General features: G+C 71.5%; 385 protein-coding genes, 3 tRNA genes, 7 pseudogenes and 3 riboswitches (2 of these 398 only partly in view). Of the genes and pseudogenes, 209 read left to right on the top strand and 186 right to left on the bottom strand.

The genetic code is table 11. The features are described from left to right. A pseudogene (locus ACFYW7_RS10460) lies at positions 1-1017 on the top strand (Xaa-Pro dipeptidyl-peptidase) (it extends 942 nt beyond the left edge of the window). Positions 1018-1027: 10 nt separating this feature from the next. Here ACFYW7_RS10460 and ACFYW7_RS10455 read toward each other — a convergent pair. Continuing rightward, positions 1028-1990: an FAD-dependent oxidoreductase gene (locus tag ACFYW7_RS10455; RefSeq protein WP_389500168.1), complete on the bottom strand. Its 963-nt coding sequence runs from the start codon at positions 1988-1990 to the stop codon at positions 1028-1030. A 66-nt stretch (positions 1991-2056) separates the two neighbouring features. On the opposite strand from ACFYW7_RS10455, the gene ACFYW7_RS10450 reads away from it, so the two are divergent. Then, the gene (locus ACFYW7_RS10450; protein WP_389500166.1) at positions 2057-3076 is read left to right on the top strand and encodes an oxidoreductase; all 1020 of its coding nucleotides are present in this window, start codon (positions 2057-2059) and stop codon (positions 3074-3076) included. 207 nt (positions 3077-3283) lie between these two features. Continuing rightward, a complete protein-coding gene (locus tag ACFYW7_RS10445; protein ID WP_389500163.1) occupies positions 3284-4924 on the top strand; it encodes an ABC-F family ATP-binding cassette domain-containing protein in 1641 nt (546 codons plus the stop codon). Between the two features lie 148 nt (positions 4925-5072). On the opposite strand, the gene ACFYW7_RS10440 is transcribed toward ACFYW7_RS10445, so the two are convergent. After that, on the bottom strand, positions 5073-7490 hold the full coding sequence (locus ACFYW7_RS10440; RefSeq protein WP_389500161.1) for a Tex family protein: 2418 nt from the start codon (positions 7488-7490) through the stop codon (positions 5073-5075). Between the two features lie 153 nt (positions 7491-7643). After that, positions 7644-8510: a hypothetical protein gene (locus ACFYW7_RS10435; protein WP_389500159.1), complete on the bottom strand. Its 867-nt coding sequence runs from the start codon at positions 8508-8510 to the stop codon at positions 7644-7646. Positions 8511-8622: 112 nt separating this feature from the next. Here ACFYW7_RS10435 and ACFYW7_RS10430 point away from each other — a divergent pair, with 112 nt between their 5' ends. Together ACFYW7_RS10430 and ACFYW7_RS10425 are read left to right on the top strand one after the other, a co-directional pair. Beyond that, positions 8623-9576 carry a GlxA family transcriptional regulator gene (locus ACFYW7_RS10430; RefSeq protein WP_389500157.1) on the top strand — a complete coding sequence of 318 codons (954 nt, stop codon included), beginning with the start codon at positions 8623-8625 and terminating at the stop codon, positions 9574-9576. A gap of 148 nt (positions 9577-9724) precedes the next feature. Further along, a complete protein-coding gene (locus ACFYW7_RS10425) occupies positions 9725-10360 on the top strand; it encodes a DJ-1/PfpI family protein (protein WP_389500154.1) in 636 nt (211 codons plus the stop codon). Between the two features lie 72 nt (positions 10361-10432). Here ACFYW7_RS10425 and ACFYW7_RS10420 read toward each other — a convergent pair whose 3' ends face one another. After that, complete coding sequence (locus ACFYW7_RS10420) at positions 10433-11176, bottom strand: enoyl-CoA hydratase/isomerase family protein (RefSeq protein ID WP_389500152.1); 744 nt, start codon at positions 11174-11176, stop codon at positions 10433-10435. 307 nt (positions 11177-11483) lie between these two features. Between ACFYW7_RS10420 and ACFYW7_RS10415 the strand changes: the two genes are divergently transcribed. Further along, positions 11484-11984 (top strand): ATP-binding protein, encoded by a 501-nt coding sequence (locus tag ACFYW7_RS10415; protein ID WP_389500434.1) that lies wholly within the window; start codon positions 11484-11486, stop codon positions 11982-11984. 18 nt (positions 11985-12002) lie between these two features. On the opposite strand, the gene idi is transcribed toward ACFYW7_RS10415, so the two are convergent. The 4 genes from idi to galE form a co-directional block, all read right to left on the bottom strand. Next, on the bottom strand, positions 12003-12596 hold the full coding sequence (gene idi, locus ACFYW7_RS10410; RefSeq protein ID WP_389500150.1) for an isopentenyl-diphosphate Delta-isomerase: 594 nt from the start codon (positions 12594-12596) through the stop codon (positions 12003-12005). A gap of 123 nt (positions 12597-12719) precedes the next feature. After that, positions 12720-13250 (bottom strand): GNAT family N-acetyltransferase, encoded by a 531-nt coding sequence (locus tag ACFYW7_RS10405; RefSeq protein ID WP_389500148.1) that lies wholly within the window; start codon positions 13248-13250, stop codon positions 12720-12722. A gap of 265 nt (positions 13251-13515) precedes the next feature. Next, positions 13516-14454: a cation diffusion facilitator family transporter gene (locus ACFYW7_RS10400; protein WP_389500145.1), complete on the bottom strand. Its 939-nt coding sequence runs from the start codon at positions 14452-14454 to the stop codon at positions 13516-13518. A gap of 135 nt (positions 14455-14589) precedes the next feature. Then, entirely contained in the window at positions 14590-15570 is a 981-nt protein-coding gene (gene galE, locus ACFYW7_RS10395; protein ID WP_389500142.1) for a UDP-glucose 4-epimerase GalE, read from the bottom strand. A 319-nt stretch (positions 15571-15889) separates the two neighbouring features. Between galE and ACFYW7_RS10390 the strand changes: the two genes are divergently transcribed. From ACFYW7_RS10390 to ACFYW7_RS10295, 20 genes are all read left to right on the top strand, one after another. Continuing rightward, positions 15890-17686 (top strand): DUF5941 domain-containing protein, encoded by a 1797-nt coding sequence (locus ACFYW7_RS10390; protein WP_389500432.1) that lies wholly within the window; start codon positions 15890-15892, stop codon positions 17684-17686. Next, positions 17683-18435, top strand: coding sequence for a sugar phosphate nucleotidyltransferase (locus tag ACFYW7_RS10385; protein WP_389500140.1), 753 nt, complete (start codon positions 17683-17685; stop codon positions 18433-18435). Before ACFYW7_RS10390 ends, ACFYW7_RS10385 begins: the two co-directional genes overlap by 4 nt. Beyond that, the gene (locus ACFYW7_RS10380) at positions 18423-19484 is read left to right on the top strand and encodes an iron-containing alcohol dehydrogenase family protein (RefSeq protein WP_389500138.1); all 1062 of its coding nucleotides are present in this window, start codon (positions 18423-18425) and stop codon (positions 19482-19484) included. The genes ACFYW7_RS10385 and ACFYW7_RS10380 overlap by 13 nt, the downstream gene beginning before the upstream one ends. Then, on the top strand, positions 19462-20241 hold the full coding sequence (locus ACFYW7_RS10375; RefSeq protein ID WP_389500136.1) for a CDP-alcohol phosphatidyltransferase family protein: 780 nt from the start codon (positions 19462-19464) through the stop codon (positions 20239-20241). The genes ACFYW7_RS10380 and ACFYW7_RS10375 overlap by 23 nt, the downstream gene beginning before the upstream one ends. Positions 20242-20276: 35 nt before the next feature. Next, the gene (locus ACFYW7_RS10370; protein ID WP_389500430.1) at positions 20277-21122 is read left to right on the top strand and encodes a glycosyltransferase family 2 protein; all 846 of its coding nucleotides are present in this window, start codon (positions 20277-20279) and stop codon (positions 21120-21122) included. Positions 21123-21220: 98 nt separating this feature from the next. Continuing rightward, positions 21221-22150 (top strand): ABC transporter permease, encoded by a 930-nt coding sequence (locus ACFYW7_RS10365; RefSeq protein WP_389500134.1) that lies wholly within the window; start codon positions 21221-21223, stop codon positions 22148-22150. Next, the gene (locus tag ACFYW7_RS10360; RefSeq protein ID WP_389500132.1) at positions 22143-22922 is read left to right on the top strand and encodes an ABC transporter ATP-binding protein; all 780 of its coding nucleotides are present in this window, start codon (positions 22143-22145) and stop codon (positions 22920-22922) included. Before ACFYW7_RS10365 ends, ACFYW7_RS10360 begins: the two co-directional genes overlap by 8 nt. Before the next feature lie 358 nt (positions 22923-23280). Then, positions 23281-24183 carry a squalene synthase HpnC gene (hpnC, locus tag ACFYW7_RS10355; RefSeq protein ID WP_389500130.1) on the top strand — a complete coding sequence of 301 codons (903 nt, stop codon included), beginning with the start codon at positions 23281-23283 and terminating at the stop codon, positions 24181-24183. Next, positions 24180-25130, top strand: coding sequence for a presqualene diphosphate synthase HpnD (gene hpnD, locus ACFYW7_RS10350; protein WP_389500128.1), 951 nt, complete (start codon positions 24180-24182; stop codon positions 25128-25130). The genes hpnC and hpnD overlap by 4 nt, the downstream gene beginning before the upstream one ends. Next, a complete protein-coding gene (locus ACFYW7_RS10345; protein ID WP_389500126.1) occupies positions 25130-25270 on the top strand; it encodes a DUF6380 family protein in 141 nt (46 codons plus the stop codon). The genes hpnD and ACFYW7_RS10345 overlap by 1 nt, the downstream gene beginning before the upstream one ends. Continuing rightward, positions 25267-26673 carry a hydroxysqualene dehydroxylase HpnE gene (gene hpnE, locus ACFYW7_RS10340; protein WP_389500124.1) on the top strand — a complete coding sequence of 469 codons (1407 nt, stop codon included), beginning with the start codon at positions 25267-25269 and terminating at the stop codon, positions 26671-26673. Before ACFYW7_RS10345 ends, hpnE begins: the two co-directional genes overlap by 4 nt. Next, complete coding sequence (locus tag ACFYW7_RS10335; protein ID WP_389500122.1) at positions 26670-27800, top strand: polyprenyl synthetase family protein; 1131 nt, start codon at positions 26670-26672, stop codon at positions 27798-27800. Before hpnE ends, ACFYW7_RS10335 begins: the two co-directional genes overlap by 4 nt. Positions 27801-27951: 151 nt before the next feature. Next, the gene (shc, locus tag ACFYW7_RS10330) at positions 27952-29952 is read left to right on the top strand and encodes a squalene--hopene cyclase (RefSeq protein ID WP_389500120.1); all 2001 of its coding nucleotides are present in this window, start codon (positions 27952-27954) and stop codon (positions 29950-29952) included. Further along, complete coding sequence (locus ACFYW7_RS10325) at positions 29952-30593, top strand: 1-hydroxy-2-methyl-2-butenyl 4-diphosphate reductase (RefSeq protein WP_389500118.1); 642 nt, start codon at positions 29952-29954, stop codon at positions 30591-30593. The genes shc and ACFYW7_RS10325 overlap by 1 nt, the downstream gene beginning before the upstream one ends. Positions 30594-30598: 5 nt before the next feature. Beyond that, positions 30599-31621: an adenosyl-hopene transferase HpnH gene (gene hpnH, locus ACFYW7_RS10320; protein ID WP_261706226.1), complete on the top strand. Its 1023-nt coding sequence runs from the start codon at positions 30599-30601 to the stop codon at positions 31619-31621. Positions 31622-31625: 4 nt separating this feature from the next. Continuing rightward, on the top strand, positions 31626-32783 hold the full coding sequence (gene ispG / locus ACFYW7_RS10315; RefSeq protein ID WP_389500115.1) for a flavodoxin-dependent (E)-4-hydroxy-3-methylbut-2-enyl-diphosphate synthase: 1158 nt from the start codon (positions 31626-31628) through the stop codon (positions 32781-32783). Between the two features lie 27 nt (positions 32784-32810). Next, the gene (dxs, locus tag ACFYW7_RS10310; RefSeq protein ID WP_389500113.1) at positions 32811-34763 is read left to right on the top strand and encodes a 1-deoxy-D-xylulose-5-phosphate synthase; all 1953 of its coding nucleotides are present in this window, start codon (positions 32811-32813) and stop codon (positions 34761-34763) included. Further along, complete coding sequence (locus ACFYW7_RS10305; RefSeq protein WP_389500111.1) at positions 34760-36160, top strand: aspartate aminotransferase family protein; 1401 nt, start codon at positions 34760-34762, stop codon at positions 36158-36160. The genes dxs and ACFYW7_RS10305 overlap by 4 nt, the downstream gene beginning before the upstream one ends. 110 nt (positions 36161-36270) lie before the next feature. Continuing rightward, positions 36271-36918 carry a helix-turn-helix domain-containing protein gene (locus ACFYW7_RS10300; protein WP_389500109.1) on the top strand — a complete coding sequence of 216 codons (648 nt, stop codon included), beginning with the start codon at positions 36271-36273 and terminating at the stop codon, positions 36916-36918. A gap of 26 nt (positions 36919-36944) precedes the next feature. Next, complete coding sequence (locus tag ACFYW7_RS10295) at positions 36945-37061, top strand: DUF6126 family protein (RefSeq protein ID WP_389500428.1); 117 nt, start codon at positions 36945-36947, stop codon at positions 37059-37061. 44 nt (positions 37062-37105) lie between these two features. Here the strand turns inward: ACFYW7_RS10295 and ACFYW7_RS10290 are convergent, their stop codons facing one another. Next, positions 37106-37903, bottom strand: coding sequence for a tyrosine-protein phosphatase (locus ACFYW7_RS10290; protein ID WP_389500107.1), 798 nt, complete (start codon positions 37901-37903; stop codon positions 37106-37108). Between the two features lie 679 nt (positions 37904-38582). Then, a riboswitch (cyclic di-AMP (ydaO/yuaA leader) is annotated at positions 38583-38740 on the top strand. Positions 38741-38744: 4 nt separating this feature from the next. Here ACFYW7_RS10290 and ACFYW7_RS10285 point away from each other — a divergent pair. Both ACFYW7_RS10285 and ACFYW7_RS10280 read left to right on the top strand, forming a co-directional pair. After that, positions 38745-39659, top strand: coding sequence for a peptidoglycan DD-metalloendopeptidase family protein (locus ACFYW7_RS10285; protein ID WP_389500105.1), 915 nt, complete (start codon positions 38745-38747; stop codon positions 39657-39659). A 325-nt stretch (positions 39660-39984) separates the two neighbouring features. After that, positions 39985-40770, top strand: coding sequence for an SGNH/GDSL hydrolase family protein (locus tag ACFYW7_RS10280; protein WP_389500426.1), 786 nt, complete (start codon positions 39985-39987; stop codon positions 40768-40770). 68 nt (positions 40771-40838) lie between these two features. Here ACFYW7_RS10280 and ACFYW7_RS10275 read toward each other — a convergent pair whose 3' ends face one another. After that, positions 40839-41459 carry a TetR family transcriptional regulator C-terminal domain-containing protein gene (locus tag ACFYW7_RS10275; RefSeq protein WP_389500103.1) on the bottom strand — a complete coding sequence of 207 codons (621 nt, stop codon included), beginning with the start codon at positions 41457-41459 and terminating at the stop codon, positions 40839-40841. Positions 41460-41711: 252 nt separating this feature from the next. Here ACFYW7_RS10275 and ACFYW7_RS10270 point away from each other — a divergent pair, with 252 nt between their 5' ends. Further along, on the top strand, positions 41712-42929 hold the full coding sequence (locus tag ACFYW7_RS10270) for a hypothetical protein (RefSeq protein ID WP_389500101.1): 1218 nt from the start codon (positions 41712-41714) through the stop codon (positions 42927-42929). 170 nt (positions 42930-43099) lie between these two features. Here ACFYW7_RS10270 and ACFYW7_RS10265 read toward each other — a convergent pair whose 3' ends face one another. Next, positions 43100-44278: a Glu/Leu/Phe/Val dehydrogenase dimerization domain-containing protein gene (locus ACFYW7_RS10265; protein WP_389500099.1), complete on the bottom strand. Its 1179-nt coding sequence runs from the start codon at positions 44276-44278 to the stop codon at positions 43100-43102. Between the two features lie 748 nt (positions 44279-45026). On the opposite strand from ACFYW7_RS10265, the gene ACFYW7_RS10260 reads away from it, so the two are divergent. From ACFYW7_RS10260 to ACFYW7_RS10195, 14 genes are all read left to right on the top strand, one after another. Beyond that, positions 45027-46244 carry an MBL fold metallo-hydrolase gene (locus ACFYW7_RS10260; RefSeq protein WP_389500097.1) on the top strand — a complete coding sequence of 406 codons (1218 nt, stop codon included), beginning with the start codon at positions 45027-45029 and terminating at the stop codon, positions 46242-46244. Between the two features lie 347 nt (positions 46245-46591). Further along, complete coding sequence (locus ACFYW7_RS10255; protein ID WP_389500095.1) at positions 46592-48733, top strand: ATP-binding protein; 2142 nt, start codon at positions 46592-46594, stop codon at positions 48731-48733. Positions 48734-48807: 74 nt separating this feature from the next. Further along, positions 48808-49242 carry a roadblock/LC7 domain-containing protein gene (locus ACFYW7_RS10250; protein WP_389500093.1) on the top strand — a complete coding sequence of 145 codons (435 nt, stop codon included), beginning with the start codon at positions 48808-48810 and terminating at the stop codon, positions 49240-49242. Beyond that, positions 49239-49610, top strand: a complete 372-nt coding sequence (locus ACFYW7_RS10245) for a DUF742 domain-containing protein (protein ID WP_389500091.1) — start codon at positions 49239-49241, stop codon at positions 49608-49610. Before ACFYW7_RS10250 ends, ACFYW7_RS10245 begins: the two co-directional genes overlap by 4 nt. After that, positions 49588-50187, top strand: coding sequence for an ATP/GTP-binding protein (locus ACFYW7_RS10240; protein WP_389500089.1), 600 nt, complete (start codon positions 49588-49590; stop codon positions 50185-50187). Before ACFYW7_RS10245 ends, ACFYW7_RS10240 begins: the two co-directional genes overlap by 23 nt. Continuing rightward, on the top strand, positions 50184-50771 hold the full coding sequence (locus ACFYW7_RS10235; RefSeq protein WP_389500087.1) for a GAF domain-containing protein: 588 nt from the start codon (positions 50184-50186) through the stop codon (positions 50769-50771). The genes ACFYW7_RS10240 and ACFYW7_RS10235 overlap by 4 nt, the downstream gene beginning before the upstream one ends. Positions 50772-51156: 385 nt before the next feature. After that, positions 51157-52185, top strand: a complete 1029-nt coding sequence (gene tdh, locus ACFYW7_RS10230) for an L-threonine 3-dehydrogenase (protein ID WP_389500084.1) — start codon at positions 51157-51159, stop codon at positions 52183-52185. Between the two features lie 19 nt (positions 52186-52204). After that, positions 52205-53398, top strand: coding sequence for a glycine C-acetyltransferase (locus tag ACFYW7_RS10225; protein ID WP_389500081.1), 1194 nt, complete (start codon positions 52205-52207; stop codon positions 53396-53398). Between the two features lie 104 nt (positions 53399-53502). Then, positions 53503-54411: a LysR family transcriptional regulator gene (locus ACFYW7_RS10220; RefSeq protein ID WP_389500079.1), complete on the top strand. Its 909-nt coding sequence runs from the start codon at positions 53503-53505 to the stop codon at positions 54409-54411. Between the two features lie 50 nt (positions 54412-54461). Further along, positions 54462-55034 carry a helix-turn-helix domain-containing protein gene (locus ACFYW7_RS10215; protein ID WP_389500077.1) on the top strand — a complete coding sequence of 191 codons (573 nt, stop codon included), beginning with the start codon at positions 54462-54464 and terminating at the stop codon, positions 55032-55034. Next, positions 55031-55567 carry a GNAT family N-acetyltransferase gene (locus ACFYW7_RS10210; protein ID WP_389500075.1) on the top strand — a complete coding sequence of 179 codons (537 nt, stop codon included), beginning with the start codon at positions 55031-55033 and terminating at the stop codon, positions 55565-55567. The genes ACFYW7_RS10215 and ACFYW7_RS10210 overlap by 4 nt, the downstream gene beginning before the upstream one ends. A gap of 318 nt (positions 55568-55885) precedes the next feature. Then, on the top strand, positions 55886-56245 hold the full coding sequence (locus tag ACFYW7_RS10205; RefSeq protein WP_389500073.1) for an MmcQ/YjbR family DNA-binding protein: 360 nt from the start codon (positions 55886-55888) through the stop codon (positions 56243-56245). Positions 56246-56567: 322 nt separating this feature from the next. Continuing rightward, a tRNA-Pro gene (locus ACFYW7_RS10200) sits at positions 56568-56641 on the top strand. 410 nt (positions 56642-57051) lie between these two features. Further along, on the top strand, positions 57052-58878 hold the full coding sequence (locus tag ACFYW7_RS10195; protein ID WP_389500070.1) for an ABC transporter ATP-binding protein: 1827 nt from the start codon (positions 57052-57054) through the stop codon (positions 58876-58878). 46 nt (positions 58879-58924) lie between these two features. On the opposite strand, the gene ACFYW7_RS10190 is transcribed toward ACFYW7_RS10195, so the two are convergent. Together ACFYW7_RS10190 and ACFYW7_RS10185 are read right to left on the bottom strand one after the other, a co-directional pair. Further along, the gene (locus ACFYW7_RS10190) at positions 58925-59737 is read right to left on the bottom strand and encodes an SAM-dependent methyltransferase (RefSeq protein ID WP_389500068.1); all 813 of its coding nucleotides are present in this window, start codon (positions 59735-59737) and stop codon (positions 58925-58927) included. 147 nt (positions 59738-59884) lie between these two features. Beyond that, complete coding sequence (locus ACFYW7_RS10185) at positions 59885-60238, bottom strand: DUF3140 domain-containing protein (protein ID WP_389500066.1); 354 nt, start codon at positions 60236-60238, stop codon at positions 59885-59887. 324 nt (positions 60239-60562) lie between these two features. Here ACFYW7_RS10185 and ACFYW7_RS10180 point away from each other — a divergent pair, with 324 nt between their 5' ends. From ACFYW7_RS10180 to ACFYW7_RS10170, 3 genes are all read left to right on the top strand, one after another. Next, positions 60563-61750 (top strand): thiolase family protein, encoded by a 1188-nt coding sequence (locus ACFYW7_RS10180; RefSeq protein ID WP_389500064.1) that lies wholly within the window; start codon positions 60563-60565, stop codon positions 61748-61750. A gap of 263 nt (positions 61751-62013) precedes the next feature. Next, positions 62014-62787, top strand: a complete 774-nt coding sequence (locus tag ACFYW7_RS10175; RefSeq protein WP_389500062.1) for a sulfite exporter TauE/SafE family protein — start codon at positions 62014-62016, stop codon at positions 62785-62787. A 176-nt stretch (positions 62788-62963) separates the two neighbouring features. Next, the gene (locus tag ACFYW7_RS10170; RefSeq protein WP_389500060.1) at positions 62964-63710 is read left to right on the top strand and encodes a cobalt-precorrin-6A reductase; all 747 of its coding nucleotides are present in this window, start codon (positions 62964-62966) and stop codon (positions 63708-63710) included. A 225-nt stretch (positions 63711-63935) separates the two neighbouring features. On the opposite strand, the gene cobF is transcribed toward ACFYW7_RS10170, so the two are convergent. After that, positions 63936-64706: a precorrin-6A synthase (deacetylating) gene (gene cobF / locus ACFYW7_RS10165; RefSeq protein WP_389500058.1), complete on the bottom strand. Its 771-nt coding sequence runs from the start codon at positions 64704-64706 to the stop codon at positions 63936-63938. 249 nt (positions 64707-64955) lie between these two features. Then, the gene (locus ACFYW7_RS10160; protein ID WP_389500056.1) at positions 64956-65480 is read right to left on the bottom strand and encodes a DUF309 domain-containing protein; all 525 of its coding nucleotides are present in this window, start codon (positions 65478-65480) and stop codon (positions 64956-64958) included. A 99-nt stretch (positions 65481-65579) separates the two neighbouring features. On the opposite strand from ACFYW7_RS10160, the gene ACFYW7_RS10155 reads away from it, so the two are divergent. Next, positions 65580-65653, top strand: a tRNA-Pro gene (locus tag ACFYW7_RS10155). A gap of 304 nt (positions 65654-65957) precedes the next feature. Here ACFYW7_RS10155 and ACFYW7_RS10150 read toward each other — a convergent pair. Continuing rightward, positions 65958-67181, bottom strand: a complete 1224-nt coding sequence (locus ACFYW7_RS10150; RefSeq protein WP_389500054.1) for a hypothetical protein — start codon at positions 67179-67181, stop codon at positions 65958-65960. A 378-nt stretch (positions 67182-67559) separates the two neighbouring features. On the opposite strand from ACFYW7_RS10150, the gene ACFYW7_RS10145 reads away from it, so the two are divergent. From ACFYW7_RS10145 to ACFYW7_RS10120, 6 genes are all read left to right on the top strand, one after another. Next, complete coding sequence (locus tag ACFYW7_RS10145; protein WP_389500052.1) at positions 67560-68678, top strand: glycosyltransferase; 1119 nt, start codon at positions 67560-67562, stop codon at positions 68676-68678. 584 nt (positions 68679-69262) lie between these two features. Continuing rightward, positions 69263-70501 carry a CaiB/BaiF CoA transferase family protein gene (locus tag ACFYW7_RS10140; RefSeq protein ID WP_389500050.1) on the top strand — a complete coding sequence of 413 codons (1239 nt, stop codon included), beginning with the start codon at positions 69263-69265 and terminating at the stop codon, positions 70499-70501. A 93-nt stretch (positions 70502-70594) separates the two neighbouring features. After that, positions 70595-71488 (top strand): hydroxymethylglutaryl-CoA lyase, encoded by an 894-nt coding sequence (locus ACFYW7_RS10135; protein ID WP_389500048.1) that lies wholly within the window; start codon positions 70595-70597, stop codon positions 71486-71488. Between the two features lie 70 nt (positions 71489-71558). Beyond that, positions 71559-72221: a GntR family transcriptional regulator gene (locus ACFYW7_RS10130; RefSeq protein ID WP_389500046.1), complete on the top strand. Its 663-nt coding sequence runs from the start codon at positions 71559-71561 to the stop codon at positions 72219-72221. A 67-nt stretch (positions 72222-72288) separates the two neighbouring features. Continuing rightward, positions 72289-72855: a TetR/AcrR family transcriptional regulator gene (locus ACFYW7_RS10125; protein WP_389500424.1), complete on the top strand. Its 567-nt coding sequence runs from the start codon at positions 72289-72291 to the stop codon at positions 72853-72855. Positions 72856-72887: 32 nt separating this feature from the next. Further along, on the top strand, positions 72888-73091 hold the full coding sequence (locus tag ACFYW7_RS10120) for a hypothetical protein (protein WP_389500044.1): 204 nt from the start codon (positions 72888-72890) through the stop codon (positions 73089-73091). 136 nt (positions 73092-73227) lie between these two features. Here the strand turns inward: ACFYW7_RS10120 and ACFYW7_RS10115 are convergent, their stop codons facing one another. Then, positions 73228-73764 (bottom strand): NUDIX hydrolase family protein, encoded by a 537-nt coding sequence (locus ACFYW7_RS10115; protein WP_351119874.1) that lies wholly within the window; start codon positions 73762-73764, stop codon positions 73228-73230. A 73-nt stretch (positions 73765-73837) separates the two neighbouring features. Next, the gene (locus tag ACFYW7_RS10110) at positions 73838-74887 is read right to left on the bottom strand and encodes a DUF2235 domain-containing protein (protein WP_389500042.1); all 1050 of its coding nucleotides are present in this window, start codon (positions 74885-74887) and stop codon (positions 73838-73840) included. Positions 74888-75069: 182 nt separating this feature from the next. Between ACFYW7_RS10110 and ACFYW7_RS10105 the strand changes: the two genes are divergently transcribed. The 7 genes from ACFYW7_RS10105 to ACFYW7_RS10075 all read left to right on the top strand — a co-directional run bounded on the left by ACFYW7_RS10105 (position 75070) and on the right by ACFYW7_RS10075 (position 82497). Further along, on the top strand, positions 75070-76242 hold the full coding sequence (locus tag ACFYW7_RS10105) for a caspase domain-containing protein (RefSeq protein ID WP_389500040.1): 1173 nt from the start codon (positions 75070-75072) through the stop codon (positions 76240-76242). Then, the gene (locus ACFYW7_RS10100; RefSeq protein ID WP_389500038.1) at positions 76239-77522 is read left to right on the top strand and encodes a hypothetical protein; all 1284 of its coding nucleotides are present in this window, start codon (positions 76239-76241) and stop codon (positions 77520-77522) included. Before ACFYW7_RS10105 ends, ACFYW7_RS10100 begins: the two co-directional genes overlap by 4 nt. A gap of 49 nt (positions 77523-77571) precedes the next feature. After that, positions 77572-78612, top strand: a complete 1041-nt coding sequence (locus tag ACFYW7_RS10095) for a ComEC/Rec2 family competence protein (RefSeq protein WP_389500036.1) — start codon at positions 77572-77574, stop codon at positions 78610-78612. 64 nt (positions 78613-78676) lie between these two features. Further along, positions 78677-79540, top strand: a complete 864-nt coding sequence (locus ACFYW7_RS10090) for a dioxygenase (RefSeq protein WP_389500034.1) — start codon at positions 78677-78679, stop codon at positions 79538-79540. Beyond that, a complete protein-coding gene (locus ACFYW7_RS10085) occupies positions 79537-80622 on the top strand; it encodes a maleylacetate reductase (protein WP_389500032.1) in 1086 nt (361 codons plus the stop codon). Before ACFYW7_RS10090 ends, ACFYW7_RS10085 begins: the two co-directional genes overlap by 4 nt. A 119-nt stretch (positions 80623-80741) precedes the next feature. Beyond that, positions 80742-81320: a YrhB domain-containing protein gene (locus ACFYW7_RS10080; RefSeq protein WP_389500030.1), complete on the top strand. Its 579-nt coding sequence runs from the start codon at positions 80742-80744 to the stop codon at positions 81318-81320. Positions 81321-81729: 409 nt separating this feature from the next. Continuing rightward, positions 81730-82497, top strand: coding sequence for an NPP1 family protein (locus ACFYW7_RS10075; protein ID WP_389500028.1), 768 nt, complete (start codon positions 81730-81732; stop codon positions 82495-82497). A gap of 33 nt (positions 82498-82530) precedes the next feature. Here the strand turns inward: ACFYW7_RS10075 and ACFYW7_RS10070 are convergent, their stop codons facing one another. After that, positions 82531-82893, bottom strand: a complete 363-nt coding sequence (locus ACFYW7_RS10070; RefSeq protein WP_389500026.1) for a hypothetical protein — start codon at positions 82891-82893, stop codon at positions 82531-82533. A 9-nt stretch (positions 82894-82902) separates the two neighbouring features. On the opposite strand from ACFYW7_RS10070, the gene ACFYW7_RS10065 reads away from it, so the two are divergent. From ACFYW7_RS10065 to ACFYW7_RS10050, 4 genes are all read left to right on the top strand, one after another. After that, positions 82903-83064: a hypothetical protein gene (locus tag ACFYW7_RS10065; RefSeq protein ID WP_389500024.1), complete on the top strand. Its 162-nt coding sequence runs from the start codon at positions 82903-82905 to the stop codon at positions 83062-83064. Positions 83065-83254: 190 nt separating this feature from the next. Continuing rightward, positions 83255-83328 (top strand) — tRNA-Pro (locus ACFYW7_RS10060). Positions 83329-85023: 1695 nt separating this feature from the next. Beyond that, positions 85024-85632: a hypothetical protein gene (locus tag ACFYW7_RS10055; protein WP_389500022.1), complete on the top strand. Its 609-nt coding sequence runs from the start codon at positions 85024-85026 to the stop codon at positions 85630-85632. A gap of 14 nt (positions 85633-85646) precedes the next feature. Then, on the top strand, positions 85647-85841 hold the full coding sequence (locus ACFYW7_RS10050) for a hypothetical protein (RefSeq protein ID WP_389500020.1): 195 nt from the start codon (positions 85647-85649) through the stop codon (positions 85839-85841). 211 nt (positions 85842-86052) lie between these two features. Here ACFYW7_RS10050 and ACFYW7_RS10045 read toward each other — a convergent pair whose 3' ends face one another. Then, complete coding sequence (locus tag ACFYW7_RS10045) at positions 86053-87720, bottom strand: FAD-dependent oxidoreductase (protein ID WP_389500019.1); 1668 nt, start codon at positions 87718-87720, stop codon at positions 86053-86055. 235 nt (positions 87721-87955) lie between these two features. On the opposite strand from ACFYW7_RS10045, the gene ACFYW7_RS10040 reads away from it, so the two are divergent. The 7 genes from ACFYW7_RS10040 (at position 87956) to ACFYW7_RS10010 (ending at position 93273) form a co-directional block, all read left to right on the top strand. Beyond that, on the top strand, positions 87956-89080 hold the full coding sequence (locus ACFYW7_RS10040) for a SchA/CurD-like domain-containing protein (RefSeq protein ID WP_389500017.1): 1125 nt from the start codon (positions 87956-87958) through the stop codon (positions 89078-89080). Positions 89081-89154: 74 nt separating this feature from the next. Further along, positions 89155-89637, top strand: a complete 483-nt coding sequence (locus tag ACFYW7_RS10035) for a cupin domain-containing protein (protein WP_389500015.1) — start codon at positions 89155-89157, stop codon at positions 89635-89637. Next, entirely contained in the window at positions 89634-90902 is a 1269-nt protein-coding gene (locus ACFYW7_RS10030) for a beta-ketoacyl-[acyl-carrier-protein] synthase family protein (protein WP_389500013.1), read from the top strand. Before ACFYW7_RS10035 ends, ACFYW7_RS10030 begins: the two co-directional genes overlap by 4 nt. After that, the gene (locus ACFYW7_RS10025) at positions 90899-92149 is read left to right on the top strand and encodes a ketosynthase chain-length factor (protein ID WP_389500010.1); all 1251 of its coding nucleotides are present in this window, start codon (positions 90899-90901) and stop codon (positions 92147-92149) included. Before ACFYW7_RS10030 ends, ACFYW7_RS10025 begins: the two co-directional genes overlap by 4 nt. Positions 92150-92174: 25 nt before the next feature. Further along, the gene (locus ACFYW7_RS10020; RefSeq protein ID WP_389500008.1) at positions 92175-92435 is read left to right on the top strand and encodes a phosphopantetheine-binding protein; all 261 of its coding nucleotides are present in this window, start codon (positions 92175-92177) and stop codon (positions 92433-92435) included. Position 92436: 1 nt separating this feature from the next. Then, positions 92437-92916 (top strand): SRPBCC family protein, encoded by a 480-nt coding sequence (locus ACFYW7_RS10015; protein ID WP_389500006.1) that lies wholly within the window; start codon positions 92437-92439, stop codon positions 92914-92916. A gap of 24 nt (positions 92917-92940) precedes the next feature. Beyond that, positions 92941-93273 (top strand): TcmI family type II polyketide cyclase, encoded by a 333-nt coding sequence (locus ACFYW7_RS10010; RefSeq protein ID WP_389500004.1) that lies wholly within the window; start codon positions 92941-92943, stop codon positions 93271-93273. A gap of 94 nt (positions 93274-93367) precedes the next feature. Here ACFYW7_RS10010 and ACFYW7_RS10005 read toward each other — a convergent pair whose 3' ends face one another. The 3 genes from ACFYW7_RS10005 to ACFYW7_RS09995 form a co-directional block, all read right to left on the bottom strand. Beyond that, entirely contained in the window at positions 93368-94396 is a 1029-nt protein-coding gene (locus ACFYW7_RS10005; RefSeq protein ID WP_389500002.1) for a methyltransferase, read from the bottom strand. 133 nt (positions 94397-94529) lie between these two features. Next, positions 94530-95588 (bottom strand): nitrous oxide reductase family maturation protein NosD, encoded by a 1059-nt coding sequence (locus tag ACFYW7_RS10000; protein ID WP_389499999.1) that lies wholly within the window; start codon positions 95586-95588, stop codon positions 94530-94532. 246 nt (positions 95589-95834) lie between these two features. Next, a complete protein-coding gene (locus ACFYW7_RS09995) occupies positions 95835-98054 on the bottom strand; it encodes an NADP-dependent isocitrate dehydrogenase (protein WP_389499997.1) in 2220 nt (739 codons plus the stop codon). A 297-nt stretch (positions 98055-98351) separates the two neighbouring features. On the opposite strand from ACFYW7_RS09995, the gene ACFYW7_RS09990 reads away from it, so the two are divergent. Continuing rightward, the gene (locus tag ACFYW7_RS09990) at positions 98352-99884 is read left to right on the top strand and encodes a M1 family metallopeptidase (protein WP_389499995.1); all 1533 of its coding nucleotides are present in this window, start codon (positions 98352-98354) and stop codon (positions 99882-99884) included. Between the two features lie 85 nt (positions 99885-99969). Here ACFYW7_RS09990 and ACFYW7_RS09985 read toward each other — a convergent pair whose 3' ends face one another. Both ACFYW7_RS09985 and ACFYW7_RS09980 read right to left on the bottom strand, forming a co-directional pair. Next, positions 99970-101079, bottom strand: coding sequence for a mechanosensitive ion channel family protein (locus ACFYW7_RS09985; protein WP_389499993.1), 1110 nt, complete (start codon positions 101077-101079; stop codon positions 99970-99972). A gap of 561 nt (positions 101080-101640) precedes the next feature. Further along, the gene (locus ACFYW7_RS09980; RefSeq protein WP_389499991.1) at positions 101641-102405 is read right to left on the bottom strand and encodes a crotonase/enoyl-CoA hydratase family protein; all 765 of its coding nucleotides are present in this window, start codon (positions 102403-102405) and stop codon (positions 101641-101643) included. A gap of 447 nt (positions 102406-102852) precedes the next feature. Here ACFYW7_RS09980 and ACFYW7_RS09975 point away from each other — a divergent pair, with 447 nt between their 5' ends. Next, a complete protein-coding gene (locus ACFYW7_RS09975; protein WP_389499989.1) occupies positions 102853-103929 on the top strand; it encodes a glycosyltransferase in 1077 nt (358 codons plus the stop codon). A gap of 39 nt (positions 103930-103968) precedes the next feature. Here ACFYW7_RS09975 and ACFYW7_RS09970 read toward each other — a convergent pair whose 3' ends face one another. From ACFYW7_RS09970 to ACFYW7_RS09955, 4 genes are all read right to left on the bottom strand, one after another. After that, a complete protein-coding gene (locus ACFYW7_RS09970) occupies positions 103969-104217 on the bottom strand; it encodes a hypothetical protein (protein WP_389499987.1) in 249 nt (82 codons plus the stop codon). Between the two features lie 1428 nt (positions 104218-105645). Continuing rightward, positions 105646-106533 (bottom strand): prohibitin family protein, encoded by an 888-nt coding sequence (locus tag ACFYW7_RS09965; protein ID WP_389499985.1) that lies wholly within the window; start codon positions 106531-106533, stop codon positions 105646-105648. Positions 106534-106985: 452 nt separating this feature from the next. Beyond that, complete coding sequence (locus tag ACFYW7_RS09960; protein WP_389499983.1) at positions 106986-107453, bottom strand: hypothetical protein; 468 nt, start codon at positions 107451-107453, stop codon at positions 106986-106988. A 478-nt stretch (positions 107454-107931) separates the two neighbouring features. Continuing rightward, positions 107932-108912, bottom strand: a complete 981-nt coding sequence (locus ACFYW7_RS09955) for a YbhN family protein (protein WP_389499981.1) — start codon at positions 108910-108912, stop codon at positions 107932-107934. Between the two features lie 228 nt (positions 108913-109140). On the opposite strand from ACFYW7_RS09955, the gene ACFYW7_RS09950 reads away from it, so the two are divergent. After that, the gene (locus ACFYW7_RS09950) at positions 109141-111042 is read left to right on the top strand and encodes an ABC transporter ATP-binding protein (protein ID WP_389500422.1); all 1902 of its coding nucleotides are present in this window, start codon (positions 109141-109143) and stop codon (positions 111040-111042) included. Positions 111043-111215: 173 nt separating this feature from the next. On the opposite strand, the gene ACFYW7_RS09945 is transcribed toward ACFYW7_RS09950, so the two are convergent. Next, a complete protein-coding gene (locus tag ACFYW7_RS09945) occupies positions 111216-114425 on the bottom strand; it encodes an alpha-L-rhamnosidase (RefSeq protein ID WP_389499979.1) in 3210 nt (1069 codons plus the stop codon). Positions 114426-115018: 593 nt separating this feature from the next. Here ACFYW7_RS09945 and ACFYW7_RS09940 point away from each other — a divergent pair. Next, positions 115019-117151, top strand: a complete 2133-nt coding sequence (locus ACFYW7_RS09940; protein ID WP_389499977.1) for a glucose PTS transporter subunit IIA — start codon at positions 115019-115021, stop codon at positions 117149-117151. Between the two features lie 110 nt (positions 117152-117261). Then, the gene (locus tag ACFYW7_RS09935; protein ID WP_389499975.1) at positions 117262-118131 is read left to right on the top strand and encodes a PRD domain-containing protein; all 870 of its coding nucleotides are present in this window, start codon (positions 117262-117264) and stop codon (positions 118129-118131) included. A gap of 131 nt (positions 118132-118262) precedes the next feature. Here the strand turns inward: ACFYW7_RS09935 and ACFYW7_RS09930 are convergent, their stop codons facing one another. The 4 genes from ACFYW7_RS09930 to ACFYW7_RS09915 form a co-directional block, all read right to left on the bottom strand. Next, positions 118263-118727, bottom strand: a complete 465-nt coding sequence (locus ACFYW7_RS09930; protein ID WP_389499973.1) for a GreA/GreB family elongation factor — start codon at positions 118725-118727, stop codon at positions 118263-118265. Between the two features lie 276 nt (positions 118728-119003). Next, a complete protein-coding gene (locus tag ACFYW7_RS09925) occupies positions 119004-119708 on the bottom strand; it encodes a response regulator (protein WP_389499971.1) in 705 nt (234 codons plus the stop codon). A 292-nt stretch (positions 119709-120000) separates the two neighbouring features. Next, a complete protein-coding gene (locus tag ACFYW7_RS09920) occupies positions 120001-120705 on the bottom strand; it encodes a CBS domain-containing protein (RefSeq protein WP_389499969.1) in 705 nt (234 codons plus the stop codon). Positions 120706-120738: 33 nt separating this feature from the next. Continuing rightward, positions 120739-121203 carry a cyclic nucleotide-binding domain-containing protein gene (locus tag ACFYW7_RS09915; protein ID WP_389499967.1) on the bottom strand — a complete coding sequence of 155 codons (465 nt, stop codon included), beginning with the start codon at positions 121201-121203 and terminating at the stop codon, positions 120739-120741. 503 nt (positions 121204-121706) lie between these two features. Here ACFYW7_RS09915 and ACFYW7_RS09910 point away from each other — a divergent pair. From ACFYW7_RS09910 to ACFYW7_RS09855, 12 genes and pseudogenes are all read left to right on the top strand, one after another. Continuing rightward, a pseudogene (locus ACFYW7_RS09910) lies at positions 121707-121790 on the top strand (ornithine carbamoyltransferase, subunit I); the annotation flags it as partial. A gap of 4 nt (positions 121791-121794) precedes the next feature. Beyond that, on the top strand, positions 121795-122718 hold the full coding sequence (locus tag ACFYW7_RS09905) for a carbamate kinase (protein WP_389499965.1): 924 nt from the start codon (positions 121795-121797) through the stop codon (positions 122716-122718). Positions 122719-122869: 151 nt separating this feature from the next. Then, positions 122870-125128 (top strand): formate C-acetyltransferase, encoded by a 2259-nt coding sequence (gene pflB, locus ACFYW7_RS09900; protein WP_389499963.1) that lies wholly within the window; start codon positions 122870-122872, stop codon positions 125126-125128. 5 nt (positions 125129-125133) lie between these two features. Then, the gene (pflA, locus tag ACFYW7_RS09895) at positions 125134-125862 is read left to right on the top strand and encodes a pyruvate formate-lyase-activating protein (RefSeq protein WP_389499961.1); all 729 of its coding nucleotides are present in this window, start codon (positions 125134-125136) and stop codon (positions 125860-125862) included. Positions 125863-126360: 498 nt separating this feature from the next. Further along, positions 126361-126990 (top strand): hypothetical protein, encoded by a 630-nt coding sequence (locus ACFYW7_RS09890; RefSeq protein ID WP_389499959.1) that lies wholly within the window; start codon positions 126361-126363, stop codon positions 126988-126990. A 158-nt stretch (positions 126991-127148) separates the two neighbouring features. Next, positions 127149-128054: a universal stress protein gene (locus ACFYW7_RS09885; RefSeq protein ID WP_389499957.1), complete on the top strand. Its 906-nt coding sequence runs from the start codon at positions 127149-127151 to the stop codon at positions 128052-128054. Between the two features lie 24 nt (positions 128055-128078). Further along, entirely contained in the window at positions 128079-128963 is an 885-nt protein-coding gene (locus ACFYW7_RS09880; RefSeq protein WP_389499955.1) for a universal stress protein, read from the top strand. Positions 128964-129208: 245 nt separating this feature from the next. After that, a complete protein-coding gene (locus tag ACFYW7_RS09875; protein ID WP_389499953.1) occupies positions 129209-131590 on the top strand; it encodes a phosphoketolase in 2382 nt (793 codons plus the stop codon). Positions 131591-131622: 32 nt separating this feature from the next. Further along, positions 131623-132636 carry a type I glyceraldehyde-3-phosphate dehydrogenase gene (gap, locus tag ACFYW7_RS09870; RefSeq protein ID WP_389499951.1) on the top strand — a complete coding sequence of 338 codons (1014 nt, stop codon included), beginning with the start codon at positions 131623-131625 and terminating at the stop codon, positions 132634-132636. Between the two features lie 153 nt (positions 132637-132789). Next, positions 132790-135483: a GNAT family N-acetyltransferase gene (locus tag ACFYW7_RS09865; RefSeq protein WP_389499949.1), complete on the top strand. Its 2694-nt coding sequence runs from the start codon at positions 132790-132792 to the stop codon at positions 135481-135483. A gap of 13 nt (positions 135484-135496) precedes the next feature. Continuing rightward, complete coding sequence (locus ACFYW7_RS09860) at positions 135497-136228, top strand: CBS domain-containing protein (protein ID WP_389499947.1); 732 nt, start codon at positions 135497-135499, stop codon at positions 136226-136228. A 17-nt stretch (positions 136229-136245) separates the two neighbouring features. Beyond that, positions 136246-136743: a flavodoxin domain-containing protein gene (locus tag ACFYW7_RS09855; RefSeq protein WP_389499945.1), complete on the top strand. Its 498-nt coding sequence runs from the start codon at positions 136246-136248 to the stop codon at positions 136741-136743. 83 nt (positions 136744-136826) lie between these two features. Here ACFYW7_RS09855 and ACFYW7_RS09850 read toward each other — a convergent pair whose 3' ends face one another. Together ACFYW7_RS09850 and ACFYW7_RS09845 are read right to left on the bottom strand one after the other, a co-directional pair. Further along, a complete protein-coding gene (locus ACFYW7_RS09850; protein ID WP_389499943.1) occupies positions 136827-137558 on the bottom strand; it encodes a universal stress protein in 732 nt (243 codons plus the stop codon). 84 nt (positions 137559-137642) lie between these two features. Beyond that, positions 137643-138221 (bottom strand): hypothetical protein, encoded by a 579-nt coding sequence (locus ACFYW7_RS09845; protein ID WP_389499941.1) that lies wholly within the window; start codon positions 138219-138221, stop codon positions 137643-137645. 633 nt (positions 138222-138854) lie between these two features. Between ACFYW7_RS09845 and ACFYW7_RS09840 the strand changes: the two genes are divergently transcribed. Then, on the top strand, positions 138855-139295 hold the full coding sequence (locus ACFYW7_RS09840) for a pyridoxamine 5'-phosphate oxidase family protein (protein ID WP_389499939.1): 441 nt from the start codon (positions 138855-138857) through the stop codon (positions 139293-139295). Between the two features lie 282 nt (positions 139296-139577). Here the strand turns inward: ACFYW7_RS09840 and ACFYW7_RS09835 are convergent, their stop codons facing one another. The 3 genes from ACFYW7_RS09835 to ACFYW7_RS09825 are packed head-to-tail and all read right to left on the bottom strand — an operon-like array spanning position 139578 to position 142158. Continuing rightward, complete coding sequence (locus tag ACFYW7_RS09835; RefSeq protein WP_389499936.1) at positions 139578-140345, bottom strand: FAD:protein FMN transferase; 768 nt, start codon at positions 140343-140345, stop codon at positions 139578-139580. Further along, on the bottom strand, positions 140338-140781 hold the full coding sequence (locus tag ACFYW7_RS09830) for an FMN-binding protein (RefSeq protein ID WP_389499933.1): 444 nt from the start codon (positions 140779-140781) through the stop codon (positions 140338-140340). Before ACFYW7_RS09830 ends, ACFYW7_RS09835 begins: the two co-directional genes overlap by 8 nt. 12 nt (positions 140782-140793) lie before the next feature. Continuing rightward, positions 140794-142158, bottom strand: a complete 1365-nt coding sequence (locus ACFYW7_RS09825; RefSeq protein ID WP_389499931.1) for a ferric reductase-like transmembrane domain-containing protein — start codon at positions 142156-142158, stop codon at positions 140794-140796. Positions 142159-142329: 171 nt separating this feature from the next. Here ACFYW7_RS09825 and ACFYW7_RS09820 point away from each other — a divergent pair, with 171 nt between their 5' ends. Continuing rightward, complete coding sequence (locus ACFYW7_RS09820) at positions 142330-143061, top strand: response regulator transcription factor (RefSeq protein WP_389499928.1); 732 nt, start codon at positions 142330-142332, stop codon at positions 143059-143061. Further along, positions 143061-144506 carry a sensor histidine kinase gene (locus tag ACFYW7_RS09815; protein WP_389500420.1) on the top strand — a complete coding sequence of 482 codons (1446 nt, stop codon included), beginning with the start codon at positions 143061-143063 and terminating at the stop codon, positions 144504-144506. Before ACFYW7_RS09820 ends, ACFYW7_RS09815 begins: the two co-directional genes overlap by 1 nt. Before the next feature lie 180 nt (positions 144507-144686). Here ACFYW7_RS09815 and ACFYW7_RS09810 read toward each other — a convergent pair whose 3' ends face one another. Together ACFYW7_RS09810 and ACFYW7_RS09805 are read right to left on the bottom strand one after the other, a co-directional pair. Beyond that, complete coding sequence (locus tag ACFYW7_RS09810) at positions 144687-145145, bottom strand: cyclic nucleotide-binding domain-containing protein (RefSeq protein ID WP_389499926.1); 459 nt, start codon at positions 145143-145145, stop codon at positions 144687-144689. A 134-nt stretch (positions 145146-145279) separates the two neighbouring features. Beyond that, complete coding sequence (locus ACFYW7_RS09805; protein ID WP_389499924.1) at positions 145280-145441, bottom strand: universal stress protein; 162 nt, start codon at positions 145439-145441, stop codon at positions 145280-145282. Positions 145442-146145: 704 nt separating this feature from the next. Here ACFYW7_RS09805 and ACFYW7_RS09800 point away from each other — a divergent pair. Then, positions 146146-147621, top strand: a complete 1476-nt coding sequence (locus ACFYW7_RS09800) for an AAA family ATPase (protein WP_389499922.1) — start codon at positions 146146-146148, stop codon at positions 147619-147621. A gap of 130 nt (positions 147622-147751) precedes the next feature. Here the strand turns inward: ACFYW7_RS09800 and ACFYW7_RS09795 are convergent, their stop codons facing one another. Then, positions 147752-147985, bottom strand: coding sequence for a helix-turn-helix transcriptional regulator (locus ACFYW7_RS09795; RefSeq protein ID WP_389500418.1), 234 nt, complete (start codon positions 147983-147985; stop codon positions 147752-147754). 33 nt (positions 147986-148018) lie between these two features. Between ACFYW7_RS09795 and ACFYW7_RS09790 the strand changes: the two are divergent. The 4 genes and pseudogenes from ACFYW7_RS09790 to ACFYW7_RS09775 form a co-directional block, all read left to right on the top strand. Then, positions 148019-148350 (top strand): annotated as a pseudogene (locus tag ACFYW7_RS09790) (alcohol dehydrogenase catalytic domain-containing protein); the annotation flags it as partial. 386 nt (positions 148351-148736) lie between these two features. Then, positions 148737-149411, top strand: coding sequence for a pyridoxamine 5'-phosphate oxidase family protein (locus tag ACFYW7_RS09785; RefSeq protein WP_389499920.1), 675 nt, complete (start codon positions 148737-148739; stop codon positions 149409-149411). Positions 149412-149443: 32 nt separating this feature from the next. Then, a pseudogene (locus ACFYW7_RS09780) lies at positions 149444-149773 on the top strand (pyridoxamine 5'-phosphate oxidase family protein); the annotation flags it as partial. A gap of 211 nt (positions 149774-149984) precedes the next feature. Then, positions 149985-150815: a universal stress protein gene (locus ACFYW7_RS09775; protein WP_389499918.1), complete on the top strand. Its 831-nt coding sequence runs from the start codon at positions 149985-149987 to the stop codon at positions 150813-150815. A 131-nt stretch (positions 150816-150946) separates the two neighbouring features. Here the strand turns inward: ACFYW7_RS09775 and ACFYW7_RS09770 are convergent, their stop codons facing one another. The 6 genes from ACFYW7_RS09770 to ppdK form a co-directional block, all read right to left on the bottom strand. Further along, positions 150947-152518, bottom strand: a complete 1572-nt coding sequence (locus ACFYW7_RS09770; protein WP_389499916.1) for an oleate hydratase — start codon at positions 152516-152518, stop codon at positions 150947-150949. Positions 152519-152739: 221 nt separating this feature from the next. After that, positions 152740-153159 (bottom strand): hypothetical protein, encoded by a 420-nt coding sequence (locus tag ACFYW7_RS09765; protein ID WP_389499914.1) that lies wholly within the window; start codon positions 153157-153159, stop codon positions 152740-152742. Between the two features lie 36 nt (positions 153160-153195). Continuing rightward, positions 153196-154410 carry a globin domain-containing protein gene (locus ACFYW7_RS09760; RefSeq protein WP_389499912.1) on the bottom strand — a complete coding sequence of 405 codons (1215 nt, stop codon included), beginning with the start codon at positions 154408-154410 and terminating at the stop codon, positions 153196-153198. Positions 154411-154664: 254 nt separating this feature from the next. Then, a complete protein-coding gene (gene adhE / locus ACFYW7_RS09755; protein WP_389499910.1) occupies positions 154665-157355 on the bottom strand; it encodes a bifunctional acetaldehyde-CoA/alcohol dehydrogenase in 2691 nt (896 codons plus the stop codon). A 242-nt stretch (positions 157356-157597) separates the two neighbouring features. Beyond that, on the bottom strand, positions 157598-158257 hold the full coding sequence (locus tag ACFYW7_RS09750; protein ID WP_389499908.1) for a CBS domain-containing protein: 660 nt from the start codon (positions 158255-158257) through the stop codon (positions 157598-157600). Between the two features lie 226 nt (positions 158258-158483). Continuing rightward, on the bottom strand, positions 158484-161168 hold the full coding sequence (ppdK, locus tag ACFYW7_RS09745; RefSeq protein ID WP_389499906.1) for a pyruvate, phosphate dikinase: 2685 nt from the start codon (positions 161166-161168) through the stop codon (positions 158484-158486). A 217-nt stretch (positions 161169-161385) separates the two neighbouring features. On the opposite strand from ppdK, the gene ACFYW7_RS09740 reads away from it, so the two are divergent. Further along, positions 161386-163104, top strand: coding sequence for a GAF domain-containing protein (locus ACFYW7_RS09740; protein WP_389499905.1), 1719 nt, complete (start codon positions 161386-161388; stop codon positions 163102-163104). Between the two features lie 284 nt (positions 163105-163388). On the opposite strand, the gene ACFYW7_RS09735 is transcribed toward ACFYW7_RS09740, so the two are convergent. After that, the gene (locus ACFYW7_RS09735) at positions 163389-164378 is read right to left on the bottom strand and encodes an Acg family FMN-binding oxidoreductase (RefSeq protein ID WP_389499903.1); all 990 of its coding nucleotides are present in this window, start codon (positions 164376-164378) and stop codon (positions 163389-163391) included. 81 nt (positions 164379-164459) lie between these two features. After that, complete coding sequence (locus ACFYW7_RS09730; RefSeq protein WP_389500416.1) at positions 164460-164801, bottom strand: SHOCT domain-containing protein; 342 nt, start codon at positions 164799-164801, stop codon at positions 164460-164462. A 734-nt stretch (positions 164802-165535) separates the two neighbouring features. Between ACFYW7_RS09730 and ACFYW7_RS09725 the strand changes: the two genes are divergently transcribed. From ACFYW7_RS09725 to ACFYW7_RS09675, 11 genes are all read left to right on the top strand, one after another. Continuing rightward, positions 165536-165715, top strand: a complete 180-nt coding sequence (locus ACFYW7_RS09725; RefSeq protein WP_389499901.1) for a hypothetical protein — start codon at positions 165536-165538, stop codon at positions 165713-165715. A gap of 35 nt (positions 165716-165750) precedes the next feature. After that, positions 165751-166206 (top strand): hypothetical protein, encoded by a 456-nt coding sequence (locus ACFYW7_RS09720; RefSeq protein WP_389499900.1) that lies wholly within the window; start codon positions 165751-165753, stop codon positions 166204-166206. An 849-nt stretch (positions 166207-167055) separates the two neighbouring features. Continuing rightward, complete coding sequence (locus tag ACFYW7_RS09715) at positions 167056-168276, top strand: CapA family protein (protein WP_389499898.1); 1221 nt, start codon at positions 167056-167058, stop codon at positions 168274-168276. Between the two features lie 354 nt (positions 168277-168630). Next, positions 168631-170892: a HAMP domain-containing protein gene (locus ACFYW7_RS09710; RefSeq protein ID WP_389499896.1), complete on the top strand. Its 2262-nt coding sequence runs from the start codon at positions 168631-168633 to the stop codon at positions 170890-170892. A 6-nt stretch (positions 170893-170898) separates the two neighbouring features. Beyond that, positions 170899-172650: a poly-gamma-glutamate synthase PgsB gene (pgsB, locus tag ACFYW7_RS09705; RefSeq protein WP_389499895.1), complete on the top strand. Its 1752-nt coding sequence runs from the start codon at positions 170899-170901 to the stop codon at positions 172648-172650. Next, entirely contained in the window at positions 172647-173129 is a 483-nt protein-coding gene (locus tag ACFYW7_RS09700; protein WP_389499893.1) for a poly-gamma-glutamate biosynthesis protein PgsC/CapC, read from the top strand. Before pgsB ends, ACFYW7_RS09700 begins: the two co-directional genes overlap by 4 nt. A 37-nt stretch (positions 173130-173166) precedes the next feature. After that, positions 173167-174225 (top strand): NlpC/P60 family protein, encoded by a 1059-nt coding sequence (locus ACFYW7_RS09695; RefSeq protein ID WP_389499891.1) that lies wholly within the window; start codon positions 173167-173169, stop codon positions 174223-174225. 545 nt (positions 174226-174770) lie between these two features. Further along, complete coding sequence (gene panD, locus ACFYW7_RS09690) at positions 174771-175193, top strand: aspartate 1-decarboxylase (protein ID WP_389499889.1); 423 nt, start codon at positions 174771-174773, stop codon at positions 175191-175193. Positions 175194-175247: 54 nt separating this feature from the next. After that, positions 175248-175592: a GNAT family N-acetyltransferase gene (locus ACFYW7_RS09685; protein ID WP_389499888.1), complete on the top strand. Its 345-nt coding sequence runs from the start codon at positions 175248-175250 to the stop codon at positions 175590-175592. Positions 175593-175672: 80 nt separating this feature from the next. Beyond that, positions 175673-176353, top strand: coding sequence for an aspartate/glutamate racemase family protein (locus ACFYW7_RS09680; protein WP_389499887.1), 681 nt, complete (start codon positions 175673-175675; stop codon positions 176351-176353). A gap of 746 nt (positions 176354-177099) precedes the next feature. After that, entirely contained in the window at positions 177100-177324 is a 225-nt protein-coding gene (locus tag ACFYW7_RS09675; protein WP_389499886.1) for a hypothetical protein, read from the top strand. 170 nt (positions 177325-177494) lie between these two features. Here the strand turns inward: ACFYW7_RS09675 and gndA are convergent, their stop codons facing one another. After that, the gene (gene gndA / locus ACFYW7_RS09670; RefSeq protein ID WP_389499884.1) at positions 177495-178934 is read right to left on the bottom strand and encodes an NADP-dependent phosphogluconate dehydrogenase; all 1440 of its coding nucleotides are present in this window, start codon (positions 178932-178934) and stop codon (positions 177495-177497) included. A gap of 546 nt (positions 178935-179480) precedes the next feature. Between gndA and ACFYW7_RS09665 the strand changes: the two genes are divergently transcribed. Continuing rightward, entirely contained in the window at positions 179481-180695 is a 1215-nt protein-coding gene (locus ACFYW7_RS09665) for a transglycosylase family protein (RefSeq protein ID WP_389499883.1), read from the top strand. On the opposite strand, the gene ACFYW7_RS09660 is transcribed toward ACFYW7_RS09665, so the two are convergent. Beyond that, complete coding sequence (locus tag ACFYW7_RS09660) at positions 180685-182172, bottom strand: DMT family transporter (RefSeq protein ID WP_389499882.1); 1488 nt, start codon at positions 182170-182172, stop codon at positions 180685-180687. The two genes, ACFYW7_RS09665 and ACFYW7_RS09660, sit on opposite strands and share 11 nt — an antisense overlap. A 210-nt stretch (positions 182173-182382) precedes the next feature. Between ACFYW7_RS09660 and ACFYW7_RS09655 the strand changes: the two genes are divergently transcribed. From ACFYW7_RS09655 to ACFYW7_RS09630, 6 genes are all read left to right on the top strand, one after another. After that, positions 182383-183132: a (2Fe-2S)-binding protein gene (locus ACFYW7_RS09655; RefSeq protein ID WP_389499881.1), complete on the top strand. Its 750-nt coding sequence runs from the start codon at positions 182383-182385 to the stop codon at positions 183130-183132. A 124-nt stretch (positions 183133-183256) separates the two neighbouring features. After that, a complete protein-coding gene (glgA, locus tag ACFYW7_RS09650) occupies positions 183257-184408 on the top strand; it encodes a glycogen synthase (RefSeq protein WP_389499879.1) in 1152 nt (383 codons plus the stop codon). 109 nt (positions 184409-184517) lie between these two features. Then, the gene (gene glgC / locus ACFYW7_RS09645) at positions 184518-185738 is read left to right on the top strand and encodes a glucose-1-phosphate adenylyltransferase (RefSeq protein ID WP_389499877.1); all 1221 of its coding nucleotides are present in this window, start codon (positions 184518-184520) and stop codon (positions 185736-185738) included. Between the two features lie 356 nt (positions 185739-186094). Continuing rightward, positions 186095-188428 carry a GH92 family glycosyl hydrolase gene (locus ACFYW7_RS09640; RefSeq protein WP_389499875.1) on the top strand — a complete coding sequence of 778 codons (2334 nt, stop codon included), beginning with the start codon at positions 186095-186097 and terminating at the stop codon, positions 188426-188428. Positions 188429-188583: 155 nt separating this feature from the next. Then, the gene (locus ACFYW7_RS09635; RefSeq protein WP_389499873.1) at positions 188584-189912 is read left to right on the top strand and encodes a wax ester/triacylglycerol synthase family O-acyltransferase; all 1329 of its coding nucleotides are present in this window, start codon (positions 188584-188586) and stop codon (positions 189910-189912) included. A 102-nt stretch (positions 189913-190014) separates the two neighbouring features. After that, entirely contained in the window at positions 190015-191529 is a 1515-nt protein-coding gene (locus tag ACFYW7_RS09630; protein WP_389499871.1) for an SDR family NAD(P)-dependent oxidoreductase, read from the top strand. Positions 191530-191619: 90 nt separating this feature from the next. On the opposite strand, the gene ACFYW7_RS09625 is transcribed toward ACFYW7_RS09630, so the two are convergent. Next, positions 191620-192426: an SDR family oxidoreductase gene (locus tag ACFYW7_RS09625; protein WP_389499869.1), complete on the bottom strand. Its 807-nt coding sequence runs from the start codon at positions 192424-192426 to the stop codon at positions 191620-191622. A gap of 182 nt (positions 192427-192608) precedes the next feature. Beyond that, entirely contained in the window at positions 192609-192734 is a 126-nt protein-coding gene (locus ACFYW7_RS09620) for a hypothetical protein (protein WP_389499867.1), read from the bottom strand. A gap of 723 nt (positions 192735-193457) precedes the next feature. Here ACFYW7_RS09620 and ACFYW7_RS09615 point away from each other — a divergent pair. Next, on the top strand, positions 193458-193631 hold the full coding sequence (locus tag ACFYW7_RS09615) for a hypothetical protein (RefSeq protein ID WP_389499864.1): 174 nt from the start codon (positions 193458-193460) through the stop codon (positions 193629-193631). A 211-nt stretch (positions 193632-193842) separates the two neighbouring features. Here ACFYW7_RS09615 and ACFYW7_RS09610 read toward each other — a convergent pair whose 3' ends face one another. Further along, entirely contained in the window at positions 193843-195183 is a 1341-nt protein-coding gene (locus tag ACFYW7_RS09610) for an amidase (RefSeq protein ID WP_389499862.1), read from the bottom strand. A gap of 307 nt (positions 195184-195490) precedes the next feature. Here ACFYW7_RS09610 and ACFYW7_RS09605 point away from each other — a divergent pair, with 307 nt between their 5' ends. Genes ACFYW7_RS09605 through ACFYW7_RS09595 form a run of 3 tightly spaced genes read left to right on the top strand, consistent with a single transcriptional unit; the run spans position 195491 to position 198641 of the window. Beyond that, a complete protein-coding gene (locus tag ACFYW7_RS09605) occupies positions 195491-196846 on the top strand; it encodes an enolase C-terminal domain-like protein (protein WP_389499859.1) in 1356 nt (451 codons plus the stop codon). Further along, a complete protein-coding gene (locus ACFYW7_RS09600; protein WP_389499857.1) occupies positions 196843-197661 on the top strand; it encodes an SDR family NAD(P)-dependent oxidoreductase in 819 nt (272 codons plus the stop codon). The genes ACFYW7_RS09605 and ACFYW7_RS09600 overlap by 4 nt, the downstream gene beginning before the upstream one ends. After that, the gene (locus tag ACFYW7_RS09595) at positions 197658-198641 is read left to right on the top strand and encodes an aldo/keto reductase (RefSeq protein ID WP_389499855.1); all 984 of its coding nucleotides are present in this window, start codon (positions 197658-197660) and stop codon (positions 198639-198641) included. The genes ACFYW7_RS09600 and ACFYW7_RS09595 overlap by 4 nt, the downstream gene beginning before the upstream one ends. A 208-nt stretch (positions 198642-198849) precedes the next feature. Here the strand turns inward: ACFYW7_RS09595 and ACFYW7_RS09590 are convergent, their stop codons facing one another. Beyond that, positions 198850-200280 carry a lipase maturation factor family protein gene (locus ACFYW7_RS09590; protein WP_389499853.1) on the bottom strand — a complete coding sequence of 477 codons (1431 nt, stop codon included), beginning with the start codon at positions 200278-200280 and terminating at the stop codon, positions 198850-198852. A gap of 114 nt (positions 200281-200394) precedes the next feature. Between ACFYW7_RS09590 and ACFYW7_RS09585 the strand changes: the two genes are divergently transcribed. The 3 genes from ACFYW7_RS09585 (at position 200395) to ACFYW7_RS09575 (ending at position 204849) form a co-directional block, all read left to right on the top strand. Next, on the top strand, positions 200395-201768 hold the full coding sequence (locus ACFYW7_RS09585; RefSeq protein ID WP_389499850.1) for a DUF6777 domain-containing protein: 1374 nt from the start codon (positions 200395-200397) through the stop codon (positions 201766-201768). A 78-nt stretch (positions 201769-201846) separates the two neighbouring features. Continuing rightward, positions 201847-203922: a SpoIIE family protein phosphatase gene (locus ACFYW7_RS09580; protein ID WP_389499848.1), complete on the top strand. Its 2076-nt coding sequence runs from the start codon at positions 201847-201849 to the stop codon at positions 203920-203922. A gap of 66 nt (positions 203923-203988) precedes the next feature. Next, positions 203989-204849, top strand: a complete 861-nt coding sequence (locus ACFYW7_RS09575; RefSeq protein WP_389499846.1) for an Fpg/Nei family DNA glycosylase — start codon at positions 203989-203991, stop codon at positions 204847-204849. Positions 204850-205029: 180 nt separating this feature from the next. Here the strand turns inward: ACFYW7_RS09575 and ACFYW7_RS09570 are convergent, their stop codons facing one another. From ACFYW7_RS09570 to ACFYW7_RS09560, 3 genes are all read right to left on the bottom strand, one after another. Then, a complete protein-coding gene (locus ACFYW7_RS09570) occupies positions 205030-205710 on the bottom strand; it encodes a zf-HC2 domain-containing protein (RefSeq protein ID WP_389499843.1) in 681 nt (226 codons plus the stop codon). A 199-nt stretch (positions 205711-205909) separates the two neighbouring features. Next, the gene (locus ACFYW7_RS09565) at positions 205910-206425 is read right to left on the bottom strand and encodes a hypothetical protein (RefSeq protein WP_389499841.1); all 516 of its coding nucleotides are present in this window, start codon (positions 206423-206425) and stop codon (positions 205910-205912) included. A 135-nt stretch (positions 206426-206560) separates the two neighbouring features. Next, entirely contained in the window at positions 206561-207109 is a 549-nt protein-coding gene (locus ACFYW7_RS09560; protein WP_389499839.1) for a sigma-70 family RNA polymerase sigma factor, read from the bottom strand. Positions 207110-207383: 274 nt separating this feature from the next. On the opposite strand from ACFYW7_RS09560, the gene ACFYW7_RS09555 reads away from it, so the two are divergent. Beyond that, positions 207384-208538, top strand: coding sequence for a CapA family protein (locus tag ACFYW7_RS09555; RefSeq protein ID WP_389500414.1), 1155 nt, complete (start codon positions 207384-207386; stop codon positions 208536-208538). A gap of 247 nt (positions 208539-208785) precedes the next feature. Here the strand turns inward: ACFYW7_RS09555 and ACFYW7_RS09550 are convergent, their stop codons facing one another. After that, complete coding sequence (locus ACFYW7_RS09550; RefSeq protein WP_389499838.1) at positions 208786-209250, bottom strand: universal stress protein; 465 nt, start codon at positions 209248-209250, stop codon at positions 208786-208788. 99 nt (positions 209251-209349) lie between these two features. On the opposite strand from ACFYW7_RS09550, the gene lysX reads away from it, so the two are divergent. Both lysX and ACFYW7_RS09540 read left to right on the top strand, forming a co-directional pair. Continuing rightward, on the top strand, positions 209350-212628 hold the full coding sequence (gene lysX / locus ACFYW7_RS09545; protein ID WP_389499836.1) for a bifunctional lysylphosphatidylglycerol synthetase/lysine--tRNA ligase LysX: 3279 nt from the start codon (positions 209350-209352) through the stop codon (positions 212626-212628). A gap of 81 nt (positions 212629-212709) precedes the next feature. After that, positions 212710-213552 carry a polysaccharide deacetylase family protein gene (locus ACFYW7_RS09540; protein ID WP_389499834.1) on the top strand — a complete coding sequence of 281 codons (843 nt, stop codon included), beginning with the start codon at positions 212710-212712 and terminating at the stop codon, positions 213550-213552. A 118-nt stretch (positions 213553-213670) separates the two neighbouring features. Here the strand turns inward: ACFYW7_RS09540 and ACFYW7_RS09535 are convergent, their stop codons facing one another. Beyond that, the gene (locus ACFYW7_RS09535; protein WP_389499832.1) at positions 213671-214330 is read right to left on the bottom strand and encodes a class F sortase; all 660 of its coding nucleotides are present in this window, start codon (positions 214328-214330) and stop codon (positions 213671-213673) included. 331 nt (positions 214331-214661) lie between these two features. Here ACFYW7_RS09535 and ACFYW7_RS09530 point away from each other — a divergent pair, with 331 nt between their 5' ends. After that, the gene (locus tag ACFYW7_RS09530; RefSeq protein WP_389499830.1) at positions 214662-215153 is read left to right on the top strand and encodes a hypothetical protein; all 492 of its coding nucleotides are present in this window, start codon (positions 214662-214664) and stop codon (positions 215151-215153) included. Positions 215154-215292: 139 nt separating this feature from the next. Here ACFYW7_RS09530 and ACFYW7_RS09525 read toward each other — a convergent pair whose 3' ends face one another. The 3 genes from ACFYW7_RS09525 to ACFYW7_RS09515 all read right to left on the bottom strand — a co-directional run bounded on the left by ACFYW7_RS09525 (position 215293) and on the right by ACFYW7_RS09515 (position 217475). After that, a complete protein-coding gene (locus ACFYW7_RS09525; RefSeq protein ID WP_389499828.1) occupies positions 215293-215829 on the bottom strand; it encodes a hypothetical protein in 537 nt (178 codons plus the stop codon). Between the two features lie 247 nt (positions 215830-216076). Then, positions 216077-216841 (bottom strand): hypothetical protein, encoded by a 765-nt coding sequence (locus ACFYW7_RS09520; RefSeq protein WP_389499826.1) that lies wholly within the window; start codon positions 216839-216841, stop codon positions 216077-216079. 16 nt (positions 216842-216857) lie between these two features. Next, positions 216858-217475 (bottom strand): hypothetical protein, encoded by a 618-nt coding sequence (locus ACFYW7_RS09515; RefSeq protein ID WP_389499824.1) that lies wholly within the window; start codon positions 217473-217475, stop codon positions 216858-216860. A 269-nt stretch (positions 217476-217744) separates the two neighbouring features. Here ACFYW7_RS09515 and ACFYW7_RS09510 point away from each other — a divergent pair, with 269 nt between their 5' ends. The 4 genes from ACFYW7_RS09510 (at position 217745) to ACFYW7_RS09495 (ending at position 223069) form a co-directional block, all read left to right on the top strand. Continuing rightward, complete coding sequence (locus tag ACFYW7_RS09510) at positions 217745-218689, top strand: SCO0930 family lipoprotein (RefSeq protein ID WP_389499822.1); 945 nt, start codon at positions 217745-217747, stop codon at positions 218687-218689. A gap of 456 nt (positions 218690-219145) precedes the next feature. Beyond that, the gene (locus tag ACFYW7_RS09505; protein ID WP_389499820.1) at positions 219146-219958 is read left to right on the top strand and encodes an SAM-dependent methyltransferase; all 813 of its coding nucleotides are present in this window, start codon (positions 219146-219148) and stop codon (positions 219956-219958) included. Next, positions 219955-222090 (top strand): putative bifunctional diguanylate cyclase/phosphodiesterase, encoded by a 2136-nt coding sequence (locus ACFYW7_RS09500; protein WP_389499818.1) that lies wholly within the window; start codon positions 219955-219957, stop codon positions 222088-222090. Before ACFYW7_RS09505 ends, ACFYW7_RS09500 begins: the two co-directional genes overlap by 4 nt. A 199-nt stretch (positions 222091-222289) precedes the next feature. Further along, positions 222290-223069 carry an oxidoreductase gene (locus tag ACFYW7_RS09495; protein ID WP_389499816.1) on the top strand — a complete coding sequence of 260 codons (780 nt, stop codon included), beginning with the start codon at positions 222290-222292 and terminating at the stop codon, positions 223067-223069. Between the two features lie 235 nt (positions 223070-223304). Here ACFYW7_RS09495 and ACFYW7_RS09490 read toward each other — a convergent pair whose 3' ends face one another. Next, positions 223305-224147, bottom strand: coding sequence for a hypothetical protein (locus tag ACFYW7_RS09490; RefSeq protein ID WP_389499814.1), 843 nt, complete (start codon positions 224145-224147; stop codon positions 223305-223307). A 779-nt stretch (positions 224148-224926) separates the two neighbouring features. Between ACFYW7_RS09490 and ACFYW7_RS09485 the strand changes: the two genes are divergently transcribed. The 5 genes from ACFYW7_RS09485 (at position 224927) to ACFYW7_RS09465 (ending at position 230881) form a co-directional block, all read left to right on the top strand. Then, entirely contained in the window at positions 224927-226612 is a 1686-nt protein-coding gene (locus tag ACFYW7_RS09485; protein WP_389499812.1) for a SpoIIE family protein phosphatase, read from the top strand. Next, positions 226609-227691 (top strand): B12-binding domain-containing protein, encoded by a 1083-nt coding sequence (locus tag ACFYW7_RS09480; protein ID WP_389499809.1) that lies wholly within the window; start codon positions 226609-226611, stop codon positions 227689-227691. Before ACFYW7_RS09485 ends, ACFYW7_RS09480 begins: the two co-directional genes overlap by 4 nt. Further along, the gene (locus ACFYW7_RS09475) at positions 227688-228203 is read left to right on the top strand and encodes an STAS domain-containing protein (protein ID WP_389499807.1); all 516 of its coding nucleotides are present in this window, start codon (positions 227688-227690) and stop codon (positions 228201-228203) included. The genes ACFYW7_RS09480 and ACFYW7_RS09475 overlap by 4 nt, the downstream gene beginning before the upstream one ends. Before the next feature lie 29 nt (positions 228204-228232). Beyond that, positions 228233-228763 carry a MarR family winged helix-turn-helix transcriptional regulator gene (locus ACFYW7_RS09470; protein ID WP_389499805.1) on the top strand — a complete coding sequence of 177 codons (531 nt, stop codon included), beginning with the start codon at positions 228233-228235 and terminating at the stop codon, positions 228761-228763. Between the two features lie 951 nt (positions 228764-229714). Next, on the top strand, positions 229715-230881 hold the full coding sequence (locus tag ACFYW7_RS09465; protein WP_389499803.1) for a PP2C family protein-serine/threonine phosphatase: 1167 nt from the start codon (positions 229715-229717) through the stop codon (positions 230879-230881). A 98-nt stretch (positions 230882-230979) separates the two neighbouring features. Here ACFYW7_RS09465 and ACFYW7_RS09460 read toward each other — a convergent pair whose 3' ends face one another. The 3 genes from ACFYW7_RS09460 to ACFYW7_RS09450 all read right to left on the bottom strand — a co-directional run bounded on the left by ACFYW7_RS09460 (position 230980) and on the right by ACFYW7_RS09450 (position 232839). After that, positions 230980-231819 (bottom strand): RNA polymerase sigma factor SigF, encoded by an 840-nt coding sequence (locus ACFYW7_RS09460; protein ID WP_389499801.1) that lies wholly within the window; start codon positions 231817-231819, stop codon positions 230980-230982. Positions 231820-231974: 155 nt separating this feature from the next. Continuing rightward, entirely contained in the window at positions 231975-232097 is a 123-nt protein-coding gene (locus ACFYW7_RS09455) for a hypothetical protein (protein WP_389499799.1), read from the bottom strand. A gap of 133 nt (positions 232098-232230) precedes the next feature. After that, the gene (locus tag ACFYW7_RS09450; RefSeq protein WP_389499797.1) at positions 232231-232839 is read right to left on the bottom strand and encodes a superoxide dismutase; all 609 of its coding nucleotides are present in this window, start codon (positions 232837-232839) and stop codon (positions 232231-232233) included. A 329-nt stretch (positions 232840-233168) separates the two neighbouring features. Between ACFYW7_RS09450 and ACFYW7_RS09445 the strand changes: the two are divergent. Further along, positions 233169-233348 (top strand): annotated as a pseudogene (locus ACFYW7_RS09445) (hypothetical protein); the annotation flags it as partial. 384 nt (positions 233349-233732) lie between these two features. Further along, complete coding sequence (locus tag ACFYW7_RS09440) at positions 233733-234914, top strand: PP2C family protein-serine/threonine phosphatase (protein WP_389500412.1); 1182 nt, start codon at positions 233733-233735, stop codon at positions 234912-234914. Between the two features lie 191 nt (positions 234915-235105). Here the strand turns inward: ACFYW7_RS09440 and ACFYW7_RS09435 are convergent, their stop codons facing one another. After that, positions 235106-235375, bottom strand: coding sequence for a GlsB/YeaQ/YmgE family stress response membrane protein (locus tag ACFYW7_RS09435; protein WP_389499795.1), 270 nt, complete (start codon positions 235373-235375; stop codon positions 235106-235108). Positions 235376-236394: 1019 nt separating this feature from the next. On the opposite strand from ACFYW7_RS09435, the gene ACFYW7_RS09430 reads away from it, so the two are divergent. From ACFYW7_RS09430 to ACFYW7_RS09405, 6 genes are all read left to right on the top strand, one after another. Further along, a complete protein-coding gene (locus ACFYW7_RS09430; RefSeq protein WP_389499793.1) occupies positions 236395-237279 on the top strand; it encodes a neutral zinc metallopeptidase in 885 nt (294 codons plus the stop codon). A gap of 494 nt (positions 237280-237773) precedes the next feature. Continuing rightward, positions 237774-238079, top strand: a complete 306-nt coding sequence (locus tag ACFYW7_RS09425; RefSeq protein WP_389499791.1) for a hypothetical protein — start codon at positions 237774-237776, stop codon at positions 238077-238079. Positions 238080-238153: 74 nt separating this feature from the next. Next, complete coding sequence (locus tag ACFYW7_RS09420) at positions 238154-238669, top strand: 2'-5' RNA ligase family protein (protein ID WP_389499789.1); 516 nt, start codon at positions 238154-238156, stop codon at positions 238667-238669. Between the two features lie 585 nt (positions 238670-239254). Further along, complete coding sequence (locus tag ACFYW7_RS09415; RefSeq protein WP_389499787.1) at positions 239255-240859, top strand: phospholipase D family protein; 1605 nt, start codon at positions 239255-239257, stop codon at positions 240857-240859. A gap of 298 nt (positions 240860-241157) precedes the next feature. Beyond that, positions 241158-241283 carry a hypothetical protein gene (locus tag ACFYW7_RS09410; protein ID WP_389499785.1) on the top strand — a complete coding sequence of 42 codons (126 nt, stop codon included), beginning with the start codon at positions 241158-241160 and terminating at the stop codon, positions 241281-241283. A 54-nt stretch (positions 241284-241337) separates the two neighbouring features. Then, positions 241338-242996: an ISL3 family transposase gene (locus ACFYW7_RS09405; RefSeq protein ID WP_389499783.1), complete on the top strand. Its 1659-nt coding sequence runs from the start codon at positions 241338-241340 to the stop codon at positions 242994-242996. A 48-nt stretch (positions 242997-243044) separates the two neighbouring features. Here ACFYW7_RS09405 and ACFYW7_RS09400 read toward each other — a convergent pair whose 3' ends face one another. The 4 genes from ACFYW7_RS09400 to ACFYW7_RS09385 form a co-directional block, all read right to left on the bottom strand. After that, positions 243045-243341 carry a hypothetical protein gene (locus ACFYW7_RS09400; RefSeq protein ID WP_143670079.1) on the bottom strand — a complete coding sequence of 99 codons (297 nt, stop codon included), beginning with the start codon at positions 243339-243341 and terminating at the stop codon, positions 243045-243047. Between the two features lie 518 nt (positions 243342-243859). Beyond that, a complete protein-coding gene (locus ACFYW7_RS09395) occupies positions 243860-244792 on the bottom strand; it encodes a hypothetical protein (RefSeq protein ID WP_389499781.1) in 933 nt (310 codons plus the stop codon). Between the two features lie 189 nt (positions 244793-244981). Then, entirely contained in the window at positions 244982-245290 is a 309-nt protein-coding gene (locus ACFYW7_RS09390) for a hypothetical protein (protein ID WP_389499779.1), read from the bottom strand. Positions 245291-245614: 324 nt separating this feature from the next. Further along, entirely contained in the window at positions 245615-246484 is an 870-nt protein-coding gene (locus ACFYW7_RS09385) for a GyrI-like domain-containing protein (protein WP_389499777.1), read from the bottom strand. Between the two features lie 368 nt (positions 246485-246852). Between ACFYW7_RS09385 and ACFYW7_RS09380 the strand changes: the two genes are divergently transcribed. After that, positions 246853-247023, top strand: coding sequence for a CsbD family protein (locus ACFYW7_RS09380; RefSeq protein WP_389499775.1), 171 nt, complete (start codon positions 246853-246855; stop codon positions 247021-247023). Between the two features lie 885 nt (positions 247024-247908). Here ACFYW7_RS09380 and ACFYW7_RS09375 read toward each other — a convergent pair. The 8 genes from ACFYW7_RS09375 to ACFYW7_RS09340 form a co-directional block, all read right to left on the bottom strand. Then, complete coding sequence (locus tag ACFYW7_RS09375; RefSeq protein WP_389499773.1) at positions 247909-248376, bottom strand: SRPBCC family protein; 468 nt, start codon at positions 248374-248376, stop codon at positions 247909-247911. Positions 248377-248852: 476 nt separating this feature from the next. After that, positions 248853-250049, bottom strand: coding sequence for an ABC transporter ATP-binding protein (locus ACFYW7_RS09370; protein WP_389499771.1), 1197 nt, complete (start codon positions 250047-250049; stop codon positions 248853-248855). Positions 250050-250087: 38 nt separating this feature from the next. After that, positions 250088-250921, bottom strand: coding sequence for a carbohydrate ABC transporter permease (locus tag ACFYW7_RS09365; RefSeq protein ID WP_389499769.1), 834 nt, complete (start codon positions 250919-250921; stop codon positions 250088-250090). After that, positions 250921-251862 (bottom strand): carbohydrate ABC transporter permease, encoded by a 942-nt coding sequence (locus tag ACFYW7_RS09360; protein WP_389499767.1) that lies wholly within the window; start codon positions 251860-251862, stop codon positions 250921-250923. Before ACFYW7_RS09360 ends, ACFYW7_RS09365 begins: the two co-directional genes overlap by 1 nt. Next, a complete protein-coding gene (locus ACFYW7_RS09355) occupies positions 251859-253133 on the bottom strand; it encodes an ABC transporter substrate-binding protein (protein WP_389499765.1) in 1275 nt (424 codons plus the stop codon). The genes ACFYW7_RS09360 and ACFYW7_RS09355 overlap by 4 nt, the downstream gene beginning before the upstream one ends. Positions 253134-253515: 382 nt before the next feature. Further along, the gene (locus ACFYW7_RS09350) at positions 253516-253854 is read right to left on the bottom strand and encodes a hypothetical protein (protein WP_389499763.1); all 339 of its coding nucleotides are present in this window, start codon (positions 253852-253854) and stop codon (positions 253516-253518) included. A 423-nt stretch (positions 253855-254277) separates the two neighbouring features. Continuing rightward, complete coding sequence (locus ACFYW7_RS09345; protein ID WP_389499761.1) at positions 254278-254493, bottom strand: hypothetical protein; 216 nt, start codon at positions 254491-254493, stop codon at positions 254278-254280. A 67-nt stretch (positions 254494-254560) separates the two neighbouring features. Beyond that, positions 254561-255451: a LysR family transcriptional regulator gene (locus tag ACFYW7_RS09340; RefSeq protein WP_389499759.1), complete on the bottom strand. Its 891-nt coding sequence runs from the start codon at positions 255449-255451 to the stop codon at positions 254561-254563. Between the two features lie 120 nt (positions 255452-255571). On the opposite strand from ACFYW7_RS09340, the gene ACFYW7_RS09335 reads away from it, so the two are divergent. From ACFYW7_RS09335 to ACFYW7_RS09315, 5 genes are all read left to right on the top strand, one after another. Further along, entirely contained in the window at positions 255572-256243 is a 672-nt protein-coding gene (locus ACFYW7_RS09335) for a succinate dehydrogenase (RefSeq protein WP_389500410.1), read from the top strand. Between the two features lies 1 nt (position 256244). Further along, positions 256245-258194 carry a fumarate reductase/succinate dehydrogenase flavoprotein subunit gene (locus tag ACFYW7_RS09330; RefSeq protein WP_389499757.1) on the top strand — a complete coding sequence of 650 codons (1950 nt, stop codon included), beginning with the start codon at positions 256245-256247 and terminating at the stop codon, positions 258192-258194. After that, positions 258191-258940 (top strand): succinate dehydrogenase/fumarate reductase iron-sulfur subunit, encoded by a 750-nt coding sequence (locus ACFYW7_RS09325; protein WP_389499755.1) that lies wholly within the window; start codon positions 258191-258193, stop codon positions 258938-258940. The genes ACFYW7_RS09330 and ACFYW7_RS09325 overlap by 4 nt, the downstream gene beginning before the upstream one ends. 266 nt (positions 258941-259206) lie before the next feature. Then, positions 259207-259980, top strand: coding sequence for a GNAT family N-acetyltransferase (locus tag ACFYW7_RS09320; protein WP_389499753.1), 774 nt, complete (start codon positions 259207-259209; stop codon positions 259978-259980). After that, positions 259977-260930, top strand: coding sequence for a lysophospholipid acyltransferase family protein (locus tag ACFYW7_RS09315; RefSeq protein ID WP_389499751.1), 954 nt, complete (start codon positions 259977-259979; stop codon positions 260928-260930). The genes ACFYW7_RS09320 and ACFYW7_RS09315 overlap by 4 nt, the downstream gene beginning before the upstream one ends. A gap of 135 nt (positions 260931-261065) precedes the next feature. Here the strand turns inward: ACFYW7_RS09315 and ACFYW7_RS09310 are convergent, their stop codons facing one another. Both ACFYW7_RS09310 and ACFYW7_RS09305 read right to left on the bottom strand, forming a co-directional pair. Continuing rightward, positions 261066-263438 carry an ATP-binding cassette domain-containing protein gene (locus tag ACFYW7_RS09310; protein ID WP_389499749.1) on the bottom strand — a complete coding sequence of 791 codons (2373 nt, stop codon included), beginning with the start codon at positions 263436-263438 and terminating at the stop codon, positions 261066-261068. Positions 263439-263652: 214 nt separating this feature from the next. Next, complete coding sequence (locus ACFYW7_RS09305) at positions 263653-264153, bottom strand: methylated-DNA--[protein]-cysteine S-methyltransferase (RefSeq protein ID WP_389499746.1); 501 nt, start codon at positions 264151-264153, stop codon at positions 263653-263655. Positions 264154-264386: 233 nt separating this feature from the next. Here ACFYW7_RS09305 and ACFYW7_RS09300 point away from each other — a divergent pair, with 233 nt between their 5' ends. From ACFYW7_RS09300 to ACFYW7_RS09290, 3 genes are all read left to right on the top strand, one after another. Beyond that, positions 264387-265160, top strand: coding sequence for a nuclear transport factor 2 family protein (locus ACFYW7_RS09300; RefSeq protein WP_389499744.1), 774 nt, complete (start codon positions 264387-264389; stop codon positions 265158-265160). Between the two features lie 77 nt (positions 265161-265237). Further along, positions 265238-266206, top strand: coding sequence for an aldo/keto reductase (locus ACFYW7_RS09295; RefSeq protein ID WP_389499742.1), 969 nt, complete (start codon positions 265238-265240; stop codon positions 266204-266206). Between the two features lie 723 nt (positions 266207-266929). Continuing rightward, positions 266930-268951: a ricin-type beta-trefoil lectin domain protein gene (locus ACFYW7_RS09290; protein ID WP_389500408.1), complete on the top strand. Its 2022-nt coding sequence runs from the start codon at positions 266930-266932 to the stop codon at positions 268949-268951. A 97-nt stretch (positions 268952-269048) separates the two neighbouring features. Here the strand turns inward: ACFYW7_RS09290 and ACFYW7_RS09285 are convergent, their stop codons facing one another. The 5 genes from ACFYW7_RS09285 to ACFYW7_RS09265 form a co-directional block, all read right to left on the bottom strand. After that, a complete protein-coding gene (locus ACFYW7_RS09285) occupies positions 269049-269846 on the bottom strand; it encodes a DUF4232 domain-containing protein (protein WP_389499739.1) in 798 nt (265 codons plus the stop codon). Between the two features lie 310 nt (positions 269847-270156). Further along, the gene (locus ACFYW7_RS09280) at positions 270157-271506 is read right to left on the bottom strand and encodes a jacalin-like lectin (protein ID WP_389499736.1); all 1350 of its coding nucleotides are present in this window, start codon (positions 271504-271506) and stop codon (positions 270157-270159) included. A 29-nt stretch (positions 271507-271535) separates the two neighbouring features. Further along, positions 271536-272918: a glycoside hydrolase family 43 protein gene (locus tag ACFYW7_RS09275; RefSeq protein ID WP_389499734.1), complete on the bottom strand. Its 1383-nt coding sequence runs from the start codon at positions 272916-272918 to the stop codon at positions 271536-271538. Between the two features lie 26 nt (positions 272919-272944). Then, complete coding sequence (locus ACFYW7_RS09270; protein WP_389499732.1) at positions 272945-274348, bottom strand: AbfB domain-containing protein; 1404 nt, start codon at positions 274346-274348, stop codon at positions 272945-272947. A gap of 665 nt (positions 274349-275013) precedes the next feature. Further along, complete coding sequence (locus tag ACFYW7_RS09265) at positions 275014-275346, bottom strand: hypothetical protein (protein ID WP_389499730.1); 333 nt, start codon at positions 275344-275346, stop codon at positions 275014-275016. 280 nt (positions 275347-275626) lie between these two features. On the opposite strand from ACFYW7_RS09265, the gene ACFYW7_RS09260 reads away from it, so the two are divergent. Beyond that, the gene (locus tag ACFYW7_RS09260; protein WP_389500406.1) at positions 275627-276127 is read left to right on the top strand and encodes an HAD family acid phosphatase; all 501 of its coding nucleotides are present in this window, start codon (positions 275627-275629) and stop codon (positions 276125-276127) included. A 42-nt stretch (positions 276128-276169) separates the two neighbouring features. On the opposite strand, the gene ACFYW7_RS09255 is transcribed toward ACFYW7_RS09260, so the two are convergent. After that, positions 276170-276385: a dodecin gene (locus ACFYW7_RS09255; protein ID WP_261707589.1), complete on the bottom strand. Its 216-nt coding sequence runs from the start codon at positions 276383-276385 to the stop codon at positions 276170-276172. A gap of 215 nt (positions 276386-276600) precedes the next feature. Between ACFYW7_RS09255 and ACFYW7_RS09250 the strand changes: the two genes are divergently transcribed. After that, entirely contained in the window at positions 276601-277866 is a 1266-nt protein-coding gene (locus ACFYW7_RS09250) for an extracellular solute-binding protein (protein ID WP_389499728.1), read from the top strand. 179 nt (positions 277867-278045) lie between these two features. On the opposite strand, the gene egtD is transcribed toward ACFYW7_RS09250, so the two are convergent. The 4 genes from egtD to egtA are packed head-to-tail and all read right to left on the bottom strand — an operon-like array spanning position 278046 to position 282518. Further along, positions 278046-279008: an L-histidine N(alpha)-methyltransferase gene (gene egtD / locus ACFYW7_RS09245; RefSeq protein WP_389499726.1), complete on the bottom strand. Its 963-nt coding sequence runs from the start codon at positions 279006-279008 to the stop codon at positions 278046-278048. Beyond that, positions 279005-279796 (bottom strand): ergothioneine biosynthesis protein EgtC, encoded by a 792-nt coding sequence (egtC, locus tag ACFYW7_RS09240; RefSeq protein WP_389499724.1) that lies wholly within the window; start codon positions 279794-279796, stop codon positions 279005-279007. Before egtC ends, egtD begins: the two co-directional genes overlap by 4 nt. Beyond that, positions 279796-281127: an ergothioneine biosynthesis protein EgtB gene (gene egtB, locus ACFYW7_RS09235; protein WP_389499722.1), complete on the bottom strand. Its 1332-nt coding sequence runs from the start codon at positions 281125-281127 to the stop codon at positions 279796-279798. The genes egtC and egtB overlap by 1 nt, the downstream gene beginning before the upstream one ends. Continuing rightward, on the bottom strand, positions 281124-282518 hold the full coding sequence (gene egtA, locus ACFYW7_RS09230) for an ergothioneine biosynthesis glutamate--cysteine ligase EgtA (RefSeq protein ID WP_389499720.1): 1395 nt from the start codon (positions 282516-282518) through the stop codon (positions 281124-281126). Before egtA ends, egtB begins: the two co-directional genes overlap by 4 nt. A gap of 256 nt (positions 282519-282774) precedes the next feature. Here egtA and ACFYW7_RS09225 point away from each other — a divergent pair, with 256 nt between their 5' ends. Further along, on the top strand, positions 282775-283605 hold the full coding sequence (locus ACFYW7_RS09225) for a TIGR02452 family protein (protein WP_389499718.1): 831 nt from the start codon (positions 282775-282777) through the stop codon (positions 283603-283605). 330 nt (positions 283606-283935) lie between these two features. Here ACFYW7_RS09225 and ACFYW7_RS09220 read toward each other — a convergent pair whose 3' ends face one another. The 4 genes from ACFYW7_RS09220 to ACFYW7_RS09205 all read right to left on the bottom strand — a co-directional run bounded on the left by ACFYW7_RS09220 (position 283936) and on the right by ACFYW7_RS09205 (position 288132). Continuing rightward, complete coding sequence (locus ACFYW7_RS09220) at positions 283936-284382, bottom strand: type II toxin-antitoxin system PemK/MazF family toxin (protein WP_389499716.1); 447 nt, start codon at positions 284380-284382, stop codon at positions 283936-283938. Between the two features lie 247 nt (positions 284383-284629). Further along, positions 284630-286120 carry an SPFH domain-containing protein gene (locus ACFYW7_RS09215; RefSeq protein ID WP_389499714.1) on the bottom strand — a complete coding sequence of 497 codons (1491 nt, stop codon included), beginning with the start codon at positions 286118-286120 and terminating at the stop codon, positions 284630-284632. A gap of 342 nt (positions 286121-286462) precedes the next feature. Further along, positions 286463-286681 (bottom strand): hypothetical protein, encoded by a 219-nt coding sequence (locus tag ACFYW7_RS09210; RefSeq protein ID WP_389499712.1) that lies wholly within the window; start codon positions 286679-286681, stop codon positions 286463-286465. Positions 286682-286683: 2 nt separating this feature from the next. Then, the gene (locus tag ACFYW7_RS09205; protein WP_389499710.1) at positions 286684-288132 is read right to left on the bottom strand and encodes an amidase; all 1449 of its coding nucleotides are present in this window, start codon (positions 288130-288132) and stop codon (positions 286684-286686) included. Positions 288133-288324: 192 nt separating this feature from the next. On the opposite strand from ACFYW7_RS09205, the gene ACFYW7_RS09200 reads away from it, so the two are divergent. The 3 genes from ACFYW7_RS09200 to ACFYW7_RS09190 all read left to right on the top strand — a co-directional run bounded on the left by ACFYW7_RS09200 (position 288325) and on the right by ACFYW7_RS09190 (position 292112). Further along, entirely contained in the window at positions 288325-289359 is a 1035-nt protein-coding gene (locus ACFYW7_RS09200; RefSeq protein WP_389499708.1) for a LacI family DNA-binding transcriptional regulator, read from the top strand. Between the two features lie 94 nt (positions 289360-289453). Continuing rightward, positions 289454-290632 carry a 4-hydroxybenzoate 3-monooxygenase gene (locus tag ACFYW7_RS09195; RefSeq protein ID WP_389499706.1) on the top strand — a complete coding sequence of 393 codons (1179 nt, stop codon included), beginning with the start codon at positions 289454-289456 and terminating at the stop codon, positions 290630-290632. A gap of 43 nt (positions 290633-290675) precedes the next feature. Beyond that, complete coding sequence (locus ACFYW7_RS09190) at positions 290676-292112, top strand: benzaldehyde dehydrogenase (protein ID WP_389499704.1); 1437 nt, start codon at positions 290676-290678, stop codon at positions 292110-292112. Positions 292113-292348: 236 nt separating this feature from the next. Here the strand turns inward: ACFYW7_RS09190 and trxA are convergent, their stop codons facing one another. Beyond that, on the bottom strand, positions 292349-292726 hold the full coding sequence (trxA, locus tag ACFYW7_RS09185) for a thioredoxin (RefSeq protein WP_389499702.1): 378 nt from the start codon (positions 292724-292726) through the stop codon (positions 292349-292351). A 117-nt stretch (positions 292727-292843) separates the two neighbouring features. Here trxA and ACFYW7_RS09180 point away from each other — a divergent pair, with 117 nt between their 5' ends. Then, positions 292844-294277 (top strand): dihydrolipoyl dehydrogenase family protein, encoded by a 1434-nt coding sequence (locus ACFYW7_RS09180; protein WP_389499700.1) that lies wholly within the window; start codon positions 292844-292846, stop codon positions 294275-294277. A 268-nt stretch (positions 294278-294545) separates the two neighbouring features. Here the strand turns inward: ACFYW7_RS09180 and ACFYW7_RS09175 are convergent, their stop codons facing one another. Both ACFYW7_RS09175 and ACFYW7_RS09170 read right to left on the bottom strand, forming a co-directional pair. After that, the gene (locus ACFYW7_RS09175; RefSeq protein ID WP_389499698.1) at positions 294546-296132 is read right to left on the bottom strand and encodes an ABC-F family ATP-binding cassette domain-containing protein; all 1587 of its coding nucleotides are present in this window, start codon (positions 296130-296132) and stop codon (positions 294546-294548) included. A gap of 240 nt (positions 296133-296372) precedes the next feature. Beyond that, complete coding sequence (locus ACFYW7_RS09170) at positions 296373-297032, bottom strand: peptide deformylase (RefSeq protein ID WP_389499696.1); 660 nt, start codon at positions 297030-297032, stop codon at positions 296373-296375. A gap of 202 nt (positions 297033-297234) precedes the next feature. Between ACFYW7_RS09170 and ACFYW7_RS09165 the strand changes: the two genes are divergently transcribed. Continuing rightward, positions 297235-298638: a PepSY-associated TM helix domain-containing protein gene (locus ACFYW7_RS09165; protein ID WP_389499694.1), complete on the top strand. Its 1404-nt coding sequence runs from the start codon at positions 297235-297237 to the stop codon at positions 298636-298638. Between the two features lie 293 nt (positions 298639-298931). Here ACFYW7_RS09165 and ACFYW7_RS09160 read toward each other — a convergent pair whose 3' ends face one another. From ACFYW7_RS09160 to ACFYW7_RS09150, 3 genes are all read right to left on the bottom strand, one after another. Beyond that, positions 298932-299279, bottom strand: coding sequence for a tetratricopeptide repeat protein (locus ACFYW7_RS09160; RefSeq protein ID WP_389499692.1), 348 nt, complete (start codon positions 299277-299279; stop codon positions 298932-298934). 84 nt (positions 299280-299363) lie between these two features. Next, on the bottom strand, positions 299364-299819 hold the full coding sequence (locus ACFYW7_RS09155) for a MarR family winged helix-turn-helix transcriptional regulator (RefSeq protein ID WP_389499690.1): 456 nt from the start codon (positions 299817-299819) through the stop codon (positions 299364-299366). Next, the gene (locus ACFYW7_RS09150) at positions 299816-300331 is read right to left on the bottom strand and encodes a MarR family winged helix-turn-helix transcriptional regulator (RefSeq protein ID WP_389499688.1); all 516 of its coding nucleotides are present in this window, start codon (positions 300329-300331) and stop codon (positions 299816-299818) included. Before ACFYW7_RS09150 ends, ACFYW7_RS09155 begins: the two co-directional genes overlap by 4 nt. A 289-nt stretch (positions 300332-300620) precedes the next feature. Between ACFYW7_RS09150 and ACFYW7_RS09145 the strand changes: the two genes are divergently transcribed. Beyond that, positions 300621-301586 (top strand): pirin family protein, encoded by a 966-nt coding sequence (locus ACFYW7_RS09145; RefSeq protein ID WP_389499686.1) that lies wholly within the window; start codon positions 300621-300623, stop codon positions 301584-301586. Between the two features lie 912 nt (positions 301587-302498). Here the strand turns inward: ACFYW7_RS09145 and ACFYW7_RS09140 are convergent. Continuing rightward, complete coding sequence (locus ACFYW7_RS09140; RefSeq protein ID WP_389499684.1) at positions 302499-302873, bottom strand: response regulator transcription factor; 375 nt, start codon at positions 302871-302873, stop codon at positions 302499-302501. A 328-nt stretch (positions 302874-303201) separates the two neighbouring features. Between ACFYW7_RS09140 and ACFYW7_RS09135 the strand changes: the two genes are divergently transcribed. Next, positions 303202-304122: a PIG-L deacetylase family protein gene (locus ACFYW7_RS09135; protein WP_389499682.1), complete on the top strand. Its 921-nt coding sequence runs from the start codon at positions 303202-303204 to the stop codon at positions 304120-304122. Positions 304123-304361: 239 nt separating this feature from the next. Then, positions 304362-304498 (top strand): annotated as a pseudogene (locus ACFYW7_RS09130) (ADP-ribosylation/crystallin J1); the annotation flags it as partial. Positions 304499-304773: 275 nt separating this feature from the next. Here the strand turns inward: ACFYW7_RS09130 and ACFYW7_RS09125 are convergent. Further along, positions 304774-305352 (bottom strand): TetR/AcrR family transcriptional regulator, encoded by a 579-nt coding sequence (locus tag ACFYW7_RS09125; protein WP_389499679.1) that lies wholly within the window; start codon positions 305350-305352, stop codon positions 304774-304776. A 91-nt stretch (positions 305353-305443) separates the two neighbouring features. Here ACFYW7_RS09125 and ACFYW7_RS09120 point away from each other — a divergent pair, with 91 nt between their 5' ends. Continuing rightward, entirely contained in the window at positions 305444-305890 is a 447-nt protein-coding gene (locus tag ACFYW7_RS09120) for an anthrone oxygenase family protein (RefSeq protein WP_389499676.1), read from the top strand. A 144-nt stretch (positions 305891-306034) separates the two neighbouring features. On the opposite strand, the gene ACFYW7_RS09115 is transcribed toward ACFYW7_RS09120, so the two are convergent. After that, complete coding sequence (locus ACFYW7_RS09115; RefSeq protein ID WP_389499674.1) at positions 306035-306418, bottom strand: hypothetical protein; 384 nt, start codon at positions 306416-306418, stop codon at positions 306035-306037. Between the two features lie 287 nt (positions 306419-306705). On the opposite strand from ACFYW7_RS09115, the gene ACFYW7_RS09110 reads away from it, so the two are divergent. After that, positions 306706-307038, top strand: a complete 333-nt coding sequence (locus ACFYW7_RS09110; RefSeq protein ID WP_389499672.1) for a hypothetical protein — start codon at positions 306706-306708, stop codon at positions 307036-307038. Between the two features lie 88 nt (positions 307039-307126). Here ACFYW7_RS09110 and ACFYW7_RS09105 read toward each other — a convergent pair whose 3' ends face one another. Both ACFYW7_RS09105 and ACFYW7_RS09100 read right to left on the bottom strand, forming a co-directional pair. Continuing rightward, a complete protein-coding gene (locus ACFYW7_RS09105; RefSeq protein ID WP_389499670.1) occupies positions 307127-308245 on the bottom strand; it encodes a fatty acid desaturase family protein in 1119 nt (372 codons plus the stop codon). A 7-nt stretch (positions 308246-308252) separates the two neighbouring features. Further along, the gene (locus tag ACFYW7_RS09100; protein WP_389499668.1) at positions 308253-309308 is read right to left on the bottom strand and encodes a ferredoxin reductase; all 1056 of its coding nucleotides are present in this window, start codon (positions 309306-309308) and stop codon (positions 308253-308255) included. An 87-nt stretch (positions 309309-309395) separates the two neighbouring features. Between ACFYW7_RS09100 and ACFYW7_RS09095 the strand changes: the two genes are divergently transcribed. After that, positions 309396-310535, top strand: coding sequence for a PucR family transcriptional regulator (locus tag ACFYW7_RS09095; protein WP_389499666.1), 1140 nt, complete (start codon positions 309396-309398; stop codon positions 310533-310535). A gap of 280 nt (positions 310536-310815) precedes the next feature. On the opposite strand, the gene ACFYW7_RS09090 is transcribed toward ACFYW7_RS09095, so the two are convergent. From ACFYW7_RS09090 to ACFYW7_RS09080, 3 genes are read right to left on the bottom strand one after another with little or no spacing between them, the layout of a single operon-like run. Then, positions 310816-313074, bottom strand: a complete 2259-nt coding sequence (locus ACFYW7_RS09090) for a bifunctional serine/threonine-protein kinase/ABC transporter substrate-binding protein (protein WP_389499664.1) — start codon at positions 313072-313074, stop codon at positions 310816-310818. Continuing rightward, a complete protein-coding gene (locus ACFYW7_RS09085; protein ID WP_389499661.1) occupies positions 313074-315314 on the bottom strand; it encodes a bifunctional serine/threonine-protein kinase/ABC transporter substrate-binding protein in 2241 nt (746 codons plus the stop codon). Before ACFYW7_RS09085 ends, ACFYW7_RS09090 begins: the two co-directional genes overlap by 1 nt. Next, positions 315314-316171 (bottom strand): hypothetical protein, encoded by an 858-nt coding sequence (locus ACFYW7_RS09080; RefSeq protein ID WP_389499657.1) that lies wholly within the window; start codon positions 316169-316171, stop codon positions 315314-315316. The genes ACFYW7_RS09085 and ACFYW7_RS09080 overlap by 1 nt, the downstream gene beginning before the upstream one ends. A gap of 430 nt (positions 316172-316601) precedes the next feature. Between ACFYW7_RS09080 and ACFYW7_RS09075 the strand changes: the two genes are divergently transcribed. Beyond that, positions 316602-317021, top strand: a complete 420-nt coding sequence (locus tag ACFYW7_RS09075; RefSeq protein ID WP_389499655.1) for an FKBP-type peptidyl-prolyl cis-trans isomerase — start codon at positions 316602-316604, stop codon at positions 317019-317021. Between the two features lie 270 nt (positions 317022-317291). After that, on the top strand, positions 317292-318188 hold the full coding sequence (locus tag ACFYW7_RS09070) for an NAD-dependent protein deacetylase (RefSeq protein WP_389499653.1): 897 nt from the start codon (positions 317292-317294) through the stop codon (positions 318186-318188). A gap of 159 nt (positions 318189-318347) precedes the next feature. On the opposite strand, the gene ACFYW7_RS09065 is transcribed toward ACFYW7_RS09070, so the two are convergent. Then, a complete protein-coding gene (locus ACFYW7_RS09065) occupies positions 318348-319946 on the bottom strand; it encodes an alpha/beta fold hydrolase (protein ID WP_389499651.1) in 1599 nt (532 codons plus the stop codon). Continuing rightward, the gene (locus ACFYW7_RS09060) at positions 319943-321295 is read right to left on the bottom strand and encodes an alpha/beta fold hydrolase (RefSeq protein WP_389499649.1); all 1353 of its coding nucleotides are present in this window, start codon (positions 321293-321295) and stop codon (positions 319943-319945) included. Before ACFYW7_RS09060 ends, ACFYW7_RS09065 begins: the two co-directional genes overlap by 4 nt. A gap of 857 nt (positions 321296-322152) precedes the next feature. Between ACFYW7_RS09060 and ACFYW7_RS09055 the strand changes: the two genes are divergently transcribed. Next, positions 322153-322686 carry a hypothetical protein gene (locus tag ACFYW7_RS09055; protein WP_389499647.1) on the top strand — a complete coding sequence of 178 codons (534 nt, stop codon included), beginning with the start codon at positions 322153-322155 and terminating at the stop codon, positions 322684-322686. Between the two features lie 144 nt (positions 322687-322830). Here the strand turns inward: ACFYW7_RS09055 and ACFYW7_RS09050 are convergent, their stop codons facing one another. Beyond that, on the bottom strand, positions 322831-324054 hold the full coding sequence (locus ACFYW7_RS09050; RefSeq protein ID WP_389499645.1) for a saccharopine dehydrogenase family protein: 1224 nt from the start codon (positions 324052-324054) through the stop codon (positions 322831-322833). A gap of 128 nt (positions 324055-324182) precedes the next feature. Between ACFYW7_RS09050 and ACFYW7_RS09045 the strand changes: the two genes are divergently transcribed. Next, positions 324183-324926 (top strand): TetR/AcrR family transcriptional regulator C-terminal domain-containing protein, encoded by a 744-nt coding sequence (locus ACFYW7_RS09045; protein ID WP_389499643.1) that lies wholly within the window; start codon positions 324183-324185, stop codon positions 324924-324926. Positions 324927-325007: 81 nt separating this feature from the next. On the opposite strand, the gene ACFYW7_RS09040 is transcribed toward ACFYW7_RS09045, so the two are convergent. The 13 genes from ACFYW7_RS09040 to ACFYW7_RS08980 all read right to left on the bottom strand — a co-directional run bounded on the left by ACFYW7_RS09040 (position 325008) and on the right by ACFYW7_RS08980 (position 339221). Beyond that, the gene (locus tag ACFYW7_RS09040; RefSeq protein ID WP_389499641.1) at positions 325008-325220 is read right to left on the bottom strand and encodes a hypothetical protein; all 213 of its coding nucleotides are present in this window, start codon (positions 325218-325220) and stop codon (positions 325008-325010) included. A 150-nt stretch (positions 325221-325370) separates the two neighbouring features. Next, positions 325371-326195 carry a DUF1684 domain-containing protein gene (locus ACFYW7_RS09035; RefSeq protein ID WP_389499639.1) on the bottom strand — a complete coding sequence of 275 codons (825 nt, stop codon included), beginning with the start codon at positions 326193-326195 and terminating at the stop codon, positions 325371-325373. An 85-nt stretch (positions 326196-326280) separates the two neighbouring features. Beyond that, positions 326281-327204, bottom strand: a complete 924-nt coding sequence (locus ACFYW7_RS09030) for an LLM class F420-dependent oxidoreductase (protein WP_389499637.1) — start codon at positions 327202-327204, stop codon at positions 326281-326283. Between the two features lie 476 nt (positions 327205-327680). Beyond that, positions 327681-328787, bottom strand: coding sequence for an aliphatic sulfonate ABC transporter substrate-binding protein (locus ACFYW7_RS09025; RefSeq protein WP_389499635.1), 1107 nt, complete (start codon positions 328785-328787; stop codon positions 327681-327683). A gap of 307 nt (positions 328788-329094) precedes the next feature. After that, positions 329095-329196 carry a putative leader peptide gene (locus ACFYW7_RS09020; RefSeq protein WP_389499633.1) on the bottom strand — a complete coding sequence of 34 codons (102 nt, stop codon included), beginning with the start codon at positions 329194-329196 and terminating at the stop codon, positions 329095-329097. Positions 329197-329332: 136 nt separating this feature from the next. After that, positions 329333-329791 (bottom strand): RrF2 family transcriptional regulator, encoded by a 459-nt coding sequence (locus ACFYW7_RS09015; RefSeq protein WP_389499631.1) that lies wholly within the window; start codon positions 329789-329791, stop codon positions 329333-329335. 131 nt (positions 329792-329922) lie between these two features. Continuing rightward, positions 329923-331149: an acyl-CoA dehydrogenase family protein gene (locus tag ACFYW7_RS09010; RefSeq protein ID WP_389499629.1), complete on the bottom strand. Its 1227-nt coding sequence runs from the start codon at positions 331147-331149 to the stop codon at positions 329923-329925. Between the two features lie 615 nt (positions 331150-331764). Continuing rightward, positions 331765-332805, bottom strand: a complete 1041-nt coding sequence (locus ACFYW7_RS09005) for an LLM class flavin-dependent oxidoreductase (protein ID WP_389499627.1) — start codon at positions 332803-332805, stop codon at positions 331765-331767. 12 nt (positions 332806-332817) lie between these two features. Continuing rightward, positions 332818-334521, bottom strand: coding sequence for a dipeptide ABC transporter ATP-binding protein (locus tag ACFYW7_RS09000; protein ID WP_389499625.1), 1704 nt, complete (start codon positions 334519-334521; stop codon positions 332818-332820). Positions 334522-334574: 53 nt separating this feature from the next. Continuing rightward, positions 334575-335501 carry an ABC transporter permease gene (locus ACFYW7_RS08995; RefSeq protein WP_389499623.1) on the bottom strand — a complete coding sequence of 309 codons (927 nt, stop codon included), beginning with the start codon at positions 335499-335501 and terminating at the stop codon, positions 334575-334577. After that, complete coding sequence (locus ACFYW7_RS08990) at positions 335498-336457, bottom strand: ABC transporter permease (protein WP_389499621.1); 960 nt, start codon at positions 336455-336457, stop codon at positions 335498-335500. The genes ACFYW7_RS08995 and ACFYW7_RS08990 overlap by 4 nt, the downstream gene beginning before the upstream one ends. Before the next feature lie 3 nt (positions 336458-336460). Further along, entirely contained in the window at positions 336461-338080 is a 1620-nt protein-coding gene (locus ACFYW7_RS08985; protein WP_389500404.1) for an ABC transporter substrate-binding protein, read from the bottom strand. A 331-nt stretch (positions 338081-338411) separates the two neighbouring features. Continuing rightward, positions 338412-339221 (bottom strand): TauD/TfdA dioxygenase family protein, encoded by an 810-nt coding sequence (locus ACFYW7_RS08980; protein WP_389499619.1) that lies wholly within the window; start codon positions 339219-339221, stop codon positions 338412-338414. 437 nt (positions 339222-339658) lie between these two features. Between ACFYW7_RS08980 and cpt the strand changes: the two genes are divergently transcribed. Continuing rightward, positions 339659-340189, top strand: coding sequence for a chloramphenicol phosphotransferase CPT (gene cpt / locus ACFYW7_RS08975; protein WP_389499617.1), 531 nt, complete (start codon positions 339659-339661; stop codon positions 340187-340189). Positions 340190-340312: 123 nt separating this feature from the next. On the opposite strand, the gene ACFYW7_RS08970 is transcribed toward cpt, so the two are convergent. The 8 genes from ACFYW7_RS08970 to ccrA all read right to left on the bottom strand — a co-directional run bounded on the left by ACFYW7_RS08970 (position 340313) and on the right by ccrA (position 350039). Continuing rightward, positions 340313-341443: an LLM class flavin-dependent oxidoreductase gene (locus tag ACFYW7_RS08970; protein ID WP_389499615.1), complete on the bottom strand. Its 1131-nt coding sequence runs from the start codon at positions 341441-341443 to the stop codon at positions 340313-340315. A gap of 168 nt (positions 341444-341611) precedes the next feature. Further along, positions 341612-342985 (bottom strand): NtaA/DmoA family FMN-dependent monooxygenase, encoded by a 1374-nt coding sequence (locus ACFYW7_RS08965; RefSeq protein ID WP_389499613.1) that lies wholly within the window; start codon positions 342983-342985, stop codon positions 341612-341614. A gap of 21 nt (positions 342986-343006) precedes the next feature. Beyond that, entirely contained in the window at positions 343007-344215 is a 1209-nt protein-coding gene (locus ACFYW7_RS08960) for an LLM class flavin-dependent oxidoreductase (protein WP_389499611.1), read from the bottom strand. A gap of 77 nt (positions 344216-344292) precedes the next feature. Further along, positions 344293-344412, bottom strand: a complete 120-nt coding sequence (locus ACFYW7_RS08955) for a putative leader peptide (protein ID WP_389499609.1) — start codon at positions 344410-344412, stop codon at positions 344293-344295. A 430-nt stretch (positions 344413-344842) separates the two neighbouring features. Further along, positions 344843-345868, bottom strand: a complete 1026-nt coding sequence (locus ACFYW7_RS08950) for a transporter substrate-binding domain-containing protein (protein ID WP_389499607.1) — start codon at positions 345866-345868, stop codon at positions 344843-344845. 49 nt (positions 345869-345917) lie between these two features. After that, a complete protein-coding gene (locus ACFYW7_RS08945) occupies positions 345918-346721 on the bottom strand; it encodes an amino acid ABC transporter ATP-binding protein (protein WP_389499605.1) in 804 nt (267 codons plus the stop codon). Beyond that, the gene (locus ACFYW7_RS08940) at positions 346718-347767 is read right to left on the bottom strand and encodes an amino acid ABC transporter permease (protein WP_389499602.1); all 1050 of its coding nucleotides are present in this window, start codon (positions 347765-347767) and stop codon (positions 346718-346720) included. Before ACFYW7_RS08940 ends, ACFYW7_RS08945 begins: the two co-directional genes overlap by 4 nt. A 383-nt stretch (positions 347768-348150) precedes the next feature. Beyond that, positions 348151-348258: riboswitch (SAM riboswitch) on the bottom strand. Between the two features lie 458 nt (positions 348259-348716). Next, complete coding sequence (ccrA, locus tag ACFYW7_RS08935) at positions 348717-350039, bottom strand: crotonyl-CoA carboxylase/reductase (protein ID WP_389499599.1); 1323 nt, start codon at positions 350037-350039, stop codon at positions 348717-348719. Positions 350040-350913: 874 nt separating this feature from the next. Between ccrA and ACFYW7_RS08930 the strand changes: the two genes are divergently transcribed. After that, positions 350914-351855, top strand: coding sequence for an alpha/beta hydrolase (locus ACFYW7_RS08930; protein WP_389499597.1), 942 nt, complete (start codon positions 350914-350916; stop codon positions 351853-351855). 93 nt (positions 351856-351948) lie between these two features. Then, positions 351949-353190 (top strand): glycosyltransferase, encoded by a 1242-nt coding sequence (locus tag ACFYW7_RS08925; RefSeq protein ID WP_389499593.1) that lies wholly within the window; start codon positions 351949-351951, stop codon positions 353188-353190. Between the two features lie 143 nt (positions 353191-353333). Here the strand turns inward: ACFYW7_RS08925 and ACFYW7_RS08920 are convergent, their stop codons facing one another. Together ACFYW7_RS08920 and ACFYW7_RS08915 are read right to left on the bottom strand one after the other, a co-directional pair. Beyond that, a complete protein-coding gene (locus ACFYW7_RS08920) occupies positions 353334-360002 on the bottom strand; it encodes an SDR family NAD(P)-dependent oxidoreductase (RefSeq protein WP_389499589.1) in 6669 nt (2222 codons plus the stop codon). After that, complete coding sequence (locus ACFYW7_RS08915) at positions 359999-361780, bottom strand: fatty acyl-AMP ligase (protein ID WP_389499587.1); 1782 nt, start codon at positions 361778-361780, stop codon at positions 359999-360001. Before ACFYW7_RS08915 ends, ACFYW7_RS08920 begins: the two co-directional genes overlap by 4 nt. Before the next feature lie 287 nt (positions 361781-362067). On the opposite strand from ACFYW7_RS08915, the gene ACFYW7_RS08910 reads away from it, so the two are divergent. After that, positions 362068-363507 carry an MFS transporter gene (locus tag ACFYW7_RS08910; protein WP_389499585.1) on the top strand — a complete coding sequence of 480 codons (1440 nt, stop codon included), beginning with the start codon at positions 362068-362070 and terminating at the stop codon, positions 363505-363507. Positions 363508-363665: 158 nt separating this feature from the next. Here the strand turns inward: ACFYW7_RS08910 and ACFYW7_RS08905 are convergent, their stop codons facing one another. From ACFYW7_RS08905 to rhaI, 6 genes are all read right to left on the bottom strand, one after another. Continuing rightward, positions 363666-364349 carry a lactate utilization protein C gene (locus tag ACFYW7_RS08905; RefSeq protein WP_389499583.1) on the bottom strand — a complete coding sequence of 228 codons (684 nt, stop codon included), beginning with the start codon at positions 364347-364349 and terminating at the stop codon, positions 363666-363668. Further along, on the bottom strand, positions 364346-365839 hold the full coding sequence (locus ACFYW7_RS08900) for a LutB/LldF family L-lactate oxidation iron-sulfur protein (RefSeq protein ID WP_389499581.1): 1494 nt from the start codon (positions 365837-365839) through the stop codon (positions 364346-364348). Before ACFYW7_RS08900 ends, ACFYW7_RS08905 begins: the two co-directional genes overlap by 4 nt. Continuing rightward, entirely contained in the window at positions 365836-366591 is a 756-nt protein-coding gene (locus ACFYW7_RS08895; RefSeq protein WP_389499579.1) for a (Fe-S)-binding protein, read from the bottom strand. Before ACFYW7_RS08895 ends, ACFYW7_RS08900 begins: the two co-directional genes overlap by 4 nt. 133 nt (positions 366592-366724) lie before the next feature. Continuing rightward, a complete protein-coding gene (locus ACFYW7_RS08890; RefSeq protein WP_389499577.1) occupies positions 366725-368179 on the bottom strand; it encodes a rhamnulokinase family protein in 1455 nt (484 codons plus the stop codon). Further along, the gene (locus ACFYW7_RS08885; protein ID WP_389499575.1) at positions 368176-370215 is read right to left on the bottom strand and encodes a bifunctional aldolase/short-chain dehydrogenase; all 2040 of its coding nucleotides are present in this window, start codon (positions 370213-370215) and stop codon (positions 368176-368178) included. The genes ACFYW7_RS08890 and ACFYW7_RS08885 overlap by 4 nt, the downstream gene beginning before the upstream one ends. Positions 370216-370478: 263 nt before the next feature. Continuing rightward, a complete protein-coding gene (rhaI, locus tag ACFYW7_RS08880) occupies positions 370479-371639 on the bottom strand; it encodes an L-rhamnose isomerase (RefSeq protein ID WP_389499572.1) in 1161 nt (386 codons plus the stop codon). A gap of 367 nt (positions 371640-372006) precedes the next feature. Between rhaI and ACFYW7_RS08875 the strand changes: the two genes are divergently transcribed. The 8 genes from ACFYW7_RS08875 (at position 372007) to ACFYW7_RS08840 (ending at position 381230) form a co-directional block, all read left to right on the top strand. After that, entirely contained in the window at positions 372007-373524 is a 1518-nt protein-coding gene (locus ACFYW7_RS08875; RefSeq protein ID WP_389499569.1) for a sugar ABC transporter ATP-binding protein, read from the top strand. A gap of 55 nt (positions 373525-373579) precedes the next feature. After that, positions 373580-374620 carry an ABC transporter permease gene (locus ACFYW7_RS08870; protein ID WP_389499567.1) on the top strand — a complete coding sequence of 347 codons (1041 nt, stop codon included), beginning with the start codon at positions 373580-373582 and terminating at the stop codon, positions 374618-374620. Next, positions 374613-375605 (top strand): ABC transporter permease, encoded by a 993-nt coding sequence (locus ACFYW7_RS08865; RefSeq protein ID WP_389499565.1) that lies wholly within the window; start codon positions 374613-374615, stop codon positions 375603-375605. The genes ACFYW7_RS08870 and ACFYW7_RS08865 overlap by 8 nt, the downstream gene beginning before the upstream one ends. Positions 375606-375642: 37 nt before the next feature. Beyond that, a complete protein-coding gene (gene rhaS, locus ACFYW7_RS08860) occupies positions 375643-376728 on the top strand; it encodes a rhamnose ABC transporter substrate-binding protein (protein WP_389499563.1) in 1086 nt (361 codons plus the stop codon). A 183-nt stretch (positions 376729-376911) separates the two neighbouring features. Continuing rightward, positions 376912-377232: an L-rhamnose mutarotase gene (locus tag ACFYW7_RS08855; protein ID WP_389499561.1), complete on the top strand. Its 321-nt coding sequence runs from the start codon at positions 376912-376914 to the stop codon at positions 377230-377232. Positions 377233-377266: 34 nt separating this feature from the next. Then, positions 377267-378691 carry a BNR repeat-containing protein gene (locus ACFYW7_RS08850; RefSeq protein WP_389499559.1) on the top strand — a complete coding sequence of 475 codons (1425 nt, stop codon included), beginning with the start codon at positions 377267-377269 and terminating at the stop codon, positions 378689-378691. Between the two features lie 76 nt (positions 378692-378767). Next, positions 378768-379793: a LacI family DNA-binding transcriptional regulator gene (locus ACFYW7_RS08845; protein ID WP_389499557.1), complete on the top strand. Its 1026-nt coding sequence runs from the start codon at positions 378768-378770 to the stop codon at positions 379791-379793. Positions 379794-379928: 135 nt separating this feature from the next. Continuing rightward, complete coding sequence (locus ACFYW7_RS08840) at positions 379929-381230, top strand: alpha/beta fold hydrolase (protein ID WP_389499555.1); 1302 nt, start codon at positions 379929-379931, stop codon at positions 381228-381230. Positions 381231-381345: 115 nt separating this feature from the next. Here ACFYW7_RS08840 and ACFYW7_RS08835 read toward each other — a convergent pair whose 3' ends face one another. Further along, positions 381346-382284, bottom strand: a complete 939-nt coding sequence (locus tag ACFYW7_RS08835; RefSeq protein ID WP_389499553.1) for a hypothetical protein — start codon at positions 382282-382284, stop codon at positions 381346-381348. A gap of 390 nt (positions 382285-382674) precedes the next feature. Here ACFYW7_RS08835 and ACFYW7_RS08830 point away from each other — a divergent pair, with 390 nt between their 5' ends. Together ACFYW7_RS08830 and ACFYW7_RS08825 are read left to right on the top strand one after the other, a co-directional pair. Then, the gene (locus ACFYW7_RS08830) at positions 382675-383508 is read left to right on the top strand and encodes an enoyl-CoA hydratase/isomerase family protein (protein WP_389499551.1); all 834 of its coding nucleotides are present in this window, start codon (positions 382675-382677) and stop codon (positions 383506-383508) included. Positions 383509-383559: 51 nt separating this feature from the next. Continuing rightward, a pseudogene (locus ACFYW7_RS08825) lies at positions 383560-384458 on the top strand (sigma-70 family RNA polymerase sigma factor). A 3-nt stretch (positions 384459-384461) separates the two neighbouring features. Here the strand turns inward: ACFYW7_RS08825 and ACFYW7_RS08820 are convergent. Then, positions 384462-385505: an SDR family oxidoreductase gene (locus ACFYW7_RS08820; RefSeq protein WP_389499549.1), complete on the bottom strand. Its 1044-nt coding sequence runs from the start codon at positions 385503-385505 to the stop codon at positions 384462-384464. Between the two features lie 126 nt (positions 385506-385631). Here ACFYW7_RS08820 and ACFYW7_RS08815 point away from each other — a divergent pair, with 126 nt between their 5' ends. After that, positions 385632-386477: a pentapeptide repeat-containing protein gene (locus ACFYW7_RS08815; protein WP_389499547.1), complete on the top strand. Its 846-nt coding sequence runs from the start codon at positions 385632-385634 to the stop codon at positions 386475-386477. Between the two features lie 105 nt (positions 386478-386582). Here ACFYW7_RS08815 and ACFYW7_RS08810 read toward each other — a convergent pair whose 3' ends face one another. Beyond that, complete coding sequence (locus ACFYW7_RS08810) at positions 386583-388064, bottom strand: cytochrome P450 (protein ID WP_389499545.1); 1482 nt, start codon at positions 388062-388064, stop codon at positions 386583-386585. Between the two features lie 108 nt (positions 388065-388172). Between ACFYW7_RS08810 and ACFYW7_RS08805 the strand changes: the two genes are divergently transcribed. Beyond that, a complete protein-coding gene (locus tag ACFYW7_RS08805; RefSeq protein ID WP_389499543.1) occupies positions 388173-388781 on the top strand; it encodes a TetR/AcrR family transcriptional regulator in 609 nt (202 codons plus the stop codon). Positions 388782-388996: 215 nt separating this feature from the next. Continuing rightward, the gene (locus tag ACFYW7_RS08800) at positions 388997-389722 is read left to right on the top strand and encodes a DUF2470 domain-containing protein (protein WP_389499541.1); all 726 of its coding nucleotides are present in this window, start codon (positions 388997-388999) and stop codon (positions 389720-389722) included. On the opposite strand, the gene ACFYW7_RS08795 is transcribed toward ACFYW7_RS08800, so the two are convergent. Beyond that, complete coding sequence (locus tag ACFYW7_RS08795; protein WP_389499539.1) at positions 389690-390967, bottom strand: lactonase family protein; 1278 nt, start codon at positions 390965-390967, stop codon at positions 389690-389692. The two genes, ACFYW7_RS08800 and ACFYW7_RS08795, sit on opposite strands and share 33 nt — an antisense overlap. A gap of 221 nt (positions 390968-391188) precedes the next feature. After that, complete coding sequence (locus ACFYW7_RS08790) at positions 391189-392451, bottom strand: aromatic acid exporter family protein (RefSeq protein WP_389499537.1); 1263 nt, start codon at positions 392449-392451, stop codon at positions 391189-391191. A 119-nt stretch (positions 392452-392570) separates the two neighbouring features. On the opposite strand from ACFYW7_RS08790, the gene ACFYW7_RS08785 reads away from it, so the two are divergent. Beyond that, complete coding sequence (locus tag ACFYW7_RS08785) at positions 392571-393167, top strand: TIGR03086 family metal-binding protein (protein WP_389499535.1); 597 nt, start codon at positions 392571-392573, stop codon at positions 393165-393167. 142 nt (positions 393168-393309) lie between these two features. On the opposite strand, the gene ACFYW7_RS08780 is transcribed toward ACFYW7_RS08785, so the two are convergent. From ACFYW7_RS08780 to ACFYW7_RS08760, 5 genes are all read right to left on the bottom strand, one after another. Next, positions 393310-393804: an FBP domain-containing protein gene (locus tag ACFYW7_RS08780; protein ID WP_389499533.1), complete on the bottom strand. Its 495-nt coding sequence runs from the start codon at positions 393802-393804 to the stop codon at positions 393310-393312. A gap of 965 nt (positions 393805-394769) precedes the next feature. Continuing rightward, positions 394770-396128 carry a GH1 family beta-glucosidase gene (locus tag ACFYW7_RS08775; RefSeq protein WP_389499531.1) on the bottom strand — a complete coding sequence of 453 codons (1359 nt, stop codon included), beginning with the start codon at positions 396126-396128 and terminating at the stop codon, positions 394770-394772. Positions 396129-396169: 41 nt separating this feature from the next. Then, positions 396170-397009, bottom strand: coding sequence for a carbohydrate ABC transporter permease (locus tag ACFYW7_RS08770; RefSeq protein WP_389500400.1), 840 nt, complete (start codon positions 397007-397009; stop codon positions 396170-396172). A 25-nt stretch (positions 397010-397034) separates the two neighbouring features. After that, positions 397035-398036 carry a carbohydrate ABC transporter permease gene (locus ACFYW7_RS08765; protein ID WP_389499529.1) on the bottom strand — a complete coding sequence of 334 codons (1002 nt, stop codon included), beginning with the start codon at positions 398034-398036 and terminating at the stop codon, positions 397035-397037. 14 nt (positions 398037-398050) lie between these two features. Next, positions 398051-399364 carry an ABC transporter substrate-binding protein gene (locus ACFYW7_RS08760; RefSeq protein WP_389499527.1) on the bottom strand — a complete coding sequence of 438 codons (1314 nt, stop codon included), beginning with the start codon at positions 399362-399364 and terminating at the stop codon, positions 398051-398053. A gap of 168 nt (positions 399365-399532) precedes the next feature. On the opposite strand from ACFYW7_RS08760, the gene ACFYW7_RS08755 reads away from it, so the two are divergent. Next, positions 399533-400855: an ROK family protein gene (locus tag ACFYW7_RS08755; RefSeq protein WP_389499525.1), complete on the top strand. Its 1323-nt coding sequence runs from the start codon at positions 399533-399535 to the stop codon at positions 400853-400855. A gap of 128 nt (positions 400856-400983) precedes the next feature. On the opposite strand, the gene ACFYW7_RS08750 is transcribed toward ACFYW7_RS08755, so the two are convergent. Together ACFYW7_RS08750 and ACFYW7_RS08745 are read right to left on the bottom strand one after the other, a co-directional pair. Then, positions 400984-401943, bottom strand: coding sequence for an SDR family NAD(P)-dependent oxidoreductase (locus ACFYW7_RS08750; protein WP_389499523.1), 960 nt, complete (start codon positions 401941-401943; stop codon positions 400984-400986). Between the two features lie 458 nt (positions 401944-402401). Beyond that, the gene (locus tag ACFYW7_RS08745; RefSeq protein WP_389499521.1) at positions 402402-403439 is read right to left on the bottom strand and encodes a PHP domain-containing protein; all 1038 of its coding nucleotides are present in this window, start codon (positions 403437-403439) and stop codon (positions 402402-402404) included. 245 nt (positions 403440-403684) lie between these two features. Here ACFYW7_RS08745 and ACFYW7_RS08740 point away from each other — a divergent pair, with 245 nt between their 5' ends. Continuing rightward, positions 403685-403921 carry a hypothetical protein gene (locus ACFYW7_RS08740; RefSeq protein ID WP_389499519.1) on the top strand — a complete coding sequence of 79 codons (237 nt, stop codon included), beginning with the start codon at positions 403685-403687 and terminating at the stop codon, positions 403919-403921. Between the two features lie 775 nt (positions 403922-404696). Beyond that, entirely contained in the window at positions 404697-404849 is a 153-nt protein-coding gene (locus ACFYW7_RS08735; RefSeq protein ID WP_389499517.1) for a hypothetical protein, read from the top strand. Between the two features lie 165 nt (positions 404850-405014). On the opposite strand, the gene ACFYW7_RS08730 is transcribed toward ACFYW7_RS08735, so the two are convergent. Continuing rightward, entirely contained in the window at positions 405015-405713 is a 699-nt protein-coding gene (locus ACFYW7_RS08730) for a nucleotidyltransferase domain-containing protein (protein ID WP_389499515.1), read from the bottom strand. A gap of 348 nt (positions 405714-406061) precedes the next feature. Further along, positions 406062-406185, top strand: a riboswitch (cobalamin riboswitch). Between the two features lie 60 nt (positions 406186-406245). Between ACFYW7_RS08730 and ACFYW7_RS08725 the strand changes: the two genes are divergently transcribed. Continuing rightward, on the top strand, positions 406246-406662 hold the full coding sequence (locus ACFYW7_RS08725; RefSeq protein ID WP_389499513.1) for a (2Fe-2S) ferredoxin domain-containing protein: 417 nt from the start codon (positions 406246-406248) through the stop codon (positions 406660-406662). 193 nt (positions 406663-406855) lie between these two features. Here the strand turns inward: ACFYW7_RS08725 and ACFYW7_RS08720 are convergent, their stop codons facing one another. The 4 genes from ACFYW7_RS08720 to ACFYW7_RS08705 form a co-directional block, all read right to left on the bottom strand. Continuing rightward, the gene (locus ACFYW7_RS08720) at positions 406856-408103 is read right to left on the bottom strand and encodes a ricin-type beta-trefoil lectin domain protein (protein WP_389499510.1); all 1248 of its coding nucleotides are present in this window, start codon (positions 408101-408103) and stop codon (positions 406856-406858) included. A gap of 138 nt (positions 408104-408241) precedes the next feature. Continuing rightward, the gene (locus tag ACFYW7_RS08715) at positions 408242-408892 is read right to left on the bottom strand and encodes a VanZ family protein (RefSeq protein ID WP_389499508.1); all 651 of its coding nucleotides are present in this window, start codon (positions 408890-408892) and stop codon (positions 408242-408244) included. A 357-nt stretch (positions 408893-409249) separates the two neighbouring features. After that, positions 409250-409621, bottom strand: a complete 372-nt coding sequence (locus ACFYW7_RS08710) for a cupin domain-containing protein (protein ID WP_389499506.1) — start codon at positions 409619-409621, stop codon at positions 409250-409252. A 134-nt stretch (positions 409622-409755) separates the two neighbouring features. Further along, positions 409756-410406 (bottom strand): DUF4230 domain-containing protein, encoded by a 651-nt coding sequence (locus tag ACFYW7_RS08705; protein ID WP_389499504.1) that lies wholly within the window; start codon positions 410404-410406, stop codon positions 409756-409758. A 516-nt stretch (positions 410407-410922) separates the two neighbouring features. Between ACFYW7_RS08705 and ACFYW7_RS08700 the strand changes: the two genes are divergently transcribed. Together ACFYW7_RS08700 and tuf are read left to right on the top strand one after the other, a co-directional pair. Then, positions 410923-411876 carry a ribose-phosphate diphosphokinase gene (locus tag ACFYW7_RS08700; protein ID WP_389499502.1) on the top strand — a complete coding sequence of 318 codons (954 nt, stop codon included), beginning with the start codon at positions 410923-410925 and terminating at the stop codon, positions 411874-411876. A 117-nt stretch (positions 411877-411993) separates the two neighbouring features. Next, positions 411994-413187 (top strand): elongation factor Tu, encoded by a 1194-nt coding sequence (gene tuf / locus ACFYW7_RS08695; protein ID WP_389499500.1) that lies wholly within the window; start codon positions 411994-411996, stop codon positions 413185-413187. Positions 413188-413521: 334 nt separating this feature from the next. On the opposite strand, the gene ACFYW7_RS08690 is transcribed toward tuf, so the two are convergent. Together ACFYW7_RS08690 and ACFYW7_RS08685 are read right to left on the bottom strand one after the other, a co-directional pair. Continuing rightward, a complete protein-coding gene (locus tag ACFYW7_RS08690; protein ID WP_389499498.1) occupies positions 413522-413902 on the bottom strand; it encodes an anti-sigma factor antagonist in 381 nt (126 codons plus the stop codon). Positions 413903-414165: 263 nt separating this feature from the next. Beyond that, positions 414166-415116, bottom strand: a complete 951-nt coding sequence (locus ACFYW7_RS08685) for an NADP-dependent oxidoreductase (protein WP_389499496.1) — start codon at positions 415114-415116, stop codon at positions 414166-414168. Between the two features lie 71 nt (positions 415117-415187). Between ACFYW7_RS08685 and ACFYW7_RS08680 the strand changes: the two genes are divergently transcribed. Together ACFYW7_RS08680 and ACFYW7_RS08675 are read left to right on the top strand one after the other, a co-directional pair. After that, the gene (locus ACFYW7_RS08680) at positions 415188-416135 is read left to right on the top strand and encodes a GlxA family transcriptional regulator (protein WP_389499494.1); all 948 of its coding nucleotides are present in this window, start codon (positions 415188-415190) and stop codon (positions 416133-416135) included. An 87-nt stretch (positions 416136-416222) separates the two neighbouring features. Next, on the top strand, positions 416223-417074 hold the full coding sequence (locus ACFYW7_RS08675; protein WP_389499492.1) for a hypothetical protein: 852 nt from the start codon (positions 416223-416225) through the stop codon (positions 417072-417074). 161 nt (positions 417075-417235) lie between these two features. Here the strand turns inward: ACFYW7_RS08675 and ACFYW7_RS08670 are convergent, their stop codons facing one another. The 4 genes from ACFYW7_RS08670 to ACFYW7_RS08655 form a co-directional block, all read right to left on the bottom strand. Beyond that, on the bottom strand, positions 417236-417790 hold the full coding sequence (locus tag ACFYW7_RS08670) for a TetR/AcrR family transcriptional regulator (protein WP_389499490.1): 555 nt from the start codon (positions 417788-417790) through the stop codon (positions 417236-417238). Next, entirely contained in the window at positions 417787-418149 is a 363-nt protein-coding gene (locus ACFYW7_RS08665; RefSeq protein ID WP_389499488.1) for a DUF1304 domain-containing protein, read from the bottom strand. The genes ACFYW7_RS08670 and ACFYW7_RS08665 overlap by 4 nt, the downstream gene beginning before the upstream one ends. A 133-nt stretch (positions 418150-418282) precedes the next feature. Then, positions 418283-419914, bottom strand: a complete 1632-nt coding sequence (locus ACFYW7_RS08660) for an amidohydrolase (RefSeq protein WP_389499486.1) — start codon at positions 419912-419914, stop codon at positions 418283-418285. Positions 419915-419960: 46 nt separating this feature from the next. After that, on the bottom strand, positions 419961-421454 hold the full coding sequence (locus ACFYW7_RS08655) for an APC family permease (RefSeq protein ID WP_389499483.1): 1494 nt from the start codon (positions 421452-421454) through the stop codon (positions 419961-419963). 117 nt (positions 421455-421571) lie between these two features. On the opposite strand from ACFYW7_RS08655, the gene ACFYW7_RS08650 reads away from it, so the two are divergent. The 3 genes from ACFYW7_RS08650 (at position 421572) to ACFYW7_RS08640 (ending at position 423384) form a co-directional block, all read left to right on the top strand. After that, complete coding sequence (locus tag ACFYW7_RS08650) at positions 421572-422354, top strand: TetR/AcrR family transcriptional regulator (RefSeq protein WP_389499480.1); 783 nt, start codon at positions 421572-421574, stop codon at positions 422352-422354. Between the two features lie 89 nt (positions 422355-422443). Continuing rightward, positions 422444-422905 (top strand): pyridoxamine 5'-phosphate oxidase family protein, encoded by a 462-nt coding sequence (locus ACFYW7_RS08645; protein WP_389499478.1) that lies wholly within the window; start codon positions 422444-422446, stop codon positions 422903-422905. An 86-nt stretch (positions 422906-422991) separates the two neighbouring features. Beyond that, positions 422992-423384 carry a VOC family protein gene (locus ACFYW7_RS08640; RefSeq protein ID WP_389499476.1) on the top strand — a complete coding sequence of 131 codons (393 nt, stop codon included), beginning with the start codon at positions 422992-422994 and terminating at the stop codon, positions 423382-423384. Between the two features lie 102 nt (positions 423385-423486). On the opposite strand, the gene ACFYW7_RS08635 is transcribed toward ACFYW7_RS08640, so the two are convergent. Further along, the gene (locus tag ACFYW7_RS08635; RefSeq protein ID WP_389499474.1) at positions 423487-423792 is read right to left on the bottom strand and encodes a DUF4235 domain-containing protein; all 306 of its coding nucleotides are present in this window, start codon (positions 423790-423792) and stop codon (positions 423487-423489) included. Between the two features lie 200 nt (positions 423793-423992). Between ACFYW7_RS08635 and ACFYW7_RS08630 the strand changes: the two genes are divergently transcribed. Continuing rightward, positions 423993-425123, top strand: a complete 1131-nt coding sequence (locus ACFYW7_RS08630; protein ID WP_389499472.1) for a cation diffusion facilitator family transporter — start codon at positions 423993-423995, stop codon at positions 425121-425123. A gap of 85 nt (positions 425124-425208) precedes the next feature. On the opposite strand, the gene ACFYW7_RS08625 is transcribed toward ACFYW7_RS08630, so the two are convergent. Both ACFYW7_RS08625 and ACFYW7_RS08620 read right to left on the bottom strand, forming a co-directional pair. Then, a complete protein-coding gene (locus ACFYW7_RS08625; RefSeq protein ID WP_389499470.1) occupies positions 425209-425652 on the bottom strand; it encodes a nitroreductase family deazaflavin-dependent oxidoreductase in 444 nt (147 codons plus the stop codon). A gap of 119 nt (positions 425653-425771) precedes the next feature. After that, positions 425772-426404, bottom strand: a complete 633-nt coding sequence (locus tag ACFYW7_RS08620; protein WP_389499468.1) for a LysE family transporter — start codon at positions 426402-426404, stop codon at positions 425772-425774. A 325-nt stretch (positions 426405-426729) separates the two neighbouring features. Between ACFYW7_RS08620 and ACFYW7_RS08615 the strand changes: the two genes are divergently transcribed. Beyond that, complete coding sequence (locus tag ACFYW7_RS08615; RefSeq protein ID WP_389499466.1) at positions 426730-427188, top strand: nuclear transport factor 2 family protein; 459 nt, start codon at positions 426730-426732, stop codon at positions 427186-427188. Positions 427189-427440: 252 nt separating this feature from the next. Beyond that, positions 427441-428004 (top strand): flavoprotein, encoded by a 564-nt coding sequence (locus ACFYW7_RS08610; protein ID WP_389499464.1) that lies wholly within the window; start codon positions 427441-427443, stop codon positions 428002-428004. Between the two features lie 13 nt (positions 428005-428017). Here the strand turns inward: ACFYW7_RS08610 and ACFYW7_RS08605 are convergent, their stop codons facing one another. From ACFYW7_RS08605 to ACFYW7_RS08590, 4 genes are all read right to left on the bottom strand, one after another. Beyond that, positions 428018-429724, bottom strand: a complete 1707-nt coding sequence (locus ACFYW7_RS08605) for an ArnT family glycosyltransferase (protein ID WP_389499462.1) — start codon at positions 429722-429724, stop codon at positions 428018-428020. A 282-nt stretch (positions 429725-430006) separates the two neighbouring features. Continuing rightward, positions 430007-430669: an HdeD family acid-resistance protein gene (locus ACFYW7_RS08600; protein WP_389499460.1), complete on the bottom strand. Its 663-nt coding sequence runs from the start codon at positions 430667-430669 to the stop codon at positions 430007-430009. A gap of 152 nt (positions 430670-430821) precedes the next feature. Next, positions 430822-431019, bottom strand: a complete 198-nt coding sequence (locus ACFYW7_RS08595; RefSeq protein ID WP_266764350.1) for a hypothetical protein — start codon at positions 431017-431019, stop codon at positions 430822-430824. 126 nt (positions 431020-431145) lie between these two features. Further along, positions 431146-432774: an MFS transporter gene (locus ACFYW7_RS08590; RefSeq protein ID WP_389499457.1), complete on the bottom strand. Its 1629-nt coding sequence runs from the start codon at positions 432772-432774 to the stop codon at positions 431146-431148. A 256-nt stretch (positions 432775-433030) separates the two neighbouring features. Here ACFYW7_RS08590 and ACFYW7_RS08585 point away from each other — a divergent pair, with 256 nt between their 5' ends. After that, the gene (locus tag ACFYW7_RS08585) at positions 433031-435682 is read left to right on the top strand and encodes a LuxR C-terminal-related transcriptional regulator (protein ID WP_389499455.1); all 2652 of its coding nucleotides are present in this window, start codon (positions 433031-433033) and stop codon (positions 435680-435682) included. Between the two features lie 43 nt (positions 435683-435725). Here ACFYW7_RS08585 and ACFYW7_RS08580 read toward each other — a convergent pair whose 3' ends face one another. The 5 genes from ACFYW7_RS08580 to ACFYW7_RS08560 form a co-directional block, all read right to left on the bottom strand. Continuing rightward, positions 435726-436145, bottom strand: coding sequence for a hypothetical protein (locus ACFYW7_RS08580; protein WP_389499453.1), 420 nt, complete (start codon positions 436143-436145; stop codon positions 435726-435728). A 471-nt stretch (positions 436146-436616) separates the two neighbouring features. Then, complete coding sequence (locus ACFYW7_RS08575) at positions 436617-437576, bottom strand: endo alpha-1,4 polygalactosaminidase (RefSeq protein ID WP_389499451.1); 960 nt, start codon at positions 437574-437576, stop codon at positions 436617-436619. A gap of 323 nt (positions 437577-437899) precedes the next feature. Beyond that, the gene (locus tag ACFYW7_RS08570; RefSeq protein WP_389499449.1) at positions 437900-438424 is read right to left on the bottom strand and encodes a universal stress protein; all 525 of its coding nucleotides are present in this window, start codon (positions 438422-438424) and stop codon (positions 437900-437902) included. Between the two features lie 5 nt (positions 438425-438429). Next, on the bottom strand, positions 438430-439662 hold the full coding sequence (locus ACFYW7_RS08565) for an arsenic transporter (RefSeq protein ID WP_389500398.1): 1233 nt from the start codon (positions 439660-439662) through the stop codon (positions 438430-438432). A 322-nt stretch (positions 439663-439984) separates the two neighbouring features. After that, positions 439985-442351 (bottom strand): SpoIIE family protein phosphatase, encoded by a 2367-nt coding sequence (locus ACFYW7_RS08560; protein WP_389499447.1) that lies wholly within the window; start codon positions 442349-442351, stop codon positions 439985-439987. Positions 442352-442672: 321 nt separating this feature from the next. Between ACFYW7_RS08560 and ACFYW7_RS08555 the strand changes: the two genes are divergently transcribed. Next, on the top strand, positions 442673-443245 hold the full coding sequence (locus ACFYW7_RS08555; protein ID WP_389499445.1) for a TIGR03086 family metal-binding protein: 573 nt from the start codon (positions 442673-442675) through the stop codon (positions 443243-443245). A 581-nt stretch (positions 443246-443826) separates the two neighbouring features. Further along, positions 443827-445728 carry an RICIN domain-containing protein gene (locus tag ACFYW7_RS08550; protein ID WP_389499443.1) on the top strand — a complete coding sequence of 634 codons (1902 nt, stop codon included), beginning with the start codon at positions 443827-443829 and terminating at the stop codon, positions 445726-445728. Positions 445729-445747: 19 nt separating this feature from the next. Here ACFYW7_RS08550 and ACFYW7_RS08545 read toward each other — a convergent pair whose 3' ends face one another. Beyond that, a complete protein-coding gene (locus tag ACFYW7_RS08545) occupies positions 445748-446722 on the bottom strand; it encodes a 2-hydroxyacid dehydrogenase (RefSeq protein ID WP_389499441.1) in 975 nt (324 codons plus the stop codon). Beyond that, positions 446719-447888, bottom strand: a complete 1170-nt coding sequence (locus tag ACFYW7_RS08540; RefSeq protein WP_389499438.1) for a lactate 2-monooxygenase — start codon at positions 447886-447888, stop codon at positions 446719-446721. The genes ACFYW7_RS08545 and ACFYW7_RS08540 overlap by 4 nt, the downstream gene beginning before the upstream one ends. 113 nt (positions 447889-448001) lie before the next feature. On the opposite strand from ACFYW7_RS08540, the gene ACFYW7_RS08535 reads away from it, so the two are divergent. Next, entirely contained in the window at positions 448002-449180 is a 1179-nt protein-coding gene (locus ACFYW7_RS08535) for a PucR family transcriptional regulator (RefSeq protein WP_389499436.1), read from the top strand. A 294-nt stretch (positions 449181-449474) separates the two neighbouring features. On the opposite strand, the gene ACFYW7_RS08530 is transcribed toward ACFYW7_RS08535, so the two are convergent. After that, positions 449475-450029 carry a hypothetical protein gene (locus tag ACFYW7_RS08530; protein WP_389499434.1) on the bottom strand — a complete coding sequence of 185 codons (555 nt, stop codon included), beginning with the start codon at positions 450027-450029 and terminating at the stop codon, positions 449475-449477. A 342-nt stretch (positions 450030-450371) separates the two neighbouring features. Here ACFYW7_RS08530 and ACFYW7_RS08525 point away from each other — a divergent pair, with 342 nt between their 5' ends. Next, complete coding sequence (locus ACFYW7_RS08525; protein ID WP_389499432.1) at positions 450372-450806, top strand: protease inhibitor; 435 nt, start codon at positions 450372-450374, stop codon at positions 450804-450806. A 498-nt stretch (positions 450807-451304) separates the two neighbouring features. After that, positions 451305-452885, top strand: coding sequence for a bifunctional phosphatase PAP2/diacylglycerol kinase family protein (locus tag ACFYW7_RS08520; RefSeq protein ID WP_389499430.1), 1581 nt, complete (start codon positions 451305-451307; stop codon positions 452883-452885). Between the two features lie 16 nt (positions 452886-452901). Here the strand turns inward: ACFYW7_RS08520 and ACFYW7_RS08515 are convergent, their stop codons facing one another. Further along, a complete protein-coding gene (locus ACFYW7_RS08515) occupies positions 452902-454404 on the bottom strand; it encodes an MFS transporter (protein WP_389499428.1) in 1503 nt (500 codons plus the stop codon). A gap of 279 nt (positions 454405-454683) precedes the next feature. On the opposite strand from ACFYW7_RS08515, the gene ACFYW7_RS08510 reads away from it, so the two are divergent. After that, complete coding sequence (locus ACFYW7_RS08510; RefSeq protein ID WP_389499426.1) at positions 454684-455238, top strand: SRPBCC family protein; 555 nt, start codon at positions 454684-454686, stop codon at positions 455236-455238. A 4-nt stretch (positions 455239-455242) separates the two neighbouring features. On the opposite strand, the gene ACFYW7_RS08505 is transcribed toward ACFYW7_RS08510, so the two are convergent. The 4 genes from ACFYW7_RS08505 to ACFYW7_RS08490 form a co-directional block, all read right to left on the bottom strand. Further along, positions 455243-458071: an NHLP bacteriocin export ABC transporter permease/ATPase subunit gene (locus ACFYW7_RS08505; protein ID WP_389499424.1), complete on the bottom strand. Its 2829-nt coding sequence runs from the start codon at positions 458069-458071 to the stop codon at positions 455243-455245. 1 nt (position 458072) lies between these two features. Beyond that, entirely contained in the window at positions 458073-460295 is a 2223-nt protein-coding gene (locus ACFYW7_RS08500) for an NHLP family bacteriocin export ABC transporter peptidase/permease/ATPase subunit (RefSeq protein WP_389499422.1), read from the bottom strand. Then, positions 460292-461101, bottom strand: coding sequence for an HlyD family efflux transporter periplasmic adaptor subunit (locus tag ACFYW7_RS08495; RefSeq protein WP_389499420.1), 810 nt, complete (start codon positions 461099-461101; stop codon positions 460292-460294). The genes ACFYW7_RS08500 and ACFYW7_RS08495 overlap by 4 nt, the downstream gene beginning before the upstream one ends. Positions 461102-461192: 91 nt before the next feature. Continuing rightward, positions 461193-461373, bottom strand: the 3' portion of a protein-coding gene (locus ACFYW7_RS08490; RefSeq protein WP_328551944.1) for a type A2 lantipeptide. It continues 35 nt past the right edge of the window; only the last 181 of its 216 coding nucleotides appear in the window; its start codon lies beyond the right edge, outside the window — the gene reads right to left on this strand; it ends in the stop codon at positions 461193-461195.

Genomic DNA, 461373 nt, shown 5'->3' with positions numbered 1-461373 from the left:
GTCGGCCAGTGGTGGGACGCCCTCGCCAGGAACGGCGTGGAGCGCAAGATCTGGCTGTCCCAGACCGGCCACGTCGACCCCTTCGACTTCCGCCGTGCCGCCTGGGTCGACACCCTGCACCGCTGGTTCGACCACGAACTCCTCGGCTACGACAACGGCATCGACGACGAGCCCATGGCCGACATCGAACGCCACCCCGACGCGTGGGCCACCTCCCCCGTCTGGCCGCCCCGCACCACCAAGGCGACGACCCTGCGGCCGGGCACGGGGACCCTCGCGGGCGTCGGCACCCTCGGGCTCCGCCGCAACGCCGGAACCGAGACCTTCACCGACGACCCGCGGCTCGGCGAGACCGACTGGGCCGCGCACGTCGACGCGTCCACCCCCGAGAAGACGGGCTTCGTCACCCGGCCGCTCACCCGGGACCTGCGCCTCTCCGGCTCCTCCGAGGTGACCGTCACCGCCACCCCCACGACCACCACGGCCCACCTCTCGGCCGTACTCGTCGACCTGGGGCCGGACACCGTCCGCGACTACGCCGGCCCCGGCGAGGGCATCGCCACCCTCACTGACCGCACCTGCTGGGGAGCGAGCACCGCCGGAGACAGCCCCTGCTACAAGGCGACACGGGCGACCGGGGCCGCCGTCGACTACACGGTCCTCAGCCGCGGCTGGGCCGACCTCGGCAACCACGCCTCCGGGCGGGGCGCCCCGCTCACCCCGGGCCGGGCGTACACCATCACGCTGGACCTGGCGGCCACCGACCACGTCGTCCCGAAGGGCCACCGGCTCGCGCTGATCGTCGCGGGCACCGACAAGGATCTGATCGACCCGCCCTCGACCAGGCCGACCCTGACCCTCGACCTCTCCCGTACGACGGCCCGGGTCCCGCTGGTGGGCGGCGCCGACGCCTTCGCGCGGGCCACGGCGGGCGCGAAGGCGGCCCCGGCCGCGGCCGTCCTCGACGGCGTGCGCGACCCGCGCGCCGCGCGCCGTGTACCGGGGGAGAGCCCCTGATCCTCCTCGCTCAGCGGGAGGGGGCCGGGCCGACGAGTCCCGCCGCCTCCCGCGCGCACCCCCACGCCACCGTGACCCCGGCGCCCCCGTGACCGTAGTTGTGCACCAACACCCGCCCGTCCGGCAGGATCTCGCGCTCCAGCCGGACCGTGTCACGCACCGGACGCAGCCCCACCAGGTGGTCGAGCACGCGCGCTCCGGCGATCTCGGGGCGCAGCGCCGCGCACCGCTCGAGGATCTCCGCGGCCACCTTCGGGTCGGGCACCGTCGACCAGTCGTCCTCGTCGGTCGTACCCCCGAGGACCAGCCGGTCCGGCTGGGGGAAGACGTAGGTGGTCGTGCCGGCCGCCGGGTCGGTCGTGACGAGCCACTCGCGGATCCCGGGGTTCTCGACGATCACCAGCTGGCCGCGCACGGGCCGTACGGCCGCATCCGGGACGAGCGTGCGGGCGCCGAGGCCCGCGCAGTTGACGACGACCGGCGCCTCCGCCTCCGCGAGGTCCGTCACCGTCCGCTCCTCGACCGTCCCGCCCGCCCGCGAGAGCCGTTCGCGCAACAGGCGCAGATGCGTGGGCATGTCGAGCAGCGGCAGCCGCGCCCACAGCGCGCTCCCCGGGTACTCCTCGGTGGTCGCGGCGCGCAGCCCGGGCACCCGGGCCGCCCACGGACCCAGTTCGTCCAGCCGGGTCTCGCCCATGACCCCCTCGACCAGGCGTACGCCCGTCTCCTCGGGCCGCCCGGCCAGTTCCTCGTACACGGAGAGCGACTCGAGCGCCCACGCGCGGGCGCGTGCCTTCGGCTCGATGCGGTACGGCCACCACAGCGCCCCCGCAACCGCCGAGGTGGTGCGCTCCGCGGGCTCCCGTGTCCACACCCGGACCCGCCTGCCGGCCTCGGCCAGCACCACGGCCGTGGCCAGGCCGACGACCCCGCTGCCGACCACGATCACCGCTTCGTTCCCGGGCTTCTCCATGCCGGGACGTTAGCGGAATATGCCATGCCGCGCTCAGACCACTCCGAGTCTGGGGATACTCACAGTATGTCTGCCGAGTACGCCGCTTTCGGCCTGGCACCGGCGATGCGTGCCGGTGGAGTCCTCACCAACGGTGACTACCAAGTGCACCGGGAATTCGTCGACTTCGTCGTCGACGGACGCCCGCTGCTGTTCCAGCTCTCCGACCTCGACGCCGTGTCCCCACTGGCCTCCGACGTCCCACCCGCGATCTTCACCGCGCAGGTGCGGGGGCTTCTCCTGGAAGCCGACGCCCCGCTCGACGGGGGCCGCCACATCATCTACGGCTGCCCCGAGTGCGAGGGCATCGAATGCGGTGCCGTCACCGCCGTCATCGAGAGGGAGGGCGACGACTACGTCTGGCGCGACTTCGCCTGGCAGACCGGTGAACGGGCCGACCTGGAGCGCAACGGCTACCACGCCATAGGGCCCTTCCGCTTCCACGGCACCGAGTACCGCGCCGCGCTGAACGCCCTGCTCGACATCGACCCGGGAGCCCGCCGCCGGGTCCTCCTGATCGGGGCCCGGGTCGCCCTCCTCGCCAAACTGGCAGCCGCGCTGCGCGCCATCGGTATCGGCGCCGACATCGCCCGGGACGTCACCGGGGTCCCGGCGGACGAACTGCGCGTCTACGGCGCCGTGGTGTTCGGCCCGGCCGTCGCGGACGCGGAGCGAGCCGCCGTAAGGGAGTCCTTCCGCGCCGTGGGCCTCGACGTGGCCCACGTCGAGGGCCTCGCTCCGATCGTCCCGCTGCTGGTCGCCCAGGTCGAGCACGCCCTGGACCGCGGCCCGCGGGAGCTGCGCCGGCTCACCGGGCTGGTCGCCGCGGAGGGGGCGGCCGGAGTCGAGGTCACCACCACCTGCCGGGTCCGGCTGACCGCCCACCGGCTGGACCGGCTCTCACGCGGCCACGCGTACGACGTGTTCGACGGAACCCTGGAACCGGGCCGGCACCGGATTCCGCTGCAGGCCCGTGCCGTGAAGGGGGCGTCGTTCATCGTGGCCCGGACGTCCGGAAGCGTGCTGGTGGCGGCGATGGCGCACTGAGACGTCGTGCCGGTGCCAGCAGGCCCGGCGGGTGAGCCGGGGATCGGTGGCCGTCGGAGTGGGCGAGCGCGGGAGCGGGTGGGCGAGAGAGGGAGTGGGGGAGCGGCGGCGCGGGGACGGTGACGACGGGCGGGCGGGGCGACCCGGCCGGCCCCGATGACCGGCGGCGTCGGGCAGGGCACGAGGGCCGTTAAAATCGGCTCCCTGATGACTGCCACCCTCGTCGCCAAGAACCTCACCGCCGGACACGGCGACCGCGCGCTGTTCACCGGACTCGACCTCGTCGTCGCGCCCGGCGATGTGATCGGACTCGTCGGCGCCAACGGCGCGGGCAAGTCCACACTGCTGCGCCTGCTCGCCGGCCTCCTCACCCCGGAACAGGGGGAGCTGCGGCTCTCCCCGCCGACCGCGAGCGTCGGCCACCTGCCGCAGGAGCCGGAACGCCGGGAGGGCGAGACGGTCCGGGACTTCCTCGCGCGCCGTACCGGCGTCGAAGAGGCCCAGCGGGTCATGGACGAGGCGACGCAGGCGCTCGTCGACGGAGCGCCGGGCTCCGACGACGCCTATGCGAACAGCCTGGAGCGCTGGCTCGACCTCGGCGGCGCCGACCTCGACGAGCGTGCCGAGGAAGTCGCCGACTCCCTGGGCCTCGGTGTCGGTCTCGACCAGCTGATGACCTCCCTGTCCGGCGGTCAGGCGGCCCGCGCCGGACTCGCCTCCCTCCTCCTCTCCCGCTACGACGTCTTCCTGCTCGACGAGCCGACCAACGACCTCGACCTGGACGGCCTGGAGCGCCTGGAGCGTTTCGTCTCCGGACTGCGCGCCGGGACCGTCGTCGTGAGCCACGACCGCGAGTTCCTCACCCGCACGGTCACCAAGGTCCTCGAACTCGACCTGGCGCAACAGCAGATCACGCTCTACGGCGGTGGCTACGAGGCCTATCTCGAGGAGCGCGACACGGCCCGCCGGCACGCCCGCGACGACTTCGAGGAGTACGCGGACAAGCGCTCGGCCCTCGAAGGCAGGGCCCAGATGCAGCGCGGCTGGATGGACAAGGGCGTCAAGAACGCCCGGCGCAAGGCGAACAACGACAACGACAAGATCGGCCGCAAGTTCCGCAGCGAGGCCAGCGAGAAGCAGGCCGCCAAGGCCCGCCAGACGCAACGCATGATCGAACGTCTCGACGTCGTCGAGGAGCCGCGCAAGGAGTGGGAACTGCGCATGGAGATCGCGTCGGCCCCGCGATCGGGCGCGGTGGTCGCCACCCTGCGGGACGCGGAGGTGCGGCGCGGCGACTTCACCTTCGGTCCGGCGACGCTCCAGATCGACTGGGCGGACCGGGTGGCCGTCACCGGCGCGAACGGCGCAGGCAAGTCCACCCTGCTCGGCGCGCTGCTCGGCCGGGTCCCGCTGACCTCCGGCCATGCCACGCTCGGGTCCGGAGTGGTCGTCGGCGAGGTCGACCAGGCACGCAAGCTCTTCCACGGCTCCGAGTCACTGATGGACGCGTTCGGCGCGGCCGTCCCGGACACCGAACCGGCCGAAGTGCGCACGCTGCTCGCCAAGTTCGGGCTCAAGGCGGAGCACGTACTGCGTTCGGCGGCCACCCTCTCCCCGGGAGAGCGCACCCGCTCGGCGCTGGCCCTCCTCCAGGGCCGGGGCGTCAACCTGCTCGTGCTGGACGAGCCGACCAACCACCTCGACCTCCCCGCCATCGAGCAGCTGGAATCGGCCCTGGACTCCTACGAGGGGACGCTCCTGCTGGTCACGCACGACCGCCGCATGCTGGACGCGGTCCGCACGACCCGCCGCCTGGAAGTGGCGGACGGCAAGGTCACGGAGCGCTGATACCGGCGGGAGCGCGCCGGGACCGGACGGCGAAGGGGCGGCCGCCTTCCAGGGCGGCCGCCCCTTCGCCGTCAGATCCCGCCGCGCACGGCGGCTCCCCGTCGGCCTTCGCCGAGGGGAGCCGCCCTGCCCGGGCGGGTTTCCCTCGTCAGCCCCGGCCCCGCTTGGGGTCGGTCAGGCCCGCGCGCCGCAGAGCGTCCGCCATGGCACTGTTCGCCGGCGGCGGAGCCTGCCGGGAGCCACCGCCACCAGCACCACCTCCGGCACCGCCGCCGGCGCGACCTCCGCTGTTGCCGCCACGGCCGCCGCCCTGCCGCTGCCCACGCTGCTGAGGCGGCCGTCCGCCCCGCTGGGGACGATCGCCGCCCTCGGCGTCCGGGGCCGCCGCCTCGTCGTCCAGCCGGAGCGTCAGCGAGATCCGCTTGCGCGGGATGTCGATGTCCAGCACCTTCACCTTGACGATGTCGCCGGGCTTCACGACGTCCCGCGGGTCCTTGACGAACGTCTTCGACAGCGCGGAGACGTGCGCCAGGCCGTCCTGGTGGACGCCGATGTCGATGAACGCCCCGAAGGCCGCGACGTTCGTGACGACCCCCTCCAGGACCATCCCGGAGGACAGGTCGGAGATCTTCTCGACACCGTCCTTGAAGGAGGCCGTCTTGAAGGCGGGCCGCGGGTCGCGCCCCGGCTTCTCCAGCTCCTTGAGAATGTCCGTCACCGTCGGCAGACCGAACTTCTCGTCGACGAAGTCGGCCGGCCGCAGCGACCGCAGCACAGCCGTGTTGCCGACCAGCGAGGCCACCTCGCCGCCCGCGGTCTTCACCATCCGCCGTACGACGGGGTAGGCCTCCGGGTGCACGCTGGACGAGTCCAGCGGGTCGTCCCCGCCCCGGATCCGCAGGAAGCCCGCGCACTGCTCGTACGCCTTGGGGCCGAGCCGGGCCACGCCCTTGAGGGCCGTACGCGAGGTGAAGGGACCGTTGGCGTCACGGTGCGCCACGATGTTCTCCGCGAGGCCGGAGGTGACGCCGGAGACCCGGGCCAGCAGCGGGGCGGAGGCGGTGTTCACGTCCACGCCCACGCCGTTCACACAGTCCTCGACCACCGCGTCCAGCGACCGGGACAGCTTCACCTCGGACAGGTCGTGCTGGTACTGCCCGACACCGATCGACTTCGGGTCGATCTTCACCAGCTCGGCCAGCGGGTCCTGGAGCCGCCGCGCGATGGAGACGGCGCCGCGCAGCGACACGTCCATGTCGGGCAGCTCCGCGGAGGCGAACGCGGACGCCGAGTACACCGACGCCCCCGCCTCCGACACCATCACCTTGGTGAGGTTCAGTTCCGGGTGCTTGGTGATGACCTCACCGGCGAGCTTGTCGGTCTCGCGGGACGCCGTGCCGTTGCCGATCGCGATCAGCTCGACCGCGTGTTCCTTCGCGAGCCGGGCGATCTTGGCGATGGCCTCGTCCCACCGGTTGGCCGGGACGTGCGGGTGGATGACGTCCGTGGCCACGACCTTGCCGGTCGCGTCGACGACGGCGACCTTGACGCCCGTACGGAAACCGGGGTCCAGGCCCAGCGTCGCGCGCGTGCCCGCGGGGGCGGCGAGCAGCAGGTCCCGCAGGTTGGCCGCGAAGACGTTCACCGCCTCGTCCTCGGCGGCGGTGCGCAGCCTGAGGCGCACGTCGATGCCGAGGTGCACGAGAATGCGGGTGCGCCAGGCCCAACGGGCCGTCTCCCTCAGCCACTTGTCGCCGGGGCGGCCACGGTCGGCGATCCCGAAGCGGTGGGCGACGATCCCCTCGTACGACGAGGGCCCCTCGGTGGGCTCCTCCGGTTCCAGGACGAGATCGAGGACCTCCTCCTTCTCGCCGCGCAGCATCGCGAGGACGCGGTGCGAGGGCAGCGCCTTGAAGGGCTCGGCGAAGTCGAAGTAGTCGGCGAACTTGGCGCCCGCCTCCTCCTTGCCCTCCCGGACCTTGGCGGCGAGCCGTCCGCGCACCCACATGCGCTCGCGCAGCTCGCCGATCAGGTCGGCGTCCTCGGAGAAGCGCTCGGTGAGGATCGACCGGGCACCGTCCAGGGCGGCCTGCGGGTCGGCGACGCCCTTGTCGGGGTCGACGAAGGCGGCGGCCGCGGCGAGCGGGTCGACCGACGGGTCGCCGAGCAGGCCCTCGGCCAGCGGCTCCAGGCCCGCCTCGCGGGCGATCTGCGCCTTGGTGCGCCGCTTGGGCTTGAACGGCAGATAGATGTCCTCGAGCCGCGCCTTCGTCTCGGCGGCCCGGAGCCGGGCCTCCAGCTCGGCGCTGAGTCTGCCCTGCTCCCGCACCGAGTCGAGGATCGCGGCGCGCCGGTCCTCCAGCTCCCGCAGATAGCGCAGACGCTCCTCGAGCGTGCGCAGCTGCGCGTCGTCGAGCATCTCGGTCGCTTCCTTGCGGTAGCGGGCGATGAAGGGAACCGTCGAACCGCCGTCGAGCAAGTCGACGGCGGCCTTGACCTGCCTCTCCCGTACGCCGAGTTCTTCGGCGATCCTGCCTTCGATGGACCCTACGAGGGGTGTCGTCACGATCCCGTACCGCCTTCTCCACTGAGGTTGCGCGGCAATTGTGGCAGGTGACACCGACAACGGGGGATCAGGGCGGCGCCCGGACGGGTCGTGTGCGGCGGGCCGGGGCGCTCTCGCGCTCCGGCGCGCACGGCCGGGAGCGGCCCGGACGCGTCAGCCCCTGCCGACCAGGCCTTCCGGGAACGCCCCGGCGGCGACCGCCGTCATCAGCAGGCCCCGCGCTATCTCGGTGAGCCGTTCCACCCCGGCCGCGCCCAGGTGCTCGTAGGGGGCGCGGTCGAGCCGGTCCGTCCGGGTCTCGATGTCCTGGCGCAGGGCCGTCCCGGCCTCCGTCAGCTCGCCCCGCTCGTCGAGCAGCCCGCGCTCCCGCAGCCGTCCGGCGGCCGCCTCCCAGTCCGGCCGGGACCAGCCGCGCGTGCCGACCGCCCACTTGGGAGCCATGCCCTTGCCGGTCGCGGTGTGACTGAACAGGGCCTCCACCGGGTCGAGCTCCGCGTCGAGGAGGGCCGCGAGGTGACCGTCGCCGCGGTGTTCGCGCAACAGGGTGGCCGCGTGCCAGAGGGCGAGGTGCGGCGCGGTCGGGACAGGGAGGTCCGCGTGCGCGGCGTAGAGCGGGCGGGCGGCCCGGCCGCACGCCTCGGTCGCGCGCAGGGCGAGTTCCGCGGCCTCGGCCACCTCCTCGGAGGCGACGAGGTCCTCGCCGAGCAGCCGCCTGAGTGTCGCGTCCGCGGCACGCAGCCGGGCCGCGAGCACCGTCTCGGGAGAGGCGGTGCGCCACACCTCGGGCACATGCCGGGCCACCAGTTCGTGCCGGAAGTTGTAGAAGGTCGCCGTCACCGTGCCGGCGTCGACCGCGCCCATCGCGGCGGCCCGCGTCGCGAAGTACCCGGCCCGTTCGTTCTTGATCCCGATCCCTGCCAGCTCCCGCTCCAGATCGGGCGAGAAGAAGAGCGTGGAGTGGAGCGGGTTGAGGACGTTGTGACAGCGGCGCCCGGCGCGCTCCGGCAGGAGAGAGGTCATGCCCCGCACATTACCGACTGGTTGGTACGTCGTGAACAGGAAGACCCGTGATGGCAGGAAAGGTGGGATGCCCGTCATTGCGGCCATCGGCGCGCCGGTCGAGAATCGAGACATGCGAACGGTCCTGATCGTCCTCTTCGACGGCGTGCAGAGTCTCGACGTCACCGGTCCCCTGGAGGTGTTCGCGGGGGCCGAGACCTGTCGCGGCGGTTCGTACCGCATCCGCACGGCCTCCCTGGACGGCACGCCGGTGCGCGCCTCGAGCGGCCTCGGCCTGGTCCCGGACCTGGCCCTCGCCGACGCGCCCGTCCCGCACACCCTGGTGGTCCCCGGCGGCCGCGGCACCCGGCGGCCGGAGCCCCGGCTGATCGACTGGCTGCGCGCCCACGGTCCGCGCGCCGAGCGCCTGGTCTCGGTGTGCACCGGCGCCGGTCTGCTCGCGGCGGCGGGGCTGCTCGACGGCCGCCGGGCGACGACCCACTGGGCCTACTGCGACCGGCTGGCCCAAGAACATCCGCGGGTCGAGTTCGATCCGGACCCGATCTTCGTACGCGACGGGAACGTGGCCACCTCGGCCGGTGTGACCTCGGGAATCGACCTGGCCCTCGCCCTCGTGGAGGAGGACCTGGGCCGTGACGTCGCCCTCACCATCGCCCGTCACCTGGTCGTCTTCCTCCGCCGCCCGGGCAACCAGGCCCAGTTCAGTGCCCAGTTGGCCGCCCAGACCGCACACCGCGAACCGCTGCGCGAGGTCCAGCGTTGGATCTCGGAGCACCCGGGCGGCGACCTGGGCGTCGAGTCGCTCGCCGCCCGCGCCGGCCTCTCGCCCCGCCACTTCGCCCGTGCCTTCCACGCCGAGACGGGGACGACACCCGGCCGGTACGTCGAGCGGGTCCGTCTCGAACACGCCCGCCGTCTCCTGGAGGACACCACCGACGGCATCGAGGGGATCTCCCGCGCCTGCGGCTACGGCACCCCCGAGGGCATGCGGCGCGCCTTCGTGAAGATCCTCGGCTCGGCGCCCGCGGAGTACCGGCGACGCTTCCGCCCGGCCCCCACGGGCTGACGAGGACCACTTCCGCTGCTCGCCCCACGCTCCGGGCCGGTTCGTGGCCCGGGCCTCCTCGCACGCGTCGTGGACGGCGGCCCGGCCGCGACGACTCCCGACCCCCGCTCATCCGGGGCCGCCGTGCCCCCTCGCCGAAAGGAACCCGATGCAGATCGCCATCCTCCTGTACGACCGCTTCACCGCCCTGGACGCCGTGGGCCCGTACGAGACGCTCGGCCGCCTGCCGGAGGCGGACACCGTCTTCGTCGCCGAGCGCACCGGCCCGGTCCGTTCCGACACCGGCCGGCTCGCGCTGACCGCGGACAAGACCCTCGCCGAGGTGCCGGCCCCCGACATCCTGGTGGTCCCGGGCGGGCCGGGCCAGGCGGCACAGATGGACAACAGGGCGCTCCTCGACTGGCTGCGGGCCGCCGACCGGACCAGCGCCTGGACGACCTCGGTGTGCACCGGCTCCCTGCTCCTCGCGGCCGCCGGACTCCTGGACGGCCGCCGGGCCACGTCCCACTGGCTGGCCCTCGACCAGCTGAAGGGCTTCGGCGCCGAACCGACGGGGGAGCGCGTCGTCCTGGACGGCAAGTACGTGACCGCGGCCGGTGTCTCCTCCGGCATCGACATGGGACTCACCCTGCTCGGCCGGATCGCGGGGGACGAACACGCCCAGGCGGTCCAGCTGTTGATCGAGTACGACCCGAAGCCGCCCCACGACGCGGGATCCCCGGAGAAGGCGCCCGCGCACCTGGTCGAGGAGTTCCGGGGCAGGAGCCGATTCCTCCTGACGTAGGCGCGGCGGCCACCGGTCCCGCCCGCCCCCGGACGGCCGTGCTCCCGACCGGTGTCAGGAGCCGACCCGGCCTCACGGAGTCCAGGTGAAGTGCGGCTGTCTGCGCTCCAGGAACGCGGCGACACCCTCCGCGGTGTCGCCGCCACCGCGCGCCTGTTCCGTCCAGTGGGCGTCGCGGTCGGTCCGCCCGTTCGCGAACTCCTTCGCCGCCGCCTGCGTCAGCAGGGAGCGCGCGGCCAGGACGCCGGTGAACTCCGCCACCCGCTTGTCGAGTCGGCCCTCCGGCAGCACCTCGTCCACCAGTCCCGTCCGCAGGGCGCGCTCGCTGTCGATCAACTCGCCGGAGAAAAGCAGGTACTTGGCGGTGGACGGCCCCACCAGCGCGGTCAGCCGCCGGGTGGAGGAGGCCGGATAGACGATGCCGAGCTTCGCCGGAGTCACCCCGAAGAGTGATCCCTCCTGGGCGAACCGCAGGTCGCAGGCGGCCGCGAGCTGGGACCCGCCGCCCACGCAGTAGCCGCGGATCGCGGCCAGTGTCGGCTTCGGGAACGCGGCGAGCGCCTCCTCGGCCAGTACGGCGAGGCCCTGGGCCTCGTCCGGGGCCTCGCGCAGGGTCGAGATGTCGGCCCCGGCGCAGAACGTCTCGCCCTCGCCGGTGAGCACCAGCGCGTGGACGTCGGCGCGCACGGCCAGCTCGTCGAGCAGCGTCGGCAGCGCCCGCCACATCCGCGTCGTCATGGCGTTCCGCTTGGCGGGGTGACGGATGACGACGGTGGCGACTCCGTCGCCGACGTGGTGCGACAGTCGTGGCTCCATACCGGGGATGCTATCCGCACCCGGAACGCCGGATCGGAGTGGTCCCGGACCGTCCCAGGCCGCCCTGACGGCACCCGAACCGCACCGGGACGAATCGGTTCAGCCGAGGGTCAAACCCGTACAACCCGAATAGTGTCCGAAGTCGGCACAAGAGGGACGGGATCTGTCGCGGAAATGGCCACGTCGTGCGGGAGCGGTCAAATTCCATCGATAATTGCTGACTTGCGTTCAGTCAACCGGTACGGACCAGCGCATTACCAACACTCGACGTGTGGTGACAATCGAGCGCAAGGGTGGCGACCCGACGATGGAGAACCTCGGGCAGGGGTCCGACCCCGGCCCTGAAGGCGCGGGCGCGACTCCCGGCGTCAGATCGCCGGGACCGCTGCCGTACGAGGGGGTGTGGCGGTTCACCGCTCCCGCCGTCGACGCGTCGGTGCCGCAGGCGCGGCACGCCGTCCGTGATCTGCTGGCCCGCCAGGGGGTTCCGGTCGCGGACGATGTCGTTCAAGGAATGCTGTTGATCGTGTCCGAACTGGTCACGAACGCCGTCAAGCACGCGGCACTTCTGTCGCCGATGCTCGCGGTGGAGGTCGCGGTCGGCGCCGAGTGGGTCCGGGTGTCCGTCGAGGACAACCACCCCTACCGTCCGACCGCCCTGGAGGCCGACCACGGGCAGACCGGTGGCCGGGGTCTGCTGCTGGTGCGTGAGGTCACCAGGGAGTTCGGCGGAGTGTGCGACGTCGAGCACACCGCGGACGGCGGCAAGGTGATCTGGGCCGCCCTGCCGCTCTCCCCGGGCGTGTGAGGCCACCGGCGGTCCGGTTCACCAGCCCGCGGACGATCCCGTCAGTTCCCGGATCGCCGGACGGGCCGAGTCCAGCACCGTCATGAACCACGCCGAGAAGGGGTCCTTCGCGTGCCGCTCGGCCAGTTCGGCGGCGGTCACGAAGGCCGTCGAGCCGACCTCCTGCGCGTCGGGCCGCGGCGCCGACTGCACCATCCCGACGAAGAGGTGGTTGAACTCCTGCTCCACCAGGCCCGAGTCCGGGTCCGGGTGGTTGTAACGGACCGTGCCCGCCTCGGCGAGCAGGGTCGGCGACACCCCGAGCTCCTCGTACGTCCGCCGGGCCGCCGCGGCGAACGGCGCCTCGCCCGGGTAGGGGTGGCCGCAGCAGGTGTTCGACCAGACACCGGGGGAGTGGTACTTGCCGAGGGCGCGCTGCTGGAGCAGCAGCCGGCCCTGTTCGTCGAAGAGGAACACGGAGAACGCCCGGTGCAGCTGCCCCGGGGGCTGATGGGCCGCGAGCTTCTCGGCCGTACCGATCGTGCTGCCGTCCTCGTCGACCAGTTCCAGCAAGATCGCTTCAACGGTGCCGTTCGACGAACTGTGCGTCGCGGTGGCAGGTGTGATCGGCATACCCATCCTTCGCATCGGTCTTCAAGCCCCAAGTCTGCCGTACGAAACCGGCACTCCCGGCACTTCGCTGCTCCCGCATGTCCCGCCCCCGAAGGTCGGGGCGGGACACGCGGCCGGCGCGGGTCAGACGCCGAAAGCGGCCGGATACCTGATCGTGCCCGGTGTCACCGACACGGAATCGTCGAGGACGAGGGCCATCAGGTGTTCGGACGGCACGTCGAATCCGGGCCGGACGCCGTAGTCGGATGCGGGTCCGAAACCGAACCTCGGGTAGTACCCGGGATGCCCGAGGACGAGGACGAGACCCTCACCCCGCGCGCGTGCGGCGTCCAGCACCGCGCGTACGACGGCCGATCCGGCGCCCCGGCGCTGTTGGCCGGGACGGACGGCGACCGGGGCCAGCGCGGCCGCCGGAACGCCGTCGACGTGACAGCGCGTGATCAGGGCGTACGCCGCGACCGTGCCGTCCGGCGCCTCGGCGACGTACGACAGGCCGGGCAGCCAGGCCTCGGCGTCGGCGCGCAGCGCGTCCACCAGATCGGCCTCCTCCGCCCGCTCGAAGGCGGCGGCGGTCAGGGCGTGCACCTCGGCGAAGTCGGCGGAGGTCTCCCGGCGGGTGAGCCAGGCGGTGCTGTGTTCGGTGTGGTCGGTCACTGTGGAAACCCTTTGACGAGGGGCCCGGCGACACGTCGGTGAACGGCGGGTCAGCCCCGGGCCCGGGAAACGGGGACGACGAGAGCGCTGCGCGTGGCAGCGCCGGCAGCGGCCGTCATCAACCCACCTCCTGGGATCGACGGCCACGCTAGCAGGGGCTGCCCGGCGCCGCCTCCGGGTTTCCCCGGTGACCTCTCCCCGCGACGGCCAGGCGTCGCCCCGGCGGCAGGACGGCCACCGGCCACCGAGCGCCTGGGCCCCGGGGTCAGTGGCAGAGCTTCGCCTCGTGCTCCGCGTGGCCGCTCGGCTCCAGCTGGAAGGTGCAGTGCTCGACGTCGAAGTGCACGCCCAGGCAGCCCTGGAGCTCGTGCAGGACCTTCTCGTGGCCTATCGCGTTCAGGACGTCGGAGCTGACGACCACGTGCGCGGAGAGCACCGGCATGCCGGAGGTGATGGTCCAGGCGTGCAGGTCGTGGACGTCCTCGACGCCGTCGAGGGCGAGGATGTGGGCGCGCACGTCCGCCATGTCGACGCCCTTGGGCGCCGCTTCCAGGAGGACGTCCAGGGTTTCCTGGAGCAGCTTCCAGGTGCGTGGGACGATCATCAGGGCGATGGCGATCGAGGCGATCGGGTCCGCCGCCTGCCAGCCGGTCGTGATGATCACCACGGCGGCGACGATGACCGCCACCGAGCCCAGCGCGTCCGCCGCCACCTCCAGGAAGGCGCCCCGCACGTTCAGGCTGTCCTTCTGGCCGCGCATCAGCAGCGTCAGCGAGACCGTGTTGGCGAGCAGGCCGATCACCCCGAACACGATGGTCAGTCCGCCCGCGGTGTCCGCCGGCGTCACGAAGCGCTGGACGGCCTCGACCAGCACGTAGCCGCCGACCACGAGCAGCAGCAGGCAGTTCGCGAGCGCGGCGAGGATCTCCGCCCGCGCGTAGCCGAACGTGCGCCGCTCGCTCGGCGGGCGGGCCGCGAAGTGGATCGCGAGCAGGGCCATGCCGAGCCCCAGCGCGTCCGTCGCCATGTGCGCCGCGTCGGCGACCAGCGCGAGCGAGTCGGCGAGCAGGCCTCCGACGATCTCGACGACCATGACGGTGAGCGTGATCGCCAGCGCGACCCGGAGCCGCCCCCGGTACGCGGCCGTCGCCGTACCGGTCGGGGGAGCGCCGTGCGCGTGCCCGTGGTCGTGCCCAGCCCCCATGAAAGCCGCCTCCCGCATTCCGCTCGGTCGTCCCAGTCAACTACGGGGGCGGGGTATCGGGCAACGCGGCACTGAACACCGTTGTCATATGCTGTGACCTGCGAAAACGATACGCAGGTCACAGCGTCGACAAGATCACCCGGTGGCGGTCCCCGGGTGGTGCAGCAGCCAGCCGCGCCATGCCGACTCCACCATCTCGCGCATCCCGCGCCGAGCGTGCCAGCCCAGTTCGTCGGCGGCCAGGGCGGCCGAGGCGACCGCGCGCGGGGCGTCGCCCGGCCTGCGCGGCTCGACGAGCGGCTGCCGGGTGTCCCCGGTCACCTCGGCGACGAGCGCGACGAGCTCCCGCACGGAGACCCCTTCGCCGCGGCCGATGTTCACGGTCAGGTCGCCCCTCGCGCCGCCGGCCAGTCGCCGGGCCGCCGCGAGGTGCGCCTCGGCGAGGTCGGCGACATGGATGTAGTCGCGTACGCACGTGCCGTCCGGCGTCGGGTAGTCGTCGCCGAAGATCCGCGGGGCCTCGGCGCGGGTGAGCCGGTCGAAGACCATCGGGACGATGTTGAAGATCCCCGTGTCGGCGAGTTCGGGCGAGGCCGCGCCCGCCACGTTGAAGTAGCGCAGGCACACGGTGGCGATGCCGTACGCCTGCCCCGCGGCCCGCACCAGCCATTCGCCGGCGAGCTTGGTCTCCCCGTAGGGGCTCATCGGGGCGCAGGCCGTGCTCTCCGTGATGAGGTCCACGTCGGGGTTGCCGTAGACGGCGGCCGACGAGGAGAACACGAAGCGCTCGACACCGGACCCGGCGACCGCCTCCAGGAGCGTCGCGAGGCCGCCCACGTTCTCCCGGTAGTAGCGCGCCGGGTCGGCCACCGACTCACCGACCTGCTTGCGCGCGGCGAGGTGCACGACGCCCGTCACCGCGTGCTCCGCCAGGACCCGCTTGAGCAGGTCCCCGTCCGTCGACGACCCCTGGACCAGTCGGATGCTCTCCGGAAGCCGGTTGGGTATCCCGGACGAGAGGTCGTCGAGCGCGACGACGCGCTCCCCGGCCTCCGCCATCGCCCGGGCCACGTGTGCCCCGATGTATCCGGCTCCGCCGGTGATCAGCCATGTCATGGACGCCCACCCTATGCCGGTCCCGCGGGGTGTCCGCGGGGCCCGCCTCCCCGGGTGGGCGCGGGGCCGGGCGGCATGCCGGGAATGCGCCGGTCTGTTGGCCCGGGTTTGTGGACGGGGCCCGGAATCCCCGATGATGATCGCGGCACTCGCAAGACAAAACCGGTTGATCGGGCCGTGAACGGGCGGTGAACGCCCGCTTCCGTTCATCGGATACCCTCTGCCGACATGCCGCCGGGGTCGCTGACGTGGACCGGGGGCCGTCCCATCACGCACACGCCAGGCGCCAGGTCGCGCCGGCACTCAGGGAGTGAGTTCGCTGCCGACCGCCATCCTCACCGGCCCGCCGGTCCCCGGATCGTCGCTCGAGGGCGATCTGCGGTCGCTCGGCTTCGACGTGCGGCTCGCCTCCGACCCCGGTGAGACCGGGACGCTGCTCGCCGCCGTGCCCTCGAACGAGCGGGTCGCCGTCGTGGACGCCCGCTTCGTGGGCCACGTGCACGCCCTGCGCCTCGGCCTCACCGACCCCCGCTTCGCGGCCTCCGCGCTGCCCGGCGCCGTGTCCGCCCAGCCCGAGGCGCGCAGGGCGCTGGCCCGCGCGGTCGGCCGGGAGAGCGCGGCCGCGGGAGGCGTGGCCGTCACCACCGAGAACCTCGCGGAGCGCCTCGGCGCGGCACTCGACGCGGACGGTGTCGCCGTGCACCGCCCGGAACTCGGCACCCTCGTCGCCGCCGTTCCCGCCGATACGCAGGAGCGCAACCGGGTCCGGCAGGCCGTTCAGTCCGTCGACGACGAGGCCGTACGGCTGCGCAGCGCCGTCAAGGCCCGCGACGGCTTCTTCACCACGTACTGCATCAGCCCGTACTCGCGCTACATCGCCCGCTGGTGCGCCCGCCGCGGCCTGACCCCGAACCAGGTCACCACCGCCTCGCTCGTCACCGCGCTGATCGCCGCCGGCTGCGCCGCCACCGGCACCCGCGTCGGCTTCGTCGCGGCCGGCCTGCTGCTCATGTTCTCCTTCGTCCTGGACTGCACGGACGGACAGCTCGCCCGCTACTCCCTCCAGTACTCGACGCTGGGCGCCTGGCTGGACGCGACCTTCGACCGCGCCAAGGAGTACGCCTACTACGCGGGTCTCGCGCTCGGCGCGGCCCGCGGCGGCGACGACGTGTGGTTCCTGGCCCTCGGCGCGATGATCCTGCAGACCTGCCGGCACGTCGTGGACTTCTCCTTCAACGAGGCGAACCACGACGCCACGGCCAACACCAGCCCCACCGCCTCGCTCTCGGGCAAGCTCGACAGCGTCGGCTGGACGGTCTGGGCGCGCCGGATGATAGTCCTGCCCATCGGCGAACGATGGGCGATGATCGCCGTCCTCACGGCGCTGACGACCCCCCGGATCACCTTCTACGCGCTGCTCGCCGGCTGTGCCTTCGCGGCCACCTACACCACGGCCGGCCGGGTGCTGCGCTCGCTGACCCGCAAGGCGCACCGCACGGACCGTGCGGCCCAGGCGCTCAAGGACCTCACCGACTCGGGCCCGCTCGCCGAGTACCTGACACGCTTCGCCGGCCGCCTCCCGCGGATCGGCCCGGCCCTCGTCGCCCTCGTGGCCGGGGCGGTCGTCGTGACATCCGCCGCACTCGCCCCCTACGGCGGCTGGCTGCCCGTACTCGGTGCCGTCGTCTACGTCCTGCTGTCGCCGGTCGCCCTGACCAGGCCCCTCAAGGGCGCTCTCGACTGGCTCGTCCCGCCGTTCTTCCGCGCGGCCGAGTACCTCACCGTTCTGGTGCTGGCGGCCAACGCCGATGTGAACGGGGCGCTTCCGGCGGCTTTCGGTCTGGTGGCCGCGGTCGCCTACCATCACTACGACACGGTGTACCGCATCCGCGGCAACGCCGGAGCTCCCCCGCACTGGCTGGTGCGGGCGATCGGCGGGCATGAAGGCCGGACGCTGCTGGTCACCGTCCTGGCCGCGCTGCTCGCCGCCTCACAGTTCAAGGACGCGCTCACGGCGCTCGCCGTGGCCGTCGCCCTGCTGGTGCTCGCCGAGAGCATCCGTTTCTGGGTGTCCTCCGGGGCGCCCGCCGTTCACGATGAAGGAGAACCCGCATGATCGGCCTTGTACTGGCGGCCGGCGCCGGACGGCGTCTGCGCCCCTACACGGACAGCCTCCCGAAGGCTCTCGTGCCGGTTGGCCCCGCGGGCGCGGAGGATTCCCTCACGGTCCTGGACCTGACGCTCGGCAACTTCGCCGAGATCGGTCTGACCGAGGTCGGGATCATCGTCGGCTACCGCAAGGAAGCCGTCTACGACCGCAAGGCGGCTCTCGAGGCGAAGTACGGCCTCAAGATCACCCTCATCGACAACGACAAGGCCGAGGAGTGGAACAACGCCTACTCCCTGTGGTGCGGCCGTGACGCCCTCAAGGGCGGCGTGATACTCGCCAACGGTGACACCGTGCACCCGGTCTCCGTCGAGAAGACGCTGCTCGCCGCCCGCGGCGAGGGCAAGAAGATCATCCTCGCCCTCGACACGGTGAAGAAGCTCGCCGACGAGGAGATGAAGGTCGTCGTGGACCCCGAGAAGGGCGTCCAGAAGATCACCAAGCTCATGGAGCCGTCCGAGGCCACCGGCGAGTACATCGGGGTGACCCTCATCGAGGGCGCCGCGGCCGACGAACTGGCCGACGCCCTGAAGACGGTGTGGGAGACCGACCCGCAGCAGTTCTACGAGCACGGCTACCAGGAGCTCGTGAACCGCGGCTTCCAGATCGACGTGGCGCCCATCGGTGATGTCCAGTGGGTCGAGATCGACAACCACGACGACCTCGCCAAGGGACGTGAGATCGCGTGCCAGTACTGACGAGGCTCATCCCCTCGCCGGTCGTCGTCGACATCCGTCCCGGAGCCCTGGACGACCTGGCGGGGGTGCTCAGCGACGAGCGCATCTCGCACTCGGGCAAGCTCGCCATCGCCGTGAGCAGTGGTTCGGGCGCGCGGCTGCGCGACCGGATCGCCCCGGCGCTCCCGGGAGCCACCTGGTACGAGGTCGGCGGCGGCACGCTCGACGACGCGATCCGGCTGGCCGGCGACATGAAGTCCGGGCACTACGACGCCGTCGTGGGCCTGGGCGGTGGCAAGATCATCGACTGCGCGAAGTTCGCCGCGGCGCGGGTCGGGCTGCCCCTGGTCGCCGTGCCCACGAACCTCGCGCACGACGGTCTGTGCTCGCCGGTCGCCACCCTCGACAACGACGCGGGCCGCGGCTCGTACGGCGTGCCCAACCCGATCGCCGTGGTCATCGACCTCGACGTGATCCGTGAGGCGCCGGTCCGGTTCGTGCGGGCGGGCATAGGGGACGCGATCTCCAACATCAACGCGATCGCGGACTGGGAGCTGGCCAACCGCGTCAACGGCGAGAAGATCGACGGACTGGCCGCGGCCATGGCCCGCCAGGCGGGCGAGGCCGTGCTCAGGCACCCCGGAGGCGTCGGCGACAACGACTTCCTCCAGGTTCTCGCGGAGGCGCTCGTCCTGACCGGCATCGCGATGTCGATCTCGGGCGACTCCCGCCCGGCGTCCGGCTCCTGCCACGAGATCAACCACGCGTTCGACATCCTCTTCCCCCAGCGCGCGGCGAGCCACGGCGAGCAGTGCGGCCTGGGCGCGGCCTTCGCGATGTACCTGCGCGGGGCCCACGAGGCGGCGGCGCACCAGGCCGAGGTGCTGCGTCGGCACGGACTGCCGGTGCTGCCCGAGGAGATCGGCTTCACCGTGGACGAGTTCGTGCGGGTCGTGGAGTTCGCTCCGCGCACCCGGCCGGGCCGCTACACGATCCTCGAACATCTCGACCTGAAACCCCACCAGATCAAGGACATCTACTCCGACTATGCCAAGGCCATCGGTAGCTGAACTCCGCCCCGTCGTTCACCCCCCGGGGGTGAAGGACCGGAGGAGCGGTGAGCACTGGGCGGGACGTCTGTACATGCGAGAGATCTCGCTGCGCTGCGACCGCTACCTGGTGAACACCAGGATCACGCCCAACCAGCTCACGTACCTGATGACCCTGTGCGGAGTGCTCGCGGCCCCGGCCCTGCTGGTGCCGGGGATCGCGGGCGCCGTGCTCGGTGTGGTGATGGTCCAGCTGTACCTGCTGCTCGACTGCGTCGACGGCGAGGTCGCCCGCTGGAAGAAGCAGTACTCGCTCGGCGGGGTCTACCTCGACCGCGTCGGCGCCTACCTGACCGACGCGGCCGTCCTCGTGGGCCTCGGCTTGCGCGCCGCCGACCTGTGGGGCGCGGGACGCGTCGACTGGCTGTGGGCCTTCCTCGGCACACTGGCCGCCCTCGGCGCGATCCTGATCAAGGCCGAGACCGACCTCGTCGGCGTCGCCCGGCACCAGACGGGGCTCGCCCCCGTCGAGGAGTCCGCGTCCGAGCCCCGCTCCTCGGGGATGGCGCTGGCCCGCAAGGCCGCCGCGGCACTCAAGTTCCACCGCCTGATCCTCGGCATCGAGGCGACCCTGCTGATCCTGGTCCTCGCGATCGTGGACCAGATCAACGGGGACCTGTTCTTCACCCGGCTCGGCACCGCCGTCCTCGCCGGCATCGCGATACTGCAGACCGTGCTGCACCTCGTGTCCATCCTCGCTTCGAGCAGGCTCAAGTGAGTACGGCCACGAAGGTCGGCGCGGTGATCATCACCATGGGCAACCGCCCCGAGGAACTCCGGTCCCTGCTCGACTCGGTCGCCAAGCAGGACGGCGACCGCGTCGAGGTGGTCGTGGTCGGCAACGGCTCGCCCGTCCCGGACGTCCCCGAGGGCGTCCGCACGGTCGAACTGCCCGAGAACCTCGGCATCCCGGGCGGACGCAACGTCGGCATCGAGGCCTTCGGCCCCGGCGGCACCGACGTGGACGTCCTCCTCTTCCTGGACGACGACGGCCTGCTGGCCCGCCACGACACGGCCGAGCTGTGCCGCCGGGCCTTCGCCGACGACCCGGACCTCGGCATCATCAGCTTCCGCATCGCCGACCCCGAGACCGGTGAGACCCAGCGCCGGCACGTGCCGAGGCTGCGCGCCGCGGACCCGATGCGCTCCTCGCGCGTCACCACGTTCCTCGGCGGCGCCAACGCGGTCCGTACGAAGGTCCTCGCGGAGGTCGGTGGGCTCCCCGACTCCTTCTTCTACGCCCATGAGGAGACCGACCTCGCCTGGCGGGCCCTCGACGCCGGCTGGATGATCGACTACCGGTCCGACATGGTGCTCAACCACCCGACGACCGCGCCCTCGCGGCACGCGGTCTACCACCGCATGGTGGCCCGCAACCGCGTCTGGCTCGCGCGCCGCAACCTGCCGGCGCCGCTCGTCCCCGTCTACCTCGGCGTCTGGATGCTCCTGACTCTGCTGCGCCGCCCCTCGCGAGCGGCGCTGCGTGCCTGGTTCGGCGGTTTCAGGGAAGGCTGGACCAGTCCGTGCGGACCCCGCCGTCCCATGAAGTGGCGTACCGTGTGGCGGCTGACCCGACTGGGCCGACCACCTGTCATCTGACAAGCTCGATTCTGAGAGCGTTCGGGCCGTACCCGGTCCCCGGCTCATGCCTATGCCCGACCCGGCTGTGTGCATCTTGAAGACGAAAGTTTCCACTTGTGAGTGAGACAACGCATGACGGCGGAGTCGCGGTGAGCGACCGGCCGTCGCCCGACGACGGGCTCTCCGCGGCCGAGCTGGCCGCCAAGTACGGGCTCGCGGTCAGTGGTGCCCGGCCCGGGCTCGGCGAGTACGTCCGCCAGCTCTGGGGCCGACGGCACTTCATCCTCGCCTTCTCGCAGGCCAAGCTGACCGCCCAGTACAGCCAGGCCAAGCTGGGCCAGCTGTGGCAGGTGGCGACGCCGCTGCTGAACGCGTTCGTCTACTTCCTGATCTTCGGCCTGATCCTGAAGGCCAACCGCGGTATGTCGCACGACGTGTACATCCCGTTCCTGGTGACCGGCGTCTTCGTCTTCACCTTCACGCAGAGCTCGATCATGGCGGGCGTGCGGGCGATCTCGGGCAACCTCGGGCTGGTGCGCGCGCTGCACTTCCCGCGGGCCTCCCTGCCCGTCTCGTTCGCCCTCCAGCAGCTCCAGCAGCTGCTGTTCTCGATGATCGTGCTGTTCGTCGTGGTGATCGCCTTCGGCAGCTACCCGGGCCTGTCCTGGCTGCTGATCATCCCCGTGCTGGTCCTGCAGTTCCTCTTCAACACGGGTCTCGCGCTGATCGTGGCGCGGATGGGCTCCAAGACGCCGGACCTTGCCCAGCTGATGCCGTTCGTCCTGCGCACCTGGATGTACGCGTCCGGTGTCATGTTCTCCATCAGCACCATGCTCGAGGGCCGGCCCGAATGGATCGCCCGCGTGCTCCAGGCGAACCCGGCCGCCGTCTACATGGACCTGATGCGCTACGCGCTCATCGACGGCTACGGCTCCTCCAACCTGCCGCCGCACGTGTGGGCCATCGCCCTCTTCTGGGCCCTGGCCACCTCCGTCGGCGGGTTCGTGTACTTCTGGAAGGCTGAAGAGAGGTACGGCCGTGGCTGAGCTCGAAAAGGGATCCCACATCCCGACCGTCATCGCGGACGAACTGCACATCGTCTACCGCGTGAACGGCGCCAAGACCGGCAAGGGCAGCGCGACCTCCGCCCTCAGCCGCATCCTCAAGCGCGGCGAGGAGCGCGGTGTGCGCAAGGTGCACGCCGTCAAGGGCGTGTCCTTCACCGCGTACCGGGGCGAGGCCATCGGTCTGATCGGTTCCAACGGTTCCGGCAAGTCCACCCTCCTGCGGGCGATCGCCGGCCTGCTCCCCGCGGAGAAGGGCAAGGTCTTCACCGACGGTCAGCCCTCGCTGCTCGGCGTGAACGCGGCCCTGATGAACGACCTGACGGGCGAGCGGAACGTCATATTGGGCGGTCTCGCGATGGGCATGACCCGGGAGCAGATCAGGGAGCGCTACCAGGGCATCGTCGATTTCTCGGGCATCAACGAGAAGGGCGACTTCATCACCCTGCCGATGCGGACCTACTCCTCCGGCATGGCGGCGCGGCTGCGCTTCTCCATCGCGGCGGCCAAGGACCACGACGTCCTGATGATCGACGAGGCGCTCGCGACCGGTGACCGCTCCTTCCAGAAGCGGTCCGAGGCCCGTATCCGCGAGCTGCGCAAGAGCGCGGGCACGGTGTTCCTGGTCAGCCACAACAACAAGTCGATCCGCGACACCTGCGACCGCGTCCTGTGGCTGGAACGCGGCGAGCTGCGCATGGACGGCCTGACCGAAGAGGTCCTCAAGGAGTACGAGAAGTTCACGGGCAAGTAGCCCGTTTCGCGCAGGGCCCCGCCGGAACTCTTCGGCGGGGCCCTGCGTCTGCAAGGGAAACGCCAACTCCCGTCGGCATAAGGAATCTTGACGCCAATCGGTGTGTTGTTGTGATGTGCAGGACACCCCGACGGAGTGTGCCGCGTTGTACAACGTAAGCTGTACCGGTGCTGAAACGCGTCAAGTGGGGCGATAATACGCGACACCCGGCACCGTCACGCTGCGCGGATCTCCGGGCGGCGTGTCCGAAATGGGCAGGGTTGGGTCGGCAGTGTAGAACGGGAGATGTGACGGCAATGGCTACGGTGACGCTCCAGCTCCGCGATGCGTGTGCCGTCCTCGCGTCGGGCGGCGAGCGGTGACCGAAGCCGGGACGGCCCACACCGGTGATCCGGTGCGCGGCACCCTCGACAAAGCCGCGGACGAGAACTTCCCCGTGGCCCCGTTCTTCCTGCCCAGGGCCTGGCGTGACGACCTGATGGCCGTGTACGGCTTCGCCCGGCTCGTCGACGACATCGGGGACGGCGACCTCGCCCCGGGCGGCGCCGACGCCCGCCTGCTCGGCGTGTCGGCCGCGGAGGCCGACGACCGTATGGTCCTCCTCGACGCCTTCGAGACCGATCTTCACCGCGTGTTCGATTCGGTCCCGCGTCATCCCCTGCTGCGCCGGCTCCAGCCCGCCGTGCACCGCACGGGACTCACCCCCGAGCCCTTCCTCGCCCTGATCGCGGCCAACCGCCAGGACCAACTGGTCCAGCGGTACGAGACCTACGAGGACCTGCTCGCCTACTGCGAACTGTCCGCGAACCCCGTCGGCCGCCTGGTCCTCTCCGTCACCGGAACGTCCACGCCCGAGCGGATCCGCCGCTCCGACGCGGTGTGCACGGCGCTGCAGATCGTCGAACACCTCCAGGACGTCGCCGAGGACCTCGGCCGCGACCGCGTCTACCTGCCCGCCGAGGACATGAAGCGGTTCCACGTCGTCGAAGCGGATCTCGGGGCCCCCACAGCAGGCGCATCGGTGCGAGCACTGGTTGCATACGAAGCAGAACGCGCCTTGAACCTCCTGAATGAAGGCACCCCCCTCGTGGGTAGCGTCCACGGCAGGCTGAAACTGCTGCTCGCGGGGTTCGTCGCGGGGGGAAGGGCGGCGATCCGTGCGATCGCCGCCGCACAATACGACGTACTTCCCGGCCCGCCCAAGCCCGGCAAGCTCCAGTTGCTGCGCGAGGTGGGAGTGACTCTGCGAGGAGAGGGGTGATCCGGACCGTGGAGTCGGAACAGCACGTGTCCGCACCGGTACTCGCCGCGTACAGCTACTGCGAGGCGGTGACCGGCCAGCAGGCACGGAATTTCGCGTACGGCATCAGGCTGCTGCCGACGCCCAAGCGTCGGGCGATGTCCGCGCTCTACGCGTTCTCCCGGCGTGTCGACGACATCGGCGACGGCATGCTGGCACCGGACGTCAAGGCTGTGCGGCTCGAGGACACCCGGGCGGTGCTCACCCGGGTCCGCGCGGGCGCCGTGGACGAGGACGACACCGACCCCGTCGCGGTCGCTCTCAGCCACACCGCCGCGAGCTTCCCGGTACCTCTCGAGGGCCTGGACGAACTCATCGACGGCGTGCTGATGGACGTACGCGGTGAGACGTACGAGACCTGGGGCGACCTGAAGGTCTACTGCCGGTGCGTGGCCGGGGCGATCGGGCGGCTCTCGCTCGGCATCTTCGGTACCGAACCGGGGGCGCGTGGCGCCGAGCGCGCGCCGGAGTACGCCGACACGCTCGGGCTCGCGCTCCAGCTCACCAACATCCTGCGCGACGTCCGGGAGGACGCCGAGGGCGGGCGCACCTATCTGCCGGCCGACGACCTGGCCAAGTTCGGCTGCTCGGCCGGTTTCGGCGCGCCGACGCCACCACCGGGCTCCGACTTCGCGGGCCTCGTGCACTTCGAGGTGCGCCGGGCCCGGGCCCTGTTCGCCGAGGGCTACCGGCTGCTTCCCCTGCTGGACCGGCGCAGCGGCGCCTGTGTCGCGGCCATGGCGGGGATCTACCGGCGGCTGCTCGACCGCATCGAGCGCGAGCCCGAGGCCGTCCTGCGCGGCCGCGTGTCGCTGCCGGGGCGCGAGAAGGCGTACGTCGCCGTGCGCGGTCTGTCCGGTCTGGACGCGCGGCACGTCTCCCGGCGTACCGTGCGGAGGCGCGTCTGATGGACAATATGGGCCAAGGTGACTCCACCGGAGAAAAGCGGCACGCAACCCTCCGGAGCCGGACGGCGTCCCTGACTGCGACGGCCTGCCGTGCATCGTCCGGTCAACACGGTGCGGCCGCGGGGGAGGGTGCACGATGAGTGAGGTCGAGTCCACGGACGACTCCGGCCGGGCGGCCGCCGTGGTGATCGGCGGCGGGCTCGCCGGGATCACCGCCGCGCTCGCGCTGGCCGACGCCGGGCTGCGGGTGACGCTGCTCGAAGGCCGCCCGCGCCTCGGCGGTCTCGCGTTCTCCTTCCAGCGCGGCGCGCTCACCGTGGACAACGGACAGCATGTCTACCTGCGCTGCTGCACCGCCTACCGCTGGTTCCTCGACCGCGTCGACGCGACCTCGCTGGCGCCTCTGCAGGATCGTCTCGACGTGCCCGTTCTCGACGCGGACGGCCCCGCGGGAAGGCGGCTCGGCAGAATCGGGCGCGACGCGCTGCCCGTACCGCTGCACCTCGCGCGCAGCCTCGCGACCTATCAGCATCTCTCGCTCGCCGAGCGCGCGAGGGTCGGCCGTGCCGCGCTCGCGCTCAAGGGTCTGGATCTCACGGATCCGGCACTCGACGCGGAGAACTTCGGCGACTGGCTCGCCGCGCACGGTCAGTCGGAACGTGCCGTCGAAGCACTGTGGGACCTCGTGGGGGTCGCCACCCTCAACGCGGTGGCCGAGGACTCCTCGCTCGCCCTCGCCGCGATGGTGTTCAAGACCGGTCTGCTGTCCGACCCGGGAGCCGCCGACATCGGCTGGGCGCGCGTCCCACTGGGCGAACTGCACGACACCCTCGCCCGCAAGGCGCTCGACTCCGCGGGCGTGCGTACCGAGATCCGTACACGCGTCACCTCCGTCTCCCCGTACGAAAACGGACGTTGGAGCGTTCAGGTTCCCGGCGAGCGCATCGAGGCCGACACCGTCGTGCTGGCCGTACCCCAGCGCGAGGCCCACGACCTTCTGCCCGAGGGAGCGCTCGACGCCCCCGAGCGGCTCCTGGAGATCGGCACCGCGCCGATCCTCAACATCCACGTCGTCTACGACCGGAAGGTCCTCACCAAGCCGTTCTTTGCGGCACTGGGCTCCCCGGTGCAGTGGGTCTTCGACCGTACCGAGGCCTCCGGGCTCCGGGAGGGGCAGTACCTGGCGCTGTCGCAGTCGGCGGCGCAGGACGAGATCGACGAACCCGTCGCCGCGCTGCGCGAGCGGTACCTGCCGGAGCTGGAGCGGCTGCTGCCCGAAGCGCGCGGCGCCGTCGTGGAGGACTTCTTCGTGACCCGGGAGCGCACCGCGACGTTCGCCCCCACCCCGGGCGTCGGGCGGCTGCGGCCCGGTGCCCGCACCAAGGCCCCCGGCCTGTACCTGGCCGGAGCGTGGACCGCCACAGGGTGGCCCGCGACCATGGAGAGTGCGGTTCGCAGTGGCGTCGTCGCGGCGGGCGCCGCGCTGGACGCCCTGGGCCGGCCCCGTGACCACCTTCTCGGAGTCTTCGAGGAGGCGGCATGACGCTCGACCGGAGCATCGCGGGCCCCCGCACCCCCGGTACCGCAACAAGAGGAGAGATTGTGCCCACTGTGCCCCCGGCCGAAGCGGCTGCCGACGCGGTGGACGTGACCGCGCTCCTGGAGCGCGGCCGGACCCTGGCCACACCGGTGCTGAAGGCGGCCGTCGACCGCCTCGCGGCGCCCATGGACACCGTCGCCGCCTACCACTTCGGCTGGATCGACGCCGAGGGCAGGCCCGCGGACGGCGACGGCGGCAAGGCGGTGCGCCCCGCGCTCGCCGTGCTCTCCGCGCAGGCCGCCGGCGCAGACCCCGAGGTGGGCGTCCCCGGAGCGGTCGCGGTCGAACTGGTCCACAACTTCTCGCTCCTGCACGACGACCTGATGGACGGCGACGAGCAGCGCCGCCACCGCGACACCGTCTGGAAGGTGCACGGACCCGCCCAGGCCATCCTGGTCGGCGACGCCCTGTTCGCGCTGGCCAACGAGGTCCTGCTGGAGCTCGGCACCGTCGAGGCCGGCCGTGCCACCCGGCGGCTGACCACCGCCACCCGGGCGCTCATCGACGGCCAGGCCCAGGACATCTCCTACGAGCACCGCGACCGGGTCAGCGTCGAGGAGTGCCTGGAGATGGAGGGCAACAAGACCGGCGCCCTGCTCGCCTGCGCCTGCTCCATCGGCGCGGTCCTCGGCGGCGCCGACGACTTCACCGCCGACACGCTGGAACGATACGGCTACCACCTCGGCCTCGCCTTCCAGGCCGTCGACGACCTGCTCGGCATCTGGGGCGATCCCGAGGCCACGGGGAAGCAGACCTGGAGCGATCTGCGCCAGCGCAAGAAGTCCCTGCCGGTCGTGGCCGCGCTCGCGGCGGGCGGCCCCGCCTCCGAGCGGCTCGGTGACCTGCTCGCCGAGGACGCCAAGGCCAGCGACTTCGAGAACTTCTCCGAGGAGGAGTTCGCCGTGCGCGCCGCGCTCATCGAGCAGGCGGGCGGCCGCGAGTGGACCGCCCAGGAGGCACGCCGCCAGCACGCGATCGCCATCGAGGCGCTGGACGCCGTCGCGATGCCCGGGCACGTGCGGGCCCAGCTCGTGGCGCTCGCCGACTTCGTCGTCGTACGGAAGAGATGATCACTATCGGTCGAATAAACCTCGCGTAGCTGCCGGCCGGTGCCTCCCCAAGCTTCGAACCTCGTTCGGGTGGCGGGATTCCCATCCGAACGAACGCACCGGCCGACGGCGGACCCACAGCAGAGACGTACCACTGCACGAAGGGGAAGCCATGACAGCGACGACCGACGGAAGCACCGGGGCCCTGCCGCCCCGCGCTGCCTCGGCCAGCGAAACCCAGCGCGAGACGACTCCCGAGGCGGCCGGGACGGTCGAGACCCGAGATGCCGCCACGCGCGCCATGGAACGTGCCACGGACTTCCTGCTCGCGCGGCAGGACGCCCAGGGCTGGTGGAAGGGCGACCTCGAGACGAACGTCACCATGGACGCCGAGGACCTGCTTCTCCGCCAGTTCCTGGGAATCCGTGACGAGCCGACCACCCGCGGCGCCGCGATGTTCATCCGTGGCGAGCAGCGTGACGACGGCACCTGGGCCTCGTTCTACGGCGGCCCCGGCGAACTCTCCACCACCATCGAGGCGTACGTCGCCCTGCGGATGGCCGGGGACGCCCCGGACGAGCCGCACATGGCGAGGGCGTCCGCCTGGATCCGCGAGCGCGGTGGCATCGCCGCGGCCCGTGTCTTCACCCGGATCTGGCTCGCCCTGTTCGGCTGGTGGAAGTGGGACGACCTGCCCGAACTGCCACCGGAGCTCATCTACCTCCCCAAGTGGATGCCGCTGAACATCTACGACTTCGGCTGCTGGGCGCGGCAGACGATCGTGCCGCTCACCGTCGTCTCCGCGAAGCGCCCGGTGCGGCCCGCGCCGTTCCCGCTGGACGAGCTGCACGCCGACCTCCGCAATCCCAACCCGGTCAAACCCCTGGCCCGCGCGACCAGTTGGGACGGCTTCTTCCAGCGCCTGGACAAGGCCCTGCACCAGTACCGCAGGGTCGCACCGCCCGCCGTGCGCCGCGCCGCGATGAAGACGGCGGGACGCTGGATCATCGAGCGGCAGGAGAACGACGGCTGCTGGGGAGGCATCCAGCCGCCCGCCGTCTACTCGGTCATCGCCCTGCATCTGCTCGGCTACGACCTCGAACACCCGGTGATGCGCGCGGGGTTGGCCTCGCTCGACCGGTTCGCCGTGTGGCGCGACGACGGTTCCCGGATGATCGAGGCCTGCCAGTCGCCGGTGTGGGACACCTGTCTGGCGACCATCGCGCTGGCCGACGCGGGAGTGCCGGCCGACCATCCGCAGCTCGTCAGGGCGGCGGACTGGATGCTCGGGGAGGAGATCGTCAGACCCGGCGACTGGTCGGTCAAGCGGCCCCAACTGCCGCCCGGTGGCTGGGCGTTCGAGTTCCACAACGACAACTACCCCGACATCGACGACACCGCGGAGGTCGTCCTCGCCCTGCGCCGCGTCCGGCATCACGACCCTGACCGCGTCGAGCGGGCCATCGGGCGCGGGGTCCGCTGGAATCTCGGCATGCAGTCGAAGGACGGCGGCTGGGGCGCGTTCGACGTCGACAACACCAGTGCCTTTCCCAACCGGCTGCCGTTCTGCGACTTCGGGGAGGTGATCGATCCGCCCTCCGCCGACGTCACCGCGCACGTGGTGGAGATGCTGGCGGTGGAGGGGCTCGCGCACGACCCGCGCACCCGGCGGGGCATCGAGTGGCTGCTCGCCAACCAGGAGCCGAACGGGTCCTGGTTCGGGCGCTGGGGTGTCAACTACGTCTACGGCACGGGGTCGGTGGTCCCCGCGCTCGTGGCGGCGGGGCTGCCCGGCTCGCACCCGGCGATCCGCAGGGCCGTGGCCTGGCTGGAGTCCGTGCAGAACGACGACGGCGGCTGGGGCGAGGACCTGCGCTCCTACGACGACGTCGGGTGGAGCGGCCGGGGCGCCTCGACCGCCTCCCAGACCGGCTGGGCGCTGCTCGCCCTGCTGTCCGCCGGCGAGCGTGACTCCAAGGCCGTGGAGCGCGGGGTGGGCTGGCTCGCGGACACCCAGCTGTCCGACGGCTCCTGGGACGAGCCGTACTTCACGGGGACCGGCTTCCCGTGGGACTTCTCGATCAACTACAACCTCTACCGGCAGGTGTTCCCGCTCACCGCGCTCGGTCGCTACGTCCACGGCGAGCCCTTCTCCACCGGGGAGGGGGGCTGATGGACAGGCAGCCCGCACCGGCCCCGCTCCTGATCGCCTGCGCGCTCGGCATCGAGCACCTCGCGCTGCGCACCGGCGACCGGAGCGGTGCCGACGGGCCGGTCACCGTGCTGCGCACCGGCATGGGGCCCAAGGCCGCCGACCGGTCGGTCACCCGGGTCCTCGCCGACCCGGGGCTTCGTGCGGCGGCCGTGCTGGCCACCGGGTTCTGCGCGGGGCTCGCCCCGGGCATGCACCCCGGTGACCTGGTCGTCGCCGAGGAGACCCGGGACCCGGGCGGCACCACGCCGTGCGTGGGCACCGATCTGCTGGTCAAGGAACTCGTGCGCGCCGTGCCCGGCCGCACGGTCCACACGGGGCCGCTCACCGGCTCCGATCACGTCGTCCGAGGTCACGAGCGCTCCGGGCTGCTCGCGACCGGAGCCATCGCCGTCGACATGGAGTCCGCGGCCACTCTGCTCGGCGCGGTCCGTGCCGGCCCGCGTCCCGTTGCGGCCGTACGGGTGGTCGTGGATGCTCCAGAACATGAACTCGTCCGAATTGGCACGTTCCGCGGTGGAATATCAGCTTTCCGCGTTCTTCGTGCCGTTCTTCCCGCTTTCTTTGAATGGCACCGTTCTTTGTTGCTCCCTCGGAGGTGAGCCGTATGGCCATGCCGCTTCGGCAGTCCATGAAGGTCGCTGCATACCTGTTTGAACAGAAGCTCAGGAAGCGGGACAAGTTCGCCCTGCTCGTCGAGTTGGAACCGCTCTTCGCGTGCAACCTGGCGTGCGAGGGCTGCGGCAAGATCCAGCACCCCGCGGGTGTGCTCAAGCAGCGCATGCCCGTGGCCCAGGCGGTGGGAGCCGTCCTCGAATCCGGTGCGCCGATGGTGTCCATCGCCGGCGGCGAACCCCTGATGCATCCTCAGATCGACGAGATCGTGCGCCAGTTGGTGGCCAAGAAGAAGTTCGTCTTCCTCTGCACCAACGCGATGCTGCTGCGCAAGAAGATGGACAAGTTCAAGCCCTCGCCGTACTTCGCCTGGGCCGTGCACATCGACGGGCTGCGCGAGCGGCACGACGAGTCCGTCGCGAAGGAAGGCGTCTTCGACGAGGCGGTCGCGGCCATCAAGGAGGCCAAGCGCCGCGGCTTCCGGGTCACCACCAACTCGACCTTCTTCAACACCGACACCCCGCAGACCATCATCGAGGTGCTCAACTACCTCAACGACGACCTGAAGGTCGACGAGATGATGCTCTCGCCCGCCTACGCCTACGAGAAGGCCCCCGACCAGGAGCACTTCCTCGGGGTCCAGCAGACCCGGGAACTGTTCAAGAAGGCCTTCGCGGGCGGCAACCGACGCCGCTGGCGGCTCAACCAGAGCCCGCTCTTCCTGGACTTCCTGGAGGGCAAGGTCGACTTCCCGTGCACCGCCTGGGCGATCCCGAGCTACTCGCTCTTCGGCTGGCAGAAGCCCTGCTACCTGATGAGCGACGGGTACGTGCAGACGTACAAGCAGCTCCTGGAGGAGACCGACTGGGACTCCTACGGCCGCGGCAAGGACGACCGGTGCGCCAACTGCATGGCGCACTGCGGCTACGAGCCGACCGCCGTCCTCGCCACCATGGGCTCCCTCAAGGAGTCGATCCGGGCCGCCCGCGAGACCTTCACGGAAAGCCGCGGGTGAGGCCATGACCGCCGTTTCCCTGGGCGTTCCCGAGCTGCCGGTCCGCCCGATCGCGGAGCGCCGTGTGTCGCGGCGGATCCAGGTCGGACCGGTGGCGGTCGGCGGCGGGGCGCCCGTGTCGGTGCAGTCGATGACCACGACCCGCACCTCGGACGTCGGGGCCACGCTCCAGCAGATCGCGGAGCTGACCGCGTCCGGCTGCCAGATCGTCCGGGTCGCCTGCCCCACGCAGGACGACGCGGACGCTCTCGCGACCATCGCCCGGAAGTCCCAGATTCCCGTGATCGCGGACATCCACTTCCAGCCGAAGTACGTGTTCGCGGCCATCGACGCGGGCTGCGCCGCGGTGCGGGTGAACCCCGGCAACATCAAGCAGTTCGACGACAAGGTGAAGGAGATCGCGCGCGCCGCGGCGGACGCCGGGATCCCGATCCGGATCGGCGTCAACGCGGGCTCGCTGGACCGGCGCCTGCTCCAGAAGTACGGCAGGGCGACGCCCGAGGCGCTCGTCGAGTCCGCGCTCTGGGAGGCCTCGCTCTTCGAGGAGCACGGGTTCCGGGACATCAAGATCTCGGTCAAGCACAACGACCCGGTGATCATGGTCAACGCGTACCGGCAGCTGGCCGCCGCGAGCGACTACCCGCTGCACCTCGGGGTGACCGAGGCGGGGCCCGCCTTCCAGGGCACCATCAAGTCGGCCGTGGCGTTCGGCGCGTTGCTCGCCGACGGCATCGGGGACACCATCAGGGTCTCCCTGAGCGCGCCGCCGGCCGAGGAGTGCAAGGTCGGCATCCAGATCCTGGAGTCGCTCGGCCTGCGGCAGCGGCGCCTGGAGATCGTCTCCTGCCCCTCCTGCGGCCGCGCCCAGGTCGACGTCTACAAGCTGGCCGACGAGGTCACGGCCGGCCTGGAGGGCATGGAGGTCCCGTTGCGCGTCGCGGTCATGGGCTGTGTCGTCAACGGCCCCGGCGAGGCGCGGGAGGCGGACCTGGGGGTCGCCTCCGGCAACGGAAAGGGCCAGATCTTCGTCAAGGGCGAGGTCATCAAGACCGTCCCCGAGTCGAAGATCGTCGAGACCCTGATCGAAGAGGCGATGAAGATCGCCGAGCAGATGGAGAACGACGGCGTCGCGTCCGGGGAACCGGCCGTCACCGTGAGCTGATCAGCACGGACCGAGAGGGGGCCCGACGTGACGATTCTGGAGAACATCCGGGGACCACGCGACCTGAAGGCGATGTCCGAGGCCGACCTGGGTGAACTGGCCGAAGAGGTGAGGGAGTTCCTGGTGCACGCGGTCGCCAGGACCGGCGGTCACCTCGGACCCAACCTGGGAGTGGTGGAGCTGTCCATCGCCCTCCACCGGGTCTTCGAGTCACCGGTCGACCGCATCCTGTGGGACACCGGCCATCAGAGCTACGTGCACAAACTGCTGACGGGACGCCAGGACTTCTCCAAGCTGCGCAGCAAGGGCGGCCTGTCCGGCTATCCCTCGCGCGAGGAGTCCGAGCACGACGTCATCGAGAACAGCCACGCCTCAACGGCGCTCGGCTGGGCCGACGGACTCGCCAAGGCACGCCAGGTGCAGGGCGAGAAGGGCCACGTCGTCGCGGTCATCGGCGACGGGGCGCTGACCGGCGGCATGGCCTGGGAGGCGCTGAACAACATCGCCGCCGCCAAGGACCGGCCGCTGATCATCGTCGTCAACGACAACGAACGCTCCTACGCGCCCACCATCGGCGGCCTCGCGAACCACCTCGCGACCCTGCGGACGACCGACAGCTACGAACAGGTCCTCGCCTGGGGCAAGAGCGTCCTGCTGCGCACGCCCCTCGTCGGCAACACGATCTACGAGTCCCTGCACGGCGCGAAGAAGGGCTTCAAGGACGCCTTCGCGCCCCAGGGCATGTTCGAGGACCTCGGACTCAAGTACGTCGGCCCGATCGACGGCCACGACATCGGGGCGGTGGAGTCCGCGCTGCGCCGCGCGAAACGCTTCCACGGACCCGTGCTCGTCCACTGTCTGACGGAGAAGGGCCGCGGCTACGAGCCCGCGCTCGCGCACGAGGAGGACCACTTCCACACGGTGGGGGTGATGGACCCGCTCACCTGCGCTCCCCTCGCGCCCTCCAGCGGGCCCTCCTGGACCTCCGTGTTCGGTGAGGAGATCGTCAGGATCGGTGAGGAGCGCGCGGACGTCGTGGCCATCACGGCGGCCATGCTGCATCCCGTGGGGCTCGGGAAGTTCGCCGAGCGGTTCCCCGACCGGGTGTGGGACGTCGGAATCGCCGAGCAGCACGCCACGGTCTCCGCGGCCGGCCTCGCCACCGGTGGCCTCCACCCCGTCGTCGCCGTGTACGCGACCTTCCTCAACCGGGCCTTCGACCAGCTCCTCATGGACGTGGCGCTGCACCGCTGCGGTGTGACCTTCGTCCTCGACCGGGCCGGCATCACCGGAGTCGACGGTGCCTCGCACAACGGCATGTGGGACATGTCGATCCTCCAGGTCGTGCCCGGCCTCAGGATCGCCGCGCCGCGCGACGCCGAGCAGCTGCGGGCCCAGCTGCGGGAGGCGGTCGCCGTCGACGACGCGCCGACCCTGATCCGCTTCCCCAAGGAATCGGTCGGCCCGGAGATCCCGGCGGTGGACCACGTGGGTGGACTCGACGTCCTGCACCGGGGCGAACGCCCCGAGGTGCTGCTCGTCGCGGTGGGCGTCATGGCCCCGGTCTGCCTCCAGGCCGCCGATCTGCTCCAGGCGCGCGGCATCGGCTGCACCGTCGTCGACCCGCGCTGGGTCAAGCCCGTCGACCCCGCGCTGCCCCACCTCGCGGCCGAGCACCGGCTCGTCGCCGTCGTCGAGGACAACAGCCGGGCCTCGGGCGTCGGCGCGGCCGTCGCGCTGGCCCTCGGGGACGCCGAGGTCGACGTACCCGTCAGGCGCTTCGGCATCCCGGAGCAGTTCCTCGCGCACGCCAAGCGGGCCGAGGTGCTGGCCGACATCGGGCTCACGCCCGTGGAGATCGCCGGGCGGATCAGCGCGGCCCTGGCCGTCGGGGCCGAGCGGTCCAAGACCGCGTACGAGCCGATCGAGGCCGCCGAAGGGCCGGCCGAGGACGCGTCGTCCAAGGAGAAGCGGACATGACCGACCCTGCCGACAAGGGGGAGTTCGACCTCGGAGCGCTCCTCGCCGAGCGCGGCGCCGAGCGCTACGAGCTGCACACGAAGTACCTGAACCACCAGCTCCCGCGCATGCTCCACACCATCGGCTTCGACAAGGTCTACGAGCGGGCCGAGGGCGCGCACTTCTGGGACGCCGACGGCGACGACTACCTCGACATGCTCGCCGGGTTCGGGGTGATGGGTCTCGGCCGTCACCACCCCGTCGTCCGGCAGGCGCTGCACGACGTCCTCGACGCCTCGCTCGCCGACCTCACCCGCTTCGACTGCCAGCCGTTGCCGGGGCTGCTCGCGGAGCGGCTGCTCACCCACAGCCCGCACCTGGACCGGGTCTTCTTCGGCAACAGCGGCACCGAAGCGGTCGAGACCGCGCTGAAGTTCGCCCGGTACGCCACCGGCAGACCGCGGATCCTGTACTGCTCGCACGCCTTCCACGGGCTGACCACCGGCTCCCTGTCCGTGAACGGAGAGGACGGCTTCCGCGACGGCTTCGCCCCGCTGCTGCCCGACACGGCCGTCCCGCTCGGTGATCTCGATTCCCTGGCACGGGAGTTGAAGAAGGGCGACGTCGCCGCGCTGATCGTGGAACCGATCCAGGGCAAGGGCGTCCACGAGTCCCCGCCCGGATATCTGCGCGCCGCCCAGGAGCTGCTGCACCGGCACAAGGCACTGCTCATCGCGGACGAGGTGCAGACCGGGCTCGGCCGGACCGGGGACTTCTACGCCTACCAGCACGAGGAGGGGGTCGAGCCGGACCTGGTCTGCGTGGCCAAGGCGCTCTCCGGGGGCTACGTGCCGGTCGGCGCGACCCTCGGCAAGGACTGGATCTTCAAGAAGGTCTACTCCTCCATGGACCGGGTCCTCGTGCACTCGGCGAGCTTCGGATCCAACGCGCAGGCCATGGCGGCGGGCCTCGCGGTGCTCTCCGTCATGGAGAACGAGCAGATCGTCGCCAACGCGCGGGCCACCGGTGAACAGCTGAGGTCCCGGCTGACGGCACTGGTCGACCGGTACGAGCTGCTCAGCGACGTACGCGGCCGGGGCCTGATGATCGGCATCGAGTTCGGCCGGCCCACCTCGCTCAAGCTGCGCAGCCGCTGGGCCATGCTGCAGGCCGCGCGCAAGGGTCTGTTCGCGCAGATGGTCGTCGTTCCGCTGCTCCAGCGGCACCGCATCCTCACCCAGGTCTCCGGGGACCACCTGGAGGTGATCAAGCTCATCCCGCCTCTGGTGATCGACGAGCGGGACGTCGACCGGTTCGTGGAGGCCTTCACCGCGGTGATGGAGGACGCGCACGGCGGCGGCGGGCTGATGTGGGACTTCGGGAAGACGCTGGTGAAGCAGGCGGTGGCCAACCGCTAGGACGGGCCGCCGGGACAGGTCCCGGCCCCGCCGAGGAGGCGAACTCCGACGGCTTTTGCCTCTGAGGCAAGGAAATTGCCCCGGAGGCAATAATCGGGCTCAATGGACCCATGAGCCCTGCCGATCCCGCCGATCCAGTGGCGGCCGACGAGCCGTCCCCCGAGCTGCGCGCCGTGGCGCCCCAGCTCCGGGCACTGCGCCGCGCCGCCTCCCTCACCCTGGAGGCGGCGGCCCGTGATGCCGGGCTCTCACCCGCCCATCTCTCCCGGCTGGAGACCGGGCAGCGCCAGCCCTCGCTGCCGGTGCTGCTCACGCTGGCCCGCGTCTACGGTACGACGGTTTCCGAACTGCTCGGCGAGACGGTGGCCGACCGTGACGCGATCGTGCGGGCCGGCGACATGGAACCGGCCCCGGCGGGCGGCTGGACCTACTGGAAGGCCGGCGCGGCCGGCCGGGGCATGCAGGCGCTGCGCGTGCACGTCCCGTACGGCTCGCAGGGCGACATCGTGCGGGTCCATCCGGGCGAGGAGTGGCTGTATGTCCTCCAGGGGCGGCTCAGGCTGCGCCTCGGGGACACCGCGCACGTCCTGGAGCCCGGGGACAGTGCCCACTTCGACTCGCTCACCCCGCACCGCATCGCCGCCGCCGAGCGCGACGGGGCCGAGCTCCTCTTCGTACACACCCTGCTGCAGAGCCCCGTCGCCGCGCTGTGCCTCGGCCCGGCCGCCGGCCACCTCACCCCGGGAGAGACGTCATGACCGAACCCGTAGAACCCCGCCGGTCCATGGAGGAGAAGTTCCCGCGCGCCCTGTGGGTGCGGCTGATCATCTACGTCGCCGTCGGCCACGTCTTCGCGGCCTTCATCTACCTGCTCTTCACGCTGGGCGCGCACAACCAGTAGCGCCCGGACCCGGCGCGATCGGCGGGGGCCCGGGCCGCCCGGGCTCAGTCCAGGAGTCGCTCGCGCAGGCGTTCGCGCAGCTCGGGCGTCAGCCCCAGACCCTGTTCCAGATAGGTGTCGACGCCGCCCCAGGTCTCCTCGATCGTGTCGAACGCGGCCGTCAGGTACTCCGCGCGCGCGTCGAAGAGGGGGCTGAGCAGCTCCATGACCTCGGGGGAGTACGCGGCGGCCGAGGTGTTGCTGCGGCGCACCTTGTAGCGGCGGTGCGTGGCGTTCGACTCCAGGTAGTCGGCCACGATCGCGTCGCGCTCGACGCCGAGGGCGAGCAGGGTGACGGCGATGGACAGACCGGCCCGGTCCTTGCCGGCGGCGCAGTGCATCAGCGCGGGCACGCTGTCCTCGGTCAGCGCGCGCAGCACCTGGGAGTGCTCGGCGGTGCGCTCCTTGATGATCGTGCGGTAGGAGTTGATCATGCGGTTCGCGCCCTTGCCGTCGCCGAGGATCGCGTGCAGCTGGTCGAGGTCGCCGTCACGGACCATCTTCCAGAACTCGCTCCCGTCGGCCGGGTCGCTCAGCGGGAGATTCACGTTCCGGACGCCCGGCAGTTCGACGTCCGGGCCCTCCAGCCGCTGGTCCGCCGCGTTGCGGAAGTCGAAGATCGTGTGGAGTCCCAGGGAGATGAGGAACGCGGCGTCCTCCTCCGTGGCGTGCGCGAGGTGGCCGCTGCGGAACAGGTGCCCGTAGCGCACTCGTCGGCCGTCCGCGGTGGGCAGCCCGCCCACGTCGCGGAAGTTGCGCACTCCGCCGAGCTCGGGCTCGGTCGACGGGACCTGCTGCGTCACGGGGGCTCCTCCCCTTCGGCCGTCGGTGTCACCGGGCTGGACTCGGCGTCGATCGTCGGCAGTTGTCTTCGGCTCGCGCTCCCGACGATACGACATGGGTTCCTGGGGCAATGAGTCGTCCACAGGCGGTCACATGACACCCCGCACCACCCCCGGTGAGCGGCCGTGACGGGGCCGCGGAGCGAACCCCCGGCACGGCGCGCGCTCGCCGCGGCGGTACGGAGCTCCGCGGGGGATCCGGTCAGCCTGCCGCATAAAGCGTATGAACGTCATGGAATCGGCTGAATCGACCGAAGTGACGCGCCGGTGCGTCATGGTTCGAGTGCGAGCCGCACAAGGGGTCGGATGTGGAAGATATCCGCCGGTGTCGCATGTGGCCGTTCTGTCTGAATTGGTGGGTAAATTCCAACTGTCCCTGAAATGGGGTGTCGTGGGACAAGTCGCGTGAGGAGCGTCATATTCGTGACGATGCGTTGCCGTCGTCCTTTCTCAACCCGCCCGCATTCCCGGGCCGGTTGAGGGACCGGAAAGATCGTCATTCCACGGAGGGTGACGGCGAATACCGCATGGATCAAGAAAGGCGAGCGCACGGAAATCGCCCATAGTTGTCGACACGCTCGCATCTCGCTTACGTTCTGCCTCAATCCGGACGGACGCCCAATCCTGCCGCCGCCCGGAATCCGCACACTCACCCGTACACGGCAGGAGCGGGGGACCCACAGGTTTCGTGCCTGGTCCGGTCTCCGGAACAGGCTAGGGGTACAGCCGCGCAGCAGCGCGGCCGGGCATCTCCAGTCCGCACCCGACAGCTCACCCCGCAGGCGCCGGAGAGGAAATCGTCATGCCCGCGAAGGGTAAGCACCGCCGTCCCAAGTCCTTGCGAATCAGCCGCTCGATCGCCGTGGCCGGTACCGGTGGCGCCGCGCTCGCGCTGCCGCTGATGGGAGCCGCCGGCGCCCACGCCGCGACCCCGGCCGCCGTCACGCAGCACGTCGAGAAGGCCCCGGCCGCCGCTCCCGCCGCCGCGAAGGCCGGCACGAAGTCCGGCACGACGAAGACGTACGCCGTGAAGTCCGGCGACTACCTCTCGAAGATCGCCGACGAGCAGAACGTCAGCGGCGGCTGGAAGAAGATCTACTCCGACAACCGCTCCGCCATCGGCGGCGACCCGTCGCTGATCCACCCCGGCCTGAAGCTGTCGCTCGGCGAGAAGGCCGCCGCCACCGGCGCCACCCACGCGTCCACCCGGACGGCGGCCCCGGCCGCGAAGCCCGCCCAGGCGACCCAGGCCGCGAAGACCGCGGAGGCTGCCCCGGCCACCGAGTCGGCCCCCGCCGCCAACGGTTCCGGCTACACCCTGCCCGTCGAGGGCTCCGGCGTCGGCACCAGCTACAAGACCGCGGGCAGCATGTGGTCCAGCGGCTACCACACGGGCGTGGACTTCGTGGTCCCCACCGGCACCACCCTCAAGTCGATCGCCGCGGGCACCGTCGTCTCCGCGGGCTGGGGCGGCGCCTACGGCAACCAGGTCGTCATCCAGCACGCCGACGGCAAGTACTCCCAGTACGCGCACCTGTCGTCCCTGTCCGTCTCGGCCGGGCAGACCGTGACCGAGGGCCAGCAGATCGGCCTCTCCGGAGCGACCGGCAACGTCACCGGACCGCACCTGCACTTCGAGATCCGCACCACGCCGGACTACGGCTCGGACGTCGACCCCGTCGCGTACCTGCGCTCGCACGGTGTCACCGTCGGCTGACGCCGTGACCCGTACCCCCACCGCATCCTGCTCCTGACGGCAGGACCGCATCCGTAGGCCGGACCCCACGATCCCCGGGGTCCGGCCTGCGGTGTTTCCCGCACAAGGCGCGCGAACCCCCGTGGGGATTCCCCGCGTGATTTCCCGGCCCGAGTGTGATCGCTGCTTCAACAGCCCCTCTCGGGGCCCTATTCCAGAGTTGACCAACACTTGGTCAGTGGCTTATGTCACCGCCCGTCAACCCCTCCCTACGGTCGCGTAGCTCACATCGAAAGGTGAATGATGGCTCGATGTGGCAGACGATTCGAAGAGTGACAACAGATCAGTGATCGGGTCGTACGTGGCGGTGGGGGACAGCTTCACCGAAGGCGTCGGCGACCCTGGCCCCGACGGGGCCTTCGTCGGTTGGGCGGACCGCTTCGCGGTGCTTCTCGCGGACCGGCGGCCCGAGGGCGACTTCGACTACACCAATCTCGCCGTGCGCGGCAAACTGCTCGACCAGATCGTCGAGACCCAGCTCGTGCGGGCCAAGGAACTCGGCCCGGACATGGTCTCGTTCTGCGCGGGCGGCAACGACATCATCCGGCCCGGTACCGACCCCGACGAGGTCGCGGAGCGCTTCGAGCGCGCGGTCGCCGACCTCACCTCCGCCGTCGGCACCGTCATGGTGACCACCGGCTTCGACACCCGTGACGTCCCCGTGCTCAAGCATCTGCGCGGCAAGATCGCCACGTACAACGGACACGTGCGGGCCATCGCGGACCGCTACGGCTGTCCCGTCCTCGACCTCTGGTCCCTGAAGACCATCCAGGACCGCCGCGCCTGGGACGGCGACCGCTTGCACCTCTCTCCCGAAGGCCACACCCGGGTGGCGCTCCGCGCCGGACAGGTGCTCGGCCTCGAGGTGCCCGCCGACCCGGACCAGCCCTGGCCGCCCCTGCCGCCGCGCGGCACGCTCGAGATGCGCCGCGACAACATCCAATGGGCGCGCGAGTACCTGGTCCCGTGGATCGGACGACGGTTGCGCGGGGAGTCCTCGGGCGACCACGTGGCGGCCAAGGGAGCGCTGTCACCGGACGACATCAAGCTGCGCATCGAGGCGGTGGCCTGATCCGGCCCGCCCGGTCGCGGGGCCCACGGGCCGCGGGCCGGGCGGCGCCCGGCGTCGACCCAGTACGCCTAGCGCGCCGCGGCCGTCAACGCCTCGCGTTCCAGGCCCAGTTCACGGGCGAGGGCCTCGTCCACCCACTCCTGGGTCCGGGCCCGTGACACGGCTCCCGAGTACGCCGTCATCTGGACGGCGAGACCGTCCAGCAGCGCCGTGAGCTTGAGGGCCGTACTCGCCGGGTCCGGGCAGCGGAACTCGCCCGCGGCGACGCCCTCCACGATCACCTCGGTTATCGCGGCCTTCCACTCCCGGTCGAGATCACGCGTGACCTCGCGCAGCGCGGGCTCGCGCAGGGCCGCGGCCCAGCCCTCGATCCACAGGCGCCAGCCCTTCGCCTGTCCCGTCGGGGCGTACCAGCGCACGGCGGTACGGAGGCGCCGCAGGGCTGTCGTCCGGCGGCCGAGCAGCTTGCGGAGATGGGCGAGGTCGTCCTCGGCCGCGTAGGCGAACGCGGCGGCGACCAGCTTCTCCTTCGTCGAGAAGTGGTAGAGGACCAGCGCGTTGCTCACCCCGAGGGACGAGGCCACGTCGGCGATCCGTACCGCCGCCACGCCCCGCGCCTCGATCTGCTCGACGGTGGCCCGCAGCAACTCCTCGCGCCGCTCCGCCACGCTCAACCGCACTCTCGCCACGCGGCAACCCTACACAGCCCCTTCGGGAGGCCCCGGCAGGAGTTGGCGCCCCGCCCGCCTTCCCCGGCACGCTCGCCGGGAGGGACCGGACCCGGCCGGGGGCGGTTCGGCGTCCCCGCGGATCCGCCCGCCCTCGGTCGGCGAACCGGCGGTCGCCCCCGGCCCGTTGCCTGATCGGGAGGGCGAGCCCGGGGACGCCGCACACCACGGGGACAGGGTTCCCGCGCGGGCGCACTCTTGTACGATCCGGCGATGAGCCTGCCCCGTAGCGTCCTCCGGATGTCCGCCGGACTGCTCCTCGCGTCGGTCTGCGGCTGTGGTGCGGGTACTCCGCGGCCGGCCGGGCCGTCACCGAGCGCGTCCGCCGGTCGTACGGGCGACGGGCACGACGCCTGGTCGTACAGCTATGTGTCCGACGAGTTCACGTACGGCACGAACATCGACGACATCGCCGTGGTGTCCACGAAGGACGCCTGGGCCGCTCTCCGGACTTCGGCGGAACCGTCGCTGCTGCGCTACGACGGTTCCGCGTGGCGGCCGTACGAACTGCCCGGCGGGATCGTCGAGGCCGCCGGCGGGCGGATGGAGCGCGTGACGCTGACCGCCGGCCGGTCGGGGGACCTCTGGCTGACCGCGTCGGTGACTCCCGGACCCGGTGGGACCGGCAGGTCGTTCGCCGCGCGCTTCGACGGCGCCGACTGGCACGTCGTCCCGCTGCCCGGCGGGACGGAGGGCGTCGGCTCGCCGCTGGCGCTGGGCCCGGCCGACGTGTGGTCCGTCGGGTCCGGGCGGACCGCCTGGCACTGGAACGGCCGAGGCTGGGCCGCCACCGCACTCCCCTTCGAGGCCCGACTCGTCGCCGACCCGACCGGAACCGACGTGTGGGCGGTGGGCACGGACCGGAAGACCGGAGCGGAGCCGCCGCCGCACGAGGACGCGCCGGACGCGCGGCAACCGGCCACGGCCCGCTGGGACGGCACCCGCTGGCGACGCGTGCCGATACCGACGGCCCTCACCCTGAACGGCGGCTACGACTTCAGCTCGTGGATCACGAGCACGACCGTGGTCGCCCCGGGCGAGGTGTGGGCCACGGGTGTCGCGGGCACCGAACCGCAGCCCATCGAGGACGGCGACTACTACCCAGCCGATCAGCGGCCCTTCACCCTGCACTTCGACGGCACCCGCTGGCGCGTCCCCCGGAGCGACGAGCATCCGCCCGCCGCGGTGCTGAGCGCCGGGAAGATGCGCGACGAAGAGGGCCGGACCCACAGGATCGGCCGTCCCCCGTACGCCCCCGGGGTCACCGGCAAGGTCACCGCCGCCGACCGGAAGCAGAAGCTGTGGCTCGACGAGATCACCCCCGTGCCCGGCACGGACGAGGTGTGGGCGGCGGGGAGGGTCGAACTCGGGGCGCACGGCTACGTCAACTTCACCCGCGCCGTCGTGGTCCGCTACCGCCTCGACGGCTGACCGCGCCGGTTCGTGTGGCGGCCGTGGCCCCGGAGCGCGTGCTCGTCGTGGTTCCGCCTCCGTCCCGGCTCCCGCCGCAGGGTCACCGCGTCCGGCGCGAGTTCCCTCATCGCTGTCCGGTGCCGGGCCCGGGGTGTTCGTGGCGGAGGCCGGTCAGGGGCCCGCGGCCGTCAGCGGTACCACCCGAACCGCTCCGCGATGACGGGGAGTCGGTCGGTGACGATGGCGTGGGCGGCGGCCCGCGGTGTCGTGCCGTCGGCCTCCGCGCGGGCGAGCGTCTGGTCGATCAGGGCGCGCATCGAGCGCCGGGTGTGCGCGAACGCCTCGTCCGCGTCGGCACCGATGTCGCCGAACAGCGTCCACCACCACCAGGCGTTCGTACCGGAGTTGACCACCACGTCCGGCAGGACGGTGACCCCGCGGGCGGTGAGCAGCAGCTCCGCGTCCGCCAGGACGGGCATGTTGGCCGCCTCGACGATCCAACGAGCCCTGATCCCGGCCTGGTTCGACGTGTCGACGCAGTACGACACCGCGGCGGGCACGAGAACCTCGACGTCGGCGGACAGCCAGGCGTCGCCCGGGAGTTCCCGGTCGGCGGCGCGCAACACCGCGCGGTCGACCGTCCCGTAGGCGTCCCGCCCGGCGAGGAGCGCCTCGACGTCGAGGCCGTCCGGGTTGGCGATCGTTCCCTTGACGTCGGCGACGGCCACGATCTCGAGCCCGGCGCGCGCGAGGAACCGCGCCGTGGCGCCGCCCATGGTGCCGAGCCCCTGCACGGCGACGCGCGTACCGGCGTACTCCACCCCGGCCCGGTCCAGGGCCGCGAGCACCGACTCGGCGACGCCGCAGCCGCCGACCAGTTCGTCGAGGCCGATGCCGTCCACCTCGATCGCGAAGGCGTCCGCGAGCCGCTTCCGGGCCGCCTCCTCGTCGTCCAGCAGCGGGTACACGGCCTGGATGGACGAGACGAGCCCGGCCTCCTCGGCGGCCCGGTCGACCAGGTCCTGGGTGAGCCCGAGATCCTCGCCGGTGGTCCAGAAGGCCTCGATGTACGGGCGCATGGCCCGCAGGTAGCGCACCAGCAGCCCGTACGCCGCGGGGTCCTGCGGGTCGCAGTCGATACCGCCCTTGGCGCCGCCGAGCGGGACGTACCGGCCCTCGGGGTCGTAGTGCAGGGCCTCTTTCATGGTCATGCCACGGGCGAGCCCGGTGACCTCCTCCAGCGTGCAGCCGGGCCGCATCCGCAGACCGCCGCTGGAGACCCCGCGCACCAGCCGGTCGACGACGAGGAAGCCGGGGCGGCCGGTGACGTGGTCCGTCCAGGTGAGCGTCATCAGGGGGGCGGTCATCGGGGTCTCCTCGGGGATGGCGATCAGGGTGCGGCCGGGGTGCGCGGGGACGGTGCCCGGGTGAGCACGGCGGTCGGCCCGGCGGGGTCGTCCGCGTGGGGGGCCCGCCCTCCGTCGGCGCGGGCCGGGGCGGGCGGGCCGGCCTCAGCGGGGCCGACGCCCATGAGTGTGTCGCCCCGAGCCGTGTCCGGGTCCTACGGGCGGCGGCGCCGGACACGATGCCTCCGAGGGCCCGGCGGACCCGGCTGGCCCCGCCGGTCGCAGGGGCGGTACTCGGTTACTGAATCAAGGGTCAGTATCGGAACGGGTGCCGGGTCATGTCAATGCCGACGCGAACCACCGGCTGTCGGGGAGCGGGGGGAGCGGGACGCCGACCGGCGGCGGGAGGTGCCGGGGCGCCCGGCACCCGCGCGCGACGGCGTGGTGCTGTCCGGCCCGGCCCGGGTCGTCGATGCGTTCCGGACGGGCCGACGAGGGCCGGTCGGGCTCGACGCGGCTTGCTCCGCCCGGGGGCGATGTGCGGGTGGGACGGGGTGCGGGGTGCGGGGTGCGGTTCGACGCGGTTCCGTCCGGTCGCCGGGGGCGTGGCCGAGAATCGTCGCCCTCGTCAGGAAGAAGCGCGTCCGCGTCGCGGTTGACCTCATACGGACCCGGGGCCACGGGCAATCGCACGGTGGTCGCGGGGACGGGTCGCCGTGCGGGGCGGCGACCATAATGAAAGCCTGACCCACTCCTTCTGGAGGTATCCGTGACCGGTTTCCGTACCCTGAGCTCCGGGCTCCGCGCGCTGCGGCCCGCCGCCTTCGGCGCGGATCCGGGTGGTGCGCGCATGCGGCGCATCCGTAACTCGCCGAACTTCGCGGACGGTGTCTTCCAGAACCCGGAGAGCGCGCGGACCCGTCCCGACGGTTCGATGACGGAGCTCGCGAAGCAGTTCTTCCGCAGCGAGGAACGCGCGCACCGGTCCCCGGCCGGCACCGTGCCGTTGCACGCGACGACCCTCGCCGACCTGGCCAGGCCCGCCGCGACCGGGCTGCGGCTCACCTGGATGGGACACTCCAGCGTCCTCGCCGAGATCGACGGCCACCGCGTGCTGTTCGACCCGGTCTGGGGCGAGCGCTGCTCTCCGTTCGCCTTCGCCGGTCCCAAGCGGCTGCATCCGGTGCCCGTGCCGCTGGCCGAGCTCGGAGCGGTCGACGTCGTGGTCATCTCGCACGACCACTACGACCACCTCGACATGCCCACCATCAAGGCGCTGGCCGACACGGACACCGTGTTCGCGGTGCCGCTGGGGGTCGGAGCCCACCTGGAGCACTGGGGAGTCCCCGAGGACCGCGTGCGCGAGCTGGACTGGAACGAGTCGACCAGGGTCGGCGGCATCACCCTGACGGCGACACCGGCGCGCCACTTCTGCGGCCGCGGTCTGCGCAACACGCAGCACACCCTCTGGGCCTCCTGGGTCGCCGAGGGCGACGCGCACCGGATCTACCACAGCGGTGACACCGGCTACTTCCAGGGCTTCAAGGACATCGGCGCCACGCACGGCCCGTTCGACGCCACGATGATCCAGATCGGCGCGTACAGCGAGTTCTGGCCGGACATCCACATGACGCCCGAGGAAGGGATGCGCTCGCACCTCGACCTCCAGGGCGGGCAGCCCACCGGAGTGATGCTGCCGATCCACTGGGCGACGTTCAACCTCTCCACCCACGCCTGGGCCGACCCGGGCGAGGGCACGGTGGCCGCGGCCCACCACGTCGGAGCCAAGGTCGCGCTGCCGCGCCCCGGTGAGCCCTTCGAGCCCACGGCCGGGACCGTCCCCGCCGAGCCTTGGTGGCGCGGTGTGGCCCGCACCCCGAAGGACGGCTGGCCCGTTCTCGCGGAGACGGCCGCCGACACGCCGGGTGACGTCGCGGACAAGTCGGCGGAGGGGACCGGCGAGCCCGAAACGGTGCCCGCGGGCTGATCACCCCGTCTACGGCGAGGGCCGAGGAGCGACCTGCTCCTCGGCCCTCGCCGTTTGCGTGTGACCGCTTCTGACCAGCTCCGATCGGATTCATGCCCAGTGTGAACATGTGCCCTGCGGGGTTATCGGTCAGCCGTACGAGGCCTCATACCAGAGCGGGATGCTGCCAGGGAGAGTTTGTCAACAGCCCACCGCACATGATGCGTTGGCGACTACTGTCAGTTGCCGTCGGGCGACGCAGGGCCGTTTTTTTCGGCTCTGCCGACCGGCACCGCGATGGCACAAGCCCGAGTCGCGCGGAACCGCGGGAGCCCCGTGCCCCCGACGCATCCAGTACGAGGACGCCGATGTCTCACCTTCGCGCACCGGCCGCACGCGCAGACCGCCGGGAGGGCGGGCGGCACGGACGACCGGCCGCCCGTGCCACCTCCTCGCTGCCCGAGACGCACCTGCGGCCCCAGCTGCTGCGCCTCGCGGTGCTGCCGCCGACCGCGGTGGCCCTCAGCGCCTGCGCCGCCGTACTGTTCACCGTCCGCTCCACCGGCGCCCGGCCCGGCCTCACCCTGTGGGCCGTCCTCGCCGGTGCGGTGGGCGTGGCGATGGCCGGAATCCTGATCGCCGCCGTGGCCGCCGACCGCGCCGCCACGTCCGTACGGGAGCGCATAGGAGCCCTGCGCCGCTCCAGCGCCCGTACCGAGGCCGACCTGCGCGCCGTCGTCGAGGGCCTGCGCCGGGGCGAGAACCCGCCCGCGCGCAAGACGCGCCGCCGGCCTCCCGAGGACGCCGACGACTTCGAACTGCTCGCCGCGGACATCTCCCGCGCCCACGACGGAGCCGTCGCGGCCGTCGTGCAGGCCGCGCAGCTGTCCAGCCACGCGGGCAGCGAACAGAAGGTCGAGGTCTTCGTCAACCTGGCCCGGCGGCTGCAGTCCCTCGTGCACCGCGAGATCTCCATCCTCGACGAGCTGGAGAACGAGATCGAGGACCCGGACCTCCTCAAGGGCCTCTTCCACGTCGATCACCTCGCCACCCGCATCCGACGCCACGCCGAGAACCTGGCCGTGCTCGGCGGTGCCGTCTCGCGCCGCCAGTGGAGCAACCCCGTCTCCATGACCGAGGTGCTGCGCTCCGCCATCGCCGAGGTCGAGCAGTACTCGCGGGTCAAGCTGGTGCCCCCGATCGAAGGCACCCTGCGCGGTCACGCGGTCGCCGACGTCATCCACCTGCTCGCCGAACTCGTCGAGAACGCCACGGTGTTCTCCGCCCCGCACACCCAGGTGCTGCTGCGGGTCAACCTCGTCACCTCGGGACTGGCCATCGAGGTGGAGGACCGCGGACTCGGCATGCAGCCCGAGGAACAGGCCAGGATGAACGCCCTGCTCACCGACCCCGACCAGGTCAACGTCGCCAGCCTCCTCCAGGACGGGCGCATCGGCCTGTTCGTCGTCTCGCAGCTCGCCCGCCGGCACAGCATCCATGTACGGCTCCAGGGCAACATCTACGGCGGGGTCCAGGCCGTACTCGTGGTCCCGCAGGAGCTGCTGGGTGCGAGGCCGGGCGCTCTCGCGGACGGGGGAGCGGCCCAGGGGCCACCGCGGGAGCCGGGCGCGGGACAGCGGCCGTCCCTGGAGCCCGGGACCGCGCGGTCCGCGCCGAACGGGGCTCCGGCCGCTACGGCGGGCCGCGCGGTCCCCCCTCTGCCGCGCCAGTCGCAGCGCGAGCCGGCCCGAGGGGAGCGGGAACACTCCGGTGCCGCGCGGGGCACACCGGCCCCCGGACACGGCGGTCCTCCGCTCCCGGTGCGCGGAGCCCGCGCGGAGCGGTCCAATCCGGCCGAGGCCGTACCCGGAATCCGCCCCGAGGACCGGCTCACCGCCGCCGAGAACGCGGTCATGCCGCCCATCCCACGCGTCGGCGCGGTCCGCGGCACCATGGGCCGGCCGCACCTGCCCAAGCGGCGAGCCCAGGAACACCTCGTTCCCCAGTTGCGCGAGGGGCCCGCCCCACGGCAGGAGACGGAGTACGTCGTCGGGCACGATCCGGGACTCATGGCGGCCTTCCAGCGCGGGATCGGGCTCGCGGAAGCCGTCCACGCCGAGACCCCGGGCCGGGACGAGGTTCCCCGGCGAGCCGCCCCGACGGACATCGCGCCCGCCCCGGAGGCGTTCCCGGACCGGGCCCACCGGGAACAGCCGCGGCTGGAACTGCCGCCGTCGGCGATGCCACGCCGGGAAGGAGCCCGCCAGGAGGCCGCCCGCCCGGACGCGGCCCGCCCGGACGGTCTGCCCACGGCCCACGATGAGTCGTCCGCCACCGGCACCGCTCTCGGGGACGGCGACCCCATGGACGTACCCCTGAACCACGACACGCCGACGGCGTACCGGCGCGAGGCGGGCACCACGCACGCGCCCGCGGCGCACGGGACGCGGGACTCCGCGTCCGGACACGACAGCACCACCCGGCACGACGGGAGCCCACCGGCCGGATGACCACCCCCACCCCCACCCCCACCCCCACCCACGCCGCTCCCGCGGACCTTCGTACCTCAAGGAGTCGATCCCCCATGGCGAGCGATGCGCCGACCGGCCACGTATCCGATCTCGACTGGCTGATGAGCGGCCTCGTCCAGCGCGTACCGCACACCAGGAGTGCCGTGCTGCTCTCCTGCGACGGACTCGTCAAGTCGGTCCACGGCCTCGACACGGACAGCGCCGACCACATGGCGGCGCTGGCCTCCGGGCTCTACTCCCTCGGGCGCAGCGCGGGCGCGCGCTTCGGGGACGGCGGAGACGTGCGCCAGGTCGTGGTCGAACTCGACTCGACCCTGCTCTTCGTCTCCACGGCGGGCTCCGGCACCTGTCTCGCCGTGCTCGCGGGCCGCGAGGCCGACGCCGCCGTGCTCGGCTACGAGATGGCCATGCTGGTCAAGAGCGTCCGGCCCTACCTGATCACCGCACCCCGGCAGCACGCCGTCGAACCGCCCGCGATGAGGTCGTGAACGTGGCCGGCGACGGGCCCTGGCTCGACGACGCGGCGGGACGCCTGGTGCGCCCCTACACCGTCAGCGACGGCCGGACCCGGCCGACGACCTCGCTCGACCTCCTGTCCCAGGTCATGGCCACCGGAGCCACACCTCTCGGCTACTTCGGACCCGAGCACAGCCAGGCACTCGAACGCTGCCGGGCGCCGGTCTCGGTCGCGGAGATCGCCGCCCACCTGAAGCTGCCGGCGGCGGTCACCAAGGTGCTGCTGTCCGACCTCGTCGACTGCGGGGCGCTCACCACGAAGCCCCCGGAGTTCCACCACAACCCCACTGACCGGTCTCTTCTGGAGGCAGTGCTCGATGGACTACGACGACAACTCTGACCTCTTCCCGACCGCACTGAAGATCTTGGTGGCGGGCGGATTCGGGGTCGGCAAGACGACCTTGGTCGGCGCGGTGAGCGAGATCGCGCCACTGAGCACGGAGGAACTGCTCACCACGGTCAGCGCCGCGACCGACCGACTCGACGGCATCGAGAACAAGGTCGAGACGACCGTCGCGATGGACTTCGGACGGATAACCCTCGATCCGGAACACGTGCTCTATCTGTTCGGCACCCCCGGGCAGGAGCGGTTCTGGTTCATGTGGGACGAGCTCTCCGAGGGCGCGCTCGGCGCGGTCGTCCTCGCCGACACGCGCCGCCTGGAGGACTGCTTCGCGGCCGTCGACTTCTTCGAACAACGCGGCCTCGGATTCATCGTCGCGGTCAACGAGTTCGACGGCTCGTACCGCTACGACCCGGCCGAGGTGCGCGCGGCCCTCGACCTCGACCCCGCGATCCCCGTCGTGTGCTGCGACGCCCGGATCTCCAGCTCGGGAGTGCAGACCCTGCTCACCCTGGTCCGCCACCTCCTCGCCCACGCGCCCGTCCAGTCCCCGATCCACGGAGCCCGTACATGAGTTATGACCTGCCGCGGCCGGCCGGTCGTCTGCTGCTCACGCCCGAGGACCGGGACGCTCCGGCGCGGGTTCGCCGGCTGCGCCGGCTGGGGCTGGGGGAGCGCGCCGAGCCCGCCTTCGACGCGTTCGCGGACCGCCTCGCGGAGGTCGCCGCCGCGCCGTACTCGATGGTCAACTTCATCGACGAGAAGCGGCAGTTCTTCGCGGGCCTGCACACCCCGGACGGTGGCGCCAAAGGGGCCGCCCTCGCCGCCACCGCGGAGGGGAGCGACCTCGACGTGCGCCGCTACATGGCCCGGGACCACGGCTTCTGCCCCCACGTGGTGGTGCGCCGTAAGGCGCTCGTCCTGGAGGACGTCTGCGACTACCCGCGTTTCGCCGGGAATCCGGTGGTCGACGAGATCGGGGTCCGCTCCTACCTCGGCGCCCCGCTGATCGACCGCACCGGCATCGCCCTCGGCACGATCTGCGTCGTGGACATCGAGCCGCGCCCATGGGGAAGGGCGGGCCTGGAGACCATCAAGTCGATGGCGGCCGAGCTGGTCGAGCGCCTCGAACGACGGGAAGGGGTCCAGGGACCCTGACGAGCGCCGGGACACGGGGGAACCGGCGCATCGACCCTTACCGTCCGTACCCATCTGTGTCCATCTGTGCCCATTCATGCCTTTCCATGAGCAGCCGTGCGTCGCCGCGCCGCCGCCACCGGTATCGCCCGGCGGCCACCCGCTCCCCGTGGTCGCGTCCGGCACCGCCGTCCCTCCAACGGGCTACTCCGGCGCAGGGACATCCGAGTACCGGGAGGGGCGGGAGACCGGGGGTGTGAAGGAAAGCTGGGGCCGCGCTTAAGAAATCCTCGATGGACCGGGGGCACCTTCGTACGGCAGATTTCTGAGGGAATTCACCCCTCTCCCCGGTACGGGCCTCCTTCGGCGTGCCTCTTCCCGGGACCTCACCCACAGGAGCCGTCGCGTGAAGGCCTTGGTCAAGGAGAAGGCGGAGCCCGGGCTCTGGCTGACAGACGTCCCGGAGCCGCAGACCGGCCCCGGAGACGTACTGATCAAGGTCCTCAGGACCGGGATCTGCGGCACCGACCTGCACATCCGCAACTGGGACGGCTGGGCGCAGCAGGCCGTCAAGACACCGCTGATCCTCGGGCACGAGTTCGTCGGCGAGGTCGTCGAGACCGGCCGCGACGTCGCGGACATCGGCGTCGGCGACCGGGTCAGCGGCGAGGGCCACCTGGTCTGCGGCAAGTGCCGCAACTGTCTCGCCGGCCGGCGACACCTCTGCCGCGCCACCGTCGGCCTCGGCGTCGGCCGCGACGGAGCGTTCGCCGAGTACGTCGTGCTGCCCGCCGCGAACGTGTGGGTGCACCGCGTCCAGGTCGACCTCGACGTCGCCGCGATCTTCGACCCGTTCGGCAACGCCGTGCACACCGCGCTGTCCTTCCCGCTGGTGGGCGAGGACGTCCTGATCACCGGCGCGGGCCCCATCGGCCTGATGGCCGCCGCGGTGGCGCGTCACGCCGGCGCCCGCAACGTCGTCATCACCGACGTCAGCGAGGAGCGCCTGGAGCTGGCCCGCAAGATCGGCGTCAGCCTCGCCATCAACGTCGCGGGCTCGACGATCGCCGACGGGCAGCGCACGCTCGGCCTGCGCGAGGGCTTCGACGTCGGCCTGGAGATGTCCGGCCGCCCCGAGGCGATGCGCGACATGATCGCCAACATGACGCACGGCGGGCGCATCGCGATGCTGGGCCTGCCGGCCCAGGAGTTCCCGGTCGACTGGTCCCGGATCGTCACGTCCATGATCACCATCAAGGGCATCTACGGCCGCGAGATGTTCGAGACGTGGTACGCGATGTCGGTGCTCCTGGAGGGCGGGCTCGACCTCCACCCCGTGATCACCGGCCGGTACGGATTCCGTGACTACGAGGAAGCATTCGCCGACGCGGCCAGCGGTCGCGGCGGCAAGGTCATTCTCGACTGGACGCTCTGAGGACCCGAAGGAACTGATGATGTTCGATTCCGTACGCGACGATCTGCGCACCACCCTCGACGAGATCCGCGCCGCCGGACTGCACAAGCCCGAGCGCGTGATCGGCACCCCGCAGTCCGCGACCGTGAGCGTCACCTCGGGCGGCCGCCCCGGCGAGGTGCTCAACTTCTGCGCCAACAACTACCTCGGCCTCGCCGACCACCCCGAGGTCGTCGCCGCCGCTCACGAAGCGCTCGACCGCTGGGGCTACGGCATGGCCTCCGTGCGCTTCATCTGCGGTACGCAGGAGGTGCACAAGGAACTGGAGGCGCGGCTGTCCTCGTTCCTCGGCCAGGAGGACACGATCCTCTACTCCTCCTGCTTCGACGCCAACGGCGGAGTCTTCGAGACCCTCCTCGGCGCCGAGGACGCCGTCATCTCCGACGCCCTCAACCACGCCTCGATCATCGACGGCATCCGGCTGTCCAAGGCGCGCCGCTTCCGGTACGCCAACCGCGACATGGCCGACCTGGAGGCCCAGCTCAAGGACGCCTCCGACGCGCGCCGCCGCCTGATCGTCACCGACGGCGTCTTCTCCATGGACGGCTACGTCGCTCCGCTGAAGGAGATCTGCGACCTCGCGGACCGCTACGACGCGATGGTCATGGTCGACGACTCGCACGCCGTGGGCTTCGTGGGCCCCGGCGGCCGTGGCACCCCCGAGCTGCACGGCGTCATGGACCGCGTGGACATCATCACCGGCACCCTCGGCAAGGCGCTCGGCGGCGCCTCCGGCGGCTACGTCGCCGCCCGGGCCGAGATCGTCGCCCTGCTGCGCCAGCGGTCCCGTCCGTACCTGTTCTCGAACACGCTCGCCCCGGTGATCGCCGCGGCCTCCCTGAAGGTCATCGACCTGCTGGAGTCCGCCGACGAGCTGCGCGTGCGGCTGGCGGAGAACACCGCGCTGTTCCGCTCCCGGATGACCGCGGAGGGCTTCGACATCCTCCCCGGCGACCACGCGATCGCCCCCGTCATGATCGGCGACGCGTCCGTCGCCGGCCGCATGGCGGAGCTGCTCCTGGAGCGAGGTGTGTACGTGATCGGCTTCTCCTACCCGGTCGTTCCGCAGGGCAAGGCCCGTATCCGCGTCCAGCTGTCCGCGGGCCACTCCACCGAGGACGTGAACCGGGCCGTGGACGCCTTCGTGGCGGCACGTGCGGAACTCGACGCCTAGCGTCCGTCGCCGGCTCCGCACCCCTGGGCGCCAGGGGTGCGGAGCCGGGGGCGCCGAGCGGTCTGATGGCCGAAAACGGTGTGTGACCTGAGAGAATCGGTCGCATGATCGAAGCGCGGCGGCTCCACATCCTTCGTGCGGTGGCCGACCACCGCACGGTGACGGCGGCGGCCGCCGCGCTCTACCTCACTCCCTCCGCGGTCTCACAGCAGCTGACCGCGCTGGAGCAGGAGACGGGCCACCGGCTCGTCGAGCGCGGCGCCAAGGGCGTACGGCTGACGCCCGCGGGTGAGATCCTGCTCGGCCACACCAACGCCGTCCTCGCCCAACTGGAGCGAGCGGAGGCCGAGTTGGCCGCCTACAGCGCGGGCTCCGCCGGTACGGTCACCGTGGCCTCCTTCGCGACCGGCATCGGCCTCGTCGTGGCCCCCGCGCTCGCCCGTCTCGCCGTCGTGGCGCCCGGCATCCGCGTCCGCGTCCAGGACGCCGAGGGCGACGCCAGCCTGCTGATGGTGCTCGACCGGCAGGTCGACATCGCGGTGGCCGTCGAGTACCGGGGCGCCCCGGACGCGGACGACCCGCGGCTGACGCACGTCCCGCTCTACGCCGAGCCCTTCGACGCGGTCGTCCCCGTCACCCACCGCCTGGCCGACGCCGAGGAGGTGCCGCTCGCCGAACTGGCGAAGGACCCGTGGATCGGCCCGTACCCGGGCAATCCCTGTCACGACGTGGTCGTCCTGGCCTGCGAGAACGCCGGGTTCCAGCCACGCCTCGAACACTCCTCGGACGACTTCCGCGCCGTCGTCGCCCTCGCCTCCGCCGACGCGGGCGTGGCCCTGGTGCCCCGCTCGGCGCTGCGCGGCATGGAACTCGCCGGAGTGGTGGTCGTCCGCCCGGTCGACGGCGTCGCTCCCACCCGCCGCGTCTTCGCCGCCGTACGTCGGGGCGCGGAGGGCCATCCCCTGATCCGGCCCGTCCTGGACGCCCTGGCGCGCGCGGCGACGGAGGACTGAGCCGGACGGCGCACGACCTCGGTTCCCGCATCTGGGATAGCATCCCGAATATGGGAATTGATGTTGATGCGGCGATCGATGCCCGGCTCGGGGCGCGACTGGCCGAACTGAGGGCCGAACGAGGCTGGACCCTGGGGGAGTTGGCGGAACGCAGCGGGATCGCCCGGTCGACCCTCTCCCGAGCCGAGCGCGCGGAGATCAGCCCCACGGCCTCGCTCCTGAACCGTCTCTGCCATGTCTACGGGCGGACCATGTCGCGGCTGCTCAGCGAGGTGGAGGGGGAGCCGGCACCGCTGGTGCGCGCCGCCGACCAGGCGATCTGGACGGACACGGCTTCCGGGTTCGTGCGGCGGTCGGTGTCGCCACCGCATCCGGGGCTCCGTGGCGAACTGGTCGAGGGGCGGCTCGCCGCGGGCGCGGACATCGCGTACGACAGGCCTCCCATACCCGGTCTGGAACAGCACATCTGGGTCCTCGACGGAGTCCTGGACGTGACCGCGCAGGACGTCGAGCATCGCCTCGCGGCGGGTGACTGCCTCCGGTTGCGGGTGTGGGGACCGACGCGCTTTCGCTGCCCCGGCCCCGAGGACGCGCGGTACGCGCTGGTGGTGGTGCTGCCGTGACCGCCGTCGCCCGCTTGGGGGCACAGCAACTCAAGGACAGCGTGGGCGCGTTGGCGGACCTGCTCGTCGACACGGTGGAGGGCGGGGCCTCCGTCGGATTCCTGGCCCCCTTCGATCGCGCGGCGGCGGTCGCCTTCTGGCGCGAGCGCGTGGAGGCGGTCTCGGCGGGGCGCCTCGCGGTCTGGGTGGCCCAGGAGGAGGACCGGCCGCTCGGCACCGTCGGCCTGGTGTTCCCGGACAAGCCCAACAGCCGTCACCGCGCCGAACTCGTGAAGCTGATGGTGCACCGGGACGCCCGGGGACAGGGCCTCGGCCGTACGCTCCTCGCCGCCGCTGAGGCCGCGGCCGCCGCGGCGGGGGTCACCCTCCTCCACCTGGACACGGAGACCGGCAGCCCCGCCGAGTCGCTCTACCTCTCGGCGGGCTGGACCCGGCTCGGGGCGATCCCCGACTACGCGGCGACGCCCTCGGGCGAGCTGTGCCCCACGACGATCTTCTACAAGCGGTTGGGAGTGCCGGCGGGCGACGCGTGAGGCGCCTGGACCGGGCGGCGCGCGGTCACCTGGTCCTGCGCGGGGCCGCACGGCCCGACCCGTGACGGCCGATAGCGACCGGTGGCGGCCGATAGCGACCGGTGGTGATCGGCGGCGGCCGGTGGTGACAGGCGGCGGACAGCGGTCGGCCCGGATCGAGCGGAACGCCGGCGTCGAGGCCGCGCGGCCGAGGCTGACGGCGCCTGCCCGCTCCCGTCCAGGCGAGGGTCCTCCGGTGTCGCTTCGGGCGCCGCGAGCGGGCCGCTGACGTCGTGCTTCGACGCGTCGATGTCAGTGCCATTGGCTACCGTGCGTCTCATGCCGGATGCCGAAGACGTACGCCGTATCGCCCTCTCCCTGCCGGACACATCGGAGAAGACCGCCTGGAGCATGCCCACCTTCCGGGTGGCGGGAAAGATGTTCGCCACGTTGCCCGAGGCGGAGACCTCCATCGCCGTGCGCTGCCCCAAGGAGGAGCGCGACGAACTGGTCCTGGCCGAGCCGGAGAAGTTCTGGGTCGCCGACCACGAGGCCGGTTTCGCCTGGGTCCGGGCGCGGCTCTCCGCCTTGGAGGGCGACGACGAACTCCGCGACATCCTCGCCGACTCCTGGCGCCAGGCGGCCCCGCCCCGTTTGATCGACTTCCATCCCGAGCTGGGGCTGCCGTCCGCCGACTGAAACGGCCGCGGCACCGCCGAGGTCCCGTTGCATGATCCGAAATCGCGAGCGGGGAGCGGGACGGGCGGCTTTACGGGGGAGCCGTGGGGGAGCGGCGGGGCCGTGGCAGGGGAGGGGTGGGCGCGGGACGACCAGGACGTCGGCGGGCGAGGATCCGCCGGGCGAGGAGCGGCCGGATCGGGCGCCGTCGACCGCCCCCTTCGCGCGTTGCGGACGGGTCCGCGCGAGCGCCCCGCCGATAACGGGTGCGCGACCACCGGCGTGAGTGCGGTATTGTTTCCGTGCACGTCCAGCCAGGGGAAACCCCAGGTCAGACGGGCAACGGGACGTGGCGCAGCTTGGTAGCGCACTTGACTGGGGGTCAAGGGGTCGCAGGTTCAAATCCTGTCGTCCCGACTCTTTTGAGTCGTGGTCCAGAGGCCGTTTTCTCATCATCGAGGAAACGGCCTCTGTCGTATCCGGCCGGTCCGTACGGTTCCCCCGGCCGAGGCCGTACAGGTGTCCGGCGTTTCCCGATGGCCGAGAAAAACGCTTGGACCGCGTGGGTGCCGTCACGGGAGACTGGAACTCCTGGCCTGCCCATATGCGGATATCGACGTCTTCGTGAAACGCGCGAGGACCCTGGTGCCGCGCTCCGTCCGGCCGTGGGAGGGCCCGGGCGGGCCGATCGCTCACGGCCCGTGCTCGAGGCGTCCCGGCGGTCACTTCAACCGCCACGCGAACGACAGCTCGGTACGGACACCAAGGCAACGGCATCCCGCCGCGCGGGCGCGTGACGGGCCGCCGTACGACGACACAGGGCTGTGATGGCATCTCCTGAAACGCGCAAGACCTTACCGGGCAAGGGCTCGGTGCTCCTCGCACTTCGTTACTACGGAAGGGAGTTGGGGCGCCTTCGACGGCTGACCCTCCCTGCCATGCTGATGCCCGCGCTGGGCAACATCGGCATCGGCTACATCGCGCCGCTCATCGTCGCGAAGCTCGTCGGCCGCATCGCGGGCGACGGCGGCGTCTCCGTCACCGCCGCGCTGCCCTATGTCCTCGCCTTCGGCGGGGTCCTGCTGCTCGCGGAGGCCTGCTGGCGCCTCGGACTGCACTGCCTGAACCGTCTGGACGCCCTGGGCATCGAGCAGTTGTACGTGATCGGCATGGACGAACTGTTCGCCAAGGACGCCTCGTTCTTCCACGACAACTTCGCCGGATCGCTGACCAAGAGGGTGCTGAGCTTCGCCTCCCGCTTCGAGGAATTCGTCGACACGATGACGTTCCAGGTCGTCGGAAGCCTGGTGCCGCTGGTGTTCGGGTCGGTGGTGCTGTGGCGCTACGAACCGCTCCTCGTCGTCGGACTCCTGGTGATGATCGCCGTGACGGGACTGTGCGTGGTTCCCCTGATCCGCCGCCGGCAGGCACTGGTCGAACAGCGGGAGGAGGCGATCGCCCGGGTCTCGGGGCACGTCGCCGACAGCCTGATGAACATGGACACCGTCCGGGCCTTCGCCGCCGAGGAGCGCGAGGCGGCCGAGCACCGTTCCCGCGTCGCGGCCTCGCGGCGGCTCACCCTGCGGTCGTGGGACTACGGCAACCTGCGCATCGACACGTTCGTCGCGCCGATGTCCGTGCTCACCAACGCGCTCGGCCTGCTGCTCGCGGTCGCCCTCGGCGGGGGCGGGCACGGCGTGGAGGCGATCGTGGTCGCCTTCACCTACTACGCCAACGCGACGCGCATCATGTTCGAGTTCAATCAGATCTACCGCCGTCTGGAGAGCTCCATGACGGAGGCCGCCCAGTTCACCGAACTGCTGCTGACGCCGCCGACCGTGCTCGACCCGGTCGCCCCCGAGCCGCTGCTGCCCCGCGCCGCCGACGTCCGCTTCGAGCGGGTGACCTTCACCCACGGGGGCGCGAAGCCGCTGTTCACGGGACTCGAACTGGCGGTGCCCAGCGGGGCGAAGATCGGTCTGGTCGGCCGGTCCGGAGGGGGCAAGACCACCCTCACCCGGCTGCTGCTGCGGATGACGGACATCGACGACGGCCGCATCCTGATCGGCGGCCAGGACATCAGCAAGCTGCGCCAGGCCGACCTGCGCAGCCTGATCGCCTACGTCCCGCAGGACCCGGCGATGTTCCACCGCACCCTGCGGGACAACATCGCCTTCGCCCGGCCGGACGCCACCGACGCCGAGATCCGCCGCGCGGCCGAGGCGGCGCACGTCACGGAGTTCGCCGACGCGCTGCCGGACGGATTCGCCACCATGGTCGGAGAGCGCGGCATCAAGCTGTCCGGCGGCCAGCGCCAGCGGGTCGCCCTCGCCCGCGCGATCCTGCGCGACGCGCCGATCCTGCTGCTCGACGAGGCGACCAGCGCCCTGGACTCGGAGAGCGAGCTCCTCGTCCAGGAGGCGCTGTGGGGGCTCATGGAGAAGCGCACGGCGCTCGTGGTGGCGCACCGGCTGAGCACGGTCGCCACCATGGACCGGCTCGTCGTGCTCGACCGCGGACGGATCGTCGAACAGGGCACCCACCAGGAGTTGCTCGCGTCGGAGGGCGCCTACGCGAAGCTGTGGCGGCACCAGTCGGGCGGCTTCATCGACGACAGCCCGGTACCGGCCGACCAGCGCTCCGACCGGCACTGACGAAACCGCCGGGGGCGGGCCGGCGGTTTCGGGGCGCGGGCGCTCCCTACCGTTTGAAGCCGACCCCGCCGTACAGGGACACCGGCTCGTCGCCGATCGGGGTCTCGCCCTCGGCGAGTTCGGGGTGCCAGTCCTTCACGGAGACGACGCCCGGCTCGACCAGGTCGAGTCCCTCGAAGAAGCGGCCCACTTCGGCGTGCGAGCGGCCGACCAGGGTCACCCCGCCACGCGCGTACGCCTCGATGCCCCGCCGCACGTTCTCCGGCTCGAAGTCGGCCGTCATCGCGGACAGCGTGAGACAACTGCCCGGTGCCAGCGCGTCCACCAGGGTCTCCACCAGTTCGTACGCGCCGGACCCGTCGGCGATGAAGTGCATGAGTGCGATCAACGACAGGGCCACGGGGCGGTCGAGGTCCAGCAGGCGTGCGGCCTCGTCGAGGATCTTCCGCGGCTCGTGCACGTCCGCCTGGATGTACCGCGTCACACCCTCGGGAGTGCCGCGCAGCAGTGCCTCGGCGTGGGCGAGGACGATCGGGTCGTTGTCGACGTACACCACTCGCGCGTCGGGAGCCGTGATCTGCGCGATCTGGTGGAGGTTGGGCTCGGTGGGAATGCCGGTGCCGATGTCGAGGAACTGGCGGATTCCCGTCGTACGGACCAGCCGGCGGGTGGTCCGCTGCATGAACCAGCGGTTGCTGAGCGCGGCGCGCTTGGCGCCGGGATCGAGCGCGGTGATCTGCTGCCCGAGACGTTCGTCGACCGGGTAGTTGTCCTTGCCGCCCAGGTACCAGTCGTACACGCGGGCAGGATGTGGCCTGCTGGTGTCGATCCGGCTCGCGGTGGACTCCGTCCCCGTCATACGCCAACTCCCTGCTCCACTGGGCCTGTTCACCCCGTCAGTCGGTGTTCGGCGGGGTGCCCGAGCAGTGTGCCATCCGCGCGGGGCGCGGGGCCCGTGGCCGTCGATCCTCGGCCATCCGGCGCCCGCGGTGGTCGCGGAAGGGGCTCAGCGGGCCGGCTTCAGCGGGTCGTGGCCCAGCGTCATGAGGCGATGGCGCAACCGGGCGTCCCCGGTTCCGGCCCCCGGCCCACCGTCCCCGTTCTCCCCGTCCTCCTCGGCGGAGACGATGTCCACCACCTCGTACATGGTCCGGATGTCGTCGTCGGTGAGATCCGCGCGCCGCTTCCGCAGGAGTTCGAGCACGTGCAGGCCGGTCGGCTGACCCGCCGCACCCGGCGGCGGTCCGCTCTGTTCTCCGGCCTCGCCGACGCGCAGCCAGGCCGCGAGTTCCTGGGAGGTCATGTTCACCACGCGATGGAACTCGTCCCACAGCGCGTCGAGTTCGACTGCGTCCGTCATGGTGGTGCCCCTTCGGTGTTCCCGTGGGTCTGTTTCGGGACCAGGTGGCGCGAAGGGTCACTCCGAGCCGCCCCGTCCCCACGTCTGCCCGCGCTGCGCCCTTCCATGTGGGTGTGGTGCGGATGCGGGTGGGGGAGCGACCGCGGGAGCGTTCCGGTGCGGGTGCGCGCCCGTGCGGGCGGGCGGGTGCCGGGGGATCGTGGGGTGAGCGTCGGCCGCGGCAGGATCTTCCCAAGGGTCCGGCACGCGGCTATAGTCGAAAACTAGCAGTGCTAATTAATGGTTGCGCTCATCATCCTTCCGGTGTCCGTCAGGAGTCCTGCCGTGCGTCCCGTCCACTTCGCGGCCGCCCGCCGCACCCCCATCGGCAAGCTGCGCGGGGCCCTGTCCTCCGTGCGGCCCGACGATCTCGCCGCGGGCGTCATCCGCGGGCTGATCGCCGAGGTGCCCACGCTCGACCCGGCCCGTGTCGACGACGTGTACTGGGGCGCTGCCAACCAGGCGGGCGAGGACAACCGGAACGTCGCGCGGATGGCCGCGCTGCTCGCCGGACTGCCCGACAGCGTGCCCGGCGCCACCGTCAACCGGCTCTGCGCCTCCGGCCTCGAGGCCGTCACCACGGCGGCCCGAGCCATCGCCTCCGGCGAGGCCGAGATCGTGCTGGCCGGCGGCTCCGAGTCGATGAGCCGGGCCCCCTTCGTCCTGCCCCGTCCGGACGAGGCGCTGCCGCACCGCATCGAGACCGTCGACACCCGCCTCGGCTGGCGGCTGGTCAACCCCGCGATGAAGGGGCTGCACGGCGTCCTGTCGATGGGGGAGACCGCCGAGGAGGTCGCCGAGCGGTACGGCGTCTCGCGCGAGCGCCAGGACGCGTTCGCGCTCCGCAGCCACCAGCGCGCGGCCGACGCCCGCAAGAACGGGTACTTCGACGCCGAACTGCTCCCCGTGGAGCGCCCTGACGGCGTGGTCGTCGACCGGGACGAATGCGTGCGGGAGGACACCTCGCTCGACAGGCTCGCCCGCCTCAAGCCGGTGTTCCGCGACGGCGGCACGGTCACCGCCGGCAACGCCTCGCCGATGAACGACGGCGCCGCCGGAGTGCTGCTGGTCAGCGAGGACGTCCTGAACGAACTCGGGCTGGAGTCGCTCGGCCGGTACGTCGCGGGCGCCTCGGCCGGCGTCGATCCCGACGTCATGGGCATCGGCCCCGTGCCCGCCACGCAGAAGGCGCTCGGACGCGTCGGCTGGAGCATCGGCGACATCCAGGAGGCCGAGTTCAACGAGGCGTTCGCCGCCCAGGCGCTCGCCTGCGTGGACCGCCTCGGCATCGACCCGGACCTCGTCAACCCGACCGGCGGCGCCATCGCCCTGGGCCACCCCCTCGGCTGCTCGGGCGCCCGCATCCTCACCACACTGCTGCACCGCATGCGCCGCACCGGCGCCGGACGCGGCCTGGCCACGATGTGCGTCGGCGTCGGCCAGGGCAGCGCGGTCCTGGTCGAGCGAGCCTGAGCCCTGGCCGGGGTGTCGGCGCGACACCCCGGCCAGGACGGCACGCATGCACCACTCCGGTGTCACCGGCGTCCGGCCGCGTTCCCCGCAGGGGGGTGCCACGGATCGCCGTACGCCATCACGCGTGTCCGCGATCCGGCCGGTTCGCGCCCTCCCCGTCCGCTCCGGAGGCGCGCCTGCCCATCCGGTGTCCGGGGTGACCCCGGGGCCTCGCGGGCCCCCCTCCAGTCGCGCAGACGGTCGGGCGTAGCATCGGCCCCCGCATGAACACGATGACGCTCTGGCACATATCTACCTGGGAGTTCACCGCTCTCGCCGCCGCGGCTCTGCTCGTCGGCTTCTCCAAGACCGCTGTCAGCGGCGCCAACACGGTCAGTCTGGCGATCTTCGCGGCCGTACTGCCCGCGCGCGCCTCGACCGGCGTCCTGCTGCCCCTCCTGATCGTCGGCGACGTCCTCGCCGTCCTCACCTACCGGCGCCACGCCCACTGGCCCACGCTCTGGCGCCTGTTCCCGGCCGTCGCCGCCGGTGTCGTCCTCGGCACGGTGTTCCTGGTCTGGGCCGACGACGAGGTCGTCCGCACCTCGATCGGCGCGACACTGCTGCTGATGACCGGGGTCACCCTGTGGCGCCGCCGGGCCGCCGTCCAGGACGACGAGCCCGACTCCGTCGTGACCCGCGCGGGCCGCGTGAAGGCCCGCTCCTACGGTGTGCTCGGCGGCTTCACCACGATGGTCGCCAACGCGGGCGGCCCGGTGATGTCGATGTACCTCCTCTCGGCGGGCTTCCGCAAGCTCGGCTTCCTCGGTACCTCGGCCTTCTTCTTCCTCATCGTCAACATCTCCAAGGTGCCCTTCAGCGCCGGCCTCGGCCTGATCGACGGCCACTCGCTGCTGCTGGACGCGGCCCTGGCCGCCTTCGTCGTGCCGGGCGCCCTCATCGGGAAATGGGCGGTGAACCACATCAACCAGCTGCTCTTCGAGCGACTGGTGATCGCGGCCACGGTGGTGGGCGGAGCGCAGCTGCTGCTGCGCTGATCCCGCGTCCCCGCGCGGCCCGGACGACGCCCGAGCCGCGCGGACGCCGACCGGCCGCGACCGTGCCCCCACGAGACCCTGTCCGTACGTGGGCCTGTGCGCATACCCGTCCCCGACCCCGCGCCCGGGCGCATACCCGTACCCGGGCCCGTACTTCGTGCCCGTACGCTCGGTCCATGTCCCCGCATGTCCTTCTCCTCGGCGGTACCGCCGAAGCCCGTGAGCTCGCCGCCGACCTGGCCACGCGTCCCGGGGTGCGGGTGACGACGTCGCTGGCGGGCCGGGTGTCCCGGCCGGGAGCGCTCGACGGGGACGTACGGACCGGCGGGTTCGGCGGGACGGACGGGCTCGCGCGCTGGCTGCGGGAGCACCGGGTCGACGCCGTGGTCGACGCGACGCACCCCTTCGCGGCCGGCATCACGGCGAACGCGGCGCGGGCCGCGGTGGCGACCGGCATCCCCGTCGTGACGCTGCGCCGTCCCGGTTGGTGCCCCGTGCCGGGCGACCGCTGGCATTCGGCGGCCTCCCTCGCCGAAGCCGCCGCGCTGCTGCCCGGACTGGGCCGCCGCGTCTTCCTCACCACCGGCCGACTCGGCCTCGCGGCCTTCGCGGATCTCGCCCGGATCCATTTCCTCGTACGGTCCGTGGAGGCTCCCGAGCCGCCGCTGCCCGCGGACACCGAGGTGCTGCTCGCGCGCGGCCCCTTCACCCTGGACGGCGAACTGAACCTCCTTCGCGAGCACCGTGCCGACGTCCTGGTGACCAAGGACAGCGGCGGGTCCGCGACGGCTCCCAAACTGACCGCGGCCCGCGAGCTCGGGCTCCCCGTGGTCGTCGTACGCCGCCCGCCCCTTCCGGAGGGCGTGAGCGCGGTACCGGACGTCGCCTCGGCGCTGGCCCTGCTGGAGCTCACTCCGCGATGACCGGTTCCCGGACCGCCGCCCGGCGGTCCCGTAACCGGTGAGTCCGTCGGTTCGTGGGCGGCGGGGCGGGACGGCGGCCGGTCAACCGGTCGTGGCCGAAGCCGGTTACGGGGTGGGGCCGGACAGACCCTGTGTCAGGTCCTCCACCAGCAGGCGTTCGGCGATCGCATCCACGGCGGCGCGCAGTTCCGTGCCGGACGGGCGCCCGAGGTCCTGCTCCACGTCCTACGTCCGGGGATTCCGGCGCAGCAGGTAGGTGTCCATGATCCACCCCTTGCGTTCCCGGGCCTCGGCGCGCAGCCGCTCGATACGGGGGGCCGTCTCGGCCAGCGGACCGGAGGCGAGGATCTCGTCGGGCGTGCCGATGTAGGCGCCCCAGTAGATGTCGATGTCCTCGTCCACGTACTGACGGAACGTCTGGTGGGCGTCGAGCATCACCACCACGTCGTCCACGCCTTCGGGGAAGCCCTCCGCGAGGCGTCGGCCGGTGGTGATCTGCACGGGCCGGGCGACCCGGTTCAGCCCCGTGCGGTGCCGGGCGACGAGCGCCGAGACACTGCTGATGCCGGGCACCACGTCGTACGAGAACGTCACCGTCCCCCGGTCCAGGATCTCCTGCAGGATGCCGAGCGTGCTGTCGTACAGAGCGGGGTCACCCCACACCAGGAAGGCGCCGCTCTCGTCCTCGCCCAGTTCCTCGGTGATCAGCCGCTCGTAGATCGCGGCGCGGGCGCTGCGCCAGTCCCCGACGGCCGGCGAGTACGCCGATCCCCCCGCGGTCCGGTCCCGGTCCGGGTCGCGGGCCTCGACCAGGCGGTAGGCCCCCTCGGGTATGTGCGCGTCGAGGATGTCGCGGCGCAGCTGGACGAGGTCCGACTTCACCTCGCCCTTGTCCAGGATGAAGAACACGTCCGTGTCCCTCAGCGCCTTGACCGCCTGGAGCGTGAGCTGATCGGGGTCGCCCGCACCGATACCGATGACATGAATCTTTCGCACACCCAGAGTCTGCCGCACGCCACTGACAGTGGACCCACCGCACCCGGTGGTACCCGGTCCGGCGCCGGGCCCCGCCGCTGGACGGCCGACGGGGGAGTGGTTCCGACGATGGCCGAGGGCTTCCGGCGGCGGGGCGGCGCGTCCGCGTGCCCGTGTGCTCCGAGCCGATCGGGAGTCCGAGCCGATCAGGTGCCAGGGGCGATCGGGTGTCGGGGGCGAGGCCGCTCGGGTGGCGAAACCGGGCAGGGGTCAGACGGCCCGGCCGCCCAGCCGCGGCGCGACCGCCGTCGCGTCGACCCGCCCGCCGTCGCGCTCCACGACCCCCGCCAGCTCCCGCGCCCAGACGGTGAGTTCCGTGAGGTCGATGCCGTACGGCCGGGGCCGGCCGCTCTCCGTCGCCCACTCCTCGACGGCTCCGGCGCCCCGGCGCAGCAACCGGGCGCCGCCCGTCGTGTTCCCCCGGGCCGAGTGGGTGAGTCCGACGGCGAGCTGGGCCAGCCCCCGCCAGAGCCCGCGCTCGTCCTCCGGGCCGGACTTCCACGCGTCCTCGAAGACCTCGTGCGCGTGGAACGGCCGTCCCGAGTCCAGGAGTGCCTGCGCCTCGGCGACCGTCTCCTCCGGAGCGCGGAGGACTCCCTCCGGCTGCCGCTCCACCCCGTCCGCGCCGTACGGCAGGGGGCGACCCAGTCCGTCGCGGGGCCGGGCGTTGCGCGCCCGCCCCTCGGTGTCCCGGTCGCGTCCGCCGGACTGCCGCGTCTCAGATGTCCCGCTCATACGCCGATTGTCGCGCGCCCCGTCCCCCGGCCGAGCAGCCCCCGGCGTGGGGTAAAGTTCTGTTCGCACGATCACGCGGGTCACCGTGGGTGAGGGCATCGGGACGTGGCGCAGCTTGGTAGCGCACTTGACTGGGGGTCAAGGGGTCGCAGGTTCAAATCCTGTCGTCCCGACTGGAGACAGTCGCAGTTCAGGGCCGGTTTCGGAGGCATCCGAGACCGGCCTTTGGCGATTTTGGGGCCGTCGGGCACCGGTCGGGACCGGCAGGGGAGCGGTCCACGTGGCCTTGGCCGTCGTCGTGATCGTGGGCAACCGCGATCGGGCTCGACGGGGAGCGTGGGGCCGGATGCGCGAAGCGCTGCGGTTGCTCGTAGAGCGGCGCCCCGCCGTTCAGAGGGGGATCCTCGGCGCGCACGAGCCCCCGCCGGAGGGCCGGCGGGGGCTCGTATGCGCGAAACGTGGCCGTGAGGCGTGTGATCAGCTGCAGACCACGTAGACGCTGAGGGTGGTGACGGCCCCCGCTGTCGCGGTCACGGTCCAGTGGTTTCCGTTCGGGAAGCTCTGTCCGAGGGTGACGAGGAGGCCGGTGGCGGACAGCCCGCCAGAGATGGGTTGGGTGCCGGCCGGGCAGTTCGGGGAGTCGTAGGACGCGTTGACGCCCAACAGGACGTTGTAGGGCGTGGAGGTGATCGTCGCGGACACCGGTCCGGTGGCGCCGGTCGCACCCGTGGCTCCGGTCGCTCCGGTGGCGCCGGTTGCACCCGTGGCACCGGTTGCGCCGGTTGCGCCGGTCGCACCCGTGGCACCCGTGGCGCCGGTGGCTCCGTCAACGCCGTTGGCGCCTGTCGGGCCGGTGGGGCCTGTCGGGCCTGTAGGTCCGGTGGCGCCGGTCGCACCCGTGGCTCCGGTTGCGCCGGTGGCTCCGTCAACGCCGTTGGCACCTGTCGGACCTGTAGGTCCGGTGGCGCCGGTTGCACCCGTGGCTCCGGTTGCGCCGGTGGCTCCGTCAACGCCGTTGGCACCTGTCGGACCTGTAGGTCCGGTGGCGCCGGTCGCACCCGTGGCTCCGGTTGCGCCGGTGGCTCCGTCAACGCCGTTGGCACCTGTCGGGCCCGTAGGTCCGGTGGCGCCGGTCGCACCCGTGGCACCGTCGACGCCGTCGGCACCCGTGGGGCCTGTCGGGCCCGTAGGCCCGGTGGCACCGGTGGCGCCATCGGCTCCGTCGGCACCGGTCGCGCCGGTGGCGCCGTCCGCTCCGTCGGCACCGGTCGCGCCGGTGGCGCCGTCCGCTCCGTCGGCACCGGTCGCGCCGGTGGCGCCGTCCGCTCCGTCAGCGCCCGTCGCGCCGGTGGGCCCGGTGTCACCTGTGGCACCGGTCGGGCCGGTCGCGCCCTTCGGTCCCGTCGGCCCCGTGGGTCCGGTGTCGCCCTTCTGGCCACCCTGGTGGTCGTCATGGCCCTGGTTGCCGCTCCAGTGACCGTGCTCGTCGCAGCGGCCGTCTCTTCGGCACTCGTCGCCACCCGACTTGGTGGCGGAGGCTATGGCGGCGGCCGACTTGGTCTGCTCCATCGCGAGTGCCGGGCTGGCCATGCCAGTGAGGACGAGAGCGATGGACGCGAGGCCGCTGCCCGCGAGCCAGGTGGTCCGCTGGGGGAGCGGGAGCGGACCAAGTGAGGAACGGGTCCTGGAGTCAGGACTCATGCGCTTTCCTGCTTTCGTGAAGTCGAATAGTCACGTCGCCCCGACCAGGGCCGACATCCGCATCATTACCGAGTGCAACTGATCGCGCACTTTGTGTGACGCTCTCTCGTTCCGGTCACCTCGCGGTCTTCGGTTGCCATGCCCATGTCCATGCCCGGACCCCGGCCCATGCCCATGCCCATGCCCTGCCCTCGGATGTGTCCCGGTGGGGCGGCGCCGGCCGCCGGTCCCGAGCTCCCGGCCAGCTCATAACAGGAATCGGCGTTGCGTCGTCAATTCCTGAGGCGAGGTGTCTAAGGTGATCGCGGCGACTTCCTCCCGCGTGATTCAGGCTTTAATCGCCATGCCCGATTGAAACTCGAAGGTAGGGCCCGAACAATGAAGCCGACCATCTGCCTCTGCATGATCGTGAAGAACGAATCGGCCGTGATCGAGCGATGCATCGCCTCGGTGCGGGACCTCGTGGACACCTGGGTCATCTCCGACACGGGTTCGACGGACGGCACCCAGGACCTGATTCGAAAAGCCTTCGACGGTATCCCCGGTGAGCTGCACGAGGATGCCTGGGTGAATTTCGGGGTCAATCGCACACTCAACATCGAGCGGGCCCGTGGGAAAGCCGACTACCTGCTTCTGATCGACGCCGACATGACGATCCGGCAGGAAGGGCCCTTGCCTCCGCTGACCAGTGCGTCCTACATGATCCCGCACGCGGGAAGTCTCGCCTACCGGATCAAGCGACTTGTCCGTGGTGATGTGCGCTGGCGCTACGAAGGCGCGACCCACGAGTACCTGACGGCCGACGTGGAGCACGAGCAGGAGAACCTCGACGCCCTCGTGGTCGAGCACTTCGCCGACGGCGGTTCCCGGCACGACAAGTTCGAACGGGACATGACCCTGCTGAGCGCGGAGATCGAGCGCGACCCCACCGACGCGCGCAGTACGTTCTACCTGGCGCAGACCATGCGGGACATGGGGCGCGGGGAAGAGGCGATCGCCCTCTACGAACGTCGCGCCGAGATGGGTGGCTGGGGGGAGGAGGTCTACTACGCCCTCCTGCAGGCAGGAATCCTCAAGGACGAATGCGGTGACTGGCCCGGGGCCATGGACACCCTCTCGCGGGCGTGGGAGGCGCGTCCCCAGCGCCTCGAAGCATGCTTCGAACTGGTCTCACGGCTGCGGAAGCGGGGCAACTACCGTGCCGGGCACGCCATCGCGTGTGCGGGGATCAATCGCGTGGAGCCCGACGACATTCTCTTCACTCATCCATGGGTCTACACGTGGGGGCTGCTCTTCGAGTATTCCGTCGTCTCCTACTGGGCGGGGGATTCTCAGGGTTCCCTTGAAGCGTGTGACCGCCTCCTGGACATTCCCGAACTGCCGGAAGCGTATCGGCTGCAAACAGTGCGGAATCGGGAATTCGCCGTGGCCCGTAAAGCCGAGGAGTCGAGGAATGCGGCGAAGAAATCGGTGCAGCGGTCCGGGGTCAGAATTTGACGAAGGGTTCGTAGGGTCGGAATTTTTCGTCCCGTCGTCCCGTCGCCCGTGAAAGCAGGTCGTAGGCCGTTTCCGCCGAGCGGGAACGGCCTTCCCGTCGTCCTGTCGAGTTGATTGCCGCCCGATGTTCTCGGGGTGTCCGGTGGCTGCCCCGCGTCCCGGTGCCCCCTGCTTGCCGCCAGTGCCAGTGCCAGTCGCCAGCCGGCCCGAGCCGCGTCGGCGGGTCCTGACCACATGTCATGTCGCCCTCGCCGGTGCGCTGCTCCGCCGCGCACTCCGCCCCCGCTCCCCGTGTCCATCCACGGCCGATGCCCCTTCCTGGTGCGGGCGGTCCTCCTCCGTCTTCATCCGCGCTGCGGATCTCGCCCAAGGGGGTGAAGGCACTCCTCGGGCGAGCCTGTGAGACCCGGTGGCCGCGGGTGTCCATCGAGCAAGATTGCACACAATCACTCGTGTCCAATCGGTGGAGGAGCGGCTATGGTGCCTGAAAAGAGGCAATGAGGCCCCGATCGGCAAGCTGAAATTGTGTACAAGTCGGTGCGGGATCGCCGTGGTGCACGATGCGGGCGAGAGGTGGACTTCCCATGGCTGACGACCAGCCGACCGACTCCCGGCGTACGGTGGCGACCGCCCAGGGGCCCTTGGCGGGGGTGCGGGTCGTCGAGACGGGCTCGCTCATCGCCGGGCCGTTCTGCGGACAGTTGCTCGGCGACTTCGGGGCCGACGTGCTCAAGGTCGAGGACCCGGGCAACGGTGACCCGATGCGGCAGTGGGGGAGCAACCTCCCGCAGGGCCTGTCGCTGAACTGGCCGATCATCGCCCGGAACAAGAAGTCGATCACCTGCGACCTGCGCAGGCCCGAGGGACAGCAGTTGCTGCGGGACCTGCTCGCGACGGCCGACGTGTTCATCGAGAACTTCCGGCCGGGCACCCTGGAGCGCTGGGGACTCGGCCCCGCCGAACTCGCCGAGCTGAACCCCCGGCTCGTGGTCACCCGGGTGACCGGCTACGGCCAGGACGGACCGTACTCCCGGCGTGCCGGGTTCGGCTCCATCGGTGAGGCGATGGGAGGCCTGCGGCACATCACCGGGGAACCGGACCGCGCCCCCAGCCGCACCGGTATCTCCATCGGTGACTCGCTCGCCGGCACGTTCGCCGCGCTCGGCACGGTGATGGCCCTGTTCTCCCGCGAACACACCGGCCGCGGCCAGGTCGTCGACTCCGCGATCTACGAAGCCGTACTCGCGATGATGGAGTCGATCCTGCCGGAATGGGAGCTGAGCGGGTCGCGGCGCGAGCGCACCGGCTCGGTCCTTCCCGGAGTGTCGCCCAGCAACGTGTATCCGACCCGCGACGGGTCGTCCGTGCTGATCGCCGCGAACCGGGACACGGTGTTCAACCGGCTGGCCGAGCTGATGGGCAGGCCGGAGTGGGGGACCGACGAGCGGTTCGGGACCCATGCCGCCCGTGGTGAGCACCAGGCCGAACTGGACAAGCTGGTCTCCGACTGGACCCGGGGGCGGGACTCCGAGGAACTGCTCGACCTCCTGCACGACAACGGGGTCCCGGCCGGTCTCACGTACACCGCGCAGGACATGTTCGCGGACCCGCACTTCGAGGCCCGGCAGACGATCGTCCGGCTGATGCACGACAAGCTGGGCTCGTTCCCGATGCAGAACGTCGCCCCCCGGCTGTCCGGGACGCCCGGCGCCGTGCGGGCGCTCGGCCCGGAGCTGGGGCAGCACAACGACGAGGTGTACGGCGGAATCCTCGGACTCGACACCGCGGCCAGGGCCCTCCTGCGCGAACAGGGCGTCATCTAGAACCGGTCCGTGACCAGCGGGGATCCGTCCGGCGGGACGGATCCCGGCGGCCCAGCCCAGCCGCAGCCCTGGGCAGGAAAGAGGAGATACCCCGTGAGCGTCAGAATCTGTGAAGTGGGCCCGCGAGACGGCCTGCAGAACGAGCCCGAACATCTCGATCCGGTTCAGCGCGCGGACTTCGTGGACCGGTTGTCCGCCACAGGTGTCGCCGCCGTGGAGGTCGCCAGCTTCGTCAATCCCGCCCGCGTGCCGCAGATGGCAGGGGCGGAGGAGGTCTGTGCCTCGGTGAAGCCCGTGGAAGGCGTCGGCCTCGCGGCCCTCGTGCTCAACGGACGTGGCTACACCCGGCTGGCCCGGACCCGGTGCGAGGAGGTCCGGATGGCCTTCTGCGTCACCGAGACCTTCAACGAGCGCAACCAGGGCCGCAGCGTCGAGCGGTCGATCGCGGAGGCCGCGGACATCGTCGCGGCGGCCCACGCGGACGGCCGCAAGGCCACGGTCACGCTGGCCGCGTCGTTCGGCTGCCCCTTCGAGGGGGTGGTCGATCCCGGCCGGGTGCTCGCCATCGCCGAGCGGGTCGCCGCCACGGGCGCCGACGAACTCGTCTTCGCCGACACCATCGGCGTCGGGGTGCCCCGGCAGGTGACCCGGCTGCTCACCGGCGCGGCAGGGTTCGGCATCCCGCTCGGGCTGCATCTGCACAACACCCGCAACACGGGCTACGCCAACGCCTACGCGGGGGTCGAGGCCGGCGTGTCGGTCCTGGACAGCTCCGTCGCGGGCATCGGCGGCTGCCCCTTCGCCCCGAGGGCGACCGGTAACATCGCCACCGAGGACCTCGTCCACCTGCTCGAAGGGCAGGGCGTGGACACCGGCGTCGATCTCGACGCGCTGTTGTCCGCCGCAGCGTGGATCACGGAGGTTCTCGGCAGGCCGCTGCCCGGACAGTTGCTGCGCGCCGGACGGTTCCCCGCGCCCGCGCGATGACCCGACGGGACGGCCGCGCGACGGTGCCGGGCCGTGCGCGGGCCATGGCGCCGTACCGGGAGCAGAGACGATGACGAAGCCGTCGGTGAGGGTCTACGAGGACCTGCGCAGGCGCATCCTGACCGGAGACCACGCGTCCGGCACGTGGCTGCGAGAGGAGAACATCGCGACCACCTACGAGGTGAGCCGCACCCCCGTCCGCGAAGCGTTGCGCCGGCTCCAGACCGACGGGCTGGTCACCCTGATACCCAACCGTGGTGCTCAGGTGACCGGGTTCGACGCCGCCGACCTCGACGACATCTTCAGCCTGCGGGCTCTGCTGGAGGGCTACGCCGCGCGCCGCGCGGCCGAGCGCGACGGATCGGAGGCCGAGCGCGAGGAGCTGCGCGCGCTCTGCGACGCCATGGACGAGGTGGCGAGCGCCGGTGGTGACGACGCCGACGACCGGATCACCGAACTCAACCTGGAGTTCCACCGCGCGCTGCACCGGGCGGCCGGGAACGCGCTGCTCCCCGGGATCCTGTCGGGGGTCATCGAGATCTCCCTCGTACGCCACACCTTCCACAACTACTCCCCCGTGGAGATGCAGCGCAGCCTGCGCCAGCACCGGGAGCTGGTCGACGCCCTCACGGCCCGCGACGGGACGTGGGCGCAGTCGGTCATGACGGCGCACGTGCTCTCCGCGCGGGCGTCCCTCAGCCGGCACCAGGCCGACGGGCAGTCCGAGGGCTGACGGTCACGCCCACCGTGTGAGGCCGCCCTGAGAAAGCGCGGATTCTGCACGCCGCGGCGGAGCGGAGCTGTTCGCCGAGCACGGCCACCACGGCACCGGGATGGCCCAACTGGGGGCGGCCGTAGGGCTCCAGAGAGGTGGGCTGTACCACCGCATCGGCAACAAGGAAGCCCTGCTCTTCGAGATCGGCGCCTCCCAGCTGCGCGTCATGGTCGAGATCGCGCTCGACATCGAGAAGCGCGTGGAGGACCCCGAGGAGCGGTTCAGGGAACCGGCCCGGACGCTGATGGAGGACATCGCCGACCACGTTCTCGAACGGACCGTCCACTACCGGGACTTCACCGCGCTGACGGGCCCGCTCATGGAGTCGGTGCTCGATCTGCGCAAGCAGTGCGGGCAGGTGTGGCCGCGTACGCTCGACGCGGCCATCGACGCGGGGCACTTCAGGCCGATGCCCGAGTCCGTGGCGCTGAAGGGAATCCTCGGAATGTTCAACCATTCGTACGTGTGGTTGAAGAAGGACGCCGGACTCCTGCCGCGCGAGATCGCGGACCTCTTCCGCGACACCTTCCTGACCGGCACCCTGCGCTCCGCGCCGCGGAAGGACCGAACACCACGTCGTCCGGGCCTCTGATCCCGGCACGGCTGCACCACAAGGAGAGCGACATGTCGGACGAAGTCCTGGTCGAAAACCGCGACGGCGTGCAGATCATCACCATCAACCGGCCGCAGGCGAAGAACGCCCTGAACCTGGTCGTCGCCCGCGGCACAGCTGCCGCGCCGCATCCCGTACGCGATCGCCATGGAGCTGCTCCTCACCGACGGTCCGCCGCCGCGTGGGCCCGCCCGTTCCGCCGGCCGCCGTCGTGAACGGTCCCGGCCCCCGGGCCGCGTCGTGCGTGCGCCCCAGGCGCCGGGTGGCGCGGGGGCACGGTGACGGCCCGGCCGCCGCTCGGGGCGGGACGTCACCCCTTGCGGACTCCGGGGCCGGAGGCGGCGCTCCGCGTCAGGACAGGTGTCCGACGTGCGCCAGCGCCTGCCGCAGCAGGACGCCGTGACCGCCGGGCATGTCGTCCGTGACCACCGGTGAAGAGGCCTCTTCCGGGCTGAACCAGACCAGGTCCAGGGCGTCCTGGCGCGGGCGGCAGTCGCCGGTCACCGGGACGATGTAGGCCAGGGACACGGCGTGCTGGCGGGGGTCGTGGAACGGCGTGACGCCCAGCGTCGGGAAGTACTCGGCGACGGTGAACGGTTGCAGGGAGGCCGGGATCCGGGGGAGTGCCACCGGGCCGAGGTCCTTCTCCAGGTGGCGCAACAGGGCGTCGCGGACCCGCTCGTGGTGCAGCACCCGGCCGGAGACGAGGGTGCGGCTGACCGTCCCGTCCGGACCGATGCGGAGCAGGAGCCCGATGTGGGTGACTTCGCCGTTGTCGTCGACGCGCACCGGTACGGCCTCGACGTACAGGATCGGCATGCGGGCGCGGGCCGATTCCAGTTCGTCACGGGACAGCCAGCCGGGCGTGGTTTCGGTCAAGTCAGACATTGCTTGATCATACTTTCCGTGCGTCCGGTGCGGGCGTGATGCTCCAGGTCGACGATGCCCCACGGAAGGTCCGTCAGGCATCCTTCGGAGTCAGCCAGGCGGTGTCGGCCCACAGGGCCGTGGACGGAATCCGGTCACGGTACCGCGCGTCGCGCGCGCGGACACTGGCGTGCACCCGGGCGTCGGCCGGCAGTCGCCGACGCCGGTAGGTGAGCAGGGCCCAGACGCGGCCCATCCGGTGGATCCGGCCCAGGGCGTCCTCGGGCGCCACGGTCACCTCACGGGCGTACGCGCCCTTCTTGAGCAGGACACCCGCGTCGAGGGCGCCGTCCACGACCCACTTGAGGGCGACGGTCGCCGTCCGGGGATCGTCGTCGAACGTGCCGCCGACATCGGAGTGGACCCCGGCGAACCACACCTGCTCGACCAGGCCGGGCGCGGGCCGTCGGCCGTCGCCCGGCGTCACGAGGTACTCCCGATAGGGCCTGCGCCTCTCGTCGACGGACACGGCATGGCGGACGTGGGCGACGTTCGGGACCTGACGGGTGTAGGGCCACCGCAGGTTCCAGCGCAGCACCCCGGCCGCCTTGACGGAGTCCCAGATCCCCAGATAGGCGACGGAGATGCCGACGCGCCCCTCCACGGCGTTGCTGAAAGCGCCCGCGAAACGGTGCAGTTGGTCCCAGTCCTGGCGGGTCCAGTCCTTGTTCCTGGCGTACACCGACACCGCGTACGGGACCAGGTTCTCCATGCCGGGCCGCATCAGCCCGACCGCCTTGAGCATGCCCACCAGCGCACGCGCCGTGTACGCGCCGCGGCTGAACCCGAAGAGGAGGATGCGGTCCCCCGGTTCGTAATGGCCCATCAGATACGTGTACGCCTCGGCCAGGTTGGTCCGTATGCCCGAGCCGAAGGCGAGGCCGAGGAGTCTCGACACCCGGCGTCCCGCGGGGGTCCACGCGCCCGCGGCCGAGAACGTGCCGACCCCGGGGTCGTAGTAGGCGATCTGGCGGGCGGGATCGGAGAGGTCCAGCATCTCGTAGAGCCGGACGACGTTGGTGTTCCCCTTGGCCTTCACCTGGTTGCCGGTGCCGTCGAGGCAGATGACGAGGTTCTTGCTCATGCCGGGCCTCACGTTCGCCGATCCATCGGGACATCGAGGAGCCGGTGGATCACCTGGAACACACCAGGTCAGAACACATCAGGACATAAGGTGCGTGCAGAAATATAATAAAGGAAATGCTGTCCACGGGCGGATTCCCGCGTCGCGGACGGCCTCCGGCTCAGCAGGGTTCCGGAGGGACCATGGCCGGTTCCGTGATCCACCTCGAACAGGACGCCGGCCTTCCGCGCACCCACGCCCTGGTGATCGGTGTCGGCAGGTATCCGCACCTGGCCGGTGGCGAGGCACCGGTGGCGGACCCGGACGGGATGGGCCAGCTCAGCTCGCCCCCGCTCTCCGCGCGCGCCCTCGCGACCTGGCTGCTCGCCGATTACAACGACCCGACACGGCCGCTCGGCAGCGTCGCGCTGCTGCTGAGCGAGGAACGGCCGGCACCCTTCACCGACCCCCGCACGCACACGGCGCACGACATCGACGCCGCCACCATCGAGAACATCCTCGCCGCGGTCACCGCGTGGTACGACCGCGGCGACAGCCACGTCGACAACCGGCTCGTCTTCTACTTCTGCGGACACGGCGTCTCGCAGGGCGACGACATGGCCCTCCTGGCCGCCGACATCTTCGCCGACCAGCACAACCCCCTCAACGGAGCACTGGACTTCGCGGCGCTGATGAACGGACTCAAACGGTGCAAGGCCGGCCAGCAGGTGTTCTTCGTCGACGCCTGCCGGTCCAACTCCGATGTCCTGATAGAGAGTTCGGGAACCCGGTTCGCCGGACGCTCGCCGCTGGGCGCCGGATCGCGCCCGCTCGACCTCCCCAGACGCTTCCACATCCCTTACTACGCCACCCTCGCCGGGGACCGGTCGCACGCGCGTCCCGGACAGGTGAGCCTGTTCACCGAGGCGTTGCTCAGGAGCCTCAACGGAGCGGCCAGCGACGACCCCGAGGGGGACTGGCGGGTCAACACCTCCCATCTCCTCGAAGCGATCGACCACTTCATGCACCAGCCGGAGTTCGCCGGAGCCGTCGCAGGTGTCCAGGTCCCTTCCGTCGGCGAACTCCCCGTGTTCGTCCTGCACGAACTGCCGGGCCCGCCCGTCGTCCCGGTGTACGTGGGGTGCGAGCGGGCCCAGGAGAACGCCGAGGCCGAGTTCGTCTGCCGCGAGGGCGGCCTCGAACGGTTCCGGCGCCCGGCCGGGGCCGCCGACGAGGAGGACCCGGAGAGCGAATGGGCCATCGAACTCCGCTTCGGGGAGTACGACTTCGAGGCGCGGCTCGGCGACGAGGACGTACGGACCAAGTCCGTCACCGTGCGACCGGTGTTCCGCCGGGTCCAACTGGTCAAGCCATGACCGCCGCCCTGCGCGTCCGGGTCGCGCTCAGCCTCGACGAGAACGACGTCTCCGGCGGGGCCAAGGTCGTCGGCAACATCTATCCGACCGGCGGCACGGGCGCCGCCCACCGGGGCGTCCTGTTCCCGTGCGGCGCCTCGGCGGAACCGGCCCGCTACGCCGTCGAACCCGGCCACTACCTGGTGACCGCCACCCTGCCCTCGGGAGTCGTCCTCACCAAGGACGCCGAGGCCCGCGAGGGCACCGACACCCGCGTCACCCTGCGCACGGCCCGCTCGCCCTACGCCTCGCACTCCTGGCAGTACCTCATGGGCAACATCGAGTCGTACGGCGACTACCACGACGGCGAGGCGATACCCGTGCCCCGCTCGCAGGGGTCGCGCTCCGGCGTCTGGGAGTGGGACTCGGTCGTCGAACCCGGCCACGCGGCCTGGGTCGGCGACCCGAAGGCCACGAGCCTGCGGTTCGCCACCCTGCTCGACCTGGCCGAGAACCCCCCGCGCCGACCCGTCGTGTTCGAGATCGCCCACTCCGCGCCCCACTCCGTGCCCAGCCTCGAACTGGGCGACGCCGCCGCCCGGCTCTACCGCTTCGGCCCGGACGGCCCGGTGGACGAGCAGGGCGAGCCGACCGTCGAAGGGGCCACCGGACCACGGCAGTTCCTGATCGTCTCGCTGGCGGGCAGCGACCACCTCGTCACCCTGCCCGCGCCCTGGGGGACCGCCCAGATCGAGGTCCTCGTCAACGAGCGCCAGAGCCCGACCGGCAGCGCCGTGTCGGTGACCGTGCGCGACAACCGGGTGGGTCCCGCCCTCGGCTACATGGTGCGCGGCGCCTTCGACGCCGCCGCGACCCTCGTCCACGACGCGGAGTCCATGCTCTACGACGAGTTGACGAACCCGCTCGCGGCCATGGCCGGGGCCTACGTGCTGATCGGCAGCGAACTGACCGACCGCCCGCACCGCTGGGACCCGTGGCTGTCCCGGCTGCGCCACGAGTTCGACTGGATGAGCGACGGTTCCCTGCTGTGGGCCATGCGTCATCTGCGCCGCGCGCACACCGAGACGGAGCGGCAGGCGGCGCGGGACGCGCTCGTGGAGGCCTTCGACCGCGGGGTGCCCGTCTTCACCCTCGGCCTGAGCCGCCTCATCCACGGACTCTCCGAGTTCCCCGACGACCCGGAGTGCGCCACGCGGCTCGAACAGGCCCGGCGGCTGTCCTGGCGCGTCGACACCCGTGAGCCGTTCGTCGTGGTGTCACTGCACGGGAGGTCGCGATGAGGGGTCCGCCCACAGGGACGGCCGGCCCACGTTCACGAGGGAGACCGAGATGATCAGGCTCACGATGATGCCCGGTGAGGACGGCGACTGCCTGCTCCTGGAGTACGGCGACGACACCTTCGTACGCCGCGTCCTCGTCGATGGCGGACGCCCGGGCACCTACCCGCTGATCAGACCCGTGCTCGCCGGATTCGACGGACCGGTCGACCTCCTGGTGGTCACCCACGTCGACCAGGACCACATCCTCGGCGTGCTCGCCCTGCTCGACGACCCCGAACGGCCGGTGGAGTTCGGAGACGTCTGGTTCAACGGCTTCGACCACCTCCTCGACGCCGAGGGCTTCGGCGCCGTCGACGGGGAGAAGCTCACCAGTACCCTGCTCGCTCGGAAGATCCCCTGGAACGACGCCTTCGGCGGGCGCGGTGTCGAGATCGGACGGGAACTCGCGTGGTTCGACGACGGCTCCACGATGACGGTGCTCTCACCCGACCGGGCCCAACTGGAGCGGCTGGCCCCCGTATGGAGCGCCGAATGCGCCAAGCACGGGCTGATCCCGGGCCGCGACCCCGACGAACTCCCCCCGGTGGAGGGCTTCGAGCACTTCGGCGCCCCGAACGTCGAACAACTCGCCGCGTCACCGTTCAAGCCGGACACCTCGAAGACCAACCTCACCAGCATCGGCCTGCTCTTCGAGTTCGATGACCGGCGCGTCGTGCTCACCGGCGACGCCGACGACCGCCGACTGGCCGCCTCACTGCGCGGGCCGGCCGAGGCGGCGGGCGGGCGGCTCCACCTCGACGCCCTCAAGGTCGCCCACCACGGCAGCGACCACAACCTCTCGAACGACCTGCTCGCTCTGATCGACTGCGACCGCTATCTGATCTCCACCAGCGGCGCACGCCACGACCATCCGAACGAGATCGCCGTCGCCCGCATCCTCGAACACGGCGGCGACGAGAAGGAGCTCGTCTTCAACTACCGTGAACGGGCGGCGATGTGGGACGTACCCGGGCTCAGGAAGCGGTTCGGCTACACCGTGACGGCCCCGGGACCCGATGCGCCGGACGGTTTCGTCAGCCTCGAACTGTGAGCCCGCGCGGCCTCGTAGCCTGGTACCCGCCCGGCGGAGGCACCGGCGGGACCACGGGAGAGGCATGGGCACAGAACGCACCACGGACATCACCGACGCCGTCGTCGACAGCTTCGCGAGGACGGCCGACCCGAGGCTGCGCGAGCTGCTCGGCTCGCTCACCCGCCACCTCCACGCGTTCGTCCGGGAGACGGAGCCGACCATGGCGGAATGGGAGCACGCCATGGGCTTCCTGACCGCGACAGGGCAGAGGTGCACCGGCACCCGGCAGGAGTTCATCCTTCTGTCGGACGTGCTCGGCGTCTCCATGCTCGTGGAGAACCTGAACGCCCACCGGGGCCCCGGCGTCACCGAATCGACCGTCCTGGGCCCGTTCCACATGACGGCGTCGCCCGCCCGCGAACTCGGCGCCACCATCGACCTGGTGGGCACCGGCGAGCAGTGCGTTGTCAGCGGCCGGGTGCTGTCCCGGGACGGCACCCCGCTGCCCGGCGCGGTCCTCGACGTGTGGCAGGCGGACGCCGAGGGCTTCTACGACGTCCAGCGGCCGGACGTCCAGCCGCCCGGCAACGGACGCGGGCTCTTCACGGCGGACGACGAGGGCCGCTTCCGGTTCCGCACCTGCGTACCGAGCCCGTACCCCATCCCCGTCGACGGCCCCGTCGGCCGCCTGCTCGGGGCCACCGGCCGCCACCCCAACCGCCCCGCCCACATCCACTTCATCGCCTCGGCGGCCGGCCACACCCCCGTCACCACCCACATCTTCGTGGCGGGCAGCCCCTACCTCGGCTCCGACGCCGTCTTCGCCGTCAAAGAGAGCCTGGTGAAGGACTTCGCCGAGACCGACGATCCTTCCCTGGCACGGGAGTTCGGCGTCGCGAACCCCTTCCGGCACGCCCGCTTCGAACTCGTACTGGAGCCCGAGTGACCACCCCACCGAGCACCCCGCTCGACTTCTCCTACGAGACCCGGCCCGCCCGGGTCGTCTTCCGGCCCGGCGCCGCGGTCACCGCGACACCCGGGGAGGTCGCGCGGCTCGGACTGCACCGGGTCCTCGTGGTGTGCGGAGGCCGGGGCGAGGAGACCGCCCGGTCGGTGGCGGACGCGCTCGGCGACAGCTGCGCGGGACTGCACGCCGGCGCCCGCATGCACGTTCCCGCGGAGGTCGCCGACAAGGCGGTCGAGGTGGCCCGGGCGACGGGCGCGGACGGCTGCGTCGCCGTCGGCGGCGGCTCCGCGATCGGCCTCGGCAAGGCGATCGCGCTGCGCACCGGCCTGCCGCTGATCGCCGTGCCCTCCACCTACTCGGGCTCCGAGATGACCTCCGTCTGGGGCCTGACCGAGAACGGGGTCAAGAGCACCGGCCGCGACACCCGGGTACAACCCCGCTCCGTCGTCTACGACCCCGAACTCACCCTCGGCCTCCCGGTCCCGCTCTCGGTGACCAGCGGCATCAACGCGCTGGCGCATGCCGCCGAAGCGCTGTACGCCCCCGACCGCTCCCCGCTCGTCTCGCTGATGGCCGAGGAGGGCGTACGGGCGATGGCCGGCGCCCTGCCCGAGGTGGCCGCGGCCCCCGGTGATCCCGAGGCGCGCGGACGGGCCCTCTACGGTGCCTGGCTCTGCGGTGCCTGCCTCGGCGCGACCACCATGGGTTTGCACCACAAGCTGTGCCATGTCCTCGGCGGCACCTTCGGTCTGCCCCACGCCGAGACCCACACCGTGGTCCTGCCGTACGTCCTCGCCCACAACGCGCCCGCCGCGCCGGACGCGATCGCGGTCCTGTCGCGAGCCCTGGCAACCGACGACGTCCCCCACGCCCTCCGAGAGCTCGCGGGCGGCCTCGGAGCGCCCCGCACCCTGGCCGAACTGGGCCTGAGAGAAGCCGACTTGGCACCCGCCGCGGAACAGGTGGCCGCCCAGTCCTACCCCAACCCCCGCGAGGTCACCGCACACGGCGTCCTGGGCCTGCTGACGGCGGCGTACGAGGGGTGGGAACCGCGGGGCTAGCTCTTCAGCGGAGGGCGGGGCGGGTTCGTGAGCCAGAAGGTCCGCGCATCCCTCGCGAGCGGCCCCGGGTGGTGCGAACTCGCTTGCTGATGAGGAGAGTTGCACGGGATGCTGCGCGCGTGATCGAGCGAGGAGCCGCCGTCCGGGCTGTCGAAGAGCAGTTGGAACGCGAGCATCGGCAGGCACGGGCCGTGGGCGTGGACGCGGCGCGTATGACCGTGGTCGGCGTCGAGGAACATGAGCTGGTCTGGATCGTCCGCTGTCAGTCGGAGGACTACGTCCGCACACGGAGCGACAGGTTCCTGCTGCTGGGCAACGGGCCGTACCTGGTCGACCGTGTCGACGGGGGACTGCACCGGATCGGTGTCGTCTCCGCGAAAACAGGGGAGTGGGAGGCCGATTACCGGGCCCGGATACGTGGACTGCCGACGCGTACCGCGGTGGACGACCTGCACGACGCGCTGCGCGGAGTCGCCGCCGCGCGCGGACGGACGCATGCCGCGCGGGCGCTGCGCCGGACGCTGCCCATGCTCTCGCCCGCGCAGGCCCTCACGTACGTGAGCGCGCTGCTCGACGGCGACGCGCCCGCGCACCTCGTGGCCGTCGCCACCGAGGAACTCGTCGAGCCCCTCGACCCGAGGGTGGAGACCATCCTGAACGGGGCGGCCGCCCGGGCCGGTCGGACCCCCGCCGGATGACGGGAAGCCGGACGGCGTGGCGACGGCGCGCCCGGTCCCGTTCCTCGGACGTGGCGAGGACGACGCCGTCGGGTCCTCACGAAGCTGCCGGCGGCGTCACCGCCTGACGCGGGCGGGAGGCGGCGGTTCAGAACCAGGGCCGACCTCTGCCGTGTCCGGCTCCTTCCGCGTCCGGTGGTGGTGACCGCCCCGGCGACAACTGGGCCGTGAACGAGGGAAGTCGGGGCCGCGGATCGACCGGTATGTCTCCAACAGGCCCTCCCACCCTCCCCATTGGGGGATCCTTCATCGCTCCGACACCCGCTGCCTCTGGCGTTTTCGCCGCTCGCCCGGAAGGCTGATCTGGGCATGCCAACATGACCGCCTGGCCTGCCCCGCCCCCACGCCGCGGTCCAACTGGAGGACGTAAGTGAAAGCAAGCTCGGGGATCCGCAGGGTCTCGATCGTTCTCGGCAGCTCCGTCGCACTGGTCGTCGCCGTCGCGGGCAGCGCGCTCGCCGACCCGCCCACGGCCCTGCCCGGGAACGCCGACGCGCTGGAGTCGACGTTCCAGCCGGCCTTCGACTACGACACGGACGGCTGTTACCCGACACCCGCCATCGGCCCCGACGGGACCGTCAACGGCGGCCTCAAGCCCTCCGGGGCCCTGAACGGCCAGTGCCGTGACGCATGGGACCTCGACAACACCAACGGGTACTCCCGCGAGAAGTGCAACAACGGCTGGTGCGCCATCATCTACGGGCTCTACATGGAGAAGGACCAGGCCGTGGCCGGCAGCGGCCTCGGCGGGCACCGCAACGACTGGGAGCACGTCGTGGTGTGGGTCCAGGACAACGAGGCCAAGTACGTGTCCACGTCGGCCCACGGCAACTTCAACATCTACCCCCGGGACCGGATCCGCTGGGACGGCACGCACCCCAAGGTCGTCTACCACAAGGACGGCATCGGCACGCACTGCTTCCGGCCCGCGAACACCAACGACGAGCCGCCGGAGAACCACAAGCACACCTGGCAGTTCCCGACCCTGGTCGGCTGGAACGGCTACCCCGCCGGGCTGCGTGACAAGTTGAGCGCCTACGACTTCGGCAGTGCCTCGTTCGGCCTCAAGGACGGCAACTTCAACGGCCACCTGGCGAAGGCCAAGCCGGCCGGCATCACCTTCGACCCCAACGCCTGACCGGCCGTCCGGTGGCGGGCGGCGCCCTCGGCGTCACCCGCCACCGGACCGAGCCGTGCCGTCCCCCATGAGATGCCACGAGCTGTCAGGGCCGAGGAGTCGCTCCTGGTGAGCCGACGGCCGGCCCGTGTGCCACGGCACCACCTCCCCGAACCGCACCGGTTCGCCGTACCGCGCCGGATCGGTCTTCTCGTCCAGCGGCAGATCGAGCACCGCGACCGCGGCCCGCGCCGGGGCTTGCGCCTGACTGAAGCCGGCGAACCACGGCCGTGAGAGCGGGGTGTCCACGAGCCCCGGGCAGACCGCCGCGGCCAGGGTGCCGCGGGCCGGATCGGCGTCCCGGCGCTCCGCCGCGACCGCTCGTACGGCGGCCACCTGGGCCACCTCGGACGGCACGTTGATCCAGTGGGGCCAGCCGGACTCCCGCTCGGTGCCCGCGTGCGCGACGGCCCCCGGGAACTACGCCGACTCGTCCTCGCCCACCTGCCGCACCCGCTGCCCGAACCGGCCGCCCACCTGGCCGACGCCCTCCGCGCGGCCGCCGCCGACCTGAGCGAACCGACCTGAGTGAACCGGCTCGAAAACCGGCCGGCCCCCTCGCCCCGCAGTCCCCCTCCCGAGCTCGGGTGATCCCGCCTCCCACGCCGGGACGGCGGCCCGCCTGCGCTGGGGCGATGACAATGCGTGCGCGTTCATCCACCGAGGTGCGGTAGGGTTCGGATGCGCGATCGCGTGGGAAACCGCGTGGGAGTCGCACCGGGACGTGGCGCAGCTTGGTAGCGCACTTGACTGGGGGTCAAGGGGTCGCAGGTTCAAATCCTGTCGTCCCGACTGGAGACAGTCGCAGGTGAAGGCCGGTTTCGGAGGTATCCGAAACCGGCCTTCCGCGTTTCTCGGGGACCGGGTGGGGGCCGGCGCCCTTGAGCGGTCGCCCTGTGCGGCCTGGAGTTGAAAACGCTCGACCCCTACCAGGTCCATGTTCGTTTCGCCGTATTCGGCGAGTGCCATGGTGGCCGGCGACGGGCTCGGGCCGGACTGAGCCCATCGACGATGGCCTGGAGCCATTCCGGTGCTTCTTCCGCGCTGTCTTTTCCCTCGGACAGTGACTGGCGCCGCTTGCCGGCCGATCTGTCCACCGGACGCGCGCCCGATACGGAGGGGAGCGGTCAGAGCGATATTCGACGTCGGCGGAGGTACGGACGCCGACGGGGGCGTTCGTCTTGTCGGCCATTGCGCCCCTTGGCAGGGACAGTGCGTCGGGGGCAGCCATTCCTCGACGTCGAGAGCGCTGTACATGACGACGCGTTCCGAGATGGTGACGAACGGCGGCCCCTGCGGGGGCTGAGCGGTCCGCAAGCGGCACAGGGCTGAGGTGTCCACCTTCAGGCAAGCGGCGAGTCCCCTGGTCGAATACCAGGCGTTGGTCAGGAGGGGCGCTTGGTTGTCAGACGGATTCTGATAATGGCGAGGCGCCGCCGGCTGAGCTGTGGTCTCTTTCTCGTGATGCGGTCCGGTATTGGCAACGGCCGGGATCGGCCCATTGGGCAAGGTGGGCTATTCCCCGGTACGGCTATGTTGCTGCCGCATTGGATGGCCGCAGGGTACTGGGCTGCGGAGATGGCCTCACATTCCATGCCGGTGGGGAGGCAGGGCTTCGACGTGGTTTGACGGCGTCCGTTTCGATCAGGTGAGGCAGGGGAGGGCAAGGGGCCGGGTTCGGTCTCGGGCTGCCCGCCGGAGGCCCGAGGCGAGATGGCGGGCACCGGTCGGGCGGAGAGCTCCGATCGCGGGGTTTCTGCGGGTGGCCATCGTTCTGGGTGTGTTTCCGGTCCGCAGCCGCGTGGGGGGTGCCCCCGGCCGGGCACTGGGGGAGCGTCCTCGGCGAAGGTGACGTCCCCGACTTGGTGCAGGGCCTCGACGGTCCAGCGCCCTCGGGTCGGTCGGGCGAGCTGAGCCGGGCGGCCCGCTCGGCGGTGAGGCTGGTGACCGCGTGGAGAACTCCGTGATCGCGGACGTACATACCTGCTGTGTACCGACCCCCGCTCGACATGACGAGACGTCAAAAACCGCGCACGCCAGCCGACTGCGCCGAAGTCCTGACCGAAGAGGGCGCGATAGTGAGCGACTTCCGGTTCGCGCCCCGTTCAGATGTTGCCGGTGGGGTCTCTGTTGTGAGCTGTCGAACCATCCGGTCGGCTTCCGCTGCGCTCTTCGAGGCGCACGACGAAGAGATCGCCTTACCTCGCCGACACCCCCTGAAGCCGACATGGGTGATATCTGCCGTAAACTCTCTTTTGATTCCTCTGTGCTACCCAACGCACCGAAATGCACCGCCAGTCGCTCCCCGACTCCATGGCTGGGGCCACTACCTGGCGGATGCGTGTTCCCGACCGAGTGGCACTCGCTTCGGTATCTTCCCGTGCGGGTCGTCTGAGGCCATCTATCCAAAGATTACTGGGCAGTTGACCTCAGGGTTTCGTGGTAGCGTCCTTGTTCGCAGGGACAGTGCAACCTGAAAGGGAAATCGTGAACACGGAGAAGATCGCCGCTCGTCGAATCTCGCTGGAAGAGGTGACGAAGCTCGGTATGAAGGACAGGCTCTTCATTTCCGCCGACACGGCAGAACTAAAACTTCCCGGCTGCTATGTCCCTGCTTTTCTGACCAAGTCCGGTGAGCATTTCGAAGGCGGCTCGATCACGGCGAGAACCGTATTCCAGGAAGAGGTCTCCTGCCTTCCTGACGACGAGAATGAAGCCGGCGTCTACTTGGCCGATGAGAGCGGCTCGGTGACCATCGAGGTCCTCCAGTCCGCCGGTGTCGTGCTGGACCTGGCGCTTTTCGTCCCTGGTGGGGACAAGGGGGCCCTCACGGCCCTCTACGCCGCTGCCCGGCAGGCGTTCGGCGCCGACATCGTGCAGATCTGGCGCCAGGGACTCAAGGAGGTTCCCGACGTGAAGGTCGACATCTTCGAGGAGCAGATCCCCCGGGGACGTAAGGGGGGCGACAGCCCCAAGCGTGACCGTCGCGCGATCGACACCTACCCCACCCGTGCGGACTTCATCGAGTTCTCCGCGGGGTGGAAGCCGGTCGTTGAGGTTCACAGGCCGGTTGTCGACGACACCCCGACCATCTGAGGCGGCGTTACCTCTTGGTCCCGGCCTGGGAGAACGCCGAGAACGCATGCGCCGAAGCCCTGGTCACCCACCTGGAAGAGGCTGCCGGCATGCTCGAAGCCCCGGCCCTGGCGGCGGGGGACGAGCCCGGCCTGATCGGCGGGGCGCTGGTGTGGCTCAGCGGTATCGACCCGGCACGGGAAGACCGGTGGCGGCCTCTGGCCGGCTGACCACGTACGAGATGGGGGCAGCCGGGCAGGCTGCCCCCTTTTGGGGCAAGGGGGCGCGGGTTCAGAGCCTGTCGTCCCGGCCGATGAAGTCGTCAGGCCGGAGGCCGTATCGGGAGTCCGATACGGCCTCCGGCTGTTTCGTGCCCCGCCGAGGACGGCCGTCCTGCCGTCCCGGCCGGGCCATGCTCCCGCTCGGCTCGAAAACGACAGGTCAGCCCAGGTCCAAAAGTGCGGCCAAAGCCTCCCGCAGCACCGTCCGCGGGTCCTTGACCGGGCCCTCGGAGCGCCAGGCGACGAAGCCGTCGGGGCGGACCAGCACCGCGCCGTCCGTGGAGACCCCGTGGGCCTCCGCCCAGTCCGCGTCGCCCGCCGGGACCAGATCCGCCTCGGGGCCCTGGCCGATCCGGTGGGAGTCGAGCGGGACGGACAGTTGCCGGGACACGTCCTTCGCCGCGTCGTGCCACCCGCCGGCGCCGTCCGCCGAGCTCAGCAGCACCATCGACCGCTCGTACAGGTCGAGGGTGGAGATCCTGGAACCGGCGCGGGTCAGCCACAGGTGCGGCGCCCGGCTTCCGGGCTCGCCGATCAGCCGTACACCCTCGGGCACGACCGGACCGGCCGGATCGGTGCCCAGGACCGCGCCCCGCGGGTAGCGGTAGGCGAGGGCCACGTTCAGGATCCCGCCCTTCCGGCCGCCGGGGCCGCCCTGCCCGCCCGCCCCGGGCGCCGGGGTGTATCCGGGGTGGCTGTGCTCGACCGACCGCGAGGAGGCGCGCGCGCTCGTCGCCTCCGCCACCGGGCGGCGCTCGGCGTCGTAGGACTCCAGCAGTGCCGGACCGGCCCAGCCGGCCAGTACGGCGGACAGTTTCCAGGCGAGGTTGTGCGCGTCCTGGATGCCGGTGTTGGAGCCGAACGCGCCGGTCGGGGACATCTCGTGGGCCGAGTCGCCGGCCAGGAACACCCGTCCCCGCGCGTACTGTTCGGCGACCCGCTCGGCGGCGTGCCAGGCGGCCCTGCCGGTGATCTCCACGTCGAGATCCGGTACGCCGATCGCCCGCCGGATGTGGTCCGCGCAGCGCTCGTCGGTGAACTCCTCCAGGGTTTCGCCGTGTTCGGGGTGCCAGGGGGCGTGGAAGACCCAGCGCTCCTCGTTGTCGACCGGCAGAAGGGCCCCGTCGGCCTCCGGGTTCGTGAGGTAGCAGACGATGAACCGCCGGTCGCCGACGACCTTCGCCAGGCCGCGGGAGGTGAACGTGACGCTCACGTTGTGGAACAGGTCGCCCGGCCCGGTCTGCCCGATGCGCAGCCCCTCGCGGATGGGGCTGCGCGGACCGTCCGCCGCGACGAGGTAGTCCGCGCGGATCGTGGTGTGCTCACCCGTCTCCCGGCTCTTGACCTTCGCGGTCACGCCCTCGGGGTCCTGCTCGAACGACATCAGCTCGGTGGAGAACCGCAGGTCCGCGCCCAGCTCCCGGGCGCTCTCCAGCAGTACCGGTTCGAGGTCGTTCTGGCTGCACAGGCACCACGCGCCCGGGCTGAAACGGGCCAGTCCGTTGCCGGGATCGATCTCCTTGAACAGCCACTCGCCGGCGTCGCCCACCAGGGTCGGCGTCTGCAGGATGCCGTGGTTGTCCGCGAGGACCGAGGCCGCCTCCTCGATGCGCCGCTGCACCCCCGCTCCCCGGAAGAGCTCCATCGTGCGGACGTTGTTGCCGCGCCCGCGCGGGTGGAACGAGGTGCCCGCGTGGCGCTCGACGACGATGTGGGGCACGCCGAGGCGCCCCAGGAACAGCGAGGTGGACAGCCCCACCAGAGAGCCGCCGACGATGAGGACGGGCGTGTGGTGACCGATCTCGCCGGCCTCTTCGAATCGGTTCATGGATTGCCTCCAGCGTCGCCTGCGACACGAGTCAGGGATGGGGTCGCAGGTTTTATGCCCTTTATGGGCCGGTTCGCTCGTCAGGGGCACCCGGATGGCACGCGGTTCACTCTTGCGACCCGTGGGGCTCGCGCACTCCGGAGGTCGCGTCGACCATCAGTTCATGGCGGCCCGGGCGTTTCGGACACCGCGGTCGCTCCTGACCTTCCGTGACGAAGAGGAGAGGTGTACCGAAATGGCCATCTCGGGACGTATCTCGCAGTCGGCGTTCGACGGCTCCAGGCTTCGGGTGATCCTGTTGCTCGACCTGTACGAGGGGGCCCAGCAGCAGTTCCTCGACGCGTACGAGCACATGCGCAACCAGGTCGCCTCGGTCCCCGGTCACCTCAGTGACCAGCTCTGCCAGTCGATCGAGAACCCGTCGCAGTGGCTCATCACCAGCGAGTGGGAGAGCGCGCCGCCCTTCCTCGCCTGGGTGAACAGCGAGGAGCACGTCGAAACCGTACGGCCCATGCACAGCTGCGTCCGGGACACCCGGTCGATGCGCTACAGCATCCTCCGCGAGACCAGTCCCGCCGAGCCGCTCACCCCCGAAGCGGCCAAGGCGGCCCGGCAGGTGGAGGCCCGCGTCGGCGACGGCGTGGCACGCCACGCGCTGACCTTCACCGTCAAGCCCGGCTCCGAGTCCAAGGTCGCGGAGATCCTGGCCGGCTACCAGTCCCCGCAGGCCCAGGTCGACGACACCACCCGGCTGCGCCGCACGTCGCTGTTCATGCACGGCAACCGCGTCGTGCGGGCAGTGGAGGTCGAGGGCGACCTCCTCGCGGCCCTGCGCCACGTGTCGCGCCAGCCCGAGGTCCGGGCCGTCGAGGAGGCCATCAACCCCTACCTCGAGCAGGACCGCGACCTGAGCGACCCCGACTCGGCCCGCGTCTTCTTCACCCGCGCGGCGCTCCCGGCCGTGCACCACGTGGTCTCCAGCCGCAAGCGCCCCGAGAACCTGCGCCGCCACGCCCTGTACTACCCGGCCCGGCAGGGCAACGGGATGGAACTGGCCCGGCTGCTCGCCCACCAGGACCAGGCCGCGGCGGCCGACAAGGACAGCCCCATCCACGGCAGCACCGTCTTCCAGCGCGACGACATCGTGGTGCGGCTCATCGACATCGTGGGCGACCTCGACCTCGACCCGGTGGCCTCCCTGGGCCTCAAGGGCGCCAAGAAGGCCGCCGAACTGGAGCGTCTCCTCGACGGGGCCGCCATCGGCGTCGAGGGCTCCCTGTCGACGGAGCGCAACATCAACCGCCTCCTGTCGCACGCCGACATGCTGCCCATCACCGACCGCAGCTCGGCGGACTCCTGACGGACCGCCGCAGCCGCGTCCCCGGACGTCGATCCGACGTCCTCGCCCCACCGCCCCATCCGGAGGTACCAAGCATGAACAAGCACCATCCACGCATCGTGGACCTGAGCGAGACGGAACCCAACCGCAGGCGCGGAGGCGACATCCGGGCCCTCCTCACGCCCGCCACGGCGGGTTCCACCAGCGGCTTCATGGGCCTGGCCATCATCCAGCCCGGCGAGCGCATCGGCGAGCACTACCACCCCTACTCCGAGGAGTTCGTGTACGTCGTCGAGGGCGCCCTCGAAGTGGACCTGGACGGTGAGGCGTTCGCGCTCCGACCCGACCAGGGCCTGCTGATCCCGATCGACGTGCGGCACCGCTTCCGCAACGTGGGCGACGAGGAGGCCCGCATGGTGTTCCACCTGGGTCCGCTCGCCCCGCGTCCGAGCCTCGGCCACGTCGACACGGAGGCCACCGACGAGTCCGCGCCCAGCCCCGCGTTCATGACCGCCGGGTCCCCTCTGTCCGCGCCGGACCACGGACAGCCGTCCGAACGAAGCGGGGCCATACAGTGACCCGGCGGGTGGCCGTCACCGGTATCGGTGTGGTCGCTCCGGGCGGCACCGGGGCGAAGGCGTTCTGGGACCTCCTCGCAGCCGGTCGTACCGCGACCCGCGGCATCACGCTGTTCGATCCGGTGGGCCTGCGCTCGCGCATCGCCGCCGAATGCGATTTCGACCCGATCGAGCACGGACTGGACCCCGACCTGAGCCGGCACGCCGACCGGTACATCCAGTTCGCGGTGGTCGCCGCCGGGGAAGCGGTCAAGGACTCCGGATTCGACGTCGGCCAGGAGAACCCCTGGCGCGTCGGAGTCAGCCTGGGCAGCGCCGTCGGCGGCACCACCCGCCTGGAGCACGACTACGTCAAGGTCAGCGAAGGCGGCCGACGGTGGGACGTGGACCACCGCGAGGCCGACCCGCAACTCCACCTGGCGTTCGCGCCCAGCACGCTGGCTTCGGTCGTCGCCGCGCGGTTCGGGGCCCAGGGACCGGTGCAGACCGTCTCCACCGGCTGCACCTCCGGACTCGACGCGGTCGGCTACGCCTTCCACACGATCGAGGAAGGGAGGGCCGACGTCTGCATCACCGGGGCGTCCGACTCGCCCATATCCCCGATCACCATGGCCTGCTTCGACGCCATCAAGGCCACGTCGCCCAACAACGACGACCCGGAGCACGCCTCCAAGCCCTTCGACGCCAACCGCAACGGCTTCGTCATGGGCGAGGGCGCGGCCGTACTGGTCCTGGAGGAGTACGAACACGCCAGGGCCCGCGGCGCGCACATCTACTGCGAGATCGGCGGCTACGCCACCTACGGCAACGCCTACCACATGACCGGTCTGACCAGCGAGGGCCTGGAGATGTCCCGGGCGATCGACACCACGCTCGACCAGGCCCGCCTCGACCCGACGCTGATCGACTACGTCAACGCGCACGGGTCGGGCACCCGGCAGAACGACCGGCACGAGACCGCCGCGGTCAAGCGGTCCCTGGGCGAGCACGCGTACGGGACGCCCATGAGTTCCATCAAATCCATGGTGGGCCACTCGCTGGGCGCGATCGGCGCCATCGAGGTCGTCGCCTGCGTCCTCGCCCTGAAGCACCAGGTGGTGCCGCCCACGGCGAACTACGAAACCCCCGACCCCGAGTGCGACCTGGACTACGTGCCGCGCACCGCACGCCCGCGGAAGCTCAGGAACGTGCTCTCCGTCGGCAGCGGGTTCGGCGGATTCCAGTCCGCGGTGCTCCTGACGGGGCCGGCTGGGAGGACACGATGAGTAGTACTCAGCGCCCCCGTCGCGCGGCCGTCACCGGCATCGGTGTGATCGCGCCCAACGGACTGCGTGCCGACGCCTACTGGAAGTCCGTCAGGGAGGGTCTCGGCTTCCTGGACCGGATCACCCGCGAGGGCTGCGAGCATCTGCCGCTGCGCGTCGCGGGCGAGGTCCGGGCCTTCGACGCCGCCGACCTCATCGAGGAACGGTTCCTCGTCCAGACCGACCGCTTCAGCCACTTCGCCATGGCGGCGACCGTCCTGGCCCTCGACGACGCGGGCCTCGGATCGGTCGCCCCCGAGGACGCGTACGACGTCGGCGTGGTCACCGCCGCCGGATCCGGCGGCGGCGAGTTCGGCCAGCGCGAACTGCAGAAACTGTGGGGACAGGGCTCCCGGTTCGTCGGCCCGTACCAGTCCATCGCCTGGTTCTACGCGGCCAGCACCGGCCAGATCTCCATCCGCGGCGGCTTCAAGGGACCCTGTGGAGTCGTCGCGAGCGACGAGGCGGGCGGACTGGACGCCATCGCGCACGCCGCCCGCGGCGTACGGCGCGGCACCGGCGCCATGGTCGTCGGCGCCGCGGAGGCACCGCTCGCCCCGTACTCGATGGTCTGCCAGCTCGCCTACCCCGAGCTCAGCACCGTCGAGGACCCCGCTCGCGCCTACCGTCCCTTCACCCGGGGAGCCTGCGGGTTCGTACCGGCGGAGGGCGGCGCCATGCTCGTCGTGGAGGACGAGCGACGGGCGCGCGATCGCGGCGCGGCGGTCCGGGCCGTCGTGGCCGGACACGCGGCCACGTTCACCGGCGCCTCGCAGTGGGAGCGGTCCCGGGAGGGACTCGCGCACGCGATCCGGGGCGCCCTCGCCGAGGCCGACTGCGCCCCCGAGGAGATCGACGTGGTCTTCGCCGACGCCCTGGGCGTTCCGGCCGCGGACCGCGCCGAAGCCCTGGCCATCGCCGACGCCCTGGGGGCGCACGGAACCCGGGTACCCGTCACGGCCCCCAAGACGGGCATCGGACGGGCCTACTGCGGGGCGCCCCTGCTGGACACCGCGGCCGCGGTGCTCGCGATGGAGCACGGCCAGATCCCGCCCACCCCGAACGTGTTCGACATCTGCCACGACCTCGACCTGGTGACGTCGGACGCCCGCCCCGCCGAACTGCACACGGCCCTGATCCTCAGCAGGGGACTCATGGGCTCCAACGCGGCGCTGGTCGTGCGCCGCGGCGGCGACTCCGTCCGGTAGCCGGGCGGAAGTGAGGAGAACACACATGATCACCACCGAAGTGACCATCGAGGAACTGTCCGCGCTCATGAAGAAGGCGGCCGGTATCACCGTCGCCCCCGAGGAGCTGGCGCGGTCGACCGACGCGCCGTTCGGCACCCTCGGGCTGGACTCGCTCGGCCTGCTCGGCATCGTCGGCGAGCTGGAGAACCGGTACAGCCGGCCGCTGCCCCCGGACGCGGAGCGCTGCAAGACTCCCCGCGAGTTCCTCGACCTCGTCAACGACAACCTCAAGGCTGGAGCCTGAAGTGGCCGGACACACCGACAACAGCGTCACCATCGACGCCCCGCTCGACCTGGTCTGGGACATCACCAACGACATCGAGAACTGGCCGCGGCTCTTCAGCGAGTACGCGTCCCTCGAGGTCCTCTCCCGGGACGGCGACACGACGACCTTCCGCCTCACCATGCACCCGGACGAGAACGGGAAGGTGTGGAGCTGGATCTCGCAGCGCACCGTGGACCGGGCGAGACGGACCGTCCGGGCGCGCCGCGTCGAGACGGGACCGTTCGCGCACATGAACATCCGGTGGGAGTACGAGGAGACCCCGGCCGGCACCCACATGCGCTGGGTGCAGGACTTCGCGATGAAGCCCGACGCCCCGGTCGACGACGCCTGGATGACGGACAACATCAACCGCAACTCGGTCACCCAGATGGGCCTCATCCGGGACCGGATCGAGCAGGCCGCCCGGGAGCGCCGCAGCCCGGCCGCCGTGCCCCGTTGACCACCGGCAAAGGAAGGACACCCGATGCACCACGCTCTGATCGTCGCCCGCATGGCGCCCGGCTCGGCGCCGGCGATCTCCGACGTGTTCGCCGCCTCCGACCGGGGTGAACTCCCGCACCTCATCGGGGTGAACCGGCGCAGCCTCTTCCAGTTCGGTGACGTGTACCTGCACCTCATCGAATCGGACCGGGACCCGGCGCCCGCCATCGCGAAGGTGGTCGGGCACCCCGAGTTCCGCAGCGTCAGCGAGGAACTGTCGGCGTACGTCAGCGCGTACGACCCGAAGACCTGGCGGAGCCCCAAGGACGCCATGGCGCACCGCTTCTACACCTGGGAGCGGGACACCGCCTCCTGAGCGCCGGGACACAACCCGAGGCCGCCGGCTCCGCGACGAAGCGGAACCGGCGGCCTCGGGTTTTCCTCCGGCCGTGGGCCGGAGACCGGACGGATCAGGCCGGGACGGTGCACTCGAAGGCGTGCAGGTAGGCGTTCACCGGACGGATCTCGCCGATGACCAGGCCCGCGTCCGTGAGCCGGTCGACCATGCTCTGCCGGGTGTGCTTCGCACCGCCGACGTTGAGGAGCAGCAGCAGGTCCATGGCCGTCGTGAACCGCATCGACGGGGTGTCGTCCACGAGGTTCTCGATGACGACGACGCGGGCCCCGGGCCGCGCGGCCGCGCGGATGTTGGCGAGTGCCCTGCGGGTGCTCTCGTCGTCCCACTCCAGGATGTTCTTGATGATGTACACGTCCGCCTGGACCGGGATGTCCACACGGCAGTCCCCGGCCACGATCCGCACCCGGTCGGCCAGCGCCCCGCCGCTCCGCAGCCGCGGGTCGGCGTTCTCCACCACGCCCGGCAGGTCCTGCAGGGTGCCGTGCATCTGGGGGTGCTTCTCCAGCAGGCTGGCCACGACGTGACCCTGGCCGCCTCCGATGTCGGCGACCGACTTCACGCCCCGCAGGTCGAGCAGCTTCGCCACGTCCTGGGCGGACTGCGAACTGGACGTCGTCATGGCCCGGTTGAAGACGTGCGCGGACTCGGGGGCGTCCTCGTTGAGGTACTCGAAGAACTCCTTGTCGTACACCTCCTCGAAGACGTTGCGGCCGGAGCGCACCGCCTCGTCGAGCTTGGGCCAGACGTTCCACGTCCAGGGCTCGGTGCACCACAGGGCGATGTACCGCAGGCTGTTCGGGTCGTCCTCGCGCAGCAGGCGGGACATCTCGGTGTGCGCGAACGTCCCGTCGGGGCGTTCCGTGAACACGCCCTGGCAGGACAGGGCGCGCAGCAGCCGGCGCAGGGTCCGCGGCTGGGTCTTCACCGCCGCCGCCAGGTCCTCGGCGCTCATGGGCGTCTCCTCCAGGGCGTCCGCCACGCCCAGGCGGGCCGCCGCGCGGACCGCGGCGGCGCAGGCCGCTCCGAAGACGAGCTCCCTCATCCGCATGGACGGCGGGGGAGTCTGATCGACAGTCGTCATTCAATGCCTCGTTTCTGATGTCGTGCCGTACGGGGGGACCGGACCGGTCCGAACGGGGGGAGGACCGGGCTGTACGGGGGCAGGGCCGGGCGGTACGGGGGTGCGGACCCGGTTCCGCGGCCCGGCCGGGGCGTCAGCACATTCCGGCGGGTTCGGAGACCTTGCAGGTGTTGCCCCGGAAGGTGTTCCCCTTGCCGGTGTCGCGGTTGGCCAGGTCGGCCGGGCCGTTGCGCCGGACCACGTTGTCGCGCACCTCGTTGTTCTCGCTGAGCGCGCCCACGAAGCTCTTGAACAGCACGATGCCGCCGGACAGCGGGGACTTGCCCACGTTGTTCTCGACCGTGTTCCCGGTGACGCGCACCTTCTCCGTGCCGGTGAGGACGATGCCCGAGCCCTGGAGGGCGGGCAGCCGGGGGGTCTTCGGGCAGGACTTGTTGTTGTCGTGGATGTAGTTGCCGCGCACGCTCAGGTTTCCGGTGCGCGGCTTGTTCTCGTCACCCACGACGAAGACCGCGGTGCAGTTGCCGGAGGCCTCGTTGCGGGCGACGGTCAGGTTCCGCAGTCGCCGGACCGTGATGCCGATGCGGTTGCCGCTCAGCCGGTTGTTGGCGACCAGCGCCTGCCGGGCGTCGCGGGCCCCCTCCTCGGTGTCGACCGTGTTGGAGAGGAAGAGTCCGGCGTCGCCGTTGTTCCTGGCGGTGTTGCGGACGAACACCCCGCGGACGGACCGTTCCTGGGCGATGCCCCACTGGCCGTTCTTCTCGGAGGTCACCCCGCGGACCGTCAGCCGGTCGGTCCCCGACGCCCACAGGCCCTGCTTGGCGAAGCCCCTGAGGGTCAGTGCGGCCACGGTGACGTTGCGGACGGGACTCTTGTCCGTACCCGTCACGCAGACGCCGTTGCCGGCCTTGGCGCACGCGTCCGCGGTGGCCTTGCCCGGCACGATGACGGTGGAACGGGCGTCGGTGCCCCGCAGGGTCACGCCCGACACCGTGATGCGGACGCTCTCGTGGTAGGTGCCGGGGTGGACGAGGACGGTGTCGCCCCGCTTCGCCGAGTCGACGGCCTTCTGGATGGATTCGCCGCGGTGCACCACGCGCACCGACCTGTGGTCGGTCGAAGGGGCGGCACCGAGGACCGACGCCATGACCACCGCGGTACACGCGAGGTAGGCGAGTTGTTGTCTGTTCATAGGCCGAAGCTAAGAACGGGCGTTGCGGCCCGCCACCGCTGATCCCCCAGGTGGCCCGCTCCGTCACCGTGACGCGCCGGGAGGACGAGATCCGTTCGGCCGGGGGCGCAGGGCGCGCGGCGCGGGGGACGGGGAGGCCGTCCGGCACCTGTCCGGGCGGTCTCCTCGTCCAACGCGGCCGCCCCGGCCGGAGGATCCGGCCGGGGCGGCATGCGCGGAACCGTGTCCGCGCGGGTGGTGCGTGGGTCAGGCGAGGATCGCCAGCGCCTCGTTCCAGGTGGCCGACGGGCGCATGACGGACGCCGCCTTGGCCGGGTCGGGCTGGTAGTAGCCGCCGATGTCGGCCGGGTCGCCCTGGACCGCGTTCAGTTCGCCGACGATCGTCTGCTCCTGAGCCGTCAGGGTCTCGGCGAGCTGGGCGAACGCCTTGGCGAGGTCCGCGTCCTCGGTCTGCCGCGCCAGCTCGTTCGCCCAGTACAGGGAGAGGAAGAAGTGGCTGCCGCGGTTGTCGATGCCGCCGACGCGACGGGTCGGCGACTTGTCCTCGTCGAGGAAGGTCGCCGTGGCGCGGTCGAGGGTGTCGGCGAGCACCTGGGCGCGCGCGTTGCCCGTGGTGGTCGCGAGGTGCTCGAAGCTGGACGCCAGCGCGAGGAACTCGCCGAGGCTGTCCCAGCGCAGGTAGTTCTCCTTGACCAGCTGCTGCACGTGCTTCGGGGCGGAGCCGCCGGCGCCCGTCTCGAAGAGACCGCCACCCGCCATCAGCGGGACGATCGACAGCATCTTGGCGCTGGTGCCCAGCTCCAGGATCGGGAACAGGTCGGTCAGGTAGTCGCGCAGCACGTTGCCGGTGACCGAGATGGTGTTCTCGCCGCGGCGGATGCGCTCCACGGACAGCTTGGTCGCCTCGACCGGGGACAGGACACGGATGTCCAGGCCCTCGGTGTCGTGCTCCGCCAGGTACTGCTCGACCTTCTTGATGAGCACGGCGTCGTGCGCGCGGGTCTCGTCCAGCCAGAAGACGGTCGGGTCGCCGGTGGCGCGGGCACGGGTGACGGCCAGCTTCACCCAGTCGCGGATCGGGGCATCCTTGGTCTGGCAGGCGCGGAAGATGTCACCGGCGGAGACGGCCTGCTCGATGACGACGTTCCCGGCCTGGTCGACGAGGCGGACCGTGCCGGTGACCGGGATCTCGAAGGTCTTGTCGTGGCTGCCGTACTCCTCGGCCTTCTGCGCCATCAGACCGACGTTCGGGACGGTGCCCATGGTCGCCGGGTCGAAGGCGCCGTTGGCGCGGCAGTCGTCGATGACGACCTGGTAGACACCCGAGTAGGAGCTGTCCGGCAGCACCGCGAGGGTGTCGGCCTCCTGGCCGTCCGGGCCCCACATGTGGCCCGAGGTGCGGATCATGGCCGGCATCGAGGCGTCGACGATGACGTCGGACGGCACGTGCAGGTTGGTGATGCCCTTGTCCGAGTCGACCATCGCGAGGGCCGGGCCCTCGGCGAGCTCGGCGTCGAAGGACGCCTTGATCTCGGCACCCTCGGGCAGGGACTCCAGGCCCTTGTGGATGCCGCCGAGACCGTCGTTCGGGGTCAGGCCGGCGGCGGCGAGCGTCTCGCCGTACTTCGCGAAGGTCTTCGGGAAGAAGGCGCGCACCACGTGACCGAAGACGATCGGGTCGGAGACCTTCATCATCGTGGCCTTGAGGTGCACCGAGAACAGCACGTCCTCGGCCTTGGCACGGGCGATCTGGGCGGTGAGGAACTCGCGCAGCGGCGCCACGTGCATGACGGACGCGTCGACGACCTCGTCCGCGAGGACGGGTACGGACTCGCGCAGCACCGTGGTGGAGCCGTCGTCGCCGACCAGCTCGATCCGCAGCGCGCCGGCCTCGGAGATCACCGCGGACTTCTCGGTGGAGCGGAAGTCGTCGACACCCATGGTGGCGACGTTCGTCTTCGACTCGGACGACCAGGCGCCCATGCGGTGCGGGTGCGTCTTGGCGTAGTTCTTGACCGACGCGGGGGCGCGGCGGTCGGAGTTGCCCTCGCGCAGCACCGGGTTCACGGCGCTGCCCTTGACCTTGTCGTAGCGGGCGCGGATGTCGCGCTCCTCGTCCGACTTCGGGTCGTCCGGGTAGTCGGGGAGGGCGTAGCCCTGCGCCTGAAGCTCGGCGACCGCGGCCTTGAGCTGGGGGATCGAGGCCGAGATGTTCGGCAGCTTGATGATGTTCGCGCCGGGCGTCTTCGCCAGCTCGCCGAGTTCGGACAGGGCGTCCGCGATGCGCTGGTCCTCCCGGAGGAACTCCGGGAAGAGGGCGACGATGCGCCCGGCCAGCGAGATGTCACGGGTCTCCACAGTGACACCCGCCTGCGAGGCGTACGCCTGGACCACCGGCAGGAACGAATACGTCGCCAGGGCCGGGGCCTCGTCAGTGTGCGTGTAGATGATGGTCGAGTCAGTCACCGGGTGCTCCGCTCCACGTCTGCAACATTGCTCGACATCAAGATATCTCGTGAGCGCCCCCGGCTCGACAGGGGTCCGTCCCGGGCCGGTCGGGGAGTGAGGGGAAAGCCACTGTCGGTATCGGGCCGCGCCACGCCGAAGTGAATGCCGCTCAGGAGTGAACGAGAGGTGTCGGCCCGGAGCAACCGGGCGCCCCGCCCACGCGTACTGGAAGGTGATCACCCCCATTGATCTGCGGCGGGCCTCCAGGCTGGCCGCCGCCCCGACGAAAGCGGACCAGTGAGATATCGCACCAGAGTGACGGCCCCCGCGGCCGCACTGCTCGGCACCGCCGCCGTGCTCGCCACCGGAGCCACGGCCTCGGCCCAGCCCAAGCCTTTACGTCCTGAGGGCACCCCGGGCGCGGAGACCCTCGGCGACTCCGTCTACCCGGCCCTCGGCAACGACGGCTACCGCGTGGAGGCCTACCACCTCGATTTCGCGTACGACGCCACGACCCGTCTGGTCGACGCCAAGGCGAGCCTGCGGATCAAGGCGACCCAGGACCTCTCCCGCTTCTCGCTCGACGCACTCGGCCTGGACGTGCGTGCGGTGCGGGTCGGCGGCACCGCGGCGACCTTCGAGCAGGTGGGCGAGAAGCTGAGGGTCACCCCGGCGCGCACCCTGCCGGAGTCCTGCGCCGTCGCGGTCCACGTCGAGTACACCGCCGACCCGGCCAAGACCCTCGCGTACACCGCCTGGGTCCCCACGGTCGACGGCTTCGCCGTGTGTCCCCAGCCGAACGCGGCGCACACCGTCTTCCCGTGCAACGACCACCCGCTGGACAAGGCGGACTTCAGCTTCCGCATCACCGTGCCGAGCAACCTGCGCGGTGTCGCGAGCGGTTCGCTGGTCCGCACGGAGACACTCTCCGGCGACCGGACGGCCTACACCTACCGTTCGGCTTCGCCGATAGCCACCGAACTGGTGCAGATCACGGTCGGCGACTACGTCGTCAAGGAGCGGCAGGGGCCGCACGGGCTGGGGCTGCGGGACGTCGTCCCGACCGCGCGCGCCGCCGCGCTGGAGCCGGCGCTCGCGCTCACCCCCGGCCTCGTCGACTGGCTGGAGCAGCGGCTCGGCGCCTACCCGTTCGAGACGTACGGGCTGCTGCCCTGCAACTCCGACGCCGCGAACGCCTTCGACTTCACCGGTCTGGAGACCCAGACGCTCACGCTCTACAAGCCGAACTTCCTGCTCCAGGAGGAGAAGAAGATCGGCTCGCACATGATGCACGAGCTGGTGCACTCCTACTTCGGCAACAGCGTCAGCCCGGCGAACTGGGCCGACCTGTGGATCAACGAGGGCCACGCGGACTTCTACGGGCTGCTCTACCGCTACGAGCGCGGCTGGGCGGACTCGCTCGGCCTGCTCACCATGGAAGCCCGGATGAAGGACACGTACGCCAAGGGCGACCAGTGGCGGGCGTCCTCCGGGCCGGTGGCCGCGCCGAACGCCGTCAACCTCTTCGACAACCAGCGCTACCTGGGCGGAGTCCTCGTCCTCTACGCGCTGCGCGAGGCCGTCGGCGAGGACGTCTTCAACCGCATCGAGCGCACCTTCCTGGAGCGCTACCGCAACTCGGCCGCGACCACCGCGGACTACATCGCGGTCGCCACGGAGATCTCCGGACAGGACCAGTCGGGCTTCCTGAACGACTGGCTGTACGGGACGAAGACGCCGCGCATGCCGAACCACCCCGACTGGACGGTCACCCCGGTCGTGTCGAGCCTGGTCGCGCCTCGCCACCGCGAGCCCGGCCACTACCCGGACTCGACCGCGACGCTCTGATCCCTGGGGCGGACGGACCGGGGCCGGGCGGAGAGTCTCCGCCCGGCCCCGGCCCGTTTCCCGAGCCGCTTCGTACCCCCGGGCCTCAGTGCAGCTTCGTACCCTCGTGCAGGGCCTCGTTCCTGGCCTCGCGCTGGTGGGGGATCGAGGTCTCCAGGAGCGCCGCCCCGCCGTGCTGCAGCGCCACCGTCCGGGCGGGCGACGGAATCCGGATGCCCTCGTCCCGGTAACGCCGGTGCAGGCGCTTGATGAACTCGTGCTTGATCCGGTACTGGTCGCTGAACTCGCCCACGCCGAGGATCACCGTGAGGCCGATGCGCGAGTCGCCGAAGGTGTGGAAACGGACGGCGGGCTCATGGTCCGGGACGGCGCCGGTGATCCCCGTCATCACCTCGGCCACGACCTCGTTGGTGACGCGCTCGACGTGGTCCAGATCGCTGTCGTAGCCGACGCCGACCTGCACGAGCAGGGTCATCTGCTGTTCGGGCCGGGTGAAGTTGGTCATGTTGGTGCCCGAGAGCTGGGCGTTGGGGATGATGACCAGGTTGTTGGAGAGCTGACGGACCGTGGTGTTGCGCCAGTTGATGTCGACCACGTAGCCCTCCTCACCGCTGCTCAGCCGGATGTAGTCGCCCGGCTGGATCGTCTTCGACGCGAGGATGTGCACACCCGCGAAGAGGTTGGCGAGGGTGTCCTGAAGGGCCAGCGCGACGGCCAGACCACCCACACCCAACGCGGTGAGCAGCGGCGCGATCGAGATTCCCAGGGTCTGCAGGACGATCAGGAAGCCGATCGCCATCACCACGACCCGGGTGATGTTCACGAAGATGGTGGCCGATCCGGCGACGCCCGAGCGGGACTGCGTCACCGACTGGACCAGGCCGGTGATCAGCCGGGCCGCGGTGATCGTCGTGACCACGATGAGCAGGACGGTCAATGACCGGTTGACGGTGCGGCCGATCGCAGAGGTCAGCGGAAGCACCGCGGCCGCCGCCGCGACGCCCCCGGCGACGGCGGACCACGGCACCACGGTGCGCAGCGCGTCGACCATGACGTCGTCACCGCTCCAGCGGGTGCGCTTGGCGTGCTTGCCCAGCCAGCGCAGCAGCATCCGCAGCAGGAACGCCGCCAGCAGCCCGGCCGCCAGGGCTATTCCGGCGATGATCAGGTCGTCCACGGTGACGGAGCGTTTCATCGATGACCTCCACGGAGACCGGGACCGGGGTGAGGGCCCGCGGGCCGAATGTGCTGTGTCGTCACTTGCCACCTGCTCGAATCCGGGAACGCGCGATCACACCCGGACGGGTGTTCGTCGTCGTCCGGGGGGACCGCTCATCCTGCCGCATCCGTCCGCCCTCCCGTCACCAACCTCCCACGGAGCCGCCCTTGACGACCGGGCCTTCCAACATCCCCCCCTGGGACGGGGTGATGGGCCGACCCGATTCGGCCGACGGTCTCCGCCGGACGGTCCGCGAGCCTCTGCCGGACCGTCCGGCGGCCTCTTCCGGACGGGCCGCCGGTTCGCGCCGCTCAGGCTCAGAGCTCCCGTCCGGCAGGGCGATGTCCCTTTCCAGCGGGTCCATTCCCGCGCGGTGTGGGCCGGCGTCCCGTGCCGCGCGCAGGCGCCGCGTTCCGTATTGGGGCGGGCCTTCGTCCCGTACGGGGGTGGGCCTACGTCCGTACGGGGGCGGCCCTACGTCCGTACGGGCCCCATGGCCTGCGGGGAAGTGCCGGGACCGGGTGCTGGCGGCGGAGGTCAGAGCCCGTCGAACGAACCGTGCCGCCCCGAACCGGAGGCGAACCGGGCTGCGCCCTTCATGCTCTCCTCCAGTACGCCCATGCCGTGACGGAGTTCGGTACGCATAGCCTCCTTCTCGATGAGGCCCTCCTGGTCGAGGACCGAGGCGCGGTCGCTGCGCAGACAGGACTGCGGGAAGCCGGCGATCTCCGCCGCGAGCCGCTCGGCCTCGGCGCGGGCCCGGCCGACCGGGACGACACGGTTCGCGAGCCCCATCTCGTACGCCTCCGGAGCGGCCACCGGCCGACCGGTGAGGATCATGTCCATCGCGCGGCTCGTGCCGATGAGCCGGGGCAGCCGTACCGTGCCCCCGTCGATGAGCGGGACGCCCCACCGGCGGCAGAACACCCCGAACACGGCGTCCTCCTCGGCCACCCGCAGATCGCACCAGAGCGCCAGCTCCAGACCACCGGCCACGGCGTGCCCCGCGACCGCCGCGATCACCGGCTTGGTCAGGCGCAGCCGGGTGGGCCCCATCGGCCCGTCGCCGTCCTCGGTGACCTGGTTGCCCCGCTCGCCGCCGACGGCCTTGAGGTCCGCGCCCGCGCAGAACGTGCCGCCCTCACCCCAGAGCACCGCCACGCGCGCCGTCTCGTCCGCTTCGAACTTCCTTAAGGCGTCGGCGAGTTCGGCGGCCGTCGGCCCGTCCACCGCGTTACGGGCCGTAGGCCGGGAGAGGACGACGGTGGTCACCTGACCCTGACGTTCGATCCGGACCGACATGAAACTGTCCCCTTCCCCGGCCGACGCACCTCACCGCACGCCGTGGTCCCTTCTCGCTATCACAGCACGCGACGGAGCGCACGACAGCGGAGCGGGGGAGGGTTTGCCGTGGCGCCTCGACCGACGGCTGTGAGGAGCCCGGCCGCCCACTGCCGCGGTGGTGACGGGACGTGGGCGGGCGCGAGCAGTTCCGGCGCGTGCCCTTCTGATCCGTAGCTCTCTGCCGAGCGTCCACGGACGGGCGGACCGGTCATGGTCGGCCCGCACTTCACCGCTACCACGCATCCCGTATCCGCGGGTGGCGCCACGGCGGCACTCGGCTTTATGAGTGAGTCCTCAAGCGTGGTGTGGGCTCGCGCGCGGCCCCGCTTGTCAGTATTCCTGAGCGAGTCTGGACCGTACGCCGTAATTCTGGAGATGCATGTGAAGCCGAGAATCTGCCTCAACATGATCGTCAAGGACGAGGCCCACGTCATCAAGCGATGCCTTGAATCGGTCCGCCCCTTGATCGATACCTGGGTGATTCTCGACACCGGTTCGACCGACGGCACACAGGACATCATCCGCGAGGTGTACGCCGATATTCCGGGAAAGCTCTACGAGCGGCCCTGGAAGGGTTTTGACGAGAGCCGCACCGAGGCGATCGAGTTGGCCCGGGACTCCGCACTGTATCTCCTTTTCATCGACGCCGACGACGTAATGGAGATCGATGCGAAATTCCGAATGAAGAAACTCACGCACGACGCCTACATGGTGGCGCTGCACGACGGCCCGCTGATCCACTGGCGCCCCGCACTGGTGTCCACGCGACTTCCGTGGCGCTATGTCGGCGTATTGCACGAGTACCTTGAGTGCGGCACGACCCACCGTCGGGAGAAGATCAAGGGATTCAATATCCGCACGCTCGGTGGCGGCGCACGCCTCAAGGAGCACGGGAAGCGTGAGAAGTACCTGCGGGATGCCGCGGTTCTCCAAGAGGGTCTGCAGAAGGAGCCGGAGAATGCTCGGTACATGTTCTACCTCGCCCAGAGCTGGCGTGATGCCGAAGAGCCGGAGAAGTCGATCGAATCCTACGACCTCCGGGCGGAAATGGGAGGTTGGGGAGAAGAAGTATTCTGCTCCAATCTTTACGCCGCGCGCCTGTCGGAGAAACTGGGCCATGATGTCGGCGTGGTGATGGACCGCTACGTCAAGGCGTACGAGAGCAGGCCCACCCGGGCCGAGGCCCCGGGAGAGCTGGCTCGCCTGTGCCGGAAATTCGAAAGATGGCAGATGGCGTACGTATTCGCGGGCGCGGCCCTCAAAATCCGTCGGCCGGCGGACATTCTCTTCGTCGAACAGTGCTGGTACAACTGGCGCGCACTCGACGAGTTCTCCATCGCCGCCTACTGGACCGGCCGATACGATCAGGCACAGGACCTCTGCGAAAAGCTCTTGCGAAACAAGTTCCTCCCCGAAGGGGAGCGGGAACGGGTGGAAATGAACCTCAACCACGCACGCGTGAAGTTGGGTGTTTCGGGTTGATCCCGTGGGTCTCGTGAGGAGCTCGCTCCATCCGCGTGATCACGTGCGCGCGGGCTCAGTCGGCGAACGCACGAATCGGGGCCTCGGGAAGCCTCGGGGAGCACCCTTCCGCAACGACGTGATGAGGAGGCCGAGGTCCCCGCGGGCCGTGTGCGTACGGATCGGGTCGACGTAGTCGCGTGACTCGATGATCCGGCCGTCCCGGACACGCACGACGAAGACGCAGGGCACCTTGGCCGTGGAGTCGTCCGGCAACGCGAACTCATAGGCGAACGCGGCGACGATCACTTCGGGGTCGGCGGTCTCGTGAATCGAAGCGGCGGCTACGAGAACCTTTCGTGACGCGCGTGGGCAGGCGCGCGTCTATGAGCACTTCAGCGATGCCGGTGGCGGCGTCAGCGCCCTGCGGGATCGTGACTCGCGCTCGTAGGGCGCCATTGGACTCAGCCTCGGGTGCGCATGGTCAGGTGGTCGGCGGAACGATGTTCGCGAACGGCCTTACGGCTTCCGCCGTTTGCCGGTGAGTTGGTACCGGCCGAGACCGTGCCGGGCGGTCGGCGCGACGACATCGACCTGCCTATGGAGTCGGCTGAAACCAGATGCGGAGCTTCTCTACTCGAACGGCTTTCCGGACCTCGCTGTAACTCGGCATCGTTCCCCCTGTGTGGTGCTGAAGCGTGACGGCATCATGCGCGCTCGCAAGGGGGCGTGAAGCCGGTTCCGCCCGACTGCGATCCGAATGGGCGACGCCCCGCCGTCCACGGGGCAGGGGCGAGAGCCTCTCGTTGCGCCGGGTGGTCTTGGTCCTGTCACCTTGCGTCGCTGGACGGTCAACCCGAGATGGTCAGTCCAGTCACAACTGGGCCACGGTGGCCATGACTTGTGACTACCTGGTCGATCGATGTCCTGACTTGCCGTTGCCGTCGGCAGTTGCCGATGTCGGTCAACGCCCGCTTGAGGAGTTCGACCTGCTTTCCGTCCGGTCGGGGCCTGCCTTGTGGGCCGGCGCCGTACGTGGCTGCTGCGTGTCGCCGCCGTCCGGTGTTGTTGACGTCAGCGTTGGATGTCAACGGAACAGCTTTGGCATCGGGCAGGTTTCCAGGGAACCGTCCGGGCGGTCGGCCCACTTCCACCACACGTGTCCACTGGTACACCTCCACAGCGACCGGCACGCCCGCTGGTCGTCGTCCCCTCGCCGCGAGAGGACGGTGCCACCAGACTTCATGGGCTCGCCGCAATCGGGACAGGTTCCGGCACGGTTGCTCATGCGGGGCCCATGACACCCGTCGCGCCGAGCACGAGACATACCGTGCCGAAGAGAAAGAAGCAGCCCACGGCAGTCATGGCGGCCCGGCAGCTGAACTTGTCACCGATTTCTCTGCCGGTCATTGTTGAGCGCCCCCGCACGGCGCGAGGGCGGCCCGGAGCGGATCGCTCGGGGCCGGTCCCACTCGTCCAACTGGCCAGGAAGGACCCGGGACTGGGCGAACCGTGCGTGCCGACTCCCGGGTGAGGACATCGCGCTGGTACGTCCGTACGTATCCCGACGGGTGCTCAGGACCGCTCGGGTTTACCGGCGTTGCTGTCAGGGACTGCCGAACGCACGTGGGGGAGTTCTGCCGTTCCGGATGCCGAGCCCGATCTGGGCTGCGCCGAGTCTCCGGGCCTTTTTGTAGGGCAAGACGCCCGGGCAGGGTATGGCTGGTGGAGCTGCGGCTATTTCTTGCTGCTGTCCACGATGACCGGGGTGCCGCCCGAGTCCGTACCGCAGGGCACCGCGTACACCGGGTTGGCCTTGGCGGCCTCTTTGTAGGCCTCCAGGCACTGGTTGTACAGCACCTTGTCGCTCAGTGACCGTTCGAGGATCTTGTTGGCGCGGGCGATGCCCTCCGCCTCGATCCGCTTGCGTTCCGCCTCCGCCTTGGCCGTACGCGACGCCTCGACCGCCCGCTCGGTGGCCTGCTCCTGCTGGATCTTCTTGTCGATCTGATCCTGCAGTTTGTCCGACGGCTTCACTTTGCGCAGGTTGACGGCGGTGACGTCGATGCCGCGCGGCGCCAGTCGTTCCTTGATGAGGTTCTCGATCTCCGCACCGATCTGCTCGCGGGCGGAGGCGTAGCCCTCCTCGCTGGTGTGCTTCGCGAAGACATTGCGGATGATCTCGCGGCTGTCCGGTCGCACCAGCCGCTCCTGGATGGCTTCTTCGCTGCCCGCCAGCCGGTACAGGGAGACCGCCTTCGCCGGCACCGCGGCCCACTTGACGGTGACGTCCGCGTACAACACACCGCCCTGCGAGGAACGGACCTCGACCACGTCCTTGTCGTAGAGGTCGAGGTCCGTCGGGCGGGTGGAGAAGGATGTGATGTCGGTGAACGGCGACTTGAAGTGGATACCGGAAACCAGTGGTGTGCCGACCTTCCCAAAGGTCACCGGCACTCCGACCTCATAGGCGCTCACGACGACGACACAGGCGAGGACGCCGGCCAGCAGGCCTCCCACGGCGCTGAGCGCCGCACCGAGCTTCCAGCCCGGGGTGGTGCGGCCGCGGCCGACGAGAAAGAGCACGACCGCCGTTATGAGTAGCAGAATGGACAGCACGAACATAGGTGAGCCCCCTCCGGAAATGGATCCGCGCCGCCTCGGAGGCGACGCGCGGTACAGCGTGACAGGCTGCCGGTCCGGATGCGTACGCGGTCCCCTCCGGGACACCGCGGCGCACGGTGTACGCCGCGCCCGGCGGCACGCCCTCGCGGCCCAACCGGGACACCAGGACCGCTTCGGCAGGCCGCTCCTGCCCGCCCCGACGTGCGGACCAGCCACTTGAACACGCCCAACTCTACTGAGAGGAGGGGTAGTTGAAGGTGTCCGCAATCTTAACGGAGGGACTCGTCAGCTACTTCGACGCGGTGACAGTGGCGTACGAGGCAACCGGTCAGCGGCAGGAACCGCTGCTGGTGAAGGATGACGGGAACTGGTGGACAGGTCTTGGCGATGGTGACCCCGCGGCCCGGCTCTTCAGCACACCAGCGACTCGGTGAACCCTCCCGGGCAGAGCGCTAGACGGCCTCTTGGCGGACCGCCACCTTCACCGGTCTCTGCTCACGGATGACTGTCCAGGCATCCTGATCGGTGAGGGCTTCCAGCCACCGCCCCAGATCCTCACCCGAGTCGTGAAAGAACCAGGAGTTGAAGGCCCCCAGGGCGGTCAACGCCGGTACCGGCTCGTAGGCCAACTCGCAGTGGACCTGGACGAAGTGGTCATGGTCGCCGCTCTCGCCCAGCACTTCGAATTGGCGCGTGAGGTCGAGGGAGAACGCTTCCGGACCGTCGAAGGCGTACACCCCCCCGTACTGAAACAGCAGACCGTCCGCGTCAGGCGAATTCGCCGTGCTGAACCGCATTCGGCCGAAGCGGACAAAGGCAGCCCATGTGTCCTCGGTTGTTGCGGGGTTCGACATCTGGCCCATGCCCAGTTGTGCCCGAAGGAGGTCTGCCGCTTCACCGATCGATGGTCTGTCGGACATGGGCTGATCCTGTCTGATCGGGGCTGCATGGATTCGGCAACCACCATGGGACGAGCCTCTGGGAACTGGCCCCGGCGTCGTGCTTCACCGGCGCGTCCACGGCCTGCCCGACTCGCCGGAACCATACGGGGCCATGATCACTCGCCCCCTGACGGTTCCCGACGCCGACACCAGCGTCGAGGCCCCGACTGTCCTCCGCCGTGGCGGAGGCGTGGCGGAGATCGGGCCAGTCCGTCATGGGCATGATCCAAGCAGTCGGGTGCCGCAGCCATCACTGTCGGCCGGCTCCGCGTACGCCCTCGGAGCAGCCGGACCGGACACCGTCACGGTTCGACCGCAGGCACCGCAGGCACCGCAGGCACCGCAGGCGCCGCAGACGGCGCAGACGGCGCAGACAGCGAGGGAAACGAAGGCAACGAGGGCAATGAAGGGAACGAAGGTACCGACGCCGACGCGGCCCAGGAGCCGGACCGCCCCCTCAGATCACCTTCCACCGCACCAGCGCGCCCAGCGTCAACGCCCCCGGCAGGAGCGGCAGCCACACGGTGATGATCCGGTACGCCAGTACCACCGCGGTCGCCACGGCCACCGGGCCGCCCGCGGCGACCAGCGCCACGATCAGCGCGGCCTCCACCGACCCGAGTCCGCCGGGCGTCGGTACCATCGCGACCGCCACCGTCGCCGCCAGGTAGGCGATCACCATGTGGGTGGGCGACACCGGGAGGCCCAACGCCCGCCCCACCGCGGCCAGTCCGGCCGCCTGGAGCAGCGGGAAGGCCAGTGAGCCGCCCCACAGGGCGAGGGCACGCGACGGACGGGTGTGCACCGAGCGTGCCTCGCCGAACGCCGTGCGCAGGAACGAGAAGACGGCCGCGCGCAGCCGTCGTACCAGCGCGAGCACCGCCACCGCGGTGCCCGCGGCCAGCCCGACGCCGATCAGCAGCGGGCCCACCGCTCCGTCCGGAAGCAGCCCGCCGAGCCGCAGCGCCCCCGGGAACGCGATCAGCAGACCGAGGAGCAGGCCCAGCCGGGCGATCGCCTCGGCGAGCAGGTACAGCGCGAGCGCGGCCGAGGAGCGGGCCAGCGGCACTCCGCACACTGTCATGAAGCGCAGGTTGACCGCGCCGGCGCCGAGGCCCGTCGGCAGCAGGTGGTTCGCCGCTCCGGCGGCGAACTGGGTGGCGAGCAGCCGACGCGCCGGCAGCCGTTCCATGACCGCGCCCTGGCGGGTCACGGCCGCAGCCACCCAGGTCAGGCAGGTCGCGGAAGCCGCGGCCACGAGCCAGGGCCACTCGGCCGACCGCAGATGACCGAAGCCCTCGATGAGCACCGACCGGTGGCGCAGGGCCACCACGAGGACCAGTGCGAGCGGGAGGAGACACAGGACCGGCCGGACGGCGGGTCGAAGGGCGAGGCGGCGGAGCCTGGGGAGGGCCCGGGGAAGCCGAACGGTTGTCACATCCGGAGAGGTTTTCCCCACCGCGCCAACGTGAGGTTGCGGGCGTGGGGACGCCGTCTGACGCGCTGGGCAAGCTGCGGGAGGGGCGGCGCCCGAAGGCCCGCCGCCGTCCCCGGCGATCATCTCGACGCCGGTCCCCGTGACGGCGGGAGGCCGCTCGGGAGGGTGCGGTCGCCCGGAGCCGTTGACCTCAACAATGCTTGAGGTCCTACTGTCGTACCCATGAGCATGGAGACCACAGCCTGGACACAGCTGCACAGTGTCATGAACGCCCAACAGGAGCGTCGGCCCTTCGACCCCGCGACGCTGCGCCGCATCGCCGCCTTCGCCCGCCCGCACCGCCGTCGTATCGCGCAGTTCGTCCTCCTCAGTGTGCTGACCGCGCTGCTGGCCGTCGCGATGCCGGTGCTCGCGGGGCACGTCGTGGACGCCATCGTGACCCACGGTGACGAAAGCACCGTCGTCCGCCTTGCCGTGCTCATCGCCGTCATCGCCGTCGCCGAGGCGGGGTTCGGGATCCTGGGTCGCTGGCTCTCGTCCACGCTCGGCGAGGGACTCATCCTCGATCTGCGTACGGCTGTCTTCGATCATGTGCAGCGCATGCCGGTCGCGTTCTTCACACGTACACGTACGGGCGCGCTCGTCAGTCGACTCAACAACGACGTCATCGGCGCCCAGCGCGCCTTCAGCAACACCCTGTCCGGCGTCGTCGGGAACCTGGTGACGCTGCTGCTCACCCTGGTCGTCATGCTGACCCTGTCCTGGCAGATCACCCTGCTCGCGCTGATCCTGCTGCCGGTGTTCGTGCTCCCCGCCCGGCGGATGGGCAGCCGGATGGCCAAGCTCCAGCGGGAGGCCGCCGACCTCAACGCCGCCATGGGCACCCGCATGACCGAACGCTTCTCCGCGCCCGGCGCCACCCTCGTCAAGCTCTTCGGGCGGCCCGGGGAGGAGTCCGCCGAGTTCTCGGAGCGCGCCGCGCGCGTGCGGGACATCGGGGTGCGTACGGCGATGGCGCAGTCCGCCTTCATCACCGCGCTGACCCTGGTGTCGGCCCTGGCACTGGCCCTCGTCTACGGACTCGGCGGCTGGTACGCCCTGGAGGGCACGCTGGAGCCGGGCGCCGTCGTCTCGCTGGCGCTGCTGCTCACCCGCCTGTACGCGCCGCTCACCTCGCTCGCCGGGGCACGCGTCGAGGTGATGAGCGCCCTGGTCAGCTTCGAGCGCGTCTTCGAGGTGCTCGACCTGAAGCCGCTCATCGAGGAGAAGCCGGGCGCCCGCGCGGTCCCGGACGGCCCCGCGGCCGTCGAGTTCGACGACGTCCGCTTCGCCTACCCCGCCGCGGACAAGGTCTCCCTCGCCTCCCTGGAGGAGGTCGCGGCCCTCGACACCCGGGGTGGCGACGAGGTCCTGCACGGCATCTCCTTCCGCGCCGAACCCGGGCAGACGGTCGCGCTCGTCGGCTCCTCGGGTGCCGGGAAGTCGACCATCGCGCAACTGCTGCCGCGCCTGTACGACACCGACGCGGGCACCGTCCGGATCGGCGGGGTCGACGTCCGTGAACTCAGCGCCGAGTCGATGCGGGCGACCCTCGGCATGGTCACCCAGGACGGGCACCTCTTCCACGAATCGGTCCGCGAGAACCTCCTCCTCGCCCGCCCCGGCGCGACCGAGGACGAACTCTGGGACGTGCTGCGCCGTGCCCGTCTCGACGATCTCGTACGGTCCCTGCCCGACGGCCTCGACACCGTGGTCGGCGAACGCGGCTACCGGCTCTCCGGTGGCGAGCGTCAGCGCATGACCATCGCCCGGCTGCTCCTCGCCCGCCAGCGTGTCGTCATCCTCGACGAGGCCACCGCCCACCTCGACAACACCTCGGAGGCGGCGGTCCAGGAAGCGCTCGCCGAGGCACTGGAGGGCCGGACCGCCGTCGTCATCGCGCACCGGCTGTCGACCGTGCGCACCGCCGACCTGATCCTCGTCGTCGAGGCGGGCCGGATCGTCGAGCGCGGCGATCACGGCGAGCTGCTGGCGGCCGGGGGACGCTACGCGGAGCTGTACCGGACCCAGTTCAAGACGGGGCGGGAGAACGCCGAGGAACTCGCGGCCAGCGTGGACGCGACCCCGTAGCCACCCGCCGTGTGGACGCCCGCCGCAGACCGGCGGGCGTCCACACGTGCCCTCCCTCGGGAAACCCGGATCTCGGATCTCGTGCCGCCACGGTCACCCGGTCACCCGGTCACCCAGGTATTCGCTCACCGGGTCACCCGCTCAGGGGGTCACCCGCTCACCTGGTGACCCGCTCAGGTGGTGAACCGGTGGCGGCCGGAACCGACCCGGTACACCGCGCAGCCGTCCTCCGTACGAAGGAACGCCGCGCGGGTGTGGGAGACGTCGTCCGGTTTGGCCGCGGGGATCCACACCTCGGCCGTGGTGTTCGCGGGCACTCCGCAGGTCAGCTCGAAACCGCCGGAACCCAGGCGCCACTTCGTGGAGACCGGTCCGTAGGCGGAGGTGAACGTGGCCCGCGCGGACGTGACGTCACCGCCCGGCCGGGGACGGACCACGATCTCCCGGTAGCCGGGCCGGCCCGGCGAGATGCCCGCGATGTTGGCGTACATCCACTCGCCCACCGAGCCGTAGGCGTAGTGGTTGAAGGAGTTCATGTCCGGGGTCTGGAAACTGCCGTCGGGCCGGATGGAGTCCCAGCGCTCCCACATGGTGGTGGCGCCCCTGTCGATCTGGTAGCCCCAGCTCGGGAAGGACTGCTGCCGGAGCAGCCGGTAGGCGACGTCGGTGTGCCCGGTGTCCGTGAGGACGGGCAGCAGCCGGGGTGTCCCGAGGAAGCCGGTGGACAGATGCCAGTCCTTCGCGCGGATCAGGTCGACCAGCCGGCCGGCCGCCGCCGTCCGCAGACCGTCCGGCAGAAGGTTCATCGACAGGGCGAGGACGTACGCGGTCTGCGTGTCGCCCTTCACCCTCCCGTCCGCGCCGACATAGGCGTCCCGGAACGCCTCCCGAACCCGTTCGAAGAGCGCGGTGTGCGGCGCGGGATCCTTGCCGAGCACCGTGGCCATGCGGGCCGCGAGATCGGCGCTGTGCGCGAAGTAGGCGGTGGCGACGACGTCCTTGGGCGTCTCGTCCGAGACGTTCAGCCAGTCCCCGTACCCGCTCGCCGGCCGCAGCAGGCCGTTGCTGTGCCGCTCCAGGTAGCCCAGCCACGCCTGGACCGAGGCCCAGGCGTCGGCCAGGACCTGCCGGTCCCCGTACGCCTGGTACAGCGACCAGGGGACCGTGACGCCCGCGTCGCCCCAGCCCGCGACGCCGTTGCCGACCGTCCCGACCATGGGCGCCACGTCCGTGAAGGCGCCCTCCGGGGTCTGCCCGTCCCGCAGGTCCACCAGCCACTTGGCCAGGAAGCGGGCCGACTCCATCGTGTAGGCGGCGGTGGGCGCGAAGACGTTGATGTCGCCGGTCCAGCCCAGCCGCTCGTCGCGCGCCGGGGTGTCCGTGGGGACGGAGAGGAAGTTGCCGCGCTGCCCCCAAGTGATGTTGCTGTGCAGCTGGTTGAGCATCGGGACGTCGGTCTCGAACTCCAGGGTGAAGGGTGCCGAGGTGTGCATCACGCGGCCGGTCACCGCATCGGCGGAGGGGGTCCCGGGGAACCCGGTGACCTCGACGTAACGGAATCCGTGGAAGGTGAAGCGCGGCTCGTACGTCTCCTCGCCGCCACCCTTGAGGGTGTACGTGTCCGTCGCCGCGGCCGATCGCAGGTTCGCGGTGTAGAGGGTGCCGTCCGGTTCGAGGACCTCGGCGTGTCTCATCCGCACGGTCGTCCCCGCGTCGCCCGAGACACGCAGCCGCACCGAACCGACCATGTTCTGGCCCAGGTCGAAGACGAAGACGCCCGGCGAGGGTTCGGTGACCTTCTCGGCCGGCCGTTCACCGGCCACCCGCACCGGTCCGTCCACCTGCGCGACGATCTGCCGGGGCGCCGCGTCACCAGCGGTGCGGACGGTCAGCCAGGTTCCGTCGTCGTAGCCGGGCGAGGTCCAGCCGGGTGTCTCCATCCGCGCGTCGTACGTCTCGCCGCCCAGCAGATCGGCGGCGACGATCGGTCCGGCGGCGGCCCGCCAGTCCGAGCCGGAGACGACGCGCTCACTCGTCCCGTCCGCGTAGTCGACCTCCAACTGCGCCAGCAACGCCGGGCGTTCGCCGTACTGGTGCGGGCCGAACATGCCGACGTTGCCCGCGTACCAGCCCGGTGCCACATACGCGCCGAGGGCATTGGCGCCGCGTCGCACGAGATCGGTCACGTCGTACGTCTGGTACTGGACGCGCTCGCGGTAGTCGGTCCAGCCCGGGGCGAGTTGGTCACGGCCCACCCGGTGGCCGTTGAGGTGCGCCTCGTACAGGCCGAGAGCCGTGGCGTAGAGGCGCGCGCGGGCCACCTTCTTGCGCGGCAGCGAGAACTCGTGCCGTAACTGGTTGGCGGCGAAGGATGCCGGAACGACCCTTCCCCAAGGGCCCGCGCCCCACGCGGCGGCCACTCGCGCGCCCGTCCATCCGCTGTCGTCGAAGCCGTCCCCGCGCCAGTCTCCCGGCGGCTCCGCCTCCGTCGCCTTCCACGAGGCGTCGGTGACGATCCGCCGCTCGCCCGACGCCGTGCTCAGGGCGAGGACGGCGACCAGACCGGCCGGCCCCACCGTCGCGTTGGACGCCGCGACCGCGAGGACGTTCCGGCCGGGACGCAGCCGCCCGAGGACGTCGACGACGGCCGGACGGCGCCAGTCCTCGAACTCGGTCGCCAGGTCGGTAGCGGCCACTTCGGCCCCGTTCACGGAGACCGAGAAAACGTTGTCAGCGCTGATGGCCAGTCTCGCCGCCGTCACATCACCGGGCAGCTCGACGACCCGCCGGAACCACCGCGTACCCGCCGGAGCGCTGCTCGCCGGATCCCCCTCGGGGAACCAGATCCAGGAACTGCCTTCGAGCGAGGGCGCGTCGGTGAGGACCGGGGGAGCGCAGACCCAGTCCGCGGACCACCCCGCGGTGCCCATGAACCCGGTCTCCCACCAGGACGGCGCACTCCACGCGGAGGCCGCGCCGTCGGTGTCCCACACCTTCACGGACCAGAAGTAGCGTGTACGGGCTGCGAGTGGGGGCCCCGCGTACGGAACGAGGACGGACTCGTCGGACGCCACCTTCCCGCTGTCCCAGACGTCCGGACGGGACAGCCTCGACGCGCTGGAGGCGACACGGATCCGGTAGGCGCTCTGCCGCGTCCCCGGCTTGTCCGAGGCCATCGGCCAACTCAGCCGCGGGTGTCGGACGTCGAGCCCCAGAGGGTGTTCGACGTACTCGACGGTCGGCCCGGTGACGCGCGGAGCCGCGCCCCGCACGCGCGGCGCGGCCGCCGCGGAACCTTGCGCGGCCCCGGCCGGCCCGGCTCCCGCGGCCGTCACGGCGACGGCCCCGGCCGCCCCCGCCAGAATGTTCCTCCTGCTGATCAACTGCGGCCCCTCACCTAGGAGTTACTGATCGGCTATGAATCGATTCACAGCGGTGAAGGTAGGGGTGGGTGGGGTGGAGGTCAACAAGCGCGACGGTATTTACCGGAAACAGGGCCTGCTGATCCGTGTCATCACGGGATTCGGCCGGTTCGCGTCCTCGAACATTGAACGGTTTCAATCGACCGGAGAGGGGACCGACCGTCGCTCCGGCCGCCCACACACGTGCCGGTGGCGCCCGAGCGGCGGGGGTGAGGGGCGGTCGTGCCGCGGAGCGCCCGGGCCCGCAGGACGGCGGCCGGCCCCGTCGGGTGGCGGGTGGCACTCGCGTGGTGATGGTCACGCGCAGCGGGCGGATCGGTGGCCACCCGCTGCTATAGAGTTATCCCCGATCGATCTCGATCGCAGGATTGTTACTCCCTGTGGATGTCATGGTCATCGCCCCGGGCAATGCCCCGGCGGCGTTCCATTCCACGGGAGGCAAGGCCTGGGTGGCGCCCCGTGCGCGACCCGGGCCTTTTTTGTTGCCACGGTCCGGGCGTGAGAGATCGCGGAGCCATGCAGGATCGCGACGACCAGGGATGCAGTGACGCAGCATGAACACACCCACACCCGAAGGACTGGCGGAGAAGATCCTCCGCGGCGTCGGCGGACCCGAGAACATCGAGAGCCTCACGCACTGCGCGACGCGGCTGCGCTTCCAGCTCCATGACGGCGCCAAGGCCGACCAGGCCGCGCTCGACGCCCTCGACGGCGTCATGGGAACGGTGCCGCAGTCCGGCGACCGCTTCCAGATCGTGATCGGTGGAGCCGTCGCCGGCGTCTACTCGAACATCATGAACCTGCCGTCGATGAGCGGCGGCGGCACGCCCCGCCCGCAGTCCGACGCCGAGGTCAAGGCTGAGATCCGCGCCAAGGGCCGCGGCCGCTTCGCCTGGCTCGACAACTTCTTCGAGTACCTCTCGGACTCGTTCCGCCCCCTCCTGGGCGTGCTGCTCGGCGCTTCGCTGATCATCGCGATCGCCTCCATGCTCGACGCCTTCGGAGTGGTCGACTTCCGCGCCGCGGACAAGTCCGCGACCTGGGTCTTCGTCGACTCGATGTGGCGCTCGGTGCTGTACTTCCTGCCGATCATGGTCGCCTACAACGCGGCCAAGAAGCTGAAGATCGACCCCTGGGTCGGCGCCACGGTGATGGCCGCGGTGATGACCCCGAACTTCACGGGCATGATCGGGTCCAAGACCCCCGGCGTCACCACCACCACGAACGCGACCCTGGGCACCTCGGAGTCCGTCGCGCACGTCTTCGGGCTGCCGATGCAGCTCAACGACTACGGCGGCCAGGTGTTCGTGCCGCTGCTGATGGTCGCCCTGCTCGCCCTGGTCTACAAGGGCCTGAAGCGGATCTTCCCCGAGAACGTGCAGATGGTCTTCGTACCGTTCTTCAGCATGCTGATCATGATCCCGCTGACCGCCTTCCTCATCGGTCCCATGGGGATCTGGGCCGGCAACGGCCTCGGCACGGGTCTGTCCTGGCTGAACGGCAACGCCCCGATCGTCTTCGCGATCGTCATCCCGCTGCTGTACCCCTTCCTGGTCCCGCTGGGTCTGCACTGGCCGCTGAACGCCCTCATGCTCGTGAACATCAACACCCTCGGGTACGACTTCATCCAGGGCCCCATGGGCGCGTGGAACTTCGCCTGCTTCGGCGCGACCGCCGGTGTCCTGCTGCTGTCGATCCGTCACCGTGAGAGGGACATGCGCCAGACCGCCACCGGCGCCCTGGCCGCGGGTCTGCTCGGCGGTATCTCCGAGCCCTCGCTGTACGGCATCCACCTGCGCTTCAAGAGGATCTACCCGCGCATGCTCGTCGGGTGCCTCGTGGGCGGCCTGATCGTGGGCATCCTGGGCGGCGTGGACACCAAGGCCTTCGCCTTCACCTCCGTGCTGACCATCCCGGTCTTCGACCCGATGATCAAGTACATCGTGGCGATCTCGGCGGCCTTCTTCACCTCGATGGCGCTCGTGTACTTCGCGGACTACCGCACGAAGGAAGAGCGCGCCCAGGTCAACGCCGAGCGCGACGCGGCCGAGGCCGCCGACGACAAGGCTCCCGCTCCCGCCCCGGCCCCCGCCGAGACCGTTCCGGCCGACGACCGTGAACTCGTCACCGTCGGCGCCACGGCCGCCGCTGACACCGATGCTTCCGCTGCCGCCGGTCCCGCTCCGGTGGCCACCGCCGGGACCGACGCCCCCACGGCCACCGGTACCGGGAAGGCCCTCGAACTCGCGGCGCCCGTCGCGGGCCGTGTGGTCGGCCTCGGCGAGGTCGAGGACCCGGTCTTCGCCTCCCGCGCGCTCGGCGAGGGCGTGGGCATCGAGCCGGCCGACGGCCATGTCGTCGCCCCGGTCGACGGCGAGCTGATCACCGTCGCCGAGACGGGCCACGCCTTCGGCATCCGCACCACCGACGGCATCGAGGTACTCGTCCACATCGGCATCGACACCGTGAAGATGCGGGGACAGGGCTTCGACGTACGGGTCGAGGCGGGCCGGAAGGTCACCGTCGGTGACCTCCTCGCCGAGGTCGACCTCGGCGCCGTGCGCGCCGCGGGGTACTCGACGGTCACCCTGATGACCGTCCTGAACACCGCGAGCCTGACCTCGGTCGAGCCGCACACAGGTCGGGACGTCGCCGTCGGCGCCCCTGTGGTGACCGTGCGGCGGTGACCGGCCGCGATTGACCCGAACCGGCGCGTGCACGCTCCCGCGAGGGGACGCGTGCACGCGCCGCGCCGGTTCGGGAGAAGATGGAGAGCGGACGGAAGGGAGGGCCGGCGGTGAAGGCTCTGCGTGTCCTGAACAACAACGTGGTCCTCGCGAGCGACGAGCGGGACCAGCCGGTCATCCTCACCGGGCGCGGCCTCGGCTTCAGCTCCCACCAGGGCAAACCCGTCGACCCCGCGCTGATCGAGCGCGTCTTCGTCCCCGCCGACGACCGCGGCTCCGGCCCCGCCGACGACCCCGACCGTCTGGCCGAGGCCCTCGCCCTCATCAGCGAGGAGATCCTGGAGGCCGTCGTGACCGCCCTCGGCGACGTCGGCATCGAGGGGCGCGAGTCCACTCGCCCCACTCTCGCCATCGCCGTCGCCGACCACGTCGCCGGCGCGCTGGACCGGGCAGCGCGGGGCATCGTCATCGAGTACCCGCTGCGCGCCGAGGTGCAGACCCTGTACGCCACCGAGTACGCCCAGGCCCAGCTGCTGCTCCAGGCCGTCAACGAGCACGTGACCCCGCAGCTGGAGGCCTCAGAGGCGACCCCGCTCGCGTTGCACCTGGTCAATGCCGGCTTCGTCTCGGGCGACCTGTCCTTCACGTACACGATGACCGGAGTCGTCCAGCAGATGCTCGCCGTCATACGGGAGCGGTACGGGCTGGACGTCTCCCACGAGAACATGGGCGTGGCACGTTTCATCACCCATGTGCGCTACCTCTTCGTACGGATCCAGCAGCGCCGGCAGCTCACGGGCCACGAGTCCACGATCGGGAAGGGCATACGCCTGTACTACCCCGAGGCGACCCGCACCGCGCAGCAACTGGCGACGATCGTGGAGCTGCGGCTGGAGCGGCGGCTCAGCGAGGACGAGGTCTCCTACCTGGCGCTCCACGTGGCCCGCATGACCATGGAGGCCGACGCCACCGCCGTGTGAGAGCGGGGGACACGGCCCGTCGGTCGGAGTGCCGCTTGCCCGGGAGCATCAGCACGCCCCCACTCGGAGGGACAGCACGGCGGGCGGCACCCCCGTAGGGGAGCGCCGCCCGCTCACGTCCGTGGGTGCCGTCAGTCCGTCACCGTCAGCAGGCGCACGGCCCGTCGGCGTCCGTCGTGCTCGTACTCGACGCGGCTACCGGCCGATCGGCCCAACAGGGCCTGCCCGAGCGGGGTGCAGGGGCTGAGCTTCTCCACGTCCGCCGAGTGCGGCTCCTGGGAGGTGATCTCGTACTCCTGCTGCTCCCCGCCGATCTCCACCCGGACCAGGCGGCCGGGGCACACCGCGTCCGCCACGGCCCTGCGATCACCGGTCGGGTAGGCCTCGAGCAGTGCGGCGCGCTCCTCCGACTGCTCGACGCGCCCGCGCTGCTTCCGCTGCTGGTCCGTGCGGACCCGTGGACGCGAGCCGTTCCCCCCCCCGGCCGGGCCGGACTGCCGCTCCAACTCGGCTCGAAGCTGGTCCAGCTCGTAGCGGATCCGCTGCTCCGCGGACTCCGGCAGGGCGGCCACGGCCGGCGCCTTGCCGCTGGGCACGGGCCGTTGTAGCGGTGGCCACCCGGGAAAGGCAGAGCTCAGGCCATGGAGTGCCGGGGCGACCGGATCACGTGGGCTCTGACGTCGTTCAGCGGCCCCTCGATATTGGCCACTTGGCCTCCCCCGCCCGGTGAGCGGCGCGTGACGTCCCGAAGCGGCCTACTGCCGCTCGCCTGCGGTACGGCAACGGGTGGGGCCACCGCAGATCGTCATCGAAAGCCTGTCGGCGCCGACGACGGCCGATTCGGTGGGGCCGATTGCCTACGTCGAAGCCCATCACGGCTTGGTCCGGTGATCACCCGTGGTGGGCTGCTCCAGATGGGAGGCGAGGACGGCGGCCTGGACCCGGCGGTGCACGCCCAGTTTGGCCAGCAGACGAGAGATGTGGTTCTTGACGGTCTTCTCCGACAGGTAGAGCTTCTGGCCGATCTCGCGATTGGTGAGTCCGTCGCCGATCAGGGACAGGATCTCCCTCTCGCGTGGCGACAGGCTCGCGATCTCGGCGGGCACGGCGGGACCGTCCGTCGGCTCGGCCCGCAGCGAGCGCATCAGCCGAGCCGTGGTCGCGGGATCGAGCATCGACTGCCCCGAGGCCACCGTCCGCACCGCCGAGACGAGGTCGGATCCCTTGATCTGCTTCAGGACGTAGCCGGAGGCGCCGGCCATGATCGCGTCCAGCAGCGCCTCCTCGTCGTCGAACGACGTCAGCATCAGGCAGGCCAGTTCCGGCATCTGGCTCCGCAGTTCACGGCAGACCGAGATGCCGTCGCCGTCCGGCAGACGGACGTCGAGGACGGCGACGTCGGGGCGCAGGGCCGGGCCGCGCACGAGTGCCTGCTCAACGGAACCGGCGTCACCCACCACCGAGATGTCCGGCTCGGCCTCGAGCAGGTCGGACAGACCGCGACGGACGACCTCGTGGTCGTCCAGCAGAAACACCCGGATCGGGTTCTGCTCGGTGAAGGTGCGTGGCACGGACATGATGACCTCTCGTTCCCCGGCGGAGGACAGACCGCAGGCTGTCCTTACCGCAGATCATCACGCGGCGGGACCGATGGCACTAGGGCTGACCGGCCCTAGTCTGAACGATGTTGGCGCGCCACTCCTCCGTACGCGCCTCACCTCGCCGCGAGGGCGCGGTGCTCGCGGTGGCTGCGGGGCGACCGTGCCGGGGTGCCGGCGCCGGTGTGCCGGCGTCATCGTGCCGGTCCGGGAATCTTCGGCACGGCGCGGTGACGGGTCGCTCTGGTACCAGCGTCGCGATTCGTCAAACTCACGTCGAAGCAGGGCCGTCCGTACCTCCCCCGTACGGATTCCTGCGCGTAGCCGGCTCGCCGTGGCGCGTGAGGTCGAAATCCACGTCCACCACGCCTTCGACGGCGCGGATGAGTCGTGCGGCCACGGGCACCAGAGAGGTGTCCCGAACCTGGCCGGCGAGTGTCACGACACCGTCGCGGGATTCCACCAGGACGGCTGAACCCGGGCCGGGGAACAGGTAGGACACGACTTCGCGCCGCACCTCTTCGGTGATCTCCGCGTCGGTGCGCAGGAAGACCTTGAGGAGGTCGGCACGGCTGACCACGCCTTCGAGCATGCCCACGGCGTCGACAACGGGAAGCCGCTTGACCTTCGCCCGGGCCATCACCCGGGCGGCTTGGGCGAGCGTGGCGTTCGGACGGACGGTGAGAGCAGGGGAGGTCATGAGTTCTCCCGCGGTGACCGAGCCGGCCTTCGCCAGGTCGGACAGGCGGCGCAGTTGGGTGTTCCGGTCCGGGTCGCTGTCGCGGAACTCCTCCTTGGGCAGCAGGTCGGCCTCGGACACGACACCGACGACACGGCCCTCACCCTCGATGACGGGCAGGGCGCTGACCTTCCAGTCCTGCATCAGCTGCACGATCTCCTTGAAGGTCGCTCCGCGACCCACGCTGGCGACCGTATGGGTCATGACATCGCTGACGATGTGCGGCGTGCCGTGCATGGTCACTCCTTCATCCATCGGCATGGGACGGGGTCAGACGATGCTCATGGCGCCGTGAGGGGCGTACAGGTCCAGAAGGCGTGTCCGCGCCGAGCGGAGACGGTGGGCGAGTATCTGGCCGGCCCACCGACTGATCTCGTCACCCAGCGCCGGGTCGTCCTGGCACATGAACCGGACGCCGGTGGCGTCGAATTCGTAGGCCCGCACGGGTGTGGTCGCCTCGGCGCCGAGGTGCCAGACGTGCGGGGCGAAGAGCCAGGACCAGCCGATCAGCTCGTTGGGCCCGATGTCCTCGATGACGGCGGCCGGGCATCCGGGCACCTGCATGTCGAGTTCGATCCGGCCGGTACGGATGATCCAGAATCGGTCCGCGCGTCCGCCCTCCTCGAAGAGGCGCGTTCCCTGCGGAATGGACACCTCCCGGGCGACGCGCATGAGCCGCCGGCGGTGTTCGGCGGACAGGGCGCGCAGCATGCTCGGTGTGGGGGAAGCGTTCATGACATGCCTCCGCGATGACGTTCAGGAACTGTCAAGGCCAGCGTGTGCCGGGTCGTCCGCGCAGGCCATGGGCCACCCGGACCATTCACCGGTCCATCCGGTACCCATCGGGAGACTCGGTGCAGCGTCGATGCGAGTCCATGAGGCGAGGCCGGATCGGGGGGAACTCCGACGCCGAAAGGCCAGTGACGCAGCGTGCCTCCGCTTGCCCGGTGCGACAACAGCCCGATCGTCTTCGGCCACCGATCCCGGAGCTGCCAGGGTGTCCGGGCGCGGGCGAACCTCGGAGCGAGGCCGGCCAGGTGGTGTCCAAGCCGAGTCGAGGCTGTACGGACCGCGAGGACCGGGACCTTCGGGACCGCTGAAGGGGCCCGAACGGCCGCTGCCTCGACCCGGTACGGCGCAGAAGGATCGTTCACGGATCGACGCTTCAGCGGCCTGGGCGAGCACACCACCGCGCAGGCGTGGAGGACCTGGCCGCCGGGCTGTCCGTCACCGGCACGACGCCGGCGTCCATCGTCTTCGACCGGGCGGAGAACCGCCCGCACACCATCAAGGCCGTACTCGTGGCCACTCTGGAGGACTGACACCATGCGCATCGTCGTCGCCCTCGGCGGCAACGCCCTGCTCCACCGTGGCGAACGCCCCGACGCCGCCGTCCAGCAGGCCAACATCGACCGGGTCGCCACCGCTCTGGCCGCCCTCGCCCATGAACACGAACTCGTCATCACCCACGGCAACGGCCCCCAGATCGGCCTGCTCGCCGTGGAGAGCGCCGCCGACCCCGGCCTCAGCGCCCCCTACCCGCTGCACCTGCTCGGCGCCCAGACCCAGGGCATGATCGGCTCGCTGCTGGCCTGCACGCTGCACAACGCCCTGCCCGGCCGCCGCATCGCGAACCTCGTCACCCACACCGTCGTCCGGGCCGACGACCCGGGCTTCGCACGTCCCGCCAAGTTCGTCGGCCAGGTCCACCCTCGCGACCTGGCCCGTTCCCTTGCCCGGAAGCGGGGCTGGCACATCGCGCAGGACACCACCGGCTGGCGCCGCGTCGTCGCCTCCCCGGCACCGGAACGGATCCTGGAGACGGACATCGTCCACGAACTGCTGAACAGTGGAACCCTGGTGATCTGCGGAGGCGGCGGAGGCGTCCCGGTCACCGCCGACAGCGACACCGGCGCGCTGACCGGAGTGGAAGCCGTCGTCGACAAGGACCTCACCGCCGCTCTGCTCGCCGAGGACCTGAAGGCCGACTTCCTGCTCATCCTCACCGACGTTCCGTGCGTCTACGAGGAGTACGGGACCCCCGCTCAGCGGCCCGTCCTCGACGCCACCCCAGCCGAGCTGCGCCGCAGAGGCTTTCCCGAGGGCTCCATGGGACCCAAGACCGAGGCCGCCGCCCGGTTCGTCGAGCGGACCGGGGGGATCGCCGCCATCGGGGCGCTGGACGCGGCGTACGAGATCGTCCACGGCGGGTCGGGCACGCTGGTCCGCCCGGATCTCACGGCCGGCTGAAGAGCCGCGGAGGGCGAGGCGCTGGGCCGTCCGGCCCAGGGGCCGGGGCCGGACGGCCCGCCCAAGTGCGCTCTCCGGCACTCCCGGTGATCTCCGCGAACGACAAGCATGCGAAGTGCAAGCCACGCACGAATCGAGGAGAGGAACGGCGATGACCGCAACCGTGACAGTCGGTGACCGGGTCTCCGGGGCCTGGCGAGGCTTCGCCGGGACACGCTGGCGCGAGCAGATCGACGTGCGCGACTTCATCCAGGCCAACGTCACCCCGTACGACGGTGACGCCGCGTTCCTGAGCGGCCCCACCGATCGCACGCGCGCCGTCTGGGAGAAGGTCAGCGCCCTGTTCCCGGAGGAGCGGCGCAAGGGCGTCCTCGACGTCGACACCGCCACACCCGCCACCATCACCTCGCACGCCCCCGGCTGGATCGACCGCGACCGCGAGCTCATCGTCGGCCTGCAGACCGATGCCCCGCTCAAGCGCGCGATCATGCCAGGCGGCGGACTGCGGATGGTGGAGAACGGACTGAGGGCATACGGCTACGAGCCCGACCCGTTCGTCACCAAGGTCTTCGGGACCTACCGCAAGACCCACAACGACGGTGTCTTCGACGCGTACACGCCCGAGATGCGCGCCGCCCGCAAGGCCGGCATCATCACCGGGCTGCCCGACTCCTACGGCCGGGGCCGCATCATCGGCGACTACCGGCGCGTCGCCCTGTACGGCACCGACCGGCTGATCGAGGCCAAGCGGGCCGAGAAGGCCCTGTCGGACGATCGGTCGTCGACCGAGCACGTCATCCGTGACCGCGAGGAACTCGCCGAGCAGATAAGGGCGTTGGGTGAGTTGACCCGTATGGCGGCCACGTACGGCTGTGACGTGTCCCGTCCCGCGGCCACCGCCCGCGAGGCCGTCCAGTGGCTCTACCTCGGCTATCTCGCCGCGGTGAAGGAGCAGAACGGCGCCGCGATGTCGCTGGGACGCACCTCGACCTTCCTCGACGTCTACCTTCAGCGCGACCTGGAGGAGGACGTGCTCGACGAGTCCGGCGCCCAGGAACTGATCGACGACTTCGTCATCAAGCTGCGCATCGTGCGCTTCCTGCGCACCCCCGAGTACGACGCCCTGTTCTCCGGCGACCCCACCTGGGTGACCGAGTCCATCGGCGGTATCGGCACCGACGGCCGCCCGCTCGTCACCCGCACCTCCTTCCGCTTCCTGCAGACCCTCTACAATCTCGGCCCCGCCCCCGAGCCCAACCTCACCGTGCTGTGGTCTCCCCGACTCCCGTCCGGCTTCAAGGAGTTCTGCGCCCAGGTCTCCATCGACACCAGCGCCGTCCAGTACGAGTCCGACGACCTGATGCGTCCCCGCACCGGCGACGACACCGCCATCGCCTGCTGCGTCTCCGCGATGGCCGTCGGGAAGCAGATGCAGTTCTTCGGGGCCCGCGTGAACCTCGCCAAGGCGCTGCTCTACGCGATCAACGGCGGCCGGGACGAGGTCACCGGCGGACAGGTCGCCCCCGAGACACCGGCCCTGACCGGCGACATCCTCGACTACGAAGAACTCTCGAAGGCGTACGACCACATGCTCGACTGGCTCGCCCGGACCTACGTCGACGCCCTCAACGTGATCCACTACATGCACGACAAGTACGCCTACGAGCGCATCGAGATGGCACTGCACGATCACCCCGTGCACCGCTTCATGGCCTGCGGAATCGCCGGCCTGTCGGTCGCCACGGACAGCCTGTCGGCCGTGAAGCACGCACGCGTGAAGGTGATCCGCGACGCGACGGGCCTGGCCGTCGACTACGAGGTGGAAGGGGAGTATCCGGCCTACGGCAACAACGACGACCGGGCTGACGCCATCGCCGTCGGCCTGGTCGAGTCCTTCATGGCCAAGGTCCGCGAGCACCCCACCTACCGCGGCGCCGAGCACACCCAGTCGGTGCTGACCATCACCTCGAACGTCGTCTACGGCAAGCACACCGGCAACACCCCGGACGGCCGCCGTGCCGGAGAGCCCTTCGCCCCCGGAGCCAACCCGATGAACGGCCGAGACCGGCACGGCGTGGCCGCCTCCGCGCTCTCCGTCGCCAAACTGCCCTACGAGCAGGCCCGCGACGGCATCTCGCTGACCACCACGATCACCCCGGAGGGACTGGGCCACGCCCCCCAGGAACGGGCCGGGCACCTGGTGGGCATCCTCGACGCCTACATGGCCGCCGGCGGCTTCCACATGAACGTCAACGTCCTCGACCGCGCCACCCTCGAGGACGCGATGGAACACCCGGAGAAGTACCCGGAGCTGACCATCCGCGTCTCCGGATACGCCGTCAACTTCGTCCGCCTGACCCGTGAGCAGCAGCTCGACGTGATCAGCCGCACCTTCCACGGATCACTGTGAAGGCCGTGACGGCCGGCCGGATCCACTCCTGGGACCTGTCCACCGGCGTGGACGGTCCCGGGACCCGGTTCGTCCTCTTCCTCAGCGGCTGCCCCCTGCGCTGCCTCTACTGCGCCAACCCCGACACCTGGCACATGCGCGACGGCCGGGAGGCGACGGTGGACGAGGTGATGGCGGAGATCGAGAAGTACCGCTCCTTCATCACCACAGCGGGTGGCGGAGTGACACTCACCGGCGGTGAACCGCTGCTCCAGTCCGCCTTCACCGGCGAGCTGCTGCGCCGCTGCAAGGAGGCCGGACTGCACACCGCGCTGGACACCTCCGGCTTCCTCGGCGCCCGCGCCGAGGACGAACTCCTCGCCCGCACCGATCTGGTCCTGCTGGACATCAAGTCCTTCGGCATCGACACCTACCGGAAACTGACCGGCGGCGAGCTGACACCCACCCTGAACTTCGCCACCCGCCTCGACCGTCTCGGCGTCCCGATGTGGATCCGGTACGTGCTGGTCCCCGGCTGGACCGACGATCCGCAGCGAATAGACGCCCTGGCCTGCTTCGTCGCGGGCCTGGGCACGGTCGAGCGGGTCGACGTGCTTCCCTTCCACAAACTCGGCGCCGCGAAGTACGAGGCCCTGGGCATACCGTTCCCGCTGCGCGACAACCCGGTACCCGACCCCGCCATGACCGAGAGCGTCCGCACGCGCTTCAAAGCGCACGGAGTCGCGGCCTACTGACCGCAGGACCAGCGGCACCGAGTCGCTCCGCCCGTCGACGGCGGGCGGAGCGCGGTGTGCCGGAAATCCACCGCGTCGGCGAGAGCGGCGGCGAGGATGCCGAGGGCGAGCACCGACGAGGCTGGCCGGGGCCCAGGAGCCGCTCCCTGCGACGGAGGGACGCCGGTCGGTGAAGGCTCGCGGGGCCGGGCAGGCCGACCGCGGAGTGGTCGCCGAGCAGGCCGAACGCGTCGAGCGGGCCGGGCCTCCGCGCGGCCGAGTGGGCCGGGCGGGCCGAGCACGGCAGCCGGCGTCGTGATCCACCGGATGGGTGACCTACTCGGTTCCAACATCCGTTCTCTTTCGGCACGTTGTGCCATGCCGTACCCAACAGCCCCCGAAAACAGGGCCGTTCAGCCCAACGGGCACGGACCTTCGGCATCCGGCACCGCCCGCTGTCCGGGACGAGAGTAGGTGACGTCAAGAACGCCCCGATCGCCCCGAAGGGAACCACAAACCATGGCCGTGCACGAGAACCCTCGCCGGAACTCCGGTTTCCACCTGCCCTCGTTCCGCGGGAACCGGACCACCTCCGCATCCGAGTCGGCCGTGCCGGCACTCACCGGTACGAGCACCGCGCGGGCCTACGCCTTCGCGTCTCTGCGTCTGCTCACCGGGTTCGTCTTCCTGTGGGCCTTCCTCGACAAGGCCTTCGGCTTCGGCTACGCCACACCCTCCGGCAACGGATGGGTCGACGGGGGGTCGCCGACCAAGGGCTTCCTCGGATCCGTCTCGGCAGGACCGATGCAGTCCACCTTCCACTCCTGGGCCGGTGACTCCTGGGCGAACTGGCTGTTCATGCTCGGTCTGCTCGGCATCGGCCTCGCTCTGACCGCCGGGGTCGCGTTGCGGATCGCGGCCGTCGCGGGCACCACGATGATGGCGCTGATGTGGATTGCCGAATGGCCCCCCGCCAAGCACCTCGTGGACGGCTCGCCGAGCATGTCGGTCAACCCGTTCGTCGACTACCACGTGATCTACGCCGTCGCTCTGATCGTGCTGGCCGCTGTCGCCGCCGGCGACACCCTGGGCGTGGGCCGGCTCTGGGCGAAGCTGCCGGTCGTCCGCGACCACGGCTGGCTGCGTTGACCGTCGCGGCGCGGTGGGCTTCGGAGGTTCCACCCGAAGCCCACCGCCCCGCCGTGCGGAGGGACGGTCGGACCCGATCCGGGACCAGTGGCCCCTGCACAAGGAAGCACCCGAAGACGACGCTGGAATCGGATCCCTTGCTCCAGGAGGTGGAGATCATGCTCCGCACCATCACCGTAGGCCTCGACGGATCGGCCGAGAGCCGGGCCGCCGCGGAATGGGCCGCCCGCGAGGCGAAGCTCCGCGGCCTGCCCCTGAAGATCGTCCACGTCTGGGAGCCGGTCCCCGAGCCGATGGCCCAGGCACCCCTTCTGGGAGCCGAGACCCAGCAGCACTGGACCGAGAGGATCCCCCGGGAGACCGCCGAGGGACTCCGCCTGCGCCACCCCGGCGTCGACGTGACCAGCGAGCAGCTGTCCGGCCACCCGGGCACGCGACTCACCGAGGCGGCGGAGTCCGCCGAACTGCTGGTCCTCGGCTCCCGCGCCATGGGAGGAGTCGGCGGTTTCATGGTCGGCTCCGTCGGCTTGAGCACCGTGGCCCACACGCGGCGGCCCGTGGTGCTGGTCAGGGCGGAACAGCAGGTCTCCGACGAGCACGAGATGGACGAGGTGGGAATTCCTTCCGCTGCCACGGCCTTCCGTCCCGTCGTCCTGGGCCTGGACATCCACCACCCCGACGACGAACTGATCGAGTTCGCGTTCGACGCCGCGCAACGCCGCGCGACCTCGCTGCGTGTCGTGCACGGCTGGTTCCCGCCCCCCTACTACGCGTACGGGATGCCGGTGAACCCTCCCCTGCACGAAGCCCTCGCCCTGAGCGAGTCGCAGAACCTCGCGAACGCCCTGCGCCCGTGGCGGCACAAGTACCCGGACGTCGAGGTCGTCGAGGAGTCCCGCTACGGCAGCGCCGCCCTGTTCATCGTCGACGCCTCGCACACGGCCTCCCTCGTGGTCGTCGGCCGGCGCGTCCGCCGCAACCCGGTCGGCTCCCACATCGGCCATGTCACGCACGCCGTTCTGCACCACTCGACCGCACCGGTCGCCGTCGTCGCCCACAGCTGACCCGACCGCCAGGAGGAGAACGTCATGACGGACCGCCCGCTCGTCGTCGGTGTGGACGGCTCCGAGCCCAGTCTGCGGGCCGTGGACTGGGCGGCCGACGAGGCCGCCCTGCGCGGAGCGCCGCTGAGACTCGTGTACGCCTCGCTCTGGGAGCGGTACGAGGGCGCCGCGCTCGCGGAGGATCTGGGCAAGCCGTCCGAACAGGTCACGGCCGAGGACATCGTGCGCGTCGCCGCGCAGCGGGCCCGGCCACGCCATCCAGGTCTGGACATCTCGACCGACGTGCTGCCCGAGGAGCCCGAGTACGCGCTCGTCCGTGAGGGACGCAACGCCTGTGCACTGGTGCTCGGCACCCGAGGCCGCGGCGGATTCGTCGACATGCTGCTCGGTTCGGTCAGCCTCGACGTCGCCGCCCACGCGGACTGCCCGGTCATCGTGGTGCGCGGCAGCCACGACAACCAGGTCCGCGCCGGGACGCGGGGCCGCGTCGTCGTGGGCGTCGGTGAGCAGGCGACGGAGCCCGCCGCCCTTCGGTTCGCCTTCCAGGAGGCGCGGCTCCGTCACGCGAGCCTGGACGCCGTGCGGGCCTGGCGGTGGCCGGCACACGAGACCACCGACCACCCCCTGATCGCCGGTGAACCGGCACGGCTGCACGAACAGCACGCCGCCGAGGTGCTGGAGAAGGCGCTGAGGGACGCCCCGGCCGATGTGGTATTGCGCCGGCGCACGGTGGAGGGGCACACCCGCCAGGTGCTCCTGGACGCGTCCCACTCCGCCGACCTGCTGGTCGTGGGCGCCCGGCGCGGCGCCGGTCGCCTCGGCCTTCAACTCGGCCGTGTGGCCCACGGGGTCCTGCACCACTCCGCCTGCCCGGTCGCCGTCGTACCCGAGCGGACACCGCCGCGATGACCCGCCGCCCGGAAATCGCCGAATGACCGGGAGAGCTGGGCCGCGGACACCACGGACGACGCCTGGAACCGGCCGCCGTACCACCCGCGGCACCTGCCGGTCGGCGTCCGAGCAATTCACCGACCTCGCCACCACGCAAGGCGGTTCCGACTCGCGCACCTCGCGCGGCAGCACCGCCGTCATCCTGCGGACCATGCCGCCGCCACCGCCCGATGACCCACGTCGACGACTTTCGGAGTCCCCTCATGTCCAAGGCCGAACACCAGGACGCCACCGTTCTCCCCGATGAGGAACTGCGCACGCTGGACTCGCACTGGCGGGCCGCCAACTACCTGACGGCGGGCCAGATCTACCTGATGTCCAACCCGCTCCTCACCGAGCCCCTCAAGCCCGAACACATCAAGCCCCGGCTGCTCGGTCACTGGGGGACCTCGCCCGGCCTCAATCTCGTGCACACCCACCTCAACCGCGTCATCAAGGCACGTGGCCTGGACGCGCTGTGCGTCTGGGGCCCGGGACACGGTGGCCCGGCCGTGCTGGCCAATTCCTGGCTGGAGGGCACCTACAGCGAGACCTACCCGGACGTGTCCCGCGACGCGGCGGGCATGGCCGAACTGTTCCGGCAGTTCTCCTTCCCCGGCGGTGTGCCCAGCCATGTCGCCCCGGAGACGCCCGGCTCCATCCACGAGGGCGGCGAGCTCGGCTACTCCCTGGCCCACGCCTACGGCGCGGCCTTCGACAACCCCGGACTGCTCGTCGCCTGTGTGATCGGCGACGGTGAGGCGGAGACGGGACCGCTCGCCGCGTCCTGGCACTCCAACAAGTTCCTCGACCCGGTCCACGACGGCGCCGTCCTGCCGATCCTGCACCTCAACGGCTACAAGATCGCCAACCCGACCGTGCTCGCCCGGATCCCCGAGCCCGAACTCGACGCGCTGCTGCGGGGATACGGACACGACCCGATCCATGTGACGGGCGACGACCCGGCCCAGGTGCACCGCGCCATGGCCGCCGCCCTCGACGACGCCCTGGACCGCATCGCCTTGATGCAGCGGACCGCCCGCGAGGACGGCATCACCGAACGCGTTCACTGGCCGATGATCGTGCTGCGCACCCCGAAGGGCTGGACCGGTCCCGCCGAGGTCGACGGCCTGCCCGTCGAAGGAACCTGGCGCGCCCACCAGGTGCCGCTGGCCGGGGTCCGCGAGAACCCGGAACACCTGCGCCAACTGGAGGCCTGGCTGCGCTCGTACCGTCCCGAGGAACTCTTCGACGCCGAGGGCCGTCCCGCCGCCGACGTCCTCGCCTGCGTACCCGAGGGAGCCGGGCGGCTCGGGGCCACCCCGCACGCCAACGGCGGCCTGCTCGTCCGGGACCTGCCCCTCCCACCCCTCGACGACTTCGCGGTGCCCGTCGACAAGCCGGGCACGACCCTCCACGAGCCCACCCGGATCCTCGGGGACCTCCTCGCCCAGGTCATGAAGGACACCGGCGGACGCAGGGACTTCCGGCTGGTCGGCCCCGACGAGACCGCCTCCAACCGGCTCCAGGCAGTCTTCGACGTCAGCGGAAAAGCCTGGCAGGGCCGGCACATTCCGGTCGACGAACACCTCGACCACCACGGCCGGGTGCTGGAGATCCTCTCGGAACACACCTGCCAGGGCTGGTTGGAGGGCTATCTCCTGACCGGCCGGCACGGGCTGTTCTCCTGCTACGAGGCCTTCGTGCACATCGTCGACTCCATGGTCAACCAGCACATCAAGTGGCTCAGGACCTCACGGCAGTTGGCCTGGCGGGCCCCGATCGCCTCTCTCAACTACCTGCTCACCTCGCACGTGTGGCGCCAGGACCACAACGGCTTCTCGCACCAGGACCCCGGCTTCGTCGACCACGTCCTCAACAAGAGCCCCGAGGTCGTCCGCGTCTACCTCCCGCCGGACGCCAACACCCTGCTGTCCGTCGCCGATCACGTGCTGCGCAGCCGCGACTACGTGAACGTCGTCGTCGCCGGCAAACAGCCCTGCTTCGACTGGCTGTCCATGGACCAGGCCCGCGCCCACTGCGCCCGCGGAGCCGGCATCTGGGACTGGGCAGGCTCGGAGAACGGCGACGAACCGGACGTCGTCCTGGCCTGCGCCGGCGACGTCCCCACCCAGGAGGTGCTCGCAGCCGCACAGCTCCTGCGCCGCCACCTCCCGGACCTCGCCGTCCGGGTCGTCAACGTCGTCGACATGACCCGCCTGCTGCCGCGCGAGGAACACCCGCACGGCATGAGCGACTTCGAGTACGACGGACTGTTCACCACCGACAAGCCGGTGATCTTCGCCTACCACGGCTACCCCTGGCTCATCCACCGGCTCGCCTACCGCCGCAATGGCCACGAGCACCTGCACGTGCGCGGCTACAAGGAGTCCGGAACCACGACCACCCCGTTCGACATGGTCGTCCGCAACGACCTCGACCGCTACCGCCTCGTCATGGACGTCATCGACCGCGTCCCCGGCCTCGCCGTGCGCGCCGCCGCTGTACGCCAGGAGATGGCCGACGCCCGCTCCCGCCACCACACCTGGATCCGCGAGCACGGCACCGACCTCCCCGAGGTCGCGGACTGGACCTGGAACGCCTGACAGCCCCTCACCTTCGAAAGGAACCCACCGCCATGACCGTACGCGTCGGCATCAACGGCTTCGGCCGCATCGGCCGCACCTACCTTCGCGCCGCCCTCGACCGCGCCGAGGAGGGAACCCAGGACGTCGAGGTGGTCGCCGTCAACGACATCACCTCACCCGCCACCCTGGCCCACCTCCTGGAGTACGACTCCACGTTCGGCCGCATCGGGCGCGACGTCCGGCACGACGACAGCTCGATCACGGTCGACGGCCGACGCATCGCCGTCACCGCCGAACGCGACCCCGCCGCCCTGCACTGGTCCGACTACGGCGCAGGCATCGTCGTCGAGTCCACCGGCCGCTTCCGCGACCGGGACTCCGCGGCCCTGCACCTGAAGAGCGGAGCCCACACCGTCCTGCTGTCGGCACCGGGCAAGGGCGTCGACGCCACCATCGTGATGGGTGTCAACGACCGCACCTACGACCGGCACCGCGACCGGATCGTCTCCGCCGCCTCCTGCACCACCAACTGCGTCGCCCCGATGGTGAAGGTGCTCAACGACGCCTTCGGCATCGAACGCGGCGTGATGACCACCATCCACGGCTACACCAACGACCAGTCCCTGCTCGACGGTCCGCACAAGGACCTGCGACGAGCCCGCTCGGCCGCCCTCAGCATCATCCCCACCAGCACCGGCGCCGCCCGCGCCGTGGGCCTGGTCCTGCCGGAACTGGCCGGGGCCCTGGACGGGATCGCGGTCCGGGTACCCGTCGAGGACGGCTCCCTGACCGACCTCGCCGTGGTCATGTCCCGAGAAGCGACCGCGGACGAGATCAACGCCGCGTTCGAAGCGGCGGCACAGGGCCCGCTGAACGGCATCCTGCGCGTCTCCGACGCCCCGATCGTCTCCCGCGACGTCATCGGCGACCCCGCGTCCTGCATCTTCGACCCGGCCCTCACCCAGGCCAACGGCACCCTCGCCAAGATCTTCGGCTGGTACGACAACGAGTGGGGCTACACCAACCGCCTCCTGGACCTGACGGCCCTGGTCGCGGACGACTGACCCGCGCGGCGCTGGCTCCGCGCGAGGGGGACGGGGCCGGCCGGCCATGGAGGGGAGAGCCGACCGGCCCCGGTCCGCCCCCGTACGGCCCCTACGATCGCCCCTCGCCCCGGCGGACGATCGAAGTATCGAGAGCCACCGAGGAGACCCGCGATGACGGACGACCTGATCGACCGGCCCCCGGTCCACACCCTGCTCGCCGACGGCACCACCGTGTGCATACGGTCCGTCCTGCCGGGTGACCTGGACCAGCTGCGAGGGCTCTACGAGGAGATGTCACCGGAGAACCTCCGCCTGCGGTTCTTCACGGCGAGCCGACGCTCGGCAGCCCTGGCCGCGGACCGGGCCTGCGCCCCGGCCCACCCGGGCTACGGGGCCCTGCTGGCGGAGGCGAACGGCCGGGTGATCGGCCTCGCCGAGTACGACACCGGCGGAGACAAGGACGGCGCGGAGATCTCCATCGCCGTCGCGGACGACCTGCACCACCAGGGCGCCGGCACCCTGCTCGTCGAGCACCTGGTCTCGGCGGCCAGGGCGGAGGGCATCACCACCTTCACAGCGGACGCGCTCAGCGAGAACCACGAGGTCCTCCGCCTCTTCGCCGACCTCGGCCTGCGCACCTCGCGGCGTTTCGAGGGCCCGGAAGTACGCTGCACCGTCCACCTCGAAGAGGACGACGTCTACCTGTCGGCCGTGGAAGCCCGTGGCCGGTCCGCGGACGTGGCCAGCCTGCTGCCCCTGCTGCGCCCGGACACCGTCGCCGTCGTCGGAGCCGGACGCACACCCGGGTCGGTGGGCCGGGCGATTCTGCACCACCTGCACACGGGCGGCTACACCGGTCGCCTCTTTGCCGTGAACCCACGCGTCACATCGGTTCTCGGAGTGCCCTGCCACCCGTCGGTCGCGGCCCTGCCCACGCCCCCCGACCTGGTGATCGTGGCCGTACCGGCGGCCGCGGTCCCGTCCGTCGCCGACGAGTGCGGCCGGGCCGGCGTGCGGGCGCTCGTCGTCGTCACCGCCGGGCTCGACCACACCCAGGCGCAGACCCTGCTCACGACCTGCCGCACCTACGGCATGCGGCTCGTCGGACCCAACTGCCTCGGCATCTCGAACACCGAACCGGAAGTGAGCCTCGACGCGACCTTCGCCGCCGCGCATCCCCTGCCCGGGACAGCCGGTGTCGCCGTCCAGTCCGGCGGGGTCGGTATCGCGTTGCTCGACGGACTGTCCCGGATGGGCATCGGCATCTCGTCCTTCGCCTCCCTCGGCGACAAGTACGACGTCAGCGGCAACGACATGCTCCAGTGGTGGGAGAGAGACCACACCACCGAACTCGCCCTGCTGCACCTGGAGTCCTTCGGCAACCCGCGCGGCTTCTCCCGCACCGCGCGGCGCGTCACCCGTCGCATCCCGGTACTGACCGTCGACGCCGGCCGCACCGAAGCGGGCCGCAAAGCCGCCGCCTCGCACACGGCGGCGGCCGCCACCCGCACCATGACCCGCGGCGCACTGTTCACCCAGGCCGGCATCATCGCGACCCGCTCCGTCGGAGAACTCCTGGAGACCGCGGCCCTGCTGCACTCCCAGCCCCTGCCGGCCGGCTCCCGCGTGGCGATCGTCACGAACGCGGGAGGCGCCGGAGTGCTCACCGCCGACGCCTGCGCAGAGGCAGGGCTGGCCCTTCCCCCGTTCACCCCCGCGACGGTCGACGAACTGCTCGGCGTGCTTCCGGACGGCGCCACCACCGGCAACCCGGTCGACGCCACCGCCGCCGTGTCCGAGGAACAGCTCACCGACTGCGTCGACCGCCTCACCCGCTGCCCCGGCATCGACGCCGTCATCGTCGCCCTCGTGCCCACAGCGGTCGCCGCGGCCACCGGTGACGACCTGGTCCGTGCCCTCACCACCGCTCCCGCACGCAGGGCGCGGCCGGTGATCGCCGTCCGGCTGGAGCAGGACGCGTCCGTCCGGCTGCTGCCCGCCGCCGACGGTGGCAAGGTCCCGTCCTACGCCGAACCCCAGGCAGCGGCCCGTGCGCTGGCCCACGCCGCCGACCGGGCCGCCTGGCTCGCCCGGCCCGCCGGCATGGTTCCCGACCTCGCCGGTATCGAGAGCGACCGGGCCCGCACGGTCGTGGAGGAATACCTCGCCGCGCACCCCGACGGCGGCTGGCTCGACCCGCGCACCTGCGCCGACCTGCTCGCCTGCTACGGCATCCCGCAGATCCCCTGGGCCTGGGCCGAGACCGAGGACGACGCCGTGCTCGCCGCCGACCGGCTGCGCGGCTTCGACGGCCGAGTGGTCATGAAGGCTCACTGGCCCGGGCTCCTGCACAAGACCCAGCAGCACGCGGTCCACCTCGACCTGCGCGGAGACTCCCAGATACGGGCCGCGTTCCGCGACCTGGAGACCCGCTTCGCGGGACTGATGACCGGAGTGGTCCTGCAGCCGCTCGCCGCCCGCGGCACCGAACTGTTCGCGGGCGTCGTCCAGGACGGGGTCTTCGGCGCACTCGTCCTGTTCGGGCTCGGCGGAACAGCCACCGAGATCCTGGCCGACCACGCTGCCCGCCTCGCCCCGCTCACCGACCGCGAGGTGCACGAACTGATCACCTCGCCGCGATGCGCCCCGCTGCTGCTGGGCGCGAACGGAAGCACCCCCGTCGACCTCGAACGACTGGAACAACTGCTCCTACGGCTGTCCCGTATGGCTACGGACCTGCCGCAGCTCACCGAGGCCGACTTCAACCCCGTCCTGGCGACACCGGACGGCGTCACCGTGCTGGATGCGCGCGTACGCCTGATGCCGCGCCGCCCCAAGGACCCGTACCTGCGCCGACTGCGCTGAGGAGGGAACGGTCATGAGGCACGAGATGATCGGCTCCGTGATGAGCACGGATGTCGTCCGCGCCGAGTTCGGCACGCCGTTCAAGGAGGTGGCCCGGCTGCTCGCGGACCACCGGATCAGCGGACTCCCGGTGGTGGACGAGGACGACCACGTCATCGGCGTCCTGTCCGAAACGGACCTGTTGATGCATCAGGCGACCACCCCCGACCCGTACGAGACGAAACACCGCACCGGGCTCGCCGCGCTGACACCGGGCACCCGCAAGCAGACCGCGAAGGGCAAGGCCCGCACGGCCGGCATGCTGATGACCACACCGCCCGTCACCGTGCACGCCCACGACACCGTCGTCCAGGCCGCCCGCACCATGGCCCAACGGCGGGTGGAACGGCTTCCCGTCCTCGACGAGGAGGACCGGCTCGTCGGCATCGTCACCCGTCGCGACCTCCTCCAGGTCTTCCTGCGGCCCGACGCGGAGATCCGCACAGAAGTGGTCGACGAGGTCCTGGTGAACACGCTGTGGCTGACGCCGCGCAGCATCGATGTCTTCGTGACGGAGGGCGTCGTCACCCTCATCGGACTGATGGAACGCAAGAGCGAGAAGGAGATCGCCCTGTCCATGACCCGTCGCCTCGACGGTGTGGTGGATGTCGTCGACCAGCTCACCTACCGGCTCGACGACGCGCGCCTGCGTCCCCAGGAACAGACACTGCACGGCGTGAGCGACGACTGGCTGCGCCGACTCTGAAAGGAAAGGGGACCGTCATGACCGGCACCGTGTTGGTCACCTACGGGACGACGAACGGATCGACGGCGGCCATCGCCGAAGCCATCGCCGATGTCCTGCGCAAGGACGGTTTGACCGTCGAGTCCCTCCCGGCCCGGTCCGTGACGAGCGTGCGGCCGTACGACGCCGTGGTCGTCGGCGGCGCGCTCTACGCGGGACGCTGGCACAAGGACGCCCGGCGGTTTCTTCGCCGGCATCGCACCGAACTCGCCGAGCGGCCGCTGTGGTTGTTCAGCAGCGGCCCGCTCGACGCCTCCGCCTCCCAGCGCGACATCCCGCCCGTACGCGGCGTACAACGGGTCATGACCCGCCTGCACGTCCGGGAACACGTCACCTTCGGAGGATGCTTGCAGGAAGGCGCCAAAGGCCGAGTGGCCGGGATGATCCTCCGCTCCGGCAAGGGCGGCGACTTCCGGGACTTCGGCGTGATCAGGACCTGGGCACAAGGCGTCGCCGAAGCCCTGACACACGAGTAGGAGGACGCGGCAGGCACCTCCCGTTCCACCGACCGGCCCTGACATCCGGCATGAGTCGGGCGTCGGGGCCGGTCGGCACGGTGTCACCCACCCGCGCCCACCACGGCGACGGGGCATGCCGCCGCCTGCAGCAAAGACCGGACGATCTCGCCGCAGTCCTCACCCGGTCCGCGGCTCACGACGACGAGTGCCGCACGGCCGCAGTGATGCAGCAGCGCCTGCGCCGGAGGCAGGAGAAGGACGTCCTCGAGTACCGGCACCTCCGGGTACTTCCGTCGCCACGGACGCAGCGCGTCGGCCAGGAGCTGCACCTCGTGATCCTCCCAAGTCGCCCGCTCCGCCTCCGGAACGCCGAAAGGCCACTGGGCGGCACAGGAAGGAAGCGACCAGGCGTGCACGACGTGCAGCCCCGTCTCCCGCAATCGAGCGCTGTCGAAGGCGAAGCCGATCGCACCGTCACAAGGGCCGCGGGCATCCACGCCGAGGAGGACCCTCCCTGATGAGCGGTACGTGGACGCGAGTTCGTCGGGCACCAGAACCAGTGCACGGCCCGCGGCGGCGACAGCCATCGCAGTACCGGAGCCGGGACGCCCGCCGGTGGCCGCCGGGTCCCGGGGGACACCGCGGACCGTCACCTTCGCGTCGCTCGGATCGGACGGCGGATCGAGGACCACATCAAGCGGCAGGCCTCGCAGACTGGCTTCCTGGGCAGCCCATCGGGCTGCTGGACGGCTGTGCGCCGACGAGCCGGTACAAGCAAGAATCACTCGCTCCATCACGGTCAGCCTTTCGGACGCGGGGGACAGGCGGTTCACCCTGCCCGCGCGCCCTGGCGTCCGGGCAGGGGCCGAACGGCCCGCGGGCCGGGATCTGCGGGCAACCCTTCACCCATGAGGTACTCAGCTGGTCTGGCGACCCCACTGCGGTCCCACCAGGTCCCATTCCCGGCCCCACTCGTCGATACGGCGGCCTTCGAGCCACCACCGGACACCCGCCCCGGCGCCGAACGCCAGGCCGGTGAGGGCGGCCGCGGCCAGGACACCGAGGAATCCCGATGCGACGGCCGCCTCCGTCGGGGCCGTCGGGGCGAGGGTGAGACGGCCTCGGCCGTCCTGCCAGACGGTGACCCTCGACCCGGCGTCGAGCCCGGTGCTCACGAGGGTCCGGCCCGTGCGGGTCGAACCGTCAGGTTTCACCCAACGCACCTTCACCGTCCGGCGGTTGTCGGCACCGAAAGCGGTGGCCTTACGGGGCACGTCGTTCACAACCACGGCTTGGACGGAGTGGCGCTCGGTTCGTTGCCGCGCGAACATCGCATCCGCGGCAGTGGCCGTGACCAGCCCGGCGCCGGCGCCGCCCACGGTGACGACCATCCACACGGCCAGCACGACCCAGGCCTCGACGATGTCGTCGCGTCGTCGTAGCGGATTGTTCCGCCACCGCCACAGCCGCTTCTTCGCGTACTTGCTCTCGGGCATGGGCCCGTGCTCCCTTCTCGTCGTCGTGGTGACGTATCCGAAGGTGGCAGCCGCGCCCGTGCCGCGACAGGGGCCGACCAGGTGGTGTCGCAGGGCCGCTCGGTACCAACTCCATCAGCGGGTGGGGCCGTTCGGCCCGAGGGTGGTACTGGCCGGCGGCAGGGTCCATTCGGTAGCCGATGGGGCCGTACGACCCAAGCAAAGCCTGGCGATTGCTGAGCAAAATGGACCTGTGGGGCGATCTCGGTACTCGGCCGGAGGCTGGTGAGGAGCGTCATGAAAGCCTGTGTATTCCATGGTTCCGGACATTCGGCCCGGGAAGAGGTCCCAGATCCCGCCGTCAAGGAGCCCACCGGCGTCGCCGTGCGCGTTGAGGCCGTCACCGTCCCCGCACGGGGTGGACCGGCTCGCGGTCTCCACGGCCCGGGAGCCGGTGATCACGCCAGTCGGCCTGTGGGTGCGCGGTGAACCGTACGCCATCACCGGACGCCGGATTGCGGTCCCAAAGGGGGGCCTTTCGCCGGCGGCCAGGGACCGATGGCCCCTGGTGGCGGGTTCCCGCACCGCTCAAGGATGGACCGGCACCAGTGCCAGCGCCGCAACCGCTTCGTCACGTGAGAGATGAGAAGGCAGATGCACGCCAACGACGGATTCCGCGAACTCGGCCGACAGGAGTGCCTGCGCCTGTTGGCCAGGACACCCGTGGGGCGCATCGTCTATACACAGAAGGCGCTGCCCGCCGTCCTGCCGATCAACTTCTGCCTGGACGACGACGGCGCGGTGCTGCTTCGCACCTCGGCCTCTTCGTCGCTGGTGAGCGCGGTCGACGGCGCGGTGGTCGCCTTGGAGGCGGACGAGGTCGACGCCGTCTCCCGATCCGGTTGGAGCGTCGTCGTCACCGGCGTGGCGGCTCTGGTCACCGATCCCGCCGAGCACGCACGGCTTCTGCGGACCGGTCCGCGCTCATGGGTGCCGGCGTCGCGGGAGGTCTTCGTGCGCATCGAGTCGGAATTGGTCACCGGGAGACAACTCGTGGGCGGCCGCAGCCTGTACGGCGTGCAGTTCCCTTCCTGAGCCGCGGCTGCCGAGTCGTCCCTCACGGCCCGCCCGCCCCAGCCTCGACCGAACGGTCCTTGCCCCGAGGGCTGTTCGGCGCGTCCGTGTGCCCGGCCGGCTCCGGCCCCGGGGGCCGCCGTACAACCAGCACGGCCGTGGAGGGCAGCTGATCTGCCTGGCAGGTGAGGTGGGGTGTTCCCTGTGACCAGGGCGACGGTGGTGCGTCGCGTGCCTCGTGAGTCCTCGACGCCTGTATCGCTGTGATGTCTCCGATGCCCGCCGGCAGGGGACCGCCGTGCCTCATGACCCGAATCGGCTGAACCCCGCGGTTCGCCACTGTCGGCCGTCGGGCAGGATCGCCAGGGCCTCGTATCCGTCCAGTCCCTCCAGCCAGTCCCGTGCGCCGTCGCCGCGTGCGAAGGCGGCGGTGGCGTACGTGTCGGTCATGGTCAGGCGGGGGCCGACGACGGTGACGGAGGCGAAAGTGGTGGCAGGGGCGTCACCGTGGGGGTCCACGATGTGAGTGCCGCGTTCTGCGGTGCCCGACGTGGCGATGGCGAGGCCGTGCCGGGCGGTGACGACGGTGGCGAGTCCACCGGGCCGCAGCGGATCGGCGACGCCGATGCGCCAGGGCGTGGAGCGGCTTGCCCGTCCGCGGAGCTGGAGGTCCCCGCCGCCGTTGACGCAGGTGTTCCGGGCGCCCGCTTCGTGCAGGATGTCGGAGGCGGCTTCGGTCGCCCAGCCTTTGACCAGGCCGGAGGGGTCGAGGGTCCCCCCGGGGGTGACGCTGAAGTAGCCGTCGCTGTCGTGCGAGGCCCGGGCGCACAGGGACAACACCTCATGGACTTCGGGAGGGCAGTCGCCGAGGCGTATGTCGCCGCGGTCGAGGCGGCTGATGTGGCTGTCCGGCCGATAGGTCGAGAACACGGCATCGACCCGATGAAGGTGGCGCACCGCCTTGGCGAGGGCGCGGTGGACGGCGGTGGTGGGCCGGTCTCGGATGTCGAAGGAGAAGACGGTGCCCATCGCGTGCTCGGTGTGGCGCAGCCCGGTCGCGGTATCAGGCACGGGCCTGGTCCAGGGCGCTCTGCAGGGACCGCGTGTAGCCCTGGCTCGTGTAGGTGGCGCCGGACACGGCGTCGATGCGTGCGCTCTGCGCACCGATCGCCTCCTGGGTCAGCCGGGGGAGCGAATAGGCGGCGATCTCCTGGTCGCGACCGTTCTGGTCGGGTGCCCGCAGGACCTTCACCGCGGTGATCCTTCCCTTGACCAGGGTGGCGGCGACTTGAACGGTGCCGTACCGGGTGTCGACGGGATCGCCGGTGAAGGTGCCTGTCCTCGTGGAAGAACCCGACGAGGTACCCGACGAAGTCGATGAGGAGGACGAAGCCGACGACGGGGTGCGGGACGTGCCGCCCGGGGCCGGGAGCTGATGGGGCTTGAGGGCGAGCAGCGCGACGACCAGGGCGCTGATTCCGGAGGTGGCTACGGCGGCACGGCGCATGACGGGGTCTCCTCAGAACGCGAACGACTCGTGGTGGATGCGCCGGGCCGGGACACCGGCGTCGCGCAGGGCGTGGATGGCGGCTCCCGTCATGCCGGGTGGGCCGCACACGTAGACGTCATGAGCGGCGACGTCCGGCACCAGCGTGCTCAGACCGTGAGCCGTGAGTGCCGAGGAGCGGCCGACCGGTTCATCGACCACGTAGTGGACGGTGGCGTGTCGGCGCGCGGCGATCGCGTCGAGCTCGCCGCGCAGGGCGAGGTCGACGACGCGCCGGGCCTTGTAGACGAGGGTCACCTCACCCGGCAACGTCTCGAAGAGGGCGCGCAGTGGAGTGATACCGACGCCGCCGGCCAGGAGGAGCACCTTGCGGGCCGTGCGGCGACTCGCGGTGAAGCTGCCGTAGGGGCCCTCGGCCCACACGCGGGTTCCGGGTGCCAGCCGGGCCAGGGCGGCACTGTGGCCGCCGGCGGCCTTCACCGTGATCCGCAGCTGGTGAGGGTGCGCGGGAGCGGACAGCGAGTAGGGATTCGCGGTCCACCACAGTCCTCGGGCCAGGAAACGCCAGCGCAGGAACTGCCCCGGACGGCCGCCGAGTTCCTCCAGATGCTCGCCCGAGAGGTAGACGGAGACCACGCCAGGAGCCTCGGGACGGACCGCGGAGACCCGCAGCCGGTGGCGCAGACCGCGCCGCACCGGGGCGGCGAACCGGTACCGGGCGAGCAGGGCGGCGACGCCGAGGAACAGGACGTACCACGCGACCTGTGCGGGGCGGTTGCCGACGAAGTCCGCCCCATTGGACAACTGGTGGCCGAAGGCGAGGAAGACGGCCAGGTAGGTGGCGAAGTGCAGGTAGTGCCACGTCTCGTAGCTCATCCGGCGGCGGGCGGCCCGAGCCGAGAGGGCACCGGTCGACAGGAACAGCAGAAAGCCGATCGTGCCCTTCAGCAGGTCCGGGTAATGAAGGACGAGGGTGGAGGTCTGGCCGACCACGCTCGTGTGCGATGTCAGGGAGTAGCCCCAGATGACGAGGAGCGTGTGGGCGAGGGCCAGCGAGACGGTGCAGCGCCCGCCCAGGGCGTGCCAGCGGGCCAGCCGGTCGGTGCCGATCGTGTGGTCCAGCAGGGGAACGCGGGCCATCAGCGCCAGCAGCACCGCGCAGGCGTAGCCGGCCAGCAGGCCGGTGATGCGGCCGGCGCCGGTGAGCCAGCCCGCGGGGCCCACCACCGCGCTCGTGTCGCTCCACCACAGGGCCAGCACCCCCGCGGCACCGGCCCAGATGAGAACCGGCACCAGCAGCGGCATCAGGTTGCGGTGCGGACTCCGCGGGCGCGTCCCACGGCTCGTATGCGGGGTGCTGGTGAACATGGTGGTCATTCGGCGCCTTCCCATCGGGCTCGTCCGGGCGAGGGGCGGTCAGCCTCACAGTCGAACCTCTGTGAACCTTCTGAAACGAACCCCGGAAGCCGCCCCCGGAGCCGATTCAGAGGAAACTCAGAGACAAGGCCCGGGCGGCGGCGGCCAGGGCCGAGGGATGCTGGAGAGACCATGGACGAGCCACGCACCGCATCCCAGCTGCACCGCCCCGACGGCGAACCCGTTCGGGTCCTCGTCGTCGACGACGAACCCGACGTCACCGATGTCCTGTCCGGCGTCCTGACCGGTGAGGGCTGGCAGGTCCGCACCGCCGCGGACGGAGCCACCGCGCTGGTGGCCGCTCGGGACTTCCGTCCCGATGCGGTGGTGCTGGACTGGATGCTGCCGGACCTCGACGGCCTCCAGGTACTGCGCGCACTGCGCCGTGAGGCTCCTCGGGTGTGCGTACTGTTCCTCACCGCCCGGGACGCGGTGGAGGACCGGATCGCCGGTATCACCGCCGGCGGTGACGACTACGTCACCAAGCCCTACAGCCTGGAGGAAGTCCTGGCCCGGCTGCGCGGACTCCTGCGGCGGGCCGGCATGTCCGCCGACACCGGGACGAGGTGGACGACGGTCGGGGATCTCGCCATGGACGAGGAAGCCCGTGAGGTCCGTCGTGCCGGTGTCATGGTGGATCTGTCCCGGACCGAGTTCGAGCTGCTGCGCTTCCTCATGCGCAATCCGCGCCGGGTCCTGTCCAAGGAACAGATCCTCGACCGGGTCTGGGCCTACGACTTCGGTGGCCGCTCCCACGTCGTCGAGCTCTACATCAGCTATCTGCGGAAGAAGATCGACGCCGGACGCTCCCCGATGATCCACACGGTGCGCGGTGTCGGATACGTCCTGAAGCCCGAGGCATGATGAGACGTCCCGTCCCCCGGACGCTGAGGGGCCAGCTCACCGCCGGGCTGGTGACCCTGCTCGCCCTGTCCTGTCTCGCCGTCGGGATCACCACCGCCCTCGCACTCCGGGGATTCCTGATGGGCCGCCTGGACCAGCAACTGACCGCCTCCGGCGGACGTTTCGCCGCGAGCCTGGAACACGAGGGCAGGCCCGACGACGACAATCGCCCCGACACCCGCGGACAGGCCGAGTCCACCTTCGGGGCACGCCTCCTGAACGGCGCCGTCACCCACGCGGCCGTCGTCGACGACGCCACCGACCGCCCCGTGAACCTCACCTCCGACGAGCGCCGGTCCCTGGCACGGATCCCCTTCGACGGGCGGGGGCACGTCATCCGGTTCTCCACACTGGGCACCTACCGCGTGATGGCCGTGAAGGGCGACGACCAGGACGTCATGATCACCGGCCTGCCCCTGCACCCCGTGGAGGAAACCGTCCACCGTCTCGAAGCGGTGGAAGCCGCTCTCTTCGGCGCCGCCCTCCTGGTCACCGGTGTCGCGGGAGCCTTCTGGGTGCGTGTCTCCCTGCGTCCCCTCCAGAGTGTCACCGCCCGGGCCGCCGAAGTGGCCGGACTGCCGCTCGCCAGCGGTGAGATCGCCATGCCCGCGCCCCTTCCCGACACCGACCCGCGTACCGAGGTCGGTCAGGTGACCAGCGCGGTCAACCATATGCTCGGCCACGTCGAGGACGCCCTCGTCCGGCGTCACACGAGCGAGGAACGCCTGCGGCGCAGCGAGGAACGGCTTCGGCACTTCGCCGCCGACGCCAGCCACGAGCTCCGCACACCCGTCGCCAACATCCGTGGCCACGCCGAACTCGCCCTGCGCCGCATCGGCCCCGCGCCCGAAGAGGTCCGGCACGCGCTGCGACGCATCAACGCCGAGTCCCAGCGCATGACCAGCCTCGTCGACGACCTTCTTCTTCTCGCCCGCCTCGATGCCGGGCGCCCCCTCCGGCACGAACCGGTCGATCTGACCCGGCTGATCCTGGACGCCACCGACGACGCGCGCGCCGCGGGACCCGACCACGTCTGGCTCCTCGACCTCCCCGAGACACCGGTCACCCTCGACGGTGACGCCCATCGGCTCCAGCAGGCCGTCGGCAACCTCCTCGCCAACGCCCGCACCCACACCCCATCCGGTACCGAGGTCACGGTCACCCTCACCACCGACCGAGCGGGCACAACCGTGAGCGTGCACGACGACGGACCGGGCATCCCCACCGAGCTTCAACGGGAGGTGTTCGGCCGCTTCGTCCGCGCCGACCACGCACGGTCCCGCAGCACAGGAAGTACCGGCCTCGGCCTCGCCATCGTCCACGCCGTCATCAGCGCGCACGACGGAACGGTCACCGTCACCAGCAGCCCGGGACACACCACGTTCCGTGTGTGGATCCCTGCCTGAACCGGAAGCGGACGAAGACCTCGGTGCTCCACTGAGGTGATCGAGGGATTGCCCTCGGACGGACGTCCACGTCGCCGCGGCGCCGGGACCGACGTGTCGCCCTGTTCACCCTGGGAACTTCCTGGCCTCGGGCGAACAGCCGGCCGGCCGGCTGTTCGCCCGATCGTGCTGACCGGCCGGTCACACAAGGCCGCCGCTGCCGTGCGGGGCGTACAGGTCCAGCAGCCGGATGCGGGAAGCGTGCAGCCGTTGAGCGACCACCAGCCCGACCCACACGGCGATGGCCCGGCCGAACTCGGGGTCCTCGGCACACAGAGCGCGAACGGCCTCGGCGTCGAACTCCCAGGCTCGGACAGGGCTCATCGCCTCGGCTCCCAAGTGCCAGAGATACGGAGGAAAGTGCCAGGACCAGCCGACGAGTTCGCCGTGCCCGAGTGTCTCGATCACGGCAGGCCGTCGACCGGGTGTGCGCAGGTCCAGGGTGACGGTGCCGGTGTGCACGATCCAGAAGTGGTCGGCGCGCCTGCCTTCTTCGAACAGGCGGGCCCCGGCATCGAAGGAGACCTCGCGGGCGAGGTCCATCAGGCGTTTGCGGTGCACGGGCTCAAGAGCCGCGTTCATGGTGGTGGCGGAGGTCATTGCACCGGCTCCCTTCAAGGGTGGTCCCTTCCAGCCTGGGCGCGTTCGTGCTCCGGCGCCACGGGTCGCTCGGGCCCCGGCCAGGGGCCGTTGGGCCCAGTCGTGCGGTGGGACACATCGTGCGGAGACGCAGGTCAGCCGGTCTCCGCACCATGGATCACGACGACCGGGCAGACGGCGCGCGCCGCCACCGCGAGGCTGACCGGTCCCAGCAGCATCCCGGCGATCTCGCCCTGGCCACGAGAGCCCGTGGCCAGGGCGAACGCCTGGGCTCCCGCGGCCGGCAGCGCGGACACCGTGTCTTCCGCGAGTGCCGCCTGCTCGTCGCCGCGACACGCCACGGAGCTCGGCGACGGACGGGACTCCGGTGGGCCTGCGCGCCTGATGAGTGACGTGACGGCCGTGCCTACCGATCCGCATCCGACGCGGTGACGCGACGGCCGGTGAGACTGGTCCGCCGCGTGCGGGAGCTGGAGCGGTGTCGCGTGCACGACCGCCTCGGCGCCGGCCCAGCCGACCGTCCTCCAGGCTGGTCCCGGATCCGCCGACGCCGACCACAAGGGGGCGCCGTCCGACTGTCTCCTCTCGTGCCGGATCGCGCGCTTCCGGCACTGCTCCCTGGCTGTTCCACATGCGCCACGAGGGGGTCGGGGGTGATCCTTGGACGAGGGAACGCATCAGTCCAGGCATACAGGCCACGCGTTGACCAAGACGGGCGCGGGCTCGTTCACCGTCAGCTCCAGCTTTTTACGAGTACGGAGGTTGCCGCGATGCAACCCGTCGTCATCGCGGGCCACGACGGCTCGCCCGGGAACCTGGCCGCCCCGTGCCGGGTCGCCGGCCCAGGTTGCGGCAGCGCCCGGGCACTGCCGCGTCGGCGTCGTTTCCGATGACCGGGCGCGCCCTCAAGGGGACGTCGGCAAGGCCGGGGTCGCAGATGGTGGCTGCCGCGCTTGCAGGTGGCACCCGTACCGACGGCGATCCGCCGTCCCGCGCGGGTGTGTGCGAGACCCACACCGCGGTCCTGTTCTTCGCCGGCGACCGTGCCTACAAACTCAGGAAGCCCGTCGATCTCGGGTTCTTGGACTATACGACGGTGACGGCGCGACGGGTCGCGTGCGAGCGGGAACTCACCCTCAATCGTCGGTTCGCTCCCGACGTCTACCTGGGGCTGGGAGAATTCCGCGATCCAGGCGCCTCGGCAGCCGAACCGATCGTGGTGATGCGCCGCATGCCGGAGGACCGCCGCCTCTCCCACCTCGTGGGGGCGGGAGTCCCCGTCGACGACGTCCTGCGGACCGTCGCCCGGATCCTCGCCGCCTGGCACACGAAGGCGCCGCGTGGCCCCGACGTGGACGAGCAGGGCACCAGGGGCGCACTGTCGGCACGGTGGGAGGCCAGCTTCGCACAGGTCCACGAGCTGTGCGCCGATGGCTCCGTACCCGATGAGTTGGCCGAGGTCGAGAAGCTGGTACGCCGGTACCTCTCCGGCCGGGAGCCCTTGTTCGACGCTCGTATCGATCAAGGGCGTGTGGTCGACGGTCACGGTGACCTGCTCGCCGAGGACATCTTCTGCCTGGACGACGGCCCTCGGATCCTGGACTGTCTCGAGTTCGACGACCGTCTTCGGTACGTCGACGGCCTGGACGACGCGGCCTTCCTCGCGATGGACCTCGAACAGCTCGGTGTCCCGGGGGCCGCTGAGTACTTCCTCGCCCAGTACGGCGAGTACTCCGCCGATCCGGCACCCGCCTCCCTGTGGCACCACTATGTCGCCTACCGGGCCTTCGTCCGTGCCAAGGTCACCCTCATCCAGGCACGCCAAGGCGCTGCGGGCGCGGAGGCGGCGTCGCGGCGGCTGACGTCGACGGCGCTGCGCCATCTGCGCACCTCCGCCGTCTGCCTCATCCTCGTCGGCGGACTGCCGGGCAGCGGGAAGTCCACCCTTTCCGGAGCGTTGGCGGACCGGCTGGGAGTCACGCTGCTGAGCAGTGACCGGATCCGTAAGGAACTCGCCGGGATCCCCGCCGAGCAGTCGGCCGCGGCCGGTTACCGCGAGGGCCTGTACACGCCCGAGTGGACCGTGAAGACCTACACAGCCCTGCTCGACCGCGCGGCGGCCCTGCTGTCCTGCGGCGAGTCCGTCGTCCTGGACGCCACCTGGTCCGGTGCTGCGCAGCGCGAAGCGGCCTTGCGCGTGGCCGAACGCACCAGCGCGGATCTGGTGTCCCTGCGCTGTCAGGTGCCGGGCGACGTCTCAGCCGCTCGCCTGAGTACACGCGCGCCCGGAGCGTCTGACGCCGATCTCAGCGTTGCCCGCTCGATGGCGGCCGGCGAATCGCCATGGCCCGAGGCCGTACCGGTCGACACCAGCGGCGCTCTGGAGTCCGCGGTCGCCCGGGCCATGACTGCCGTGCGCCCGTGGGGCAGCGGTCAGGCGCCGGTCTTCCGTCGTCCGTACATGGAGCCCGACTGATGGGAACACCGACCGGTGAGGGGACGACATCAAGAAGCCTGGCGACGGACCACAAGCGATCGGTATGGAGGGCGGGTACCGGCCGACGGAGGTGACCGGGATTCAGCGCGGGAGACGGGGGTCGTTCACCTCAGGCCGTTCTAGCCGGCTGGCCGGCATCGCGGCGCTGGACGCGGCGCTTGGCCGGAAGCCGGGAGACGCGGTTCTCCACCGTCTTCTCCGACAGATGCAGCTTCTTGCCGATCTCCCGGTTCGTGAGGCCGTCCCCGATCAGCGCGAGAATGTCGCGCCCGCGCGACGAAAGGCCGACGAGCTCCGAAGACAGGGCGGGTGCCTCGGCGGGGTCCGCGCGCAACCCGCTCATCAGGATGCCCGGGGCCGCCTCGGACCCGATGCCGGAACCGATCGGCACATCCTCCAGGGCGATGTTCCCGAGGTGGAACCCGGCACGGTCCTGGGCCATGAGTCCGTCGGCGAGGTCGGCGAGGTGGGCAGCGATGTCCGAACGGTCCGACCCGGCGACCGGGTCCTCGTCTCCTGCATCACGGCGTGCGGCCGCTGCCGGTTCTGTCGTGAAGCGCCTACGGCCAGTGCCGCGGCGACGGCGGTCGGGTGCTCGGCCACCTGATCAACGGGACACAGGCCGAGTACGTCCGTGTCCCCCACGCCGATCTCTCCACGCACCTCCTGCCCGGAGCCGTGGACAGCAGGGACGCCGTACTGTCCGCCTTCCAGGCGCAGCGGATACGCACCCCACGGCGCGTGCGGAGCCGTACCTCGGCCCGGGTCCGCTTTCCGCCGGACGGGCCGTCGAACTCGCGTGACTTCTCCGTCACGGCCGGAGGCAGGGCCCGGCCGGCGAGCCACGGGGGCCGTATGGCCCAAGTGCAGTCCGGGGATCGTCGGACAAACTGGACCTATGGGGTGGCCGCCTGGGTTCCCGGCCGAAGGCGCTGGGACGCGTGGTCACCCGCACAGTCCCGCCGGGCCGGGTGGAGGAGGCTTCGGCGACTTCGCCCGAGCGCCCCGCACCGGTGCGCTCGAGGTGGCGCTCGGCGGACCGTCGCACGAGGACGTCGCCGTCCGGGCGGCCTGGCGAGAGGACGTGGTAGGTCATGACCGAAGGATTCGATACGCAGGTGACCGAGGGACTGCCTGCCGGTGACCTGGGCCGGCGACTTGCCGCACGTCGCATCGAACTCGGCCTGGAACAAGAGGAGACCGCCGCGCGGGCGGGTGTGGCCGCGGCCTACGTACGGCACCTGGAGCGGCATCCCGGTGCCGCCCCCAGTCGCGGCACGCTGCTCAGTCTGGCGGGTGCTCTGCAGACCACGGTCCGTGCGCTCACCGGAGGCGACGTCGATCTGCCGCCCGGACGTGGGCGAGCCGCCCGCGCACCGGAGTTCAGCGAGCTGAGCGTGACCGAGTGCGGCGATCTGCTCTCGACGCACGGAGTGGGGAGGCTCGCGGTGTGTGCCGACAGGGAGCCGTTGATCGTGCCTGTGAACTACACGTTCATCGACGGCACGATCGCTTTCAGGACCGGTCGGGGTGCGATTCCGTCTCTCGCGTCCGGCTGTCGGGTGGCCTTCGAGGTCGACCGTATCGACGACGTGTTCAGCCGTGGCTGGAGCGTGCTGGTCCGCGGGAACGCGCGAGCCGTGACGGAGCCGGAAGAGATGGACCGGCTCATGGAGGCGGCGTACAGCACGCCTTGGGCGGGCGGTCGGCGCGATCTGTGGGTGCGCATCGAACCGTATGCCGTCACCGGTCGCCGGATCGCGGTCTGAAGGGGCCTTTCGCGGGAATCCTGGTGCCGTTGGCACCGCCCGCGGTCCTCCCGGTCGGCTTCGGCCTGGACGGTGACGGGGCGGTGCTGCTGAGTGCTTCGGCCCTGTGTGCGTTGGTGAGCGCGGTCGACGGATCGGTGGTCGCCCTGGAGGCCGACGCCGCCGCCCGGTCCGGTTGGAGCGTGGTCGTGACCGGCATGGCGAATCTGGTCACCGATCCGGCCGGGCACGCACGGCTTCTGCGGACGGGCCCGCGTTCATGGGTGCCGGTGCCACGAGAGGTCTTCGTGCGCATCGAACCGGAGTCGGTCACTGGGCGCAGGCCCACCGCCGGCCGCAGCCTGTACGGCCCGAACATCCCCTCCCTGAAAGCTGACCACCGAGTCCCCACCCTCCCGCTCCAGCCCCGATCCGACCGAACGGCCCTTTCCGAAAGGGCCGTTCAGCGTATTCGTGGGTCAACTCGGCTTCTGCCCGGAGCGTCGCCGCACGACCAGCATGGTCTGAGGACGCCGGTGCCCAAGGGCCGGCGTCTCCGCCGAATGGCCGCTCACAGAAGGGGGAGGCAGAGTCATGACCCTCCATCACGTAGTCGTCGGAGTGGATGGATCGCTGGTTTCCGTAAGGGCGTTGGACTGGGCCGCGGCGGAGGCCGTGCGCCACGGGACAGCCCTGCGGGTGGTCTACGCGGTTCCCGACCGCGACGAGGCCGCGCCGGTCCTGAACGCCGCCGCGTCACGGGTGCGCCGGCGGCATCCGGGGCTCGCGGTGGTGACCGTCGCCGTGGAAGGCGGCCCCGTGCACGCCCTCGCGCGCGAGAGCGCGGACGCCGGCCTGACCGTCGTGGGGACACGAGGCCTCGGCGCGTTGACCGGCGTGGCGTTCGGATCGGTGGGCCTGCGGCTGGCCGCACTGGCTCAGGGCCCGCTCCTGGTCGTACGCGGGGACCATCCGTGCGACGACGGGCGGGACGTGCTCCTCGGCCTGGAGGACGACAGGGACACGCGTGCGGCGGCCTACGCCTTCCAGGAGGCCCGGCGCCGCGGTGCGAGGCTCCGCGTCCTGCATTCCTGGAGCCACCCGCGTATCGCCCCCGAACTGCCCTCCCTCGTGCCGGCCCGCACCCCGGGCCAGGAAAGGCTGATCAGTCAAGCCCGAGCGGAGGAGGCCGTACCGCGCTACGCCCTCACTCGCCTGCGGGACCAGTACGCGGACGTCGTGGTGGAGACCGACACGGTCCGCACCCTGCCCGCGGACGCCCTTCTCGCGGCGACCCGGGACGCCGCCGTGGTCGTCATCGGCGCCCACGGCCGTACGAGCGTGCTCGGGCCGCGCCTGGGCCCGGTCCCCCACGCACTGCTGCACGGTGCGCACTGCCCCGTGGTCATCGTGCCGAACGGCTGACCCGGCACGGGGCGAACGGTGGAGGTTCGGCCGCCCGCCCCGACGAGCTGGTACAGGCCCCGGACGCCATGCGTCCGGGGCTTCGTTCGGCACCCGTGCCGAACCCTCTTCGCGGGGGCCGTCCGCGTCGGTCACCGGCGATGCATGGTCTCCAGAGCGGCGGCCAGTACGTGGGGATCGTGGTGCCCCTTGTAGACCGGCGGGGGCTGCCTGTCCAGCTTCAGGAGCTGTGCCACCGCTGTCCAGGCGGTGCGCACGGAGTACTCGACGGTGAAGACGACGTCGTCGGGCACCTCGGCGAACTGGCCGATGAAGGCGAGGTTGACGGATCCGTCCGGGACGACGAGGGGCCGGTCGTCGCGCCGACGGGCCAGGAACTGGCTGGTGATGTAGGGCATCACACAGGGCACGACGCTGGAGGTCTCCCGGATCCGTGCCGCCGTCCGCTCGTCGAACGGCAGATGGTGCAGAACCTCTTCGAGGATCTCGCGGCCCGAGCACATGGTCATCGGCTTGGGCGTCTGGTTGCCCGCACGGCGCGGGAACAGGCCGTAGCCCCACCAGACCCCGACGTCCTCGGGCTGGTCGCGATAGACGGGCTGACGGTTGGCGACGATGGTGAGCAGCCAGTTGGACTCGGTGAAGGTCATGAGTCCGCCCTTGCCGGCCGGACGGTCGCTGAACTCCTCCAGGGCTCTCAGGAAGGCCGGGTCCTTCGAAGTGACGGTGAAGGACTCCCAGCCGGATTCCTTGACGTTTTTGTCGAAGGCGGCGGGGTTGCCGAAGTCGTCGCGTCCACGGGCCAGCCGGTGCCACAGCAGCCAGGCGTCCGAACGGTGCGGAGTCTGCGAAGGCGCCGAGGTGTGGGTGCCGAGGCTGGAGGCGTCGGTCATGGAGCCGTTGGTGACGAAGACCAGGTCCCCGGGAGCGACGTGCACCTTCTCGTCGCGCCCGCTCCGGTTCAGGTGGAGGGTGTCGACCGTGCCGCTGTGGATGCCCGGGGTGAACCCCAGGTCGGTGACGTGGCAGCGCAGGTGGATCGTCACGCCGCGCTCGGCCAGCCAGGCCGTCAGCGGTCGCACGATCGAGTCGTACTGGTTGTAGCGGGTCCTGTGGATGCCCGACAGGGAGGCGAGACCGGAGAAGAGATGGATGAAGCGCCTGAGGTAGCGGCGGAACTCGATCGCGCTGTGCCAGGGCTGGAAGGCGAAGGTGGTGCACCACATGAACCAGAAGTTCGTGGTGAAGAAGTGTTCGCCGAAGCAGTCGGTGATCCGCTTGCCGTCCAGGTGTCCCTCAGGGGTGGCCAGGCAGCGGACGAGTTCGAGTCGGTCGCGCTCGGAGAATCCCATCGACGTGGTGTCGACGATCTGGCCTTCCCCGTCGACGAGACGGGTGATGTCGTCCCACGGAAAGTCCTCGTGTCCCGCCAGGATCTCCTCGGTCACGGAGACGGCGGGGTCGTCGAGCGTGGGGATACCCGACAACAGGTCGTACGTGCAGCGGAACTCGGCCTCGAACATGCGCCCGCCGCGCATGGTGTAGCCGGCGTCCGGTGTGCCGCCGGCGTCCAGGCTGCCACCAGGGGTCCGCTGTTCCTCGAAGAGGTGGACGTCGGACCCCTCGAAGCCGCCGTCGCGGATCAGGTACGCGGCCGCGGCCAGTGCCGCGATCCCGCTGCCCACCAGATACGCCTTCGCCATCACACAACTCCTCGTTCTCACCCGTGGATCGGGAACCGCTTCGCCCACGGTTCCCTGCCGCACCGGGGTCCGTCAGTGGGCCGTTGGTCACCCCGCCGGTCCGAACGGCCCTCGAACAGCGGTCCGGTGGAGTTCTCGCGCCGGGGCGTGCCGGCCGACAGCCGGACAGACCGACGGCCGGTCGGCGGAGTGCCGCCCACCGGCGCGTCGTCACCTCGGATTCACAGCGCGCGGGAGTCCGCCGGCCCGTCCGAACCCGGGACGGGAGGCGACGGCCGTGTTCCGTCCCGCCATGGCGGCGCCGTCGTCCGGTGCCCGTCGTTCCAGGCCTGGGAGGCCTTGTCCGTCTGGCGGCGCAGCCGGTCCCGGAGCCGGTCGACGGTCTCGGTGGCCGTCGCCTCCTCGGCCGTGGCGACCACTTGGTGGCCGCCGACGTGCAGGTCGGCCGTGGCCGACCAGGGACTCCCGGCGTGGTGTGACACCGCTCGTACGAGGCGCACCTCGCCGGTGACGGCGGGCAGGCCCGGCCTGCCCACGACGGCCTCGATCCTGGCGCGGGCATAGGCAAGGGTCTCCCTGTCCACGGCGCCGTCGGCGCGGAACACGACCGTGGGTGTCGGCCGGGTGTTGTCGGTGGTCATTCGGAGTTCCTCCTTGGGGGGACAGTTCGGTGTGGCTCAGACGGTGGTGTCGGGCAGCCACAGGTCGGGTCCGAAGACCTCGTAGCGGATGTGCCGGGCGGGAACACCGGCACGGAGCAACTGCCCGCGTACCGCCCGCATGAAGGGGAGCGGACCGCACAGGAACACCGTGGCGCCGTCGGGGAGTCCGGTGTCGCTCAGGTCCATCAGGCCGGTGCGGGCGTCGGGTTCCTCCGGTCCGGGACGCTCGTACCAGAACACGCTGCGGGCTCCGGCCAGTTGCCCGACGAGCTCGCGGGTCTCCGCGCGCAGGGCATGGTCGCGGGGGGAGGAGTCGGCGTGCAGGACCAGCACCGGGCGGGTCGAGCGGAGTGCGGCGAGCCGGGCCAGGATGCCGGTCATGGGGGTGCAGCCGATGCCCGCCGAGAGCAGCACGAGCGGGGTGCCGGCGTCCGACGGCTCGTCGAGGAAGACATCGCCGAACGGCGTGGAGAGGGTCAATTCGACCCCTTCACGGACGTGGTCGTGCAACCAGGCGGAAACCTCGCCGTCGGGGGTGGAGGCGTCACCCGTGACCCGCTTCACGGTGATCCTGCGCAGGTCTCCGTCAGGCTCCGAGGACAGGCTGTACTGGCGCAGTTGGTGCACACCGTCGGTCATGAGCACCCGGACGCTCACGTACTGGCCCGCGCGGGCAGGCGGTGCCGGTACGCCGTCCGCCGGGCGCAGCAGGAAGGAGACGACATCGGGGGTCTCGGTGCGACGTTCGACGACGGTCCAGGGCCGCCAGATCTCCCCCGGCCGGACACCGGCGTCCTGGTAGAGGCGGGCCTCCTGACCGATCAGGGCACCGGCCATGAGCCAGTAGACCTCGTCCCAGGCTGCCGCCACCTCAGAGGTGACCGCGTCGCCGAGGACGTCGGCGATCGCGCAGAACAGGTACTTGTGCACGATCGTGTACTGGTCGGCGGTGACCCCGACCGCGGCGTGCTTGTGGGCGATCCGGGCCAGCAACGCGTCCGGACGGGTATCCGGACTGTCCAGAAGGGCGGTCGCGAAGGCGGCGATGGAACCGGCCAGGGCGCGGCGCTGGGTGCCGCCGGCCTGGTTGCCGCGGTTGAACATCCCGTCGAGCAGCTCCGGCCGGTCGTGGAGCATCGTGCCGTAGAAACGGGTGGTGATCTCGTCGAGTGCTTCGGCAACGACCGGCAGGGTGGCCCGGACGAGTACGGCGGATTCTGCGGAGAGCACGGAACCTCCGGAAGAGGGCGGATGAAGGGGTGGGGGAACGGCGTGGTCTCGAGCGGCCGGGCCGTCCTCCGAGGCAAGGGGGAGTGGTCCTTCGAGCGGGTGGCGTCGCCGCCTGCCCCGGCACCGATGCGCGGTGGCGGGCCCGAGGACGGGTGCCAGGGCCCGGCTCCCGGCGGTTCGGAGCCTTGGGTCCCCGGGCGGGGTTCTCGCGGCGGGGGGGGGGGCAGTGGCTTCTCGCCCTGCCCCGACGCGCGCTACGGCCGTGGTGCCCGCTCGGCGTCCGGGCGGCCCTGCCCGTGGCCGTAGTAGGCCTTGCGCATGAGTTCCTGCATGTCGTCGAGCATGGGCATCCGCGGGTTGGCGGGCGCGCACTGGTCCTCGTAGGCGTTGAGGGCCTGCTGGGGCAGCGCGTCGAGGAAGGTGCGTTCGTCGATGCCGAGAGACTGGAACGTCGGCTCGATGCCCACGGCCTCGCGCAGCCGTTCCACGGCCGTGGCGAGTGATTCGACGCCCTCGGCAGGGGTGGCCGCGGCCAGGCCCAGCGTGCGGGCGATGTCCTGGAAGCGCTCGGGGGCCCGGTAGCTCTCGTACTTGGGCCAGCCCGTGAGCTTCGTGGGGATGCTGCCGTTGTAGCGGATGACGTGGGGCAGCAGGACGGCGTTGGTGCGGCCGTGCGCGATGTGGAAGGTGGCGCCGAGGGTGTGGGACATGGCGTGGACGATGCCGAGGAAGGCGTTGCCGAAGGCCATGCCCGCGATGGTGCCGGCGTTGTGCATCTTCTCCCGCGCCTGGGGCTGTTCGGCGCGTTCCGTCACCGCCGCCTCGATGTTCTCGAAGATCATCCGGATCGCGTGCAGGGCGAGGCCGTCGGTGAAGTCGTTGGCGTAGACGGACACGTACGCCTCGACGGCGTGGGTGAGTGCGTCGAAGCCGCTGTCGGCGGCCAGCGCGCGGGGCAGCCCGACGGTCAGCAGCGGGTCGATGACGGCCACGCTCGGTGTGAGCGCGTAGTCGGCCAGCGGGTACTTCTTGCCGGTGACGGGGTCGGAGATGACGGCGAACGGGGTCACTTCGGCGCCCGTGCCGGAGGTGGTGGGGACGCACACCAGGCGGGCGAGCTTGCCGAGCACGGGGAAGCGGAAGGCGCGCTTGCGGATGTCGGAGAACTTGTGCCGCATGTCGGCGAAGTCGACGTCCTTGCCCTCGGCCTGCTGTTCGTACAGCAGCCACATCACCTTGGCCGCGTCCATGGGAGAACCGCCGCCCAGGGCGATGATGGTGTCCGGGCGGAAGTCGCCCATCAGGCGGGCGCCGCGCCGGACGGAGTCGATGCTCGGCTCGGGTTCGACGTTGTCGATGACCTGGACGGTGACCGGCTCGCGGCGTCGCCGCAGTACGCGTTCGACCCGGTCGACGAGGCCGAGGCGGGTCATGGTCGCGTCGGTGACGACGGTGACGCGGTGGACGTCCGGCATGGAGGCGAGGTAGCGGATGGCCCCCGGCTCGAAGTAGATCTTCGGCGGGACCTTGAACCACTGCAGGTTGTTGCGTCGCGCCGAAACCCGCTTGATGTTCAGGAGTTGGGCGGCGGAGACGTTGTTGGACACCGACGTGCTGCCCCAGGAACCGCAGCCCAGCGTCAGCGACGGCAGCAGGCTGTTGTAGATGCCGCCGATGGCGCCTTGCGAGGACGGGGCGTTGACGATGATCCGCACGGTCTTCATGCGCCTTCCGTACGATTCCGCCAGCGCGAGGTCCTGGGTGTGGATGACGGCGCTGTGGCCCTGTCCGTGGAAGGCGACCATGTCGGCGGCCAGGTCGAAGCCCTGCTGCTCCGAGCCGGCGCGGAGCACGGCGAGGACCGGGCAGAGCTTCTCGCGGGTGAGCGGCTCCTGCGGGCCGACCCGGTCGGCCTCGACGAGGATGAGTGATGTCTCCTCGGCCACGCGGAACCCGGCCTGCTCGGCGATCCATACCGGACTCTGTCCGACAGCGGCCGAGTTGACCTTGGGCTCACAGCCCGCGCCGTCGGTGCCGCCGACGGGGAACAGGAACGCCTCCAGCTTCGCCTTCTCCTCGGCCGTGGCCAAGTGGGCGTGCAGGGTGCGGAATTCGGCGAGAACCGCTTCGTAGATCTCCTCGTCGAGGATGACGGCCTGTTCGGAAGCGCAGATCATGCCGTTGTCGAACGACTTGGACAGCACCAGGTCGTTGACGGCCCGACGCACATCGGCGCTGTGATGGACATAGGCGGGCACGTTGCCGGCGCCCACGCCCAGAGCGGGCTTGCCCGCCGAGTAGGCGGCCTTGACCATGGCGTTGCCGCCGGTGGCCAGGATCAGCGAGACCCCCGGGTGCCGCATCAGCAGGCCTGTCGCCTCGACGGACGGGACCTCGATCCACTGCACGCAGTGCTCCGGGGCGCCCGCGGCGACCGCCGCGTCGCGCACGATACGGGCCGCCTGCGCGCTGCAGCCCTGGGCGGACGGGTGGAAGGCGAACACGACCGGGTTGCGGGTCTTCAGCGCCAACAGCGCCTTGAAGACAGTGGTGGAGGTCGGGTTGGTGACGGGCGTGACCGCGCACACCACACCGACGGGCTCGGCCACCTCGATCATGTCGTCGATGTCGTCCCGGGCGATGACGCCGACCGTCTTCATCGGGCCCATGCTGTGGGTGACGTACTCACAGGCGAACATGTTCTTGGCGGCCTTGTCCTCGAAAACACCGCGCCCCGTCTCGTCCACCGCGAGCCGCGCGAGCGCGGTGTGCTGGTCCAGGGCGGCGACCGACGCCTTCTTCACGATGTGGTCGACCTGCTCCTGATCGAGTTCTTCGTAGTCGGCGAGTGCCTTGAGGCCGTTCGTCACCAGCCGGTCCACCGCGACGGCGATGTCGGAGGGTACGGGGGCGGCGATCGCGCCGGCGTCGTCGTGGCGGGTCATGAGGGCGGGCCTCCGTCGTCGAGAAGGACGCCGTCGCAGGGCGGCGGCAGGAGATGAGAGCGGGCCCTTGAGGAACCGGTACCGCTCTCACCAGCAGCTTCTCTCGTCAACCATGGCGCCCCCAGGTCCCGTTGGTCCCCAGGTGGGGCTGACCGGCCCCGAAACAGACGGGCCGGGCGGCCCGTCTGTCCCGTCAGTCGTGCCGGAGGCCGCCGATGGTGCGCTTCTTGGACGGACCGAAGTCAACAGAGGCCAGAAGTCAGGCTGTTGACGACGCCGACCACCCCATCGACGCGATACGTATGCCTGAGCGCGAGCGGAATGTCGCCGTGGTGCGGCGCAGCCCCTTCCAGCGTGACCATGCCGTCCCGGACCGAGACGGCGACTTCATGGGCGGTCAGGCCCACAGCAGGGCTCGCCAACACGGAGAGGACCTCCTGGCGGATCTCGTCGTCGGTCCGCAGGAAGACGCGCAACAGATCGCGCCGGGTGGCGATACCGATCAGCCGGTCCTCCTCGTCCACGACCGGGAGACGCCGGACGCCGTGGCGCTCCATGACACGCGCGGCGTCCGCGATCCGCTGTTCCGGATGCACGGTGACCGCAGGTGTCGACATGAGCTCCCGCGCTGTGCCGGCGCGAGCGACGGCGGCGGCACGACGGGCGGAGCGGCCGAGGGCCGGCACCCGCAGACGACGAGCGCGGTGGTCCACGGACCGGGCTGCCTGGCGACGGATCAGATCGGTCCCGGAGATCACTCCGACGACCTTGTCGTCGTCATCCACGACGGGCAGCCCGCTGATCCGGTGCCGGTCCAGCAACCGCACCACGTCTTCGAACGGTGTCTCCCGGTGCGCCTGGACGACGTCGCGGGTCATCACCTCACCGATGATGCGGGCCATGCCGCCCACTTCCTTCCTTGTCCGCTGTCCAGGGCCGGGCCGTCCATTCGGCCGGCTTCGACACCTGTCCTCAGGGTCTCTCCCGCATCACCGGCGGTGGAGGGGCCGAGTGCCCGGACAGGGGGACCGACCTGCCCGCACGCCGTTGGGCGAACGGCCGAAAGGGCAGGGGTGCAAAGTCCTCCCGGTGTCCGTGACGAGGCTCCCGGTGTGCGGCTCGCTGTCGTCACCTGCTGTCGCTCGTCCCCGTCTCGGGCAGAGCGGCCCGTCCGGCCTCCAGCCGGGCCACCGGGACGCGAAACGGTGAACAGGAGACATAGTCGAGGTCCGCCGCGTGGAAGAAGTGGACCGACTCCGGATCCCCACCGTGCTCGCCGCAGACACCGATCTTCAGGTCCGGTCGCGCGGCGCGTCCTTCGGCGACCGCGATGCGCACCAGTCGGCCCACCCCCGCACGGTCGAGCGTCTCGAACGGCGAGGTGGCGAAGATGCCCTTGTCGAGATAGGCGGAGAAGAACGCGGCCTCGACGTCGTCGCGGGAGAAGCCCCAGGTGGTCTGGGTCAGATCGTTGGTGCCGAAGGAGAAGAACTCCGCCTCCTCGGCGATCCGCCCGGCGGTGAGCGCGGCCCGGGGCAGCTCGATCATGGTGCCGACCGGGCAGCGCACCGGGACGCCGGACTCCTCGGAGACCGCGGCCAGGACCCGTGCCACCTCTTCGCGCTCGATGCGCAGTTCCTCGACCGCACCGACCAGCGGCACCATGATCTCCGCCTTGGGGCAGCCCCCGTCCTTCGTGCGTCGCACCACCGCTTCGGCGATCGCCCGCACCTGCATGGCGACCAGCCCCGGAACGACCAGGCCCAGGCGGACACCGCGCAGGCCGAGCATCGGGTTCTCCTCGTGCGTGCGGTTGACGGCTTCGAGCAGCTCGGCGTCGTGAGGATCAGGGACGGCCCCCCGGGCCTCGGCCGTGGCGACGCGCACGGCAAGATCGGTGCGGTCCGGGAGGAACTCGTGCAGGGGCGGATCGATGAGCCGGATGGTGACCGGCAGGCCGTCCATCGCCTCCAGGATGCCGATGAAGTCCTGCCGCTGAAGCGGCAGCAGCGCGCTCAACGCCTGCTCACGCTCGGTCTCGTCACGGGCCAGGATCATCGCCTCGACCAGTTTGCGGCGTTCGCCGAGGAACATGTGCTCGGTGCGGCACAACCCGACGCCCTGCGCGCCGAACCGCCGGGCCCGCGCGGCGTCCTCGGGCGTGTCCGCGTTCGCCCGTACTTCCAACCGGCGGACGCCGTCAGCCTGTTCCATGGCGCGGGCCACGGCCTCGACCAGTCCGGCCGACAGTTCGCCCTGCTCGAAGTAGCGCATCACCGCGGAGTCGACCAGTGGAGCGGCACCCAGATACACGCTGCCCTCGGACCCGTCGACCGAGATGACCGTGCCCTCCTCGACGGTGGTGCCGGCCACGGTGAAGCGACGTGCCTCGGTGTCCACGGCGAGCTCCTCCGCACCGCACACGCACACCCTGCCCATGCCGCGCGCGACCACGGCCGCGTGGCTGGTCTTGCCGCCGCGGCTGGTCAGCACCGCCTGCGCGGCGATCATGCCCGGCAGGTCGTCGGGAGTGGTCTCCTGGCGCACCAGGACGACCTTCTCGCCCGCGGCGGCCCGGCGGACGGCCTCCGCCGAGTCGAACACGGCGGCGCCCACGGCCGCTCCCGGAGAGGCCGGCAGGCCGTGTGCGAGTGCCTCGCCGACGGCCGAGGTGTCGAACCGGGGGAACATCAGCCGGGCGAGGCCGTCTCCGCCGACGCGGGCCAGGCCCTCGGCCGGGGTGATCAGTCCCTCGTCGACCAGTTCGGCGGCGATGGCGAACGCGGCCTCGGCGGTGCGCTTGCCCACCCGGGTCTGCAGCATCCACAACCGGCCGCGCTCGATGGTGAACTCGATGTCGCACAGATCCCGGTAGTGGGACTCCAACACTCGCATGTGGCTTTGTAGTTGCGTGTACGAGACCGGGTCCAGCTCCTGCAGGGCGGTCAACGGGACGGTGTTGCGGATGCCCGCGACGACGTCCTCGCCCTGCGCGTCGGCCAGGTAGTCACCGTAGAGACCGGGCTGCCCCGTGGCCGGGTCGCGGGTGAAGGCGACACCGCTGCCGGAGTCGGGGCCGAGGTTGCCGAAGACCATGGTCTGCACGTTCACCGCGGTGCCCAGGTCGTCGTGGATGTGCTCGCGACGGCGGTAGATCCGCGCGCGCTCGCCCTTCCAGGACTCGAAGACGGCTAGGACCGCCCGGCGCAGCTGCTCGTCGGGGGACTGCGGGAAGTCCTCGCCGGTCTCCCGGCGGATCAGCTCCTTGTACGTTCCGACGAGGCCGGCCAGGTCCGACGCGGTCAGGCCCAGGTCGTTCGCCGCGCCCCGGGCCCGTTTGAGGTCCGCCATGGCGCCCTCGAAGAGAGCACTCTCGACTCCCATGACCGTGCTGCCGAACATCTGGACGAGCCGGCGGTAGGAGTCCCAGGCGAAGCGCTCGTTCCCGGAGGCCTTCGCCAGGCCGAGGACGGAGTCGTCATGGAGACCGATGTCGAGGATCGTCTCCATCATGCCGGGCATCGAGAACCTGGCTCCGGAGCGGACGGACAGCAGCAGCGGGTCGTCGGGCTGGCCCAGCCGTCGTCCGGCGGCCCGCTCCAGGGCTTCCAGGTGCTCGGTGACCTCGCGGGTCAGACCGTCCGGCTCGGTACCCGTGGTGAAGAAGGCCCGACAGGCCTCGGTGGTCACGGTGAAACCGGGCGGGACCGGCAGGCCCAGCCGGGTCATCTCGGCCAGGTTCGCGCCCTTGCCGCCGAGCAGGTCGGCCATGTCTCGGCGGCCCTCTGCGAAGTCGTACACGTATCGGACCATGACGCCGGTCTCCTCCGTCGGGGTTCGGGCTGAATACGGTTCCAGCGTCCGTCCGCCGCGACCGCGGGGGCAGATGCTTTCGGTCCCCGGCAGAGGGCCGACCGGCCCTGGCGTTCACCCAAGATCACCACTGGATTCGCTTCCGCGTTCTACGGGCGGCCATTAACGTGGCACATGATCGGACCGGCGTGTGTCCGGCCGACCCGGAGGAGCACAAGTGGGAAGCCCCGAGGAAGCCCGGGTACGGCTGCCGCAGCTGAGGCTGGACGAGTTGCTCGGGGAGCTGCAGGCGCGGCTGGACGCGGCTCGCGGTACCCGCGACCGGGTGCACAGCCTGCTGGAGGCGGTGCTGGCGGTCGGCCGGGAGCTGGATCTGGAACAGGCCCTGCACAGCATCGTCGAGGCCGCCGCGGCGCTTGTCGACGCGGAGTACGCGGCGCTCGGTGTGATCGGCCCGGACGGCAGGCGCCTGTCCGCCTTCCACACGGTCGGGGTCAGCGCCGAACAGATCGCCCAGATCGGCCCGTACCCGGAAGGCCACGGCATTCTCGGCGAGCTGATCCGTCACCCGGAGCCGCTGCGGCTGGCGAAGATCTCTGACCACCCGTCCTCGTACGGCTTCCCAGCCCACCACCCTCCGATGAACACCTTTCTCGGGGTGCCCATCCGGGTGCGTGACCAGATCTTCGGCAACCTGTACCTGACCGAGAAACGTGGCGGCGCGCAGTTCGACGAGGACGATGTCTCGGTCACGCTCACGCTCGCGGTGGCGGCCGGAGTGGCCATCGACAACGCCCGCCTCTATGAGGAGTCGCGGCTGCGTGAGCGTTGGCTGCGGGCGAACGCGGAGATCACCCATCGGCTGATGTCCGACGGCCCGCACACCGAGGTCCTGGGGCTGATCGCCGAGCGGGCGGGCGAGATCACGGGATCGGCCCTGGCGGCTGTCGCGTTGCCCGTGCAGGACGCGGAGGCACTCGCGGTGGAGATCGCCGTAGGGATGGACGCCGAGGCGCACCGGGGACTCGTACTGCCCCTGGACCGCAGCCTCATGGGACTGGCGTTCTCCGGTGCCGCCCCGGTCAACAGCACGGACGTCGGCCGTGACGAACGGATCGCCCTGGAGCCTCCGCGCTTCGGGGGACTGGGCCCAGCGGTGGCCGTGCCCATCGGCACGGGCGAGACGGGGGCGCGGGGCGTGGTCCTGCTGGCGCGCAAGGCCGGAGAGCCGGCCTTCACGGCCACGGAGATCGAGACGCTGCAGGCCTTCGCGGCACAGGCCGCCATCGCGATGGAGCTGGCGGAGCGCCGGCAGGACGTCGAGCAGGTCGCCGTGCTCAAGGACCGCGACCGTATCGCGCGCGACCTGCACGACCTGGCGATCCAGCGGCTGTTCGCCACCGGCATGACCCTGCAGAGCGCGGGCCGTTTCATCGGGCACACCGAAGCCTCCGAGCGGGTGACGCGCGCGGTGGACGACCTCGACGAGACCATCAAGATCATCAGGTCGACCATCTTCGGCCTGCGCACCCGCGGTGGCCCGGGCGAGGACCGGCTGCGGGCACGCGCCGTACAGGTGGCCGGGGAGGCGGCGCCGGTTCTGGGATTCGCTCCCAGCGTGCGGATGGAGGGGCTGCTCGACACGGACGTCCCCAAGGAGATCGCCGACCACGTGGTGGCGGTGCTCTCCGAGGCTCTTACGAACATCGCCCGGCACGCGCATGCCGGGCGGGCGGAGGTGGCCCTGTCCACGAACGGTCGGGAGGTGCGGCTGTCGGTCACCGACAACGGTGTGGGCGTCCCGGCCGACGGCCGCCGCAGCGGGCTGCGCAACATGGCGGAACGCGCGGAGCAGTTGGGCGGCCGACTGGAGCTGAGAGAACCCGACGGCGGCGGCACCGCACTCCTGTGGCGTGTGCCGTTGAGCAAGCCGTAGGCGGTTGAGACGGGCTTCACCACCGCTGTCACCGCCTCGCCGGAGGGGTGTCCGGCGGAGGTCGTGGCGCCTCCGCCCCCGACGCCGCCCCGGACGTCGACCGCCCCGCGCGGCAGGGGGCTTCCAGCGCGGCCATCGGGCCGTTTCGCACAGGGCCCAGGCGTTCCTGCGGAGAGGGCCCATAAGGCTTCTGTCCGGACCGTTCGGCTCGTCCTCCTCCAACCGCCGCAGATTCGGGCGTCATCCACCTCGACGTCCCCAGTCGTCCCGGCCCGTACGGCGGCTCACTCGATGTCGAGCACCTCGTCCACGGGTCGCCGCGGTGTCGCGGGGCCCGAGGGGCCGTATCCGAGCCGGATGACCATCTGGACGAATCCCATCGCCGACCGCGGGTCACGTGCGGGCCAGCGGAGTTCGGGCCATTCCAGGGCCTGGGAGGTGAGGGAGGTGGCGAGTCCGTCGAGGGTGGCCTGGAGCAGCACGCGCTCCATGGCCTGTCCTGCCAGAAGCCAGTCCCTGGGCCGGTCACCGGTCGTGCCCAGAACGGCCAGTTGCGGTGTGTCCTCGAACGAGGCGGTCTCGCGGCCGGGCACGGGTCGCCGGCCGGCGAAGTCACGCACGGGGGTCGAGCCGTGATGCCTGAGCGGGCCGAAAGCGTAGTCCGGTACGCCGTCGCTCGCGGTCTCCACCGCTTCCGCGCCCACGCGGGTCCACCGCCTCAGTTCCTCGGTGGCGGTGTGATCACTCGCGTCACGTCCCTCGGCGTCGCGGACCAGATCCAGCAGCGTCTGTACATGCCACGCGTCGGGGAAGACCAGCTGGGCACCCTCCAGGAGAGCGGCGCCGCGCAGGGCGTCCTTGAGGGCCACGGGTACCTCCTCCTCCGTGAACGGGTGGCGGCTGGTACGGCGCCGGTGGATCGCCGGACGGAGCGGGGCGAGGTCGTTCCCGGGTGCCGCGGAGCCGGTCAGCCGTACTTCGGCGAGCAGCCGGGGGTCCGCCGGATCCGGCAGCAGCCGGACAGTGGGCTCCCACCCCGCGTGGGCGGCCGCGACACGCAGGTTGAACAGGGCGGCGGCGCAACTCAGGTGCAGCGCGCGGGTGGCGGGGTCGATACCCGGCATGGCGCGGTCGAGGTCCGCGTACAGCCGGAGCGTGCTGTCGCCGCGCAGGAAGCGGAACCTCCATGGCTGGGCGTTGTGCAGGGAGGGGGCGGCCGTGGCGTCTTCGACCAGGGCCGTCACAGACCTGACGTCGAGAGTTCGTACGGACACCTGACTCGCCTCTCTGTAGGGCCGACCGGTCATTCGCGAAAGGTCGATTCCTGTCTCTTTCACGGTTCCTGTCCCTTCCGCTCATGCGCCAGGGGGCCGGTGCGCGATCGAGGAACGTGCATCACCCGCCTCCTGGCGGGCACCCGATCGGCTCTTGCCGAGCGGCGGGCCATCGGCGCCGAGCAGGACGGTCAGGCGGCGCCGGTACTCGTCCTCGTCGATCTCACCGCGGGCGAAGCGCTCGGCGAGCAGCCGGTCGGGAGCGGGCCGGGGCCGGCCGGTCGTGACCTCGGTGTCGGACGGCCGGTCCAGGGCACGGACCAGCAGGACGCAGAAGGCGATGAGCGCGGCCCACAAGGCGATCATGGCGACCGGGACGCCGAGTCGGCCCCAGCCACTGGGATCACGGCCGTACCAGAACATCACGTCACCACATCCTCGTGGCTGCCTCCGCAGGCCTCACGCCCGTGGTCTCCGTGCTTTCACCTCCACTGTCCCTCGCCCCTCCCCGCCTGGCATGGGCCGAAGGGACCAATGCGCCACGTCGTTGGTCCCTGTCTCCGGAGGCTGTTCTCCGCTCCGCACGTGCCACCGGAGGGCCGCGCCCTCACCCAGGAGCCAGCCCGTACGCGGTTCCACGGAGCCGGTCGGGCCCCCGGCAGGGAGATCAAGCCCCTGCTGCCGCACGCGCCCGGCTCGGAGACTGGCGGTTCATCTCTCGAGGAGGTCCACACAGGCCGTCCGTCACCGTCGGCCTCGACGGCTCGTCCGAAAGCCTGGCAGCCGCGGACCGGGCCGCTCGTGAAGCGGCGCGGCGTGAGGCTCGCCTCCTCGATCTCGTACATGCCCGGGACGCGCTGCGCCCCGTGTACACGCCGTTCATCGGGGCGCCGACGCCGGGCGACGCGCTGGACGGCCGGGTCGCCGATCTCTTGCGTGAGGCGGAGTCCCGGCTTGCTGACCAGGTGGCCGCAGTGGCGGCCCCAGTGCGCGAATGCCCGGCTCCCGTTCGGAAGGTCCGGCTTGGTGGCTCGTCAGCTTGCTCGCGATATGGGCTCGTTCTTCAAAGACGGCGATTGCGCCCGGCCGTCTCGGTGTCTGCATTCGTAGTGCGTACACGATCCGTTTCCGCAATGGGCTGGGGAGGCAGAGCGAGGATGACGGCGTACTCCACGGGCGAGCATGTCGACAGCGCCATCAACGTCCACATCGTCCCCCGGACCGGGTCACGCGGGCTGATCACGGTGACGCCGATGGCGGTGGAGCGCTTCCTGGACGAGCTGGAGGCCGACGGCGTCGGCCGCGGGGCCACCAGGTCAGCATCTTCCGCATCCTGAAGACGATCCTGAAGGACGCCCACGACAAGGGGGCGATGGCGGAGGACCCGGTGAAGGGCGTGCAGGAACCGGAGTACATCCGTGAGAAGGCCGTCATCCCGACCCTCGCCTATCTCAAGCAGGCCCTGGCCGTCGCGGGCGAGGACCTGGCCCTGGAGATCGTGATGACGGCCGGGTGCGGACTGCGCAACGCCGAGGCCCGGCCCGTGAACATCAACAACCTCGTGGCCGACGACGTCTACCGGGTGCACGAACAGATCCATTCGAACACCCGTTGGCCGGCGAAGCTCAAGCACCGCAAGGCGGGGGAGTTCCGCGAGGTCCCGCTGCCCCGCTCGGTACGGGAGGCGATCGAACGCGATGAGGCGAAGCACGGCACCACGCGTCTTCGACGTCAGCCTGTGGGAAACAGCTTGATCCGTCGGGGAGGTCGGCAGGTTCTTCGTCTGTTGGTGGTGCAGGCAGAATATTCTGCTGACCAGCATGAATGATGGTCCGGAGCTTCGAACGCCGCGTATTGGTCCGCGTACGGCCCGGATCTTGGTAGCCACGGCGACGACGCAGGGAATTCCAGACAGAGGACTCAGACTTGGGTTCTCGGCGTCTCGTGCTGGAACCTCTAATCGAGTGGTCGGTCGAGTGGTCGATCGAGTGGCTCGTCGCGGAGAGCGTGTGGGCGGGGCCAGCGCATGGCGTGAGTGGTGCGAGGCGCTCGACCATCGGGAAGTTCGAAGGGTCCGTCGTGGGCAAGGCGGAGGATGCGGTGTTTCTCTTCGATGGATTTGCGATGTGCTCCGGCAATGATCAGCGGGCGCCTGGTGCGCCTTGTGGAACCCGTACGTCGAGCGGTTCCTCAGGCTCGTCCGCGACCGGATGAGGTGCTTGGGCCGAGCGTCGGACGGGGTGGTCCAGGTTGGCGGAGGCCTGGCTTCAGCCGCGCGGCGAGAGCCTTCGGCCGACGAGATCGTCACCTCTCTGTATCGCTGGCGGTGCTGCTGTCGGCGAGGGTCCGTGGGGTGAGGTAGACCTCGGGGAGACGCTTTTCTGCCTGGTCAAGATAGTTGTCGAGGGATGCCGGCCCCCGTCCGACGGTCTGCCGCTCGACGCGGGAGGGGGCTGGTGAGTGCCGTCGGGTGAGGAGCGTGGAGCGTGCGCCGCGACCGAACAGGCGAGGTTCACGGTCGGGGCAGTGCCCCTGTGGCAGTCGGTGGCCACGTTCGCCGTTGGCGCCGCTTACCGCGGCTGCTCCCCCAGGGGTGAGGGCGGCGGGGGCAAGAGAAGTGTTGCGATCGTTATCGTTCTGGAGCGGTTTGCTCTCGTGGCTGTATCAAGATGTCTTGGTGACCAGTCGTCCTAGTTGTCGCGCCCTGCGCTTTCTGTTTACCTCTGCAGCCCTCGTCGCCGTGCTGACGGGATGCGGCTTCATGGGCGGCAGCGGCGGCTCTGCGTCGAAGGGCGGCGAACGCTCGTTCACGGTGGCCGCGGCAGGTGACCTCCTGATCCATCCGCAGCTGATCGACCAGGCGAGAACGGATGCCAAGGAGACCGGCCTGGGTGCTGACGGTCTGGACTTCGGCCCGCTCATGGCCGGGATCGAGCCGGTGATCAGCAAGGCGGACCTGGCGATCTGCCACATGGAGCCGGTGATCGGCAAACCGAAAGGCCCCTTCGAAAGCTACCCCAACTTCCTCGTACCGCCGCAGATAGCCAAGACCGCCAAGGACATCGGCTACGACACCTGCTCGACCGCCTCCAACCACTCGATCGACCACGGATACGCGGGCGTGAAGCGGACGCTGGACACGCTGGACGCCGTGGGCCTCGAGCACACGGGCTCCTTCCGCACGGAGAAGGACGCGCTCACCCCGCTGATCATCGACGTCAAGGGTGTCAAGGTCGCGCAGATCTCCTTCGCCTTCGGCTTCAACGCCCATAGCCTGCCGAAGGGCAAGCGGTGGCTGGTCAACCGGAACGATCTGGGCAGGATCGAGACGGCCGAGAAGCGGGCCCGCGCGGCCGGTGCCGAGGTCGTCATCCTCTCCATCCACTGGGGTCGTGAGCACCATCCCAATCCCTCGACCCCGCAGCTCGAGTTCGCCCGGCAGCTGGCCCGGCAGACCGGGATCGACCTGGTCATCGGGCACCACGCGCACGTCGTGCAGCCGATGGAGAAGGTCGACGGCACCTGGATCGCGTACGGCCTCGGCAACCAGGTCGCGCGCCACGACGTGCCGACCGGGCTCACCGAGGAGGGTGTGATCGGCTGGTTCACCTTCACCGAGCGCGGCGGCGAGTGGGAGGTCGAGCCCCGTTACGTGCCAACCCTCGTGGAGATCCCGCCGGACCCCGAGATCGGGGCGGACGGCACCCCGGCCGGGTCGGCGAAGGGCCAGGTCGAGAATTACCGGCTGGTGGATGTTGCGGCCGAGCTCGGGCGCGACGACCTGAGCGACCTGGAGCGGTCCCGTCTCCGGCTGGCCTTCGAGCGGGTCGAGGGCACCATGCTCAACCGCGGCGCGGTGAAGGACGGACTGAAGCCCTTGACGGAACTGCCGGACTGAAGGCGTCCGGCACTGCGTCCCGTCCGGTCGCCGGACAGGGGCGGAACGGCCCTTCGGCGTCCGGAGCAGGTGAAGGCCTCACCCGGAACTGGAAATGACCAAGCGTGCGAATGCATGCCCTCTTTCAGCGGAGTGTCGTTCGGACCGCTTTGAATCCGTGCGGCTTCCTGCCGCCTCCACCGGTCCGGCGTAAATGGGATAACTGATTCCGATTCCGTAAACCGATATCGCATCCGCATCCACTCATACGTGGGTCGCCCCCGCATTCGTTCGTCCGTACAACCGCTTGAGAGGACCGGTCCGTTGGCGTCATCGCCCCCGGTGCGGCAGCACCGTGCCCGCCGTAGAGCTGACATGTCGTTGCTTGGCGGCATACGACCGCCGATAGCGGTCCTGTCGGCTCTGCTCCTCTCCCTCGCGGCTGTCACGGCGCTCGTGCTCGGTCCGGCCGGCGACGCCACGCTGCCCAAGGCCGTCCAGACCTCGCAGCAGCACTTCGCGGAGGACGGCGCGATCGCCCTGCGCGCCTCCATCGACGAGTCGGTGACCGACCTCGACCGCTCCGCCGGCCTGTTCAGTGCGGGTGCGCCCGTGTCCGGCGACACCGTCCTCGACAAACTGGGCAATACCTACCAAAAATGGATGGGTACGGCGGTCATCGAGATCCGATCGGGCAAGCTCGTCGCCACCCGCGGCGAGACCGTTCCGCTGACCTCCCTCGACCGGTCCAAGCTCGGTGACGAGGGCGGCCTCGCGCCCCGCATGGTGCGCCTGGAGAACGGTGAGGTCCGGCTGCTGTCCTTCGCGCTGCTGTCCTGGCCGGGCAGGCCCCAGCTGCTTCTCGTCGCCTCCAACAGCCTCAAGTTCCCCGGTATCAGCCTCGGCCAGTTCCGCTCCATCGCGGTCGTCGACCGCTCCGGGGCGATCCTCAGCAGCGACGGCATCCCCGAGCCCGAACAGGTCCTCACCAACCTCCAGCGCAAGGAGGTGGCCGCCTCCAACAAGCAGCTCAAGTCCTTCGCGAAGACGGCGACGGCCAAGGCCGGGAACCACCCGCTCAGCACGAAGGCGCCCGGCTCCGGCGGCTACTTGGGCGTGAGCGGCAGCCTGCTCGGCGGCACCTGGCTCAGCGACCGGTCCGTCGCCGGATACGCCACGCTCGCCCCGACGGAGCCCGGCGAGACCACCACCGCGACCGCTCTCGGTCTCACCGTGGTCGCCATGGTGAAGGTCGCCGAGGACCCCACCCGTTCCACCTCACCCGTATTCGGGCTGGTCGCCGCCGGCGCCCTGCTGATCATCGGCGGCCTCGCCGTCGCCGTACTGCTCGGCACGGTTCAGCGGCCGCTCATCCGGCTCTTCCTGGAGTCGCGCCGCCTCACCCGGGGTGACCTGACGCGCCCGGTGAGCGTCCCCGGCTACGGCGAGGCCCGCCGGATCGGCGCGGCCCTGGAACGACTGCGCAACCAGCTGCTCGGCGAGCCGGCGGAGCAGGGCGATCCCTCCGTCCGGCCGCGCGGCCCGCGTCGCATCGGCAGCCGTGGGCTCCTGGCCGTCTGCGCCGTCCTGCTGCTCGCCTGGTCGGCCCCGCTGCTGCTCCTCCTCAACCGCGCCGACGCCACCGTCGTCGTACCGCAGCAGCTCGTGAACGACCAGCGCGAGCGCACCGACACGCTCACCGACCGGGTGCGCCGCGCCCTCAACGAGGGTGAGGCCGACCTCCAGTCCGTGGCCACCCTGATCGGCGACCGCACCACCCCCGCCGACATGACGAAGGTGCTGGACCGCACCTTCAACCAGCACCTGCGCTACCAGTCGCTCTACGTCGTCGACGCTTCCGGCGACGTGGTCGCCGGGGTCGGGGACACCCCCCACGAGGCCCGGCCCAGGCCGGCCACCGCCGACCCCATCCAGCTCCTCGGCCAGGGCGGCAAGAAGCCGCTCGTCGTCGGGACCGCCGAGATCCCCGGACGCAATGGATCGGCACTGGTGGGCGAGTTCCGGATCGACTTCCTCAACTCGGTCCTCAAGCGGCCCGGCCTCGGTGTCGTGCGCCTCGTCGACGACCACGGCAGGGTCATCGCGGGCAACACCGGCTACCTCGCCTTCCAGTCGCTGCCCGACGACCGTCTCAAGGACCTGGCCCTCGCGTCCGGGCAGCGGGTCGGAAAGTCTGCGCACGCCGCAGGCGTCCTCTACCGCGAGAACGGCGTGCAGATCGCCGCCGCGGCCCCCTTCGTGGGAGGCGGCCCGGCCAAGCAGCTCGGCTGGACCGTCGTCAGCTGGCAGCCCGCGGACCGGCTCGCCATTCCCGAGTACGACGTGCAGCACCGCACGGTGCTCGCCGGACTGCTGGGCGCCGCGGCAGCCGCCGCCTGTCTCGGCTGGATGCACATCGTGGTGGCCCGGCCGCTGCGCGCCCTGGCCGGGCAGGCCGAGACGCTGGCCCACGGGGACCGCAAGACCGTCCTGTTCCCGCGCAACCACGACGAGGTCGGCGCGGTCACCCGCTCCCTGGAACTCGTCCGCCAGCAGCTCCAGGAACAGCGCAGACAGCAGCCGTCCACGCGCCGGAGCGCACCGGACACCGCTCACCAGCAGTACGTAAGGAACTGATCGGCCGTGCTCTTCCTCTACACCGTCCTGATGGTGTGCTGCGCGATCCTGCTGGTGGCGGGCATCGTCGAACAGCGGCGGCACTTCACCAACCTGGACAACATTCCCACCCGTGTGCTGGTCAACGGCATCCGCGGCAAGTCGTCCATCACCCGGCTCTGTGCGGGCGCGCTGCGCGGCGGCGGGCTGACCACGGTCGCCAAGACCACCGGTACGGCGGCCCGGTTCATCCACCCCGACGCGACCGAGGAGCCGGTCTACCGCAAGTTCGGCATCGCCAACGTCGTCGAGCAGATCGGTATCGTCCGGCGCGCGGCCGCGTACAACCCGCACGCCCTGGTCATCGAATGCATGGCCGTCATGCCGGCCCTCCAGGAGATCAACCAGTCCAAACTGATCCGCTCCACGATCGGCGTCCTGTGCAACGTCCGCGAGGACCACCTCGCCGAGATGGGCCCCACCCTCGACGACGTGGCCCGCTCACTCTCCCGCTCCATGCCGGAGGGCGGCATCTGCGTCACCGCGGAGAAGGAACGATTCGACATCCTCCAGGCGGAGGCCGACTCCCGTGACTGCGAGCTGATCTACGCCGACCCGGAGACCGTCACCGACGAGGAGCTGCGCGGCTTCAGCTGGTTCACGTTCAAGGAGAACGTGGCGATCGCGCTCAAAGTCGCCGAGCTCCTCGGCGTGGAGCGCCGAACAGCCCTGCAGGGCATGTACGACGCGCCGCCGGACCCCGGTGTCCTGTCCGTGGAACGGTACGTCACCGAGGACGGCAAGAAGCTCCGCTTCGCCAACGTCTTCGCGGCCAACGACCCCGAGTCGACGCTGATGAACATCAACCAGCTCCTCGACCTCGGCGCGATCCACCGCCCCCTCAACGTCGTCATCAACTGCCGCCCCGACCGTGTCGAGCGCAACGGCCAGATGGGCGAGATCATCCCCGAACTGGATCCCGACAAGGTCTTCGTGATCGGCCACCCGGCCAAGAGCGCCATCGACGCCATCCCCGCCGAGTACCGCAACCGTGCAGTCGACCTCGGCGGCGACCGCCGCGACCCCGAGGAATTCATGGGCCTGCTGCTCGCGGAGCTCGACACGGACACCTCGCTGGTGGCCATCGGCAACATCCACGGCCAGGGCGAGCACCTGCTGGAGCACCTCGCCGAACTCCCCGCGGACGACAGCGAGGACGACGCGTACGTGCCCGGCAGCGACGCCCGCAGCGCCGGGGACACGGCGGCCGACGAGCCGCGGCCGGCGACCGCCGTGCGCGAGCACGCCGAGACCATGCAGCTGTACGTCCCACGGATCGACCCTTATCTGGGGTACTCGGAGGCGTACGAGACGCGGTACGCGCCCCGGACCGCCGCCGTTCCCGCGCAGCGCACCGGGCACGATCCGTACCCTGAGCAGGACGGTCGACGGCGGACGCTTCCCGAGTACCCTCAGCAGTCCCGCCGACAGCAGTGGGACCAGCCGCGGCAGCCGGACATGAGCAACCGGCACGAGCAGCCGACCCGGAGCGTGCCACCGAAGCAGGCCCGTCATCGCGGCTTGCCGGAGCAGGCGCATCAGCCCGAACCGGCCCGTGACCCCTGGCCGGATCTGCTGCAGGAACGTGCCGAAGCGCGCCCGCAGCCCCTCGGATTCGGTGAACAGCCCAGCCCCCGCAGTCTGTTCGAACCCTTCGCACAGCCCCCACATCCCGCCGATGACCCCGAGCAGTGGCACAGCCCAGGAGAGCCCCGTTGATCCCCTCCGTCCTCACCCCCGAGATCGCCGCGATCGGCATCGGCCTGGGTCTGATGTTCTCGCTCATGTGCTACCTCACGACCAACCTCTCGCCCGGCGGCATGATCACCCCGGGCTGGCTGGCGCTGACCCTCATAGAGGACCTCCAGCGCGCCGCGCTCGTCGTCGGCGTCACCGTTCTGACGTACGTCACCACGCTGCTGCTCCAGCGTTTCGTGATCCTCTACGGCAAGCGGCTGTTCGCTGCCGTCGTGCTCAGCGGCGTCCTGATCCAGGCCACCGTGATCATCGTGCTCCAGATGGAGTTCCCGCTGCTCTACGCCAACCAGACCCTGGGCTTCATCGTCCCCGGTCTCGTCGGCTACCAGCTCGTGCGTCAGCCCAAGGGCGCCACGCTGCTGTCGACCGGCACGGTCACGCTCGCCACCTACGTCGTGCTGACCGCCGGAATCCTCCTCGGCGCCATGCCCTCCGCCTGAGCCGCCCGCCCTCCCCGCAATCCTTGGAGCCGTCACCATGCCGAAGCGCAAAGGCCGTCCCGCCCTCCACGCTGCCACGGTCATCGCGCTGCTCGCGGGCAGCGCGTACTTCACCTTCGAACTCCGCAAGGACGAGGAGGCGAAGGTCCCGGCTGTGCAGGCCGTCACCGACAGGCCCGACCTCGAGAACTCGGGCAAGGCCACCGGCAAGCAGACCTGGGAGCGCCTGAACAACCCGACGCGCTCCGTGCTGCGCGGCGAGAAGGGCGACATCCTTGCCACCTTCACGGACGGAGCCCGCACCGCGACCCTCCGAGGCCCTTCCCGCACCTTCACCGAGCCGGCCAACACCAAGACACGGGTGATGACTCAGGACTGGGTGCGCCTGATGCCGGAGCCCTGGCGCAAGGGTGCCGAGAAGGAGAAGTGGTTCAAGGACTGGTTCAAGGAGTACTACGGCAGCGAGGCCGACGACGTCTTCGCCATCGCCTTCCAGTACGTCGACGGCGCACCCGTGAAGAAGGACGACGAGGGCGTTCCGTACGCGGGCGACGCGGTCTTCGGCCCGTTCAAGGAGGACGGCGTCGACCGCCTCGAACAAAACGACTTCTACGACTACCTGGGAATCAACTACACCTTCCGCGACGGCACCACCATGATGACTCGCGAGGAGCGCTACCGCGCCCTGGACTGCTCCGGCTTCATGCGGATGGTCTGGGGTTACCGGACCCGCTATCCACTGATGGCGACGAACACTTCCGGTGACGGACTCCCGCGCAGCGCCGACGGCATGGCCCGCTCGAAGGACGGCGTCGACATCCTGAAGCTCTCGGGTCCGGCCCCCTGGTACACGCGTCCCCGGAACATCGACGTGATCCAGCCCGGGGACCTCCTTTTCTTCAAGATGGACCACCGCACCGGAAAGCACCTCGACCACGTCGCCATGTACCTGGGAGTGGACAGCGACGGCCACCGCGTCTTCATCTCCAGCCGCAAGGAGGTCAACGGACCGACCATGGGCGACAAGGGCGGCGCCTCCCGCATCGACGGGAACGGCTTCTACGCAGGTCTCCTGCGCAGCGCCAAGCGCCTGTGAACGTCTGGGCTTGACTCCGGAGCGGACCGCGTAGCGGGCCTTCCAGCCGGAGGTCCGCTGCTCGGTGCGGACGCGGGTTGCAGGTCGCTGAGTTCTCGTGGCGGAAGCCCGCGGTCCGGGCGCTGTCGGTGGTGGTGCAGCGGGTGCGGGCCGGGCAGGGGCGGTACTGGCTCTTGGTGAACCCGGGCCGTCCTTCGGCTTCCACTGGTTGGCGCCGGCGGGGCTCTGGGTCAGCTCCCACTCGTCTACGGGCAGAGGTCGAATCGGCACTGGGTGGGCCGCGTGCTGCTGATCCTCAACTCGCCTGACGAGACGTCAGACAAGTCGGCGTCCACTCGGTGTCAGTCCCGCATGGTCCTTCGTGCACGACCGAGTCGGTGGCCCTGGAGCAGCCTGGTCGGCGCAGAGATGCACAGGCGGGAAGTCCGGCCGCAGCAGCACACGATGTTCCTGGAAGTCTTCGAGTCCAAGGCGTGCCGATGTACAGTGTGGGACGCCTTTGACCTGCAGAAAGCAGGCAGGGAGCCGTCTTCCAGGAGTCCAAAGTGCTGCGTACCATGTTCAAATCCAAGATCCACCGTGCCACCGTCACCCAGGCCGACCTGCACTACGTCGGGTCCGTGACCATCGACGCCGATCTCTTGGACGCCGCCGATCTGCTGCCCGGTGAGCTCGTCCACATCGTCGACATCGCCAACGGTGCCCGCCTGGAGACGTACGTCATCGAGGGGGAGCGCGGGTCGGGGGTCATCGGGATCAACGGAGCCGCGGCCCACCTCGTGCATCCCGGTGACCTGGTGATCATCATCAGTTACGCTCAGGTGACCGATGCCGAGGCGCGCGCTCTGAAGCCCGCCGTCGTACACGTGGACGGCGACAACCGGATCGTGTCCCTCGGTGCGGACCCGTCCGAGCCGGTACCGGGCTCGGACCAGCAGCGCAGCCCGCAGGCCGTCTCCACCGTCTGAGTCGCGGAGCGGCGGCTTCGCAGGATCCCTGGACCTAGGACCCGAGGAGTGCCCTTGAGTGACATCGAGATCCGCGACGACAGGCCGGCCGGCCGCCTCGAGGCGTTCGCCGGCGGCCAAGTGGTCGGACACATCGAGTACTTCGTCCTGGAGGAGCCCGCGCGCGCCCTTGTGCCCGTGCACACCATCGTGGAGCCCGAGCACGAGGGGCAGGGCATCGCCGGCTCCCTCGCCCGTGAGCTGTACGTCATGGCCGCGCGCGAGGGTGTCGTGGTCGCGCCGCTCTGCCCGTACGTCGTCAAGTGGGCGGAGCGGCATCCCGCGGAGGCTCCGGTGGCCGACCCGGAGCTGCTGACCGCCGCGGTGGAGTGGCTCAAGGCGCATCCGGGACGCTTCTGATGTCCGGAGCGTCCCGGATGCCTCCGTCCAGACCGAACCCGACCCCGCCCGGACGGCATCCGTCCCCGCCCGGATCACACGTGAGTCCCTCCGGACCACAGTTTTCCCCCTCCGGACCGCTCGCGCTGCTGCACACCTCGCCCGTGCACGTCCCCGTCTTCGACGCCCTGCGCGACGAGGCCCACCAGGGACTGGAACTGCGGCACTCGGTCGACGAGGAGCTGTTGGCCAGGGCCCGGCACGAAGGGCCCGAAGCGGTGGCCGACGCGGTGCGGGCGCTGTTGGACCGGGCCGTCGCCGACGGTGCGCGGGTCGTCCTCTGCACCTGTTCGACCATCGGCGCGGTCGCGGAGCGCACCGACGTCGGGGTGCCCGTGCTCCGCGTGGACCGCCCGATGGCGGCCGCGGCGGTGGCCACGGGCCTGCGGATCGTCGTCCTCGCCACGGTCGCGAGCACCCTGGAACCCACGGTCGCCCTGGTCGAGGAGGAGGCCCGCCGCGCAGGTCGTCGCGTCCACGTCCGGACGGCGCTCGTCGACGGCGCGTGGGCGCTGTTCGAGGCGGGCGACGCGGACGGCTGCGCCCGCGCGGTGGCCGACGCCGCCGACGCGGTCGGCGGTGCCGACGTGATCGTCCTCGCCCAGGCGTCCATGACGGCCGCCCAGCTGCTCACGACCACCTCGGTACCGGTCCTGTCGAGCCCGCGTCCGGGACTCGCCGCCGCGGCCGAGGCGGTCCGCTCGGTGCGGGCTGCCTCGTAGCCCACCAGCCGTGCGCGCCCCACGCTCGGCAGCCGCTGAGCCGCTGAGCCGCTGAGCCGCTGAGCCGCTGGCAACCCGCTGGTCCTGAGCCGCGTACCAGGCTCAGGACCAGCGGGTTGCCCCGCCTCGGGGCGCTTCAGCCGGGTGCGCGGCGAACCCCGTGCGCCGCCGGATTTCCGAGCGGGCGCATCCCGGGTGACCCACCTGGTCGGCGTCCCTCGCACGACGGGGTGAGTGGGCGTGGCCTTGCCGGGTACGCGTGGGACAAGTCCAGAGCCGACGTACCGACTGGCTGGAGGACCGCCATGACGCAGCCGTACCCCGACCCGGTGAAGCCGGGTCCCACCCCCGGGCCGAGTCCCGACCGTCCGGGCCCCTTCCCGGATCCCACGCCGAAGCCCGGCGGGCCCGATCCCGTCCCGGGGCCGAACCCGGATCCCGTGCCCGTGCCGGATCCCGTCCCGTCCCCCTCCCCGGTCCCGAAACCGCCGGGCCCCGATCCGGTACCGGAGCCCCAGCCCCAGCCAGGGCCCCTGACCTGAGGAGGGTCCAGCCCGGTGCGCGGGAGACCGGGGCTCACACGCTCCGCCGGAGGAACATTCGGATCGCCGCACCGTGCGCGTGTTCACGAACGCCCGCACGGCGCGGCCTTCGCGCGCCTCCCGCGGGGGCAACCGGATGCGGAGGAGGCAACTGGCCCCGGAGACGGGCGAGATCAGCGATCAGCCGTTCATTACACTCTCTCGATGAACAACGTACGGTGCACCCAGTGCGGGGTCGTGGGACTGGAGCCGGGCTTCGTCGAGGACTCGGGACAGGGCTCCCGCGGGTTCGCGCGGTGGATCGAAGGCGCCCTTGAGCGAGGCCCGCTGGGTGGTGCCAAGCGGATGGGCCGGCCGCACTGGCAGATAGACGCCTTCCGCTGCCCCAACTGCGGACACCTGGAACTGTTCGCCCGCCAGCGGGACTAGGTTCACCCACCCCGGCACCCCCGTGGGACCAGGTTCACCCAGGCACCCGATTCCCCTCTCCCCGTACAGACCGGAGCCGCCACGATCCCGGCTCCGCGAGCGCGACGGCTCCGGGAACGGGAAGGCGACGGCCTCGGCAACGGGAGAGACCCGGCGCGAGCGGCGCGGCCCTACGCCTCGACCTCCGACCGGTCGCCGCCCCACAGCGTGTGGAACGACCCCTCGCGGTCCGTCCTGCGGTACGTGTGCGCCCCGAAGAAGTCCCGCTGGCCCTGGGTGAGGGCGGCCGGCAGGCGCTCGGCGCGCAGGGCGTCGTAGTAGGCGAGGGCCGCCGAGAAGCCGGGGGTGGGCACGCCCTGGAGGGTCGCGGCGACGAGGACCTCGCGCCAGCTGTCCTGGGCCGCCGCGATCTCCTGGGCGAACGTCTCGTCCGACAGCAGGCTCGGCAGGTCGGGGCGGGCGTCGTAGGCGGCCCGGATGCGGTCGAGGAAGGCCGCCCGGATGATGCAGCCGCCGCGCCAGATCGAGGCGACGGACCCGAGGTCGATGTTCCAGTCGTACTCGTCGCTGCCCGCGATGATCTCGTGGAAGCCCTGCGTGTACGAGACGATCTTCGACGCGTACAGCGCCTGCTCCACCCGGTCCGCGAAGGCCCCGGCCTCGGACGCCTCGAGCTGCCGCGCCTTCGGACCGGCGAGAGCGCGCGAGGCGGCGCGCAGGTCGGCGTGCCCGGACAGGGAGCGGGCGAACACCGCCTCGGCGATACCGGACACCGGAACGCCCAGGTCCAGCGCGATCTGCACGGTCCAGCGGCCCGTGCCCTTCTGCTCGGCCCGGTCCTGCACCACGTCCACGAACGGCTTGCCCGTGGCCGCGTCCACGTGCGACAGCACCTCGGCGGTGATCTCGATCAGGTACGAGTCGAGCCGGCCGGTGTTCCAGGTGCGGAAGATGTCCGCGATCTGCGCGGGGGAGTACCCGGCGACATCGCGGAGCAGCTGGTACGCCTCGCCGATGAGCTGCATGTCGGCGTACTCGATGCCGTTGTGGACCATCTTCACGAAGTGCCCGGCGCCGTCGGGACCCACGTGCGTGACACACGGCGACCCGTCCGCGGCCTTCGCGGAGATCTTCTCCAGCATCGGGCCGAGCGAGGCGTACGACTCGACCGAACCGCCCGGCATGATGCTCGGCCCGTGCAGCGCGCCCTCCTCGCCGCCGGAGACACCCGCGCCGACGAAGTGGATGCCCTGCTCGCGCAGCGCGCGCTCACGGCGCCGGGTGTCCGCGAAGTGCGCGTTGCCCCCGTCGATGATCATGTCGCCGGGCTCCAGGAGCGGGGCGAACTCCTGGATCACCGCGTCCGTCGGCTCGCCCGCCTTCACCATGATCACCAGGCGGCGGGGCCGCTCCAGCGCCGCGACGAACTCCTTCGCGGTCTCGGCCGCCACGAACGTGCCTTCGTCGCCGAACTCCTCCACCAGCGCGTTCGTCTTGGCCACCGTGCGGTTGTGCACGGCGACCGCGTAACCGTTGCGCGCGAAGTTGCGGGCGAGGTTGCGTCCCATGACCGCGAGACCCGTGACGCCGATCTGGGCTGAAGTGCTCATTCGGATGGCTCCTAGGAAGTCCGGTAAGAGGTCCGGCGGCCGACAGGGGCGGAAGGCCTCGTCATCGGTGACGCCGGTCGTGCTCGTCCGTGCTGTTCGCCAGTATTGCCCCAAGCCATCCTGGCGCGTCGGAGGTGCCCGCGCAGCAGACCGCCCCGGCGTCGCGAGGGCGGATTTCGGCCAGGGCGTGGGACGTCGGCTGCCCGTTGACGGCGGTTCGGGCGTCCGGACCCGCGGGCGCGCTCCCGCCGAGTCGGACCCGGCGATCGTCCCCGTGGTCGCGCGGAGCCGTCGTCGGCGGACACCCGAATCCGGTGCCGACAGGCCACGGAGCGGCGGGGCGAGCGGGGCGCGGCCCTCGTTCCAGGGCCGTCCCGGTCACCCACCGTAGGGAGCGGGTCCGGTTCGGCGGTGCGTCGACGGCGGGCCGGGAGTGACCTGCCGTGCGGTCAACCGCCTTTTCGGAGCGACCGATTGCCCCCTTGTCCTGTCCTGTTCCCGGCGCTTACTTTTGCCGCTCCTGACGCATGTCTAGGGGGCTCCCTCATGGCCGTACGCGGTCGGCACCGCCGGTATCAGCCGAACAGGATCAATCGCGCCTCACTCACCGTCACGGCGGGCAGCGCCGGTATCGCGCTCCCGCTCGTCGGAACCGGAGTCGCCCACGCGGCCGATGTCGGCACCTGGAACAAGGTGGCCGCCTGTGAGTCCAGCGGCGATTGGAGCATCAACACCGGCAACGGCTACTACGGCGGGCTGCAGTTCACCCAGTCCACCTGGGAGGCGTACGGCGGCAGGGCCTACGCGAGCCGCGCGGACCGGGCCACGAAGGACCAGCAGATCGCCGTGGCCGAGAAGGTGCTCAAGGGACAGGGGCCCGGCGCCTGGCCGGTCTGCTCGGTCCGCGGCGGGCTGACCAGGGGCGGCGCCGCCCCCGACATCAGTCCGGCGGGGACCGCGCCGCAGTCGGCGAAGCAGCGCTCGGTGCGCGACGTGAAGCCGGACACCACACCGCAGTCGCGGGCCGGGACCGCCGAGATGTACACCGTCGTGCGCGGTGACACGCTGTCCGGCATCGCCGGCTCCCGGCACGTCGAGGGCGGCTGGCAGGGGCTGTACAGCGCGAACCGGACTACCGTCGGCTCCGACCCGGACCTGATCCTGCCGGGTCAGCGGCTGGACCTGCGCGGCCGGGCGCAGGCACCCGCCCCCACGCGGGACGCGCCGCCGAAGGCGCCCGCGAAGACCCCCTCGAAGGCGCCCGCGAAGGCCCCCGCCAGGACACCGGCCAAGAAGACCTCGACCGGCCCGGCGACTTCGCACACGACCACCCCGGACAGGACCGCCGGGAAGACGCACTCCGTCGTGGCCCCGGTGACGGCGGCGACCGGCACGCCCTACCGCGCCGCGGGCTCCTCCTGGTCCAAGGGCTACCACACGGGGGTCGACTTCCCCGTGCCCACCGGCACCTCCGTCGAGGCGGTCGCGGCCGGTCAGGTGGTCAGCTCGGGCTGGGGCGGATCGTTCGGCTACCAGGTCGTGATCCGGCACGCCGACGGCCGCTACACGCAGTACGCGCACCTCTCCGCGATCTCCGTGAAGGCGGGGCGGAGCGTCGTGGGCGGCCAGCGCATCGGCCGCTCCGGGTCGACGGGCAACAGCACGGGCCCGCATCTGCACTTCGAGGTGCGGACGGGGCCCGGCTTCGGTTCGGACATCGACCCGGTGGCGTACCTCCGGGCGCGCGGCGTCAGGATTTGACTCGGGTGCGGTGGTGGTTGACGAACGGCATCGGCACGTAGGGCACACCGAGCATCGCGGTCAGCCGGGGCAGCTCGTCCACCACCGCCGCGTCCTGCGGGGCGACGACCTCCAGCGTGGGTACGGAGGCCTTGGGCGGCCCCGGCACGAAGACGCTTCCCGCACCGGCCGGAGCCGTCATGAACACACCTCCGACGGCGGGCTGCGGAGCCGGCGGGAACACGCTCTCGCCGCCCGGCCGCGGGGCCGTCGGCGACTCGCCCGGGAAACCCGGCCGTGACGCCGACACGGGCCCCTCGACGCTGCCGACGGGCTTGGGCAGCCCGGCCAGCAGTTCCTCCACGGCCGCCTCGGCCCCGGAGGCCGTGAGGGCGCCGAGACCCGCGACGGCCGGTTCGGGAAGCGGGAGGACCGGTTCGGGAAGGCTCGGGGCCGAGACGGCCGACACGGCGGAGACGGCCGATCCCGATCCCGATCCCGCCCACACCGGGACCGGAGTCGGTCCGTCGGCCGGACGGCGGGCGTCACCGGGCTCCAGGGCGTCCGTGCCCACGACCACGCCCGCGTCCGTCTCCACGGCGACTTCCGCCGCCGCGCCGGCGTCCGGCGCGTCCGCGAGTTCCGCGGGAGCGGTCGTCGTCCGGTCGCCGCTGCCGATGCGCTCGATGGTGAGCAGGATCAGACCGCCCGCCGCCACGACGCCGCAGCCCAGGGCGAGCGCCGTGCCGGTCGTGCCGTGGCGGAACGTCTCACCGAACATCGTGATGCCGACCGCGGCCGCCACGACGGGGTTCACGACCGTCAGGGTGGCCAGCGGAGCCTCCAGGCCGGCGCCCCGGTAGGAGGCCTGCGAGAGCAGCATGCCGGCCGTCGCGAAGACCCCGATGGCACCGAGGCTCGACAGGTTGGCGAGCGAGACGTGCTGGGACCAGTCCACCGCGACGGACTTGGTGAACACGGAGGACATGCTGAAGGCGATGCCCGCCGCGACCGCCAGCAGCACACTGCGCACGGCCGGGTGCCGGTGCGCCGCCCGCCCCGCCACCATGAGGGCGGCGACCGCACCGCCCGCCACCACTCCCAGAGCCAGGCGCTGCGCGCCGCTCAGGGACTGCGTGTCGGACGCGCCGACCAGGGCCAGCAGGCCGGCGAGACCCACCGTGGCCATGATCGCGCCGCGCCAGGCGGTCGCCCCGGCCCTGCGGCCGACGAAGAGGGCCGCCATGGGAAGGGCGAAGACGATCGTGAGCGCGCCGAGCGGTTGTACGAGGCTCAGCGGGCCGAAGGCGAGGGCGACCACGTGCAGCAGTCCGCCCAGGCCGGTCAGTGCGACGGCGCCCCACCAGCCCGGCCTGCGCAGCGGCGCGTAGGTCTGGCCGGGAGAGGTCAGCGCGACCTGCTCCTGAATGATCGCGCCGCCCGCATACGCGACGGCCGAGACGAACGAGAGCACTACGGACAAAGCGAGGGCACTCATGAGTCCCTCCTCTGCGTACGGCGCGGGGCAGCGGCCCGGCGCGACGAACGGTCGGCTTCCATGCAAACAACGATGCCCCGCGAATTAGTTCTCGTCGTCGTCCCTGAGCAGTCATTGGGTCCTACTGCCGATGGAGTACGAAACGCCCCTTGTCCTCCCCAGGGTGGGCGACACCACGAGCCCATCCACTGGTGGTAACCCCTAGGGGGCTTGGTACTACTGCTCTTCGTGGACCTCGACCCCCAGCTCACCGCGCTCGACGCCCTCGGCGGATTCTTCGTACTACGCGTCGGCGTACCGCCGCGCGGCCCCCTGCCCACCCTCGCGGACGCCTGCGCGGAACCGCGATTCCGGGGGCCCGAGGAGGTTTACGCGGATCCGATGACTTTTCGTGTCCGAAAGGTCGCGAAGAGTATCCGGGCACCGGAGTCGCGGGTGGCGGCGTCGGTGGCGCAGCAGGGTCTCGCGGCCCGGTTCTGGTCGGTCGCGCTCGGTGCCGCCGCGCTCTGCGGACAGTTCCCCGACCTCGATCCGGAGCTGCTGCGCTGGGACCCGGACGCCGGTGTCCCGGACGACCTGTGGCTCTCCGAGGTCCGGGCCCGGCCGGTGGAGGATCTCGACGCCGTCGTGCGCGGCGGACTCCTCGTCCCGCTGAGCGCGGCCCTGCGCTCACGCCACCGCGTCTCACCGGCCCTGTTGTGGGGCAACGCGGGCTCCGCCCTGGCCGGAGCGGTACGCGGACTGGACCGCTGGGCGCTGACCCACGGACGCCCGGACGTGGGGGAGCGGGCCAGGACGCTGGCCGGCCGGCTCTTCGACCGTCCCGACCTCTCCGGCACCCTCGATCCGAGGACGCTCCGCCGCCGCAGCTGCTGCCTCTACTACCGGGTGCCCGGCGGCGGAGTCTGCGGCGACTGCTGCTTCCACCGGCCGCCCCGGTCCGCCCCCGGCCGGACCTGACGGGGCTTCCCGCGGGCTCCGCGTACCGGTCCCGCGGGCTCCGCGCATCGGTCCTGTGGTCTTCCGTATCGCGTTCAACTGAGTGACCATGAGGGGCACCGGCCGGCTACGACGGGGGTGCTGTGTGCGCGTGGGACTGCTGACCAGGGAGTACCCGCCGGACGTTTACGGCGGTGCGGGTGTCCATGTCGAGTTCCTCGCGAGGGAGCTGCGCGCGCTCACCGACCTGGACGTGCACTGCTGGGGCGAGGGCGCCGCCGGCGGGGTCGTCCGGCACCGGCCCTGGCCCGTCCTCGACGGCGCCAACGACGCCCTGCGCACCTTCTCCGTGGACCTCTCCATCGCCGCCGCCCTCGAGGGCCGCGAACTCGTCCACTCGCACACCTGGTACGCCAACCTCGCCGGGCACCTCGCGAAGCTCCTGCACGGCATCCCGCACGTCGTGACCGCCCACTCCCTCGAACCGCTGCGCCCCTGGAAGGCGGAGCAGCTCGGCGGAGGCTACGCCCTCTCCGGCTGGGCCGAGCGCACCGCCGTCGAGGCCGCGGACGCCGTGATCGCCGTCTCCGGCGCCATGCGCGAGGACATCCTGGGCTGCTATCCCGGCCTGGACCCGGCCCGGGTGCACGTCGTGCACAACGGCATCGACACCGCCCTCTACCGGCCCGACGACGGCACCGACGTGCTGGAGCGGCTCGGCCTGGACACCGCGCGCCCGTACGTCCTGTTCGTCGGCCGCATCACCCGGCAGAAGGGTGTGCCCCATCTCCTGCGCGCGGTACGGGACATCGACCCGGCGACGCAGGTGGTGCTGTGCGCGGGCGCCCCCGACACCCCTGAGATCGACCGGGAGTTCCGCGAGCTGTACCAGGAGCTGAGCGGTGTGCGCGACGGCGTGCACTGGATCCCGCAGATGCTGCCCCGCCCGGACGTCATCCAACTCCTCACCCACGCAGCCGTGTTCGTCTGCCCCTCGGTGTACGAGCCGCTCGGCATCGTCAACCTGGAGGCGATGGCCTGCGGTACGGCGGTGGTCGCCTCGCGCGTGGGCGGCATCCCCGAGGTGGTCGAGGACGGCGAGACGGGTCTGCTCGTGCCGCTCGGGGACGACTTCGAGGCGGGGCTGACGCGGGCCCTGGACTCCGTGCTCGCCGACCCCGGCACGGCCCGCCGCATGGGCGAGGCCGGACGGCGGCGCGCGGTGGGGGAGTTCGGCTGGGACGCGGTGGCCCGAAGGACCGTCCGGCTGTACGAGGAAGTCCTCAAGGCGGGGTAGGCGTCGGTCGGGCGGGAAACCGGGGTAGGCATCGGGCAGGCGGACTTCACAGGCATGGGCGGGCCCGGACAGCCGGGCGCGGCCCGACCGGGCGTAGAGGGGCGGCGGCATGCGGCGCGGAGGACCTTCGGTGCTGGGCATAGTCCTGGCGGGCGGGGAGGGAAAGCGGCTGATGCCGCTCACGGCGGACCGGGCGAAACCGGCGGTGACCTTCGGCGGCACGTACCGCCTCGTGGACTTCGTCCTGTCCAATCTCGTCAACGCCGACATCCTGCGCGTATGCGTGCTCACGCAGTACAAGTCGCACTCGCTGGACCGGCACATCACCACCACCTGGCGGATGTCGAGCCTGCTCGGCAACTATGTGACCCCGGTTCCGGCCCAGCAGCGGCTCGGGCCCCGCTGGTACCTGGGCAGTGCGGACGCGATCCTCCAGTCGCTGAACCTCGTCCACGACGAACAGCCCGAGTACGTCGCGGTGTTCGGCGCCGACCACGTCTACCGGATGGACCCCCGGCAGATGCTCGCGCAGCACATCGAGAGCGGCGCGGGGGTGACGGTGGCCGGGATACGCGTGCCGCGGTCCGAGTCGTCGTCCTTCGGCGTCATCAGCCCCGGCTCCGACGGCCAGAGCGTGCGGGGCTTCCTGGAGAAGCCCGCCGACCCGCCGGGCCTCGCGGACGACCCGGAGTGCGTCTTCGCCTCGATGGGCAACTACATCTTCACCACCAAGGCGCTGATCGAGGCGCTGCTGCGGGACTCCGAGGACGAGAACTCCGTGCACGACATGGGGGGTTCGATCCTGCCCGCGCTCACCGAACGCGGTGAGGCCCAGCTGTACGACTTCAGCGACAACCACGTGCCCGGCGAGACCACCCGCGACCAGGGCTACTGGCGTGACGTGGGGACCCTCGACGCCTACTACGACGCCCACATGGACCTGATCGCCGAGCGTCCCGCCTTCAACCTGTTCAACCGCAGCTGGCCCGTCTACACCAGCTCCGGGCAGTTGTCGCCCGCGCGCTTCAACTCCGGGGGCATCGCGAGCGAGTCCATCATCAGCGCGGGATGCCTGATCCGGGGGCAGGTGACACGGTCGGTCCTGTCGCCGGGGGTGGTCGTCGATCCGGGAGCGGTGGTGCAGGGGTCGATCCTGCACGACAACGTGAAGATAGGGCGCGGTGCCGTGGTGCGCGGCGCGGTGCTCGACAAGAACGTCGAGGTGCCTCCGGGAGCGACGATCGGTGTCAATCCGGAGCGCGACTCCGACCTCTACACGGTCTCCAAGGGGGGCGTGATCGCGCTGGGCAAGGGCCAGCACGTGCCCTGACCGACGGGGTGGGCGGTCGACGGCCTCGGACACCGGCCCCTCGGGCCGGCGTTCCGGGGTCGTTCGTCATGACCCTGGACAGCGGGGCGGGACGCGTGTTGTCATGCCAACTGCCGCGGATGACAACGTTGTTCCCTCCTGACAACGATGTCATCCGCGAGCACCACCCGCGTCACCGCTGCCGTCCGCCCGTACGGAAGGAGAGCCCGGCCGGTGGTCCGCACGACGGTCCCGGACGTGCCGCACCCGCACGCGACGCGTCCCGCGAGATCCCCGCCGGTTGCCCGGAAAGCCGGCCGCCCGACCCGACCATGCATGAGGACAACGATGTCGATCCCCCACCGGAGGTCTCCCGCATGAGATGGACCCGGCGCCTGCGCCTGTGCACGGCCGGCCTGGTGACAGCCTCCGCGCTGTTCGCCCTGCCCACCGCACAGGCCGCCGAGCCGCGCGACGGACGGCTCACCGATCTGGTGAACCCGTTCATCGGAACGGAGAACGAGGGCAACACCTATCCCGGCGCCGCCGTGCCCTTCGGCATGGTGCAGTTCTCGCCGGACACGGGCCACAACACGGGGTACGACCACTCCCAGAACCACATCCGCGGCTTCTCGCTGGTCCATCTGTCGGGCGTCGGCTGCGGCCTCGGCGGCGACCTGCCCGTCCTGCCCACGACCGGGGACGTCACCGGGACGGACTACGCCCGGTACGCGGCCGAGTTCGGCCACGACACCGAGGAGGCGCGTCCCGGCTTCTACAAGGTCGGCCTGAAGTCCGGGATCGAGGCCGAACTGACGGCCACCGCGCGCACCGGCGTGCAGCGCTACACCTTCCCGGCCACCGACAAGGCCAACGTGCTGCTGAACGCGGGCCAGTCGCTGCACAGGACCGTCTCCACCGAGGTCGAGATCCTCGACGACCGGACGGTCCGGACGGCGATCACCGGCAGCGGCTTCTGCCAGGGCACCGAGCCGTACACCGTGTACACGGTCACCCGGTTCGACCGGCCGTTCACCACCTCGGGCACCTGGAACGGCGACACCGTCACCGAGGGGTCCAAGGAGACGGCCGGCACCACCGGGCGCACCGGCGCCTTCCTCCGCTTCGACACCACCGAGGACCGCACGGTCGAGGCGACCACCGCCCTGTCCTACGTGGACGCCCGCGGCGCGGCCGTCAACCTCCGCTCCGAGGGCGGCCGTTCCTTCGATGCGGTCCGCGCCGCCGCCCAGCGCGCGTGGGAGGCCCGGCTGGACGACGTGCGCGTGCGGGGCGGCGCCGACACCCTGCGCCGGACGTTCTACTCGTCGCTCTACCGTTCCTTCCTCGCGCCCAACATCGGCAGTGACGCCGACGGCCGCTACACCGGCTGGGACCGGCGGATCCACCGCGCCGAGGGCTTCACGTACTACCAGAACTGGTCGCTGTGGGACACCTACCGCACCCAGTCGCAACTGCTGTCCCTGCTCGCGCCGCGCGAGGCGCGCGACATGGCGGTCTCCGTCATCAGGATCGACGAGGAGAGCGGCTGGCTGCCCAAGTGGGGTTACGGCACGGCCGAGACGAACATCATGACCGGCGACCCGGTCACCCCGTTCCTCACGAACGCCTACCAGCAGGGCCTGCTCAAGGGGTACGAGGAACGGGCCTACCGGGCGCTGCGGAAGAACGCCGACGGGGTGCCGCCCGCCGACTCGCCCGCCGTGGGCCGCGAGGCCAACCGGGAGTACATCGCGAACGGCTTCGCGCCCTATGTGAAGGGCCGTCCGCACGCGAAGCCCGGCGACTCCGACTACGACCACGGCGCGTCCGCGACGCTGGAGTACGCCCTGTCCGACGCCGTGCTCGGCGAGATGGCCAAGGACCTGGGCCACGCGGACGACGCCGCGCGCTATCTGGCGCGGTCCCAGAACTACCGCGCGATCCACGACCCCTCGACCGGGTTCTTCCGCGCCCGGGACGCCTCCGGGGCCTTCACCGGGCCCGCGGACCCCGCGCAGAGCGAGGGCTTCCACGAGGGCACGTCCTGGCAGTACCAGTGGCTCGTGCCGCAGGACCTGCCCGGCATGGTGGACCTGATCGGCGGGAAGCAGGCGGCGAACGACCGGCTCGACGCGTTCTTCGCGTACGACCGGCTGCTGAAGGACCCGGCGAAGACCGCCCGCGAGGTGTGGGTCAACGGCCCGTACGCCTACTACAACGCGGACAAGTACAACCCGCAGAACGAGCCCGACCTCATCGCCCCGTACACCTACCTGTCCACCGGCCAGCCGTGGAAGACGACCGACGTCGTGCACGCGGCGCTGACCCTGTTCACGGACGCGCCGACCGGCATGACCGGCAACGACGACCTCGGCACGATGTCCGCCTGGAACGTCCTGTCCTCGATCGGGATCTTCCCGGTGCAGCCCGGCTTCGACACCTGGGGCCTGTCCACACCCGTGTTCGAGCGGGTCGACCTCACGCTCGACCGGCGCTACTACCCGCTGGGTGCCCTGACGGTGAAGGCACCCGGCACGTCGGACACCGACCGGTACGTCCAGTCGGCCCGTGTGGACGGATCGTCGTACAGTCGTACGTACCTGACGACCGGCACCTTGCGGGGTGTCCGCACCCTCGGGTTCACGGTTGGCCCGGAGCCGTCCGAGTGGGGAACATCGGCCTCGGCCGCGCCCCCGGTGCTGAAGTGATGCCCGGCGTGTCCTGAGCTGACGGAGTCCCGTCCCTCTCCGGGGGGACGGGACTTAATCCGCTGTTAACTGTGTGTAACTTGCTCGTACTTGACCGTAATCACCGGTCCGGGTTTGACTGCAAGTCCACCCGTCGTCGACGCGAGAGCAAGCCTTTGACTTCCGACCTCCTCGCACCACTCGACCTGGCGTTCTGGAACATCGAGTCCGACCGGCATCCGATGCACCTGGGCGCCCTCGGCGTCTTCGCCGCGCACTCGCCCACCGCCGGCGCCCACGCCGCGGACCTCCTCGCGGCCCGCGCCGCCGCCGTCCCCGGACTGCGGATGCGTATCCGTGACGTGTGGCAGCCGCTCGCGCCCCTCGCCTTCGGCGGTGCGGCCCGCGAGCCCGCACCCGGCTTCGAGCCGCTGGACCACGTCCTGCTGCACGCGCCCACCGCCGACTTCCACTCCGAGGCCGGCCGGCTGATGGAGCGCCCCCTGGAACGCGGCCGGCCGCCGTGGGAGGCGCACGTGCTGCCCGGCGAGGACGGCGTGTCCTTCGCGGTCCTCTTCAAGTTCCACCACGCGCTCGCCGACGGGCTCAGGGCGCTGATGCTGGCCGCCGCCATCATGGACCCGATGGACCTGCCGGAGCCCCGCCCGCGTCCGGCGGAGCTGCCCCGGGGCCTCTTCCCGGACGTCCGGAAGCTGCCGGGACTGGTCCGCGGCACCCTCTCCGACGTCGGCCGGGCCCTCGACATCGGCACCTCGGTGGCGCGCGCCACACTCGGCGTGCGGTCCTCACCCGCCCTCACCTCCGAGCCGACCGGCACCCGGCGCACCGCCGGTGTGGTCATCGACCTCGACGAGGTGCACATCGTCCGCAAGACGGTCGGCGGCACCGTCAACGACGTCCTGATCGCCGTCGTCGCGGGCGCCCTGCGCCGCTGGCTCGACGAACGCGGCGACGGCAGCGAGGGAGTCTCCCCGCGGGCCCTGATCCCCGTCTCCCGGCGCCGCCCGCGGACCGCGCACCCGCAGGGCAACCGGCTCTCCGGGTACCTGATACGGCTTCCCGTCGACGATCCCGACCCGCTCGCCCGGCTGGCCGCCGTGCGGACGGCGATGGACCGCAACAAGGACGCGGGACCCAACAGGGGGGCGGGCGCCGTGGCGCTGCTCGCCGACCACGTCCCCCCGCTCGGGCACCGGCTCGGCGGTCCGGTCGTGGGACAGGCCGCCCGGCTGCTGTTCGACATCCTCGTCACCAGCGTGCCGCTGCCCAGCCTCGGCCTGAAACTCGGCGGCTGCCCGCTCACGGAGGTCTACCCGTTCGCCCCGCTGGCCCGGGGCCAGGCCCTCGCGGTGGCCGTCTCGACCTACCGGGGCAAGGTCCACTACGGGCTGGTGGCCGACGCCGAGGCCGTTCCCGACCTCGATCTGCTGGCCCGTTCCCTGAGCGAGGAGGTACGCGAGCTGATCACTGCCTGCACGTCATGATCACCACGGGTTTGGTGCCGCGCGCGATTGGTCCGTAAAATTCCGCCTTCGAAAGCGAGCGCGGTTCGAACGCGGCGCACAACCCGAGGAACGGCAGCAGCGATGACGGTGACAGAGGACGGCCGGGCGACCCCCGCCGTGGACACGACAGAAACCGCGGACGTCGCGTTCGGTCCCGGAATCGACCCCGAGCGGCTCGCGGTCTGCCTCGGCGTGCTCGACGAACTCGACAAGCTCGACGTCGACCACCCCGACGCCATCGCCGTGCGCCGCGCCACCGCGGGCGTCTACCGCACCGTGAAGCAGCGCCGCCGCCAGGAGCGGCGTGCCGCCAAGACGGCCCACGACAAGATGGTCACGGAGTCCACCGCGACCGGCTCCGCCCAGCGCATCGACGACGAGACCGAGGGCATCCTGCCCTCGTCGGTGACGGAGGAGGGCCAGATCGCGGGGATACTCCAGCGCCCGCGCTCCTGCTACACCTGCAAGACCCGCTACGTCGAGGTCGACTACTTCTACCACCAGCTCTGCCAGGACTGCGCCGCCCTGAACCGTTCGCGCCGCGACGCCCGCACCGACCTCACCGGCAAGCGCGCCCTGCTCACCGGGGGCCGCGCCAAGATCGGTATGTACATCGCCCTGCGGCTGCTGCGTGACGGTGCCCACACCACCGTCACCACCCGTTTCCCGAGCGACGCGATTCGCCGCTTCAAGGCCATGGACGACTCGGCGGACTGGATACACCGCCTCGAGGTCGTCGGCATGGACCTGCGCGACCCGGCCCAGGCCGTGGCCCTGGCCGACCGGATCGCCGAGCAGGGTCCGCTCGACATCCTGATCAACAACGCGACGCAGACCGTGCGCCGGCTGCCCTCCGCCTACGCCGCGCTCGTCGAGGGCGAGAGCGCCCCGCTGCCGGCCGGTGAGCTGCCCGTCCGCCACGTCATCGGCGCCTTCAACTCCGGCGCGGTCGACGGACTGGCCGCGCTGCCCGTCGGCGTCTCGGGCCTCGACGCGCAGAAGGTCGCCGACCTCGCGCTGGTCGCCGGCAACGCGAGTGTCGTCCGTCACCGTGAAGGCACCGCCATCGACGCGGGCGGACTGGTGCCGGACGTCGTCGACACCAACACCTGGGTGCAGACCATCGACCAGATCTCCCCGGTGGAGCTGCTGGAGACCCAGCTGTGCAACTACACGGCGCCGTTCATCCTGATCAGCAAGCTGCGGCCGCTGATGGCCGAGGCCGCGAGCCGGGCGCCCAAGGGGCGTGCGTACATCGTCAACGTCTCGGCGATGGAGGGGGTGTTCGGCCGCGGCTACAAGGGCGCCGGCCACCCGAACACCAACGCGGCGAAGGCCGCCATGAACATGGTGACCCGCACCAGCGGTCAGGAGATGTTCCAGACCGACGGCATCCTGATGACCTCGGTCGACACCGGCTGGATCACCGACGAGCGTCCGCACTACGACAAGCTGCGGCTGGCCGACGAGGGTTTCCACGCCCCGCTCGACCTGATCGACGGCGCGGCCCGCGTGTACGACCCGATCGTCCGCGGCGAACTCGGCGAGGACCTGTACGGCGTCTTCCTCAAGGACTACGCGCCCGGCAAGTGGTGAACGGAGCGGCACCGGGACCCGGTGCCGCCGAGGGCGCGGACCCCGGCCCGCCGGAGCCCGCGCCCTCACCCGTCGTCCGCGCCCGTAGCCTCACCCGTCGGGTGTCCGTGTCCGCAGCCGCTCCTGGACGGAGTGGGCGGGGGAGCCCTCGTACGCGGCTCTCACCCGGGTCCCCCCGTCGACCAGCAGGTCGGCGCCGGTGATCCACTCGGCCGCGTCGGAGGCCAGCCAGGTCACGGCGCGGGCGATGTCCTCGGGCCGCCCGATGCGGCCGAGCGGGAGGCCCGCGCCCAGCTCGTCCTCGGCCCGCTCCCACACGAAGCGGGCCATCTCGGTGCGGACGAGGCCCGGGGAGACCGAGTTGACCCGTACCTTCGGGGCCAGCTCTCCGGCCAGCTGCCGGGTCAGGTGGAGCAGGGCGGCCTTGCTGGTGCCGTACGCCCCGACCCGCGGGCCGACGTGAGCGGCGCCCTCCGTGCAGACGTTCACGACGGTCCCGCCGTGCTCGCCCATCCAGGCCCGCCACGCACACTGCGTCAGCCGTAGCGGCGCCTCGACGTTGACGGCGAACGCCTCGCGCCAGCGGTCCGGGTCGGCGTCCATGAGGGGGCCGTAGGGCTGGTTGGTGGCCGCGTTGTTGACCACGATGTCGAGCGACCCGAACGTGCGGAGCGTCAGTGCGGTCAGCTCCGCCAGGTGTGCCGCGTCGGCGACGGAGCCCGCGAGCCCGATGCCGCCGACCCGCTCCGCGGCCCGCCGCACCCCTTCCGGCTCCCGCGCGCTCACGCACACCCGCGCCCCGGCTCCGGCGAGCGCCTCGGCGACGGCGAGACCGATCCCCCGCGTGGCCCCGGTGACGATCGCGGCCCTGCCCTCTAGCCCGTACGGCGACATCATCCGCGTACCGTCTCATGACGGACCGTCAGATCACAGGCCCCGGCGCCGATCGTCCCCGTCCGACGGCGAGGCGGGCGCGGGGGTCTCCTCGGTTCGCGGAGCCGGGGGGCGCACGTGCCGCGCGCGGCGTCTCTGTCGTGACCGGCCGGACGGTCTCCCGCGGTGCAGGCCCGCGGGCGCCGTCAGTCCGCGGTGCCGAGACGCGCGGAGTGCCGGGCCGCCAGCTCCAGCGCCGCGCGCCAGTCCTCCATGACCCCGGTGTCCGGGCCGGCGGCCCTGGCCGCGTCGTCCGCCTGCCGCAGGGTCACCGCGTCCTCGGCCGGCGGGTCGCGCTCGAAGACGGGCGCCTCGCGCGGTGTCGTCGCGGCACCCCGTGCCGCCGGCGCGAGCGCGCTCCGCGGCGACGGGCTCCGGTGATCCTCCGGCGTGGTGGCGGGATGGCGTTCCGCCGCCCCGTGCGGGCGTGCGGCAGATCCATCGGCTCCTCGACGCCGCGCGGCTCCGTGCGTCAGTCCTCCCGCGAGAAAAGCCGTTGTGGACGTCGGCGGAGCACGGCCTCCTCGCGAACCGGCCGACGGGACCTGAACCGCGTGCCGTATCCGATGCCGTCCGGTGCGACGGCCCTCGGCCGGCGGTGACTTCATCCGCGGCCGCGACCGGCCTGGATGTCCTGGCCCAGGGGCGGTATTGAGCCGAATGGGTGGTCGCGAAGAGGGCATCATGTTTCAAATCACCGCAGATCGGGGCCTGATGGGTCCTGGATGACGCATGACGGTTACCTCAAGTTTTCAGCCCCATCGAGCAGGGGCCTGCTCATTTGGTTACCCTGTAGCCGACGGGCAGCCTCAACGGGTTCACCCACACCCACGGTCCGTCCCGGGACAAGCCGGTCATCACGGCCTGCTCTCATCAGAGTTACCGGCGCCACCGCGTCCCTAACTGCTTCCACTCAGACCCGAGCGGGCGTCAGGCGACCGGCGCGCGCCGGGCCGAAGCGTCCCGAGGGTGACCCGACACATAAGGAGTGCGCGGTGACACCAGAAACGACGAATCGCGATCAGGGCCCCGACGACACGGAGCGCCCCGGGGGTGGGACCGACATCAAGCTCGGCAGCCTGGCCGTGTGGGCCAGGTCCGCCCCGATCCGCCTCGCGGGCTACGAGGACGACCTCGCCGAGCCCCACATCCTGCCCAGCGTCGACTGACCGACGCCGGGATCCATCGCGATCGCCGACGACACGGGCGTGCCGGACCGGTCCCGTGCCGATCAGAGGAACCGCGGCCGACCGTCGGCCGCGGTTCTGGCCTTTCCGGCCCCGGATCCGCCCCGCCCGGGGCCCGCGCCGCGTCGGCACCGCCCGTCCCTCTCGGGCCGCGCCCCGGCTCCGGCCCCCGGGACGTCGTCCGCGCCGCGCTTCAACCCAGGGGTGCCGTACGCCGCCACGGGTGCAGCACTTCCAACTGCCCGGCCACATCCAGCAGAGCCTCCTCGGAACCGGGCGCGCCGACGAGCTGGACGGCGCACGGAGCGCCGTTCGGCAGTGTCCCGAACGGGACCGACATCGCGGGCCAGCCGGTGAGGTTCCACGGCGGAGTCATCGGCGAGTAGCTGGTGTTGGCCAGGAGGTTGCGCGCCCAGCCCCGCTTGTGCCAGTCGGCCGAGGCCGGACCCCGCCGGGCGAGCGCCGGGGTGAGCAGCACGTCGTGCTCCGCGAAGAACGGCGCGAGGCGGCCGCGCAGTTGCTCGCGGCGATCCCCTCTGCGCACCCCGGTCACGAAGCGGCGGCCGACGGTGGCGTGCACCCGGGTGCGCCGGGCCAGCCGGCGCGGATCGAGATCCTCGGCGTCCACCGCGGTGCCCGCCGTCCAGTGCGCGAGCGAGGTCGTGCCCAGCCAGAGCGGGTACGGCGGGTTCGCGGACCGCACCCGGTGGCCGGCCTCGGCGAGAAGGGCGGCGGCCTCCCGGGCGGCGCGCGTGTACGGACCGGAGACCCGCACGCCGGCCAGCGGGCTGCGTACCGAGAAGGCGATCCTGCGGGTGACGGGCTCCGAGACGGGCGCCGGCTCGAGGTCCGCGAGGAGGTGGAACATCAGGCGGGCGTCCTCCACCGTCGTGGCGAGCGGGCCGTTCTCCGACATGCCGAACCAGTCGCCGTGACCGATCCCTGCGGGCACCACGCCGTGCCCCGGCTTCAGTCCGACCAGACCGCAGTTGGCCGCGGGGATGCGCAGCGACCCCATCCCGTCGTTGCCGAGCGCGATCGGCGCCATCCCGGCCGCGACCGCCGCCGCGCTGCCGCCCGAGGAACCGCCCGCCGTGCGCGACAGGTCCCAGGGGTTGCGGGCCGTGCCGAACACCCCCTCCGTGGTGCCGAAGACGCAGAGCTCGGGCACGTTCGTCAGTCCGACCACGACGGCGCCGGCCGCGCGCAACCGGGCCACGGTGACATGGTCCTCGTCCGCGGGCGTGTCCGGAGTCGCGGCGGAACCGTTGCGCGTCGCCTCCCCGCGCACCCCGAGGTTGTCCTTGACCGCCAAGGGCACGCCCGCCAGCGGGAGCCGGCCCAGGTCCGCGCTCGTCAGCGCGTCGGCCTCGGCGAGGGCGGCCGCGGCGCGGACCGTCCGGAAGGCGCCGACACGACCGTCGAGCCGTTCGATCCGCGCGAGGTGTTCGGCGACCACCTCACGGGGGGTGACCCTCTTCTCGCGTACGGCTGCGGCGATCTCGGTGGCGGTCCGGCCGACCCAGGTGGTCACGGGCGCTCCTCACTGCTGGCGTACTGGCGAGTAGTCACGGGAGCACTCTGCCCGGAGGTGGGGCACCGCGTCGAGACCGGCCGACCCCGGAGATTCGGCCGTGTTCCCCTCGCGCCGCTCCGGCGCGGCCGACGACGACGCGTTCGACCGCGGGTTCGGACCGCTGCCGAAGGGTGTCGCCCCTGCGACGCGGTCTGATAGGCATGCGTCCTGGGCCGGTGGAGGCACTTCCCGGACCGAGCGCCCGGATCCTGTCCGAGAGACCCTGTCCGAGACCCCGTCCGCACCACCGGCGGAAAGGCCTTCAGTGTCCCCGAGCTCCGCACGGATCACCGCGGTCGACACCCACGACATCCGCTTCCCGACCTCGCGCGAACTCGACGGGTCGGACGCCATGAATCCGGACCCCGACTACTCGGCGGCCTACGTCGTCCTGCGCACCGACGCGGCCGACGGCGCCGAGGGGCACGGCTTCGTCTTCACCATCGGGCGCGGCAACGAGGTCCAGGTCGCCGCGATCGACGCGCTGCGGGAGCAGGTGCTCGGACGGTCCGTCGACGAACTGTGCGGCGACCCCGGCTCCCTCTCCCGGGACCTGACCGGCGACAGCCAGCTGCGCTGGCTGGGACCCGAGAAGGGCGTGATGCACATGGCCATCGGCGCCGTCGTCAACGCCGTGTGGGACCTCGCCGCCAAACGGGCCGGCAAACCCTTGTGGCGGCTGCTCGCGGACGCCGACCCCGCCTGGCTCGTCGGCCAGGTCGACTTCCGGTACATCACGGACGCGCTCACGCCCGAGGAGGCACTCGCACTGCTGCGCAGGGGCCGGGAGGGGGCGGTGGGACGCGCCGCGACCCTGCGCGCCCGGGGCTACCCCGCGTACGCCACCTCGCCCGGCTGGCTCGGCTACGGGGACGAGAAGCTCACCCGCCTCGCCGTCGAGGCGGTCGCCGCGGGGTTCCGGCAGATCAAGCTGAAGGTGGGCGCGGATCTCGCGGACGACATGCGCCGCTGCCGGGCCGCCCGCGCGGCGGTGGGCCCGGACATCCGCATCGCGATCGACGCCAACCAGCGCTGGAACGTGGCCGAGGCGATCACCTGGACCCGGGCGCTCGCCGAGTTCCGGCCCTACTGGATCGAGGAGCCGACCAGCCCCGACGACATCCTCGGCCACGCCGCGATCCGCGAGGCGGTCGCCCCGGTCAAGGTCGCCACCGGAGAACACACGCAGAACCGGATCGTCTTCAAGCAACTCCTCCAGGCCGGGTCCCTCGACATCCTCCAACTGGACGCGACGCGCGTGGGCGGAGTCAACGAGAACCTCGCCGTCCTGCTCCTGGCGGCCAGGTTCGGCGTGCCCGTCTGCCCGCACGCCGGGGGCGTGGGACTGTGCGAACTCGTCCAGCACCTCGCGATGTTCGACTTCGTCGCCCTGTCCGGCACCACCGACGACCGCGTCATCGAGTACGTCGACCATCTGCACGGCCACTTCACCGAACCGGTGGTGATCCGCGACGGCCACTACACGGCGCCCACCGCACCGGGCTTCTCCGCCACCATGCGGCCGGAGTCCGTGGCCGAGTTCACCTATCCGGGTGGCGCCTTCTGGGCCGCCGAACTCGCCCGGCCGAAGACCGACGACCGGAAGGGCCGAGGCGCATGACGGATCATCAGGATCTCGCCGATCAGGACTCCAGCGCTCAACCCGGTGCCCGACACGTCGCTCAGGACTTCGCGGGACTCAGAGCCCTGGTCACCGGTGGCGCCTCCGGCATCGGCAGGGCCACCGCCGACCTCCTCGCCGCCCGCGGGGCCGCCGTCGCCGTCCTCGACCTGGATCCGTCGTCGATCGACAAGCCGCTGACCGGCCACCGCGCCGACGTCGGCGACGACGCCTCCGTGCGGGCGGCCGTGGCCGCCGCCGTCGCGGACCTGGGCGGTCTCGACATCCTGGTCAACAACGCCGGCATCGGCGCCCGCGGCACCGTCGAGGACAACGACGACGAGGAATGGCACCGGGTCCTGGACGTCAATGTCCTCGGCGTCGTGCGGACCACCCGTGCGGCCCTGCCCCACCTGCGGGAGTCCCCGCACGCGGCGATCGTGAACACCTGCTCCGTCGCCGCCACCGCGGGGCTGCCCCAGCGGGCGCTGTACGCGGCGTCCAAGGGCGCCGTCCTCTCCCTCACCCTCGCCATGGCCGCCGATCACGTCCGCGAGGGCATCCGCGTCAACTGCGTCACCCCCGGCACCGTGGACACCCCGTGGGTCGGACGCCTTCTGGAGGCCGCGCCCGATCCGGCCGCCGAGCGCGCGGCCCTGGAAGCGCGCCAGCCCACCGGCCGTCTGGTGACGGCACCGGAAGTCGCGGGCGCCATCGCCTACTTGGCGAGCCCCCTGTCCGGCTCCACCACCGGTACCGCGCTCGCGGTGGACGGCGGCATGCAGGGACTGCGGCTCCGTCCGGAGGGCCGGTGAACACCCTCGGCGGGAGCGGCGTCCGCGTGACCGCGCTGTCCTTCGGCGCCGCCGGGATCGGCAACCTGTTCACCGAGGTCACCGACGAGCAGGCGTACGAAGCGGTCGACGCCGCCTGGGCGAACGGCATCCGTTCCTTCGACACGGCCCCGCACTACGGCCTCGGCCTCTCCGAGCGGCGCCTGGGCGCGGCCCTGCGCGACCGGCCCCGGGACGCGTACACCGTCTCGACCAAGGCGGGCCGCCTGCTGGAGCCCGTGGACGCGGGCGGCGACGACCTGGCCGACGGGTTCGCGGTGCCCGCCACGCACCGCCGCGTCTGGGACTTCAGCGCCGACGGGGTACGCCGGAGCCTGGACGCCAGTCTGGAACGGCTCGGCCTCGACCGCGTGGACGCCGTCTACCTCCACGACCCCGACGACCACGCCGAACAGGCCCTCCGCGAGGGGTACCCGGCGCTGGAGAGGCTGCGCGCGCAGGGCGTCGTGGGCGCGATCGGCGCCGGCATGAACCAGACGGAGACGCTCACCCGGTTCGTCCGCGAGACGGACGTCGACGTGGTGCTGTGCGCCGGCCGCTACACCCTCCTGGACCACGGCGCGCTCACCGCGCTGCTGCCCGCCGCGCGGGACCGCGGGGTCTCCGTCATCATCGGCGGCGCCTTCAACTCCGGTCTGCTGGCCGACCCGAGACCCGGGGCGACGTACAACTACGCGGTGGCGCCGCCGGAGTTGCTGGAACGCGCGCTGTACTTGAAGGCGATCGCCGAGCGGCACGGCACCACGCTGCGCGCCGCGGCGCTGGCCTTCCCGGCCGCCCATCCGGCCGTGACGAGCGTCCTGGTCGGCGCCCGCTCGGCGGCCGAGGTCCGCGACTGCGTGGCGGGGTTCGCGACACCGGTGCCGTCGGCGTTCTGGCGGGAACTGCGCGAGGAGGGCCTGCTGCCCGCCGCGGCGCCCCTTCCCGCCGGGGAGACCTGACGCGCCCTGACGCCGGCGCCCCGCAGACGAAGGACCACGCCCCGGGTGCGTGCCAGCCTGGCCGCACGGGACAGCCCGGCGGCGCGGGGCAGGCCGGCGGCGCGGGGCAGGCCCCGGCAGGCACGGGGAGACCGTGGGAGGCGCGGGAGAGACGTGGGGAGACCCTGGAAGGCGCGGAGGCGTCCGCCGGGTGGCCCACGCCGGCCGCCTACCGCGGAGTCCGCCGCTCCGCGGCCCCCTCCAGTCGCGTCGGCGGCAGGAAGTCGCGCACATAGGTCCGGTGCCAGCACGCGCCCGTCTCCCGCAGCTCGCGCCAGGTCGTGTACCGGTAGCGGAAGAGCCGGGCGCGGACGTAGCGGGGCGGGGTGTCGGCGGGGAACGGGGAGCGGCGCAGCAGCCGCAGGGTGTCGCGGTCGTTCTCGAGGAGCCGCTCCACCAGGCCAGGGAACCAGGAACCGGCGTACCCGGGGGAGAGCGCCGCGAACCACATCAGCCAGTCGAGCCGCAGATGGTACGGCGCGAACTGGCGCGGCCAGTGACGGGGATCGCCCGGCTTGCCCTTGAACTCGTACTCCAGCCACCGGGCGTCCTCGCGCGGCGTCTCGTCCGTCGTGCCCTCGACGACCACCTCGTGACGCACGCGGCTGACGCTGCCGAACGCCCCGTAGGTGTTGACCAGATGGAGCGGGTCGAAGGAGCGGTTCATGACCTGCCGCCGCGAGAGCAGATTGCGTGCCGGGCGGTAGCCGAGGGCGAGCAGGCCCGCGGCCACGGTGAGGACGACCACCTCGTACCAGAGCGGCGCTCCCGTGCTCCGGGGCGTGTCGGCGGGGAGCCGGACCACGCTCAGGGCCAGCACGACGGTCGTCCAGTTCAGCCAGGAGAAGTTGCCGGACAGGACCAGCCACAACTGGGTCAGGATCATCAGCGCGGCGGCGGCCGTCGCGATGGGCTGCGGGGCGAAGAGCAGCACGGGAAGCACGAGTTGGGTGAAGTGGTTCGCCGCCACCTCCACGCGGTGCAAGGGCGCGGGGAGGTGGTGGAAGAACCAGCTCAGCGGCCCCGGCATCGGCTGGGTCTCGTGGTGGTAGTAGAGGCAGGTGAGCTTCCGCCAGCAGGCGTCGCCCCGCATCTTGATCAGTCCCGCGCCGAACTCGACACGGAAGAGCACCCAGCGCATCAGGAACAGTACGACGACCGGTGGCGCCACCTCGTCGTTGCCGAGGAAGACCGCGAGGAAGCCCACCTCGAGCAGCAGCGACTCCCAGCCGAACGCGTACCAGGTCTGGCCGACGTTGACGATCGACAGGTACAGGGCCCACGGGACCAGCCACAGCAGCATCGCGCCCCACAGCGGCAGGTATCCGTCGAGGCCCGCCATCAGCGCCACCGACACCGCGCAGCCCGTCCAGGACCAGGCCGCGAAGAAGCGGTCCGAATAGCGCAGCTGGAAGACGCTCGGCGCGTCACGGAACGCGACCCGCTCCACGAACCGGGGCACCGGCAGCATCCCGCGCTCCCCGATCAGCGCCCGGAACTGGAGGACGGCGCTCAGGAACGCGACGAGGTACAGCACGGCCAGCGCCCGCTGGAAGACCAGCCGGCTCAGCTCGTAGCCGGGGGCGACGAACCACTCCATGACCATGCCTCCTCTCCCCTCCATTGTGACGCTGGGTGATCGATCTCCGCTTGCGTGCGCCAAGAGGGTGACGCAGAGAATGGTCCACGAACTGCCCGGGACGGACGGGAGAACGTGGTGCTCATACCCACCAGGAGCCTCTTCGCGGCCTGCGCGATCTCGGCCGCGCTCCTCGTCGCCGGCTGTTTCGCCGGCGGCGACAGGGGCGGGGAGTCGAGCGGGCCGACCGGTGGCGAGGTGTTCCTCCAGCCCGTCGCGGAGCAGGGCCCCGACCCCTTCACGGCCTCCACCTCCACCGCCGCCGCGCCCCGGCCACCCGTCACCCGAACGCCGCAGCCCACGCCCTCCGAGGCGGAGGGCGCGCGTTCGCTCTCCGGCGCCACGCCGGGCCTCTACGGCGGCACCCGCAACGCCGGCAGCTGCGACGTCGGGAAGCAGATCCGGTTCCTCGGTGCCGACGGGGGCAGGACCCGCGCCTTCGCCCAGGCCTCCGGCATCTCCCCGGGATCCGTCCCGGACTACCTGAGCGGCCTGACCCCGGTGGTGCTGCGCGCCGACACCCGCGTCACGGACCACGGATACGGCGACGGACGGGCCACCGGCTTCCAGGCCGTGCTCCAGGCCGGTACGGCCGTCCTCGTCGACAACCTCGGCGTGCCCCGGGTCCGCTGCGCCTGCGGCAACCCGCTGGGGCGGCCCACCGCGCTGGACGGGGACCCGGGCGTCCGGGGCACGCCCTGGAGCGGCTACCGGGCGGCCCGGGTCGTCGTGGTGACCCCGGCACCCGTCGTGATCACCGACCTCACGATCGTCGACGTCGACGACGACACCTGGATCGGTCGACCCGTGGGCCTCGACGGCCACCGGCACGACCACGTCGTGCCGCCGCCGGACGGATCAGCCCCGGTCCCGAGCCCGGACGACTCCACCGGTGCCGCGCCGGGCGACGGGAGCCCGTCCCCGGACGCGTCCGCGTCCGACTGCGTCACGCCGACCGCGACGGACGAACCGACCGCGACCGGCGAACCGGAGACGCCGACCGCGACGGAGAGCGTCCCGCCGGGGCCGGGGGAGACCGCTCCGGGCGAGACCGACGGTCCCGGTACCGGGCCCTTCGGCCTGCCGACGGACGGCTCCGCCCTGGACGTCTCCCGGCAGCGGGCGTCCTCCTCGCCCCCGGCGGACGCGTCACCGGACTGCGCGACGGCCTCCGCCGCACCGACGGCGAGCGAGCCCGGAACCGGCCCGGCCCCCTCGGGCGGGACGACCGCTCCCCGGTCGGACCCGGCGGCCCCCGACCGCTCCGGCTCCCCGGCCCCCTCCGCGTCCCGGGTCCCGCCGACGGAGACGGGCACCCCCACCGAGGACACCGGTCCGGACGTCGACCCGGACAGCCCCGACGAACCCGACGGCGGCGGTCCGATCCCCGACGAGACGACCGGTACCGACGGCGTCTTCGACGTCTCGGCCGACCTCGGCGACGGGTGAGCGCCCGACCGCGCGGGGAGCGGGGAAAAGGGCTGCCCAGAAGTCGAACAATCGGGCAAATACTGGCAAGGTGGCTCCATGGCTGATCGGGGAGCGAGCGCCCTGTCACTCCCGGACGACTGGCCCGCCCACCCGGCTCCGATCCTGGCGCTCAACCGCATGGGCAGCTTCGACTGGGACCTGGACACCGGCCGGATGGCGATGGACGCCCAGGCCCACGAGGTCTTCGACGTGCGCCCGGACGAGTACGACGGGGACCCCGCCACGCTGTCCATGCGCGTCCCGCCGACCGAGTCGCGGCGCCTCGACACGATGGTGTCCCACGCCCTCAAGGACGGCAGCGAGAACTACGGCGCCTACTTCCGCATCCGCCGCCGGGACGGCTCCCAGCGCTGGACCCACACCCAGGGGTACATCCGCCGTGACGAGACCGGCCGTCCGCGTCGGATCATCGGCATCGTCCGCGACGCCACCGACGAGCTCGGCGAGGCCGCGGTGCGCCGCGAGCAGGCGGCCCAGGACGAGGTGCGGCGCCAGCAGACCAGCGTCGTCCAGCTGACCACGGCCGCGCTGGCCCACGCCGTCACCGTCCAGGACGTCATCGACGTACTGCAGGACACCCACGGGCTCATCCACCTCGGGGCCACCAGCCTGGTCATGGGCCTCGTGGAGGCCGGCCGCATCCGCATGGTCGCCACCGGCCCCGAACACAGCTACGTCCCCGGTACCCGGGTCACCCGCCTGGACGCGCAGTACCCGATGAACGAGGTCGTACGGACCCTCGCGCCGCACTTCATCGAGTCGCCCGAGGAGTTCGCCGAGTCGTACCCGCTGCTGTGGCCGAACATCACCGGCCTGAACATCACCTCGGCCGCCTACCTCCCGCTCATCGTCCAGGCCCGCCCCATCGGCGCCATCGGCCTGCTCTACAGCGACCGGCACGGCTTCTCGGACGACGAGCGCAACGTCCTCGTCGCCCTCGGCAGCAGCATCGCCCAGAGCCTCCAACGGGCCATGTTCTTCGAACAGGAGAAGGACCTCGCCCAGGGACTCCAGCAGGCCATGCTGCCGCGCTCCATCCCGAGCGTCACCGGCGCCGACGTCGCCGTCCGCTACCGTTCCGCGTCCCTCGGGCGGGACATCGGCGGCGACTGGTACGACCTGATCCCGCTGCCGGGAGGCCGGGTCGGCGCGGTCATCGGCGACGTCCAGGGCCACGACACGCACGCCGCCGCGGTCATGGGCCAGCTGCGCATCGTGCTGCGCGCCTACGCCGCCGAGGGCCACACCCCGGCCACCGTGATGGCCCGCGCCTCGGTGTTCCTCGACGAACTCGACACCGACCGGTTCGCGACCTGCCTGTACGCCGAGGTCGACCTCTCCACCGGACTGACCCAGCTCGTGCGGGCCGGCCACATCGACCCGCTGGTGCGCTACACCGACGGCACCTGCCGCCGGCTGCCGGTGGAGGGCGGACTGCCGCTCGGCCTGTCCGCCGAGTTCGGGCGGCTCGAATACCCCGTCGCCACCATCGAACTCGACCCCTGCCAGACCCTGCTGCTGTGCACCGACGGGCTCGTCGAGGAGCCGGGGATCGACCTCGACGACGGCATGCACTCCCTCCGGGAACGCATCCGAGTCGGCCCGGACGACGTCGGCGACCTCGCCGACCAGCTCATCGAATGGGCCGAGGAACGCGGCGGCGACGACGACGTCGCCCTGCTGATCCTGCGCCGCCACGGCGTGACCGGCCGGCGCCCCGGCGGACGCCTCCAGCAGCACGTGGCCCCGGGTGACCCGGAGGCGCTCGTCGAGGCCCGTCACATGATCCGGTCCGCGGTCCGCGCCTGGGGAGCCCGCGAGCGGGCCGACGAGATCGAGCTGGTCGCGGACGAACTGATCACCAACGCCCTCATGCACACCGAGGGCTCGGCGGTGGTCACCCTGCGGGTCCTGGCCGGTTCCGACCGCAGGCTGCGCGTCGAGGTGGAGGACTCCTCCAGCGCCCTGCCGCGCCGCCGGGAGGCCGGTGAGTCCGGTGTCTCAGGGCGCGGGCTGCTGCTCGTCGACCGCCTCACCGACGTCTGGGGCGTCGAGGCCCGGGGCGGCGGCAAATGCGTGTGGTGCGAGTTCGTCGTCCGCGAGCGGAACTGATCCCCGGCGGCCGGACCCTGGCCGCCGGTCCCCGGCGGTTCGGTCGGCGGATGGCACCCTGGACGTATGCCGGAACTGCCCGAGGTCGAAGCGCTCAAGGACTTCCTGGCCGATCGTCTCGTGGGCCGCCGGGTCGCCCGCGTGCTGCCTGTCGCCATCAGCGTCCTGAAGACGTACGACCCTCCCGTCACCGCCCTGGAAGGGCGCGAGGTCACGGCCGTCCGCCGGTTCGGCAAGTTCCTCGACATCGAGGAGGAGGGCCTGCATCTCGTCACGCATCTGGCCCGCGCGGGCTGGCTGCACTGGAAGGACACCCTCCCCGACGGCCCGCCCAGGCCGGGCAAGGGGCCGCTGGCGCTGCGGGTCGCCCTGGAGACCGGGGAGGGCTTCGACCTCACCGAGGCGGGCACCCGGAAGCGGCTCGCCGTGTACGTCGTCCGGGACGCCGCCGAGATCCCCGGAGTGGCCCGCCTCGGCCCCGACCCGCTCGCCGGGGACTTCGACGAGAAGCGGTTCGCCGGGCTGCTCCAGGGCGAGCGGCGCCGGCTGAAGGGCGCGCTGCGGGACCAGAGCCTGATCGCGGGCGTCGGCAACGCGTACAGCGACGAGATCCTGCACGCCGCCAGGATGTCGCCCTTCAAGATCGCCTCCTCGCTGACTCCCGAGGAGACCCGGCGGCTGTACGAGGCGCTGCGCGGCACCCTCGCCGAGGCGGTGGAGCGGTCCCACGGGCTGGCCGCCGGGCGGCTGAAGGCGGAGAAGAAGACCGGCCTGCGCGTGCACGGGAGGGCGGGGGAGGCCTGCCCGGTGTGCGGCGACACCATCCGCGAGGTGTCGTTCAGCGACTCCTCGCTGCAGTACTGCCCCACCTGCCAGACCGGCGGCAGACCGCTGGCGGACCGGCGGATGTCCCGGCTGCTCAAGTAGGGAGAACCACGGTCGGCCCGGGGCAATGACACTCCGTCAGGACCGTTCCGCCGTCGCCGTAAGCGTGTTGGTGCCCTGGCCCTGGTCCTCGCGGTGGCCGGAGCGGCGGGACGGACGACGTCACGGACGACGTGACGGGCAGGTGCTCCTCGGTGTCCCGGGCGGTGAAACGGGTGTCGCTCAGGGGGCGTTGAGCGTCACGAGGTGTTCGCCGTCCGAGGTGCGCACCTCGAACCGGCGGATCTCGTCGGCCCGCATCGACGAGCCGCCCTGCATGGTGACGGCGTCCTCGTTGTGCGCGGGCTCCATCCAGCTCGTCACCGACTGCTCCGAGCCGTCCTTGCCGATGGCGACGAGCTCGCAGGAACGGGGACCCTCGGCGTCCTTGACCTCGACCTCGACATCGGTGCCCCAGAGCCGCTCGCGGGTCGTCACCTGGGCCCAGACCCCCGTCTGGGCGTCGGTCCTGGCCATCTGGCTCGACGGCGGGTCGGCCGCGACGACCGCGCCCGCGGGGGAGTCCTGGCCGACGACGAGCGCGAGCGCGGGTCCGCCGGTGGCGAGGACCACCGAGGCGGCCAGCGCGAACAGGAGGCGCCGGCGCCGGGCCCGGTTGCGCGTGGCCACCTCGCCGAGCAGCTTGTCGAGCAGCCGCGGGCCGGGAGCGGCGAAGGGGTGGACACTGCGCGGCGTCGACTGCCGGTACAGCATCAACTGCCGTGTGGCGGGCCGGTGCTCGCTGACGAACGCCGTGCACTGAGCGCACTCCACGAGGTGGTCCTCGAAGCGGAAGGCTTCCGCCTCGCCGAGCACGCCGAGCGCGTAGGCGCCGACGTCGCGATGCCGTTCAAGGGACCTCATACCGGATACCGAATCCTCGTGGCGTTGGTGCGGACTGTGAGTGGTGTTGCTGTTGCCCACGGGTACGCACCAGACCGCCGAATCACTCAAGACTCGTTCGGAATCGCGATCGAGACCTTCGGAGCGCAGGCGCTCGCGGATTGGTGCGAGCACGAAGATTTTGTTCCCCGGCTCGCCCGCGACCGCCCTCGGAAGATCGTCAGAAGAGGTGGATGGCCAGATGTCCGAGCGGCAGGCCCAGCCGCCAGGCGGCCGTCCACACCTTCGGACCGTCGTCCTCACCGGGTACGCCGCCCCCGCCCGGCACCGCGTCCAGGTCCGGCGCGAGCAGTTCCGTCTCCTCCAGCCAGCGCCAGGCGGTCGACGCCAGCAGCAGGTCGGGGTCGGGAGCGGCGGAGCCGGCGGACTCGGCCGCGCGCAGGGCCAGGTGCTCGCGCACCCAGGCGTGCCACGGCTGGTCGTACGCCGTCAGGGAGAGCCAGGTCTCCAGCTGGGTGATGACCCGGATCCCGGAGAGTTCGCCCCCGCTGTCGGACAGGAAGATGGTCAGCGCGAGGGCGTCGCGCCCGGCGCGGAACTCGAAGGACGTGGGCGGCATCAGGTCGCCGGTCCGCAACAGTTCGTCGGCGATGTACTCGGCGTACAACCAGGCCATGGGGACGGTGAGTTCGCCCCCGCCGGTGCCGTCCGTGCTCTCTTGCCCTCTGTGCAGCATCCCTTCCTGCCTTCCTCCGGTGCGTGCGCGTCGCCCGACCCCGGGCCCCAGTCCGGAAAACGGATGAGGCAAGCTGAGTGCTCAACCATGGTCCTCAGCAAGGCGCTTTACGGAGGTTTGACTCAGTCTTCGGTTTCAGCGCAGTTCGGCCGCGTATCCTGGAAGGACCCGGCGCAGGGCGCGCAGCGCGTAGTACGCGCGGGACTTCACCGTACCGGGCGGAATCCCGAGGGCCGCGGCGGCCTCCGCCACACTCGCCCCTTGGAAGTACACCAGCACCAGGACTTCACGGTGCTCGGGAGTGAGTGTCTTCACAGCCTCCCGGACGTCGAGCGTCGCCACCGACCGTTCGGCGTGATCGGCGCAGACCCGCGCGTGGTCGAGGACCGCGTCCCCGACCTCCGGAGGCCGTGCCTGACGGGCCCGTCGCGCGTCGATCGCCAGCCGCCGCCCCACGGTCAGCAGCCAGGGGCGTACGGAGGTGAAGTCGTCGGCGCGCAGGGCCTCGGGATGCTGCCACGCCCGGACGAACGTCTCCTGCAACAGGTCCTCGGCGCGCTGCCGGTCGCCGTCGGACAGGCGCAGCAGCAGGGCGAAGAGCGGGCGGCCGTGCTCGCGCTGGAGGGCGGCCAGCTCGTGCTCGGCGGTCGTTCCGTGGGCGATGGTGGTGGTTCCGGCCGTCATGGCGTGTATGCCAGCGTGCCGCGCCCCGTGCGGACAGGGCGGGAACACGGTTGTGCGCCGGGCGGTCGAAGCGGTCGGTGAACGGTGCGCCGAACGGTCCGCCGCGGTGGAGCCCCGGATTCCACGGTGCCGTCGCCGGACCGCCGTTCCTCCCGGCGGGCACACCCGCGAGCGCCGAACGGGTGAGCGGTGGTGGTGGCTCCTTGACCGTCGGCCGCCCATGCACGTGGATGCACATCAATTAGTAATTAAATCGGACTGGATGGGGCCCGGCATGATCACACGCGCTCGGCAGCTCAATCTGGCCCTCGCGGCCGTCCTCGTCGCGGCCGCGGCGGCCTGCCAGACCCACGAATCGGCCGTGCGCCACCGCGGTGGACAGCCCGCCCCCGCCGTCGACCGCGGCTTCACCCTCGTCGCCTCCGGCGACGTCCTGCCGCACACCTCGATCATCGAACGGGCCAACTCCGACGCGGCGGACGGCGGTTACGACTTCCGGCCGATGCTCGCGGGCGTACGGCCCATCGTGTCCGCCGCCGACCTGGCGATCTGTCACATGGAGACCGTGTACGGCGCCGACGGCGACTACACCGGCTATCCCACCTTCAAGTCGCCGCCCCAGGTGGCCGAAGGCCTGGCCGCCACGGGCTACGACGCCTGTTCCACCGCCTCGAACCACAGCCTGGACGACGGCGCCGACGGCATCCGGCGCACCCTGGACGCGCTGGACCGCGCGGGCGTGCGGCACGCCGGATCGGCGCGCACGGCGCAGGAGGCGAGCGGCGCCACCATGATGCGGGCGGGCAGCGCCCGGGTCGCCCATCTCGCGTACACCTATGACACGAACGGCTTCCCGCTCCCGCAGGGGCAGCCCTGGGCGGTCGCGCTGACCGACCCCGACCGGATCGTCGCGGACGCCCGCGCCGCCCGGAAGGCGGGCGCCGACGTGGTCGTCGTCTCCCTGCACTGGGGCACCGAATGGCAGGACGAGCCCGACGAGCGGCAACTGGAACTGAGCAGGCGGCTGACCGGCTCCCGCACCGGCGGCCGACCCGACATCGACCTGATCCTCGGCACCCACGCCCACATCCCGCAGGCGTACGAGAAGGTCAACGGCACCTGGGTCGTCTACGGCATGGGCGACCAGATCGCCGGCGAGATGGTCAACTACGAGGGCGCCCAGGACCCGCGCGGCAACCAGAGCACCATCGGACGCTTCACCTTCGCCCCGCCCGCGCGGAAGGGGCAGCGCTGGGAGGTGTCGAAGGCCGAGTTCATCCCGCAGGCCTTCGACCTCGACGCCGGCCGGGTCGTCGACCTCAACGCCGCGCTGGAGCAGGGCGCCGCCGTGGGTCCCGTCCGCGACCGGATCCGCGACGTCGTGCTGAGCCGGGGCGCGGCCAAGGACGGTCTCGTGATGGGGCGGTAGACAGGCCGCGTGCGGGCGGTCCGGCCGCAGACGCGGGTTCCGTGGCCGTCCACGGCGGCCGGGCGCGCCGAGGCCGGTCCGGTCCGCCCCGTCAGGGGCCTCGGTGAGCCGGCCGCCGGTCCCGTCCGGCTCACGGCACGCGGGCCGTCGGACGCCTGGCGGCCCGCCGTGACCGGGCCGGGCCCGGCCGGCGAGGAGCAGCGGCGCCGAGCTGCGCCGAGCGATGTCGAGCCACGCCGAGCGACGTCTACGGGACGACCGTGACCGGCCAGCGGCCCGCCTTCACCAGCCGGATCGCCACCGAACCGACGATCCGGTGGCCCGCCTGCTCGGAGGCCCCGACCACCACGGCGTCCGCCTTGAGGTCGTCCGCCGCCGTGACCAGGCCGGTGTAGGGATCGCCACGGAAGGTGTGGAACTCCCAGCGGACGTCGAATATGTCCTTCACCCGCTCGGTCGCCTCGCGGATGTACCGGACCAGGTCCTCGGCGATCTCGTCGGTGGTCTCCGCGACCGGGACCCCGAGGGCCGCCCCCGCCGCCATCAACGGCTGGACGTAGACCACCGCGAGCAGCGCCCGCTGCCTTCTCGCCAGACCGGCCGCGTACGCCGCGGCGCGCAGCGAGGAGTCGGAGCCGTCCACCCCGACGACGATGACCTTGGGGCCGTCCGTGCCGCGTTCGAACCGATGCGCGTGCTGCTCTTCCGTCACGGCGCCGAGGCTATCGGAACGCCCGGGTCCGTCCCGTGCGGGGAGCGGGAGCCGCCACTCGACGCGCGGGGCGGCGCCGCGCTTCCTACAGTCGGAACCATGAGTGCCACCGTGGCGGCGCGCCCGCCGAAGGACACCGCGGGCCCGAAACGGCCGTCCCAAGGCGGCTTCCTCAGCAAGGTCCCCGAGGGCTTCGCGGCCTTCTTCGCCGCCATCGGACTGCTCTGCGCCCTGCTCGCCTTCATCCCCCCACTGCGCAGACTGCTGCGCCCGGTGGTGCGCTTCCTGGACCTGCTGATCATCCCGGTCAGCGCCAACCTCGCTTACGCCGTCTTCCTCTTCCTGCTGGCCGCCGCGACGGCCGCCCGCAAGAAGGTCGCCTGGTGGCTGGTGGTCGTCTACCTCGGACTGCTGGTCCTGGTCGACGTCCTCGGCATCGCCGCCGGACTGTACGCCGCCTCCATCCCCTCGTTCGCCGTCTGCGGGCTCCTGCTGGCGCTGCTGATCGTGGCCCGCCGTGAGTTCTACGCGGACTCGCGGCGGGCCGCCGTCCGGCGGGCCCTTCTCGTCCTGTTCGTCGGGCTCGTCGTCGCGATCCTGGTGGGCTGGGGGCTGGTCGAGCTGTTCCCGGGCACGCTGCCGCGCGGCCAGCGGCTGCTGTGGGCCACCAACCGGGTCTGCGGCGGACTGGTCTCCGGCCAGTCCTTCGACGGCCGCCCGCCGCGCTGGCTGTTCTTCGTCCTCGGCCTGTTCGGCGCCCTCGCCCTCCTCAACGCCGCCGCCACCCTCTTCCGCTCCCAGCGCCTGGTGGCCGCCCTGCACGGTGACGAGGAGGCCCGTATCCGCGCCCTTCTCCAGGCGTACGGCGGCGAGGACTCGCTCGGCTACTTCGCGACCCGCCGCGACAAGGCCGTCGTCTTCTCGCCCAGCGGCAAGGCGGCCGTCACCTACCGTGTCGAAGCCGGGGTGTGCCTCGCCAGCGGCGACCCCGTCGGCGACCGGGAGGCCTGGCCGCACGCGATCGCCGCCTGGCTGGACATCGCCCGCCGCTACGCCTGGGCGCCCGCGGCGATGGGCGCGTCCGAGGAGGGCGCCAAGGCGTTCGCGCGCGCCGGGCTCGGCGCCCTCCAGCTCGGCGACGAGGCGATCCTGCGCGTCGCCGCCTTCGACCTCGGCGGCCGTGACATGCGCGTCACCCGGCAGGCCGTCAACCGGGTCAGACGCACGGGCGCCACGTGCCGGGTACGCCGGCACTCCACCCTGACCGACACCGAGATGGAGGAGATCGTCCGGCGGGCCGACGCCTGGCGCGACACCGAGACCGAGCGCGGCTTCTCGATGGCCCTCGACCGGCTCGGCGACCCCGAGGACGGCGACTGCCTGCTCGTCGAGGCGATGGACTCCGACGGCAAGCTCCTGGCCCTGCTCTCCTTCGTGCCCTGGGGCCGCGACGGCATCTCCCTCGACCTGATGCGCCGCGACCGCAGCGCGCCCAACGGCGTCATGGAGTTCATGGTCGCGGAGGTGTGCGCGGTGGCCGGGAAGTTCGGCGTCCGGCGCATCTCCCTCAACTTCGCCGTCTTCCGCTCGGTCTTCGAGGAGGGTGCCCGCATCGGCGCGGGCCCGGTGCTCAGACTCTGGCGCAGGCTGCTGCTGTTCTTCTCCAAGTGGTGGCAGCTGGAGGCCCTGTACCGCTCCAACGCCAAGTACCACCCCGACTGGTACCCGCGCTTCATCTGCTACGGGGAGACCGGTGCCCTCGCCCGCATCGGCATGGCGTCCGCCATCGCCGAGGGCTTCGTCTCCGTTCCCTCGCTGCGCACGCTGTGGGGGAAGGGGCACCCGCGGGGCGGACCCGAGCCCGCCACGACCGAGGGGCTGCCGTCGCTGGCGGCCCTCGGCCTCGACGCCGGGGAGGGGACGCCGGACGAGGACCCGGCCTCCGGCCTGCCCGACCAGGTCCGGGTGCGGCACCGCAAACTCGACCGGCTGCGCGCCGACGGCACCGACCCCTACCCGGTCGGCCTCCCGCCGCGCACCCACGTCCTGGCCGACGTCCGCGGCGGCGAGGACGTGACCGTCGCCGGACGCGTGATGCTCGTACGCGACTTCGGCGGGATCCTCTTCGCCGTACTGCGCGACTGGTCCGGCGATCTCCAGCTCGCCCTCACCCGAACGGAGTCCGGCCCCGCGCTCGATCGCTTCCGGCAGGTCGTGGACATCGGCGACCACATCAGCGCCGACGGTCTGGCGGGTGCCAGCGACACGGGCGAACCCACCGTCTTCGTCAGCTCCTGGCAGCTCACCGCCAAGTGCCTGAGGCCCCTGCCCGACAAGCGCAAGGGCCTCGCGGACCCCGAGGCCAAGGTCCGGCGCCGCTATCTCGACCTGGTGTCCAGCACCGGCGCCCGCGACGTCGTACGGTCCCGCTCCACGGCGGTCCAGGCACTGCGCCAGGGGCTGCTGGAGCGCGGCTACCTGGAGGTCGAGACGCCGATGCTCCAGCAGATCCACGGCGGCGCGAACGCCCGGCCCTTCACCACCCACATCAACGCCTACGACCTGGACCTGTATCTGCGCATCGCGCCCGAGCTCTACCTCAAACGGCTGTGCGTCGGCGGTCTGGAGAAGGTCTTCGAGATGGGCCGCACCTTCCGCAACGAAGGCGTCTCCTACAAGCACAACCCCGAGTTCACGATGCTGGAGGCCTACCAGGCCTTCGCCGACTACGACGTGATGCTCGACCTCGCCCGTGAGCTGATCCAGGGCGCCGCGACCGCCGCCTTCGGCGCGCCGATCGCCCGCAAGGACGGCATCGAGTACGACATCTCCGGAGCCTGGCCCGTCAAGACGGTGTACGGCGCCGTCTCCGAGGCGCTGGGCGACGAGATCGACGCGGACACCTCCCTGGAGGCGCTCCTGCGGCTGTGCGACCGCGCGGGCGTGCCGTACACGGCGGACGACGGCCGCGGCGACGTCGTGCTGGAGATGTACGAGCGGCTGGTCGAGGAGAGGACCCAGCTGCCCACCTTCTACAAGGACTTCCCGACCGACGTCTCCCCGCTCACCCGGCAGCACCGCGTCGACCCCCGGCTCGCGGAACGCTGGGACCTCGTCGCCTTCGGCACGGAACTGGGCACCGCCTACTCGGAGTTGACCGACCCCGTGGAGCAGCGTCGGCGGCTGACCGCGCAGTCGCTGCTGGCCGCCGGGGGAGACCCCGAGGCGATGGAGCTGGACGAGGACTTCCTCGACGCGCTGGAGTACGCCATGCCGCCCACCGGGGGACTGGGGATCGGCGTCGACCGGCTCGTCATGTTCCTCACCGGTCTGACGATCCGCGAGACGCTCCCGTTCCCGCTGGTGCGGCGCCGCTGAAATGGTCCAGGCGGGTGCTTTCGGGAGGCCCCATCGGTGTTGCTCAGCGGAGTGACCGCTCCACCGGGTGACTGATTAGTCATGAAAAAGGATCAGCTGATTACCCGACGCCGGGCGTTGATCGCCGGCGCCGCCGTCCTCGGGGCGGCCGGGGCCGCGGGCACAGCCCATGTCCTGACCGCCGACCAGGCCGCGAAGCCGGTGCGGAGCCTCCCCCGCTCCGGCCCCGCGGCCGCCCGTCCGCTCAAGCCGTCCGCCTACCGCCTCCAGCCGATCGCCGGGTACGGTGCGCCGCACCTCACGCACACCCGGACCCTCGTCCGGCACGAGCCGTTCCTGCGCATGTCCGGGCGCGGCCGCAGCCTGGTGCTGACCTTCGACGACGGCCCCGACCCGCGCTACACCCCGGAGATCCTGCGCACCCTGCGCGAGTACGACGTGCGCGCGATGTTCTTCGTGTGCGGGGAGACGGCCGCCCGCAACAAGGACCTGCTCGGTGAGATGGCCGACGACGACCACCTGGTCGGGAACCACACGTGGAGCCATCCGCTGCTGACCAAGCTCTCGCGCTCCGCGATCCGCTCCGAGATGGAGCGCACCAGCGAGGTCATCGACGACGCCTACGGCGAGCCGCCGGCCTGGTTCCGGGCGCCCTACGGTGCCTGGAACCGGGACGTCTTCCGGATCGGCGCCGAACTCGGCATGGAGCCACTGGGCTGGACGATCGACACGCTCGACTGGACGACACCGGGCACGCGCTCGATCGTCGGCCGGGTCAGGAGCGAAGCCGCGCCGGGCGTCGTCGTCCTCTCGCACGACGCCGGCGGAGACCGCTCGCAGAGCGTACGGGCGCTGCGCGAATACCTCCCGCACCTGCTCGACTCCGGCTACCACATCGTGGTGCCGCGCCGGAAATACGCCTGAAGCCCGTCCCGGCACCGTCGGCGGCCCCGGGCGACACGCGGCCCGGGGCCTTCGGCCGAGCCGGTCGGCGGGAGACGGAGAATTCGCCGACCGGCTTTCGCCGTCCGTCCGGGAACGCTCAGCGCACCTCGGTCATCCGGGCGAAGACGACCACGTTCCCGTCGTAGCCGTGCTGCTTGGAGAAACCGCCGCCGCAGGTGATGACGCGCAATTCCGGGGTGCCCTTGCTGTTGTAGACGCGGTCGCCGGGGAAATCGGTCTTCGCGAAAACCTCGATGCCGTAGATCTCGAACACCGCGGTCTTTCCGTCCTTGCGCAGGACCTCGACCCGGTTTCCCTTCTTGAGGGCGCCGAGTCCGTAGAAGACCGCGGGGCCCCGCATGTTGTCGACGTGGCCCACGACCACGGCCGTGCCCTTCTCCCCGGGCGAGACCGCGCCGGTGAACCAGCCCGCCAGATTCGGATCGTCGGGCGGCGGCGCGTCGACCCAGCCGTCGTTGTCGAGGCCCACCGGCATCACCGGGGCGTCGACCCGGATGGCCGGGATCCGCACCCGGTCGACCACGGAGTACGGCAGAGCCGGTGTGTTCGCGAAGGTGCCACCGGGCGTGCGGCTGTCCGCCGCGGCCGCCGAGGCGGGCTGCGGGGGGCCCACGTCGAACTCTCCGGAACCATTTCGGATGAGTGCGAGGCCGGTCAGCAGAACAAGCGCTATCACGCCCCAAGGAGCGCGCTTCCTCTGCCGCTCCTCCTCTTCGGCCAGCTCGGACGCAGACATTCTCCATCCCCTCTCGACGCGGCCGTCGCCTCGTCATTCGCGCATATGAGCACGCTAATGGCAGCGGAGCTGCCGGGCGACGGGTCGCGGGCGAACGGGTGGCGGAGTGAATCCCCCGTGCGCCATCCGAGTTGCTGTGACCAGGAATTTTCTGACGGTCCGTGACCTGCGGCAATATCCGATTGTGTGGAATTCGTTCGGCGTGTCTTCTCACCGGTACGGACCATTCCCGAAATGCGGTCCCGCGCAGGTCATCTGAGGGTCTGACTGGGAGGCGCTTTCTCGCCGATCCACCGGGGACGGTTCCCGGGGCGCCCCCGCGGAGGATCACATGCGTACTACTCGTGCCCTGGCGGTGTCTGCCGCCGCGGTCGCCGCCGTGGGGCTCGCCGCCCCCATGGCCGCGGCGTGGAACACCCCGAGCAACATCGTCGCCATGCCCAGTGTCATCGCCCGCGGCGGCCAGCTGACCGTCACGGTCGACGGATGCCCCAGGGGTGGCACCATGACCTCGCCCGCCTTCCGTCAGGCGCGGCTCCAGCCGCTGGTGGGCGGCCGCAACGAGGCGTCGAGCGGCACGGCCACCATCAACCAGGACGCCCGGCCCGGTTCGTACGACATCACCGTCAACTGCGACGGGACGGGTCCGCTGACGCGTCCGGCCGCCTTCACCGTCATCGGCGGCGTGCGCGGTGGTCTCGGCGGCAGCAGTTCCACCGGTGCCACCTCCACCGACATGGCGATCGGCGGCGGTCTGGTGGCCGCGGCGGCCCTCGGCGGCGGAGTGTTCTGGATGCGTCGCCGCTCGGAGAGGAGCATCTGAGCGTCCGTCGGGCCCGGCGGACGGTCCCGCCCCCTTCCGGGACCGGCCGCCCGCCGCACGGACGGCGCGCGACAGCGCACCTCACGGCCCTCGTGCCGGACCCTGCCCCCAGGGTCCGGGCGGGGGCCGCGCCGTCGTGTCAGGAGTCGTCGGACGCGGTGCGCCGACGGGACATGTACCAGGCGGTGCCGACGGAACCGGCGATCAGCGCCGCTCCCAGCCCGATCTCCTTCAGGTCGAAGCCGCCCGCGCTGCCGCCGACACCGGCCCGCACGCCCCGCTGGAGGGGGGCCGGGGTCGGACCGTCCGGCCGGCCGCCGGAGATGGTGAGACCGGTGCTGCCGCTCGCTCCGCCGCACGCGAACGTCACGTCGTACACGGCACCGGGTCTGGCGTCCCAGTCGACCATGGCGGTGGCCGAGGACTGCCCCGGCGGGATCGTGACGGTGTCGAAGACACCGGAGGTGACCGTGGCGCTGCCCCGGCATCCGTCGTCCCGCTTGAGGAGCAGGGACACCTGACCGCCCGCGGAGACGGTCGACGGCTGCACGCTGAAGGCGAACGGGGTGATCGGGGCGAGGTCGTGGTCGCCGTCCCCGGCGACGGCGGCGGTCGCGGAGAAGGTCAGGGCGGTCAAGCCCAGCAGTGCGGCCGAAGCGACGCGTATCGCGCGCATGGTGAGCCTCCAGGTCCCCGAGGAGCCTTGCTGCGGAACTATTCCGCTCGCGCCGGAAATGCACCTCGATGATCGAAACGCTAGGAAAGGGCGCGCCGTGGCGCGATCCCAGTCGCGCGAACGGGTCAATCGTGTGGGCCAGACGGGGGATGACGTACGTACGGCCGGGGGACGGACGCGGCGTGGCGTCCGTCCCCCGGCCCTGCCGTCTCGACCGGCCCTCCGCCGTCCGGCAGGACCCGGCCCGCTACCCGGGCAGGTGTGGGAAGAGAGCCGTGAAGGGCTCCGCGGACGCCGCGATCCCCCGGCTGTAGGGCGCGTCGAAGTCCCAGATCAGGAAGAGCAGGAAGGCGATCAGGGCGGAGAACAGCCCGGCCAGGATCAACTCCCGGGGGGTGCGCCGGATCTGCAGCGCGAAGATCATCCCGACCGTGACCACGGCACCGGTGATCAGCCCGAACCACACCACCCCGGGCATGGTCGCCCCCGTGGAGTCAGCCCGGGAGTTGCGGGCGGTGTCGGCCGCGGTCACCTGGTCCAGGAGCGGCTGGTAGGCCTGCGCCTCGAAGTCCGACGCGGGCTCGTAGTCGGTGACGTCGTGCCGGACGCGCTCGAAGAGCCGGGCGCCCTCCTCCGTCACCCGGCCGTGCTCGGCCATCGCCTTCCACTCGGTGGTGACCACGTGGTGGACGTACGTGTCGACGTCGCCGCGGATCCGGTCGCGGACGTCGGGCGGGTAGACCCGGACCCGCTCGGAGATCTCGTGCAGGGCCTGCGCCTCCGCCTGCACATGGTCCTGGGCGCCGCCGCGGGCCTCCCAGACACCGGCGATGGCCAGACCGAGGACGATGGCGTACACCACGCCGATCATCATCGTCATGTACTCGATGACGTCCGGGGTCTCGGTGGGGTCCTCGTCCTCGCGGGCCCTGCGGTGGCGCACTTGGGTCACGATGAGGACCACGAGGCACGCGGCCGCCATCGCGAGGGCGAGAACAAGCCATTCCGACAAGGTGTGTCTCCAGGGGTCAGCGCGGGCGCAGTGCCGCGGCGGCGAGCACCGCGGGCGCGGTGATGAGCAGGGTGAACGAGACCAGCGACGGGCCGCCACGGGGCGGGTGCTTGTGCGGCGGGGTGCGGTAGGCCGGATAGCTGACCGGGACCGGCGGGGGCGCGGGGCGCGCGCTCCGTGGGGGTTCGGGCTTCGGTGTGGGCCTGGGCGCGGGTCTCGGGGGCGCGACCGGCTCCGGCCGCGGCGGCGGGGGCTTCGGCGCCGGGGGCGGCGGTGGTGGTGGCGGCGGTGGCGCGGGCTTCGGCGCGGGGGCGGGCGGTGGCGCGGGCGGAGGTGTCGGCTTCGGCGGGGGAGGGGGTTTCGGGGGCGGCGGCGGGGTCGGTGTGGGAGTCGGCGGGCAGGGCGGCGGTGTGGTGGGAGCCGGGCACCGGATGGTGGTCCCGGCGATCGCCACCGCCCCGTCGCCCGCCACGGCCACCGCGGTCGTCCCCTCGCCGTCCGGGCCCGTGGAGGCGTAGGCGCAGGCGTCGGCCGCGGCTGTTCCGCTCGGCGCGCCGACGAGGAGCCAGGTGAGCGCCGTCAGCGCCAATGCCCGTATGACGAGGGCGGATCGGGTCCGTTGGGGTCCATGCACGACGAAGATCATGGGGTGCGGGGGACCTTGCCGCGCCGGAGTGTCCGGTATTGCCCCCGAAGGGGGGACCCCCGGCTCCCGGCCGCTTGACGTGCGGGCGGGAATCCTCCACGAAGGTCGAACGCGCGGGCGACCGGCTTGCCCGCGTCACGGCTTTCCGAAAGAAATTTGAGGCCTGTTTGAACACTCCTGCCCCTCCCGCCCGTACCTAGGGCCATGCGCGGCGCAGCAGGGCGCTGCAACATTTATGCGAACAGCGGGAGTTACCAATGAAGACCTCCTGGCGGAGCGCCTCACTCGTAGCGTCAGCTGCGGCCGTGCTGGCGCTCACGACGGCGTGTGGTCAGGAACAGGGCACGACGGGCAGCCAGAACGTGGGTGCCACCGCTGCCGCCGGCGCCGGCGGATACGGGACGAGTGCCACCGCCGGCAACGGCTACGGCGCCGATTCCAAGGACCAGGCGGCGGACGGGGCCGAGGCGAAATCCGCGGGCGAACTCGCCGTCTCGGAGAGCGCGAAGCTCGGCAAGGTGCTGACCGACGGCGCCGGGATGACTCTCTACCGCTTCGACAAGGACACCGCCGAGCCGCCGAAGTCGAGCTGTGACGGCGACTGCGCGAAGGCCTGGCCGCCCGTCCCCGCCGACGGCGCCGAAGCCGCCGCCGGTGTCGACAAGGCGCTGCTCGGCGAGGTCACCCGGACCGACGGTACGAAGCAGCTGACCATAGGCGGCTGGCCGATGTACCGGTACGCCAAGGACACGAAGGCCGGCGACTCCAACGGCCAGGGTGTGGGCGGTACTTGGTTCGCCTCGGCGCCCAACGGCAAGAAGGCCACGCTGGCCGACCTGCCCGGTCTGTCGGTCCGCAAGGACGCGAAGCTCGGCGACATCGTCGTCGACAAGAACGGCATGACCGTCTACCGCTTCATGAAGGACCAGGCCTGGCCCGTCTCGAAGTCGGCCTGCACGGGTGCCTGCCTGGAGAAGTGGCCGGCCGTCGCGCCGGTCGCCGAGGCCGACACCAAGGGCGTCAAGAAGAAGGGCCTGATGCCCTTCACCCGTCCGGACGGCGTGAAGCAGATGTCCGTCAACTGCTGGCCGATCTACACCTTCTCCGGTGACACCGCTCCCGGCGACACCAACGGCCAGGGTGTCGGTGGCACCTGGTACGCCGTGTCGCCCGAAGGAAAGCCGGTCGGCGCGTCCGAGTAGCCGACTCCCTCCCCGGGCCGAAGCACCTCGGCCGGACAGGTCTGCCTGCCGACCGCAGGACACAGGACGCGTGACCAAGGGTCCGCCCCCTCCGCACCGCACGGAGGGGGCGGACCCTTGCCATGTCCTGAAGAAGGCGCATCATTTCGGCTGACACCGGGACGTGAAAGGTCGCGGCCGCCGGCCCGGATGTGAAAGAACGCGGCGACCCATCGGCCGCGGCGGACACGCTTCGTGACGCCGCGGAGCTTTTTGGAGTGCTTCGCAGCGATTTCGCGACGGCGGTGCGTGGCGTTCCCGCGCGATGTTCGCAGACGCCAATTCCGCACGTGCCCGCGGCAGTGACCGGGAACGGACGGCCAATTTCCGTTTTGACTCGCCCCTTTGGCGGACGATCAGTAGCCTCTGCTCGAACACCGGATCGTCCACGCCGTCGCCTACGCCTTGGAGAGATAGATGGAGCGTCCCGCCTGGGCCCCTCGCAGCATCGACATCTCAGTGCCGAGTGTCTCCCGTATCTACGACTACTACCTGGGCGGTTCGCACAACTTCGAGGTCGACCGGGAAGCGGCACGCAGGGCGATGGAGTTCATGCCGGGACTTCCCAAGGTCATGCAGGCGAACCGAGCCTTCATGCGGCGGGCCGTTCGCTTCGCGGCCGACGAGGGCATCGACCAGTTCCTCGACATCGGCTCGGGCATCCCGACATTCGGCAACGTCCACGAGATCGCCCAACGCGTCCGGCCCGGCGCCCGAGTCGTGTACGTCGACCACGATCCCGTTGCCGTCGCACACAGCCAGGCCGTGCTGCGGGACAACGAGGACGCGGGCGTCGTCGCCGCCGATCTCCTCAAGCCCCGGGAAATCCTGGCGAGCGCCCAGGTCCAGCAACTGATCGACCTGAACCGGCCGGTCGCCCTGCTTCTCGTTGCCATACTTCACTTCGTGGAAGACGCGGACGACCCGTACCGGGCGGTGGCCGAACTGCGCGAGTCGCTCGCGCCGGGCAGCATGCTCGTCGTCACGCACGCCTCGTTCGAGGGAATTCCGCTCCCCAGGGAGCAGGCCGAGGGCACGGTCGACGTCTACAAGAACATCCGCAACCCGCTGATCATGCGCACGCGCGAAGAGATCGCGCGGTTCTTCGAGGGGTACGACATGGTGGAACCCGGACTGGTGCCGATGCCGGAGTGGCGGCCCGACACGGCACCCGAGGACGAGGATCCTTATGCATTCTCCGGGTTCGGCGGCGTGGGACGCACGGCGTGACCGCCGAGCCGGACGGGCCGGAGGACAGACTGCGCCGGTTCGCGAAGATCTGGAGCCGGGCGATCTTCCCGGTCACCTCGACCTCGCTGACCCGGCCGGAGTTCGAGGAACAACTGCTGCCGCTCGCGAGGCGGTTGAGCGACACCCTGCGCGCCAGGAACTTCGAGGCCGTCGAGGGCCGGACCGTCGGCGCCGCACTCGTCGCCGCCCACTGCACCGACCCCGAGGCACTCAGCCGGGCCCTCGACTGCGTCGACGCCTACCTGGTGCTCTACTGCGGCGAGGACGGGCCCCAGGAGGCGCTGCGCACCCGGTCCGCGCGTATCCAGCACGCCATGGCCGCCGGATACGCGCAGGCCCTGCGGGAACGGACACTCGCCGAACAACAGGCTATCTCCCAGGCCGCGTTGACCGCCCGCAGTGCCGTCGCCGAGGCCCTGCACGACAGCGAGGCCCGCTTCCGCGCGGTCTTCGAGGGCGCGGCCATAGGCATCGGCATCGCCGACCTCGACGGCAACATCCTCCAGGTCAATGATGCCCTGCTGCGCATGTTCGGCGGCTCGGAGCAGTCCATGCGGGGCCGTCGGGTCACCGAGTGGACCCACGCCGAGGACGCTCCTCAGATCTGGCGCCTCTACGACGAGTTGGTGCGCGGCGAACGCGAGCACTACCACGTCGAGAAGGCCTTCTACCGCCCCGACGGCACCGCCCTGTGGACCAATCTGACGGTCTCCCTGCTGCGTGACGCGGACGGCGAACCCCAGTACCAGCTCGCGCTGATGGAGGACACCACCGAGCGGCGGCTGCTCAACCTCCGGCTGCGCTACGAGGCCACCCACGACGCGCTCACCGGGCTGCCCAACCGGACCCTGTTCTTCGAGCGGCTGGAGAAGGCCCTCGCGGCGGGCGACGGACAGCGCTTCGGGCTCTGCTACCTCGACCTCGACGGCTTCAAGACCATCAACGACAGCCTCGGGCACGCGGCCGGCGACCGGCTGCTGGTCGAGGTCGCCGACCGCCTCCAGTCCTGTGCGACCGCACCCGGCGAGATGGTCGCCCGGCTCGGTGGCGACGAGTTCGTGGCCCTGACCACCGGCCCGAACACCGAGCACGAGGTCGACGAACTCGCCGGGCGCATCATGAACGCCCTCGTCACCCCGATCAGCATCGACGGCCGCGAACTGACCGTGCGCGGCAGCGTCGGTGTCGTCGAGGGCCCCGCAGGGGAACGCGGCGCCGCCGAGGTGCTGCGCAGCGCCGACATCACGATGTACCGGGCCAAGTCCGCGGGCGGCAACCGCTTCGAGATGGCCGACCCCGAGGCCGACGCCCGCGCCATCACCCGCAACGGTCTCACCACCGCGCTGCCCGCCGCCCTGGACCGGGGCGAGTTCTTCATCGAGTACCAGCCGCTGGTGCACCTCGGAGACGGCAGCGTCCGCGGCGCGGAGGCCCTGGTGCGCTGGCTGCACCCGCAGCACGGCGTCCTCGGCCCCGACCGTTTCATCCCGCTCGCCGAGCACACCGGACTGATCGTTCCGCTCGGCCGCTGGGTCCTGGAGCAGTCGGTGCGCCAGGCCCGCACCTGGCAGGACCGGCACTCCGGCGCGGGCCCGCTCCGCGTCAACGTCAACCTCTCGCCGTGCCAGCTGACCCATCCCGGCCTGGTCCAGGACACGGTCGAGATCCTGGAGCGCGAAGGCCTCGACGCCAGCGCACTGTGCCTGGAGGTCACCGAGTCCGCGCTCATCGGCGCCGACGACGACCTCCTCAAGCCGCTGCGCAGGCTGGCCGAGATGGGCGTCGACATCGCGCTCGACGACTTCGGCACCGGCTACTCGAACCTCGCCAACCTCCGCCGCCTGCCGGTCAGCATCCTCAAGCTGGACCGGTCCTTCACCCAGGGCATGCAGCAGTTCCCGGCGGACCCGGTCGACCTGAAGATCGTCGAAGGCATCGTCTCCCTCGCCCACAGCCTCGACCTCGCGGTCACCGTCGAGGGTGTGGAGACCGGCGCCCAGGCCGAACAGCTGCGGATACTGGGCTGCGACACCGCCCAGGGCTGGTACTACGCCCGCCCCGGCCCCCCGGAGCGGCTGCACGAACTGGCGCTGGTCGACGCGACCCTCTGAGCGGCGCTCCCCGCGGCGCGGTCTCCCCGGACGGGAGCCGCGCCGCGTCGTCGTGGCCGCCCACCGGGCCGGCCGTCGTGACCGCGTGCAGAGCGGGACGGCCACGCCTTCGGGGCGTCCGCGCCGCGTCGCCTCGCGCGCGGGGCCCCGGATATGTCTCACTGGCGGAACGCACCTCTCACAGATGGAGCCGAGACCGATGAGCACGGAACTTCAGGGCAGGACCGCCGTCGTCACCGGAGCCAGCAAGGGGATCGGACTCGCGGTCGCCGAGGCGCTGGCCGGCGCGGGCGCGAAGGTGATCGCCGGCTCCCGGGGCACGAGCCCGGGCCTCGACGCGCTGGTCGGCTCGGGGCACGTCACCTGGGTGCCGGTCGACCTCGCCGAACCCGGTGGCGCCGAGCGGCTCGTCGCGGCGGCGGGCGGCCGGATCGACGTCCTGGTCAACAACGTGGGCTCGGCCCCGGCCCGCACCGGAGGCTTCCTGTCGGTGACCGACGAGGACTGGCGGCGGACCGTCGACCTGAACCTGCTCACGGCCGTACGGGTCACCCGTGCGGCCCTTCCGCCGATGCTGGCCGCCGGGCAGGGCTCGGTCGTGACGATCGGCTCGGTCAACGCCACCCTGCCCGACCCGCTGGTGATCGACTACAGCGCGGGCAAGGCCGCCCTGGTCGCGTTCTCCAAGGCGCTGTCCAAGGAGGTCGGCCCGAAGGGCATCCGGGTCAACACGGTGAGCCCGGGACCGGTGGAGACCGAGCTGTGGCTCGGTGGCGGGGGAGTGGCCGCGACGGTGTCGGCCGCGGCCGGGACCACCCCGGCCGACGTGGTCGCCCAGGCGTCGGGCGCGACCGTCACCGGCCGCTTCTCCCAGCCGTCCGAGGTCGCCGGCCTGGTTCTCTTCCTCGCCTCGGACCGCGCGCGCAACATCACCGGCAGCGACTTCGTCATCGACGGGGGCCTCATTCCGACGTGGTGACGACGCCACGGTGCCGGCATCGGCGACGCGGTGAGTGCCCCGGCAGCGTCCGGCACCGTGAAGACGTGTCGGCCGTTGATCCTCACGAGGCCCATGACCTGCTCCGCGGTCGGCGCCGCGAAGACCAGCGACCGCTGGTCGGGCTCGCCAAAGTCGTCGCCGCCCAGCTGAGAGCGAGCGATCACAGCGGGGCCCATGATCGCGACCGTGGCACCGGCCTCACGCGACAGCGCAGTCAGTCGAACTCTCGCAGTACTTCGGCGATGTTGGCCCGGTAGGTGTGCAGTGCTTGCAGTGCGGCGGTGTACCGGTCGTGGTGGCGTGCGATGTCCGCGGCCTGTTCGCGGGCCTTTACGGAGTGCCAGAGTTCGGCCGTGTGGTGGCGGCGCTTGCAGATGACGTCCGCGATGGCGGTGGCCCGCTCCCGTTGTGTGTGGCGGGTGTTGCCGTCACTGCCCCGCTGCCAGGCGTCGTCCGTGTATGCCGCGACGGGGTCGCGGTAGCGGGTGAATCCTTGGTCCGCCACACACTGGGACCACTCGTCCCAGGCCGCGCGCAGGCGCGGGTCGCGCTGGACCGTCTTGTCGACCTCGGCCGCCCGGGTGGTTGCGTAGAGCCAGTCCCGCTTGAGGTTGATGCCGTGCATCAGCCGCTGGTTCGCTTCGGCGTTGCAGACGGGCAGGTCCGCGTACTCGGCGTTGGTCATCCGGCGGCCCTTGGGCTGCATGCCCGTCGGCTTTGCCGGGTCCCAGCCGTAGCCCCAGCGGCGGGCGGTGGCAAGGTCCAGGATGCCGTAGTCGGTGCTGACCGCGGTGACAATCATGGGGTCGCTCGGGTAGCGGGGATCGAGCGGGAAGTCCGCGTGGCCGTGCCGCCCCATGCACTGCCGGGCCAGCAACGCCGATGCGCGCTGCTCTTGTTGGTAGTCCTGCGGCGTGTAGTCGTAGCGGTCGGCCGGCAGGGGGCCGAGGTCGGACGCCGTGCGGATCATTACAGGGGCTGCTGGACCGGAAGCGCAGATCGCCGCCAGCACCGCCACGCCTGCCACGACACCCGGCCGCCACCCCCGTCTCGTCATACGCGGGATGTTAGTGGGCGGCGCCCGGCGGCCGGTTCTGGGGGCGGGAGTTGACCGGCGATCACACTGATGACCCGCCGCCCGGCGAGCAGGAACAGCGATCTGAGCCCGGCGGGCAGGAACAGCGATCTGAGCCTGGCGGGCTGATCGGCAGACCACGTCGCTGCCCTCGTCCCCGACCGCGTCGGCCAACACCACGGCCGTCGTGATGCGCTTGCCCACCGGCTCGCGGCGCATCTCGAAACCGCGGCAGACCGCCACGACGATCTCCAGCCCAGGCTGGCCGACCCGGCCCGGTCGGCCAGGCGGCCGGGGAGGCGCCTGACCTGCGGCGGGGGTGGTGTCGCGTCCGTGTCCCAGTGGTCGCTTGCCGTCCGCTGCGTGGTCTTCGTCGCCGGCGGAGTTCCGGCCGCCTCTTGCGCAGGAGGGCGGACCGTCAGCGCTCTTCGCTGATCCCATGGCGAACCCTGCGAGATCTCCTCACCTTCTTCACTCTTCACTCTTCGGCTGCCCGGGACGTGCCTCCTCTCGATCGGAAGAGGCCGCTGACCTGCTGTAAAGCGCGAAGAGCCGCAGTGGCGCCGTGACGCCCGTGCGTCTTTTCCGCCGGTTGCAGGGCATCCCGTCCATCTGGAGCGAGGGCGGGCGGGGTGCGGGTTGCCAGAAGAGGGAGCTGTAGAGGATGGTTGCCTTGAGGCAATGATCCATCGACTGGATGAGGTGAGGGGTTCGCTCAGCGGGCCTTGGTATTTGTGACTTCCATCGAGCAAGGTCCTGGCGTGAGCGGCGTCGCTCCGGCGGACGCGGTATGGACGTCCGTGCCGTACCCGGTTGTGATCGTCGACCGGTCCGGCACGGTACGGCACGCGAACCCCCAGGCCAAAAGCCTCCTGCCCGCCGTCCACTCCGGCGCACCCCTGACCGGGAGTGCTCCGGCGTGGCTCGCGGCCGGCCACGCGGACCAGGTGAGGGGCGACTCCCGCGCGAGCGCTGTATCGGGGCCGGTGGGGGAGCGGACCTACGAGGCTCACGCCACGGTGCGGGACGACGGCGACGTCGTGTGGTGGCTGGTGGATGACACGGACCATCAGCTGGCCCGTGAAGCGCTGCGGGTGGAACGCGAGCGGACCGCGTTCTTGACCGAGGCGTCCAACATGCTGCTCTCGTCGCTGAATCTGGAGCGGTGCATGGACGTGACGGCGCAACTCGCTGCCGAGTACCTCGCCGATGCCGCCCTGGTCATCGCACCTCGCACAGGCCGCGTCCTGCCGGTCGTCCAGTGTCTGCGCGGCGAGGCGCCGCCATTCGTGAGCAGCTGTCCCCCCGCCACATCCCCGACGAGGTCATCGAGGTCCCGGGCGTGCCCCACGCAGCGGTTCAAATGGAAAGTCGACCCTGAGGACGTCCCCGGCCTCGGGGAAGCCCTGCAGGGCTTCCCGCCGGTGCCCTCCCGCTGGATAGACCCCGCTTCCGCGCCGAGCTGGCTGGTCCCGGACGGCTTCGGCACCGTCGGCTCCATCGTCATCACCCCCCTGCCGGGGCACGGGGTTCCCGCCGGCGCCCTGGTTCTCCTGCGGCGCAGTGGAGAGAAGGCGTTCAGCGCGGGCGAGGAAGTCTTCGCCCGCCTGTTCGCCGCCCGGGCCGGCGCGGCCATGTCCGCGGCCCGCCTGTATGCCGAGCAGTCCTCCCTCGCCCAGACCCTCATGCAGGACCTGCTCCCGCCGGCCCTGTACCGCGTGTCGGGGGTGGAGTTCGCCGGCGGCTACCGGGCGTCGAAGGACCAGGAACGGGTGGGCGGCGACTTCTACGACGTGCACCCGGCAGCCGCCGACGGCGAGGAGTCCTTCGCCGTGCTCGGTGATGTGTGCGGCAAGGGGCTGGAGGCCGCGGTCCTGACGGGGAAGATCCGCAACATCCTGCAGGCTCTGCTGCCGATGGCCGAGGACCACCAACGAGTGATCGATCTCCTCAACAGCGCACTCCTCAATTCCCGGACGACGCGCTTCGCCACATTGGCCATGGCATCGGTCGTACGGGAAGGGCGCTGCGTGCGGCTGAGGGTGACCAGCGCCGGCCACGAGCCGGCCCTGATCGTGAGGAGCGACGGCACCGTCGAGGAAGGAACCTCACGCGGCACTCTCGTCGGCGCCCTTCCCCGGGCCCAGGCGACGACTACGCAGGAGACGCTTCAGCCCGGGGACTTCTGCGTGCTGTTCACAGACGGGTTCACCGAAGCCAAGGGCGGCTCGCTGGGCGGTGAACTGTACGGCGAAGCCCGCATGAAGCGCGCTCTGGCGCAATGCGCGGGGATGCCCGCCGAGGCTGTCGTGGAACACATGCTGATGCTCGCCGCCCAGTGGGTGGGCCCCGACGTCCACGATGACATGGCCATCATGATCATCTCTGCGCCGCGCTCAGACCACCTCGCGGTAGACGGTCGTGTCCGGGGCAGGTTCACCGCGTGACCCGGATACCAGCCGCTCCGCAGCCGTGGGAAGAACAGCTGTGGGAAGCGGTCAGCACAGGCGACGAAGAGGCAGCCACCCGCACCGTTTTCGGAGCTCTGGAGGACGGAGTCCCGCCCGAGACGGTGCTCCTGGACCTGGTGGGCGCCGTACAGCGCAGGGTCGGCGAGGAGTGGGCGGCAAACCGCATCACGGTGGCCCAAGAGCACGCGGCCACCGCCATCAACGAACGCGCCATCGCCGCCCTGTCCCACCGCTGCGCCCCGCACGCGGCAGCCTTCCGAGGCCGGGCGACCGTGACGTGCGTGGACGGCGAATGGCACAGCCTGCCTGCCCGCCTGGTCGCCGAAGTGCTCAAGCTGCGCGGCTGGAAGGTGGAATATCTCGGAGCCCAGGTCCCCACCCGCCACCTGATCAGCCACATCCACCAGACCGGCCCCGAGTTCGTCGCGCTCTCCAGCTCGATCCCCGTCCGCCTGCCAGCCGCACACGCCGCGATCACCGCAGTCCAGGCCACCGGCACCCCCGTCCTGGTCGGCGGCGCAGCCTTCGGCCGGCACGGCCGGCACGCCCGACGCCTGGGCGCTGACGCCTGGGCCCCCGACGCCCGGGCCGCCGCCGACCGGCTCGAGCAGGGACCGCTGCCCCGCCCCGCAGCCGCGCACCAGCCCATCGACGACCTGCCGCACCTGGCCGACCAGGAGTACACCATGGTCGCCCGCGCCCGTACCCGCCTGGTACGCGCGGTGATGGCCACGATGGAAGAACGCTTTCTCGCAATGCGGGACTACACCGATGTCCAGCGCGAGCGCACCGCCGAGGACATCGCGCACATCGTGGACTTCCTGGCCACGGCCCTCTACACCGACGACGTCGACCTGTTCACCGACTTCATCCTCTGGACGGGCGGCATCCTCGGCTCCCGTGGTGTCCCCGCTCATTCCCTCATCCCGGCCCTGGACATCCTCGGCGAGCAGCTCAAGGACTTCCCCCGGGCCGCATCCACGCTCCACCAGGCCGCCGACCGCCTCCGCCGGGCCGGATCAGTGATCGCCTCCGACTCCAGGACAACCGTATGACGCGCCTCGCCGGCTTCGATCTCGACCACCTGCGCCTGACCGCCGCCGAAGCCGACGACGCAGTGCACGTGAGGCTGGACGGATTCCTCGACTACGACAGCGCCGACTACTTCCTGGCCGCCGCCACCCGACCCCTTGCCGCAACCCCGGGCCTGCGCCACCTGCATCTGGAATGCGGCGCTCTGAGCGGTATCGACTCCATGGGGCTCGCCATGCTGCTCATGCTGCACCGCCGAACGACTGCCGTCGGCGTCAGCCTTCACCTGGACAACCGGACACCGGCTCTGGACAGGCTGCTGGACATCACCGGCACCCTGGACCTCCTGGTTCCCGACCGCACAGGACAAGAGAAGCCGCGAAACGAGGCGGACGCCGCGGGCCCGCTCAGTGATCTCCTCGACGGCCGGCGCATGGCATATCGTCATACGTCCAAGGGCGGCAGCCCTGCCGGCTTCGGGGGAGCTGGGCCGGACGCCAGCTCTGATATTCGAACACGCGCACGCCCGGCGTGAGTGGGGCCCAACCTCTCGGAGGAAACCGCATGACCGAGCGCACCCGCCTGACCTCCGAGTCCGTCCGCGCAGCGACCCGTCAGGTCCAGAACATCGTCGAACTCCTCGACATCCTCTGGGAGCAGGCCCGCAGCCAGACTCCGCCCCCCTACATTCCAGCCTCACAACTGCGCGTCATGTGCATCGTCGACCGTGAAGACGGCATCCGCATGCGCGACCTCACCCAGCTCCTGGGCGCCGCACCCCCCTCGGTCAGCCGCCTGATCGACCGCCTGCAGGCCATGGGGTTCGTGAAACGCGGCGCCTGTCCCGACAGCCGCCGCGAAGTACTGCTCTCCATCACCCCCGCCGGCCATGACCAACTGGCCCGGATCCGTGAACTGCGCGACCAGCTCCTGCACCAGGCGCTCGCAGACATGCCCTTCCGCCAGCGCGCCGCACTGACCGAAGGGCTCGCCGGCCTGCAGCACGCCCTGCTCAGCCAGCCTGCCCTCCACCTGGCCCAGGAGGGCACGGCGCCCCCGGGCAGACATCGGGGCACGGCAGCGTATTCCGCCTGAGCGCGTGTTGAGTTCTCTGGTCAGGTCGTCTGTGCGGCTGGACCATGGGGTTTGTGGCGTCCGGCGGATCGACCCGCTCGTGAACTGGCCCGACGACTTCCTGAAGATGCCGCTGAAGACCGTCTCCCGACCTGCGGTGTGAAGGGATTCGTCGTTCTGCCCCGACGCCGGAATTCGCGCACCCTCGGATGGATCATGGAATCCCAGGAGCCGCGCCCGTCAGCCAGCCCTTGACCCGTCCTGGACGAGGCGCCCCGTCACCAGCCCATCGCCTTCGCCGCACCGTCACATGAACGCTCGACCCCGCCGAAGGCGGAGCCCGAGCCGCAAAGCGCGAGAACAGCGGATCCACAGCTCAGGCATCCGCGATGGCAGTCGTCACCCCGGCCGCCTCGCGGACGAGCCGATAGGACGCCCCGGTCGGCCCATGCACCCGGCACCACCCCAGCCGCGCCAAGGCGTCAGCCCGCTTGCCAGAGAACCCTGACACCGACCGTCACTGCGCGTCGACCGGCCGACAGCGCGGCAGCCCACTTCGATCTCCCCGCCTACTCCCTCATACGCGCCGAAAGGCTACGATTACCCTCTGAAAGCAGACCAGGCCCTCACGCAGAAAGCTGCCGATCACCACCCGCCTTCAGAGGCCAGCAGCAATACGGCCCAGCACTTCTAGGATCGCAACCTGTCCATGCAAAGAGGAAGCGGACACGCGTGCGCCGTTGACACCCGGCACCCGTCACTCCGCGGCCCTGGCACCACCGCGCACCACGCGCCGGACGCCGAGCACTGCTGGAAAGGCCGGTTCACCCTCTCCCAGGCACCGAGGCGACGGCCGGAGTACGAGGCGAGCGGGCCGGCCGGAGACGGATTGCCCCACCGACACGTACACCTCCACCACGTTGTCACGAGCCGAAGACCTCCCACGGCAGACCAAGATCGGCGTACTCCACTATGAACAGATTTGTGGCTGCGGAGCGCGCCCTGCGGACAGCGGCCCCCCACCAGTTGCTCGATGCAGTCCGCCGCGTCCTCGTCGAGCAGTACGAAGCAGACACCGTCGAGCTGTTCATGGCCGACTACGGCACGACCGTGCTGCAGCCGGTCTCCAAGCTGCCTCACACCCTGGAGCCGCTCTCGGTCCACAACAGCCCGGCAGGACGGGCCTTCGGAGCCCAGGAACCCTTCATCGAAGGCCTGTCGCACGGCCTGGTGTGCGTCCACCTGCCCGTCACCGTCCGAGGGGACCGACTCGGCATCCTCTCGGTGAGCCTCCCCGGCGGGGAACACGCACGCAGCTGCCTGAAGGAACTGACCGAACTCGCCGATGTGCTCGGACACGAGGTCGTCGTGGCCGAACGGGACACGGACCTCTACCTCCAAGCACGCCGCAAGGACCGGCTGACCCTGGCTGCCGAGATGCAGTGGCAGCTGCTGCCCGGCCGCTCTTACGCCTGCCCCGAATACGACCTCGGAGCACAGCTGGAGCCCGCCTACGCCATCTTCGGCGACAACTTCGACTGGTCCGTGACCGCCGACCGGCTCCTCCTCTACGTCTCCAACGGGATGGGCGAGGGGATGGAGGCCTCCCTGCTCACCAATCTGGCCGTCAACGCTCTGCGCAACGCCCGACGGGCCGGCATCGGCCTCGCCGACCAGGCCGCCCTCGCCGACCAAGCGGTCTACGCCCACTACCGGGGCCGCTGCTACCTGTCCTCCCTCATGTTCGACTTCGACCTTGTCAGCGGCCAGGTCCAGGTCGTGGACGCGGGCTCCCCCCAGGTGCTGCGCCTGCGCAACGGCACGGTCGAGCGCGTCACCTTCAACGCCCAGCAGCCGCTGGGAATGTTCGAGGAGACCGACTACGCGGCCCAGGACTTTCAGGTCGAGCCAGGTGACCGTCTCGTCTTGGTCAGCGACGGCGTCTACGAGACCTTCTCGCGCGACGGAGAACCCTACGGTGATGCCGCACTGACCCGGGCCATCATGTCCACCCGGCTCCTGCCCCCCGCGGACGTCCCCCGGGCCGTCCTGCGGGAACTGACGGGCCACCGCGGCCAAGCCGTGCCGACCGATGACGCCCTGGTCCTCTGCCTGGACTGGCGCGGAAGGCCCTCGTGATTCGGCGCCGCGTGGCCAAAAGCGTGTCAGCGGTGGTGTGCCGCTTCCCCCGGGGCGAGGAGGAAGCCGCACACCACCGCTGACGATGCTGAGGGGGGTCAGTCGGTGGTGAGCATGCCCTCACGGAGTTTGGCGAGGGTGCGGTTGAGGAGGCGGGAGACGTGCATCTGGGAGACGCCGAGGTGTTCGCCGATCTGGGCCTGGGTGAGTTCCTCGACGAACCGCATGTGGATGATGCGGCGTTCGCGGTCGTCGAGTTCGGCGATCATCGGGGCGAGGGCGTGGAAGTCCTCGACGAGTTCGAGGGCGGAGTCGTCCACGCCGATGAAGTCGGCGAGCGCGGCTTCGCCGTCCTCGCTGGAAGTGATGGCGGTGTCGAGGGAGGCCGAGGTGTAGCCGTTCGCGGCCTTCCGTGCCTCGATGACTTCACTCTCCGACAGGGACATCAGCTCGGACAGTTCCTGCGTGGTCGGCATGCGGCCCAGCCGGCTGCGGAGCTCCTCGGTCGCCTTGGCGAGCTGGACGCGGGCTTCCTGGAGGCGGCGGGGGACGTGGACGGCCCACGTGGTGTCGCGGAAGAAGCGCTTGATCTCGCCGACGATGTAGGGGACGGCGAAGGAGGTGAACTCGACCTCGCGGGACAGTTCGAACCGGTCGATGGCCTTGATCAGCCCGATCGTGCCGACCTGGACGATGTCCTCCATCTCGTCCTGACCGCGGCTGCGGAAGCGCGAGGCCGCGTACTGGACGAGGGTGAGGTTCATTTCGATGAGGGTGTTGCGCGCGTACTGGTACTCGGGAGTGCCCTCTTCGAGGACGGCGAGCTGGTCGAAGAACAGTTTGGACAGCTCGCGGGCATCCTTAGGCGCGATCTGTGAGGGGTCGGCGATCTCCGGCAGTACCGTGGTGTGCGCCTTCGCTGCCTTCGTCACTGTCATCTCAGGCCCCTCCTCAGCGAGTTTGTGGTCAGCCGCCGCCGTCGGGGGCCGAACAACACGCCGGTTACCCGGCTTCGATGCATGCATGCCAAGCAGTTTCCCGACCTGTCCCCTCCCCGTTGCGGGAGGTGACGCGGACAGCTTCTGTCTATCCGTCAGGCGAGGCGAGGCGACAGCAGCGCCAGGACGAAGCGGGCGACCCGGTCGGCCTCCGCCGTGGTCGCGTACTGGCCGCGTTCCTGGACGGTGACCAGGAACGCCTCTCTGCGCATCAACATCGCGAAACACCTCCAGTTGGTCCAGTGCCTGTTTCCGGACCTTTTGGCTCCGGTGGAGAACCGGCAACAACGCAGAGCGGGCCGGGAAGCGCTGAGACTTCCCGGCCCGCTGATGGCTCGGTAGTGGTGCTGGTCAGGTGTTGGCTGCTGCGGCGAACCGGGTGTTGACGTCGTCCCAGTCGACCAGGTCCCAGAGCTTGGTGACGTAGTCGGGTCGGACGTTCTTGTACTGCAGGTAGTAGGCGTGTTCCCAGGCGTCGAAGACCAGCAGCGGGGTGGCGCCCTGGCCGACGTTGCCGTGGTGGTCGTAGACCTGCTCGACGATCAGGCGCTTGCCGAGGGGTTCCCAAGCGAGCACGCCCCAGCCGGATCCCTGGACGGACGCGGTTGCGACGGTGAGCTGCTTCTTGAACTGCTCGAAGCCGCCGAGGTGTTCGTCGATGGCGTCGCCGAGGGCGCCGTCGGGGCGGTCTCCGCCGTCCGGGGAGAGGTTCTGCCAGAAGATCGAGTGCAGGACGTGTCCGGAGAGGTTGAAGGCGAAGGTCTTCTCCAGTCCGACCAGTGAGGTGGGCGTGATCTGGTCCTTGTCGCGGACCTCGGCGATCTGTTCGAGGGCGTCGTTGGCGCCCTTGACGTAGGCGGCGTGGTGCTTGGCGTGGTGGAGTTCCAGGATCTGCCCGGTGATGGCCGGCTCCAGCGCGGCGTAGTCGTAGGGCATGTCGGGAAGCTCGTAGGTGCCCATCAGGCACGTCCCCTTTCCGGGTGAGTGATCGGCAGGGGGACAGCCTATGCCTCTATTGCGAATAACTTGCAACAACAATAGATGTGCATCAAGATGACCTGTGGCGGGGTCGGCCCGTCAGTCTTCGGTATCTGAGCGCCTTCCGTCCGTCGGCGTGTCCTTCCCGCAGAGTGATCGTCTTCTCACCCGGCACCCGCCGGTCCCGGCCGGCCCCGCTGTCGCAGGTCCGGTCCGCCGCGTGTGCTGAATCGGAGGCCAGGGACGTGCCGCTGCGAAGCCTGGCCCGCTGGACGACGTCGTGGGAGAGTGAAAACGCCGGGAACACGGCCAGAGGCATGCCCATCGAGGCGGCCCGCCGGATCGTCATCCTCGAAGACCAGCCAGGGGAAGCCCGGCGCATCAACGCCGACCACCACCGCCGCGCCGCCGGGTCGAAGAATCCCCAGCGTCCGTGTCCAGCCGGAAGAGGCCGGGCGGGCTCACAGCGATTCCTTCGCCTTCCGGGCTGAAACGGGACCTCGCCGGACGCTCCCATGGGCCGCCGGGCGTTCGCCGGCCTCGAATCCTCGCCACGAGCTGACCCACCGGGTCGGGGACGCCCCGGTACTGAACCGTCCACGCACCTGTCATCTGATTCACCGATCGTCATCGCACCCCCTTGGTGGCCGTCCCCGCCCGCAGGGCGCCTGGCCGGAGGCCGTGTCGTCGCGAGCACGTGGCAGATGCTCACGGGCCGGGGGCGGGCGGTGTGCCCAGGTGCCGAGGGCACCGACGAACGGTAGAACGTAAGGGTGAGGGAAGAAGACAGCCCTGATGAGGATGCGCGGCCGCATCGTGTGGCGAGGCCGGGCATCGACTACCAGGCGCTGTTCGCGGTCGCCCCGAACTCCTACATGGTGCTGGGCCCGGACCTGGTGCTCGCCGACGTCAACGAGAGGGCCTGCCGGGTGACCGGCCGCACCCGGGAGGATCTGCTCGGGCGGTACCTCTTCGACGCCTTCCCCGACAATCCGGTGGACCCGGATGCTGACGGGGTGCGGAATCTGCACGCCTCCCTGCACCGGGTCCTGCGTTCGAAGGAACCGGACACGATGGCGCCGATGAAGTACGACATTCCCGTGGCCGACCGGCCCGGCGTGTTCGAGGAGCGGTGGTGGTCCGCGATCAACACCCCGGTGCTCGGGCCGGACGGGCAGGTGGAGTGGATCATCCACCGCGGGGAGGACGTGACCTCGTTCATCCTCTCCCACCCCCGCCCGCGAGAAGGCGGGGCGCTCAGCGACGCGGAGGCGATGGAGGTCGAACTGTACGCGCGGGCGCGCGAGCTCAAACGGCTGAACGAGGAACTGCGCCAGGCCCACGCCCGGGAACGTCAGGTCGCCCTCACCCTGCAGGAGGCCATGCTCCACTCACCCCACCTGGCCCGGCACCGGGACACCGCGGTGCGCTACCTGCCCGCTGCCGGGTCGCTGAACGTGTGCGGCGACTGGTACGAGGTGGTCGACCTGCCCGAGGACAGATTCGCCGTCGCGGTCGGCGACGTCGTCGGCCACGGCCTGGAGGCCGCCGCCGTCATGGGCATGCTCCGCAGCGCGCTGTCCGCCTCGGTCCGGGCCGTCGAAGGGCCCGCGAGGGCCCTGGACGTCCTGGGCCTGTATGCGCGTTACGTGGAGGGTGCGCTGGCCACCACCGTCTTCCAAGCCGTCATCGACCTTCACGCTCGCCGCATCATGTACAGCAGCGCCGGCCACCCGCCCCCCGTCCTGCTCCACCCGGACGGCACCTGCGACCTTCTCGACCAGGCCACCGACCCGCCGCTGGGAGCCCGCCCCAAGCACATCCCACGCCCCCAGGCCGAGCTGCCCTACACCCCTGGCGACACCTTCGTGCTCTACACCGACGGTCTCATCGAACGCCGCGGCGAGGACATCGACGTCGGCCTGCGGCGCCTCACCGACGCGCTCGCCCGCCATGCCCGCCACAGCCCCGAACGTCTCGCCGACGCCTTGCTCGCGCACCTCGGCGTCAGCAGCGGCGCCCGCGACGACATCGCTCTGATCGTCATCCGCCTGTGACCCGCCGTCGGCTGTCACGCGTTCTGTCGCGCGCCGCGAGCTGCGCGAGGAAGCGGGAGGTGCTGCCGGGCGGAGCCGCAGCTGCGGCCGGCGCCGAAGGTGCGCTGCGGCCGGTTGACGAGTGCCGAACGAGAAGCGGCTCCGCCCTCCGGTGAGGAGGGGGAGCCACCTGCTGGGATGCCGCTGCCGGGTCAGGCGTGGCGGCGGTTTCCGGTGAGGACCCGGTACAGGGCGAGGAGGATGAGCGAGCCGACGATGGCGGCGATCCAGGTGGAGAGGTCGAAGAAGCCGTCGATGGAGTCGACGCCGAAGATGACCTTGCCGAGCCAGCCGCCGAGGAGACCTCCGGCGATGCCGATGAGCATCGTGATGATGATGCCGCCCGGGTCCCTGCCGGGCATGAGCGCCTTGGCGATGATGCCCGCGAGCAGACCGATCAGTATCCACGCGATGATGCCCATGTGTATCTCCTGCCTGGTCGTATAAAGACTGCGTCAAGAGACCGTCTGATCCCTGCCGGCGATTTCAAACCCGGGGCGCGGGTCGGCGGACACCGGGCGAGGGGCTCGCGGCACCCGCAGGCCTACCGCGGCCTTTGGCTCGGGGCCGTGCTCCGCCTTGGAGGCACGGTGCCGAGCGACGTCACGCGAGCGGCAGGGTGCGGGGCGCCGGAGGGGGAGGGGCCCGGGCCGCAGGGCACCCCCATCTGCTGGAGGCCTTCCTCGCTGTCGCTGTCCCTGTCAGCTTTGTCAGCGTCTCGTGGGGCCGCCTCGTCCGCCTCGTCCGACGAATCCGTCGTGGGGGTGTCATCGTCGTCGCGCTGTTGGTCAGGCATGTCCCTGGGTACAGGGGCGCCTGCCTCGCGTTGCCCCGTCATGGCCCCTGCCTCCGTGTGTCGCTTGCGAGCGGAGCTCCGAGGCCCTTCATGATCGCGCCTGCGCCCCGCCAGTGCCGCCGACGGCGGTTCCTGTGACACGAGTGCCCTCTCTCCTGGTCCCTACCGCTCTTCGGAGAAGCACCCGGGAGTCCATGCGGCGGGAAGACCTACGGCGGTACCGACTGGGCGGGAAGGAGGTGTAGCGCCGATCTTCAACCGCATAGTCGGCCCCCTCGCCGGGAGGTGTCGGCCGACGCCGGAACCGTCGCCGTTGTCGCCGGTCCTTCGCGCGCCACGGAGACGGCCCGGCGACGTCGGCTGCCCCGGCTGCCTCCCGGGGCCTTGGGCGGCGAGCAGATAAGCCCGCGGCTTGCCTGCGACGACGGCCGCCGCCGGGCCGCCCCGGCACATGGGCGGCGGCCGGTACGCGGCGCGCTCGCCGTGGGGGGCGTGCCCAGGGCGGCGCGGGGGCCGGGGTACCTGGGCCGAAGATCGTGCGGTACGCGGCAGAGCGACAACGCGAGGGGACACGACCCCCGTACGGGGTACGCGAGCGTCACGACGCGGGGCGAACCGACGCGCTGCTTGAGGGAAAGCCGACGAATGAAATTCGATGACGACGCCGCCCTGGACACGTCCGAGGTTCAGGACAATCGCGGTGGCGGGCTGGGCGGCATCCCGGGGGGCGGGAAGACCGTCGGCGGGGGAGTGGCCGGGCTTTTGGTGCTGGTCGTATCGGTGCTCTTCGGCGTGGATCCTGGCCTGTTCGGCTCGGACGGCACCACCACCTCGTCGGGCACGTCCGCCGCCGACCTGAAGGCCGACTGTAAAACCGGAGCCGACGCCAACCGCAAGGAGGAGTGCCGGATCGTCGCCGTGGTCGACAGCGTCCAGGCGTTCTGGAAGCAGACGGAGACGACCGCCGGCAAGCCTTACGAGCAGGCCCCGACGTTCCTTTTCACCGACAGCGTGAACACCGGCTGCGGGAGCGCCAGTTCCGACGCCGGCCCCTTCTACTGCTCGGCCGATGACAAGGTCTACCTCGACCTCGGCTTCTTCAACGACTTGAGCAGCAAGTTCGGCGCCAAGGGCGGTCCCTTCGCCGAGGCCTACGTCATCGCGCACGAATACGGGCACCACTTCCAGGACCTCGCCGGCACGATCTCCAGGGGCAGCGGCCAAGGCCAGAACAGCGGCTCGGTGAAACTAGAGCTGCAGGCGGACTGCTACGCCGGAGTCTGGGCCCACCACGCCACGACCACCCCTGACCCAAAAAGCGGAAAACCGCTGATCGCCGAGCTGACCCAAGACGACATCAACCGCGGACTGGACGCGGCCGCCGCCGTCGGCGACGACCGCATACAACAGCGGTACCAGGGCAAGGTCACACCCGACACCTGGACCCACGGCTCCGCGAGCCAGCGCCAACAGTGGTTCTCCACCGGCTACGGCTCCGGCAGCATCGCCCGCTGCAACACCTTCGGCTGAGACCGCCGGCGAAGGGGGGGGAGAGGTCCGAGCGACGAGAAAACCACGCTCCTTCTCCCCCCTGCACGTCCTGAACTGCGGTAGGCGCCCTCCGCTCCGGCGGTCGATTCATCCCGATGTTCCATCCCTGGACACGGCCTTGGCACGCTGGTGTCGGGTCACGCCAGGAGACGGTGTCCTCGCCGGTGAGACGGCAGGTCGTGAGGCCGGTCATGGCGAGGCGGATCACGGCTTCGGAGCGGTGAGGGCGGGTTTCGCAGCCGCGGGCCAGACAGCGGTGGAGCACGAGCCGGTCTGAATCCGATCGACCATCCAGCGTTCCGGGTGCGAATCCGCAGGCGCCGAAACCGCGTTGGACGACTTCGAGGACGATGTCGAGGGCGGCGGCGTGCTCGACGGAGCGCTCGCGGCAGCCGCCGTCGCTCCAGACCTTGCGCAGACAGAGAGCGAACCGAGTGCGCTGAATGGTGCGCATGAGGGGTACACGAGCCGGCATGGCATCCAAGACCGAACGCATCATGTCCCTGCGGGCCTTGCGGCAGCTGCGACGGGTTCGCGCCTTCTACGCTGTGGGCGCTGCCCTGTGGGTGGTGTCGAGCGCCTGGACGGGCTGGCAGTCTCCCGGCGGACGGCAGATGTGGATATCCGTCCTCCTGTCGGCCATCTTCACCGGCCTCCTCCTCGCCGCTTCCCTGTGGCTGCAGCGCCTCCGGGCGGTGACGGCGGACTTGCCCGGCCCCGCCCACCACGCAGCTTCAGCGTCACAGCGGACGACCGGGCCCCGCCACGCACACGCCTGACTCCTCGTCAGCGGTGGGCAGCGGAAACCGCAGGCCACCGCCGGTAGGCTGCGGTGGTGCGTACGATCGAGGTCTTGCTGGATGAGGCGGCGGACCTGGTGGTCCGGGAGGCCTGGCGGCGGTTGGCAGATGCGGGGCTGCCCAGTCAGGCGCGCCACCGCTCACCGACCAACAGTCCGCACCTGACCCTGGCTGCCTGCCCGGAGCTGACCGCCCCGATCCGCTGGGAGCTTGCCGAGGTGGCCGCCGCTCTGCCGCTGCCGGTGCGGTTCACCGGCGTGGTCCGCTTCGAGCGGCCGGGCTCGGTGCTGGCCTGGGCGCTGGATCTCGACTCCGCACTGGCCCGATTGCACGGCCGGGTGTGGGAGGCGGTGGCCTCGGACACCGCGCCCGGGACCCTCAACCCCTTCCATGAGCCTGGGCGCTGGAGCCCGCACATCACCCTCGGCCGTACCCGGCGCGCCGGTGCCTTCGCCGGCCGGCGGGTCCCCGAACTGTTGCCGGCCCCGCCGCTGTCGGTCCAGCTCACCACCCTGCGCAGCTACGACACCCAGACCGGCGCTCTGGAAGTGCTGGGGCCCCGCTCCTGAGCGACCCCGCCCCGACCGGTCAGCCGCAGCCCTCGGCCTGGGCACGGTGCGCCGGCTCGTCGGTCCACCGGTCGTCCACGGCCCTCACCCGCCCAGCCTTCCAGCAAAGGACGGCGCCACTTGCAGCCCACCGCACCCGCGTCCTCATGCCGAAGGCCGCGCCTTGGCCTCCGCGCGCCCGGCTGAGTCTCCCACCGGTCGTGCCGCGGACGACGGGTGCGCGGGCCCACGTTCGCACCCGGCAGCGCCAGAGTGCGTGGAGACCGGAGCTCCTGGAGCCGGCCGACCCCTGCTTCCGCCCGCGGCGGCATGAACATCTGGCACCCCGGCCCGGCCCGCTCTTGCTCCTGCTCCTGCTCCTGCTCCTGCTCCTCAGGATGTCGTTGATCGTTGTGAACGAGCTGGAACCCAAGGGTCCCGGCCGACCGACTCCCTGGACGGGTGACCTTCCCTCCACTCACCTGGCGACTTTGGCATGAAGGTCTCCGCAGGACCGGCAGAGCAGAAATCGCGTGGTCACACGCTCAGGGGGTACCCGACCTGCCAGGAGATCCCGGAAGGGCCGTCGGATGGAAGGACTGCCACGTGGAACCCGCCGACTGGTTGCTCACCCCCGCTCAGCGGGGGAATCCCGCGTCGCGGGTGGACCGCCGTCATGCCGACGGTGCGGCGTGGTCCACGGGCAACGACGTCCGCCCCCTGGTACACGGGGCGGTGTACTTCGCCGAGCTGCTCGCGGCCGTGCGGGCGCAGCGGGCCCGCGACATGTTGATGTTCACGGACTGGCGGGGTGACCCTGATGAGCTGCTGGCCGGTCCGGAGAGCGCCGTCGGCGACGTGTTGTGCGACGCCGCACGCCGCGGTGTGGTCGTCAAGGGGCTGGTGTGGCGCTCGCACCTGGACCGGTTCCAGTTCAGCGAACAGGAGAACTACCACCTGGGGGAAGAGATCGAGGAGGCGGGGGGCGAGTGCCTGCTCGACATGCGGGTGCGGCCGGGCGGCTCGCACCATCAAAAATTCGTGGTGCTGCGCCACCCGGGTCGGCCCGAGCGGGACGTCGCCTTCGTCGGCGGGATCGATCTGTGTCACAGCCGTCGGGACGACGCCGCTCATCAGGGTGACCCGCTGGCGCAACCCATCGCCGACGCCTATGGTTCCCGTCCGCCCTGGCACGACATCCAGTTGGCGGTGCGCGGGCCCGCCGTCGGTGATGTCGAGGCCACGTTCCGTGAGCGGTGGACCGACCCGGCTCCGCTCAGCCGCAGCCCGCGCAGCCGGCTGAGGGCGGCACTTCGGGGCGAGGACACGCGGGCGGATCCGCTCCCGGTACAGCAACCAGACCCGGGCCCGCGCGGTTCCCACACGGTCCAGATCCTGCGCACCTACCCGAACCGCATCAAGGGCTATCCGTTCGCTCCCGACGGTGAACGCAGCGTCGCCCGCGCCTACACGAAGTCCCTGCGGCGGGCACGTCGGCTGATCTACCTAGAGGACCAGTACCTGTGGTCGGACAGTGCCGTCCAGCCGTTCGCCCAGGCTCTCGCGGATCATCCGGGCCTGCGGATGATCGCCGTCCTGCCGCCGCTTCCGGACCAGGAAGGGCGGATCAGCACACCGATGAATCTGCTGGGCCGGATCCGCGCCCTGGAAGTCCTGCGTCGGGCCGGCGGTGACCGGGTGGCCGTCTACAGCCTGGAGAATCACGCCGGGACGCCCGTGTACGTCCATGCCAAGGTCTGTGTCATCGACGATGTCTGGGCTTCGGTCGGTTCCGACAACGTCAACCGGCGCTCCTGGACGCACGATTCGGAACTCAGCTGCGCTGTCCTCGACGAGACCCGTGACTCCCGTGAACCGATGGACCCCGGCGGCCTGGGTGACGGCGCCCGCGTCTTCGCGCGCGAGCTGCGGTTGTCGTTGAATCTCGAACACCTTGACCGCGAGGGGGACGGGGAAGCGGCTGCACTGTGCGAACCGGGCCGCGCCTTTGCGGCCTATGCCGACGCGGCCGCGGCTCTGGACGCGTGGCACGACGGCGGCCGCCACGGTCCGCGACCGCCGGGACGGCTGCGCACCTATCACCCGCCGCGCCTGTCCCGTATGACGCGGGCCCTGACCGACCCGCTCTACCGGGTCGTCGCCGATCCCGACGGCCGTCCGCGCTCCCTGCGCCGGCAGGGCGCCTACTGAGGGTGTGTCGATTCCCTCGAATCGTGGAGACCCTCCAGCTGACCCGTTGCTGGGATCGGCCCAGTAGTCCTGTTCGTAGTCGATCGGGCTCTTGAAGCCGCACGCGCTGTGTAGCCGACGGCGGTCGTTGAAGTCGGTGATCCAGGTCGCGGATCGCGCGGGCGGGCAACCCGGACGGTACGACGGCGATGTGGGTGAGAGACCGCCTCGACGGGTTGGGGGGCGACGAGGACTTCGCCGACTGGTATCCGCGCGACGGACGCCCGGTCCTTCGGCCGCCCCACGGGCCACCGTCTGTGTGCTGCAGTTCCTGTCGGTCGACTTCAAATACGCGCTGGCCATGGGGCTGGATGATCCCGGCTTTCACCACGGCGTGTCGGCCTGGTGGGGCTCTTTGAAAATGGCTCTGTCCGCAGTTCCGTGAATCCCCAGGTCGGCGGAGCGAGCGAGGGATCGTTTCGGCAGAGTATGTCCCGGCATGGCGAGCAAGACGGTCGAGGCTGTGCTGTTTCCCGGGATCGATGTGCGAGTGGAGCGCGTCAGTGACTCCTCCGACGTCCTCGTGGTGGAGGCGGTGTCCACCGCTCGGCCGGGCTGGTGCCCGGACTGTGGGACGCAGGCGAGGCGTAGACACAGCACGTACCAACGTGCCCTGGATGAGAGGCCGTTGGGCTCTCGCCGGGTCATGGTCCGGCTGCGGGTCCGCCGGTACTTCTGTGACCGGAAAAGCTGTTCCCGTAAGACGTTCGTCGAGCAGGTGCCAGGGCTGTCCGAGCGGCACCGCCGCTCCAGCACCGGGCTGACAGGCTGGCTGCGGTCGATCGCGATCGAGCTCGGCGGCCGTCCGGCCGCACGGCTGTGCCGCCGCCTGCGGATGGCTGCGGGCCGGACCCGGCTGCTCAGGCTGCTGGTAGCGCCGTCGGTTCCGGACCGTGCGCCGCGGGTGCTGGGGGTGGACGAGTTCGCCTTCCGCAAGGGCTGCACCTACGGCACCGTGCTGGTCGACGTCGAAGCCGGCCGGGTCGTGGACGTGCTGCCCGACCGCACCTCCGAAACCTTCGCGGTCTGGCTCCGAAGCCATCCCGGCGCCGAGATCATCTGCCGGGACCGGGCCACCGCCTACACCAAGGCGGTCAAGGAAGCCGCCCCTCATGCCCTCGAAGTCGCCGACCGGTGGCACCTGTTGCAGAACCTGTTCGCCGCAGTGGAGAAGACCTGCCACCAGCACCGCGACTGCCTGCGCAAACGTGCCGAGGAGGAGACGGTGACCGAGGTGCCCCCGATGCTGTTACCGCCCGCGGAACTGCCCCGCAGCCAGATTATCGAACGCACTCGCCATCGCTACGAGGACATCCACTGCCTGCTGGATAAACGCTGGACGATCAGCGCCATCGCCCGCCGTCTGAACCTCGACCGCAAGACCGTGCGCCGCTTCCGCGACGCCGACCTCGACGAGTTGCTGGCCTCCGCCCGCGAGCGCCGCCCCAACGGCGTCCTGGAGCCGTTCAAGGCATACCTCAACACCCGCTTTACCGAAGTACAAGGCCAGGTCAGCGGCACCCGGCTGTTTCTGGAGATCCAGGCTCGCGGCTACCGCGGCAGCCGCCAGGTCGTTCGCAAACACCTCGCTGCCCTTCGCGTGGGCACCGCCGCCCCGGTCCGGGTCGACATTCCTAGCCCCCGCAAGATCACCTCGTGGATCATGCGGCCCCGGGAGGCGCTCACCGAAAGCCAGGACGAGCGACTCCTCCAAGTCCGGCTCGCCTGCCCGGACATCACCCGGGCCTGCGATCTCGCTCGGGCGTTCGCCGACCTGGTCCGTCACCAGCGCGGCTACCTGTTGCTGGAGTGGATCCGGCAGGCCGAGCAAGACGCGCCGAAGCCCATGAAGGGCTTCGCGGGCTTTCTCCGCCAGGACCTCGACGCGGTGACCGCCGGTCTGACCTTGCCATGGAGCTCCGGGGTCGTCGAGGGGCACGTAAACCGGGTGAAAACACTCAAGCGAGCCATGTACGGCCGAGCCTCGTTCGAACTCCTCCGGGTCCGGATCCTCACGCAGTCCGTGAGCGGCCTGACGGCGATCAGCGATCAGGTACAAGGACAGGAAGGCGCAGGCCCTTTGGTCGACCCGCCGTAGGCACTTCATGTGCTCGCATGTGCCGGTCAGTCCTGGGCGCTTCGTGCTCTACCAAGCATTCCAGAGCCCGCCGTGACGGTGGCGGACCGGAGGGATATCTGCGTCGTCAAGGTCGTGGCCGGCGTGGTGCAGTCCGCGGATCCGCTGGGCTTCGAGTCGACCCTGGAGCCGGGCCCGGCTTTCAGCCGTAGCGATCTCGGCAGAGAACGAGCCCTTTCTGCAATAGAGCACCATCCACTGCCAGGAGGTGATCCGGTGCAGCATCTTCGTAGGGGCAGGGCGACGGCCTTCGCGGGCGGCCTGGGCCAGTTCAGCGTGCATGTAGCGCAGGTCGTACAGGGACATCGCCTCCGAAGCGACGTCTCGGACGCGGAGTTGCCTGGGAGTTGTGCGGACGGTTCGGGACATCGAGAGCCTCCGTAGGGCCCTCTGGGCTTTCCAGAGGTACCTACGGAGGGTGCGTAGTGGTCAGCACGACTCAGCCCCCTCGTCGGTCGGACGATCTACCAGCAGGACAGTAGTCGCGCGGAGGCGTGGAGGCCGGGATTTTTTCCTCGCTCCGTTGCCAGGTCATGCCACTCCAAGATCATTCACGGAACTGCGGCCAGAGCCTTGAAAATCCCCACCCCCTGCTCGGGGGTGACCCCAGACCTGCTCGATGGATCTCCCCACGTCGCTCGCAGCCGGCCGGTTCCAGGGGCGGTGTGTGGCCGACTCGGCCACACACCGCCTGCCGAGGGCGGCTTGCGCCAGAGCCCGCCACGTGTGGGAGCTCGTGCCTGGGAGACAGCCTTTCATCGGGGTGTGCGCGCTCCCGGCGGTACATCCGGACGTAACGGTCAGCGGGAGAAACTCGACAGGTCTCAGACACGGGGCCAGTCCTGGCCGGCTGTCACCTCGCGTGCGACGTGACGCCACTGGTCCTCTCCGCCAGGCAGGGGCCAGGCCCAGGTCGGTTGTTCCGCGGTGTTCAGGTCATGGAGGAGGCGGACGAGCTGTGGACCGGCGGTGGCGGCGCCGTCTGGGACGGTGGGGCCGTGGACGGCTCGGAGTTCGGCAAAGCGTGCCAGTTCGTCTTCGTAGAAGCCCACGGCCTGATCGATGCGTTCGGCCAGGTCACCGCTCGGCACCGTGCGGTGCAACTGCAGCAGCGGCGGCTCGACGGATTCGGCGATCGCCGCGGCAAGGCGCGCGTGCCCGTCCAGGATCAGATGGCAGTCCAGGCCGCTGACCCACCACAACAAGACGGGCGGGAGCGTCCCTTCACGGGCCTGCTTGCGGTACGCCTTGACCCGGCTGTCGTCGGCATCGGGCATGGGCCGCAGCGGAAGGACCTCCCACGAATGGGAATGGAAGAGCCAGTCGATGTATCCGTCCGGATGGCCGTCGACGAGCATCGAGCCCCAGTACTCGGCGTGCGAGGTGTCAGCGTGACGCCAGCGCCGGAGTGGACTCTCGCAGGAGAGCAGCCACCGGCCCTCGTGCAACGGGCTGTCCGGCGAATCAATGAGGTACTGCGCAAAGCGGTGAGCCCACCGTTCCGGGCTGCCCGCCAGGGCTCGCGCCACATCGGCACGCAACGGCGGGACGAAGGAGCGGTACGCGTCGGTGCGCCAGAAGTCCACGCCCTGGAGCTGCTCGTCGACCACAGCGAGCAGCACGGGCCGCGACAGCTGGGAGACCAGCAGTTGCGGGCCGGCACTGAACACGCACAGCCCCGGCTGGTGGCGGCCCTTCACGTCCAGGGAAAGGCCCACCCACGCGCCGTCGTCCCTCGTGACATCGCTGCGCTGCATGCCGAGAGCCTAGATGCCGCTGCGGTTGACCCCGATGGCCCCCTTGGCCGTCCGACACGACCCTCCCCACTCCACGAGCCGGTGGCCTCGGCCGGAATCACGCGCGGGTGCTCGTTGAAGCTCCTCACTCCGTTGAACTCCGCACCGAATGAGGCGACGAGCGACCCTGGCTGATTTCGGAGATCCCCATCAGGTCGACTTCCGCGAGCGCATTGCCCACGGCTCGCCCGACGCCACAATCTGCTCGAGGTGCCGCTGGCGGACCCGGCCATCACTGCGCCGGGAGTACAGGCAGTGCAAAATCACCTGCTGAGTTCCGGCCAGGGGCGGCCGCTCCGAGTCGGAGCTCGGCTCCTCGTCGTAGATGCGCGACGGGATGGCGACGGTCTCGCCCTGCACCTCGACCTTGAAGGGCGTCGTCGGCGCGAGCCTGGCCTCCGGCACGACCGCCAGGACACTCCGCACGTCACCGGCAAGACGGGTCGGAAACGCTGCCACCAGGGCATGGGCGACGTTCGACGGATCCCGAGGCGGCTGCACGGCAGGAGGACGAGCGGCGAACCTCTCGGTCTCTCAACCGCCCGCCTCAACGTCGCAGGACAGTCCTTGGCCATCGGAGCGGCAGGGCCGGTTGCTCAACCCGCGCAGTCCTCGCCGTGGCTTTGTTCACGAGAACGGACAGCAAATGTTCACGACTTCGGGAGGCGCTGTCGTTCGATTCCTCGGGCGGCCCTGACCGATACGGCCTGGTCCGCGCTGCCCACAACGCGGGGCACAGCTGCTGTCCAAACGGGTCTCGCCCCGGACGTCCGAGCCGGTGGATCACGCCGGTTCGACCGGAAGCCACAATTCGCAGGTCGCCGTACTGAAGTCGTCCGCGCGCTCCAGGATGGCGACGATCGAGGGGCCGGGCCGCAGCTGCCACGGGTTGGAGGGGAACCACTCGGTGGCGGTGGCGGCCCAGGTCGTCTGCAGGGCCTGGGGGTGCGGTCCGCTGGTGCGGAAGACGGCCCACTGCCCGGCCGGCACCTCGATGACGTCGAGGTCGTCGGGGGCGGAGGTCTCCTTGGTGAGGGCGATTCCGTGCAGGTAGATGAGTTCGCTGCCCTCGGTGGCGTCGGGATCGAGGCCGTCGCTGACCTGCAGCATGCCAGAGGGCTCGGTGTTGCTGAGGGCTTTCAGGCGCAGGTGTTCCTGGGGTGGCAGTGCGGCGATGTGCTTCTGGATGTGCGGGTTGATGCCCTGGTGGATGAGCGGAACGCGAGCGGCGTACCCGACCAGTCGGAATGCGGGGCGGTCGACGAGGTGAGTGTCCATGGGGTTGCTCCCTTCGACGGTCAGACGGAATCTGACCTGCGGTTGTATGCGCAAGGGGCCTCCGTCACGGCGCACATCGCTGGGGCTCGCGCCGTGGACCGCTCGGAACGCGCGTCCGAACGCCTCACTGGAGCCGTAGCTGTAGCGGACGGCGATGCCCAGCAGATCCGCCTCGCCGCGCACGACGTCGCCGGCCGCGACGGTCATGCGCCGACGCCGCACGTACTCCGACAGCGGCATACCGGCCAGCGAGGAGAACATGCGGCGCAGGTGGTACTCGGTCATACCGAGCCCTCCCGCGAGCTTGTCCACGTCGAGTTCCTCGCCGAGGTGTTCTTCGACGAGATCGACCAGCTGATTCAGTGCCGAGATCATGAGGCCTCCCTTTCGCCTTCAACCCTGGCAGTGAGCGCCCGAGCGGCGCCCGATCGCGACGGTCCGGTTTGATCAACCATGTTTCGAGTCAAGCCCACTACTACTCACACCCTGACCATGATCAATCTCAGCGCCAATCGCTGTACCGATGTTCCCCGAGGCCGAAGAGGAGTGAGCGCTGGAACCCCACGCCCAGATCAAGCCACGACCAACAGCACGCTGGCCATCTGCAGCTGTTCGATTGAACGCCTCCCGAAGTCGTGAACATTTGCTGTCCGTTCTCGTGAACAGAGCCACTCGCCGGGCGGTATGTGAATTTAGCTCCTATTTTGGCAGCGTCACCGATTCTCCCAGGCAAGGAGCAGGACATGGCTGGCAAGCGCGACAAGATGAAGGGCAAAGCGAAGGAAGCGATGGGCAAAGCCACCGCCAACGACCGGCTGAAGGCCGAGGGCAAGATGGATCAGGCGGAGGGCAAGGCGAAGGACGCCATGGACGACGCCAAGCAGGCCATGCACGGCAAGCGCGACAAGCACTGAAGTCCGCACGGTGGAAGGTCCCGCCTCCGAGGAGGCGGGACCTTCCACCGTGCGGGAGAACGGGGGCTTGGTCCGCGAGGGCGGAGTCGGCGCCCAATGGTCGGGCTGTAGCGAGCCGGGCCGATACAGGGCCCTCCGGCAGCGTGCTCGATCGGCGGCGTCCCTCGTGGTCTCGGCGGTCGGCAGTGCATAGGGGGAGGGGGTGGTTCGGTGGGGGTGGGGCGCGGGCTCGTGTGGGGGTCGACGAGTGCGGTGGGCGGGCATGTGCCGGCCGCGCTGGTCGCCACCCTGAACTGGGAACTGGGTGCAAACCGGCGATCCCCACGACGCTGGCGCCTGCTGGACAAGGAAGCCGGGGCGCAGCGGGGCGGGTGGGCTCTGCCCAGATGAGTGCCATCCCAGACATGGGTGAGGTGCCCGGAGTCGGAGGCCGGGCCCCTCGGCACGCGCGCCTCGACCGGTGCGCGGTTGCCCGTTCGGGTGAGGTATCGAAGCCGGCCACAGGTCGGAGGCGTGCACCATTCCCCTCCGGTGGACCTGCGTGCGGGAGATGGCAGGATGCCGTCGTGGTCACCCCTCTGGGGCTTGGCGCGGTCGCTTCGCTCTCTAATCGAAGCGACCGCCCGCACCTCCCCGCGGGCGAGACCTGCCCCGTGCTGCTGCTCGCGCGGAACTGAGCACCTGCGAGGAGAACCTCCTTGCGGAGGCCGGACTCCCGGCTCCCGACGGGCAGCCGGTCAGCGCCCTGTGCTCGCCCGAAGTCCCGGTGCGCCTGGGCCACCCCCGTCCCGGCCCCCCCCAAAGCCACGTCCCGCCGACAAAGCAGACGGAGACCTGACTCCGGCCGGGCGTTTTCTTGCGGGGAGAGGCGCCTCCGGTCCGTCTTCATGACGGAAAGGTGAGTTCAGGTGTTTTCCGCGCATGTTCGCGCACCGCGATCCGGGCCAGCTTCGTCAGCATCATGCCGTTGCGGATCGCGACGAGGTAGTCCACGGGGAGTCCGTGCATTCTGGTGCCGGGGCCCCGGAGGGGGTGCCAGTCGAGGGTGAAGAAGGTGTGCTCGCCCCAGGGGATCAACGTCATGGCGATGCGCGCCGCGCCGAAGGGATCCGCCTTCGCTTCCAGTTCCAGCCGGTGTCGGGGCTCGCAGATGCGGACCACGCAGGTGTCGTCGAGGGTCACAGGGCCGGCGCCGACGCGAACCTTCAGCCGGGCGCCCACCTCAGGCCAGTGGGGGTCGGCGGCGAGGACCTGCCGAGTTCCTGTCACCCACTCCCCGTATCGGTGGCCGTCGGAAAGCAGGCGCCAGATCTCGGACGGCGAGCTCAGGATCAGACGGCGGTTCCTGGCCATGATCACGCTCCTGGAGGGCGGGCGGCACGGGAACGCCGTCGGCCGGTGGCGTCCCTGGGGGCGAGGACCCGGCCGCAGCGGGCTTCGCGGCTTGCGAAGCCCGGCGCGAGAGCGCGGTTCCTCCTCGGGCGAGGGGGCATGCGGCTTGCAGCGGGGCTCCCGCTGCAAGCCGCATGGTTGGGCTTCCAGCGTCAGGTCGACGCGGCACGTGCACCGTGCGAGGAAGGCCAGACGGGTGATGCGACTCCCGGGGACGGCGGCCGCGGCGACCTCCAGTGCCGTGGAGTTCCGGCCGCGGCCCTGAGCTGCGGGCGGCCGACCGGGCCACTTCACCGACGGCCTGTCCGCTTACCCGGCCTATCGAAAGAGTCCGATGGGGCGCGAGGCCGTCCCGCCGGCCGTTCTGGCCCTCGTGTGCCCGGGGCCGGGCGGACAGTGCGGACCGCCGGCCGCGTCGCCCGGACCGCCGGCGAGGATCAGCCGGTCGGCTCGTCGGTCAGGGTGAGGTTCGCCCCGGAGGACGGGTCGAAGACGTGCATCTTGACGGTGTCCACCCACAGTTCGGCCCGGCCGCCCTCCCGTACCTGCGTGGAGGCGTCGAGACGGGTGACGATCTGGTGCGCGCCCGCCCCGGTGTCGGTGGTCCCCGAGTCGGCCGCGAGCTCGGCGAGTTCGGAGGTGGCGGTGGGCTGCCACTCGTCCTCGGTGAAGTAGGCGTACACATCGGAACCCAGCGATTCGACCACGTCGATGTCCACGCTGAAGGTCGTGCCCGATCCGGCCCTGTCCGGGTCCACGAGGGCGGCGTCCTCGAAGGCCTCCGGACGCAGCCCCACGATCAGGTCCCTGGGGGCGCCGTGCCGCTCCAGGACGCGGCGCAGCCGGTCGTTGAGGTCGAGGTCGCCCACCGACGTGTGCAGCCGGCCGCCTTCGACGGTGGCGTGCAGGAAGTTCATGGCGGGGGAGCCGATGAACCCGGCGACGAAGAGGTTCTTCGGCTGCTCGTAGAGGTGTTGCGGGGTTCCGATCTGCTGCACGAGTCCGCCGCGCATCACCACCACCCGGTCGCCCAGGGTCATGGCTTCGGTCTGGTCGTGGGTGACGTAGACCGTGGTGCTGCCCAGGCGTTGTTGGAGGCGGGAGATCTGGGTGCGCATCTGGACACGGAGCTTGGCGTCCAGGTTGGAGAGCGGCTCGTCCATCAAGAACGCCTTCGGGTCGCGCACGATGGCCCGCCCCATGGCCACGCGCTGGCGCTGGCCTCCGGAGAGGTTGGCGGGTTTGCGCTCCAGGTGGTCCGTCAGGTCCAGGATGCGGGCGGCCTCTTCGACCTTCTGGCGGATGGTCGCCTTGTCCACCTTGGCCAGCCGGAGCGCGAAACCCATGTTGTCGCGCACGCTCATGTGCGGGTAGAGGGCGTAGCTCTGGAAGACCATGGCGATGTCACGGTCCTTCGGGGTCCTGTCGTTGACGACCTCTCCGTCGATCAGCAGGGTTCCCTCGGTGATGTCCTCCAGTCCCGCGATCATGTTGAGAGTGGTGGACTTACCGCAGCCGGAGGGACCGACGAGGATGACGAACTCGCCGTCCGCGACACGGAGGTCGACGTCCTTCACCGCCACCGCACCATCGGGGTAGCGCTTGGTGATGCCTTCGAGAACGATCTCTGCCACGGTCGGTCCTTCTTGTCCTGACGAACGGCTGCCGCCGGTCAGCCCTTGACGGCTCCGGAGGTGAGCCCGGCCACGATGCGCCGCTGGAAGAGCAGCACGAAGACGATGATGGGGATGGTGATCACCACGGCGGCGGCGGCGATCGAACCGGTGGGCTGGGCGAACTGACTGCTCCCGGTGAAGAACGCGATGGCCGCCGGCACGGTCCGGGCCGCCGAGGTCGAGGTCAGCGAGATCGCGAAGAGGAAGTCGTTCCAGCAGAAGATGAACACCAGGATCGCGGTGGTGAACACCCCCGGCGCCGCGAGCGGAGCGATCACCAGCCGGAACGCCTGCGCCGGGGTGGCCCCGTCCACCTTGGCCGCCTTCTCCAGGTCCCAGGGGATCTCCCGGAAGAAGGCCGACAGGGTGTAGATGGCGAGCGGCAGGGAGAAGGTCATGTACGGGATGATCAGCCCCGTCCACGTGTCGAAGATGCCGATGATCCGCTCGATGTTGAACAACGGCGAGACCAGCGAGATGGGCGGGAACATCGCGATCAGCAGCGACATCCCGATCAGCAGGCTCTTGCCGGGGAACCGGAGCCGGGCGACGGCGTAGGCCGCCATGGTGCCCAGCACGACCGCGATCACCGTGGAGATGAGGGCGATGCCGATGGAATTGATCAGCGCGCGGGTGAACTCGGAGGTCTGGAAGATCCCGCGGTAGTTCTCCCAGGTCCACTCGGTCGGGATGAAGCTGCCGTCGGTGAGGGTGCTGGGGGCCTTGAAGGACAGAGAGATGATCCAGCAGACCGGGAACAGGGCGTAGACGATCACGATGATGTTGACCAGGGCCCACCCCGTCATCCGTCGTCGTCCGGCGGCGGACATCAGCGTCCCCCTTCCTGAGAGCCGGGCGCGGCTGCCCCGAACAGTTTGATGAAGGCGAAGGCGATCAACGCCACGCACAGGAAGATGAGGACGGAGATGGCCGACCCGATGCCGAGGTTGAGCGCGGTGAACAGGTTGTCGTAGCCCAGGATGGACACCGAGCCGGTGTTGTGCGCGCCGGACGTGAGGATGTAGATGTTGTCGAAGATCCGGAAGGCGTCCAGGGTCCGGAAGAGCAGGGCGACCAGGATGGCCGGCTTCATCAGGGGGACGGTCACCAGGAAGAAGCGCTGCCAGGCTCCGGCGCCGTCCACCTGGGCCGCGCGCAGCGTCTCCTCCGGCACCAGGGCGAGGCCGGCGAGCAGCAGCAGGGCCATGAACGGGGTGGTCTTCCACACCTCGGCCAGGATGATCAGGCCGATGGCGGGCCACTGCTCGGTGAGGGGAGCGTCACCGGAGGGCAGGAGATCGGCCAGGTAGCCGGTTTCCGGGGTCCAGGCGTACTGCCAGGAGTAGGCGGCGACCACGGTGACGATGCCGTACGGGATCAGGATGGCGGTGCGAACCGTCCCGCGGCCGAAGATGGTGCGGTGCATGACCAGTGCCAGGGCGAACCCGAGGACGAGTTCCACGGCCACGGAGACCACGGTGATGAACACCGTCACCCACAGAGCCTGCCACCAGAACTCCGAGGACAGCACGGCGCCGTAGTTGCTGAAGCCGACGAAGTGCGCCTGCTGCGGGAAGCGCAGGTCGTAGCGCTGGAGCGAGAGGTAGATCGCGTAGAAGATGGGGTACGCGGTGACGGCGAGCATGACGATCACGGCCGGTGCGCACAGCAGCCAGCCCAACCGGCGCTCCTGCCGGGCCCCTTCGGACAGGGCACGGCCGTCCTTGGCTCCCGTCGCGTTCTCGGGGGCGGTCGGAGCCGACGGGGTCACGGGATCAGCCCCTTCGAGTTGAGGGCGTCCTCGATCTGGCCGCTGATCTTCTGCACGTCCGGTCTCGGCTCGATTCCGTTCGGCGGCGACAGGGTGTGCGAGATCGCGATGGACACGTTCTGGTAGGCGGGGGTCTTGGGCCGGATGCTGGCGTTCTCCAGGGCCGTCAGAACGGTGGAGGCGAAGGGGTAGTTCTTGACGAGAGCGGGATCCGAGTAGAGCGGGCGGAGCGTGGGCGGCAGGCCGCCCTCGAGCGCCGCGGTCAACTGGTTCTTCCGGTTGCGCAGGCACAGCGCCGCGTCGAAGGCGAACTCGGAGTGGCGGGTGTAGGCGCCGATGGCCAGGTCGATGCCACCGATGGTCGGTCTGGCGGGCCTGCCCTTGTCGACCGCGGGGTAGGGCGCCCAGCGGAACTGCTTGAACAGCTTGGGGTTGTTGGCCTTCATCGAGGGATACACGAAGGGGTAGTTGATCTCGAAGGCCGCGCTGCCGGACTCCATGGCCAGCCGGTTCTGGTCCTCCATCTGATTGGACAGCGACGGGTCGGCCGCAGCCGAGGTGGCCAGGGTCTTCATGATGGAGGCCGCGCGCACGGCGGGCGGGCCCAGCCTGGGAGCCGTGGCGGTCGCGTTGAGGATGGAGCCGCCGGCGCTCTCCACCAGCGAGTTGAACCAGACCGTGAGTCCCTCGTACTGCGCGCCCTGGATCTCCACGTAGTGGGGCTTGCCCTGCTTCGCCAGGCGGCCGGCCATCAGGAGCATCTCGGCCCAGGTCTCGGGCGGCGTGGGGACCAGATCCTTGCGGTACCAGAGCAGTTGGGTGTTCGTGTTGTACGGGACGGCGTACAGCCGGCCCTTCCAGGTTGCCGTCCGCAACGGGACCTCCAGGGTGTCCCGGGTGGCCGCGGCGCGGTTGCTCCCGGTCCACGGCAGGATCCACTTGGCTTCCGCGAACTCGGCGGGCCAGGTGACGTCCAGCCCGATGATGTCGACCGTGTCGTCCTTGGCGGCCAGCCGGCGCACCAACTGCTGGCGCTGCCCGTCCGCCGTGCGGGGCAGTTTGTTGTAACTGATCCGGTAGCGCCCACCGGACTGCTTGGAACAGGCGCTCGCCGCACTGGCCAGCGCACCGGAGTCGTCCGGGAAGTTGTACCAGTTGAGCGTCACCGTCCCGCCTCCGCCTCCGCCTCCGCAGCCGGCGAGCAGAGCTGCCGACAGCCACAGAGCGAGCAGAACCCGCAGCAGGCCGCGGATGCCGGACGAAGACGCCACCCCAACACTCCTTCCGGACCGGTGCGAGAAATGCCCGGACACGGCGAAAGAAGTCCGGACGGGCCACAGGCTAGGCCCGCCCCCGCCCCCGCTCCGCACGCCGCACCGGCCGGTCATCCGATCGGCCGCAGTCCGTCGGCTGAGCACGGGTGCGGGCACCGGGACCCGCCCCTGCAGCCCGGAAGGCTCGGATCCTCCGGCGCAAGGTACGCACTGACCTGTGCCGAAGCGGCGTCAAAACCGGGGAAACCCCACACCGCCTCCGCCGGTTACTTGTGACACGAGCGGCGGAAGTCGATGTCAACGTGCAGACCGGCAGCTTGTGCGAAGGGCTCCAGCGCGTGTGATGCGCCGGAGCCCTTCATGGGCAGCACGAGTCAGGTCAGTAGGCGATCGATCCCCGGGTGCTCCAGGCGAATTGCACTATGAATGCGGTGCCGTCCTTGACGTCGGTGGCTGCCAGACCCCAGGTACCGACCGTGATGTCGCGGTATGCGTTGCAGTAGGAGGCGCCGGTCGTGGGGTAGAAGCAGGTGCGCACGGGCACATAGTTGAACCCGCCGCCAGCTGCGATGCTCGGCTTGACGTTGATGTCGTTGCAGTTGGACGTGGCGTGGGCGAATCCGGATGCGGGCCACACGTACTCGTTCCCGTTGTCGACGGGACTGTAGCTCCTGGCGGTACCCAGGCAGGTTGCTGCGCTGGCTGGCGTGCTGGTCATGGCAATGAGCCCACCAGCCGCCAGAGCCGCGGCCGCCAGGGTTGCAATGATCCGACGTGCTGACATGCGCGTTCCCCTCTCGATTCGTCTCCGGCGCTCCCGTTCCCCGCCGACACTTCGCAGATCAGGCGGCATTATGTCGTGGACACGATCGATTGAGAAGAAATCCAGAGTCAGTCGCTGTCGACAGGTCGACTTTCGGAAGTCGGCGCGAGCGGGGGGCCTGGGGCTGGGCTCTGTCGCGAGTTCCGTGATCACTCTTCGTGTTGATCTTCACCGGTGGAGGAGGATGCGCTTGCGGAGGAGGTCGGGCTTGGCCCGGCCATACATCTGTCGTTTCAACATCTTGATGAGATTGACGTGACCTTCGACGGGGCCGGAGTTCCGGGTGGAGCCGGCCCCGGACGCCGGCTCTTGACCGGATCAGGAACCCGCGGTGGGCCGTCGACCTCGATACACCACGGTCTCAAGGACGCCTTCCAAGGCCGTGCCGGCGTCGTCCGTGATCACGACTCCAGGGGCGTCGAGCGCGATCCCGGCTGCACCCAACGCCTCTGCTCCGCCGTCCCACGTCCCGAGCGCCTTTCCGTGGGGGTATGCCTCGGTGAGCAGGAGCGGTACGCGCGCGTCGATGCCCATGGCCGCCACGATGTCGTCGTCCGGCAGGCGTTGCTGTCGGGGACCGGGACCGGCGACGGGCGGCCGGTCAGCGCTCCAGCAGCATCCGCTGAAGCTCCCTCGCCGCCCGCGGCGGGGCCACGTCGCTGCGGTGGGCCAGCGCGATCGTCCGGTGCAGACCGGGCCGGGCCAGCGGGGTGACGCGCAGTCCGCGCCCGGACCGGGCGGCGACCATACGGGGGACGACGGCCACCCCGAGACCCGCCCGGACGAAGCCCAGCACGGCGTCCATCTCGCCGCCCTCGACCGCGAAGTCGGGTTCGAAGCCCTCGGAGCGACAGGCGGCGACGGTCAGCTCGCGCAGGTCGTACCCGTGCCGGAACATCACCAGACGCTCGCTCTCCAGATCGGCGACGCGCACCGTGCGCCGGCCGCCGCCCCCGCCGGGCGCCGGGGCCTCCGGCGACGACACCACGACCAGGTCCTCCCGCAGCAGCTCCACCGTGGTCAGGGCGGGGGAGGGCGTGGGGAGCGGGAGGACGACCAGCGCGAGGTCGAGAGCGCCGCGTGCGAGTTGCCGTACGAGGTCGTGCGAGCCGCCCTCCTCGATCAGCAGGCGGATGCCCGGGTAGCGGTCGTGGAAGGCGCGCAGCACGTCGGGCAGCAGGCCGGTGCACACGCTCGGGGTCGCGCCGAGCCGCACCCGGCCGCTGCGCAGCTGGGCCAGCTCCTGGACCTCGTGCCGGGCCGTGTCCGCGTCGGCCAGAATGCGCCGGGCCAGCGGCAGCAACGCCTCGCCCGCGTCGGTCAGTGTGATGTTCCCGCGCGCCCGCAGGAACAGATCGGCCCCCAACTCCCGCTCCAGCGACTTGATCTGCTGCGACAGCGAGGGCTGCGCGACATGCACCAGGTCGGCGGCCCGGGTGAAATGACGGGTCTCCGCGACGGCGACGAAGTACTGGAGCTGCTGGAACTGCATCTCCCCACGATAGCCTGGGCCTATGGAATCAAGCCGGAGCATGTCTTGGACCGATCGGTTCCCCCGCGTCTAGCGTTCTGTCCCATGGCTCTGGCAACGCGGACGGACCGACGGTCGTCCATGGCGCGCACCGTGTGGGACAGCTCCGTCGGCAAGAAGACCGTGATGGCCGTCAGCGGCCTGATCATGCTGCTCTACCTGGTCGCCCACATGATCGGGAATCTCAAGATCTACTTCGGCGCGGGGGAGTTCGACCACTACGCCCACTGGCTGCGCACCGTCGGCGAACCCCTCATGCACTACGAGTGGACGCTGTGGCTCATCCGGGTCGTACTCGTCGTCGCCGTGGTCGCCCACGCCGTCTCCGCGTACCAGTTGAGCCGCCGCGACATCAGGGCGCGCCCCAGCAAGTACGTCCACCGCAAGCGGCGCCCGAGCTACGCCACCCGCACCATGCGCTGGGGCGGGATCATCCTCGGCCTGTTCATCGTCTGGCACCTCCTCGACCTGACCACCGGCACCGTCCACCCCGGCGGCTTCCAGGAGGGCCACCCGTACCAGAACGTCGTGGACACCTTCTCAACCTGGTACGGCAACGTCGTCTACATCGTCGCCATGCTCGCGCTCGGCCTGCACGTCCGGCACGGCTTCTGGAGCGCGGCCCAGACCCTCGGGGCCGGCAGCCGCACCCGCGACCGCGCCCTCAAGACCGTCGCCGACGTCCTCGCGCTGGCGCTCACGGCGGGATTCGTCTCCGTACCCGTCGGCGTCATGACCGGAGTAGTGAGCTGACATGACCGCATACACCGCCTACCGGACCGGCGAACCCGTCGTCGACGCCAAGGCTCCCGCCGGCCCCATCGCCGAACGCTGGGACACCCGCCGCTTCGAGGCCGGACTGGTCAACCCCGCCAACCGGCGCAAGCACACCGTGATCGTCGTCGGGACGGGTCTCGCGGGCGGCTCCGCCGGCGCCACGCTCGCCGAACAGGGCTACCGCGTCGTCCAGTTCTGCTTCCAGGACTCCCCGCGCCGCGCCCACTCGATCGCCGCGCAGGGCGGAATCAACGCCGCGAAGAACTACCGCAACGACGGCGACTCCGTCCACCGGCTGTTCTACGACACCGTCAAGGGCGGCGACTTCAGGGCGCGCGAGTCCAACGTCCGCCGCCTCGCGCAGATCTCGGTCGAGATCATCGACCAGTGCGTCGCCCAGGGCGTGCCCTTCGCGCGCGAGTACGGCGGTCTCCTCGACACCCGCTCCTTCGGCGGGGTCCAGGTGTCCCGCACCTTCTACGCCCGCGGCCAGACCGGTCAGCAACTCCTGCTCGGCGCCTACCAGGCACTGTCCCGGCAGGTCGCGGCCGGCAACATCGAGATGCACCCGCGCACCGAGATGCTCGACCTGATCGTCGTCGACGGCCGGGCCCGCGGCATCGTGGCCCGCGACCTGGTCACCGGCAGGATCGACACGTACTACGCGGACGCCGTCGTCCTCGCCAGCGGCGGGTACGGCAACGTCTTCTACCTCTCGACGAACGCCATGAACTCCAACGCCACCGCGATCTGGCGGGCCCACCGGCGCGGCGCGTACTTCGCCAACCCCTGCTTCACCCAGATCCACCCCACCTGCATCCCGCGCACCGGCGACCACCAGTCGAAGCTGACGCTGATGAGCGAGTCGCTGCGCAACGACGGCCGTATCTGGGTGCCGAAGGCGATCGGCGACACCCGCCCGCCCCACGAGATCCCCGAGGACGAGCGGGACTACTACCTGGAACGGATCTATCCGGCCTTCGGCAACCTCGTTCCCCGTGACATCGCCTCCCGCGCCGCCAAGAACGTCTGCGACGAGGGCAGGGGAGTGGGCCCCGGCGGCCAGGGCGTCTACCTGGACTTCGCCGACGCGGTCCGGCGCACCGGCAGGGCCGCGGTCGAGGAGAAGTACGGCAACCTCTTCGACATGTACGCCCGGATCACCGCCGAGGACCCGTACACCGCGCCCATGCGGATCTACCCGGCCGTGCACTACACGATGGGCGGACTGTGGGTCGACTACGACCTCCAGACCACCGTCCCCGGCCTGTTCGCCATCGGCGAGGCCAACTTCTCCGACCACGGCGCGAACCGGCTCGGCGCCTCCGCCCTCATGCAGGGACTCGCCGACGGCTACTTCGTGCTGCCGTCCACGATCAACGACTACCTCGCCCGCAACCCGCACCACGGCGAGATCACCGACGAACACCCCGCGGTGCGGGAGGTGCTGGCGGACACCGAGGACCGGCTGCGGCTGCTCCTCGCCGTCGACGGCGACCGCACCCCCGACTCCTTCCACCGCGAACTCGGCGAACTCATGTGGGAGTTCTGCGGAATGGCCCGCACCGAGAGCGGACTGCGCAAGGCCCTGGAACGCATCCCGCAGATCCGCGAGGAGTTCTGGCGGCGCATCAAGGTGCCCGGCGGCGGCGAGGAGTTCAACCAGTCGCTGGAGAAGGCCAACCGGATCGTCGACTACCTCGAACTCGCCGAGCTGATGTGCCTCGACGCGCTGCACCGAGCCGAGTCCTGCGGCGGCCACTTCCGCGAGGAGTCCCAGACCCCCGACGGCGAGGCGGCCCGCAGGGACGAGGAGTTCGCGTACGCGGCCGCCTGGGAGTTCACCGACACCGGTGCCGCGCCCGTCCTGCACAAGGAAGACCTCGTCTTCGAGTACGTCCACCCCACCCAGCGGAGCTACGCATGAGGCTCACCCTGCGCGTCTGGCGGCAGAAGAACGCCGCCGCCGACGGAGCGATGTCCACGTACGAGGTGGACGGCATCTCGGCCGACATGTCCTTCCTGGAGATGCTCGACACCCTCAACGAGGACCTCATCCTCCAGGGCGACGACCCCGTCGCCTTCGACCACGACTGCCGCGAGGGCATCTGCGGCGCGTGCAGCCTGGTCATCAACGGTGACGCGCACGGCCCCGAGCGCACCACCACCTGCCAGCTCCACATGCGCTCCTTCCGCGACGGCGACACCATCGACGTCGAGCCCTGGCGGGCCTCCGCCTTCCCGGTCGTGAAGGACCTCGTGGTCGACCGCTCCGCCTTCGACCGGATCATCCAGGCCGGCGGTTACATCACCGCCCCGACCGGGGCCGCGCCCGACGCGCACGCCACCCCCGTGCCCAAGCCCGACGCCGACCTCGCCTTCGAGCACGCGGAGTGCATCGGCTGCGGTGCCTGCGTGGCGGCCTGCCCGAACGGCGCCGCGATGCTGTTCACCTCGGCCAAGATCAACCACCTGAACGTCCTGCCGCAGGGCGCGCCCGAGCGGGAGACCCGGGTGCTCGACATGGTGGCCCAGATGGACGACGAGGGCTTCGGCGGCTGCACCCTCGCCGGGGAGTGCGCCACCGCCTGCCCGAAGGGCATCCCGCTCTTCTCCATCACGGGCATGAACAAGGAATGGCTGCGAGCCACCCGCAGGGCGGGCGGACGTTAGCCACGAAGTCGTTCGCCGTACGGTGCGAACGGGCGGGACCGGGTGTGGTGCTCTCACCCCGGTCCCGTCTCGCTCTCCGGGCCCGCCCCTGTCATTCAGCATCCTCACATCCGCCCTCCTGGCACTGGTCACGCGCACGCCAACCGGCGTCGGAAGAACAGGAGCGCGCAGACCGAACGGATCCGGCCTGCCTCCCCCGAGCTCTCGACTCCGTACGAGCGAGGGGGTGCCCCTCCGCCGAACCGGCCCGTGACCAGGAGAGTGCCATGACCGGCGTTTCCACCCTCGACAGCCCGACCCGGCCTGTCGCCCCCACCCGCTACACCGTCACCCTGGCTCGCGACGAGGCCGATGTCCGGGCCGCCCAGCGGCTGCGCCACGACGTCTTCGCCGGGGAGACGGGCGCCCTCCTGAACACCCCGGAGCCCGGCCTCGACATCGACGCCTTCGACGCGTACTGCGACCACCTGCTGGTCCGCGACACGGAGACCGGCCAGGTCGTCGGCACCTACCGGCTGCTGCCGCCCCAGCGCGCCGCGATCGCCGGACGGCTCTACTCGGAGAGCGAGTTCGACCTCGGGCCGCTGGCCGCGATCCGCCCCGGACTGGTCGAGGTCGGCCGCTCCTGCGTCCACCCCGATCACCGCGACGGCGCGGTCATCGGCCTGATCTGGGCCGGGATAGCCCGCTACATGGTCGACGGCTGCCACGAATGGCTCGCCGGCTGCTGCTCCATACCCCTCGCCGACGGCGGCACCCTCGCGGCGGGCACCTGGGACCGGGTGCGGGACAGGCACCTGGCCCCGGAGGAGTTCCGCGTCCGCCCGCTGCTGCCCTGGAGCGCGGAGGGCGTCGCCCGCCCCGAGCGCACCGAGCTGCCCCCGCTGCTGCGCGGCTACCTGCGTCTGGGCGCGTGGGTGTGCGGCGAGCCGGCGCACGACGGCGACTTCGGTGTCGCCGACATGTACGTGCTGCTGTCGATGAGCCGGGTCAACCCGCGCTACCTCCGGCACTTCCTCTCGCTCGTTCCCGCCCGATGAGCGCGCCCCGCACCGGAGCGCCGCGCCTCCCGGCCGTCCGCCGCCCCCGGCTCGGCGGAGGGCCGGGAGCGGCGGTGCTCCCCGGAGCCGTCCCCGCTCCGCGGCGTCCCGTCGCCGACCGCCCCGCCCCGCGGACCAGCGCCTGGCTGCCCACCGCGCCCTGCTCCCCGCGCGGCTGCGTCGACTCGGCGCGGCCCTGGACGGGCGTGCCGCGCGCCGTCCTGCGGCTGACCGCACTGCTGCTGGTGGTCCTCCTCGGGATCCTCCTGATCCCGTCGGTCCGGCGGCTGCGGGCGCCGTCGCGGGACCGGTGGATCCGCCGCTGGTGCCTGGCCGTCCTGCACGTCGCCGGGGTCCGCACCAAGATCACCGGAGCCGCCCGGCCGACCGGCGGGCTGCTGATCGTGGCCAACCACATCTCGTGGCTGGACATCCCGCTGCTCGCCGCCGTCCGTCCGGCTCGGATGGTCGCCAAGACGGAGGTGCGGGGCTGGCCCGTGGTGGGCGGGCTCGCGGCCCGCGGCGGCACCCTCTTCATCGACCGCGACCGGCTGCGGGCCCTGCCGGGCACCGTGGACCGGATCGCCGAGACCCTGCGCGGCGGCTCGGCGGTCGCCGCCTTCCCCGAGGGCAGTACGTGGTGCGGCCGCGCGCGCGGACACCACCGCCGGGCCGTCTTCCAGGCCGCCCTGGACGCCGGTGTGCCGGTCCAGCCGGTGCGGATCCGCTACCGGGGCGCGGACGGGGCGGCGAGCACCGCGCCCGCCTTCGTCGGCGACGACTCGTTGCCCGCCTCGCTGTGGCGGGTGGTGTCGGCCCGCGGGCTGGTCGCCGAGGTCGTCCTGCGCCCCGTCCTCGCACCCGACGGCCACCGGGACCGACGCGCCCTGGCGGCCGCGGCCCAGGGAGGGGAACACCACGCCGGTCCATGCTTCCCGGCGCATCCCTGAGGACGGGCCGGCCCGAACGTTCGCCCTACGGGTGAGCCTGCCGGCGGTGCCGGGCCGGCGGCCGTTGCCCATAGGGGGTCCCGGTACCGGACCGGGTCCGTCGCCCGGCGGGTTCCGGGAGCGGATCAGGACCCGTCACCCGCGCGGGTGACGGTGCCCGGCATGGGCGAGTTCGCGGGCGAGGTAGGGCGCCGTCCGGCCGGCCGACGCCGCCACCCGCGCGGGTGGACCGGCGGCCACGATCCGGCCGCCCTCCTCGCCGCCACCGGGCCCCAGGTCGATCACCCAGTCGGCGCCCGCCACGACCGTCATGTCGTGCTCCACCACCACGACGGTGTGACCGGCGTCCACGAGCCCGTGCAACTGCCGCATCAGCACCTCGACATCGGCCGGATGGAGCCCCGTCGTCGGCTCGTCGAGCAGATAGAAGGTGTGCCCCCGCCGCATCCGCTGCAACTCGCTCGCCAGCTTGATGCGCTGGGCCTCCCCGCCCGACAACTCCGTCGCGGGCTGGCCGAGTCGGAGATAGCCGAGGCCCACGTCGAGCAAGGTGCCGAGGCTGCGCTCGACCGCCGGGGTGTCCGACGCGGAGAAGAACCCTGCCGCCGCCTCGACCGTCAGGTCCAGGACCTGCGCGATGTTCCTTCCCCGGTACGTGACTTCGAGGGTCTCGCGGTTGTAGCGCGCGCCCGCGCAGTCCGGGCAGGGGGCGTAGGTGCTGGGCAGGAACAGCAGCTCCACACTGACGAAGCCCTCGCCCTGGCAGGTCTCGCAGCGCCCTCCGGCGACATTGAAGGAGAAGCGCCCCACGCCGTAGCCGCGCGCCCCGGCCTCCTCCGTCGAGGCGAACACCTTGCGCACGACGTCGAACAGCCCGATGTACGTGGCGAGGTTGGAGCGGGGCGTGCGGCCGATCGGTCGCTGGTCGACACTGATCAGCCGGCCGACGCCCGCCGACTGCTCCGTCAACTCGCCGATCAGCGTGGACTTCCCCGACCCGGAGACCCCGGTCACCGCGGTGAACACCCCGAGCGGGAACTCGGCGGTGACCCCGCGCAGATTGTGCCGGTGCACCGGGCCGACCCGCACCTGGCCACGGGGCGTGCGCGCCGGGCGCCGGGGGGCGGGGGAGCGGTCGAAGAGGAAGCGCGCCGTCGCGGACTCCGGCACGCCCTCCAGGGCCGCGACCGGGCCGCTGTGCAGCACGCGCCCGCCGTGCTCCCCGCCGTGCGGGCCCACGTCGACCAGCCAGTCCGCGCCGCGTACGACATCGAAGTGGTGCTCCACGACGAACACCGAGTTGCCCGCCGCCTTCAGCCGCTCCAGCACGGTGAGCAGCGCCTCGGTGTCCGCCGGGTGCAGTCCGGCGGACGGCTCGTCGAGGACGTACACCACACCGAAGAGCCCGGAGCGCAACTGCGTGGCCAGTCGCAGCCGTTGGAGTTCACCGGCCGAGAGGGTGGGGGTGGACCGGTCGAGACTCAGATAGCCGAGCCCGAGTTCGACGATGGGCGCGATACGGCCGGTGAGGTCCTCGGTCAGGACACGGGCGGTCTCGGAACCGCCCGTGAGGGACTTCGCGAGGCCGGCCAGGGGCAGCGCGGCCAGTTCGGCGATGGTGCGCCCCGCGAACGTGACCGCCAGCGCCTCGGGCCGCAGCCTGCTGCCGCCGCACGCCGGGCAGGGAGCGGCGGCGAGGAACCGCTCGGCCTTGGCCCGCAGCGTGGCGCTCTTCGTGTCCGAGAACGTCTTCAGGACATAACGCCGCGCGCTCATGTACGTCCCCTGGTAAGGGCGCTGGATGCGCTCGGCCTCGCGCACCGGATGCACCGTGACCACCGGCTGCTCGTCCGTGAACAGGATCCACTCCCGTTCCTTCGCGGGCAGCTCGCGCCAGGGCAGGTCCACGTCGTGCCCGAGCGTGTCGAGGATGTCCCGCAGGTTCTTGCCCTGCCAGGCCCCGGGCCAGGCGGCGATCGCGCCCTCACGGATCGACAGCGCCGGATCGGGGACGAGCAACTCCTCGGTCGTACGGTGCACTTGACCGAGGCCGTGGCACTCGGGGCACGCCCCGGCCGCCGTGTTCGGCGAGAACGCGTCCGAGTCGAGCCGCTCGGCTCCCGCCGGATACTCGCCCGCGCGGGAGAACAGCATCCGCAGCGAGTTGGACAGATGGGTGACCGTACCCACCGACGAGCGCGAGGTGGGCGCCGACCTCCGCTGCCGGAGCGACACGGCCGGTGGCAGCCCGGTGATCTCCCCGACCTTCGGCGCCCCCACCTGATGGATCAGCCGTCGCGCGTAAGGGGCGACCGACTCGAAGTACCGGCGCTGCGCCTCGGCGTAGATCGTCCCGAAGGCCAGCGAGGACTTCCCGGACCCCGACACCCCCGTGAACACCACGAGCACGTCCCGGGGGATGTCGACGTCCACACCCCGCAGATTGTGCTCCCGGGCCCCGCGGACGCGGATGTACGGGTCGTGGGGGCGGTCGTCGGGACCGGGCATCGGCGGGACTCCTGTGGGCGGCCCGGAGCCGCGGCACGGCGGCCGGGGACCGGGGCGTCGGCGGGACGCTGGGCAAACCCCACGATTCTAGGTCGGCGCCGGCTCCGCGACCGGGAGAGGCGCCGCTGCCGGGCCGGGCCGGGACGGCCGGGACGGTCCGAAGTCCGTCCCGGCCGTCGCGCCGGCGACCGGCGCCCGGGCGGGTTCGCGCCGGTCAGGAGGGCACGTCCTCCAGGTCCAGCAGCTGCCGCTTGCGCTCCAGCCCCCCGGAGTAGCCGGTGAGCGCGCCGCTCGCGCCGATCACCCGGTGGCAGGGGCGGACGATCAGCAGCGGGTTCGCCCCGATCGCCGTCCCGACGGCACGGACCGCGGCCCGGGACGCGCCGATCCGCGCGGCGACCTCCCCGTAGCTCAGGGTGGTGCCGTACGGGATGTCCTCCAGGGCCTTCCAGACGCGCCGCTGGAAGTCGCTCCCGCTCGTCACGTACTCGATGTCGAAGGCCGTCAGCCGGCCGTCGAAGTACGAGCGCAGCTGCGCGACGATCTCCCCGAAGGCCTCCGGGTCCTGTCGCCAGCCGTCCTGGACGACCGCGCCGTACTTCTGGCCTGGCACGGACAGTGCGGCGAGCGCGGTGCCGCCCTTGGCGGTGGCGGACTCCTCACCCACCAGCAGCAAGCGGCCCAGCGGGCTGTCCATCGTCGTGTAGACCGTCATCGGGCCGGTTCCTCTCCAAGGTCGCACAGCGTGTTCACCCTCAACAGTGCGCCCCGCGCGGTGATCCGTCCGGCGGGATTCGGACATCGCACTGTGCCGGAAGTCCGCGGATTCCGCGCCCGCCCGGACCGCGGGCGCCGGGCGCGTCACCCGTGCCAGGCCGTTGAGGTCGCGCCCGGGCCGCGGCGGGCCCACGATCGAAGGCGACCACTCCGCACGGCCCAGGAGTCCCCATGGTCTGGATCCCGCAGATCCCCGACCTCGTCGACCGGCTCGGCGGCGCCGATCTCGCCCACGCGCTGCGCGACCCGCTGTCCGCCACGGTGCCCGTCGCCCTCGACGACCCGGAGGCGGGCCGGATCAGCGGTGTCGGTGTCCTGGCCGCCTGGCTGGCCGTACAGGACACCTGGCGGGCGGAACACAAGGTGGAGATCGAGGAGGTCGTGACCACGTTCGGTGAGCGGCGCGCCGTCGGTGAATGGGTCGTACACCTGGAGGGTCCTGAGGGTGCGCGCGTCGGGCTGCCGGTCGCCGCGGTGGTGGACCCGGCCGCCCCGCTGCCGGTGCGGATCCACCACTCCCGGCGGCCGCTGCTCGGCCGGCACGTCGTCCGCCGCCCCGTGCTGCGGCCGGACCCGGGGCTGCGGCTCTCCGGAGCGGCGGGCGCCTACAAGGCCGCCGTCGACGCGGGCGTCACCGAGGCCGTCGTCGCCCTCTTCGCGCCGGACGGCACCTTCCGCGGACCGACGGGCGACGGGCGACGGAGCGTCGGCGCGAAGGAGCTGACCGAGCTGTACGACTCGCTCTTCGCCGCGGGCGGCGGTATCCCGCTCAAACTGTGCACCGTGACCGAGGACGGCACCCGCAGCGCGTTCGAGTACGTCTGCGACCGCTGGGGCGGTGTCGAGCTGCCGCCGCAGCCCGGGCTCGCGGTGTGTACCCGCGGCGGCGATGGCCTGATCACGTCGGTGCGGGTCTACGACGACGTCCAAGCCCCCGCGCGGTAGGGCTGCGAGGCGCTCCGGGCGGGCAGGGATCCGTCCTCGGATCTCCCACCCCACCGGCAGCGAGAGCAGGAGTGAGCATGCGGTACGTGAAACTGGGTTCGACGGGTCTGGACGTCTCCCGGATCTGCCTCGGCTGCATGAGTTTCGGTCTCCCCGACCGGGGCGTCCACGAATGGACCCTGGACGAGGAGGCATCCCGCCCCTTGATCCGCCAGGCGCTGGAGGCCGGGATCACCTTCTTCGACACCGCGAACGTGTACTCCGACGGCACCAGCGAGGAGATCGTCGGCCGGGCGCTCGCCGAGTTCGCGCGCCGCGACGAGATCGTCATCGCCGGCAAGGTCAACGGCGCGATGCACGAGGGGCCCAACGGGCGCGGCCTGTCCCGCAAAGCGATCATGACGGAGATCGACAACAGCCTCCGCCGCCTCGGCACCGACTACGTGGACCTCTACCAGATCCACCGTTTCGACCCGGCCACCCCGGTCGAGGAGACCATGGAGGCCCTGCACGACGTGGTGAAGGCGGGCAAGGCCCGTTACATCGGGGCCAGTTCGATGTACGCCTGGCAGTTCTCCAAGGCCCAGTACACGGCCACGCTGCACGGCTGGACCAGGTTCGTCTCCATGCAGAACCACTACAACCTCCTCTACCGCGAGGAGGAGCGCGAGATGCTGCCCCTCTGCGCCGACCAGGGGGTCGGTGTCCTGCCGTGGAGCCCGCTCGCCCGCGGCCGGCTCACCCGCGACTGGGACACGGCCACCGCTCGCAGCCGACGCGACGACTTCGGCCGGAACCTGTACCGGGACGGCGACCGCGAGATCGTCGACGCGGTCGCGCGCGTCGCCGCCGACCGAGGAGTGCCGCGCGCCCGGATCGCGCTCGCCTGGCTGCTGCGGCGCGGCACCGTGACCGCGCCCGTCGTCGGCGCGACGAAGGCGCCGCACATCGAGGACGCGGTGGCCGCGCTCGACGTGGACCTCACGGAGAAGGAGATGGAGCGGCTCGAACAGCCCTACACACCCAGGGCGATCAGCGGCCACTGAGGCCTGGCCGCGAGTCCCCGGCGGTCCCGGTGGTCCCCGGCGGTCCTTGGCCGTCCTGACCCGCCGTCCCCATGCCCGCCTCGTCGTGCCCGCGGCCTTGCTCCCCCGGCCGCCGTCGCCGGAGCGCCCGCCGTCCGTGCCGCCGGGCCCGGTCGGCTCACGACGGTCGGCAAGCCCGCCCCGACGGCCGTGTGGCGTCCGGAAGGTGGCGCACCGGGGCTAGCGCGGAGCCGGGAACGGAGACGGGAACGCAGACCGGTGCGCGGCCTAGGGAAATACTGTGCGGAAAGGTGCTCGGATGAGCGCGTGAGAGCGCTCCCATTGTGGAGAGTTCGGGACGGACCGCAGTACCGTCGGGTTTCCGAATTCCTTTTAGCGCGGCCTTGACTGACATTCGGTCAATATCCCGGGCCGCGTCGCATTGGGGGAAAATCGGGGATCGCTTGTTCCGGCTCGCCGCCCTGTGAAATGGTGGGCGTTGTCGGCGTGCAGACAATAGTGGCTTTCTTCTGCGCACGTACGGCGCGCCCGTTCCCACCTCGCCCCGAAGGGCCGTCAGGGGTGGTCGTTCGCGGCGCGACCCCCCTGGGTGGATCTCGTGGCCCCGCCGGGTGGTCGACATACCCATTGGTATGGACTTTTCGCCGCGCTACCTTTGGGAGGAAAGCGGACGTGGATGACGGAACGCTGTCTCATTCGTCTGACCCCGACCGCTTGTTCGAGGTGCCGGATGCGCGTCTCGCGGCCGAGTTGAAGAAGAGCCCGGGAGGCACTCCGGCGAACTATCCGGTCGGGGAACTCCTGGACCGCCACTGGGAAGCGGTGTTCTCCTACGCCCGGTTGTGCACCGACGGAGTGCGCCCCGCCGGAATGCTCACCACCGCCTCATTCACGCGTCTGTTCGGGGATTCGCTGCACCAGAGCGGGCCGAGCGCCGCGTGGCGGCCCCAGTTGCTCGTCACCGTCCGTCGCATAGCCGCCGAGTGGCTCAACGACCAGCGGCGCGCGCTGCTGGATCCCGAACTCCTCGCCGAGGCCGACCGGGAGGACCGGGCGGCGGCGCGTCTGCTTCCCGTCGAGGGCAGACGCCTGCTGTCCCGGGCCTTCGCGCGCCTGCCGGAGCAAGCCCGTTGCCTGCTCTGGCACGTGACGATCGAGGCCGAGCGACTGGACGTGCCCGCAGCGCTGTTGGGCCTGCCCCACGAGGACGCGGTCATCGAACTGGAGCGGGCCGGGGAACGGCTGCGCGAGGCCTGTCTGGAGATCCACCGCGAACTCGCCCCCGGGGACGAGTGCCGCCGCTACCACCGCATGCTCGACGTCTCCTTCAGGCGCGGCGGCAATGACCTCGACCCCGACCTGCGGCGCCACATGGACCGATGCGGCCACTGCCGCGACGCGGCCGACCAGTTGAACCAGTTCAACGGCGACCTCGCCGTCCCGCTCGCCGAGGCCGTCCTCGGCTGGGGAGCGCACGCCTATGTGGCCTCCCGCCGGGCACGGGCCGCCACGCGCGCGGGGACGGACACGGAGCCGGGGAGCCGCGCGAGCACCGACGGCGAGGCCTTCGCGAGCGCCGCGGCGACCGCCGATTCCGACCCGTTCGTCGAGTACCGGCCCGAGGACGGCGACGCTCGCCCACCCGGCCTTCCTCGGAGCACGCCGCCGACCGCTCCCGCGGACACCGAGGCCGCGCCCGCGGCCCACGACCCGGCCGCGTCGCCACCGGCCGCCCCGGCTCCCCGGGGAACAGCCGTGTCCGGCACGGGCGAACGCCCCTCCCGTCGACGCGCGCCGTCCTCCGGCACGGGCCGTCGGGCGTCCCGCAGGGGCGTGCCGCACAAGGCGCCCCGGCGCGCCGCGTACCGCCGCAACGTCGCGCTCGCCGTGCTGACCGTCGGCGCGCTGATCGTGGTTCCGCTGGTCCTGTGGGCGGCCGATATGGGCTCCGGCGGTGACGGCGCGACCGACGCCGGCTCCTCGGTGAAGCCGAGTCACGGTACGAACCCGTCCTGGGTCGGAACCGACAAGCAGGCGGACGGCAGCGTCCGCGGCCGGCTGCGCAACGCCGCGTCCGGACTGTGCGTCGGCACCGCCGGGGACAAGCCCGCGAAGGGTGTCGAGGCCCGGCTCACCGCCTGCGCCTCGGAGTCGGCGCTGCAATGGTCGTACGCGGCGGACGGCCTGTTGCGCGACGCGGCCCACCCCGACCTGTGTCTCGACTCGCGCCTGGGCTACTCGGTCCAACTGGCCTCCTGCCCGGGCACGTCGCAGCCGGACGCCAAGTACGTCCGCTACGACTTCACCCTCCAGGGCATGCTGGTGCCGCGCTGGAACCAGGAGTTGGCCCTCACCCCCGCCGCGGCCAAGGGGGAGTCGGCGCTCGTCCTCAAGGTCCGCAAGGACCAGCCGACGCAGCACTGGACGCTCGACACCACCTCGCCCTCCCTCCAACTGGAGGTCGTCAACTGGGGCTCCTCGGGCGGCGACACGACGGCCGAGGCCTCCCCGGAGCCGCCCGGGTCCTCTACGGAACCGGCGTCCGGCACTCCCGGGACGTCCGCCACGACCCCGGCCGCTCCGGTACGGACGACGGCGCCCGCCGCTCCGACCGACGGCTCCTGCTCCTACGACTACTCCTGTCAGAGGGGCGGACGGGACGGCTCTTACGGGGACGGCTGGTACGGCTTCGGGGCCGACGGCTCGGGATCGGTCGGCGGCGGAGGCCGAGGAGGCCGTCGGTGACGCCGTGGTCCCCGTCGGCCCGACTGCTCGGGGCGAGAGGAAACCGGACGCCGGGCACGGGTGCAGCTGACGGGGAGGGCGGCCGCCGGGCGTACGGTCAGGTGCCGCTTCCCGCGCGGACGACCGTCAGGGACACCGAAGACGCGTTGCCGGACACCGGCACCTCGCCCCACGTCCACCGCACCGTGAGCGGGTCCCGCTCGTCGGGCGGGGTGACGACGAGCGAGGCGGGCGTCGCCGTACGGGCCCCGCTGATCTCGGGGTTGGAGAAGGTCAGCCCCGACCACGCGCTTCGTCCGGGTGCCAGCACGATCGTCGTCGGCGTGCCCGGGGACCGCCGGGGGTCGGGGCCGAGCTGCTTGCCGGACGCGTCGACGAACGCCGCCCCCGGGTAGCCGCGCACGGTGCAGGTCCGCCCGGAACGGTTGGTCAGGACGACGGGGAAGTTCTCCTGCCCCGCTCCCGGGTCCTCGGTGCCGACCGAGGCGCGCAGCTCGGAGGTGTGACAGCGGCCGCCGCCGGGGCCGGTGTCCCCGGAGGGGGCCGCGGCGGTGCCCGAGTCCGTTCCCGTTCCGGATTCCTTCCCGGACGGGCCGGACGGGTCGGCGGAATCGGTGTCCGTGCTCGTGTTCCGGGACGCGGGGTCCGTCGCGCCGGGCGATTCCGCCGACGCAGCGCCCGGGGTGTCGGTGCCGCAGGCGGTCAGCAGGCCGAGCAGCGCGACGCCCGCGAGCAGCGTGGCCCGCCGGGTCGTGCGCGGTGCGCGGTGCGCGGTGGACGAAGGCCGGTGTGTGGCGGGTGAAGCGCCGGGCGGGGCGGGCCAGGGCCGGTCCTCGCGCCGGGACACCTGGTCGGGTCGGTCCGTGTCCGCCGTCGCGCGGAGGAAGGTCGACATGTCACCACTCCTTGGGTGTCCGCGCACGGGCTTCGCGCGCGTGCGCACGGCGCGTTGTTCCCCGTGACCACCCACCGATGCGCCCCCGGCCGAGAAATTCACGGGATCGGCCGACGAACGACGCCGGGTCCACCCGCCCGGGTTCGCGATCCGACCGGTCGGAAGCCGTCGACGCCGGGCGGGCGCGACCGTGTGCCGCACTCACGGCCGAGCCCGGTGGCGCGGTCGAATGACCCCGCAGACAAGCGGGTTGGATGGGGGAACCGGTTCCCCGCCGGCGCCGGACGGGGACCGGTTCGACGCTGTCCGGTCAGCGCAGGGTGTAGACGACGCCGATCTTGTCCACCTCGTCGCCCGCACGGCCGTGGAAGCCGGCGATCTGCCGCCCGGCCGGGGCGGTGCGGGTCACGCAGTCCGATGTCGTCGTGCCCCCGGCCAGGGCGCGGCCGAGGTTCGTGGTGAATCGCGCGGAGAAGATCCGGGTGCGGCCGTCCTTCACGCCCGCGCAGAACTGGGCGGAGGTGACGTACTCGCCGCCGCCCAGGGTCAGCGAGGCGCTGGTGCCGCCCGTCCCGCCGTGGGCGAGCGTCGTGCCGTCGCTCAGTGTCAGTCCCATCCGGTCGACCCGTGCGCCGCTGCTCAGGGAGACGGTGGTCGCGCGGGCACCGGCCGGCACCGCGGCGAGGTCGTTGAAGTGGTCGCCGTGCGGCCCGCCGAACTGGTCGCTGAGCTGGAAGTCCGGATTGCGCGACCAGGTGAACGACGCGGTGACGGGGTCGTGGTCGGAGAGCATCAGGGCGTCGGAGGTCAGGAACCGCGCGTGCTCGTTGCCGTAGCCGGTGGCGGTGAGCGTGACGAGCTTGCTGCCGCGGTAGAGGATCTTGTCGACGACCTCGCAGGTGTTCGGCACGGTGGTGCCGCTCTGGTCGCAGACGAGCGCGTCGCTGCCCTTGGCCGGCGGGGTACCGCCGCGGACGAGCCGGACCCAGGCGTCCGTCAGCCCGTTGGCACCGGCGAACTCCGCGATCGTGTCGCCGGAACGGGTGTAGCGGGTGTTCGTGTCGCCCATGACGACGACGGCGTTCCCCGCCGAACGCGTGCTGATGAACGCGGTCAGCTGGTCGAGGTTGTCGGCGCGTGCGGCGAGGTCGCCGGCGCTGGTGCCCGCGTTGGTGTGCACGTTGTAGAAGTCGACGTAGACGCCCTCGGCGAGGCGTTCCCTCATGAAGGTGAAGCCCTTGGGGGTCAGGCAGTCGCCGGAGTCGATCTGGCAGGAGTTCCAGCCGACCCGCTCGAAGTCGTCGGTGTCGTACGAGATCTTCGAGAGGGTGTTGAGACCGCTGCCGATGCCGGCGCCGCCGCTGGTGGCGGTGCGGAAGGGGTGTGCGGTGTCGGCCGCGTACAGGTACGCGTGGTAGTTGAAGTCCTCCTGCACATGGACGATGTCGTAGGGGGCGATGCGCCCGCCGATCGCCGTGGTGCTGGACTGACGGGGTGTGGGAGCGCTGGAGATGCCCTCGGGCAGCCCGGCGACGTTGTAGGTGAGCACGCTGAAGGTGCCCGAGTCGGCGGCGGTGGCGGGGGAGGCGGTCGCGGTGAGTCCGCCGAGTGCGACGGCCGCGGCCGCCGCACCGGTGAGAAGTCTGCGGAGCGGGGACATGGGGGTGTCTCCTGGGGGACGAAGGGGCGTCAGAAGCCGACCGAGAAGGTCGCGTCGGCCTTGCCGGTGGAGGTGGAGACCGGATCGATGCGCAGCACGTAGTCCGCGTGCCTGAGGTACCGGTCCGGGTTGTTGTAGGAACGGAAGGACGACCACGACGTGTCGGCCAGGCCCGCCGTCCGGTAGAACGTGGCGTCCTGCGCGAACGTCGTCGTCCCGTCGTCGGCGGCGAGCACCATCTGGTAGTTGCTGTGCCGCAGGTAGCGGGTCGGGTAGTTGACCGAACGGAACGAGACGCCCGCCGTGTCGGCGAGTCCCGGTGCCAGCGTCCACTGGGAGTCCGCGTACGGGTCGAACGGGTACGCGTCGATCCGGCCGGCGTAGTTGGAGTGCCGGACGTAACGCGCCGGATAGTTGTAGGACTTGAGCCGGTTCCAGGCGGGAGCGCCCCACTTCGCGAGGAGGTCGGCGTACTCCGTGGTGGTGATCGGCTGGATGCCCCCGTGCTTGGAGTTGAGCGGCTGGGTGTAGAGCCGCTGGTCGACGGCCGTCCAGGTGCCGCTCGCCAGATCGGTGGACTGCCAGGCGTAGAAGACGCCGTTGGGCGTGTAGGTGTCTCCCCAGAGGAACCATTTTCCCGTCGACTGGGACTTGACCAGGATCGGTGCCTCGGTGCCGCCGTGCGCGACCGGCGTGCTGAACACGGTGAAGCTGCCCGGGTCCAGGGAGGACGACCGGGCGCCGACCAGGGTCTGGTCCTTCTTGAAATACAGGTAGTTGACGCCGCCCACGCCCACGGCCAGATCGCCGTCGATCACGTCGTAGCCGGGGTCGAAGAACACCTGTGCCGCCGACGCCGTCACGAAGTCGGTCGTGTGGTTCACCATGATGACGTTGTGGCCACTGGAGTTGACCGCGGAGTAGATGATCCCGTACTGGCTCCGGCCCGCGTCCCAGTACGCCTCGGGCGCCCAGCTGTGGGTGGCCATGTCGTGCAGCTTCAGCCGGCGGTAGTTGGCGAAGGACCGCAGATCGGCCGAGTCCCAGACGTGGATGTACTGGCTCTGCAGACTCCAGTCGGTGCCCTTGAGGTCGGTGGCGATCACCACGAACGTGCCGTCCTGTTTGCGCAGGAAGAAGGGATCGCGCAGACCGCCGGTGCCGCCCGTCGGCGTCACCAGCGGCTTGTTCTGGTTCAGCGGCGTCCACTGGAGGGAGTCGGTGCTGACGGCCAGATGAAGGCTGTAGTCCGCGCCGTCGCCGCTCGGGGACTCGGTGAAGTAGACCATCGCGTAGGCGCTCGCGGCCGCGGCACGCGCGGCGGCCGGGGTGCCGAGGGCGAAGGCGGCGGTCAGGCCGGCCATCGCGCCAAGGGCGGAACGCCGGGACGGCTGAGGGGGACGGTCGTTCATGGGGGTCTCCTCGATGCTCAGGGGGGTCAGGCCCAGGCCGTGACGGGGACGAAGGAGCTGTCCTGCCGGAAGAGCGCGGTGCCGTCGGCCACGTCCAGGCGGAGCCGGTAGTCGTAGTGCCTCAGGTAGTGACCCGGGTAGTTGTACGACTCGAAGCGCAGCGAGCCGCTCGCCGTGCCCGTCCGGACGATGAACGTGGCGTCCTTGGCGAACGTCGCCGTCCCGTCGTTCGCGTCGAAACGGCCGCGGTGGTCGTAGTGCCGCAGGTAGTTGCCGGCCGCGTCCTTGAAGGAGTAGCCGTTCGCGTCGGCGAGACCGGCCACGACCGTGAAGGTGGACGCCTGTTTCTCGGCGGTGCCGCTGGAGGCGCTCACCACGGGGAGGTTGAGCAGCGCGGACTGCTCCTGCCAGTAGCGCGTCGCGTAGTTGCCCGAACGGAAGGACCGGGTGACGCCGTTGGACAGGCCGGTCCCGCCGGAGACCGTCTCCTTGACCACGGAGAAGTGCCGCGCGGTGCCGGAGATCCCCGGCAGCTTCTTCGGCGCGCTCCAGGTGGTGAAGGAGTCGTAGCTGTCGCTGTAGTAGTAACTGCCGTCGCCGTAGCCGTCGAAGAAGATCCGCCAGCCGTCGTTGTCGAGCCGGACCAGCGCGGGCCCCTCACGCGTGCCGCCCCAGCCCGCCCAGTCGCCGGTCCGCCGGATCGTGTACGGGCCGGTGAGGGCGGCGGCGGTCGCGTACTCGATGTACTTGGTCGTCTCGTTCTTGGTGAACGCGTGGTACGTCGACCCGGTTCGTACGACGAAGGTGTCGATGTGGTTCGGGCCGATGCCCGTGAGCGCCGTCGGTGAACTCCACTTGGTGAGTGCCGAGTCGGTCGCCCTCAGCAGATAGGGCGTGAAGATCCACTCGTCGCTGGTGAGCGAGCAGGACACGATGACCGAGACGCTCCCGTCGCCGTCGACGAACCACTCGGGCGCCCAGGCCCGGGACAGCCCGGTGATCGGGACCGTGTAGTCGTACAGGAAGCTCCAGTCGACCCGGTCGGAGCTGCGGGCGAAGCCGATGGTGGTGCTGACGTCCTGCCAGGTGTGCGTGGTGTAGGTGACGTAGTAGTAGCCGTCGGTGTGCCTGAACACGCTCGCGTCGCGGATCCGGTTGGCCGGCGGCGTGTACGCGGACGCCTTCAGCAGCCGGAAGTCGGTCGCGTCGTCCGACTCGTAGACGTTGACGGTGCCGTCGTCGCTGTTGAGGAACGGCACGATCGTGTAGCGCGTGGAGGAGCCGCGGGCGGGCACCGCGGCCGTGGCGATGCCGAGCGGTCCGGGCAGCTCACCCAGGACGAAAGCGGTTGCGGGCAGAACCGTCAGCGCACGGAGCAGACTCCGGCGGGACGGCCGCGGGAAAGGTGACGCCGTGTCGGATGTCGTCATGTGCGGCTCTCCTCGGATGGGTCACGGGGCCGGCGAAAGGGGGTTCACCACAGGGGGAGGGGGTTCACCTGGACCTCCGCATGCCGAAGAGCGGGGCGGTGGTGTCCCTCCGCCACCCCTCTCTCGTTCGAAATACCGAATGCTGTACGACATGCTGTGCGCGGCATTACGGTAAGGGCTTGCCGGGTGGTGTGAACAGGGCCTGGAAAGAAGGAAGTTGGGCGTGATCCGGGAGTGATCCTCATGGGGCTGGGCTTCGTGCCGGCCCGGCGCCCGTGCCGCTGTCCCCGGGTCGGTTCGTCCCTGACGCGACATCGGTCGACCTCGACCGGAGGGGCGTCCTGGGGTCACTCGAGGGCCGCGGGACGCGATCGCCCTCCGCGGCGTGAAATCGGCGGTCCTCTTCATGGCGGACGTGCCGGAGCCGGACGGTGGAACCGGGCGGCGGCCGCGAACCGTCCGCCCTCGAGTGAAACGCCGGTTCTCGAGGGAGCGGTCGGAGCCCGAGGACCGGCGCCGCGCGGGGAGGGCCGATCAAAGGTGTCGCTCGATCTCCCGTCCTCCTGCCGGCACCCGGGTCTTGCGACGTCCGCTGTCGCCGGGGTGGCGGGACCGCACAGGGTGGCGGCATCGGCGAGGGCGGCCGGACCGGCCCCCTCGGCCGGTCACCACAGGGAGATGTACGGCGACATCGCCGGATTCCATTCGAGGTCTATCAAGGGCAGCGCGCAGAGGCGCGCCACCGTCAGCGACCAGCCGAGCCTTCGCGCCCAGGTGTGCTCGCGCGACAGCAGAGCCAGGCTGAGCACGACGGAAGCCGCCAACCCGACGCTGAGCCACGGCAGCCGGGGCATGTCGGCCATGGGCACGTAGGTGTCGTCGCGCCAGGTCCACAGGCTCCTGGCCACGAGCCAGGCCAGGACCGCCTCCGCGGTGACGAACCAGAACCCACGGGCGGAGAGCTTGAACGTTCCGCGCAACGTTGCTGTTGATGACATCGGTACCCATCCGGACTGTGAGAGTCGACCTGTGTGTTTTTGGTCGGTGCAGCACACTCCGGCGCTCCTTCGCGCGCGTCCGCTGGAGGAGTACCCGGACGGAACGCGGCACCGACAGGTGATCTTGGCGGAACATGCTCCGGCTTTTCCGCGGCCGGACCGTACCGACACAAGATCGTGTCAGTACGGGGACGAGTGACGGTCCGGGCGTGGTCGGAACGGCTGTTGTGCGCGGGGGCCGGGCGCCGTGGCCCGCCCGGTGTCGGTGCCGCTGTCTAGGCTGGTCCGCGTGAAGCAGAAGACCAGCAGGCCACTCGCCGTGTTCGACCTGGACGGCACCCTCGCGGACTCCGCGCACCGGCAGCGGTTCCTGGAGCGGTCACCACGGGACTGGGACGCGTTCTTCGCGGCGGCGCCCGAGGACCCGCCGCTCGCGGAAGGCGTGGCGCTGGCGCTGGACAGCGCGAGGGAGTGCGAGGTGGTCTATCTGACCGGCCGCCCCGAGCGCTGCCGGCGGGCCACGGTGGAGTGGCTGGCCGCACAGGGCCTGCCCGAGGGGCGCATGTGGATGCGGCGCGACGACGACCGCAGGCCCGCCCGCCGCACCAAACTGGAGATCCTTCGCCGGCTGGCCCGTGACCGGGAGATCCGGGCCCTCGTCGACGACGACGAACTCGTCTGCGGGGACGCGGAACGGGCCGGCTTCACGGTCGTAAGGGCACGGTGGGCGGCCGCGTCGGCGGCGCTGAAGGACGCGCAGGGGCGGGAGGGGCGGACCTGAGGCGGTTCTGGGCGGGCGGCCGACCCGCGGGAAGGGGCAGGGTCAGTCGGCGTCCTCGAGCCGGAAGCCGAGCTTCAGGCCGACCTGGTAGTGCTCGATCCTGCCGTTCTCGATCTGGCCCCTGACCTGTGTGACCTCGAACCAGTCGAGGTTGCGCAGAGTCTGCGAGGCCCGGGTGATCCCGTTGCGAATGGCCTGGTCGACGCCCTCGTGCGAGGTTCCGACGATCTCGGTGACCCGGTAGGTGTGGTCGGACATGCGGGTGCTCCTCTCCGCCGTGGCGGGAGTGCCAGGCATCATCCACGGTGCCTCACGGCGTGGCGGTCCGCGAGACGGCGGGGTTTCCCGGGTGACGGCGGGCCCTTGACGGCGTGATTGGTCCATACCAAACTCCAGGACACCCGTGCGAGCGAGCAGCTCGTCCCCCACGTCGGGCCCCTCGCCCCTGTCCGCAAGACAGAACAGGACCGCTCGTGAAACGTCGCCTCCTCGCCGCCGTCTGCGTGACGGCTTCCCTGGTCACCGCCTGCGGAGCCCTGCCGGGCACCGGGGGCGCGCACCGGCGGACCGTCACGGTGTGGCTCATGAAGGACAGCGCCTCCAAGGAATTCCTCGAGCGGTTCACCGAGGACTTCGAGGACAAGCACGACGACCTCCGGCTCGACGTCCGCGTCCAGCAGTGGACCGGGATCGTCGAGAAGGTCCAGAAGGCGCTGCGGAGCGCGGACCCGTCCGCCCCCGACGTCATCGAGGTCGGGAACACCCAGGTCGCGCAGTACGTCGACGGCGGTGGTCTGAGCGACCTGACCCTGGAGTCGATACGCGACTGGGGCATGGACCGGTGGCTGCCCGGCCTCGCCGAACCCGGGCGGATCGGAAGCCGCCAGTTAGGCATCCCCTGGTACGCGGCCAACCGCGTCGTCATCTACCGCAAGGACCTGTTCGCGGCAGCGGGGATCAAGCACCCGCCGAAGACCCGCGAACAGTGGCTCACCGACACCGAACGGCTCAACACCGCCGGAAACCAAGGCATTTACCTGGCCGGACAGGACTGGTACACCCTCTCCGGATTCATCTGGGACGAGGGCGGCGACCTCGCCGACGACACGGGCTCCGGGAACTGGGAGGGCGCGCTGGAGACACCGGCCGCCCTGCGCGGCATGGACTTCTACCGCCGGCTCCAGGCACTCGGCGCGGGGCCCGTGGACGCCGACGAGGAACACCCGCCGCAGTCGGGGGTGTTCGCCAAGGGCCGGGTCGCGCAGATCGTGGCTGTGCCCGGGCTCGTCCAGGCCGTCGAACGGGCGAACCCGGACCTCAAGGGCAAGCTGGGCTTCTTCCCGGTCCCCGGCCGGACGGCCGCGGCACCCGGCGCGGTCTTCACCGGCGGCTCCGACCTCGTGGTGCCCGAGAACACCGACGACCGCGCCGGCGCCACCGAGGTCGTCGCCGCCCTCGCCGGGGCCAAGTGGCAGACCGAACTGGCCCGCACGATGAAGTACGTGCCCAACAAGACCACGCTCGCCCGAGCCGTGACGGGCGACGCGGGGGTCGCCGCCATGGCGGCGGGCGCCGCGCACGGCCGGGCCACCCCGGCCTCCCCCCGGTGGGCCGCCGTCGAGGCGGACAATCCGATCAAGGACTGCATGACGAAGATCCTCGATGGAGCCGACCCGGCGACGGAGGCCCGGCGCGCCTCCGACCGCATCACCGAGATCCTCTCGGCCGACGGCGGGTGAGGGGCACCGTCGGCCCGGGCCGGGAAACCTGCCCGGCCCGGGCCGACGGTGCCGCCGGACCGTCCCGGTGGCCCGACCGTCCTGGTGGTTCCCGTGGCCTAGGCGGCCCAGTCGGTCCCGGTGGCGGCGCCGCGTGCGCGACCGCCGTCGGTCTCCGCCGCGACCGCCGGGACGCCGAGCTACGCGGCGGTGCTCAAGGACAGGGCGAAGCGGCCCTGGGCGTCTGTCCACCAGTGGGTCAGGCCGAAGCCCGCCGCGGCCAGTTCGGCGCGGACGCCGTCCTCACGGAACTTCGCCGAGATCTCGGTCCGAAGCTCCTCGCCCTCCGCGAAGTGGACGGCCAGGTCCAGTGCCGGGATCTTCACCGTCTGCTCCGCCCGCGAGCGCAACCGCATCTCGATCCACTCGTGTTCGGCGTCCCAGAACGCCACGTGCTCGAACGCGTCGAGATCGAAGTCGGCGCCGAGCTCACGGTCGACGACGCTCAGCACGTTCTTGTTGAACTCCGCCGTCACACCGGCCGCGTCGTCATAGGCGGTCACGAGGACCCACGCGTCCTTGACCAGGTCCGTACCCAGCAGCAGGGCGTCGCCGGGTGCCAGCAGCGACCGTACGGACGCCAGGAACGCCGCCCGTTCGGCGGGCAGCAGATTGCCGATGGTGCCGCCGAGGAAGGCCACGAGCCGGGGCCCGGGAGTGTCCGGGAGCGCGAGACCGCCGGTGAAGTCGGCGATCAGCGCGTGCACGTTCAGGCCAGGACGCTCGGCGACGAGCGCCTGACCGGCCTGGGTGAGCGCGCTCTCGCTGACGTCCACGGGCACGTAGGTGTGCAGGTCCGTCAGCGCGTCCAGCAGATGGCGGGTCTTGTCGGAGGAGCCCGAACCGAGCTCGACGAGCGTGCGCGCACCGCTCGCTGCGGCGATCTCGCCCGCCCGGGAGAGCAGGATCTCGCGTTCGGCGCGCGTCGGGTAGTACTCGGGCAACTCGGTGATCTTCTCGAAGAGCTCGCTGCCGTGGGCGTCGTAGAACCACTTGGGCGGCAGCGTCTTGGGCGTCCGGCCGAGGCCGTGCAGGACGTCGGCGCGCAGGGCCGCGTCCGTGGCGTCCTCGGGAAGGGTGCGGGTCAGCAGGAACGGACTCACGTACGGGGCTCCTTGCGCTGTGCGGATGCCATGTCCTCGCTCATGTCCTTGAGCGGGGTGAGGAGTACTTCGGTGCGGCTCGCGGTGAGGAGGGTGCGGTCGGGGACCTCCCGCCAGCGTGGGTCGTCGTCGTGCGGTTCGGAGGCCACGAGGGTGCGAACGCCCGGCTCGACGCGGTACCAGAGGGTGTCGCCCCAGGCGGTCGCGGTGATCGTCTCGCCGTTGGTGAGCAACAGGTTGAGCCGGGACCCGGGGGCCGCCTCGGCGACCTCCAGGACCGTGTCGGCCAGCGCCTGGCCCTCCTCGTCACCGGCGCGCAGCCGGTGCAGGACCAGCGCCCACACGAACGCCGAGTCGCACCGGGCCTCCAGCGCCAGCAACTCGGCCGCGGGCAGGCCCGGCAGAAGCGGCGCGAGCGCGTCCGGCCAGCCGAGGACGGCGCCGTTGTGGCTGAACAGCCAGGGGCCCGCGGCGAACGGCGCCGCCGCGGCCTCCCCGTCAGCGCCCGCCACCGTCGCGTCCCGCACCGCGGCGAGCAGCGCCCTCGTCCCGACCACCCGGGCCAGGTCCGCGAACGACTGGTCGCCCCAGATGGGCCCGTCGCGCCGGTACCGGGCCGGCACTGGATCACCCTCGGCGTACCAGCCCACCCCGAAACCGTCGGCGTTGACCGTCCCGTGCCGCTGTCGCCGGGGTGCCCACGACTGCCGGTACAGACTGTGCTCCGGCTCCACGAGGACGGCTCCGAGCCTCTCCTCGCCTCCCAGGAACGCCAGATGACGGCACATCAGGAATCCCCGTCGCGGGCCGTGCGGAACCCGGAGAAGATCTGCCTCCGGACGGGGTGGTCCCAGTTGCGGAACGTGCCCCGGCAGGCCACCGGGTCCACCGCGAACGAACCGCCGCGCAGCACCTTGTACTCGGGGCCGAAGAACACCTCCGAGTACTCCCGGTAGGGGAACGCGACGAAGCCGGGGTAGGGCTCCAGATCGCTCGACGTCCACTCCCACACGTCGCCGATCAACTGCCGCACCCCGAGGGGTGAGGCGCCCTTCGGATAGCTTCCCGCCGGAGCCGGTCGCAGATGCCGCTGACCCAGGTTGGCGTGATCCGGACCGGGGTCGGCGTCTCCCCACGGATAGCGCGTGGAACGGCCCGACACCGGGTCGTGGCGGGCCGCCTTCTCCCACTCGGCCTCGGTGGGCAGCCGCCGCCCCGCCCAGCGCGCGTACGCGTCGGCCTCGTACCAGCACACGTGCAGCACCGGCTCGTCGGGCGGCACGACCTCGGTGACGCCGAAGCGCCGTCGCAGCCACTGTCCGCCCTCGCGCCGCCAGAACTGCGGAGCGTCGATGCCGTGCTTCTGGATGTGGTCCCAGCCCTCGGGGGTCCACCAGCGCGGATCGCCGTAGCCGCCCGCCTCCATGAAGGCCTGGTACGAGGCGTTCGTGACAGGTGTCGTGTCGATGAAGAAGGACGGGACCGTACGCCGGTGCGCCGGACGCTCGTTGTCCAGCGCCCACGGTTCCGTGGAGGTGCCCATCACGAACGGGCCGCCGGGAACGAGCACTTCGGCGGGTCCGGTGAACGGCGGCGCGGGCGCCGGGTCCGGCGCCGTGAGGGCCGCGGGACCCCGGCGGAGCTGATGGGTGATCAGCATGGTCTCGTCGTGCTGCTGTTCGTGCTGGGCGATCATGCCGAACGCGAACCCCGCCTCGGTCAGCCGGGTGCCCTGGAACGCCGCGCCCTCCAGGACGTCCAGAGCCCGGCCGCGGACCTCGGCGGCGTACGTACGGGCCTCGGCCGGGGCCAGCAGCGGCAGCGACGGCCGCTCGGAGCGCGGGTGCTCGAACGCGTCGTAGAGCCGGTCGATCTCGGGCCGCATCGCCTCACGCCCCGCGACCGTCCGCAGCAGCCACAGCTCCTCCTGGTTGCCGATGTGCGCGAGGTCCCACACCAGCGGGGACATCAACGGCGAGTGCTGAGCGGTCAGTTCGGGGTCCTCCACGCAGGAGGTGAGCAACGCGGTGCGGTCACGGGCGGTGACGAGAGCGTCCAGCGCGCGCTGCCTGAGCGACTCCGGATCCTTAAGCGGATCGGGGGCGGTCGTGCCGGTCATGTACTGATGTCCTTCCCGTCGAACCGACCGTCGGAGCGGCCGTCGGAGCCGCCGTCGAACCGAGCGTCGGAGCGGTCGGCGAAGCGGCTGTCTGAGCGGCTGTCGGACCGGAGCCCGGACGGACCGTCGGGCCGGGACCGGGCCGCGCCGGCCAGGTCGTCGGCGGGGCAGCGGCCCCGTGCCACGTAGCGGTCCGTGAACTCCGCCACCGCGTCGAGGACCTCCCGGGTGGCACCGAGCCGGGGCAGCGCCTCGGCCGCGGCCTCGAAGCAGACCGTCGCGGCCTCGCGCAGCTCCGGATCGGCCAGGCCGAAGCGCGCGGCGTCCCGCCAGAGCGGATTGCGCGGGGCGGGCGAGGGGCCGGCCCGCTCCGAGAGCGGCTTGACGGTCCGGTAGGCGATCTCGGCCGCCTCCGGATCGTCGAACAGGGCCGCCGTCACCGCGAGCGGCACGATCCAGCCGTCCTCGCCCGGCTGGGCGTCGATCATCCGGAGTTCCAGATGACCGCGCGGCCGTACGGGTGGGAACAGCGTCGTCAGGTGGTAGGCGAGATCCTCCCGGTCCGGCGGCTCGTCGGACCGGGTCCAGTCCCGGAAGGTCAGGTGCTCCGGGACGTCCCAGGGCCCGTCGGGCGCCCGTACGCACATCACCGGCGCGTCCAGCACGTGCCGGGCCCAGGCGGTGCGCGGGTCGCCGTTCAGAGGGGGCGCGTCGGTGCGGCCGGGGTCCATCGACGCCCACAGCGACTGCCGCGTCGAGCGCCAGCCGGTGTGCCGTCCCCGGGCCATCGGGGAGTGGGCGAACGCGGCCACCAGGACCGCGCCGAGCTGGTGGGCCAGCCACCAGCGGCGCCCGTGCCCGAGCGGGCCCGGCTCCTCGTAGCCGGCGTCCAGGCACACCTGGACGGAGGCCGACGTGCACATCATGGCGCGCCCCTCGGGTCCCGCGCGGTCGAGGTACCGCTCCATGGCGTCGTACCGGGGCTCATGGAGATAGCGGCTCGGGGGGTTCCAGGGGTCCTGGCCGTAACCACTGAGGCCGAGACCCGCCTCGCGCAAGCCCGCGCGTACGGCGTCGAGGTCGGCCGAGACGGACCCCACGCACTCCATCAGGGAGGCGGCGGGAGCGGAGCTCAGCTCCAGCTGTCCACCGGGTTCGACGGTGAGCGCCGAACGCAGGGGCAGGGTCCGCAGTGCGGCGTACGCCGCTTCCAGTCGTTCAGGTGGTACGGGGAGCCGCGGTTCACGCAGCTCGTGGACGAGCCATTCGACCTCGACACCGAGGAGGCGGGGCGGACCGGTCTTGAAGCAGATGCCATGGACCAGTGCCTCCACCTCGGCCTCGGTGACGGCGGAGCGTCGCTCCGTACAGTCACTCACCGAATCGGACATGTGGGGATCCTCCTGAGATTCCACCATGCCGCCGGCCCGGGGTCTGGTGGGCCGGCCAGGCAATCACCCATCCACCCAAGACCCTCTCGGCGGTTCGCACAAGGGTGCAGATCGTCGCTTTCAGGACCGGGAAACACTGTTCGCGGGGCCGCGAAACTCTGTTGCGCCGCACGACCAGCATCGCTCACGATGCGTTCATGGGCACGACGGGGGAGCACACGCGGGCCGCGCTCGTGGCGCGTACGGGGGTCGCACCATGAGCGCGCGCCTGCGGGCGATCGCCCGCGAGACCGAGGAGATCGTGGCGGCGGGCGGCTATCACGGACCCGCCGGTGCGGTGTCCGTCGCGGCGGCGGTCCGGGCCGCGCGGGCCGGTACGCGCCTGCACGGACCGGAGCCGCTGGAGACACCCTCGGTGACCCCGGTCCGCACGACGGTCGAGGTGACGGGGGAGAGCAGTCTGGAGGCGGCCCGTCGGCTGACCGCCCGGGGCGGGGATCCGGTCGCCGTACTGAACTTCTCCTCGGCGCGCAATCCCGGCGGCGGCTATCTGAACGGCGCCCAGGCCCAGGAGGAGGCCCTGTGCCGCGCCTCCGCGCTGTACACCTGTCTGCTGGAGGCCCGGGAGTTCTACGACCATCACCGCGCCCACCGTGACGCCTTCTACACGGACCGTGTCGTCCACTCGCCCGGCGTACCCGTTTTCCGCGACGACCGCGGGCGGCTGCTCGACGAGCCGTTCCCGGTCGGATTCCTCACCGCGGCGGCACCCAACGCGGGAGTCGTCCTGCGCACCGCCCCGCGGCGCGCGGGGGACCTGCCGGGCGCGCTCGCGATCCGCGCCGAACGGGTCCTGGAGACGGCCGCCGTCCACGGCTACCGCCGCCTGGTCCTCGGGGCCTGGGGCTGCGGCGTGTTCCGGAACGACCCCGCGCAGGTGGCGGGGGCCTTCCGGGGGCTGCTGGTCGGGGGTCGTTTCGAGGGGTACTTCGAGCACGTGGTGTTCGGCATCCTGGACCGCACCGAGGCCCGTACGACACGGCAGGCATTCGAGCGGACGTTCGCATACGAACTCCGGGGAGCGTGAGCCGCCTGCCGCGGCGGGCCCACGCCCGCTCGGCGCTGCTCCGCGGGCCCGCGATGCTCTGCGGTTCCGCGGCGCGGGCCATCGGCGGGCGTGTCCCGTGGCGGGCCCGCACCCTCGCGGCGCAGCACTCACCGGCGGACGAACGGCCACCGGCCCCCACGTCCTCCGGCCCGCGCCTGCCGGCCACGAGGTGACCGGCCCGCGCCCGCCGCCCCGCACCGGCAGGTCACGCGGGCACCGGCCCGCGCCCGCCGCGCCGCACCGGCAGGTCACGCGCAACGGCGGTCCGCGCCTGCCGGTCCGTGGCCGCCGTCCCTCGCCTCAGGGCGCTCAGCGCCAGCCGTACCGCTCCCGCAGGCGGTGCACCACGGAGTTGAACCGCATCCGGTCCATGGCGCACGCCTCGCGGCGCATCCCCTCCTCGTGCAGCCTCAGGACGCGGTCGACGTTCACCCAGGAGTCCCGCCCGGTCCGGTCCCAGGGGCCGCTCCCGATCGCCACCCACTCGCGGTCGCCGTCGTGCCGCTTGCTGGAGAGCTGGACGGCGAGCAGGGTGCCGCCCGGCTCCCGGGCCACGACCAGCACCGGGCGGTCCTTGCCCCGGCCGTCGTTCTCCTCGAAGGGCACCCACGTCCAGACGATCTCACCGGGGTCGGGGTCGCCGTCGTGCGCGGGGGAGTACTCGGTCTTCACACGGCCGACCTCGCGGGGCTCGGCCTCGGAGGTCGCGGTGGGGCCGTAGCGGCCGGGGATGTCTTCTTCGGTAGAGGCAGTCACGCGGGCCACGGTAGAGCCTGTGCGCGACGCCGCGGCGGGCGGGTCCGCGGTCGTACGGCGCCGGGCGTACGGCTGCCGTCGCCCAACTCCCGCACCGCGCCGACCGCACGGACTCGGGCGTACGGGAGCCGTCCTCCGACTCCCGTACGCCCGAACCTCATTGCCCGGAGCTCATGGTGCGTGCCCGCTTCGGCGTGTATCCCGCACCCGAACCCGCGCTCGCAGCCGCAGCCTCACTTCTTCTCGTTCACCCGTTGTCCTTCTCCACGGACACCTTCTCGGAGACCGGCGGTGCGAACCCGTTGAGTTCCGTCGCCGGGCTCTTGGCCGGGTTCCCCTCCGGGTTCATCGACGCGAGGAGCTGGCGTGCCAGGCCGAGGCCCGTCCCGCCCATGGTGAGCGCCTTGGCGAACAGGTCCGACATGCCGTCGGCCCCGTTGAGCAGCACCATGTGGTCCACGTTGCCGAACGCGCTCGCGCCCGCCTGGACGATCTCCGGCCAGTGCTCGGCGAGCTGCTGCGCGACCACGGCCTCCTGGTTCTCGGCGAGCGCGGCGGCCCGGGCCTGGATGGCCTCCGCCTCCGCGAGACCCTGCGCCCGGGTCGCCTCGGCTGCCGCGAGGCCCTTGGCCTGGGCGGCGGCGGCCTCGGCCTCACCGGTGGCGCGGGTCGCCATCGCGGCGGCCGCACCCCGCGCCTTGGTGGCCTCGGCCTCGGCGTTGGCGGCCGTCTTGACCCGGGTCGCCTCCGCGGCGGCCGCGAGTTCGGTCTCCTTGGCCTTGGCCTGGGCCGCCGAGATCCGCGCGTCACGTTCGGCCTCGGCCTTGGCGCGGATCTCGTACGCCCTGGCGTCGGCCGGTTTCCGGACGTCCGCCTGGAGCTGCTGCTCGCGGCGGTGCGCCTCCAGTTCGGCGACCCGGGTCTCCTGGACGACGACGTCCTGCTGGGCCGCCGCCGCCGAGAGCGGGCCGGCCATCTGGGCCGTGGCCGAGGCCTTGTCCCGCTCGGCCTGGTATCCGGCCTGCTGGATCTCGCTGTCCCGGGTGGCCTCCGACATCCTTGCCGCGGCCCGCTGTTCGGCCTCGGTGGCGAGCCGGTTCGCCTCCGCCTGCGCGATGCGGGCGTCCCGCTGGACGGCCGCGGCGTGCGGCATCGCGAGGTTCTTGATGTACCCGGTCGGGTCCTCGATCTCGTGGATCTGCAGCGAGTCGACGATCAGCCCGAGCTTCTCCATCTCCGTACCGCACGCGGCCCGGGTCTGACCGGTCAGCTTCTCGCGGTCACGGATCATGTCCTCGACGGTCAACCCGCCGACGATGGACCGCAGATGACCCGCGAACACGTTGTGCACCCGTTCGGCCATCATCTTCTGCTGGTCGAGGAAACGACGCCCCGCGTTGGCGATCGACACGAAGTCGTCGCCCACCTTGAAGATGACCACGCCCCGCACCTTCAGCGGAATGCCCTGGGTGGTCACGCAGTCCACGTGCAGCTCGGTCTCGTTGAGGTCGAGCGAGATCTTCCGCACCGCCTGCACGCCCGGCAGGACCAGCGTGCCGCGCCCCGTCACGATGCGGAAACCCATGCCTTCCTCGAGGCCTTCGGTCCGATGCTTCGAACCGGAGATGATCAGTGCTTCGTTGGGCTCCGCGACACGCCACATGAGCTTGAAGACCACAACGATGAAGATGAGCGCGAGGACAACCGCCCCCGCCACGACGCCGACAACCATCGGCATTCGCCCCCTTTGGATGGTGCCCTGTCGGCACCGAACGAACGGAGTGTGCGCCTCGCCGCCACGGGGGTAAAGATCTCTGCGATTCCTTGTTGCGTTCTTGACGCATACGGTTCTCACCTGGGACGAGTGCGGCTCAACTGTTGTGTGTAGAAGTCGAGTTCATGGTGTGGAACGCCCGTCGGAGCCGCGCCCGCCGGCGCGCCGGGTCGACTTCGACCGGGCGGGTCCGGGCGCGGGGCGAGGCTGAGGCGAGGCATGGAGAAAGTCGCGCGCGAAGGCCCGGGGGCCCCGGAGACGGCCGGGAGCGGTGGCAGGGTCCGCCGTCCGCCGTCCGCCGTCGCGTCAGGCGTCGTAGGCGGCGGAGACGTACACGGTGCGCGGAGCCAGGTACTCCACCACCATCACCACGGTGCCCCGCTCGATGCGCTCCTGCGTCACGGCCGGGTACGCGAGGAACGCCTCCGCGCCGCCGCGCACCCGGACGATCACCTCGCCGACGAGCCCGGGCCCGATCGTGCCGGTGACCCGCCCCATCAAACCGACCATCGACGCGTCGTCCATGGTCACAGGGTACGGGCGGAACTCGCCTGTGCGGCCGGGGAGTCGGCGACGGTCTCGAAGGACGGCCACTGTTCGTGCCAGCGCAGGTCGGCCTCCAACTGCGCGGCCAGTGACACGAGCAGCGGCTCGCTGTCGGCGGGGCCGAGCAACTGCGCGCCGACCGGGAGCCCTTCTCCGACGAAACCCGCGGGGACGTTGACGCCGGGCCAGCCGAGGATGTTCCACGGCCATGCGTACGGACAGGCGGCGATCATGGCCCGGTCGGTGCCGAAGCCGCTCAGGCCGAGCATCGAGCCGATCCGCGGCGGAGGAGCGGCGGTCGTCGGCGCGAGCAGCACGTCGTACGTGTCGAAGAGCGCGCCGACGCGTCGCTGCAGCGTCGCCTCCGCGCGGCGGGCGGCCCGCAGCGGCGCTCCGCCGAGCAGTCGGCCGAGGCGCGCGGTGTCGACCGTCCGGCGGTCGAGGAGTTCGGGGAACGGCACTTCGCGCACGTGCTCCGCGATGCCCGCCGTGGCGCGCGGGAGGAAGGTGAGGCCGATGCGTCCGTAGCTCGGTTCGGCCTCCTCCACGGTGTGCCCGAGCCCGGCGAGCCGTTCCGCGAGCGCGACGACCTTCGCCCGGACCGCAGGGTCGAGCCGGGCGGGCAACGCGGTGAAGGGCGGTTTCAGCGACAGCGCGATGCGCAGCCGGCCGGGATCCCGGTCCACGGCGTCGCTGACGCTCAGCGGGGCGGGCCGGTGCAGATCGCCGTCGTGGTTGCCGCTCGCCGCGTCCAGCAGCAGGGCCGCGTCGGCGACGGTGCGGGCGAGCGTGCCGTTGACCGTGATGCCCTGGAAGGACTCCGGGCGCGGCCAGGTGGAGATGCGGCCGCGCTGCGGCTTGATGCCTATCAGGTGGGTCCAGGCGGCCGGGATGCGCACGGAGCCCGCGCCGTCCGAGCCCAGCGCGGCGGGGACCAGGCCCGCGGCCACGGCCGCGGCGGAGCCGCCCGACGAGCCGCCCGGGGTGTGCCCGTGGTGCCAGGGATTGCGGGTCGCGCCGAAGGCCGGGCCCTCGGTGAAGGGCCACTGGCCCAGCTCGCAGGTGTTGGTCTTGCCGATCACGACGGCACCGGCGGCCCGCAGCCGCCGTACCGCCTCGCCGTCCGCCGTCACCGGGGGGAATTCGCCCGGGCAGCCGAACGCGGTCGGCTCGCCCGCCACGTCCATGTCGTCCTTCACCGCCAGGGGCACCCCGAGCAGCGGCCGCCGTCCGCCCGCCGCCAGCTCCGCGTCCGCCGCGTCGGCCTCGGCGAGGGCCGCCTCGGCGCGCACCCGGCGGAAGGCGTTCACCGTCGGCCGGGCCGCCTCGACGCGGGCGAGCGCCCGCTCGACGAGTTCGCGCGAGGTCACCTCGCCTGCGGTCAGCGCGCGCACGCTCTCGGCCAGGCCCGCGGAACGGTCGGGAGCCATCCGGTCACCTCCGAAGGACGGTGTCAAAGGACGATGTGGACGACGTCTACCGAACGGTAACCTGTCGACGGGTCCAGCGGTGGCGGATGCTCAACCCACTTTGTGGAAGCGGTAGTTCCGAATAGTGGGGCATCCTCCGGACGCCCCCGGGGCCAAGGGGCGCGACGGGGCTCTGCAAGGATGCGGTACGTCATGGTGCAGATACCGAAGCAGTCCGCCCAGCCGTCGCCCGCACAACGACCCGTGCCGACGAGTGCCGACGTGGCACGCCTCGCGGGTGTCTCGCGCGCGACTGTCTCGTACGTCCTGAACAACGCGAGTGCCGTCCGCATCAGTGAACCCACCCGGCGCCGGGTCCGCGAGGCGGCCGAGGAGCTCGGGTACGTCCCGCACGCGGCCGCCCGCAGTCTGCGCGCCGGCCACAGCCGCATGGTCCTGATGCCCGCGCCGACCATTCCCGTCGGCCCCCTCTACAGCCGGTTCTTCACCGAACTCCAGGCGGCGCTCGGCCGGCTCGACTACACCGTCGTGCAGTACGGCAGCGTCGGCCTGCGCGGTGACGAGGCGGCCCGGGCCTGGGCCGAGCTGCGGCCCGTCGCCGTCCTCGTCCCCGGCGGCGGACTCGGTCCGCAGGGCGTGGCGGTCCTGAAGCGGGCCGGCGCCCGCGCCGTGGTCACGCTGGGCCCCGAACGGGTCGACGGCGCCCACGCGCTGCTCATGGACCACGACCGGGTCGGCCACTGCGCGGGCGTCCACCTGCTGTCCGTGGGCCGCCGCGGCGTCGGTGTGGTGATGCCCGAGGAGGCCGGCCTGGAGATCTTCTCCAGGCCCCGCCTCGACGGCGTACGGCGGGCCCTGGCGGGTACCGGCGCGACGGTGACCGAGCTGCCCCTGGCGTACGAGGAGGAGGCCGCGGCCCGGCTCGCGGCGCGCTGGCGTCGGCTCGGCCTCGACGCCGTGTTCGCGTACAACGACGAGTACGCGATGCTCCTCATGCGGGCGCTTCAGGACGAGGGGATCGCCGTCCCGGACGAGACCGCCGTGGTGGGTGCCGACGACCTCATGCTCGGCCGGCTGCTGCGGCCCCGGCTGAGCACCGTGCACCTCGAGCTGCCCTCCGGGCGGGACCTGGCCGAACTGGTCGACCGAGTGGTCCGTGAACCGGGTGCCGAGCCCGAGACGCACGAAGTCCTGGGGGCGCGGGTCGTGCACCGCGCGTCGAGCTGAGAGAGGCTGGGCCTGTTCACCCGGCCCGGGCAGGGCCGGGCTGGTCCCCTCGCCGGAGCCGTGCCCCGGCGGCACCGGACACCGGAGGAGCGTCATGCGGACGACGGTCGGCATCATCGGCGGCGGCCCGGCAGGGCTTCTGCTGGCCCGGCTGCTGTACCTCGAGGGGATCGACTGCGTCGTCCTGGAGAGCAGGACGCGCGCGTACGTGGAGCGGCGCCAGCGGGCCGGAATGCTGGAGCAGGGCACGGTCGACGCGCTGCGCGCGTGCGGGGCGGGCGAGCGGCTGGACGCCGAGGGCCTGGTCCACCACGGCATCGAGCTGCGCTTCGACCGCGAGCGCCACCGCATCGACTTCCCCGCGCTCACGGGCGGCCGCACCGTCACGATCTACGCCCAGACGGAGATCGTGAAGGATCTCGTCGGCCTCCATCTCGAAGCGGGACCACCGCTGCTGTTCGGGGCGCGGGCCCTGGCGGTGGAGAAGCCCGAGAGCGACTCACCCGTCGTACGGTTCGCCCACGAAGGGCGCGAGCGGGTGCTGACCTGCGACTACGTGGTGGGCTGCGACGGCTCCCACGGCATCGCGAGCGCCGCGTTCCCGGCCGGGACGAGCCGCTCGTACACGCACGACTACCCCTACTCCTGGCTCGGGATCCTCGCCGACGTGCCGCCCTCCTGCGAGGAGTTGATCTACGCCCGGAGCGCCACCGGGTTCGCCCTGCACAGCATGCGGTCCCCGTCGGTGTCCCGTCTCTACCTTCAGGTCCCGAACGGCACCGACGCCGCCGACTGGCCCGACGAGCGCGTCTGGGACGAACTGGCCGCCCGCTTCGCGGTCGACGGGGACTGGCGGCTGGAGCGCGGTCCCGTCACCGCCAAGTCGGTGACCCCGATGCGCAGTTCCGTCCACGAACCGATGCGCCACGGGCGGCTGTTCCTCGCCGGGGACGCCGCCCACATCGTGCCGCCGACCGGCGCCAAGGGGCTCAACCTCGCGGTGTCCGACGTACGGCTCCTGGCGCGTGGCTTCACCGAACTGCGGAACACCGGGTCGGGTGAACTGCTCGACCACTACTCGGAGTTGGCGCTCGAGCGGGTGTGGCAGGCGACCCGCTTCTCGTACGACATGACTAAGATGTTGCACGCTCAACCAGATGGGGACGCCTTCGAGGAGCGGACGCAGCTCGCCCGGCTGCGCCGGATCACGGCGTCCCGTCCCGCCGCCGCCGAACTGGCCGCGAACTACACGGGACTTCCGCTCGCCGTGTGAGTGCGAGTCCCGCTGGTGATCAGTGAACGATCGGAGAGCCGACATGCCACTGCTCGACCCCACGACCTGGCAGTCCCGCCCGCTCTCGGGCGGTGAGTACGCCGTCACCGAGCCCGCCACCGGTGAGACCCTCGGCGCCGTCACGCTCGCCGCCGCCGAGGACGTCGCCACCGCCGCCCGGACCGCCCGCGCCGCACAGGCCGAGTGGGCCAGGGCCCCGCACTTCGCGCGCGCCGCCGTGCTGCGCAGGGCGGGGGACCTGTTCACCGCGCACGCCGCCGAGCTGCGCGACTGGATCGTCCGGGAGTCCGGATCCATCCCGGGCAAGGCGGACTTCGAACTGCACGTCGCCGCCCAGGAATGCTACGAGGCGGCCGCCCTCGCCTCGCGCCCCACGGGCCAGGTCCTGCCCTCGGAGGCGCCGCGCCTGTCGTACACGCGCCGCGTCCCGGTCGGTGTCGTGGGCGTGATCGCGCCGTTCAACGCGCCACTGATCCTCTCGATCCGCTCGGTCGCCCCGGCCCTCGCGCTCGGCAACGCCGTCGTGCTGAAGCCGGACCCGCGCACCGCCGTGTGCGGTGGACTCGCGCTCGCCGCCGTCTTCGCCGAGGCAGGGCTTCCGGACGGGCTGCTGCACGTCCTTCCCGGCGGTCCGGAAACGGGTCGCGCACTGGTCGCCGACCCGCTCGTGCCGGTCATCTCGTTCACGGGCTCGACCGCCGCGGGACGCGCGGTCGGTGAGGCGGCGGGCCGTCATCTCAAGCGCGCGCACCTGGAACTGGGTGGAAACTCCGCCCTGGTCGTCCTCGCGGACGCCGATCTCGACGCGGTCGTCTCCACGGCGGCCTGGGGCTCGTTCTTCCACCAGGGCCAGATCTGCATGACGACCGGCCGACACCTGGTCCACGCCTCGCTGTACGAGGAGTACGTCGAGCGGCTCGCCGCCAAGGCCGACTCACTGGCCGTGGGAGACCCGTACCGCGAACAGGTCCACCTCGGACCCATCATCGACGACGCCCAACTCGCCAAGATCCGGGGGCTGGTGGAGTCCAGCACGGCGCAGGGCGCGAAGCTGGCGGCGGGCGGCACGCACGACCGGCTCTTCTACCGGCCGACCGTGCTCGCCGGGGTCGACGACGTGACCCCGGCCTATGCCGAGGAGGTGTTCGGACCGGTCGCCCCGGTCCGTTCCTTCAGCACTCCCGACGAGGCCGCGGCCCTCGCCTCGGACGGGCCGTACGGCCTGTCCCTGGGCATCGTCACGCGGGACACCGCGCGCGGCCTCGACCTCGCCGAACGCATCCCGACCGGTATCGTCCACATCAACGACCAGACCGTCAACGACGAGGCCGTCGCGCCCTTCGGCGGTACGGCCGCCTCCGGCACCGGCGCCCGCTTCGGCGGCGAGGCCAATCTGGAGGCCTTCACCGACCTGCGGTGGACGACCGTACGCGGCGACGTGGCCCCGTACCCCTTCTAGACGACCGGGACGACCGGGACGACCGGGACGACCGGGACGACCGGGACGACCGGGACGACCGGGCTCCCCGGGAACCGGACCTGTCGGGCTCGGGGCGGGCGCCCCGGACCTTCAGGGCCGGTCTCCGGGAGGGGCGACAGCGGCCGTGACACCGCGGTGTCAGGCGTCGTGCGTCAGGCGGACGGTCCCGGGGCCATGGGCGGACCGTACCGGGCTACGGACGGTCCGTCCCGGCGCTACTCGCCGTCCTTCGCCCGCTGGGCCGCGACCGACCTGCGGACCTCGTCCATGTCCATGTCCCGGGCCTGCTTGATCTCGTGGTCCAGGGCGGCGGCGGGCAGCGCACCGGGCTGGGCGAACACCGCGACCTGATCGCGGACGATCATCAGGGTCGGAATCGACCGGATGCCGAAGGCGGCGGCCAGCTCCGGCTGCGCCTCCGTGTCGACCTTGGCGAAGACCAGGTCGGGGTTGGCCGCGGCGGCCTTCTCGTAGACCGGGGCGAACTGACGGCACGGCCCGCACCACTCCGCCCAGAAGTCGATCAGGACGAACTCGTTGTCCGTGACCGTCTGGTCGAAGTTCTCCTTGGTGAGCTCCACGGTGCTGCTCATGCGCTTCCTCTTCCTCACGTCCGGGTCATGCAGGTTTCCACAACGCCGCCCGCCGGGGGCGTATTCCGGGCCCGTACCCGTGTGGCCACGGAGCACACCAGAGACCAGACTGGCTCCATGACGGAAACGGATCCCATCGCCTACGACGTCGTGGTGCTCGGTGCCGGGCCCGTGGGGGAGAACGTCGCCGACCGCGCCCGCGCCGCCGGCCTCTCCACCGCGGTCGTGGAGAGCGAGCTGGTCGGCGGCGAGTGCTCGTACTGGGCGTGCATGCCCAGCAAGGCGCTCCTCCGCCCGGCCATCGCCCGCGCCGACGCCCGCCGCGTACCCGGCCTCGCCGAAGCCGTGCGCGGCCCCCTCGACGCCCCGGCGGTACTCGCCCACCGCGACTACTTCACCTCGAACTGGAAGGACGACGGCCAGCTCGACTGGCTGGACGGCATCGGCGCCGCCTTCCACCGCGGCCACGGCCGCCTCGCCGGACCGCGCACCGTGACGGTCGACGGTCCGGACGGCGGACGCCAGGTGCTCACCGCCCGGCACGCGGTCGCCGTCTGCACCGGCACCCGCGCCGTGCTCCCCGATCTGCCGGGGCTGGCCCAGGTCAAGCCGTGGACGAGCCGCGAGGCCACCAGCGCGCACGCCGTTCCCGGGCGGCTGATCGTGGTCGGCGGTGGTGTGGTCGCCGCCGAGATGGCCACGGCCTGGCAGGCCCTCGGTTCCCGGGTCACCCTGCTGGTCCGCGGCAAGGGGCTGCTGCCCCGCATGGAACCCTTCGCCGGGGAACTCGTCGCCGAGGCGCTGACCGAGGCGGGCGCGGACGTGCGCACGGGCGTCTCGGTGACCGCCGTCTCGCGCGAGGGCTCGACCGTGGTCGCCCTCACCGACACCGGCGACCGCATCGAGGCCGACGAGATCCTGTTCGCCACCGGCCGGGCGCCCCGCACCGACGACATCGGTCTCGAGACGATCGGCCTGGACGCGGGCGGCTGGCTCGACGTCGACGACAGCCTCAGGGTCGTCGGCAGCGAGTGGCTGTACGCGGTCGGCGATGTCAACCACCGCGCCCTGCTCACCCACCAGGGGAAGTACCAGGCCCGGATCGCGGGTGCCGCCATCGCCGCCCGTGCCGCGGGGGTACCGCTGCTGGAGACGAATCCCTGGGGCGCGCACGCCGCCACCGCCGACCACGCCGCGGTCCCGCAGTGCGTGTTCACCGACCCGGAGGCGGCGGCCGTCGGCCTCTCCCTCGCGGAGGCGGAGCGGGCCGGGCACCGGGTCCGGGCCGTGGACGTCGACATGGCGTCGGTGGCCGGCGCGGGCCTGTACGCGGACGGCTACCGCGGCAAGGCCCGGATGGTCGTCGACGTCAACCGCGAGATCGTCCTCGGCCTCACCCTGGTCGGCCCCGGCGTCGGCGAACTGATCCACTCCGCGACCGTCGCCGTCGTCGGACAGGTGCCGATCAACCGCCTGTGGCACGCGGTCCCGTCGTACCCGACCGTCAGCGAGGTGTGGCTGCGACTCCTGGAGGCGTACCGGGACGCGTGACGCGGCGGCACCCCGGGCGGGGCGCCGTTTCCCGGGGCGGGAGCCCGACGTACCGGGACGCAGCCGCGGTACCCCCGGGTGAGGCCTCCAGGCGTGAGCCATGAGTGGTACCCCGGGAACACCGTGTTCCGCGGGGCATTCTGGACGCCGCGTGCCCCGGGCCGCTCGGGGCGCCGCCGCGTCCCGCGGGGCGCCCGGGGGTGCCCCGGTGCGGGCGGCACCCCGGGCGCCTCGCCGCACGCCGCCCGGAGCACCCCGTGCACGGGCGTCAGACCGGTGACACCAGCTCCCGGTACTCCTCGCTCCACAGGTCGTCGGCCGCGTCCGGGAGCAGCAGCACCCGGTCGGGGCGCAGGGCGTCGACGGCCCCCACGTCGTGGGTGACCATGACGATCGCGCCCGCACAGGTGTCCACCGCGGCCAGGACCTCGGCCCTGGAGGCCGGGTCGAGGTTGTTCGTGGGCTCGTCCAGGAGGAGCACGTTCGCTCCCGAGTGGACGAGACCCGCCAGTGCGAGCCTGGTCTTCTCGCCCCCGGAGAGGACGGAGACACGCTTGTCGGCGTCGTCGCCGGTGAACAGGAACGAGCCGAGGACCCGCCGCACCTCACCGTCGGTGAGGTGCGGCGCGGCAGCGGCCAGATGGTCGCGGACCGTGCCGGCCGGGTCCAGCGTGTCGTGCTCCTGCGCGAAGTAGCCGAGGCGCAGCCCGTGACCGCGCACCACCCGCCCGCTGTCCGGGTGTTCGTGACCGGCGAGCAGCCGCAACAGCGTGGTCTTGCCCGAGCCGTTCGGACCGAGGACCACCAGTCGGCTGCCCCGGTCGACCGCCAGGTCCACCCCGTCGAGGACGCGCAGATCGCCGTACGACTTCGTCAGGGAGACCGCGCCGAGCGGCATCCGCCCGCACGGCGCGGGTTCCGGCAGCCGGATCCGGGCTACCTTCTCCGCCCGCCGGACCGGTTCCAGCCCGGCCAGCAGGCGGTCGGCGCGGCGGTCCATGTTCTTCGCCGCCACGGCCGTCGACACGTGCGTACGCATCTTGTCGGCCTGGGAGCGCAGTGCCGCCGCCTTCCGCTCCGCGTTCGCCCGCTCCCGGGCCCGGCGGCGCTCGTCGGCGGCGCGCTGGGCGAGATGGGCCGCCCAGCCGGTGTTGTGGACGTCGACGGTGGCGCGGCGCGGGTCCAGGTGGAAGACGCGGTTGACCACGTCGGCCAGCAGGGAGGTGTCGTGGCTGATCAGGACGAGCCCCGACCGATGACCGGCCAGAAAGCCGCGCAGCCAGGCGACCGAGTCGGCGTCCAGATGGTTCGTCGGCTCGTCCAGGAGCAGCGTGCCGCCGTCCGCGAAGAGGATCCGGGCCAGTTCCGCCCGCCGTCGCTGCCCGCCGGACAGGGTGCCCATCGGCTGGTCCATCACGCGGGCCGGCAGCCCGAGACCGGCGGCGACCCGGGCCGCCTCGGCCTCGGCCGCGTACCCGCCGCGCGCCTGGAACGCGGCCTCGGCGCGCACGTAGGCGTCCATCGCGCGCTCGGATCCGTCGGCCATCGCGGCCTCGGCGGCCCGCAGCGCCCGTACGGCACGGTCGAGGCCCCGGGCGGACAGGATCCGGTCGGTGACGGTGACCGCGGGGTCGGCCGTGCGGGGGTCCTGGGGCAGGTGGCCGACGGCGCCGGTACGGGAGACGGACCCGGCGGCGGGCCGATGCCGCCCGGCGAGGATGCCGAGGAGCGTGCTCTTGCCCGAGCCGTTGCGGCCGACGAGGCCGATGCGGTCGCCCGGGGAGACGTGGAAGGAGAGGTCGGACAGCAGCAGACGGGCGCCGACGCGCACGTCGACACCGCGAACGGTGATCATGGGAAAGGCTCCAGGAATCAATCGGCACAAGGACACACGGGTGGCGTGGAGGCGGGTCCTTGAGCTAAGAGATTCGAGGTGTCGACATGCCGTCAGGCTACCGAGAGGGACGGCGCGAACGCCTCCGATTAATCGACGGCCGGGCTCGACCGCCGGGCTCGACCGCCGGGCTCGACCGTCCGGCTCGTCCGCCCACCCCGGCTGCCTGGCGTTCCCTTCTCGGGTCGGCCCACTCGCGTGTCAGTCCGGCAGGGTGAAACCCAGGGCCTCGGCCGCCCGTTCCGGCGTCGGCTGGGCCCAGAGTTCCGATGTCGCCCGGTTCGAGGACAGCGAGCGCAGCTCCGCGCGGTCCAGGTAGAGCGTGCCGTCCAGGTGGTCCGTCTCGTGCTGGACGATCCGCGCCGGCCAGCCGCTGAACACCTCGTCGACGGGCCGCCCGTGCTCGTCGAGTGCCGTCAGCCGCACCTCGGCGTGCCGGGCCACGACCGCCTGCCAGCCCGGAACGCTCAGACAGCCCTCGAAGAACGCCGCCCGCCCCGGTCCGATCCCCTCGTACGCCGGATTGACCAGCACCCGGAACGGCTGCGGCACCCGTCCGCGCGCGAGACGCACCTCCTCCGGTACCGGCGCCGGGTCCTCGACGACGGCGAGGCGCAGCGGCACCCCGACCTGCGGCGCGGCGAGACCGACACCCGGCGCCGCGTGCATCGTGGCGCGCAGAGCCGCCACGAAGCGGGCCAGCAGCGCGGGACCCAACTGCCCGTCGTACGGTTCGGCGCTCCGCCGGAGCACGGGGTCACCGGCCGCGGCGATCGGCAACGGACCCTCGTGGCCGAGGAGTTCCTCGACCAGGTCGCTCAGGGGAGTGGGGGAGGCGCTGAGGTCACGTTCGGATGCCATCGCGCCAGGATGCCAAGCCGGATCGGGCCGATCGAGGCGGCGCAGGGCGAGTCCCACGACTCTCTGTGTGACGCAGGCCACACATCGGCCCGGGAACTCGCCGCTCCCGCGCCCCGACTACTGGACCGCCACCGGCACCAGGGAGCCAGACTCCCGCGCCCACGGCTCCTTCCGTCCCCTGCCCGACCGGAGAACACCGCCGATGCCCACCGCTCCCGCCCCGACGACGGACGCGCCCCCGCCGTCCGCCGTCCCCGTTCCGGCCCGAGGTCTCCGATCCGTCCTGCGCCCGCTGGTGCTGCGCCTGCACTTCTACGCGGGCGTGCTCGTCGCCCCGTTCCTGCTGGTGGCCGCCACGACCGGCCTCTTGTACGCCGCCTCGTTCCAGGCCGAGAAGATCGTGTACGCGCACGAACTGACCGTTCCCGCCGGTGAGCGCCGACTGCCGCTGTCCGAGCAGGTCGCGGCGGCCCGCGAGGCCCACCCCGAGGGCACGGTCGCGGCCGTCCGCCCCTCCCCGGAGGCGGACGCCACGACACGGGTCCTGCTCTCCGGCGTCCCGGGTGTCGGCCCGGACCGCACCCTCGCGGTGTTCGTCGACCCGTACACCGCCCAGGTGCGCGGCTCGCTGGAGCAGTACGGATCCACCGGGGCGCTGCCGCTGCGCACCTGGCTCGACGGGCTGCACGGCAATCTTCATCTGGGCGAGAGCGGCCGCCTGTACAGCGAACTCGCCGCGAGCTGGCTGTGGGTGATCGCGGTCGGCGGCCTCGCGCTGTGGTTCGGCCGACGCCGGGACCGGCGCAGGGTGCGCGGGGCCACCGGGCGCCGCCGCACCCTGGGCCTGCACGGCACGGTCGGTGTCTGGGCGGCGGTCGGCTTCGTCTTCCTCTCCGCCACGGGCCTGACCTGGTCGACGTACGCCGGGGCCAACATCGACACCCTGCGGACGGCGCTGCACCAGGCCACCCCCTCGATCTCGGCGGCGACCGGCGGTGACCACGGGAGCCACGACGGTCCGGGAGCGGGAACCGGAGCACCCGCCGACCCCCGGGGACTCGACACGATCCTCGCGGCCGCCCGGGCCCAGGGGCTGGGCGACCCCGTCGAGATCGTCCCGCCCGCCGACGCGTCCTCGGCGTACGTGGTGAAGCAGATCCAGCGCAGTTGGCCCGAGAAGCAGGACGCGGTGGCCGTGGACCCGGCGAGCGGCGAGGTGATCGACGAACTCCGCTTCGCCGACTACCCGTTGCTCGCCAAACTGACCCGCTGGGGCATCGACGCCCACACCGGGACCCTCTTCGGCCTGGCCAACCAGGTCGTTCTGATGGCGCTCGCGCTCTCGCTGATCCTGCTCATCGTGTGGGGCTACCGCATGTGGTGGCTGCGCGGCAAGGCGACCGCGTTCGGCCGGCCGATCCCGCGCGGAGCCTGGCAGCAGGTGCCGCCGCAGATCCTGGTCCCCGCGCTCGCGGCCGTCGCCGTCCTCGGCTACTTCGTCCCGCTGCTCGGCATCCCGCTCGCCGCGTTCATCGCCGTCGACGTCCTCCTCGGCGAGATCGCGCACCGCAAGAGCGCGCGCACCGTCACCGACCGGACTCCGTGACCCGAGCCGCGACCGCCCCACCGCCGCTCCCGGACGATTTTCCTGACGCCTGACGCCTGACGCCTGACGCCTGACGCCTGACTGATGGCCGGGCCGCCGGGCCGCCGGGCCGCCAAACAGGCTGGCAGGCGGGCCTCTGGCCCGGCGGCCCGGAGGCGGACCGGACCGGTCGCTGGACCGGTTGGTGGGCCGCGGCGCACGTGGGAAGGCCGGTCACCTCGGTGACCGGCCTTCCCACGTGCGCTCTGAACTCGTGTTCCCCGGGCCGGAGTCGCCGACGACTCCCGCTCGGATCAGACCTGCTCGAAGTCACCCACGAACGCGGACGCGATCCGCAGATGCGATGCCGCCTCGTCGTGTCGGCCCTGGCGTTGCAGCGTGCGTCCCAGCATCAGCCGGGCGTAGTGCTCGACGGGGTCGAGCTCCACGACGGCACGCAACTCGGCCTCAGCGCGCCGAAGTTGGGCCGAGTGGTAGTAGGAACGCGCCAGCAGCAGCCGGGGTCCGACCTGATCCGGCGCCTCCTCGACCAGCCCGCCCAGGACCCGCGCGGCCGCCGCGTAGTCCTTGGCCTCGAAGAACAGTCGCGCCCGCTCCCAGCGCTCCGCGGGCGTTCCGTGGTCGTAGTACGTCATGTCCACCGCAGACCTCCTTCGACGGGACACAACCGCGGTGGTTCGTTGAAAATTCCACGACCTGCCACTCCGGTCGTGAGAGCCGTGGAGTTACGGCCGACCCGCCCCCGAGTCGGCCAGTTCCGCGTCGGCCCGCTCGGTGACAAGGGTCAGTACGCGCCCGGCGGTCGCGAGGTCCTTGGCCGGGATGTCCGCGTACAGCCGGGCCGCGATCTCGTTTCCGGCGGTGCGGATCGACTCGAACAGCTCCCGGCCGCCCTCCGTGAGGGACACCTGCCCGGAGGGGGTTTCCTCCAGCAGCTTCAGGGCCGTCATCTCGTCCACGGTCCGCCGGGCGGCCGCCTCCTCGATCTTCAGTGCGCCGGTGAGCCGGCCCTCGAGCCGCGCGCGCTCGACGGTCCCGCCGTTGTCGGAGACGGCCCGCAGGGCGACGGACCGGTTGAAGGTGGTGCCGCTGCGGGCGAGCACCCGCTCCAGGGCGGCGCGGCTCGCGTAGTGGGCCAGGCCGATGACCTGGCCGTTGACAGGGGGAACGGGAGTTGTCATGACTGCTCCTTCGGTGCGACCTCGTCGGAATGCGGTTCGGATCCGGTGTGCGGATCGAGTTCCACGTCGAGCAGGGCGGCCAGTTCGCGGCTGAGCGCGCGGGTGCGCTCGCCGCCGAGGCCGCCCAGTGGTTCGAGGAGTTGTTCCAGCAGGCACTGGACGACGTTGATCGCGCGGCGGGTGACCTCGCGCCCGTCCTCGGTGAGGGACAGCCGCATGGCCCGGGGGTCGGCCGGATCCCGGACGCGGTCGATGAGTCGCGCCGCTTCCAGGGAGCGGGCCAGCTTCGACACGTAGAGCGGTTCGAGGCCGGTGTGGTCGGCGAGCTGACGCTGGCTTGGGCGCACGCCGGCCCGGTGCATCCCGTACAGCGACGCCACGAGCGAGTACTGCGCGTGCGTCAGCCCCAACGGGCCCACCGCCCGGTCGACGGCGACCCGCCACTTCATGGACAGCCGCCACACGAGGAAACCGGGCGTCGCGTTCTCGGATACCGACTCCACTGAGCTCATGAGAATTAGCGTACATGGCTACTATGTACATGGCTACTATTTGTGTCGGGTCGGTACCCCGCCCCACCGGATCCACGGCCCCACGTTTCCTGCCAGTCCCTCGAACGGGTGCCTCGAAAGGTCCCCGGGATCCACCCGCGCTTCCGCGAAGCCCGCCCGCACGGGTTCGTGTCCCGGTCCACGGCCGGAACCGGGTCCTCCGAGGCCGCGCCGCTTCTGAGCCATGTGCCCCGCGATGGGCGGATCGACGACCTGACGAGAGGACCCCGACGGGGCTAGGTTGTGCGCCATGAGCAATCTTGATCGGGAGGCGGCTCCCGCCCTCTGCGGTGGCCGTGGATTCGTGGTGGCCGAGCCGGTGCGCGAACTCCTCAGTCCCCGCCGGGTCAAGCTCGGCGAGTCCACCGAGGTCCGCCGCCTGCTGCCCAATCTGGGGAGGCGGATGGTCGGTGCGTGGTGCTTCGTCGATCACTACGGGCCGGACGACATCGCCGACGAGCCGGGCATGCAGATTCCGCCCCATCCGCACATGGGCCTGCAGACCGTGAGCTGGCTGCACGAGGGGGAAGTGCTGCACCGCGACTCCACGGGCAGCCTCCAGACGATCCGACCGCGTGAACTCGGCCTCATGACCTCGGGCCGCGCCATCAGCCACTCCGAGGAGAGCCCCCGCTCGCACGCCCGCCTCCTGCACGGCGCGCAACTCTGGGTCGCCCTGCCGGACAGCCACCGGCACACCGACCCGCACTTCGAGCACCACGCCGACCTGCCCGTCGTCACCGCCCCCGGACTGCGGGCCACCCTGGTGCTGGGCACGGTCGACGGCGCGTCCTCACCCGGCACGACGTACACACCGATCGTCGGAGCCGATCTGGCCCTCACGAGCGGCGCGGACGTACGGCTGCCGCTGGACCCCGACTTCGAGTACGCCGTCCTCTCCATGTCCGGCGAGGCCCATGTCGACGGCGTGCCGATGCTCCCCGGCTCCATGCTCTACCTCGGCTGCGGACGCGCCGAACTCCCGTTGCGCGCCACCTCGGACGCCGGCCTCATGCTCCTGGGCGGTGAGCCGTTCGAGGAGGAGTTGGTCATGTGGTGGAACTTCATCGGACGCTCCAACGACGACATCGCGCAGGCGCGTTCGGACTGGATGACCGGGCCGAGATTCGGCGAGGTCAAGGGATACGACGGCGATCCCCTGTCCGCTCCCGAACTGCCGCCGGGCCCGCTGAAACCCCGAGGGCGAGTGCGCTGACCTGCGTGGACGGCGGGAGAGCGCGGCCGCTGGCCGGCCGGCCTCTCGCCTGCTCCCCCTTCGCCCATCGACACCCCTGGGCATTGCGCCGATGTTGGGATGAAGGCTGCCGGTCACCCCTGGATGTTCGGGGCCGTGCCATGATCCGGTTTCATGGGTGACCGCTCACTTTCACGCGCCTGGCCGGCTTCGTGGACAGGCGGAGTCTCCGGGGCTCTCGCGGCAACGGCAGGCGAGTTCGAGCATCGGCACGACTTTCCCGCCGGCGCCAACGAGGCCCGCCCGGCCGGCCGCGCTGATCAAAGTGCGGCCGGCGCGCTTGCCCAAGCGGGCCTCATCTCGGCTGACCTGGTCACTTTCCGGGTCGAGGCCGACCAGAGGAGAAGACTTCGCGTGCCGTCTGCGGAGAGGTGCGTCGGCATGCCGTCGTCGTCCCGGACGAACCAGGCCGCTCTGCTCTGGTGGACGTCTCTGAAGAAGACTGCCGCCTGTGAACCGCTCTGACTCATGTTGCCGAGCCCGGCGAGCCCCGCCACTCGTTCCGTCAGGGGGTCTCGGACACAACTCGCCGGTTGATTCTTGGTCGGTACGAATTGCATGGTGGGCATCCCGGCGGCATCGAAATCGGCGGTATCCGGACCGATCGGAGTCATGTAGCCGGCGAGCCTCTGGCCGCCTTGTGAGGGCGGCTTCCCCTTGACCTGTCCCGCACCGGGGAACACGGTGTCCAGGACCCACCAACCGTCTGGACTCCGGCACCCAGGGGTTCGGCATCGGTCTCGCCAACTGCGTCCGCATCGCGGTGGCGCACCGCGGCACGCTGTCCATCGAGGACGGCATCGACGGGGGACGAGCGTCACGTGCCACATTCCGTATCCGCCTGGCATCGGGTGACCGCGTCCTCCCCGGCGTTCACGAGCGCGAGCGGGACAGCACCGCCTCGACCCGGCTGCCCACCTCGCGCGGGCTGAACGGCTTGGCGATGTAGTCGTCCGCTCCCGCCTGGAACCCGGCCTCGACGTCGTTCTCCTCCGTCTGGGCGGTGAGCAGGATGACCGGGAGCCGCGCCGTCGTGGGCTCGCGCCGCAACCGGCGGCACACCTCCACGCCGGTCAGGCCCGGCATCCTGACGTCCAGAATGGCCAGGTTCAGTTCCCGCTCGAGTGCGATGCCCAGGGCCTCGGAACCATCCTGCGCCAGCACCACGGTGTGGCCGACGGTGCCCAGTTTGAACGCCACCACGTCGCGGATGTCGGCGTCGTCGTCCGCCACCAGAATGATCCCCACGGCATGCTCCTTCCGCCGGACACCGTCCTTTCGGCGAAATCGCGCAGCGGTCAGGGGGACGGGCCCGACGCGCACGCCGTCATGCAGTCAGTATCACCCAGAGATCGGACAGCCGCCCCGGAGCGGCAGCGTCATGGGCCCCGCCGGCAGGACTTCGTGAGGCGTGTCCGGGTCCTGGTCCCGGTGCGACCTGCTTGAGACGTCAGCGAGACGTGAGCAGGACGTAAGCGGCTCCTGTGACCGTGGTGAGGCATACAAGCTGGTGTGCCCGGCCTGTTCCCGAGTGACCGGAACGGGTGCTCCGTACGCCGATTTGAGGAGTCACCACATGACCACCCCCCATCATGACGCCGTCCCCACCGGTCTCTCCCGTAGGTCCGTGCTGGCCGCGGCCGGACTGACGGCCGCGGGCGTCGCGTTTCAAGGGTCCCTCGGCGCTTCGAGCGCCGCCGCGGCGGCAGCGCCCGCGATCTTCTACTCGCCGCACCAGGACGACGAGGCGATCGGGATGGCCGGCTCCATCCTGGAGCACAAGGCCGCGGGGCGACCCGTGTACCTGGTTCTCGTGTCCAAGGGTGAGAACGGCGGCATCGCGCAGCACCTCAACGAGAATCCGTGCTTCCTGGGCGACAAGTGCTCGGCCCCCGGTCACCACCAGTTGGGATGGCAGGAGACATGGCCGACGCCGGAGGTGGTCTCGGCCCGCACATCCGAGTTCACCCAGTCGGCCAAGGCCATCGGCGTCGACAAGGTCATCAACTTCAAGCTCTCCGACAACGCTTACGGCACCGACAGCGAGTACGACACTTTCGTCAAGCAGATCATGGGCAAAGTCCGTACGCTCGCCCAGCAGTACCCCGGCGCTTCCCACAAGTTCACCGCGGGATGGCTCGACACGACCGACCCGACCCAGCCCGTGAACGCCACGCACAAGGCATGCAGCGATGCCGCGTACTGGCTGGTGAAGAACGGTGAGTTGACGGACGTCCGCTTCAACCACATCTACACGTATGAGGCGTTCAGCCGCGACCAGCGCAACCGCGGCGCGGACCACGTGCTCAACATCCCCTCCTCGCACATGGCGAAGAAGCGGGCTGCGATCCTCGCGTACAACACCTGGGACCCGAGCCGGAATCTCTACACCACCGGGTACCACAGCGTGCCCAGGATGCTGGAGGAGGCGTACAGCGACCCCAGGGAGTTCGTGTTCGTTCTGCCGTCCAACTACCGTGCTGGCCGCGGGCACTGAGTCTCCGCCCCACCGTTCGCGGGTAGCACGCGGGGGCGCAGCGGAGCCTGGCGAACACAGCGCCGAAGCGAGGAACGGTTCAGACGCGGCCCGCCGATCGTCAGGTCGGCGGGCGCAGGTGACGTCGGTTCGCGACTCCGGGCAGGGTGCGGAAACAGCGTGGCCGCCGCCTTTGCGTGCCGGTGGCGTCCGGTCTCCCGACCCGCCGTACCGGTGGCGGCCCACGTCCGAAGAGAGCGATGCGGACGACCGGCCGGCAGGCGACGACGACCCTGTGGCGCCCCGCGGGCCCCAAGAGCTGCAGCTGGTAAGGGAGTTGAACTGGCGCGCCCGGCCGCCCCGGCTGTCCGAGCAGCCGATCTTCTACCCGGTCCTCAGGAGGCCGCGCCGAATGTCTGCGGCGTAGGTACGGAGATGCTGCCGGGGTATGGCCGGACGCCTGACTGGCCAATCGGTTATGTGGTGAACGTGGGAACCATCTGCGGCTCCGCTCTGCTCCGGGCATCCAGCTCGGATGGCGGGAAGGTCCGGTGCCGACTGACGGCCGCAGTGTGGGACGGGAGCCCTGTAGTAGTCCGAGCGTGCGAGAGGCGCGTACATGGCGAAGGGGGCCAGTAAAGCGCCGTTCCGCCCGCCCGTCCGGACGGTTCGTCAGATCATGGCGAGCCGGTCCACCAACAACTCCACCCTCTGCTCGGCGTCCTCGGGCAGCAGCCGTCCCGCCCGGGTCAGGGTGGCGAGCCCGTGCAGGGACGCCCAGAACACCTCGGTGAACAGCCCCGGATGGACGCCGTCCCCCGCCATGTCGGCGAGGCACTCGAGTAGGGCGGCGAAGGCGTCCTTCAGCGGCTCGGGGGTGTCCTCCTGCGCGTACGCCAGACCGCCGTCGAGTTGGAACAAGGCGTCGTAGACTGCCGGGTTGCGTGCGGCGAAGTCGAGGTAGACGCGGGCCAGGGCGGTGACCCTGCCGCGCGGGTCGTCCTCGGCGGAGGTCGCGGCCCGTACCGCCGCGGCCATCTCGGTGGCGCCCTGAAGGGCGACCGCGCCGATGATCTCGCGCTTGCCGCGGAAGTGGCTGTAGAGGACGGGCTGGCTGTACTCGATGCGCTCGGCGAGCCGGCGGGTGGTGACCGCGTCCCAGCCCTGCTGCTCGGCGAGTTCGCGGGCCGTCGCCACGATGAGGCGCTCGCGCTCCGCCCGTTCGCGCTGCTTGCGTTCTTGTACCGACATACATCGATCCTAGCAGTGCTAGACAATCGAGCGTCAGTAGTACTAGCGTTGCCTCATCGGCTAGCAACGCTAGATTTCAGGAGGGGTCGTCATGCTCAACGCACTCGAGGTCTTCACCACGGTGATCGTCGGCGTGATGGTGGGGGTGGAGTTCTCCGTCGCCTTCATCATGAGCCGGATCCTGAACGCGCTCCCCGAGGACAGCCGCCAGCTCGGTCACGCCCACGGCGGCCGAATGCTCGGCGCCCTGATGCCGTTCTGGTACATGGGCTCGCTCGTCCTCAGCGCGATCTGGGCTGTCGCCGGATGGCACCACCGCGGCGCCGGACTCGTCGTCACCGCCGCCGGCCTGCTGATCGTCAGCGTGGTCATGTCGATCCTGCTGCTCGTCCCGATCAACAACCGGAACAAGACCTGGACCCCCGACAACCGGCCCGCCGACTGGAAGCAGCAGCTGAGCCGTTGGGACCGCTACCACTACGTCCGCGTCGCCGTCATCATCGCAGCCTTCACCCTGCTGGCCGCCGCCCTCGCCTGAACCCGCAGGCGAAGACCGCACCGGTAACACCACCGCGCGGTCGCCGCCCGGTGGCCACCGCTCCAGACAGACACCCTGGGCGAAGCCGGCGGCCACACCGCTCTCCGACGCCGGTCTCCGGATCGTTCTCGGCGCGCCCCTCGATCAGGGCCGGGAGGAGTTCCAGGGCCAGCACGGTCTTGCCGGCCCCGGCACACCCGTGACGACCAGCCGTAAAGGACGGGTGGCGCGGTGGCAGGTGACGATGTCGGGCACACCCGCCGAGCCCGTAGCGGCGGCCTGCAGACGTCCTGCCGGCAGGGCCACCGCTGGCCGGAGCACGGCCGGGTGCGGGGCGTAGGTGAGGTCGACGCGTCGGATGTCGGCGCCCAGCGGCTGCCGTCCTACAGCGCTCTCCCCGGCCTCGACCCGCCTGGCCAGGGTCGTGGACCGGACGCGGGCGAGTTCAGAGTCGTTGCCCTCCACCGGCTTGCGCAGCGCCGCCGATGCGGCCGCGAGCCCGGCCACGCCCAACGGAAGACCCAGCACACCGGGGGTGTCGGACGATCCCGGACCGCCATGAGAGATCTGCCGAACCGCGTGCAAGGCGCTCGCGATGATCATCCGCGCGAACAGGGCGCCGATCGACTGCCAGTTGCGCCGCTTCGTTCTCTGAACCCGTCAACCGGGCCTGCGACTGCTCACCGGCATCGGGGCATCCAGCAGTCAAGGCTGGGACCGGCTCAGCGGCCGGTCCCAGGAGAATCACCAGGTCCTGCTCCGCGTAGTCGTACAGGATCGGCCACGACACGTGGCCATCGGCCGCCTCGGCGTGCGTGGCGGACACCAGTCGGGACAAGCGCGCCCGTCCCGACGGCGCGTGCACGCTGTCCAGCCGCTTGAAGAGCATGCCCTCCGTCCCGGCCGACGCCCAGGTCGGCCGCTCGCGCACGGTGTACGGAGCGGCGGTCGACGGGAACAACATCCACGGCGCGGACAGCCGCTGGGCGGCGAACGCTGACTCGAGCGCTGCCGGGCGCCACCGATACGGTCGGTCGGTGGCGCCCGTGCCGGACAGCCGCAGGGGCTGTGTGCTGAGCTCCTGGCGCGCCTCCATGCAGCGCGGCCCGGACACCGGGCTGCCCCGGATCCAGTGGCGTACGGTCTGATGTCACGGTCGTGCACCGTCCGCAACGGATCTCACCGAACCCGGCGGTGCTGCCGGTACGGCCGAGAGATCGGCCCCAGTACCGGGAATCAGGCCGCGACGAGCTCCTGCTCGCGGTCCGGCGTCCTGACCTTGGGCTTCTTGTTCGGCAGTGAGAGCCGGAAGACCTTGTGCCACGCCGAGAACACCTGCTTGGGCAGCGGCCCGGTGACGTACTCCAGCTCGTACTTCTCGAACAGCGCGCGCACCTTCACCGCGACCTCGGCGTACCGGTTGCTCGGCAGGTCCGGGAACAGGTGGTGCTCGATCTGGTGCGACAGGTTGCCGGTCATGAAGTGCATGGCCCTGCTGCCGCTGATGTTCGCCGACCCCATCATCTGGCGCAGGTACCACTGGCCGCGCGTCTCGCCCCTGATCGACCGGCGCTCGAAGACCTGCACGCCCTCGGGGAAGTGCCCGCACATGATCACCGAGTGGGTCCAGACGTTGCGGACCAGGTTCGCGGTGAACGTGGCGGCGAGCGTGGTGAGGAACGACGGGCCCGACAGCAGCGGGTGGATCACGTAGTCCTTGAGCACCTGCTTGCGGATCTTGCGGCCCACGGCCCTGGCCCGCGCGCGGAACTCCGGGTTCTTGCGGCGGCGCTTGCCGAGGTTCTTGCCGAGCTCCAGGTCGTACGCCGCGATGCCGTACTCGAAGAAACAGGCGTTGATGAAGTTCCACAGCGGCTGGCCGAGGTGGAACGGGTGCCACCTCTGGTCCTCGTCGACGCGCATGATGCCGTAGCCGAGGTCGTTGTCCTTGCCGATCACGTTGGTGTACGTGTGGTGCAGCTCGTTGTGCGAGTGCTTCCACTGGTCGGCCGGCGAGACGTGATCCCAGTCCCAGGTGGTGGAGTGGATCTTCGGGTCCCGCATCCAGTCCCACTGGCCGTGCAGGATGTTGTGGCCGATCTCCATGTTGTCCATGATCTTCGCCACGGACAGGCCTGCGGTGCCGATCAGCCACGCGGGCGGGAAGAACGAGAACAGCAGCACGCCCCTGCTGGCCAGCTCGAGCTTGCGCTGCGCCGAGATGACCTTGCGGATGTAGGCGGCGTCTTTCTCACCACGGCCGGCGATCACCTCGTCGCGGATCGCGTCCAGCTCGCGGCCGAGCTCCTCGATCTGCTCCGCGGTCAGGTGGGCGGTGGGGTCGATGGCGGTCAAGGTGCTCCTACCGTTCGATGTCGCAGGGGCCCGCCGCGGCGGACACGCAGGTCTGGATGAGGACGCCCGGCTCGGCCTCGGTGATCTCGCCGGTGCGCAGGTCGCGGACGGCGCCCGACTTGAGCGGCGTGACGCAGCCGAAGCAGATGCCCATGCGGCACCCGGAGGGCATGAGCACGCCGGCCTCCTCGCCGATGTCCAGCAGCGGCGTGGCGCCGTCCGCTTCGACGGTCCTGCCGGTGGTGCTGAACGTGACCTCGCCGCCGTCGCCGGTGACGACGATGCCGGCGCGGAAGCGTTCGGTGTGCAGGCGCTCCTGTACGCCGTGCTCGCTCCAGTGCTCTTCGGCGGCGTCGAGCAGGCCCGCGGGCCCGCAGGCCCAGGTCTCGCGCTCGGCCCAGTCGGGCACGAGTTCGTCGAGACGGGCGATGTCGAGCATGCCGTCCGTGTCGGTGTGCACCTCGGTGAGCCGCAGCTTCTTGTCCGCGACCAGGCCGTGCAGTTCGCTGCGGAAGATCACGTCTTGCGGCTGTGGCGCGCAGTGGACCATGACGACGTCGTCGAGCTCGGTGTCGCGCAGCATGCCCATCACGGGCGTGATGCCGCTGCCGGCCGTCAGGTAGAGCACCTTGGCGGGCTTGGCCGGCGGCAGCACGAAGTCACCGGTCGCCTGGTCGAGCTGGATCAGCGTGCCCGGTCTCGCCCTGCGGACCAGGTGGTTGCTGACCTTGCCGTCCGGGATCGCCTTCACGGTGATCGTGACGCGGCCGTCCTTGCGGCTTGTCGGCGAGGTGAGGGAGTAGGCACGCCACAGGCGCACCCCGTCGACGTCGACCCCGATCCGTACGTACTGACCGGCCGTATGGCCGCGCCAGCCCCGTCCCGGCCTGATCACGACGGTCGCGGCGTCACCCGTCTCGGGGTGCACGGCCTCGATGCGCCCACGCAGGTCAGCGCCGGCGCGCAGCGGGCTGACCAGGTCGAGGTAGTCCGACGGCAGCAGCGGCGTCGTGACCATCTCCAGCATTTTCCACGCCCTGCTGCGGAGGGCTGTGCTCGTCATGACTCCAGCTTGCTGCGCTTCAAGGCGTAAAGTCCTGACCGTAGGACGTGAATCTGGTCGGCTGAATTGTTCGCAGGGAACAAAAACGTGAACCACGCAATCCGGAGGGCCAGCGAACTGGCCCTGGACGAGACGACGGCCACCGCACTCCGGGCCGTGCTGAAGACCACCGCCGACGAGGTCGTCCGGGCGATCATCGACGAGGTCCCTTCCTACGCCAACGCCCTTTCGGGCAGCATGGGCGGCACCATCCGCCGAGCCGTCCGCACCGCCCTGGGACACTACCTGGACCTCGCGAGCGGGAACGCCACAGGCGGTGACGGCGGTGACGCGGCCTACGAGCTGGGCCGCGGCGAGGTGCGCGACGGCCGTTCGATGGACGCCCTGCTCAGCGCCTACCGCGTCGGCGCCCGCGTGGCCTGGCGATGCCTGGCGGCGGGTGCCGTACCCGCGGGTCTGCCCGCCGCCGAGGTCGCCAAGTTCGCCGAGCTGACCTTCGCCTACATCGACGAGCTCTCCGCCGCGAGCGCCGCGGGCCACGCCGACGAACTGGCCGCCCGGGGCAGGGCCCACGAGCGCCACCTGGAACACCTGGCCCGCGACCTCCTCGCCGGCGCGAGCCCGGACGTGCTGCTGGCCTCCGTTCAACGGGCCGGGTGGCAGCCGCCGGTTTCCCTGACCGCGGTCCTGCTGCCCGCCGCCCAGGCCCGGCCCGCCTACCGCACGCTCGACCCGAGCACCCTGATCCTCGACGATCTGCCGGACGCCACCGGTGTGCTGCTCGTCCCCGATGCCGACCGGGCACATCTCTTGCGACAGCTGACCGACCGCACCGCCGTGGTCGGCCCGGCCCGGCCGTGGACCCGTGCTTTCGCCTCGTACGCACGAGCCGTACGCGCGCGCTCCCTCTCCTCCGATATCCGCGACACCGAGGACCACCTGCCCGAGCTGGTGCTGAGCGCCGACGCGGACGCGTTCGCGGACCTGCGTGCCCGGGCCCTCGCACCGTTGCGGACCTTGCCCGTCACGACCGCACGGCGGCTGGAGGAGACGTTGCGGGCGTGGCTGCTGCACCAGGGCAGGCGGGACGAGGTGGCGGCGGCGTTGTTCGTCCATCCCCAGACGGTCCGGTACCGGATGTCGCAGCTGCGGGAGCTGTTCCCGGATCTCGGATCGCCACACCGGGTCCTCGAACTGACGCTGGCGGTCGGTCTTCGGGCCGACTGACGCGCACGTCGACCCTCCACGACCGCGTCCGCGAGCCGCCCAGGGATCGTGCCTCCTTCTCGGTGCCGTCAACCGGCTCATGCGGCCTGCGGGGAGGAGCCGTATGAGCCGGTTGGGACCAGGGGCCGACGTGCCGGCCGGGCAAGGCCTCGGGAAGCCCGTCGGGGGCGCTGTCCCGGAGAAGCGCGGTGGCGGATACGGCTCGACCGGATCCGATGGGCGATGCGCGCCGGCCCGCTCGTCGACGCGCTCATCGAGCAGCTCCTCTTGCCCGTGCCCTTCACGACACCGCGGCGTCCCGGAAGTGCCCCAGGTACCGGAAGGCGCCGTCGACGGCCTGGAACTCGAACATCGCGTCGTGGTTGTAGCCGTAGCCCGACTCGTACTTGACCGTGCGGGTGATGCCCGCATACGTGATCTCCGGCATCCGGCGGGCGATCGCGCCCCGTTCCCTCAGCGTCGTGCCGTCCTTGTCGCAGGCCCGGGCCAGGAACATCACGGCGTCGTGGGCCTCCGCCGCGTACCAGCCGGGATCGGCGCCGAAACGGGCGCGGTAGGCCGTCGTGAACGCGCGGGCGGAGGCGCGGGCCGTCGGGTCGGTGAACGGGGTGACGAACACCCAGTCCGTCGCGGCGGCGCCGGCCGACGCGAGGAACCGTGGGTCGAAGGCGCGTTCCGTCGCCATCCGGGCGCCGGTGAACCGGGCCGCGGCCAGCGCCGACGCGAATCCGGCGGCCCGGGTCGGGCCGCCGGTGAAGACGACGGCGTCGGCGCGGGCGGACTTCACCTCGGCGGCGAGCGACGCGTAGTCGATCTTCCCGGCGGCCACGTGGGTCACGGTGACGGCCCGGCCGTTGCGCCGCAGCGACTGTTCGGTCTGGTCGCAGACGGTCCAGGCGAAGTCGTCCTGCGCCCGGTCGTCCACGAGGAGCACGCGACGGGAGCCGACGTGGTTGCTGAGGTAGCGGACGCAGGGGGAGGCGAGGAGCCCGTACGTGACGCGCAGCGCCGCATGGCAGTGGAACACGTTGGTGCCGAACGTCGAACTCTGTGTGCCGACGCCCACCGAGACGGACACGACGGGCATCACCGCCTCGGTGTACGTCCGCTCGGTGGTGCGGAAGCAGGCGTCGGTGGTGGGGCCCAGTACGGCCAGCACGTCGGTGTCCTTCGCCAGCCGGGCGGCCAGTTCCTCGGCCCGTCCCGGGTCGCCACCGTCGTCGTACGTGCGCAGCTTCAGCCGGAAAGGGCGGCCGCTCCGCGCGTTGAGCTGTTCGACGGCCAGCCGGGCGCCGCCCAGCTGGGCGTTTCCGAGTTCCTTGTGGGCGCCGGTCAGATCGCCGTGGAACGCCACGACCAGTTCCCTGCGCGGAGGTCCGGTCCCGGAGGGCGTGGACGTTCCGGGCTTCGGCCGGGTGCTCCACCACCAGGCGGCCCCGCCACCGCCCGCCGCGAGGAGTCCCGCCGTCGAGCCGAGGCGCAGGAAGCCGCGGCGGCCGACCGCGCGCGGGGCGGGGCGGGTGGCGGAGACGGACGTCAGCGTCGCGGCCTCCGGTGACGCCGTACTCGCCGTACTCGCCGTACTCGCCGTGTTCGCCGTGTTCGCCGGTGTGGACGCGGACACCTGGGTCGACTCGATCGTGCCGATGGTGAGCACGGCGGCGGACCTGTCGTTGATCAGCCGGGTGACCGGCGCGGGCAGCCAGTCGGACGGTTCGACGGAGTCGGCGGGCGTCTCCTCCCCGAGCGACGCACGGAGTCGCGCGAGGCTCGGGCGCTCGGCCGGATCCTTGTGCAGGCAGGCACTCAGCAGGGGTGTCAGACCGTCCGGGAGCGCCGCCGGGTCGGGCTCCTCGTAGATCGTGCGCAGCAGCACCCCCGCCGCCGCGCCGCCGCCGAACGGCCGCACCCCGGTCGCGGCGAACGCCAGCACGCACCCCAGCGAGAACACGTCGCTGGGCGGCCCGATCTCGCCGCCCCGCGCCCGCGCCTGCTCGGGTGACAGGAAGCCGGGCGAGCCGACGATCACGCCGCTGGAAGTGAGCGCGGTGGCCTCCGGCGCCCGGGCGATGCCGAAGTCGATGAGCCGTGGCCCGTCCGGGGCCAGCAGGACGTTCCCCGGCTTCACGTCGCGGTGCACGAGACCGGCCCCGTGCACCGCCTCGAGCGCTTCGGCGAGCCGCGCGCCCAGCACCCGCACGGAAGCGGGTGACAACGGCCCGAACGCGTGCACCGCCTCGGCGAGCGAGGGCCCCGGCACGTAGGAGGTCGCCAGCCACGGTGTCTCCGCGTCGGCGTCCGCGTCCAGCAGCGGGACCACCCAGGGGCTGCTGACCCGCCGGGCGGCCTCGACCTCACGGCGGAAACGGGACCGGAACCCGCTCTCGTCGGCGTACGAGGACCGGACCGTCTTCACCGCGGCGATCGCCCCGCCCGGCGCACGGGCCAGGAAGACCACGCCCATGCCGCCGGCGCCCAGCCGGCGCAGCGGACGATAGCGGCCGATCCGGGACGGGTCGGCGGCCCGCAGGGGTTCCATCAGACGGTCAGCGGCGCGGGGCCGTCGTACACGAAGGCACCGCGGTCCACCCGCCAGAGGAAGCCGCCGGTGCCGTCGATGACCATCATGCCGTTCTTCTCGAAGGCGAACGTCTTGGTGATGCCCTTGTACTTCCCGTTCCGTACGGCCGTGAGCAGGTTCTGCCGGGTGCGGCCCTTCGACGGCAGCCCGGCCAGGGCCTTGAGCAGCATCCCGGTCACGTCGTAGGCCTCCGCCGCGTACCGGGGCGGCGCCTCCTCGAAGCGCTCGCGGTAGGCGGCGGCGAACTCGCGCGCCTCGGGTTTGCGGGTCGCGTCGATGACCGGAGCGACCATCACCCAGCCGTCGGCGCCTTCCTGAGCCCGCGTCAGGAATTGTTCGTCCAGCAGCGCCGGGCCGGACACCCGCGCACCCCGGAAGGAGCGCTCCCGCAGCGTCGCGGCGATCAGGGCTCCCCGGTCGGGCAGACCGGCGAAGAACACGGAGTCGGCCCCGGCGGAGAGCACCGCGTCCACCGCGCTGCCGAAGTCGCGGCGCATCGCGCTGACCACTTCCGGCACGGACGGGTACGGAATGCTGCCGAGCGCGTTGCTGAGGGAACTGCCCAGGTTCGTCCCGTAGTTGCCGGCCGGGCGGTCGATGACGATGCCGACCTTGCGCGATCGCCCCGCGCCGCGCAGGTAGTTGCTCACGTAGATGGGCAGCACCGCGTCGGGCAACCGTGCGTGCAGGAACGAGCGGAACCCCTGGATGGACAGGGAGGTCGCGCCGGGGGACACGGCGACGACCGGCAGCAGTCCGGCGTCGTACTTCGCGAGGGCGGCCTGCCCGGTGTCGTCGGTGGTCGGGCCGACCACGGCGAGGACGGCCGGATCGTCGGTGAGCTCCGCGGCGAGCCGGGCCGAGGCCACCGGATCACCCCCGTCGTCGACGGCTCTGACCTTCACGGTGAACGGGGCGTCGGCGCGCGCGTTGAACTCCGCGACCGCGAGCCGCAGTCCGCGCTCCTGGGCCCGGCCCGTCTCCCGCTGCGGTCCGCTGAGGTCACCGTGCAGCGCGAGGGTGTGCACCCGCCGGCGCGAGGACGCGGCGGCCGGGCTCTCGTCCCCCGGGCCGCGGTCGTGGGCGACCGCCCACCAGGCCCCGCCGGCCGCCAGCGCCACGGCTCCGCCGGCGAGCAGCAGGAAACGACGCCGGCCGCCCGGGAGTGAGTCCCGCGGCTCCGCCGGCTCGGACATGTCACGCGTGTCGGGCTCCGCCGGGTCGGCGGCGGCCGGTCTGTCGGACGGTGCCAGGGTGTGCTCGATGTCCGGCAGCGCGAGCGCGGCGGCCGAGCGCTCGGCGATCAGCCGGGCGACCGGCTCGGGCAGCCACCCGGACGCCTCTCGGTCCCGTGGTGCGGCCCCGGAGCTCCCTTCGTCCTGGGCGGCACCGTCGGCCGCCAGCTCCCGCACCAGCTCACCGGCGTCCGGCCGTCGGGCAGGATCCTTCTCCAGACAGCGGTCCAGCACCGGGAGCAGCCACGCCGGCACCCCGTCGAGGTCCGCCGGGTCGTGGACGGCCCGGAACAGCAGGGCGTCGACCGCTCCGCCGCCGAACGGCGCCCGGCCGGTCGCCGCGAAGGCCAGGACACAGCCGAGGGAGAACACGTCGCTCGCCGGGCCGATGCCCTCCCCGCCCCTGCCCTCGGCCTGCTCGGGAGACAGGAAACCGGGTGTGCCGACCACCATCCCGGTCGTCGTGAGCGTCCGGTCCTCCGGCGCGCGGGCGATGCCGAAGTCGATGAGGCGGGGCCCGTCATGGGCGGTCAGCACATTGCCCGGCTTCAGGTCCCGGTGGACCAGCCCGGCCCGGTGCACCTCGCCCAGCGCCTCGGCCAGCCGGGCGCCGAGCAGCCGCAGACCGCGCTCGGACAGCGGCCCGTACGCGGACACGGCCTCGGCCAGCGACGGGCCGGGCACGAACGCCGTCGCCAGCCACGCCGCCTCGGCGTCCGGGTCGGCGTCCACCAGCGGCACCACCCAGGGGCTGTCGACCCGCCGGGCCACCTCGACCTCGCGGCGGAACCGCTCCTTGAAGCCCGGTTCCTCGGCGTACTCGGCGAGCAGCACCTTCAGCGCCACCAGCGCGCCGCCCGGCGTGCGCGCCAGGTAGACCACGCCCATGCCTCCGGCGCCGAGCCGCCCGAGCAGGCGATGATCCGCGATACGCGCGGGATCCGACGAACGCAGCGGCTCCATCAGCTGTCTCCTCCGAGCTCGGACTCCACGCGGGTGAGCATCGCGACGTTGGCGCGCGACGCGTACGTTCCCAACTCGTTGTCCGAGTAGCCCTTGGCGCCCTTCATCGACACCGCGAGGGTCACCGTGCCCAGCCGGGTGACGTACCAGTAGTAGGTCTGCGCGCCGCTTCCGGTGAGGTACTTGCCCATCTCCACGACCTGGTCGTCGGAGTAGGTGTTGCTGCCCTGGCCGTAGGGAGTGGCGGTCGAGATGAGGTCGGCGATCCGCTCGTCGGTACGGACCTGCTGCTGCCGGCAGCGCAACGGCTCCTCCAGCGTGGTCGCCAGGTGCTCGTCGGCCTCGCGCACGGTGGTGTGCACGGTGACCGCCGCGCTCACCCTGAGCTCGCCCTTGCCGTCGGCGGCGGGAATCCCGCTGTAGCGGGACAGGGAGGCCAGGACGCCCTTGGGCAGCGCCCGCCGCACCCACCGGCACCGCTCGTCCAGCACGGCGGCCGTGCCCGGGGTGCTCTCGGCCGGCCGCTGCTCCCGGAAATCGGCGCCCCACGCCTGCGGTTTCAGCGCGACGGCCGCTGCCAGCGCCTCGGCCCGGCTCCTCGTCCTGGGCACCTTGGCGGGGTCCGCCTGGAACGGCGTCAGCGACGACGCGGCCCCCGAGGAGGCCGCGGCAGCCGAGGGCGAGCCGGACGTGGCTCCGGCGGCGGATCCCGAAGGCGCCGAAGGGCTCGGCCCGGCCGCCTTTCCGTCGTCCCCGGAACCGCAGCCGCTGATGAGCACCACAGCCGCCGTGGCGACCGAAGCGGCTGACCGCCATGGCCAAGTACGCCTGCGCACAACGATGTTGCCGCCGTTCATCCCCGCCCCCTCGCTCACGAGCCCCCCGCTCGCGTGCCGTGATCGTACCGGCGGATACGGGGAGTAGGCAGGCGGTTACATGAACAAGTGGCGGTCGAGCAGGCGTGTTTCGGTCGTGCGGATGAGAGGCCCTTCCGGAACTTCGCGCCTCGGTGGCGTACGGTCGCGGTCGCCCGATCCGGGCTTCCTGGCCCTGGGTGAAGGTGCCGTGACGGCCGTCGGCACGGTGGAGACCGGTGGCGGGGCGCCGCGCGTCTCCGGAGTCCGGCAAGGCGTGGGCGCCTCCGGTGGAGACGCGAGCCGTGTTCCGCGGTACGGGCGCACCTCGGAGCAGGGGTGTTGCCGATAGCGTGATCGCCTGCCGCATGGAAGGTCCATGTGTCCGGTCGGCCCGTGCGAGGGATTCCCGGTGGCGAGCGATGGGACCGTGATGAGCGAACCGACGAAGCCCGAGATCGAGGTCCCGCAGGGTGATGCGCCCACCGAGCTGACGATCCGGGACCTCGTGGTCGGGGACGGACCCGAGGCCCTGCCGGGCAGGGTCGTCCAGGTCCACTACGTAGGGGTCACGTTCGCGTCCGGCAAGGAGTTCGACTCCTCGTGGGAAGAGAACCGGCCGTTCAAGTTCGCCGTGGGCGGCGGCAGAGCCATCAAGGGCTGGGACCGGGGAGTGAGGGGAATGAGAGTCGGCGGCCGCCGGGAGATCATCGTTCCCCCACGTCTCGGCTACGGCAAGCAGTCACCCTCGGCGCTGATCCCGGCAGGCTCGACACTGATCTTCGTCGTGGACCTGCTCACGGTCGTGGGCGGACCCGCCGGATCGCGCCCCGGCTCGGCCGGTTCGGCCTGAACCTTCCGCTCCTGACAGCCGTCGAGAGCGCGCCCGGCTCCGGATTCCGGCGCTCGGAGGCGGAGACCGGAAGACGGGCTTGCGGCCGGCCTGGCCGAGTCGCTCGGGCCCCATACGCCCGGCCTGGATGACGGGCCGCAGGCGGAAGCGGAACCGAGTGCGGCCGAGCCCCGGTCGGACCGGGACGGTGCTGGAGCGCCGGGTGATCGCGCGGGCGGACGCGACGGTTCCGGTCTGCGCGCCAGGGCCTCGTGTCCGTACCCTGGCCACATGCGCATGCGCCCCACTTTGAGCTGGATCCCCACCGGGGAGGCGCCGCCGGGCACCACGGATCTGGAGCCGGTCTTCTCCGCGCTGAGCACCGGGGGCGTCCTCGTGCTCAGCGGGGCGGGCATCTCCACGGAATCGGGGATCCCCGACTACCGGGGCGAGGGCGGCAGTCTGCGTCGGCACACCCCGATGACGTACCAGGACTTCACCGCGAGCGTTCAGGCCCGGCGGCGGTACTGGGCGCGCAGTCATCTCGGCTGGCGGACCTTCGGCCGCGCCCGTCCCAATGACGGGCACCGTGCCGTGGCCGCGTTCGGGCGGCACGGCCTGCTCTCGGGGGTGATCACCCAGAACGTCGACGGTCTGCACCAGGCCGTCGGCAGTGACGGTGTCGTGGAGCTGCACGGGAGCCTGGCGCGGGTCGTCTGTCTCTCCTGCGGCACCTGCCTGCCGCGGCGCGAACTCGCCGGCCGGCTGGAGGAGGCCAACCCGGGCTTCGAGCCGGTGGCCGCCGCGGTCAATCCGGACGGTGACGCCGACCTCACCGACGAACAGGTCGGGGACTTCCACGTGGTCGACTGCGGTGTCTGCGGCGGCGTCCTCAAACCGGACGTGGTGTTCTTCGGCGAGTCCGTTCCGCCGGCCCGGGTCGAGCGGTGCCGGGCGCTGGTCCGGGAGGCGACGTCGCTGCTGGTCCTGGGCTCCTCCCTCACGGTGATGTCCGGGCTGCGTTTCGTCCGCCAGGCGGCCGACGCGGGGCAGCCGGTGCTGATCGTCAACCGTGACCCGACCCGGGGCGACCGGCACGCCCTCACACGCGTCGCGCTCCCCCTGGGCCCCGCCCTCACCGCCGTGGCCGACCGCCTCGGCATCCCCCTCGACGAAGCCGCGCCCTGAAGCCGGCCCCGAGCCGGCCCCGAGCCGGCCCCGAGCCGGCCCCGAGCCGGCCCCGAGACGGCCCCGAGACGGCCTCGACCGTACGGGCCAGGACCTCTGGCCCGTACGGTCGGATCGTCGTCGGCGGGTGCCGACTGCCCCTTCCGGGTGGCCCGAGTCCTACGGCGCGATCTCGAACGTGGGCGGCCTGAGGCCCGCGAGGCAGCCCGTGTCCGGTGCCGTCGGACGGTCGAAGAAGGATTCGGTGATGGCCTGCGCGCACGGCGACTCGGCGAACGCGACGTGGGCGACGTACGGCACCGTGACGACCGTGGACCGGCTCAGCGTACGGGCCACGTACGCGCCGTTGCTCGCCCCGGTCTGGGCGTCGAACCCGGCGGACATGACGAGGGTCGGGACGTCGCTCCGCGTCACGTCCCGGACCGAGCGCGGTGCCGCCGGGACGTCCCAGGCACGGCAGTCGTCGTGGAGGAAGGGGAGCTGAGGAGCGTTGGCGAGCACCGAGCGGGGGAACGACGGGAACGCGCGCCGGCCTCCCCGGATCACGTCCGCCTCGCTCTCGTACGGTGTCCACTCCCGGCAGAAGACGCCGTACGCGAGCCCGTGGGAGACCCTCCCGATGGCCTGCGGGCTCGTCTTGCCGCCCGCCCACTGCTCGGCGATGCGCCGCGGGTTGCCGTGGGCCAGCTCGTCGATGGAGCGGGGCACGCCGGCCGCCAGGTGGGTGGCAGAGGTCAGCCAGTTCACCAGGACCCCACCGTCCAGGACGACCTTCACCGGCGTCGCTCGGCCCGGGACGGTGACGTGGGTGGTGAGCGGCCGGGCTTCGAGCCGGCGGACCAGGCGTTCGAAGGTGTCCGACAGGTTCGGATAGCGGCGGTCGCAGGCGGCCTGCTCGGCGCACGCCTTGAACAGACCGTCGAAACCCTGCCGTGCCGCGCTCCAGGTCACGGCCCCACCCGCCAGGGACGGCGGCAGGACGCCGTCGATGCCGACGGACCGGATGCCCTTGGGGTGGTCGCGCAGATAGATGAGGGCCAGGTCGGTGCCGTACGAGATGCCGAACACGTTCCACTGCTTGATGCCGAGCGCTACGCGCAGGTCGGCGTAGTCGGTGGCGCTCTCGGTACTGTCGTAGGCGCTCAGGTCGCCGCGCCTCGCCGACCGCTCGCGGCAGGTCCGTGTCGCCCTGACGTGTTCGCGCCCGGTGGACGGCGCACCGTAGACGAGGCCCACGGCGCGGGCGTTGAACTCGTCGACGTCGGGACAGGTGAGTGCCGGGTCGGCGGAGTAGGTTCCACGCTGCGACATGAAGATGACGTCCCGGTCGCGGTTCAGGCCGCCGTCGATCGCCAACTGGGCCTCGGAGACCGCGTCGTCGCCCGGTCCGCCGGCGAACCACACGATCGGGTCGCGTGCCGGTCTCCTCGTGGCCGCCGGCACGATCGCGACGCCGAGGGTGATCTTCCGTCCTTTGTGGCGCGAACGGTTCTCGGGCACGGTGAGGGTTCCGCAGCGGGCCCCCTCGAGAGCGGGGATCGGGTCCGCCGTCCTCGGACAGGGACCGGGAACGAAACGGGCGTCGCCCGCCGTCCGGGCGACCGTGCCGAGCGGTGCCGGGGTGCCGCCCTCGGCCCGGGCGGGCGTCACGGCGAGGCCGGCGACGAGGATCCCGGCCGTGGCTCCGGCCAGAGCGGCGGGGAGCCGGCGCGGGGGGCGCGGCGTGTGCCGGTGGTGCGTCGGGCGGATGGACATCATGAGTTCTCCGGGGCGGGGGTGATGGTGAACGGTTTGGGTGCGAGTCCCGCCACGCACGCGGTGTCGGGCGAGAGCGGACGGGTGAGGAAGGACGTCAGGACGCTCGCCGCGCACGGCGACTGGGGGACCACCCAGTGGCCGATGCCGGGAATCCGCACGGCGGTCGAGCGCGACAGCGTCCGGCCCGTGTACGGCCCCCAGCGCGCTCCGGTCTTCGCGTCGAAGGATCCGGAGAGGATGAGCGTCGGCACCTCGCTGACGGTCGCGATCCGCTGGACGGCGGTGCGGTCGGGGACGTTCCAGACACGGCAGACGTCGTGTTCGAAGGGAAGCTGCGGTGCCTGGGCCAGCACCGTGTCCGGCCACCCGGGGAACGCCCTGCGCCCCGCGTCGAGCAGGTCGGACTTTGTACGGCCCGGCACCCACTCGCCGCAGGCCACCGACTGGGTCAGACCGTGGGCGAACTCGCCGATGACGGGACGCGCGCCGGCGGCGCGGGCCCGGGCGAAGCGCTCGGGGTTTCCGTGGGCGAGTTCGTCGAGGGCCGCGGGGACGTCGACGGCCGGGACGGCGTTGGCGACCAGCAGGTTCACCAGCGACCCTCCGTCGAGGACCACCTTCACCGGGTCTCCACCGCCGGGCGGCCGGGCGGTGACCGTGAGGGGGTGTGCCTCCAGCCGCCCGACCTGCCGGGTCAGCGTGCCCGGGAGGTCCGGGTAGCGGCTGTGGCAGCGGGGCTGGGCCGCGCACGCCGCGAAGACGGCGCCGATCCCCTCCCTGGCGCTGTCCCAGGTCCAGGGCAGGCTCACGATCTGCGGGGGCACGACGGAGTCGACGGCCACCGAGCGGACGCCCTGCGGGTGCCGGCGCAGGAAGGTGAGCGCCAGGTCGGTGCCGTACGAGTACCCGTAGACGTTCCAGCGCCGGAGGCCCAGCGCCTTGCGCAGGTCGGCGAAGTCGGCCGCGTTCTCGGTGGTGTTGTAGGCGCTCAGCTCGACCCCGTCGGCCGTCAGACGGGTGCGGCACTCCTTCGCCGCGCGCACCAGGCGACGTCCGGTCGACGGTGCGTCGTAGCGCAGCCCCACGGCGTCCGCGTAGAACCGGTCGATCTCGGGACAGGCCAGGTTCGGCTGAGAATGGAGCGTTCCGCGCTGCGCCATGACGATGAGATCGCGATCCCGGTTCACGCCTGCGTCGATCAGGAACGGGATGTCGTCGATCGCGTCGGCTCCCGGGCCACCGGTCATGAACACCACCGGGTCCCTCGCGGGCCGCGTCGACGCGGCCGGGATGGTCGCGACCGTCAGCCGGACGGTCCGCCCGCCCCGGTGGGCGCGGTTCTCGGGCACCTCCAGGACCCCGCATCGTCCGGGGACCGGCTCTGACGTCCGAGGGCAGGGACCGGGGACGAACCGGCTCGCGGGTCCGGACGGGGGCTCGCCGGCAGGCGGCGAGGCGGCGCTGCTCGGCGATGTGCCGGCCGCCCCCAGAAGGGCCAGGGAGGCCGCCACGAGTGCCATCGACGCGCGTACGCGCCGGGGTCGCCGCCGCGCGTACCGGTGCGGGGTCCTTCTTCTTACGGTCCTGCCGTTCCCGTCCACGGGCGGCAGGCAATCAGGGGTGATGCCCTCTTCCGTCATGTGGTCCCGTCTCTCCGTCGTCCCCGGTGGCTCGGACCGGGACGACGCCGCGTGACTTCGCCCGCCGCCGCACGGCCGGGCGGGCATTGCGTACGCCAGCCTGGGTCGGCGAGGAGACGTCCACCACCGGTGGGCTCCACTTGGGGTGTCGGCGCCACCCCGACGCCGCTCTCCCCGCCGTACGGCGCGGTCGTCCGGCACCGGGCCCGTCACGATCCGTCACGCCGGGGCGCGCGAGCGAGGTTTCGAGGCCCGGGCGCATCCGGGACCCACGTACGGGGGATGCCTTTCCGGCCGTCCCCGGCCACCGCGAAGCGGTCGGGTGGGCCCGTGGCCGGCCGGCCATCGGTTGCGGTCGCCGTGCGCTTCTGCGTACGGGTGCGCCGCGGCCGGGACGGCGGTTCCCACGGGTGTCCCGCTCGCGTGCTGGGCAGGCCGGCCGAGGGCGCCGTGCGCGGCGATCGGCTCAGCGACACCACCCGGGCGGGCGATGGTGCGGCACGTGTGGGTGAGCGCTTCCTACGATCACCACCGAACTCCACGGACATGACGCGAAGGGACGACCTGTGATCCGCACCGTTGCCAAGGCCGCCGTACTGCTCGGCGCCGCCCTCCTCTCCGTACCCGGCACCGCTGTTGCCGCCGACAGAGACGGTGACGCCCCGCTCGTGGTCATCAACAACGTGCACCAGTACGCGGGCGGTGACATCTTCGAAGTCGGCCGTGACAACTTCGTGGGCTCTGGCAACGGGAACGGCGCCGCCCAGCCGTCCGGAGTCGGCACTCCGGGTGCGACTACGGCGGTGGTGCGCATCGTCACGGGATACTCCGTGCCGAACTCCGGAGTCCCGCTCGTGTCCCATGAGGGCAGCGGGGACTACCCCCGTGCTCTCTACCCCGCCTACAACGTCCAGGTTCCCATCGACGGTTCCTCCTCGGCCGTGTACCGGACCGAGGACTCGGCCGGGACGGTCGCGGTCAACGCCACGGTGGGAGCGGACGGCAGGGTGAACCCGGGCTGCACCGCCGAGGGCACCCTGGTGTGCCGAGTCGACTACGACGGGCAGGGCAACCCGTTCCTGAAGGTCGACGGCCGCTGACGCGGCGCCGGCGGTGGCGGGGTCCCCGGTGACGAGGCGGCGCCGCCACCCCGGCTCGCCCCGGGACCGCCGGCCGCCCCGGCCGGTCGTTCCCGGTCGGGGCGGCCGGGCCGACCGCCCCCGGCGCGTGGCCCGCGACGACCGTCAGCCGTCCTCGCGCAGGCCCCACGGCGAGCCGTACTCGGTGAGCAGGTCGAGGAAGGGCCGGGGCGGCAGGGCCTCCGGGCCGAGGACGCCGCCGGCCGACCAGACCCCGCCCGCGACGAGTTCGAGGGCGATGACCGGATTGACGGCGGTCTGCCACACCACCGCCTGGGAGCCGTACTCGCGCATCGACCACTCGTTGTCGACCACGTGGTACAGGTAGACCTCGCGCGCCGAGCCGTCCTTGGTGCCCTTCACCCAGGTGCCCGCGCAGGTCTTGCCCGTCATGCGGTCGCCCAGCGTGGCCGGGTCGGGCAGGCAGGCGGCGACCACGTCACGCGGGGAGACCGCCACGGGGCCGTTCTCCGAAGGGACGGTGACCTTCCTGGTGGCGTCCAGACCCAGCTCGTGGAGTGTCTTGAGCTTGGCGATGAAGTCGTCACCGAGGCCGTACTTGAACGTCACCCGGCGGGCGTCGACCCAGCGGGGGATGAGCAGGACCTCCTCGTGCTCCACGTTGACGCACTCCACCGGGCCGATGCCCTCGGGGAACTCGAACACCTCCGGTTCGCTGAAGGGTTCGGTGGTGAACCAGCCGCGGTCCTTCTCGTAGACCACCGGCGGATTGAGGCACTCCTCGATGGTCGTCCAGATACTGAAGGACGGGGCGAAGTCGTATCCCTCGACCGTCAGGTTCGCGCCGTCCCGGACGCCGATCTCCTCGATCTCGTCGAACAGTTCGTCGGCGGCGTAGCGCGCGAAGACGTCCGACAGGCCCGGCTCCACCCCCATCCCGACCAGGGCCAGTCGCCCGGACCGCTCCCACGCCCCGGCCCGCTCGAACTGCGCGTCGCCGAGCTTCACACCGCATCGCTCGTACGGGTGGGTGGCATGCGGGGTGGACAGGGACATCGCCATGTCGAGATAGTGCGTGCCCGCCGCGCCCGCCGCGTCGAACAGCGGCATCACGAACCGCGGATCGGTCGCGTTGAGCAAGGCGTCGCACCTCTCCTCGACGAGCGCCCGCCGAACCGCCTGCTCGTCGGAGGCGTCCAGACGCCTCGCGCTGAACCGGCCCCCGTGGTCCCCGAGCGCCGCGACGGCCGCCTCGGCGCGAGCGAGGTCGTAGTCCGCGACGACCATGTGGGTCAGGAAGTCACGACGGGCCGCGATACGGGTGACGGCGGTGCCCACGCCGCCCGCACCCACGAGAAGTACTCGCATGTCACACACCTTTCGTCGCCGGAGACGCGTGCCCCCGGGGCTGGACAGATGCAACGCGACGCCCTCGGTTAAGGTCAACCATGTTGGCATAAGGTCCGACGGCGCGCGGTGATCAGGGAGGGCTGGGCATGGCGAAGCAGGTGGTGCCGGAGGGGGAGCGGCGCAGGCGCCGGCCGACCAGGCAGGGCACGGTGCTGTCCGAGAAGCTGATCGTGCGCACGGCGTTGCGGATGCTGCGCGAGCACGGGAGCACCGGTCTGACCGCACGCAGGCTGGGTGCGGTCCTCGGCGCCGACCCCAGCACCCTGTACCGCTACTTCGCCGGACTCGACGACCTGACCCGGGCCATCGGCGAGGAGCTGATGGGGCGGGCGCTGGACACCTGGACGGCGACCGGAGACTGGCGCTCCGACCTGCGGGCTCTCGGCCAGGCCATTCACGCCTCCTACCTCGACCACCCGCAGGCCGCCGTGCTGACGGCCAGCCGGGTCACCGGCCGGCCGCGGGAGATCGCGGTGGACGAGACGATCCTCGGGATCCTGCGCGACGCGGGCTTCCCGGACGCGGACGCGGTCGTCGCGTACCACGCGTTCATCGACCTCACGCTGGCCTTCGCGGCCCTGGACGCCGGGTCGCTGGCCCTGACGGACGAGGCCCGCGCCGCGGACGAGGAGATGTGGCGGTCCACCTACGCCGAACTGCCCGCCGACACCCACCCGCACATCGCGGCCACCGCGCGGCTCCTGGCCGGGCGGATGACACACAGCGCCTACCCCGTCGTCCTCGACACCCTGCTCAACAGTGCGGCGGAACAACTCGCCTGGGCGCAGGCCCGGCGATACCCCGACGCGGCACGCGCCCCGCAGCCCTGAACCGGAGGCTTATGCCAACGGTGTGGTGCTCGGGATCCACCCGCCTGCTCGGGCCCGCCCGCCACCTGCGTGTTCCCCTCGTCAGGTCGGCGAGGGTGTCTCGGCGGACTTTGGACGGTGGGGTGCGTCGACGATGGTCTGGAGTTCGGCGGCGGCCTCGGCCTGACGCGGGCTGTGGTGTCCGGTGAGGGCGAGCACGGCGGCGGCGACGGTGGCGTGCGCTTCGAGAGGGCGGTCGAGGTGGCGCAGGACCCGTCCCGGTTCGAGTCGGGCCGGTCCGCTCCGGGTGGGCATGTCGAGGTTCGTGAAGGCGGCCAGGGCCCCCGCAGGGGTGTCTCCGCCTCGTGCCAGCGGCCGAGGGCCGCGTAGTCGCTGCCGAGGTGGCCCCCGGCGGAGGGACGACGCTCCCTTTCCGCCGGGGCCGACGAGCGTGGAGCGGTGTGTTCAGGCGCCGCCCCGCTCGCGGGGGATCTTCTGGCCGGCCTCGACGGCCACCGGGAGTCGGTTCTCCGCCGGTGGCAACGGGCAGGTCGCCAGGTCCGTGTAGGCGCACGGGAGGTTCGCCGCGCGGTTGAAGTCCAGGACTACCGTGCCGTCGGCGGCCGGCGCGGCCACGTCGAGGGCACGGTTGGCTGCGTAGGTGGTGACTCCCGAGGTCGCGTCGGTGAAGAGCACCGTCAGCCGGCCCGGCCCATGACCGGGGAACGCCGTCAGGGACAGCGGCCGGCCGTCCAGCTCGAACTCCACGCGGCCCGGAGCCACGTACACGTGCTCCAGGCCCTCGACCGCGGCACCCACCGTGGTGGGCCGCGGCTCCTCGAAGGCGACGTAGCGTCCCCGCACGGCCCAGCGCGGGTCCGGTGCGTAGGCGGGCGTGCCGGTGAAACCGGTGCGCAGTGGCGCGTCCGGGTGCCGGGGACGCACGATGTCGTTCCCGCCGCGTCTGGCCACCTCGATCACGGCGTCTCCCCAGACGGCGTCGACGCCACCGCGTTCGGGCAGTACCCCGAAGCGGTGCTCACCGCGCACCGGCGTCCCTGCCACGACCAGCTCCTCGCCGTCGTCCAGGACCACGACGACGCCGTCGGCGCCGGTCCGCCAGGAGCCCGGGGCGTCGGGGAAGCGCTGCGGCCGGTCGTCGAGCCAGTGCAGGCCGGTGATCGCGAGGAACCCGTGCGGATCGGCGAGCCGTTCCTCGTGCGCGCGGTACCACTCCAGCCACTCCTCGGTGAAGGCGTGGAGGTCAGGCGTCGTGATCTCGGTGCTCATGAGTGCCCCTTCGTCCCGCGAGGTCCGGCCTCGCGTCGGTGTGTGGATCTTCCGCCGGTCCGGTCCGTGCGCCGCCGGTGGTCGCTCATCCGGCCAGCTCGCCGAGCAGGTCCCAGGTGCGCCGCCGGTCCGCCTCTCCGGCGAGGTCGGTGCCGGAGAACACCACCTCGGTGGCTCCGGCGTCCCGGTAGCGCCGTACCTCGGCCGCGACCGTCCTCTCGTCGCCGATCACGGTCACGTCGGACGCCCGTCGGCCGCCGGAGAGTTCGATGACCCGTGCGTAGGACGGGATCTGCTCGTAGAACGCCAGCTGCTCGGTCGCCTTCGCGCGTACGGCGTCGACGTCGTCCGTGACCACGCCGGACACCAGCGCCACGATCCGGGGCGCGGGCCGGCCGGCGGCCTTCGCCGCGGCGGTGAGCGCGGGCACGATGTGCTCCTCCAGGGCGCGCGGACCCGCCAGATAGGGCAGGATCCCGTCCGCGAGCTCACCGCTGACACGCAGGGCCTGTGGCCCCATCGCGGCGACGAGCAGGGGTACTCCGCCTTCGGCGCCGGGGACCCGCGCGGAGATCGGTGGCGCGGCGGTCAGCAGCTCGCCGTGGAAGTCGGCCGTGCCCGTCTGCGTCAACTGCCGCAGGGCGGTGAGGAATTCACGCAGGCGGGCGATGGGCCGTACGAAGGGCAGGCCGAAGCCGCTCTCGGTGAGGAGCTTGGTGCCCAGGGCGAGCCCGAGATGGTAGCGGCCGTGCGTGGCCGCCTGGGCGGTCTGGGCCTGGCTGGACACGAGCAGGGGATGCCGGCCGAAGACGGGAATCGCGGAGGTGCCCACGTGGAGCCGGGGCACCTCGCGTCCGACGATCGCCGCGAGCTGCGGTGAGTCCGCGCCGAAGGTCTGCCCGAACCAGACCGAGCGCAGGCCGGCCGCCGCGGCTTCGCGGGCCAGTCCCACAGAGGCGTCGACCTGGTTCTCCGCGCCGGTTGCGTTGAGTGCTACTCCTACGGTCATGTCAGTCAGAACCGCCCGCGTCCGATCCCGCATTCCGGTCGGCGTGTGACAGCTTCTTGTCAGTCGTGTGTACGGGGACAGGGGGCGGCTCGCTCGCCGGGCCGCGGGTGCGCCGGCCGGGACACGCGGCGCCGTAGGGAAGGTGATGGTCACTCAGGCCGTGTTCCTTGGTGGGCCCGACGCGTTCGATGCCTGGTGTGCCAGGGAGTGGAGCGGCCCCGGGCGCCGTGCCCGCCGTTGCCGCCGCGACCTGGGAGGTAGATCGACTCGGCCTGAATGGGGTCGAGTCGAGCGGTGACCGGTACGAGTCCTTCTCCGCCCCGGGCGCACCCGGGGCGGAGAAGGACTACTTGGAGACGTGCTCGAAGGGGGCGGTCCGTGTCACCGTCCTGGTGCCCCCGGCGGCCTCGGTGGGTTCAGCGGTCGTGCCGGCCAAGGGGTGTTGCCCTTGGAGGGGCCGACCGGTCCGGTTGTCGCTACTTCGTGCCGAGACCGGCGGCGTCGACCTTGTCCTTGCTCCGGGCCTCGAGGACCTTGTTGAGCGGCGCGAGGTCGTAGATGCCCTTCAGGTCGGGCTCTTCCAGCAGGCCGGCCTTGACCGCGTGCTCCGCCTCGGTGCTCAGAGTGGAGGCCAGCGGGTCGTCGAGGAAGGAGATGGACTTCCAGGCCGGGTCGATCACCTCGGCGGGCAGCGCCTTGCCCGAGAGCTTCTCCAGCGCCGCGTTCGCGGCCGTCTTGGCCTTCTCCGGGTTGGCGTTGATCCATTCGTTGGTCGTCACGGAACCGCGCAGTACGGCCTCGACGACGTCCGGGTGCTCCTTGAGGAACTTCTGCGACACGATGATGTTCGTGATCACGAACTTCTTGTCGGGCCACAGGTCGGACTCGTCGAGAATCACCTTTCCGCCCTCGGCGACGAGCTTGGAGGCGGTCGGCTCAGGCACCCAGGCGCCGTCGATGGAGCCGGACTTGTAGGCGTCCGGGGTGATCTTGTTGTCGGTGCGGACCACCGACACATCGCCCTTGCCGCTCTGCGCGTCGACCTTCCAGCCCTGCTCCGCGGCCCAGTTGAGGAACGCGACGTCCTGCGTGTTGCCGAACTGCGGGGTGGCGATCTTCTTGCCCTTGACGTCCTTCAGGGACTTGATCTTCTTCGGGTTGACGACCAGTTTCACGCCGCCGGAGGCCGAACCGCTGATGATGCGCAGGCTCTTGCCCTTGGACTTGGTGTAGCCGTTGATGGAGGGGGAGGGGCCGATCCAGCCGATGTCGATGGAGCCGGCGTTCAGCGCCTCGATCTCGGAGGGGCCCGCGTTGAAGGTCGAGGCCTTGATCGTGGTGCCGCCGAGTTCCTTCTGGAGCAGGCCTTCCTGGACGCCCACCAGGGCGGTGGCGTGCGTGAGGTTGGGGAAGTAGCCGATCTTCACCTCGTCGGCGGAGAGCTTCTTGGCGCCGGCCGCGACCGCGGTCTGCTTGCCGTCGTCGTCGGAGTCGGAACCGTAACCGCAGGCGGTGAGCAGGAGGGGGAGCGCGGCTGAGACGGCGATGATGCGCAGCGTGGTGAGCGGTCTTGCGGCAGACACGGAGGCGTCCTCTCGGGAGACGGGTGATCGGTGACGTACGAGATCGCGCGGCGACGAGGCGTCGGCGCGCACCGGCGGTCCGTCTCCCGGCCTCCGGTGGCAGGCGTGCCGTCGAAGGACGAGAGAGGGAACGCGGAGGAGGTGGCCCGCCGGCCGAACGCTCGGTTCAGCCGAACGGCGGCGTGGTGGGCGGGGAAGCGGCCCCGGTCCGACCTGTCCGGACACTCACGGTGATGGGTGCCCGGCGGGCACGTTCACCGTCGGCGTCGACCGGACGGGTTCCGGGGAGGGGGCGGGTTCCGCGGCCTCAGAGGGGCTGACAGATGGCGCTGGACGTGCGGCCGAGGTCGATGTGACGACGGGAGGTCAGCAGGGGCAGCGTTCGGCCCGAGCGGTCGAGCGTACCCATGGCCGTCCCCCCATTCCCCAGTATTCCTATCTGGCTGATAGGGATCGTGGCAGAAGGCGGCGCCCATCCCAAGGGGGTGTTCGGATGGTGGACACGGCCGTCTCGTCCAATGGGACAGGCATTGGGTGACGCCGTGTCAGGGGTTGGTCCAGGCGCCCGGATCGTTGGTCAGCGCGGATACGTCGGCGGGCAGTTGGGAGGACGCCACATCGGCGAGCGACACGCCCTCGAGGATCTCGCGCACGTTCGAGCGCAGCGCGATCCACAAGGGGAGCAGTGACTCGGCGGGGCCCGTGTAGGACAGCTCCGGGGGGCGGACGCCGCGCACCGAGACCAGCGGTCCGTCCACGGCGCGTATGACGTCGGCGATGCTGATGGACCCGGCGGGCCTGGCCAGTCGGTAGCCGCCGTTGCCGCCCCGCCGGCTGACGACGAGACCGCCCCGGCGCATGTCGTTCAGGATGCCTTCGAGGAACTTGTGCGGGATGTCCTGTGAGTCGGCGATGGACTCGGCCTTCAGAGGCACGTCGTCCCGTGACGCGGCGAGCTGCAGTGCTGCACGCACCGCGTAGTCCGCCCTGGCTGAGATCCGCATGTGCGTAGTATCCCGCACCGCTTCGGTCCGGTTTCCCGCCCGGGGGCCGACGGCCGTCGGCCCCCGGGCGGGACCGTGGACGAGGGCGGAGAGGGTGCCGCCGGCCGCGCCCGTGCTTCGGAATCCCCCGGTCAGCCGGGAAGGGTGAACGGAGGGTGCGCTCCGTTCAGGAAGTGGTCGCCGATGTCGCGGAGCCGGTGGGAGGCGGGCTCGTACAGGGTGTGGGTCCGCGCGTTGCGCCAGAAGCGGTCGAAACCCAGCCTTGAGGACGCGGCACGGGATCCGACGATGTCCAGGGCGCGGGTGGTGGACTCCAGGGCGGCCCTGGACGCGGCGGCTTCGGCCACGGCCACCTGGACCGAGATCTCCGCGCACTCGTCGTAGGTGAGGTCGTCGCCGCGCGTCAGCCCGCCCTGCACGGCCTCGAGCGCCTGTGCGTTGAGCGCGGAGGCGGAGCGGGCGAGGACGACCAGCTCTCCGTAGGAGGCCAGCGCGTGCGGGTCCCGGGGGGAGTCCGCGGGCCGGGCGGGATGCCAGGGTGCGTGACCCGCCCTGCTGTACTCGCGGGCTTCCGCGAGCACGCCCTCGGCCATGCCGAGGAGGAGTTGGGCGGACAGGAGACGTCCCACCGGCGAGGTGAGAGCGGTGGCGGGGGACAGGATGTCGTCGTCGGCGGACAGGGAGCCGAGCACGTCGTGGGCGGCGACCGGCACGGCGTCGAACTCCACGCTGCCGCCGGCCGCGAGCCGCTGGCCGAAGGTCTCGGAGTCGCCGTCGAAGCGCACGCCGGGCAGGGCGGGATCGACGACGACGGCGAGGGGTTCACCGGTGTCGGTCCGGACGGCCCGCACGGCGAGGCGGTCCGCGACCAGGAGGCCGGTGGAGTAGCTCTGGTGGCCGTCGAGCACGTATCCCCGGCCCTTCCTGACCAGGCTCAGGGGCAGCTCCTGACGGGCCAGACCGCCACCCCAGCACCAGCCCTCCGCCGCGGACCGCCGCTCGATCCGGGCGGCGCGCGCCGGCTCGGTGAAGAACCGGGCGCTCCAGGACAGGAAGTAGTGACAGCCGAGCAGTTGGCCGATCGCGCCGTCGGCGGCGGCGATCTCCCGGACCACGGCGTAGGCCGTGTGCCAGTCCCCGCCGCCCCCGGACGCGGCCGGTACGAGCAGCGTCAGCAGCCCGGCCTCACGCAGCCTGGACACCTCGTCGAACGGGACCTTGCCCGCCTGTTCCCTGGCTGCCGCGTCCGTGGCGAGGTCGTCGGCCGCCTCGCGGGCCACGCGCAGCCAGTGCGCGCGGCCGGGCCCGATCCGGTCGGCTGTCAGGGCGGGTTCGGACGGCGCGATGGCAACGCCCATGGCGGTGGTCTCCTCGAGGTCGGTGGCACGGTGTGGTCGTGGGGCTCTCCTGCGGGTCGCACACGTACGGGTGATCCACGTACCGGACGATGACGATCCGGTGCCGGTGGGTCCTGCCCGGCGGGTGGCGCCGCCGTGCGGGGACATCCATGGCGCGGCTGTCGCCGGTGTGGTCGTGGCCCTGGATGTCGGCCGTCGACCGCTCCGGCGCGTGCGCGCGGTGGGGGTGCGGGACCGGACGGGCCGACGGCCCGAGTTCCGGGTGGGTGGGGGGTCGGAGCGGCCCGCGCGGAGAGTGGGTGTGCCCTAATCGCGACAGCAGGCGGCGCCGGCGACGTGACCGAAGTCGATATGCCGACGACGAACGAGTCGCTGCTGCGTGTGGGGCATGTACATCATCCTGCGCACCCGCCGGGCGGGCCGTCAACACTTTCCTAGTAAATCAATAGGAAATATGAGTGCGGGTTCGACGGGTTGCCGTCGGTCAACCGGAGCGTCAGGCCGGCGTGTACCGTTCTTCAGCCAACTCCCCGCATCCGTAAGCCAGTCGTAGCTCTCGGCGAAGGCTTCCCGCTACGCGGTTCGAGCCGCACGGACGGTTCCCCCGAGGCGGACTCACCGGCCCGCTCCCCGGAGTTGCGCGACCTGGGGCCGCCAGCCCAGCTCGGGTGCGATCAAGTGCCGGACATCGTGCAGGATCTGCTCGTAGTCGGCCCGGTGGAACTCGTACGGCAACTCCAGGCGCAGTTCCGACACGGTCGCGAGGACGGGATCCGCGGCCAGCTGCTCCAGGATCTGCTCCGCCGTTCCGACCAGGTCCGGGGCGAACAGGGCCCGCTTCGGTCCCTGCGGCGCCAGCGTGCGCTCGTACCGGCCGGCCGCGTAGTCCCGGTAGCGGGCGCGGGTGGACGCGTCGGCGCTGTCGAACGGCACGATCACCCGCCCCAGCGCCAGCCGGGCCGGCCGGTCACTCCTGAACGCGCGCCGGTACGCGGAGAGCAGGGCGAGCTGAGCCGTCGTGAAGTCGTCGGTGCCCTCGCCGAGGACGATGTTGCCGCTCAGCAGGTTCAGGCCGTTCTCGGCGGCCCACAGGGTCGAGCGCAGGCGGCTGCCCCCGTACCAGATCCGGTTCACCAAGTCGGGGTTGTGCGGTTGCAGCCGCGGCCGCTGGGTGTTGCCCGGCGACTGGATCACCGTATCGGGTCCGCCCAGGTAGTCGCCGCGCAAGTTGTCGATGACGCGCGCGATCCTGCCGTACGACAGGTCGAAGCCGCGCCAGTCCCCGTCGAAGACGAGGTCCCCGAGCAGTTCGGCGTGCGGCATGCCGGTGCTGAAGCCGACCTGGAGGCGCCCGCCGGAGAGGACGTCCGCCAACGCCAGGTCCTCGGCCAGCCGGAACGGGCTCTCGTAGCCGATCGGGATGACCGCGGTCCCCAGCTCCACCCGCTCGGTGCGCTGACCGGCCGCGGCGAGGAACACCGCGGCGGAGCCGACACCGTGTTCGAGATGCCGTTGCCGGATCCAGGCGCCGTCGAAGCCCAGCCGCTCGCCGTACACGAACAGCTGGAGGGTCTCCTCCAGGCCCGTGCGGGGATCGTCGTCGGAGAAGTTGCCGGGGGTGAGAAAGGCCAGCGAGGTGATCGTGGGGTCGGTCATGGGTGTCCGTCCTCAGGTCGTGGTGTGCCCGGCGGCGGCCGCCGGGACGTGACGGCCGCCGGGGATCGCGGCGAGCAGCTCACGGGTGTAGTCGTGGCGGGGGCGGGTGAACAGGTCCTCGGTGGCCCCCGTCTCGACGACTCGGCCGCCGCGCATCACGGCCACCTCGTGGGCGATCTGGCGTACGACGGCCAGGTCGTGCGAGATGAACAGGTACGCCACCCCGGTGTCGGCCTGGAGCCCGGCCAGGAGATCGAGGACCTGGGCCTGGACGGAGACGTCGAGCGCGGACACCGGTTCGTCGCACACCACCAGGTCGGGCGAGAGGGCGAGCGCGCGGGCGATCGCGACCCGCTGCCGTTGTCCGCCGGACAGCTCCGCCGGGCGGCGGCCCAGCAGGGAGGCGGGCAGCGCCACCCGTTCGAGCAGGTCACGGGCGCGGGCCTGCCGGGAGGCGCGGTCGCCGACCTTGAACACGCGCAGCGGCTCGGTGATCACCTCGCCGACGGTGAACCTCGGGTCCAGCGAGGCGTACGGGTTCTGGTAGACGAGCTGGGCCCGTCGCCGCAGCCGCCTGACCTGTTCCCCGCGAGCGGTGGTGACATCGACCCCGTCGAACAGGACGTGCCCGGAGGTCGGTTCGGTCAGGCGGAGCACCATCCGGGCAGTGGTGGACTTGCCCGAGCCGGATTCGCCGACCAGGGCCAACGTCCGGCCGCGATGGAGGGTGAGGTCGACGCCGTCGACAGCGCGCAGGGTGCGGGCGCGGGCGGCGGTGCCGGCAAGCCGGAACTCCTTGACCAAGTCGCGGACTTCGACCAGGGGAACCGTTCCGGGGACGGGCGGTGCGGGGACCGTGGCCCGGGGGCGCGCGGCCCGTCGGCCGGGGACGCGGGCCAGCAGGTGCCGGGTGTACTCGTGACGCGGGTCGTCGAGGACGGCGCGGGTCGGACCGGTCTCCACGATCCGGCCCCGCGACATGACCACGATCCGCTGGGCCCGGTCGGCGGCGACGCCGAGGTCGTGGGTCACCAGCAGCACGGCGGTCCCCGACTCCTCCGCGAGGTACTGGAGTTGGTCGAGGATCACGCGCTGCACGGTGACGTCCAGCGCGCTGGTCGGTTCGTCGGCGATGATCAGCCTCGGCTCCGCGGCGATGGCGATGGCGATCAGCGCGCGTTGCCGCATGCCGCCGGACAGTTCGTGCGGGTACTGCCGGGCGCGGACGCCCGCGTCGGGCAGCCCGGCCCGCTCCAGGACGGCGATCGCGGCCGTCGGCGCGGTGCGGCGGGTCGCCAGTCCGTGGATGCGCAGCACCTCGGCGACCTGCTCCCCGACGCGCTTGACCGGATTGAGCGACACCGCCGGGTCCTGGGGGACCAGGCCGATCCGCGCGCCCCGTACGCCGCGCAGTTCCCGCTCGGACAGCGAGGTCAGGTCGTCCCGGCCGAAGCGGACCGTGCCGGAGTCGATACGGCCGTTCGCCGCCAGGAGCCGGGTGACGGCGTGCGCGGTCGTGCTCTTGCCGGACCCCGACTCGCCCACCACGGCGACCACTTCACCCGGCCACACGTCGAGGTCCACGCCCCGCACCGCCTCGACACGGCCACCACGGGTCCGGTACGACACCGACAGGCCCCGCACCTCCAGCAGGGCCCCGTCGCCCGTGCGCGCGACCCCCGGCCCGCCGGGGCCGGTGGCGGCTGCGTCCGTCAAGTCCTCACCTCTTCCAGATCCGTTCGTCGTCGGTCCGTTCGTCGTGGGTCCGGTCATCGCCGCCGGGACCATTCGCCGTCCAGGGCCCGCGCTACGCGGTTGGCGGCCAGCACGGTCGAGGCGATCACCAGCCCGGGCAGCGCGGTGAGCCACCAGGCGTTGGCCAGGTAGTTGCGGCCCTCGGAGATCAACGTGCCCCACTCCGGAGCCGGCGGCGGTGCCCCGTAGCCGAGGAAGCTCAGCGCCGACACGGACAGGATGGAGGTGCCGAGTTCGAGTGTGGCCAGGACGATCACCGGGCCGGCGGCGTTGGGCAGCACGTGCCGGCCGAGCACCGAGTACCAGCGGGCCCCGGACGCGCGCGAGGCCTCGACGAAGACCGCCTGCCGCACCCGCAGCACCTCCGCCCGCGTCACCCGCGCGAAGCCGGCGACGCTGGCGACACCGACCGCCACCGCCACCTTCACCGTGCCGTAGCCCAACGCGGTGACCAGCGCGAGGGAGAGGAACAGCGCGGGGATCGACAGCAGCACGTCGACGAAGCGCATCAGCACGCCGTCCACCCAACGGCCCACGTACCCGGCGACCAGGCCGAGCAGGCCGCCCACCACGAACGCGACGGCCACCGCTATCAGGGTCGCCTTCAGGGACAGCTGCGCTCCGTGCACCACGCGGGAGAACAGGTCGCGCCCCAACTCATCGGTGCCGAACCAGTGTTCACCGCTCGGGCTCCGGAAGTTCCGCGACGGCACCCCGTGCAGGGGGTCCTGTGAGGTGAACAACCCCGGCCGGAATGCCGCCAGCACCGCCGACACCACGACGAGAACCGACGCGACGAGGCCGGGTCGGCGCCCGAGGAACCGCAGGACGCGCCGCAGGGGGAAGGCCCGCCGCGTATCCGGGCCGGGGACGGGTTCGACGGGCCGGTCCGGGCCGAGCCCGCTGCCGGTCGCCACCTCGTCGACGAGCGGCTGGGTCATGTGAGACTCCCCCTCCTGTTCGGGGCCACCACGATCCGCGGGTCCAGCAGCGGACAGACCAGATCGACGATCAGGTTGGCCAGCACGAAGACCAGCGCCCCGAACACCACCACCCCCTGCACCAGCGGGATGTCCTGGGCCGCGACCGCCCCGGCCGTCAGCCGGCCCACCCCGTCACGGGAGAACACCGTCTCGACGACCACGGAACCCGCGATCAGCTGCCCGGCCAGCAGCCCCACCACCGTCAGCGCCGGCAGCGACGCGTTGCGCAGCGCATGCCGCAGGTGGATGCGCAGCGGGCTCGCTCCCTTGGCCCGGGCGGTCTCCGCATAGGGCTGTTCCAGGGCCGTGAGCAGGCTCTTGGCCAGGACCTGCGCGACGAGGGCGCCGGTCGGCACGGCCAGCGTCACCGCGGGCAGTACCAGGCCCCGCGGCCCGTCGTCACCGAACGCCGGGAACCATCGCAGTCTGAAGGAGAACAGCTCGACGAGGACCAGCCCGACCCAGAACGTCGGCACCGACACCCCCAGCGGCGGCACCGACAGCGCCAACTGACGCAGCCACCGCTGACGGGTACCGGTCGCCAGCACCGCCAGACCGCCGCCGAGGACCACCGCCAACAGCAGCGCCAGCCCCGTGAGTGCCAGGGTCGGCGGCAGCGCGTCCCCCAGGGTCGACGTCACCGACCGGCCGGTCGAGATCGAGTCGCCCAGGTCCCCGCGCACCGCCCTGCCGAGGTGGTCCGCGTACTGGAGCGGCACCGGTTCGTCGAAGCCGTACTGGTGCTTGAGCTCGGCGATGCGCACCGGATCGATCTGGCCCGAGTCCATCCCGCCCGCGGCCATCGCCGAGACCGGATCGCCCGGCAGATAGTCCAGCACCAGGAACGACACCGTGTACGCCGCCCAGAGCACGCCGACCGCCTGCGCGAGACGTCCGGCCACGTAACGCCGCATGCGCTAGCCGATCCAGGTGTCGTGCAGCTGGATGCGGCTGGAGGCTTCGAAGCCGAGGTCGTGCACCTTCTTCGCCACGCCCAACTGGGTCTGCAGTTCCACCACCGGGACGACGTAGGCGTTCTCGACGATCAACTCCTGGGCCCGGCCGACCAGTCGCTCGCGCTCGGCCGTGTCCGTGGTGGCCGCCTGGCGGGTCAGCGTCGTGTCCAGGGGGCTCGCCGGCAGGTGGTAGAAGTTGGCCAGCCCGGTGGAGTACTGGGACCGCAGGATGTCCGGGTCGGCGCGGGTCAGGTTGCCCCATGCCGCGTCGAAGTCACCGGACTGCAGCACCTGGGCGAACCGGGCGATCTGCTGCTCCTTGAGTACCACGTCCACACCGACCGCCTTGAGCTGCTGCTGGATCAGCTCCAGCGCCGGCTGGTTGGTGGCCGCGTTGGCGAACCACGTGACGTCCAGGCTCAGTCTCTTGCCGCCCTTCGTCCGGATGCCGTCGCTGCCGGTCCTCCAACCGGCCGCCTCCAGAAGTGACTTCGCTTTCGCGGCGTCGTGGGTCAGGGCCGGGCCGAGGTTCTCGTAGTCCGGTGTGGTGTGCGCCAGGATGCTGGTCGCCGGACGGGTGCCGGTCGGGAACACCGTCTCGGCGATCTGCCGCCGGTCCACGGCGAACAGCAGCGCCTGCCGGATCCGCGCGTCCTTCAGCAGCGGCCGGGAGTTGTTCAGACCGAGGTTGAACACGGCGCCGGGGTTGGCCCGCCGGCGCAGGGTCACACCGCCGCCCTGGAGCGCCGCCTCGTCGGCCCGGCCGACGCTGCTGATCGCGTCCACCTGCCCCGACCGCAGGCTGCCGACGCGGACACCGGCCTCGGGAACCACCTTGAACACCAGCTTGTCGAGATAGGCCTCGCCCTTCTTGTCCCACAGCGAGGAACCCCAGGCGTATCCACCGCGCTTGGCCAAGGTGGTCGATCCGTTCGGCACGTACTGCTTCAGCACGAACGGCCCGGAACCGGCCACGCCCTTGGCGCACTTCTCCTGTGGGGTCCTGCGCACGCTCGCCGACGATTCGATCCCCAACGAGAACGTCGAAGTGGCCTGTAGGAACTGCGCGTTGGGCCGCGCGAACTTCACCCGGACGGTGAGCGGGTCGACCACGGCGGTGCTCTTCACGCCGTTCAGGTAGCCCTGGGCCAGTTGCCCGAGGGCGCCGAGCTTCGGCACCGCGTCGAAGTTGTCCTTGACCACCCGCGCGGTCAGCTTCGACCCGTCACTGAAGGTGACACCGGATCTCAGGTGGAAGGTGAAGGTCGTCGAGTCCTCGCTGACGTCCCAGTCCTTCGCCAGCCACGGAACGACCTCGCCGGTGTTCGGGTCCTGGTCGGTCAGCGAGTCCACGACCTGGCGCAGAGAGTAGATGCTGTCGTTGCTGCCGACCTGTTGCGGGTCCACGCAGCCGGCGTCGGAGCCCACCGCGAAGGTCAGCGTGCCACCGGAGCCGGGCTGGCCGCCACCGCTGTTGTCGGGATCGCCGCCGCCCGGACCGCAGGCGGTCAGCAGGAGGCCGGTGGTGGTCAAGAGGGCGGCGGCTGCCGCCCATCGGGTGGATCGGAAATCCGCGAGCATTGTCACGGTGGCGTTCTCCTCCTCGTGTCGTCGCACACACCTGGGCGGAACACGGCTGTGTGCGGGGGTCTTGGACCCGGCGGGGCGGCGCCGGCCGGACGGGGACGACGGGACCGGCGGCGCCGGCCGTCACGGCGAACCGCTCACCGGGGCGCACCCGCCGTCGGTGCGGCCCGGTGCCGGGTGCTCCGTCTCGGTGCCGGTCGCCGTGCCGGGACCCAAGCCGTCGGTGCGGGCTCGGCCCGCGAGCACCGCGCCGGCCTTGCCCACCGGCCCGACGCGGTGGGCCGCCGCCTCCTCGCCGGGACGGCGGCGGCCGTGCTCGCCGGGGTCAGGAGGCGGGGCGGAGCGGCTCCACGCCGATGACCTTGCGGTACACGCGCGGGCCGTCGCCGTAGTCGTCGACGGCGTAGTGCCAGGTCGCCTGGTTGTCCCAGAGCACGAAGTCGCCGGGCCGCCAGCCGAAGCGGATGGTGTAGTCGGGTGAGGAGGCGTGCCGGAGCAGGTGGTCGAGCAGGACCTTGCCCTCCTGCGGTGAGACGCCGGTGAGGCGCAGGGCGGAGGAGCTGATGAACAGGCCCTTGCGTCCGGTGAGGGGGTGTTCCAGGACGACCGGGTGCTCGACGGTCTCTCCGAGGGCTGTCCTCCCGCTGCCCTGCGCGTAGTTCTCCGCGTTGCCGTCGTACACGGCGTTCACGGAGGCCAGCAGCGCCTTGAAGGGTTCCGACAGGTCGTCGTACGCCGCCTGCAGATCGGCCCACAGGGTGTGTCCGCCGAGTTCGGGCACCTCTTCGTAGACGAGGGACTCGATGGCGAACACCGGGCTCCGCCACAACCCGCCGATGTGCCAGGTGGCGGCCTTGCCGGTGTGCCGCACGTTGTACGGGTAGACCAGGGGGTTGGCGGGATCCTTGACGGCGGTGGGGTGGTCGAACGGTGTGGCGAAGAGCCTTACGGCCGCCACGTGTTGATCAGGTGTCAGATTCTGTCCGCGGAACACCAGCACCTTGTGTTCCGCGAACGCGCGGCGCAGGTCGTCCGCGGTGGCGTCGTCGACGGGCCGTGCGAGGTCGACGCCGCTCACCTCGGCGCCGAAGCGGGGACCGGCCCGCCGGATCTCTGGACGTGCGACAGTGGTCATGCCGAACTCCTTGTGTCGTCGTGCGGGACAACGCGCCGTGCGCGGCGGAAGGCAGGGAACGGGGCGGCCGGGCACACGGCGCCGACGGACGTCAGGCGTGCCGACACCGGGACGCGTTCACGCGCGCCGGACCCAGGTGCAGCCTGCGGAAGAGGACCGGAACGGTCACGTTTCAACGGTACGCAGACCACCGGCCCGAGACCAGGCCGCACCATTGCAACCGCGTGAACATGGTCGGCGTGGACCGCGTGGACCGCACGGCCGGCACCGCTTCGGGTGTCCGGCGGGCGGTGTCCGCGCCGCAGGTCGCACGGGTCGGGAGCGCCCCGGGCCGGGAACACCCGTGGCAGGGCCCGACGGTGGCCGCCCGGACGGCGGGCCCGCTCGGTGAAAAGGGGTTCGGAGGATCGCTCCGGTGCCCTTACGGTGGCGCGGTGATGACTGAGGTGATCGTTCTCAACGGTGGTTCCAGCTCGGGGAAGTCCGGGATCGTCCGGTGCCTGCAGGCGGTCCTGCCGGACCCGTGGCTGGCGCTCGGGACGGACACGCTGGTCGACGCCCTGCCCGCGGTGATGCGGGCGTCGGACGCGGGGATCGAGTTCGCCCCGGACGGTGAGGTGACCGTCGGGCCGGAGTTCCGGACGCTGGAAGCGGCATGGATCGAGGGGATCGCCGCGATGGCCCGCGCGGGTGCCCGGGTCGTCGTCGACGAGGTCTTCCTCGGTGGCGCGGACTCGCAACGGCGATGGCAACAGGCCCTGCGCGGCGTGGAGGTGCTGTGGGTCGGCGTCCGGTGCGACAGCGCGGTGGCCGCAGGCCGTGAGGTCGCCCGGGGCGATCGGGCCATCGGGATGGCGGCGTCCCAGGCGGAGTCGGTCCACCGGGGCGTGGTCTACGACCTGGAGGTGGACACCACCCGCACCGAGGCGATGGAGTGCGCACGCGCCATCGCCGCACGTGTCGGGTGACCGACGGCCCGGCCGGCTGCCGTCGTGACCGCGCCGACCGGGCCGCCGGGGAGCCAGGGGCCGCTCTTCCCGGCGGATGCCCTTCCCGTCGCGGAAGGAGCCGCCCGGGCCCCCGGCCGCCGGTCACCTGCGCTGCCACTCCTTCGCCAGCAGCTCGTACGAGCGCACCCGGTCCGCGTGGTCGTGGGTGATCGTGGTGATGAGCAACTCGGCTGCCCCCGTGGCCTCCTGGAGCTGCTCCAGCTGGTCGGCGACCCTGCCGGGGGAGCCCACGAACTGGGTGTCCAGGCGGTCCTGGACCAGCTCGCGGTCCTCCTCGGTCCACGGGTGGGCACGGGCCTCCTCGGGCGTCGGGAACGGGATGGCGCCCTCCGCCGTGCGGATGCTGCGCACCCATGGGCCGTATCCGGCCGCCAGCTCCCGGGCCCGTTCGTCGTCCTCGGCGACGACGACATCGGCGGAGACGCTGACGTACGGCTTGTCGAGGACGTCGGAGGGCTGGAAGAAGGACCGGTAGCCGTCCACCGCCTCCAGGACCGTGGCCGGGCTCACGTGGTAGTTGGCGGCGAAACGCAGCCCCCTGGCACCCGCGACCTCGGCGCTCTCGCCGCCGCTGCTGCCGAGGATCCATATCTCGACGTCGGCCCCTTCGCCGGGGACGACGTGGGCCTCGACGCCCTCCGGTGAGCGGTAGGTGCCGGCCAGCAGGGCGAGGACGTCGTCGATCTGCTCGGTGTAGTCCTGGGATTCGGCTCCCGGCAGCAGGAGCAGCTTGCGCTGGAGCGCGACGCGCGGCGAGCCGAGCAGACGCTCGAAGGAGAAGGCGGGCGGGATGAGCAGGCCGCCCGGGGCGCGGCCGTCGACGACCTGGGTCGCCGTCGGTGACGGGGCCGCCTTCGGGCCGGGCGGACGGCCGCCCGAACGGCCCAGACCCAGGTCGAGGCGGCCCGGGTGCACGGTGTCGAGCAGGCCGAACTCCTCGACCGTGGACAGCGCGGTGCGATGTCCGAGCTGCACGGCGCCGGAGCCGAGCCTGATCGTGGAGGTGGCCGCGGCGGTGAGCGCGAGCACGACGGCCGGGGAGGTTCCGGCCACGCCGGGGTTCAGGTGGTGCTCGGCGAACCAGTAGCGGCTGTAGCCGAGGCGTTCGGCCCGCCGGGCCAGGTCGATCGAGTTGCGCAGGGCCTCCCCGGCCGTGGAACCCGAGGAGATCGGGACCAGGTCGAGGACGCCGAGGGGTATGTCGGAGGACATGCGGAGGACTCACTCTCAGGGGTCGGCGGTGACGGGTTCGGGGTCTGGTCCCGGTACCCGTGCGGGCGGGGCGTCGCCGAGGGGCGCGCGGGAGCGGTCCCTCGGCGGCTTACGTGATGCCGTCGGCCGGGTCCGGCCGGTGGGCGGTCGAGCGGATCGCCGGCGGCTTCAGGAAGCCACCCGCTCGTCGGCCGGTCCGTCCGGGTGGGCGAGGCCCAGGTGGTCGCGCAGGGTCACGCCCTCGTAGTCGGTACGGAACACGCCCTGTTCCTGCAGCAGCGGGACGACCTTGTCGGCGAAGGCGTCGAGGCCGGTCGGGGTGATGTGCGGGGCGAGGATGAAGCCGTCGGAGGCGTCGGCCTGCACGAAGTCGTTGATGGTCGCGGCGACGGTGGCGGGGGAGCCGATGAAGTTCTGACGGTTGCCGGTGTTGATGACGAGGTCGCGGATGGACCAGTTGTTGGCGGCGGCGAGTCCGCGCCACTCGCGGGCGGTGGCCAGCGGGTCGCGGTACATGCGGACCTGGGCGCGGCCCTTGGAGATGTGGTCGTCGCCGATGTCCGGGTCGACGTCGGGCAGCGGGCCGTCCGGGTCGTACCCGGAGAGGTCCCGGTTCCAGACGAACTCCAGGTGCTTGATGGCGGTGGCCCCGCTGACCTGCTGCCGGCGCACCTCCCGGGCCAGTTCCTCGGCCTCCTCGTCGGTGTCGGCGAGGACGAAGGTCGCGGCGGGCAGGATCAGCAGGTCGTCGTGGCGGCGGCCGTACCTGGCGAGGCGGTTCTTGACGTCCGTGTAGAACGCCTGGCCCTCCTTGAGGGTGGCGTACCGGCTGAAGATGGCGTCGGCACCGGCGGCGGCGAACTCGCGGCCCTCGTCGGAGTCACCGGCCTGGAAGATCACCGGGCGGCCCTGCGGGGAGCGCGGGACGTTGAACTGGCCGTGGATGTCGAAGTGCCGGCCGGAGTGGACGAAGGAGCCCGCCTTCGGGTCCCGCAGGAAGGTCCCCGTGGCCTGGTCGGCGACGATCTCGTCACCCTGCCAGGAGTCGAACAGTTCGTTGGCGGTGGCGAGGAACTCCTTCGCCCGGGAGTAGCGCTCGTCCTGCGGCAGGAAGCCGCCCCGGCGGAAGTTCTCGCCGGTGAAGGCGTCCCAGGAGGTCACCACGTTCCAGGCGGCCCGGCCGTCGGAGAGGTGGTCGAGGGCGGCGAACTGGCGGGCCACCTCGTAGGGTTCGTTGAAGGTGGAGTTGATGGTGCCGGTGAGGCCGAGGCGTTCGGTGACGGCGGCGAGCGCGGCCAGGACGGTGAAGGTGTCGGGCCGTCCGACGACGTCCAAGTCGTAGATCTGTCCGCCCTGTTCGCGCAGGCGCAGCCCCTCGGCGAGGAACAGGAAGTCGAACTTGGCGCGCTCCGCGGTCCGCGCGAAGTGCGCGAAGGAACTGAACTCGATGTGGCTGCCAGCCTCGGGGTCGCTCCACACCGTGGTGTTGTTGACGCCCGGGAAGTGCGCGGCCAGATGGATCTGCTTCAGCGGCTTGCTCATGTCGGTCGAGGTCCTTCCGGCTCAGACGGCGGCGTAGCGGTTGGCGGGGCGGGCCAGACCCAGCAGGCCGCGCAGGGTGTCGGCCTCGTAGGCGGTGCGGAAGGCACCTCGGCGCTGCAGCTCGGGGACCAGGCCCCGGGTGATCGCCGGCAGGTCGTGTCCGGCGACGGCGGGGCGCAGCCGGAAGCCGCTCAGCCCCTGTTCCGCCAACTCCTGCAACAGGTCGGCGAGTCGGCTCGGCGTGCCGGCGAATATCAGTGCGTCGCCGACGTACGGCTCGCCCGCGAGGGCGTCCAGGCGCGCGCGCCGGTCCTCCGCCACCACCTGGTGCTCGTCGAGGAAGACCACGAGATCGCCGAAGACGTGGACGGGTTCGTCGGCGCGTCCGGCGGCTTCCTGCTCGCTGCGGATCTCGGCGACGATCGCCCGGGCCCCCTCGGCGTCGTGCGGGGTGACGTACCCCACGTCGGCCTGGCGGGCGACGAGCCGGTAGGGGACGGTCTGATGGGCGAGAGAGGTGACCAGCGGCTGCCCCTGCGGCGGGCGGGGCGTGATCGAGGGGCCCTTGACGCTGAAGTGCCGGCCCTCGAAGTCGATGTAGTGGAGCTTGTCCCGGTCGACGAAGCGGCCGGTGGCGGCGTCCCGGATCTCCGCGTCGTCCTCCCAGCTGTCCCAGAGCCGGCGCACGACCTCGATGTGGTCGGCGGCCTCGTCGAAGTGTTCGGTGATCCGTTCCTGTCCGGCCGGGCTCTGGAGTTCCTCCAGGGTCAGCGGCGGCAGGCTGCGGCGGCCGAAGTGGTCGGCCTCGTGCGGGCGGGCGCTGATCTGCGCGCGCAGGCCCGCACGGCCGTTGCTCACATAGTCGAGGGTGGCGATGGCCTTGGAGATGTGGAACGGCTCCGTGTGGGTGGTGATCACGGTCGGCACCAGGCCGATGTGCCGGGTGAGGGGCGCGATGCGGGACGCGGTCAGTACGGCGTCCAGGCGGCCGCGGACCTGGTCGGTACGGCCGTCCAGCTCGCCGTAGTGCGACGACTGCAGGCCCAGGCCGTCCTCGAAGGTGACGAAGTCGAGCAGACCGCGCTCGGCCTCGATGACCAGGTCGGCCCAGTAACCGGCGGTGAACAGGTCCCGGGGGCGGGCGACTTGCTCCCGCCAGGAGGCGGGGTGCCAGCCGGTTCCGTCGAGAGCCACGGCAAGGTGCAGGGGAGAAGCGGGAGTCGATGACACAGGAGTGCCCTTCCTGGAGGTCCACGGGAGAGTGCCGACGGGCCCGGACACGGGCACGCGGCGGCTGGAGCAACAGGTCAGGAACGACAGAGCGCACCGGCGACGCGCAGGAGATCGATGTGGGGCCGGGAGTGCAGGTGCGTGCGGCGGCGCGGGTCGAGCACGCGGGGGATGGCCACACGCGTCACGTCCGTCACCCCCACCCCTTGGGCTCGGCGGACCGCCGAGCGGATCTCGTCCGCCGTTCCAACACCCCGGCCGCGCCGGATGTTCCCGGGCCGCGGACCCGAGCCATCGTCGACCGGCGCCGCGGGGTGAGGCCGGTCCGGGCCGACCCGCGTGCGCGGGTCGGCCCGGCCGGACTGGTCCGCCGGGTCCGCTGGGTCCTTCAGGACGGCGGAGGCGTGGACGTCCGCCTGGTGGCGGACCGCTCGTCCGACGCGCTCGGCGAGGTGGGCGTGCGGACCGCCGAGGGCGGCCCGCACGGGGTCGCCCAGGACGGGTGAGCCGAGCGGGGGAGGGGCTCCGCCTGCGCGGACGGTGGTCAGGTGCGCCACGGAGACGGAGCTCCTCTCGTTCGTGTCCGCCAGATCGACCTGGCTGCTGCGGATGGGAAATGACGACGGATCAGGAATTGCTGAGCGGCAACCCGGGCGGGTTGATCTCGGACTTGTCGACCGCCTCGTCGGTGAGGTTGTAGGCGGCCAGCCACTTGGCGTACTGCCCGTTCTCGATCAGGTGGTTGATCGCGTCGGCGAGCGGCTCGGCGAGGCCGCTGTCCTTCTTGGCGGTGGCCGCGATCAGGCCCTGGAGGCTCGCGCCGGCGCCGGAGAACTCGCCCGCGGTGCGCGTCGCCCGGGGCGTGTTCGCCACCTGCCGGTTGTGGTAGGCGATGCCGGGGTTGGGGCCGAAGTACGCCTCGATCCTGCCACTGGACAGGGCCAGATAGACGCTGTTCTTGTCCTGGTAGTGCTTGACGGTGAGTTGCTTGCCTTCCTTGGTCAGCTTGGCCTTCCACTCCAGGAGGATCTTCTCCTGGTTGGTTCCGGAGTCGACGGAGACGGTCTTGCCCGCGAGGTTCTTGTAGTCCCCGTCGAAGTTCCAGGTGCTCTTCTTCGGCACGGTGAAGGCCAGGTTGTCCTGCCGGTAGGAGGCGAACTCGTACTTCTTCTTGCGCTCCTCGGTGTCGGTGACGTTGGAGAAGGCCACGTCGACCTTGCCGCTGTCGAGGCCGACGAAGAGGTTCTCCCAAGTGGATTTCCGCTCCACGGGCTTCAGACCGAGGACCGCGGCGACCAGTCGGCCGAGGTCGGGCTCGGAGCCGGTGAGCGTCTTCTGGTCGCTGCCCACGTAGTCGAGCGGCGGGAATCCGGCGGGGAGCACACCGTGGCCGATGACCAGCTCGCCGCGCTCGCGGATGGCCGCCGGCAGTTCGGCGCTGATCGACTTCACCTCGGACACCTTGATGACGGTTTCCTTGGCGGCTCCGTTGGAGACCCGGCCCACGGTGACGGAACCGGACCCGGCGCCGTCGGTGGTGGTGGCCGCCTCGCTGTCGCCCCCACAGGCGGTGAGTCCGGTGGCGAGGGAGGCGACGGCGGTGGCGGCGGTGAGTCCGCGGACGAGTCTGCTGCGAAGGCCGGGAGTGGACATGATTCTTCCTTGGTTCGGTGTTCGGGGCGATGGGGTGAGGGGGCGCGGTTCAGAGGACCTTGCTGAGGAAGTCCCTGGTCCGCTCGTGCCGGGGCTTGTCGAGGACCTCGTGGGGTGGCCCCTGTTCGACGATCTTTCCGCTGTCGATGAAGACGACCCGGTCGGCGACCTCGCGGGCGAAGCCGATCTCATGGGTGACGATGACGAGGGTGGTGCCGCTGGTCGCCAGGTCCTTGATGACGGTGAGGACCTCACCGACGAGTTCCGGATCGAGGGCGGACGTGGGTTCGTCGAAGAGGATGACTCCGGGGCGCAGGGCGAGGGCACGGGCGATGGCCACGCGCTGCTGCTGGCCGCCGGACAGCTGCCGGGGATAGGCACCGGTCTTGTCCGCCAGGCCCACCCGGCCGAGCAGTTCACGGGCGAGTTCCCGTGCCTCGGGCTTCTTGAGCCTGCCCGTCGCGACGGGGGCCGCTGCCACGTTGTCCAGGACGGTCAGGTGCGGGAACAGGTTGAAGTTCTGGAAGACGAACCCGATCCGGCTGCGCTGGGTGAGGATGACGCGCTCGCTCAGCTCCTTCAGCCGCTCGCCGTGCTGGCGGACGCCGATCGGCTCCCCGTTGACGCTGACGTAGCCGATCTCCGGCTTCTCCAGGTGGTTGATGACCCGCAGCAGGGTCGACTTGCCCGATCCGGAGGGGCCGAGGATCACGGTGACCTCGCCCGGCCGCACGGTCAGGTCGACGCCGTCCAGGACCCGGTGGGAGCCGTACCACTTGTGCACGTCGTGCACCTCCACGGCGGCCGGGACGATCTCCGCGGCGTCGAGGGGCGCGGTGGTCTCGGTGCTCATACGGCGGCCTCCCGGCGGACACGGGCCCGCAGGTCGGTGAGACCGGCCCGGAGCTTCTGCAACGGCGTCGGCGGCAGGGTGCGCGTGGCTCCCCGGGCGTAGTGCCGCTCGACGTAGAACTGCACGACGGACACGACGCTGGTGAGGATCAGGTACCAGACGGTCACGACCAGGAGCAGCGGGACGATGTCGCCGGGATAGGTCGCGCCCATGGTCTGCGCGGAGCCGAACAGGTCGAGCAGGGAGACGTAGAAGACCAGCGAGGTGCTCTTGATCAGGCCGATGAGCTGGTTGACGTAGTTCGGGGTGATGGAGCGCAGCGCCTGCGGAAGGACGATCTTCCGGAACCGGTAGAAGCTCGGCAGGCCGAGGGCCGAGGCGGCCTCGTGCTGGCCCTGGTCGACGGAGAGGATGCCGCCGCGCACGACCTCGGCCGCGTACGCCGCCTCGTTGAGGCCGAGTCCGATGACGGCGACGGTCATGTCGGTGGCGAGTCGCGACTCGTCGAAGGTGAAGAAGGCGGGGCCGAAGGGGACGCCGATGCTGAGCGTCGCGTAGAGGGCGCTGAAGTTGTAGAGGAAGATCAGCACCACGATGAGCGGGATCGAGCGCAGTGCCCACACGTAGGTCCAGCTCACCGCGCGCAGCACGGGGCTCCTCGACAGCCGGGCCAGCGCGAGCACCACACCGCCCAACAGCCCCAACACCGCGCTGAGCGCGGCCACTTCGAGGGTGATGAGGAGACCGTCGAGGATGGTGGGGCGCAGGAACCAGTAGCCGAAGCGGTCCCACTGGTAGAAGGGATTCGTCGCCAGGCCGTGCACGAACTGGGCGACCACGACGAGCACGACCGCGGTGAGGATCCAGCGGCCGGGACGGACCGGCGCCAGCACCCGCTGAGCGGCGAACGACCGCCCGGCGGTCTCGTCCGCCCGGGCCTCGGCCGACTTGCCCGCATCGACTACGGCTTCGGCAGGAAAATCTGACGGACTGTGGGATATCGCCGCGGTCTCGAAGGACACGGCGGTGCCTGGGGGTTCACTCATGGCGGGCTCCAGCGGAATGGGAAACCCCGGGGCCGCGACGGCCGCGAGCGGTCACGCCGGAACGGCAGGGCGGAGATCGCTCTACGGGACCGGACGGCGCTCGGTGGACGCGCGGGAGAGGGGGCTGGGCGGACAACGGCACACCGCGACGGCGGGGTTCGTCAGAAACGCGGGACCTGCGGGACCTCGGGGAAGGATTCAGCCCCGACAGCGGGCACGGCCCGACGCGGCGGTACACAGTGCGCTGTTGACACGGAGCAGGTCGGTGGCGCGGTCGGCGACCAGCGGATGCCCGGGCGGCGGAACGCAGCCCTGGGGACGGCGGGGTGCCGTCCTGGGAACTGCGTACATGTCCGTCATCCATCCGTGCCGTGGGCCCGTGGGCCTCGCGCCTGCCGAAACGTCATCCGGTCCGGTCGTCACCTGGGCACCCCACCGCGATGAGAGGGCTGCCGGTCAGAAGGTCAGGGCCTGTCGCCACGCTCAAGACCGTTCTGGTCGGTCAGTAAGGCAGTTGCCCGTTCGAATGTCAACGCCGGTCCGCCCGATGGGACGACTCGGGGCCCGTCCACCCGTGTCCACCCACTCGCACCCGGGGCGCGTCTGGCGGCGCGCGCGGAGAGCCGTCCTCGTCCAGGAGCCGTCCGAACCGACCACCCAACGAGGCTTGTATGTAAGGGAGTTGATGTGAGGCTGTCGATCCGGCTCCAGTTTTTCGTGGGTGCCCCTCGGCGGGTCTCGCCCACGAGCGGACCCGTCCCCCCCCCATCCGCCCCGCGTCGTGGACGGTCTCGGTGTCGGTCCGCGTCCCCGGAGTTCCCCTTCCCCCTCACCACCGTCATCGTCATCGTCGACGAGTTCGCCACGAACCCCCTCCGGCGCCCGGCCACCCGGAACGCCCGGCGGCGGATGCGCCGTCGGCCGCGAACCGGGTGACCCACCGGTCGACTCAGCTGCGGAACAGACGCAACCGCTCCTCGCCCACCAGGGCCCGGGCCTGCGGGTCGGTGACCCCGAGATCGGGATCCGGCGCCAGGCACAGCACCCCGACCTTGCCGATGTGCTGGTTGGTCTGCACACTCCTGGCCGCCGCCCCGACCTCCTCCAGCCGGTACGTCTTCGACAGAGCCGGAACCACATGACCCAGCGCGACAAGGCGGTTGACCTCGCACTGCTCGTGGAGGTTCGCGCCGTGACTGCCGATGATCCGCTTCAGCCGCATCCACAGATACCGGTTGTCATAGGTGTGCGCGTATCCCGTGCTCGATCCGCAGGTGATGACGGTCCCGCCACGTCGGGCCAGGAAGACGGACGCCGGGAAGGTCTTGGCGCCGACGTGCTCGAACACGATGTGCGGGTCCTCACCGACCAGCGCGCGGATCGCCCGCCCCATCTTCTTCCACCCCTCGGACCGTTGCAGGAGCGTGTCGTCCCCGCCGAGGACCTCGTCGCGGTTGATGACGGCGTCGCATCCCAATGACCTCAGCAGGTTCGCCTTCTCCTCCGAATTCACCACACCGACCGGAATGCCGCCGCCGTTGCGCACCAACTGGACGGCGTAGGAGCCCAGGCCGCCGGTCGCGCCCCAGACCAGCACGATGTCCCCCTGCTTCATCCGCGCACCACGCTCGCTGACCAGCATCCGGTAGGCCGTACTGGCACACAGCGGGTTGACCGCGGCCTCCTCCCACGTCAGAGCGGGCGGTTTCGGCATCAGCTGGCTCGCCCGGACCACCGCGTAATGAGCCAGACCGCCGAAGTTCGTCTCGAATCCCCACGCCTTCTGCCCGTGCCCCAGCATTCCGTCGCGATGCGTATCGGGATCCTGCTCGTCGACATAGGCCGGCGAGATGGAGACATGGTCGCCGACTTTCCACCTGCGTACGGACGAGCCCGTACGGACGATGACGCCCGAGGCATCGGAACCGACGATGTGGTAAGGCAGATCGTGCCGCGCCTCCCACCCTCCGGCTTTCCCCATCTCCTTGAGGAACTGAAAGGTGGGCAGCGGTTCGAACATCGCCGTCCAGACCGTGTTGTAGTTGATGGCACTGGCCATCACCGCGATCAAAGCCTCGTCCGGAGCGAGTTCGGGCATCGGTACGTTCTCGACGAACAGGGACTTGGACACGTCCTTGTCCTCGATGCCCCGGAACATGTCGACATCACTGGCTCTCACCGCGGCCGCCGGGAAGTAGTCCGGCAGGGGGAGCGACGCGAGTTCCGTCGCGTCCGCGCCCGCGATGACTGCTTCGGACAGGGGCGAATTCATGGTGACTCCGTTCTCGTGCACACTGGCGACTGTTCCAAGAGAAGCGCTGATCCGCTGCCACGCAACCGCACGTCACCAGGCAGCCCACGTCGGGAAACACCGTTGGCCCATCGGTCGCCCCCCGCCCGGAGCGGACCCGTCGCCCTCCGTCCGCGCCACCGCGCCGACTGACCACGAAGTCAGCAACCGAATATGCCAAGGCCATACGAATCGGGCCCGTCGGTGATCGCCCTCGGCGCCGGCGCCCCGAGGGGGCGGTGCGCACCCAGCCTCTGAATCCTCGTGCGTGCTCCGCCACCCGGGCGATCTTCCGACTCGGCCCCGTCCGCCGCATTGCATGTTCGGAGCGTCCGTGAAAATGGAAGGCCCCGAACGAGTGAAAGCGTGAATTCCTCTCGCCGCCGATACCGGCGTTCCGGCCCGGCCGGAGGAGGGAAATCCGTCATGGCCGAAGGAGAACCATCCGCCATGACGGCGTCCGCGCCCACCCGCCCCTCGCCACGCGCCCGAGACGCGTTTTCTTCAGACGTCCACGTGCGCGCTCGAAAATATGTCGAGGCGTCCGCGCATTCCGGATCCTGACGGTGTGTCCTCTGGCGTTCAACGGACCGATTGGTCATGGTGGCTTCCGTATGGATCTTGTCACTTGGGGTGCGCGGGAACACGGTCAGGACTTTCCTGCCCGACCCGTCAGGGACCGAGATCGAGGCCCGTCCCCCTCCGGGACGTCAGTGCGCCACGCCTGCTGCCGGCGTCCTCCACTTCGGGCTATCCCCTTCATCAAGGAGCGCATCAGTCCATGTGGTCTGTCCTCGAACCCTCCGCGGGCCGTGCCCGGTCCGCGGGTCGATTCCCGCTCGTGTGCCTCGCACTCGTGACCGCTCTCCTCTCGACCCAGACGGCCGCGGCAGCGGAGGGACCCGGTGACGGACCCGGAACCCCCGGGGCGGTCGATCGCATCACCGCTGTCAAGAAGGTCGACGCCCGGATCCAGGACCTGACGGTCCTCTCGTCGGCCATGGGTGCCTCGATCCCGGTTCGCGTGATTCTCCCCAAGGGCTGGGACAAGGCGTCCGGAGTCACCTATCCGGTTCTCTACATGCTGCACGGCGGGGAGGACGACTACACGTCCTGGACGCGCGAGACGGACGTCGAGGAACTGGCGAAGGACGCCAACGTCATCGTGGTGATGCCCGACGGCGGAAAGGCCGGCTACTACAGCGACTGGTACGCCGGAACACCGCGCTGGGAAACCTTTCACACCACCGAACTGGTGCGCCTCATGGAGCAGGAGTACCACGCCGGACCCGCCCGGGCGATCGTGGGACTCTCCATGGGGGGCTTCGGCGCGCTCAACTACGCGGGACGCCATCCGGGCATGTTCCGATACGCGGCGGCGATGAGTTCGTACGTCGACCTCAACGACCCGGTCGTCCGCCTGACGCTGGCGCTGGGAACCGGCCTCGCCGGCATCGACGTCAAGCAGGTCTGGGGCGACCCGGTCGCCAACGCCGCCGTCTGGCAGGCCCACAACCCCGCCGCCATGCCGGGCGCCTTCCGCGGCACGCGGGTCCATCTGTCCGCGGGCAACGGCCTGCCCGGTCCGTTGGACCAGGGCCGGCCGCTCGACGTCCTGCTGGTCGGCGCGGTGGCCGAGTCCGCGCTTCCGGAATCCATCCGGAAATTCAGCACGGCGCTCCGCTCACGGGGAGTCGCGGTCACTACGCACCTCTACGGACCCGGCACGCACTCGTGGCCCTACTGGCAGCGGGAGCTGCACAGCATCTGGCCCACGATCATGACGTCACTCAGGTAGCGCCGACCGATACGGCCGGGCCATGAAGCGCCCGTCCACGGGTCGGTGCGTCACCGTCGGTGGCAACAGGACGCGATGTGAGAGGTGACGGGCATGGGCCGAACAGTGGTGATCTTCGCCGCGGGATCCCGCGGTGACGTTCAGCCCTGCCTGGCGCTGGGAAGAGCGCTGACCGGGCAGGGCGACACGGTGCGGATTCTCGCCAGTGTCCGCTACGAGCGCCTCATCACCGAGGCGGGGCTGAACCTCCACCCCCTCTCGGCCGATCCGACGGAGATCATCGAATCCGCCGAGGGCCAGGAACTGCTCGCCGGCAGACGCAACCCGGTGGCCTTCGTCCGCGGCTTCGGCCGCGTCCTGCGGCCCCGTATCGCCTCGGTCCTGGCGGAGACCCAGGCCGGTGCGAAAGGCGCCGACCTGGTCCTGGCGCCCACCCTCGGCTTCCTCGGCGTCCACCTGAGCCAGCACCTCGACGTTCCGCACGCGCTCGTCCACTTCCAACCGAGCCAGCCCACAAGGACGTTCCCCCACCCGCTGGCACCGGCCGCCCGGCTGCTGGGTCCGCCGGGCAACCGGCTCAGCTTCGACGCGGTCGACCTGGCGTCCTGGATCATGTGCCGCCCGTTCATCAACCCCTGGCGCCGGGAGCAGCTCGGCCTGTCGGCCCTGTCCCCGACGGCACCCTTCCGGCACGTCCGCCGCGCCACCGTCCTGTGCGCCTTCAGCCCCGCCGTCGTGCCCAGGCCGCCCGACTGGGGTCCGAACGTCCACCTGACCGGCTACTGGCACGACCCGCAGCCGACGTGGGAACCGCCGCGGCAACTGGTCGACTTCCTGGCCGACGGCCCCCCGCCCGTCTACGTCGGATTCGGCAGCATGAAGTCCGGCGACCCGGAGAAGACCGACGGCGTCGTCAGAGCGGCGCTGCGCCGTGCGGGACTGCGCGGTGTGCTGGCCGGAGATCCCGCCACCGGCGAAGAGGACATGCTCGTGGTGGGCGACACCTCCCACGCGTGGCTGTTCCCCAGGATGGCCGCGGTCGTCCACCACGGCGGGGCGGGCACCACGGCCGCGGCCCTGCGCGCGGGAAGGCCGTCGCTGGTCTGCCCGTTCTTCGGCGACCAGGGCTACTGGGGCTCACGGGTACACGACCTCGGCGCGGGACCCGAACCCCTGCCGGTCCGTGATCTCACCGTCGCCGCGCTCGCCCGACGGCTGCGCGCCCTGACCCGGAACACCGTTCACGCCGAGGCCGCGCGCGGGCTCGGCGCAGCCTTGCGGGCCGAGGACGGCACGGCCCGGGCCTGCGAGATCCTCAACCGGTGCATGGCGTAGAGCGTTCCGGCTCGTCGACTCCCTCGATACCCGCCCCGCCGCAGCCGGACCCCCGCCGACCCTGGCCGATCAGCGGGCATGAGCCCTCCTCACCCGCGCGGGTGAGGAGGGCTCATGCCCGGGCCCGGACGCCCGGGTGGGGTTCATGGTGCGGGCGGAGCGGTGGCGCCGGTCACGTGCTGAGCGATGGTCCGGACGTGGGGCGGGTCGATGACGGAGAGGTGGTCGCCCTCGACGGGGACGATCTCCAGGGACCGGCACAGCGGCGCCCAGCCCAGGTCCGCCTCGTCACGGAGATAGCGCGGGTCCAGGGCGGTGGTGAGCCGTTGCGACTGCTGCGCCCGGTACAGGACGACGTGTCCGTCGTAGGGGCGGGGGAGGTACCGCTCGCCGACACGGGCGTCGACGTAGGAGGTCCGTTGGTGCTCCATGATCCCCGGGCTCATGTCCAGTCCGGCCTCGGCGACGAGGCGCATGATCACGTCGATCTGCCGGTCCTCCGGGGTGGCCGACAATTCCTCGTACGGCAGGTCCAGCCGGTGGCCGTACGTCGTCTCGACGTACTCGGCGAAACGTCCGAAGCGCTCGAGCAGGAGTTGGGGCGAGTCCTGTTCCGGCAGGGCGGCGGGCAGGATGGTGTCGATCAGCCCCAGGAACCCGATGTCCTGCCCCGCCTCGGTCAGTTGGCGCGCCAGTTCGTACGCGAGGCATCCGCCGAAGGACCAGCCCAGCAGGTGGTACGGCCCCTCCGGCTGGATGTCGCGGATGAGCCCGAGGTAGTGGGCCGCCTTGTCCTCGACGGTGCTCAGCTCGTCGACCCGCTCCAACCCGTACACGGCCTGCTCGGCCGGGAGCAGTTGGGTCAGCGGCCGGTAGACCGACGTCGGGCCGCCGGCGGGATGGAACGTGAAGAGCGGGGGGCGCCGTGTCCCGGCGGGTGCAGGGCGCAGGGTCGTGACCGGCGACCGGCCGGTGCGGTTGACCACGGGGCGGATCAGTTCGGCGATGGCCGCGACCGTGCGGTGGGCGAGGACGGCCTCGGCCGTCAGGTTCAGCTGGTCGTCGTCGTCCAGACGCCGGCGGATGACGTCCGTCATGGCCTCGGCGGCGGGCAGGTCGCCGCCGGCGGCGGCGAAGTCCGCGTGGACGTCCCCGGGCCCGTGGTGCAGGACCTCCGCCCAGGCCCCCGCGACCAGGCGCTCGGCGGCGTCCCGGGGGGTGAGGGAGGTCGGCAGCGCCGGTGTGGAGGGCCGCGCCGGCCGGGTGCCGTCCGGCGTCACCGGTGCGGAGGCGGTGTCCGGTGCCAAGGCGTCGAGGCCCAGCTCCTCCAGTACCGCGTCGCCGAGTTCGCGCAGACTGGCACCGCGCAGCAGGCGAGGGGCCGGCAGCTCGATGCCGAAGTCGTGGAGAGCGGCGTTGGCGATCCGCACAGTCATCAGGGAGTCCAGCCCGAGATCCGTCAGCGCGGTCGTCTCGCTGAGTTCGCGGGCGCTGAATCCCATGATGGCCGCCGTGGTCTTCACCAGGCGCGCGTACACCTGCTCGCCGGCGGAGTCTCCGAGGGCCGCGATGCCGGCCGGGCCCACCCAGTCGTCGGCTCCGAGCGCGCCGTCCTGGAGGACGTCGGCGAAGAACGGGACGGCGGACAGGCCGGGGAAGCCCATCAGCACGTGGTCGGTGTCCAGATGGACGACACCGATGTGGGGCCGGTCCAGGGAGACCAGCGACTGAAGGGCGTCCATGCCCTCGGTCAGCCGGACGGGCTCCAGGGCCAGAGCCGGATTCCCGGCGATTCCGCCGACGTTCTCCCAGGGGCCCCAGGCGATGGCGGTCGCCGGGAGACCGGACGCCCTGCGCCGGTGAGCCATGGAGTCGAGCCACGCGTTGGCGGCCGCGTAGGCGGACTGTCCCGGTGAGCCGAGCAGCGCCGCGGCGGAGCTGTAGGTGACCCACCAGTCCAGGTCGTGGCCGGTCAGCGCGGCTTCCAGGTTCCGGGCCCCGACGACCTTCGGCCGCAGCACGGTGTCGATGTCCGTCGGGTCCAGGTCCGCGATCATTCGGTCGTGCAGGACCCCGGCGCAGTGGGCGATCCCCCGCAGGGTGTGGCCCTCGGCGAGGGCCGCGCGCACCAGGTCCGGGGCGGTGTCGGGCTCCGCGATGTCTCCTCGGACCACGGCGACGGAGGTTCCCCGGGCCCGCAGCTCGTCCAGGACGGCCTCGGTCTCCGGGTCCGGGGCCCGACGGCCGTTGAGGACGATGCGGCCGGCGCCCTGCTCGGCGAGCCGGCGTGCGGTGGCCAGGCCCAGTCCGGTCAGGCCACCGGTGACGACGTACGCGCCGTCGGGACGGGTGAACGCCACCTGCCGGCTGTGCAGGGAGGTGAGGTCGGCGCGCGAGAGACGGGCGGCGAGGCGGGTACCGGCCCGCCACGCGATCTCGTCGTCGTCGCCATGGGCCAGGAGTTCCTGGACGAGGTCGTCGACCGCGCCGGGCTGGTTGTCGATGTCCACCGACGAGGCCCGCAGACGGGGGTGTTCGAGCCCCAGGACGCGGACCAGCCCCCGAAGGCAGGCGAGCTGCGGTGTCCCGGGTTCTCCGGGTGCCGTCGCCCGTGCCAGCACGGTCGTCAACCACAGGCGTGGCGAGGGCTGGTCCGTGTTCCGCGCGAGGAGGCGGGCCAGTCGTGCCGCCGTGCGCAGGGGCCCCACGTCGTCATGGCGTTCCTGCTGGGGCAGGAGCAGGACGACGGCACCGGGGCCCTCCGCCGGGGTCCGCAGCCAGGTGTCGACCAGCGTGTCGAGGGCCTCGTCCCCGGCGGCGGCCACGGTGACGTCGACATGCCGGGACTCCAGGGCCGACGCGAGCGAGGCCGTGATGCCGGACGCGGCGTTCGCCTCGTCGCTGACGAGCAGGGCGCGGCGGAGGTCCAGCGGCAGGGGAGCGGTGGACTTCTCCCACTGGATCTCGTACGTGAACGTCTCGAGCGGCCGGGGCACCTCGTGCGGCGCGACGGAACGCAGCTGGACGTACCGGGCGGTGACCTCGGTCGTCTCCCCCCGGGCGACGACGTGCCATTGGTCGACGGCGGCGTCGATGTCGGCGTCGCTCGTGGCCGGGACGGTGCGCCCGGCGGGCGCGCAGGAGATGTCGTATCCGCTGTCGAGGATGCCCGGGGCCGAGACGCGCAAGGACCGTACGCCCACCGGGACGGTCCGCGCGGTGGTCCGTACGGCGCCGTCGTCGGCCGGAGCGGTGTCCGCCGCGGCGGGGGCCTCCAGCACGGCGGTCAGCAGGTGCGCGTAGGCCGGAGGGTGTGGTTGTCGCGGGCCTTCGGGGACGAAGTGCTGGACGAAGGCCGGTGTCCGACTCGCGTCGGTGCGCTCCTCGTCCGGGGCTCCGGGATCGCGGGTGACACGGGCCGAGGCGTGGCACCGCCAGGCGCCGTCGGTGCCGCGGGCGTGGAGGGTGACGGTGCCCTGGGTGTCGGAGGCCGGCTCCCACACCGTGGTCAGGGGGGTGCTGCTGGCGATGGCGAGCCATTGATGGATCGTCAGGTCATCGATGCCGAGATGGGTGATGCCCGTGGCGGACCAGAGTTCCAGTCCGGCTTCGATCATCAGCTCGGCGGCGGACGCGAGAGTGAGCGCCGCTCTGTCGTGGAGCGTGCGCCCGGGCCCGTGCCGACGGGTGCCGATGTCCCCCTGCCACAGCACGGTGCCGGTCCTCGGGTCGTCGGCCCGCGCACCCAGCAGGGGGTGTCCACCGACCGAGCCGGCGGTCGTGTCGCGGGCGAACCAGAACCGTTCGTGACGCCAGGCGGGGGTCGGCAGCGCGGTGCGCCTGCCCGCGGGCCACAGCCGCTCGGTGTCCGTCGTGACCCCCGCGAAGTGCAGCCGCGTCAGCGCGACGCGGACGTCGACGGGTTCGTCGGCCTTCTTGTGCAGGGTCGGGACGACCAGGGCCTCCCCGCCCACCGGGACCGCTTCGAGCGTCTCGGCCACCGGGACCACGGCGGTGGGGTGCGGCGAGATCTCCAGGAAGAGGGTGTGCCCGTCCTCGGCCGCAGCGGCCACCGCCTGTTGCAGACGCACGGGGCGGCGCACGTTGGCGCACCAGTAGTCGGCGTCGGCCGCCGGACGCTCGCGGGGGTCGTCCGTGACGGTGCTGTACCAGGGCGTCGAGGAGGCGCGGGGCTCCAGCGGCGCGAGGTCCTCGCGCAGCGGGGCGAGGACCGGGTCCACGGCGGCCGAGTGCCCGGCGCCGCCCACGTCGAGCAGGCGGGCCAGTTGCCCCCGCTCGGTCAGGTCGTCCACCAGGTCGCGCACCGCCCCGGCGGGGCCGGCCACGGTGCACCGTTTCGGCGAGGAGTGGACGGCGACCTCGACTCCGGGGAAGCGGGCGAGGAGTTCGTCCCGGCCGTCCGTCGGCAGATGCACCGCGGCCATGGCGCCGGCCTGTTCGGAGTCGACGCCGGCGAGGCGGGCCGATCTGCGGCTGATGACACGCAGTCCGCCGCGCGCGTCCAGGGCGCCGACGACGACGGCCGCGGCGACCTCGCCCATCGAGTGACCGATGACGGCGGCGGGTTCCACGCCGTGCGCCCGGATCGTCCTCGCCAGGGCCAGCTGGATGCCGAAGAGCAGCGGCTGGATCCGGTCCACCGAACGGTCGGTGTCGGTCCGCGTGATCATGTCGGTCAGGGAGGAGCCGGTCTCGGCGAGAAAGACGGGATCGAGTTCGCAGACCCGCGCGGCGAAGAGCGGATCGTCGGTCAGCAGGCGCCGGCCCATGCCGTTCCACTGCGAGCCGTAGCCGGAGAAGACGAATACCGGCCGGCGGTCGGTGCCGGGCTGCGCCGCGGCCTCGGTGCAGGGGGGCACCAGGCCGGGGACCGTCTCGTCGCGGGCCAGCGCGGCGAGCCTGGTGGCCGCGTCGCGGTGGTTCCGCGCGACGACGGCCGCGCAGAACGGCCCACGGCGGTGCCGGGCCAGGGTGTGGGCGAGGTCGGCGAGTGCCGGGGCCTTGTCGGTGACGTGTCGCGACAGGCTCGCGGCGGTGTCGGCGAGCCTGTCGGCGGACCGCGCGGACACCACCAGGACGTGCGGGCGGTCGCCCTCACCGTCGGCGGCGGAGAGGGACTCGGGAGACGGCACGGCCGGTGGTGCCTGCTCCAGGACGGCGTGGGCGTTGGTCCCGCCGAATCCGAAGGCGGACACGCCGGCGCGGCCGGGGCGCTCGGCGGACGTGGGCCAGGCGGTCGGCTCGGTGACCACCCGCAGGCCCAGCCCGGCGAAGTCGATGTGGGGATTGGGGGTGTGGAAGTGCAGGCTGGCCGGGATGCGGTCGTGGTGCAGGGCCAGGGTGGTCTTGATCAGGCCGACGACGCCGGCGGCGCCCTCCAGATGGCCCAGGTTGCTCTTGACCGACCCGATCAGCAGGGGCTGATCGGGCCGCCGGCCGGAACCGAGCACCGACCCCAGGGCCGTCGCCTCGATGGGGTCCCCCAGCAGGGTCCCGGTTCCGTGCGCCTCGACGTAGTCGACGTCGCCGGCTTCGAGCCGCGCGTCGCGCAGGGCGTCGCGCAGGAGTGCTTCCTGGGCCGCCGGGTTGGGCGCCATGAGGCCCGCCGACCGGCCGTCCTGGTTGACGGCGGTGCCCCTGACGACGGCCAGGACCCGGTCCCCGTCGCGCTGGGCGTCCGCGAGGCGCTTGAGTACGACGACCCCGCAGCCCTCGCCACGGGTGATGCCGTCCGCCGCCGCGTCGAAGGGCTTGCACCTGCCGTCCGCGGCCAGCGCTCCGGCCTGTTCGAACGAGGCCGTGACCGACGGGGACAGGAGGACGTTGACCCCGGCCGCCAGCGCGGTGTCGCACTCGCGCGCGCGGAGGCTGCGGCAGGCCAGGTGGACGGCCACGAGGGAAGACGAGCAGGCCGAGTCGGTGGTGACGCTGGGGCCGCGAAGGTCGAACAGGTAGGACATCCGGTTGGCCGCGATGCTCCCGGCCGCCCCGGTGCTGGTCCACGGGGTGAGGCGCGTCGGGTCCGAGGTGGTCAGATGGCCGTACTCGAGAGCGCTCAGACCGACGAAGACGCCGGTGGCGGTGCCTTGAAGGGTCTGGACCGGTACTCCCGCGTGGTCCAGCGCCTCGCAGCCGACCTCGAGCAGCAGCCGCTGCTGGGGATCCATGACCTCGGCCTCACGTGGCGTGATGCCGAAGTGCTCCGCGTCGAATCCCTGGACGTCGCCGAGGAAGGCGCCCCACTTGGTGGTGGACGCCATCAGGGCGGTGACGTCGGGGGCCGTGCCGGAGAAGTCGCGCCAGCGGCCCTCGGGCACCTGGCCGACCGTGTCCGTCCCGGTCAGGAGCTGGTCCCAGAACGCGTCCGGTCCGTGCACGTCGCCGGGCAGGCGGCAGCCGACCCCGATGACGGCGACGGCGTCCTGACCGGTGTCCCCGGTGACCGCCGGGTCACCGGGCGGCTCCGGCCGTCGTTCCGTCTCGACGGCGGTCAGCGCGTCGACCAGTTGCGTGATCGTCGGGTGTTCCCACAGCAGGGTGGTGGACAGCGAGCGGCCCAGCAGCTGCTCCAACTGGCCGCTCAGCCCGACGGCGTCGCGCGAGGTGAGGCCGTACTCCGCCAGGGGCCGGGAATCGTCGAGTTCCTCCACGGGGGTGCCGCTGAGGTCACAGACGAGCCGCCGCAGCACTTCGCGCAGTTCGGCGGCGTCCGGTCCGCTCCGGCCGGCCGCGTCGGGGATGGGGGCCCGGGCGTCGTCGCCCGGCTCCTGGTGTCCGCCTGTGTGCGTCATACGGTGCCGGTCTCCTTACGCGTCACGCCGCTCCAGGTGCCCTCGAGGTACTGCGCGCGGCACGCGCCGCGGGCGACCTTGCCGCTGGTGGTGTGGGGGACGGCGTCGGGCCGGGCCAGCACGAAATCGTGGACGGAGATGGCGTGGACGTCGGCGACCGCGGCTCTGATGGCACGTGTCACCTCGTCCAGGACGGCGCTCGGTTCGGTGAGGTCACGGGCGTGTTCGGCGACGATCACCAGGCGTTCTCCGCCGTCGTGGGCCACCGCGAAGGCCGCGGTGCGATGGCGGCGGATGGCCGGGTGGGCGTTCTCGACGGTCTGCTCGATGTCCTGCGGGTAGTGATTGGTGCCGTCGACGATCACGAGGTCCTTGATGCGGCCGGTGACGTAGAGCTGCTTGTCGTGCCAGAGGCCGAGGTCTCCGGTGCGCAGCCAGTGGTGCGTACGGTCCTGGGGGTCGTCGCCGTGGAGGGTCGCCCGGAACGTGGCTTCGCTCTGCTCGGGGCGTCCCCAGTAGCCGCGGCCGACGTTGGGTCCGCGGAGCCAGATCTCGCCGACGCTGCCGCCCTCCAGGCGAACCCGCGTCGTCGGGTCGACGATGGCGATCTCCTGGTCGACGGGCCGCCCGCACGCGACCAGGCGGGTCACGGCTCCGCCGTCGGTGGGCTCGACCACCCGGGCGGTTCCGTCCGCGAGCGCGTCCCGGTCGAAGCAGGTGACGGTCGGTTCCTCACCGGCCGGGGAGGCGGCGACGAACACGGTCGCCTCGGCCAGTCCGTAGGACGGGCGCATGATCGTCCGGACCATGCCGGTCTCCGCGAAGGCGTCCTGGAACCGTCGCAGGGTCTGCTCCGCGATGGGCTCGCTGCCGTTGATCATGGCGACGACCGAGCCCAGGGACAGCTCGCCGCGCTCCTCGGCGGTGACCCGGCGAGCCGCGTAGTCGAACGCGAAGTTGGGGGCGGCGGTGATCGCTCCCGGATTCCGGCTGAGCAGGCGCAGCCACCTGACGGGTTGCTGCACGAAGGCCAGGGGTTCCATGAGCACGGAGTGCACGCGGCCGACGACGGGCGCCGCGATCGCGAGGAGCAGGCCCATGTCGTGGTACAGCGGCAGCCAGCCGACGGTGCAGTTGCGCCCGGTGCGGATGTCGTACGCGTCCAGTCCCTGGCGGGCGTTGGCGCAGACGTTGGCGTGCGTGATCTCCACGCCGGACGGCACGCGGGTGGAACCCGAGGTGTACTGCAGGTAGGCGCAGTCGTCGGGTCGCGGGTGGAAGGGCTCACCGTTCGCCGCCGCCGTGACCGCATCCGGTCCGACCTCCGCGAGCAGCCCCTGTTCGGTGACCACACGCAGCCGGGCGCCGGCCCGGTCGGCGCAGAACCGCTCCACGGACTCCAGGATCCCGGGGCTGGTGAGGGCGAGCACCGGGTCGGCGTCGGTGAGCGAGGCGGCGAGCTTCTCCGCGTGACCGGGCAGGGCGGGCGGGAACAGCGGCACGGCGATCGCTCCGGCGCACGCGGCGGCGAGGAAACCGACCACGTAGTCCAGGTTCTGCGGTGCCACGATCGCCACCCGCTCACCGGCCGCGCCGACGTGACGCAGCGCCGCGGCGGTGGAGCGGACCCGGTCGTCCAGTTGGCGCCAGGTCAGGGTGGCGGGGATTCCGTCGGCGTCGGTGCTGAAATCCACGAAGGTGAACGCTCTCTCGTCCGGCGTCTGCGTCGCAGCGCGGGCGAGATGGTGGCTGATGGTGTCCTTCATGGTTGACAGCACTGAGTCACCGAACCTTCGTTCCGCCGGGCAGGAAAGGACTCTTCGGCCGATAGGCCATCAGGCGGCCGGCCGACAGCCATGCCGCCCATCTCCGCTTTTCCGCGCGAAAGCGCTGGTTGCGGGCACCCAGTCAAACACGCATCCGTGTGGGGCCTCCGGTGACACGCCGAATGGCTACGGCGGGCGGATCGCGGGTGGCGCCCGCTGCGCACCGCGTGCAGGATATTCGGCATGGGGCGGCCCGACATCAATCCTCAGCGAATTCCCCGTTGCCCGAAACAGGTCCGATGAGTCGACTGCGTGCCCTCGCCATTCTCATGGCCGTTCTGTTGCCGTCATTCATGACGGCGCTGGACAACACCATCGTCAATGTCGCACTGCCCCAGATCCGCGCGGAACTCGGACTCGACGAAACGGGCTTGAAATGGGTGGCGGCCGTCTATCCGCTCACACTCGCCAGCACGCTGCTGCTGGGCGGTCACCTGGCCGACACCGTGGGGCGGCGCGTCACCCTGCTGCTGGGCGTGGCGCTCTTCACCGCCGCCTCGGGCGGGTGCGGCGCGTCGACGTCGGGAGAGATGCTGATCGCCTTCCGGGGGCTGCAGGGAGCCGGCGCGGCACTGATCCTGCCGGCCTCGCTGGCGGTCCTCTCGCACGATCTCCCGCCCCGGGCACGCAACGCGGGCTTCAGCGCCACCACGGCCGCCCTGGCCCTGGCGCTGGCGTGCGGGCCGGTCGTCTCCGGTGTCATGACCCAGCATCTGGGCTGGCAGTGGCTCTTCGTGATGAACGCGCCGCTGGGATGCGCGAGCCTCCTCGTCGGCTTCGTCTCCGTTCCCCGACGCGATTCGCGAGCCGCGTCCGCGCCACTGGCCACCATCCCGCTCCGCGTCGTCGCGTTGGCCTGTCTGTCGCTGGCGACGCTCGCCTACTTCCTCATCGAGGGGCCCGCGCGGGGGTTCGGCGGTCTCCCCGTGGCGGCCTCGGGGATCCTCGCCGTGCTGTCGCTCGTCGCCCTGATGTGTGAACTGACCCTGCGCCGAAGTGCTGCCCTGCGATTACTCTTTCAAAAACGCCCCTTTGTCGGTGGAGTCATCAGCCAACTGCTCTGGGGCCTGGGTGTGAGCGGGGTCTTCTTCTTCACCTCGCAATTCCTGCAGAACAGTCTCGGACTCACTCCGACCGCGGCCGGACTGACCTTTACACCCGTCGCCCTGTCCCTGCTCGCCACGGCGCCGTTCATCGCCCGGTTGGCACGCCGTTGGGGGGACGGGCTCATCTCGGCCGTCGGTCTTCTCATGGTCGCCCTCGGCCTGTTGATGGTCGCGCTGGGAAGTTCCGGAGGGAGTCTCGTCCATATTCTCCCCGGCCTTTCGGCCATCGGTTCCGGATCCGCGCTGGCCGTTCCCCTGACCACTCGTTCCATGGAATCGTCGCCCGATCATCTCTCCGGTATTGCCGCGGGGCTCTTCAGTGCCGTCCGTGAGGCGTCCGGAGTCTTCGGAATCGCCTTCGTGGGGGCGGTCGTCACTTTTGTCGAGCACGCCGCGATCTCCACCGGAGCCTCCGACCCGGACGCCTTTCTCTCCGGCTACCAGGCCGGCCTGTGCCTGGCGTCCCTGCTCGTCGGTACGGGTGCCCCCGTCGCGTTGTGGGCGCTGCGCCGTCGGGCCGGCACCGAGGACGGCGACAGCGTGCCCGGTGTCCACGTCGGCGAGGAGTCGTGAAGGGCGCTTCGCGCACCGGCCCGAACCTGTCCGGTGCCGGGCACACCGGAACCGGCGGGGCTCTCGACCGGCCGGCGGACGACCCGAACTCCGCCGTGACGTACGCCTGGGGGCCGGACGCCGATGACCGCCGAGGCACTGTTCGGCGGTGACCGGGCTCAGGGCGTGTCGCTCACCAGTACCACTTCCAGGGTGCGCGGGCCGTGCACCCCCTCGACCCGGTCCAGTTCGATGTCACTGGTCGCCGAGGGCCCGGAGATCCAGGTCGACGGGCGGGTGGGGTCCAGGCGTTCGAGGGCCTGGGGGACGGAGGAGACGACCTGGTCCGGGACACGGACGACACAGATGTGCTGGTCCGGGACGAGCGTGATGCGGCGGCGGCCCTGGTCGGGGGAGCCGTCCAGCACGATGGTGCCGGTCTCGGCGATCGCCAGCGCGCAGCCCGTGACCACGCTCTCCACCGCGTCCAACTCGTGCGGGGTGCTCACGGCGCGGTCGTGGACCCGGGTGGGATCGGCGGCCGACATCCACTCGGGTGGCAGACCCGGCGGAACGAGGACGTACCGGGGGCCCCGCTCGGCGAGCAACCGCATGATCAGGTGGGGTAGTTCCCCGCTGTCGGCGCGGTGCACGATCGCCCGGTAGTCCGCCAGGTTCGCCGCGAGCAGATCCACCGTCTCCGCGACCCCGCGGGCACCGTGCTCGCGCAGGTAGCTCCGGTCGACGGCCCGCTCGTACGGGAGGTCCCTCCCGGGCCGGCCGGGCTCCGGGGGTGTGTCGTCCCGGGGCACGTCCGCGAGGGCCCGCCGCACCCGGCCGAGGATCAGATCCCTGCTGCTCACTTCGCCGTGTCCTTTCCGCCGCGCGTACGCTGCCACCAGTCGCGGAACGACTCCGCGGGAACTGCGGGCAGATCACGGCTCGCACTCCACGCCCTGCCGGGGCCCGGCAGGGTCCGCGGGTGGAAGCGGCGGGTCCGGGACGCGATCCGCTGCCCGGTGCGCAGGGCGCCGGGGTGGCCGAACGCCCAGCGCGCCGCGCGCATCGCCGCCCGCTCGGCGGCGTGCCCCTTGGCCGGCTTGAGCACGACGGTGTTCCCGTCCCTGGTCGCCCGGCCGCCCTGCGCGATCCGCTCCCGCAGATGGACGAGGACCTCCGGGATGTCGATCGCGACCGGACAGACCTCGTAACAGGCTCCGCACAGCGAGGAGGCGTACGGGAGGGACGCGTCGATCTCGCTCGCGGTGCCCCGCAGCTGGGGGCTGAGGATGGCGCCGATCGGCCCCGGGTAGACCGAACCGTAGGCGTGGCCGCCGGCCCGCTCGTACACCGGGCAGACGTTGAGGCAGGCCGAGCAGCGGATGCACCGCAGCGCCTGGCGCCCGACCTCGTCGGCGAGCGTGTCGGTGCGGCCGTTGTCCAGCAGGACCAGGTGGAACGTCCGCGGGCCGTCGCCCTCCCCGGCGTGACCGTTGCCGGTGCCCGTCCACATCGAGGTGTACGGGTTCATGCGTTCGGCCGTCGAGGAGCGCGGCAGGGTCTGCAGGAACACCTCCAGGTCCCGCCAGGTCGGCACGATCTTCTCGATGCCGACGACCGAGATCAGGGTCTCGGGGAGCGTCAGGCACATGCGCCCGTTGCCCTCGGACTCCACGACGACGAGGGTGCCGGTCTCGGCGACCATGAAGTTGGCCCCGGAGATGCCGACCTTGGCGCGCAGGAACTTCTCGCGCAGATGCACGCGCGCCGCCTCGGCCAGTTCGGCGGGCGTGTCGGAGAGTCCCTCGGGCGCCGGACGGCCCCACCCGCCCATCTCGCGGACGAAGATGTCGCGGATCTCGCCGCGGTTGCGGTGGATCGCCGGAACGAGGATGTGCGACGGCCGGTCCTTGCCCAACTGCACGATGAGCTCGGCGAGATCGGTCTCGTACGCGTGGATGCCCGCGGCCTCCAGCGCCTCGTTGAGCCCGATCTCCTGGGTGGCCATCGACTTGACCTTGACGACCTCGCTCTCGCCGGTCGCCTTCACCAGGTCCGTGACGATCCGGTTGGCCTCCTCGGCGTCGGCGGCCCAGTGCACGACGCCACCGGCCGCGGTCACCGACTCCTCCAACCGCACCAGATAGCGGTCGAGATGACGGAGCGTGTGCTCCTTGATCTGCTTGCCCGCCTCGCGGAGCTCCGCCCAGTCGGAGAGCTCGGCGACGGCCTTGGCCCGCTTGGCGCGGATGGTGTGCGTGGCGTGGCGCAGATTGCCGCGCAGGGTGGCGTCGTGGACGGCCTCCCGCGCGGCCTTCGGGAAGGCGGGCATTCCGACGAACGTTCCGCTCATGCGCTCGGCTCCTCTTCCGTGCTCGCCAGGATCTCCGCGATGTGCACGGGCCGCATGCCCGTGCTCAGGCGGCCCATCGTGCCCCCGATGTGCATCAGGCACGAGTTGTCGGCGGCGCACAGGACCTCGGCGCCCGTCGACTCGGCGTTGCGCACCTTGTCGGCGCCCATCGCCGCGGAGACGTCGGGGTTCTTCACGGCGAACGTCCCGCCGAAGCCGCAGCACTCGTCGGCTCCGGGCAGCTCGCGCAGCTCAAGTCCCTTGACGGCCCTGAGCAGTCGGTTCGGCCGGTCGCCGAGTCCCAGGCCGCGCAGGCCGTGACAGGTGGGGTGGTACGTGACCGTGTGCGGGTAGTACGCGCCGACGTCCGTCACCCCGAGGACGTCGACGAGGAACTCGGTGAGCTCGTACGTCTTCGGCACGACCGGGGCCAGCGTCCTGGCCAGGGTGTCGCCGCGGCCCTCGGCGCGGGCCCGTTCACCCATCCGCGGATACAGCTCCCGCACCATCGCCCCGCACGATCCGGACGGCGTCACGATCGCCTCGTAGTCCCCGAACACCTCGGAGAAGCGCCGGGCGAGCGGCTCGGCGTCATGGCGGTACCCGGTGTTGTAGTGCGCCTGCCCGCAACAGGTCTGCCCCGCGGGGAAGTCGACGTCGACACCCAGCCTGGTCAGCAGTCTCACCACGGCGCGGCCGGTGTCCGGGTACAGCGTGTCGTTGACACAGGTCAGGAACAGGGCGACACGCATCGCGGCTCCTCTGTCTCGGTCAGGGATCGGGTGCAGGGTACGGGGCGGGTACGGGCCCGGGGAGGCAGCGCGCGCCCGCCGCGTCGGAGGCGGTCCCGCGCGGCCCGCTCCACAGGGCGTTCCGCGGCGCTTCTCACGGCGTGCCGAGCCTCGCCTCGGCCGCGCGCCACGCCGCCGCTCCGCCGCTCGGCTCGTAGCGGCGGAGCGGCTGGGTGCGCGCCACCAGGTCGCGCATCCCGGCCCGGCCGCCGGACGGCCGGTGCGCCCGCGCCTGGACGAGGACGTTGCCCAGCGCGGCCGCCTCCGCCGGGCCCGCCACGACCGGCAGACCGCAGGCGTCGGCGGTGAGCCGGCACAACAGCTCGTTGCGGGCGCCGCCGCCCACGATGTGGACGACGTCGACCGGATGGTCCGCGAGGGACTGTGCCTCCCGGATCGCCCGGCGGTGGGCGAGCGCGAGGGAGTCGAGGATGCACCGGGTGATCTCGGCACGGGACTCGGGCACCGGCTGCCCCGAGTCCCGGCAGGCGTCCGCGATCCGGGACGGCATCCGGCCCGGCGCCAGGAACGCCGGGTCGCCCGCGTCGACGACGGAGCGCAACGGTGTCACCTCGGCCGCCGCCACGAGGAGTCCACCGAGATCGGGGTCGTCCCACGCACGGACGCACTCCTGGAGCAGCCACAGGCCCATGATGTTCCGCAGATAGCGGACCGTGCCGTCCAGCCCCAGCTCATTGGTGAAGTTGGCGGCCCGGCTCGCCTCGGTCAGCACCGGCGCGTCCAGCTCCAGGCCGGCCAGCGACCAGGTGCCGGTGCAGATGTACGCGAACCGTTCCCCGGTGGCGGGGACGGCGGCGACCGCCGAGGCGGTGTCGTGCGAACCGACCGTCGTCACCGGCACCGGGCCGCTCGTCCCCGTCTCCTCCAGCACGTGCGGCAGCAGGGTTCCGGCCGGGTCGCCGGGACGGCGCAACGGGGCGAACAGCGCGAGGTCGATGCCGAGCCGTTCCGCGAGACCGTACGACCAGTCGCGGGTCACCGGATCGATCAGCTGGGTGGTGGAGGCGTTGGTGAGCTCGGTGCCCATCTCGCCCGTGAGCCAGTACGCCAGCAGATCCGGGATGAGCAACAGGCTTTCCGCCGAGGCGAGTTGACCGGAGGAGCGGGCGGCCGTCAACTGGTAGAGGGTGTTGAAGGGCGCGTACTGCAACCCGGTCGCCGCGTACAGCTCGGCGGCGGGCACGCTCGCCCACACCTTCTCCGCGACGCCCTCCGTGCGGGCGTCGCGGTAGTGCACCGGATTGCCGAGCAGCGCTCCGTCCGCGTCCAGCAGGCCGTAGTCCACCGCCCAGCTGTCGATGCCGACGGAGTCGACCCGCCCGGCCGCGCGCAGTCCGTCGAGGACCCCCGCGTACAGCGCGAGGATGTCCCAGCGCAGCCCCTCGGGGACCCGGACCGGCCGGTTGGGGAACCGGTGCGCCTCCGTCAGCTCCAGCGTGTCCGGCCCGACACGGCCGACCATGACCCGCCCGCTGGACGCGCCGAGGTCGACCGCGGCGTACCTGCGCACGGCGCTCGTCCGGGTCATCGCAGGAACGCGGCGGCGACGCCGGCGTCGACCGGGACGTGCAGTCCCGTGGTGTGCGTCAGGTCCCCGCCCGTCAGCGCGAAGACGGCGTTCGCGACGTGCTCGGGCAGCACCTCCCGCTTGAGGATGGTCCGCTGGGCGTAGAACTCGCCGAGCTTCTCCTCCTCGATGCCGTACGTCGCCGCGCGCCGCGCCCCCCAGCCGGCCGCGAAGATGCCCGAGCCGCGGACCACCCCGTCCGGGTTGACACCGTTGACCCGAATGCCGTGCTCGCCCAACTCGGCTGCCAGCAGCCGTACTTGATGAGCCTGGTCGGCCTTGGTCGCGGAGTAGGCGATGTTGTTGGGCCCCGCGAAGACCGCGTTCTTGGACGCGATGTAGACGATGTCGCCGCCCAGGCGCTGGGCGATCATCACCCGGGCCGCCTCGCGCGAGACGAGGAAGGAGCCGCGGGCCATGATGTCGTGCTGGAGGTCCCAGTCCTTCGCGGTGGTCTCCAGGAGCGGCTTGGAGATGGAGATGCCCGCGTTGTTGACCACCAGGTCGACCCCGCCGAAGGCCAGCGCCGCCGCCGCGAAGGCCTCGGCGATCTGTTCCTCGGAGGTGACGTCCACGGTGACGGCGACGGCCTTGTCGGGACCGCCGAGCTCGGCGGCCACCCGGTCGGCGGCCTCGGTGTTGAGGTCCGCGACCACGACGCACGCGCCCTCGGCCACCAGCCGCTCCGCGATCGCCCTGCCGATCCCGCTGCCCGCGCCCGTCACGAGCGCCACCCGGGTGGCGAGCGGCTTGGGCTTCGGCATCCGCCGGAGCTTCGCCTCCTCCAGGGCCCAGTACTCGATGCGGAACTTCTCCGACTCCTCGATCGGCGCGTACGTCGACACCGCCTCGGCGCCCCGCATGACGTTGATGGCGTTGACGTAGAACTCGCCCGCCACCCGGGCCGTCTGCTTGTCCTTGCCGAAGGAGAACATGCCGACGCCGGGGACCAGCACGATCGCCGGGTCCGCGCCGCGCATCGCGGGGGAGTCGGGCAGCGCGTGCCGGTCGTAGTAGGCCGCGTACCGGACGCGGTACTCGGCGTGGAGTTCGCCCAGCCGGGCGATGGCCTCGTCCAGGGCGCCGGTGGGCGGCAGGTCGAGGACGAGGGGCCTGACCTTGGTGCGCAGGAAGTGGTCCGGGCACGAGGTGCCGAGCGCCGCGAGCCTGCCGTGCTCGGCGCGGGCGAGGAAGTCGAGCACCTCCTCGGAGTCGGTGAAGTGGCCGACCTGCGGGCGGTCCTGGGAGGCGAGGGCCCGGACGTGCGGTGCGAGCGCGGCGGCCCGCGCACGGCGGTCCGCCGGAGTGAGTGCCCCGTACCCTTCGACGAGGGGCCCGAACGGCTCCGCCTCGCCACGCGCGGCGAGGAAGGCCTCGGCGGTGCGGATGATGTGCAGGGAGTTGCGCTCGCACTCCTCGGCGGTGGCCCCCCAGGCGGTGATGCCGTGGCCGCCCAGGACGCAGCCGATCGCTTCCGGGCTGGCCTCCTTGACCGCCGCGATGTCGAGCCCGAGCTGGAAACCGGGCCGGCGCCACGGCACCCACACCACGCTGTCGCCGAAGCACTCGGCGGTCAGCTTCTCCCCGTCGGCCGCGCAGGCGAGCGCGATCCCCGAGTCGGGGTGCAGATGGTCGACGTGCGGGGCGTCGACGAGCCCGTGCATCGCCGTGTCGATGGACGGCGCGGCACCGCCCTTGCCGTGCAGGCAGTAGTCGAACGCGGCGACCATCTCGTCCTCGCGCTCGACCCCCGGGTAGACCTCGGTCATCGCCCGCAGCCGGTCGAGGCGCAGCACCGCGAGTCCGTCCTCGGTCAGGGTGCCGAGGTCGCCGCCCGACCCCTTCACCCACATCAGCTCCACGTCCCCGCCGGTCACGGGGTCGGTGTCGGTGCCCTTGGCGGAGGTGTTGCCGCCCGCGTAGTTGGTGTTGCGAGGATCGGCGCCGAGCCGGCGCGACCGGGCCAGCAGAGCGGCGGCTTCGGGATGGGGTGCCATGATCCGGGTCCTTTGGAAGAGAAGGGGAGGAGGAGCGCCCCGTCAGGGGCGCGACGACCCGCGCGGCCGACCGCGAGGGTCACGGGGAACGAACCCGAGGAGAAGCGCCCCTCGGGGGCGCGGGGAACTGCGCGACCAGCCGCAACGGCACCCGCGGCCCGCGGCCCGCGGCGTGGGGCAGACGCACCACGGAGGGCCCGGCCCCGGGCCGAACCAGCCGCCCCGGCCGAGGAGACCCGGCCGAGGCGCGGCGCCGGCAAGAGCTAGGCGCCCCAACCGGCCTGGGTCCCGCCGACCCGCTCGGAGGCGATCCGCTCCGCCCACCCGGAGCGCCGGTACGCGGCCATCGGATCGGGATCGAGCCCCAGCTCACCCCGCACCTCCGCGAGCAACGGCCGTACGTCCGTGTTGTACGCGTCCATGATCACCGCGTTGGCGGCGAGCACGTCCCCGCTCCGCTGCGCCTCGGCGAGGGCGGCGCCGTCGACGAGGAGGGCCTTCGCCGTGGCCTCCTGCACGTTCATCACCGACCGGATGATCGCCGGGATCTTGGCCTCGATGTTATGGCACTGGTCGAGCATGAACGCGACGTCGGGGGAGAAGCCGCCGCCGCGGATCACCTCGTACATGATCCGGAACAGCTGGAAGGGGTCGGCCGCGCCCACCATCAGGTCGTCGTCGGCGTAGAAGCGGGAGTTGAAGTCGAAGGCGCCGAGCCTGTCCTCGCGCAGCAGCGTGGCGACGATGAACTCGATGTTGGTGCCGGGGGCGTGGTGCCCGGTGTCGACCACGACCTGCGCCTTCGGGCCGAGCTTGAGGCAGTGCGCGTAGGCCGTGCCCCAGTCGGGGACGTCCGTCGCGTAGAAGGCCGGCTCGAAGAACTTGTACTCCAGCAGCATCCGCTGGTCCTCGCCGAGCCGGGCGTATACCTGGGCCAGGGCCTCGGCGAGCCGGTCCTGGCGCTCGCGCAGGTCGTCCTGACCGGGGTAGTTCGTGCCGTCGGCGAACCACAGCTTCAGGTCCTTCGAACCCGTCGCGTCCATGATGTCGACGCATTCGAGCAGGTGGTCGACGGCCTTGCGGCGCACCGCGGCGTCCGGGTGGCAGACGGAGCCGAGCCGGTAGTCGTCGTCCTGGAAGGTGTTGGAGTTGATCGCGCCCAGCCTCAGGCCGCGCTCCTCGGCGTGCTTCGCGAGCGCCGTGTAGTCGTCGACCTTGTCCCACGGGATGTGCAGCGCGACGGTAGGGGCGGCGCCGGTGAACTCGTGCACCTTGGCGGCGTCGTCCAGCTTCTCCTGCGGAGTCCTGGACACACCCGGCTGCGCGAACACCTTGAATCTGGTTCCCGAGTTCCCGTACGCCCACGACGGCGTCTCGACGGCCTGGGTCTTGAGCGCGGCCTTCACCGCGGCGAACTCGGTCACTTCGGGACTCCTACGACTTCGAATGGGAACGGCTTGTTCGGACTGCTTCCTGAACCGCTGCGCGAAGGCTGTCCGGGGTGCTTGCCGAAGGGCTTCCCGCAGGGCTCCCCGCGGCGCCGCCCGGTGGCTTCCTGAACACGGCATCTGAAACGATTCAGAAGCTGAAGCTATGAGCCCTTCGAGGGAGTGTCAACCCCTCTGGCGGGGACCGTTCGCCGTGACTCCGTTGTGACACAAGACCGTCGAAGAATTTCGACCCGAACCCATTGACGTGACCTGGATGACCTGTCTAACGTCCCGGCAATCCAATTGAAACCTTTCACGACGCAGTGGGGGCCGTCCCGCAGACGTCGTCGAGGAGCCCCTCATGACCCACCCGTCCGACACGGGACCGACCCCGGTGCTGGCGCTGAAGGACCTTTCGAAGTCCTTCGGCGCCGTGCGCGCCCTGCGGGACGTGTCCCTGGAACTGTTCCCCGGAGAGGTGCACGCGCTCGCCGGAGAGAACGGCGCGGGCAAGTCGACCCTCATCAAGACGCTCGCCGGCGTGCACCGACCGGACGCCGGCCAGGTCCTGCTGGACGGCGAACCCACCGTCTTCCACGGCCCCGCCGACGCCCGCGACGCGGGCATCGCGGTGATCTACCAGGAGCCCACGCTCTTCCCCGACCTCTCGATCGCCGAGAACATCTTCATGGGGCGTCAGCCCCGGCGGGCGCTCGGCCGCATCGACCACAAGGCCACCCGGGCGGCGACCGCCGCCCTCATGGAACGCCTCGGTGTCGAACTCGACCCCGAGCGGCCGGCGCGCGGACTGTCCATCGCCGACCAGCAGATCGTCGAGATCGCCAAGGCGCTCTCCTTCGACGCCCGCGTCCTGATCATGGACGAGCCGACCGCCGCCCTCACCGGCAGCGAGGTGGCCCGCCTGTTCGGCGTGGTCCGCGCCCTGCGCGAGCAGGGCGCGGCGGTGCTGTTCATCTCGCACCGGCTGGAGGAGATCTTCCGGATCTGCGGACGGGTCACGACCCTGCGCGACGGCGCCCTGATCGCCAGCGAGCCGCTCGAAGGCATGACGGAGGACGACCTGGTACGCCGGATGGTCGGCCGCGACCTCGACGAGCTCTACCCCAAGCAGGACGTCGAGGCCGGGGAAATCGCCCTGAGCGTGCGCCGGTTGACCCGGGAGGGCGTGTTCACCGACGTCTCCTTCGACGTCCGGCGCGGTGAGATCGTCGGACTCGCCGGGCTCGTCGGCGCCGGCCGCACCGAGGTCGCGCGCTCGGTGTTCGGCGTGGACCGCTGGGACGCCGGGGAGGTGGAGGTCGACGGCCGCGCGCTGACGAACGGCGCCCCCTCCGCCGCCATGGCCGCGGGGCTCGCGCTCGTCCCCGAGGACCGCCGCGCCCAGGGCCTGGTGATGGACATGTCGATCGAGCGCAACATCGGTCTGACCGGGCTGAGTTCGACGGTCAGGGCGGGCCTGATGGACCGCGGTGCCGAGCGCAGCCGCTCCCTCGACTGGGCGGTCAAGCTCCAGGTGAAGTACGCCCGGATCGCCGACACCGTCAACACCCTGTCCGGCGGCAACCAGCAGAAGGTCGTCCTCGCCAAGTGGCTGGCCACCGGTCCCAAGGTGCTCATCGTCGACGAGCCGACGCGTGGCATCGACGTCGGCACCAAGGCCGAAGTGCACCGGCTGCTCAGCGAGTTGGCCGCCGACGGCGTGGCCGTCCTGATGATCTCCTCCGACCTGCCCGAGATCCTCGGCATGGCCGACCGCGTGCTCGTGATGCACGAGGGGCGCCTCACCGCCGAGATCCCCCGTTCCGAAGCCACCGAGGAATCCGTGATGGCCGCCGCCACCGGGAGGGCCGCCGCATGACAGCCATCGAGAGGGCTGCCCGAATGACCCCGATCATCCCCCGGAGGGCCGCCGCATGACGGTGACCGCTCCCACCCCCGCCCCCGCCACCGAGGTGCCCAGGTCCAGCGGCACCCGACTGGTGGACCGCGTCTTCAAGATGCGCGAACTCGCCATCCTGGCCGTCTTCCTGGTGATGATCGCCATCACCCAGGCGGGCAACAGCGAGTTCCTGTCCGAGCAGGGCGTCAAGGACCTGCTGCTGAACGCGACCATCCTCGTCCTGGTCGCCACCGGCCAGTCCCTCGTCGTCATCACCCGCAACGTGGACCTGTCGGTCGGCTCGACGCTCGGCATCAGCGCCTTCGCCGCCGGCACCTACCTCCAGGGCGGCGGCGACCCCGTCGTCGCCGTGTTCCTCGCGGTCCTCCTCGGCATCGGCTGCGGACTGGTCAACGGCGCCCTCGTCAGTCTCGGCCAGGTACCCGCGCTCGTCGTCACCCTGGGCACGCTCTACATCATCCGCGGCGTCGACTCCATCTGGGTCGGCTCCCGCCAGATCACCGCGGCGGACCTCCCCGGCGGATTCGTCGACTTCGGCTCCGGAGGCCTCTCGGCCGTCCCCTATCTCGCCCTCATCGCCCTGGCCGTCCTGGTGGTCACCGCGTACTACCTCAAGCACTTCGGCAGCGGCCGCGAGCTGTACGCGCTCGGCTCCAACCCCGAAGCCGCGCGGCTGGCCGGTATCCCCGTCCGCAAGCGCATCCTGACCGCGTACGTCGTCTGCGGCGGCCTCTCCGGCCTCGCCGGCGCCCTGTACCTCGCCCGGTTCGGCAACGTCGACTCCGGCACCGGCACCGGATACGAACTGACCGTCGTCAGCGCGGTCGTGGTCGGCGGTGTCGTCTTCACCGGCGGCTCCGGCAGCGTCTACGGGGCCGCCCTCGGAGCCCTGCTGCTCACCTCCATCAACAGCGTCCTGCCCGCCCTCGGCGTCAGCTCCGTCTGGGTGCTCGCCATCAACGGCGTCCTGCTCATTCTCGCCATCGCGGTCGACCGGATCGTCGCCCTGCGCGTGGCCGCCGCACTGAAGAAGAGGAACGCCCGCCATGGCTGACTCCGCTCTCGCGCGCGCCGTCCGCTGGGACACGGTCGTCGGCGCCCTCCTCATCGTCCTGCTGCTCTTCTCCTTCACCTTCGTTGACGGCTTCGGCAACGCGCTCAACCTGTCGTTCCTGATCGGCAACACCCTGCCGATCGCGCTGGTCGCCCTGCCCATGACCCTGCTCGTGGTGGCCGGCGAGATCGACCTGTCCGTCGCCTCCACGGCCGGGCTCTCCGGCTCGGTCATGGGCGCCCTGTGGAACCAGGGCATGGCGATCGAGACGATCATCCCGCTCTGTCTGCTGCTCGGCGTGGTGTGCGGGCTGGTCAACGGCCTGCTGGTGACCAGGCTCGGGCTGCCGTCCCTGGCCGTCACCATCGGCACGCTCGCCGCCTACCGGGGCATCGCGCAGATCGTGCTCGGCTCCGACGCGGTCACCGACTTCCCCACCCAGTACCAGGAGTTCGCCGCCGGGCGCATCGGTGACACCTTCGTCCCGCAGGCACTTCCGGTCTTCCTCGTCCTCCTCGCCGTGGCCGTCGTCGTGCTGCACGCCACCCCCTTCGGGCGGTCGGCGTTCGCGATCGGCGCCAACGAGGAGGCCGCGCGATTCGCCGGCATCCGGGTCAAGCGGCAGAAGCTGCTGCTGTTCGTCGCGACCGGCCTCATGGCCTCCCTGACCGGTGTCTTCTGGGCCCTGCACTACTCCAGCGCCCGCTACGACAACGCCACCGGACTCGAACTCTCGGTGGTGGCCGCCGTCCTGCTCGGCGGCATCGACTTCGACGGCGGCAAGGGCACCCTCGGCGGCGCGATCGCGGGAGTCTTCCTGCTCGGCGCCCTGCAGAACGTGATGAGCCTCGTCAACGTCTCCGCGCAGTCGCAGATCGTCGTCACCGGCGTTCTGCTGGTCGTCTCCGTGCTCGGCCCCCGGGTCGGGCGCCAGATCTCCGTAGCGAGGGCGGGCCGCAGAGCCGCCTCGACTCCGATTTCGTAACCCCGCTCCGCTCACCCTCGTAAAGGAACCCTCACCCATGCGCAAGTCATCGATCCGTCGCACCTGCGCGGCGCTCGCCGCCGTCACCTCCCTCGCCCTGGCCGTCACCGCGTGCGGCGGCACCACCAAGAACGACGCCAAGGACTCGGGCGGTTCGGCCGCCGTGACCGGCGGCAAGGCCGACCCGAACGCGGCCACGAAGAAGGGACTCACCGTCGGCTTCCTGCCCAAGGCGGTCAACAACCCGTACTTCACCTCCGCGGACAAGGGCGGCGAGAAGGCGCTGACCGAACTGGGCTCCAAGTACAAGGAGGTCGGCACCAACAGCGCCACCGACACCAGCGGCCAGGTGAGTTACGTCAACACGCTCACCCAGCAGCAGGTCGACGCGATGGCGGTCTCCGCGCAGGACCCGGGCGCCCTGTGCACCGCGCTCAAGCAGGCCATGACGAACAAGATCAAGGTCGTCACCTACGACTCGGACACCAAGACCGACTGCCGCAACGCCTTCGTCTCGCAGGCGAGCGCCGAGGACCTCGGCCGCACCGAGGTGCAGCTGCTCGCCGAACAGATCGGCTACAAGGGCGAGATCGCGATCCTGTCCGCCGGGCAGACCGCGACGAACCAGAACACCTGGATCGACTTCATGAAGGACGAGCTGAAGGACCCCAAGTACAAGGACATGAAGCTCGTCAAGGTCGCGTACGGCAACGACGAGGCCCAGCTCTCCTTCCAGCAGACCCAGGGACTGCTCCAGGAGCACCCCAAGCTCGCCGGGATCATCTCGCCGACCACCGTCGGCATCAAGGCGGCCGCCCAGTACCTGTCCGGCTCCAAGTACAAGGGCAAGGTCAAGCTGACCGGCCTCGGCACCCCCAACGACATGCGCAAGTACGTCAAGAACGGCACCGTCGAGGGCTTCGAGCTGTGGGACCCGGCGAAGCTCGGCGAGCTGGCCGCCCGCACCGCGGTGGCGCTGTCCTCGGGACAGATCACCGGCAAGGAGGGCGAGACCTTCAAGGCCGGCGACATGGGCTCCTTCACCATCGGCAAGGACGGCGTGATCAGCCTGGGCAAGCCGACCGTGTTCGACGCCAAGAACATCGACCAGTTCAACTTCTGAGGCACCGAGGCACCGAGGCACCGAGGCCGTGAGGCCGTGAGGTCCTGAGGCCTCGGTCCTGAGCTCCTGAGTTCACCCGAGGTTCGACGCGACGAAGCCGGACGTCCGGACGCTCCGGCGTCCGGACGCCGCGGCGCCCGGGCGGTCCGGCCGGCCCGACTCCCAGACCCCGGAGGGTCATCGATGCGACGTGTGTGCTTCCTGTTGAAGGTCCGTGCGGACCGCCTCGACGAGTACCGCGAGCGGCACGCCGCCGTGTGGCCCGAGATGCTCGACGCCCTCTCGGCCACCGGCTGGCACAACTACTCGCTCTTCCTGCGCGAGGACGGCCTGCTGGTCGGCTATCTGGAGACCGAGGACTTCGCGGCCGCCCGGGCCGCCATGGAGGCCACCGACGTCAACGCCCGCTGGCAGGCGGAGATGGCGCCGTTCTTCACGTCCCTGGACGGCGCCCGGCCCGACGAGGCCATGAAGCCCCTCACCGAAGTGTTCCACCTCGCCTGACCACCCGCCCGCAGCCCGATCGAGGAGCCCGTACATGAGACGACGCACCGTGCTGACGACGGCCCTGCTGGGCGCCGTGGCAGGCCCCGCCCTCACCGCGGGGACGGCCCGAGCGGCCGCCCCCGGCCCCTCCGTCACCCAGTCCGGAACCACCCGACTCGACACCCAGGCGCTCTACTTCGTCTCCTACGACGGGCTGGTCAACAACAACTCGTTCCAGAAGAACGGCCTGTTGACCTACCGGGGCCATCAGTACGCCGCCTGGTACACCGCGGACCGTAGCGCGGTCGTCGCCCGCCGCACGCTAGGCGCCACCACCTGGTCCAAGATCACGATCGGCCACAAGCTCAAGAGCAGCGACTCCCACAACGTCATCTCCATGGGCGTCTCCAGGACCGACGGCCGACTGCACCTGAACATGGACTCGCACAGCGACGGCTTCTTCTACGTCAAGTCGGTGGCGGGGCTCCTCGACAACGCCGCGTCGACCGCCTGGACCTCCGCCGTCCTCGGTGCCGTCCAGACCTCCCTGGACGGGCTCGCCCTCACCACGCAGTTCACCTACCCGCAGTTCGTCGCGACCCCGGAGGGCCGGCTCCAGCTCAGCTACCGCGTCGGCGTCTCCGGGAACGGCCGCAACGCCCTGGCCGAGTACGACGGTTCGGCCTGGTCCGCGCTCGGCGAATGGTCCGCGTCGACGGGGACGTACACGAGCTCCCACGGGTCGAGCACGGCCCGCAACATGTATCTGCACGGCATCGACTACGACGTGAACGGCCGGCTGCACTCCTTCTTCACCTGGCGCGAGCAGAACGCCGCCGTGATGTGCAGCTCCGGCGGCATCACCAATCACGACACCGGCTACGTCTACTCCACCGACCGGGGCCGCAACTGGCGCAACGACGCCGGGACCCTCGTCGGCACCACCGGAACCTCCGGCACCGTCGCGGTCACCGACGCGGGACTCGTCGTCGATCCCCTCGACCCCGACCACTCCCTGATGAACCAGGAGAGCCAGGCCACCGACTCGGCGGGCCTGCCGCACGCGATCATCAGCTACGTGCCCGGACGCTTCGGGCAGTGCACCACCGACTACGTGACGGACCGCACGGCCAACGGCCGGGCCTTCCACCTGCGCAAGAACGCGTCCGGCGGCTGGACCAAGACCGAGATCCCGATCGCCCTGAACTCCAGCCAGCGCACCAGGCTGGTCCTGGACCGCTACGACAACGCCTACGCGATCATGCCGTACGGGCGGATAGCCGGTGCCTCGAAGTCCTCCGGACACACCGACTGGAAGCTGCTGTTCGACGGCGCCGGCCTCGACGCGTTCGGCGAGGTCGTGATCGACGAGACGCGCGTCCCACAGGACGGAACCCTGTCCGTGATGTACCAGCAGAAGTCCGCCGGGACCACGCCCTCCGCCCTGCACGTCATCGATTTCCGGCTGCCCTCATGACCGATGGTTCCGGCCCGCCCGCGGGTAATGTGATGGCCTGCCCGCCGCTTCTCGCTCTTCTGGAGGTTCCCGTCTGATGGCCCAGTCGGTGGGTATCAAGGACGTCGCCCGTGCCGCCGGAGTCTCCGTCGGCACGGTCTCGAACGTGATCAACCGCCCCGACTCGGTGGCCTCCGAGACGAGGGCACGCGTCCTGTCCGCCATCGACCGGCTCGGCTACGTACGCAGCGAGTCGGCGCGCCAACTACGGGCCGGACGCAGCCGGATCATGGGACTCCTCGTCCTCGACATGGGCAACCCGTTCTTCGTCGACGTCGCCCGCGGCGCCGAGCGTGCCGCACGCGAGGCGGGACTCGGCGTGATGGTCTGCAACAGCGCCCAGAGCCCGAGCGAGGAGGCCGACTACCTGTCCCTCTTCGCCGAGCAGCGGGTGCGCGGGGTGCTGCTCACCCCCAGCGACGCCAGCGGGCGCAACATCGAGGCGTTCCGGCGCAACGGCATCCCGTTCGTGCTCGTCGACCGGGTCGCCGAGGGCACCACCGAGTGCTCGGTCTCGGTCGACGACGTGGCGGGCGGCGCCCTCGCCGTCCGGCACCTGGTCGACGCGGGACACCGGTCCATCGCGTACGTCAGCGGACCGGCCGGCCTCAGCCAGGTGAGGGACCGCCGCACCGGCGCGCTGAGCGCCCTCTCCGAGGCGGGCCTCGGCCCGGAGAACCTGCGCGAGCTGCCGACCGAACGCCTCGACGTCGCCGCCGGACGCGACGCCGGCGCCCGGCTCCTCGGCCTGGCCGACCGGCCCACCGCCGTCTTCTGCGCCAACGACCTGCTCGCGCTCGGCGTCCTGCAGGCCATGTTCGCGGCAGGCGTCTCCGTGCCCGGCGACCTCGCGATCGTGGGGTACGACGACATCGAGTTCGCGGCCGCCGCGGCCGTCCCGCTCACCTCCGTGCGCCAGCCCGCCGTGACCATGGGGGCCCTCGCCGCGGAGCTGCTCCTGGAGGAGATCGACGCGCAGGGCGCGGTCGTGCCGCACGAACACCGGCGGGTCGTGCTCCAGCCGGAGCTGGTGGTCCGCCACTCCAGCCTGGCGGCGCGCTGATCGGCGGTTCAGTCTCCCGCCACCCGGCTGCTGAGCGGCTGTTCAGTCGATTTTCTTGATCCCCGGGCCTCGGCGCCCGGGGAGGATGTGCTCAACTGGGACGCAGCCTGGAATCCGTACGTCTCGGGAGACCTGTTGACCGTCAGCTACCGTCAGCCCGGTGTCGTCCTCACCGACCACCGCTTCACCGTGCCGCTCGACCACGACCACCCGGCCGGGGAGAGCATCGAACTGTTCGCGCGCGAGGTCGTCGCGAGCGACAAGGCGCACCAGGACCTGCCCTGGCTGGTCTACCTCCAGGGTGGCCCCGGATTCGGGGCGAATCGTTTCGTCGGCTGTCAGGCCTGGCTCGAACGGGCCCTGAAGGACTTCCGCGTCCTGCTGCTCGACCAGCGCGGCACGGGGCACTCGACACCCGCCAACCGGCAGACGCTGCCGCTGCGCGGCGGCCCCCGCGAGCAGGCCGACTACCTCGCGCTGTTCCGCGCCGACTCCATCGTCCGGGACTGCGAGACCATCCGCCCCGGGCTCACCGGCGGAGCGCCCTGGACGGTCCTCGGACAGAGCTTCGGCGGCTTCTGCAGCGTGCACTACCTGTCCAGCGCCCCCGAGGGGCTGAGCGCGGCCGTCATCACCGGCGGCCTGCCCACCCTCGCCGGACACGCGGACGACGTCTACCGCGCCGCCTACCCGCGCATCGAGCGCAAGGTGGCCGCGCACTACGCCCGCTATCCGCAGGACGTCGAGCGCGCGCGCCGGATCGCGGAGCACCTGCTCCAGCACGAGCCGGTCCTGAATGGCGGCTACCGCCTGACCGTCGAGGCCTTCCAGTCGCTGGGCATCCTCCTCGGCGGCAGCGACGGCAGCCACCGCCTGCACTACCTGCTGGAGGACGCCTTCGTCCGCACCCCGCAGGGCCCGGCGCTCTCCGACGCCTTCCAGGAAGAGGTCCAGGGCCTGCTCTCGTACGCCGGCCACCCCCTCTACGCGCTGGTCCACGAGGCCTGCTACGCCCAGGGAGGCCGCCCCACCGCCTGGTCCGCCGAACGCGTGCGTGCCGAGTTCCCGCAGTTCGACGCGGCCAAGACCCTCGCGGACGACGGACCGCTGCTGTTCACCGGCGAGTCCGTGCACCCCTGGACCTTCGAGACCGACCCGGCACTGCGTCCGCTGCGGGACACCGCCGAGGAACTGGCCGCCCGTACCGACTGGGCGCCGCTGTACGACCCGGCCCGGCTCGCCGCGAACGAGGTGCCGGTCGCGGCGGCGGTCTACCACGACGACATGTACGTCGACGCCGACCACTCCCTGCGCACCGCGCGTGCCGTCCGGGGCCTGCGCACCTGGGTGACCGACGAGTTCGAGCACGACGGTGTGCGGGCCGGCGGCCCCCGCGTACTGGACCGCCTGCTCGCGCTCACCCGGGACGAGGTCTGAGGGTCCCGCTCGGATCCGAGCGGATCCGCGTCCTGGGGTCCCTCGGGACGGCGGCGGATCCGGCGTCGGCGGTGTCCACCCGTGGACACCGCCGACGCGCCGGACCGGGTCCTGTTCACACGATCGGCAGGCCGTACTCGTCGCTGTACCGGCGCAGTCGGAAGGACCGTACGGCCGGCAGTCCGGTCAGGGTGCACTCGAAGGCGCCGTGGTGGGGCCTCAGCGGGCACCAGGGTCTCGGCGGGAGCGGGTAGTCGTCGCGCAGGACCCCCTTTGGCAGCACCCCGCTCGCGGGCATCGGCGAGGTCTCGCCCGGACGGGCCAGGTACGCCCAGACCCCGCTGTCCAGCGGCACCACGGCCCCCGCGTCGCCGGGCGGGCGCCAGGGCGCGCCCGTGCGGGGGTGCCGGGGGACGAGGAGAACGTCGGGCCGGGGCCGGGGCGGGTGCGTTCCGGGGCCGGCCAGTCGCACGGACCGGGCCCCGGGACCCGCGGGGAGGTACCGGCCGACGGCGTGGCCGAGCAGCTCGGCGACCGGGCCGGCCGGGAGGGTCACCGGGCCGCCCTCGGTGGCCACCACGAGGTGGGCCAGCGCGACTCCGACCGCCGCCTCCCAGCGCCGGCTCCACGATCCGTCGGGTTCGACGGGCGGGACGCGGTGCTCGGCCCGCTCCAGATCGTCCCAGCCGCGCGGCGGACCGGCCGGGAGCCCCGAGGAGCGGCGGACGACCGCGTCGGGCTCCAGCCAGACCGTCTGCCACATTCCGCAGTCGTCCATGCGCGTCGCCACGGCCCGCCCGCACCCCTCGCACGCCAGGTTGGGGCCGGCCCGGCCGTCCACGCCCCGGCAGTACCCCTCGCACTTCTCGATGATCAGGGCCATGGACCGGGAGTCGCCCGGGGCGATGACGACCTTCTCCCGTGAGCCGAAGGACACCGCGTACACCGGTCTGTACACGCCCTGCCGGGCGGCCAGCTCCTCGCCGACCTCCGCCCACACCCGCCAGGGCGGTCCGGTGGGCCGTGGGTCGACGGCGTACGTCGAGGGTTCCATCAGCGGAGGGTGGAGTTCCTCCCAAGCCCCGTGGTGGGTGTGGACGGGAAGGGCGACCCGGGACACCGGCGCCGTCAGCTCCCTGCCGCACCCGGCACACGCGAACACGTCCAAACAAGCTGCCCCTCACCTCGGTTACCCGGGGATTGTGGCTCGCCCGCGGCGAGGGAGCCACCGGATTTCGGCACGGCTCCGGGGCCTCTCCTCCGGAATCGCCCGGGCGGCGGCGATCCGCGAGGAGCGGCCCGGCCCCTCCGTCGACCTCGGACTCCGACCAACGACCTCCGGCCAACGTCGGGCGGCCGTTTTCCTCGACGCCCTCTCGTCCCTGTTCCTTCCTTTCCCCACAGGTATTCTGACGGTCTGTCAGAAATGTTGGGAGGGGGGCGGATGATCGACACCACGAGCACGGACATCCCCGAGGGGGAGGAGCGGCTGCGCCTCGACGTCGAGGACGGGATCGGCGTACTCACCCTGTGCCGTCCGGCGAAACTCAACGCCTGGAGCTGGGAGTCCACCCGCCAACTCGGTCTGTTCGCCGACCGGATCCGCTTCGACCCGTCGATCCGGGTGGTCCTGCTGCGGGCCGAGGGGCGTGCCTTCTGCGCGGGGATCGACGTGAGCGCCCCGGGCGGCGCGATCACCGGCCGGTCCGGCGCCGAGCGCGCCCGCGGGTACTACGAGGGCATCCGCTGGGCCCACGAACGCTTCGCGGCCTTCGCGCGACTGCCGCAGCCCGTCGTCGCGGCCGTGCGGGGCTACTGTCTCGGCTTCGGGTTCGAACTGGCGCTGATGGCGGACATCAGGATCGCCTCCCGTGACGCCGTGTTCGCCCTGCCCGAGGCCCGGTTGGGTCTCGCCGTCGACGCCGGCGGGGATCTGCGGATCGCGCGCGAGGCGGGCGCGGGATGGGCGAAGTTCCTCGCGCTGACCGGCCGGAGGATCGACGCCACGACCGCCGAGCGCCTGCGTCTCGTCCAGGTCCTCGCCGAGGAGGGCGAGTTGGATGGTACGGCCCGCGCCGTCGCCGCCGAGATCGCGGCGAACGGGCCGCTCGCCGTGCAGGGCGTCAAGCACGACATCGACGCGTACGCCGACGCCGGTCTGGCCGCGGCCCTCGACCGGACCGCCCTGTCGGCCGCGCTCACCCTGACCTCCGAGGACGCGGGGGAGGGATACGCGGCCAAGGGCGCCCGCCGCGCGCCTCGCTTCGAGGGAAAGTGACCGTCGTGCTTTGATCGGTCACTGTTCCGTACGTACGAGACAGGGGGACCGATGGACGGCGGCGAACTCCTGGCGGACCGCTTCGAAGCGCACCGCGGACATCTCCGAGCCGTGGCCTACCGCATGCTCGGCTCCCTCGGCGAGGCGGACGACGCGGTCCAGGAGGCCTGGCTGAAGCTCGGCCGCTCCGACCCGGAGGAGATCAGGAACCTGGGCGGCTGGCTGACCACCGTCGTCGGCCGGGTGTGCCTGGACATGCTGCGTTCCCGCGCCGCGAGGACCCCATGGATCCCTCGGGCACCTTCGTCCCCGACCCCGTCGTCACTCCGCTGGACCGGGTCGACCCCGAGCGGGAGGTGCTGCTGGCCGACTCGGTCGGGCTCGCCCTCCTCGTGGTCCTGGAGGCGCTGGAGCCCGCCGAGCGGCTCGCCTTCGTGCTGCACGACCTGTTCGCGGTGCCCTTCGACGACATCGCGCCGATCGTGGGCCGGTCCCCGGCCGCCACCCGGCAGCTCGCCGGCCGGGCCCGCCGCCGCGTCAAGGGCGCCGCCCCGGAGCCGGAGCGGGACGTCGTCCGGCAGCGGGAGGTCCTCGACGCCTTCCTCGCGGCCTCGCGCGGCGGGGACTTCGAGGCCCTCGTCGCCGTCCTCGACCCCGAGGTCGTGCTGCGCGCCGACGCGGGTCCGACGGCCGGCGGCGTGGCGGTGTCCAGGCTGGTCCGCGGCGCCGGGACGGTGGCCCGGCAGGCCCTCGCCTTCGCGCGGTTCGCGGCGGAGTCCCGGCGCGTCCTGGTCAACGGGGAGGCGGGAGTGGTCGCGCTCGTCGACGGCCGGCCGCAGTCGGTCATGGGCCTCACCGTCGTCGGGGGCCGGATCGTCGCGCTGTACATCCTCGCCGACCCCGAACGGATCGCCCGGCTCGATCTCGCGGGGGCGGGACCGGGGAAGTGAGGCTCAGCAGGTGAAGGGGCCACGCCCCAACTGGTCCCGCACCGGTGTCACCGGCGGGCTGACGAGGTCCCTGCGCTGCCAGTTCGCGCCGTCCACCACCAGGGTGTGGCCGGTGATGAAGCGGGCGTAGGGGGACGCCAGGAAGGTCGCGGCCCAGCCGAGTTCGCGGGGCGCGCCGACGCGCAGGGCCGGCTGCCGCGGGTCGTGCGCGCCGCGCCCCGCCCCGTCGCCCTCGCCGCCGTCGTCCCCACCGCGCCTCGCGTCGGCGGGTCCGCCGTCGTCGTCCCCGTCGGGGTTCCCGCTGTCCGGCCGGTCTCCACCGCTCCGGCGGTCCGTGCTCCCGGCGGGGCCGGTGCCGACGTCACCGGCCCCGCCGGCCGTCGCCCGGCCCAGATTGCCGCGGATGTCGTCCGTCATGTCCTCGTGCGGCATCAGCCCGGGCACCAGGCCGTTGACCTGGATGCCGTACGGTCCCCACTCCACCGCCAGTGTCCGCACCAGGCTCTCCACGCCCGCTTTCGCGGCGGCGCTGTGCGCGAAACCGGGGCCGCCGGTCCACGCGTAGGACGCGCCGACGTCGATGACCGAACCCGGTGTACCCGCGGCGAGATGACGCCGTCCGAACTCACGGGTCATCAGGAACGTTCCGGTGAGGGTGATGTCGACGACGGCCTGCCAGGCGTTCGGCGACATGTCCTCGGTCGGCACAGGGAAGTTGGCGGCCGCGTTGTTGACCAGCACGTCGGGCAGCGCGGACCCGTCGAACACCTCGGAGATGCGCTTCGGGTCCCGGATGTCGCAGACGGCGGACGTCACCCGGGTGCCCAGCTTCGCCAACTCGGTTCGGGCGGAAGCGAGATGCCGCTCGCGGCGGCTGACGATCAGCAGATCAGCGCCCAGCCGGGCGAACTCCGTCGCGATCGCCCTCCCGAGTCCGGTGCCGCCACCGGTCACCAGGACCAGCGTGCCTGCGTACGTACCGTCCGGCAGGGCGCTCGCGCCCAGCGGAGGAGGGGCGGGGAGACCGGGGAGGGCGGTGGAGTCCATGGCGGACTCGATACCCGGTGCGCCGGTAAACGTCCAGAGGACGACCGCGCGGATCACCCCGCGAAGGCGCGGCCGCCCTGCGGACGCGGTTCGGGCGGCGCGTTCTGGATCAGTAGGCTGGAGACCATGCGAGAACAAGGCACCACAAACCCGGACCCGCGCCTCGAACTGCGAGCCGACTGCGGGCAGTGTTTCGGACTGTGCTGTGTCGCCCTGCCCTTCGCCCGCTCGGCCGACTTCGCGATCGACAAGGACGCGGGCAGACCCTGCCCCAATCTGCGGAGCGACTCCCGGTGCGGCATCCACACCCGGCTCCGTGAGACGGGGTTCACGGGCTGCACGGTCTACGACTGCTTCGGCGCCGGGCAGCGGGTCTCCCAGGTGACCTTCGGCGGCGTCGACTGGCGCTCGGGACCTCCGGAGCGCGCCCGGCAGATGTTCGACGTGTTTCCCGTCGTACGGGCGCTCCACGAACTGCTCCTGTACCTGAACGAGGCACTGGTCCTCCCCGCGGCGCGCCCGGTGCACGCCGACGTCCGGCGTCTGCTCACCGTCACGGAGGACCTCGCGCGGCAGACCCCGCAGGAACTGGCCGGGTTGGACGTGGACGCGCACCGGCGGCGGGTCAACGAAGTGCTGTTGCGGGTCAGCGACCTCCAGCGGGCGGGGCTCGGCGGCGGCCGGCGGAAGGACCGCCGCGGGGCCGACCTGATGGGCGCCCGCCTCAAGGGTGCCGACCTGCGGGGCGCGAGTCTGCGCGGTGCCTGCCTCATCGCCGCCGATCTGACCGGGGCCGATCTGCGCGGCGCCGACCTGATCGGGGCCGACCTCAGGGACACCGACCTCACCGACGCCGATCTGACCGGGGCCTTCTTCCTCACCCAGCCGCAGGTGAACGCGGCCCGCGGCAACGCCGGCACCAGGCTCCCCGGATCGGTGGAGAGGCCCGGCCACTGGACCCCTGAGGGCTGAGGACACGCCCGCGCCCCGGACTGGCACCCGCCGACCGGGCACCCGGCGGTCGGGCACCCGCTCGGCCGCGGCGCGCGAGACCAGGAGCTGGATCGGGAGCGGGTCTCACTCGGCCGCGCGGACCAGCGGCACGTCCCGTCCCGGCGTTCCGGGCGTACGCCGCTGGAGCCGCAGGCGCAGGCCCTCCGGCATCAGGGTCAGCCGCTCGGCCACCCGCAGCCGGTAGTCCGGCTCGGGCCTCAAGTCGTAGCGGCGCAGCAGCAGTCCGAGGACCAGAGTCGCCTCGTGCAGGGCGAACTGGCGGCCGATGCAGGCGCGCGCCCCGGTGCCGAACGGCTTGAAGGTGTGGGCGGGCCGGGCCCGTACGGCCTTCGCGTCGAAGCGGTCCGGGTCGAACTCCTCCGCGTCGGCGCCCCACACCCGCGGGTCCCTGTGCAGCATCGCGGTGAGGACCAGCGCCCAGGCCCCCTGCCGCATCGGATGGACGCCACCGAGCACGGTGTCCTGCCGGGCCTCGCGGGCGAAGGCCGGCGCCGTCGGCCACAGGCGCAGCGACTCGTCGAGCACCCGGCGTACGTAGCGGAGTTTGGCGACCTGGTCGTAGTCGGGCCGGTCCGTGTCGCCCCAGACGCGGTCGACCTCCTCGCGCGCGCGGGCGGCGACGTCCGGGTGCCGGGAGAGGTAGTGCAGGGCGAACGAGAGGGCGCCCGAGGTGGTCTCGTGTCCGGCGATCAGGAAGGTGATCACCTGGCGGCGGATGTTCTCGGGGGTCAGGCGCTCCCCGGTCTCCGGGTGCGCCGTCTCCAGCATGCGGTCGAGCAGGTCCCCCTCGCCGCCCGCCCTCCGGCGGGAGGCCACCACCGCGTCGACCGTGCGGTTGAGGTGGGCCATGTCCGCCGCGTTGCGCCGGGACGCGCTCCGCAGCAGGAACGGGGCCAGGGGCACCGGGACGACGTTGAGGCGTTGCGCGTAGGTGAGCGTGCCCACCATCGCGTTCACGAAGGGGTGTGGCCGGGACCGTTCGAAGGAGGCGAAGTCGTGGCCGAAGCCGGTCCTGGCGATCGTCTCCAGCGTCAGCTTGGTCATGTCGCCGGGCACGTCCACCGTGTGCCCCGCCGCCTGGGCGCGGTCCCAGCGGTCCGTCAGCCGCTCGGTCACGGCCAGCATCATGGGGTGGTAGCCCGCCATGGCCTCGCGGCTGAATCCGGGGGCGAGGACGTCGTGGGCCAACTGCCAGTTGGGCTCGTGGTTGTAGGCGGTGAACAGTCCGTCCCCGGCCACCGGGCGGAGGTTGGCGACCCCGAGGCCCACGTGCTTCGCGAACCGCGACTCGTCGGCCAGTTCGGCGGCGAGTTCCGCGCCCCAGACGAAGACGATCTCGTTGCGGAAGGCCTTGCGGCGGAAGATCGGTCCGAGTCGACGCCCGAACTCCATGGAGTCCTGCAACGGGGAACGGATGTGGGCGCCGAGCACGTCGCCGACCAGGGGGACGCGGCGCGGCGGGTGCGGGATGCGGCGCAGCTCCGGCCAGCCCAGTTCGGCGCTGCGGAACCCCTTGGGCAGCGTGGCTCCCGTCGTCTCCGCCATGACGCCGTCTCCTTTGTGTGGCACGCAGGTCGAGTCAGTTGTACGCGAGTTCAACAATGGTGTTCAGTCTGGTCCCCCTGTTGAACCGACGTCAAGTAAAGTGCGGGCATGACCGGGAAGCAGGGGGAGCGCGCGCGTCGTCGGCTCAGCACCGGGGAGCGCCGGGAACAACTGCTCTCGGTCGGCGCCCGACTGTTCTCGGAGAGCCCGTACGACGACGTGTGGATCGAGCAGGTCGCCGAGATCGCGGGAGTCTCGCGCGGGCTGCTGTACCACTACTTCCCGACGAAGCGGGACTTCTTCGCGGCCGTGGTCGAGCGGGAGAGCGGGCGGATGCTGCGGCTCACCGAGGCGGTGCCCGGCGTCCCGGTGCGCGAGCAGCTCGGGGCGGGCCTCGACACCTTCCTCGGGTACGTGGAGGAGCACGCGCACGGATTCCGTGCCTTCCATCGCGCCGACGCCGCCGGGGACCAGGCCGTCCGCAAGGTCTACCAGCAGGCGCTGGCCAGCCAGGAACGTCAGATCCTCCAGGCGCTGGCCGCGGACCCCGAGCTCGGCCGGTCCTTCGAGGACCGTCCCGAACTCCGGATCGCCGTCCGCGGCTGGCTGGCCTTCACCACGGCCGTCTGCCTGGAGTGGCTACGGGGCGCGGACCTCACCCGCGACCAGGTGCGCGACCTCTGCGCGCGGGCGCTGTTCGGGGCGATCACGCCCTGACGTTCTGACGGCCTGACGACTGGCGCGGGGGCGCCGTGCGGCCCGCGCCCGCCGGTCATGTCCTGGGACGCGGCCCGCGCGGGGCGGTCCCGTCGTGGCCGGCGGCCTGCTCCGGGGGCGAGATCCCGCCGGAGGTTCAGCCGTTTCGGTGAGCGTGGTTGGCGTATGCCTCGATCTTCGATAACTTAGGCAAGCCTTACCTAAGGAGGAAGTCGATGGGTGACCGTCACACCTGGACGGCCGCGCCCGCCGCGGCCGAGCACGCCCGCTCGGTGCTCGCCGCGGCCTGGTCCTGCGCGGTGACCGCGGAGGGCTGCCGGGAGGAGTTCGTCGGGGCGCACACCGTCGCCGAGGACGGCCGGGTGCTCCTGCGGGTGCCGGAGGACAGCGCGCTCCTCGCCGCCGCCATCTGCTCGCCGCGCGGAGAGCCGTCCGCCGTCCTGGAATTCGCCGACGTGGCGCCGGTGCCGGTACGCAACCGGATCCGCGCCCGCCTCTGGCTCGCCGGCCGGTTCCTCCCCGAGGACGGACACCTGGCGTTCCGCACGACCCGCGCCGTGCTGCGCCGCCCGGGCGGGACCGTCGTGGTCGACCTGGACGAACTGGCCCTCGCCGAGCCCGACCCGCTCGCCCTCGCCGAGGCGCAGCTGCTCACACATCTCGCCGACTCCCACCCGGACGCCGTCGACCGGCTCACCCGCCTGGTGGAACCGGAGAGCCTGCACGGAGCGGTGCTCGTCCAGCCGCTCGCCGTCGACCGCCATGGGCTCACCCTGCGCATCGAGCGCGCGAGCGGCAACGGTGACGTACGCCTGCCGTTCCACGCGCCCGCCGACGACGTCTCCCAGCTCACGGAGCGCATGCACGTCCTGCTCACGCAGGCGAGTGCCGCCTCCCGCCCCCGTGCTCTACAGCGGCAGCGCGCAGACCGCGACCGGTGAGGCGAACGGCTCGCCCGTACGCCGCAGTTCACCGCCGCGGTCGTCGACGTGGAAGACGCTGACGGTGCCCGACCGCTGGTTCGCCGCGAACAACAGCCGCCCGTCCGGGGAGAACGCGATGTGACGCGGGAAGTCGCCGCCGACCGGCACCGTGTCCAACAACCGCAGCCTGGCGCCGTCCGCCTCGATCGCGTACCGGGTCAGGCTGTTGTGGCCCCGGTTGGCGAGATAGGCATACGCGCCGTTCGAGGTCACCAGGATCTGCGCCGGGTGACTCGTGCCGCCTCCCGTGCCCGTGGACTGCGGTTCGCCCACCGTGAGACGGCCGGTGCCCCGGTCGTAGCCGCAGACCGTCACCGTGTCGTCGACCTCGTTGGCGAGATAGGCGTACCGGCCACCGGGGTGGAAGGTGAGATGACGCGGGCCCGCCCCCGGCCTCGTCGCCGCCCGGGACACCTCGGTGAGCGTGCCCGCGGACGTGTCCAGGCGGTAGCTGTAGACGGTGTCGGTGCCCAGGTTCACGGCGAGCAGGTGGCCGCCGTCCGGGCTGGTGATGAACTGGTGCGCGTGCGGTCCCTGTTGGCCGGGGCCGGGCGCCGGGGTGGAGTGGGTGACCAGATCGGTGCGTTCGCCGATCGCGCCGGACGCGTCGAGGGGGTGCACCGAGACGCTTCCCGAGCCGTAGTTCGCGCTCAAGAGCCAGCGACCGCTCGGATGGACGGACAGATGGCAGGGCCCCGCGCCACCGGTGGCCCGCGTGCCGAGCACCTCGTGGCCCGGGAGGCTGACGGCCGTCACCGTGCCCGCGGTCCGCTCGTCGACGGCGTACAGCGCCCGGCCGTCCGGATGCACCGCCAGAAAGGACGGGTCGTCGACGCCCGTCACGACACCGCCGCCGGTGACCTCCCCGGTCACCGCGTCGTACGTGGCGAGGCCGATCCCCTTCCCGCCGCCGTCGGCCGAGGTGTACGTGCCGAGGAACAGCGGCCGGGGACCGGAGCGCGGGGCCGGCGAGGGGGACCCGGAGGGTGACGCGGAGGGCGAAGAGGACGCTGACGGGGGCACTGACGGGGCTGGACCGGCCGGCGGTCCCGTCAGGTCCGGCGCCCGCGCGTCCCCGTCCGCCCGTGGGGCGGCCGGTGCGGGGAGCGCCGTGATCGCGGCGGCTCCGGCCAGCGCGCCGACGAGACGGCGTCTGGTCCAGCCGCCGCCCGCGCCTCGCGAGTGCTCCGCTCCACTGCTCATGCCTGTACCTCGGGGGCTCGGTTGCCTCGGCTGGGACAGCCACCTTGGCGTGCGGCACCCCGGAAGCGCAAAAAACGGCGGTGCGCGTCGCGTCATCCGCAACGCGCGCCCACCACCCACCGGTCGCCGGCCCTGTGCCGACCGGCCGCACCGCGCCCGCGCCCACCACGTCGGGCGGGACCGGACCGGCGGTGTCCTCCCGGTTCCCCGGACGCGAGCCGTCACCTGGAGCGACCGGCGGTGGTTCCACGTTTCCGTTGGCGGCGAAGCCGGGCCGGAAGACGCAGCCGGCGCCGCAGTCGTGCCAGGCGTGGCCGGCGCTCGTGCTCCCGGCGGATACAGCTGTCCAGCTCCTCCATGAGCCGACGGGTCCGGTGCTCGGTGTCGAGTTCGTCGATCATGCGGGTGACCTCGGTCAGGACGGATCCGTGCAACTGCCACTGGCTCGCGTCGCGCTGGACCTCGTCGAGGAACAGCCGGGCCAGTTTGTCGCGGGTGGCGCCGGCCGTGCCGAGTTCCTCGCTGAGCCGCGCCTCGGCGGACTCGGCGCTCCGGCTGACGTCGGTGGTGACCAGCACCGCGAAGCTGACGACCGCGTCGCCGATCTCGGACAGCAGTTCCTCCAGGACGGCGCCCGCCTGCGGATCGAACAGGGGGTGGGGCTCGCGCTCCTTGGCCAGGTCGGTGAGGCTGCGCGCGAGGACCCGCAGGACGACGGTGCAGATCTCCAGGGTGTCCAGGCCCGTGCGCAGCACGACCCGGTGCAGCAGTCCCTCCTGCACGCGCGGGTTGAGCCGCAGGCTGTCCTCGGCCTGCCGCAGGGCCGCGTCCACCCCGGCGATGTCGTGGTCGAGGCGGCGGGCCTCGTGCAGTCGCTCGGCCGCCACCTCGTAGGGCGTGCGCCCGGCCGCCTGCTCGCCGACCCGCAGCATCAACTGCCGCATCCGGCGTGCCAGATCCTCGATCGACTCACCGGCGACGCCCACCCACACGGGTGGCGCCAGTACGAGGTTGCAGGCCAGCCCCACGACCGCCCCGATCAGGGTCTCCAGCACGCGGGCCCACGCGGTGTCACCCACCCGGGTGACGCCGAGGACCAGCATGGCGCTGATCGCCACCTCGGGCACGAACTCGCTGACCCGGACCAGATGACCCACGGCCAGCGAGGCGAGGATGATCAGGCCCAGACTCCACCAGGTCAGCCCCACCAGACTGCTGAACCCGATGGCGATGACGACGCCCGCCACCACGGAGTTCACCCGTCGGACGGCGGTCGTGATCGTGGAGTACAGCGTGACCTGTACGACCAGCAGCGCGGTCAGGGGCGCGGTCAGCGGCGCGGGCTCGGGACTCAGATGGATGGCCACGACGTACGCGAGCGTCGCGGCGGCCGTCGAACGCAGTGTCTGGACGACCACGGGCTCCCGGCGCCGCTCCACGATCTTCGCGACGGATGCCGTCCACTCACCACGTGCCTCTTGCATGGTGGGGGCCTTCCCGTTTCCCACGGGTAACGAACGTCCCGATCGCGGACCGTGGCTGTCCGCAAGGGGGCCTAGATTGATGGCATCGGCTCGGTCGGACGGTATCGGGAGGAACCAGGGTGAACGGCATCGAGGGCGTCGAACTGCTGACGCGGGCGCACGCGCGACTGCGTGACGTCGTCGCGGGTGTGCCGGAGGGCGCGTGGGGTGCGCCGACTCCGTGCGACGCATGGACGGTGCGCCAGGTGCTCAACCACGCTCGACTCGACCAGCAGGCGTACGGCGCCGCCGTCACCGGCACCGGATGGCCCGACTCGGACGCCTTCCACCCCGTGGACGCCCTGGACCCGGACGCGGCCGCGGCGCTCGACAAGGTCCTCGCCGACGTCGCCGCCGTCTACGCGGGGCTGCCCGTCGACGCCGAGGAGGTCGCGACGCCGCTGGGCCCGCTGCCGCTGCCGGTGGCGGCCGCCGCGGGGGCCATGGACGCGGCCGTGCACGCCTGGGACATCGCGGTCGCGACCGGCCAGGAGTCTCCCCTCGACGACGAGCTGGCCGAGGGCATCCGGCTGGCGGCGGACCGGCTGGCCGACCACCTCCGTGAGTCGTTCGGGGTGTTCGCCGCCGCCCGCGAGGTGCCGGAGGGTGCCGGCCGGGCCGAGGCGCTGCTCGCCTTCCTGGGCCGGGACCCGCACTGGAAGCCCGCTGAGTCCTGACCGGTCCGCTTCTGCGGCGCCCGGCACGGGGCCCGGCCCGGAGTGTCCGGGCCGGGCGGCCCGCCCAGGACACGGCACCGGAGCGGCCGCCGGTCGGCCGGGCCCCGCGTCCGGGAGCGGCTGGACTTCCCGGCCCGTGAAATCAGCCGTTCAGCTTCGCCAGGAAGGCCGAGAGGTTGCCGACCGTCCGGGCGATCTGCTCCTCCGTGGTGAGGGTCTCCTCGAAGCGGCTGCCCGACTCCAGTGCCTTCTTGCCCCGGACGTAGAGGGAGCACGCGAGGTCGGCGCAGATGTAGACGCCGACCGAGTTGCCCTCGCGTCCCGCCGCCCCCGCCTTGCGGGCCGTCATCAGCGAGACCCCGCTGCCCGGATGCGTCGTCAGGCACAGCGAACACAGGCTGCGGTGCAGGAGCCCGCGCCGTGCGGAGGGGAGCCGCAGGGTGACCCCGACGAGGCCCTGCGCCCCCTCGGAGACGAGATACGCGCGGTCGGGCGCGCCGGGATCCCGCCAGCCCAGGAAGTCCAGGTCGTCCCATGGGCGTTCGCCGAGATCGCGGGGCGTCGCGAGCCGTTTGGCCTCACCCCGGGAGCAGTTGACGAACGAGCCGCGGATGTCCTGCTCGGTGAGCGATCTCATGGGAGTCCTCCTGGGTGCCTATGACCAAAACCTAGGAGTCCTAGGTTTTGGCCGAGGGTACCTAGTTCCATGAGGGGGAACCAATGGATTTCGGGCACCGCCGTTCCGGCTGCCCGGAAGGGCACTGGGCCGCGCCCGCTCCTGCATCCGGACAGCGCGGCCGAACCGTCCGGCTCCCGCGTCGCCGCCGGGATGTCTCCGTCGAGACCACGGCCCGCCGTCTGCCTTGCCCAACGGCCTGGCATCCCGGATACCGGCTCCGCATCGCGGAGTCGCGCCTGCACGCCGACGACCGAGGCCGCGAGTACGGGGAACCGGCGCACGCATCGCCGAGGGCGGCCGCCTCGACCCAGGGGGCATCGGGGACGCCGCCCGCACGGGCCGCCACGACCTCCAGGACCTGGAGAAGGTCTGGCACCGCCCACCGCCCACCGCCCACCGCCCACCGCCCACCGCCCACCGCCGGACACGGGCGGCGGGCGCGCCGATCCCGGCGGCCGGGCCGGGCGATCTCAGCGGTGCCGGCCCACGAGGTGGACGGTGTCATGGGGATCGACGGAAGGTGCCCGACCCGCGGCGAGTACGAGACCCACCGCCAGGACCCCCGCGACGCACCCCGCTACGGCCGGAACCCGTGCGGCGCGTCGCGGCGGTGCCGGCGGCCGGCGTTCGCCCGAGGCTCCAGCGGCGCCGTTCTCCGTACCCATGGCGGTGATCCTGACCAGGCTGTTCACCTTTCAGCCAGAGTCCAGAACCGCCCAGGATGGGCGAGGCGGTGATCCCCGGCCGGCCTCGACGGGATCGGCCGGGGACGCTGATGTCCCCGGCCGACTCGGGTGCTCGGGTGCCCTCGAGCGGCCGGGTGATCACCGGCGGCCGCGCGTTCCGCCGGTCCGGCGGTGGCCCGCCCCCGGAGATCCGGATCCCGGGTGTCCGGCGATCGCCGCCCGGCCCCCGGTGTTCCCTCAAGCCGCGCTGCGCCCCCGCGCGCGGTGCTCGCGGACGATCTGCGCGTACCGGTGGCCGCTGCCCTTGATCGTCCGTCGCTGTGTCTTGTAGTCGACGTGCACCAGGCCGAACCGCTTGTCGTAGCCGTACGCCCACTCGAAGTTGTCCAGCAGCGACCAGGCGAAGTAGCCGGCCAGCGGAACCCCCTTGCGGGCCGCCGAGGCGCAGGCCGCCAGGTGCTGTTCGAGGTACGCGGTGCGCTCCGGGTCGTCGACGGTGCCGTCGGGGAGCACGACGTCGGGGTAGGCCGAGCCGTTCTCCGTGACGTACAGCTTGCGGGCGCCGTACTCGTTCGTCAGGCGCAGCAGCAGCCGCTCGATGCCGGCGGCCTCGACCTCCCAGTCCATGCCCGTGACGGGCACGCCGGGGCGGCGGATCTGGCGGGCGTGCGGGGCCGGACCGGTCGGGTCGTCGACCACGCTGGACGGGAAGTAGTAGTTCAGCCCCAGCCAGTCCAGCGGTGCGGCCATCGTCTCCAAGTCCCCCGCGACCTCGGGGAGTTCGACCCCGTAGACCTCGACCATGTCGGCGGGGAAGCCGCGGCCGTGCACCGGGTCGAGCCACCAGCGGTTGGTGTGCCCGTCCTGACGCTTCGCCGCCGCGATGTCCTCCGGGCGATCGGTGGCGGCCTCGATGCTGCCCAGGTTGTTGACGATGCCGATCTGCGCGCCGGGCGCGGCCGCGCGGATCGCCTGGGTGGCGAGACCGTGGCCGAGCAGGAGGTGGTAGGAGGCGCGGACCGCGGCGGTGAGGTCGGTGAAGCCCGGGGCCATCCGCCCCTCGAGGTGACCGATCCAGGCCGAGCACAGCGGCTCGTTGAGGGTGGTCCAGTGCTGGACGCGGTCACCGAGCCGCTCCGCCACGACCGACGCGTAGGCGGCGAGGTGGTGCGCCGTGTCGCGGGCCGGCCAGCCGCCCCGGTCCTGGAGCACCTGCGGCAGGTCCCAGTGGTAGAGGGTGACCGAGGGCGTGATCCCGGCGTCCAGCAGGCCGTCGATCAACGCGTCGTAGAAGTCGAGCCCCTTGGCGTTGACCCGGCCGTCGCCGTCCGGCATCACCCGGGGCCACGCGACGGACAACCGGTAGGCGTTCGCGCCGAGCTGCCGCATGATCCCGATGTCCTCGGGCCAGTGATGGTAGTGATCGCAGGCGACGTCCCCGTCGTCGCCGTTGTCGATCTTGCCGGGGGTGTGCGAGAAGGTGTCCCAGATGGAGGGGGAGCGACCGTCCTCCGTGACGGCGCCCTCGATCTGGTAGGCCGACGTGGCCGTGCCCCACAGGAAGTCCTCGGGGAGGGCGGCAAGGTCGATGGTCACTGAAGTCCCTTCGTCATCGGTGGGGTTGGTCGTGGCGTCGGTCACTTGACGGCTCCCGCCGTGAGGCCGGCGACGAGATAGCGCTGGAGCAGCAGGAAGCCGGCCACCACGGGGACGCTGACGACCAGCGAGGCGGCCATGATCTGGTTCCAGTACACGTTGTTGAGCGTGGAGTAGCCCTGGAGCCCGACGGCGAGCGTGCGGGTCTCGTCGTTGGTCATCACCGACGCGAACAGCACTTCGCCCCAGGCGGTCATGAAGGCGTAGACGGCGACCGCGACGATGCCGGGGATCGCGGCCGGCACGACCACCCGGAAGAGCGCGCCGAGCGGTCCGCAGCCGTCCACCAGCGCCGCCTCGTCGAGATCGCGCGGCACCGAGTCGAAGTACCCGATCAGCATCCAGATCGAGAACGGCAGCGAGAAGGTGAGATAGGTGAGGATCAGACCCCCGCGCGAGCCGAACAGCGCGATCCCGGTGGCGTTGCCGATGTTGACGTAGATCAGGAACAGCGGCAGCAGGAAGAGGATGCCGGGGAACATCTGGGTCGACAGCACGGTGACCGTGAAGACGCGCTTGCCGCGGAAGTTGTAGCGGCTGACGGCGTAGGCGGAGAAGACCGCGATCACGACGGAACAGGCCGTGGCCGCGCCCGCCACGATCAGCGAGTTCACGAAGTACCGGGCGAGCGGCACGGTCGACCAGATGTCGACGTACGGCCGCAGGGTCAGCCCGCTCGGCACCCAGCGGAACTTCCCCGACACGTCGGCGAGCGGCTTCAGCGAACTGGAGACCATGACGTAGACGGGCACCAGGACGAAGCCGGTGAGCAGGGTGAGGAAGATCCGCCGGGACCACAGGAAGGACCGCGGCGGCGCCATGGGCGAGCGGTGGGTCGTGGAGGTGCTAGACATCGGCCGTCTTCCTTCCCCGGGAGGTCAGCAGCAGGTAGACGCCCGTCACGACGAGCAGGAAGAGCAGCAGCAGGACGGACATCGCCGACCCGGTGCCGAAGTTCCAGGTGACGAAGGACGCCTGGTAGATGTGGACCGAGATGAGGTCCGCCGCCTCCGGGGCGGTCCTGCCGAACAGGACGAACGGCGTGTTGAAGTCGTTGAACGTCCACAGGAACAGCACCAGGACCAGGACCTGGTTGACCGGCCTGAGCGACGGCAGGGTGATGCGGCGCAGTTGCTGCCACACTCCGGCGCCGTCGAGGGCCGCCGCCTCGTAGAGCTCGCCCGGGATGTTCTGCAGGCCCGCCATCACGATCAGGAAGGCGAACGGCCAGCCCTTCCACACGGACACGGTCAGCAGGGCGTAGAAGCTGTTGTCACCGATCAGCCAGAAGGACGGTTTGTCGGTGAGGTGCAGCTGGTCGTGCAGGACGTGGTTCACCAGGCCGTTGTCGTGCTGGAACATGAACACCCAGGTGATGACGGCCGCGTACACCGGCAGCGCGTACGGCACCAGGAACAGGGCCCGCAGCACACCGCGTCCGCGGAAGTTGTCCTGCATGCAGACCGCGGCCGCCGTGCCGATCAGCCAGCACAGGCCGACCGAGAGCAGGGTGAAGGCGATGGTGACGAAGAAGGAGTGCAGCAGCGCCTTGCCGATGGGCGCGTCGAAGTCCACCGACACCGAGTAGTTGTCGAGGCCGGCCCAGGGCGCGGCGCCCCAGTCGCGGATGTAGAGCTGGGTGAGTTCCTTGAAGCTCATCACGATGCCGATCACCATCGGCACCAGGTGGACCAGCAGTTCGAGGAACAGGGCGGGCAGGAGCAGCAGGTAGGGCAGTCCGATGCGCTTGATCCGCCCGGTGCGGCGCGGGCCGCGCGCCGCACCGGGGGAGCTCTTGCGCACCGTCCGCTCGCCGGTTTCGGCGGAGGCGGCGGTCGTGGTGGTCATGGTGGTGTCCGCACTCACTTCTTCGGCATCTGCTGCTGGGCCTTGTCGAGCGCCGCCTTCACCGAGGCCGTGGTCACCGCGCGCCCGCCCGCGGCGTCGGCGAACAGACCCTTGATGGCGGTGCCGACCGCGGTCTCGAACTGGGACTCGTCGGCGACCTGCGGCAGCGCGGCCGCGCTCTTGGCCAGGGTGTCCTTGAGAACCGCGTTCGAGGGGGAGTTGAACGCGGTGTCCGTCTGGGCGGCCTTGACCGGCGGGATCGAGCTGTAGGCGCCGTTGAGGATCTTCTGCTCGGCGTCACTGGTCATGAACTTCACGAACTTCGCGGCGCCGTCGAGGTTCTTGGTGTTCTTGAACACCGCGAGGTTGATGCCCGCGACCATCGAGTTGACGTTCGTGCCCGTCCCCGGGGTGCCGGACTGCACGGGCACGGGGGCGATCCCGTACGCGTCCTCGCTCATGCCCTGCGACTTGAGGTTCGCGGACGCGGACTGCCACAGCAGCATCGCGTTCTTGCCCTTGGCGAAGTCGCTCACGGACTGGTTCTGCGCGTACTCGGCGTTGCCCGGGGCGATGATCTTGTTCTTCGCCATCAGGTCGACGTACTGCTTGACCGCGGAGACGACCCCGTCGTTGGTGAAGTCGGCGGCGCCGTCGGCGGTGAAGAAGTCGGCGCCGTGCTGCTTGGCGAAGACGAAGGCGTGGTGGATGTTCTCCGAGGCGTTCGAACCCTCCGCGCCCAGGCCCCACTTGCCGCCCTTGGAGAGCTTCTTGCCGTCGGCGACCAGCTCGGCCCAGGTGGCCGGCGGACCCGAGATGCCGGCGTCGGCGAACATCTTCTTGTTGTAGTAGAGCGCGTACGCCATCGAGTACAGCGGCACCGCGGCGGGGTCCTTGCCCTCGGCTCCCGTCGAGCCGAGCGCGGAGTCGACGAAGCGGTCCTTGCCGCCGATCTTGGCGAAGTTCTTCGCGTCCCAGGGCAGCAGCGCACCGGTCGCCTGCAGGGAAGCGCTCCAGGTGTTGCCTATGTTGAGGACGTCCGGGCCCTGGCCCGACGTGGTCGCGGTGAGGATGCGGTTCAGCAGGTCGGACCAGGGGACGACCTCCAGCTTCACCTTGATGCCGGTGTCCTTCTCGAACTTGGCCAGTTCGGGCGCGAGGACCTTCTTGTCGACCTCGATGCTGGCGCCCTGGTTGGACGCCCAGTACGTGAGCGTCTTCGGCGAGTCGTTGGACCCGCCGTTCGACGAGCCACCGCCACAGGCGGTCGCGGCGGTCAGCAGAGAGATGGTGACCGCACCGGCGGCCGCGGCTCGGATTCTGCGCATGGCTGCTTCTGTCCCTTTCCCGGAGGGAGCCATGAGGAGCGCCCGCGTTCACTTCCCGAACGATCCTCATGGCTTAATTTAGGACGTGAGTTAAGACCCGGAAGAAAGTCGCGTCAAGGGATCGCGCAGGGGTATCTTGCAGGTCGGGCAGGCCGGAAGGGAAAACACATGGCGGCGCGGAACGGGCGGACAGTGCGTGACCTGCGGCGGGGCAATCGCACCGCCGTACTACAACGGTTGTATTTCGACGGGCCCATGAGCCGCTACGAGCTCGGCCCCGCCACCGGGCTGAGTTCCGGATCCATCAGCAACGTGGTCGCCGAACTCGTCGCCGACGGCCTCGTCGAGGAGGCCGGCAGCGTCGACTCCGACGGCGGCCGCCCCCGCACCCTGCTGCGTGTCGTGCCCGGCAGCGGCCACATGATCGGCGTCGACGTCGGCGAAACCCGCGTCCGCATCGAGCTGTTCGACCTGACCCTCACCGAACTGGCCCGCTCCGAGCGGCCGTTGGAGCGCCAGGGTTACGAGGCCGACCGGCCGCTCAGGGGCCGGGAGTACGACGTCGACGTCATCGTCGGCCACATCCGCGACGGTATCGCCGAGGTCCTCGCCGAGGCCGACATCGCCCCCGAACGGCTCCTGGGCGTCGGCATAGGGGTGCCCGGCATCGTCGACCACACCCCCGAGCGCGGCGCGGTCGTGCACGGCCAGACCATCGGCTGGGACGCCGTACCGCTCGAGTCCCTCCTCCGCTCCGCCTGCGAACTCCCCGACACCGTCCCGTACTTCGCGGACAACGGCGCCCGTACCCTCGGCCAGGCCGAGATGTGGTTCGGTGCCGGAAGGGGTGCCCGCAACGCGGTGGTCGTCCTCTTCGGCTCCGGCGTCGGCGCCTGCCTCGTCACCGAGGAGGTGGAGAACGGCCGGTCCGTCGAATGGGGCCACCTGACCGTCCGGGTCAGGGGACGCCGCTGCCGCTGCGGCGCCCTGGGCTGTCTGGAGGCGTACGCGGGAGCGGAGGCGCTCCTGGACCGCTGGCGCGAGGAGGGCGGGCGGCCCCCGGAGGGCACCGACGAGGAGACCGCGCTCACCGCGATGCTCGCCGCCGCCTACCCGCCCGAGGGCACCGAGCCCGACCGCATCGCGCTCTCCGTCCTGGAGGAGACCGCCGAGTACCTGGGCGCCGGCCTCTCCGACCTGATCAACCTCTTCCAGCCCGAGCGCATCCTCATCGGCGGCTGGGCCGGCCTCCAGCTCGGCTCGCGGTTCCTGCCCGCCGTACGCCGCTACGCCTCCTCGTACGCCCTGCGCTATCCCGCCCAGCGGGTCACCGTGGACCTCGGCCGCCTGGGTCCGGACGCCGTCACGGTCGGTGCCGCGATCCTGCCGCTGGCCGACTTCTTCGCGCGCGGCGGCCGACGGGAGGAACCCGCGCCGACCGGCCCGTCGCCGGCCTGGCGCACGGCCCTGCAGGAGCGGGCGCCGCACTGACCGCCGACGGACAGCGGGCCACGGCGGTTCCGGCGGGCACCGGGCGCCCGGCGCGCCGCCGTGACGGGCCGGACGTACGAGCGGTCGCGCCGGTCTCCCGGACCGTGGGCGCGGCCGACCGGCGCGGTTCACGCGAAGGCGTTCACCCCGGTGAGTTCCGCCGACAGGTCCCACAGCCGGGCCGCCTCCGCGGGATCGGTCGCGTAGGCGCGTACGCCGGTCCGGGCGCCGTCCGCCGGAGCGGGCTCGGCGATGTCGCAGTCCTCGCAGTACACGCCGCCCAGGCCCGCCAGCTGTGGCGAGGTGGCGGCCCACACCTGGGTGGCCGCTCCCTGTTCGGGCGTCTTGAAGCCCTCGGGGTTCAGCGGCTTCCCGTTCTCGTCGATCCAGCCGCGCTCGACCATCTCCTCCTTGGGCAGGTGCCGCTGGAGGGGCGTGAGGATGCCGCCGGGGTGCAACGAGAAGGCCCGTACGCCCGCATCGCGGCCGCGCCGGTCCAGCTCCACCGCGAACAGCACGTTCGCGGTCTTCGCCTGCCCGTACGCCCCCCACTTGTCGTAGCCCTCGCGCCAGTGCACGTCGTCCCAGCGGATCCCGGAGTAGTGGTGCCCGGCGGAGGACACGGACACCACCCGCGCGCCGCCCGGCTCGATGGCCGGCCAGAGCCGGTTGACCAGGGCGAAGTGACCGAGGTGGTTGGTCGCGAACTGGGCCTCCCAGCCGGGGCCGACCCGGGTCTCAGGGCAGGCCATGACACCGGCGCTGTCGATGACGATGTCGATGGTGCGGCCCGAGGCGAGGAACCGCTCGGCGAAGGCGCGCACGCTGTCCAGGTCGGCCAGGTCCAGCTCGTCGGTCTCCGCGCCGTCGATGCCCGCCAGCGCCTCGCGGGCGGTCGCCGGGCGCCGCGCCGGGACCACCACGCGGGCGCCCGCCGAGGCCAGCGCCCTGGTCGTCTCCAGCCCGAGACCCGAGTAGCCGCCCGTGACGACCGCGAGTTTGCCGGAGAGGTCGATTCCGCGGAGGACGTCGTCGGCGGTGCTCCGGGCGCCGAAACCCGAGCCGATCTTGTGCTGTGCAGTGCTCATGACGGGCACGCTACGAATTCGAGTGGACTCGAAGTCAAGCGGACACGAAGGCGGGGCGCCACGAGGTCGAGCGGGCGCGGGGGTCCGGCGGGACGCCGGCCGGGGAACCGGATCGCGCGCGGCGACGCGTACGGAATCAAGCACGGAATCGGGCGGGAAGCACGTACGGAATCGGGCAAGGGGAAGGCCCCGACCGGACGGGGGAATCTCGGTCGGGGCCGGCTCTGGGTGGGCACCGATGGCGGTCGCCTCACGGCGAGACGCTCCACAGGGCTTCAGCCGAACGATCGTCCCTGTGGGCAAAGGTGGAGCCCGGGGACACTGTCCCATCCGCACCCACGGTTTGTTCAACGGGTAACTACCTGCCGGTGTTCCCTGGATCGACGCCATCGCCGGTGACGTGCGTCACGATCGCCTGCGGGCCGTGCCTTGGCCGTCGCGTGTCGCGCTTCGCCGTCTCAGCGGCTGCTCGCACGGGCGGGCGCCGCTCGCGTTCCGGCCCAGGTGAGCAGCTCCTCCAGGGTCCACGTGGTGATGACGCGCTCCGCGGGCACTCCGCATTCCTCGGCCCGCGCGCAGCCGTAGATCTGCCAGTCCAGCTGCCCGGGGGCGTGCGCGTCGGTGTCCACGGAGAACAGGGCGCCCGCGCCGACCGCCTGGCGCAGCAGCCTGCGCGGTGGGTCGAGGCGCTCCGGGCGGCTGTTGATCTCGACGGCCGTTCCGGTCTCCGCGCAGGCCGCGAACACCGCCTCCGCGTCGAACTCGGACTCGGGCCGCCCCCGCTCACCGATCAGCCGTCCGGTGCAGTGGCCGAGTACGTCCGAGTGCGGATTGCGTACGGCGGCGAGCATGCGGCGGGTCATCGGTCTCGCGTCCATCCGCAGCTTGGAGTGCACGGACACGACCACCACGTCCAACCGCTCCAGCAACTCGGGCTCCTGGTCCAGCGAACCGTCGTCGAGGATGTCGCACTCGATACCGGTGAGCAGCCGGAAGGGCGCCCACCGTTCGTTGAGTTCGGCGACGACCGCCAGTTGCTCGCGCAGCCGCTCCGGCGACAGACCGCTCGCCACCGTCAGCCGCGGCGAGTGGTCGGTGAGCACCGCCCACTCGTGACCGAGCCGCGCCGCCGTACGCCCCATCTCCTCGATCGGGCTGCCGCCGTCCGACCAGTCCGAGTGCAGATGACAGTCACCGCGCAGCAGCTCCCGCAGGCCCTGACCGCCCTCGGTGAGCGGCCCGGCGGCCTCGCGTTCCACCTTCTCCAGGTAGCCCGGCACCTCACCGGCCAGCGCCTCCCGCACCACCTGGCCGGTCTTCGGGCCGATGCCCTTGAGCGACTCCAGCGTCCCGTTCTCCTCGCGCTCGCGCACCTCGTCGGCGGGCATCGCGGCGAGCAGGGTCCGCGCGGTGCGGAAGGCCCGTACGCGATAGGTGGGGGCCAGACTCCGTTCCAGCAGGAACGCGATCCGGTCCAGGGCCTCGACGGGATCCATCGGCACTCCTCCCTGCGGTCGCGTCGGTCGCCTAGGCTCCCCCCCCCAGCGTTGCCGAGCCGTCGCCGGTCCGCACGGCGGGTGTTCGCCGTGGCGGCGCTGCCGAATCCCGGGCGGCGGGGTGCGCACCTCACCCACCTGGGCGAACCTCTGGATCTCCGCTGTTCCGCGGCATGCCGGGCCGCGTGGGCGGGAGACCCGCTCGCACCGCCGCTGACCCGCGCGAACCGTCTTACGCTCGTGCCATGACCGAAAGCGCGAGCCCTCACATCTCCCACCCGCGGATCATGGTGCTCGGGGTGCAGCCGGGCACGCCGCCGTTCCGGATCATGGAGATCGACGGCGAGATGGTCGGTGAGGCGAAGGCGATCACGGACGTCCTGCAGTACGCGGCGGCGTACGGCATCACCGTCCACGATCTCGACGACCCCGACGTGGTCCGCTGGGTCGGCGGAGACAAACTCACCTGGGAGCCGCGCTGACGCGACCCCGGCCGGAGAGAGCCCGGCCGCGGTGACGGGGCCGCCTCCAGGCCGTGCGCCGATCCCGCCCGGCCCCGGGACGCGTCGCCCCGGCCGCCCGCTCCGGCTGCTCCATCCGCTCCCTGCACTCCGTTCGGCGGCTCGGGGCGGGGTGCGGAGTGGTCCGAGGGCCGGAGCCGTTCCAGGGCGGCGTCCGGGACGATGAGCGGCCGACGAACCTTCAAGCCTCGGCCCGACCCGGACCCATCCCCGACCCGGCCCCATCCCCGGCCTCGGGCCCGGACCCGGCCTCGGACCCGGTTCATCCCTCTCGGTTCTCTTGCGTCGCGTGAGTCCCCTGACCATCGCCGCGAACGCTCCGCACCGCATCGCGCCTGCCCGGCCGTAGCATGCGGAGGAGTCCTGGGCGGTGACGACGACGGGGGCACGGTGTCAACAATGGTGCGGAGAACGTCCGTTGCGGTGGTCGGATGCCTTGTGCTCACGAGCTGCACGCCCGCCGCTTCCCCCTCGGTCGGCTGACCGGGCTCAGCAACTGCCTCCACCTGCACGACAATCAGCTGTCTCGGCTCCCCGACTCCCCGGGAAACTGACCCGTCCGCGTTACCTCGACGTCAGCGAGAACCACCTCACCACCCTGCCGGATGCCATCGGCCGGCTCCGCTGTCTGCGTGAGCTGTGGCTCAGAGGAGACGCGATCGAGTACTCGCCGTCGTCAGTCGCCGAGCCGCATGAACTGCGTCACCTGGACCTACGCGAGAACTCCCCGACCGAGGTGCCGGATTCACTCGCCGGTCTCCCGCGACTACGTCAGATCGGCCTGCGGAGCAACAACCTCGGCCGGCTGCCCGGCCGGCTCGCCCTGATGCCATCGCTGGAGAAGCTGGATCTTCGTTGGACGATGTCGATCTCTCCCTGCCGCTCCTGAGCAAGCTGGAGCGACCGGGGTGCGTCGTCCTGGCCTGACAGCGACGCACCCTCGCGCCGCGGTGCTGCTGTTCCTCGTGGACAAGCACGAGCGGGCCGATCACCGAACGCTGCTGAAACCCATCGACAAACGCTGTTGCGGAGAAGAACAGATCCATCCACCGGACTATCGGATGGCATACCCGTCCCAGAGCGGGCCGCCGGCCATGTCCAGCACCTCCGTCACGACTGCGGCGAAGGCCTGCGCATCCCCTGCGACCGCCTGCGCGGCAGCTTCGGACAACGCGCGGTGCACCCCGGGGTCGGCTTCCGCCAGCCGTCGCGACAGCCACTTGCCTTCACCGAGCCAGTGACCGCCGACCAGGAGGACCAGCTCCGATGCGCGCTGCAGCATGTGCGAGACCAAGTACACCCGCTCCGCGGGGTCCGCGCAGCCACGCAGGTCATCGAGCAAGTCGGTCAGGAGGTACCGCTGGTAGTCATGCTCAGGCTCCGAGAGCGGCGGCGGGCCCGCGGCGCAACGCCTTCGTGCCTCGTCCTGTAGCGAAGCACCCAGTCCGTCTCTGTCCACCAGGAGCATGCCGTCAGCGCACATGGCGAGCAGTGGCGACCTCCGCTTCGCGGTCTCCTGGTCGGCGAAGCCGTGCCAGGCGGCCTCCGTTTGCACGAACAGCTCCACCGGCCACCCGCGATACACCAGGCTCTCCCGGTTGGGGGCGGGCGGCCCATCCAAAAGGACCACGATGTCCAGATCGGATGTGGGCGTCCGGCGGTCGGTCAGCACGCTGCCGGCGAGAAAGGCCGCCCGGGCGGCGGGAAATCGGTCCCGCAGCAATGCGCGGGCGGTGAGCACGGGGTCACTCATGATCGCAGTGTACGTGCCGACGCCGGCTCCTCAGAGGCGCGGGAGCACCGCACCACGGCGGGTGCTCCCGCTTCTCATCGACCTCTCTGCCCTCTACGAACACCGAGCGACACCGAGTGATGCCGAAACCCGCCAACAAGCGCTCGGGGGACAGGGAATCGGAGCAGAGTGCTCCCAACTGCCTTCTCAGGCTGCCGCGTTGAACGCGGAGGTGGCGTTCTTCTCGTAGCGTGCGAGGAGGATTCCTCGGCGCGGGCGGTCGGAGGAGCCTGCCCCCCCCACGTCTCCCCGATGCCGGGAGACACCGTCGGAATGGGATGATGACCGGCGACAGGGCGACGGCGGTCCGAGGAAGCCGGTGTGAATCCGGCGCGGTCCCGCCACTGTGATCGGTGAGCGAGTTCCCGCAGGCCACTGCTCCGACAAGGGGCGGGAAGGCGGAACGAGCGACGACCCGAGAGCCAGGAGACTCACGCGGTCGCCTCCTTCACGGACACCGGGGCGGATCTCCCCGGGAGGGGAGCGGTGCGCCATGCCCGAGTGGGCGACGGAAGAACGGTCCGCCGGTGAAACGGCTGTCGGGGCGAGCGTGGAGCGAGCGGGTCCGGCGCCGTGCCGGGTCGTCGTGTGCCGGGACTGTTGCTGCGGCAGCGCCAAGGTGCCCGGGGTCGATCACGCGGCTCAGACCGCCCGGCTCCGGGAGGAGGTTCCCGTGCGCGTCTCCGGCTGCCTCGATGTCTGCGACCAGGCCAACGTCATGGTCGTACAGCCCTCCGCCGCGGGCCGGCGTGCGGGCGGCCGACCGGTCTGGCTCGGGCTGGTCAACGACCCCGACGCGGTCGAGGACGTCGTCGCCTGGGCACGTGCCGGCGGCCCGGGTGTGGCACCCCCGCCGGAGATCCTCGACCTGTACACCTTCACGCCGCCACGGCGCGGCGCGGACTCCTGAGCCGCTCCCCGTCCCCGGGGTCGACGCGACAGTCCGTGGCGCGGGACGGTGGGTGTCCGGGAGGGAGCCTCGGGTCCGCCCCGGATCAGTGACCCGGGAGCGAGATCCCCGGTGCTCCGTCGGCCAGGGCCGACGGAGCACCGGGGATGCCGGTGCCGCTTTGCGTGGGTCCGCGGGGCGGAACCGCGTCGTCTCAGCCCACCGTCCACTTCTGGTTGGCTCCGCCGGAACACGTCCAGATCTGCAGGCGCGTGCCGTTGGCCGAGTTGTTGCCGGTGACGTCGAGACACTTGTCGGCCTGCGGGCTCACGATGTCGTGAGCCGCGGTGACCGTCCACCGCTGGGCGGTGGTCCCGTTGCAGTCCCACAGCTGGACCGGCGTGCCGTCCGCCGTGGCGTTGCCGGTGACGTCCAGGCACTTGCCGAGCGCGCGGATCGTGCCGTCGGAGGAGACCGTCCACTGCTGGGCGTTGGTCCCGTTGCAGTCGTAGAGCTGTACGGGCGTTCCGTTGGCGGAGTTGGCGGCGGCCACGTCCACGCACTTGCCCGCGAGGCCCTTGATCGGCCCGGCGGTGCCGGTCGAACCGTCGCTCGTCGTCACCTTCACCTCGTCGACGACGAGTTGTTGCGGGAAGGAGGTGGAGCCGTCGGGGTCGCCGGGCCAGTACCCGCCGACCGCGAGGTTCAGGATCAGGAAGAAGGGCTTGTTGAACACCCAGGTGTTGCCGCCCAGATCGGCGGGCGTACGCCGCTGGTAGACCGTGCCGTCCACCGACCAGGTGATCGAGTTCGGCGCCCAGTCGACCGCGAAGGTGTGGAACGCGTCCGCGAAGACCTGGCCGTTCGGCAGCGTGTACCCGGCGCCGATCCCGGCGGCGCCGGAGTATCCCGGACCGTGGATCGTGCCGTGGACGGCGGACGGTTCGAAGCCGACGTTCTCCATGACGTCGATCTCGCCGGAGTTGGGCCAGCCGACCTGGCCGATGTCGCCGCCGAGCATCCAGAACGCCGGCCACATGCCCTGTCCGCGCGGGATCTTCATCCGGGCCTCGACATGGCCGTACGTCGTCGTGAACTTTCCGGAGGTGTTCAGCCGGGCCGACGTGTACTGGCAGGTGCCGTACCAGCACTGATAGTTGGCCGGATTCTCCTTGCGGGCCGTGATGACCAGGTGGCCCTGGCCGTCCAGCGCGGCGTTCTTGTTCCCCGACGTGTAGTACTGCCGTTCGTGGTTGTTGACGTTGTCGCCGGTCTCTGTCTGCCACTTGGAGGAGTCGACGGCCGAACCGGCGGGGCCGTCGAAGGTGTCCTGGAACGTCACGGCCGCCGCGGCCGCCGCCGGAGCCGCGTGGGCTGGGGCGACGACGGCGGAGGCGGAGGCGACGAGCACGGCGGACAGTGCGGCGAAGAGGCATTTCCGGAGCAGGCGTGGGGAGTCCATGACTCTCATTTCCGTACGGCGGCCCGTGGGGGCGGGCGTGCCGACTGAGGTGGGGGGTGCATGCTTCGCCTCTTGATTTAAGAAGTGAGGTAACGGGGTGTCAATACTCTGGTCCGGACCAATAGTTGAGGCGGAGCCTCAGGCGCGAAGCCGCTTCCTCGGGTGCACCACCCTGCCGAACCGGCGCCCCAGGAGCAGGTAACCCACCAGCGCCCCGGTCGTGTTGAGGATGACGTCGTCGATGTCGAAGGAACGCCCGGTGATGAGGGCTCCCTGGACCAGCTCGACCAGGAGCATGACCACCGCGGTGAGCGCGAGCACCCGCAGGATTCCGCGGATCTTCGGGGCCACCACGGGCAGCAGCACGCCGAACGGCACGCCGAGCAGGAGGTTGCCGCCGATCTGCTTGACGGCGTCGCGCAGTTCCGGCTGGTCGAGATAGGCCCGCAGGGAGCGTCCGGGGTGAAGATTGTCGTGGATCAGCGCCGCCGACGCCGGTGAGGGCTCCAGCGTCAGCCTGGCCAGCGCGACCGCGAAGGCCACCATGGCGGCGAAGGCGAACAGCATGGCCAGAAGCCGTAGCGGCAGGGCCGGCGTGCGGGTCTCCGGCGTTGGTGTCCGGCGGCCGAGGAGCCACCGTGACTTCTCCCCCTTCCCCCGGTCGGACGCCGTGGCCGCCTTGCCCCGGTCCGACTTCGACGCCGGCTTCCCGCTGTCCGGTCCTGACTTCGGTGCCGGTTTCCGGCGTCCTGCCTTCGCGGCACGCGTGCGCGGAGCGGTGCGGACCATGAGACCCTCCCCTTTTCAACTGCTCTCTGGTGGAGCCCCCATACCCCCGATGGGGCCGAGGATGCCCGGGGGAGGGTGAACGGGAGGGCTTTACGGCCACGGATGTGCCGAGCGCACCCGAGCGGGCCCACCGTGCGGCAACGCGCGGCACCCACCGCGCGACCACACCGTGCGGCACCCACCGCGCTTACGTCCCGCGCGCGCCCACCGCGCTTACATCCGGTGCGGCACCCACCGGACCTACGCCCCGCGCCGGCGCACCGTTCCTCCGCACCCCGGCCGAGTCCGCGTCCGGCGAGGGTGTCGGTGCTCGCGCCGGGTGGCCGCGTACGGGTCCGGACGCGTCGTGCGGGTTCCCTAGGCGCCGTCGCCGCCCGCCTTGGCGTAGTCGGTGGCCATGCCTCCCGCGAAGTCGTACACGATCACCTGTTCGTCGCCCACGACCCAGGCGTCGTGTCCGGGCGGGCAGACGAAGACGTCGCCGGGGCCCACCTCGCCCTCGCCGCCGTCGTCCATGGCGAGGTGCATGCGTCCCTGGACGACATAGCCGTTGTGGTGGACCTCGCAGCTCTTCGTTCCGGCGATCGGACCCACGGACTCGGACCAGCGCCAGCCCGGTTCGAAGGTGCCCACGGCGAAGTCGAGCCCGCTGAGGTGGAGCGCTTCGAGGTGGCCGCGCGGGAAGTCGCGTCGCTCGTCGGGCTTGTCCACCGTCTTGATCTCCAGCATGACGGCTCCTTTCGTTGCCCCCTCCCATGGTCTGCCCGCCGGGAGGCCCCTGCCATCCGGTGCCGGTCCCGTGAGGGCGGCCGGCACCGGGTGTGACCGGGTCACCGCCTCCGGTGCCGTCACGTCGTCCGGGATCAGGTGTCGTAGGTGACCGTCACCTCCTTGAAGCCGAGTGACCGCAGCAGGCCCTGGAGCATGCCGGTGGTGTTCTCCTCGGCCCGCGAGGTGAGCTCGCTGTCCTTCGCCGCGTCGCCGATGTGCCTGGCCGCCAGTCGCTGCACCGCTCGTTCGTCGTTCGGGTTGCCCGAGAAGATGTCGCCGATGCGGTCGAGCAGACCGCGCTGCTTGGAGACGGCGTACGAGTGGTCGGGGTCGAGGGCCGGTTTGCCCAGTGCCGCGTGCGGCAGGTGGAGCGTGGCCGACGTACGGTCGTCGTTGACCGTGACGTCCTTCTGGTCGAGGTGCCCGAGATCGACATAGGCGTCGACCGTGCCGGCTCCCACGTACAGCGTGCGAGTGCCGCGGATGGCGTCGGGCAGGTACTTCGCGTCCTTCTCCAGATCCACGACCACCTGGAAGTTGCCCGTCGCGGCGTCGTAACGGCTCATGTCCTGGATCGACTTGAGGAGCGTGGGGCCGGACCTGTCGTGCGTCTCGGTGCCGAACACATCGCGCAGCCCCGGCAGAACGGCCAGCCGCAGCCCGGCGAAGAGCACCACGAGCACCAGCACGAAGGCGCAGACCACCTTCGCCCAACCGGGCATGCGCTTGATGGACGTCGTCATGTCGACGGTCCTCCTTTCAACCGTCCGGATACCCGCCAACTCGCCCTACAGGCTTGCCGGTCGAACGGCCGTGCCCGGCGGTGCCTGCCGAAGCCCGGCCCGAAGCCGGCTCGCGGTCCCGTCCCCGGGTGACCGTGCGTGTTCGACGACACCGCTGGGTCGCCCGAGCGCCACCGCAGGCGCGGCGAAAGCCGGCCGGGGACTTCTTTGTCCACCCGTACCGGTTCGGCCGAACGCCCCGGGGCGGGCTCGCCGGGGTTCCCCCGCCCGCCCCGGGGCGTTCGGCCGGGTCGGCGCGTCCCGTTCTCCAGCGCTCCAAGGGCGCCCCCCCCCGTGAGGGGACACCGGCCGTGAGGGGGCACCGTCCGGGCTGTCCTGGCGTGACGAGGGCGGGGCTCCGTGACCGGATTTCCCCCGGTCGAAGGCCTGGAGAGTGCCCAGTAGCATGAGGTACGCACTCCGGGCCGATCTTGCCATCCGGCGACGCAGCCCGGTTCGATCATGCGAGGAGCGGTCGTGCGTGACATCGCCGTGTTCAGCGGTAGTGCCCATCCCGAGCTGGCGGCCGAGCTCTGCGCCCATCTCGGCGTGCCCCTCAGCCCGACCCGGGTCAGCCGGTTCGCCAACGACTGCCTGGAGGTCCAGCTCCAGGCCAACTGCCGTGAGCGTGACGTCTTCCTGGTCCAGCCGCTGGTCACCCCGGTGCAGGAGCACCTGGTCGAGCTGCTGATGATGTGCGACGCGGCGCGCGGTGCCTCCGCCGGGCGGATCACCGTGGTCATGCCCCATTATTCGTATGCGCGTTCGGACAAAAAGGACATGCCGCGGATCTCCATGGGTGGGCGGCTCGTGGCGGACCTGCTCGTGGCGGCCGGTGCGAGCCGCGTCCTCGCGATGACGCTGCACTCCCCGCAGGTGCACGGCTTCTTCTCGGTCCCGGTCGACCATCTGCACGCGCTCCGGGAACTGGCCGTGCACTTCCGGGGCAACGACCTCTCGCGGACGACGGTCGTCTCGCCGGACCTCGGCAACGCCAAGGAGGCCGCCGCCTTCGCCCGGCTGATAGGGGCCCAGGTGGCCGCCGGTGCCAAGCAGCGGTTCGCCGACGACCGGGTGAGCATCAGCTCCGTCATCGGTGAGATCGCCGGCCGCGATGTCATCGTGCTGGACGACGAGATCGCCAAGGGCAGTACGGTCCTGGAACTCCTTGACCGACTGCGCGAGTTGGGGCCCCGGTCGATCCGGGTCGCCTGTACCCACGGGCTGTTCGCGGCGGGCGCGCTCAAGCGGCTCAGCGAGCAGAGCGACGTGCTGGAGATCGTGTGCACCAACACCGTGCCGATCCCGGCCGAGGAGCACACGGAGAAGCTGAGCGTCCTGTCCATCGCCCCGGCGCTCGCCGAGGCGGTGCGGCGCATTCACAACGGTGAGTCCGTCAGCGCACTGTTCGACGCGCCCCGGAACCAATAGACAGGAGGGAGCGGAACTTCCCTCCCGTCCGCTCCGTCCCCGGAGCGGCTGCCGTGCCCGGCCCGGGAAGCCGCGGAGCAATGCTCGGCGTCACCCAGGTGATCAGGAGGGCTCGCAGTGGCCAAGGCGAAATTCGAGCGGACCAAGCCGCATGTGAACATCGGCACCATCGGGCACATCGATCATGGCAAGACGACCCTGACGGCGGCCATCACCAAGGTGCTGCACGACCGGTTCCCCACGCTGAACCCCTACACGCCGTTCGACCAGATCGACAAGGCGCCCGAGGAGCGGCAGCGCGGCATCACGATCTCCATCGCCCATGTCGAGTACCAGACGGAACACCGGCACTACGCGCACGTGGACTGCCCGGGGCACGCGGACTACATCAAGAACATGATCACGGGCGCCGCGCAGATGGACGGCGCGGTCCTCGTGGTCGCGGCGACCGACGGTCCGATGCCGCAGACCAAGGAGCACGTCCTGCTGGCCCGGCAGGTCGGTGTCCCGTACATCGTGGTCGCGCTCAACAAGACGGACATGGTGGACGACGAGGAGATCCTCGAACTCGTCGAGCTCGAGGTGCGCGAACTGCTCAGCGAGTACGAGTTCCCGGGCGACGACGTTCCGGTCGTGCGGGTCTCCGCGCTGAAGGCGCTGGAGGGCGACCCGGAATGGAGCGCCTCCGTCCTCGAACTCCTCGCGGCCGTCGACGCGTTCGTGCCGGAGCCGGTACGCGACGTGGACCGGCCGTTCCTGCTGCCGATCGAGGACGTCTTCACCATCACCGGGCGGGGCACGGTCGTCACCGGCCGGATCGAGCGCGGGGTGCTCAAGGTGAACAGCGAGGTCGAGATCATCGGCATCCACGAGCAGAAGACGCGGACCACCGTGACCGGCGTCGAGATGTTCCGCAAGCTCCTCGACGAGGGCCGGGCGGGGGAGAACGTCGGACTGCTGCTGCGGGGGGTGAAGCGTGAGGACGTGGAGCGGGGGCAGGTCGTCATCAAGCCGGGTTCGGTCACCCCGCACACCCGGTTCGAGGCGCGTGCCTACATCCTCTCCAAGGACGAGGGGGGCCGGCACACCCCGTTCTTCGACAACTACCGCCCGCAGTTCTACTTCCGCACGACGGACGTGACCGGGGTCGTGACCCTGCCCAGGGGGACGGAGATGGTCATGCCGGGCGACAACACCACCATGGAGGTGCAGTTGATCCAGCCGATCGCGATGGAGGAAGGGCTGAAGTTCGCCATCCGCGAGGGCGGCAGGACCGTCGGCGCCGGGCAGGTCACGAAGATCCGGGACTAGGCCCTGGCGTCACGTTCCCGCCTGCCCCGCGACGCCGGGCACGCTCCCCCGAGCTCTGCGAGCAGGGGGCACCCCCGCTTGCCGCACCGGGCGAAAGCCCGAGTGCGTCCGGTACGAGGGCTTCCGCCCGGCACGCCGGGAGCACGCACCCGACGCCGCGGGGCCGCCCTCCGGGCGACGACGGGAAGGTGACGACAGGACCTAGGACGGGAGCGGACGGGACCGGACCCGGCCCTGTCCCGGCCGGCGGGGCAGGGCCGGGGACGGCCCGGGACGGAACGCACCGCCGGCGCGAACCAGGGGGCCGGTGCGCCGTGGCCCCGAGTTCGGGTGTCTAGCGCGAGTCCGACGTGGTCCGGGGGCTGTTCAGGGCCTCCTCCAGAGAGACCGAGGGCGGCAGGACGCGGTCCAGTCCGGTCACCTGGAGCACGCGGAGCGTCAGCGGATGCGTGCAGACCAGGTGCAGTCGGCCGCCGCGGTCGAGGACGCGGCGTCTGGCCCGGTACAGCAGCCGCAGGCCCGAGCAGTCGAAGAACTCGACGGACCGCAGGTCGATGACGACCTGCGGTGCCGGGCCCGAGGTGGCCGAGTCCAGGAGCGAGGTGATCTCGACCGCCGCGAGCAGATCGATCTCCCCGCGCAACTCCAGCACCACATGACCGTGGTCATGGTGGACACGCAGATGCCTGGTGCGCGAAGCGGGGTCGCTCGCCACGCGGACATCACCTCCAACCGGCAGTCGGCCTGTTCCCGAGAGCGGGGTCAGGGCCCACCGGGCCCGGTGACGTCACGTCACATGATGATCCTGGACGCGGTCCCGTGGCACCGATGGATGCAAAAGCGCTTCTCGCTCTGCAAGTTACCCTCGGTGGAGTGAATTCCAGCATGTTCGATTGACATATGTCTTCGCTGTGCGCGGCGAGTTGGGCTCTTCGCGTGCGCGGGGAGGGCGGGCCGACCGGACCCCTGGGAAGGCCGTCAGTCGACCACGAGCACGAGCTTCCCCGTGGTCCGGCCGGTGTCGCCCAGCGCGTGCGCCTCGGCGGCGTCGGCCAGCGCGAAGGTTCCGGCGATCGTGGGGCGCAACGCGCCCTTCTCGACGAGGTCCGCCACCGCCCGCATTCCGGTCCGGTCCGCGTCCACGAGCATCCGCACCGCCCGGACCCCGAGCCGCTTCGCCTCGTCGTAGAACTCGTCGGACCCCACCGGCAGGATGGAGACGGCCACGCCACCCGGGCGCAGCACGCGCAGCGAGCGGACTCCGGTCTCGCCGCCGATCGTGTCCAGCACGACGTCGACGTCGCGCACGGTCTCGGCGAAGTCCACGGCGGTGTAGTCGATCGGCTCGTCGACACCGATGGACCGCAGGTACTCGTGCTTGCCCGCGCTCGCGGTGCCGATCACGTACGCGCCGCGCGCCTTCGCGATCTGCACGGCCACGTGGCCCACCCCGCCCGCGGCGGCGTGGATCAGCACCCGCTGGCCGGGCCGTACGTCGGCCCGTTCGGTCAGCGCCTGCCACGCGGTCAGGGAGACCAGCGGGAGCGCGGCGGCCTGGATGTGGTCGATCACCGACGGCTTGTGGGTGAAGGCCCGGGCCGGCGCGGACACGTACTCGGCGTGCGAGCCGTGGCCGAACGGGTAGGACAGCATGCCGAAGACCTCGTCGCCGGGCTCGAAGGCGGCGACACCGATCCCGGTGGCCTCGACCACGCCGGAGACGTCCCAGCCGAGGATGAAGGGCGGCTCGCCGAGGAACCCTCCGGTCGCCCGGTGCTTCCAGTCGGTCGGGTTCACCCCGGCGGCCCGTACCCGGACCAGGATCTCGTTGGGCCGCGGCGCGGGTCGTTCGAGGGTCACTTCCTCGAGGACCTCGGGTCCGCCGAGGGCGTGCTGGCTGATGGCTCGCATGGTGTTCACAGTGCTCATGGTGGACAAGCCTGCCGGGGGACGCCCTTTCGGAAAATGGCACGATTGCCAACCTTCGATAGAATCGTGCCATGCAGCATGCGGAGCGGGTCGTGGTCCTGGCGCTCGACGGCGTCTATCCCTTCGAGCTGGGCATGCCCAGCCGGATCCTCGGCGCGGCCGACGGCCGCTACGAGGTGGTGACCTGCACCGTCGACGGAGGACCGGTCCGTACGGACGCGGACTTCTCGGTCACCGTCGACCACGGTCCCGAGGCCCTGGCCACGGCGGACACGGTGGTGATCGCGGCCGTCACCCCGGCGGCCATCCCCTCCGCCGACTCCGACGAGGTAGCCGCCGCCCTCGCGTTCATCCGCCCCGGCACCCGCGTCGTCTCCATCTGCACGGGCGCCTTCGTGCTGGCCGCCGCCGGGCTGCTGGACGGGCGCCGGGCGACCACGCACTGGCACGTGGCGGACGAGTTCCGGCGCCGCTTCCCGCGGGTCGACCTGGACCCCGACGTCCTGTTCGTCGACGACGGGGACATCCTCACCTCGGCCGGCGCCGCCTCCGGCATCGACATCTGTCTGCACATCGTCCGCCGGGACCACGGCAGCGACCTCGCCAACAAGGTGGCCCGGCGCTGCGTGGTCCCGCCGCTGCGCGAGGGCGGCCAGGCCCAGTACATCGAACAGCCCGTGCCGGAACCCTCGACGGCGAGCACCGCCGCCACCCGCGACTGGGCGTTGACCCGTCTCGGTGACCCCCTGACCCTGACCGATCTCGCGGGCCACGCGGGGATGAGCCTGCGCACCTTCGCCCGCCGCTTCAACGACGAGGTGGGCCTGAGCCCCGGCCGCTGGCTCATTCAGCAGCGGGTCGCCCGGGCCCGCCATCTGCTGGAGGCCAGCGATCTCCCGGTGGACCGGATCGCGGGCGAGGTCGGCTTCGCCACCGGCGCCTCGCTGCGCCAGCATCTGCACGCGACGATCGGCGTCTCCCCGCAGGCTTACCGGCGTACGTTCCAGGCCGCGCGCTGACCCTCCGAGCCGCTCGCGGGTCACCGAACGTTCGGCCGCGTCCGTACGTCGTAGGAGCGCGAACGGGCCGGAGGGAAAGGGGCGGGGATGCGCAAGGGGATCGTGGCCGCGGTGCTGTCGATCGGGCTGGCGGTGGCGGTGACCGGGTGCGGCGGGGATCAGCGCGGCGGCCTGGTCGTGGGGGGTACGCCGCCCCCGAGGCCGTACGCCGGGCCGCTGGACCTGCCGTACGAGGAGCACGCGGACGACGGCGACGGCGACGCGGAGGACTCGGGCGCGGCCGGCCGGGCCGTGGAGTGCGACGGAGAGATCCGCGGGGGCGCCGCGGGCGACGCGTGGAGCAGGCGTGACGGCGGTTCGACCCCCGAGGAGGGCCTGGACGCGTACTTCGACATCTACCAGCCCGACCTGCCCGGGCAGGGGTACCGGATCGAGCGCCGGGAAGGGGATCGCGTCCTGTTCTCGTACGACGTCGAAGGGCGGACCAAGGTCGCCGTCGTCGTCGCCAAGGACCAGCCGCGGCGCCCGGGTTGGGGCCCGGAGACCAGTGCTTTCTGCGACCTGTCCGAGTTCCCGGCGAGCTACACCGAGGCGCGGGGGGACGAGATCTGGACGGACCGGGACGGCTCTCGTGTTCCGACCACCGAGGTGATCAGCTTCCCCGGTGCCGAGCACTGCGACTGGCAGAGCGCGCACGTCCTGTCGTTGGGCCCGAAGGGCAGGATGTACGTGCGCGATCCGCGCGGGATCTTCTCGTCCGACCTGCTCACCGCCGCGTACGACGCGGACGTCCGGATGCCCGCCGACGCGCGTGACACCGGCTACCACTACCACGACTGGAGGCTCTGGCTGACGCCGGACAGGTCCACGGCGTACGTCAGGACCTCCGCCGGGGTGGAGGCGTGGCCCGCGGCGAGGTCGTTGTTCGGGTGCAGGTGAGGCGACTTTGGCCGCACGGCCGGGCGTTCCGGCTTTCGGACGGCGCCGTGCCGGTGCGGTCTCCGGCACGGCGCTCCACGACGGGCGGTGTCGGCGGGCTCCCGGTCAGAGATGTGGGCGGCCTTCGGTGTGCGGCGTCGGGGGCCGTGCGACCCGGAGGGTCAGCGGCTCAGGTGCAGTGCGACCAGCAGTTGCCAGACCTGGTCCGCGACGGCTTCCGGGGTGCCCTCCAGCAGGCCGTGCAGCCAGTCCGCGAGGACACCGGTGAACGTGGCGGCCACGGCGGAGGCGACGAGCGGGGCGTCCGGCGCGCCGGCGAGGGTGCGCTCGGCCAGGCTGCGGGCCCGCAGGTCGCGGTGGAGCACCCGGCCCAGCGGGCCACCGCCGCCCGGGCCGAGCAGCGCGCGGTAGAGGCCGGCGTGCGGGGCCAGCTCGGTGAAGAAGGCGTGCAGCGCGGGGGGCGCGGACACCGGGTCGGGTCGTCCGCGCCAGGCGTGCAGGGCCTCCACGGCCTCCCGTACGACATCGGCGCACGCGTCGACCGCCAGTGCCTCCAGGTCGGCGTAGTGCACGTAGAAGGTGGCCCGGCCGACCCCGGCCCGCCGGACCAGCGCGGCGACGCCGATCTCCTCCAGCGGGTGCCCGGCGCACTCCTCCAGCAGCGCCTGCCGGAGTTTCGCGCGGGTCCGGGCGGCGCGCGGGTCGTCGGGCGTCATCCGGCGGCGAGGACGGCGGCCAGCGCGAGCGCGCCCGGCAGGGCCTGGGCGAAGAGGATGCGGCGGTTCGCGGTGACCGAGCCGTACACGCCCGCGATCACGACGCAGGAGAGGAAGAAGACCTGCGCGGCGTGGCCGACCGGGTCCGCCGCGATCAACCCCCAGACGAGTCCCGCGGCCAGAAAGCCGTTGTAGAGACCCTGGTTGGCGGCGAGCGGCGCGGTCGCCCGGGCCATCTCCGCGTCGAATCCGTGCAGCCCCCGCCCCGGCTTCTTCTCCCACAGGAACATCTCCAGCGCCAGGATGTACCCGTGCAGCGCGGCCACCAGGCCCACCAGCACGTTCGCGACCGTCTCCATCGTCTGCGGACTCCGTTGCGCGTCGTCGTTTCTTGGACAGGTGTCCACTATAGCTGGACGGGTGCCCAGGAAATGACGGCGAGGTGCCCTGGACCGAGGGCGGGGCGCCGTCCGGCACCCCGCCCCGGGCGGGTCAGGCGTCCGGCGCCGCGTACACGCGCTCCCCTCCGACGTAGGTGAGCGCGACCCCGGTCTCCTTGATCGCCTCCGGCGGTCCCGCGAAGGGATCGCGGTCCAGGACCACGAGATCCGCGAGGGCGCCCACCCGCACGCTCCCGGTGTCGTCGAGGTGGTTCACGTACGCCGTTCCCGCGGTGTACGCCGTCAACGCGGCCGTCAGGCCGACGCGTTCGGCGGGCAGGAAGACCGGCCCCGGCTCCTGTGGACTCACCCGGTTGACCGCGACGTGGATGCCCTGGAGCGGGTCGGGGCTGCTGACCGGCCAGTCGCTGCCCGCCGCCAGTCGCGCGCCGGAGCGCAGCAGTGATCCGAACGGGTACTGCCGGGCGGCGCGTTCGGGCCCGAGGAACGGGATGGTCAACTCGTCCATCTGTGGTTCGTGGGCGGCCCACAGCGGCTGGATGTTCGCCGTGGCGCCGAGCCGCGCGAAGCGGGGGACGTCCTCGGGATGCACGACCTGGAGATGCGCCAGATGCGGCCGGGTGTCGCTCGGCCCGTTCGCGCCGCGCGCCGCCTCGACCGCGTCCAGCGCGTGGCGCACGGCACCGTCGCCCAGCGCGTGGAAGTGGCACTGGAACCCGAGCGCGTCCAACTCGGTGACGTACGCGGGCAGACGGGCCGGATCGATGAAGCTCTTGCCCCGATTGGCCGTGGCGCAGCCGCACTTGTCGAGATAGGGGTCGAGCAGCGAGGCGGTGCCGTTCTCGGCCACCCCGTCCAGCATCAGCTTGACGCTGGTCGCCCGGAACCTGCCGTGCCGCAACTCGGCCCGCCGCTCCACGAGTTCGGGGATCTGCTCGGCGCTCCGGGCCCTGTCCCACCACAGGGCGCCGACCACCCGCGCGGTCAGTGAACCGTCCCGGGCCGCCGTCATGTACGCCTCGGAGGGGTCCTCCATTCCCAGGAAGGTGCCGACGATCGCGTCCTGCCAGGCGGTGATGCCGAGCGCGTGCAGATGCCGCTGGGCGTGCAGCAGCGCGGCGAGCCGGTCGGCGGCGGTGGCCGCCGGGGTGAGCCGGCCGACGGACTGCATGGCCCCTTCCTGGAGCATGCCGGTGGGCTCGCCGGACGCGTCCCGCTCGAACCGTCCGTCCGCCGGGTCGGGCGTGTCCCGGGTGACGCCCGCGAGGCGCAGGGCACGGCTGTTGACCCAGGCGCCGTGGTGGTCCCGGTTGGGCAGGTACACCGGCCGGTCCGGGACGACCGCGTCCAGCAGCTCCTTGGTCGGCGTACCGCCCTCGAAGGCCTCCATGGACCAGCCGCCCCCGGTGATCCACTCCCGCTCGGGGTGCGCGTCGGCGTACGCGCGCACGGCGGCCACGGTGTCCTCGGCGGTCCTCGCGCCGGTGAGATCGCACTGGCCGAGTTCCAGGCCCGCCGGGACCGGGTGGACGTGCGCGTCCTGGAACCCGGGCAGCAGGAGCCGTCCGGCCAGGTCGACGACCTCGGTGCGCGGCCCGATCAGTTCGTGGACCCCGGAGCCTCCGACGGCGGTGATCCGCTCGCCGGTGACGGCCACCGCGGTCGCGGCGCGGCCCTCGGGGGTGAACACCGGACCGCCGGTGAAGAGAAGGTCAGCGTGCATGTTCCGTTTCCTTGGTCGTGTTCTCGGTCGTGGTGTCCGGACGTGCTCAGTCGGGGACGGCCAGGAGCTGGGGCGCGTCGGCGTCGGTTCCCCGTCCCGTGGTGAAGTACGCGGATCCGCGGACCCACTTGGCGTACGCGCCGGCCGCGAAACCGGACACGATCATCAGGGTGGGCGTCAGCAGCAGGAACCAGCCGTTGTCCGCGCTCACCTCGAAGTGGTCGGTCGAGGAGCAGAAGGACCAGACGAGGTAGCCGCCGAGGCCGAGCAGCGCCACGGCGCTCAGCGCGGGGAGGACGACCGCGCGTATCCCCTCCCACCGGTTCTCGCGGAGCAGCCCGCGGAACCGGGCGGCCGCCGCGAGGGCGATGAGCGCGTACGACAGCGCCACGACGATCCCTACGGCGTTGACCGTCGCCATGATCATGTCGGCGAGCCGGGGGATCACCAGGGAGAGCGTGGCCACGACGGCGGCCATCGCGCCGATCAGCAGTGTGCCCGTCGCCGGAGTCCCGTACCGGGCGCTGACCCTGGACCACACGGGCCCGAGCGTACGGTCCCGGCTCATCGCGAACATCCCGCGCGCCGTCGGGATCACCCCGGCCTGGAGGGAGGCCACCGCCGAGAACATCAGCGCCACCAGCGGCAGCGCGGCCAACGGCCGGTCGGCGAGCCGGTTCCCGAGGAAGGCCAGCCCCTCGGCTCCGTGCCCGGCCAACTCGTCCTCGGAGAGCACGCGTTGGAAGGCGACGGAGCCGAGCAGGAAGAGCCCCAGCATGGTCACCAGGGTGATCGTCCCGGCCCGTGAGGCGTCCCGCGGATCACGGACCTCCTCGTTCACGGTGAACGCCGACTCGAAGCCCCAGTAACAGAACACCGACAGCAGCAGCCCCTGTGCCAGAGCCGTCGCCGAGGGGATCTGGAAGGGGTCGAACCAGCTCAGGCTGAAGGCGTGCGGGCCGGTGACGATGCCGTATCCGCAGAAGCCCAGCAGGACGACGTACTCGAAGACCAGCAGCCCGCTCTGGAGCCGCGCGGCGGTCCTGACCCCGGTCACCGCGGTCAGGGTGACGGCGACGAGGACCAGGACGCCCACGGCCGTGCTCTGGGCGGTCGAACCCGGATCGAGCCTCGGACCGGCCACCTCGCGCAGACCCGCCTCACCCGCCAGCTGGATCATCGCCGAACCGGTCACCGCCGTCGTGTACGCGAGGAACGCCACCGTGGCCACGATGCTCACCCAGCCGACCAGGAACCCCAGCCAGGGGCTGAGCGAACGGCCCACCCACACATAGCCGTTGCCCGCGTTCGGCTCGACCCGGTTGAGCCGGGTGAAGGCGCCCGCGATCCCGAGGATCGGCAGGAACGCGAGCAGCATGATCGCGGGCAGATGCAGCCCGACCACCCCGGCGGTGATCCCGAGACCGATGCCGATGCTGGTCGTCGCCGCCGTACTGGAGGCGGCGATGGCGACGCCGTCCATGACGCCGAGCGTCCTGCGCAAGGACGGGGGATCCACACCGTACGACTTCTGCGTCATGGCCTGCTCCGATCGCACCCGGGGCCTGAGTCCGGCCCGATGAGCGGAAATGAAACTGCCCGGGGCCTTAACAGGTCAACGCTGTTGACATAAGGTGCCCGCACCGGAGGGAGACCCATGACGTCCACGAACGACCGCGTCGTCGCGCCCGCCGCCCGGCGGCGCAGACGCCCCACCAAGACCGGCGTCGTCCTCTCCGAGGAACTGATCGTCGAGACCGCCCTGCGCCTGCTCAAGGAGCACGGCGCCGACGCGCTCACCGTCCGCCGCCTCGGCCTCGCCCTCGGCGCCGACCCCAGCGCCCTGTACCGCTACTTCCGCGACACCGACGACCTGCTGCTCGCGATCGCCGACGAGCTCATCGGCCGGACGCTGCGCACCTGGCGCCCCACCGGGGACTGGCGTGCCGACCTCAGGGACCTCGGCCTGCGCATGCACGCCGGGTCCCTCGCGCATCCGCAGGCCGCCGTGCTCAGCGCCTACCGGGTGACCGGACGGGTTCACGAGATCGAGGCGGTGGAGAAGATCATCGGCGTGCTGCGCGGCGCCGGATTCCCCGACCTCGAGGCGGTGCGGGTCTACCACGCGTTCGTCGACCAGTCGCTGGCGTTCGCGGCCCTGGACGCCGCGAGCGTCGCCCTGCCCCCGGCCGCGCGCGAGGCGGAGGCCGGCCTGTGGCGGGCGACGTACGCCCGGCTGCCCGCGGACAGCCACCCGAACATCGCGGCGACCGCCCGCCACCTCGTGGCCGACATGCGGCACAGCGCCTATCCGACGGCGCTCGACATGCTGCTGAGCGCGGCGGCGGCCCGGCTCGCGGAGATCACGGCGGGCGCGGGAGCCGACACGGCGGGCGGGGGAGGCGGCGGGAGCCCCGCCCCGCCCGGCCCGGCACACTGAGGCCCGCCCGACCGTCAACCCCGGAGCGCCCTCGAGACCGACCCGCGAGGGCGCTCTCCATATTCCGTCGACCAGGAGGCCGTCCGCAGATGAACCCGCCCGCCCGTACGCCGAAGCAGCGCAAGCAGGACACGATCGCCCGGCTGGAGACCGACGTCGACGTCTGGGTGTCCACCGCCGACAGCTCAGGCGGCGCGCCGTATCTGGTCCCGCTGTCCTACCTCTGGGACGGAACGACCCTGCTGCTGGCCACCCCCGCCGCCAGTCCCACGGGCCGGAACCTGCGGGAGACCGGTACGGTACGGCTCGGCCTCGGGCCGACCCGCGACGTGGTCCTGATCGACGGCACCGTCCGAACGCTCGAAGCCGCCGAACTGCCGGACGGAGCCGGCGACGCGTTCGCCGCCACGACCGGCTTCGATCCCCGTGAACTCGCCACCCACTACCAGTACTTCAGCGTGACACCGGAGCGCGTGCAGGCCTGGCGCGAGGCCGACGAACTCTCCGGACGCGACCTCATGCGCGGTGGCGAGTGGCTCGTGGCCGACTGAAACGCCCGGACGGGGTAACCCGGGACGGCAGGGCGGCGGCGGCCGGACGGCCGCCCCGGCGTCCCGGAAACCCCTACGGAGGAAACATGGCACTGGTCAGGGCAGCCGTCGTGGTGCTGGACTGCGCCGAGCCCGAGAAGCTCGCCGCCTTCTACAAGGAACTGCTCGGCGCCGAGGAGATCGTCGCCACCGCGAACCGGGTGGAGATCAAGGGCGTCGACGGCATGAGGATGGCGTTCCGGCGTGACATGAACGTCACGCCGCCCAGCTGGCCGCGCCCCGAGGACTCCTTCCAGGCCCACATCGACTTCCACGTGGACGATCTCGACGAGGTGGAGCTCCGGGTGATCGGCCTGGGCGGGCGCGCGCTCGACACCAGGGACGCGGCAGGACCGTACGAGGAACGCGGCTACTCCGACCCCGCCGGACACTCCTTCACCCTGCGCCGCACCCCGTCGACGGCGCCCAAACAGGGCTGACCGACGCCCCTCGCGGGCGGCCCCTCCCCGCAGGTCCGCCGTTCCCCCGCCAGGGATCCCTCGTCGGTCCGCCCGGCCGGGACCCCCGGCCGGGCACGGTCCTCAGTCGCGGCCGGATTTGTCCGGGGAGGGCCACACCCCCGTGGAACGCTCGATGACCTTCGCGCCCGAGCGGTCCACCGCACTGCGCACGACGGCGAAGATCGCTCCCTGGACAGCCGCGGCGAGAAGCACCTCGCCCCAGCCGCGTTCCTTGTCCAGGGCGTCGGGGGCGTCCTCCTCGTGACGTATCGCCATCCAGGTCTTCTGGAAGGCGATCCCCGCGAGCGAGCCGGCCGCCCAGCTCAGCACGAAACCGATCGGCTTGTAGGTCAGGGACAGTTGGCGCTTCTTCTGCTTCTTGGACACCTGGGGCTCCTTCTTCGTTCTCCGGTCAGGGCCGCGGGGCCGGCACCCGTTCTCCCGCGGGCACCGGGCGGGACGGGGCGGTCGCCGCCCCTTCCGGGCCCGGCGCTCCCCGGGCCGAAGCCGACGGTGTCATCGAACCCGGGCGTCCGGTAGAGGCCCCGGCCGTACGTCGGCCCGCTCCCGCCCGGTACGAGTGCCCGATGTGCGGCCACCGATTCCCCGGATCGGCACGGTGTGAGGTGCGAGAGCAGGGGAAACCGGTCGAGGTGAGCGGTGACGACACGAAGGAACGGCCGGACGGGAACACGGACACACGCCGGAAGGAGGACGGATCGGACGGCAGTACGCGGGTCACCGTGTGGGTGGCGCTGGGCGCCAACCTGCTGATCGCCGTGGCCAAGGCGGCGGGCGGCCTGATCACGGGATCACCCGCGCTGCTCTCGGAGGCCGCGCACTCCGTGGCGGACAGCATGAACGAGGTGTTCCTGCTGGCCGCGCTCCGGCGCAGCCGCCGCCCCGCCGACAGCAAGCATCCGTTCGGATACGGCAAGGAACGCTTCTTCTGGTCCTTGCTCGCGGCCGTCGGGATCTTCGTGATGGGCGGCTGCTTCTCCTTCTTCCAGGGCTTCGAGGCACTCCGCGGCGGCGCCGAGGAGTCCTTCGGCGGCTACCTGGCGGGGATCGCGGTGCTCGGCGTGGCCCTGCTCGCCGAAGGCGGCTCGTTGCTGCGGGCGCTGTACCAGGTGCGCCGGCAGGGCGGCGCCGACGCGATGCGGGACCCCGCCCTGCGCACCGTCGTCGCCGAGGACGGCACGGCGGTGATCGGGGTGAGCCTCGCGATCCTCGGCATGGTGCTCCACATGGTCACGGGCCAGGTCGTGTGGGAGGCCTGCGCCTCCATCGCCATCGGGTTCCTGCTCGTGTACGTCGCGTTCCGGCTCGGCCGGGACGCGCGCGACCAGCTGATCGGCCGGGCCCTCGACGAGGAGCGGAGCGGACGCATCCGCGAACTGCTGAAGGCGCAGCCCGAGATCGACAGCGTCGAGGCGCTGCTGACCATGGAGCTGGGCCTCGGCTCATCGCTGGTGGCCGCCCGGATCGACCTCGTCCCGGGACTCGACAGCGAGGAGGTCGAGGAGGTCGCCGTACGGATCAAGCGCTCCGTCGCCCACACCTTCCCCGAGGCCGACCAGGTCTTCCTCGACGTGACCGACGCCCGGACCGCCCGCGCGGCGGCCCGCCGGGGGGAGACGGCGGCGAGCGACCGGGCCGGGGACGGCGGCGCGACGACGGAAAGCCCCGCCGCGACGGGGGAGCGCGGCGGGGCCTGAGATCCGGGTGCCCGACGGCCGGCGGTTCATGCGCACCGGACTCCACGGAACCGCGGGAGCGATCGGCGCGGGCCGCCCGGGAGCGTCAGCCGGTCGGTTCCAGCACGAAGACGGGGATCTCGCGGTCGGTCTTCTTCTGGTAGTCGGCGTACGGGGGGAACGCGGCGACCGCGCGCTCCCACCACCGGGCCTTCTCCTCGCCGGTGATCTCCCGGGCCGTGAACTCCTTGCGCTCGGGCCCGTCCTGGAGCTCGACGCGGGGGTCGGAGGTGACGTTGTAGTACCAGACCGGGTGCTTCGGGGCGCCGCCCAGTGAGGCGACCACCGCGTAGCGCCCGTCGTGCTCGACCCGCATCAGCGGGGTCTTGCGGATCTTGCCGCTCTTGGCGCCGCGTGTCGTGAGGATGATGACCGGCATGCCGGTGTCCATCAGCGTCGTGCCCTTGGTCCCGCCGGAACTCTCGTACAACTCCACCTGGTCCCGCACCCACTGCGTAGGGCTGGGCTCGTACTCGCCCTCAAGTGGCATGACTTCCGTCCCATCGTCGCATCGGAATGGTCGTGTCTCGGCATGATTCAACACCAGTACCCACACGAATCATCCGTACCGCCGCCCGGCGTGGCTCTCCGCGTCCGGCCGGCGGGAACTCACAGCGGGGCCGCGAGCATGCGCACGGCCAGCAGCGTGATCACGCCGCTCGACGCGAGCCCCGTCGCCAGCCGTCCCCGGTGTCCCGTCAGCGTCCGGCCGAGCAGCGCGCCGCCCCCGGCGATCAGGAGCTGCCAGCTCGCGGACGCGGCGAACGCGGCGAGGACGAACACCCCCTGCTCCAGCGGGCGCACCGCCTCGGCCGTCCGGCTGCCGAGCACCAGGGCGGCGAAGTAGACGACCGTGGTGGGATTGAGCAGCGTGATGCCCAGCAGCGCCAGGTAGGCGCGGGCCGGGCGCGGCGGATCCTGCCCGGTCCGGGCGGCGAGCCGGCGTTCACGGTACTGGCGGACTGCGACGAGGGCGCCGCGGACCGCCAAGGCGGCGAGAACCAGCGCGGAGAGCCACCGCAACGGGACCAGCACCGGTGTCAGCCAGGCCGCGAGGGCCGTACCGCCGAGGGCGGCCACGAGGGCGTACAGACCGTCGGCCGTCGCCACGCCCAGCGCGGCGGAGGCGCCGATCCGCAGGGACGTACGAGCGGTGAGGGAGACGAGGTAGGTCGCGACCGCTCCGACGGGCATGGCGATGCCGTAGCCCGCGAGAAGCCCCGCGACGAGGGCGGCGGTCACGAGCCGGAGAGCTCGGGCCTTCGCGGTCGGCCGGGCTGCTGCTGGACCCGCACCGGACGGACGGCGGCGGAGGTCGGCGGCAGGAAGGCTTCGATCGTGGACATGGGCCGATGGTCGGGGCAGCGGAGGTGCCCGCGCAACCGGGTTTCGCGCGACACCGGTCGGTGATCCACCAGAGGCCGCGAGACCGGACCCCGCGACGACACACCCCCTGGCGCCTGTGCGCGCGGCCGTGACCGGGTCCGCGATGATGCTTGCGCATGTTCCGTTCCCTGTAACCGAGTTCGCGTTCGCGTCGCCGTCCCCGTGCCGAGGAGGAGTCCCCATGACCGCCCGCCCGCCGCTGCCGCCCTTCACCCGCGAGACAGCCCTGCGGAAGGTCCAGGCCGCCGAGGACGCCTGGAACACCCGGGACCCGCACAAGGTCTCGCTCGCCTATTCCGAGGACTCGGTCTGGCGCAACCGGGACACCTTCGTCACGGGCCGCGCCGGGATCGTCGAGCTGCTCACGGAGAAATGGGCGCGCGAGCGCGAGTACGCCCTGCGCAAGGACCTCTGGGCCTTCGACGGCAACCGCATCGCGGTCCGTTTCCAGTACGAGTCGCGGGACGCGGACGGTCAGTGGTGGCGCTCGTACGGCAACGAACTGTGGGAGTTCGACGGACAGGGTCTGATGACCCGGCGTGAGGCCTCCATCAACGACGTGCCCATCGAGGAGGGCGAGCGCCGCATCCTCGGGCCGCGCCCGGAATCCGAACGCGGGGAGACCTTCCCGCTCCGGTGAGGGGCCCGGCCCGGTCGCGGTCCCCGTCCTTTCCCCGGGCCCTGTCGTCACGTTCCCGCCTGCCCCGCGACGCCAGGCACGCTCCCCCGAGCTCTGCGAGCAGGGGGGACCCCCACTCGCCGCACCGGGCGAAGGCCCGAGCGCGTCCGGTACGAGGGGCTCCGCCCGGCACGCCGGGAGCCCGCACCCGACGCCGCGGGGCCGCCCTCCGGGCGACGACGGGAGGGTGACGACAGGACCTAGGCTGCCCACGTGAGTGAACCCACCGAGAAGCCCTTCCTCTACGTCGTCGTCTGCGCGGCGGGTATCGCCGAGGATGTCGGCACGTTGATCACCGCGGCCCAGGAGCGGAACTGGGAGGTGGGCGTCATCGCCACGCCCCAGGGACTCGGCTTCATCGACACGGCGGCGGTCGAGAAGCGGACCGGCCGCCCGATCCGCTCCGCCTGGCGGGCCCCCGGCGACCCGCGCCCGTTCCCCGCGCCGGACGCGGTTGCCCTCGCGCCGGCCACCTTCAACACCGTCAACAAGTGGGCGGCCGGCATATCCGACACCCTCGCCCTCGGAACGCTCTGCGAGGCGTACGGACTCGGTGTCCCCATCGCCGTACTGCCCTGCGTGAACGAGGCGTTGGCCGCCCACCCCGCCTATCGCGCGAGTGTCGAGCGGCTGCGCGGGATGGGCGTCCGCTTCGGGGACCCGTACGCCGGGGAGTTCCGACCGGACGGCGGGCGAAGGGACTTCGCGTGGGAGCGCGTCCTGGACCTGCTCACACCCGACCCGCGGCACCGTCCCGTGACACCCACCCGTACGTGACGGCGGGTCGGTGTCACGGGCGGCGGAAGAGCGTGATCGAGTGGCCGACCTCGTCGATCCGGCGGCTGGTGGCCAGCAGGGCCTTCAGTCGGGCGTCGGCCTTGTCGATCGAGGTGTCGGACACCACGAGCAGTCCGTGCACCTGGTCCGCGGGCACCGTGCGCGGATCGTCCGAGGCGATCCCGTAGGCGGACGGCACACCGGCGCCCTTGTACACCAGCCACACCTTCTCGTGCGGATGGTCCCGGTCCAGCCGGTCGGCGAGGCGTCCGAGGTCCTGGCCCCAGTCGACGTTCGAGTCGTGCAGACGCAGATAGGTCTTCTCGGGGCCGCCGAACGCCTCGTTCGAGTACGGCAGGTAGTACGGGTACGTCAGCAGCGAACTGACGGCCGTGAACAGGACCAGCGCCGCCGTCACGATCCCCGCCCACCGTCTCCGTACCGCGACGGCACAGCCCGCCGCGACCGCGAGGAACACCGGCATGAACAGCGCGTAGCGCACACCGAGATCGCGGGACCCGGTCATCGCCGAGGCCAGCAGCAGCGCCGGCGGGACGAGGAGGTACGGGGCGGCGGGCCGCAGCCGGCGCACGGCGAGCAGCGCCGCCGAACCGGCCGTCCACAGCGCCGCCATGCCGATCGGGGTCTTCACCAGCAGCGCCGCCGGCAGGTAGTACCAGAGGGAGCCCCGGTAGAGGTGGCCGAAGAGGAAGCCCTGCCAGGTCGCGTTCTCGAAGCCGAACTGGACCCGCATCCCGTCCCGGTACGGCTGTGGCACGGGCAGCAGGTCGATGAGCAGCGCGCGCAGTCCGTGCACGGCGGGCAGGTCCGCGGGCGCCGTCCAGCGCAGCCGCGGATCGACGGTGAGATAGGCCGCCCACACCACCGCGACCGCCACCAGGGCCGCCCCCGCCGCGGCCGCCGCGCCGCGCCCGAGCAGTCGGACTCGCGACCGGACGTCGTCCTTCGGTGCCGCGCCGGGTTCGGCGCGGCCCGCGTGCCACACGGACACGACCGTGAGGACCAGCAGCAGCGGAACGGCCGGGAGCATGCTCATCTTCGTCGCCACCGCCGCCCCGAGGGCCACACCGGCGAGCGGCACGTACGGCAGCGGTCGGCGCCTGGCCCGCCACACCAGCCACACCGACGTCAGCAGGAAACCCGACGCCGGCATGTCGAGCGTCGCCAGGGAGCCGTGCGCGATCACGTCGGGCGAGAACGCGTACAGCGCGAGCGCGACCAACGCGCCGACCCGGCCCACGAGTTCACGCGCGAACGCCAGGACGACCAGACCGGACAGGAGCGTCAGGACGATCACCGGAAGCCGGGCCCAGAACATCACCCGCCAGGGATCGTTGCCGGATTCGTACAGCACGCGCCGCCCGAGTTCCGTCTGGTCGCCCTCGAACGCGGGGTCGAGGTGGGGGCGGGCGAACAGCAGCCCGCTCCCGATGACCAGCTTGCCCAGCGGCGGATGCTCGGGGTTGTAGCGCAGGTCGTGCTGCTGGACGTAGACCGTCGCCGTTCCCACGTATACGGGCTCGTCGATCGTCGGCGTCTGCTGCACGGCAGCGGTGACCATGGCGAGGGCCATCTGGCCCAGCAGCAGGACCACGGCCACGACGAACAGCGCCCGCCGGTTCCGCCGCAGCCGTTCGAAGCGCGTCGGCGGCGCCACCGCGCCGTCCGCCGGGGCGCGGTCGTCGTGCCTGCTGGCCATGAATGTCGGCATGCCCTTTGTTACGTCCGCTCCCTGGGAGCCTGCTCACCGGCCGGCCCGGGGATTCGGGAGCGCGTCGAGGCGCCGGCCGTCATCGTCCGGCCGGCGCCCGGGCAGGGGAGTCACGAGTATGCCCGGACCTTCGCGCGACGCGACCCTCCGCACGACTCAAGGGGTCGCGCGGGGCTTCGCGTGCGGGGCGTACTCGGCCCCGACCGGGCGGGCCCCCACAGGGTGCCGAACTCGTCCCGGTCGCGGCCGTGCCCCCGTCCCGGCCTTGTCTCAGTACGGTGAGGCCGGGTCGCGCGGCCCCACCGAGACCGCTCTGCGCAGGGCGGCCCGCCAGGCGAAGGCCACGGCCAGCTCGACCAGGCCGATCAGGATCATCCACAGGCCGAGCAGCCGGGTCAGGGCGCGGGCCGACTCGGTCGGCAGCGCCAGGACGACGATTCCCGCGATGACGCCGATCGCCGCCGCGCACAGGACGAAGCCGCGGTGCGGCAGGTCCTTGCTGGCCAGGGCCGTGTACGCGGTCAGCACACCGGACACCAGCCAGACGACGCCGACGATCAGCGACAGCGCGGCGATGGTCTGCAGGGGGTTGCGCAGGCACAGGACGCCGGCCAGCACGTAGAGCACCGAGATCAGCAGCGCGGCGAACCGGTTGCCCTGCTCCCGGTGGCCGAAGACCGACACGAAACGGAACGCGCCGATCACGAGCAGGTAGAGGCCGAGGAGAACGGCCAGGACGTGCAGGGTCTCCTCCGGCCAGATCAGGATCAGGATGCCCGGGACCAGCGTGGCGAGCGCCGAGCCGAGAAGCCAGGTCCAGGAGGCACCGACCCCGGCCAGCATCGCCGTGGGGTCACCCGGGGGCGCGGAAGCCGTTCCGTCGGGCCGTGTGCCCGATCCGGTGTACGGATCCGAACCGTGGGATTCGGTCATGGCTCCTCCTCACGCGGTCGAACGGTCCCTTGCCGGACCGCCGACGGGGCGGTGGGTGGATTCCCTCGGTCCAGGGTTCCGTGCGCGGGCCTCCCGCGGGTCACCCCGCACGGGTGATCCTCGGACCGGCGAATGATCCTCGGACCTCGGGTTCACTCCGGCAGCTGGCGCATCTCCACCACGCGCAGCCCCAGCGACCGGCAGCGGGCCAGCAGCCCGTACAGATGCGCCTCGTCGACGACGGGGCCGAACAGGATGGTCTGTCCGGAGATCAGCACGTGGTCCATCTCCGGGAACGCCTCGGACAGCGTTTCCGACAGATGTCCCTCGACGCGGATCTCGTACTGCATGCGGGCTCCCCACGGCAGGCGGCCTGGGGCAGGCGGACGGCCCTTCCCCACGATCATCCGGCGCACCGCCTCACACGCCCTCACCCGCAAAAGGTGAACCTGGGCCCGAGGCGCCGCCTCGCGCGTTCACGCCTGCCCGGCGGAGTCGGCCGGGGGGCCAGTGCCGGGAGACTCCGTCCGGCCGCCGGCCCGCCCGGTCGGCAGATGTGTCGTGACCAGGAAACTGGCCAGCGTGATGCCGCCGGCCGCGAGGATCGCCGCCTTCAGGCCGTTCAGCTGCGCGGTCGCGTAGGAGTCCGTGACGGCGTCCACTTCGGACGGCGGCAGCCCGGCCTGTTCGGCGGCCGTGTGCACCTGGTCGGTGGAGACGAAACTGATGCCCGCCTCCAGAGCGACACCCGTCTTTTGGCGTGCCTCCTCCGACAGGTCCGGATTCTTCGCCACCTGGGTGGTGAAGGCCTGGGCCAGGGCGCCGATGAGGATCGATCCGATGAGCGCGGTCCCGAGCGCGGAGCCCAGGTTCTGGGAGGTGAACTGCAGACCGCCGACCTCGCTGCGCTCCTCCTCGCCGACGGTGGACTGCACCACGTTGCCCAGCTGTGAGGCGAGCAGCCCCATGCCGACGCCCAGCAGGGCCATGGCTCCGGCGAACTGGGCGTCGTCGATGACCGGGTCGATGGTGGCCAGCAGCCACACGATGGCTCCGAGCAGGGTCACCAGGGCCAGCCTGACCACCCGGCGCGGCCCCATCACCCGCCCCAGCCGGGACGCCAGCACGGAGGCCACCAGCATGGTGACGGACACCGGGAGCAGCCGCAGTCCCGTCTGGAACGCGTCGAAGCCCTGCACCACCTGGAGATAGAGCGGGATGGCGAAGAACAGCCCCAGCAGGATGAGGTTCTGGCTGACCAGCGTCAGCAGACCGGAGCGCAGTGGCAGTTTGTGCAGCAGGGACAGATGGATCAGCGGGTCGGCGCCGTGCTCCTCCCTCCGGCGCTCCCACTTGGCGAAGGCGGCCAGGACCAGCACCCCGGCCGCGACGACGAACAGCGTCGGAGCGAACCCCAAGACGGTGAAGGGAGGGTTCCGGGGCTGTACCCATCCCCAGGAACTGCTCTGGAGCACACCGAGCACGCCCAGCCCCAGTCCGGCCGCCGACAGGGCGGCGCCCACGCCGTCCAGCCGGGGGCGGGGCTCGGGACGGGGCGATTCGGCGATCACCTTGCGGAAGAGGAGCATCGCGACGACGACCACGACCTCACCCGCGAAGACCAGACGCCAGGTGAGGTACGTCGTCACCCAGCCGCCCAGCAGCGGTCCGACGGCGATGCCCGCGCCGGCGAGCCCGCCGATGACGCCGTAGGCGACGGCCCGGTCCCGTCCGGTGTAGGCCTCCGCCACGAGGGCCGCCATGGCCGGCAGCACCATGGCGGCACCGAGCCCCTCGATGACCGACCAGCCGAGCGTGAGCACCCACAGGGTGGGAGCCACGGCGGTCAGGGCCGACCCGAGGCCGTAGACCATCAGTCCGGCGATGAACATGCGCCGGCGTCCGAGGATGTCGCCGAGCCGCCCACCCGTGGACATGAAGGCCGCCATGACCAGCGCGTAGAGCGTGATGACGGCCTGGATGGCGGTGACCTCGGTGTCGAAGTCCTCGACCAGCTGGCTGATGGACACGTTCATCACGGAGGTGTCCAGGACCATCAGGAACTGGGCGGTGCCGAGCACCATCAGCGCGCTCCAGTGCTTCACCGGTAACCACCTTGTCGAGTCGGCCCGCGACGCCGATGCGCCGGACAGTGGCGTACGGCCCCTGCTCCGTTCCCATGAGACCGGAGGACGGCGCCGCGCGCCTCACCCCCGGCGGGCGACCGGAGCCTGCGTTGCGACTTTCCGCACAGGGGGTGACGATCAGTGTGCGGAGGCTGTTCCGGGGAGGAGCTGTGGACCCGGACCGCATCGGATCCGACGCGTCGCCGCAGCCGAGAGATCGCGGAGGCAGAACCCCATGGCAGGGCTCCTGACCCCAGGGGGTGACCCCCTGCTCGCCGTCCGGTTCACCGTTCCGGACCTGACGGAGACCTTCGTGCGCAGGCCCCGCCTCCTCGAACGTCTCACCGAGGGTGTGCGGGGCCCCCTGACCCTCGTCAACGGACCCGCGGGCGCGGGCAAGACCCTGCTGGTCGCCCACTGGATCTCCACGACGGAACACCCGGGCGACATCGCCTGGCTGACCGTGGAGCACGAGGACACCGGCCCCGGCATCTTCTGGACGTACGTGCTGGAATCCCTGCGGCGTCACGGGGCGGATGTTCCGGACGGCATCGGAAGCCCCTCCAGCCCCGGCGATGTGGACCATTCCCTGCTGACCCGGCTCGCGGACTGGCTGAGCGAACGCGCGGATCCGGTGGTCCTGGTGCTCGACGAATTCGACCGGGTGGGTGCCTCGGCGGAGATCGCGGACGAACTCCAGTTCGTCCTACGCCATGCGGGCGGTGGCCTGCGCCTCATGATCATCAGTCGTACGGAGCCGCAACTGCCGTTGCACCGCTATCGCGCCGCGGGAGAGGTCGCCGAGGTCCGGGGTGCCGACCTGGCGTTCGTCCCGGGAGAGACGGCCGCCCTGCTGGGCCGCCACGACATCCGGCTGTCGGACGACAGCACGCGGTCGCTGACCGAGTGGACCAGAGGATGGGCCGCCGGGCTGCGGCTGTGCATCCTCGCGGCGCAGCACGTCGACGATCCGGACACGTTCCTCAAGCACTTCGAGGCGGGCCAGAGCACGCTGGCGGACTTCCTGCTGGCCGAGGTGCTCGAGGCGCAGACGGACGAGACACAGGACCTGCTACTCCGTTCGAGTGTCCTCGAACAGATCCACCCGGATCTGGCCAACGCCCTGACGGGCCGCGACGACGCGGACCCCATCCTGGCCGGACTCCAGCACGCCAACGCGTTCGTCGAGGCCATCGGCCACTCCTGGTACCGGCTGCACCCCCTGTTCGCGGAGATCCTGCGCGTCCATCTGCGCGTCAGACTGCCGGGTCTCGAACCCGAACTGCACCGGCGGGCCGCCCGCTGGCTGAGCGACGCGGGACTGCTGGCCGAGGCCCTGCCGCACGCGGCGGGAGCGGGCGAATGGGAGCTCGCGGCGGACCGCTTCATCGACGAGCTGGCCATCGGCCGGCTGCTGACGGGCCTCGACGCCGAGCGCCTCGACGGACTCTTCGCCGCGATGGCCCCGGACGCCGCCGGGCCGGCCGCGTGCCTGGTGCGCGCCGCCCGCGAGCTGATACGCCACGACGTCGAACGCGGCCTCGACCATCTGCGCCGGGCCGGGGAGAACCTGACCGGCGAGGGAGACCACGCGGCCGCCCTGCGACTGAGCCACGCGCTGCTGCGGGTGTTCGTCGCCCGGCTGACCGGCTCGGCCGACCTGGCGGAGACGGCGGCCGAGGAGGTGTCGGCCGCGGAGCGGTCTCTGCCGGCCGAGCGTCTCGCACAGCATCCTGAGCTGTCCGCCCTGGTGCTCACCGACCTGGGATCGGCACGGTTGTGGGCGGGGCGCTTCGACGCCGCCCGGGCCGCGCTGTCCGCCGCCGCGGGGGTGGACGACGGACCCTCCACCGCGTACCCGCGGCACGAATCGCTCAGCCGGCTCGCCCTGATCGACCTCCTGTGCGGCTGGCCCGGCCGCGCGGAGTCGCACGCCCGGGCCGCGGTCGCCGAGGCGGAGCGCTCGGGACTGCCGCCCGCCGCCCGGACCGGGGTCGCTCAACTCGTCCTGGCGGCGGTCGCCGTCGACCGTGACGACCTCGCGGCCGCGCAGACCCACCTGGACCAGGCGACCGCCTCCTCCACGGCCCCGCCCGATCCCGTCGCCGCCGCGGGACTCGGTCTCCTGCGTTCCCGGATGCTGCTGGCCAAGGGGCACGCGAAGGAGGCGTTGCGCGTCCTGGAGGAGCTGAGGCGGTTCCCGCGGGGCGTGGAGCCCTCGCCGTGGGTCGGCGACCGGGTGGCTCTGGGCATGTCCACCGCCCATCTGGCCCAGGGGGATCCGCTCGCGGCCCTGGAGGTGCTCGCGGCGGCGGCGGCCGTCGGGCCCGAGGCCACGGTGGCCGCCGCCCGTGCCCGGCTGGCGACCGGCGACAAGGAGGCCGCGCTCGTCCTGCTCGACGAACTCGCCACCGAGCGGGACGAGGGACCGGGCGTCACCGTCCGGGTGCTGCTGGCCCGGGCGCAGACCGCGGACGCGCTGGGCGACGACGCCACCGCCCAGCGGCTGGTGGCGCGGGCGCTGCGGCTGGCCAGGCCGGAGCACCTGAGACGGCCGTTCGTGGAGATCGGCCCCTGGCTGCGGTCGCTCGTACGCCGTCGGCCCGTCCTGGCCCAGGGCCAGGAGTGGCTGCCGCTGATGACCGAGGTCCGGGGCACGGTGCCGGGCCCGCAGCCGGGCCCGGCACTGGTGATCGAACCGCTCAGCGAGCGGGAGCAGGAAGTGCTGGAGCGCCTGTCGCAGATGATGTCGCGGGAGGAGATCGCCGCCGACCTGCATCTTTCGGTCAACACGGTCAAGACCCACCTCAAGAGCGTCTACCGCAAGCTCGCCGCGACCCGTCGTGGTGAGGCCGTACGACGGGCCCGCGACCTGCACCTCCTGTGAGCCGCGGACCCGTGCCGTCCGCCGGTCGCGGACCGGGGGCGCCCTACTCGGTGTCGGCGTCGAGTCCTGACACGCAGAGCGCCCAGATGACGAATCCGTACAGGGCGATCAGCGTCAGCGACCAGACGGGGTAGTACGGGATGGAGAGGAAGTTGGCGATGATCAGCAGCGCCGCGATGCCCACGCCCACCACGCGCGCCCAGGTGGCGCGGGAGAACAGGCCGAGGCTGACGACGACGGCGATCGCGCCGAGTGCCAGGTGGATCCAGCCCCAGCTCGTCAGGTCGAACTTGAAGACGTAGTTGGGGCTGGTGACGAAGACGTCGTCCTCGGCGATCGCCATGACGCCCCGCAGGATGTCCAGGACGCCGGAGACGAACAGCATCACCGAGGCGAAGATGATCAATCCGCCGGCCGCCGTCAGGGCGGACTTGGAGTGGGTGTGATGCTGGGTGGTTGCCATGGCAGAACCTCCGATGCACGGGCTGCGATCGCAGCCACTCACCACGAGCGTGCGACACACGGCCCCCTCCGGCCTCACCCGCTGGGGGTGACCATGCGGGGGCGGCCGCGACGGGCCCGGGCCCGCCGCGGGGCGGGGGCATCTCTACGGGCCCCGGCCCGTGTCTGGAACGGAGGGCACCTCTTCGAGCCCCGGGCCGTTCCTGGGGCGGAGGTCGTCTCCCGGCCCTGGCTTGTATCCGGGGCGGAGGTCGTCTCCCGGTCCTGGCCCGTGCCCAGGGCCGTCTCCCGGTCCTGGCCCGTGCCCAGGGCCGTCTCCCGGTCCTGGCCGTGCCCGCTTCTTGCAACGGTGCGAGGGTCGCCCCGCCGTCGGCGCCGACGGCGGTCTACGGGGCCGCGCTGCCGGCGAGGAGCCCGGCGGCCGTCGTGCCCCGAATCACCCGACGCCGCGGGCGCCCGCGCGGCCTTCCGGTCAGCGGGTCCTGCGGACGTAGTCCTCGCTGCCGGGCGTCGAGACCAGCACGTCCCGGCGCACGATGCTCAGCCGGTCGCCGAAGGCCGAACGGGCCTTGCGCAGACCGCTGTCGGTGTACTCGACGACGACCACCCGGTCGTGGAACGCCTTCGCGTACTCCCCGCACTCGTCGTACTCGCCGCACTCCTCCGCCACCGCGAAGTCGAGCCCGGTCCGCGACCTGAGCCCGGCCAGTTCGACGGTGTTCTTCTGCCCGATCGCCAGGTTCCGGGCGTGCGCGTGCTGGGACAGCAGGGTGATGAAGGCCGTGGCGTCGTCCGGGGTCAGCAGCTTCCGGGAGCGCGTGTAGCTGTCGTAGTTGTCCGGCTCGACCGCGTCGAATCCCCGTTTCGCGCAGTCGTCGATCCACCGGTCGACGCGCGCGGCCACCCGCCGGCGTTTGGCCGGGGTGCGGATGTCGAGGAGCGCCTCGTTCCAGTCCTCGTCGACGACGACCTTGCCGTCCGCGTCGCGCAGCAGCAGGTCGGCGGGCCACCGACCGCGTTCCTCCGGCTGAGCCTGGAAGGCGTTGACGTAGCAGATGTTGTACAGGCCGGGGGCCGGGGACGACGAGCGGTCGCGGCTGACGATGCCGACGCCGGCGGCCGGCGGATAGGCGCCGCCGATCTGGTAGTCGAAACCCGCGTGGAGCGGCGGGAGTCTCACCCCGTCGTCCGTCCCGGACGGGCGGGGCGTGGTCCTCGGTGCCGGGCTCGCCGTGCGGGCGGGCGCCGAGGGGTCGAGCGTGTTCCCGGAGGGCGCCGGAGAGGCGGCCGGGGGCCTGGACGTCCGGCCTGGGCTCTTCGGTGAAGCGTCCGTGTCGTCGCCCGAGTCGCAGCCCGAGAGCGCGAGGAGACCGGCCAGGGCGGTGGCCGTCACCAGAACTCCGGCGCGGAGAACACGTTTGACGGGGGGCATGTCCGCTCCATCAAATCGCGAGCACGTCCCCGCCTCGGACGCTGCGCGCGATCCTGGCGACTTTGGCCGGACTTGAACCGAGTCCGCTACCGGCTGGGCGTACCTCTGCGTGCCGGGTCGCACCACGGCACGCAGAGGATCAAATCGCGCAGGCCCGACCTGCGTCAAGGGCCGGCCTCGGCCACGGCCGACGTCCGGCTTCGGCCACCCGGTGACCGAGAGGTGGTCGCGCGGGTCTCCGGAACCCGTCACTTCCGGGCCCGGTTCCCCACCGCGCAGGGCGACTTGCCGGCCGCCACAGGCCGTCCCGTCCCGCCCGGGGCTCAAGGACGCGGAGGGTGCGGGGGATGTGGGGGGTGCGGCGGGTGCGGGGGAGGGGGCGGCAAGGTCGTGACGTCCGGTGCCGGTTCGGGCCAGACGAGCAGGACCGGGCAGGGCGCGTGGTCGACGACGAACCGTCCGGCCGGGCCCAGGCTGTGCGGGCCGAGCCGGCTCCGGTCGCCGTCGCGGGCGAGGACGAGCAGATCGGCGCCCTCGGCCGCGGCGACCACCTCCCGCTCCACCCGGCCGACGCGGTCCAGCCGGGTCGCCGGACCGCCGAGCCGCCCGGCCGCCGCGTCGAGGAGTTCCGCGCCCGAGGTCGTACCGAGGGTTTCCAGCAGGTCGCCCGGATCGGGCTCGGAGCGTCCGCGGCCGAGGAGACCCGCGAAGGCGCCGTGCGCGAGACCGGACACCCCCGGGTCCGTGATGTGCAGCAGCACCACGTCCGTCGCACCGGGAGCGTGGGTGTGTACGGCGTCCACGCACGCGGGCCAGGTTCCCTCGACCAGCCAGACGACCACCCGCATACCCATCAGCCTCCGATGACGTGGAGCGAGACCCACAGCGCCAGTACGGCGGGGACCAGCGCCGCGGGTACGGCGATCAGGCCCAGCCGGGTGAACTCCTTGAGGTCGACGCCGTGTTCGTGCTGATGCACGATACGCCGCCAGAGCAGCGTCGCCAGGGAACCCGCGTAGGTCAGATTGGGGCCGATGTTGACGCCGAGCAGGACGGCCAGCACCGCCCCCGCGCCCGAGTCCGCGGCGAGCGGCAGCAGGACGAGGACCGCGGGCAGGTTGTTGATCAGGTTGGCCAGCACGGCGGCGAGCACGGCGATGCCCAGCAGCGCGGGGAGCGAACTGCCTTCCGGGAGGATCCGGCCGAGGGCGTCGGCCAGACCGTTGTCGACCACCGCGCGGACCACGATGCCGAGCGCGAGGACGAAGGCGAGGAAGGACGGCGCGGCGGCCCGCACCACGGTGAGCGGCGTGGCGCGGCGGCGGACGAGGGCACGGACGGCCAGGACGAGCGCCCCCGCGGTCGCGGACCAGGCGGGATCGATGCCGACCGCCGAGGCGAGCACGAACCCGGCCAGCGTGCAGCCGACGGTGATCAGCGCGAACAGCGGCAGGTCCGGTGCCTCCTCGGCCCGCCCGGGGAGCGCGCCCGCCCCGAGGTCACGGGCGAAGAAGCGCCGGAAGACCAGGTACTCGGCGCCGATCGCGACCAGCCAGGGCAGCAGCATCAGAGCGGCGAACCGGGTGAAGCTCAGTCCGCTGGCGGTGAACGCGAGCAGGTTGGTGAGGTTGGAGACCGGCAGGAGCAGCGAAGCGGTGTTCGACAGGTGCGTGCAGGCGTACACGTGCGGCTTGGGGCGGGCCCCCATCCGTGCGGCCGTCGCGAACACGACGGGCGTGAGCAGCACGATGGTGGCGTCCAGACTGAGGACCGCCGTGATCGCCGAGGCGAGGACGAAGACCGCCGTCAGCAGGCGGCCGGGCTCACCGGCGGCCCAGCGGGCCATCCACGCGCCGCAGGCGTGGAAGAGTCCCTCGTCGTCGCAGAACTTGGCCAGCACGAGGACCGCCGCCAGGAAGCCGATCACCGGCCCCAGGTGCGCGGCCTCGGCTCGGACGTGGTCCCAGGAGATGGCCCCGGTGGCCAGGACCAGCGCCGCGGCGGGCACGGCCACGACCGCCTCGGGCCAGCCGAACGGCCGCACCACCGCGCACACGAGGACGGCGGCGAGCAGGACCACGGACAGCCCCTCGGCGAGCGGACCGCCGAGAGCGGCGGCGAGCGGCGCGCCGAGACGGGTGCCGTGTCCGGCCGGGAACGCCGCGGTGAAGGGGGTGCCGGCCGTGCCGGAGATTGCTTGGACGAGCGGGCTGTTCAGGGTTCGGTCCTCCGGGCGGTGATGGCGGCGCCCTCCATCACATCAGACGCGAGGCCGGAGCCCCTCGACACCCACCCGCGTGGACCGTGAACCGCCTTGTCGTGGCCCCGTACGGGTCATGCGACGGGTCATCCGGCGGGCCACGGCACGGGCCGGGCTCCGTCCCGCTCCGCCCTCGTCCCCGGGGCCCTCACTCCTCGCCGAGGAGCGACAACTCCGCCCAGATGGTCTTGCCCTCCGGTGTGTACCGGCTGCCCCAGCGCCGGGTGAGCTGGGCGACCAGGAGCAGGCCGCGCCCGCCCTCGTCGAAGGTCTTCGCACGCCGCAGATGCGGCGCGGTGTGGCTGCTGTCCGAGACCTCGCAGATCAGGGTCTCCTCGTCGTGGATGAGCCGCAGCCGGATGGGCGGCTCGCCGTAGCGGATGGCGTTGGTGACCAGTTCGCTCACCACGAGCTCGGCCGTGAAGGTGGTCTCGGTCAGTCGCCGGCTCTCCAGCTGATCGGCGACCTGTTTGCGGATCGGCGCGACGAGAGCGGGGTCGGCGGGGATGTCCCAGGTCGCCACGTTCGCGGCGGCGAGGCCCTGGGTGCGGGCGAGCAGCAGGGCCACGTCGTCCGGCGCGCCGCCCGCCGGGAGCAGCGCTTCGAGGATCGCGTGGGCCGCCTCCTCCAGGGACCGTGACGCGTTCTCCAGCGCCCGGCACAGCAGCCGGTGGCCGGTGGCGAGGTCCCGTTCGACGCTCTCGAGCAGCCCGTCGGTGTACAGCGCGAGCACCGTGCCCTCGGGCAGGCCGAATTCGACGGACTCGAAGGGCATGCCGCCCAGGCCGAGCGCCGGGCCGGGCGGCAGGTCGATCTCCCGGGGCGGGCCGCCCGGCTCCATGACGACCGGCGACGGATGCCCCGCGCGGGCGATGGTGCAGCGCCGGGAGACCGGGTCGTACACCGCGTAGAGGCAGGTGGCGCCGACCTCTCCGGTGGTGCCCTCGGAACCGGCCTCGGTCGACAGCCGGACGACGAGGTCGTCGAGGTGGGTGAGCAGTTCGTCCGGGGCCAGGTCGATGTCGGCGAGCGTGCGGACCGCGGTGCGCAGCCGACCCATGGTCGCCGAGGCCTGGATGCCGCTGCCGATGACGTCTCCGACGACCATGGCGACCCGCATCCCGGACAGCGGGATCACGTCGAACCAGTCGCCGCCGACCCCGGCGCGCGCCGCGGGCAGATAGCGCGAGGCCGCTTCCAGGGCCGCCGTCCGGGGGAGGGACTGGGGCAGCAGGCTGCGTTGCAGGGCGAGTGCGGTCTGGCGTTCGCGGGAGTACCGGCGGGCGTTGTCGATGCAGACGGCGGCCCTGGCCGTGACCTCCTCGGCCAGCAGGACGTCGTCGGGGGTGAACGGGTCGGGCCGCCGGGACCTGCTGAGGACGGCCACCCCGAGCGTGCGGCCGCGGGCCCGGACCGGCACCGACATGGTGGCGTGGACGCCGTGCCGCCGGACGCCCTCGGCGCGGACCCCGTCCCGGCGCAGCCATTCCTCCAGCGTGCCGTCGCCGTTCGGCGCGACGAGCGGCCGGCCGGCGATCAGGGAGTCGGCCTGGGGGGAGGACGCGGGGTAGACGCCGGTGTCGCCGGGTTCCACGACCGCTTCCGGGCTGCCGGGGTTCACCGACCGGTGGGCGGCTCGGCGGAGCGTGATCGGGGCGGCCGGCGGTTCGACGCGGTACTCGCCGCCGTTCTCCGGGGGGTCCAGCAGGTCGACGCTGACGAAGTCGGCGAGGGCGGGCACACAGACCTCGGCCAGCTCCTGTGCCGTCCGCGTGACGTCGAGGGTGGTGCCGATGCGCATGCTGGCCTCGTTGACCAGCTGGAGCCGCTCGCGGGCCCGGTACTGCTCGGTGAAGTCGTGCGCCGCCAGGCACAGGCCCCGCACGCGCCCGTCGGCGTCGGTCAGCGGCGCGATGCGCGCGAGCCAGTGGCGCGCGCCGCCGCGGCGCGCACGGGTCTCCACGTCGCGCCCCTGTCCGGAGGACAGGACCTCGGCCATCGCGCGCTCCAGCTCCTCGCCGACCCGCTGGTCGCCGATCTCCGAGATCCGCAGGCCCCGGATGCGTTCCTCCGGGAGGCCGATCACCTGGGCCATCGCGTCGTTGATGCCGTACAGCCGCAGCCGGTCGTCGTAGACGGCCATCGCGCAGGGCGACTGGGCGAGGACGGCGCGGACCAGCGGGGCGTCCAGATCGAGGGGCTCGCGGACGTCCAGCGGCGTGACCAGGAGCCAGTCGCCGTTCCGCTCCAGGCGGTGGGCGAGCAGCCACACGGACAGGACACGGCCTTCGCGGTGGCGCAGGGAGAGGACTCCGTCCCGGCGGTCGCCGGTGGGCGCCGGAGGTGCGGGGGTGTCCGCGGAGGCCAGGAGCCGCGCCGCCGGGCGGCCCTCGACCTCCTCGGGCGTATAGCCCAGCAGCCGTTGGGCGCCCTGGCTCCAGTGGATCAGGGTGCCGTTCCCGTCGACGACCGCCCGTGCGGTGGCGGCCTCGTCGAGAGGGTGGACCGGGCTCATCGTCGCCACTTTCCCTTGTGCACACTCAGAGTGAACAAGCGCGTCATCCGGGCTCCAGCCTAGGCCCTGGGCGCCCCGCGCACCGCCGAACGCGGATGGCGCCGCGCGCGACCCCGGCGGGGGAGGAGCGGGCCGGTGGACCGCTCCCTTTTCCGCTCGGGCCGGGTCTGTTCCTGGTGACGTATCCGTCGTGCCGACGGGCCACACCTCCCGGGCCGACGCGAACAACGTAGAAGAGCGCGAACAACCCGAAGGCCCTGAGTACCCCGAAAACCCTGAACATCCCGAACCGCTCGGAAAATCGGAAAAGGAGACACCGTCATGAACACCCCGTCCGTGGAACTGGCCGACCAGGTCGCGCGCGCGGCGCGCTACCTCCGGCCCCACATCCAGCGGTCCGCCCTCGAGGGCAAGCGTGAACTGCCCACTCCCTGCGCCGACTTCGACGTCCACCGGCTCAGTGAGCACCTGCTCGGCTCACTGGTCGCCGGTGCTCGCGCGGCGGCGAAGGAGCCGCTGCCGGCCGACGCTCCGACGACACTGACCGAACCCCCCTGGGTGGTCTTCCCGCCGCTCCTCGACAGCCTCGCCGCCGCGTGGGCCGAGCCGGGCGCCTGGAAAGGAGAGGCGCTCTTCGCTGGAAGCGTCCGCCCCGCGTCGTTCGCCGGGACGATCACGATCATGGAGCTGACCGTGCACGGCTGGGACCTGGCCACCGCGGCCGGCCGGACGTTCACGACGGACGACGACGTGATCGCCACCGCCACGGCCGTCGCCGCACAGATCGCCGAGGGCGCCCGCGCCCGGGGGATCTTCGGCCCCGAGGCGGAGCCCGCCCCCGACGCCGCGCCCCTGGAGCGGCTGCTCGCCCTGACCGGCCGGAAGTCCCTCTGAGCCCCACGGGTGCCGTCCTCACCGTCCGGCCTGCCTCCCCGGCCGCTACGGGAAATCGGGGAGAGGATCTCGGGGCCGCCGACCGAGGGCGGTACGAACGGGGTCGGCGGCCGGTTTCGCGCGGGAGAGCCGCCGTCCCGCGCGGGGCCCCCGAGAAGGGCCGGTCCCAGTGGACTACGGGAGGCGCGTGCGGTGGGACCGTGCGAGAGCGCCCGGCGTGTGCGCACGGTTCACACGGGGCGCATGCGGCGGCGAAAGCCGGTGCGGGTCGGGAGAGTTGCCGTTGCGCTTTTGACATCTTTTCAATAACGGCCATGTCACTCGGGCGGCTTGTTGGCCGAGAGCGTGTTGTGCGAGGGTGAGCCTCCCGTGCTTGGTCAATGGCCGGGTCCGAATCGCTGTTCGCCATTCCCGGGTGTCGACGAGCTCGAAAGGCTCTCTGACCGACGGTCGCCGCACGGCCTTCGTTCCCGGCCGTTTTCCCGGCGCCCCGTCGAAAAGGTCCAGACCGATCAGGACTCCTTCACGACGGGCAAGCACTTTCTTTTGTGCCGCCTCGCACCTCGGAAGGAATCCGCTCCGTGCGCACCCCCCAGTCACCGTTTCCCGCCTGTCCGCCCAGTGGTGCACCCGGCGGATCCGACGAGGGTGTCGCCGCGCTGCTGAGAGGGCGGACGCAGGACGACACCACCGGACCGGTGGCCGTGCTGACGGCCCGCCACTGGCAGCCGGCGTACGAGTACGCGGTGATCTGTCTGGCCGCTTCGGGGGAGGCCGCCTCCATGGTCACCACGGCCTCTTTCGACCAGGTGCTCGGCCGTCTCGGGGAGGGGGAGCCGGCGCTCGCTCTGCGGCCCGAACTCCTGGTGACCGTGCGGGACACGGTCCGGGACTGGGCGGCCGACGACCGGATGTCCGGCGTCCTGCCGGATCTGCGGAAACCCGCGGGGGGCCGCGGAATGCGCGCGGCGAAGTCCATGACGGCGGAGAACCGCCGGCTCGCCGGGCGCGCTTTCCTGGCGCTCCCCGGCCTCTCCCGATGTCTGCTGTGGCACACCGAGGTGGAAGGCGAGCCCCTGTCCGTGCCGGCCGCTCTTTCGGGTATCGACACCGATCTCGCCGCGGCGGCGTGGGAACAGGCCCGTGACCAATTCCGCGAGGGCTGCGCGCGAGCCCACCGGGAACTCGCGCCGACCCGGGAATGCGGTTTCTACAACCGGCTCCTCGACGCGCCGATTCGGCGCGGCGGTGCCTTGCTTCCGGATGTCCGGCAGCATCTGGCCGCGTGCTCGTACTGCCGGCACGCGGCGGAGCAATTGAGCCATTTCGAGGGCGGGCTGGGCGTCCTGATCGCCGAGTCCGTGCTCGGCTGGGGCGCGCGGCGCTACCTCGACTCCCGCCCAGGGCACAGCGTTCGGGCGCCGCGCGCCCGAGGCGGATCCCCCTTCGCCGGCCGGCGCCGCCGAGACGGCGGACGTCCCGGCGGGAAAACGCGCTCAGAGGCGGCCGGCCCCGCCGCGGCGGACGCCTTCGGCGACGCAGGCTCCGAGGGCGCCGTGGGCGAAGCCCGCTCCGCGGCCGTCGGGCGCGCCGGCAGGAGCACGGGCTCCGCAGCGGGTGGACGCCGGGGAAGGGGCGCGCGCCCCGAAGGCGGCGCGCACTCCGCCGGCCCGGGGCACGCGGGGTCCGGTGGACGCCACCGGGTGCTGTCCCGGTTGTCCGCCGAAGGGCGCCGCGCCGCCGGGCCGGGGGACCGGCCCCAGCAGGCGCTGCTCACCGGAGCCGGGCTCTCGGCCGCCCTGCTGGCGACCGTCCTCACGGTCACTCTGTGGCCGCACGACGAGGGCGGCGCCGACCCGGCGGCCGCCACCGGCGCGAGCAGCAGCCGGACGCTGTCACCGGACCCCGACTCGGACCTGCCGCCCGCCGTGTCAGCGCCGCCCGCCGCGTCCGCGCTCCCCATGAGTGCCGAGCGGACCCGGCTGCGAAACGTGGAGGCCGACCTGTGCCTCGACCTCCGGAGCGCCAAGCCCGAGGTGGGCGCCGGGATCACGCTGGCGGTCTGCTCGTCCGACTGGACCCAGCAGTGGTCGTACGACGAGACCGGACTGCTGCGCACCGTCCTCGACCCCGGACTGTGTCTCGACCCGCACGCGGACGACGGCGTCCTCCTCCTCGGCCACTGCGAGACCGGGGACGCGAAACGGAGCGAGGACACGCGCTACGAGTTCGGCGCGCAGGGCGAGTTGCTGCCCCGCCGGGACGACGGGCTGGCCGTCGAGCCGGCGTCCACGGACCCCGGCGCCGACGTCGTGGTCAAGGTCCGTGACGGCTCCGACGCCCAGCGGTGGCGGACCGACGGCTCGGCGACCGGCTCCGTTCCGCTGTCGAGCGCGGATACGCCGGATGTCCCGTCCCGGCCCACGAGCCGGCCCCCGGCCGACGCCGCGTCGCCCTCGTCCGGCGAGTCCGCTGCTCGGTAGCGCCGGTCCGGCGGCGAGGCTACGAGACGACGTCCCGGGGCGGCCCGCCCGCCACGAAGTCCGCGGCGTTCTGGACGGCGGCCAACGCGATCCGTACCAGCGTCTCGCGGGTGACACCGGCGACGTGCGGAGAGAGCACCACGTTCGGCGCCTTGAGCAACCGCAGGGCGGGAGTGGGCGGTTCGGGGTCGAAGACGTCGATGCCCGCCCCGGCCAGAGCCCCCGCGTGCAGCGCGTCCGCGAGGGCGTCCTGGTCGATCAGGGCGCCCCGCGAGGTGTTGACGACGAACGCGGTCGGCTTCAGGAGCGCGAGCCGCTCGGCGTCCAGCAGATGCCGGGTCGCCCCGGTGAGCGGGGCGTGCAGACTGACGTAGTCCGACATGCGCAGCAACGCGTCGAGTTCGACGTGGCGCGCGCCGAGCCGGGCCTCCTTCTCGGCGGAGACGGGCTTGGGCCCGGCGTACACGATGTTCATGTCGAACGCGACGGCGCGCCGGGCGACCTCCTCGCCGATGTGACCCAGTCCGATGATGCCGAGCGTCTTGCCGGACAGCTCGGTGATGGACCGCTGGAGCCGGGGCAGCGCCCAGTCCGCCTCGGTCAACGCGGTGTGTGCGGGCACCAGTTGCTTGGCGAGGGCGAGCATGAGGGCGAAGGTCTGCTCGGCCACGTTCTGTTTCTCGGCGCCGCTGGAGCCGATGTTGCACACGGGTACGCCGCGGTCGCGGGCGGCGTCCAGGTCGACGTAGTCGAAGCCGTGGCTGGCGCACTGGATCAGCTCCAGATCCGGTGCCGCGGCGATGTGTTCGGCGGTCACCGGGCCGAGGCCCGTGACGACGACGTGGGCCTCGCGCAGCGCGACGGCGTCCTCGTCCGTCGCCTCCACGACGGTGACCCGGACCTGCCCGGGGAACAGCGTGGCGAGCGCGGCTCCCGCCGTCCGGCCGCCGACGTGCGGAGAGACGACGGCCAGCACGTTCTTCGTGTCGGTCATGCGGATTCCTCGATGAGGTCGTCGGGGCCGAGCGTTCCCGGGCGGGCGTGCCCGGACAGGGCGAGGGTGAGATCGAGTTCGGCGAGCAGACAGCGGATCACGTGCTCGACGCCCGCCTGTCCGTCGAGGCCGAGCCCGTAGGCGTACGGACGGCCGACGAGCACCGCCCGCGCGCCGAGCGCGAGCGCCTTGAAGATGTCGTCGCCGGTGCGGACACCGCTGTCGAAGAGCACGGTGAGCCGGTCGCCCACCGCCTCCACGACACGGGGCAGCGCGTCGGCGGCCGCGACCGATCCCGCGACCTGGCGGCCGCCGTGGTTGGAGACGACCACGCCGTCCATCCCGGCGTCGGCGGCGTGCCGGGCGTCGTCCGGGTGCAGGATGCCCTTGAGGACGATCGGCCCGTCCCAGTTCTCCCGCAGGAAGGCCAGATCCGGCCAGGTCTTGCCGGGGTCCGCGAACATGCCCACGAAGTGCATCACCGCGGCGTTCGGGTCCTCGTGCACCGGCTTGGCGAGGCCTGCCCGGAACGCCGGGTCGGAGAAGTAGTTGGCGGTGCCCACGCCGTGCAGGAACGGCAGGTACGCCTGGTCGAGATCGCGCGGGCGCCAGGCCAGCAGAGGCGTGTCGAGCGTGACGATCAGTGCGGTGAAACCGGCCGCCTTCGCCCGGTCCAGGAAGCTGCGGGTGACCTCGCGGTCCTTCGCCCAGTACAGCTGGAACCAGCGCTCGCCGTCCCCCATGGCCTCGGCGACCTGCTCCATGGGGGTGCTGGAGGCGGACGACAGGATGTAGGGCACGCCCTGCGCGGCGGCGGCCCGCGCCGCCGCGCACTCCGCGTCCGGGTGCATGATCGACAGCACGCCGATCGGGGCGAGCGCGAGCGGCGCGGGCAGCGGGCGCCCCAGCACCTCGACGGACAGGTCGCGCTCGTGGACGTCGCGCAGCATGCGCGGCACGATCCTGCGCCGGTCCAGGGCCTCCCGGTTGGCGCGTGCCGTGCTGCCGTCGCCCGCGCTGCCCGCCACGTAACCGACCGGACCGGGGCCGAGGCGCTGCTCGGTGATCTCCTCCAGCCGCGTCAGATCGGTGGGCAGCCGCGGAACGGCGCCCGTCATTCCGTTCAGATAGATCTCGTACTGGAAATCGGCCCAATGCTTAGCCATCCGTACGTCCCGCCTCTCGTCCCTGAGACCGCGCTGTACGCCGTCGATCCTGGCCACTGTGACAAGTCCCGTCCACCGTGGTGCGCACAACGTGCGGCTGGAATCATCACCCTGTGACAAGCAAGCCGTACGAGGCCCGGGAAAGCGTCCGGCAGGAGATGGTCGCCGATCCGCGGGTCGTGGAGGCGATCGTCGCCGCCGTCCACGAACAGGTCCCGGTGTACGCGGCGCTCGACGACAGCCGGCTGCCGGAGGTGCGGGCCATCGCGGCCTGGGGCCTCGAGCGGCTGCTGCGTCTCTGGGCCACCGACGGCACCCTGGAGCCCGGCGATCTGCGGCGGTTCAGGGGCATCGCGTCGGCCCGCGCGGCGGACGGCCGGCCGGTGCAGGCGGTGCTGCGCGCCTACCGGGTCGCGGGCACCGTCCTCACGGAGGAGGTCGCCGCCCGCGCGCCCCACCTCGCGGCCGCCGACGCCTTCGCCCTCGCCCGCATGCTGCTCGCCACCCTCGACACCCTCTCCGAGGAGATGGCGACCGCGTACGCCGCCACCAGCGAGGATCTGGCGGGCGACCGGACCCGGGCGCTGCGGCTGCTGTTCGACGACCTGATCGCCGGACGGCACGCCTCGGCGGGCGCGCTGACCGACCGCTCCGCCCGCCTGGGCGTCCAGCTCCCGGACCCCTTCTGCCTGCTGGCGGCCGGTCCGGTCGCCACGGATCGGCCCGACCTCGCGCACGAGACGGCGACGGACCTGCTCGACGCGCTGGCCGTTCCCGGGGGAGAGGTCACCCCCCTGGCGACGGTACGAGGGTCCAGGGCCGTGCTGTTGCTGCCGCTCGCGGCGTCCGAGCGGGTGACCGCGGTCCTCGGGGAGCGGTCCTGGCGCGGGTGCGTCATCACGGGGGAGAGCCTGGAGAGGGTGGCCGTGGCGCACCGCCTCGCCGCCGACGCCCTGGACACCGCGCCCGTCCACGCCCATCGGTCCGGGCGGGTGCTCACGGACGCGGACGCGCACGTCCTCGCGCTGCTCGCCGGGCGTCCGGCGGCCGCGCCGGACCACATCGCCCGGCTGGTGCTCGGACCGCTCACCGACGCCGCTCAGCGGCATCTGCTGGAGGCGCTCACGGCGTACATCGACTCGGGCTCGGCGAACGCCGCCGCGCGGTCGCTCCACCTCCATCCGCAGTCGCTGCGCTATCGCCTGCGGCGCGTCCACGAACTGACCGGCCGCGACCCGCGCGATCCCTGGCAGCGGCTCACCCTGGACATCGCCCGCACGATCCGCGACTGAGCAGAGGCGCGGCGGGCCTCGTCCGGGAGGCACGGTGGGCCCGTCCCCGCACGCGTTCGGCCTCGTCCCTGAGGCGCGGTCCGACCGGGCTTCGCCGATGTGCCCGGACGTCGGGACCCGCAGACCGCGTTCCCCGTCCGTCCCGATTCCCCGTCCGTCCCACTTGCCTTGCCGGTCCCGTCCCCGGCCGGACAGGATCGCGGCGCCCGCCGCCCGGTACCTGGCCTTCCGCCGGCCGGTGCCTGTGGGGCGAGACTCCGACACGGCGGGTCCGGGGCGGGCAGGCCGGTGGGGTCACTTCTCGTCGTCGGGGGTGTCGCCCCGCGGCCCCGCGTCCGGCCCCCGCGAACGGACCCGCCGGACCTGCTCCAGAGAGTCGCGCAGTTCGGTGAGCCAGTCGTCGGTGTGCCGCTGGACCAGCCGGACGCACCAGGCCAGGGCGTCACTGCGGCTGCGGGCCACGCCGGCCGCGATGAGCGTGTCGAGGACCTCGCGCTCGGGCTGGCGCAGCCGGGTCATGACCGGCGCCGCGACGTGGGTGAACAGGGCGCGCTCGGTGCCGCACTGCACTCCCCAGGAGACCTTCCTGCCGTAGAGGTGCTCCGCCTCGCGGGCGACCGCGACACGGTCGTCCCGGGTGCGCTCCCGGAATTCCTGGATACGAGCCCGGAGCGCCGCCTCCCGCTCGGCCTCCGAGGCGCCCTCGGCGAGCCTCGGCTCGGGGACGCGGCCGACGACCGTGATCTCCTCACGGTCGGCCGTCACCTCCGTCAGGCTCTCGTAGAGATCGTCGGGCAGCCGGCCGGCGAACCAGCCGCGCAGCTTCTCGTGCTCCTCCGTTGTCATCATGTAATGACGATTACTCCATTGCGGACGAGACGCAAGGGTTCCGGTGGAAGTCCGCCGCAAGTGGAAGGCGAGGCGCCATGCGGGCTGAAGCGGAATGTTTCAGGCCTATTGCTGAGCCGTGCCAATCCGGCCAGACAGTCGCCGACGGCGATCAACAACCGCTCAGTTCCGGGCCTCAGTCGTTCGAGTTCTGTAACTTCACGCCACTGATTCAATACTCAAAGTTACTGAAACCTGTGGGGTCGATGTGTGTTTCCGGTGAGGACTCGGCAGACTCGCGCTCGCCGAACCGGCACCCGACCGAGCCGGTATCGGATTCGATCGAGCGGAAGGATGCACACAATGCCGAACACCGCGCGCTGGGCAGCGACTCTCACTCTGACGGCCACCGCCGTCTGCGGCCCCCTGATGGGTTCCGCCCACGCAGCCGCCGGCCTGGGCCCGTCCGGGCTCTACGCCCCCTCGGCCCTGGTGCTCACCACGGGTCACGGCCAGAGCTCGGCCGTCACGACTCCGGAACGCGCCGTCACCCTCAACTGCGCCCCGACCGCCTCCGGGACCCACCCGGCCGCGGCCGACGCCTGCGCCGAACTCCGAGGTGTGAAGGGTGACTTCGACGGACTGACAGCCAGAAACGACGTCTTCTGTACCAGGCAGTACGACCCCGTGGTGGTCACGGTGGACGGCGTCTGGCAGGGCAAGCGCGTGTCGTACGAGCGCACCTTCGCCAACGAGTGCGTGAAGAGCTCCTACGGGATGACCGTCTTCGCGTTCTGAGACCGGGATCGCGTGGTCCTTGTGGACATGGACCGGAGTCCGTAGCTGGGGAGTGCGGGTTCCGTCGCGAGGTGCCATGTGATTTCGCACCGAGGGTCGGCCAGACGGAGTGGGGCCGTCGGCCGACCCTCGGCATTTTGCTGCGCGGCGCCGGAACGACCGCCGCGCCCGCCGCACCTCCTAGGGCGCCGCAGCCCTGAGCCCGCCGCACCATCGAGGAGTCGTACCCTCGCGGGCGTCGCCCGCGGGACGGCACCTCCGGGACCGCCGCCCCGGGATCGCCCCCGAGGCCGGCGGCCCCGGCCCTCCCCCTGGGGACCGTCGCCCCCGAGCCCCCGCCGCGTCCCGTGACCGCCGCGTCATCGAGGACGCCCCGTGTCCGTCCCGCTACCGCCGCGTCCCGCGGCCGGGCCGGCCGGTGCGCCGCCCGGCTCACGCGCGTCACCGTTCCGGGTCACCCGGGATGCCCGCACGGCCCCGAGGGGGTAGCCGTGGAGCATGGGTGCATTCGGCGAATGGGACCAGCGGCTGTTCACACGGGTGGCCTCGGTACGGGTGCCCGGCGCGGATCCGGCCCTGCGGCGGCTCACGCACGCGGCCGACCACGGGCGCCTGTGGATCGGTGCGGCGGCGGGGATGGGACTGGTCGGCGGGTCCACGGCCCGGCGGGCGGGGTTGCGCGGCCTCGGCTCCCTGGCACTGGCCTCCTTCACGGTCAACACGCTGGTGAAGTGGAGCGCCCGCCGGCCCCGCCCGCTGCTGGAGGGCGTCCCGGCCGTCCGGCACCTGACCCGGCAGCCCAAGACCACGTCCTTTCCCTCCGGCCACTCGGCCTCCGCGGCGGCCTTCGCCACCGGGATCGCCCTGGAGTCCACGGGCTACGGCGCCCTCGTCGCGCCCGTGGCCGCCGCCGTCGCCTTCTCCCGGGTGTACGTCGGGGTCCACTACCCGGGGGACGTGCTGGCCGGGGTGGCCATCGGCGTGGGCGCGGCCGCCCTCACCTGCCGCTGGTGGCCACCGCGCGCCGTCGCGCCGGAAGCGGAGCGGCCCGCGGCGCGGGCCCCCGCGCTGCCGCTCGGCAAGGGCCTGGTCGTCTGCGTCGACAGCCGGGCCGGCACCGGTGCGTCCGGAGAGGCGTCGCCCGTCGAACGGCTGCGGGCGCTGCTGCCCGAGGCCGAACTGATCGAACGCGGTCCCGGGTACGACTTCGCGGACCTGCTCACCGAGGCGGCCGACCGGGCCGCGGAGACCGGTGGCGCCCTGGGGGTCTGCGGCGGCGACGGCAGCGTCGGCGCGGCGGCCCGCGCGGCGGCCGAACGGGGGCTGGCGCTCGCCGTGTTCCCCGGTGGCACCCGCGACCGCTTCGCGCTGGACGTGGGCGTCCCTGAGTTCGCGGACACGTCCGCCGCGGTCGCCGCGGGCGAGGCGGTGTCGGTCGACATCGGCGTGGCCCGTTCGGGCGCCGGGACGGACACACCGTTCCTCAACACCGTCAGCATCGGGCCGTACCCCGAACTCGTCCGCCTCCGGGAGCGGTTGGAGCGGCGCTGGGGCAGGTGGCCGGCGACGGCCGTCGCGCTGGTCCGGGTGCTCGGCACCGCGAGTCCCGTCGAAGTGACCGTCAACGGCAGGCCGCGTCGCGTGTTGCTGCTCCTCGCGGGCAACGGCCACTACGTCCCCGACGGCCTCGCCCCCGACTTTCGGCCGCGCCTCGACGACGGGCTGCTCGATCTGCGCCTGGTCGACGGGGGCCACCGGCTCGCCCGTACCCGGGTGGTCGCCGCCGCGCTCCTGGGGGCCCTGGGCCACTCACGGGTCTACGGCGCCGAGCGGGTCCCGTGGGTGGAACTGGACGGGATCCTCGGGGCGAACGCGCTCGCCTACGACGGTGAGGTCCACCCGGGTGTGTCCGGTCTGCGGCTGGAGAAGGAGCGTCGGGCCCTGGTCGTGTACCGGCCCGCCCTCCGGTGGGAGGAGCCCGCCCGGGAAGCCCGGCGGCTCGCCGCGAAGGGCCGGTACCGGCGACGGGTGAGGGGCCGCCGTCTCCCTGCGGACGGCGGCCCCTCGGCCCCGGTGTGACCGGCTCGGAGCGCGATCACATGTGGACGACCGGAGCGGCGTCCGGGTCCTGGCTCGGCTTTCCGGGGCGGTAGAGCGCGAGCGCGATGAGCGCTCCCGCGGCGAAGAAGCCGGCCGACCACCAGAAGGCGGTGGTGTAGCTCTCGATCGTCGACCGGGCCCGGACGAGCGGGTCCGCCGCGTCCTTGCCGACGAGGTAGCCGGCCGCGGCGCTCGCGGCGAGCGTGTTCAGCAGCGCGGTACCGATCGAACCGCCCACCTGCTGCATGGTGTTGACCGTCGCGGAGGCGACTCCGGCGTCCTCCGGGGCGATTCCGTTGGTGGCCAGCGACATGGCGGGCGGCATCACCATGCCGAGACCGGCGCCGATCAGCAGCAGCGGCGGCAGGACGTCGGTCGCGAAGGACGAGTCGACGCCGATGCCGGTCAGCCAGGCCATGCCGAGCGCCGCGATCGCGAAGCCCGCGGGGATGACCGCCTTCGGTCCGATCCGGGGCACCAGGACCGTGGTGGAGACCTGGGCCATGACCATCAGGGCCGCCATCATCGGCAGGAACGCCACACCCGTCCTGGTGGGGCTGAAGCCGAGGTTCAGCTGCAGGTAGTAGGTGAGGAAGAGGAAGACGCCGAACATGCCGGCGCCGGTGATGAGCACCGTGAGGAACGAGGCGGCCCGGTCGCGGTCGAGCAGGACGCGCATCGGCAGCAGCGGGTGCCTGGCGCGCGTCTGCCACCAGGTGAACGCGGCCAGCAGGAGACCGCCCGCGACGAGGAAGCCCCAGGTGGCGGGTGAACTCCACTCGTGCGTCTCGGCGTTGGAGAACCCGAAGACGACGGCGAACAGACCGGTGGAGACCAGCAGGGTGCCCGGCAGGTCGAGCTTGGAGTCCGCCGCGTCCCGGTGACCGCTCAGCAGGACCCAGCCCCCGGCGAAGGCGACGGCCGCGAAGACCAGGTTGACGAACAGCGTCCAGCGCCAGTCGAGCGCGTCGGTCAGGAGGCCGCCGAGCAGCAGGCCCACGGCGCCGCCGGCACCGGCGATCGCGCCATACACGCTGAACGCCTTGGCGCGTTCCTTGGCGTCGGTGAACGTCGTGTTCAGCAGGGAGAGGGCGGCCGGGGCGAGGAGCGCGCCGAACACGCCCTGCAGGGCACGGGCGGTGACCAGCATCCCGAAGCTGGTCGAGGCGCCGCCCAGGACGGAGGCGCCCGCGAATCCGGCGACGCCGACCAGGAAGGCCGGCTTGCGTCCGAAGAGGTCCGCGATGCGCCCGCCGAGCAGCAGCAGGGAGGCGAAGGCCAGGGAGTACGCGGTGACGATCCACTGCCTGTTGCCGTCGGAGAATCCGAGGTCCGCCTGGGCGGAGGGCAGGGCGATGTTCACGATGGTTGCGTCGAGGACCACCATCAACTGGGCGATGCCGATGATCGAGAGGATCCACCAGCGCCGCTTCGACTGGGGTGCGGACGTCGGGTCCGCGGCACCCGAACCGGTGCCTTTGGCCAGGGTCTGGGACATGGGAGAAGTGCTCCAGGGAGGTTGCTCAGGGCGCGCACGTAAACGAAACGGTTTCGTACACATCGACAGGGCGACTCTAGACCGGGTCGAACGAAACGGCAACGTTTCGCTGGCTGGTCCGACGTGACGTCCGTCTCGTCCGTCGACCAGGCCCCGGCCGCCGCCCGGACGAGGGACGGGACGCGGGGCGGGCGAGCCGCCGGACGACATCCAGGAGCCGTTCCCGCACGATCGAAGGCAGCCGAACGGCGAAACACCCTCACCGAAGGACTGAGCCCCATGTCCGCCGAACCCGCCGAACCCGCCGCACCGGTCGAACCCACCGGGACGTACCTCACCCTGGACGACGGCCGCCCCGCCGTCCGCCTCCGCCGCCTCTACGACCATCCCGTCGACCGGGTCTGGCGGTTCGTGACCGACCCCGGCGAACTGGCCGCCTGGTTCCCCTCCCGCGCCGAGATGGACCTGCGCCCCGGCGGCACGATCACGTTCAGCGGTGATCCGAACATGCCGGAGCTGACGGGCCGAGTCCTCGCGGTCGACCCGCCCCGGCACCTCTCCTTCGTGTGGGGCGGCGACGAACTGCGCTTCGACCTCGAAGCCCTCGACGGCGGACGCACCCGCCTCACCCTCACCGACGTGCTCGCCGAGCGGGACACCGCCGCCCGCAACGGCGCCGGCTGGGAGGTGTGCCTCACCGCCCTCGACGCCACGGCGCGCGGCGAACGCTCCGAGGGGCCGCACGCCGGAGGGAACACGCGCTGGAAGGAGATCTACGAGGCCTACGTCGAGGCGGGTGTCCCCTCCGGCGCCCCGGTCCCGGGCGTGGACTGACCCCTCAGGCCAGCTGCCGCCGCACCAGCTCGTGCAGCCGCCCGCCCGTGTCCGCCAACAGCCGCGCGGGCGGGCCCTGCTGGGCGATCCGGCCGTCCTCCATCACGATGACCCGGTCGGCGTCCAGCACGGTCGACAGCCGGTGCGCGATCACGACCCGGGTCGCGTCGAGCGCCTTGGTGCTCTCGATCACCGTGCGCTGCGTCGCGTTGTCGAGGGCGCTGGTCGCCTCGTCGAAGAAGAGGACGCGTGGCCGCCGTATCAACGCCTGGGCGATCATCAGACGTTGGCGCTGGCCGCCCGAGATCGCGCCGCCGCCCGACACGAGTGTGTGCAGGCCCATCGGCATCCGTCGGATGTCCTCGGCCAGCCCCGCCATCTCCGCCGCCGCCATCGCCTCCTCGGGCGTGTAGGGCTCGGTGCCGCAGATGCAGTCCAGGATCGACCCGGTGAACGGCTGCGCGTGCTGGAGCACCACACCGCACTGACGGCGTACGGCGGACTGGTCGAGCGCCGCCAGATCCTGGCCGTCGTAGAGCACACTGCCCGAGAGCGGTCGGTCGAAGCCGATCAACAGCCGCAGCAGGGTGGACTTGCCGCAGCCGCTCGGTCCGACGACTGCCACGAACTCGCCCGGCCGGATGGCGAACGACACGTCGTCGAGGACCAGCGGACCGTCCTCGGCGTACCGGAACGACAGCCGCCGCGCCTCGATCCCGCCGGACAGGACCCCGGGGCGGGTGCTCGCCGGCCGCACCTCGGGCGTGGCGTCGAGCACCGGCCTGATCTCCTCGAACATCGGCAGCGCGGCCGCCGCCGAGACGAACGCGCCGGTGATCTGGGTGACCGAGGTCAGCAGCATCGTCATCGACGTGTTGAAGGTCAGGAAGTCCGCGGCGGACAGCGAACCGTGCGCCGGACCCGCCAGCAGCATGAACATCAGCAGGGAGCACAGCGGCAGGTACACCGCGCCCATCACCGTCGTCAGATTCTTGATGTGCCCGACCTGCCGCTGGAGTTCACGGCTGCGGGCGAACTCGCCCGCCCAGGCCGCGTACGCGTAGTTCTCGGCCGCCGCGACCCGCAGCTTGGGCAGTCCACGCAGCGTCTGGAAGGCCTGGTTGTTGAGCTTGTTGCTCAGCACCACCAGACTGCGCTGTCGGCGCACCTGCCACAGCCCCAGACCGAGGAACACGGCCGCGACCGTCACGAGCATGCCGGTCGCGGCCAGCGCCAGGGGCACGCTGTACCAGAGCAGCAGGCCCAGGTTCATCGCGCCGAGCGTGCCCGCCTGCGCGAGCGTCGGGAGGACTCTCGCGAGCAGACGGCGGATCGCGCTGACGCCCATCGCGGCACTGGCGAGCTCCCCGGTCGAGCGGGACGCGAAGAACGCCGTCGGCAGCCGCAGCAGCCTGTCCCACACGGCGGGTTGCAGACTCGCCTCGATCCGGCCCTCCATCCGCAGCAGGGTGAGATTCTGCAGCAGTGTGAACGCCGCCGCCACGACGCTGGTGACCATGAGCGCGAGACAGACCTGCGCGATGAGACCGTTCTGCGCCCTCGGCACGTACTCGCCGAGCACCTTGCCGGTCGCGATCGGCACCGACGCGCCGATCGCGACGGTCACCAGTCCGCTGACCGCCAGGTTGCGCAGATCCCCGCCGGTGCCCCCGAGGCAGAAGCGCAGCAGCCGCAGCGGGCTGGGCCTCCGCTCGGGCAGCGGGCGGTAGAACATCACGGCGCGCGGCGCGAACTCCGCCGCATTGACCTTCTCGACCGGGGTCTCCCGTCCGGACGACGGCTGCACGGCCGTGTATCCGCCGCGCCGCCACAGCAGCGCGACCGGCGCACCGGACACCGCCCGGTGGCCGACCAGCGGCCCGACGTCGGCACGCCACCAGCGCCCGTCGAGACGCACCTCGCGGGTGCGGACGCGCGAGGCGAGCGCGATCCGCTCCACGGGGTCGAGGCGTTCGCTCTCCGTGCCGCCGCGCGCCCCCGCGTCGAGGGTGATCCCGGCGGCGCGGGCGACCAGTTCACAGGCCGCGTAGGTGGCGTCCGTCTCGGCCGCGGTCGGGCGCTCCGCCGAGGACCTGCCGATCGAGGCGAGCAGGGTCCGGTCGGCCTGGGCGCGGACCGCCTCACCGGCCTCGATGCCCGCCGCCGTACGGTCCTCGTGGCCGGCCTCCGTCTCCTCGATCCAGCGGTCGAGCGTGGCCAGCAGCCGGTACTGCTGGTCCACCATGTGCTGCCAGACACCGGAGTCCATCAGCAGATCAGCCGCCGCCGATTCCCCGTACAGGCCGCCGTACCGCACGCTCCCCGGCGGGACCGGCATCCAGAAGACGTCGTCGTCGGTGGGCGCCGCCGCGTTCTCGGCGGCCGTCGGCGCCTGGAGGAGGACGGACAGTCCGCGTCCGGCGCCGAGCGCGAGCGCGTACTCCAGCGGGCTCGAAGCCGGAGGCACGTGAAGGGGGTTGCCGTACTCGTCGTAGGACCAGGTCGTCGTGTCGGCCGGCCGGTGCAGCTCCCGCAGCCCGATCCGGCGCACCGAGCAGTCGCGCGAGGGCCGGCCGATCAGGGTGTGCCGGGGTCCCGCGACGGGGCCGAGCAGCAGGGTGCCCGCCTCCAGCCGGCCGAGGTGGTGCCAGTGCCCCTGTTCCGCCGCGTCCACCGCGAACAGGTCCATGGTGCCCGCGGCCACCAGCCACAGGACCTGCGGGCCCTCCAGGTCGAGGCGGCTCAGCCCCGCGCAGTGGACCGGCGAGCCCAGGCCGCCGAGCGCGCCGAGCACCAGGTCCCCCTCGTGCGCACCCTCGTGAACCGTCGTCAACTCATCGCTCCCTGACCAGGGCGGCGTACGGGCCGCCGGCCGCCACCAGTGCCTCGTGCCGTCCGCGCTCCACCACCGTGCCGTGTTCGAGGACGACGATCTCGTCGCTGTCCCGCACGGTGCTGAGCCGGTGGGCGATCACCACGCAGGCGCAGCCCCGCCTGCGCAGGTTGTCCATGACGGTCTGTTCCGTCTCCGCGTCCAGCGCGCTGGTCACCTCGTCGAGCACCAGGATGCTGGGCCTGCGCACCAACGCCCGCGCGATCTCCAGCCGTTGACGCTGACCGCCGGAGAAGTTCCGCCCGTCCTGCTCGACCCGGCTGTGGATCCCGCCGGGACGGCGCGCCACGACGTCGTACAGTGCCGCGTCCTGGAGGGCGGCGACCACCGCGTCGTCCGGGACCGACGGGTCCCACAGCGCCACGTTGTCACGGACCGTCCCCTCGAAGAGGAAGACGTCCTGGTCGACGAAGGACACGGACGCCGCGAGCGCGCCGCGCGGGATGTCCTCCAGCCGCCGGTCGTCGATACGGATCGCGCCCTCCCAGGGGGTGTACAGCCCCGAGATCAGCCGGGAGACCGTCGACTTGCCGCTGCCCGAGCCGCCGACCAGCGCCACCTGCTGTCCCGGGCCGACCGTCAGCGAGAACCCGGTGAGCAGGGGCTCGTCGAGCGGGCTGTAGCCGAACGTGACGTTCTCCAGCTCGACATGACCGCGCAGCCGCCGGGTGGAGCCACCGGCGCCCGAGCGGGCGTACAGCGGGTCCGCCCGGAAGTTCTCGACGTCCTTGAGGCGGGCCACGTCGGCGGCGAAGTCCTGGATCCGGCCCGCGACACCGTTGAGCCGGGTGATCGGCGCGGTGAAGCGCGTCACCAGGGCCTGGAAGGCGACCAGCAGGCCCACCGAGACGTGCCCCTCGACCGCCCGCAGACCGCCGATCCACAGGATCAGCGCGCTGTTGAGCATCGCGAGCGTCGGCGCGACCACCCCCAGCCAGGCGCTCGGCACCCCGAGACGCTGCTGCTCCTCCATCGTGGTCGCGTGCTGGCCGGCCCACTTGCGGAAGTAGCCGTCCTCGCCACCGGTCGCCTTCATCGTCTCGATCAACTGGAGCCCGGTATAGGCGGTGTTGGTCAACCGGGCTGTGTCCGCCCGGAGTTTGGCGGTGCGCGTGGCGCGCAGCCGGATCACGACCCGCATGGCCACCACGTTGAGCAGGGCCACCCCGATCCCGACGGCCGTGAGTTGCGGGTCGTACGTGTAGAGCAGCACCGCGTACAGGACGACGACGACCGCGTCCACGCCCGCGGCGGTGAGGTCACGGGCCAGGGTCTCGGCCACCGCGTCGTTCGACTGGAGCCGCTGCACCAGGTCGGCGGGGCTGCGCTGGGAGAAGAACGTGACCGGCAGCCGCAGCAGATGACGCAGGAACCGGGCGCTGGAGAGCGTCGAGGAGATGACGCGACCGCGCAGCAGGTTCGCCTGCTGCGACCAGGTCAGCACCACCGTCAGCACGACGGCGGCACCCATCGACGCGAACAGCACTCCGAGCAGCGAACTTCGACCGCCGATCAGATACTGGTCGATGAAGGTCCGGCTGAGCGCGGGCACCGCCGCGCCGACCGCCACCAGGAGCAGACTCGCCAATACGGCGGCGGGCATGGTGCCCGAAGTGCCGCGCAGCCGGGCCGGCATGGCGCCCAGCACCCCCGGCCTGCGGCCGCCCCTGCGGAAGCCCGGGCCGGGCTCCATGACCAGGACGACTCCGGTGAAGGCGGTGTCGAAGTCCTCCAGCGGCACGAAACGACGGCCCTTGCCGGGGTCGTTGATGCGTACGCCCCGGCGGCCGAGGCGGCGTCCCATGCCCTCGTACACGACGTAGTGGTTGAACTCCCAGAACAGGATCGCGGGCGCCCGTACCTCGGCGAGCGCGGCCGTGTCCATCTGCATGCCCTTCGCGGTCAGGCCGTAACTCCTGGCCGCCTTCAGCACGTTGCTCGCGCGCGAACCGTCCCGTGAGACACCGCAGGCGATGCGCAGCTCCTCGAGCGGGATGTGCCGGCCGTGGTGGGCGAGCACCATGGCGAGGGAGGCCGCACCGCACTCCACGGCCTCCATCTGGAGGACGGTGGGGGTGCGGACACTCCTGGACCGGCCCTTGGGGGCGGCGCGCCGGGGCGGGGCGGAGCGCCGCCCGCGCCGGGTGTCCGGTGCGGTGGTCACGGCAGGAGCCAATCGACGGGGCGCTGATCGGCCAGCCGGATCGACGCCGTGGCCAGGGTCATGGAGGTGAGCGCGTACGGGGGCCCGTCGGCCGACGACCACTTCAGGCCGCTCTCGGTGGCGGACGAGCGGTCGAGCCGGACCAGGACGGCGACCGGCCTGCCGTTCGCGGTGAACTGCTCGCCGAGTTGGTCGTCGCCCAGATAGGAGGCGATCTGCCGACGGCTCCGCACGCTCCGGCCCACCGTTCTCACCTGGCCGCGCAGCACCCCGTACCGCTGGGCCGGGGCCGACTGGACGGTGAGGTCGACGCGGGCGCCGGCGGGAATCGTGGCGGCGCTCCCCGCGGGGACGTACACCGTCGCGTAGAGCGGGTCGTCGGCGTGGGCGACCTTCTCCACGGCGGCCACGTTCGCACCGATCGCGATGATCGCGCCGATGCCGGCGGCGAGCGTGGTGACGCGGCCCGCGGCCACGGTGCGGACCACGGCGGTCTCGCCTCGCTCGGTACGGACCTTCAGCACGGGGGTGTTCGCGGGGAGCCGGTCGCCCTCCTCGGCGAGGACCGCGGTGACCTGCCCGGCGACGGGGCTCTGCAGGATGTAGCTGCCCTGTCCGTGGGTGAGGACGGCGGGCGCGCCGACGGTGGAGGTGACGGTGCCGGTCACGGCCCACAGGGACGCGGCGGCCATCGCGAGGACCGTCACGGACAGGACGAGCCGGCCCTGGGGGCGGGCGAACCGCACCGGAAGGTCGAGTTCTTCGGGGGACCGCAGCTTGGCGAGGGCCTGTTGGCGGAACTGCACGGGACTTCCCTCACGTGTTCGAGAGGTGTGCGGCACCCGAGAGCCCCGGAACCGTGGGGGAGGTTCCGGGACTCAGCGGCGTGAGGAGCGGTCAGAGACCGGCGACCAGGCCGGTGACCGGGGCGGTGTTCAGGCCGGTCACACCCTCGACGGTGCCGACGGCCGTACCCACGATGCCGGAGACCGGGGCGACGCTGTCCACCAGGCCGGTGACGGTGCCGACGGCGTTCAGCGCGAGGCCGCCGGAGACGTTGTCGAGGTCGGCGTCCGAG

It is taken from the genome of Streptomyces sp. NPDC002580 (assembly GCF_042889485.1).
GTDB lineage: Bacteria > Actinomycetota > Actinomycetes > Streptomycetales > Streptomycetaceae > Streptomyces.
Note: the sequence above shows the minus strand (reverse complement) of the source record. Positions and strands in the feature narration are given on the sequence as shown.

What these genes read in the sequence shown, in the direction of transcription:
- ACFYW7_RS10455 (WP_389500168.1), bottom strand. Translation starts at nt 1,990, where the DNA reads ATGGAGAAGCCCGGGAACGAAGCGGTGATCGTGGTCGGCAGCGGGGTC.
- ACFYW7_RS10450 (WP_389500166.1), top strand. Translation starts at nt 2,057, where the DNA reads ATGTCTGCCGAGTACGCCGCTTTCGGCCTGGCACCGGCGATGCGTGCC.
- ACFYW7_RS10445 (WP_389500163.1), top strand. Translation starts at nt 3,284, where the DNA reads ATGACTGCCACCCTCGTCGCCAAGAACCTCACCGCCGGACACGGCGAC.
- ACFYW7_RS10435 (WP_389500159.1), bottom strand. Translation starts at nt 8,510, where the DNA reads ATGACCTCTCTCCTGCCGGAGCGCGCCGGGCGCCGCTGTCACAACGTC.
- ACFYW7_RS10430 (WP_389500157.1), top strand. Translation starts at nt 8,623, where the DNA reads ATGCGAACGGTCCTGATCGTCCTCTTCGACGGCGTGCAGAGTCTCGAC.
- ACFYW7_RS10425 (WP_389500154.1), top strand. Translation starts at nt 9,725, where the DNA reads ATGCAGATCGCCATCCTCCTGTACGACCGCTTCACCGCCCTGGACGCC.
- ACFYW7_RS10420 (WP_389500152.1), bottom strand. Translation starts at nt 11,176, where the DNA reads ATGGAGCCACGACTGTCGCACCACGTCGGCGACGGAGTCGCCACCGTC.
- ACFYW7_RS10415 (WP_389500434.1), top strand. Translation starts at nt 11,484, where the DNA reads ATGGAGAACCTCGGGCAGGGGTCCGACCCCGGCCCTGAAGGCGCGGGC.
- idi (WP_389500150.1), bottom strand. Translation starts at nt 12,596, where the DNA reads ATGCCGATCACACCTGCCACCGCGACGCACAGTTCGTCGAACGGCACC.
- ACFYW7_RS10400 (WP_389500145.1), bottom strand. Translation starts at nt 14,454, where the DNA reads ATGGGGGCTGGGCACGACCACGGGCACGCGCACGGCGCTCCCCCGACC.
- galE (WP_389500142.1), bottom strand. Translation starts at nt 15,570, where the DNA reads ATGACATGGCTGATCACCGGCGGAGCCGGATACATCGGGGCACACGTG.
- ACFYW7_RS10385 (WP_389500140.1), top strand. Translation starts at nt 17,683, where the DNA reads ATGATCGGCCTTGTACTGGCGGCCGGCGCCGGACGGCGTCTGCGCCCC.
- ACFYW7_RS10375 (WP_389500136.1), top strand. Translation starts at nt 19,462, where the DNA reads ATGCCAAGGCCATCGGTAGCTGAACTCCGCCCCGTCGTTCACCCCCCG.
- ACFYW7_RS10370 (WP_389500430.1), top strand. Translation starts at nt 20,277, where the DNA reads ATGGGCAACCGCCCCGAGGAACTCCGGTCCCTGCTCGACTCGGTCGCC.
- ACFYW7_RS10345 (WP_389500126.1), top strand. Translation starts at nt 25,130, where the DNA reads ATGGACAATATGGGCCAAGGTGACTCCACCGGAGAAAAGCGGCACGCA.
- hpnE (WP_389500124.1), top strand. Translation starts at nt 25,267, where the DNA reads ATGAGTGAGGTCGAGTCCACGGACGACTCCGGCCGGGCGGCCGCCGTG.
- ACFYW7_RS10335 (WP_389500122.1), top strand. Translation starts at nt 26,670, where the DNA reads ATGACGCTCGACCGGAGCATCGCGGGCCCCCGCACCCCCGGTACCGCA.
- shc (WP_389500120.1), top strand. Translation starts at nt 27,952, where the DNA reads ATGACAGCGACGACCGACGGAAGCACCGGGGCCCTGCCGCCCCGCGCT.
- ACFYW7_RS10325 (WP_389500118.1), top strand. Translation starts at nt 29,952, where the DNA reads ATGGACAGGCAGCCCGCACCGGCCCCGCTCCTGATCGCCTGCGCGCTC.
- hpnH (WP_261706226.1), top strand. Translation starts at nt 30,599, where the DNA reads ATGGCCATGCCGCTTCGGCAGTCCATGAAGGTCGCTGCATACCTGTTT.
- ispG (WP_389500115.1), top strand. Translation starts at nt 31,626, where the DNA reads ATGACCGCCGTTTCCCTGGGCGTTCCCGAGCTGCCGGTCCGCCCGATC.
- ACFYW7_RS10305 (WP_389500111.1), top strand. Translation starts at nt 34,760, where the DNA reads ATGACCGACCCTGCCGACAAGGGGGAGTTCGACCTCGGAGCGCTCCTC.
- ACFYW7_RS10300 (WP_389500109.1), top strand. Translation starts at nt 36,271, where the DNA reads ATGAGCCCTGCCGATCCCGCCGATCCAGTGGCGGCCGACGAGCCGTCC.
- ACFYW7_RS10295 (WP_389500428.1), top strand. Translation starts at nt 36,945, where the DNA reads ATGGAGGAGAAGTTCCCGCGCGCCCTGTGGGTGCGGCTGATCATCTAC.
- ACFYW7_RS10285 (WP_389500105.1), top strand. Translation starts at nt 38,745, where the DNA reads ATGCCCGCGAAGGGTAAGCACCGCCGTCCCAAGTCCTTGCGAATCAGC.
- ACFYW7_RS10270 (WP_389500101.1), top strand. Translation starts at nt 41,712, where the DNA reads ATGAGCCTGCCCCGTAGCGTCCTCCGGATGTCCGCCGGACTGCTCCTC.
- ACFYW7_RS10265 (WP_389500099.1), bottom strand. Translation starts at nt 44,278, where the DNA reads ATGACCGCCCCCCTGATGACGCTCACCTGGACGGACCACGTCACCGGC.
- ACFYW7_RS10255 (WP_389500095.1), top strand. Translation starts at nt 46,592, where the DNA reads ATGTCTCACCTTCGCGCACCGGCCGCACGCGCAGACCGCCGGGAGGGC.
- ACFYW7_RS10250 (WP_389500093.1), top strand. Translation starts at nt 48,808, where the DNA reads ATGGCGAGCGATGCGCCGACCGGCCACGTATCCGATCTCGACTGGCTG.
- ACFYW7_RS10240 (WP_389500089.1), top strand. Translation starts at nt 49,588, where the DNA reads ATGGACTACGACGACAACTCTGACCTCTTCCCGACCGCACTGAAGATC.
- ACFYW7_RS10235 (WP_389500087.1), top strand. Translation starts at nt 50,184, where the DNA reads ATGAGTTATGACCTGCCGCGGCCGGCCGGTCGTCTGCTGCTCACGCCC.
- ACFYW7_RS10225 (WP_389500081.1), top strand. Translation starts at nt 52,205, where the DNA reads ATGTTCGATTCCGTACGCGACGATCTGCGCACCACCCTCGACGAGATC.
- ACFYW7_RS10220 (WP_389500079.1), top strand. Translation starts at nt 53,503, where the DNA reads ATGATCGAAGCGCGGCGGCTCCACATCCTTCGTGCGGTGGCCGACCAC.
- ACFYW7_RS10215 (WP_389500077.1), top strand. Translation starts at nt 54,462, where the DNA reads ATGGGAATTGATGTTGATGCGGCGATCGATGCCCGGCTCGGGGCGCGA.
- ACFYW7_RS10205 (WP_389500073.1), top strand. Translation starts at nt 55,886, where the DNA reads ATGCCGGATGCCGAAGACGTACGCCGTATCGCCCTCTCCCTGCCGGAC.
- ACFYW7_RS10195 (WP_389500070.1), top strand. Translation starts at nt 57,052, where the DNA reads ATGGCATCTCCTGAAACGCGCAAGACCTTACCGGGCAAGGGCTCGGTG.
- ACFYW7_RS10190 (WP_389500068.1), bottom strand. Translation starts at nt 59,737, where the DNA reads ATGACGGGGACGGAGTCCACCGCGAGCCGGATCGACACCAGCAGGCCA.
- ACFYW7_RS10185 (WP_389500066.1), bottom strand. Translation starts at nt 60,238, where the DNA reads ATGACGGACGCAGTCGAACTCGACGCGCTGTGGGACGAGTTCCATCGC.
- ACFYW7_RS10175 (WP_389500062.1), top strand. Translation starts at nt 62,014, where the DNA reads ATGAACACGATGACGCTCTGGCACATATCTACCTGGGAGTTCACCGCT.
- ACFYW7_RS10170 (WP_389500060.1), top strand. Translation starts at nt 62,964, where the DNA reads ATGTCCCCGCATGTCCTTCTCCTCGGCGGTACCGCCGAAGCCCGTGAG.
- ACFYW7_RS10160 (WP_389500056.1), bottom strand. Translation starts at nt 65,480, where the DNA reads ATGAGCGGGACATCTGAGACGCGGCAGTCCGGCGGACGCGACCGGGAC.
- ACFYW7_RS10150 (WP_389500054.1), bottom strand. Translation starts at nt 67,181, where the DNA reads ATGAGTCCTGACTCCAGGACCCGTTCCTCACTTGGTCCGCTCCCGCTC.
- ACFYW7_RS10145 (WP_389500052.1), top strand. Translation starts at nt 67,560, where the DNA reads ATGAAGCCGACCATCTGCCTCTGCATGATCGTGAAGAACGAATCGGCC.
- ACFYW7_RS10140 (WP_389500050.1), top strand. Translation starts at nt 69,263, where the DNA reads ATGGCTGACGACCAGCCGACCGACTCCCGGCGTACGGTGGCGACCGCC.
- ACFYW7_RS10130 (WP_389500046.1), top strand. Translation starts at nt 71,559, where the DNA reads ATGACGAAGCCGTCGGTGAGGGTCTACGAGGACCTGCGCAGGCGCATC.
- ACFYW7_RS10120 (WP_389500044.1), top strand. Translation starts at nt 72,888, where the DNA reads ATGTCGGACGAAGTCCTGGTCGAAAACCGCGACGGCGTGCAGATCATC.
- ACFYW7_RS10115 (WP_351119874.1), bottom strand. Translation starts at nt 73,764, where the DNA reads ATGTCTGACTTGACCGAAACCACGCCCGGCTGGCTGTCCCGTGACGAA.
- ACFYW7_RS10110 (WP_389500042.1), bottom strand. Translation starts at nt 74,887, where the DNA reads ATGAGCAAGAACCTCGTCATCTGCCTCGACGGCACCGGCAACCAGGTG.
- ACFYW7_RS10105 (WP_389500040.1), top strand. Translation starts at nt 75,070, where the DNA reads ATGGCCGGTTCCGTGATCCACCTCGAACAGGACGCCGGCCTTCCGCGC.
- ACFYW7_RS10100 (WP_389500038.1), top strand. Translation starts at nt 76,239, where the DNA reads ATGACCGCCGCCCTGCGCGTCCGGGTCGCGCTCAGCCTCGACGAGAAC.
- ACFYW7_RS10095 (WP_389500036.1), top strand. Translation starts at nt 77,572, where the DNA reads ATGATCAGGCTCACGATGATGCCCGGTGAGGACGGCGACTGCCTGCTC.
- ACFYW7_RS10090 (WP_389500034.1), top strand. Translation starts at nt 78,677, where the DNA reads ATGGGCACAGAACGCACCACGGACATCACCGACGCCGTCGTCGACAGC.
- ACFYW7_RS10045 (WP_389500019.1), bottom strand. Translation starts at nt 87,720, where the DNA reads ATGAACCGATTCGAAGAGGCCGGCGAGATCGGTCACCACACGCCCGTC.
- ACFYW7_RS10040 (WP_389500017.1), top strand. Translation starts at nt 87,956, where the DNA reads ATGGCCATCTCGGGACGTATCTCGCAGTCGGCGTTCGACGGCTCCAGG.
- ACFYW7_RS10035 (WP_389500015.1), top strand. Translation starts at nt 89,155, where the DNA reads ATGAACAAGCACCATCCACGCATCGTGGACCTGAGCGAGACGGAACCC.
- ACFYW7_RS10025 (WP_389500010.1), top strand. Translation starts at nt 90,899, where the DNA reads ATGAGTAGTACTCAGCGCCCCCGTCGCGCGGCCGTCACCGGCATCGGT.
- ACFYW7_RS10020 (WP_389500008.1), top strand. Translation starts at nt 92,175, where the DNA reads ATGATCACCACCGAAGTGACCATCGAGGAACTGTCCGCGCTCATGAAG.
- ACFYW7_RS10010 (WP_389500004.1), top strand. Translation starts at nt 92,941, where the DNA reads ATGCACCACGCTCTGATCGTCGCCCGCATGGCGCCCGGCTCGGCGCCG.
- ACFYW7_RS10005 (WP_389500002.1), bottom strand. Translation starts at nt 94,396, where the DNA reads ATGACGACTGTCGATCAGACTCCCCCGCCGTCCATGCGGATGAGGGAG.
- ACFYW7_RS10000 (WP_389499999.1), bottom strand. Translation starts at nt 95,588, where the DNA reads ATGAACAGACAACAACTCGCCTACCTCGCGTGTACCGCGGTGGTCATG.
- ACFYW7_RS09985 (WP_389499993.1), bottom strand. Translation starts at nt 101,079, where the DNA reads ATGAAACGCTCCGTCACCGTGGACGACCTGATCATCGCCGGAATAGCC.
- ACFYW7_RS09980 (WP_389499991.1), bottom strand. Translation starts at nt 102,405, where the DNA reads ATGTCGGTCCGGATCGAACGTCAGGGTCAGGTGACCACCGTCGTCCTC.
- ACFYW7_RS09975 (WP_389499989.1), top strand. Translation starts at nt 102,853, where the DNA reads ATGATCGTCAAGGACGAGGCCCACGTCATCAAGCGATGCCTTGAATCG.
- ACFYW7_RS09965 (WP_389499985.1), bottom strand. Translation starts at nt 106,533, where the DNA reads ATGTTCGTGCTGTCCATTCTGCTACTCATAACGGCGGTCGTGCTCTTT.
- ACFYW7_RS09960 (WP_389499983.1), bottom strand. Translation starts at nt 107,453, where the DNA reads ATGTCCGACAGACCATCGATCGGTGAAGCGGCAGACCTCCTTCGGGCA.
- ACFYW7_RS09950 (WP_389500422.1), top strand. Translation starts at nt 109,141, where the DNA reads ATGGAGACCACAGCCTGGACACAGCTGCACAGTGTCATGAACGCCCAA.
- ACFYW7_RS09940 (WP_389499977.1), top strand. Translation starts at nt 115,019, where the DNA reads ATGAACACACCCACACCCGAAGGACTGGCGGAGAAGATCCTCCGCGGC.
- ACFYW7_RS09925 (WP_389499971.1), bottom strand. Translation starts at nt 119,708, where the DNA reads ATGTCCGTGCCACGCACCTTCACCGAGCAGAACCCGATCCGGGTGTTT.
- ACFYW7_RS09920 (WP_389499969.1), bottom strand. Translation starts at nt 120,705, where the DNA reads ATGCACGGCACGCCGCACATCGTCAGCGATGTCATGACCCATACGGTC.
- ACFYW7_RS09915 (WP_389499967.1), bottom strand. Translation starts at nt 121,203, where the DNA reads ATGAACGCTTCCCCCACACCGAGCATGCTGCGCGCCCTGTCCGCCGAA.
- ACFYW7_RS09905 (WP_389499965.1), top strand. Translation starts at nt 121,795, where the DNA reads ATGCGCATCGTCGTCGCCCTCGGCGGCAACGCCCTGCTCCACCGTGGC.
- pflB (WP_389499963.1), top strand. Translation starts at nt 122,870, where the DNA reads ATGACCGCAACCGTGACAGTCGGTGACCGGGTCTCCGGGGCCTGGCGA.
- ACFYW7_RS09890 (WP_389499959.1), top strand. Translation starts at nt 126,361, where the DNA reads ATGGCCGTGCACGAGAACCCTCGCCGGAACTCCGGTTTCCACCTGCCC.
- ACFYW7_RS09885 (WP_389499957.1), top strand. Translation starts at nt 127,149, where the DNA reads ATGCTCCGCACCATCACCGTAGGCCTCGACGGATCGGCCGAGAGCCGG.
- ACFYW7_RS09880 (WP_389499955.1), top strand. Translation starts at nt 128,079, where the DNA reads ATGACGGACCGCCCGCTCGTCGTCGGTGTGGACGGCTCCGAGCCCAGT.
- ACFYW7_RS09875 (WP_389499953.1), top strand. Translation starts at nt 129,209, where the DNA reads ATGTCCAAGGCCGAACACCAGGACGCCACCGTTCTCCCCGATGAGGAA.
- gap (WP_389499951.1), top strand. Translation starts at nt 131,623, where the DNA reads ATGACCGTACGCGTCGGCATCAACGGCTTCGGCCGCATCGGCCGCACC.
- ACFYW7_RS09865 (WP_389499949.1), top strand. Translation starts at nt 132,790, where the DNA reads ATGACGGACGACCTGATCGACCGGCCCCCGGTCCACACCCTGCTCGCC.
- ACFYW7_RS09860 (WP_389499947.1), top strand. Translation starts at nt 135,497, where the DNA reads ATGAGGCACGAGATGATCGGCTCCGTGATGAGCACGGATGTCGTCCGC.
- ACFYW7_RS09855 (WP_389499945.1), top strand. Translation starts at nt 136,246, where the DNA reads ATGACCGGCACCGTGTTGGTCACCTACGGGACGACGAACGGATCGACG.
- ACFYW7_RS09845 (WP_389499941.1), bottom strand. Translation starts at nt 138,221, where the DNA reads ATGCCCGAGAGCAAGTACGCGAAGAAGCGGCTGTGGCGGTGGCGGAAC.
- ACFYW7_RS09840 (WP_389499939.1), top strand. Translation starts at nt 138,855, where the DNA reads ATGCACGCCAACGACGGATTCCGCGAACTCGGCCGACAGGAGTGCCTG.
- ACFYW7_RS09830 (WP_389499933.1), bottom strand. Translation starts at nt 140,781, where the DNA reads ATGCGCCGTGCCGCCGTAGCCACCTCCGGAATCAGCGCCCTGGTCGTC.
- ACFYW7_RS09825 (WP_389499931.1), bottom strand. Translation starts at nt 142,158, where the DNA reads ATGACCACCATGTTCACCAGCACCCCGCATACGAGCCGTGGGACGCGC.
- ACFYW7_RS09820 (WP_389499928.1), top strand. Translation starts at nt 142,330, where the DNA reads ATGGACGAGCCACGCACCGCATCCCAGCTGCACCGCCCCGACGGCGAA.
- ACFYW7_RS09815 (WP_389500420.1), top strand. Translation starts at nt 143,061, where the DNA reads ATGAGACGTCCCGTCCCCCGGACGCTGAGGGGCCAGCTCACCGCCGGG.
- ACFYW7_RS09810 (WP_389499926.1), bottom strand. Translation starts at nt 145,145, where the DNA reads ATGACCTCCGCCACCACCATGAACGCGGCTCTTGAGCCCGTGCACCGC.
- ACFYW7_RS09795 (WP_389500418.1), bottom strand. Translation starts at nt 147,985, where the DNA reads ATGAGCGGGTTGCGCGCGGACCCCGCCGAGGCACCCGCCCTGTCTTCG.
- ACFYW7_RS09785 (WP_389499920.1), top strand. Translation starts at nt 148,737, where the DNA reads ATGACCGAAGGATTCGATACGCAGGTGACCGAGGGACTGCCTGCCGGT.
- ACFYW7_RS09775 (WP_389499918.1), top strand. Translation starts at nt 149,985, where the DNA reads ATGACCCTCCATCACGTAGTCGTCGGAGTGGATGGATCGCTGGTTTCC.
- ACFYW7_RS09770 (WP_389499916.1), bottom strand. Translation starts at nt 152,518, where the DNA reads ATGGCGAAGGCGTATCTGGTGGGCAGCGGGATCGCGGCACTGGCCGCG.
- ACFYW7_RS09765 (WP_389499914.1), bottom strand. Translation starts at nt 153,159, where the DNA reads ATGACCACCGACAACACCCGGCCGACACCCACGGTCGTGTTCCGCGCC.
- adhE (WP_389499910.1), bottom strand. Translation starts at nt 157,355, where the DNA reads ATGACCCGCCACGACGACGCCGGCGCGATCGCCGCCCCCGTACCCTCC.
- ACFYW7_RS09750 (WP_389499908.1), bottom strand. Translation starts at nt 158,257, where the DNA reads ATGGCCCGCATCATCGGTGAGGTGATGACCCGCGACGTCGTCCAGGCG.
- ppdK (WP_389499906.1), bottom strand. Translation starts at nt 161,168, where the DNA reads ATGGTCCGATACGTGTACGACTTCGCAGAGGGCCGCCGAGACATGGCC.
- ACFYW7_RS09730 (WP_389500416.1), bottom strand. Translation starts at nt 164,801, where the DNA reads ATGTTCTGGTACGGCCGTGATCCCAGTGGCTGGGGCCGACTCGGCGTC.
- ACFYW7_RS09725 (WP_389499901.1), top strand. Translation starts at nt 165,536, where the DNA reads ATGACGGCGTACTCCACGGGCGAGCATGTCGACAGCGCCATCAACGTC.
- ACFYW7_RS09720 (WP_389499900.1), top strand. Translation starts at nt 165,751, where the DNA reads ATGGCGGAGGACCCGGTGAAGGGCGTGCAGGAACCGGAGTACATCCGT.
- ACFYW7_RS09710 (WP_389499896.1), top strand. Translation starts at nt 168,631, where the DNA reads ATGTCGTTGCTTGGCGGCATACGACCGCCGATAGCGGTCCTGTCGGCT.
- ACFYW7_RS09695 (WP_389499891.1), top strand. Translation starts at nt 173,167, where the DNA reads ATGCCGAAGCGCAAAGGCCGTCCCGCCCTCCACGCTGCCACGGTCATC.
- ACFYW7_RS09675 (WP_389499886.1), top strand. Translation starts at nt 177,100, where the DNA reads ATGAACAACGTACGGTGCACCCAGTGCGGGGTCGTGGGACTGGAGCCG.
- gndA (WP_389499884.1), bottom strand. Translation starts at nt 178,934, where the DNA reads ATGAGCACTTCAGCCCAGATCGGCGTCACGGGTCTCGCGGTCATGGGA.
- ACFYW7_RS09665 (WP_389499883.1), top strand. Translation starts at nt 179,481, where the DNA reads ATGGCCGTACGCGGTCGGCACCGCCGGTATCAGCCGAACAGGATCAAT.
- ACFYW7_RS09660 (WP_389499882.1), bottom strand. Translation starts at nt 182,172, where the DNA reads ATGAGTGCCCTCGCTTTGTCCGTAGTGCTCTCGTTCGTCTCGGCCGTC.
- glgC (WP_389499877.1), top strand. Translation starts at nt 184,518, where the DNA reads ATGCGGCGCGGAGGACCTTCGGTGCTGGGCATAGTCCTGGCGGGCGGG.
- ACFYW7_RS09640 (WP_389499875.1), top strand. Translation starts at nt 186,095, where the DNA reads ATGAGATGGACCCGGCGCCTGCGCCTGTGCACGGCCGGCCTGGTGACA.
- ACFYW7_RS09630 (WP_389499871.1), top strand. Translation starts at nt 190,015, where the DNA reads ATGACGGTGACAGAGGACGGCCGGGCGACCCCCGCCGTGGACACGACA.
- ACFYW7_RS09625 (WP_389499869.1), bottom strand. Translation starts at nt 192,426, where the DNA reads ATGATGTCGCCGTACGGGCTAGAGGGCAGGGCCGCGATCGTCACCGGG.
- ACFYW7_RS09600 (WP_389499857.1), top strand. Translation starts at nt 196,843, where the DNA reads ATGACGGATCATCAGGATCTCGCCGATCAGGACTCCAGCGCTCAACCC.
- ACFYW7_RS09590 (WP_389499853.1), bottom strand. Translation starts at nt 200,280, where the DNA reads ATGGAGTGGTTCGTCGCCCCCGGCTACGAGCTGAGCCGGCTGGTCTTC.
- ACFYW7_RS09580 (WP_389499848.1), top strand. Translation starts at nt 201,847, where the DNA reads ATGGCTGATCGGGGAGCGAGCGCCCTGTCACTCCCGGACGACTGGCCC.
- ACFYW7_RS09575 (WP_389499846.1), top strand. Translation starts at nt 203,989, where the DNA reads ATGCCGGAACTGCCCGAGGTCGAAGCGCTCAAGGACTTCCTGGCCGAT.
- ACFYW7_RS09570 (WP_389499843.1), bottom strand. Translation starts at nt 205,710, where the DNA reads ATGAGGTCCCTTGAACGGCATCGCGACGTCGGCGCCTACGCGCTCGGC.
- ACFYW7_RS09565 (WP_389499841.1), bottom strand. Translation starts at nt 206,425, where the DNA reads ATGCTGCACAGAGGGCAAGAGAGCACGGACGGCACCGGCGGGGGCGAA.
- ACFYW7_RS09560 (WP_389499839.1), bottom strand. Translation starts at nt 207,109, where the DNA reads ATGACGGCCGGAACCACCACCATCGCCCACGGAACGACCGCCGAGCAC.
- ACFYW7_RS09555 (WP_389500414.1), top strand. Translation starts at nt 207,384, where the DNA reads ATGATCACACGCGCTCGGCAGCTCAATCTGGCCCTCGCGGCCGTCCTC.
- lysX (WP_389499836.1), top strand. Translation starts at nt 209,350, where the DNA reads ATGAGTGCCACCGTGGCGGCGCGCCCGCCGAAGGACACCGCGGGCCCG.
- ACFYW7_RS09540 (WP_389499834.1), top strand. Translation starts at nt 212,710, where the DNA reads ATGAAAAAGGATCAGCTGATTACCCGACGCCGGGCGTTGATCGCCGGC.
- ACFYW7_RS09535 (WP_389499832.1), bottom strand. Translation starts at nt 214,330, where the DNA reads ATGTCTGCGTCCGAGCTGGCCGAAGAGGAGGAGCGGCAGAGGAAGCGC.
- ACFYW7_RS09530 (WP_389499830.1), top strand. Translation starts at nt 214,662, where the DNA reads ATGCGTACTACTCGTGCCCTGGCGGTGTCTGCCGCCGCGGTCGCCGCC.
- ACFYW7_RS09525 (WP_389499828.1), bottom strand. Translation starts at nt 215,829, where the DNA reads ATGCGCGCGATACGCGTCGCTTCGGCCGCACTGCTGGGCTTGACCGCC.
- ACFYW7_RS09510 (WP_389499822.1), top strand. Translation starts at nt 217,745, where the DNA reads ATGAAGACCTCCTGGCGGAGCGCCTCACTCGTAGCGTCAGCTGCGGCC.
- ACFYW7_RS09505 (WP_389499820.1), top strand. Translation starts at nt 219,146, where the DNA reads ATGGAGCGTCCCGCCTGGGCCCCTCGCAGCATCGACATCTCAGTGCCG.
- ACFYW7_RS09495 (WP_389499816.1), top strand. Translation starts at nt 222,290, where the DNA reads ATGAGCACGGAACTTCAGGGCAGGACCGCCGTCGTCACCGGAGCCAGC.
- ACFYW7_RS09490 (WP_389499814.1), bottom strand. Translation starts at nt 224,147, where the DNA reads ATGACGAGACGGGGGTGGCGGCCGGGTGTCGTGGCAGGCGTGGCGGTG.
- ACFYW7_RS09475 (WP_389499807.1), top strand. Translation starts at nt 227,688, where the DNA reads ATGACGCGCCTCGCCGGCTTCGATCTCGACCACCTGCGCCTGACCGCC.
- ACFYW7_RS09470 (WP_389499805.1), top strand. Translation starts at nt 228,233, where the DNA reads ATGACCGAGCGCACCCGCCTGACCTCCGAGTCCGTCCGCGCAGCGACC.
- ACFYW7_RS09465 (WP_389499803.1), top strand. Translation starts at nt 229,715, where the DNA reads ATGAACAGATTTGTGGCTGCGGAGCGCGCCCTGCGGACAGCGGCCCCC.
- ACFYW7_RS09460 (WP_389499801.1), bottom strand. Translation starts at nt 231,819, where the DNA reads ATGACAGTGACGAAGGCAGCGAAGGCGCACACCACGGTACTGCCGGAG.
- ACFYW7_RS09455 (WP_389499799.1), bottom strand. Translation starts at nt 232,097, where the DNA reads ATGTTGATGCGCAGAGAGGCGTTCCTGGTCACCGTCCAGGAACGCGGC.
- ACFYW7_RS09450 (WP_389499797.1), bottom strand. Translation starts at nt 232,839, where the DNA reads ATGGGCACCTACGAGCTTCCCGACATGCCCTACGACTACGCCGCGCTG.
- ACFYW7_RS09440 (WP_389500412.1), top strand. Translation starts at nt 233,733, where the DNA reads ATGGTGCTGGGCCCGGACCTGGTGCTCGCCGACGTCAACGAGAGGGCC.
- ACFYW7_RS09435 (WP_389499795.1), bottom strand. Translation starts at nt 235,375, where the DNA reads ATGGGCATCATCGCGTGGATACTGATCGGTCTGCTCGCGGGCATCATC.
- ACFYW7_RS09430 (WP_389499793.1), top strand. Translation starts at nt 236,395, where the DNA reads ATGAAATTCGATGACGACGCCGCCCTGGACACGTCCGAGGTTCAGGAC.
- ACFYW7_RS09425 (WP_389499791.1), top strand. Translation starts at nt 237,774, where the DNA reads ATGGCATCCAAGACCGAACGCATCATGTCCCTGCGGGCCTTGCGGCAG.
- ACFYW7_RS09405 (WP_389499783.1), top strand. Translation starts at nt 241,338, where the DNA reads ATGGCGAGCAAGACGGTCGAGGCTGTGCTGTTTCCCGGGATCGATGTG.
- ACFYW7_RS09400 (WP_143670079.1), bottom strand. Translation starts at nt 243,341, where the DNA reads ATGTCCCTGTACGACCTGCGCTACATGCACGCTGAACTGGCCCAGGCC.
- ACFYW7_RS09395 (WP_389499781.1), bottom strand. Translation starts at nt 244,792, where the DNA reads ATGCAGCGCAGCGATGTCACGAGGGACGACGGCGCGTGGGTGGGCCTT.
- ACFYW7_RS09385 (WP_389499777.1), bottom strand. Translation starts at nt 246,484, where the DNA reads ATGATCTCGGCACTGAATCAGCTGGTCGATCTCGTCGAAGAACACCTC.
- ACFYW7_RS09380 (WP_389499775.1), top strand. Translation starts at nt 246,853, where the DNA reads ATGGCTGGCAAGCGCGACAAGATGAAGGGCAAAGCGAAGGAAGCGATG.
- ACFYW7_RS09375 (WP_389499773.1), bottom strand. Translation starts at nt 248,376, where the DNA reads ATGGCCAGGAACCGCCGTCTGATCCTGAGCTCGCCGTCCGAGATCTGG.
- ACFYW7_RS09365 (WP_389499769.1), bottom strand. Translation starts at nt 250,921, where the DNA reads ATGTCCGCCGCCGGACGACGACGGATGACGGGGTGGGCCCTGGTCAAC.
- ACFYW7_RS09350 (WP_389499763.1), bottom strand. Translation starts at nt 253,854, where the DNA reads ATGACCAGCACGCCAGCCAGCGCAGCAACCTGCCTGGGTACCGCCAGG.
- ACFYW7_RS09345 (WP_389499761.1), bottom strand. Translation starts at nt 254,493, where the DNA reads ATGGGCATCGACGCGCGCGTACCGCTCCTGCTCACCGAGGCATACCCC.
- ACFYW7_RS09340 (WP_389499759.1), bottom strand. Translation starts at nt 255,451, where the DNA reads ATGCAGTTCCAGCAGCTCCAGTACTTCGTCGCCGTCGCGGAGACCCGT.
- ACFYW7_RS09335 (WP_389500410.1), top strand. Translation starts at nt 255,572, where the DNA reads ATGGCGCGCACCGTGTGGGACAGCTCCGTCGGCAAGAAGACCGTGATG.
- ACFYW7_RS09330 (WP_389499757.1), top strand. Translation starts at nt 256,245, where the DNA reads ATGACCGCATACACCGCCTACCGGACCGGCGAACCCGTCGTCGACGCC.
- ACFYW7_RS09325 (WP_389499755.1), top strand. Translation starts at nt 258,191, where the DNA reads ATGAGGCTCACCCTGCGCGTCTGGCGGCAGAAGAACGCCGCCGCCGAC.
- ACFYW7_RS09320 (WP_389499753.1), top strand. Translation starts at nt 259,207, where the DNA reads ATGACCGGCGTTTCCACCCTCGACAGCCCGACCCGGCCTGTCGCCCCC.
- ACFYW7_RS09315 (WP_389499751.1), top strand. Translation starts at nt 259,977, where the DNA reads ATGAGCGCGCCCCGCACCGGAGCGCCGCGCCTCCCGGCCGTCCGCCGC.
- ACFYW7_RS09310 (WP_389499749.1), bottom strand. Translation starts at nt 263,438, where the DNA reads ATGCCCGGTCCCGACGACCGCCCCCACGACCCGTACATCCGCGTCCGC.
- ACFYW7_RS09305 (WP_389499746.1), bottom strand. Translation starts at nt 264,153, where the DNA reads ATGACGGTCTACACGACGATGGACAGCCCGCTGGGCCGCTTGCTGCTG.
- ACFYW7_RS09300 (WP_389499744.1), top strand. Translation starts at nt 264,387, where the DNA reads ATGGTCTGGATCCCGCAGATCCCCGACCTCGTCGACCGGCTCGGCGGC.
- ACFYW7_RS09295 (WP_389499742.1), top strand. Translation starts at nt 265,238, where the DNA reads ATGCGGTACGTGAAACTGGGTTCGACGGGTCTGGACGTCTCCCGGATC.
- ACFYW7_RS09285 (WP_389499739.1), bottom strand. Translation starts at nt 269,846, where the DNA reads ATGTCGACCTTCCTCCGCGCGACGGCGGACACGGACCGACCCGACCAG.
- ACFYW7_RS09280 (WP_389499736.1), bottom strand. Translation starts at nt 271,506, where the DNA reads ATGTCCCCGCTCCGCAGACTTCTCACCGGTGCGGCGGCCGCGGCCGTC.
- ACFYW7_RS09275 (WP_389499734.1), bottom strand. Translation starts at nt 272,918, where the DNA reads ATGAACGACCGTCCCCCTCAGCCGTCCCGGCGTTCCGCCCTTGGCGCG.
- ACFYW7_RS09270 (WP_389499732.1), bottom strand. Translation starts at nt 274,348, where the DNA reads ATGACGACATCCGACACGGCGTCACCTTTCCCGCGGCCGTCCCGCCGG.
- ACFYW7_RS09265 (WP_389499730.1), bottom strand. Translation starts at nt 275,346, where the DNA reads ATGTCATCAACAGCAACGTTGCGCGGAACGTTCAAGCTCTCCGCCCGT.
- ACFYW7_RS09255 (WP_261707589.1), bottom strand. Translation starts at nt 276,385, where the DNA reads ATGTCCGACCACACCTACCGGGTCACCGAGATCGTCGGAACCTCGCAC.
- egtC (WP_389499724.1), bottom strand. Translation starts at nt 279,796, where the DNA reads ATGTGCCGTCATCTGGCGTTCCTGGGAGGCGAGGAGAGGCTCGGAGCC.
- egtB (WP_389499722.1), bottom strand. Translation starts at nt 281,127, where the DNA reads ATGACCGGCACGACCGCCCCCGATCCGCTTAAGGATCCGGAGTCGCTC.
- egtA (WP_389499720.1), bottom strand. Translation starts at nt 282,518, where the DNA reads ATGTCCGATTCGGTGAGTGACTGTACGGAGCGACGCTCCGCCGTCACC.
- ACFYW7_RS09225 (WP_389499718.1), top strand. Translation starts at nt 282,775, where the DNA reads ATGAGCGCGCGCCTGCGGGCGATCGCCCGCGAGACCGAGGAGATCGTG.
- ACFYW7_RS09215 (WP_389499714.1), bottom strand. Translation starts at nt 286,120, where the DNA reads ATGCCGATGGTTGTCGGCGTCGTGGCGGGGGCGGTTGTCCTCGCGCTC.
- ACFYW7_RS09210 (WP_389499712.1), bottom strand. Translation starts at nt 286,681, where the DNA reads ATGGACGACGCGTCGATGGTCGGTTTGATGGGGCGGGTCACCGGCACG.
- ACFYW7_RS09205 (WP_389499710.1), bottom strand. Translation starts at nt 288,132, where the DNA reads ATGGCTCCCGACCGTTCCGCGGGCCTGGCCGAGAGCGTGCGCGCGCTG.
- ACFYW7_RS09200 (WP_389499708.1), top strand. Translation starts at nt 288,325, where the DNA reads ATGGTGCAGATACCGAAGCAGTCCGCCCAGCCGTCGCCCGCACAACGA.
- ACFYW7_RS09195 (WP_389499706.1), top strand. Translation starts at nt 289,454, where the DNA reads ATGCGGACGACGGTCGGCATCATCGGCGGCGGCCCGGCAGGGCTTCTG.
- ACFYW7_RS09190 (WP_389499704.1), top strand. Translation starts at nt 290,676, where the DNA reads ATGCCACTGCTCGACCCCACGACCTGGCAGTCCCGCCCGCTCTCGGGC.
- trxA (WP_389499702.1), bottom strand. Translation starts at nt 292,726, where the DNA reads ATGAGCAGCACCGTGGAGCTCACCAAGGAGAACTTCGACCAGACGGTC.
- ACFYW7_RS09180 (WP_389499700.1), top strand. Translation starts at nt 292,844, where the DNA reads ATGACGGAAACGGATCCCATCGCCTACGACGTCGTGGTGCTCGGTGCC.
- ACFYW7_RS09175 (WP_389499698.1), bottom strand. Translation starts at nt 296,132, where the DNA reads ATGATCACCGTTCGCGGTGTCGACGTGCGCGTCGGCGCCCGTCTGCTG.
- ACFYW7_RS09170 (WP_389499696.1), bottom strand. Translation starts at nt 297,032, where the DNA reads ATGGCATCCGAACGTGACCTCAGCGCCTCCCCCACTCCCCTGAGCGAC.
- ACFYW7_RS09165 (WP_389499694.1), top strand. Translation starts at nt 297,235, where the DNA reads ATGCCCACCGCTCCCGCCCCGACGACGGACGCGCCCCCGCCGTCCGCC.
- ACFYW7_RS09155 (WP_389499690.1), bottom strand. Translation starts at nt 299,819, where the DNA reads ATGACAACTCCCGTTCCCCCTGTCAACGGCCAGGTCATCGGCCTGGCC.
- ACFYW7_RS09150 (WP_389499688.1), bottom strand. Translation starts at nt 300,331, where the DNA reads ATGAGCTCAGTGGAGTCGGTATCCGAGAACGCGACGCCCGGTTTCCTC.
- ACFYW7_RS09145 (WP_389499686.1), top strand. Translation starts at nt 300,621, where the DNA reads ATGAGCAATCTTGATCGGGAGGCGGCTCCCGCCCTCTGCGGTGGCCGT.
- ACFYW7_RS09135 (WP_389499682.1), top strand. Translation starts at nt 303,202, where the DNA reads ATGACCACCCCCCATCATGACGCCGTCCCCACCGGTCTCTCCCGTAGG.
- ACFYW7_RS09125 (WP_389499679.1), bottom strand. Translation starts at nt 305,352, where the DNA reads ATGTCGGTACAAGAACGCAAGCAGCGCGAACGGGCGGAGCGCGAGCGC.
- ACFYW7_RS09120 (WP_389499676.1), top strand. Translation starts at nt 305,444, where the DNA reads ATGCTCAACGCACTCGAGGTCTTCACCACGGTGATCGTCGGCGTGATG.
- ACFYW7_RS09100 (WP_389499668.1), bottom strand. Translation starts at nt 309,308, where the DNA reads ATGACGAGCACAGCCCTCCGCAGCAGGGCGTGGAAAATGCTGGAGATG.
- ACFYW7_RS09090 (WP_389499664.1), bottom strand. Translation starts at nt 313,074, where the DNA reads ATGGAACCCCTGCGGGCCGCCGACCCGTCCCGGATCGGCCGCTATCGT.
- ACFYW7_RS09085 (WP_389499661.1), bottom strand. Translation starts at nt 315,314, where the DNA reads ATGGAGCCGCTGCGTTCGTCGGATCCCGCGCGTATCGCGGATCATCGC.
- ACFYW7_RS09080 (WP_389499657.1), bottom strand. Translation starts at nt 316,171, where the DNA reads ATGAACGGCGGCAACATCGTTGTGCGCAGGCGTACTTGGCCATGGCGG.
- ACFYW7_RS09075 (WP_389499655.1), top strand. Translation starts at nt 316,602, where the DNA reads ATGAGCGAACCGACGAAGCCCGAGATCGAGGTCCCGCAGGGTGATGCG.
- ACFYW7_RS09070 (WP_389499653.1), top strand. Translation starts at nt 317,292, where the DNA reads ATGCGCATGCGCCCCACTTTGAGCTGGATCCCCACCGGGGAGGCGCCG.
- ACFYW7_RS09065 (WP_389499651.1), bottom strand. Translation starts at nt 319,946, where the DNA reads ATGATGTCCATCCGCCCGACGCACCACCGGCACACGCCGCGCCCCCCG.
- ACFYW7_RS09050 (WP_389499645.1), bottom strand. Translation starts at nt 324,054, where the DNA reads ATGCGAGTACTTCTCGTGGGTGCGGGCGGCGTGGGCACCGCCGTCACC.
- ACFYW7_RS09045 (WP_389499643.1), top strand. Translation starts at nt 324,183, where the DNA reads ATGGCGAAGCAGGTGGTGCCGGAGGGGGAGCGGCGCAGGCGCCGGCCG.
- ACFYW7_RS09040 (WP_389499641.1), bottom strand. Translation starts at nt 325,220, where the DNA reads ATGCCCACCCGGAGCGGACCGGCCCGACTCGAACCGGGACGGGTCCTG.
- ACFYW7_RS09035 (WP_389499639.1), bottom strand. Translation starts at nt 326,195, where the DNA reads ATGAGCACCGAGATCACGACGCCTGACCTCCACGCCTTCACCGAGGAG.
- ACFYW7_RS09030 (WP_389499637.1), bottom strand. Translation starts at nt 327,204, where the DNA reads ATGACCGTAGGAGTAGCACTCAACGCAACCGGCGCGGAGAACCAGGTC.
- ACFYW7_RS09020 (WP_389499633.1), bottom strand. Translation starts at nt 329,196, where the DNA reads ATGGGTACGCTCGACCGCTCGGGCCGAACGCTGCCCCTGCTGACCTCC.
- ACFYW7_RS09015 (WP_389499631.1), bottom strand. Translation starts at nt 329,791, where the DNA reads ATGCGGATCTCAGCCAGGGCGGACTACGCGGTGCGTGCAGCACTGCAG.
- ACFYW7_RS09010 (WP_389499629.1), bottom strand. Translation starts at nt 331,149, where the DNA reads ATGGGCGTTGCCATCGCGCCGTCCGAACCCGCCCTGACAGCCGACCGG.
- ACFYW7_RS09005 (WP_389499627.1), bottom strand. Translation starts at nt 332,805, where the DNA reads ATGACCGACCCCACGATCACCTCGCTGGCCTTTCTCACCCCCGGCAAC.
- ACFYW7_RS08995 (WP_389499623.1), bottom strand. Translation starts at nt 335,501, where the DNA reads ATGACCCAGCCGCTCGTCGACGAGGTGGCGACCGGCAGCGGGCTCGGC.
- ACFYW7_RS08990 (WP_389499621.1), bottom strand. Translation starts at nt 336,457, where the DNA reads ATGCGGCGTTACGTGGCCGGACGTCTCGCGCAGGCGGTCGGCGTGCTC.
- ACFYW7_RS08985 (WP_389500404.1), bottom strand. Translation starts at nt 338,080, where the DNA reads ATGCTCGCGGATTTCCGATCCACCCGATGGGCGGCAGCCGCCGCCCTC.
- ACFYW7_RS08980 (WP_389499619.1), bottom strand. Translation starts at nt 339,221, where the DNA reads ATGACCACTGTCGCACGTCCAGAGATCCGGCGGGCCGGTCCCCGCTTC.
- cpt (WP_389499617.1), top strand. Translation starts at nt 339,659, where the DNA reads ATGACTGAGGTGATCGTTCTCAACGGTGGTTCCAGCTCGGGGAAGTCC.
- ACFYW7_RS08970 (WP_389499615.1), bottom strand. Translation starts at nt 341,443, where the DNA reads ATGTCCTCCGACATACCCCTCGGCGTCCTCGACCTGGTCCCGATCTCC.
- ACFYW7_RS08965 (WP_389499613.1), bottom strand. Translation starts at nt 342,985, where the DNA reads ATGAGCAAGCCGCTGAAGCAGATCCATCTGGCCGCGCACTTCCCGGGC.
- ACFYW7_RS08950 (WP_389499607.1), bottom strand. Translation starts at nt 345,868, where the DNA reads ATGTCCACTCCCGGCCTTCGCAGCAGACTCGTCCGCGGACTCACCGCC.
- ACFYW7_RS08945 (WP_389499605.1), bottom strand. Translation starts at nt 346,721, where the DNA reads ATGAGCACCGAGACCACCGCGCCCCTCGACGCCGCGGAGATCGTCCCG.
- ACFYW7_RS08940 (WP_389499602.1), bottom strand. Translation starts at nt 347,767, where the DNA reads ATGAGTGAACCCCCAGGCACCGCCGTGTCCTTCGAGACCGCGGCGATA.
- ccrA (WP_389499599.1), bottom strand. Translation starts at nt 350,039, where the DNA reads ATGAATTCGCCCCTGTCCGAAGCAGTCATCGCGGGCGCGGACGCGACG.
- ACFYW7_RS08925 (WP_389499593.1), top strand. Translation starts at nt 351,949, where the DNA reads ATGGGCCGAACAGTGGTGATCTTCGCCGCGGGATCCCGCGGTGACGTT.
- ACFYW7_RS08920 (WP_389499589.1), bottom strand. Translation starts at nt 360,002, where the DNA reads ATGACGCACACAGGCGGACACCAGGAGCCGGGCGACGACGCCCGGGCC.
- ACFYW7_RS08910 (WP_389499585.1), top strand. Translation starts at nt 362,068, where the DNA reads ATGAGTCGACTGCGTGCCCTCGCCATTCTCATGGCCGTTCTGTTGCCG.
- ACFYW7_RS08900 (WP_389499581.1), bottom strand. Translation starts at nt 365,839, where the DNA reads ATGAGCGGAACGTTCGTCGGAATGCCCGCCTTCCCGAAGGCCGCGCGG.
- ACFYW7_RS08895 (WP_389499579.1), bottom strand. Translation starts at nt 366,591, where the DNA reads ATGCGTGTCGCCCTGTTCCTGACCTGTGTCAACGACACGCTGTACCCG.
- ACFYW7_RS08890 (WP_389499577.1), bottom strand. Translation starts at nt 368,179, where the DNA reads ATGACCCGGACGAGCGCCGTGCGCAGGTACGCCGCGGTCGACCTCGGC.
- ACFYW7_RS08885 (WP_389499575.1), bottom strand. Translation starts at nt 370,215, where the DNA reads ATGGCACCCCATCCCGAAGCCGCCGCTCTGCTGGCCCGGTCGCGCCGG.
- ACFYW7_RS08875 (WP_389499569.1), top strand. Translation starts at nt 372,007, where the DNA reads ATGACCCACCCGTCCGACACGGGACCGACCCCGGTGCTGGCGCTGAAG.
- ACFYW7_RS08870 (WP_389499567.1), top strand. Translation starts at nt 373,580, where the DNA reads ATGACGGTGACCGCTCCCACCCCCGCCCCCGCCACCGAGGTGCCCAGG.
- ACFYW7_RS08865 (WP_389499565.1), top strand. Translation starts at nt 374,613, where the DNA reads ATGGCTGACTCCGCTCTCGCGCGCGCCGTCCGCTGGGACACGGTCGTC.
- rhaS (WP_389499563.1), top strand. Translation starts at nt 375,643, where the DNA reads ATGCGCAAGTCATCGATCCGTCGCACCTGCGCGGCGCTCGCCGCCGTC.
- ACFYW7_RS08855 (WP_389499561.1), top strand. Translation starts at nt 376,912, where the DNA reads ATGCGACGTGTGTGCTTCCTGTTGAAGGTCCGTGCGGACCGCCTCGAC.
- ACFYW7_RS08850 (WP_389499559.1), top strand. Translation starts at nt 377,267, where the DNA reads ATGAGACGACGCACCGTGCTGACGACGGCCCTGCTGGGCGCCGTGGCA.
- ACFYW7_RS08845 (WP_389499557.1), top strand. Translation starts at nt 378,768, where the DNA reads ATGGCCCAGTCGGTGGGTATCAAGGACGTCGCCCGTGCCGCCGGAGTC.
- ACFYW7_RS08835 (WP_389499553.1), bottom strand. Translation starts at nt 382,284, where the DNA reads ATGGAACCCTCGACGTACGCCGTCGACCCACGGCCCACCGGACCGCCC.
- ACFYW7_RS08830 (WP_389499551.1), top strand. Translation starts at nt 382,675, where the DNA reads ATGATCGACACCACGAGCACGGACATCCCCGAGGGGGAGGAGCGGCTG.
- ACFYW7_RS08820 (WP_389499549.1), bottom strand. Translation starts at nt 385,505, where the DNA reads ATGGACTCCACCGCCCTCCCCGGTCTCCCCGCCCCTCCTCCGCTGGGC.
- ACFYW7_RS08815 (WP_389499547.1), top strand. Translation starts at nt 385,632, where the DNA reads ATGCGAGAACAAGGCACCACAAACCCGGACCCGCGCCTCGAACTGCGA.
- ACFYW7_RS08810 (WP_389499545.1), bottom strand. Translation starts at nt 388,064, where the DNA reads ATGGCGGAGACGACGGGAGCCACGCTGCCCAAGGGGTTCCGCAGCGCC.
- ACFYW7_RS08805 (WP_389499543.1), top strand. Translation starts at nt 388,173, where the DNA reads ATGACCGGGAAGCAGGGGGAGCGCGCGCGTCGTCGGCTCAGCACCGGG.
- ACFYW7_RS08800 (WP_389499541.1), top strand. Translation starts at nt 388,997, where the DNA reads ATGGGTGACCGTCACACCTGGACGGCCGCGCCCGCCGCGGCCGAGCAC.
- ACFYW7_RS08795 (WP_389499539.1), bottom strand. Translation starts at nt 390,967, where the DNA reads ATGAGCAGTGGAGCGGAGCACTCGCGAGGCGCGGGCGGCGGCTGGACC.
- ACFYW7_RS08790 (WP_389499537.1), bottom strand. Translation starts at nt 392,451, where the DNA reads ATGCAAGAGGCACGTGGTGAGTGGACGGCATCCGTCGCGAAGATCGTG.
- ACFYW7_RS08780 (WP_389499533.1), bottom strand. Translation starts at nt 393,804, where the DNA reads ATGAGATCGCTCACCGAGCAGGACATCCGCGGCTCGTTCGTCAACTGC.
- ACFYW7_RS08770 (WP_389500400.1), bottom strand. Translation starts at nt 397,009, where the DNA reads ATGGCGCCGCCGCGGTCCTTCCTGTGGTCCCGGCGGATCTTCCTCACC.
- ACFYW7_RS08765 (WP_389499529.1), bottom strand. Translation starts at nt 398,036, where the DNA reads ATGACCACCACGACCGCCGCCTCCGCCGAAACCGGCGAGCGGACGGTG.
- ACFYW7_RS08760 (WP_389499527.1), bottom strand. Translation starts at nt 399,364, where the DNA reads ATGCGCAGAATCCGAGCCGCGGCCGCCGGTGCGGTCACCATCTCTCTG.
- ACFYW7_RS08755 (WP_389499525.1), top strand. Translation starts at nt 399,533, where the DNA reads ATGGCGGCGCGGAACGGGCGGACAGTGCGTGACCTGCGGCGGGGCAAT.
- ACFYW7_RS08750 (WP_389499523.1), bottom strand. Translation starts at nt 401,943, where the DNA reads ATGAGCACTGCACAGCACAAGATCGGCTCGGGTTTCGGCGCCCGGAGC.
- ACFYW7_RS08745 (WP_389499521.1), bottom strand. Translation starts at nt 403,439, where the DNA reads ATGGATCCCGTCGAGGCCCTGGACCGGATCGCGTTCCTGCTGGAACGG.
- ACFYW7_RS08740 (WP_389499519.1), top strand. Translation starts at nt 403,685, where the DNA reads ATGACCGAAAGCGCGAGCCCTCACATCTCCCACCCGCGGATCATGGTG.
- ACFYW7_RS08730 (WP_389499515.1), bottom strand. Translation starts at nt 405,713, where the DNA reads ATGAGTGACCCCGTGCTCACCGCCCGCGCATTGCTGCGGGACCGATTT.
- ACFYW7_RS08725 (WP_389499513.1), top strand. Translation starts at nt 406,246, where the DNA reads ATGCCCGAGTGGGCGACGGAAGAACGGTCCGCCGGTGAAACGGCTGTC.
- ACFYW7_RS08720 (WP_389499510.1), bottom strand. Translation starts at nt 408,103, where the DNA reads ATGGACTCCCCACGCCTGCTCCGGAAATGCCTCTTCGCCGCACTGTCC.
- ACFYW7_RS08715 (WP_389499508.1), bottom strand. Translation starts at nt 408,892, where the DNA reads ATGGTCCGCACCGCTCCGCGCACGCGTGCCGCGAAGGCAGGACGCCGG.
- ACFYW7_RS08710 (WP_389499506.1), bottom strand. Translation starts at nt 409,621, where the DNA reads ATGCTGGAGATCAAGACGGTGGACAAGCCCGACGAGCGACGCGACTTC.
- ACFYW7_RS08705 (WP_389499504.1), bottom strand. Translation starts at nt 410,406, where the DNA reads ATGACGACGTCCATCAAGCGCATGCCCGGTTGGGCGAAGGTGGTCTGC.
- ACFYW7_RS08685 (WP_389499496.1), bottom strand. Translation starts at nt 415,116, where the DNA reads ATGAGCACTGTGAACACCATGCGAGCCATCAGCCAGCACGCCCTCGGC.
- ACFYW7_RS08680 (WP_389499494.1), top strand. Translation starts at nt 415,188, where the DNA reads ATGCAGCATGCGGAGCGGGTCGTGGTCCTGGCGCTCGACGGCGTCTAT.
- ACFYW7_RS08675 (WP_389499492.1), top strand. Translation starts at nt 416,223, where the DNA reads ATGCGCAAGGGGATCGTGGCCGCGGTGCTGTCGATCGGGCTGGCGGTG.
- ACFYW7_RS08670 (WP_389499490.1), bottom strand. Translation starts at nt 417,790, where the DNA reads ATGACGCCCGACGACCCGCGCGCCGCCCGGACCCGCGCGAAACTCCGG.
- ACFYW7_RS08665 (WP_389499488.1), bottom strand. Translation starts at nt 418,149, where the DNA reads ATGGAGACGGTCGCGAACGTGCTGGTGGGCCTGGTGGCCGCGCTGCAC.
- ACFYW7_RS08660 (WP_389499486.1), bottom strand. Translation starts at nt 419,914, where the DNA reads ATGCACGCTGACCTTCTCTTCACCGGCGGTCCGGTGTTCACCCCCGAG.
- ACFYW7_RS08655 (WP_389499483.1), bottom strand. Translation starts at nt 421,454, where the DNA reads ATGACGCAGAAGTCGTACGGTGTGGATCCCCCGTCCTTGCGCAGGACG.
- ACFYW7_RS08650 (WP_389499480.1), top strand. Translation starts at nt 421,572, where the DNA reads ATGACGTCCACGAACGACCGCGTCGTCGCGCCCGCCGCCCGGCGGCGC.
- ACFYW7_RS08645 (WP_389499478.1), top strand. Translation starts at nt 422,444, where the DNA reads ATGAACCCGCCCGCCCGTACGCCGAAGCAGCGCAAGCAGGACACGATC.
- ACFYW7_RS08640 (WP_389499476.1), top strand. Translation starts at nt 422,992, where the DNA reads ATGGCACTGGTCAGGGCAGCCGTCGTGGTGCTGGACTGCGCCGAGCCC.
- ACFYW7_RS08630 (WP_389499472.1), top strand. Translation starts at nt 423,993, where the DNA reads ATGTGCGGCCACCGATTCCCCGGATCGGCACGGTGTGAGGTGCGAGAG.
- ACFYW7_RS08625 (WP_389499470.1), bottom strand. Translation starts at nt 425,652, where the DNA reads ATGCCACTTGAGGGCGAGTACGAGCCCAGCCCTACGCAGTGGGTGCGG.
- ACFYW7_RS08615 (WP_389499466.1), top strand. Translation starts at nt 426,730, where the DNA reads ATGACCGCCCGCCCGCCGCTGCCGCCCTTCACCCGCGAGACAGCCCTG.
- ACFYW7_RS08605 (WP_389499462.1), bottom strand. Translation starts at nt 429,724, where the DNA reads ATGGCCAGCAGGCACGACGACCGCGCCCCGGCGGACGGCGCGGTGGCG.
- ACFYW7_RS08600 (WP_389499460.1), bottom strand. Translation starts at nt 430,669, where the DNA reads ATGACCGAATCCCACGGTTCGGATCCGTACACCGGATCGGGCACACGG.
- ACFYW7_RS08595 (WP_266764350.1), bottom strand. Translation starts at nt 431,019, where the DNA reads ATGCAGTACGAGATCCGCGTCGAGGGACATCTGTCGGAAACGCTGTCC.
- ACFYW7_RS08585 (WP_389499455.1), top strand. Translation starts at nt 433,031, where the DNA reads ATGGCAGGGCTCCTGACCCCAGGGGGTGACCCCCTGCTCGCCGTCCGG.
- ACFYW7_RS08580 (WP_389499453.1), bottom strand. Translation starts at nt 436,145, where the DNA reads ATGGCAACCACCCAGCATCACACCCACTCCAAGTCCGCCCTGACGGCG.
- ACFYW7_RS08575 (WP_389499451.1), bottom strand. Translation starts at nt 437,576, where the DNA reads ATGCCCCCCGTCAAACGTGTTCTCCGCGCCGGAGTTCTGGTGACGGCC.
- ACFYW7_RS08570 (WP_389499449.1), bottom strand. Translation starts at nt 438,424, where the DNA reads ATGCGGGTGGTCGTCTGGCTGGTCGAGGGAACCTGGCCCGCGTGCGTG.
- ACFYW7_RS08560 (WP_389499447.1), bottom strand. Translation starts at nt 442,351, where the DNA reads ATGAGCCCGGTCCACCCTCTCGACGAGGCCGCCACCGCACGGGCGGTC.
- ACFYW7_RS08555 (WP_389499445.1), top strand. Translation starts at nt 442,673, where the DNA reads ATGAACACCCCGTCCGTGGAACTGGCCGACCAGGTCGCGCGCGCGGCG.
- ACFYW7_RS08545 (WP_389499441.1), bottom strand. Translation starts at nt 446,722, where the DNA reads ATGACCGACACGAAGAACGTGCTGGCCGTCGTCTCTCCGCACGTCGGC.
- ACFYW7_RS08540 (WP_389499438.1), bottom strand. Translation starts at nt 447,888, where the DNA reads ATGGCTAAGCATTGGGCCGATTTCCAGTACGAGATCTATCTGAACGGA.
- ACFYW7_RS08530 (WP_389499434.1), bottom strand. Translation starts at nt 450,029, where the DNA reads ATGATGACAACGGAGGAGCACGAGAAGCTGCGCGGCTGGTTCGCCGGC.
- ACFYW7_RS08525 (WP_389499432.1), top strand. Translation starts at nt 450,372, where the DNA reads ATGCCGAACACCGCGCGCTGGGCAGCGACTCTCACTCTGACGGCCACC.
- ACFYW7_RS08520 (WP_389499430.1), top strand. Translation starts at nt 451,305, where the DNA reads ATGGGTGCATTCGGCGAATGGGACCAGCGGCTGTTCACACGGGTGGCC.
- ACFYW7_RS08515 (WP_389499428.1), bottom strand. Translation starts at nt 454,404, where the DNA reads ATGTCCCAGACCCTGGCCAAAGGCACCGGTTCGGGTGCCGCGGACCCG.
- ACFYW7_RS08510 (WP_389499426.1), top strand. Translation starts at nt 454,684, where the DNA reads ATGTCCGCCGAACCCGCCGAACCCGCCGCACCGGTCGAACCCACCGGG.